This is a genomic window from Sphingomonas sp. Leaf343 (genome assembly GCF_001423765.1).
GTDB lineage: Bacteria > Pseudomonadota > Alphaproteobacteria > Sphingomonadales > Sphingomonadaceae > Sphingomonas.
On sequence record NZ_LMPG01000010.1, the window covers coordinates 56,228 to 480,990 of the forward strand.

At 67.3% G+C, this 424,763-nt stretch carries 399 protein-coding genes, 6 tRNA genes, 1 pseudogene and 1 other annotated feature (1 of these 407 cut by a window edge); of the genes and pseudogenes, 170 read left to right on the forward strand and 236 right to left on the reverse strand.

Annotation, left to right across the window (positions count from 1 at the left end):
- Positions 1-243 carry the 3' portion of a Ppx/GppA family phosphatase gene (locus ASG07_RS05525; protein WP_055843373.1) on the forward strand. The gene continues 1,224 nt to the left of window position 1, outside the view, so only the last 243 of its 1,467 coding nucleotides appear in the window; the start codon falls outside the window, past its left edge; it ends in the stop codon at positions 241-243.
- A 6-nt stretch (positions 244-249) separates the two neighbouring features.
- Here the strand turns inward: ASG07_RS05525 and ASG07_RS05530 are convergent, their stop codons facing one another.
- Positions 250-531, reverse strand: a complete 282-nt coding sequence (locus tag ASG07_RS05530) for an I78 family peptidase inhibitor (protein WP_055843376.1) — start codon at positions 529-531, stop codon at positions 250-252.
- Positions 528-1,706: a ribonuclease D gene (gene rnd, locus ASG07_RS05535; RefSeq protein ID WP_055843378.1), complete on the reverse strand. Its 1,179-nt coding sequence runs from the start codon at positions 1,704-1,706 to the stop codon at positions 528-530. Before rnd ends, ASG07_RS05530 begins: the two co-directional genes overlap by 4 nt.
- 72 nt (positions 1,707-1,778) lie before the next feature.
- Between rnd and aspS the strand changes: the two genes are divergently transcribed.
- The gene (aspS, locus tag ASG07_RS05540) at positions 1,779-3,602 is read left to right on the forward strand and encodes an aspartate--tRNA ligase (RefSeq protein ID WP_055843379.1); all 1,824 of its coding nucleotides are present in this window, start codon (positions 1,779-1,781) and stop codon (positions 3,600-3,602) included.
- A 42-nt stretch (positions 3,603-3,644) separates the two neighbouring features.
- Here aspS and ASG07_RS05545 read toward each other — a convergent pair whose 3' ends face one another.
- Positions 3,645-4,274, reverse strand: coding sequence for a carbonic anhydrase (locus ASG07_RS05545; protein ID WP_055843381.1), 630 nt, complete (start codon positions 4,272-4,274; stop codon positions 3,645-3,647).
- A gap of 187 nt (positions 4,275-4,461) precedes the next feature.
- On the opposite strand from ASG07_RS05545, the gene lipA reads away from it, so the two are divergent.
- On the forward strand, positions 4,462-5,415 hold the full coding sequence (gene lipA, locus ASG07_RS05550; protein ID WP_055843383.1) for a lipoyl synthase: 954 nt from the start codon (positions 4,462-4,464) through the stop codon (positions 5,413-5,415).
- A gap of 6 nt (positions 5,416-5,421) precedes the next feature.
- Positions 5,422-5,904, forward strand: coding sequence for a type II toxin-antitoxin system RatA family toxin (locus ASG07_RS05555; RefSeq protein ID WP_055843385.1), 483 nt, complete (start codon positions 5,422-5,424; stop codon positions 5,902-5,904).
- Here the strand turns inward: ASG07_RS05555 and ASG07_RS05560 are convergent.
- Genes ASG07_RS05560 through ASG07_RS05570 form a run of 3 tightly spaced genes read right to left on the reverse strand, consistent with a single transcriptional unit; the run spans position 5,841 to position 8,043 of the window.
- Positions 5,841-6,368 carry a CinA family protein gene (locus ASG07_RS05560; RefSeq protein WP_055843942.1) on the reverse strand — a complete coding sequence of 176 codons (528 nt, stop codon included), beginning with the start codon at positions 6,366-6,368 and terminating at the stop codon, positions 5,841-5,843. The genes ASG07_RS05555 and ASG07_RS05560 overlap by 64 nt on opposite strands.
- Positions 6,365-6,889: a hypothetical protein gene (locus ASG07_RS05565; RefSeq protein WP_156361758.1), complete on the reverse strand. Its 525-nt coding sequence runs from the start codon at positions 6,887-6,889 to the stop codon at positions 6,365-6,367. The genes ASG07_RS05560 and ASG07_RS05565 overlap by 4 nt, the downstream gene beginning before the upstream one ends.
- Positions 6,886-8,043: a bifunctional 2-C-methyl-D-erythritol 4-phosphate cytidylyltransferase/2-C-methyl-D-erythritol 2,4-cyclodiphosphate synthase gene (locus ASG07_RS05570; protein WP_055843388.1), complete on the reverse strand. Its 1,158-nt coding sequence runs from the start codon at positions 8,041-8,043 to the stop codon at positions 6,886-6,888. The genes ASG07_RS05565 and ASG07_RS05570 overlap by 4 nt, the downstream gene beginning before the upstream one ends.
- Before the next feature lie 86 nt (positions 8,044-8,129).
- Between ASG07_RS05570 and dusB the strand changes: the two genes are divergently transcribed.
- The 7 genes from dusB to hflX all read left to right on the forward strand — a co-directional run bounded on the left by dusB (position 8,130) and on the right by hflX (position 17,284).
- Positions 8,130-9,128: a tRNA dihydrouridine synthase DusB gene (gene dusB / locus ASG07_RS05575; RefSeq protein WP_055843390.1), complete on the forward strand. Its 999-nt coding sequence runs from the start codon at positions 8,130-8,132 to the stop codon at positions 9,126-9,128.
- On the forward strand, positions 9,121-10,200 hold the full coding sequence (locus tag ASG07_RS05580) for a two-component system sensor histidine kinase NtrB (RefSeq protein ID WP_055843947.1): 1,080 nt from the start codon (positions 9,121-9,123) through the stop codon (positions 10,198-10,200). Before dusB ends, ASG07_RS05580 begins: the two co-directional genes overlap by 8 nt.
- The gene (gene ntrC, locus ASG07_RS05585; RefSeq protein ID WP_055843394.1) at positions 10,197-11,609 is read left to right on the forward strand and encodes a nitrogen regulation protein NR(I); all 1,413 of its coding nucleotides are present in this window, start codon (positions 10,197-10,199) and stop codon (positions 11,607-11,609) included. The genes ASG07_RS05580 and ntrC overlap by 4 nt, the downstream gene beginning before the upstream one ends.
- 78 nt (positions 11,610-11,687) lie before the next feature.
- Positions 11,688-13,928: a sensor histidine kinase gene (locus tag ASG07_RS05590; protein ID WP_055843396.1), complete on the forward strand. Its 2,241-nt coding sequence runs from the start codon at positions 11,688-11,690 to the stop codon at positions 13,926-13,928.
- A gap of 21 nt (positions 13,929-13,949) precedes the next feature.
- Positions 13,950-15,323, forward strand: a complete 1,374-nt coding sequence (gene ntrX, locus ASG07_RS05595; RefSeq protein ID WP_055843398.1) for a nitrogen assimilation response regulator NtrX — start codon at positions 13,950-13,952, stop codon at positions 15,321-15,323.
- 82 nt (positions 15,324-15,405) lie between these two features.
- Positions 15,406-15,981: an RNA chaperone Hfq gene (gene hfq / locus ASG07_RS05600; protein ID WP_269082625.1), complete on the forward strand. Its 576-nt coding sequence runs from the start codon at positions 15,406-15,408 to the stop codon at positions 15,979-15,981.
- Between the two features lie 10 nt (positions 15,982-15,991).
- Entirely contained in the window at positions 15,992-17,284 is a 1,293-nt protein-coding gene (gene hflX / locus ASG07_RS05605; protein WP_055843403.1) for a GTPase HflX, read from the forward strand.
- Here hflX and mazG read toward each other — a convergent pair.
- The 8 genes from mazG to ASG07_RS05645 form a co-directional block, all read right to left on the reverse strand.
- Complete coding sequence (gene mazG / locus ASG07_RS05610; protein WP_201780967.1) at positions 17,265-18,005, reverse strand: nucleoside triphosphate pyrophosphohydrolase; 741 nt, start codon at positions 18,003-18,005, stop codon at positions 17,265-17,267. The two genes, hflX and mazG, sit on opposite strands and share 20 nt — an antisense overlap.
- Before the next feature lie 32 nt (positions 18,006-18,037).
- The gene (locus ASG07_RS05615; protein WP_236694572.1) at positions 18,038-18,622 is read right to left on the reverse strand and encodes a retropepsin-like aspartic protease family protein; all 585 of its coding nucleotides are present in this window, start codon (positions 18,620-18,622) and stop codon (positions 18,038-18,040) included.
- Positions 18,619-19,377, reverse strand: coding sequence for an MBL fold metallo-hydrolase (locus ASG07_RS05620; RefSeq protein WP_055843405.1), 759 nt, complete (start codon positions 19,375-19,377; stop codon positions 18,619-18,621). Before ASG07_RS05620 ends, ASG07_RS05615 begins: the two co-directional genes overlap by 4 nt.
- Positions 19,374-20,150, reverse strand: a complete 777-nt coding sequence (locus ASG07_RS05625; protein WP_055843407.1) for a TatD family hydrolase — start codon at positions 20,148-20,150, stop codon at positions 19,374-19,376. Before ASG07_RS05625 ends, ASG07_RS05620 begins: the two co-directional genes overlap by 4 nt.
- Entirely contained in the window at positions 20,150-21,700 is a 1,551-nt protein-coding gene (gene metG / locus ASG07_RS05630) for a methionine--tRNA ligase (protein WP_055843409.1), read from the reverse strand. Before metG ends, ASG07_RS05625 begins: the two co-directional genes overlap by 1 nt.
- A gap of 78 nt (positions 21,701-21,778) precedes the next feature.
- Positions 21,779-22,750, reverse strand: a complete 972-nt coding sequence (locus ASG07_RS05635; protein WP_055843412.1) for an AAA family ATPase — start codon at positions 22,748-22,750, stop codon at positions 21,779-21,781.
- A gap of 4 nt (positions 22,751-22,754) precedes the next feature.
- The gene (locus tag ASG07_RS05640; protein WP_055843414.1) at positions 22,755-23,930 is read right to left on the reverse strand and encodes a D-alanyl-D-alanine carboxypeptidase family protein; all 1,176 of its coding nucleotides are present in this window, start codon (positions 23,928-23,930) and stop codon (positions 22,755-22,757) included.
- Positions 23,931-23,962: 32 nt separating this feature from the next.
- The gene (locus ASG07_RS05645; protein WP_055843952.1) at positions 23,963-24,982 is read right to left on the reverse strand and encodes a lytic murein transglycosylase; all 1,020 of its coding nucleotides are present in this window, start codon (positions 24,980-24,982) and stop codon (positions 23,963-23,965) included.
- A 91-nt stretch (positions 24,983-25,073) separates the two neighbouring features.
- On the opposite strand from ASG07_RS05645, the gene ASG07_RS05650 reads away from it, so the two are divergent.
- A tRNA-Ser gene (locus ASG07_RS05650) sits at positions 25,074-25,163 on the forward strand.
- A 74-nt stretch (positions 25,164-25,237) separates the two neighbouring features.
- On the opposite strand, the gene rpmE is transcribed toward ASG07_RS05650, so the two are convergent.
- The 15 genes from rpmE to ASG07_RS17800 form a co-directional block, all read right to left on the reverse strand.
- Positions 25,238-25,468, reverse strand: coding sequence for a 50S ribosomal protein L31 (rpmE, locus tag ASG07_RS05655; protein ID WP_055843416.1), 231 nt, complete (start codon positions 25,466-25,468; stop codon positions 25,238-25,240).
- 96 nt (positions 25,469-25,564) lie between these two features.
- Entirely contained in the window at positions 25,565-26,023 is a 459-nt protein-coding gene (gene fabZ, locus ASG07_RS05660; RefSeq protein WP_055843954.1) for a 3-hydroxyacyl-ACP dehydratase FabZ, read from the reverse strand.
- 32 nt (positions 26,024-26,055) lie between these two features.
- Positions 26,056-26,715, reverse strand: a complete 660-nt coding sequence (locus ASG07_RS05665) for an OmpH family outer membrane protein (RefSeq protein WP_055843418.1) — start codon at positions 26,713-26,715, stop codon at positions 26,056-26,058.
- A complete protein-coding gene (gene bamA, locus ASG07_RS05670) occupies positions 26,715-29,435 on the reverse strand; it encodes an outer membrane protein assembly factor BamA (RefSeq protein WP_082474601.1) in 2,721 nt (906 codons plus the stop codon). The genes ASG07_RS05665 and bamA overlap by 1 nt, the downstream gene beginning before the upstream one ends.
- Before the next feature lie 131 nt (positions 29,436-29,566).
- Positions 29,567-30,700: an RIP metalloprotease RseP gene (gene rseP, locus ASG07_RS05675; protein WP_055843419.1), complete on the reverse strand. Its 1,134-nt coding sequence runs from the start codon at positions 30,698-30,700 to the stop codon at positions 29,567-29,569.
- Entirely contained in the window at positions 30,697-31,851 is a 1,155-nt protein-coding gene (locus ASG07_RS05680; protein WP_055843421.1) for a 1-deoxy-D-xylulose-5-phosphate reductoisomerase, read from the reverse strand. The genes rseP and ASG07_RS05680 overlap by 4 nt, the downstream gene beginning before the upstream one ends.
- Complete coding sequence (locus ASG07_RS05685) at positions 31,848-32,597, reverse strand: phosphatidate cytidylyltransferase (RefSeq protein WP_055843957.1); 750 nt, start codon at positions 32,595-32,597, stop codon at positions 31,848-31,850. The genes ASG07_RS05680 and ASG07_RS05685 overlap by 4 nt, the downstream gene beginning before the upstream one ends.
- A gap of 77 nt (positions 32,598-32,674) precedes the next feature.
- Complete coding sequence (locus ASG07_RS05690) at positions 32,675-33,403, reverse strand: isoprenyl transferase (protein ID WP_269082626.1); 729 nt, start codon at positions 33,401-33,403, stop codon at positions 32,675-32,677.
- A 14-nt stretch (positions 33,404-33,417) separates the two neighbouring features.
- Complete coding sequence (gene frr, locus ASG07_RS05695; RefSeq protein ID WP_055843423.1) at positions 33,418-33,975, reverse strand: ribosome recycling factor; 558 nt, start codon at positions 33,973-33,975, stop codon at positions 33,418-33,420.
- Positions 33,975-34,697 (reverse strand): UMP kinase, encoded by a 723-nt coding sequence (gene pyrH / locus ASG07_RS05700; RefSeq protein WP_055843425.1) that lies wholly within the window; start codon positions 34,695-34,697, stop codon positions 33,975-33,977. Before pyrH ends, frr begins: the two co-directional genes overlap by 1 nt.
- 227 nt (positions 34,698-34,924) lie before the next feature.
- Positions 34,925-35,863, reverse strand: a complete 939-nt coding sequence (gene tsf, locus ASG07_RS05705; RefSeq protein WP_055843427.1) for a translation elongation factor Ts — start codon at positions 35,861-35,863, stop codon at positions 34,925-34,927.
- Positions 35,864-35,953: 90 nt separating this feature from the next.
- On the reverse strand, positions 35,954-36,811 hold the full coding sequence (gene rpsB, locus ASG07_RS05710) for a 30S ribosomal protein S2 (protein ID WP_055843429.1): 858 nt from the start codon (positions 36,809-36,811) through the stop codon (positions 35,954-35,956).
- Positions 36,812-37,319: 508 nt separating this feature from the next.
- Positions 37,320-38,132, reverse strand: a complete 813-nt coding sequence (locus ASG07_RS05715; RefSeq protein ID WP_055843431.1) for a CDP-alcohol phosphatidyltransferase family protein — start codon at positions 38,130-38,132, stop codon at positions 37,320-37,322.
- Between the two features lie 25 nt (positions 38,133-38,157).
- Positions 38,158-38,880 carry a phosphatidylserine decarboxylase gene (locus ASG07_RS05720; protein ID WP_055843433.1) on the reverse strand — a complete coding sequence of 241 codons (723 nt, stop codon included), beginning with the start codon at positions 38,878-38,880 and terminating at the stop codon, positions 38,158-38,160.
- A 74-nt stretch (positions 38,881-38,954) separates the two neighbouring features.
- Positions 38,955-39,971, reverse strand: a complete 1,017-nt coding sequence (locus ASG07_RS17800; RefSeq protein WP_055843436.1) for an SGNH/GDSL hydrolase family protein — start codon at positions 39,969-39,971, stop codon at positions 38,955-38,957.
- A gap of 147 nt (positions 39,972-40,118) precedes the next feature.
- On the opposite strand from ASG07_RS17800, the gene ASG07_RS05730 reads away from it, so the two are divergent.
- Entirely contained in the window at positions 40,119-41,339 is a 1,221-nt protein-coding gene (locus ASG07_RS05730) for an NADP-dependent isocitrate dehydrogenase (RefSeq protein ID WP_055843437.1), read from the forward strand.
- A gap of 35 nt (positions 41,340-41,374) precedes the next feature.
- Here ASG07_RS05730 and ASG07_RS05735 read toward each other — a convergent pair whose 3' ends face one another.
- Complete coding sequence (locus ASG07_RS05735; RefSeq protein ID WP_156361759.1) at positions 41,375-41,815, reverse strand: hypothetical protein; 441 nt, start codon at positions 41,813-41,815, stop codon at positions 41,375-41,377.
- A gap of 111 nt (positions 41,816-41,926) precedes the next feature.
- Between ASG07_RS05735 and ASG07_RS05740 the strand changes: the two genes are divergently transcribed.
- The gene (locus ASG07_RS05740; RefSeq protein ID WP_055843441.1) at positions 41,927-43,702 is read left to right on the forward strand and encodes a cation:proton antiporter domain-containing protein; all 1,776 of its coding nucleotides are present in this window, start codon (positions 41,927-41,929) and stop codon (positions 43,700-43,702) included.
- On the opposite strand, the gene ASG07_RS05745 is transcribed toward ASG07_RS05740, so the two are convergent.
- The 4 genes from ASG07_RS05745 to ASG07_RS05760 form a co-directional block, all read right to left on the reverse strand.
- Positions 43,703-44,395, reverse strand: coding sequence for a hypothetical protein (locus tag ASG07_RS05745; protein WP_156361760.1), 693 nt, complete (start codon positions 44,393-44,395; stop codon positions 43,703-43,705).
- Between the two features lie 43 nt (positions 44,396-44,438).
- Entirely contained in the window at positions 44,439-47,081 is a 2,643-nt protein-coding gene (gene alaS / locus ASG07_RS05750) for an alanine--tRNA ligase (RefSeq protein WP_055843445.1), read from the reverse strand.
- A 212-nt stretch (positions 47,082-47,293) separates the two neighbouring features.
- The gene (locus ASG07_RS05755) at positions 47,294-47,959 is read right to left on the reverse strand and encodes a phytanoyl-CoA dioxygenase family protein (RefSeq protein WP_055843961.1); all 666 of its coding nucleotides are present in this window, start codon (positions 47,957-47,959) and stop codon (positions 47,294-47,296) included.
- Positions 47,959-49,209 (reverse strand): M24 family metallopeptidase, encoded by a 1,251-nt coding sequence (locus ASG07_RS05760; RefSeq protein WP_055843446.1) that lies wholly within the window; start codon positions 49,207-49,209, stop codon positions 47,959-47,961. Before ASG07_RS05760 ends, ASG07_RS05755 begins: the two co-directional genes overlap by 1 nt.
- A gap of 74 nt (positions 49,210-49,283) precedes the next feature.
- Here ASG07_RS05760 and ASG07_RS05765 point away from each other — a divergent pair, with 74 nt between their 5' ends.
- Entirely contained in the window at positions 49,284-50,618 is a 1,335-nt protein-coding gene (locus ASG07_RS05765) for a dicarboxylate/amino acid:cation symporter (RefSeq protein ID WP_055843448.1), read from the forward strand.
- Between the two features lie 3 nt (positions 50,619-50,621).
- Here the strand turns inward: ASG07_RS05765 and ASG07_RS05770 are convergent, their stop codons facing one another.
- The 6 genes from ASG07_RS05770 to ASG07_RS05795 form a co-directional block, all read right to left on the reverse strand.
- Entirely contained in the window at positions 50,622-51,248 is a 627-nt protein-coding gene (locus ASG07_RS05770) for a glutathione S-transferase family protein (RefSeq protein WP_055843450.1), read from the reverse strand.
- Positions 51,245-52,066: a class I SAM-dependent methyltransferase gene (locus tag ASG07_RS05775; RefSeq protein WP_055843452.1), complete on the reverse strand. Its 822-nt coding sequence runs from the start codon at positions 52,064-52,066 to the stop codon at positions 51,245-51,247. Before ASG07_RS05775 ends, ASG07_RS05770 begins: the two co-directional genes overlap by 4 nt.
- Before the next feature lie 206 nt (positions 52,067-52,272).
- The gene (gene recA, locus ASG07_RS05780) at positions 52,273-53,346 is read right to left on the reverse strand and encodes a recombinase RecA (RefSeq protein WP_055843453.1); all 1,074 of its coding nucleotides are present in this window, start codon (positions 53,344-53,346) and stop codon (positions 52,273-52,275) included.
- 181 nt (positions 53,347-53,527) lie between these two features.
- Positions 53,528-54,373 (reverse strand): 4-(cytidine 5'-diphospho)-2-C-methyl-D-erythritol kinase, encoded by an 846-nt coding sequence (locus tag ASG07_RS05785; RefSeq protein ID WP_055843455.1) that lies wholly within the window; start codon positions 54,371-54,373, stop codon positions 53,528-53,530.
- A gap of 239 nt (positions 54,374-54,612) precedes the next feature.
- The gene (locus ASG07_RS05790; RefSeq protein ID WP_055843457.1) at positions 54,613-56,193 is read right to left on the reverse strand and encodes a tetratricopeptide repeat protein; all 1,581 of its coding nucleotides are present in this window, start codon (positions 56,191-56,193) and stop codon (positions 54,613-54,615) included.
- Positions 56,168-57,823, reverse strand: coding sequence for an electron transfer flavoprotein-ubiquinone oxidoreductase (locus tag ASG07_RS05795; protein WP_055843460.1), 1,656 nt, complete (start codon positions 57,821-57,823; stop codon positions 56,168-56,170). The genes ASG07_RS05790 and ASG07_RS05795 overlap by 26 nt, the downstream gene beginning before the upstream one ends.
- Before the next feature lie 120 nt (positions 57,824-57,943).
- Here ASG07_RS05795 and ASG07_RS05800 point away from each other — a divergent pair, with 120 nt between their 5' ends.
- From ASG07_RS05800 to ASG07_RS18010, 5 genes are all read left to right on the forward strand, one after another.
- Entirely contained in the window at positions 57,944-58,675 is a 732-nt protein-coding gene (locus ASG07_RS05800; RefSeq protein WP_055843462.1) for a uracil-DNA glycosylase family protein, read from the forward strand.
- 8 nt (positions 58,676-58,683) lie between these two features.
- A complete protein-coding gene (locus ASG07_RS05805; RefSeq protein ID WP_082474604.1) occupies positions 58,684-60,834 on the forward strand; it encodes a lytic transglycosylase domain-containing protein in 2,151 nt (716 codons plus the stop codon).
- Positions 60,834-61,361, forward strand: coding sequence for a molybdenum cofactor biosynthesis protein B (gene moaB / locus ASG07_RS05810; protein ID WP_055843464.1), 528 nt, complete (start codon positions 60,834-60,836; stop codon positions 61,359-61,361). Before ASG07_RS05805 ends, moaB begins: the two co-directional genes overlap by 1 nt.
- Before the next feature lie 75 nt (positions 61,362-61,436).
- Complete coding sequence (locus ASG07_RS05815) at positions 61,437-62,507, forward strand: PA0069 family radical SAM protein (RefSeq protein WP_055843466.1); 1,071 nt, start codon at positions 61,437-61,439, stop codon at positions 62,505-62,507.
- 48 nt (positions 62,508-62,555) lie between these two features.
- On the forward strand, positions 62,556-62,678 hold the full coding sequence (locus tag ASG07_RS18010; RefSeq protein ID WP_269082627.1) for a hypothetical protein: 123 nt from the start codon (positions 62,556-62,558) through the stop codon (positions 62,676-62,678).
- 185 nt (positions 62,679-62,863) lie between these two features.
- Here the strand turns inward: ASG07_RS18010 and ASG07_RS05820 are convergent, their stop codons facing one another.
- Together ASG07_RS05820 and dnaE are read right to left on the reverse strand one after the other, a co-directional pair.
- Entirely contained in the window at positions 62,864-64,444 is a 1,581-nt protein-coding gene (locus ASG07_RS05820) for a long-chain fatty acid--CoA ligase (protein WP_055843468.1), read from the reverse strand.
- Positions 64,445-64,502: 58 nt separating this feature from the next.
- Positions 64,503-68,015 (reverse strand): DNA polymerase III subunit alpha, encoded by a 3,513-nt coding sequence (gene dnaE, locus ASG07_RS05825; protein ID WP_055843963.1) that lies wholly within the window; start codon positions 68,013-68,015, stop codon positions 64,503-64,505.
- Between the two features lie 94 nt (positions 68,016-68,109).
- Here dnaE and ASG07_RS05830 point away from each other — a divergent pair, with 94 nt between their 5' ends.
- A complete protein-coding gene (locus ASG07_RS05830) occupies positions 68,110-68,682 on the forward strand; it encodes an HdeD family acid-resistance protein (RefSeq protein ID WP_055843965.1) in 573 nt (190 codons plus the stop codon).
- A 109-nt stretch (positions 68,683-68,791) separates the two neighbouring features.
- Here ASG07_RS05830 and ASG07_RS05835 read toward each other — a convergent pair whose 3' ends face one another.
- The 5 genes from ASG07_RS05835 to ASG07_RS05855 all read right to left on the reverse strand — a co-directional run bounded on the left by ASG07_RS05835 (position 68,792) and on the right by ASG07_RS05855 (position 74,824).
- Positions 68,792-69,265, reverse strand: coding sequence for a glutathione peroxidase (locus ASG07_RS05835; protein ID WP_055843471.1), 474 nt, complete (start codon positions 69,263-69,265; stop codon positions 68,792-68,794).
- Positions 69,262-69,879 (reverse strand): GNAT family N-acetyltransferase, encoded by a 618-nt coding sequence (locus ASG07_RS05840; protein WP_055843473.1) that lies wholly within the window; start codon positions 69,877-69,879, stop codon positions 69,262-69,264. Before ASG07_RS05840 ends, ASG07_RS05835 begins: the two co-directional genes overlap by 4 nt.
- Entirely contained in the window at positions 69,876-70,550 is a 675-nt protein-coding gene (locus ASG07_RS05845; protein WP_055843474.1) for an ABC transporter ATP-binding protein, read from the reverse strand. The genes ASG07_RS05840 and ASG07_RS05845 overlap by 4 nt, the downstream gene beginning before the upstream one ends.
- Positions 70,543-71,793, reverse strand: coding sequence for a lipoprotein-releasing ABC transporter permease subunit (locus ASG07_RS05850; RefSeq protein WP_055843477.1), 1,251 nt, complete (start codon positions 71,791-71,793; stop codon positions 70,543-70,545). Before ASG07_RS05850 ends, ASG07_RS05845 begins: the two co-directional genes overlap by 8 nt.
- A gap of 580 nt (positions 71,794-72,373) precedes the next feature.
- On the reverse strand, positions 72,374-74,824 hold the full coding sequence (locus ASG07_RS05855; protein ID WP_055843479.1) for a TonB-dependent receptor: 2,451 nt from the start codon (positions 74,822-74,824) through the stop codon (positions 72,374-72,376).
- A 237-nt stretch (positions 74,825-75,061) separates the two neighbouring features.
- Between ASG07_RS05855 and ASG07_RS05860 the strand changes: the two genes are divergently transcribed.
- Complete coding sequence (locus ASG07_RS05860; protein WP_055843481.1) at positions 75,062-75,538, forward strand: Hsp20 family protein; 477 nt, start codon at positions 75,062-75,064, stop codon at positions 75,536-75,538.
- 112 nt (positions 75,539-75,650) lie between these two features.
- On the opposite strand, the gene ASG07_RS05865 is transcribed toward ASG07_RS05860, so the two are convergent.
- Together ASG07_RS05865 and secG are read right to left on the reverse strand one after the other, a co-directional pair.
- Positions 75,651-77,285: a CTP synthase gene (locus ASG07_RS05865; RefSeq protein ID WP_055843482.1), complete on the reverse strand. Its 1,635-nt coding sequence runs from the start codon at positions 77,283-77,285 to the stop codon at positions 75,651-75,653.
- A gap of 88 nt (positions 77,286-77,373) precedes the next feature.
- Positions 77,374-77,763: a preprotein translocase subunit SecG gene (gene secG / locus ASG07_RS05870; RefSeq protein ID WP_055843484.1), complete on the reverse strand. Its 390-nt coding sequence runs from the start codon at positions 77,761-77,763 to the stop codon at positions 77,374-77,376.
- Between the two features lie 213 nt (positions 77,764-77,976).
- On the opposite strand from secG, the gene ASG07_RS05875 reads away from it, so the two are divergent.
- From ASG07_RS05875 to eda, 9 genes are all read left to right on the forward strand, one after another.
- The gene (locus tag ASG07_RS05875) at positions 77,977-78,321 is read left to right on the forward strand and encodes a MarR family transcriptional regulator (RefSeq protein WP_055843486.1); all 345 of its coding nucleotides are present in this window, start codon (positions 77,977-77,979) and stop codon (positions 78,319-78,321) included.
- A gap of 28 nt (positions 78,322-78,349) precedes the next feature.
- Positions 78,350-78,622 (forward strand): hypothetical protein, encoded by a 273-nt coding sequence (locus ASG07_RS05880; protein ID WP_055843488.1) that lies wholly within the window; start codon positions 78,350-78,352, stop codon positions 78,620-78,622.
- Positions 78,619-79,545, forward strand: a complete 927-nt coding sequence (gene argC / locus ASG07_RS05885; protein ID WP_055843490.1) for an N-acetyl-gamma-glutamyl-phosphate reductase — start codon at positions 78,619-78,621, stop codon at positions 79,543-79,545. The genes ASG07_RS05880 and argC overlap by 4 nt, the downstream gene beginning before the upstream one ends.
- A 10-nt stretch (positions 79,546-79,555) precedes the next feature.
- Positions 79,556-81,019, forward strand: a complete 1,464-nt coding sequence (gene zwf / locus ASG07_RS05890) for a glucose-6-phosphate dehydrogenase (protein ID WP_055843492.1) — start codon at positions 79,556-79,558, stop codon at positions 81,017-81,019.
- Between the two features lie 99 nt (positions 81,020-81,118).
- Positions 81,119-81,748, forward strand: a complete 630-nt coding sequence (locus tag ASG07_RS05895) for a hypothetical protein (RefSeq protein ID WP_055843494.1) — start codon at positions 81,119-81,121, stop codon at positions 81,746-81,748.
- Between the two features lie 104 nt (positions 81,749-81,852).
- Positions 81,853-82,557 (forward strand): 6-phosphogluconolactonase, encoded by a 705-nt coding sequence (pgl, locus tag ASG07_RS05900; protein WP_055843967.1) that lies wholly within the window; start codon positions 81,853-81,855, stop codon positions 82,555-82,557.
- Positions 82,558-82,596: 39 nt separating this feature from the next.
- Positions 82,597-84,411, forward strand: coding sequence for a phosphogluconate dehydratase (gene edd / locus ASG07_RS05905; protein WP_055843496.1), 1,815 nt, complete (start codon positions 82,597-82,599; stop codon positions 84,409-84,411).
- Positions 84,412-84,450: 39 nt separating this feature from the next.
- Complete coding sequence (gene glk, locus ASG07_RS05910) at positions 84,451-85,419, forward strand: glucokinase (protein ID WP_055843498.1); 969 nt, start codon at positions 84,451-84,453, stop codon at positions 85,417-85,419.
- Positions 85,420-85,433: 14 nt separating this feature from the next.
- The gene (gene eda, locus ASG07_RS05915) at positions 85,434-86,018 is read left to right on the forward strand and encodes a bifunctional 4-hydroxy-2-oxoglutarate aldolase/2-dehydro-3-deoxy-phosphogluconate aldolase (protein ID WP_055843969.1); all 585 of its coding nucleotides are present in this window, start codon (positions 85,434-85,436) and stop codon (positions 86,016-86,018) included.
- Between the two features lie 98 nt (positions 86,019-86,116).
- Here eda and mltG read toward each other — a convergent pair whose 3' ends face one another.
- The 4 genes from mltG to fabG all read right to left on the reverse strand — a co-directional run bounded on the left by mltG (position 86,117) and on the right by fabG (position 89,539).
- Positions 86,117-87,082, reverse strand: coding sequence for an endolytic transglycosylase MltG (mltG, locus tag ASG07_RS05920; RefSeq protein WP_055843499.1), 966 nt, complete (start codon positions 87,080-87,082; stop codon positions 86,117-86,119).
- Positions 87,083-87,086: 4 nt separating this feature from the next.
- Positions 87,087-88,346, reverse strand: coding sequence for a beta-ketoacyl-ACP synthase II (fabF, locus tag ASG07_RS05925; protein ID WP_055843501.1), 1,260 nt, complete (start codon positions 88,344-88,346; stop codon positions 87,087-87,089).
- A gap of 103 nt (positions 88,347-88,449) precedes the next feature.
- Complete coding sequence (locus ASG07_RS05930; protein WP_055843503.1) at positions 88,450-88,686, reverse strand: acyl carrier protein; 237 nt, start codon at positions 88,684-88,686, stop codon at positions 88,450-88,452.
- Positions 88,687-88,801: 115 nt separating this feature from the next.
- The gene (gene fabG / locus ASG07_RS05935; protein WP_055843505.1) at positions 88,802-89,539 is read right to left on the reverse strand and encodes a 3-oxoacyl-[acyl-carrier-protein] reductase; all 738 of its coding nucleotides are present in this window, start codon (positions 89,537-89,539) and stop codon (positions 88,802-88,804) included.
- A 64-nt stretch (positions 89,540-89,603) separates the two neighbouring features.
- On the opposite strand from fabG, the gene ASG07_RS17155 reads away from it, so the two are divergent.
- Together ASG07_RS17155 and ASG07_RS17160 are read left to right on the forward strand one after the other, a co-directional pair.
- Complete coding sequence (locus tag ASG07_RS17155; protein WP_156361761.1) at positions 89,604-89,864, forward strand: hypothetical protein; 261 nt, start codon at positions 89,604-89,606, stop codon at positions 89,862-89,864.
- 17 nt (positions 89,865-89,881) lie between these two features.
- Entirely contained in the window at positions 89,882-90,271 is a 390-nt protein-coding gene (locus tag ASG07_RS17160; protein ID WP_156361762.1) for a hypothetical protein, read from the forward strand.
- A 4-nt stretch (positions 90,272-90,275) separates the two neighbouring features.
- On the opposite strand, the gene fabD is transcribed toward ASG07_RS17160, so the two are convergent.
- The gene (fabD, locus tag ASG07_RS05945; RefSeq protein ID WP_055843508.1) at positions 90,276-91,235 is read right to left on the reverse strand and encodes an ACP S-malonyltransferase; all 960 of its coding nucleotides are present in this window, start codon (positions 91,233-91,235) and stop codon (positions 90,276-90,278) included.
- Positions 91,236-91,428: 193 nt separating this feature from the next.
- Here fabD and ASG07_RS05950 point away from each other — a divergent pair, with 193 nt between their 5' ends.
- From ASG07_RS05950 to rplI, 4 genes are all read left to right on the forward strand, one after another.
- On the forward strand, positions 91,429-91,812 hold the full coding sequence (locus tag ASG07_RS05950; protein WP_156361763.1) for an RcnB family protein: 384 nt from the start codon (positions 91,429-91,431) through the stop codon (positions 91,810-91,812).
- A 154-nt stretch (positions 91,813-91,966) separates the two neighbouring features.
- Positions 91,967-92,407: a 30S ribosomal protein S6 gene (gene rpsF / locus ASG07_RS05955; protein ID WP_055843513.1), complete on the forward strand. Its 441-nt coding sequence runs from the start codon at positions 91,967-91,969 to the stop codon at positions 92,405-92,407.
- Positions 92,407-92,631, forward strand: a complete 225-nt coding sequence (gene rpsR, locus ASG07_RS05960) for a 30S ribosomal protein S18 (protein WP_007403456.1) — start codon at positions 92,407-92,409, stop codon at positions 92,629-92,631. Before rpsF ends, rpsR begins: the two co-directional genes overlap by 1 nt.
- A gap of 12 nt (positions 92,632-92,643) precedes the next feature.
- Complete coding sequence (gene rplI / locus ASG07_RS05965; RefSeq protein ID WP_055843515.1) at positions 92,644-93,252, forward strand: 50S ribosomal protein L9; 609 nt, start codon at positions 92,644-92,646, stop codon at positions 93,250-93,252.
- Between the two features lie 295 nt (positions 93,253-93,547).
- Here the strand turns inward: rplI and ASG07_RS05970 are convergent, their stop codons facing one another.
- The 6 genes from ASG07_RS05970 to ASG07_RS05995 all read right to left on the reverse strand — a co-directional run bounded on the left by ASG07_RS05970 (position 93,548) and on the right by ASG07_RS05995 (position 100,751).
- Entirely contained in the window at positions 93,548-95,644 is a 2,097-nt protein-coding gene (locus ASG07_RS05970; RefSeq protein ID WP_055843517.1) for a beta-galactosidase, read from the reverse strand.
- A gap of 176 nt (positions 95,645-95,820) precedes the next feature.
- Complete coding sequence (gene clpX, locus ASG07_RS05975; protein ID WP_055843518.1) at positions 95,821-97,089, reverse strand: ATP-dependent Clp protease ATP-binding subunit ClpX; 1,269 nt, start codon at positions 97,087-97,089, stop codon at positions 95,821-95,823.
- A gap of 130 nt (positions 97,090-97,219) precedes the next feature.
- Positions 97,220-97,909 (reverse strand): ATP-dependent Clp protease proteolytic subunit, encoded by a 690-nt coding sequence (locus tag ASG07_RS05980; protein ID WP_055843520.1) that lies wholly within the window; start codon positions 97,907-97,909, stop codon positions 97,220-97,222.
- Between the two features lie 56 nt (positions 97,910-97,965).
- Positions 97,966-98,907 (reverse strand): glycosyltransferase family 2 protein, encoded by a 942-nt coding sequence (locus ASG07_RS05985; RefSeq protein ID WP_236694573.1) that lies wholly within the window; start codon positions 98,905-98,907, stop codon positions 97,966-97,968.
- Between the two features lie 32 nt (positions 98,908-98,939).
- Positions 98,940-100,598, reverse strand: coding sequence for a trigger factor (gene tig / locus ASG07_RS05990; protein WP_055843524.1), 1,659 nt, complete (start codon positions 100,596-100,598; stop codon positions 98,940-98,942).
- 68 nt (positions 100,599-100,666) lie between these two features.
- Positions 100,667-100,751 (reverse strand) — tRNA-Leu (locus tag ASG07_RS05995).
- Positions 100,752-100,903: 152 nt separating this feature from the next.
- Between ASG07_RS05995 and ASG07_RS17465 the strand changes: the two genes are divergently transcribed.
- Positions 100,904-101,065, forward strand: a complete 162-nt coding sequence (locus ASG07_RS17465) for a hypothetical protein (protein WP_168377312.1) — start codon at positions 100,904-100,906, stop codon at positions 101,063-101,065.
- Between the two features lies 1 nt (position 101,066).
- Complete coding sequence (locus ASG07_RS06000; RefSeq protein WP_055843526.1) at positions 101,067-101,324, forward strand: hypothetical protein; 258 nt, start codon at positions 101,067-101,069, stop codon at positions 101,322-101,324.
- Positions 101,325-101,419: 95 nt separating this feature from the next.
- On the opposite strand, the gene gatB is transcribed toward ASG07_RS06000, so the two are convergent.
- The 4 genes from gatB to gatC all read right to left on the reverse strand — a co-directional run bounded on the left by gatB (position 101,420) and on the right by gatC (position 105,070).
- Entirely contained in the window at positions 101,420-102,892 is a 1,473-nt protein-coding gene (gene gatB, locus ASG07_RS06005) for an Asp-tRNA(Asn)/Glu-tRNA(Gln) amidotransferase subunit GatB (RefSeq protein ID WP_055843528.1), read from the reverse strand.
- The gene (locus tag ASG07_RS06010) at positions 102,889-103,236 is read right to left on the reverse strand and encodes a hypothetical protein (protein ID WP_236694574.1); all 348 of its coding nucleotides are present in this window, start codon (positions 103,234-103,236) and stop codon (positions 102,889-102,891) included. Before ASG07_RS06010 ends, gatB begins: the two co-directional genes overlap by 4 nt.
- Positions 103,237-103,298: 62 nt before the next feature.
- On the reverse strand, positions 103,299-104,783 hold the full coding sequence (gatA, locus tag ASG07_RS06015) for an Asp-tRNA(Asn)/Glu-tRNA(Gln) amidotransferase subunit GatA (RefSeq protein WP_055843530.1): 1,485 nt from the start codon (positions 104,781-104,783) through the stop codon (positions 103,299-103,301).
- Positions 104,783-105,070 (reverse strand): Asp-tRNA(Asn)/Glu-tRNA(Gln) amidotransferase subunit GatC, encoded by a 288-nt coding sequence (gene gatC / locus ASG07_RS06020; RefSeq protein WP_055843531.1) that lies wholly within the window; start codon positions 105,068-105,070, stop codon positions 104,783-104,785. The genes gatA and gatC overlap by 1 nt, the downstream gene beginning before the upstream one ends.
- Before the next feature lie 96 nt (positions 105,071-105,166).
- On the opposite strand from gatC, the gene ASG07_RS06025 reads away from it, so the two are divergent.
- From ASG07_RS06025 to ASG07_RS06045, 5 genes are all read left to right on the forward strand, one after another.
- Positions 105,167-106,276, forward strand: coding sequence for a DUF3089 domain-containing protein (locus ASG07_RS06025; RefSeq protein WP_055843532.1), 1,110 nt, complete (start codon positions 105,167-105,169; stop codon positions 106,274-106,276).
- Entirely contained in the window at positions 106,273-106,731 is a 459-nt protein-coding gene (ruvX, locus tag ASG07_RS06030) for a Holliday junction resolvase RuvX (protein ID WP_055843533.1), read from the forward strand. The genes ASG07_RS06025 and ruvX overlap by 4 nt, the downstream gene beginning before the upstream one ends.
- A 102-nt stretch (positions 106,732-106,833) precedes the next feature.
- Positions 106,834-107,466, forward strand: coding sequence for a PEPxxWA-CTERM sorting domain-containing protein (locus ASG07_RS06035; RefSeq protein WP_055843534.1), 633 nt, complete (start codon positions 106,834-106,836; stop codon positions 107,464-107,466).
- 78 nt (positions 107,467-107,544) lie between these two features.
- Positions 107,545-108,528 carry an aspartate carbamoyltransferase catalytic subunit gene (locus ASG07_RS06040; RefSeq protein ID WP_055843971.1) on the forward strand — a complete coding sequence of 328 codons (984 nt, stop codon included), beginning with the start codon at positions 107,545-107,547 and terminating at the stop codon, positions 108,526-108,528.
- Positions 108,480-109,745 carry a dihydroorotase gene (locus ASG07_RS06045; RefSeq protein WP_443024593.1) on the forward strand — a complete coding sequence of 422 codons (1,266 nt, stop codon included), beginning with the start codon at positions 108,480-108,482 and terminating at the stop codon, positions 109,743-109,745. Before ASG07_RS06040 ends, ASG07_RS06045 begins: the two co-directional genes overlap by 49 nt.
- Here the strand turns inward: ASG07_RS06045 and ASG07_RS06050 are convergent, their stop codons facing one another.
- The 7 genes from ASG07_RS06050 to ASG07_RS06080 all read right to left on the reverse strand — a co-directional run bounded on the left by ASG07_RS06050 (position 109,746) and on the right by ASG07_RS06080 (position 120,732).
- On the reverse strand, positions 109,746-111,140 hold the full coding sequence (locus tag ASG07_RS06050) for an MATE family efflux transporter (RefSeq protein WP_082474573.1): 1,395 nt from the start codon (positions 111,138-111,140) through the stop codon (positions 109,746-109,748). It abuts the gene before it with no gap.
- Positions 111,141-111,446: 306 nt separating this feature from the next.
- Complete coding sequence (locus tag ASG07_RS06055; RefSeq protein WP_055843535.1) at positions 111,447-114,086, reverse strand: valine--tRNA ligase; 2,640 nt, start codon at positions 114,084-114,086, stop codon at positions 111,447-111,449.
- 52 nt (positions 114,087-114,138) lie between these two features.
- Positions 114,139-116,181 (reverse strand): S9 family peptidase, encoded by a 2,043-nt coding sequence (locus ASG07_RS06060; RefSeq protein WP_055843536.1) that lies wholly within the window; start codon positions 116,179-116,181, stop codon positions 114,139-114,141.
- Positions 116,182-116,224: 43 nt separating this feature from the next.
- Entirely contained in the window at positions 116,225-117,877 is a 1,653-nt protein-coding gene (locus ASG07_RS06065) for a histidine kinase famiy protein (protein ID WP_236694586.1), read from the reverse strand.
- 13 nt (positions 117,878-117,890) lie between these two features.
- Positions 117,891-118,499, reverse strand: a complete 609-nt coding sequence (locus tag ASG07_RS06070; RefSeq protein WP_201780968.1) for a DUF2497 domain-containing protein — start codon at positions 118,497-118,499, stop codon at positions 117,891-117,893.
- Between the two features lie 27 nt (positions 118,500-118,526).
- Positions 118,527-120,062, reverse strand: a complete 1,536-nt coding sequence (locus ASG07_RS06075) for a TolC family outer membrane protein (protein ID WP_082474574.1) — start codon at positions 120,060-120,062, stop codon at positions 118,527-118,529.
- 4 nt (positions 120,063-120,066) lie between these two features.
- Positions 120,067-120,732, reverse strand: coding sequence for a protein-L-isoaspartate O-methyltransferase family protein (locus ASG07_RS06080; RefSeq protein WP_055843539.1), 666 nt, complete (start codon positions 120,730-120,732; stop codon positions 120,067-120,069).
- Positions 120,733-120,963: 231 nt separating this feature from the next.
- Between ASG07_RS06080 and ASG07_RS06085 the strand changes: the two genes are divergently transcribed.
- Positions 120,964-121,037: transfer RNA gene (locus ASG07_RS06085), tRNA-Cys, on the forward strand.
- 5 nt (positions 121,038-121,042) lie between these two features.
- Here the strand turns inward: ASG07_RS06085 and ASG07_RS06090 are convergent.
- Positions 121,043-121,456, reverse strand: coding sequence for a (deoxy)nucleoside triphosphate pyrophosphohydrolase (locus ASG07_RS06090; protein WP_055843540.1), 414 nt, complete (start codon positions 121,454-121,456; stop codon positions 121,043-121,045).
- A gap of 39 nt (positions 121,457-121,495) precedes the next feature.
- Here ASG07_RS06090 and ASG07_RS06095 point away from each other — a divergent pair, with 39 nt between their 5' ends.
- The 3 genes from ASG07_RS06095 to ASG07_RS06105 all read left to right on the forward strand — a co-directional run bounded on the left by ASG07_RS06095 (position 121,496) and on the right by ASG07_RS06105 (position 122,230).
- On the forward strand, positions 121,496-121,693 hold the full coding sequence (locus tag ASG07_RS06095; RefSeq protein ID WP_055843541.1) for a Flp family type IVb pilin: 198 nt from the start codon (positions 121,496-121,498) through the stop codon (positions 121,691-121,693).
- 117 nt (positions 121,694-121,810) lie between these two features.
- On the forward strand, positions 121,811-121,978 hold the full coding sequence (locus ASG07_RS06100; RefSeq protein WP_055843542.1) for a Flp family type IVb pilin: 168 nt from the start codon (positions 121,811-121,813) through the stop codon (positions 121,976-121,978).
- 81 nt (positions 121,979-122,059) lie between these two features.
- Complete coding sequence (locus ASG07_RS06105) at positions 122,060-122,230, forward strand: Flp family type IVb pilin (protein ID WP_055843543.1); 171 nt, start codon at positions 122,060-122,062, stop codon at positions 122,228-122,230.
- A 13-nt stretch (positions 122,231-122,243) separates the two neighbouring features.
- Here ASG07_RS06105 and ASG07_RS06110 read toward each other — a convergent pair whose 3' ends face one another.
- Genes ASG07_RS06110 through ASG07_RS18015 form a run of 4 tightly spaced genes read right to left on the reverse strand, consistent with a single transcriptional unit; the run spans position 122,244 to position 126,007 of the window.
- Positions 122,244-123,191: an acetyl-CoA carboxylase carboxyltransferase subunit alpha gene (locus ASG07_RS06110; RefSeq protein ID WP_055843544.1), complete on the reverse strand. Its 948-nt coding sequence runs from the start codon at positions 123,189-123,191 to the stop codon at positions 122,244-122,246.
- Between the two features lie 11 nt (positions 123,192-123,202).
- Entirely contained in the window at positions 123,203-124,108 is a 906-nt protein-coding gene (locus ASG07_RS06115) for a tyrosine-type recombinase/integrase (RefSeq protein WP_055843545.1), read from the reverse strand.
- On the reverse strand, positions 124,105-125,889 hold the full coding sequence (locus ASG07_RS06120) for a hypothetical protein (protein ID WP_055843546.1): 1,785 nt from the start codon (positions 125,887-125,889) through the stop codon (positions 124,105-124,107). Before ASG07_RS06120 ends, ASG07_RS06115 begins: the two co-directional genes overlap by 4 nt.
- Positions 125,873-126,007 carry a hypothetical protein gene (locus ASG07_RS18015; protein ID WP_269082628.1) on the reverse strand — a complete coding sequence of 45 codons (135 nt, stop codon included), beginning with the start codon at positions 126,005-126,007 and terminating at the stop codon, positions 125,873-125,875. Before ASG07_RS18015 ends, ASG07_RS06120 begins: the two co-directional genes overlap by 17 nt.
- A gap of 94 nt (positions 126,008-126,101) precedes the next feature.
- Here ASG07_RS18015 and ASG07_RS06125 point away from each other — a divergent pair, with 94 nt between their 5' ends.
- Genes ASG07_RS06125 through ASG07_RS16870 form a run of 3 tightly spaced genes read left to right on the forward strand, consistent with a single transcriptional unit; the run spans position 126,102 to position 127,932 of the window.
- Positions 126,102-126,695, forward strand: coding sequence for a shikimate kinase (locus tag ASG07_RS06125; RefSeq protein ID WP_082474575.1), 594 nt, complete (start codon positions 126,102-126,104; stop codon positions 126,693-126,695).
- The gene (aroB, locus tag ASG07_RS06130; RefSeq protein ID WP_055843547.1) at positions 126,692-127,792 is read left to right on the forward strand and encodes a 3-dehydroquinate synthase; all 1,101 of its coding nucleotides are present in this window, start codon (positions 126,692-126,694) and stop codon (positions 127,790-127,792) included. Before ASG07_RS06125 ends, aroB begins: the two co-directional genes overlap by 4 nt.
- The gene (locus tag ASG07_RS16870; RefSeq protein ID WP_082474576.1) at positions 127,792-127,932 is read left to right on the forward strand and encodes a DUF2256 domain-containing protein; all 141 of its coding nucleotides are present in this window, start codon (positions 127,792-127,794) and stop codon (positions 127,930-127,932) included. The genes aroB and ASG07_RS16870 overlap by 1 nt, the downstream gene beginning before the upstream one ends.
- Before the next feature lie 8 nt (positions 127,933-127,940).
- Here ASG07_RS16870 and ASG07_RS06135 read toward each other — a convergent pair whose 3' ends face one another.
- The 5 genes from ASG07_RS06135 to radA all read right to left on the reverse strand — a co-directional run bounded on the left by ASG07_RS06135 (position 127,941) and on the right by radA (position 132,469).
- Complete coding sequence (locus tag ASG07_RS06135; RefSeq protein ID WP_055843548.1) at positions 127,941-128,264, reverse strand: DUF423 domain-containing protein; 324 nt, start codon at positions 128,262-128,264, stop codon at positions 127,941-127,943.
- Positions 128,264-130,009 carry a cation:proton antiporter domain-containing protein gene (locus ASG07_RS06140; protein ID WP_055843549.1) on the reverse strand — a complete coding sequence of 582 codons (1,746 nt, stop codon included), beginning with the start codon at positions 130,007-130,009 and terminating at the stop codon, positions 128,264-128,266. The genes ASG07_RS06135 and ASG07_RS06140 overlap by 1 nt, the downstream gene beginning before the upstream one ends.
- Complete coding sequence (locus tag ASG07_RS06145; protein WP_055843550.1) at positions 130,009-130,446, reverse strand: iron-sulfur cluster assembly scaffold protein; 438 nt, start codon at positions 130,444-130,446, stop codon at positions 130,009-130,011. Before ASG07_RS06145 ends, ASG07_RS06140 begins: the two co-directional genes overlap by 1 nt.
- Positions 130,443-131,006 (reverse strand): CvpA family protein, encoded by a 564-nt coding sequence (locus ASG07_RS06150; protein ID WP_055843551.1) that lies wholly within the window; start codon positions 131,004-131,006, stop codon positions 130,443-130,445. Before ASG07_RS06150 ends, ASG07_RS06145 begins: the two co-directional genes overlap by 4 nt.
- 89 nt (positions 131,007-131,095) lie before the next feature.
- Entirely contained in the window at positions 131,096-132,469 is a 1,374-nt protein-coding gene (gene radA, locus ASG07_RS06155) for a DNA repair protein RadA (RefSeq protein WP_055843552.1), read from the reverse strand.
- A 104-nt stretch (positions 132,470-132,573) separates the two neighbouring features.
- On the opposite strand from radA, the gene ASG07_RS06160 reads away from it, so the two are divergent.
- Positions 132,574-133,713, forward strand: a complete 1,140-nt coding sequence (locus ASG07_RS06160; protein ID WP_055843979.1) for a glycosyltransferase family 4 protein — start codon at positions 132,574-132,576, stop codon at positions 133,711-133,713.
- 109 nt (positions 133,714-133,822) lie between these two features.
- On the opposite strand, the gene ASG07_RS06165 is transcribed toward ASG07_RS06160, so the two are convergent.
- Together ASG07_RS06165 and ASG07_RS06170 are read right to left on the reverse strand one after the other, a co-directional pair.
- Positions 133,823-134,128 carry a DUF2218 domain-containing protein gene (locus ASG07_RS06165; RefSeq protein ID WP_055843553.1) on the reverse strand — a complete coding sequence of 102 codons (306 nt, stop codon included), beginning with the start codon at positions 134,126-134,128 and terminating at the stop codon, positions 133,823-133,825.
- Complete coding sequence (locus ASG07_RS06170; protein ID WP_055843981.1) at positions 134,125-134,682, reverse strand: PadR family transcriptional regulator; 558 nt, start codon at positions 134,680-134,682, stop codon at positions 134,125-134,127. Before ASG07_RS06170 ends, ASG07_RS06165 begins: the two co-directional genes overlap by 4 nt.
- Before the next feature lie 192 nt (positions 134,683-134,874).
- Between ASG07_RS06170 and ASG07_RS06175 the strand changes: the two genes are divergently transcribed.
- The 4 genes from ASG07_RS06175 (at position 134,875) to ASG07_RS06190 (ending at position 137,483) form a co-directional block, all read left to right on the forward strand.
- Positions 134,875-136,188, forward strand: coding sequence for a replication-associated recombination protein A (locus tag ASG07_RS06175; protein WP_055843983.1), 1,314 nt, complete (start codon positions 134,875-134,877; stop codon positions 136,186-136,188).
- Positions 136,188-137,075 (forward strand): hypothetical protein, encoded by an 888-nt coding sequence (locus tag ASG07_RS06180; protein WP_055843554.1) that lies wholly within the window; start codon positions 136,188-136,190, stop codon positions 137,073-137,075. The genes ASG07_RS06175 and ASG07_RS06180 overlap by 1 nt, the downstream gene beginning before the upstream one ends.
- Before the next feature lie 18 nt (positions 137,076-137,093).
- Positions 137,094-137,169: transfer RNA gene (locus tag ASG07_RS06185), tRNA-Thr, on the forward strand.
- 110 nt (positions 137,170-137,279) lie between these two features.
- Entirely contained in the window at positions 137,280-137,483 is a 204-nt protein-coding gene (locus ASG07_RS06190) for a hypothetical protein (protein ID WP_055843555.1), read from the forward strand.
- Positions 137,484-137,696: 213 nt separating this feature from the next.
- Here the strand turns inward: ASG07_RS06190 and ASG07_RS06195 are convergent, their stop codons facing one another.
- Positions 137,697-138,257, reverse strand: coding sequence for an FxDxF family PEP-CTERM protein (locus ASG07_RS06195; protein WP_055843556.1), 561 nt, complete (start codon positions 138,255-138,257; stop codon positions 137,697-137,699).
- A gap of 392 nt (positions 138,258-138,649) precedes the next feature.
- Here ASG07_RS06195 and ASG07_RS06200 point away from each other — a divergent pair, with 392 nt between their 5' ends.
- Complete coding sequence (locus ASG07_RS06200; protein WP_055843557.1) at positions 138,650-139,900, forward strand: arsenic transporter; 1,251 nt, start codon at positions 138,650-138,652, stop codon at positions 139,898-139,900.
- Between the two features lie 37 nt (positions 139,901-139,937).
- Positions 139,938-141,215 (forward strand): MFS transporter, encoded by a 1,278-nt coding sequence (locus tag ASG07_RS06205; protein WP_055843558.1) that lies wholly within the window; start codon positions 139,938-139,940, stop codon positions 141,213-141,215.
- A 19-nt stretch (positions 141,216-141,234) separates the two neighbouring features.
- Here the strand turns inward: ASG07_RS06205 and ASG07_RS06210 are convergent, their stop codons facing one another.
- Both ASG07_RS06210 and ASG07_RS06215 read right to left on the reverse strand, forming a co-directional pair.
- Positions 141,235-141,606, reverse strand: a complete 372-nt coding sequence (locus ASG07_RS06210) for a hypothetical protein (RefSeq protein WP_055843559.1) — start codon at positions 141,604-141,606, stop codon at positions 141,235-141,237.
- A gap of 58 nt (positions 141,607-141,664) precedes the next feature.
- On the reverse strand, positions 141,665-142,036 hold the full coding sequence (locus ASG07_RS06215) for a hypothetical protein (RefSeq protein WP_156361764.1): 372 nt from the start codon (positions 142,034-142,036) through the stop codon (positions 141,665-141,667).
- 90 nt (positions 142,037-142,126) lie between these two features.
- Here ASG07_RS06215 and ASG07_RS06220 point away from each other — a divergent pair, with 90 nt between their 5' ends.
- The 10 genes from ASG07_RS06220 to ASG07_RS06265 all read left to right on the forward strand — a co-directional run bounded on the left by ASG07_RS06220 (position 142,127) and on the right by ASG07_RS06265 (position 151,778).
- Positions 142,127-142,825 (forward strand): endonuclease/exonuclease/phosphatase family protein, encoded by a 699-nt coding sequence (locus ASG07_RS06220; protein ID WP_055843984.1) that lies wholly within the window; start codon positions 142,127-142,129, stop codon positions 142,823-142,825.
- Positions 142,825-145,092 carry a patatin-like protein gene (locus tag ASG07_RS06225; protein ID WP_055843561.1) on the forward strand — a complete coding sequence of 756 codons (2,268 nt, stop codon included), beginning with the start codon at positions 142,825-142,827 and terminating at the stop codon, positions 145,090-145,092. The genes ASG07_RS06220 and ASG07_RS06225 overlap by 1 nt, the downstream gene beginning before the upstream one ends.
- A gap of 77 nt (positions 145,093-145,169) precedes the next feature.
- Positions 145,170-145,517 carry a hypothetical protein gene (locus tag ASG07_RS06230; protein ID WP_055843562.1) on the forward strand — a complete coding sequence of 116 codons (348 nt, stop codon included), beginning with the start codon at positions 145,170-145,172 and terminating at the stop codon, positions 145,515-145,517.
- Positions 145,514-146,188: an orotidine-5'-phosphate decarboxylase gene (gene pyrF, locus ASG07_RS06235; RefSeq protein ID WP_055843563.1), complete on the forward strand. Its 675-nt coding sequence runs from the start codon at positions 145,514-145,516 to the stop codon at positions 146,186-146,188. Before ASG07_RS06230 ends, pyrF begins: the two co-directional genes overlap by 4 nt.
- A 152-nt stretch (positions 146,189-146,340) precedes the next feature.
- Positions 146,341-146,970, forward strand: a complete 630-nt coding sequence (locus ASG07_RS06240) for a phosphoribosylanthranilate isomerase (protein WP_055843564.1) — start codon at positions 146,341-146,343, stop codon at positions 146,968-146,970.
- Positions 146,967-148,196 (forward strand): tryptophan synthase subunit beta, encoded by a 1,230-nt coding sequence (trpB, locus tag ASG07_RS06245; protein WP_055843565.1) that lies wholly within the window; start codon positions 146,967-146,969, stop codon positions 148,194-148,196. The genes ASG07_RS06240 and trpB overlap by 4 nt, the downstream gene beginning before the upstream one ends.
- Positions 148,193-148,999, forward strand: coding sequence for a tryptophan synthase subunit alpha (trpA, locus tag ASG07_RS06250; protein ID WP_055843566.1), 807 nt, complete (start codon positions 148,193-148,195; stop codon positions 148,997-148,999). Before trpB ends, trpA begins: the two co-directional genes overlap by 4 nt.
- On the forward strand, positions 148,996-149,856 hold the full coding sequence (gene accD / locus ASG07_RS06255; protein WP_055843567.1) for an acetyl-CoA carboxylase, carboxyltransferase subunit beta: 861 nt from the start codon (positions 148,996-148,998) through the stop codon (positions 149,854-149,856). Before trpA ends, accD begins: the two co-directional genes overlap by 4 nt.
- A 134-nt stretch (positions 149,857-149,990) precedes the next feature.
- Positions 149,991-151,298 (forward strand): bifunctional folylpolyglutamate synthase/dihydrofolate synthase, encoded by a 1,308-nt coding sequence (locus ASG07_RS06260; RefSeq protein ID WP_055843568.1) that lies wholly within the window; start codon positions 149,991-149,993, stop codon positions 151,296-151,298.
- Between the two features lie 60 nt (positions 151,299-151,358).
- Positions 151,359-151,778: a DUF6628 family protein gene (locus ASG07_RS06265; RefSeq protein WP_055843569.1), complete on the forward strand. Its 420-nt coding sequence runs from the start codon at positions 151,359-151,361 to the stop codon at positions 151,776-151,778.
- 4 nt (positions 151,779-151,782) lie between these two features.
- On the opposite strand, the gene ASG07_RS06270 is transcribed toward ASG07_RS06265, so the two are convergent.
- Together ASG07_RS06270 and ASG07_RS06275 are read right to left on the reverse strand one after the other, a co-directional pair.
- Entirely contained in the window at positions 151,783-153,117 is a 1,335-nt protein-coding gene (locus ASG07_RS06270; protein WP_055843570.1) for an AmpG family muropeptide MFS transporter, read from the reverse strand.
- A gap of 22 nt (positions 153,118-153,139) precedes the next feature.
- Entirely contained in the window at positions 153,140-153,595 is a 456-nt protein-coding gene (locus ASG07_RS06275; RefSeq protein ID WP_055843987.1) for a response regulator, read from the reverse strand.
- Between the two features lie 136 nt (positions 153,596-153,731).
- Between ASG07_RS06275 and ASG07_RS17165 the strand changes: the two are divergent.
- Positions 153,732-154,454, forward strand: a pseudogene (locus tag ASG07_RS17165) (pseudouridine synthase); the annotation flags it as partial.
- A gap of 686 nt (positions 154,455-155,140) precedes the next feature.
- Positions 155,141-155,680, forward strand: coding sequence for a 16S rRNA (guanine(966)-N(2))-methyltransferase RsmD (gene rsmD / locus ASG07_RS06285; RefSeq protein ID WP_055843572.1), 540 nt, complete (start codon positions 155,141-155,143; stop codon positions 155,678-155,680).
- A gap of 51 nt (positions 155,681-155,731) precedes the next feature.
- Here rsmD and ASG07_RS06290 read toward each other — a convergent pair whose 3' ends face one another.
- Both ASG07_RS06290 and ASG07_RS06295 read right to left on the reverse strand, forming a co-directional pair.
- Positions 155,732-157,225 (reverse strand): MFS transporter, encoded by a 1,494-nt coding sequence (locus ASG07_RS06290; protein WP_055843573.1) that lies wholly within the window; start codon positions 157,223-157,225, stop codon positions 155,732-155,734.
- On the reverse strand, positions 157,222-158,265 hold the full coding sequence (locus ASG07_RS06295) for a LacI family DNA-binding transcriptional regulator (protein ID WP_055843574.1): 1,044 nt from the start codon (positions 158,263-158,265) through the stop codon (positions 157,222-157,224). The genes ASG07_RS06290 and ASG07_RS06295 overlap by 4 nt, the downstream gene beginning before the upstream one ends.
- A gap of 290 nt (positions 158,266-158,555) precedes the next feature.
- On the opposite strand from ASG07_RS06295, the gene ASG07_RS06300 reads away from it, so the two are divergent.
- Entirely contained in the window at positions 158,556-161,441 is a 2,886-nt protein-coding gene (locus tag ASG07_RS06300; RefSeq protein ID WP_082474578.1) for a TonB-dependent receptor, read from the forward strand.
- Positions 161,442-161,538: 97 nt separating this feature from the next.
- Complete coding sequence (locus ASG07_RS06305; protein ID WP_055843575.1) at positions 161,539-163,335, forward strand: alpha-amylase family glycosyl hydrolase; 1,797 nt, start codon at positions 161,539-161,541, stop codon at positions 163,333-163,335.
- 68 nt (positions 163,336-163,403) lie between these two features.
- Here the strand turns inward: ASG07_RS06305 and ASG07_RS06310 are convergent, their stop codons facing one another.
- The 5 genes from ASG07_RS06310 to ASG07_RS06330 all read right to left on the reverse strand — a co-directional run bounded on the left by ASG07_RS06310 (position 163,404) and on the right by ASG07_RS06330 (position 169,230).
- Positions 163,404-164,723 carry a chloride channel protein gene (locus ASG07_RS06310; protein ID WP_055843576.1) on the reverse strand — a complete coding sequence of 440 codons (1,320 nt, stop codon included), beginning with the start codon at positions 164,721-164,723 and terminating at the stop codon, positions 163,404-163,406.
- Between the two features lie 46 nt (positions 164,724-164,769).
- Positions 164,770-166,020 (reverse strand): MFS transporter, encoded by a 1,251-nt coding sequence (locus ASG07_RS06315; protein WP_443024594.1) that lies wholly within the window; start codon positions 166,018-166,020, stop codon positions 164,770-164,772.
- Positions 166,021-166,052: 32 nt separating this feature from the next.
- The gene (locus ASG07_RS06320; RefSeq protein WP_055843578.1) at positions 166,053-168,209 is read right to left on the reverse strand and encodes a M3 family metallopeptidase; all 2,157 of its coding nucleotides are present in this window, start codon (positions 168,207-168,209) and stop codon (positions 166,053-166,055) included.
- Between the two features lie 73 nt (positions 168,210-168,282).
- On the reverse strand, positions 168,283-168,468 hold the full coding sequence (locus ASG07_RS06325; RefSeq protein ID WP_055843579.1) for a hypothetical protein: 186 nt from the start codon (positions 168,466-168,468) through the stop codon (positions 168,283-168,285).
- A 3-nt stretch (positions 168,469-168,471) separates the two neighbouring features.
- The gene (locus ASG07_RS06330; RefSeq protein ID WP_156361765.1) at positions 168,472-169,230 is read right to left on the reverse strand and encodes a Crp/Fnr family transcriptional regulator; all 759 of its coding nucleotides are present in this window, start codon (positions 169,228-169,230) and stop codon (positions 168,472-168,474) included.
- A 74-nt stretch (positions 169,231-169,304) separates the two neighbouring features.
- On the opposite strand from ASG07_RS06330, the gene gntA reads away from it, so the two are divergent.
- Positions 169,305-170,003: a guanitoxin biosynthesis heme-dependent pre-guanitoxin N-hydroxylase GntA gene (gntA, locus tag ASG07_RS06335; protein ID WP_055843580.1), complete on the forward strand. Its 699-nt coding sequence runs from the start codon at positions 169,305-169,307 to the stop codon at positions 170,001-170,003.
- A 22-nt stretch (positions 170,004-170,025) separates the two neighbouring features.
- Positions 170,026-170,607 carry a DUF1989 domain-containing protein gene (locus tag ASG07_RS06340; protein ID WP_055843581.1) on the forward strand — a complete coding sequence of 194 codons (582 nt, stop codon included), beginning with the start codon at positions 170,026-170,028 and terminating at the stop codon, positions 170,605-170,607.
- Between the two features lie 84 nt (positions 170,608-170,691).
- Here the strand turns inward: ASG07_RS06340 and rimM are convergent, their stop codons facing one another.
- The 5 genes from rimM to ASG07_RS06360 form a co-directional block, all read right to left on the reverse strand.
- The gene (gene rimM, locus ASG07_RS06345; protein ID WP_055843582.1) at positions 170,692-171,177 is read right to left on the reverse strand and encodes a ribosome maturation factor RimM; all 486 of its coding nucleotides are present in this window, start codon (positions 171,175-171,177) and stop codon (positions 170,692-170,694) included.
- A complete protein-coding gene (locus ASG07_RS17470; protein WP_168377313.1) occupies positions 171,158-171,298 on the reverse strand; it encodes a hypothetical protein in 141 nt (46 codons plus the stop codon). Before ASG07_RS17470 ends, rimM begins: the two co-directional genes overlap by 20 nt.
- Positions 171,299-171,354: 56 nt before the next feature.
- A complete protein-coding gene (gene rpsP, locus ASG07_RS06350; protein ID WP_055843583.1) occupies positions 171,355-171,798 on the reverse strand; it encodes a 30S ribosomal protein S16 in 444 nt (147 codons plus the stop codon).
- 91 nt (positions 171,799-171,889) lie between these two features.
- Complete coding sequence (ffh, locus tag ASG07_RS06355; RefSeq protein ID WP_055843584.1) at positions 171,890-173,395, reverse strand: signal recognition particle protein; 1,506 nt, start codon at positions 173,393-173,395, stop codon at positions 171,890-171,892.
- Positions 173,396-173,615: 220 nt separating this feature from the next.
- Positions 173,616-174,191 (reverse strand): DUF924 family protein, encoded by a 576-nt coding sequence (locus ASG07_RS06360; RefSeq protein WP_055843585.1) that lies wholly within the window; start codon positions 174,189-174,191, stop codon positions 173,616-173,618.
- On the opposite strand from ASG07_RS06360, the gene ASG07_RS06365 reads away from it, so the two are divergent.
- From ASG07_RS06365 to ASG07_RS06375, 3 genes are all read left to right on the forward strand, one after another.
- Positions 174,190-175,383, forward strand: a complete 1,194-nt coding sequence (locus ASG07_RS06365) for a MiaB/RimO family radical SAM methylthiotransferase (protein ID WP_055843586.1) — start codon at positions 174,190-174,192, stop codon at positions 175,381-175,383. The two genes, ASG07_RS06360 and ASG07_RS06365, sit on opposite strands and share 2 nt — an antisense overlap.
- Positions 175,380-176,306: a signal recognition particle-docking protein FtsY gene (gene ftsY, locus ASG07_RS06370; RefSeq protein WP_055843587.1), complete on the forward strand. Its 927-nt coding sequence runs from the start codon at positions 175,380-175,382 to the stop codon at positions 176,304-176,306. The genes ASG07_RS06365 and ftsY overlap by 4 nt, the downstream gene beginning before the upstream one ends.
- Before the next feature lie 68 nt (positions 176,307-176,374).
- Positions 176,375-177,025 carry an inner membrane-spanning protein YciB gene (locus tag ASG07_RS06375; protein WP_055843992.1) on the forward strand — a complete coding sequence of 217 codons (651 nt, stop codon included), beginning with the start codon at positions 176,375-176,377 and terminating at the stop codon, positions 177,023-177,025.
- A gap of 318 nt (positions 177,026-177,343) precedes the next feature.
- On the opposite strand, the gene ASG07_RS06380 is transcribed toward ASG07_RS06375, so the two are convergent.
- The 16 genes from ASG07_RS06380 to ASG07_RS06455 form a co-directional block, all read right to left on the reverse strand.
- Positions 177,344-177,910: a hypothetical protein gene (locus ASG07_RS06380; protein ID WP_055843588.1), complete on the reverse strand. Its 567-nt coding sequence runs from the start codon at positions 177,908-177,910 to the stop codon at positions 177,344-177,346.
- 63 nt (positions 177,911-177,973) lie between these two features.
- On the reverse strand, positions 177,974-181,414 hold the full coding sequence (gene tssM, locus ASG07_RS06385; protein ID WP_168377314.1) for a type VI secretion system membrane subunit TssM: 3,441 nt from the start codon (positions 181,412-181,414) through the stop codon (positions 177,974-177,976).
- 13 nt (positions 181,415-181,427) lie between these two features.
- Positions 181,428-182,903: a type IVB secretion system protein IcmH/DotU gene (gene icmH, locus ASG07_RS06390; protein WP_055843590.1), complete on the reverse strand. Its 1,476-nt coding sequence runs from the start codon at positions 182,901-182,903 to the stop codon at positions 181,428-181,430.
- Positions 182,904-182,928: 25 nt separating this feature from the next.
- A complete protein-coding gene (gene tssK / locus ASG07_RS06395) occupies positions 182,929-184,272 on the reverse strand; it encodes a type VI secretion system baseplate subunit TssK (protein WP_156361766.1) in 1,344 nt (447 codons plus the stop codon).
- 36 nt (positions 184,273-184,308) lie between these two features.
- A complete protein-coding gene (gene tagH, locus ASG07_RS06400; RefSeq protein WP_168377315.1) occupies positions 184,309-186,300 on the reverse strand; it encodes a type VI secretion system-associated FHA domain protein TagH in 1,992 nt (663 codons plus the stop codon).
- A 35-nt stretch (positions 186,301-186,335) separates the two neighbouring features.
- Positions 186,336-186,950, reverse strand: a complete 615-nt coding sequence (locus ASG07_RS06405) for a DUF6931 family protein (RefSeq protein WP_156361767.1) — start codon at positions 186,948-186,950, stop codon at positions 186,336-186,338.
- A 17-nt stretch (positions 186,951-186,967) separates the two neighbouring features.
- Entirely contained in the window at positions 186,968-188,896 is a 1,929-nt protein-coding gene (locus ASG07_RS06410; RefSeq protein WP_055843594.1) for a type VI secretion system Vgr family protein, read from the reverse strand.
- Positions 188,897-188,951: 55 nt separating this feature from the next.
- Entirely contained in the window at positions 188,952-189,425 is a 474-nt protein-coding gene (locus ASG07_RS06415; RefSeq protein ID WP_055843595.1) for an Hcp family type VI secretion system effector, read from the reverse strand.
- Between the two features lie 79 nt (positions 189,426-189,504).
- Entirely contained in the window at positions 189,505-192,171 is a 2,667-nt protein-coding gene (gene tssH, locus ASG07_RS06420) for a type VI secretion system ATPase TssH (protein WP_055843596.1), read from the reverse strand.
- A gap of 205 nt (positions 192,172-192,376) precedes the next feature.
- Positions 192,377-193,447, reverse strand: coding sequence for a type VI secretion system baseplate subunit TssG (gene tssG, locus ASG07_RS06425; RefSeq protein WP_055843597.1), 1,071 nt, complete (start codon positions 193,445-193,447; stop codon positions 192,377-192,379).
- Between the two features lie 10 nt (positions 193,448-193,457).
- Complete coding sequence (tssF, locus tag ASG07_RS06430) at positions 193,458-195,269, reverse strand: type VI secretion system baseplate subunit TssF (protein WP_055843598.1); 1,812 nt, start codon at positions 195,267-195,269, stop codon at positions 193,458-193,460.
- A gap of 2 nt (positions 195,270-195,271) precedes the next feature.
- The gene (gene tssE / locus ASG07_RS06435; protein WP_055843599.1) at positions 195,272-195,748 is read right to left on the reverse strand and encodes a type VI secretion system baseplate subunit TssE; all 477 of its coding nucleotides are present in this window, start codon (positions 195,746-195,748) and stop codon (positions 195,272-195,274) included.
- Positions 195,745-197,205, reverse strand: a complete 1,461-nt coding sequence (gene tssC / locus ASG07_RS06440; RefSeq protein WP_055843600.1) for a type VI secretion system contractile sheath large subunit — start codon at positions 197,203-197,205, stop codon at positions 195,745-195,747. The genes tssE and tssC (ASG07_RS06440) overlap by 4 nt, the downstream gene beginning before the upstream one ends.
- Positions 197,206-197,228: 23 nt before the next feature.
- Entirely contained in the window at positions 197,229-198,731 is a 1,503-nt protein-coding gene (gene tssC / locus ASG07_RS06445; RefSeq protein ID WP_055843995.1) for a type VI secretion system contractile sheath large subunit, read from the reverse strand.
- Between the two features lie 6 nt (positions 198,732-198,737).
- Positions 198,738-199,250 carry a type VI secretion system contractile sheath small subunit gene (gene tssB, locus ASG07_RS06450; protein WP_055843601.1) on the reverse strand — a complete coding sequence of 171 codons (513 nt, stop codon included), beginning with the start codon at positions 199,248-199,250 and terminating at the stop codon, positions 198,738-198,740.
- 68 nt (positions 199,251-199,318) lie between these two features.
- The gene (locus ASG07_RS06455) at positions 199,319-200,305 is read right to left on the reverse strand and encodes a type VI secretion system protein TssA (protein WP_236694588.1); all 987 of its coding nucleotides are present in this window, start codon (positions 200,303-200,305) and stop codon (positions 199,319-199,321) included.
- 302 nt (positions 200,306-200,607) lie between these two features.
- On the opposite strand from ASG07_RS06455, the gene ASG07_RS06460 reads away from it, so the two are divergent.
- Together ASG07_RS06460 and ASG07_RS06465 are read left to right on the forward strand one after the other, a co-directional pair.
- Positions 200,608-200,895, forward strand: a complete 288-nt coding sequence (locus ASG07_RS06460; protein ID WP_201780969.1) for a PAAR domain-containing protein — start codon at positions 200,608-200,610, stop codon at positions 200,893-200,895.
- Positions 200,892-201,605 (forward strand): PP2C family protein-serine/threonine phosphatase, encoded by a 714-nt coding sequence (locus ASG07_RS06465; protein WP_055843604.1) that lies wholly within the window; start codon positions 200,892-200,894, stop codon positions 201,603-201,605. The genes ASG07_RS06460 and ASG07_RS06465 overlap by 4 nt, the downstream gene beginning before the upstream one ends.
- 32 nt (positions 201,606-201,637) lie before the next feature.
- On the opposite strand, the gene epsC is transcribed toward ASG07_RS06465, so the two are convergent.
- Positions 201,638-202,567, reverse strand: coding sequence for a serine O-acetyltransferase EpsC (gene epsC / locus ASG07_RS06470; RefSeq protein ID WP_055843605.1), 930 nt, complete (start codon positions 202,565-202,567; stop codon positions 201,638-201,640).
- A 129-nt stretch (positions 202,568-202,696) separates the two neighbouring features.
- Between epsC and ASG07_RS06475 the strand changes: the two genes are divergently transcribed.
- Positions 202,697-204,145, forward strand: coding sequence for an NAD-dependent succinate-semialdehyde dehydrogenase (locus ASG07_RS06475; RefSeq protein WP_055843606.1), 1,449 nt, complete (start codon positions 202,697-202,699; stop codon positions 204,143-204,145).
- 138 nt (positions 204,146-204,283) lie between these two features.
- Here the strand turns inward: ASG07_RS06475 and ASG07_RS06480 are convergent, their stop codons facing one another.
- On the reverse strand, positions 204,284-205,132 hold the full coding sequence (locus ASG07_RS06480; protein ID WP_055843607.1) for an MBL fold metallo-hydrolase: 849 nt from the start codon (positions 205,130-205,132) through the stop codon (positions 204,284-204,286).
- A gap of 9 nt (positions 205,133-205,141) precedes the next feature.
- Positions 205,142-205,294, reverse strand: a complete 153-nt coding sequence (locus ASG07_RS17170) for a hypothetical protein (RefSeq protein ID WP_168377316.1) — start codon at positions 205,292-205,294, stop codon at positions 205,142-205,144.
- A gap of 164 nt (positions 205,295-205,458) precedes the next feature.
- On the opposite strand from ASG07_RS17170, the gene ASG07_RS06485 reads away from it, so the two are divergent.
- The gene (locus ASG07_RS06485) at positions 205,459-206,313 is read left to right on the forward strand and encodes a manganese catalase family protein (protein ID WP_055843608.1); all 855 of its coding nucleotides are present in this window, start codon (positions 205,459-205,461) and stop codon (positions 206,311-206,313) included.
- Positions 206,314-206,387: 74 nt separating this feature from the next.
- Here the strand turns inward: ASG07_RS06485 and ASG07_RS06490 are convergent, their stop codons facing one another.
- From ASG07_RS06490 to gap, 29 genes are all read right to left on the reverse strand, one after another.
- On the reverse strand, positions 206,388-206,672 hold the full coding sequence (locus ASG07_RS06490) for a DUF1467 family protein (RefSeq protein ID WP_055843609.1): 285 nt from the start codon (positions 206,670-206,672) through the stop codon (positions 206,388-206,390).
- A 4-nt stretch (positions 206,673-206,676) separates the two neighbouring features.
- Positions 206,677-208,314, reverse strand: coding sequence for a ribonuclease J (locus ASG07_RS06495; RefSeq protein WP_055843610.1), 1,638 nt, complete (start codon positions 208,312-208,314; stop codon positions 206,677-206,679).
- Between the two features lie 52 nt (positions 208,315-208,366).
- Positions 208,367-209,146 carry a type III pantothenate kinase gene (locus ASG07_RS06500; RefSeq protein ID WP_055843611.1) on the reverse strand — a complete coding sequence of 260 codons (780 nt, stop codon included), beginning with the start codon at positions 209,144-209,146 and terminating at the stop codon, positions 208,367-208,369.
- A gap of 9 nt (positions 209,147-209,155) precedes the next feature.
- Entirely contained in the window at positions 209,156-209,914 is a 759-nt protein-coding gene (locus ASG07_RS06505; RefSeq protein WP_055843997.1) for a biotin--[acetyl-CoA-carboxylase] ligase, read from the reverse strand.
- Positions 209,911-211,359 carry an NADH-quinone oxidoreductase subunit NuoN gene (nuoN, locus tag ASG07_RS06510; RefSeq protein ID WP_055843612.1) on the reverse strand — a complete coding sequence of 483 codons (1,449 nt, stop codon included), beginning with the start codon at positions 211,357-211,359 and terminating at the stop codon, positions 209,911-209,913. The genes ASG07_RS06505 and nuoN overlap by 4 nt, the downstream gene beginning before the upstream one ends.
- Positions 211,359-212,939: an NADH-quinone oxidoreductase subunit M gene (locus tag ASG07_RS06515; protein WP_055843613.1), complete on the reverse strand. Its 1,581-nt coding sequence runs from the start codon at positions 212,937-212,939 to the stop codon at positions 211,359-211,361. Before ASG07_RS06515 ends, nuoN begins: the two co-directional genes overlap by 1 nt.
- A 7-nt stretch (positions 212,940-212,946) precedes the next feature.
- Positions 212,947-215,067 (reverse strand): NADH-quinone oxidoreductase subunit L, encoded by a 2,121-nt coding sequence (gene nuoL / locus ASG07_RS06520; RefSeq protein WP_055843614.1) that lies wholly within the window; start codon positions 215,065-215,067, stop codon positions 212,947-212,949.
- Between the two features lie 4 nt (positions 215,068-215,071).
- On the reverse strand, positions 215,072-215,377 hold the full coding sequence (nuoK, locus tag ASG07_RS06525) for an NADH-quinone oxidoreductase subunit NuoK (protein ID WP_055843615.1): 306 nt from the start codon (positions 215,375-215,377) through the stop codon (positions 215,072-215,074).
- Positions 215,374-215,985 (reverse strand): NADH-quinone oxidoreductase subunit J, encoded by a 612-nt coding sequence (locus ASG07_RS06530; protein WP_055843616.1) that lies wholly within the window; start codon positions 215,983-215,985, stop codon positions 215,374-215,376. The genes nuoK and ASG07_RS06530 overlap by 4 nt, the downstream gene beginning before the upstream one ends.
- Positions 215,986-216,028: 43 nt before the next feature.
- On the reverse strand, positions 216,029-216,514 hold the full coding sequence (gene nuoI / locus ASG07_RS06535; RefSeq protein WP_055843617.1) for an NADH-quinone oxidoreductase subunit NuoI: 486 nt from the start codon (positions 216,512-216,514) through the stop codon (positions 216,029-216,031).
- 2 nt (positions 216,515-216,516) lie between these two features.
- Complete coding sequence (nuoH, locus tag ASG07_RS06540; protein ID WP_201780977.1) at positions 216,517-217,539, reverse strand: NADH-quinone oxidoreductase subunit NuoH; 1,023 nt, start codon at positions 217,537-217,539, stop codon at positions 216,517-216,519.
- Positions 217,540-217,565: 26 nt separating this feature from the next.
- Entirely contained in the window at positions 217,566-219,560 is a 1,995-nt protein-coding gene (gene nuoG / locus ASG07_RS06545; RefSeq protein WP_055843619.1) for an NADH-quinone oxidoreductase subunit NuoG, read from the reverse strand.
- Entirely contained in the window at positions 219,560-220,861 is a 1,302-nt protein-coding gene (gene nuoF / locus ASG07_RS06550; protein ID WP_055844000.1) for an NADH-quinone oxidoreductase subunit NuoF, read from the reverse strand. The genes nuoG and nuoF overlap by 1 nt, the downstream gene beginning before the upstream one ends.
- Positions 220,861-221,529: a complex I 24 kDa subunit family protein gene (locus ASG07_RS06555; RefSeq protein ID WP_055843620.1), complete on the reverse strand. Its 669-nt coding sequence runs from the start codon at positions 221,527-221,529 to the stop codon at positions 220,861-220,863. The genes nuoF and ASG07_RS06555 overlap by 1 nt, the downstream gene beginning before the upstream one ends.
- Entirely contained in the window at positions 221,529-222,821 is a 1,293-nt protein-coding gene (locus tag ASG07_RS06560) for an NADH-quinone oxidoreductase subunit D (protein ID WP_236694575.1), read from the reverse strand. The genes ASG07_RS06555 and ASG07_RS06560 overlap by 1 nt, the downstream gene beginning before the upstream one ends.
- Positions 222,818-223,678 (reverse strand): NADH-quinone oxidoreductase subunit C, encoded by an 861-nt coding sequence (locus ASG07_RS06565; RefSeq protein ID WP_055843621.1) that lies wholly within the window; start codon positions 223,676-223,678, stop codon positions 222,818-222,820. Before ASG07_RS06565 ends, ASG07_RS06560 begins: the two co-directional genes overlap by 4 nt.
- Positions 223,675-224,244, reverse strand: coding sequence for a NuoB/complex I 20 kDa subunit family protein (locus tag ASG07_RS06570; protein ID WP_055843622.1), 570 nt, complete (start codon positions 224,242-224,244; stop codon positions 223,675-223,677). The genes ASG07_RS06565 and ASG07_RS06570 overlap by 4 nt, the downstream gene beginning before the upstream one ends.
- Complete coding sequence (locus tag ASG07_RS06575) at positions 224,235-224,609, reverse strand: NADH-quinone oxidoreductase subunit A (RefSeq protein WP_055843623.1); 375 nt, start codon at positions 224,607-224,609, stop codon at positions 224,235-224,237. Before ASG07_RS06575 ends, ASG07_RS06570 begins: the two co-directional genes overlap by 10 nt.
- A gap of 206 nt (positions 224,610-224,815) precedes the next feature.
- Positions 224,816-225,628 carry an inositol monophosphatase family protein gene (locus tag ASG07_RS06580; protein ID WP_055844002.1) on the reverse strand — a complete coding sequence of 271 codons (813 nt, stop codon included), beginning with the start codon at positions 225,626-225,628 and terminating at the stop codon, positions 224,816-224,818.
- A gap of 175 nt (positions 225,629-225,803) precedes the next feature.
- Positions 225,804-226,367: an elongation factor P gene (gene efp, locus ASG07_RS06585; protein WP_055843624.1), complete on the reverse strand. Its 564-nt coding sequence runs from the start codon at positions 226,365-226,367 to the stop codon at positions 225,804-225,806.
- Positions 226,368-226,419: 52 nt separating this feature from the next.
- Positions 226,420-227,007 (reverse strand): M23 family metallopeptidase, encoded by a 588-nt coding sequence (locus ASG07_RS06590; protein ID WP_055843625.1) that lies wholly within the window; start codon positions 227,005-227,007, stop codon positions 226,420-226,422.
- A gap of 6 nt (positions 227,008-227,013) precedes the next feature.
- Positions 227,014-228,024, reverse strand: a complete 1,011-nt coding sequence (locus ASG07_RS06595) for a L,D-transpeptidase family protein (protein WP_055844003.1) — start codon at positions 228,022-228,024, stop codon at positions 227,014-227,016.
- 123 nt (positions 228,025-228,147) lie between these two features.
- On the reverse strand, positions 228,148-228,828 hold the full coding sequence (gene thiE, locus ASG07_RS06600; protein WP_055843626.1) for a thiamine phosphate synthase: 681 nt from the start codon (positions 228,826-228,828) through the stop codon (positions 228,148-228,150).
- Positions 228,829-228,885: 57 nt separating this feature from the next.
- Positions 228,886-229,794 carry a class I fructose-bisphosphate aldolase gene (locus ASG07_RS06605; protein WP_055843627.1) on the reverse strand — a complete coding sequence of 303 codons (909 nt, stop codon included), beginning with the start codon at positions 229,792-229,794 and terminating at the stop codon, positions 228,886-228,888.
- A gap of 23 nt (positions 229,795-229,817) precedes the next feature.
- Positions 229,818-230,147 (reverse strand): type II toxin-antitoxin system PemK/MazF family toxin, encoded by a 330-nt coding sequence (locus ASG07_RS06610; RefSeq protein WP_236694576.1) that lies wholly within the window; start codon positions 230,145-230,147, stop codon positions 229,818-229,820.
- Positions 230,138-230,374 (reverse strand): type II toxin-antitoxin system RelB family antitoxin, encoded by a 237-nt coding sequence (gene relB, locus ASG07_RS06615; protein ID WP_055843628.1) that lies wholly within the window; start codon positions 230,372-230,374, stop codon positions 230,138-230,140. The genes ASG07_RS06610 and relB overlap by 10 nt, the downstream gene beginning before the upstream one ends.
- A gap of 478 nt (positions 230,375-230,852) precedes the next feature.
- Positions 230,853-232,043 carry a phosphoglycerate kinase gene (locus ASG07_RS06620; RefSeq protein ID WP_055843629.1) on the reverse strand — a complete coding sequence of 397 codons (1,191 nt, stop codon included), beginning with the start codon at positions 232,041-232,043 and terminating at the stop codon, positions 230,853-230,855.
- The gene (locus ASG07_RS06625) at positions 232,040-232,450 is read right to left on the reverse strand and encodes an MOSC domain-containing protein (protein ID WP_082474610.1); all 411 of its coding nucleotides are present in this window, start codon (positions 232,448-232,450) and stop codon (positions 232,040-232,042) included. Before ASG07_RS06625 ends, ASG07_RS06620 begins: the two co-directional genes overlap by 4 nt.
- A 52-nt stretch (positions 232,451-232,502) precedes the next feature.
- The gene (gene gap, locus ASG07_RS06630; protein ID WP_055843631.1) at positions 232,503-233,513 is read right to left on the reverse strand and encodes a type I glyceraldehyde-3-phosphate dehydrogenase; all 1,011 of its coding nucleotides are present in this window, start codon (positions 233,511-233,513) and stop codon (positions 232,503-232,505) included.
- Between the two features lie 211 nt (positions 233,514-233,724).
- Between gap and ASG07_RS06635 the strand changes: the two genes are divergently transcribed.
- From ASG07_RS06635 to ASG07_RS06650, 4 genes are all read left to right on the forward strand, one after another.
- Positions 233,725-233,913, forward strand: coding sequence for a hypothetical protein (locus ASG07_RS06635; RefSeq protein ID WP_236694577.1), 189 nt, complete (start codon positions 233,725-233,727; stop codon positions 233,911-233,913).
- 1 nt (position 233,914) lies between these two features.
- A complete protein-coding gene (locus ASG07_RS06640; protein WP_055843633.1) occupies positions 233,915-234,220 on the forward strand; it encodes a cell division protein ZapA in 306 nt (101 codons plus the stop codon).
- A gap of 401 nt (positions 234,221-234,621) precedes the next feature.
- Positions 234,622-235,161 carry a 5-formyltetrahydrofolate cyclo-ligase gene (locus ASG07_RS06645; protein WP_055843634.1) on the forward strand — a complete coding sequence of 180 codons (540 nt, stop codon included), beginning with the start codon at positions 234,622-234,624 and terminating at the stop codon, positions 235,159-235,161.
- Positions 235,158-235,364 carry a DUF2842 domain-containing protein gene (locus ASG07_RS06650; RefSeq protein WP_055843635.1) on the forward strand — a complete coding sequence of 69 codons (207 nt, stop codon included), beginning with the start codon at positions 235,158-235,160 and terminating at the stop codon, positions 235,362-235,364. The genes ASG07_RS06645 and ASG07_RS06650 overlap by 4 nt, the downstream gene beginning before the upstream one ends.
- A gap of 60 nt (positions 235,365-235,424) precedes the next feature.
- Here ASG07_RS06650 and ASG07_RS06655 read toward each other — a convergent pair.
- The 4 genes from ASG07_RS06655 to ASG07_RS06670 form a co-directional block, all read right to left on the reverse strand.
- A tRNA-Asp gene (locus tag ASG07_RS06655) sits at positions 235,425-235,501 on the reverse strand.
- Positions 235,502-235,569: 68 nt separating this feature from the next.
- Positions 235,570-236,748, reverse strand: a complete 1,179-nt coding sequence (locus ASG07_RS06660; RefSeq protein WP_082474612.1) for an AI-2E family transporter — start codon at positions 236,746-236,748, stop codon at positions 235,570-235,572.
- A gap of 69 nt (positions 236,749-236,817) precedes the next feature.
- On the reverse strand, positions 236,818-238,140 hold the full coding sequence (locus ASG07_RS06665; RefSeq protein WP_055843636.1) for a glycosyltransferase family 39 protein: 1,323 nt from the start codon (positions 238,138-238,140) through the stop codon (positions 236,818-236,820).
- Between the two features lie 135 nt (positions 238,141-238,275).
- Positions 238,276-240,009, reverse strand: coding sequence for a class I adenylate-forming enzyme family protein (locus ASG07_RS06670; protein ID WP_055843637.1), 1,734 nt, complete (start codon positions 240,007-240,009; stop codon positions 238,276-238,278).
- A 147-nt stretch (positions 240,010-240,156) separates the two neighbouring features.
- Between ASG07_RS06670 and ASG07_RS06675 the strand changes: the two genes are divergently transcribed.
- The 4 genes from ASG07_RS06675 to ASG07_RS06690 all read left to right on the forward strand — a co-directional run bounded on the left by ASG07_RS06675 (position 240,157) and on the right by ASG07_RS06690 (position 245,699).
- A complete protein-coding gene (locus ASG07_RS06675) occupies positions 240,157-242,184 on the forward strand; it encodes a 3-hydroxyacyl-CoA dehydrogenase NAD-binding domain-containing protein (protein WP_055843638.1) in 2,028 nt (675 codons plus the stop codon).
- Positions 242,185-242,318: 134 nt separating this feature from the next.
- Positions 242,319-243,500 (forward strand): acyl-CoA dehydrogenase family protein, encoded by a 1,182-nt coding sequence (locus ASG07_RS06680; protein ID WP_055843639.1) that lies wholly within the window; start codon positions 242,319-242,321, stop codon positions 243,498-243,500.
- A 133-nt stretch (positions 243,501-243,633) separates the two neighbouring features.
- Complete coding sequence (locus tag ASG07_RS06685; RefSeq protein WP_055843640.1) at positions 243,634-244,761, forward strand: acyl-CoA dehydrogenase family protein; 1,128 nt, start codon at positions 243,634-243,636, stop codon at positions 244,759-244,761.
- 32 nt (positions 244,762-244,793) lie between these two features.
- Entirely contained in the window at positions 244,794-245,699 is a 906-nt protein-coding gene (locus ASG07_RS06690) for an acyl-CoA thioesterase (protein WP_055844008.1), read from the forward strand.
- On the opposite strand, the gene ASG07_RS17810 is transcribed toward ASG07_RS06690, so the two are convergent.
- From ASG07_RS17810 to ASG07_RS06720, 6 genes are read right to left on the reverse strand one after another with little or no spacing between them, the layout of a single operon-like run.
- A complete protein-coding gene (locus tag ASG07_RS17810) occupies positions 245,696-246,742 on the reverse strand; it encodes a methyl-accepting chemotaxis protein (protein WP_082474583.1) in 1,047 nt (348 codons plus the stop codon). The two genes, ASG07_RS06690 and ASG07_RS17810, sit on opposite strands and share 4 nt — an antisense overlap.
- 39 nt (positions 246,743-246,781) lie before the next feature.
- Positions 246,782-247,573, reverse strand: a complete 792-nt coding sequence (locus ASG07_RS06700; RefSeq protein ID WP_055843642.1) for an SDR family NAD(P)-dependent oxidoreductase — start codon at positions 247,571-247,573, stop codon at positions 246,782-246,784.
- Entirely contained in the window at positions 247,570-248,337 is a 768-nt protein-coding gene (locus ASG07_RS06705; RefSeq protein ID WP_055843644.1) for an SDR family NAD(P)-dependent oxidoreductase, read from the reverse strand. Before ASG07_RS06705 ends, ASG07_RS06700 begins: the two co-directional genes overlap by 4 nt.
- The gene (locus ASG07_RS06710) at positions 248,334-249,392 is read right to left on the reverse strand and encodes a phosphotransferase family protein (protein WP_055843647.1); all 1,059 of its coding nucleotides are present in this window, start codon (positions 249,390-249,392) and stop codon (positions 248,334-248,336) included. Before ASG07_RS06710 ends, ASG07_RS06705 begins: the two co-directional genes overlap by 4 nt.
- 5 nt (positions 249,393-249,397) lie before the next feature.
- Positions 249,398-250,480: a Zn-dependent alcohol dehydrogenase gene (locus ASG07_RS06715; protein WP_055843649.1), complete on the reverse strand. Its 1,083-nt coding sequence runs from the start codon at positions 250,478-250,480 to the stop codon at positions 249,398-249,400.
- A gap of 13 nt (positions 250,481-250,493) precedes the next feature.
- Positions 250,494-251,756 (reverse strand): acyl-CoA dehydrogenase family protein, encoded by a 1,263-nt coding sequence (locus ASG07_RS06720; RefSeq protein ID WP_055843651.1) that lies wholly within the window; start codon positions 251,754-251,756, stop codon positions 250,494-250,496.
- A 146-nt stretch (positions 251,757-251,902) separates the two neighbouring features.
- Between ASG07_RS06720 and ASG07_RS06725 the strand changes: the two genes are divergently transcribed.
- The 7 genes from ASG07_RS06725 to ASG07_RS06755 all read left to right on the forward strand — a co-directional run bounded on the left by ASG07_RS06725 (position 251,903) and on the right by ASG07_RS06755 (position 258,629).
- Positions 251,903-253,144 carry a TetR/AcrR family transcriptional regulator gene (locus ASG07_RS06725; protein WP_055843653.1) on the forward strand — a complete coding sequence of 414 codons (1,242 nt, stop codon included), beginning with the start codon at positions 251,903-251,905 and terminating at the stop codon, positions 253,142-253,144.
- 9 nt (positions 253,145-253,153) lie between these two features.
- Positions 253,154-253,942, forward strand: coding sequence for a tryptophan 2,3-dioxygenase (locus ASG07_RS06730; protein ID WP_055843655.1), 789 nt, complete (start codon positions 253,154-253,156; stop codon positions 253,940-253,942).
- Positions 253,942-255,165: an MFS transporter gene (locus tag ASG07_RS06735; RefSeq protein WP_201780970.1), complete on the forward strand. Its 1,224-nt coding sequence runs from the start codon at positions 253,942-253,944 to the stop codon at positions 255,163-255,165. Before ASG07_RS06730 ends, ASG07_RS06735 begins: the two co-directional genes overlap by 1 nt.
- Entirely contained in the window at positions 255,162-255,935 is a 774-nt protein-coding gene (locus ASG07_RS06740) for a thioesterase family protein (protein ID WP_055843657.1), read from the forward strand. Before ASG07_RS06735 ends, ASG07_RS06740 begins: the two co-directional genes overlap by 4 nt.
- A 113-nt stretch (positions 255,936-256,048) precedes the next feature.
- Entirely contained in the window at positions 256,049-256,528 is a 480-nt protein-coding gene (locus ASG07_RS06745) for a hypothetical protein (RefSeq protein ID WP_055843659.1), read from the forward strand.
- A gap of 44 nt (positions 256,529-256,572) precedes the next feature.
- Positions 256,573-257,292: a response regulator gene (locus tag ASG07_RS06750; protein WP_055844012.1), complete on the forward strand. Its 720-nt coding sequence runs from the start codon at positions 256,573-256,575 to the stop codon at positions 257,290-257,292.
- Entirely contained in the window at positions 257,289-258,629 is a 1,341-nt protein-coding gene (locus ASG07_RS06755; protein ID WP_055843661.1) for a sensor histidine kinase, read from the forward strand. Before ASG07_RS06750 ends, ASG07_RS06755 begins: the two co-directional genes overlap by 4 nt.
- Here the strand turns inward: ASG07_RS06755 and ASG07_RS06760 are convergent.
- The 4 genes from ASG07_RS06760 to ASG07_RS06775 form a co-directional block, all read right to left on the reverse strand.
- The gene (locus tag ASG07_RS06760; protein ID WP_055843663.1) at positions 258,613-259,875 is read right to left on the reverse strand and encodes an MFS transporter; all 1,263 of its coding nucleotides are present in this window, start codon (positions 259,873-259,875) and stop codon (positions 258,613-258,615) included. The two genes, ASG07_RS06755 and ASG07_RS06760, sit on opposite strands and share 17 nt — an antisense overlap.
- Before the next feature lie 60 nt (positions 259,876-259,935).
- Positions 259,936-261,570 carry an inorganic phosphate transporter gene (locus tag ASG07_RS06765; protein WP_082474585.1) on the reverse strand — a complete coding sequence of 545 codons (1,635 nt, stop codon included), beginning with the start codon at positions 261,568-261,570 and terminating at the stop codon, positions 259,936-259,938.
- Positions 261,571-261,663: 93 nt separating this feature from the next.
- Positions 261,664-262,068: a GFA family protein gene (locus ASG07_RS06770; RefSeq protein WP_055843665.1), complete on the reverse strand. Its 405-nt coding sequence runs from the start codon at positions 262,066-262,068 to the stop codon at positions 261,664-261,666.
- A gap of 158 nt (positions 262,069-262,226) precedes the next feature.
- Positions 262,227-262,535, reverse strand: coding sequence for a UrcA family protein (locus ASG07_RS06775; protein ID WP_055843667.1), 309 nt, complete (start codon positions 262,533-262,535; stop codon positions 262,227-262,229).
- 182 nt (positions 262,536-262,717) lie between these two features.
- Between ASG07_RS06775 and ASG07_RS06780 the strand changes: the two genes are divergently transcribed.
- On the forward strand, positions 262,718-264,997 hold the full coding sequence (locus ASG07_RS06780) for an ATP-dependent helicase (RefSeq protein WP_156361769.1): 2,280 nt from the start codon (positions 262,718-262,720) through the stop codon (positions 264,995-264,997).
- A gap of 12 nt (positions 264,998-265,009) precedes the next feature.
- Here the strand turns inward: ASG07_RS06780 and ASG07_RS06785 are convergent, their stop codons facing one another.
- On the reverse strand, positions 265,010-265,387 hold the full coding sequence (locus ASG07_RS06785; RefSeq protein WP_055843671.1) for a response regulator: 378 nt from the start codon (positions 265,385-265,387) through the stop codon (positions 265,010-265,012).
- Between the two features lie 30 nt (positions 265,388-265,417).
- Positions 265,418-266,431 carry a PAS domain-containing sensor histidine kinase gene (locus tag ASG07_RS06790; RefSeq protein WP_156361770.1) on the reverse strand — a complete coding sequence of 338 codons (1,014 nt, stop codon included), beginning with the start codon at positions 266,429-266,431 and terminating at the stop codon, positions 265,418-265,420.
- A 240-nt stretch (positions 266,432-266,671) separates the two neighbouring features.
- Between ASG07_RS06790 and ASG07_RS06795 the strand changes: the two genes are divergently transcribed.
- Positions 266,672-267,214 carry a glycine zipper 2TM domain-containing protein gene (locus tag ASG07_RS06795; RefSeq protein WP_055843675.1) on the forward strand — a complete coding sequence of 181 codons (543 nt, stop codon included), beginning with the start codon at positions 266,672-266,674 and terminating at the stop codon, positions 267,212-267,214.
- Between the two features lie 43 nt (positions 267,215-267,257).
- Here ASG07_RS06795 and ASG07_RS06800 read toward each other — a convergent pair whose 3' ends face one another.
- Complete coding sequence (locus ASG07_RS06800) at positions 267,258-267,599, reverse strand: hypothetical protein (RefSeq protein WP_055843677.1); 342 nt, start codon at positions 267,597-267,599, stop codon at positions 267,258-267,260.
- On the opposite strand from ASG07_RS06800, the gene ASG07_RS06805 reads away from it, so the two are divergent.
- Positions 267,592-268,233 carry a hypothetical protein gene (locus tag ASG07_RS06805; protein WP_201780971.1) on the forward strand — a complete coding sequence of 214 codons (642 nt, stop codon included), beginning with the start codon at positions 267,592-267,594 and terminating at the stop codon, positions 268,231-268,233. The genes ASG07_RS06800 and ASG07_RS06805 overlap by 8 nt on opposite strands.
- Before the next feature lie 38 nt (positions 268,234-268,271).
- On the opposite strand, the gene ASG07_RS06810 is transcribed toward ASG07_RS06805, so the two are convergent.
- Together ASG07_RS06810 and ASG07_RS17175 are read right to left on the reverse strand one after the other, a co-directional pair.
- The gene (locus ASG07_RS06810) at positions 268,272-270,383 is read right to left on the reverse strand and encodes a prolyl oligopeptidase family serine peptidase (RefSeq protein ID WP_055843679.1); all 2,112 of its coding nucleotides are present in this window, start codon (positions 270,381-270,383) and stop codon (positions 268,272-268,274) included.
- Positions 270,384-270,437: 54 nt separating this feature from the next.
- Positions 270,438-270,581 (reverse strand): lmo0937 family membrane protein, encoded by a 144-nt coding sequence (locus ASG07_RS17175; RefSeq protein ID WP_156361771.1) that lies wholly within the window; start codon positions 270,579-270,581, stop codon positions 270,438-270,440.
- A gap of 147 nt (positions 270,582-270,728) precedes the next feature.
- Here ASG07_RS17175 and ASG07_RS06815 point away from each other — a divergent pair, with 147 nt between their 5' ends.
- Together ASG07_RS06815 and ASG07_RS06820 are read left to right on the forward strand one after the other, a co-directional pair.
- The gene (locus ASG07_RS06815; RefSeq protein WP_055844020.1) at positions 270,729-272,126 is read left to right on the forward strand and encodes a serine hydrolase domain-containing protein; all 1,398 of its coding nucleotides are present in this window, start codon (positions 270,729-270,731) and stop codon (positions 272,124-272,126) included.
- A gap of 1 nt (position 272,127) precedes the next feature.
- Positions 272,128-273,531 carry a leucyl aminopeptidase family protein gene (locus ASG07_RS06820; protein WP_055843681.1) on the forward strand — a complete coding sequence of 468 codons (1,404 nt, stop codon included), beginning with the start codon at positions 272,128-272,130 and terminating at the stop codon, positions 273,529-273,531.
- Here ASG07_RS06820 and ASG07_RS06825 read toward each other — a convergent pair.
- The 3 genes from ASG07_RS06825 to tpiA all read right to left on the reverse strand — a co-directional run bounded on the left by ASG07_RS06825 (position 273,486) and on the right by tpiA (position 275,341).
- The gene (locus ASG07_RS06825) at positions 273,486-273,953 is read right to left on the reverse strand and encodes a hypothetical protein (RefSeq protein ID WP_156361772.1); all 468 of its coding nucleotides are present in this window, start codon (positions 273,951-273,953) and stop codon (positions 273,486-273,488) included. The two genes, ASG07_RS06820 and ASG07_RS06825, sit on opposite strands and share 46 nt — an antisense overlap.
- Positions 273,954-274,032: 79 nt before the next feature.
- Complete coding sequence (locus ASG07_RS06830; protein ID WP_055843684.1) at positions 274,033-274,599, reverse strand: sugar O-acetyltransferase; 567 nt, start codon at positions 274,597-274,599, stop codon at positions 274,033-274,035.
- Positions 274,592-275,341 (reverse strand): triose-phosphate isomerase, encoded by a 750-nt coding sequence (tpiA, locus tag ASG07_RS06835; protein WP_082474587.1) that lies wholly within the window; start codon positions 275,339-275,341, stop codon positions 274,592-274,594. Before tpiA ends, ASG07_RS06830 begins: the two co-directional genes overlap by 8 nt.
- A gap of 116 nt (positions 275,342-275,457) precedes the next feature.
- Here tpiA and ASG07_RS06840 point away from each other — a divergent pair, with 116 nt between their 5' ends.
- Positions 275,458-277,389, forward strand: a complete 1,932-nt coding sequence (locus tag ASG07_RS06840; RefSeq protein ID WP_055843685.1) for a peptidylprolyl isomerase — start codon at positions 275,458-275,460, stop codon at positions 277,387-277,389.
- A gap of 10 nt (positions 277,390-277,399) precedes the next feature.
- Entirely contained in the window at positions 277,400-278,893 is a 1,494-nt protein-coding gene (locus ASG07_RS06845; RefSeq protein ID WP_055843686.1) for an anthranilate synthase component I family protein, read from the forward strand.
- Between the two features lie 44 nt (positions 278,894-278,937).
- Here ASG07_RS06845 and ASG07_RS06850 read toward each other — a convergent pair whose 3' ends face one another.
- Complete coding sequence (locus ASG07_RS06850; protein WP_055843688.1) at positions 278,938-279,345, reverse strand: hypothetical protein; 408 nt, start codon at positions 279,343-279,345, stop codon at positions 278,938-278,940.
- Between the two features lie 144 nt (positions 279,346-279,489).
- On the opposite strand from ASG07_RS06850, the gene ASG07_RS06855 reads away from it, so the two are divergent.
- The 7 genes from ASG07_RS06855 to lexA all read left to right on the forward strand — a co-directional run bounded on the left by ASG07_RS06855 (position 279,490) and on the right by lexA (position 286,025).
- Positions 279,490-280,074: an anthranilate synthase component II gene (locus ASG07_RS06855; protein ID WP_055844024.1), complete on the forward strand. Its 585-nt coding sequence runs from the start codon at positions 279,490-279,492 to the stop codon at positions 280,072-280,074.
- Complete coding sequence (gene trpD / locus ASG07_RS06860; protein ID WP_055843689.1) at positions 280,071-281,066, forward strand: anthranilate phosphoribosyltransferase; 996 nt, start codon at positions 280,071-280,073, stop codon at positions 281,064-281,066. The genes ASG07_RS06855 and trpD overlap by 4 nt, the downstream gene beginning before the upstream one ends.
- Entirely contained in the window at positions 281,063-281,848 is a 786-nt protein-coding gene (trpC, locus tag ASG07_RS06865; protein WP_055843694.1) for an indole-3-glycerol phosphate synthase TrpC, read from the forward strand. Before trpD ends, trpC begins: the two co-directional genes overlap by 4 nt.
- Positions 281,845-282,315, forward strand: a complete 471-nt coding sequence (gene moaC, locus ASG07_RS06870; RefSeq protein WP_055843696.1) for a cyclic pyranopterin monophosphate synthase MoaC — start codon at positions 281,845-281,847, stop codon at positions 282,313-282,315. Before trpC ends, moaC begins: the two co-directional genes overlap by 4 nt.
- Positions 282,316-282,490: 175 nt before the next feature.
- Positions 282,491-282,544: a sequence feature (sul1 is cis-regulatory element that is thought to sense ions involved in sulfur or methionine metabolism; They are found in Alphaproteobacteria), on the forward strand.
- Positions 282,545-282,578: 34 nt separating this feature from the next.
- Complete coding sequence (locus ASG07_RS06875) at positions 282,579-284,057, forward strand: SulP family inorganic anion transporter (protein WP_055843697.1); 1,479 nt, start codon at positions 282,579-282,581, stop codon at positions 284,055-284,057.
- Between the two features lie 40 nt (positions 284,058-284,097).
- Positions 284,098-285,279 (forward strand): molybdopterin molybdotransferase MoeA, encoded by a 1,182-nt coding sequence (locus ASG07_RS06880; protein ID WP_055843699.1) that lies wholly within the window; start codon positions 284,098-284,100, stop codon positions 285,277-285,279.
- Between the two features lie 74 nt (positions 285,280-285,353).
- Positions 285,354-286,025: a transcriptional repressor LexA gene (gene lexA, locus ASG07_RS06885; protein ID WP_055843701.1), complete on the forward strand. Its 672-nt coding sequence runs from the start codon at positions 285,354-285,356 to the stop codon at positions 286,023-286,025.
- 210 nt (positions 286,026-286,235) lie between these two features.
- Here the strand turns inward: lexA and ASG07_RS06890 are convergent, their stop codons facing one another.
- On the reverse strand, positions 286,236-288,368 hold the full coding sequence (locus tag ASG07_RS06890) for a ComEC/Rec2 family competence protein (protein ID WP_201780972.1): 2,133 nt from the start codon (positions 288,366-288,368) through the stop codon (positions 286,236-286,238).
- 28 nt (positions 288,369-288,396) lie between these two features.
- Here ASG07_RS06890 and gltX point away from each other — a divergent pair, with 28 nt between their 5' ends.
- Genes gltX through ASG07_RS06905 form a run of 3 tightly spaced genes read left to right on the forward strand, consistent with a single transcriptional unit; the run spans position 288,397 to position 291,341 of the window.
- Positions 288,397-289,812, forward strand: a complete 1,416-nt coding sequence (gene gltX, locus ASG07_RS06895) for a glutamate--tRNA ligase (protein WP_055843702.1) — start codon at positions 288,397-288,399, stop codon at positions 289,810-289,812.
- A 31-nt stretch (positions 289,813-289,843) separates the two neighbouring features.
- Positions 289,844-291,127, forward strand: a complete 1,284-nt coding sequence (locus ASG07_RS06900) for a citrate synthase (protein WP_055843704.1) — start codon at positions 289,844-289,846, stop codon at positions 291,125-291,127.
- A gap of 7 nt (positions 291,128-291,134) precedes the next feature.
- A complete protein-coding gene (locus tag ASG07_RS06905; protein WP_055843706.1) occupies positions 291,135-291,341 on the forward strand; it encodes a hypothetical protein in 207 nt (68 codons plus the stop codon).
- A 12-nt stretch (positions 291,342-291,353) separates the two neighbouring features.
- On the opposite strand, the gene ASG07_RS06910 is transcribed toward ASG07_RS06905, so the two are convergent.
- The 4 genes from ASG07_RS06910 to ASG07_RS06925 form a co-directional block, all read right to left on the reverse strand.
- Positions 291,354-292,703 carry a PAS domain-containing sensor histidine kinase gene (locus ASG07_RS06910; RefSeq protein WP_055843708.1) on the reverse strand — a complete coding sequence of 450 codons (1,350 nt, stop codon included), beginning with the start codon at positions 292,701-292,703 and terminating at the stop codon, positions 291,354-291,356.
- Positions 292,700-293,797, reverse strand: a complete 1,098-nt coding sequence (locus tag ASG07_RS06915; RefSeq protein ID WP_055843710.1) for a DUF2336 domain-containing protein — start codon at positions 293,795-293,797, stop codon at positions 292,700-292,702. The genes ASG07_RS06910 and ASG07_RS06915 overlap by 4 nt, the downstream gene beginning before the upstream one ends.
- 36 nt (positions 293,798-293,833) lie before the next feature.
- Positions 293,834-295,015, reverse strand: coding sequence for a hypothetical protein (locus ASG07_RS06920; protein WP_055843713.1), 1,182 nt, complete (start codon positions 295,013-295,015; stop codon positions 293,834-293,836).
- A gap of 172 nt (positions 295,016-295,187) precedes the next feature.
- Positions 295,188-295,499 carry an Hpt domain-containing protein gene (locus ASG07_RS06925; RefSeq protein WP_055843715.1) on the reverse strand — a complete coding sequence of 104 codons (312 nt, stop codon included), beginning with the start codon at positions 295,497-295,499 and terminating at the stop codon, positions 295,188-295,190.
- Between the two features lie 197 nt (positions 295,500-295,696).
- Between ASG07_RS06925 and ASG07_RS06930 the strand changes: the two genes are divergently transcribed.
- Positions 295,697-297,886: a hypothetical protein gene (locus ASG07_RS06930; RefSeq protein WP_055843717.1), complete on the forward strand. Its 2,190-nt coding sequence runs from the start codon at positions 295,697-295,699 to the stop codon at positions 297,884-297,886.
- Positions 297,887-297,986: 100 nt separating this feature from the next.
- Here the strand turns inward: ASG07_RS06930 and ASG07_RS06935 are convergent, their stop codons facing one another.
- From ASG07_RS06935 to ASG07_RS06945, 3 genes are read right to left on the reverse strand one after another with little or no spacing between them, the layout of a single operon-like run.
- Positions 297,987-298,769, reverse strand: a complete 783-nt coding sequence (locus ASG07_RS06935) for a GNAT family N-acetyltransferase (RefSeq protein WP_055843718.1) — start codon at positions 298,767-298,769, stop codon at positions 297,987-297,989.
- Positions 298,769-300,595, reverse strand: a complete 1,827-nt coding sequence (locus ASG07_RS06940; RefSeq protein WP_055843720.1) for a glycoside hydrolase family 15 protein — start codon at positions 300,593-300,595, stop codon at positions 298,769-298,771. Before ASG07_RS06940 ends, ASG07_RS06935 begins: the two co-directional genes overlap by 1 nt.
- Positions 300,588-301,400 (reverse strand): SDR family oxidoreductase, encoded by an 813-nt coding sequence (locus ASG07_RS06945; RefSeq protein ID WP_236694578.1) that lies wholly within the window; start codon positions 301,398-301,400, stop codon positions 300,588-300,590. Before ASG07_RS06945 ends, ASG07_RS06940 begins: the two co-directional genes overlap by 8 nt.
- A 237-nt stretch (positions 301,401-301,637) precedes the next feature.
- Here ASG07_RS06945 and ASG07_RS06950 point away from each other — a divergent pair, with 237 nt between their 5' ends.
- Positions 301,638-302,681 (forward strand): ferritin-like domain-containing protein, encoded by a 1,044-nt coding sequence (locus ASG07_RS06950; protein WP_055843725.1) that lies wholly within the window; start codon positions 301,638-301,640, stop codon positions 302,679-302,681.
- Between the two features lie 16 nt (positions 302,682-302,697).
- The gene (locus ASG07_RS06955; RefSeq protein ID WP_055843727.1) at positions 302,698-303,741 is read left to right on the forward strand and encodes a ferritin-like domain-containing protein; all 1,044 of its coding nucleotides are present in this window, start codon (positions 302,698-302,700) and stop codon (positions 303,739-303,741) included.
- A gap of 74 nt (positions 303,742-303,815) precedes the next feature.
- Here the strand turns inward: ASG07_RS06955 and ASG07_RS06960 are convergent, their stop codons facing one another.
- The 3 genes from ASG07_RS06960 to ASG07_RS06970 form a co-directional block, all read right to left on the reverse strand.
- Entirely contained in the window at positions 303,816-304,664 is an 849-nt protein-coding gene (locus ASG07_RS06960) for an outer membrane protein (protein WP_055843729.1), read from the reverse strand.
- Between the two features lie 118 nt (positions 304,665-304,782).
- Positions 304,783-306,420 carry a PAS domain-containing hybrid sensor histidine kinase/response regulator gene (locus ASG07_RS06965; RefSeq protein ID WP_055843730.1) on the reverse strand — a complete coding sequence of 546 codons (1,638 nt, stop codon included), beginning with the start codon at positions 306,418-306,420 and terminating at the stop codon, positions 304,783-304,785.
- 2 nt (positions 306,421-306,422) lie between these two features.
- A complete protein-coding gene (locus ASG07_RS06970) occupies positions 306,423-307,160 on the reverse strand; it encodes an alpha/beta fold hydrolase (protein WP_236694579.1) in 738 nt (245 codons plus the stop codon).
- Positions 307,161-307,398: 238 nt separating this feature from the next.
- On the opposite strand from ASG07_RS06970, the gene ASG07_RS06975 reads away from it, so the two are divergent.
- From ASG07_RS06975 to ASG07_RS07000, 6 genes are all read left to right on the forward strand, one after another.
- On the forward strand, positions 307,399-309,531 hold the full coding sequence (locus ASG07_RS06975; RefSeq protein ID WP_055843735.1) for a TonB-dependent siderophore receptor: 2,133 nt from the start codon (positions 307,399-307,401) through the stop codon (positions 309,529-309,531).
- 107 nt (positions 309,532-309,638) lie between these two features.
- Positions 309,639-310,994 carry a glycoside hydrolase family 27 protein gene (locus ASG07_RS06980; protein ID WP_055843737.1) on the forward strand — a complete coding sequence of 452 codons (1,356 nt, stop codon included), beginning with the start codon at positions 309,639-309,641 and terminating at the stop codon, positions 310,992-310,994.
- 67 nt (positions 310,995-311,061) lie between these two features.
- Positions 311,062-314,886, forward strand: coding sequence for a PAS domain S-box protein (locus ASG07_RS17820; protein ID WP_055843739.1), 3,825 nt, complete (start codon positions 311,062-311,064; stop codon positions 314,884-314,886).
- Between the two features lie 42 nt (positions 314,887-314,928).
- Positions 314,929-315,693, forward strand: coding sequence for an SDR family oxidoreductase (locus ASG07_RS06990; protein WP_055843741.1), 765 nt, complete (start codon positions 314,929-314,931; stop codon positions 315,691-315,693).
- Positions 315,694-315,786: 93 nt separating this feature from the next.
- A complete protein-coding gene (locus ASG07_RS06995; RefSeq protein ID WP_055843744.1) occupies positions 315,787-316,989 on the forward strand; it encodes a hypothetical protein in 1,203 nt (400 codons plus the stop codon).
- 63 nt (positions 316,990-317,052) lie between these two features.
- Positions 317,053-319,797 (forward strand): DUF5695 domain-containing protein, encoded by a 2,745-nt coding sequence (locus ASG07_RS07000; RefSeq protein ID WP_055843746.1) that lies wholly within the window; start codon positions 317,053-317,055, stop codon positions 319,795-319,797.
- A gap of 10 nt (positions 319,798-319,807) precedes the next feature.
- On the opposite strand, the gene ASG07_RS07005 is transcribed toward ASG07_RS07000, so the two are convergent.
- From ASG07_RS07005 to ASG07_RS07030, 6 genes are read right to left on the reverse strand one after another with little or no spacing between them, the layout of a single operon-like run.
- Complete coding sequence (locus tag ASG07_RS07005) at positions 319,808-320,677, reverse strand: RDD family protein (RefSeq protein ID WP_055843748.1); 870 nt, start codon at positions 320,675-320,677, stop codon at positions 319,808-319,810.
- Positions 320,658-321,680 carry a stage II sporulation protein M gene (locus tag ASG07_RS07010; RefSeq protein ID WP_055843750.1) on the reverse strand — a complete coding sequence of 341 codons (1,023 nt, stop codon included), beginning with the start codon at positions 321,678-321,680 and terminating at the stop codon, positions 320,658-320,660. The genes ASG07_RS07005 and ASG07_RS07010 overlap by 20 nt, the downstream gene beginning before the upstream one ends.
- Positions 321,677-322,984: a DUF58 domain-containing protein gene (locus tag ASG07_RS07015; RefSeq protein WP_055843752.1), complete on the reverse strand. Its 1,308-nt coding sequence runs from the start codon at positions 322,982-322,984 to the stop codon at positions 321,677-321,679. Before ASG07_RS07015 ends, ASG07_RS07010 begins: the two co-directional genes overlap by 4 nt.
- Entirely contained in the window at positions 322,981-323,937 is a 957-nt protein-coding gene (locus ASG07_RS07020) for an AAA family ATPase (RefSeq protein ID WP_055843754.1), read from the reverse strand. The genes ASG07_RS07015 and ASG07_RS07020 overlap by 4 nt, the downstream gene beginning before the upstream one ends.
- Positions 323,934-325,160, reverse strand: a complete 1,227-nt coding sequence (locus ASG07_RS07025; protein ID WP_055843756.1) for a hypothetical protein — start codon at positions 325,158-325,160, stop codon at positions 323,934-323,936. Before ASG07_RS07025 ends, ASG07_RS07020 begins: the two co-directional genes overlap by 4 nt.
- Complete coding sequence (locus ASG07_RS07030; protein WP_236694580.1) at positions 325,157-325,828, reverse strand: DUF4129 domain-containing protein; 672 nt, start codon at positions 325,826-325,828, stop codon at positions 325,157-325,159. The genes ASG07_RS07025 and ASG07_RS07030 overlap by 4 nt, the downstream gene beginning before the upstream one ends.
- 201 nt (positions 325,829-326,029) lie before the next feature.
- On the opposite strand from ASG07_RS07030, the gene ASG07_RS07035 reads away from it, so the two are divergent.
- Both ASG07_RS07035 and ASG07_RS07040 read left to right on the forward strand, forming a co-directional pair.
- Positions 326,030-326,821 (forward strand): glycerophosphoryl diester phosphodiesterase membrane domain-containing protein, encoded by a 792-nt coding sequence (locus ASG07_RS07035; protein ID WP_055843763.1) that lies wholly within the window; start codon positions 326,030-326,032, stop codon positions 326,819-326,821.
- Between the two features lie 80 nt (positions 326,822-326,901).
- Positions 326,902-328,317 carry a Gfo/Idh/MocA family protein gene (locus ASG07_RS07040; RefSeq protein WP_055843766.1) on the forward strand — a complete coding sequence of 472 codons (1,416 nt, stop codon included), beginning with the start codon at positions 326,902-326,904 and terminating at the stop codon, positions 328,315-328,317.
- A gap of 60 nt (positions 328,318-328,377) precedes the next feature.
- Here ASG07_RS07040 and ASG07_RS07045 read toward each other — a convergent pair whose 3' ends face one another.
- Positions 328,378-331,167, reverse strand: a complete 2,790-nt coding sequence (locus tag ASG07_RS07045) for a TonB-dependent receptor (protein WP_055843768.1) — start codon at positions 331,165-331,167, stop codon at positions 328,378-328,380.
- 222 nt (positions 331,168-331,389) lie between these two features.
- Between ASG07_RS07045 and ASG07_RS07050 the strand changes: the two genes are divergently transcribed.
- From ASG07_RS07050 to ASG07_RS07060, 3 genes are all read left to right on the forward strand, one after another.
- Complete coding sequence (locus ASG07_RS07050; protein ID WP_055843769.1) at positions 331,390-332,937, forward strand: tryptophan halogenase family protein; 1,548 nt, start codon at positions 331,390-331,392, stop codon at positions 332,935-332,937.
- A complete protein-coding gene (locus ASG07_RS07055) occupies positions 332,934-333,641 on the forward strand; it encodes a SapC family protein (protein ID WP_055843772.1) in 708 nt (235 codons plus the stop codon). Before ASG07_RS07050 ends, ASG07_RS07055 begins: the two co-directional genes overlap by 4 nt.
- Positions 333,642-333,704: 63 nt before the next feature.
- Entirely contained in the window at positions 333,705-334,442 is a 738-nt protein-coding gene (locus tag ASG07_RS07060; protein WP_236694581.1) for an energy transducer TonB, read from the forward strand.
- A 21-nt stretch (positions 334,443-334,463) separates the two neighbouring features.
- Here ASG07_RS07060 and mtnP read toward each other — a convergent pair whose 3' ends face one another.
- The 9 genes from mtnP to ASG07_RS07105 all read right to left on the reverse strand — a co-directional run bounded on the left by mtnP (position 334,464) and on the right by ASG07_RS07105 (position 341,671).
- The gene (gene mtnP / locus ASG07_RS07065; protein WP_055843775.1) at positions 334,464-335,342 is read right to left on the reverse strand and encodes an S-methyl-5'-thioadenosine phosphorylase; all 879 of its coding nucleotides are present in this window, start codon (positions 335,340-335,342) and stop codon (positions 334,464-334,466) included.
- The gene (locus ASG07_RS07070) at positions 335,342-335,695 is read right to left on the reverse strand and encodes a HesB/IscA family protein (protein ID WP_055843778.1); all 354 of its coding nucleotides are present in this window, start codon (positions 335,693-335,695) and stop codon (positions 335,342-335,344) included. Before ASG07_RS07070 ends, mtnP begins: the two co-directional genes overlap by 1 nt.
- On the reverse strand, positions 335,695-336,162 hold the full coding sequence (locus ASG07_RS07075; RefSeq protein WP_055843779.1) for an SUF system Fe-S cluster assembly protein: 468 nt from the start codon (positions 336,160-336,162) through the stop codon (positions 335,695-335,697). Before ASG07_RS07075 ends, ASG07_RS07070 begins: the two co-directional genes overlap by 1 nt.
- Positions 336,159-337,364 carry an aminotransferase class V-fold PLP-dependent enzyme gene (locus ASG07_RS07080; protein ID WP_055843781.1) on the reverse strand — a complete coding sequence of 402 codons (1,206 nt, stop codon included), beginning with the start codon at positions 337,362-337,364 and terminating at the stop codon, positions 336,159-336,161. Before ASG07_RS07080 ends, ASG07_RS07075 begins: the two co-directional genes overlap by 4 nt.
- A gap of 91 nt (positions 337,365-337,455) precedes the next feature.
- Positions 337,456-338,529 (reverse strand): SufD family Fe-S cluster assembly protein, encoded by a 1,074-nt coding sequence (locus ASG07_RS07085; protein ID WP_055843783.1) that lies wholly within the window; start codon positions 338,527-338,529, stop codon positions 337,456-337,458.
- 31 nt (positions 338,530-338,560) lie between these two features.
- A complete protein-coding gene (gene sufC / locus ASG07_RS07090) occupies positions 338,561-339,304 on the reverse strand; it encodes a Fe-S cluster assembly ATPase SufC (RefSeq protein ID WP_055843785.1) in 744 nt (247 codons plus the stop codon).
- Positions 339,305-339,306: 2 nt separating this feature from the next.
- Positions 339,307-339,690 carry an endonuclease domain-containing protein gene (locus ASG07_RS07095; RefSeq protein WP_269082629.1) on the reverse strand — a complete coding sequence of 128 codons (384 nt, stop codon included), beginning with the start codon at positions 339,688-339,690 and terminating at the stop codon, positions 339,307-339,309.
- Positions 339,691-339,779: 89 nt separating this feature from the next.
- Positions 339,780-341,255, reverse strand: a complete 1,476-nt coding sequence (gene sufB, locus ASG07_RS07100; protein WP_055843790.1) for a Fe-S cluster assembly protein SufB — start codon at positions 341,253-341,255, stop codon at positions 339,780-339,782.
- Complete coding sequence (locus ASG07_RS07105; protein ID WP_055843792.1) at positions 341,255-341,671, reverse strand: SUF system Fe-S cluster assembly regulator; 417 nt, start codon at positions 341,669-341,671, stop codon at positions 341,255-341,257. Before ASG07_RS07105 ends, sufB begins: the two co-directional genes overlap by 1 nt.
- 104 nt (positions 341,672-341,775) lie before the next feature.
- Here ASG07_RS07105 and ASG07_RS07110 point away from each other — a divergent pair, with 104 nt between their 5' ends.
- Positions 341,776-342,804 carry a quinone-dependent dihydroorotate dehydrogenase gene (locus ASG07_RS07110; protein ID WP_156361773.1) on the forward strand — a complete coding sequence of 343 codons (1,029 nt, stop codon included), beginning with the start codon at positions 341,776-341,778 and terminating at the stop codon, positions 342,802-342,804.
- A 207-nt stretch (positions 342,805-343,011) separates the two neighbouring features.
- Here ASG07_RS07110 and ASG07_RS07115 read toward each other — a convergent pair whose 3' ends face one another.
- The gene (locus ASG07_RS07115) at positions 343,012-344,751 is read right to left on the reverse strand and encodes a gamma-glutamyltransferase family protein (protein WP_055843796.1); all 1,740 of its coding nucleotides are present in this window, start codon (positions 344,749-344,751) and stop codon (positions 343,012-343,014) included.
- A 125-nt stretch (positions 344,752-344,876) separates the two neighbouring features.
- Between ASG07_RS07115 and ASG07_RS07120 the strand changes: the two genes are divergently transcribed.
- The gene (locus ASG07_RS07120) at positions 344,877-346,667 is read left to right on the forward strand and encodes an AMP-dependent synthetase/ligase (protein ID WP_055844027.1); all 1,791 of its coding nucleotides are present in this window, start codon (positions 344,877-344,879) and stop codon (positions 346,665-346,667) included.
- 76 nt (positions 346,668-346,743) lie between these two features.
- On the opposite strand, the gene ASG07_RS07125 is transcribed toward ASG07_RS07120, so the two are convergent.
- The gene (locus ASG07_RS07125) at positions 346,744-349,683 is read right to left on the reverse strand and encodes a M16 family metallopeptidase (protein WP_055843798.1); all 2,940 of its coding nucleotides are present in this window, start codon (positions 349,681-349,683) and stop codon (positions 346,744-346,746) included.
- A gap of 228 nt (positions 349,684-349,911) precedes the next feature.
- Here ASG07_RS07125 and ASG07_RS07130 point away from each other — a divergent pair, with 228 nt between their 5' ends.
- From ASG07_RS07130 to ASG07_RS07190, 13 genes are all read left to right on the forward strand, one after another.
- Entirely contained in the window at positions 349,912-350,484 is a 573-nt protein-coding gene (locus ASG07_RS07130; protein ID WP_055844028.1) for a NifU family protein, read from the forward strand.
- Complete coding sequence (locus tag ASG07_RS07135; protein WP_055843800.1) at positions 350,484-351,074, forward strand: malonic semialdehyde reductase; 591 nt, start codon at positions 350,484-350,486, stop codon at positions 351,072-351,074. The genes ASG07_RS07130 and ASG07_RS07135 overlap by 1 nt, the downstream gene beginning before the upstream one ends.
- Positions 351,071-351,709 (forward strand): tRNA (adenosine(37)-N6)-threonylcarbamoyltransferase complex dimerization subunit type 1 TsaB, encoded by a 639-nt coding sequence (tsaB, locus tag ASG07_RS07140; protein ID WP_055843802.1) that lies wholly within the window; start codon positions 351,071-351,073, stop codon positions 351,707-351,709. The genes ASG07_RS07135 and tsaB overlap by 4 nt, the downstream gene beginning before the upstream one ends.
- Positions 351,709-352,176, forward strand: a complete 468-nt coding sequence (locus ASG07_RS07145) for a GNAT family N-acetyltransferase (RefSeq protein WP_055843803.1) — start codon at positions 351,709-351,711, stop codon at positions 352,174-352,176. Before tsaB ends, ASG07_RS07145 begins: the two co-directional genes overlap by 1 nt.
- A 78-nt stretch (positions 352,177-352,254) precedes the next feature.
- Positions 352,255-352,677, forward strand: coding sequence for a Fur family transcriptional regulator (locus tag ASG07_RS07150; protein WP_055843805.1), 423 nt, complete (start codon positions 352,255-352,257; stop codon positions 352,675-352,677).
- Positions 352,678-352,730: 53 nt separating this feature from the next.
- Entirely contained in the window at positions 352,731-353,453 is a 723-nt protein-coding gene (locus ASG07_RS07155) for a lysophospholipid acyltransferase family protein (RefSeq protein WP_055843807.1), read from the forward strand.
- A gap of 52 nt (positions 353,454-353,505) precedes the next feature.
- Positions 353,506-354,828, forward strand: a complete 1,323-nt coding sequence (gene miaB, locus ASG07_RS07160; protein WP_082474593.1) for a tRNA (N6-isopentenyl adenosine(37)-C2)-methylthiotransferase MiaB — start codon at positions 353,506-353,508, stop codon at positions 354,826-354,828.
- 212 nt (positions 354,829-355,040) lie between these two features.
- A complete protein-coding gene (locus tag ASG07_RS07165) occupies positions 355,041-356,039 on the forward strand; it encodes a PhoH family protein (protein WP_055843809.1) in 999 nt (332 codons plus the stop codon).
- 22 nt (positions 356,040-356,061) lie between these two features.
- Positions 356,062-356,571, forward strand: coding sequence for an rRNA maturation RNase YbeY (ybeY, locus tag ASG07_RS07170; protein ID WP_055843812.1), 510 nt, complete (start codon positions 356,062-356,064; stop codon positions 356,569-356,571).
- 1 nt (position 356,572) lies between these two features.
- A complete protein-coding gene (locus ASG07_RS07175; RefSeq protein WP_055843814.1) occupies positions 356,573-357,472 on the forward strand; it encodes a hemolysin family protein in 900 nt (299 codons plus the stop codon).
- A gap of 101 nt (positions 357,473-357,573) precedes the next feature.
- Entirely contained in the window at positions 357,574-359,790 is a 2,217-nt protein-coding gene (gene katG / locus ASG07_RS07180; protein ID WP_055843816.1) for a catalase/peroxidase HPI, read from the forward strand.
- A 178-nt stretch (positions 359,791-359,968) separates the two neighbouring features.
- A complete protein-coding gene (locus tag ASG07_RS07185; RefSeq protein WP_055843817.1) occupies positions 359,969-361,309 on the forward strand; it encodes a PQQ-dependent sugar dehydrogenase in 1,341 nt (446 codons plus the stop codon).
- 23 nt (positions 361,310-361,332) lie between these two features.
- Positions 361,333-362,103 (forward strand): TonB family protein, encoded by a 771-nt coding sequence (locus tag ASG07_RS07190; protein ID WP_082474595.1) that lies wholly within the window; start codon positions 361,333-361,335, stop codon positions 362,101-362,103.
- 58 nt (positions 362,104-362,161) lie between these two features.
- Here the strand turns inward: ASG07_RS07190 and ASG07_RS07195 are convergent, their stop codons facing one another.
- On the reverse strand, positions 362,162-362,464 hold the full coding sequence (locus ASG07_RS07195; RefSeq protein ID WP_055843821.1) for a polyhydroxyalkanoic acid system family protein: 303 nt from the start codon (positions 362,462-362,464) through the stop codon (positions 362,162-362,164).
- A gap of 3 nt (positions 362,465-362,467) precedes the next feature.
- Positions 362,468-362,890, reverse strand: a complete 423-nt coding sequence (locus tag ASG07_RS07200; RefSeq protein ID WP_055844031.1) for a VOC family protein — start codon at positions 362,888-362,890, stop codon at positions 362,468-362,470.
- A gap of 103 nt (positions 362,891-362,993) precedes the next feature.
- On the opposite strand from ASG07_RS07200, the gene lnt reads away from it, so the two are divergent.
- Together lnt and metK are read left to right on the forward strand one after the other, a co-directional pair.
- Positions 362,994-364,508 (forward strand): apolipoprotein N-acyltransferase, encoded by a 1,515-nt coding sequence (gene lnt, locus ASG07_RS07205; protein ID WP_055844033.1) that lies wholly within the window; start codon positions 362,994-362,996, stop codon positions 364,506-364,508.
- Positions 364,509-364,552: 44 nt separating this feature from the next.
- Positions 364,553-365,758 (forward strand): methionine adenosyltransferase, encoded by a 1,206-nt coding sequence (gene metK / locus ASG07_RS07210; RefSeq protein WP_055843823.1) that lies wholly within the window; start codon positions 364,553-364,555, stop codon positions 365,756-365,758.
- Between the two features lie 104 nt (positions 365,759-365,862).
- Here the strand turns inward: metK and ASG07_RS07215 are convergent, their stop codons facing one another.
- A complete protein-coding gene (locus ASG07_RS07215; RefSeq protein ID WP_055843824.1) occupies positions 365,863-366,474 on the reverse strand; it encodes a phosphatase PAP2 family protein in 612 nt (203 codons plus the stop codon).
- Positions 366,467-367,291 carry a formate/nitrite transporter family protein gene (locus ASG07_RS07220; protein ID WP_055843827.1) on the reverse strand — a complete coding sequence of 275 codons (825 nt, stop codon included), beginning with the start codon at positions 367,289-367,291 and terminating at the stop codon, positions 366,467-366,469. The genes ASG07_RS07215 and ASG07_RS07220 overlap by 8 nt, the downstream gene beginning before the upstream one ends.
- 104 nt (positions 367,292-367,395) lie before the next feature.
- Here ASG07_RS07220 and trmB point away from each other — a divergent pair, with 104 nt between their 5' ends.
- From trmB to ASG07_RS07245, 5 genes are all read left to right on the forward strand, one after another.
- Positions 367,396-368,076, forward strand: a complete 681-nt coding sequence (gene trmB, locus ASG07_RS07225) for a tRNA (guanosine(46)-N7)-methyltransferase TrmB (RefSeq protein WP_055843829.1) — start codon at positions 367,396-367,398, stop codon at positions 368,074-368,076.
- Between the two features lie 234 nt (positions 368,077-368,310).
- Complete coding sequence (locus tag ASG07_RS07230) at positions 368,311-368,781, forward strand: response regulator transcription factor (RefSeq protein ID WP_055843831.1); 471 nt, start codon at positions 368,311-368,313, stop codon at positions 368,779-368,781.
- Between the two features lie 94 nt (positions 368,782-368,875).
- The gene (locus tag ASG07_RS07235) at positions 368,876-369,130 is read left to right on the forward strand and encodes a hypothetical protein (protein WP_055843833.1); all 255 of its coding nucleotides are present in this window, start codon (positions 368,876-368,878) and stop codon (positions 369,128-369,130) included.
- A gap of 36 nt (positions 369,131-369,166) precedes the next feature.
- Entirely contained in the window at positions 369,167-369,655 is a 489-nt protein-coding gene (locus tag ASG07_RS07240) for a hypothetical protein (protein WP_156361775.1), read from the forward strand.
- Positions 369,585-370,103, forward strand: a complete 519-nt coding sequence (locus ASG07_RS07245) for a hypothetical protein (protein ID WP_156361776.1) — start codon at positions 369,585-369,587, stop codon at positions 370,101-370,103. Before ASG07_RS07240 ends, ASG07_RS07245 begins: the two co-directional genes overlap by 71 nt.
- Before the next feature lies 1 nt (position 370,104).
- Here the strand turns inward: ASG07_RS07245 and ASG07_RS07250 are convergent, their stop codons facing one another.
- Complete coding sequence (locus tag ASG07_RS07250) at positions 370,105-370,467, reverse strand: response regulator (RefSeq protein WP_168377317.1); 363 nt, start codon at positions 370,465-370,467, stop codon at positions 370,105-370,107.
- Between the two features lie 81 nt (positions 370,468-370,548).
- Entirely contained in the window at positions 370,549-371,613 is a 1,065-nt protein-coding gene (locus ASG07_RS07255; protein WP_055843841.1) for a GNAT family N-acetyltransferase, read from the reverse strand.
- A gap of 62 nt (positions 371,614-371,675) precedes the next feature.
- Here ASG07_RS07255 and ASG07_RS07260 point away from each other — a divergent pair, with 62 nt between their 5' ends.
- On the forward strand, positions 371,676-372,128 hold the full coding sequence (locus ASG07_RS07260; RefSeq protein ID WP_055843843.1) for a DUF2721 domain-containing protein: 453 nt from the start codon (positions 371,676-371,678) through the stop codon (positions 372,126-372,128).
- Positions 372,125-372,565, forward strand: a complete 441-nt coding sequence (locus ASG07_RS07265) for a DUF4345 domain-containing protein (protein WP_055843845.1) — start codon at positions 372,125-372,127, stop codon at positions 372,563-372,565. Before ASG07_RS07260 ends, ASG07_RS07265 begins: the two co-directional genes overlap by 4 nt.
- Here ASG07_RS07265 and ASG07_RS07270 read toward each other — a convergent pair.
- Complete coding sequence (locus tag ASG07_RS07270; RefSeq protein ID WP_055843847.1) at positions 372,505-374,097, reverse strand: amidase; 1,593 nt, start codon at positions 374,095-374,097, stop codon at positions 372,505-372,507. The genes ASG07_RS07265 and ASG07_RS07270 overlap by 61 nt on opposite strands.
- Positions 374,098-374,224: 127 nt before the next feature.
- Here ASG07_RS07270 and ASG07_RS07275 point away from each other — a divergent pair, with 127 nt between their 5' ends.
- Entirely contained in the window at positions 374,225-375,487 is a 1,263-nt protein-coding gene (locus ASG07_RS07275; protein ID WP_055843849.1) for an MBL fold metallo-hydrolase, read from the forward strand.
- Between the two features lie 89 nt (positions 375,488-375,576).
- Here the strand turns inward: ASG07_RS07275 and ASG07_RS07280 are convergent, their stop codons facing one another.
- Together ASG07_RS07280 and ASG07_RS07285 are read right to left on the reverse strand one after the other, a co-directional pair.
- A complete protein-coding gene (locus ASG07_RS07280; RefSeq protein WP_055843851.1) occupies positions 375,577-375,963 on the reverse strand; it encodes a VOC family protein in 387 nt (128 codons plus the stop codon).
- A complete protein-coding gene (locus tag ASG07_RS07285; RefSeq protein WP_055843853.1) occupies positions 375,960-377,294 on the reverse strand; it encodes an amidohydrolase in 1,335 nt (444 codons plus the stop codon). Before ASG07_RS07285 ends, ASG07_RS07280 begins: the two co-directional genes overlap by 4 nt.
- An 84-nt stretch (positions 377,295-377,378) precedes the next feature.
- Here ASG07_RS07285 and ASG07_RS07290 point away from each other — a divergent pair, with 84 nt between their 5' ends.
- Positions 377,379-378,197: an arylamine N-acetyltransferase family protein gene (locus ASG07_RS07290; protein ID WP_055843856.1), complete on the forward strand. Its 819-nt coding sequence runs from the start codon at positions 377,379-377,381 to the stop codon at positions 378,195-378,197.
- Between the two features lie 29 nt (positions 378,198-378,226).
- On the opposite strand, the gene ASG07_RS07295 is transcribed toward ASG07_RS07290, so the two are convergent.
- The gene (locus ASG07_RS07295) at positions 378,227-379,054 is read right to left on the reverse strand and encodes a ferredoxin--NADP reductase (protein ID WP_055843858.1); all 828 of its coding nucleotides are present in this window, start codon (positions 379,052-379,054) and stop codon (positions 378,227-378,229) included.
- A gap of 121 nt (positions 379,055-379,175) precedes the next feature.
- Here ASG07_RS07295 and uvrB point away from each other — a divergent pair, with 121 nt between their 5' ends.
- Complete coding sequence (gene uvrB / locus ASG07_RS07300) at positions 379,176-381,374, forward strand: excinuclease ABC subunit UvrB (protein ID WP_055843860.1); 2,199 nt, start codon at positions 379,176-379,178, stop codon at positions 381,372-381,374.
- Positions 381,371-381,769 carry a hypothetical protein gene (locus tag ASG07_RS07305; RefSeq protein WP_055843862.1) on the forward strand — a complete coding sequence of 133 codons (399 nt, stop codon included), beginning with the start codon at positions 381,371-381,373 and terminating at the stop codon, positions 381,767-381,769. The genes uvrB and ASG07_RS07305 overlap by 4 nt, the downstream gene beginning before the upstream one ends.
- Here the strand turns inward: ASG07_RS07305 and ASG07_RS07310 are convergent.
- Positions 381,766-382,137, reverse strand: coding sequence for a PRC-barrel domain-containing protein (locus ASG07_RS07310; RefSeq protein WP_055843864.1), 372 nt, complete (start codon positions 382,135-382,137; stop codon positions 381,766-381,768). The two genes, ASG07_RS07305 and ASG07_RS07310, sit on opposite strands and share 4 nt — an antisense overlap.
- 113 nt (positions 382,138-382,250) lie before the next feature.
- On the opposite strand from ASG07_RS07310, the gene ASG07_RS07315 reads away from it, so the two are divergent.
- Both ASG07_RS07315 and ASG07_RS07320 read left to right on the forward strand, forming a co-directional pair.
- Complete coding sequence (locus ASG07_RS07315) at positions 382,251-382,763, forward strand: hypothetical protein (protein WP_055843866.1); 513 nt, start codon at positions 382,251-382,253, stop codon at positions 382,761-382,763.
- 576 nt (positions 382,764-383,339) lie between these two features.
- A complete protein-coding gene (locus tag ASG07_RS07320) occupies positions 383,340-383,897 on the forward strand; it encodes a hypothetical protein (protein ID WP_156361777.1) in 558 nt (185 codons plus the stop codon).
- A gap of 85 nt (positions 383,898-383,982) precedes the next feature.
- Here the strand turns inward: ASG07_RS07320 and ASG07_RS07325 are convergent, their stop codons facing one another.
- The 3 genes from ASG07_RS07325 to ASG07_RS07335 all read right to left on the reverse strand — a co-directional run bounded on the left by ASG07_RS07325 (position 383,983) and on the right by ASG07_RS07335 (position 387,960).
- On the reverse strand, positions 383,983-384,390 hold the full coding sequence (locus ASG07_RS07325; RefSeq protein WP_055843870.1) for a DUF2501 domain-containing protein: 408 nt from the start codon (positions 384,388-384,390) through the stop codon (positions 383,983-383,985).
- 148 nt (positions 384,391-384,538) lie between these two features.
- Positions 384,539-387,034, reverse strand: a complete 2,496-nt coding sequence (locus ASG07_RS07330) for a PhoX family protein (protein WP_201780974.1) — start codon at positions 387,032-387,034, stop codon at positions 384,539-384,541.
- A gap of 155 nt (positions 387,035-387,189) precedes the next feature.
- Entirely contained in the window at positions 387,190-387,960 is a 771-nt protein-coding gene (locus ASG07_RS07335) for a competence/damage-inducible protein A (protein WP_055843872.1), read from the reverse strand.
- A 51-nt stretch (positions 387,961-388,011) separates the two neighbouring features.
- On the opposite strand from ASG07_RS07335, the gene map reads away from it, so the two are divergent.
- The gene (map, locus tag ASG07_RS07340) at positions 388,012-388,839 is read left to right on the forward strand and encodes a type I methionyl aminopeptidase (protein WP_055843874.1); all 828 of its coding nucleotides are present in this window, start codon (positions 388,012-388,014) and stop codon (positions 388,837-388,839) included.
- 4 nt (positions 388,840-388,843) lie between these two features.
- Here map and ASG07_RS07345 read toward each other — a convergent pair whose 3' ends face one another.
- On the reverse strand, positions 388,844-389,218 hold the full coding sequence (locus ASG07_RS07345; RefSeq protein ID WP_055843876.1) for a hypothetical protein: 375 nt from the start codon (positions 389,216-389,218) through the stop codon (positions 388,844-388,846).
- 132 nt (positions 389,219-389,350) lie between these two features.
- Here ASG07_RS07345 and purL point away from each other — a divergent pair, with 132 nt between their 5' ends.
- A complete protein-coding gene (gene purL, locus ASG07_RS07350; protein WP_055843878.1) occupies positions 389,351-391,570 on the forward strand; it encodes a phosphoribosylformylglycinamidine synthase subunit PurL in 2,220 nt (739 codons plus the stop codon).
- 144 nt (positions 391,571-391,714) lie between these two features.
- Positions 391,715-392,827, forward strand: coding sequence for a trypsin-like serine protease (locus ASG07_RS07355; RefSeq protein ID WP_055843881.1), 1,113 nt, complete (start codon positions 391,715-391,717; stop codon positions 392,825-392,827).
- A 41-nt stretch (positions 392,828-392,868) separates the two neighbouring features.
- Here the strand turns inward: ASG07_RS07355 and ASG07_RS07360 are convergent, their stop codons facing one another.
- From ASG07_RS07360 to ASG07_RS07390, 7 genes are all read right to left on the reverse strand, one after another.
- Positions 392,869-393,306 carry an Hpt domain-containing protein gene (locus ASG07_RS07360; RefSeq protein WP_055844037.1) on the reverse strand — a complete coding sequence of 146 codons (438 nt, stop codon included), beginning with the start codon at positions 393,304-393,306 and terminating at the stop codon, positions 392,869-392,871.
- A gap of 82 nt (positions 393,307-393,388) precedes the next feature.
- On the reverse strand, positions 393,389-394,753 hold the full coding sequence (gene der, locus ASG07_RS07365) for a ribosome biogenesis GTPase Der (RefSeq protein WP_055843883.1): 1,365 nt from the start codon (positions 394,751-394,753) through the stop codon (positions 393,389-393,391).
- A 50-nt stretch (positions 394,754-394,803) separates the two neighbouring features.
- Positions 394,804-396,129, reverse strand: a complete 1,326-nt coding sequence (locus ASG07_RS07370; RefSeq protein ID WP_055843884.1) for an outer membrane protein assembly factor BamB family protein — start codon at positions 396,127-396,129, stop codon at positions 394,804-394,806.
- Complete coding sequence (locus tag ASG07_RS07375; RefSeq protein WP_055843886.1) at positions 396,126-396,839, reverse strand: tetratricopeptide repeat protein; 714 nt, start codon at positions 396,837-396,839, stop codon at positions 396,126-396,128. Before ASG07_RS07375 ends, ASG07_RS07370 begins: the two co-directional genes overlap by 4 nt.
- Before the next feature lie 97 nt (positions 396,840-396,936).
- Positions 396,937-397,797, reverse strand: a complete 861-nt coding sequence (gene panB, locus ASG07_RS07380) for a 3-methyl-2-oxobutanoate hydroxymethyltransferase (protein WP_055843888.1) — start codon at positions 397,795-397,797, stop codon at positions 396,937-396,939.
- A gap of 24 nt (positions 397,798-397,821) precedes the next feature.
- A complete protein-coding gene (locus tag ASG07_RS07385; RefSeq protein ID WP_236694582.1) occupies positions 397,822-398,256 on the reverse strand; it encodes a hypothetical protein in 435 nt (144 codons plus the stop codon).
- A gap of 60 nt (positions 398,257-398,316) precedes the next feature.
- A complete protein-coding gene (locus tag ASG07_RS07390) occupies positions 398,317-398,664 on the reverse strand; it encodes an ArsC family reductase (RefSeq protein ID WP_055843890.1) in 348 nt (115 codons plus the stop codon).
- A gap of 244 nt (positions 398,665-398,908) precedes the next feature.
- Here ASG07_RS07390 and ASG07_RS07395 point away from each other — a divergent pair, with 244 nt between their 5' ends.
- The 4 genes from ASG07_RS07395 to ASG07_RS07410 all read left to right on the forward strand — a co-directional run bounded on the left by ASG07_RS07395 (position 398,909) and on the right by ASG07_RS07410 (position 403,760).
- A complete protein-coding gene (locus tag ASG07_RS07395; RefSeq protein WP_055843893.1) occupies positions 398,909-400,960 on the forward strand; it encodes an NAD(+) synthase in 2,052 nt (683 codons plus the stop codon).
- A 97-nt stretch (positions 400,961-401,057) separates the two neighbouring features.
- Positions 401,058-401,933 carry a CDP-alcohol phosphatidyltransferase family protein gene (locus ASG07_RS07400; RefSeq protein ID WP_082474598.1) on the forward strand — a complete coding sequence of 292 codons (876 nt, stop codon included), beginning with the start codon at positions 401,058-401,060 and terminating at the stop codon, positions 401,931-401,933.
- Entirely contained in the window at positions 401,933-403,024 is a 1,092-nt protein-coding gene (locus tag ASG07_RS07405) for an inositol-3-phosphate synthase (RefSeq protein WP_055843898.1), read from the forward strand. The genes ASG07_RS07400 and ASG07_RS07405 overlap by 1 nt, the downstream gene beginning before the upstream one ends.
- 1 nt (position 403,025) lies before the next feature.
- Positions 403,026-403,760, forward strand: a complete 735-nt coding sequence (locus tag ASG07_RS07410; RefSeq protein WP_055843900.1) for a phosphocholine cytidylyltransferase family protein — start codon at positions 403,026-403,028, stop codon at positions 403,758-403,760.
- Positions 403,761-403,774: 14 nt separating this feature from the next.
- Here the strand turns inward: ASG07_RS07410 and ASG07_RS07415 are convergent, their stop codons facing one another.
- The 4 genes from ASG07_RS07415 to ASG07_RS07430 all read right to left on the reverse strand — a co-directional run bounded on the left by ASG07_RS07415 (position 403,775) and on the right by ASG07_RS07430 (position 407,354).
- Entirely contained in the window at positions 403,775-404,533 is a 759-nt protein-coding gene (locus ASG07_RS07415; protein ID WP_055843903.1) for an ATP-binding cassette domain-containing protein, read from the reverse strand.
- A complete protein-coding gene (gene modB / locus ASG07_RS07420; RefSeq protein WP_055843904.1) occupies positions 404,530-405,216 on the reverse strand; it encodes a molybdate ABC transporter permease subunit in 687 nt (228 codons plus the stop codon). The genes ASG07_RS07415 and modB overlap by 4 nt, the downstream gene beginning before the upstream one ends.
- A 228-nt stretch (positions 405,217-405,444) precedes the next feature.
- A complete protein-coding gene (gene modA / locus ASG07_RS07425) occupies positions 405,445-406,209 on the reverse strand; it encodes a molybdate ABC transporter substrate-binding protein (RefSeq protein WP_055843907.1) in 765 nt (254 codons plus the stop codon).
- A 158-nt stretch (positions 406,210-406,367) separates the two neighbouring features.
- A complete protein-coding gene (locus tag ASG07_RS07430; protein WP_055843909.1) occupies positions 406,368-407,354 on the reverse strand; it encodes a cation diffusion facilitator family transporter in 987 nt (328 codons plus the stop codon).
- A 55-nt stretch (positions 407,355-407,409) separates the two neighbouring features.
- Between ASG07_RS07430 and ASG07_RS07435 the strand changes: the two genes are divergently transcribed.
- Both ASG07_RS07435 and ASG07_RS07440 read left to right on the forward strand, forming a co-directional pair.
- Positions 407,410-407,826 (forward strand): secondary thiamine-phosphate synthase enzyme YjbQ, encoded by a 417-nt coding sequence (locus tag ASG07_RS07435; RefSeq protein ID WP_055843910.1) that lies wholly within the window; start codon positions 407,410-407,412, stop codon positions 407,824-407,826.
- Positions 407,827-407,926: 100 nt separating this feature from the next.
- Complete coding sequence (locus ASG07_RS07440) at positions 407,927-408,553, forward strand: CC0125/CC1285 family lipoprotein (protein ID WP_055843912.1); 627 nt, start codon at positions 407,927-407,929, stop codon at positions 408,551-408,553.
- A 95-nt stretch (positions 408,554-408,648) separates the two neighbouring features.
- Here ASG07_RS07440 and secA read toward each other — a convergent pair whose 3' ends face one another.
- The 7 genes from secA to ASG07_RS07475 all read right to left on the reverse strand — a co-directional run bounded on the left by secA (position 408,649) and on the right by ASG07_RS07475 (position 419,277).
- Positions 408,649-411,405, reverse strand: a complete 2,757-nt coding sequence (gene secA, locus ASG07_RS07445; protein WP_055843914.1) for a preprotein translocase subunit SecA — start codon at positions 411,403-411,405, stop codon at positions 408,649-408,651.
- 82 nt (positions 411,406-411,487) lie between these two features.
- Entirely contained in the window at positions 411,488-411,745 is a 258-nt protein-coding gene (locus ASG07_RS07450; protein WP_055844041.1) for a hypothetical protein, read from the reverse strand.
- 74 nt (positions 411,746-411,819) lie between these two features.
- Positions 411,820-412,020 carry a hypothetical protein gene (locus ASG07_RS07455; protein ID WP_055843917.1) on the reverse strand — a complete coding sequence of 67 codons (201 nt, stop codon included), beginning with the start codon at positions 412,018-412,020 and terminating at the stop codon, positions 411,820-411,822.
- 119 nt (positions 412,021-412,139) lie between these two features.
- Positions 412,140-414,539, reverse strand: a complete 2,400-nt coding sequence (locus tag ASG07_RS07460; RefSeq protein ID WP_330219015.1) for a TonB-dependent receptor — start codon at positions 414,537-414,539, stop codon at positions 412,140-412,142.
- Positions 414,536-415,480: a FecR family protein gene (locus ASG07_RS07465; protein WP_055843919.1), complete on the reverse strand. Its 945-nt coding sequence runs from the start codon at positions 415,478-415,480 to the stop codon at positions 414,536-414,538. The genes ASG07_RS07460 and ASG07_RS07465 overlap by 4 nt, the downstream gene beginning before the upstream one ends.
- On the reverse strand, positions 415,477-415,992 hold the full coding sequence (locus tag ASG07_RS07470) for an RNA polymerase sigma factor (protein WP_055843921.1): 516 nt from the start codon (positions 415,990-415,992) through the stop codon (positions 415,477-415,479). The genes ASG07_RS07465 and ASG07_RS07470 overlap by 4 nt, the downstream gene beginning before the upstream one ends.
- 135 nt (positions 415,993-416,127) lie before the next feature.
- The gene (locus ASG07_RS07475; RefSeq protein WP_236694583.1) at positions 416,128-419,277 is read right to left on the reverse strand and encodes an autotransporter outer membrane beta-barrel domain-containing protein; all 3,150 of its coding nucleotides are present in this window, start codon (positions 419,275-419,277) and stop codon (positions 416,128-416,130) included.
- Between the two features lie 556 nt (positions 419,278-419,833).
- Between ASG07_RS07475 and ASG07_RS07480 the strand changes: the two genes are divergently transcribed.
- Entirely contained in the window at positions 419,834-420,631 is a 798-nt protein-coding gene (locus ASG07_RS07480) for a carbon-nitrogen hydrolase family protein (protein WP_055843926.1), read from the forward strand.
- 327 nt (positions 420,632-420,958) lie between these two features.
- On the opposite strand, the gene ASG07_RS07485 is transcribed toward ASG07_RS07480, so the two are convergent.
- Complete coding sequence (locus tag ASG07_RS07485) at positions 420,959-421,600, reverse strand: pyridoxamine 5'-phosphate oxidase family protein (protein ID WP_082474620.1); 642 nt, start codon at positions 421,598-421,600, stop codon at positions 420,959-420,961.
- On the opposite strand from ASG07_RS07485, the gene ASG07_RS07490 reads away from it, so the two are divergent.
- Entirely contained in the window at positions 421,590-422,396 is an 807-nt protein-coding gene (locus ASG07_RS07490) for a MobA/MobL family protein (RefSeq protein ID WP_055843930.1), read from the forward strand. The two genes, ASG07_RS07485 and ASG07_RS07490, sit on opposite strands and share 11 nt — an antisense overlap.
- 108 nt (positions 422,397-422,504) lie before the next feature.
- A complete protein-coding gene (locus ASG07_RS17180; protein WP_156361779.1) occupies positions 422,505-422,666 on the forward strand; it encodes a hypothetical protein in 162 nt (53 codons plus the stop codon).
- A gap of 48 nt (positions 422,667-422,714) precedes the next feature.
- Here ASG07_RS17180 and ASG07_RS07495 read toward each other — a convergent pair whose 3' ends face one another.
- Positions 422,715-423,431 (reverse strand): IS6 family transposase, encoded by a 717-nt coding sequence (locus ASG07_RS07495; protein ID WP_055844044.1) that lies wholly within the window; start codon positions 423,429-423,431, stop codon positions 422,715-422,717.
- 99 nt (positions 423,432-423,530) lie between these two features.
- Here ASG07_RS07495 and ASG07_RS18115 point away from each other — a divergent pair, with 99 nt between their 5' ends.
- The gene (locus ASG07_RS18115; RefSeq protein ID WP_443024596.1) at positions 423,531-424,709 is read left to right on the forward strand and encodes a recombinase family protein; all 1,179 of its coding nucleotides are present in this window, start codon (positions 423,531-423,533) and stop codon (positions 424,707-424,709) included.
- Here the strand turns inward: ASG07_RS18115 and ASG07_RS07500 are convergent.
- Positions 424,666-424,742, reverse strand: a tRNA-Met gene (locus tag ASG07_RS07500). The genes ASG07_RS18115 and ASG07_RS07500 overlap by 44 nt on opposite strands.
- Positions 424,743-424,763 lie beyond the last annotated feature (21 nt).

Below are 424,763 nucleotides of genomic sequence, written 5' to 3' on the forward strand. Positions count from 1 at the left end.
CTGCCGCGTCTTGCGGGTCAGCAGGCGCTTGCCGGTGCGGTCGCCTGGGGACTGGCGATCCGGCTGGGTCAGCGCTTGTCGGCCGGGCTGGCGGGGCCGCTCCAGCGCAGCCGGCTGGCGCGGGATGCCGGCACCGTGACACTGGCGCTGCCCGCGGCCGACCGTGCGCTCTACGGCGAGACGGTGGAGAAACGCCACGTCGCGCTGGCGACGCTGCTCGCCTGCAAGCCCGTCCTGGCCTGACCCGCCTCAGCCGCAGCGAAGTCCGTCGATCCGGCGGCCGTCGTCCAGCATCACGTTCAGGCGATCCTCGAAGAACTCCTTCGTGGTGATCTCGTCGGGGCGCAGCGTCCGCATCACGCGCGCATTGGTGCGCGCCTGCAACTCCTCGCGCATGCCGCTGTCGAACTTCGCGCCGACGAAGCGCATCCGCGTCGCCTCGTCGACGATGCAGGGCCCGACGGGCGCGGCAGGCGGAGTCATCGTCGTGCACGCGGCCAGCAGCGCCGGCGCCAGCAACAGGTACCTCATGCAACCTCCTCCTCGGTGCGCGTCATCTTCAACCGTCCGTTCTTCACCGCGAAGCCCAGCCGCCCCTCGACCAGATCGACCGCATCCCGCCCGAACTGGTCGTAACGCCACCCCTCCAGCATCGGCAGCCCCGTCCGCACGCCGGCGGCCAGCGCCTCCAGCTCGTCGGATCGCGCCAGCAGCTTCGATGCGACGTCGATATCGCGCGACCGGATCTTCAGCAGCAGCTTCAGCAGGTCGGCCACCAGCGACCCTTCCTTCCCCAGCCCCGGCTTGCGATCGTCGCGGGGCGGGAGCTCGTCGCCATCCAGCGGCGTCGCCCCTTCGATCGCCGCCATCAGCCGCGCACCGATATCGTTACCGGCCCACGTCGCGGACAGGCCGCGCACCCGGGCCAGGTCGGCCTGCTTGCGCGGCGGATGGCTGGCGAGATCGCCCAGCGTCTCGTCCTTGACGATGCGACCGCGCGGCAGGTCCTTGGTTTGCGCCTCCAGCTCCCGCCACCGCGCGATCGCCTTCAGCCGGCCCAGCATGTCGGGCTTGCGACCCGACACGCGCACGCGCTTCCACGCGACGTCCGGATCGTTCGCGTAGTTGGAGGGGTCGCCCAGCCGTTCCATTTCCTGGTCCAGCCACGCGCCGCGCCCGGTCTTGCGCAGGCGTTCCAGCATCTTCGGAAAGATCGCCGCCAGATGCGTCACGTCGCCGATCGCATATTCGATCTGCCGCGCATCCAGCGGCCGCCGCGCCCAGTCGGTGAAGCGCGCACCCTTGTCGATCTGGATACCGAGCCAGCTGTCGACCAGATTCGAATAGCCGATCTGCTCGCCCTGACCGAGCGCCATCGCCGCGACCTGCGTATCGAACAGCGGGTGCGGCGTCTTGCCGGTCAGGTTGTACACGATCTCAAGGTCCTGCCCGCCGGCGTGGAAGACCTTCAGGACATCCTCGTTGTTCACCATCAGGTCGAGCAGCGGCGTCATGTCCAGCCCGGGTGCCTTCGGATCGATCGCCGCCGCCTCGTTCACGTCGGCGATCTGGATCAGGCAGAGCTCCGGATAATAGGTGCTCTCCCGCATGAACTCGGTATCGACCGTGACGAAGTCGGCCCGGGCGAGACGGTGGCAGAGGTTGGCGAGGGTCGCGCTGTCGGTAATCAACGGATGGATGTGCATCGCCGTCCCATAGACCCGTCGCGCGGGTTGACAAATAGGGGCAGGGAAGGGGAGGGGCGCGCGATGACACAGATGCACGCCTATCGCTCCCACACCTGCGCCGCGCTGACCGCGGCGGATGTCGGCCAGACCGTCCGCCTGTCGGGCTGGATCCACCGCAAGCGCGATCATGGCGGCGTGCTGTTCGTCGATCTGCGCGACCATTACGGCATCACGCAGGTCGTCGCCGACGCCGACTCGCCGGCCCTGCCGGTGCTGGAGGCGGCGCGCACCGAGTCGGTCATCACCATCGACGGTATCGTGAAGGCCCGTGCGGAGGGGACCGCCAACGCCAGTCTGGCGACCGGTGAGATCGAGGTCTTCGCCCGCGCGGTGACGGTGCAGAGCGTCGCGCAGGAGCTGCCGCTGCCGGTCGCCGGCGACGCCGAATATCCGGAGGACATCCGCCTCCGCTATCGTTTCCTCGATCTCCGTCGCGAGCGGCTGCACGCCAACATCATGCTCCGCAGTCAGGTGATCGCCAGCGTCCGCCAGCGGATGATCGGACAGGGCTTCACGGAGTTCCAGACGCCGATCCTGACCGCATCGTCGCCGGAGGGCGCGCGCGACTATCTCGTCCCCAGCCGCGTCCATCCCGGCAAGTTCTACGCGCTGCCTCAGGCGCCGCAGATGTTCAAGCAGCTGTTGATGGTCGCGGGCTTCGATCGGTATTTCCAGATCGCACCCTGTTTCCGTGACGAGGACGCGCGCGCCGATCGTTCGCCGGGCGAGTTCTACCAGCTCGATTTCGAGATGAGCTTCGTCACGCAGGAAGATGTGTTCCAGGCGATCGAACCCGTCCTCCACGGGCTGTTCGAAGAGTTCGCGAACTGGCAGAACAAGGGCAGGCAGGTCTCGGCGCTGCCGTTCCGCCGCATCCCCTACCGGGAGTCGATGCTCCGCTACGGCAACGACAAGCCCGATCTGCGCAACCCGATCCTCATCAGCGACGTCAGCGAGCATTTCACCGGCTCGGGCTTCGGCCGCTTCGCCTCGATCGTCGAGGCCGGCGATGTGGTCCGCGCGATCCCCGCACCGGCGACGGCGGACAGGAGCCGCAAGTTCTTCGACGACATGAACGCGTGGGCGCAGTCCGAGGGATTCGCGGGTCTCGGCTATGCCACGCGCAAGGGCGGCGAATGGGGTGGCCCGATCGCCAAGAACCACGGTGAAGAGGGCATGGCGAAGCTCGCCGCTGCCCTCGACCTGGGTCCCGACGACGGCGTGTTCTTCGCCGCGGGCAAGGAGGCCCAGGCCGCCAGGCTCGCCGGCCTCGCCCGCACCCGCGTCGGCGAGACGCTCGGCCTGATCGATCCGGACCGCTTCGAGTTCTGCTGGATCGTCGACTTCCCGATGTTCGAATATGACGAGGACGCGAAGAAGGTCGACTTCAGCCACAATCCCTTCTCGATGCCGCAGGGCGAGATGGAGGCGCTGGAGACGAAGGACCCGCTCGATATCCTCGCCTATCAGTACGACATCGTCTGCAACGGCGTGGAGCTGTCGTCGGGCGCGATCCGGAATCACCGGCCGGAGATCATGTACAAGGCGTTCGAGATCGCCGGCTACACGCAGGCCGATGTCGATACGAACTTCGCGGGCATGATTAACGCGTTCAAGTTCGGCGCACCGCCGCACGGCGGTTCGGCGCCGGGCATCGACCGCATGGTCATGCTGCTGGCGGGCGAGCCGAACATCCGTGAGGTCGTCGTCTTCCCGATGAACCAGAAGGCGGAGGACCTGATGATGGGCGCCCCCAATTTCGCGAGCGCCAAGCAGCTTCGCGAACTGAACCTGCGGTCGACGGCAGAACCGAAGAAGGACATCGACAAGGCGGTTGCCCCCGCCGCGGGGTGAGGATGATCGGCCCGGCGGAGGGGATCCGCCGGGCCGGATCGTTCAGGCGGCCTCGAACTGGTCGTTATCCTGCAGCACCTTCAGCTTGCCGTCGGCGATCGCGAAGACCGCGCCGTGGATCTTCAGCGATCCGTCGGCGATCCGGTCGGCGATGAAGGGGAAGGTCTGGAGATTGGCGATCGATACGCGGACGCATTCCTGCTCCAGCGCCTTCTGGCCCTCGGGACCTGTCCCATGTTCGGCCACGACCTTCTCGCGCGCATCGTCGAGCAGCGTGATCCAGTCCTTCACGAAGCCGCCGTCGCCATGCGTCGAGTCGGCCAGACTCTGCGTCAGCGCCGCGCTGACGCCGCCACAGGCGCCGTGACCCAAAACGACGATCTCGGCGACCTTCAGCTTCGTGACGGCGAACTCGACCGCCGCCGACACGCCGTGGAAACCGCCGCCCGTTTCGTAAGGGGGTACGAGGTTGGCGACGTTGCGCACCACGAACACCTCACCCGGATGCGTTCCGAAGATCGTCGCCGGATCGACGCGGCTGTCCGAACAGGCGATCACCATCACCTTCGGTGCCTGACCCGACGCCAGCTCGGTCCAGCGTTCCCGCTCGGTCAGCCACTCCGTACCGCGAAACTTGTAATATCCTTCGATCAGGTCGGAAAAGTCGGTCATCTGCACTGAAGCTCCATCTCGGGCCGAATCGGCTGTTCACAGTCGTAACCGGCGGCCAAACGCCCGGTTCCTGACTTGCGGCACACCGTTACCGCATCGCGACAAAAGATGACAAGTCCGTCATGTTGATGATCTTCGCTGCCGGTTTCATGTGACATTTGGCCGGGGCGATCCTATCTGCACGGGCATGAACGACATGACGCCGCTCGCCCCCAAGGATGGTCGCCCGGAACGCGTCCGCAAGCCCGACTGGATCCGGGTCAAGGCCCCGACCAGTGCGGGCTTTGCCGCCACGCGCGAGTTGATGCGCTCGAAAAGCCTGACCACCGTCTGCGAAGAGGCGGCGTGCCCGAATATCGGCGAATGCTGGTCGAAGAAGCACGCTACGGTCATGATCCTGGGTGATACCTGCACCCGCGCTTGCGCCTTCTGCAACGTCAAGACCGGTATGCCGCGCGCGGTCGACAAGATGGAACCGCAGAACGTCGCGGAGGCCGCGGCGCAGATGGGGCTCCAGCACATCGTCGTCACCTCCGTCGACCGCGACGATCTGCCCGATGGCGGCGCGTCGCAGTTCGTGAAGGTGATCCATGCGATCCGCGCCGCCAACCCGACGACGACGATCGAGATCCTGACCCCCGATTTCCGCAACAAGGCGCAGGCGGCGATCGAGTCGATCGTCGAGGCGCGGCCCGACGTCTACAATCACAATCTCGAAACCGTACCGCGCCTGTATCCGACGATCCGCCCCGGCGCGCGGTACTACGCGTCGCTGCGGCTGCTCGAATCGGTCAAGCGACACGATCCGTCGATCTTCACCAAGTCCGGCGTGATGCTGGGGCTGGGCGAGGAGCGGCTGGAGGTGCATCAGGTGATGGACGACATGCGTTCCGCCGACATCGACTTCCTGACGATGGGCCAGTATCTTCAGCCGACCCCGCGCCATGCCAAGGTCGCAGAATTCGTCACTCCCAAGGCGTTCGACGCCTATGCCGGTATCGCACGGGCCAAGGGTTTCCTCCTCGTCGCATCGTCGCCGCTGACCCGGTCGAGCTATCACGCCGGCGACGATTTCGCGAAGCTCCGCGCGGCGCGGGAGGCGAAGTTGGCACCACGGCCGCGGGCCGTGATCGCGGTGTAGGCGCCTATGCCCAAGCATCAGGAAACACGGCATCTTCCGTACAGCGCGGAGCAGATGTTCGACCTCGTCGCCGACGTGAGGCGTTACCCGGAATTCCTGCCCTGGGTCACCGCGATGCGCGTTCGCAAGGATGGGGATACGGAGACGCTGGCCGACATGATCGTCGGCTTCAAGGGCCTGCGCGAGACGTTCACCAGCCGCGTCGAAAAGGCGCGGCCGGATATGATCCGCGTCGATTACGTCGAGGGACCGCTCAAATATCTGCGCAACGACTGGCGCTTCCGGTCGGAAGGACCGGGCTGCGCGGTCGACTTCGCGGTGGACTTCCAGTTCAAGAACCGCGTGTTCGAGATGCTGGCGGGTCAGGTGTTCGGCACCGCCTTGCGCCGGATGATCGGGGCGTTCGAGGATCGTGCGGCGGTGCTTTACGGCGCGACGGGCTCGGGTTCCGGCGGCATCAGCAGTTCGAGCGCACATAGCGCCGCCTGAAGGCGCACGCCGCCACGGCCATTGTCCGGGAACAGGCGGCGGTCGGCATGAACATCGTTGGGATCGCTGTCCTTTTCGGCGCGCGCGAAGACGACGGTGCCGACCGGCTTCTTCTCGCTGCCGCCGCCGGGGCCCGCGACTCCGGTGATCGCGACGGCGACATCGGCTCCGGTCTTCTCCACCGCGCCGCGCGCCATGCCCCATGCGACCGCGATCGATACCGCGCCGAACGTCTCGATCAGATCGCGCCCGACTTTCAGAAGGTCGGTCTTCGCCTCGTCCGAATAGGTGATGATCGATGCGACGAAGACGTCCGACGACCCCGGCACCTCCGTCAGCGCTGCGGCCACCAGACCACCGGTGCAGCTTTCGGCCACGGCGATCCGCCGCCCGGCCTTGCGATTCGCCTCGATGACGCGCTGCGCCGATTCCACGAGCTGCGCCGGAAGGAGCGTGTCGGTCACGATGCCGGACACAGCGGCAGGGCGGGGACGCCGGATTTGCCGCCGCCCCGCTCGTTCATCTTGAGATACTGGAGCACGGTGACGACGACGCTCGCCGTGTTGCGGGCCGGCAGCGGTTCCAGTTGCGTCACCAGTCGGTCTATCGTGCCGCAATCGTTCAGGTCGATTCGCCCCACGATCAGCGGCACGACGATGCTGGTCAGCACCGGCCGCGCGTAATCGGACGCCAGCAGCAGGTCGGCGGCGGGATCGCTCAGCTTGATGATCGCTGCCTTCGCACCCGGCCATGCGCGGTCCGCGGCGACCTGGTATTTGGCGATCAACGGCCCGTCCGCACGGCGGATCAGGCTGGCCGCGGGCAGGCGGGCGGTGCAGATGCGGCCGGTCTCGCGAATGATCTCCGGCAACGCGACCAGCGCCAGCGACTCCGCCTCCGCATTGTTCAGGCACGGTTTGACTTGCGCGACACCTGGGGTGGCGATCAGCGCTCCGGCCACGATCATCGTCGTCAGGCGCATCATGCCTCTCCTCTCCCGGCGGTTCTCGGCAGGCTGATCGTGGCGATCGCCTGCGCGGCGATACCCTCTTCGCGGCCGGTGAAGCCCAGACGCTCGGTGGTGGTCGCCTTCACGCTGACGCGGTCGGGGGTCAGGTGCAGGATGTCGGCGATGCGCGCGATCATCGCTGCCCGGTGCGGTCCGATCTTCGGCGCCTCGCATATCAGCGTCAGGTCCACGAAGTCGATTCGCCCCCCCCTGTCGGCGATCAGCCGCGCCGCATGGGCGAGGAACTGGTCCGACGCCGCACCCCGCCATTGCGGATCGCTGGGCGGGAAATGCGTGCCGATGTCGCCCGCGGCGATGGTGCCCAGCAGCGCATCGGTCAGCGCATGGAGCGCCACGTCCGCGTCGCTGTGTCCGGACAGTCCCTTGTCATGCGGGATCAGCACACCGCCCAGCCAAAGTTCCTCCCCGGCTTCCATACGGTGAACATCAAACCCCCCCGCCGACCGACTCTCCCACGCCAAGCGGGCTTCCGCCGTCGCGAAATCATCGGGATAGGTGATCTTATCGAGCATCGCTTCGCCCTGCACCAACGCGACGCGTCCGCCAAGCCGTCGCACCATCTGCGCATCGTCCGTCGCCTCGTCGCCGGCCGGCCAGCCCGCATGCGCCGCTCGCAACGTGTCGAGCCGGAAGGCCTGCGGCGTCTGGACGCGGTGCAATCCGTCGCGCGGCACGACCTCGCCGAGCAGACCCTTACCGCGCACCAGCGTGTCCGCCACCGTCAGCACTGGCGTCGCACCGTCGTGATCGTCCAACGCCGCCAGCACGCGCGCGATCACCGCAGGGGACACGAAGGGGCGGGCGGCGTCATGGACCAATACCCGTTCGACCGCATCCGATAGCGACGCCAAACCATTGGCCACGGAATCGCGTCGGGTGGGGCCGCCTGCGACCAGCCGCATGTCGTGGCCCAGCGCATCGCGGGCGAGATCGTCCTGTCCGGCACCGATCACGACGACGACTTCATCGACATGCCCGGCAAAGGCGGCGACGGCGTAGGCGACCAGCGGCCGGCCGGCGACGATGCTGAATTGCTTGGGCAGGTCACCGCCGGCCCGCGAGCCGGAACCGGCGGCGACGATCAATGCTGCGGTGCGATGGCGAAGCATGAACCGGCGGTAGCGTTCCGCGGCGAGGATCGCCAGCCTTGCATCGATCCCACGCTTCGGATAATGGATGCCTGATTTTCAGGCACATGCAGAAACTATCCCCCATCCAGATCGGCCCTGTCCGGATCGACCGTCCCGTCGTGCTCGCGCCGATGACGGGGGTGACCGATATGCCGTTCCGCACCCTCGTCCGGCGCTACGGCTCCGGGCTCAACGTCACCGAGATGATCGCCAGCCAGGCCGCGATCCGAGAGACGCGCCAGTCGATCCAGAAGGCCGCATGGCACCTTTCGGAGGAGCCGGTGTCGATGCAGCTCGTCGGCTGCACGCCCTATGAGATGGCGGAGGCGGCGAAGCTGGCGGAGGATCGCGGCGCGGCGATCATCGACATCAACATGGGCTGTCCGGTGCGCAAGGTCACGAGTGGCGATGCCGGATCGGCACTGATGCGCGATCTAAAGCTTGCCGCACAGTTGATCGACGCGGTGGTGAAGGCAGTGTCTGCGCCGGTGACGCTGAAGATGCGCATGGGCTGGTGCCACGACAGCCTCAACGCTCCCGAGCTCGCGCGGATCGCCGAGGATCTGGGCGCGAAGATGATCACGGTTCATGGCCGCACCCGCAACCAGATGTACAAGGGTCAGGCCGACTGGCGTTTCATCGCCGGGGTCAAGCGGGCGGTATCGATCCCCGTTATCGCCAATGGCGACATCAACTCGATCGAGGACGCGGAGGCGGCATTGGAACAATCCGGTGCGGATGGATTGATGATCGGGCGCGGCGCCTATGGCCGGCCATGGTTGCTGGGGCAAGTGATGGAATGGCTGGACACCGGCCGCCGCCGTGCCGATCCTGATCTCGATGAACAATACTCTGTTATCATCGAGCATTACGATGCGATGTTGAAGCATTATGGTAGTGTCACCGGCGTCAACATGGCGCGCAAACATATCGGCTGGTACACCAGAGGGCTGACCGGATCGGCGGAGTTCCGCAACGCGGTCAATCAGGAACCGGACGCCAGCCGGGTCAAGGCGATGCTCGCGGACTTCTACGCCCCCTGGCGTCGTCTTGCCGCTGCCTGAGGGGCGGCCCGGCGGCGGGCCGGGTGGGCTATCGGGCAGGCCCGGTTTCAGCGACCTGTTTACGGCCTTGCCCGTTGCGGTCGTCGTGATCGATCCGGACGACCGGATCGCGCATGCCAATGCGTTGGCCGAGCAAATGCTGAACCTGTCCGAACGGGTGATGCGCGGCCAGTTGCTGACCGCCATCCTGCCACCGCCAGAAGCGACGCAGGATCGCGACGGATATGGTTATGCGGTTTATGATACGGAGATCGCGACGGCACGGGGCGTACGGATGCGCGTGGATTTCGTTGAGGCGGCGGTGGCCGATCACCCCGGCTGGCGCACGATCACGCTGCACACCGCCGCCGGATCGCACCGGCTGGGCCATACCGCGGACCGGATCGGCGGCGCGCGTGCGGCGGAGGGCGCGGCAGCAATGCTGGCGCATGAAATCCGCAATCCGCTGTCCGGCATCCGTGGCGCGGCGCAATTGCTTGGCCCAAGCGAGCTGACACACCTGATCGTCACCGAGGTCGATCGCATCGCCGCGCTGATCGACCGGATGCAGGAGTTCGGCGACACCCGCCCGCTGCCGCTGTCGGCGGAGAACATCTACCCGTTGCTGGATCACGCCCGCGCCGTGGCACTTGCCGGCTTCGCCCGCGGCGTGACGATCGAGGAACGGTTCGATCCGTCGTTGCCACCCGCGCTCATCAACCGCGACGCACTGACTCAGGTTATCATAAACCTGTTAAAGAACGCGCGCGAAGCAGTTCGCAACGAGCGCAATGCGCGTATTGTGATGAGTACGGCCTATCGCCACGGCATCACCCGCAGCGGCGCGACCGGCCAGCCCCGCGTGCCGCTGCCGATCGAAATCTGCGTCGTCGACAATGGTCCCGGCGCGCCGGCCGACATCGCCGATCACCTGTTCGAACCGTTCGTATCGGGCCGACGCGAAGGGCAGGGGCTGGGCCTCGCACTGGTCGACAAGCTGGTGCGCGACATGGGAGGGATCGTCCAATATAGTCGCGAGGGCATGCCAGAGACGACGGTCCTCAGGCTGCTTCTGCCGAGAGGTACACCGTGAGCCGCGTCCTGCTGGTCGATGACGACGCCGCGATCCGCACCGTCGTCGCACAGGCGTTGCGCCGTGCAGGGCACATCGTCAATACCGCGGACAGCCTTGCCCAGCTCGATCGGGCGATCCTGGCGGAGGTGCCCGACGTGCTCATCACCGACGTTGTCCTGCCGGACGGCGACGGGATCGATCATGTCCGTGAAATTCTGACGCGCCACGCGCAATTGCCGGTGATCGTGCTGTCGGCGCAGAATACGCTGACGACCGCCGTCCGCGCCGCCGACCTTCAGGCGTATGACTATCTGCCCAAGCCTTTCGACCTCGACGTGCTGGCACGCGCGGTCGATGGCGCGCTGGCGCGGGGGCAGGGGACGGCGGAAGATGCCGCCGCCGAGGACGCGACCTTGCCGCTGATCGGACGGTCGGCGGCGATGCAGGACGTCTACCGCGTCATCGCACGCGTCGTGTCGACCGATCTGACCGTTCTGGTGTCGGGCGAGTCGGGCACCGGCAAGGAACTGGTCGCCCGTGCCATCCACGATCTCGGTATCCGTCGGGCCGCGCCGTTCGTCGCAATCAACATGGCCGCGATTCCGCGCGAGCTGATCGAGGCGGAGCTGTTCGGTCACGAACGCGGCGCGTTCACCGGTGCGGCCGTGCGCAACGCCGGGCGGTTTGAGCAGGCCTCGGGCGGCACGTTGTTCCTCGACGAGATCGGCGACATGCCGATGGAGGCGCAAACCCGGCTTCTTCGCGTGCTTCAGACCGGGGAGTTCACGACCGTCGGCGGTGCGCGGACCATCCGCGCCGATGTCCGGATCGTCGCAGCGACCAACCGCAATCTCGCCGATCAAGTCGCGGCCGGGCTGTTCCGCGAAGATTTATTCTATCGTCTGAACGTGGTGCCGCTCAGCCTGCCGCCGTTGCGGGAGCGCGGCGACGATGTCGTGATCCTCGCCCGACATTTCCTCGATGCCGCCGCCGCGGAAGGACTGCCGCGCCGCCAGCTCGCCACCGACGCCGCCGAAGTGCTGCGCGCCCACGACTGGCCGGGGAACGTCCGCGAGCTGGAAAATCTGATGCGGCGGCTGGCCGTCCTCACCCGCGACGAAGTCATCGGCGGCGACGCCATCACGGCGATACATGGCACCCGGGTCAGCGCCGCGCCGCAACCCAGCGTCGATTTCGACGAAGCGGTACGGGCGCTCGTCGGCCGGATCGCGCGCGAACGGCCCGAGGCGCTGGACGACGGCACGCTCTATGACCGGGTCATCGCAGAGGTCGAGCGTCCCCTGATCGAGACGATGCTGGCCCGTCACGGCCAGAACCAGCTTCGTGCCGCCCGCGCGCTGGGGATCAATCGCAACACGCTGCGGAAGCGGCTCGATGCGCTGGGTCTGGATCCTCGTAGATCGTGATCCTGTCCCGATCCGGGAAACGCAGCTTCACCAAGATTGTGGTTTTCATGCAACGGTCGACCCTGTAGGACGACGGTAATGATCGCCACCGCGACGCCGTTCCAGTCCGACGACACGCCCTTGCGGCGGCTTCGGGTGACGCCCGCCGTCGAGATCGCGGTGCTGGTGTTCGCGGTGTCCGTCGCGGTCGCCAGCTATGTCATCCTGTCGGGGTTCGATGCGCCGGAACGGCTGATCCAGCCCCCGCTCGTGGCGCTGCTGCTCGTCGCCAATCTCGTGCCCGGCATCGCCTTGCTGATGCTCCTTGGGCGTCGCATCGCGCTGCGCCGCGCCGCCCGGTCGCCGGTCGGCGGAGAGGGGCGGCTGCACGTCCGGCTGGTCGCGATCTTCTCGGTCATGGCGGCGGTACCGATGCTGCTCGTCACCATCTTTGCGTCGCTGCTGTTCCAGTACGGCGTGCAGTTCTGGTATTCCGATCAGGCGCGGTCGATGATCAACAACGCCACTGACCTGGCGACGACGGCCTATCAGATGAGCCTCGACCGCTGGACGAGTGAGGCGACCGCCATGGCGAACGACCTCTCCGGCACGCTTGCGCAGCTTCCGGTCGACAGCGAGCAGTTCAAGGAATATTTCGGCCGTCAGGTCTATCAACGCAACCTGAACGAAGCCGCGATCTACTACGACGCCCCCAAGGGGGAGGTGCAGACGATCGCGCTGGTCAATCCCTACAGCCGCGACCTGCGTCAAGTGATAGATCGCGCGAAGATCAAGGCGCTGCTCGCCGGCCAGCCGTTCATCGTCACCGACACCGGTCAGCGTATCCAGGTCATCACGCGGATGCCGGACATCGATGGCGCCTATCTCTACGCCGGACGGTTCACGAATCTTCGGTTTATGAACGACCAGTCCAAGCGTGCCCGCGCCGTCCGCGGCGACTATCGCGCGCTGCTGGCCCAGGCGCGCAGCCTCCAGTTGAAGTTCAACGCAGCGCTGCTCGCGATTTCGTTCCTGATCGTCGGCGTCGCGGTCTGGATCGCGCTGAACGTCGCGGACCGGCTGGTGCGGCCGGTCGGCGAACTCGTCGCCGCCGCGCGCCGGGTCGCGGACGGTGACCTCGCCGCTCGCGTGCCCGATCCGCGTAGCCGGGACGAAGTCGGCACGCTGGCGCGCGCGTTCAATCAAATGACCGGTCGGATCGAGGCACAGAACGGCGCGTTGCTGTCCGCGAACGAACAGCTCGACAGCCGGCGCGCACTGATCGAGGCGGTGATGGCGGGCGTGTCCGCCGGCGTCGTTGCCACGGGACCTGATCGCCGCGTCAGCATCGCGAACGCATCGGCCGTCCGACTGCTTGGCCGTCCGGGTGAAGACGGCGTCGTCGGTCAGCCCTTGCTCCATATCGCGCCCGAACTCGATGCGCTGGTCGATGCCGGCGCGCGCGAGGCGGTGGTGCAGGTGGGCGAGGGGGCGGACGCCCGCACGCTGGCGGTCCGCATCGCGCATATCGATCGTGGCCCGATCCTGACCTTCGATGACGTCACGCAGCAACTCGTCGATCAGCGCCGGGCCGCATGGTCCGACGTCGCCCGCCGCATCGCTCACGAGATCAAGAACCCGCTCACGCCGATCCAGCTCGCGGCCGAGCGGCTGCAACGTCGCTACGGCAGCAAGATCGAAAGCGATGACGGCACCTTCGCAAGGCTGACGGAAACGATTGTGCGACAGGTCGGCGACCTGCGCCGGATGGTGGACGAATTCTCGTCCTTCGCTCGCATGCCCAAGCCGGTATTTCGAGAAGAGTCACTGATCGACGCCGCACATGAGGCACTGTTCCTGCACGAGGTCGCTCACCCCAATGTCCGGTTCGCGCTGGTACACGACGACCCGCCGCCGGGCCTGGTCTGCGACCGTCGCCAGATCGGTCAGGCGCTGACGAATGTCGTCAAGAACGCGGTTGAGGCGATTGAGGCGACCGGGCGTGAGGGTGGCGAGGTGACGCTGACGCTGACGCAGGAGGATGACACGGTCATCGTTCGTCTGGCCGACGACGGCATCGGCCTGCCTGCCGCGCGAGAGCGGATAGTCGAGCCCTATATGACCACGCGCGCGCGGGGCACCGGCCTCGGCCTCGCGATCGTCAATAAGATCGTCGAGGAGCATCTCGGCACGATCGATTTCTCCGACCGCGACGGTGGCGGCACGATCGTGACGATGCGCTTCGACGCCGCCGGCCTGTCGCGGCTCGATCAGGGGGCGACCACACCGGAGCCGGCCGGGGAGGGCCAGCTTGCATCGCTGACTTCACACCGAACATGAACAACTGGCGGACATAGCATAATGGCGCTCGACATCCTGGTCGTTGACGATGAAACGGACATCCGCGAACTGGTCGCGGGTGTGTTGGAGGACGAGGGCTACGAAACCCGTGGCGCCGCGCACAGCGATGCCGCGCTGGAGGCGATCGCCGAACGCCGGCCGTCGCTGGTGCTGCTCGACGTCTGGCTTCAGGGGTCGCGGCTTGATGGGCTGGAACTGCTGGACGAGATCAAGCGCCGCGATGCCTCGATCCCGGTTCTTGTCATTTCTGGCCATGGCAGCATCGACACCGCCGTCGCCGCGATCCGCAAGGGCGCGGTCGATTTCATCGAGAAGCCGTTCGAGGCCGAGCGCCTGCTGCTGATGGTCGCGCGTGCGACCGAAACCGAGCGGTTGCGCCGCGAGGTCGCATCGTTGCGCGCCTATGCTGGCCGCGACACCGACCTGACTGGCAACTCGGCCTCGATCAACGGCGTCCGTGCTACGCTGAAGCGCGTCGCTGCGACGGGAAGCCGCGTGCTGATCGTCGGCCCTGCCGGCGTCGGCAAGGAGGTCGCAGCCCGGCTGTTGCACGGCTGGAGCCAGCGGACCGCCGCGCCATTCGTCATAGTATCCGCGGCCAACATGACGCCGGAACGCGTCGAGGAGGAGCTGTTCGGGGTCGAGGAGGGAGGCGATCTCGTGCGGCCCGGTCTGCTCGAACAGGCACATGGCGGCACGTTGTTCCTCGACGAGATCGCCGACATGCCGGTGGCGACACAGGCGCGCATCCTGCGCGTGCTGACCGATCAAAGCTTCACGCGTGTCGGTGGCAGCCGGGTCGTGAAGGTCGACGTCCGCGTCGTCTCCGCCACCTCGCGCAATCTGACCGGGGAGATCGCCGAGGGGCGGTTCCGCGAAGACCTATATTACCGGTTAAACGTCGTCCCCGTGATCCTGCCGCCCCTCGCCGACCGACGGGAGGACATTCCACCGCTGGTCCAACACTTCATCGCGCATTACGCGTCCGAGCGCCGCGTGCCGACACCCGAGATCGCGCCCGATGCGATGGTCGCGCTGCAATCCTATGAATGGCCCGGCAACGTCCGGCAGCTTCGCAATGTCGTGGAGCGGACCGTCATCATGGCGCCCGGTGACAGGATCGGCCGCATCGATCTCGACCTGCTGCCAGCGGAGGTGCTGGGGCAAGGTGTGGCCGGCGGTAGCGGGACGACCGCGATCATGGGCGCGCCCTTGCGCGAGGCACGGGAATCTTTCGAGCGGGAATATCTGCGCGTCCAGATCCGGCGCTTCTCCGGCAATATCTCTCGCACTGCCAGTTTCATCGGCATGGAACGGTCTGCTTTGCACCGGAAGCTGAAATTGCTCGGCATCACGGAAACGCGCGAAGACTGACGCATATGAACGGGTGGATGGTAAAAACACTTTCTCCCGTGGCCGCACCACCTTCACTTCTCGTGGTATCGTCGCCATAACGGTGGAGCCGGACGTCACGTCCGGTTTCCGACGCCGGAAAACGGCGCATCGCGGGGCACCGCTCCGCCAACAAGAAGGGTGCCGCATGGCCGAAAAGCAGACCTCCCTTCAGGACCTGTTCCTGAATGCCCTCCGCCGCTCCAAGACGCCGGTGACGATGTTCCTGGTAAAGGGTGTGAAGCTTCAGGGTATCGTCACCTGGTTCGATAATTTTTCCGTGCTGCTGCGCCGCGACGGCCAGTCGCAGTTGATCTACAAGCACGCGATTTCAACGATCATGCCCGGCGGCACGTTCGACCTCGACCCGATCCTCGACAGCATCGGCGAAGCGCAGCGCAAGTCACCGCTGTTGCAGGAATTGTTCCTGAATGCCGTCCGCAAGTCCGAAGACAGCGTGACGATGTTCCTCATCAACGGCGTCATGTTGCAGGGGCAGATCGCCAGGTTCGACCTGTTCTGCATGTTGCTTCAGCGTGAAGGCATGGTGCAGCTCGTCTACAAGCATGCTGTGTCGACGATCCAGCCGGCGCGTGCGCTGAACCTCGCCGAGGAGCAGGGCGAAGCGGCGGACGATTGAGGACAGCATCGTGAACACAGGGTTCGATCGTGATCGCGACGATGTCGTCCGCGGCGCACGCGCGATCGTCGTGCTGCCCGACCGGGGCGATTCGACGCGCGATGTCGAGGCGCGGCTGGAGGAATGTGCCGGGCTCGCCGCCGCGATCGGGCTGGAGGTGGTTGATCGCGCCGCGTTGCGCGTCCGCACGCCACGTCCTGCGACGCTGATCGGCAGCGGCCAGATGGAGGAGCTGGCGACGCGCGTAACGATGGAGGACGCGGCGCTGGTCGTGTTCGACGCCGCGCTGACGCCCGTGCAGCAACGCAATCTGGAAACCGGCCTGTCCGCCAAGGTCATCGACCGTACCGGACTCATCCTCGAAATCTTCGGCGAGCGCGCCGCGACCGCAGAGGGTCGGCTTCAGGTCGAACTGGCGCATCTTGATTATCAGGCCGGGCGCCTGGTCCGCAGCTGGACTCATTTAGAGCGCCAGCGCGGCGGTTTTGGGTTTCTCGGTGGTCCCGGTGAGACGCAGATCGAGGCCGACCGCCGCATGATCCGCGACCGGATGGCACGGCTGCGGCGCGAACTCGATCAGGTCAGCCGCACGCGGGGGTTGCACCGCGACCGGCGTCAACGCGCACCGTGGCCGGTGATCGCACTCGTCGGCTACACCAATGCGGGCAAGTCGACGCTGTTCAATCGCCTGACCGGCGCACACGTCATGGCCGAAAACCTGCTGTTCGCGACCCTCGATCCCACGCTGCGGCAGATTTCGCTACCCGGCATCGACAAGGCAATCCTGTCCGACACGGTCGGTTTCGTTTCCGATTTGCCGACGCAGCTCGTCGCCGCGTTCAAGGCGACGCTCGAGGAGGTGGTATCGGCCGACCTGCTGATCCACGTGCGGGACATCGCCCACCCCGATACGGAGGCGCAGCGTGCCGATGTCGAGGCGGTCCTGGAGGAGATCGGTGTGACAGCGTCGACGCCCCGGTTCGAAGCGTGGAACAAGCTCGACCTGCTCGACGACGACAGGCGCGCCGACGCGCTGCAACAGGCGGCGCGGCGAAGCGACGTGATGGTTATCTCGGCGTTGACCGGGGAAGGGGTGGACCGGCTGTCCACCGCCGTCGCCGGACGGCTGACCGAAGGACATCATCGCTACACGATCTCGCTCGACAGCACCGACGGGGCGGGGGCTGCGTGGCTGCACGCCAATGGTGAGGTGCTGGCGCAGGCGACGGCGGACGACGCGACGACGTTCGACGTGCGCCTGAGCGAAGAGGATTACGCGCGCTTCAACCGTCGCTTCGCTTGACGGACGCCCAAAGTCGTTCCTTTTGATCCAGCGTCATTGCTGAAAATCCGGCGCCCGCCAGAGCCTCCATGCCCGCGAAGCGTCGCTCGAACTTGGCGTTGGCGTCGCGCAGCGCGGCCTCGGGATCGACGCCGCGATGGCGGGCGTAGTTCACGACGCTGAACAGCAGATCGCCGATCTCTTCGGCGAGTCCGTCCGGGCCGGCGTCATCGACTTCCGCCAGTTCCTCGTCGATCTTCGCGCGCGGTCCAGTGGCATCAGGCCAGTCGAACCCGACCCGCGCCGCGCGCTTCTGCAATTTTTCCGACCGGTTGAGCGCCGGCAGTCCCAGCGTGACGCCCACCAGCGCACCGGCATCGGCAGGCCGCTCGGCGGCCTTCACGGTATCCCAATCCGGCCGTTCGCCTGCGGATCCGAAGATGTGCGGATGCCGACGTTCCATCTTGTCGGCGATCGCCGCCGCGACGTCTTCAAACGCGAACAGACCATCTTCCTCTGCGATTCGGCTCTGGAACACGACCTGCAGCAAAAGGTCACCCAGTTCGTCGCGGACATCCTCGATCGATCCGCGTGCGACAGCATCGGCGACCTCGTAAGCCTCCTCGATCGTGTATGGCGCGATCGTGTCCCAGCGTTGCGCCAGATCCCATTCGCAGCCGCTGTCCCGGTCGCGCAGCCGCGCCATGATCGCGAGGAGGCGATCGAGCGATGAATCACTCATGATATCTCGTCGATAATAACCATTATGTAAAACTAAGTCTTGTTTGGCTGGAGGATCAGGGTGCGACCTTCCACGCGCCACGACACCAGCCGCGACAGGAAGTTCATGCCGATGATGTCCTGATCGCCGAATGCCTCCGACACGACCGCCGCAATGTCGCTGACCGTGACACTACCGACCTTCAGCGACTTTATCGTAACCCTACGCGCAACGACGCGACCATTGGCGGTATCGATCATCACTGGAAACGCGCGCTCGTTCAGGTCCAGCCCGGCGGCCTTCGCGGTTGCGACCGAAAGCGCAATCGTGGTCGCGCCACTGTCCACCAGCATCGGCGCTCGAACGCCGTTGATCGATGCGACCGCGTGGAAATGGCCGTCCTCGGCCATGCCAATCCGTGTTTCGGTGCCCGACACCTCCTGATCGTCGAGAAGCCGGTTCAACGACGGCAGTCTGTCTCGTTGGCTGACCAGCACCAGCCCGATCGCGAAAATCCCTACCCATGCCGCCGCCATCCGTAGCGTTTGCCCCGGTGGCGGCCGCCGGGCGATCAGCGCGGACAGGGGCAGCAGGATCATCAGCCCGTAGAACACCATATCCACGGACCGCTCGCTCACAGGATCAGCCCGTCGTAACCGGGCTCGACCCCGAACGGCAGCTCTGCCGCCAACGTGGCGTAGTCCAGCGTATGATCCATGTGCACCGTCGCCGCCCGGCCCGGCCTCAACTCCGCAATCCACGCGAGCGACTGGGCCACCGTTGGGTGCGTCGGATGCGGCTCATGGCGGAGCGCATCAATGACAAGGACATCCAGATTCTGATACAGCGCTCGCATATCGTCGGTCATTGCACTGAAATCGGTGGCATATCCAATCCGCCTGCCGCCGGCTTCGAAGCACAGCCCCGCACTGGTGATGCGGCCGTGCGGCTGGTCGGCGACCGACACGACAATGCTGCCGATGGTCAGCCGGTCGGGCAGCACCGTCGCCTCTACCGTCGCCGGATAACCGCCCTTGCCCTCGAATACATAGGCGAACCGATCCTTCAGGACCCTCAGCGTCGCCGATCGCGCATGGCCGGGCACCGGCCGGCCAAGAGCATGATACAATTGGCGAAGGTCATCGATCCCGTGGCAGTGGTCGGCATGATCGTGCGTCCAGATTACTGCATCGACCCGGCCTACCTCGACCGCCAGCAACTGCTCGCGCATGTCCGGACTCGTATCGACCAGAATGCGCGTATCGTCATGTTCGACGAGGATCGACGCGCGCGAGCGGCGGTTTCGCGGCTCATCTGGATCGCATGCGCCCCATTCGTTGCCGATCCGCGGCACACCGGACGATGTGCCGGAGCCGAGGATCGTGACCTTCATGCGCGCGTCTTGGCGAACAGGGTGTGGAAATTCTCCGCCGTCCGTTCGGCGAGCGCCACCGGATCGTCGCCACGCAACTTGGCTACGAACGCCAACGTATCGACGACAAACGCCGGCTCGCCGGGTCTTCCCCGATGCGGAACGGGCGCGAGGAACGGCGCGTCGGTTTCAACCAATATCCGCTCCGCGGGCAGGTCGCGCGCCGTCGCCTGTAGATCAATCGCGTTCTTAAAGGTGACGATGCCGGAGATCGAGATGTAGAATCCCAACGCCAGCGCCTTGTCGGCGAAACTTCGACTGGCCGTGAAACAGTGGATGACGCCGGGATAGGCCCCATTCCCCATCTCCTCCGCCAGGATGGCGGCGGTGTCCTCCTCCGCGTCGCGCGTATGGACGATCAGCGGCAGGCCGGTGTCGCGACACGCTGCGATGTGCGCGCGGAAGCTGGCCTGCTGCCGCTCCCGGTCGGAATGATCGTAATGATAGTCGAGGCCTGATTCACCAATGCCGACGATCCGCGGATGCGTGGCGCGCTCGACGAGTTTGGCGGTGTCGACATGCGCGTGCTGGTCCGCCTCGTGCGGGTGGATGCCCACCGTCGCCCAGACGTCGGGCTCGCGCTCCGCGGTGGCGAGCACCGCGTCCCATTCGCTCTCCCGCGTGGCGATGTTGAGCATCGCCGTTACGCCGCGCGCACGGGCACGGGCCAGCACTGCCGGCTGATCCTCGACCAGCCCCTTGTAGTTCAGGTGGCAATGGCTGTCGGCAAGCATCAGGCGACCTCCGCCGGCAGCTCCAGCCGGGGGAAGGCAGGCTTCGGCGCGGCGAGGCGGAAACCGCTGGCCACCTGCGCCGCATACCAGCCGTCGTCGTCGATCGCCGCATGATCGCGCGCATCGGCGCCAAGCAGGTCAAGGATCGTCGCCGCGCCCGTGGGCACCACCGGCAGGATCGCGATCGCCAGCATCCGGATCGCGCGGACCAGCGTACCCAGCACCGCGTGCATCCGTTCCGGATCGGTCTTGCGCAGCGACCACGGCGCCTGCACGTCGATATACTGGTTGCAGGCATAGACGCCGCGCATCCACGCCTCGATCCCCTGGCTCAGCGACAGGTCGCCGAACGCCGCTTTCAGCGCGGCGCAGGCGACGACGACCTCCTCGATCAGGACGGCGTCGGCATCGTCGCGCCGGCCGGCATCGGGAAACGCGCCGTCGAGATTCTTGGCGATGAACGACAAGGTCCGCTGGGCGAGATTGCCGAACGCGTTCGCCAGTTCGGCGTTGACGCGAGTCACGATCGCCTCGGGCGAGTAGGAGCCGTCCTGCCCGAAGCTGACCTCGCGCAGGAAGAAATAGCGGAGCGCATCGATCCCGAACGCGTCGGCCAGTGCCATCGGATCGACGACGTTGCCGACCGATTTCGACATCTTCTCGCCGCGGCTGAGCAGGAAACCGTGCCCGAACACGCTCTTGGGCAGCGGGATCTTCGCCGACATCAGGAACGCCGGCCAGTAGACCGCGTGAAAACGGACGATGTCCTTGCCGATCAGATGCAGGTCCGCCGGCCAGAACCGCGCATTCGATACGCTCGCGTCGGGATAGCCCGTTCCGGTCAGGTAATTGGTCAGCGCATCGACCCACACGTACATGACGTGTCCGGGACTGCCCGGCACCGGCACGCCCCAGTCGAAACTGGTCCGCGATACGGACAGGTCCGACAGGCCGCCCTCGACGAACCGCATGACCTCGTTGCGGCGGCTGTCCGGCCGGATGAAATCCGGTTCGGCCGCATAGAGGTCGAGCAGCGGCTGCTGATACTTCGACAGGCGGAAGAACCACGTCTCCTCGGCCGTCCACTCGACCGGGGTCCCCTGCGGCGACAGGCGATCGTCGCCCTCCCCCGTCAGCTCCTTCTCGTCGTAAAATGCTTCGTCGCGAACCGAGTACCAGCCCTCGTACCGGTCGAGATACAGGTCGCCGGATTCCACCATCGCCTGCCAGATCGCCTGACTGGCGGCATAATGATCCCTGTCCACCGTGCGAATGAACCGATCATACGAGATGTGAAAGCGATCCGCCATACCACTGAAATGCGATGACATTTCATCTGCAAACGCGCGAGTTTCCAGCCCCCGGGCGCGCGCCGCCTGCGCCATCTTCAGCCCGTGCTCGTCGGTGCCGGTCTGGAACAGCACGTCGCGCCCGGCCTGCCGCTGAAAGCGGGCGATGACGTCGGCGGCAACCATCTCGTACGCATGGCCGATATGCGGCCGTCCGTTGGGATAGTGGATCGCGGTGGTAATGTAGAAGGGCTCACCCATAGTCGCCGTCCCTACGGCGCACGCCTCGCACTGGCAATGTCCGAACGATCTTACGGGCGGCCTCTGCAACGACCTGGATCAGTCGGCGTGCAGTCTCGCGAGAATGCACGCCATCTCGAACACGGTACCGCTAGCGTCCAGCGACAGACCGCGTGCGGCTCCGGCCAGTTCGCGCGCGGCGGCATGCGCATCGAGCGCGGTCCTCAGCGGCTCTCCCAAGCGCGCCTTCGCCGCGCAGGCGATGAATGCCGGAACCCGGTCGAGGAACGCTTCGTAGCGGGCCTGCGCCGGCTTGCCCGACAGTTGCTTCGCCAGCGCCGCGCGCTGGCCATTGTCGGGGTCCCCGTCCGCAGCGATAGCGGCGATCGCCTGATCCACCCTGCCGAGATCGAGGCCCGCGAAGCGCAGCCCCCGCCCCGGCGCGCCGTCCGCGGCGGCGACCAGCGCGGCGATCTCCGACTCGTCCGCCTCGGGCAATTGCGCGTGCAGGACCGTCGCAACCTCCCCATCGGCCAACCGCTCGAAGCGCAGCAAGCGGCACCGGGAACGGATCGTCGGCAGCAGCTTGCCGGGTGCATGACTGACCAGCAGGAAGATCGTACCCGCCGGCGGCTCCTCCAGGTTCTTGAGCAAGGCGTTCGCGCCGCTGCGCTCCAGATCGTCGATCGAGTCAATCACGACCACGCGACGGCTGCTCATCGCGGGCGCGGTGGCAAACAGCGGCTGGAGCGTGCGAACCTGCGCGATCGTGATCGACCGCGCGAATTCGGGTTTGTCCGGGTCCTTCTGCAACCGTTCGAGCAGCCGGTAATCGGGGTGCGAACCGGCCGCGAACAGGAACGCCGTACGGTGATCGTCCGGCACGCCGAAGCCCGGTGGCAACGACCGATCGATGGCTTCGGCCAGCATCCGACGCGCTGCCATGCGCGCGAAGCTCGCTTTTCCGACCCCCTCGGGACCGGCGATCAACCAGGCATGATGCAACGCCCCGCTGTCCAGCGCCGCGCGAAATCCCGCCCGCGCCGCCGCGTTGCCGAGGAGTGACGTCACCGCGTCATCCGAAGAACGACGTCAGCCCGTTCCATGCGCGGCGAAAGAAGCCCGCCTCCCCGACATCGGCCGCCGCGACCAGCGGCAGGCGCTGCTCGGGCACGTCCGGCGAGGACACGACGAGATCCGCGATATGCTGGCCCGCCTTGATCGGGGCCTTGATCGGCCCATTATAGACGACGCGGGCCTTCAGTTCGGGAGCCAGACCAGCGGGCAGCGTCACCGTCAGAGCCTTGGGCGCGACGAGGCCGACGGTGGATGCATCGCCCATCTGGACGTCGGCGGTTTCGACCTGCTTGCCCTTGGCCGCGATCGGCTTGGCCTGCCACGCGCGAAAGCCCCAGTCCATCATCCGCACCGATTCCTCGGCCCGCTGTCCGAAGGTGTTGAGTCCGGCCACGACCATCACGAGGCGACGGCCGTTCTGTTCCGCCGATCCGGTGAAGCCGTACCCGGCCTCCTCGGTGTGGCCGGTCTTCAGCCCGTCGGCACCGGCGACGCGGCCCAGCAACGGATCGCGATTGGCCTGCGTGATCTCCGCGCCGCCCATCGTCTTGCCCCAGGTGAAATCCCGGCGCGAATAGAACTGCTTGTAGAGCTGCGGGAAGTTGGTGATCGTCGCGTCGGCCAGCTCGGCAAGGTCATGCGCGGTGACGAAGGTGACGCCGTTGTCGGGCCAGCCGTTCGACGTGCCGAAATGACTGTTCTTGAGGCCGATCTGCCCGGCCATCCGGTTCATCCGCTCCGTGAACGATTGTTCGGAGCCGGAAATATGCTCCGCCAGGACGACACACGCATCGTTCCCCGACAGCGTGACGATCCCGTAGAGCAGGTTGGCGACGCTGACCTGTTCGTTCGCCGACAGGAACATCGTCGATCCGGCCGCCGGGCCGTGCCAGCGCTGCCACGTCTCCGGGCGGACCGTGACCATGTCGTTCAGCTTCAGCTCGCCGCGCTTGATGAGGTCGAACGCGACGTAGACCGTCATCATCTTCGCCATCGATGCGGGCGGCATGCGGCGATCGGCGTCGCGCGCGAACAGCACCGCGCCCGTCGACAGGTCCTTAAGATAGGCGATCGGCGCGGGCGTCTGGAACTGCGGCGCAGCCGCGATCGAGGGTACGGCGAGCGCCGCGAGAGCGAGCGGTGCGGCGAACGGAGCGAGGTAAAGCCTGATCATGTCACGGTCCTTAGCGACGCTTCACGGCGGCGTCAGCCCTCCACAGCATCGGCGAGCAGACCCACCGACAAGGCGTAGAAATTCGAGCAGTTATAATCGAGGATGACACGATAATTGCCGGTCAGCAGGTACGCGGTGGCGCCCTCCCCGTCCGGCTCCATCAGCGTCGCCTGAACATTGTCCGCCGGAAAGGCGCGGCCCTGAGGCAGGATGCCGAGCGCGCGCCACTCCGCCATCGAACGCCAGCCGCTGTGCCGCTGGAACACCCGCGGGCAGCGCGGGCTGACCAATGTGTTGCGGATCGCGCTGCGGTCGAACGTCGACGGCACCGACACCGCTACGCCCCACGGCTGGCCCGGACGCCAGCCCGCATTGGCGAAGTAATTGGCGATGGAGGCCAGCGTATCCGGCTGGCTCGACCAGATATCCGCACGGCCATCGCCATCGCCGTCGCGGGCGAGGCGGAGATAGATCGACGGCAGGAACTGCGGATTGCCCGTCGCCCCGGCCCAGCTGCCCTTCAATTGCGAGCGGGGCACGCCACGATCGATCATCTTCAGCGCGGCGATCAACTCCCCCTCGAACAGGGCTCGGCGACGTCCCTCGTATGCAAGGCTGGCGAGCGAGCGGATCAGGTCGAAATTGCCGGTGTAGCTGCCGTAGTTCGTCTCATGCCCCCAGATCGCGACCATGATCGACTCGGGGACGCCGGTCTGTTGCTCGATGCTCGACAGCCGGGCGCGCTGCGCCTGATAGACGCCCCGCCCACGCCCGATCCGGGCGGCATCGACATGCTGCGCGCGGTATGGCGCGAAGGGCGAGAAGCTGGTGCTTTGCGGGTTGCCGGGCTGACCGCGGTCGAGATCTATGACGCGCGGATTGACCGTCAGACCCATGAATTCGCGATCGACGGTGGCGGCCTGAACCCCTTGTGCGACCGCGCGCACCTTCACCTGCATCAGATATGCGTCGAATGCAGCATCCTGCGCCGCGACGGGCGTGATATTGGCCGCTACGGCGATGACGGCCAGCGCCGCTTTCTGTCCCCACATCCCCTCCTCATCGCGGCCAAAGCCGTTCGCGACAACCCCGATCATCGCCGGGCTTGCACGGACCGGCGCGTCCGCTATCGGGGAGCGCACCGGAGAGATGGCCGAGTGGTTTAAGGCAGCGGTCTTGAAAACCGCCGTAGGTGGAAGCCTACCGTGGGTTCGAATCCCACTCTCTCCGCCACTATTCTCATCGGCAACGAAAAAGGCCGGGCGCTCCGATGAGCACCCGGCCTTTGTTCGCGCAAACCGTGCGGCTTACTTGCGGAGCGTGAGCCCGCCGCCGAAACGCTTGTTGAAGCGTGCGACCTGACCACCCGTGTCGAGCATCGTGCCGCGACCGCCGGTCCATGCCGGGTGCGCCAGCGGATCGATGTCAAGCGTCATCGTGTCGCCCTCCTTGCCCCAAGTGGAGCGGGTTTCGAACACGGTGCCGTCGGTCATGACGACCTTGATCGTGTGATAGTCGGGATGGGTATCGGCCTTCATGGGTCACGCTCCTGATGTGGCTGGTTCCGACCAGCCCGAAGAACAAGGCGAGGCCCTTATCGAGCCGCGCCGTCGATGTCAAAATTTACGCGGAGGTCAGGCCTGCGACGCCTTCGGCGGATCGGCGATCATCGCGGTGAACTGCGCCTCCGCAACGACCTGGCCGTCGATCTTCGCGCGTCCAGCGAACTTGCATACGCTGCCGCGTTTCTGCACGAATTCCGCCTCCAGATGGAGGAGAACGCCCGGCTCCACCGGCTTGCGGAACTTTGCGCCGTCGATCGCCATGAAATAGACGAGCTTGCCCGAACCCGCGAGACCGAGGCTCTCGACCGCGAGAATACCCGCGGCCTGCGCCAGCGCCTCGACGATCAGGACGCCGGGCATGATCGGCCGACCCGGGAAATGCCCTTGGAAGAACTGCTCGTTAATCGTCACCGCCTTGATGGCGACGATCCGCTCGTCCTTCACCAGCTCGGCGACGCGGTCGACGAGCAGCATCGGATAGCGATGCGGCAACGCCGCCATGACGTGCCCGATCTGGAGCGTCGTCATGGCGGTGTCGGCCGGCGCGGACGCCGTGTCGCTCACCGGCCGGTGTTGGCCGGACGGGCGGCCGGCGTCGTCGCGGCGGGCGTAGCTGCGGCCGGGGCCGCGGCACCCTGCTGCTGCTGGCCGGGCTGCCAGTTGGCGGGCGGGTTGATGCCGACCGACGGCACCAGACGGTCCAACTCCGTCGTGATCGCAGCGGTCACGTCGGCAGCAGGCGCGGCGAACAGGGCCGCGTCGGGGCGCACGAGCAGCGATACGTTGCGGGCGCGGACGACGGCCTGAACCGCCTCCGGCAGGCGTCCCGAAATCTGCTCGACCACATAAGCCTGCGCGCGCTGCGCCGGCAGGGTGATACGGCTCAATTCCTGCTGGGCGGCCTGCTCGCGGGTCTGGATCGTCTGCGCCTGCGTCTGGAGTGCGGCCTGATTGGCATTCGGTGCCGCACGGGCGGTATTGAACGCGGTCACGAGCGGCTGAAGCTCGCGGCCGATCGCCTCGCGACGGGCGTTCGCCTGATCGATCTGCGCCTTATAGGTCGTTTCGATCTGCGTCCGGGCGGTGGCCCAGGCGCGCGAGTTGGCGACCGCCTGATCCGGGTTGGCGACGGCGACGGTCTGCGCCGAGGTGGAGTTGGCGACGACAATCGCGGGAACCGCGACCGCAGCGGCGAGCAGCAGCTTCTTGAAGTTGGTCATCAGAACGAAGTCCCTACGTTGAAAGTGATGAGTTTGTCGTCGTCGCCCTTTTGCTTGACGAGGGCTTTGGCGATATCGATACGCAGCGGCCCGAACGGCGAGGTCCAGTTGACACCGAAGCCGACGGAAATACGCGGCTTGGGCGAGTCGCCGAGGAATCGCTCGGAGAAGGGCTGGTTGCGCTGGACGGTGTTGATCGACGTTCCCGTGCAGTTCGTCGCCCCGACGGTCGCCGAATAACCCGTTGGACAGGTCGTCGTCAGACCATTGATCGTCGCGTCGGAACTGACGACGGTGTAATAGGTGTTGCCGGCGGTATCCGTGATCGGATTGCCGATCACCCGCGGCGACCCGTCGGCATTGATGATGGGCTTGCCCGCCGCGTCGGTGACCACCGTATAGTTGGTCGTCAGACTCGGCCGCGTTATCCCAAACAGGCTGCCTGCCTGAACATAGACGGTCGGTCGCAGACCGAGTTCGCGTGCGCCCGCACCCAACGGAATCTCCAGTTCGGCCCGTGCGAGATAATAGGCACGGCCGCCCAGCGCATCGTCCTGAATCTGGCTGCGATCGGTCTGCAATTGCTGCGATCCGTCCGCATTGGTGATGTACGGGATACGCAGGATGCGCGGTCCGACGCCGCGGATGTCGAAACCGCGGAAGTTCGGTTCGCCAAGGTAGAAGCGGTCGATGATCCGCACCTTGTCGATGTTGGGACCGCGGCTCTTCTCCAGCGATCGGATATAGCCGCCCTCGCCCTGCAGCGAGAAGACGAAGCCGGAGCCGAGGCCATAATATTTCGCCGCCTGCGCCGTGGTCTTGATGTACTTCACATCGCCGCCCAGACCGGCGAAATCTTGGCTGAAGGAGAAGCGCGTACCCGCCGTCGGGCGCAGGCCGCTGTTGAGGCTGTTGTAGATCAGCGAATAGCCGACCGACGACGTCCAGCGATTGCCGAGCGAGTCGCAAAGGTACCGTCCCGCCAGCAGCGGATTGCAGCTGCCGTCACTGTTCAGGAAGGAATTGGCCAGTCCGACCTCGTCATATGAAAGCTTGTAGCGACCCGCGAGCTGCCAGTATTCCGTCAGCGGCACGCCGGCACGAAGCTGAAAACCGGTCGACACCTGGCTGAAGGTCGTGTTCCGGTCGCTGCCGATATAGTTGAACTGGTTGAAATCCTGACGAAAGACGTCGAAGCCCACCGCGATATTTTTGTCGAACAGATATGGCTCGGTGAAGCCGGCCTGGATCGACTTCGAATAGGTCGAATAGTTGACGCCGAAGCTGAGCGTCTGGCCCTTGCCGCGGAAGTTGTTCTGCGTGACGTTTGCCTGAACGATGAACCGTTCGAGGCTGGAGAAACCGGCCGAAAGCTGAAGCTCACCCGTCGACTTCTCCTCAACCGGCGCTTCCAGCACAACGCGATCGGGGGCGCTGCCCGGCGTCTGCTTGATCTCGAATTTGTCCTGAAAGAACCCCAGCGAGTTGACGCGGTCCTGCGAACGCTTGACCTGGAATGTGTTGAACGCGTCGCCCTCGCCCAGACGGATTTCGCGACGGATGACCTTGTCCTGCGTCTGCGTGTTGCCGTTGATCTCGATCCTGTCGACATAGGTGCGTTGCGCCTGACCGATATGGAAATTGATCCCCATCGTCAGCGTGTCCTTGTCACGCTGGTACTCGGGATCGACCTGCGTAAACGCATAACCGAACAGGCCCGCCGCCTGGCTGAGGCTGTCGAGTGCGTCCTCGACCAACTTGGCGTTGTACCAGTCGCCCTTCTTGATCGGCAGCGACGCCGCGAGCTTCGTGTTGTCGAAGTCGCGGATTTCGCTGTCGACGGAGACGTCGCCGAACTTGTAGCGGGCGCCCTCCTCGACCACGTAGGTAATGATGAAGTCGCGCTTGTCCGGGGTCAGTTCGGCGACCGCGCTCGTCACGCGGAAGTCGGCATAGCCCTCGGTCAGGTAGAACTGGCGCAGCTTTTGCTGGTCGTAGTTCAGGCGATCCTGATCGTAGGTCGTGTTCGACGACAGCAGGCGAAACCAGCGCGACTGCTTGGTCGCCATCTCGCCGCGCAGCTGGTCGTCGGTGAACTTTTCGTTGCCGAGGATGTTGATCTGGCGGACCTTCGACTTGGCCCCCTCAGCGATCTCGAACACCACGTCGACGCGATTCTGGTCGAGGCTGACCTGCTTCGGCTCGACGATCGCGGCAAAGCGACCCTGCCGGCGATACAGTTCGACGATCCGCGCGACGTCGGCGCGGACCGCGGTGCGCGTGAAGATCTGGCGTGGCGCGAGCTTGATCTCTTTCGTGATCTTGTCGCTTTTGATCGCCTTGTTGCCCTCAAGGATCACCCGGTTGATGATCGGGTTCTCGCGAATGCGCAGGACGATGTCGCCCGTCTCCACGCCGGAGATGGAATAGTCCGCGAACAGGTCCGATGCCGCCAGATCGACCAGCGCCTGATCGAGCGTCGCGGCGGTGTACGGCGCGCCCACCCTCAGCTTCGTATAGGACAGCACCGTGTCCGCTTCGATCCGCTGCGATCCTTCGACGCGCAGGGTGCGGATCGTTCCCGCGGCAGTGGCGGGCACCGTCGCGGCCGGGGTGGCGGGCGGCACCGCCTGACGCGTACCGGCGGGCGGCACCGCCTGACGCGTGCGAGCCTGACCCGCGGGGCGGGCCTGCTGCGCATAGGCGACGCCTGCCAGCATGGAGGTCGCCAGCAGGGATGCGCCGATGCCGGCGACCTTGAAACCGTTATTCTTCACACACCCACCCCGAAAGATACGCCGGCCCCTGCGCGGGTCGCCCTGCCCCAGACTTGTCACCCGATCAAGTCTGCTCACCCGATCAGGCCGGCGAGGCCGCGCCACAACCCGAAGGCACCTAGATCGTTGAAGGTCACGAGAATCATCAAGGCCAGGATCGCCGCCATGCCGCCGCGGAACGCCCATTCCTGCACCGCGACGCTAACCGGCCGACGCCGGATCGCCTCAATCGCGTAGAACAGGAGGTGACCGCCATCAAGCATCGGCACTGGCAGCAGGTTGATGAACCCGAGATTGATGGAAACGAGCGCGATCAGGCCGATGAACGCCGGCCAGCCGAGCGTCATCTGCTCGCCCGATACCTTGGCGATGCGGATCGGCCCGCCGAGTTCGTCGACCGACCGCCGCCCGGTGATGATCTGCCCCAGCGTGTCGAGTGTCCCACGGACGATGTCACCGACCTGATGCGCCCCGACCAGCGGCGCCTTGATCAGCGACACCGGCTGATATTCGGCCGGCGGGCTGGCAATGCCGATACGGCCGATGCGATAGGCGTTGCCGAAGCGATCCTTCTCGGTGACCACGCCGATCGCCATGGTCGTGCTCCCGCGCGTTCCACCCCGTTCATAGGTGACGGCTACCGTCTCCGCGGGGCGCAGCATCGCGAACTGCGCGATATCGGCAAAGCTTTCCATAGCGCGGCCGTCGAGTGCAATCAGGCGGTCGCCCGCGCGCAGGCCGGCAACGGCGGCGGGGCTACGCTGTACGACGTCACCGACCACGGGGGGCGCGGTGCGCGCGCCGTAGAAGTGCGCAAAGCCCGCCAGAATCAGGATCGCGGCCACGAAGTTCACGAACGGCCCTGCCGCGACGACGATTGCGCGCTGCCACACCGGTTTCGCCTGAAAGGTGCGCGCGCGTTCGTCCGCCGGCAGCGCCAGCCATTCTGCGGTCGGCTGGCTGGCAGGCGTCATGTCGCCCGCAAAGCGAACATAGCCGCCGAGCGGAAGCCAACCCAGTTTCCAGCGGGTGCCGCGCTTGTCGGTCCAGCCCGCGACCTCGTTGCCGAAGCCGATCGAGAACGCCTCCGCCTTCACGCCGAACCAGCGGCCGGCGAGATAATGGCCCATCTCGTGGATGAACACGAGCGGGCCGATGACGCCGATGAAGGCAAGCAAGGTGAGCGGAACGCCCGGAGTGTCGATCAAGCCAAATCCTCTACGCGCCGACCCGCTATCGCTCTCGCCTCGGCATCGATCGCGAGCACCGCGTCGAGCGTCGCCGGAGCGGGCGGGTCGTACCGGTCGAGGATATCGCCGACGATTGCGGCGATTTCGAGGAAGCCGATGCGACCCTGCAGAAACGCGGCGACGGCGATCTCGTTGACGGCGTTCAGGATCGCGGGACGGGCGCCACCCGCCTTCAACACTTCGCGCGCAAGGCGGAGCGCGGGGAAGCGATCCTCGTCGGGAGCGGCGAAATCCAGCCGACCGAGCTTGACGAGGTCCAGCGGCTCCATCGGGGTCGCCATTCGATCGGGCCAGGCGAGACAATGGGCGATCGGTACGCGCATGTCGCTGGGGCCGAGCTGCGCCAGCATCGATCCGTCGATATAGTCCACGGCCGAGTGGATCACCGATTGAGGGTGGATGACGATCTGGATGCAATCGGGATCGACCGGGAACAGCCGCGCCGCCTCGATCAGTTCCAGACCCTTGTTCATCATCGTCGCCGAATCGACGCTGATCTTCGCGCCCATCGACCAGTTGGGATGCGCGACCGCCTGTTCGGGGGTCACGCTCGCCATCCGCTCCCGCGGCCATTCGCGAAACGGCCCGCCACTTGCGGTCAGGACGATGCGGCGGACGGCACGCGCGTCGTTGGCGGCGAGGCACTGGAAGATCGCATTGTGCTCGCTGTCGGCCGGCAGCAGCGTCGCACCGGATGCGGCCGCGGCGGCGAGGACGATCTCGCCCGCCGACACCAGCGGCTCCTTATTGGCGAGGACGACGGTGCCGCCCTGCCCCACCGCCGCCATCACCGGCTCCAGCCCGGCACAGCCAACGATCGCCGCCATCGTCCAGTCCGCCCCCGAGGCCGCGGCGGCGATCACCGCATCGCGTCCACCCTCGGCACGCGTCGCGGTGCCGGCCAGCGCGTCGCGCAGCGCCGGCAGGCGCGCAACATCGGCGACGACCGCCAGTTCGGCCCGTGTGCGGCGTGCGGCTGCGGCAAGACGCTCGACGTCGCCATTGGCGGTCAGCGCCCGAACGCGAAACCGCTCCGGCTCGCGCTCGATCAGGTCAAGCGTCGAGGTGCCGACCGACCCGGTCGCGCCCAGAACGGAGACGGTCTTCATGCCAGCAGCGTCGGCAGGATCACGAGCAGCATCGCCACCGGCATAACCGGCACGACCCCGTCGAGCCGATCGAGGACGCCGCCATGTCCGGGCAGCGTGTTGCCGGAATCCTTGACCCCGGCGCGACGCTTCAGGGCGCTTTCGAACAGGTCGCCGGCCTGCGCCAGCACCGCCAATACGGGGGTGGCGAGAACCAGCATCGACGGAAGGCCATATCCCGCATGGATGATATAGGCGACCAGCGTCGCCAGCAGGATGCCGCCGATCAGGCCGGACCAGGTCTTGGCCGGGCTGATCTTCGGTGCCAGCTTCGGGCCGCCAATTGAACGGCCCGCGAAGAACGCGCCGATATCGGTCGCCCAGACCAGCGACAGCGCCCAGAGCGCATGGACCAGCCCGGTGCCGGATTGCTCGCGGATCACCAGCAGCGCGAATACCGGCAAGCCACAATATAGCGTACCCGCCGCCAGCCGGGCGTTCCGCGTGACGATCGCAACGAAGAAGAACGCCGCGCCGAGCACGCCCAGCACGAAGAAATGCGGTCCTGCGGCCAGCGGCGACATCAGCGCCAGCGGCACCGACAGGGCGAACTGGCTCATGCGCTTGGTGCGGCGATCGACCTTTGCGAGATCGGCCCATTCGGCCATCATGAACAGGCAGACCACAACCGCCAGCAGCCACATTCCGATCCCGCCGAGCAACAGCGCGACCATAGCGACGGCGATCATCGCCACGCTGGCGATCATCCGCAGGCGAAGATTGGACGGTGTCCGCAGTTTCGCGTCGGGCGTCGGCAACGCCGCAGGATCGTCAGGAAGCTCGCTCACAAGCCGCCGTAACGCCGCTGACGCCGGGCGAACGCCGCGACCGCCGACGCCAGGGCGTCGCCGTCGAAGTCCGGCCACAGCGTCTCGACGAACAGCAGCTCGGCATAGGCCGCCTGCCAGAGCAGGAAGTTGGACAGACGCTGTTCCCCCGACGTGCGGATGACGAGATCGAGCGGCGGCAGATCCGCCGTGTCCAGTTCCGCCTCGATCGCCGCTTCGTCGATCATCTCCGCGGGCAGGCGTGCCGCCAGCCGGCGGGCGACCGCCGCGAGTTCGGCCTGCGCACCATAGTTCAGTGCGATCGCCAGCAACGGCCCGGTATTCGACGCCGTACTCGCGATCGCGTCATCGACCAGCGCGACGAGGTCGGGCGAAAATGCACGATAGTCGCCGATCACGCGCAACCGCACATTCTCCCGCGACAATTCCGCCAGATCGGAACGGATGAACAGCCGCAGCAATCCCATCAGGTCGCTGACTTCTTCCGCCGGCCGCCGCCAGTTCTCGGACGAGAAGGCGTACAGGGTCAGCGCCTCGATCCCCATCTCACGCGCCGCGCGCGTGACGCGGCGCACCGCCTCCACACCGGCACGGTGCCCGGCGAGTCGGGGCAGATGCCGCTGCTTCGCCCAGCGGCCGTTGCCATCCATGATGATCGCGACGTGGCGCGGCACGCCCGCCTGCCCGCCTGTATCGACGGGCAGCGTCGCGGCCGCGGACGCCAAGGAACCCGGAGGGCTCACTTGCCCAGAATTTCCTTCTCTTTCGCCGCCGATGCCGCATCGATATCAGCAATCGTCTTGTCGGTGATCTTCTGAAGCTCGGTTTCGTAACGCTTGCGCTCGTCCTCTCCGAACACGTTTTTCTTCTCGTCCACCTTCAGGCTGTCCATGCCGTCGCGACGCACGTTGCGGGCGGCGATCCGCGCCTTCTCGGCATATTGACTGGCCAGCTTGGCGAGTTCCTTGCGACGTTCCTCGGTCAGGTCGGGGATGGGGAGGCGCAGCGTCTGCCCATCGTTGATCGGGTTCAGACCCAGTCCGGCAGAGCGGATCGCCTTCTCGACCGGGCCGACGTTCGACTTGTCCCACACCTGCACCGACAGCATTCGCGGCTCGGGAGCCGACACGGTCGCGACCTGCGACAGAGGCATGTGGCTACCATAGACCTCGACGTTGACCGGATCGAGCAACGTCGTCGATGCACGCCCGGTGCGCAGACCGCCAAGATCGTGCTTCAGTGCGTCGACCGAGCCGGTCATGCGGCGCTGGATATCGGCCTTGTCATAGGCAGGCATCAGTTCGTCTCCTGATTCTGTACAATCGTCGAAACGCCTTCACCGGCGAGCACGGCGGCGAAATTGCCATGTTCCCGGATATTGAAGACGACGATCGGGATATTATTGTCGCGACACAGCGCGATGGCGGAGGCATCCATGACCTTCAGGTCGTCGGACAGCACTTTCGAATAGCTGACGGTATCGTACCGCGTGGCCGTCGGCACCTTTTTCGGATCGGCATCATAGACGCCGTCGACCGACGTACCCTTGAACAGCCCGTCGCACTTCATCTCGGCGGCGCGCAACGCGGCACCGGAGTCGGTAGTGAAGAACGGGCTGCCGACGCCTGCCGCGAAGATCACGACGCGGCCCTTTTCCAGATGCCGTTCGGCCCGACGGCGGATGAACGGTTCGCAGACGCTCGCCATCGGGATCGCCGACTGCACGCGCGTATCGACCCCGATCTGCTCCAGCGCGTTCTGTACCGCGAGCGCATTCATCACGGTCGCCAGCATACCCATGTAATCGGCGGTGGCGCGCTCGATGCCCTTGGCTGCGGCCGACAGTCCCCGGAAGATGTTGCCGCCCCCGACCACGATGCAAAGTTCATAGCCCTGGGCGCGGACGTCGGCGATCTCCTGCGCGACGCGCGCGGTAGTTTCGGGATCGATGGCGAGGCCGCCCTCGCCCATCAGGACTTCCCCCGACAGCTTCAACAGGATGCGTTTGAATTCTGGCATGATACTCGAAAGGCTGTTGCAGGGCGGCGGGAACCTTAGGCGTGAGGTCCGGGAGGGGCAACCCGAGTGCGTGCCTGCACCGGAAAATCACACATCCCGATCAGCCGCTGCACGAGAATGGCCGCGACAATCGTGACGAAGGGGCAGTCACGGGCAACTCGCCCATGACCGCCCCTCCTGTCACCCAAATGATCCCCTTCCGTCGCCGGGAGGGAGGATCGCCCGGTTTACGCGGTAGGCTGCGGCACGCCCGACACGGCCGCGACTTCGGCGGCGAAGTCGGAGGCTTCCTTCTCGATGCCCTCGCCAAGCTGAAAGCGCACATAGTCCTTCAGCACGATCGTCGCGCCGGCGTCCTTGCCCGCCTTCGCGACGACGTCGCTGATCTTGGTCTTGCCGTCCATGACGAACAGCTGGCTGACCAGCGCATGCTCCTTGCGGTACTTGGCGATCGAGCCCTCGACCATCTTGGCGATGATCTCGGCGGACTTGCCGCTCTCACCGGCCTTTTCGGCAGCGATCGCGCGCTCGCGCTCGATCTCGCCCTCGTCGAGGTCGGCCTCGTTCAACGCCTTCGGGAACGCGGCGGCGATGTGCATCGCCAGCTGCTTGCCGAGCGACTGGAGCACCTCGTTCGACGCCTCCGATTCGAGCGCGACGAGCACGCCGATCTTGCCCAGACCCGGCGACTGCTGATTGTGGACGTAGGACACGACTGCGCCCTTGGACACTTCGAGGCGCCGGGCGCGGCGCAGCGACTGGTTCTCGCCGATGGTTGCGACATTGTTGGTCAGCACGTCGGCGACGGTGGTTCCGGACGGCATCGCCTCGCCCTTCAGCGTCTCGATATCGTCGCCGGTCGCCAGTGCAATCTGCGTGACTTCGCGGACGAAATCCTGAAACTGATCGTTCTTGGCAACGAAATCGGTCTCGGAGTTCACTTCGACCGCAGCACCCCTGGTGCCAGACGTCGCGACGCCGACAAGACCCTCGGCCGCGGTACGGCTCGACTTCTTCTGCGCGGCCGCAAGACCCTTGGTGCGCAGCCAGTCGAGCGCGGCATCCATGTCGCCGGCGGTTTCGTTCAGCGCCTTCTTGCAGTCCATCATACCCGCGCCGCTCTTCTCGCGCAGGTCCTTGACCATCGCTGCCGTGATATCGGCCATTGTCCTGATCCTTTTCGTTATCCGAATATGTTTGCGGGCGGGGCGGAGCTATGATGCCCCGCCCCGCCCGCTAGACTTCGCGCGTGACGGTTACGCGTCGATCTGGCGCTCGGCTTCCGCGGCTTGGCCGGCTTCCATAGCCTGATCGGCATCGGCGCTCGACACGGGATCGGTGCCGGCGTCCGCTGCGGGCGTCTCGATCGCCTGCTCCTCCGCCGGCGGCTCCATCATCGCACCGATGTCGGCGCCCGAGCGGCGCTGCTGCTCCTGGCCGCCACGCGTCGCCGCGATCGCGATCGCCTCGCAATACAGGCGGATGGCGCGGGCTGCGTCGTCGTTCGCGGGAACCGGGAAGGCGATGCCGTCCGGCGACACGTTCGAGTCGAGGATCGCGACGACGGGAATGCCCAGCGTGTTGGCTTCCTTGATCGCCAGCTCTTCCTTGTTCGCGTCGATCACGAACATGACATCGGGCACGCCGCCCATATCGCGAATACCGCCAAGCGACATTTCCAGCTTGTCGCGCTCGCGCGTCAGCTGGAGCACCTCCTTCTTGGTCAGGCCGTGCGTGTCGCCCGACAGCTGCTCCTCCAGCGTCTTCAGACGCTTGATCGAGTTGCTGATCGTTTTCCAGTTGGTAAGCATGCCGCCCAGCCAGCGGTGATTGACGAAATGCTGACCCGAACGACGCGCCGCGTCGGCGATAGGCTCCTGAGCCTGGCGCTTCGTGCCCACGAACAGGACCTTGCCACCACCGGCGACCGACGACGACACGAATTCGAGAGCGCGCGCGAACAACGGCACGGTCTGCGACAGATCGAGGATGTGGACGCCGTTGCGGTCACCGAAGATGTAGGGCTTCATCTTCGGGTTCCAGCGATGGGTCTGGTGACCGAAATGCGCGCCGGTTTCGATGAGCTGCTGCATGGATACGACTGGAGCCGCCATGATGATATTCCTTTGCCGGTTATGCCTCTGGGAAGCGGATGACGCGGCCTGAAAGACCGGCGCACCGGTATGTGGTGCTTCCCATGCGGAGTTGAGGCGCGCTGCTTAGCCGGACCACGCTCCGAATGCAAGATGAGAACATTCCACGTACAGATGCTTGACGATGGAACGTGAGTGGAACATAAGCGGTTCAGATCAGAACGAAGGACTGATCCATTAACATATGTAGTTCAGCCGGCATGAAACACACCGGGCGAACAGCAGGTTTCGGAACCGAACGAATCCCGACCGGTTGAGTGGGGTCGAGGGGTTCGCGTCATGGAGGCGGACATGGTGATGATCGTGGTTAGTGCGCTGGTATTTTCAACGGCTCTGGCAGTTTCGCTGGCAGTGATCGGCCTAGCGATAGGCCCGCAATGGCGGCGCATCGTGCGGATGGGGATGGGTCATGTGGAACCGTCCTTCGCACCATTGGAAGTCTTGGCCCTGGCCGAGCGGCGCATTGCCGTCAGGCGGTGGGCGTCGGCTCCGGTACCTTTGCCGATACGGCGGCTGCGCGAAGTCGCCTGACTTTGGCATAGCTCGCAACGCTGAAGGGGATCAGCGCGATATAGATCACGCTGATTGCGCTGAGCGTGTGCCATGGCGCGGTAACGAGCGATGCTCCCAATAGGACAATCAACGCCAACGCTTCAAACCGGATACGTCGGCGCAGGCGTAGCGATGTCCATGAGAAAGTCGCTACGCTCGACACCATCAAGGTGGCCACGATGATAGTCCATGGGGCGACGAGGTAGGGGTTGGCAAAGACTGGCTCGCCCGACCATAACCAGAAGAACAACGGCAACAGTGCGAGTCCTGCTCCTGCGGGAGCGGGCACTCCGGTCAGGAAACCGGCGGATTTGTGAGGCTGCTCGGTTTCATCAATCTGTGCGTTGAAACGCGCCAGACGCAATGCACAGAATACGGCGAGGATCAGGGATGCCATCCAGCCAAACCGTGGCAGGGTGGACAACGACCAAAGATAGAGGATGAGAGCCGGCGCGACGCCGAACGAGATGGCGTCTGAAAGAGAGTCGAGTTCGGCGCCGAACCTGCTCTCGCCGTGAAGCAGACGAGCGATGCGACCGTCGATGCCATCGAGCACGCCAGCAACCATAATCATCGCTGCCGCCATTTCCCAATTTCCGCCAATCGCAAAACGCACGCCGGACAAGCCCGAGCAAAGCGCCAGAGCCGTGACAGCATTGGGTGCGATTGCCCGGAGTGGAAGCCCCCGGGGTACGCGACGCTCGCGGCGACGGGCGGGTCGGAACGCCATCAGCGGATTGACCGAGACATGAATGTCATTGCGCGATCCCGACAGCAGCCGTTCCGCCGATCCGGCCGAGGACGGTTTCGCCAGCGATCGACCGCTGACCCAGCGCAACTTGCGGCGCGCAATCGTCCGGCAGGTAGACGTCGACGCGGCTGCCGAAGCGGATCAGACCGACACGCTGCCCGGCGGCGACCATGTCCCCCGGCTTGACGAAGCCGACGATGCGGCGGGCAACGAGGCCGGCGATCTGGGTGAAGCCGATCTTGCGGCCGTCACGGGCCTCCACGACGAAATGCTGGCGCTCGTTCTCGTCGGAAGCCTTGTCAAGATCGGCGTTGAGGAACTTGCCGGAAATATAGACCACTTGACGGATGGTGCCGGCGATAGGGGTGCGATTGATGTGCACGTCGAACACCGACATGAAGATCGATACGCGGACCAGCGGTGCCTCGCCCAGTTCGCCCACGAGTTCGCGCGGGATCGCGACACGCTGGATCATCGTGACCAGACCGTCGGCAGGGGCGACGATCAGGTTTTCACCTTGGGGCGTGGTGCGGACGGGGTCACGGAAGAAAGCGGCGACCCAGATGGTCAGGCCGACCAGCGGCCAGAACAGCACGTTGGAGACGATCGTCAGCAGAAGCGTTATCCCGGCCGAGATCGCGACGTATTTGCGACCCTCCGGATGAACGGCGGGGAAGCGCCACTTCACCGTGGAGGTGACGAGTGGCGGTTTGTCGAGTGAGGTCATCGCGCCGGTCTACCGTCCAACGCTTCGCCTGACAATCGCGCCGCCGCACCCGACGATGCAGCGGCGCGACCGGATCACCCGAATGCAACCGTCGTTCGGCGGCGGCGGTGACGGAGCGCGCCACCCGTGAGCGCGACACCGACGATCATCATCGCCCACGTCATCGGCTCCGGCACCGCGGCGAGCCCCAGCTGATCCGTCAGTCCCCGCCCGATAGCGCGGTGAATCTGCGTTGTCGGGTGGATGGTGTCGAAATAGACGAAGCCGTCACAGGCAGGCGCGGCGCCGGGAGCCTGAAGGCAGGCACGGCCGGTATCGAGCATCGTCGGCAGTCCGTAGCGTGCCGGATCGGCGTAGATCGTTCGCTGAAAATCGAACAAGTCGAAAAATCGCGCATTGCTGCCGGTGGCCGCCGCGAAGCTGCCGACCAGTCCTTCGAACGCCATGTTGAGGTTGAACGACAGGCCGGTTCCGATCGCCGACAGCGTTGGCAAACCCAGCTGCGTGACGACCGGGATCTGGCCGATGTCGGGCAACCCGGTGACGATGAAGTTGCGGGCACCGCGAGCGTAGAGTGAGGCCAGCCCGTCCGTCATCGCGCCGAGTGTCGCGTCGAAACCGGGTCGATAGCCGGGGATCGTCGCCACTCGCTCCAGTTCCGATCGCACGTCGTTGCCGCCGAGCGTGATGAGGACCAGCGAACGGGAGTCGAAGACGTTGGCGGAGGCGTCGTACAATGCGATCTGCTCGGCGAAACTGGGACTTGCGTCGCCGATGACCTCGCGCGCCTGGGCCCCGCCCACGGAATAGTTTCGCCCGCCATATTCAGACGCGACCGCCGGCCCACCATCCACGGCACGGCCGACATAATCGGCGAAGGTGAAGCCGTTCGAGAAGCGACCGCGGAAGTAACCAGCTGCGGTCGGAGCGGGATCGGCACCCCTCACGTCGCGCCGGAACTTCTGCGCGTTGCCGCCGTCGACCAGACTGTCGCCGAAGACGAACAGGTTGCTGTAGCCCTGCGCCGAAGCGGGCGCGGCGAGGATCAGCGCGGTTGCGGCGATCACCCTTTCCAGAGTTCCGGACGCCATGATTCTCTCCCTGATCTATTGTTAACGCATCTTTTACCACCCTCTCGGTCGTGCGGAAACGCCATTCCGCCCCGCGCCCGTTTACAGCGCGCAACCCGCATCCTAGACGGCGCGCAACCCCATCATCGCTGCAAAGGACGAGACCGCATGGCCAAGATCAAGGTGAAGACGCCCATCGTGGAAATCGACGGCGACGAAATGACCCGGATCATCTGGGAATGGATTCGCGAGCGCCTCATCAAGCCGTATCTCGACATCGAACTCGACTATTACGATCTCGGCATCGAACATCGTGACGCGACCGACGATCAGGTTACGATCGATGCAGCCAAGGCGACACAGAAATATGGCGTCGCGGTGAAGTGCGCAACGATCACCCCCGACGAGCAGCGCGTCGAGGAATTCGGTCTGAAGAAGATGTGGAAGTCGCCGAACGGCACGATCCGCAACATCCTCGGTGGCGTCGTGTTCCGCGAGCCGATCGTCATCAAGAACGTCCCTCGCCTGATCCCCGGCTGGACGCACCCGATCGTCGTGGGCCGTCACGCTTTCGGCGACCAGTACAAGGCGACCGATTTCAAGGTCCCGGGTGCCGGTAAGCTGACGATGAAGTGGGTCGGCGAGGACGGTCAGGAGATCGAGCACGAGGTGTTCGACTTCCCTGCCGCCGGCGTCGCGATGGGCATGTACAATCTGGACGAGTCGATCCGCGACTTCGCCCGCGCGTCGATGCACTACGGCCTGAACCTGAAATGGCCGGTATATCTGTCGACCAAGAATACGATCCTGAAGGCGTATGACGGGCGCTTCAAGGACCTGTTCGCCGAGATCTTCGAGGCGGAGTTCAAGGACAAGTTCAAGGAAGCGGGCATCGTCTACGAACATCGCCTGATCGACGACATGGTCGCATCGGCGCTGAAGTGGAGCGGCGAGTTCGTGTGGGCGTGCAAGAACTATGACGGCGACGTGCAGTCGGATCAGGTCGCGCAGGGCTTCGGCTCGCTCGGCCTGATGACGTCGGTGCTCCTGACGCCGGACGGCAAGACGGTCGAGGCGGAGGCCGCGCACGGCACCGTCACGCGTCACTATCGCCAGCATCAGCAGGGGAAGGCGACCTCGACCAACCCGATCGCGTCGATCTTCGCATGGACCGGCGGGCTGAAGTATCGCGGCAAGTTCGACGATACGCCGGAAGTGACGCAGTTCGCCGAGACGCTGGAGCGCGTCTGCATCCAGACCGTCGAGAACGGCCACATGACCAAGGATCTCGCGATCCTGATCGGCCCGGATCAGCCATGGATGACGACCGAGCAGTTCTTCGAGCAGGTTCGCTTGAACTTGGAAGCGAAGATGGCGGTCGCCGCCTGATCCGACGGGCGGAGCGGGATCCAGCCCGCTCCGCCTCATCGCATGCCGCGCGCCACCGCCGCGGCCCGAAGATATTGCCAGTAGATCGCGCACCCGAGCAGGTGGAACACGAACGGCAATCGCGTGATCCGCCAGAACTCCACGCGAGCGAATGCCAGCCAGCCGAAGCCGATGCTGAACAGGCAGGCCAGCACCGACAGGACGAGCGACAGCAGCGTCGCTCCCGCCCCTGCTGCCAACGGGGTCCCGCCGCGGTAGCGGAAGAGATACGCGAAGCTCGCCGCCATCCACATTCCGAACCACATCGGCGACGTCATCAGCATCGCGACCATCAGCATGCCCGGGCCATCCGGGCTGGTTCCCCCCTCGGCGTAGTAAAGCCGGCCATGCCACATCACCAGCGGCAGGACGGCGACGCCGAGCAGCACGCCCGCAGTCCAGAGCATCAGCGCGGATCGAGGAGTCCGAAGCGTCATGATCGTCGGTATGCGCCGAACATCGGCGATGCGCGAGGGCGACGATCCAAATCCGATGTGGCGGACGATCAAGCCTAGCCTGATCCGGCTTCGGCTGGTTAAGTCGGGCGCATGGCGCTCAGGTTGGACAATGAAGGTTTCTCGGATGCTCTGGTGATCCTCGGCGCGGCCGGTCTGGTGATCCCGGCGTTCGCCCGGTTCCGGATCAGCCCGGTGATCGGGTTCATCCTGGTGGGTCTGGCGGTCGGCCCCGCCGGTCTGGGGCAACTGACGGGCATGTTCCCGTGGCTCTATTACGTGACGATCAGCGACCCGGCGTCGATCGAGCCGTTCGCAGAATTCGGCATCATCCTGCTGCTGTTCTCGATCGGGCTGGAACTGTCGTTCCGGCGATTATGGGGGATGCGGCAGCTGGTGTTCGGGACGGGGGCGGCCGAGTTGTTCGGGTCGGCCGCGCTGATCGCGATCGCGCTGCACCTGATCGGACAGGACTGGGCGGGCGCGGCGGGACTGGGGCTGGCGCTGGCGCTGTCCTCAACCGCCCTGGTGCTGCCCTTGGTGGGAACGACGAGCCCGGTCGGACGCGGCGCATTCGGCATGTTGCTGTTCGAGGATCTGGCGCTGGTGCCGATCATCTTCGCGCTCGGCGCCATGGCCCCGACCGCGAGCGACGAAGGATGGACCGGGATCGCGGGTGTCGCGCTGAGGGGCGGAGCGACCGTGGTCGCCATGTATCTCGGCGGGCGAATCGTACTACCGAGATTGTTCGCGCAGGCGGCGCGGACCAAGAGCCCCGAGCTGTTCCTAGCGGCGTCGTTGCTGGTCGTGATCGTCGCCTCCGTCGCGACGACCGCGGCGGGGCTGTCGCCGATCGTCGGCGCGCTGCTCGCCGGGCTGCTGATCGCGGAAACCGAATATCACAGCGAGGTCGAGGTGATGACCGCGCCGTTCAAGGGGCTGGCGCTGGGCGTGTTCCTCATCACGGTGGGTATGAGCCTCGACCTGAGACTGATCGGGCAGAACTGGTCGGGACTGTTGCTGGCGGTGGCGGGGGTGGTCGCGGTCAAGGCTGTCGTGACGTACCTGCTGCTGCGGGTGGCGCATGCGCGCGCGGGCGTGGCGGCGGAGACGGGGCTGCTGATGGGCAGCCCGTCGGAGACGACGCTGATCGTGCTGGGCACCGCCGCGCAGGCGCAGTTGATCCTGCCGTCCACCGCCGCCTTCTGGCAGACGGTGACGGCGATCGGCCTGACGATCACGCCGTTGCTGGCGAAGGTGGGCCGGATCGCTGCCCGGCGGATAGAGGCGCGGGATATCGCCGCACCCATTCCGGAGGCCGACGACGGCGGCAGTCGCACCGTGCTGATCGGGTTCGGGCGCGTCGGACGGATGATCGCCGATATGCTGGCGACGCATGGGCAGCCGTACATCGCGGTCGAGGCGGATATCGACGCGGTGTCGCGGGCGCGGGCGGAGGGGTATCCGGTCTTGTTCGGCGACGTGGCGCGCGGCGAGTTGATCGACCGGCTAAAGCTTACCGCATCGCGCGCGCTGGTGCTGACGATGGACGATCCCGTACTGACCGCGCGGCTGACGCGGCGGTTGCGGGCGGCGGCCCCTGCCCTGCCGATCATCGCCCGTGCGCGGGACGCGGGGCATGCGGCGGAACTGTACCGGGCGGGCGTGACCGATGCGGTGCCGGAGACCCTGGAGAGTTCGCTGCAACTGTCGGAGGCGGTGCTGGTCGATCTTGGGGTCGCGATGGGGCTGGTGATCGCGTCGATTCACGAGAAGCGTGACGAACTACGGCAGTTGATCCGGCGCGAGGCGGCGATGGAGCGGGAACCGCGCATCCGCCGGGTGCGGCGAAAGAGCGACCTGGCCTGATTACTTCGGACGGTACCAGCCGAAGGGAAGGAGGCGGTCGGCCAGTTCCTGTGCCTGTTTCGCATTGCCCTGACGCAGGGTGGCGGCGACCTGCGCCGCGCTGCGCTGGACGATGCGATCGAGCGGGGTCGGCGCAGGCGCACGGACGGCGGTTTCCAGCAGGGTCCGGCCGCGCGCGTCTTCGGGATCGAGCTCGATCAGCATCATCCCCGCGAACCCGGCGAACATCGCGCGGTTGCCACCGAGCGCGACCGACCGTTCGATCGCGGCGATGCCCGTACCGCGCTGGGCACCGACGACGCGGCCGACGAGCCGCCCGACGCGGTTGATGACGCCCAGATGCCACGCGCCGAGGCCAAGCTGTGCCTCCGCATTGCGGGGGAAGCGGGCACAGACCGTCTCGAACTCCTTGCGCGCTGCGGTCGCCTCCGACCGGCTGCCGGTCAGCTTCGCGCGATAGCCTAGCGCGACCGCCGCCAGCACGGCATAATCCTCGTCATTGGGGCGCGCCGCCGCGATGTCGCGGACGCGGTCGACGCGGGACAGGGCGGTGTCACGATTGCGATCCTCGAACGCCGCCTGGGTCAGGATGTCGCGCGCGGACTGGGCGATGGCCGGCATCGCGAGCGCCACGCAGGCGACCGCCGCCGACCCGATCCACCGTCCCCGCATCCCCATTCCCTTCGCTGTCATGAACGCCGAACCATCGGGAACGGATTAGGATAGCTGCCGCCGGTCAGGATACCAGCGCCGCGCGGATCGCGTCGAGCGCACCGGCCGCCTTGTCGCCGTCCGGTCCGCCGCCCTGTGCCATATCGGGACGACCGCCGCCGCCCTTGCCGCCGACCGCCGCGACGGCGACCTGAAGCAGCTCGACTGCGTTGCGGGTGCCGACGAGGTCGGGGGTGACTCCCACCGCGATCGAGGCGCGGCCATCGTTGACGGCGACGATCGCCGCGACGCCGGAGCCGAGCCGTTGCTTCGCCTCGTCCACCGCACCCCGAAGCCCCTTGGCGTCGAAGCCGTCGAGCACCTGACCGATAAAGGCTGTGCCGCCGACGTCCTCCGGACCGGCGGGTGCACCCGCGCCGCCGCCGGTCGCGATCGCCTTCTTCGCCTCCGCCAGTTCGCGCTCCAGCCGCTTGCGGTCGTCGAGCAGGGCGGCGACGCGCGCGGGCACCTCATCGGGCGTGGTGCGGAGCGTCGATGCAGCTTCCCGCAGCACCTCGTCGCGGTGAGAGAACCACGCGCGGGCAGCTTCGCCGGTCAGCGCCTCGACGCGGCGGACGCCGGACGACACGGCACCCTCGCCGATCACCTTGAACAGGCCGATCTCGCCCAGCGCGCCGACATGCGTGCCGCCGCAGAGTTCGAGGCTGTAGGCGCCGTCGTCGTCCTGCCCCATCGACACGACACGGACCTCGTCGCCGTATTTCTCGCCGAACAGCGCCATCGCGCCCTCTGCGATGGCTTCGTCAGGCGTCATCAGGCGGGTGACGACGGGGCCATTACCGCGGACCTGCTCGTTCACGCGCGTTTCGACCTCGGCGATGTCCGCAGCGGTAACGGCGACCGGTTGCGAGAAGTCGAAGCGCAGGCGGTCGGGCGCGACCAGCGAGCCCTTTTGCGCGACATGCGTGCCGAGCCGCTGGCGCAGCGCCTCATGCAACAAGTGGGTCGCCGAGTGGTTGGCGCGGATCGCGGCGCGACGGGTCAGGTCGATCGCCAGCTTCACGGCGTCGCCGACCCTGATCTCGCCCGACTGGACGTCGGCGTGATGGACCCAGATGCGGCCGAGTTGCTTCGACGTGTCGGTGACGAGCGCGTGCAGGCCGACGTCGCTCGACACGATGCCGGCATCGCCGACCTGACCGCCGGATTCGGCGTAGAACGGCGTCTGGTTGACGACGATCGCAACTGTTTCGCCGGCGGTGGCGTGATCGACGCGCACGCCGTCGCGGATCAGCGCGACGACCTCCGCCTCGCCGGTGTCGTTGGCGTAGCCGGTGAACTCGGTCGAGCCGGACTGTTCGGCGATGTCGAACCACAGGTCGTCCGAAGCCTTGGCGCCCGACCCCTTCCATGCGGCGCGGGCGGCGCGCTTCTGTTCGGCCATCGCCGCGTCGAACCCGGCACGATCGACCGCGAGCCCCTGCGCGCGCAGGGCGTCCTCGGTCAGGTCGTACGGAAAGCCGTAGGTGTCGTAGAGCTTGAACGCGGTTTCGCCAGCCAGCGTGCCGCCCTCTGCCAGGCCCGCCGTCGCCTCGTCGAGAAGCTTCAGGCCGCGGTCGAGCGTCTGGCGGAAACGCGTCTCCTCCTGCTGGAGCGTCGCCTCGATCAGCGGCTGCGCGCGGACCAGTTCGGGAAAGGCCGCGCCCATCTCGGCGACGAGCGCCGGCACGAGCCGGTGCATCAACGGCTCCTTCGCGCCGATCAGGTGGGCGTGGCGCATCGCACGCCGCATGATCCGGCGCAGGACATAGCCCCTGCCCTCGTTCGCCGGCAGCACCCCGTCCGCGACGAGGAACCCGGCCGAGCGCAGATGGTCGGCGATGACGCGGTGCGACGCCTTCCACTCGCCGTCGGGCGCAGTGTGGGTGAGCGCGGTCGAGGCAGCGATCAGCGCCCTGAAAGTGTCGGTGTCGTAATTATCGTGGACGCCTTGCATCACGGCGGCGACGCGTTCGAGACCCATGCCGGTGTCGATCGACTTCTTCGGCAGCTCGCCGACGATCTCGTTCGCGTCCTGCTCATATTGCATGAACACGAGGTTCCAGATCTCGACGAAGCGATCGCCGTCCTCGTCCGGCGAGCCGGGAGGGCCACCGGCGATATGGTCGCCGTGATCGAAGAAGATTTCCGAGCAGGGGCCGCAAGGGCCGCTGTCGCCCATCGCCCAGAAATTGTCCTTGGTCGGGATGCGGATGATCCGGTGATCGGGCAGGCCGGCGATCTTCTTCCAGAGATCGAACGCCTCGTCATCGGTATGGTAGACGGTGGCGGTCAGGCGATCCGGGTCGAGGCCCCATTCCTTCGTCAGCAGGGTCCACGCGTGAACGATCGCCTGTTCCTTGAAATAGTCGCCGAACGAGAAATTGCCGAGCATCTCGAAGAAGGTGTGGTGCCGCGCGGTGTAGCCGACATTGTCGAGATCGTTGTGCTTTCCGCCCGCGCGCACGCATTTCTGCGACGACGTGGCGGTGACGTAGGGGCGGCTTTCGAGGCCGGTGAACACGTTCTTGAACGGGACCATGCCCGCGTTGACGAACATCAGCGTCGGATCGTTCTGCGGCACCAGCGGCGCGGACGGCACGATGCGGTGACCGGTCGAGCCGAAGTAATCGAGGAAGCCGCGGCGGATGTCGTTCGTGGATGTCATGGGGCAGCGGCTTAGGCGAGCGACGGGATCGGCTCAAGCGCCCGATTCGCGGGGGACGAGACACCGAAGTGGAGGAAGTGGAGGCGCTGGACGGATGTCCTCCACTTCGGCGCAGTGGCGCGGTTAGTGGAAGATGTTTGCTGTCGGGGCGTGAGGGCGGGCATGCGGGCGTTGTACGCGACGGCGGTGGTGTAGGACAGGATTTGACGGGCTCAGCCGTCGACGCCCCAGCGCAGGCCACCGGGCAGCGGGTCATGGGCGTAGTCGATCTGGAGCACGCGCCGGCGCCGCGACGGGGTGGTTCGTGCCGATCGATGCAGGATGGGCGTGCTGTAGAACCATACCTCGCCTGCATCGGCGAGACAGGCATATTCGCCGCCAGCCTCGACGATCGAGCCGATCGCGTCCTCGGCGATGTAGCCGAGCCGGTGCGAGCCGGGGACGACCATCAAGGCACCGTTGTCCGCATCCACCGCGTCGACATGGATGCGGACGGTCAGCATGTGCTCGATGACGCCGATCGGCGGCGCGACGTGGAGGCGGCCCTGCTTCACGGTAAACGGTCCGAAGCCGTCGGTTTCGACGCGCTCGGCCACCTCGATCGTGCGATCCTGATGCCAGCCGAGCGCCCAATTGGCTCCGTCACGTTTGTCGAACAGCAACGCGCGGACCGGCCGGGCATCGTCGCCGATCATCGTGGCTGCCGCTGCCGTGATGTCGGCCAGCGCCGGGAAGGCGTCGAGCAAGCCCGGGTCGATGCGTTTTCCGGGCTGGGTGGCCGGGAGGGCCTCGAATAGTCCCGACACCGCATCGCGTGCGTCGTCGTTCAGGCGGTGCGGCCATTTCGCGTAGCCGCTCGTGGCGAGATCGCGCCGCATCATACCGGCGCGTCGAGCGACCGGGGCGGCTTGCTGAACCACTTCGGACCGGTCGGGGTCATGTGGAAGCAATCCTCCAGCCGGACACCGAACTTCCCCGGCAGGTACAGGCCGGGTTCGTCGGAGAAGCACATGCCGGCGGCGAGCGGCGTCGCCTCGTTATGGACGAGGTTGACGGGTTCGTGGCCGTCCATGCCGATGCCGTGCCCGGTGCGGTGCGACAGGCCGGGCAGGCGGTAGCGGGGGCCGTAGCCGGCGCTTTCGTAATAGCGGCGGACGGCGTCGTCGACGCTGCCGGCGGGTGCGCTGATTTTTGCGGCGGCGAAGGCGATCTGCTGGCCGCGCGCGACGGTGTCCCAGACTTTCCGGTGTTCCAGCGTGGCGGTGCCGTGGACCCAGGTGCGCGACACGTCCGATTGATAGCCGAGGACGGTGCAGCCGCAATCCATCAGCACGACCTGTCCGTCGGCGACGCGGATGACCTCCCGGCTGCCGTGCGGAAGCGCGGCGGCCGGGCCGATCAGGGCGAGGGCGAATTCGGGACTGCCGCCGAGCTTGCGGGTGGCGGCGTTCATGAGCGCGCCGATCTCCGCGCCGGTCATGCCCGCTTCGACCCGCGGATGCGTCCAGCGGTAGGCGGCGATCGTCACGTCGGTGGCGACCTGCATCAGTGCGATCTCCGCCGGGGTCTTGAGCATGCGACAGCCGCGCACGACCGCGTTGGCGCTGGTCAGGCGGGCGCGGGGCAGCGCGGCGGCGAGTGCCTCGACCGCGAAGAAGCGGACGGTTTCCTCGATGCCGATCGGCCGCGTGCCGAGGCGGCGATCGGTCAGGAAACCGGCGACGGTGCGCAGCGGGTCCTGATCCTCCTGCCATACGCGCACGTCCGCCGGGATCGCCAGCGTCTGGCGGACCGAGGGTTCCTCGAAAAAGGGCGTGACGATGCACGGGCGACCCTCCACCGGGATGACGACGGCGGTCAGCCGTTCGCTCCGGCCCCAGCGAACGCCGGTGAAATAGGTCATCGACGACCCCGATTCGATCAGGATCGCGCCGAGGCCGTTCGCCTTCATCAGCGCCTGCGCACGGGCAAGGCGACCGGCATATTCCTGCGGCCCGATCGGAACCGCGTCGCGCGTGATATCCTGAAGCCGCGACAGGTCCGGCCCGGCGGCGCGGAGTGCGCCCGCGACGGACAGGAACGGCAGCGCGGTGGCGGCGGCGAGCAGATGGCGGCGGGTGGCGAACATGATCGAGGTGGGTAGGCCCCTTGACCGCGCCGCCGCAATCCCCTTCCCTTCCCGGCACGTATCGGGAGTTCGGAATGGCCATGCGCCTCACTTACTGGATTTTGGGCGCGCTCGTTCTGGGGCTGGTCATCGGTTGGGGGCTGCATGTCGCTATCGACGACGGCAGCGCGGCGTCGGCGGACCGGCTGACGACGATCGCGGGATATTTCTCGATCCTGACGACGCTGTTCCTGCGCCTTATCAAGATGATTATCGCGCCTTTGGTGTTTTCGACGCTGGTCGTCGGCATCGCGCATATGGGCGACACGGCGGCGCTGGGGCGGGTGGGACTGAAGAGTCTGGGCTGGTTCGTGACCGCCAGCTTGTTGTCGCTGACGCTGGGGCTGATCCTGGTCAACGTGCTGCAACCGGGTGTCGGGCTGGCGCTGCCGTTGCCGCCGGCCACAGCGGACGCCGGTTTGGCGCGGGCGGCGTTCGATCTGAAGACGTTCGTCAGCCATATCGTGCCGGCGTCGATGGTCGAGGCGATGGCGACGAACGAGATTTTGCAGATCGTCGTTTTTTCCGTCTTCGTCGGCGTGGCGATCACGGCGGTCGGCGAGAAGGCCGCGCCGCTGGTGCGCGCGGTCGAGGCGCTGGTCGCGGTGATGTTGCAGATCACCAACTACGTCATGCGGTTCGCGCCGATCGCGGTGTTCGCAGCGGTCGCGTCGACGCTGGCCGAGCGTGGGCCGGGCGTACTCGGCGACCTCGCCTATTTCATGGGGTCCTTCTATCTCGGGCTGGCGCTGCTGTGGCTGCTGCTGATCGGGATCGCATTCGTGCTGCTCGGGCCGCGGACGCGGTTTCTGGTGCGGTATATCCGCGATCCGCTGATCCTCGCCTTTTCGACCGCATCGTCTGAGGCGGCGTATCCACGGACGCTGGAGGCGCTGGACAAGTTCGGGGTGCCGCCGCGGATCGCCAGTTTCGTGTTGCCGCTAGGCTATTCGTTCAATCTCGACGGATCGATGATGTACATGACGTTCGCGTCGCTGTTCATCGCGCAGGCCTACGGCATCCATCTGTCGATCGGCGAGCAGATCACGATGCTGCTGGTGCTGATGGTGACGTCGAAGGGCATCGCCGGCGTGCCGCGCGCGTCGCTGGTGGTGATCGCGGGGACGCTGTCGCTGTTCAAGATTCCAGAGGCGGGGTTGCTGCTGATCCTGGCGGTGGATCATTTCCTCGACATGGGCCGGTCCGCGACCAACGTCATCGGCAACGCGATCGCGGCGTCGGTGGTGGCGAAGTGGGAGGGCGGGCTCGATCCGCGCGAGGACCCGGACGTGATCGCCGCTACCGCCCCGGCGGGCGGTGGCCCGGCGGTGGCGGTGGAGCGGTTCGAGGATATACCCCCGCGCGCTTAGGGTTCAGGCGTAGCGATAGGGGCCGCCCGCCTTCAGTGCGGCCTGATAGGCGGGTCGCGCGTGGACCTTCTCGATCCAGGCGATCGTCGCCGGGCGGCCGGTATCGAGACCCGCGCGGTTGCGGGCGGCCTCCAACGGGAAACTCATCATGATGTCGGCGGCGGAGATCGCGTCGCCGGCGAACCACGGCCGCTGCGACAGCTCGCTCTCGACGTAATCGAGATGACGATCGATCATCGGCTGGATGCGGCCGGCGATCGTGTTGCCGACCAGTGGGATGCGCCCGAGGATCAGCTTCACGAGCAAGGGCGGCATCAGCGACCCTTCGGCGTAGTGCAGCCAGAAGCGATAGCGCAGCACCGCATCCCGGTGCGCCCGGGGTCCGAGGCGGCCGTCCGCCTTCTCGACCAGATATTCCACGATCGCTCCGGTTTCGGCGACGATCGTGCCGTCGTCCTCGATCACCGGCGACTTGCCGAGCGGGTGGACGCGGCGCAGTTCGGGCGGGGCGAGCATCGTCTTCGCATCGCGGGCGTAGCGCTTCACCTCATAGGGGAGGCCGAGTTCCTCCAGCATCCACAGGATGCGCTGCGAGCGCGAATTTTCGAGATGGTGGACGATGATGGTCATGACGGCTCCCCTGCATGCGCGCGCCAGATCCATGCCGATGCGGGCAGGACGACGCGATCTTCGATGCGGTAACGCGCGAGCGCGGCGGAGAGACGCGCGCTCAACTGCGGGCGGTCCGCGGCGTCGGCGATCGCCCGCGCGACCGGGCCGATTCGCGTGAGGAACGAGGTGGCTTCGGCGACGGGATCGGTCCCCTCGCCCGCGACATAATCGAACTCGATCGCGGCGGCGGTGATCGCGGTCCAGCCCGTTCGGGTCAGCAGGTCGAGGACGTACGGCATGTCCGCGAAGGCGAACGGACCGGGGGCGTAGCCGATCGCATCGACTGGCGCTCGACCGGTGACATCCTCGACCAGTGCGGCGGCGAAGGCGTTGCGGGTCCGCTCGCGGAAGCAGGAGAAGACGAGCGGTGCGCCGGGTCTGGCGATTGCGCGGAGGCGGGTGAAGGCGGCGACCGGGTCGGCGAAGAACATGACGCCGTGGCGGGAATAGAGGAGGTCGAGGGGCTGCGGCAGCGGGTCGGTCGCGGCGTCAGCGATGCGAAAGCTCGCGGCCGGAACACGGGTCCGGGCGACGGCGACGAGTGGTTCGGACAGGTCGATGCCGGTGATGCGGAGATCCGGCCTGGCGCTGGCGAGCGCCGCACTGGTCGCTCCCGCCCCGCAACCGATATCGAGGGCCGTACCCGTGTGGGGGGCCGCGGCGAGGATGGCGGCGTCCAGATGGCAGGCGAGATCGGAGAGGCTGCGGTCGGTGCGGTGATACTCGGCGGCCCAGACGTCGCCGACGCGGGTTTGCCAGTCCGTCGTAGAAGTCATCGCTTGGGCCTTTGCCGGGTCAGGAGTGATCGGGGCGGGATTGCCGCGTCGCTTCGTTGCTTACAGCGGTGGAAAGTTCGGTGCTGCCATATTTAGCCGAAGTGGAGGAAGTGGAGGCGTTCGCGGGGTCCTCCACTTCGCACCAACGAAAAGGGGGCCGCCGTTGCCGGCAGCCCCCCGATCGACACGCGAAAGGCGTGCCGGGTTCAAACGTCGTCGTCCTCGCCGGGACCGACCATCAGTTCCTCCGCGACCTTGTCGGTGCGCTGACGGATGGCCTTTTCGAGGCGGCCCGACAATTCGGGGTTCTCGCGCAGGTAGGTCTTGGCGTTCTCGCGGCCCTGCCCGATGCGGATCGAATCGTAGCTGAACCACGAACCGGACTTCTCGACGAGGCCCGCCTTCACGCCGAGATCGAGGATCTCGCCAATCTTGGAGATGCCCTCGCCGTACATGATGTCGAATTCGACCTGCTTGAACGGCGGTGCGACCTTGTTCTTCACCACCTTCACGCGGGTGGCGTTGCCGGTGATCTCCTCGCCGGCCTTGATCGCGCCGGTGCGGCGGATGTCGAGGCGGACGGACGCGTAGAACTTCAGCGCGTTGCCGCCCGTCGTCGTCTCCGGATTGCCGTACATCACGCCGATCTTCATGCGCAGCTGGTTGATGAAGATCACCATGCAGCGCGAACGGCTGATCGAGCCGGTCAGCTTGCGCAGGCTCTGCGACATCAGGCGGGCCTGAAGACCGACATGGCTGTCGCCCATCTCGCCCTCGATCTCCGCGCGCGGGACGAGCGCGGCGACCGAGTCGACGACGAGCACGTCGATCGCGTTGGAGCGGACGAGCGTGTCGACGATCTCCAGCGCCTGCTCGCCGGTATCCGGCTGCGACACGATCAGTTCGTCGATGTTGACGCCCAACTTCTTGGCATAGACGGGGTCGAGCGCGTGTTCGGCATCGACGAACGCCGCGGTGCCGCCGCCGCGCTGCGCCTCCGCGATGACATGCAGCGCGAGCGTGGTCTTGCCCGAGGATTCAGGGCCATAGACCTCGATCACGCGGCCGCGCGGCAAGCCGCCGACGCCAAGGGCGATGTCGAGGCCGAGCGAGCCGGTGGAGATCGTTTCGACCTGCATCGTCTCCTTGGAGCCGAGCCTCATCGCGGAGCCCTTGCCGAAGGCACGGTCGATCTGGGCCAGTGCGGCGTCGAGCGCCTTTTGCCGGTCGGTGGTAGCGGTTGCCATGCCGGTGTCGATCACTTTCAGATTGGCGGCCATCAGGGGCTCCCATCGCTAGAGCAAGCGCGTGGCGGGGGCAACGCGTCTGGTTCCATGTATATGGTTTGTTCTCTTGGAACAAGATGGGAACTGCAGGAAGTTCAGGCGCGCCGGGCCGTGAAGAGGAAGGAACGGCGGGCGCGGCACCGCTCTCCCCTCGCGGCTTCGTGCGACAAACTTTTCAGGTCATGACGGTCGCGAGCGTCCACCAGCCCTTCGCGGAGGCCAAGGCGGCTGCGGTGTCGCGGGCGTCGGGCGTGTCGAACAGCGCGAAGCAGGTCGCGCCGGAGCCGGACATGCGGGACAGCAGCACGCCGGGGGCGGCATCGAGCAGCGCGCGGACCTCGCCGATGACCGGGGCGAGCGACCGGGCGGACGCTTCGAGATCGTTGCGGGCGGCCCGGGCGCGGACGAGCAGCGGCCCCTCCCCCAGCGGGCCGCGGTCGATCCCGTCCCAGCCGGCGAAGACCGCGGCGGTGGAGACGGCGACGTTGGGATTGACCAGCAGCAACGGCGTACCGGAAGCGCCCTCGATCGGGATCAACGCTTCGCCCTTGCCGGTGCCGAGCGTGGTGCGGCCGAGCAGGCAGGCGGGCACGTCGGCGCCGAGGCCTTCGGCGATGGCGAACAGCGCAGGCGCGTGCGGACCGATACCGGTCAACCTTGCAAGCGCGCGGAGGGTAGCGGCAGCGTCCGCCGAGCCACCACCGATGCCGGATGCGATCGGCAGGTTTTTGGTGAGTGTGATCGCGACGGGAGGTGTGGTGTGATGTGTGCGGAAGGCGTCGCGGGCGGCGGTCACGAGGTTGGCGGGCGCCGTTCCATTCCCGACCGCGGAGGGAGATTGCAGGACTGCCGCGAAGGGACCTTCGATTTCGAACGAGTCCTCGGAAGCTTTCCCAACGGTGATCGTGTCGCCGTCGGCGGCGAAGGCGAACAGGGTTTCGAGTTCGTGATAGCCGTCCGGCCGGCGATGGCGGACGTGAAGCGCGAGGTTGATCTTGGCGGGAGCGGGTTCTGCGATCATCGCGCGGGTGATGCGGCAGGGGCGGTTCGGGGGCAAGATGAGGTTGCGGAGTTGCGGAAGGCTTCTGGTTGATGTCTGCGCGGGTCCAGCTTTCCTTGTCTGCATCACCCTGTGGCACTCCATACCGGTTCCACCCCGGCGAAGGCCGGGGTCCCGTTTCGCCACTGCCCATGAAACCGGGAGCCTCTGCGGCATCTGGCCCCCTGCCTGCGCGGCGGCACGGGCGTGAAATCAAGCGGCTAGCGCGCCGCCGGGCCGTTCTCGATCTTGGCCGTCAACCGGCCGATCGCTCGCGGCTCCGCGACCAGCGCGGCGGCGCGCCACGCGTAGCGGGCTTCGTAGCGGCGACCGGTGGCCCAATAGACGTCGCCGAGATGGTCGGCGATGTCGGCGTCGGCGGGGCTGTCCTGTGCGGCGCGTTCCAGCAGCGGCAGCGCGCGGGCAGTCTGGCCGGCGCGGTGATAGGCCCAGCCGAGCGAGTCGGCGATGGCCGGGTCCTCCGGCTCCAGCGCATGCGCCTTTTCCAGCATCCGCGTCGCGGCGGCGATATCCTCGCCGCGATCGACGAGACCGTAGCCGAGATAATTGAGGACCAGCGGCTGGTCGGGGCCGAGCGCTACCGCGCGGCGCAGGGCGCGGCGGGCGTCTTTCCACCGATCGGCGGCGTCGAGCGCGGTGGCGTAGCGGAGCCACGCGTTCCAGCGTCTGGCGATGCGGGGATCATCGAGAACACGGGCGTAGATGGGGGCGGCCTCCGCCGGGCTATCCGCCTCGACCAGCAGGTCGGCGAGGCGGACGCGATCGACGAAGGTCGCATCGGTTGCGGCGGCACGGGTGCGAGCGGCGGCGAGCGCCTCCGCCGACCGGTCGCTGCCGCCGAGCAGCGCGATGCGCGCGTCCAGCACCTCGCCCGACAGCGCCTCCTCCGACAGCGGGCCGACGACGGGGATCGCGGCGAGGTTGGTCAGGGCGGCGTCGGCATCGCCGGCACGCGCGAGCTGATTGGCGAGGATCAGGCGTGCCCGCGCATAATCGGGGTCGGCGTCGAGCGCGGCGCGGGCGAGCGACAGCGATAAGGTGCTGGCCTGCTCGCCACGGCCGAGATCCTCCGCCAGCCGCAGGAACAGGCGCGACATGCCGAAGGCGGGGGTCGGCTTTCGACCGACGGGAAGCGGCCGGCCGGTGCCGAGCAGCGCCTGTGCCCGATCCGGTTCGCCCGCGCCGACGAACAGCTCGGCGGCGGCGAGGCGCGGGGCGGGACTGGTGGTGGAGGCGAGGCCGGCGGCCGCGCTCCCCTCGCTCGCGCGACCGGCGGCGATCAGCAGCAACGCACGGTGCTCGGCGACCAGCGGCCGGGCGACCGGGTCGATCGTCGTCCGGTCGAGCAGCGCGACGCCGGCATTGCCGCCCGCCGCCCATGCCTCGATCATCGGCGCGAGGATGCGGAGGCGATCGGTGGAGAGGGCGCGCGTCGCCCGTGTCAGGGCGGCGGCGTCGCCGGCCCGGGCCGCATCGGCGATCGGGAACAGCGCGGCATCGGCGGGCGCGACACCGGCATCGCGCAGGACGGCGGCGGTCTTGCGGACCAGCGCCGCGTCGCCACTCGCGATGCCGGCGCGGAAGGCGCGGATCGCGACGACCGGATCGTCCGGCGACGCCGCGAGGGCGGCGGCGTAGGCGGCAGATGCGGCCGGCCCGTCGCCGTCCGCTTCCGCCGCGCGCGCCGTCAGATACGCGGTGCGGCCGGTATCCGCCGCAGCCGGCGAGGCGAAGGCGGCGGCCAGCGCGATCAGGTTACATGTTCGGATAATTCGGGCCACCGCCGCCTTCCGGGACGACCCAGTTGATGTTCTGGGTCGGGTCCTTGATGTCGCAGGTCTTGCAGTGGACGCAATTCTGCGCGTTGATGACGAACTTCGGGTCGCCGGTGTCCTGCCCGACGATCTCGTAGACGCCGGCCGGGCAATAACGCTGCGCCGGTTCGTCGTACATCGGCAGGTCGTATTCGACGGGCACGTTCGGGTCGCGCAGCGTCAGGTGGACCGGCTGGTCCTCCTCGTGATTGGTGTTCGACAGGAACACCGACGACAGGCGATCGAAGGTCAGGACGCCGTCGGGCTTGGGATAGACCGGTGGCTTGACGAGGTCCTTGCGCCACAGGCTCTCATGGTCCGGGTGATGCTTCATCGTGAAGGGCATCTTCAGGCCGAAATGCTCCAGCCACATGGTGATGCCCGACAGGCCGGAACCGAGGAAGTCGCCGAACTTCTTGACCAGCGGCACGACGTTGCGGACGACCGACAACTCCTTCTTCAGCCACGACGCCTCGAACGCCTCCGGATAGGCGGTCAGCTCGTCATGCTCGCGACCCTGCTGGATCGCGGCGAAGGCGGCTTCGGCGGCCAGCATCGCCGACTTCTGCGCGCCGTGCGTACCCTTGATGCGGGGGACGTTGAGGAAGCCCGCCGAACAGCCGATCAGCGCGCCGCCGGGGAAGACCAGCTTCGGGATCGACTGCAACCCGCCGTCGTTGATCGCGCGCGCGCCGTAGGACACGCGCTTGCCGCCCGCGAGCAACTCCGCGACCGCGGGATGAGTCTTCCACTTCTGCATCTCCTGGAAGGGAGAAATATAGGGGTTGGTATAGCCGAGCCACGTCACGAAGCCGATCGACACCTGACCGTTGGCCTGATGATAGATCCAGCCGCCGCCGTTCGCGTCGTTGCCGAGCGGGAACCCCTGCGTATGGACGACGCGGCCGGGGTGATGCTTCTCCGGGTCGATGTCCCAGAGTTCCTTGACGCCGAGGCCGTAGACCTGCGGATCGCTGTTCGCGGCGAGATCGAAGGTGCGGATGACCTCCTTGGTCAGATGTCCGCGAACGCCCTCTGCAAAGAAGGTGTATTTGGCGTGGATTTCGAGACCGGGCGTGTAGTCACCCTTGTGCGTGCCGTCGCGGGCGACGCCCATGTCGCCGGTCGCGACGCCTTTCACGCGACCATTCTCGTCGAACAGGATCTCCGCCGCGGCGAAGCCGGGGAAAATCTCGACGCCCAGTTCCTCGGCGCGACCCGCGAGCCAGCGGCAAAGATTGCCCAGCGAACAGGTGTAGGTGCCCTTGTTATGCAGGAACGGCGGGGTCCACAGATGGGGCAGGTTGAACTTGCCCTTTGCGGTCAGCACCCAGTGGATGTTCTCCGTCACCGGCGTCTCCGCCAGCGGGCAGTCGGTATCGCGCCAGTCGGGGATCAGCTCGTCCATCGCCCGCGGGTCGATCACCGCGCCCGACAGGATGTGCGCGCCGACCTCGGAGCCCTTTTCCAGCACGCAGACGGCCAGTTCCGCACCGGCTTCGTTGGCGAGCTGTTTCAGACGGATCGCCGCCGACAGCCCGGCAGGGCCGGCACCGACGATCACCACGTCGTAGGGCATCGACTCGCGTTCGCTCATGGCCTCTTCTCTCCAGCGGCCCCGCCGGCGATCCGCCGGGCGTGATGCCGCACCATCCTGTCCAATAAGCCGTTCCGCTACATTGACCGCCGCGTCAACCGTGGAGCATGACGCCCGGCGATGGGGGCATACCGGAATATCGATACGGCACAGTCCGTTCCCGCCGACCGCGCGACGATCGCCAGCGCGATCGCGTGGTGGGCGGAGGCGGGTGTCGACGTGCTGGTCGAGGACGTCCCGCGCGACTGGCTGGCGGCCCCCGCCCCGGCTCCGGTGGCGGTGGAGGCCCCGGCGGCGGATTCGCTGCCCGCCACGCTGGAGGCGTTTCTCGGTTGGAGGGCAGGGTCGAATGCGCCCGAGGCGGCGTGGAGCGGTGTGTCGCTTGCCGCTACGGGTCCCGCCGATGCCAAGGTCATGGTGCTGGTCGATTGCCCCGACCGTGACGACGGCAATGCCGGCGCCCTGCTCGCGGGCGAGCCGGGCAGATTGTTCGACCGGATGCTCGCCGCGATCGGGCTGTCTCGCGAAACGGTGCACATCGCCGCGGTCTGCGCGCGTCGCCCCGCCGCCGGGCGGATGCCCCGCGATATCGAGGCAAAGCTGGGCGAGATTGCGCGCCACCATGTCGAACTGGTCGCGCCGGAACGGCTGCTGCTGCTCGGCGATGCGACGAGCCGTGCCGTGCTGGCGATGGAGCGAATCGATGCGCGCGGTTCTTTGCAGGCGTTTAACCATAAAAGCGGACATACGAAGGTCGTAGCCTCCGCCCATCCGCGGATGCTGATCGAGCGTCCGGCGATGAAGGCCGAAAGCTGGCGCGACCTGCAATTGCTGATGGGGGCAGATCGATGAGCTGCAACATGCGTTTGAGAGCGGCGATGACGGTGGCGCTGGCCAGCCTGCCCCTGCCCGCGATGGCGGCGGAATCGGGCGGCGACCCGTCCGGCGAAACCCGCTCGGCGCAGACGGCGCGGATTCCGACCCAGCTGGATGACGGGCAACGGGCGGCGTATGCACAGGTGTTCGCAGCGATCCGGGCGCAGCGTTGGCAGGACGCGCAGCTGGGGCTGGACGCGATGAAGCCGGGGCCGCTGCACGCGATCGCGCGTGCCGAACTCTACACCGCGAAGGGTTCGCCGCGTGTCGAGCTGGGGCCGCTGGTCACGCTGCTCAACGAAGCGCCCGAACTTCCGCAGGCGGAGGCGCTGCGGCGGCTGGCATCGTCGCGGGGCGCAACCGACCTGCCGCCGCTGCCGGTGGCGCAGCGGCTGATCTGGCAGGACGGCGCCCCCCGCCGCGTCCGTGCGAAGGCGACGAAAAGCGACTTGGTCGCGGCCGATCTCGCACAGAAGATGCAGCCCTACGTCAAGGTCGACGACGGCGCATCCGCCGAGGCGCTGCTGATTCAGACGAGCGGCCTTACCCCGGAGGCGATGACCGAGTGGCAGGCGAAGGTCGCGTGGATGTATTTCCTGCGTGGCGACGACGCCAAGGTGCGCGAACTCGGCGCGCTGGCGGCGGCCGGCAGCGGCGACTGGGCGGTGCAGGGTCGCTGGATGACGGCGCTGGCGGCGTGGCGACAGGGTGACTGCGCAGCGGCGGAGACGGGGTTCGAGGGCGTGGCGGCACGCGCGGGCGATGTCGATCTGCGCGCGGCGGGCCTTTATTGGGCATCGCGGGCGGACATGGTGTGCGCGCGGCCGGACCGGATCGAGGGTCGCCTGAAAGCGGCGGCGCAGTTCGGCGAGAGCTTCTACGGACAGCTTGCGCGACAGGCGCTGGGGATGCGCGGCGCGATCGGTGCCAAGGGCGGGATGCGGGACGCGGACTGGACGCTGCTCGACAAGCGCCCGAACGTGCGCGTCGCGGCGGCGCTGATCGAGGTCGGCGAGGCCGATCTGGCGGACGACGTGATCCGCCAGCAGGCGAAGATCGGCAATCCGGCGGAGTTCGGCAGCCTCGTGAAGCTGGCCGAGACGCTCGACCTGCCGGCGACGACGATCTGGCTGGCGCACAACTGTCCGCAGGGCGTGACGCCGACCGCGGACGCGCGCTATCCAACGCCGAACTGGCAGCCGGACAGCGGCTGGCGCGTCGACAAGGCGCTGGTCTACGCACACACGCTGGAGGAATCGCGCTTTCGGCCCAGGGTGACGAGCCAGGCGGGTGCTTACGGCCTGATGCAGATCATGCCCGCCGCTGCGACCGATTTCGCGCGTGAACGGGGCACGACGATCGACAAGGTCGCGCTCGGCAAGCCGTCGGTGAACATGGATATCGGGCAGCGCCATCTGGAACGGCTGCGCGACATGGGCTTGACGGGCGGGCTGCTGCCAAAGGTGATCGCCGCCTATAATGCCGGGCCGAAGCCGGTCGGAGAGTGGAACACGCTGGTCCATGATGGCGGCGACCCGCTGATGTATATCGAGAGCATCCCCTATTGGGAGACGCGCGGATACGTCACGACGGTGCTGCGCAATTACTGGATGTACGAGACGCAGGGCGGCAAGTCGGCATCGACCAGCCGTGCCGCGTTGGCGCAGGGGATGTGGCCGCGCTTTCCGGGGATGAGCGGCGCGCTGGCGGTCCGGATGCCGTCGCGTGGTGATAGCGGTGTGGCCTATGCCGCGGCTCCGGCCCGGGCCGTCGTGGCTGCCGTCCGGCCGCGGATCGTTCGCGCGCCGGTGGTGACCGCCCCCGCCCCCACGGCGGTCGCGGTGGCGCAGGTCATCGCTCCGGTGCGGGCGGCGGTGACATTGCCGAATGCGGTATCGCCGATCCGGACCGCGGCGCTGGCGATGCAGCCGACGCCGGTGCCGTCCGCCCCCGCGAACAGTTTCGCCGAGAACATCGTGTCCGTCGTGAAGGCGATCCCCGGCACGGTGGCGGCGGCGGCGAGCGCGATGACCGACGGCGACCTGCTGCGGCGGGCGGCGGCGGCCATGGCGATGCAGCCGAACATCGTGAAGTCGGTCACCGCCACGATCGGCTCCAGCGTTCAGGGCGATTGATGGCAATCGACGAGAGCCGCACCTTTTTGCCGGTGCGGATCGCGGTGCTGACGGTGTCCGACACGCGCGGGCTGGCGGAGGATCGTTCGGGCGACACGCTGATCGAACGGCTGACGACGGCGGGCCACGTGCTGGCGGACCGCGCGATCGAGCGGGATGATGTCGACACGATCGTGACGCGATTGCGCAGGTGGATCGCCGATCCGGAAGTCGATGTCGTCATCACCACCGGCGGCACCGGCGTGACCGGGCGCGACGTGACGCCCGAGGCGATCGAGCAAGTCGCCGAGAAGATGATCCCCGGCTTCGGGGAACTGTTCCGCTGGCTGAGCTATGCCAAGATCGGTACCTCCACGGTTCAGTCGCGAGCCTGTGCGTGCGTGGCTGGTGGCACCTATGTGTTCGCGCTGCCCGGTTCGACGGGGGCGGTGAAGGACGGGTGGGACGGTATCCTGCGCGAGCAGTTGGACAGTCGACATCGCCCCTGCAACTTCGTGGAGCTGATGCCGCGATTGCTGGAGCGGTAGCTTGCCGAGGGTCGGTACTCGCCCATCATCGACAATGTTCTTGATACGTTCTGATTGCCATCGTACCATCGCGGCATGGCAAACACCCGGCCCGTGCGCGGTGCGACTCACAATGTGGAGAGCCGGCGATTCAACCTGCCGCAGGTGGAAGCCGACGGAGACTGGCTGGATGAGCGGGAGGGGATCGACGGCGCGCTGGCGCCGCTGAAGACGACGGTCACCGTCGAGCGGCCGCGGACGATCATCAGCCGCAATGCCTCGCCCGACGTGCCGTTCGACCGTTCGATCAATCCCTATCGGGGGTGCGAGCATGGCTGCATCTACTGCTTCGCGCGGCCGAGCCACGCATTCCACGACCTGTCGCCGGGGCTGGATTTCGAAAGTCGGCTGTTCGTGAAGCCGGATGCCGCAATGCTGTTACGCACCGAATTACGAAAGCCGGGCTATGTCGCGCGGCCGATGGCGCTCGGCACCAACACCGATCCGTATCAGCCGATCGAGCGCGAATGGCGGGTGACGCGGTCGATCCTCGAGGTGCTGGCGGAGACGGGTCATCCGGTGACGATCACGACAAAGTCCGACCGGGTGGTGCGCGATCTCGACATCCTCGCGCCGATGGCCGCCAGGGGATTGGCGGCCGTGTGCATGTCGGTGACCTCGCTCGACCCGAAGATCGCCGGCACGATCGAGCCGCGCGCGCCGCATCCCGAACGGCGGCTGAAGGCGGTGGCGACGCTGTCGACGGCGGGGGTGCCGACCTATGTCTCGATCTCGCCGGTCATTCCCGCGATCACCGATCACGAAATCGAGCATCTGATCGAACGCGCCGCGGAAGCCGGTGCGCGCTACGCCTTCTTCCTGCCGGTGCGGCTGCCACATGAGGTCGCGCCGCTGTTCCGCGCGTGGCTCGACGAGCATTTCCCTGATCGTGCGGGCAAGGTCATGAGCGTGATCCAGTCGCTGCGCGGCGGGCGCGACAACGACCCGGAGTTCTTCACGCGCATGAAGGGCGCCGGGCCATGGGCGGAGTTGCTGGGCACGCGGTTCCGGATCGCGTGCCGCAAGCACGGGCTGAACAAGGAGCGGATCGCGCTGCGCACCGACCTGTTCCGCGCGCCGGCGGGTCCGCAGGGGGAGTTGTTCTGAGGCACTCCGGCCCCGGTCGCGCGTTGGAGCGGCAGAAAGGATGCCGATATGACCGATCAGGATCGCGCGAAAACCGAGACGCCGGAGCAGCCCGTCGAGCAGGAGGAATCCGGTGCGGGCTATGGAAACAATGCTGGCGAGCAGGGCGCGGAGAAGACGAAGGAGGATTAAATGATGGCCGTTGGCGGGCGGCGGTTAGCTGAACCCTGCCGCCGCTTGCCTGCTTCAACCAGCGAAAGCTGGGGTCTCTTCGGGTATGAGATCCCTGCAAGCGCTTGAAACCCAGCCTTCGTTGACGTGACGGGGTCGCCGAGGATGGTCCGTCCTAGACTGATGGCTTTGGTGGGGCTGCCGCCTCAAACCTCCGCTAGCACGTAGCCGCGGAAGCGTTCGCGGAGCGCGGTCTTCAGCAGCTTGCCCGTGGCGGTGTGCGGGAGTTTGTCGACGAAGACTATTTCGTCCGGCAGCCACCATTTCGCCACCTGTCCGGTGAGGTGCGTCTGGATGTCCGCGGCCGAGACGTCGCTGCCCGGCTTGCGGACGACGACGAGCAGCGGCCGCTCATCCCATTTCGGATGAGGGATGGCGATGGCCGCAGCCTCGGCGACGCCGGGGCAGCCGACCGCGGCGTTCTCGAGATCCACGGAGCTGATCCATTCGCCGCCGGACTTGATCACGTCCTTCGACCGGTCGGTGATCTGCATCGTGCCGTCGGGATGAAGGACGGATACGTCGCCGGTGTCGAACCAGCCGTCCGCGTCGACCGCATCCTCGGTCGCGCCGTAATAGCGTTTGATGACCCAGGGGCCGCGGACCTGAAGCTGGCCGGAGGATATGCCGTCGCGGGGCAGGACGTTGCCCGCGTCGTCGACGACGCGCAATTCGATGCCGAACGGGATCTGGCCCTGCTTCGAGACGAGATCGAGCTGTTCGTTGCGCGACATCTCGTCCCATTCCGGCGGACGCTGACCGGCGGTGCCGACGGGGGAAGTTTCGGTCATGCCCCAGAGATGCGCGACCTCCATACCCATTCCCATGAGCCGCTCGATCATCGCGCGCGGCGCGGCCGAGCCACCGACGCTGGCATATTTCAGATGTGCGGGCGGGGGATTGCCGGCATCGATATGGCCGAACACGCCGAGCCATACCGTAGGCACGCCGGCAAAATGCGTGACCTTGTAGCGGGTCATCAGGTCACACAGCACGGCCGGGTCATTGACCGCGGAAAAGACATAGCTTGCGCCCGCGATCGGCACGGCGAGCGGCAGGCCCCAGCCGGCGGCGTGGAACATCGGCACCACCGGCTGCACGATCGCGCGCGACGACAGGTTGAAGACCGCGGGCGTGATGACGGTCAGCGCGTGGATGACGGACGAACGGTGCGTATACAGTACGCCCTTGGGATCGCCGGTCGTGCCGCTGGTATAGGCGAGCATGCACGGGTCGCGCTCCGGGCCCTCGGCCCACGCGTAATCGCCGTCCTCCCCCGCTAGCGATTCGGCGAGCGTGCCCGGCCCCTTCCCGTCCATGACCACATAGTGTTCGATGCTGGTCCAGCGATGCTTCAAGCGATCGACAATTGGCTGGAACATGCGGTCGTAGAGAAGGATGCGGTCGCCGGCGTGGTTGCCGATATAGACGAGCTGATCGTCGAACAGCCGCGGGTTGATCGTGTGGATCACGCCGCCCATGCCCATCGCGCCGTACCACGCGACGAGGTGGTTGGCATGGTTCATCGCCAGCGTCGCGATGCGGTCGCCGCGTTGCATTCCGAGACGTTCGAGCGCCTGCGCCAGCCGTTTCGCGTCATGGGCGATGCCGGCCCAGGTTGTGCGGCTCTCGCTGCCGTCCGCCCAACGGGTAACGATCGAGCGGCCGGCATGTTCGCGCGCGGCGTGGTCGATGATGCGCGACACGCGCAATTCCATGTCCTGCATCGATCCCAGCACGCGTCGACTCTCCCGGTCCGCCGACCGGCGGGAGCGCGCGGCCGGATCAGCCGACCAGTTTCAGCCTCGTCTCGGAGGTCTTGAGCCGGGCGGCGGCGACACCGTGCAACGCCTCGATATGTCCCGCAAGCTCCGCATCGAGCAGGAAATCCCGGCCGAGCAGCAACCGGGCTGGGCCGCGATCGGTGGTCAGCGTTGCCCATACCTCTCCGCGTGCCCCGCGATGATCGGACAGTAGCGTGGCAAGCGCGGAAAATGCTGCCTCATCAGTCACTTCGACCTCGATGACGAAACGGGCAGCGGCCGCCAGCGTTTCAAATGGCTGGATTCGCTTGACCGACACGCGCGGTGTTTCCTCGCCCGGGCGACGGTCGAGTTCGACAGTGATGAGCGCGCAGCCGCCCATCCGCGCCGCTTCCTCCAGATCCTTGGCGACGAGATCGTCGAAACAGGTGGCGACGAACTGCCCGCTCGAATCGGACAGCTGCGCCATCATGTAGCGTTTGCCGCGCGCAGAGGTGCGCCAGCGCGCGTCCTCCACCAGCACCGCCATCGTCGCACCGGCGCGTGTGCCATCGTCGGGGATCGTCAACTCGCCGAGCGAGGCGAAGCTGCGCGCGCCGTGCATGTGCGCGAGGTGCGAATGCCGGTCGACCGGATGCGCGGAGAAGTAGAAGCCGAACGCTTCCTTCTCCTGCTCCATCCGCTCCGACAGCGACCAGCGCACCGATGTGGGCAGCTTGATCGCGTCGCCGGCGTGGGCCGTGTCGCCGAACAGGCCGCCCTGCCCGCTGGTCTTTTGTTCGTGCGTGCGCGCGGCGACGGCGAGCAAGGTTTCCGCGACCGCGTGAACGCCGGCACGATTGTCGTCGATACCGTCGAACGCGCCCGCCGCGGCCAGCGTTTCGAGCTGACGCTTGTTCAGGAGGCGCGGATCGACGCGGGTCGCAAGGTCGTCGAGGCCGGCGAAGGGACCGTTGGCGCGTTCGACGACGAGGCGTTCCATCGCGCCTTCGCCGACGGATTTGAGGGCGCCGAGGGCATAACGGACGGCGAGGCCCTCGTCGCCGCCGACGCTGAACGGCTGAACGTCGAAGTCGGGCTGGCTGGCGTTGATGCAGGGTGGCAGCATCGTCACGCCGGCACGGCGGGCGTCCTCGACGAAGATGCCGAGCTTGTCCGTGAGCGCCATGTCGTAGCACATCGACGCGGCGTAGAATTCATGCGGGTGGTGCGCCTTCAGCCACGCGGTCTGATAGGCGAGCAAGGCGTAGGCGGCGGCGTGCGACTTGTTGAAGCCGTAGCCGGCGAACTTGTCGATCAGGTCGAACAGCTCGTTGGCCTTGGCCTTGGGGATGCCGTTCGCCTTTTCGCAGCCCTCGACGAAGGTCGAACGCTGCGCGTCCATCTCCGCCTTCACCTTCTTGCCCATTGCGCGACGCAGCAGGTCGGCGCCGCCGAGCGAATAGCCGGCCAGCACCTGCGCGGCCTGCATCACCTGTTCCTGATAGACGAAGATGCCGTAGGTTTCGGACAGGATGCCTTCGAGCAGCTTGTGCGGATAGACGATCGGCTCCGTCCCCTGCTTGCGGCGGCCGAAGCTGGGGATGTTGTCCATCGGGCCGGGCCGATAGAGCGAGACGAGCGCGATGATGTCGCCGAAATTGGTCGGGCGGACGGCGGACAGTGTCCGCCGCATCCCCTCCGATTCGAGCTGGAATACGCCGACCGTGTCGCCGCGCTGGAGCAACTGGTAGACGAGCGGATCGTCCCATTCGAGCGCGTCGAGCTGGATCGACACGCCGCGCTTGTTCAGAAGCTGCACCGCTTTCTGGAGCACCGACAGCGTCTTGAGGCCGAGAAAGTCGAACTTCACGAGCCCAGCGCCCTCGACATATTTCATGTCGAACTGGGTGACGGGCATGTCGGACCGCGGGTCGCGGTAGAGCGGCACCAGCTTCGCCAGCGGCCGGTCGCCGATCACGACGCCGGCGGCATGCGTCGAGGAGTGCCGCGGCAGCCCCTCCAGCTTGGTGGCGAGGTCCCACAGCCGGCGGACCTGATTGTCGTTGGCGTATTCCTTCGCCAGCTCGGGCACGCCGTTCAGCGCGCGCTTCAGGTCCCATGGGTCGGTCGGGTGGTTCGGCACGAGCTTGGCGAGGCGATCGACCTGACCGTAGCTCATCTGGAGGACGCGGCCGGTGTCCTTGAGCACGGCGCGCGCCTTCAGCTTACCGAAGGTGATGATCTGCGCGACCTGATCGCGTCCATATTTCTCCTGCACGTAGCGGATGACCTCGCCACGCCGGGTTTCGCAGAAGTCGATGTCGAAATCGGGCATCGACACGCGCTCCGGGTTCAGGAAGCGCTCGAACAACAGGCCGAGCTGGAGCGGATCGAGGTCGGTGATCGTCAGCGCCCAGGCGACGACGGAGCCCGCACCCGAACCACGGCCCGGACCGACTGGAATGTCGTGGTCCTTCGCCCATTTGATGAAGTCCGCGACGATCAGGAAGTAGCCGGGAAAGCCCATCTGGACGATCACGTCGACCTCGAACGCCAGCCGTTCACGATACAGGTCGCGCCAGCCCGCCTCGCCCTCGGATTCGCCCTTCAGCGCGCGCAGTTCGGCGATGCGGTCGAGCCGCGCCTCCAGCCCGGCGGCGGCGTCGTTGCGAAGCATCTCCGCCTCGCCGTCGAGGTCGCCGGCCAGTGTCGGCAGGATCGGCTTGCGGCTGGGGGCCATCACCGCGCAGCGTTGCGCGACGATCAGCGTGTTGGCGATCGCTTCGGGCAGATCGTCGAACAGCGCCTTCATCGTGTCGGCCGGTTTCAGCCACGCGTCGGGGCAACTGCGCGGGCGATCCTCCGTTTCGACATAGGTCGAGTTGGCGATGCAGAGCATGGCATCGTGCGCGTCGCCGAACGCACTTTCGGCGAAGCAGCAGGGATTGGTCGCGACGAGCGGCAGGTCGCGGTCATAGGCGAGATCGATCAGCGCCGGCTCGGCGGCCATCTCGACGGGATCGCTGCGGCGGCTGAGTTCGACATAGAGACGATTTTCGAAGAGCGACTGGAGCCGATCCATATAGGCCCGCGCACGGTCGGGCTGATCCTCCGCGAACAGGCGCGCGACGGCACCCTCACCGCCGGCGGTCAGCGCGATCAGGCCATCGGTGTGGCGCGACAGCATCTCGAACGACACATGCGCCGCGAGTTCGATCGGGCGGTCGAGATGCGCGGCCGATACCAGCGCGCAGAGATTGTCGTAACCGGTCGTGTCCTGCGCATAGAGCGCGATCCAGTCGATCGGCGCGGCTACGCCCTCCGGCATGTCCGGTCGCGCGATGCCGAGCATCGTGCCGATGATCGGCTGCACCCCGCCCTTCTTCGCAGCGTCCGAAAATGCCATCGCCGCGTACAGTCCGTTGCGGTCGGTCAGCGCGGCGGCGGGGAAGCCCAGCGCCTTTGCCTGCGCCGCGATCGCCTTCGGCTCGATCGCGCCATCGAGCATGGTGTATGACGAAAAGACGCGAAGTGGCACGAACCCGGAATGCATCCCCCGGAAGTAGGCGCTGGCGAACGATTCGACCAGCGTCGGAACCGTGCGTGCGACGGGCCGTTCGTCGCGGCATCCCAACAGGAGCATTATGATGACCGACACACCGCGCGCGATGGAAGGATTGCGCACCAGGGGGATCGGCGCGGGGTGGGGCTGGATCCTCGCTTACGGGGTCCTGTCCGTGGTGCTCGGCATCCTCGCCTTCGCGGCGCCGTTCGCGGCGACGTTGGCGGCCACGCTTGTCATCGGCATTTTCCTCATGGCGGCGGGGGTGACGTCGATCATCGCCGGCATCGTCGGCAAGGGCCATGAAAGCCGGGCCTATGCGATCCTCTTTGGCCTGTTGTCGCTGTTCATCGGTGGCGTCATGATGTTCGAACCCGCAACGGGCGCACTGTCGCTGGCAATGCTGGTCGCCGTATGGCTGGGCGTGCGGGGCGTGATGGAACTGGTGTTCGGGTTCCGCATGCGACGCGGCCGGGGGATGATGGTCGTGCTGGGTATCGTCAATCTCGTGCTGGCCGGCTTCGTGCTGGCAACGCTGCCGTGGTCGGCGCTGACGTTGCCGGGATATGTGCTGGGGATCAGCTTCCTGCTGGGCGGCGCGACCTCGATCGGGGCAGCGCTGGCGCATCGGAAGGGCGAGCCTGCGTTCGCGGTGTAGGCGGCGCGGCGAGTGTGAAGTGCGGTGGGACAGATCCGCGGGCGGTATTGCCTGCGGTCGCGCCCCGTGTCGCCCTGAGGGCGCGCCACCTTCCGGTGCCGGGGACGTTTCAGAGGAGGGCTTCGATGTCCTTGGTCAACTCTTCCGGCTTGGTCGTGGGTGCGTAGCGGGTAACGCGGATGCCGTCGCGCGAAACGAGGAACTTGGTGAAGTTCCACTTGATCGCCTTCGATCCGAGCAGGCCGGGCGCGGCGGCCTTCAGGTCCTCGAACAGCGGATCGGCCTGAGCGCCGTTGACGTCGATCTTCGCCATGACGGGAAAGTCGACGTCGTAGGTCAGCGAGCAGAAGTTCGCGATCTCCGCCGCGTCGCCCGGCTCCTGAGCGCCGAACTGGTTGCAGGGGAACGCCAGCACCGACAGCCCCCGACCCGCATAGGTACGGTGAAGCGCCTCCAGCCCCTCATATTGCGGCGTGAACCCGCATTTCGACGCGGTGTTGACGATCAGCAGCACCTTTTCCGCATAATCCGAGAGCGGCACCGGCGTGCCGTCCGCGGCACGGACGATATGGTCGTGGATCATGTCGTGGCTCCCCCGGGGCGGGCGTCATGGCGTGCGAGCAGGTAGCGCAGATTAGCCCTCACCCCTGGCCATTCGCGGTCGAGGATCGAGTAGACGACGGTATCGCGCAGCCGTCCATCCGCCATCACCTGATGCCCGCGGAGCACGCCGTCGCGGCGCGCGCCGAGCCGCTCGATCGCGGCCTGGCTGCGGATGTTGAGCTGGTCGGTGCGAATCTGCACGCACTGGCAGTCCATCGCGTCGAACGCGTGGGTCAGCAGCATCAGCTTCGCCTCGGTGTTGATGCCGGTGCGCTGCGCAGACTTCGCGTAGAAGGTCCCGCCGATCTCCAGCCGGCGATGCTGTTCCGCCATCCGCATCAGCCGGGTCGTGCCGACGACGGTGCCGGCCGCATCCTCGACCGCGAAGATCAACGCGCGGCCGTGATCCTGTTCGGCGAAGGCGGCGGCGAACCAGCGGTCCGGCACCTTCATCATCGACACGTTGGCGTAGAAGATGTCCCAAAGATCGCCCGCGGATGCGGCCGCGACGAGAGCGGCTTCGTCCTTGCGGACCAGCGGGCGGAGCGTGACGTGGCGGCCGGCGAGCGTCGGCACCTGCCGCCAGAGGCTCACCGTAACCGGCCCTCGTGCAGGCGGACGACGCGGTCCATCTTCAGCGCCAGTCGTTCGTTATGGGTGGCGACCAGCGCGGCCGAGCCTTCGCCGCGGACCAGCCGCAGGAACTCCGCCAGCACGATGTCGGCGGTGTGTTCGTCGAGATTGCCGGTGGGCTCGTCGGCCAGCACCAGCGCCGGCCGGTTGGCAAGCGCGCGGGCGACGGCGACGCGTTGCTGCTCGCCCCCCGACAACTGGCTGGGCCGGTGCGTCAGCCGGTGGCCGAGGCCGAGTATGGTCAACAGGTCGCGCGCGCGGGCGAGCGCGGCATCGCGCTCCGCGCCGTGGATGAGCTGCGGCAGGACGACATTTTCCGTGGCGTCGAAGTCGGGCAGCAAATGGTGGAACTGATAGACGAAGCCGAGCCGGTCGCGGCGCACCACGGTGCGGCCGGCGGCGTCGAGGCTGGCGGCTTCTTCGCCGGCGATGCGGATCGAGCCTTCGAACCCGCCCTCCAGCAGGCCGACCGCCTGAAGCAGCGTCGACTTGCCCGAGCCCGAGGCGCCGAGCAGCGCGACGATCTCGCCGGGCTGCACCGCGAGGTCGACGCCGCGCAGGACGTGGATCGTCTCCCCGCCTTGCGTGAAGCTGCGCGCGAGACCGGAGGTCTGGAGGACCGCATCATTCATAGCGCAGCACCTCGACCGGATCGGTGTTCGCCGCCTTGAACGACGGATAGAGCGTGGCCAGAAAAGTCAGGACCAGCGCCATGATGACGATCAGCGTGATCTCCGCCGGATCGGGCTTGGACGGCAGCGTCGTCAGATAGCGGATCGACGGGTCCCACAAATTCTGGCCCGTCACGAGCTGCACGAAGTTTACCACCGACTGGCGGAAGAACAGGAAGATCGCGCCCAGCAGCAATCCGGCAACCGTGCCCAGAACGCCGATCGTCGTGCCCACCGTGATGAAGATGCGCAGCATCGCGCCGCGCGTCGCGCCCATCGTGCGCAGGATCGCGATGTCGCGTGTCTTGGATCGCACCAGCATGATGAGCGAGGATGCGATGTTGAACGCGGCGACGAGGATGATGATGCACAGCACGACGAACATCGCCACCCGCTCCACCGCCAGCGCCTCGAACAGCTGCGCGTTGAGCGTACGCCAGTCGGCGATGACCGCGCCGCCGTTCAGCCTTTCCTTCAGCGGCGCGAGGATCTCGCCGACCTTGTCCGCGTTCGTCGTCGTCAGTTCGACCATGCCGACCTTGTCGCCCAACAGGAGGAAGGTCTGCGCATCCTCCATCGGCATCAGCACATACGCCTTGTCATAGTCGTAGATGCCGATTTCGAAGATCGCCGCCACCTTGTAGCTGACGATGCGCGGGACGGTGCCGAACGGCGTCGACTGACCCTGCGGAGAGATGATCGAGATATCGGAGCCGATCGTCGCGCCGAGGGACTCGGCGAGGCGCGATCCGATCGCGACGTTGTTCGATCCCGGCGTCAGGCGGGCGAGCGATCCCGCGATCAGACCGCGGCGGATGCCGGCGTTGGCGCGGATGTCCGACACCTGCATGCCGCGCATCAGGATGAATTCGGAGCGGCCGTTGTAGCTGGCGAACAGGGGCTGTTCGATCAGGGGAATGGCCGACACGACGCCGGGTGTCGCCTTCGCCTGCGCGGCGATCTGGCGCCAGTCGGCGAGGCGGTTGCCGTAACCCTGCACGACCGCGTGGCCGTTCAGCCCGACGATCTTGTCGAAGAGTTCGGCGCGGAAGCCGTTCATCACGCTCATCACGATGACGAGCGCGGCGACGCCGAGCATGACCGCGCCGAGGCTGAAACCGGCGACGAGCACGATGAAGCGCTCACCTCGTCCCGGCAGCAGATAGCGGCGGGCGATCATCCGTTCGTAGCTGGATAGGATCATGTCGCCGCTGGCTGTAGCACGCCCCCGCCCCCAAGCAACCTGAACGGATCTGTTGCGTCGAATCCACACGTCGCGACCAATCGTGTCGTGGGAGCCGCAAGGCTGGTGACAAAGTGAGGGAGGCGACCTAGCACTGACCTCGCTGAGACACAGGCAACGGCCGTGGTTCGGGGAATGCTCTTACGCCGCCAACAGGCCGGGCGAGAGCGGGAAAATGGGGGCTGACGAGCGATCGTCACGCAGGCGCCCGGGTCGGCAACGATCCGGGCGTTTGCCGTCTTACCCCATCTTCCCGCCCCACCGGCGATACGCGTGCCGGCGCGATACCGACAGGGGTGCGGGAGCTTCCAGACTGCGGCTCCCCGCCGGTATGATCGATGTGTATTCGAGCGAAGCTGAACGGCGGGTTACGGTCGCGCGCCGTTCAGTTCGTCTGTTTCGTCGTGCCGGGCTCGTCCTGATATCCACATAGCGGCGAGCCAACCGACCGACGCGCATGCGCCACCGCGGACGTCGGTCTTGGAACGGCATCCACGGTGGCGATTGGCGCACCAGAATCTCGCGATGCTACATCGTCGGCTCAGAAACTCCGCGACACCGTCAGGCCATAAGTGCGCGGATCGCCGGGCTGGCCGACGACCAGACCCGTACTGCCCGATTGCAGCGCCAGCACCTCGTAATAGTTGCGATCGAAGGCGTTGCGGAGCCAGCCGAACACGTTCCAGCTATCTTTCGCCTTGAAGCCCAGCCGGAAATTGCTGAGCGCATAGCCGTTGATGTCCGTATACAGCGACCGCGACGGGTTGGACGAGAAGCGCGAGCGGTAGCTGCCGTCATAGCCGATGTAGAATTGCCCATCGAGGCCGGCGACCCGGGCCGGCAAGTCGTATTCCGCGCCGTAGGAAAACGCCCATTTCGACACGCCCGGCAGACGTTGGCCGGAAATGTCGCATGCGGCCGGACTGACCGTGCCGGTGCCTGCGGGGGTCGCCGGACTGGTCGCCGTCGCGGTGGTGCCGCCGGACAGTTCGGGCGGGCACGGCGCGTCGACGAACTTCACATATTTCGCGTCGGTCCATGCGCCGTTGACGTAGACGTTGAAGCGGGAGGTCGGGCGAAACGCGCTGTCGAATTCGATGCCACGCGTCCGGACCTTGCCTGCATTCGCGAGATACCCGCGCAGCACGCCGAGCTGGCCGTTCGTCACCGTCGCCTGATAATCGTCGATCTCGGTCCAGAACGCCGCGAGGTTCACCGTCGCGCGGCGGTCGGCGAACTGCGTCTTCAGGCCCAGCTCGAAATGGTTGACCTTTTCCGGGTCGACCGTCGCCGCCGCGAGGATCGGGTTGTTGCTGCCGTCCAGCGGCAGGCCAGACAGGTTGATGCCACCCGATTTGTAGCTGCGCGCGTAGGTCGCATAGGCGTGGATGTCGGGCGTGACGGTCCAGGCGGCGGTGATATCCCCCGACACGTTCCAGTTGTCGAACGACGGCTCGTAGGTCTGCGGCGCCAGCACGCCGCGCTGGTCGCTGGTCAGCGTCGTGCTGCCCGCGCCGTTCGTGACGACCGAGACGTAGGACCCGTCCTTCTTGTCGTAGTTGACGCGCAGGCCAGGCGAAATCGAGAAGGCGTCGCTGGCGTGCCACGTCAGCTTGCCGAACAGCGCCGCCGACGTGTTGGTGAAGCCGATCGTATTGCGCGAGGTCAGGCCGTTCAGCGTGGCAGGGTTGCGTCCGCCCGCGCTGGTCGGGTTGAGCAGGAAGGCGCTGGCCGCGGGTCCCTGCACCTGAAGTCCCTGCGTATCGATCTCCTGATAGAAGTAGAATGCGCCCAGCGTGTAATCGACGGCGTTCGTACCGTTCGATCCGATCCGCAGCTCCTGACTGAACTGGCTCTGCTGCGAGGGATTGGCGGAGACGGTGGTGATCGGCAGGCCAATGAAATCGCGGTCGTTCGACGGGTCCCAATGCCAGAACCGCCACGCCGTCACCGACGTCAGCGTGGATGCGCCAAGATCCCAGTTGGCGACCAGCGACAGCCCGCCGAGCTCCTGCTTCGCGCGCAGGTCGGTATCGACGTCGGTAACGCGGTCGAACGCGTTGGTCGATGGGACGACATAGGCCTGCGCCGCCGCCAGCGCGGCGTACTGGCGGATCGTCGGTCGCTGCGTCGCGCCGGTGCGGGCATAATACTGGACGCAGCAATTCGGGTTCTGGCGGTTGTAGTCCGCGTAGAGCGTCAGATCGAGATCGGGCGTCGCGCGGAACAGCATCTGGCCGCGCAGGCCGAGATTGTCCTGACTGTTCAGATACTCGTCGGTGCGGACGTTGTAGATCGTACCGCGGCGCGTGGTGACCGACGCGGACAGGCGCGCGGCGATGCGATCCTCCACCAGCGGACCGCTGATCGAGGCCTTGCCCTGAAAGAAGTCGAGATTGCCGCCGCTGAACTCCACCCGCGCCTCCGGCGTGAAGCTGGGCGGACGCGTGGTGATGTTGATCGCGCCGGCGGTGGTGTTCTTGCCGTACAGCGTCCCCTGCGGCCCGCGCAGGATCTCGATCCGCTCGGTATCGGTGAAGTCGAACGTCGCCGAGGCGATGCGGCTGTAATAGACCTGATCGACATAGATGCCGACGCCCTGCTCGATCCCGTCGTTGGTCAGCCCGAACGGCGCACCGAGCCCGCGGATGTTGGCGGCTGAATTGCGCGGGTTGGTCGAATAGAACTGCAACGTCGGCTGAAGCTGGGTGATGCGGCTGACGTTGTAGGCACCCGTCTCCGCGATCGCTGTGCCACCGATGACGGAGATGGCGATCGGCACGCTCTGGACCGTCTCGGCGCGACGGCGCGCGGTGACGACGATATCGCCGCCCGGACCGGCGACGGCCGGGCCGGTGCGGCCGACTTCGCCCGCGGCAGGTGCCTCGTCGGGCGCGGTCGCCTGAACACCGGGACTGACGGGCGCAGGCTCCTGCCCGGCGGGCGGCGCAGCGATCTGGCCGGCGAGCAGCAGGGCAAGCGTCAACGACATCGGTATCTCCCGTGAACCTGCGGCCAAACTCCACCAATTTACTGGATGTTCAACGAAGCTTCGTCTTGGGATGCGCGAAGTTCAGCTTTGCGAGATCGAAAATTCCTCGTTTACCGGGTCTTGAAGGTCGTTCCGCCCATACCAGATTCCGTCTCGTGCGGTGCCGCTGATGGGCCGCACCGGGCATCGCGCTTCGGCGGATGCCTCGACTTCAACTCGCTCATCGGAGGATTTGAAATGCGACTCGACCTGACCCCCTATCGCCGTTCGACCATCGGCTTCGACCGGCTGTTTGACCTTCTCGAGACCAACGCGCGTGGCGCGGCGGCCGAGAACTACCCGCCCTTCAACCTCGAACGGATCGCCGACGACCGTTACCGCATCACCCTCGCAGTGGCAGGATTCGGCCGTGACGAAATCGACATCACCGCCCAGCAGAACATGCTGCTGGTCGCGGGGAAGAAGGACGACAAGCCGAACGCCAACTTCGTCCATGTCGGTATCGCGACCCGCTCGTTCGAGCGCCGCTTCGAACTCGCGGACTTCGTGTTCGTCGAGGATGCGCGGCTGAACGACGGCCTGCTGGTCATCGATCTCGTCCGCGAGGTGCCGGAGGCGATGAAGCCGAAGACTATCGCCATCAAGACGGGCGCGCCGCTGGCCGCCGTAGAGGCGAGCGACACCACCGCCACTGAGGAAGTCAAGGCGGCGTAACAAGCTCGGCGCCTGTTTCTCCCTTTTCCAGGCGTCGCGGGGCGTCCGGGCCGCAAGGTCCGGGCGCCCTCATTCCACCCGCTGCGGCCTCGAAATCCGGCGGTGGGGCCTCTCAGACCAGCCGGCTCTGCTTCACCGCCGCCGCGATGAAGCTGGCGAACAGGGGATGCGGGTCGAAGGGTTTGGATTTCAGTTCCGGGTGGAACTGGACGCCGACGAACCACGGATGATCCGGCCGCTCGACGATTTCCGGCAACGTGCCGTCGGGCGACATGCCGCTGAATACCAGGCCGCCCTCCTCCAGCGCATCCCTATAGTGGGTGTTGACCTCGTACCGGTGGCGGTGGCGCTCCTGGATCGCCGTGCCGCCGTAGATCGAGGCCACAACGCTGTTGCCTGCCAGCGTCGCATCGTACGAGCCCAGCCTCATCGTGCCGCCGAGATCGCCCTGCTCCTCGCGCTTCTCCAGTCCCGCACGGCCCATCCATTCGGTGATGAGGCCGACGACCGGCTCATCCGTCGGGCCGAACTCGGTGGACGAGGCGTCGGCGATGCCGGCGAGCTCGCGCGCGCCCTCGATACAGGCCATCTGCATGCCGAAGCAGATGCCGAAATAGGGTACGTTGCGCTCGCGGGCGAAGCGGACGCTGGCGATCTTGCCCTCGGCGCCGCGCTCGCCGAACGCGCCGGGGACCAGGATGGCGTGGCACGGTTCCAGATGCGCGGCGATGTCGCCGTCAGGGCCCTCGAACAGCTCCGCGTCGATCCAGCGGACGTTGACCTTCACCTTGTTGGCGATGCCGCCGTGAACCAGCGCCTCGTTGAGCGACTTGTACGCATCCTGAAGGCCGACATATTTGCCGACGACGCCGACCGTTACCTCGCCTTCGGGGTTGGTCAGGCGATCGACGATCTCGATCCAGCGGGACAGCTCGGGCGCAGCGCCGGGTTCGATCCCGAACGCCTTCAACACCTCCGAGTCGAGTCCCTCGGCGTGGTACTGGAGCGGCACGGCATAGATGCTCTTCGCATCCAGCGCGGGAATGACCGCGCTCGCGGGCACGTTGCAGAACAAGGCGATCTTGGCGCGATCCGACTCGGGCAGCGGATGTTCGCAGCGGCAGACCAGCACGTCCGGGGCGACGCCCAGCGCGGCGATCTCCCGCACCGAATGCTGGGTCGGCTTGGTCTTCAGTTCGCCCGCGGCGGCGATGTAGGGCACCAGCGTGACGTGGACGCTGATCGAGCGACCGCGGCCCAGTTCGTTCTTCAGCTGGCGGATGGCCTCGATGAAAGGCAACGACTCGATGTCGCCGACGGTGCCGCCGATCTCACAAAGGACGAAATCGAGACCTTCGACATCGGCCTGCGCGAAGGCCTTGATCGCGTCGGTGACGTGCGGAACGACCTGCACCGTCGCGCCGAGATAGTCGCCGCGCCGCTCCCGCGCGATGATCTGCTGATAGATGCGGCCCGACGTGACGTTGTCCGACTGGTGCGCGGCGACGCCGGTGAAGCGCTCGTAATGGCCGAGATCAAGGTCCGTTTCCGCACCGTCGTCGGTGACGTAGACCTCACCGTGCTGGTACGGGCTCATCGTGCCCGGATCGACGTTCAGATACGGGTCGAACTTCCGGATCCGGACATTATAGCCACGCGCCTGAAGCAGCGCCGCGAGGGAGGCCGCCATGAGCCCCTTGCCAAGCGACGAGACCACGCCGCCGGTGATGAAGATGTACCGCGTCATGGGACAGAACGCCTAGCTTGGATGGGGCACGCGCGACAAGCGCCCGCGAACGCGCGCAGGCACCGGTCCGACGATTTGCGATGAAATGTTAGTTAGCGAGCGGGACGGAGGCGTTATCGGCCAGGCTGCCCGGACCGACCGCGACGGGTGCGCCCGCACCGGTCGTGACCCGACCCTTGGCCGGCGTGTTCGGCACCGCGTTGTTCTGCGGAGCCGGGGCACGACGGGCGAGCGAGGTGTCGATCGTCGACACCCGGCGCGTGGCCGAATAACCGGCGAGCACGATCGAGAACACGACGAACACCGTCGCCAGCACCGACGTCGCCCGCGTCAGGAAATCGGCGGCGCCGCGCGCCGACATCAGGCCCGACGGGCTGCCGCCCATACCGAGGCCGCCACCCTCCGACCGCTGCATCAGGATCACCGTGACGAGCGCCGCAGCGATGATGGCGTGGATGACGAGGAGGAAGACGAACATGAAGAACCCGGACAGCCAGTGAAGGGCGGCACATAGGCGACCCCGCCCCGTCTATCAACACAAACGCCCTGCATCCCCGCGCAACCAAGGAAACCTGCGGGTTACCGCGGCGTTATGACATCGAAACGAAGCCCGATCGGTGCGCCGTCGACCGGGTGGAATTAGCGGAAGACCCCTGTGCCATCATCCGATCCCCATGCCCTGGCCACCTGGATGACCGCTCTGGTCGATTACGTCCGGTCGGGTGAGCCCGATCTGACCAATCGCCAGATGGCGCTGTTGCTGCTTGTCTACCTCAAACCCGGGCCACATACGGTGCGTGGATTGGCACGCGCGCTGAACGTATCCAAGCCCGTGGTGACGCGCGCCTTGAACAGACTGGGTACGCTCGGCTATCTCCGCCGCCAACGCGACGACAGCGACAAGCGCAATATCTTCGTCGCACGCACTTCCGAGGGGGCAGAGTTTCTTGAAGAGTTCGGGCAATTCATCGGCGACGGTCAGCCCCCCGCCCCACGGTCCGGCACGCCCAAACGGCTCGTCGGGGCCGTCGCGTAACATCTTCGCGTTGGCCGGGAGGTCGGTCGTGCTCGATCCACGAACCCATGCCGTACGGCCCGATCTTGCCGACGTCCGGCTCGCCGACCGTGTGTTCGCCCCTCATTACGCAGCGCCCGTCGAGCGGCGATTGTCGGCGGGGTCATCCCTGCGCCTCGACCGCAAAGGTGATTCGGAAATTCTGGCCGAGCTGGGTGCCGGCGATATGTTCGAAATGCTCGACGTGATCGGCGACACCGCATGGGGCGTCGCGCCAGGTCGCGGACTGGTTGGCTATCTTCCCGTCGCGGCACTGGCGTGACCAGCGTCTTCATTGACGGTGCGGCCGGGACCACCGGCCTCGACATCCGCGAACGGCTGGCGGGGCGGACCGACCTGTCGGTCGTGACGCTTGACGAGGCACGGCGCAAGGACCCGGCCGCGCGCGCGGAAGCCCTCAACGATGCCGACTTCGTGATCCTGTGCCTGCCCGACGAGGCGGCGAAGGAGGCGGTCGCGCTGATCGCGAGCGATCGGCCGCGTGTGATCGACGCATCGTCCGCCCACCGTGTCGCGCCCGGCTGGACCTATGGCTTTCCCGAACTGGAGCCGGACGGTGCGGAGCGCATCGCCTCGGCAAGGCGCGTGTCGAATCCCGGATGCTATCCCACCGGGTTTCTGGCGCTGGTCCGGCCGCTGGTCCGTGCCGGACTGTTGCCGGTGGACTGGCCGGTGACGGTCAACGCCGTGTCAGGCTATTCCGGAGGCGGCAAGGCGATGATCGCCGAATATGAGGATCAGGCGACACCGCCCGCCTTGCGCGCCTACGCGCTCGATCTCGCGCACAAGCATGTCCCGGAGATGACGGTCCATGCCGGCCTGACGCATCCACCGCTGTTCGCACCCGCAGTCGCGGCGTTGCGGCAGGGGATGCTGGTGGAGGTGCCGCTCAACCTCGGCGCCCTGTCCTCGCGCCCGACCGTCGCCGCGGTTCGCGACGTGCTGGCGCAGGCATATGAGGGTCAGCCATTGGTCGCCGTCGCCGATGACGGCCCGGGCGGCGTGGCGATCGAGGAACATGCCGGCACCGATCGGCTGACCCTCCGAGTGCGAGGCAATGACGTCACCGGACAGGTGCGGCTGATCGCGACGCTCGACAATCTGGGCAAGGGCGCCGGCGGTGCCGCCGTCCAGAACCTGAATATCATGGCGGGACTCGACCCCCTCGCCGGCCTCGTTTCCTGAAAGGTACGCCATGACGCGCAACCCCGTCGCCAAGCTGCTGCTGTTCGGTGCCACCGGCGATCTGGCGCAGCGGATGCTGCTGCCGTCGCTCTATGGATTACATGCCGATGGCCTGTTGCCGGAGGGGTTGACGATCACCGGATCTGCGCGGTCGGCCTATACCGACGACGAGTATCGGGATTTCGCGAAGAAGGCGCTGGACGAGTTCCTGCCCGAGGATCGCAAGGACGAGGCTGCGGTTGGCGGCTTCCTTCAGCGGCTGTCCTATCAGGCGATCGACCTGTCGGATCATTCCAGCTTCGGCCCGCTGGCGGAGAAGGTCGGCGATGTGTCGGGCGGCCTTGCAATCTATCTGTCGACCGCGCCGTCGCTGTTCGAGGCGGCGATCACTGGGCTGGAGTCGGTCGGGCTGGCGGGCGAGACGGTCCGGATCGGGCTGGAAAAGCCGCTCGGTTACGATCTGGCGTCGAGCCGCGAGATCAACGACGCTGTCGCCGTCGCCTTTCCGGAGGAGCGGACGTTCCGGATCGACCACTATCTGGGCAAGGAGACGGTGCAGAACATCCTCGCGCTCCGCTTCGGCAACAGCTTTTTCGAACCGGTCTGGAATGCGCAGGGCATCGACAACGTCCAGATCACGATCGCCGAGACGGTCGGACTGGAAGAGCGCGCCGGCTATTACGAGACGGCGGGCGCGCTGCGCGACATGGTGCAGAACCACATCCTGCAGCTCGTCGCGCTGATCGCGATGGAGCCGCCGGCGCGCTTCGACGGTACCGCGATTCGCGACGAGAAGGCCAAGGTGTTCCGCAGCCTGCGCCTGATGACGCCGGAGGATGCGCCGCACTGCACCGTCACCGGCCAATATGGCGACGGGGCCGTTAAGGGCGAGATCGTCCACAGCTATACCGACGAACTCGGCAAGCCATCGACGACGGAGACGTTCGTCGCGATCAAGGCGCATGTCGACAACTGGCGCTGGCAGGGCGTGCCCTTCTACCTGCGGACCGGCAAGCGCATGGCCGCGCGCCGATCCGAGATCGCGATCCAGTTCAAGCCCGTGCCGCATTCGATGTTCGGCAATCGCGGCGGACTTTTGCAGCCCAACATGCTTATCATCCGGCTGCAACCGGAGGAGTATGTCCAGTTGCTGGTGATGGCGAAGGAACCCGGGCTGGACCGTGAGGGCATCCGGCTGCGCGAGGTGCCGCTGAACCTGTCGCTGGACTCCGAGTTCGCGGGAACGCGCCGCCGGATCGCCTATGAGCGGTTGCTGCTGGACCTGATCGAGGGCGACCAGACGCTGTTCGTACGCCGCGACGAGGTGGAGGCGCAGTGGACCTGGGTCGATGCGATCCGGGCCGGCTGGACCGCCAACGGCATGAAGCCGAAGCCCTATGCGTCGGGGAGCTGGGGCCCGAGCGCGGCGATCGCGCTGACCGAGCGCGACGGCGTGACCTGGCAAGACGACTGAGCCTGCCGATCGGCGGTACCGATCGTGCCGCTATCGCCGGCAAATCCTTGTTTGGTGCAGCGACACTGCTAGCCTTTTCCGGAGGGGGGTATCGCAAGCATGTCGTCAGTCGTCCGGATCGTCATTTTTGCCGTGTTCGGTGTTGCCGCAGGCGGCTCCGGCGGGGCCGTCGCCGGTCAGCAGGCTGAGCAGTCGGGCGACATCATCGTCGAGGGGCCGAACGCCGTCCGCCGGATGCAGGGTGGCGAATGGCAGCTTGATCTTTCGCGATCCTATTATTTCGGCGCCATCGATACGAACCTGGACCGGATGCGGCCCACCGGGTCGAGCCGGACATGGCGCTTCTGCCTGCCCGACACCGATATCGAGCCGTTGTTGCGGTCGCTCGTCGGCGAGGGACGGACCGAATCGTCGGGAGCGATGAATTGCCGGCCGCTCAAGATCCGCCTCGGGAACGGTAGGCTGAAGGCGGATCAGACATGCACCGGCAGCACCATGACGAGTGCAACGAGTCCCTCGGGCTTCCCCACCGTCACACCCGCTCGTGACGTACTCACGGTCACGGGGCGGTACGCCGCCACGCTCCTGACGATGGACTTCAGCTCCCGCCGCGAACCCGCCGTTCCCGATCCCGCTTCCAGCGGAAGACCGGAGGGACGACGCTGGTCGATCAAGGGTAGTCGCATCGGCGACTGCCAACAGCGGCCAATCCACCCTCCCGGCAAATAGTGTCCGGGGGCATCGCCGACGTCCATACGTATGCGGGTTCCCCCCTCCGCTCCAGCCCGCTAACGGTCGCTGGACTGGCGCCGCAGGGCGCGACGGAGAGCCTGATGACCGAGATCGAGTGGTGGGATTACGAGGATGCGAGCGAGCTGGCCGATGCCATCGCGGGCGACGTGCAGTTCGTGATCGAAAGTGCGCTGGATGCACGCGGGTCCGCGGTGATCGCGCTGGCGGGCGGCAAGACGCCCTTTCCGGCGTATGAGAAACTGGCGCAGGCCAAGCTTGACTGGAAGAAGGTTACGATCATCCCAACCGACGAGCGGGTGGTGAAGCTGGGTGATCCATTGTCGAACGTCACCGCGCTCGCCAAGATCTTCCTGCCGAAAGGTGCGCGGGTGATGCCGATCGTGCCCGAAGCGATGAAGGATTATAAGGCGGCGGGCCGCTCCGCCGACGCGCTGATGCAAGATTTGCACTGGCCGCTCGACTTCTGCCTGCTCGGTATGGGCGGCGACGGTCACACCGCCTCGATCTTCCCCGGCGTCGATTTCGACGAGGCGATGAACGGGCCCAAGGAGCGCCGAGCGCTGGGTGTCATGCCCGACCCGCTGCCGCCCGAGGCCCCGGTCGCTCGCGTGACGCTGTCGAAAGCGGCGATCGCGTCGTCCAGGGCGCTGATGATCGCGATCATGGGCGACGCCAAGCGGACGGTACTGGAGCAGGCGATCGAACAGGGGCCGTCATCCTCCTACCCGATCGGCCGCGTGCTGGCCGATGTCGAGCTGCCCATCGACGTCCACTGGAGCAAGTGACCAGGCGTTGAAGCAAGTCGATTACATGGAGCAAGTAGGATGATCCACGCCGCGGTCGCCGCCGTCACGCAGCGGATCGTCGAGCGGTCGCGACCGGGTCGGCGCGCCTATCTCGACCTGATCGACCGCGAGCGCGAGAGTGCGGTGCGCCGGCCCAATCTGGGCTGTGCGAACCTCGCGCATGCCTATGCCGGCACCGACGAGGATCGCGAGGCGATGAAGGCCGATCGCGGCATGAACATCGGTCTCGTAACCTCGTATAACGACATGCTGTCGGCACATGCGGTCTTCTATCGCTATCCCGAACAGATGAAGGTCTGGGCGCGCGAGGTCGGCGCGACGGCGCAGGTCGCTGGTGCGACGCCGGCGATGTGCGACGGCGTGACGCAGGGCTATGCCGGTATGGAACTATCGCTGTTCAGCCGCGACACGATCGCGTTGTCGACCGCGGTCGCGCTGAGCCACGGCACGTTCGAGGGCGCGGCGTTGCTCGGCATCTGCGACAAGATCGTGCCCGGCCTGCTGATGGGCGCGCTGCGCTTCGGGCACCTGCCGGCGATCCTGATCCCCGGCGGCCCGATGCCGACCGGCCTGCCGAACAAGGCTAAGGCGGCGGTGCGCGAGCGGTTCGCGGTCGGCGACGCCAGCCGCGAGGAACTGCTGGATGCGGAGATCCAGGCCTATCACGGCAAGGGCACCTGCACCTTCTATGGCACCGCCAACACCAACCAGATGATGATGGAGGTGATGGGCCTGCACATGCCTGGTGCCGCCTTCGTCAATCCGGGCACCAAGCTGCGCCAGGAACTGACGCGCGCGGCGGTCCATCGGCTGGCGGCGATCGGCCAGCGCGGCGACGATTACCGGCCACTCGGCTGGTGCGTCGACGAGCGGTCGATCGTCAACGCCGCGGTCGGTCTGCTCGCGACCGGCGGATCGACCAACCACCTGATGCACATTCCCGCGATCGCGCGCGCGGCGGGGATCGTGATCGACTGGGAGGATTTCGACCGGCTCTCCGCCGCTGTGCCGCTGATCGCTCGCGTCTACCCTAACGGGTCGGCCGACGTGAACGCGTTCGAGGCGGCGGGCGGGATGCCCTTCGTGATCCGCGAGCTGATCGGCGCGGGATATTTGCACGACGACATCATGACGGTGTCGGGCGAGAGCCTGTCCGCTTATGGTGCGAAGCCGGGATTGGATGGCGATGCGCTGACATGGACCGATCCCGGTGCGAGCGGCGACGAGACGATCCTGCGACCGGTCGCTCAGCCCTTTTCTGCCGATGGCGGCATGCGCATTCTCGCGGGCAACATCGGGCGCGCCTGCATCAAGGTGTCGGCGGTCGACCGGGAGCGCTGGGTGATCGAGGCACCCGCCCGCGTGTTCGACGACCAGCTGGACGTGATCGCGGCGTTTCAGCGCGGCGAGCTGGAGCGGGACGTCGTGGTCGTCGTCCGTTTTCAGGGTCCCCGCGCAAACGGGATGCCCGAACTTCACAAGCTGACGCCGCCGCTGGGCGTGCTCCAGAACCGCGGTTTCAAGGTTGCGCTGGTCACCGATGGCCGCATGTCGGGGGCGAGCGGCAAGGTACCGTGCGCGATCCATTGCTCGCCCGAGGCGCTGGGCGGCGGCGCGATCGGCCGCATCCGCGACGGGGATGTGATCCGCGTCGATGCGGTGGCGGGGATGCTGACCGCGCTGGTCGATGCGGCGGAGTGGGAGGCGCGGACGCTGGACGCCGCACCGCCGCCCGCGACGGGTTTCGGCCGCGAGCTGTTCGGGCTGTTCCGCGCGCAGGCGGACGAGGCGGAAAAAGGTGCGTCGGCGGTACTGGCGGGTGCGGGACTCTGAAGGCCAACCGGCCCGGAGACACAACAGGAGAGTGACGGCATGGAGATGGTGGCAGTCGATCTGGGCGGCACGCACGCACGGTTCGCGATCGCGGAGGTCGAGGACGGCCGTGTCGTCCGGCTGGGCGACGTGGTGACGCAGAGGACCGCCGACCACGCCTCCCTTCAGACCGCGTGGCAGGCGTACGAGGCGCAGCACGGCAGGCCCCTGCCCCGGTTTGCCGGCATCTCCATCGCCGGACCGATCAACGGCGACGTCATCCGCCTGACCAACAACCCGTGGGTGATCCGGCCGTCGCTGATCCAGGAACGGCTGAACGTCGATCGATGGACCGTCGTCAACGATTTCGCGGCGGTCGGCCATGCCGTGGCGCAGCTGTCCGACGACGACTTCGTGCATCTCTGCGGGCCGGACGTGCCGCTGCCGAAAAAGGGCGTCACCACCGTCTGCGGACCGGGGACGGGACTCGGCGTGGCGCAGGTGCTGAAGACCGACGGCCGCTACCACGTGCTGCCGACGGAGGGTGGACACACCGATTACGCACCCCTCGACTCGATCGAGGACGCGATCGCCAAACGGCTGCGGCGGACGTTTACGCGCGTATCGTGCGAGCGGATCGTCGCGGGACCGGGCATCGTCGCGATCTACGAGACGCTCGCCGAACTGGAAGGGCGCCCGGTGCCGAGCCGGGACGACAAGACGATCTGGGCGGAGGCGCTGGACGGCACCGATTCGATCGCGCTCGCCGCGCTCGACCGGTTCTGCCTCGCGCTGGGTGCGGTCGCGGGCGACCTCGCGCTGGCGCAAGGCGCGAACGGGGTCGTGATCGCCGGCGGGCTCGGCCTGCGGATCAAGGACAAGTTGCTGCGATCCGGTTTCGACCAGCGGTTCGTCGCCAAGGGACGCTTCCAGTCGATGATGGCGGCGATCCCCGTAAAGCTCATCACCCATCCCCAGCCCGGCCTGTTCGGTGCCGCGGCCGCCTTTGCCCAGGAGCATGCCCAGTGACCATTCTCGACATCATGCGGACCAGCGCCGTCATCCCCGTGCTGGTGATCGACGATGCCGCAACGGCCAGACCGCTGGCGGAGGCGCTGGTCGCCGGCGGCCTTCGCGTGCTGGAAGTGACGATGCGGACCCCCGCCGCGATCGACGCCATCGTCGAGATGAAGAAGGTCGAGGGCGCGATCGTCGGGGCTGGCACGGTGGTGAATACCGACCAGTTCGAGCGGGTGATGGGCGTCGGCGCGGAGTTCATCGTGTCGCCGGGTCTGTCGGAGCGGCTGGGCGAGGTCGTCGTCCGCTCAGGCGTGCCGTTCCTGCCCGGCATCGCGACGGCGGGCGACATCATGCGCGGGCTGGACATGGGCCTGACCGAGTTCAAGTTCTTCCCCGCGGAGACGAGCGGCGGCCTGAAGGCGCTGAAGGCGCTCGCAGGACCGTTCGGTCAGTGCCGCTTCTGCCCGACCGGCGGCATCACCGAGGCGTCCGCACCCGGCTGGCTGGCGTTCGGTCCGGTGGAGTGTGTCGGCGGCAGCTGGGTGACCGGCGGCACGATGGCCGAGGTCGAGGCGAAGGCACGGTCGGCGGCGGCATTGCGGGGGTGATCCAGGGCTCCCTCGCTTCCTGTGAGGGGCTCCCTGCCAGCGACACGCTCGCGGCGAAACCCTCCCCCAGCTCCTGCCGACCGGAGAAGCCCAAGTCGCTACATCTCGCCGCGCGCGCGCCTGATCGCGTACCATTTCTGCACGTTGGCATTATGCTGCGGCAGGGTGTCGGCGAAGACGTGCCCGCCGGTGCCGTCCGCGACGAAATACAGCGCCCGGCTGGGCGCCGGGTCGAGGACCGCGTCGATCGAGGCGCGGCCGGGATTGGCGATCGGGCCGACCGGCAGGCCGGGACTGGCATAGGTGTTGTAGCCGTTTTTCGCGCGCAGTTCCGACACGCGGATGCGGCGGCCGAGCGGGCGTCCCTTCGTCAGCGGATAGATGACGGTGGGGTCCGCCTGTAGCGGCATGCCGAGGCGCAAGCGGTTGCCATAGACCGCCGCGACGGTGCGGCGCTCGGCGGGCTTGCCGGTTTCCTTCTCGACAATCGAGGCAAGGACGATCGCCTGTCCGGGCGTGGTCACGGCGATCCCGGGCTTGCGCTTCGCCCAGGCGGTGGCGAGATAGTCGCGCATCGCTGCCTGCATCCGCTCGACCACGGCCGCGCGGGTATCGCCGCGCTGATAGGCATAGCTGTCGGGCAACACCGAACCCTCACGCGGGACGGCGACGTCGCCACTCAAACCGTCGGCGCGAACGAGCGCGTCGTGCACGAGTACGGACGGGTATCCCTCCGGCACCGCCACGAAGCGCTGGCGGACCTTGCCCTCCTCCAGCAACGTCAGGATGTCCGACTGGCTTGCACCGGCGGGGATCGCATATTCGCCCGCCTTGATCGACCCGCCGCCGCCGAACACGCGCGCGAGCAACCGGAACCGGTAGGCGGAGCGGATCGCACCCGCCTTCTCCAATTCGGTGGCGGCGCGCGCAAGGCTCGCGCCTTCCGGCACCATCACCGCGAGTGGCTCGTTCGATGGCCCCGCGCCCGCCCACATGTTCGTCGCCACCAGCGCGCCGACGACAAGGGCTGCGATCAGCAGAACGAGGCAGCCGAGTTTCCGCATCGGATCAGATCGCGCGCATCACCAGCGACGCGTTGGTGCCGCCGAAGCCGAACGAGTTGTTCAAAACCGCCTTCACCGACCGCTTCTTCGCGACATGCGGCACCAGATCGACGCCGACGCAGCTGTCGCTGGGATTGTCGAGGTTGAGCGTCGGCGGCACGATCTGGTCGCGCATCGCGAGGATGCAGAAGATCGATTCCACCGCGCCGGCCCCGCCGAGCAGATGCCCGATCGCCGATTTGGTCGACGACATCGACACCGTCTGCATCGCATCGCCGAACAGCCGCCGCACCGCGCCCAGCTCCAGCTCGTCGCCCATCGGCGTCGAGGTGCCGTGCGCGTTGATATAATCGATGTCCTTGGGCTCCAGACCGGCCTTCTTCAGTGCCATCTGCATCGACCGGAATGCGCCGTCGCCCTCCGGATGCGGTGCGGTGACGTGATAGGCGTCGCCCGACAGGCCGTAGCCGATGACCTCGGCATAGATCTTCGCGCCGCGCGCCTTGGCGTGCTCGTATTCCTCAAGGCAGACGATGCCGGCACCCTCGCCCATCACGAAGCCGTCGCGGTCCTTGTCGTAGGGACGCGACGCCTTTTCGGGCTGGTCGTTGAACGCCGTCGACAGCGCGCGGGCCTGTGCGAACCCGGCGATGCCGAGCGGACAGACCGTGCTTTCCGCCCCGCCCGCGAGCATCACGTCGGCATCGTCCATCGCGATCATCCGCGCGGCGTCGCCGATCGCGTGCGCGCCGGTCGAGCAGGCGGTGACGACCGCATGGTTCGGCCCGCGCAGGCCGTATTTGATCGACACCTGACCGGAGATGAGGTTGATGAGCCGGCCGTGGACGAAGTGCGGCGACACGCGGCGCGGCCCCTTCTGGTGCAGCACCAGCGACTCGCTCTCGATGCCCGGCAGTCCGCCGATGCCCGAGCCGATCGAACAGCCCGCCCGCCAGCTTTCCTCGACCGTCATCTCGGTCAGGCCGGCATCTTCCAGCGCCTGGCCGGCGGCATCGATGCCGTAGACGATGAAGGGGTCGACCTGACGCTGGACCTTGTGGTCGACGCGCTTGCCGGGGTCGAAGCCATATTCATGGTCCGCCGGCTTCACTTCGCAGGCGATGCGGCACACCTGGTCGGACGCGTCGAAGCGCGTGATCGGACCAGCGCCCGATCTGCCGGCCAATATGTTCGCCCAGGCCGTCTCGACGTCCGCGCCGAGCGGCGTCACGAGGCCCAATCCGGTCACGACGACACGCCGCATGCTCTTACTCCGTTCCATTCATACCAAAACGGCCTCCCGCCCTCTCAGCGGGGACGGGAAGCCGTTCGGAACCCCTGCCCATTGGGCCGGGTCTGTCAGTATCTTACGACTTGTGCTCGTCGATATACGTGATCGCGTCCTTGACGGTCGTGATCTTCTCGGCGGCGTCATCGGGGATTTCGACCCCGAACTCTTCCTCGAAAGCCATCACCAGCTCGACGATGTCGAGACTGTCTGCGCCCAGATCGTCGATGAAGCTCGCGTCCTCGGTCACCTTGTCGGCCTCGACGCCGAGATGCTCGACGACGATCTTCTTCACGCGGTCGGCGGTCTCGCTCATGGTAGTCCCTCTTCGTAGAGTGTTGTGATTTCCTGAACGCACGTAGAACGCAGGGGATGCGCTGGCAAGAGCGTGTCTGGCGCGCATCCCGCACGATCCACGGCGGGAAACGGCGTCAGACCATCGCCATGCCGCCGTTGACGTGGATCGTCTGACCGGTGACGTAGCCCGCCTCCCGGCTGGCAAGGTACACGACGGCGGCGGCAATGTCGTCGCCCGTGCCAAGGTCGCCGGCGGGAATGCGCTGCGTCAGGGCCGCTTTCTGCGCGTCGGGCAGGCCGTCGGTCATTGCGGACCGGATGAAGCCGGGCGCGACGCAGTTGACGGTGATGTTGCGGCCGGCCAGTTCCTGCGCCAGCGCCTTGGACATGCCGACGAGGCCAGCCTTGGATGCGGCATAATTGGCCTGCCCCGGATTGCCGGTCTGGCCGACGACGGAGGCGATCGACACGACGCGGCCGAACCGCGCCTTCATCATCGGCTTGGCCGATGCGCGGATCAGGCGGAACGCCGCCTCCAGATTGACGCGGATGACGGTGTCCCACTCCTCGTCCTTCATCCGCATCGCGAGATTGTCGCGCGTGACGCCGGCGTTGTTGACGAGAATGTCGAGCCGGCCGAGTTTCTCCACCGCCTGCGGCACCAGCGCATCGACCTGCGCGGCATCGGACAGGTCGCACGCCAGCGCGACGTGATCGCCGTCCAGCGTCTCCAGAAACGCCTCCAGCTTGGCGACATTGGACCCCGACACCGCCAGCCGTGCCCCCTGCGCCGCCAGCGCCCGCGCGATGGCGGAGCCGATCCCGCCGGACGCCCCTGTAACGAGGGCGGTCATGCCTGTAAGATCGAACATGGAACCTATTTTCCTTCCCGTGTGGAATGTCTATATAAGAAACCGGCTAGGAGGCCAAAGACCAATGCAAAACCCAGATGCCGCGATCGCCGAAGCCATCAAGGTTCAATCGGTCGGCAATGATGTGGGCCTTCAGGCTACCACTGTTATGCTGCCACCTGATGTCCTTGAATTTCTGCGGGATACTGCAAAGAAGCGCGGAGTTTCAACCGGCGACATGTTGAGAATGGCGCTTGGAACGCAAAAGTTTTTGACCGAAGCCGTCAATAGCGGCAGTAAGGTCCTCATCAGTGGCAAGAACGGTACAAAAGATGTAGCGATCTGACACGAGGGAGGGGTATTATGGCGATCGGAGAGCCCACTGCAAACCTGGACAGTGAGACGCCTGATCCTGCTGCCCGGAATGTTTCGGCGATCGTCAACTACACTCCCCCGACGAATGACACTCCCGACAGCATGACCCGGAAATGGGTAAGCTACCTTCTGCTGTTGTTGCTCTCGGTTGTGGTGATATTGTCATTTATTCAGCTGTTTACGATAAACGGGGCAGTGATGCCGCGAACGACGGAACCGGGTGTGATGATTGCGGCGGTCACGGCCGACACGGCGGCGGACGCCGATCGTCTGATGCGCCTGATGAACGTGGTGTTTGGACCGGTCGTGACACTGTTCAGCTCCGTCGTCGGATTCTACTTCGGCGCACGAACCGCAAAGGATGCGGGGGCATCGTAGATGATTACGATTTGCCGACGAAATCCTCGATGTCGTTCATCGTCACGATACTGATCGCGTCGACGTCGGGGGCAATGCGCTTGACCATTGGGGTGAGGACCTTGCCACCGAACTCGACGAACTGGGTCACGCCCGCCGCCGCCATCGCCAGCACCGACTCACGCCAGCGCACCATGCCGGTGACCTGCTGAACCAGAGCGACGCGGATCGCGCCGGGATCCGCGATCGCCACCGCATCGACATTGGCGAAGACGGGAACCAGCGGCGCGGAGATGCTGGCCTCCGCCAGCGCCGCGTCCATGACGTCTGCGGCGGGCTGCATCAGCGGGCAGTGGAACGGGGCGGAAACGGGCAGCAACACCGCACGCTTGGCACCGAGTTCTTTTGCCAGCGCCACCGCGCGTTCGACGGCGGCGCGGTGGCCGGAGATCACCACCTGCGACGGATCGTTGTCGTTGGCCACGGTGCAGACAAGTTCCTCACCGCCCTCCGCCAGGATCGCATCGACCGCTGCGCCGGCGATCGTCCGCGCCTTGTCGAGATCGGCTCCGAGCAGCGCCGCCATCGCCCCCTCGCCCACCGGCACCGCAGCCTGCATCGCGCGACCGCGCAGCTTCAGCAGGCGGGCCGTGGTCGGCAGGTCGAATGCCTTAGCCGCCGCCAGCGCGCTGTATTCGCCCAACGAATGACCCGCGACGTAATCCGCCTTGTCGGACAGGCTGACGCCGGCCTCCCGCTCCAGCACCGCCAGCGTCGCCAGCGCGTTCGCCATGATCGCGGGCTGGGCGTTCTCCGTCAGCGTCAGCTCGTCCGCGGGACCGTCAGTCATCAGCCGGAACAGATGCTGGCCCAGCGCCTCATCGACCTCCTGAAACACCGCGCGGGCGGCGGGACTGGCGTCGTTCAGCACCTTGCCCATGCCGACCGCCTGGCTACCCTGTCCCGGAAAGATGAACGCGCGCATCGGCCTCTCCTGATGTCCGTGAAGCGGGCGGCATTACGGCCAGCGGCGGAACGAGGCAACCTGAACGATCCTGACCGGACTGCGACAGATCGCGACCATTTCGGGCGTCCGGCTCGATAGGTCTGCGACAATCGGGTTCTATTTCTGCTGCCGACGCCGGGAGATACGGCGCCGGATTATCGGGAGACAGATCATGAAGAAGTTCCTCCTCACCGCCCTTGCCGCGACGATCGCCGCTGGCCCGGTGCTTGCCAGCGCCGCCGAAGCCGCCCCCGCGCAGCAGCGCCGCGAAACCACCGTGGTGCGCGAACGCGGGAACGGCAGGACCGTCGTGACGAAGCGCACGGTCGTCCGCCATCAGCCCGGCTACCGTGCCAACCAGTACCGCCACTGGCGCAAGGGCGAGCGGTTCGACCGCCGCTATGCGCGCAACTATCGCCAGATCGACTATCGCCAGTATCGCGGCCTGCGCGCGCCGCCGCGCGGCTATCGCTACTATCAGTCGGGGAACGACGCGGTGCTGGTCGCCGTCGCCAGCGGCGTGATCGCCGCCGTGATCGCCGGAGCCATTCGGTAAGGGAGCGGGTAGAGCTTGCCTTTCGGCACCGTTCGTATAGGGACGACGACAGATCGGGTGGGGAGCATCGCTTCCCACCCTTTCCGTATGAAAGACAGCCGGAGGGGCGACCGCACGGGGCGGCGTCAGCGATCGGCCAACATGAAGGTAAGACATGGCTCTATACGAGCACGTGTTCCTTGCGCGCCAGGATCTGGCACAGGCGCAGGTGGACGCGCTGGCGGAAGCCGCCACCAAGATCGTGCAGGACAATCAGGGCAAGGTCGTGAAGACCGAGACCTGGGGCCTCCGTTCGCTGGCGTACAAGATCGCCAAGAACCGCAAGGCGCATTACGTCATGCTCGAGATCGATGCGCCCGCGGGCGTGGTCGCCGAGCTGGAGCGCCAGACCCAGATCAACGAAGACGTGATCCGCTTCATGACCGTCCGCGTGGACGAGCTGGAAGAAGGCCCGTCGGCGATGATGCGCAAGCAGGAACGCGACCGCGAGCGTCGTGGCGACCGCGAGGGTGGCCGTGACGGCGGCCCGCGTGGCGACCGCCCGGATCGTGGCGACCGTGCGCCCCGTCGTGACCGTGAAGAGGAGGCCGCATAATGGCTCGCCCGTTTTTCCGTCGTCGCAAGAGCTGCCCCTTCTCCGCGAAGGATGCGCCCCGGATCGACTATAAGGACGTCCGTCTGCTGCAGGGCTTCGTGTCCGAGCGTGGCAAGATCGTGCCGTCGCGCATCACTTCGGTGAGTGCCAAGAAGCAGCGCGAACTCGCCCAGGCGATCAAGCGCGCGCGTCATCTGGGCCTCCTGCCCTACGTCGTGAAGTAAGGAGTCCGGAACATGGACGTTATTCTGCTTGAGCGCGTCGAGAAGCTCGGCGCCATCGGCGACGTGGTGACGGTGAAGGACGGGTTCGCCCGCAACTTCCTTCTGCCGCGCAAGAAGGCGCTGCGCGCCAACGAGTCGAACAGGAAGGTGTTCGAGGCGAACCGCGCCCGCATCGAGGCCGACAACGCCTCGCGCCGGTCGGACGCCGAAAAGGACGCCGGATCGTTCAAGGACGCCTCCGTCGTCCTGATCCGTCAGGCGTCGAACACCGGCCAGCTGTACGGCTCGGTCGCGGTGCGCGATCTGATCGAGGTTCTGGAAGCCGACGGCCACAAGGTCGCCAAGAACCAGATCGTCCTCGACAAGCCGATCAAGTCGATCGGCGTGTACGACATCAAGGTCGCGCTGCACCCGGAAGTGTCGGTGACCGTCAAGGTCAACGTCGCCCGTTCGCCCGAAGAGGCCGAGATGCAGGCGCAGGGCGTCGACGTCATGGCTTCGATGTTCGAGCGTGACGAAGCTGGCTTCACCGAGGATTACGATCCGAACGCCGAGCCGGGCGCGACCGCCGAGGTCCAGTCCGACGACGCACGCGCGGACGGGGAGCAGGCGCAGGGCTGATCGCCTTCGCGCCAGCCCTTGTCTGACGAACAGGCCGCCCGGAGTGATCCGGGCGGCCTTTTTCGTTTCGCACCGGCGTTGAGACTATTTGCCAAACACGGCCCCGGGACACGGTCATTCCCCGGATCCGCCGGGTGACGGCATCGGACACGAAGCCCTCGCGCCGGTCGCCTCTTTCGATCCAGTCTGCGGCGAACCGACGTGGTCGGACTATTTTGCGGGTGCCGATACTCGGGGATGCCCCCATCCCACTCCTGCGGAGGGGAGCCAGCAGGATTGCCCCCTATCGTTGGACCTATCGTGCAGCACCCTCTTCGATGATCGCGACGTCCCATGGCGCGAGCGTGATCGGCTGGCCTGGTACGATCTTGCCCGATCGCAGCAATTCCGTACCAGCGACCGCGGGTGTCACGTTTTGCGGCGTGGCGGAATAATTGAGGATGTAGGTGACGTGGTGTCCGTTCTTCAGCGTGCCGCCGCGCGCGATCACCGGAAAACGGACGCCCGGCAGGGACGGCTGTACGCCCGCGCGCTCGACCTCACCGGCGACGATCTTCTCGATCAACGCATCGCTCGGCATGAAGCCGATATAGCTGACCTCGCCCTTGCCCCAGTCGTTGCGCGTCATCGCGGCATAGCCGGGCCATGACGGATGCTTGTAGCGGGCGATGACTTTCGCGGTGGTCGGCGTCAGCATCTCCATCCACCAGCGGGCGGTATTGCCCTCGTCGCCGACGGCGAACGGATCGCCCTCCAGCGATACGCCTTCGGGGATCGTGAACTGTTGATAGCTGACGCCCGCCGCCTCCGCGATTGCGCCGGGCTGCGTAGCGTAGCGGACCTTGGTGTTCTCGTCCGAGAAGCCGCTCTTGAAGGTGTAGAGCAGATGCCCGCCGCGTTTGGCATAGGCGTTGAGCTTGCCGATCTCGGCATCGCTCGCGGCATAGAGCGCAGGCACCAGGATCAGCTTGTAATCGTCCAGCGACGTCGTGGAGTCCGGCGACAGGATGTCGACCTCCACGTTCATCCGGTACAGCGCATCGTAGAACGGGCGCAGCACCTGATTATAGTCGACGCCGCCATCCGGTTTGAACGAGTCGAACGCGCTGAGCGCGGTGTTGCTGACATAGATGGCGACGCGGTTGTGCTTGGTCATGCCAGCCAGCCTGGGGCCGATCCGCTTCAGATCGGCCCCGACCGTCGATGCTTCCCGATAGACGGCGTTCGGCTTGTAATCCTGCGACAGCAATCCGCGCCAATAGGTTTCGATCGCATTGGCGGTCGTCGCCCAGTGCCAGTAGGCGACCATCTGCGCACCCGATGCAAGATGGCTGAACGCCTGCAAGCGCAACTGACCCGGATAGGGCGTCCAGTGCGGGAATCCCTGCGCCTCCGTCTCCAGCACCAGATAATTCTGGCCGTTCCGCATCGACCGCGTCACGTCGCCGCCGAACGCGATCTCCGCGCCGGTCAGCTTGTCCTGACTGGGATGATAGATGTCGATGCCGGCGATATCGAGCGGGCGGGCGGATTTCCAGTGATCCACCTCCGGCTGGATGCCGTACGAATAGCCGCGCCAGCCGAGATCGAAATTCTGGGTCAGGAACTGGCCGGGGCGGGCATGGGCGCGGACCAGCTTCGCCTGCCATGTCAGAAAATCGGTGACGAGGCTGCGCTGGAATGCGGCGAAGGCGTTCGACAGGCTGGCATTGATCGATCCGTTGACGGAGGGGAAATCCTCCCACCGGTTGATACGGTTGCTCCAGTAGTCGAGGCCGTATGCCGCGTTCATCGCATCGAGGCTAAGCCATTTTGCCTTCATTGATGCGACGAAGGCGGCCTGCACGTTGGGGCCGCTGGTGTTATAGGCCTTGGTCTCGTTATCGAGCTGGTAGCCGATGACGGCGGGATGATCCTTCACATGATCGATCAGCGCGACGATCACGCGTTCGGATGCGGCGCGATAGTCCGGATCGGTGATGTCCATATTCTGGCGGCGGCCATATTCCTCCCGTCCCCGCGGCGTGACCGCCAGCACATTGGGATGTTCGCGCGCCAGCCAGGTCGGCACGGCATAGGTCGGCGTGCCGACGATGACCCTGATCCCCTGACGGTGCATCGCCGCCAGCATCCTGTCGACATGGCGGAAGTCGAACACGCCAGGCTGCCGCTCCAGTGTGCCCCAAGTAGATTCGGCGATGCGGACGACGGTAATCCCGGCCGCCTTCATCATCCGCGCATCGTCCTCGACACGGTCTACGGGGGTGTATTCGTCATAATAGGCGACGCCGTAGAGGATGGTGTCGGAGAGCTGCGCCTGCGACGGCGCAACGACGCCCGTGGCGAGCAGCAGGGCCGCAACCGACCGCTTGAATAATCCTGACCTGCCCATATTAGCCTCTCCGCTTTAGTCGGAGTATATAGGCTCGCAACGGTCCGGCAACGGCGAAGTATTGATGCCTCACCGCGCCTGTCCCCATCCCGGCCGAACGTCCCAAGCTCGAACGACGAAGGCCGGACCGCCCAACGACGATCCGGCCTCCAGGCCATCCGGTCCGGACGCGACGATCAGGCCGCGGCGCCGTCCTTCTGCTTCTTCTCGGCATAGACGCGGATGGGTTCCTTGCGGCCCTCCACCACGTCCTTGTCGATCATCACCTCGTCGACGCCATCCATGCCAGGCAGGTCGAACATCGTGTCGAGCAGGATCGCCTCCAGAATCGAGCGTAGGCCCCGGGCGCCGGTCTTGCGCTCGATTCCCTTTTTGGCCACCGACACCAGCGCGTCGTCGGTGAAGCCAAGGTCGACCTGCTCCATCTCAAACAGTTTCTGGTACTGCTTGACCAGTGCGTTCTTCGGCTCCTTCAGGATCTTCACCAGCGCGCTGACGTCGAGATCCTCCAGTGTCGCGATCACCGGCAGACGACCGACGAATTCGGGGATCAGGCCGAACTTCAGCAGATCTTCCGGTTCGGTCGAGCGCAACACATCGCCGGTACGGCGCTCCTCCGGGCTGGCGACATAGGCACCGAAGCCGATCGACTTGCCCTGAAGGCGGTCGCCGATGATCTTCTCCAGCCCGCTGAACGCACCGCCGCAGATGAACAGGATGTTCGTCGTGTCGACCTGCAGGAACTCCTGCTGCGGATGTTTGCGACCACCCTGCGGCGGTACGCTCGCGGTGGTGCCCTCCATCAGCTTGAGCAGCGCCTGCTGCACGCCCTCACCCGACACGTCGCGGGTAATCGACGGGTTCTCGGCCTTGCGGCTGATCTTGTCGATCTCGTCGATATAGACGATGCCGCGCTGCGCCCGCTCGACGTTATAGTCGCTCGCCTGCAACAGCTTCAGGATGATATTCTCGACATCCTCGCCGACATAACCGGCCTCGGTCAGCGTCGTCGCGTCCGCCATCGTGAACGGCACGTCGAGGATGCGGGCCAGCGTCTGTGCCAGCAGCGTCTTGCCGCAGCCGGTCGGCCCGACGAGCAGGATGTTGGACTTGGCGAGTTCGACGTCCGCGCCCTTCGCACCGTGGTTCAGGCGCTTGTAGTGGTTGTGGACCGCCACGGAGAGCACGCGCTTGGCCTGCTTCTGCCCGATGACGTAATCGTCGAGGACATTGCAGATCTCCTGCGGGGTCGGCACGCCGCCGTCCTTCTTGGACACCAACGCTGACTTCGTCTCCTCACGGATGATGTCGTTGCAAAGCTCCACGCACTCGTCGCAGATGAATACGGTGGGACCCGCGATCAGCTTGCGCACCTCGTGCTGCGACTTGCCGCAGAACGAGCAGTAGAGGGTGCTCTTCGAGTCGCCACCGCTCAGCTTCGTCATTCAAACCTTCCTTGGGACGAGTTTCCCCGTCCTATATGGGCCGGACATGGTAGCCCGGCCAGTGCGCAAACCACAACGGCCAAAACGTCGTAGCGGCGGGTCGTTAACATCGTCCCGCCGCTGCGAGGGATCAGGCCGCCGCAGCCATATCCTCCGACGGCATCGGCCGCTTGTCGAATACCTCGTCGATCAGGCCGAACGCCTTGGCCTCCTCGGTCGACATGAACTTGTCGCGATCCATCGCCCGCTCGATCTCCTCCAGCGGTTTGCCGGTGTACTTGGCGTACAGCGTATTCAGGTCATGCCGCATCCGCAGAATCTCTCGCGCCTGGATCTCGATGTCCGCGGCCATGCCCTGCGCACCGCCCGAAGGCTGGTGGATCATGATGCGCGCGTTGGTCAGCGCGACGCGCATGCCCGGCTCGCCGGCCGCCAGCAGGAAGCTGCCCATCGACGCCGCCTGACCGACGCAGACCGTGCCGACGCGGGGCCGGATGTATTGCATCGTGTCGTGGATCGCCATGCCCGCCGTGACGACGCCGCCCGGCGAGTTGATGTACATGAAGATGTCCTTCTTCGGGTTCTCGGACTCGAGGAAGAGCAGCTGCGCGGTGATGAGGCTGGCCATGCCGTCCTCGACGCCGCCCGTCACGAAGATGATCCGCTCACGCAGCAGGCGCGAGAAGATGTCGAAGGAACGCTCGCCGCGGTTCGACTGTTCGATGACGATGGGAACCAGACCCGCCTGGGTCTGATGCAGGCCGAGGCCGGCGCTCATCAGCGGGCTCGCGAAATCGCCGGTCTCGAACGGATTGTGCATGGGATACTCTCTGATGCCCTGAAGAACACGCTATGTCGCGCGCCCTGCCGGGGAGTTCAAGCCCCGCCGGGCGGTGCCGGTTGCGCGAGGTAGAACAGCCGGCGCACTTCGCGCCTCCCCCGAACGACCGTGTCGAGGATCAGGCCGGCGAACAGGCACAGTGCGGCGACGATCCCCAGTCCGGTGACGAGGATCGCGGTCGGGAAGCGCGGCACCAGTCCGGTCGCTGCATAGGTCAATGCCAAAGGCACCGCGAGCGCGACCGCGATCAGTGCGAGCAGGCCGCCGAGCGTTCCGAAATACAGGATCGGCCGTTCGATGCGATAGAGCGTCAGGATCGTCGACAGGATGCGCCAGCCATCGCCATATGTGCTAAGCTTCGACGCGGAACCCTCTGGCCGCGCGTAATAAGGCGTCTCCACCTCCGCGCAGGGCATCCGCAGTTCGAGCGCGTGGACGCTGATCTCCGTCTCGATTTCGAAGCCGGCCGACAACGCCGGAAAGCTCTTCACGAAGCGACGCGAAAAGACGCGATAACCCGACAGGATGTCGGTGAAGCTGCGCCCGAACAGCCGCGCGAGCATCCCGGTCAGCAGCGCATTGCCGAACCGGTGGCCGCGCCGGTAGGATTCCTGCACCTGGCTGATCCGGCTGCCGACGATCATGTCGAGCTGTTCGGCGAGCAGGCGATCGACCAGCGCCGGCGCGGAGGCGGCATCGTAGGTCGCGTCGCCGTCCGCCATCACGTACACGTCGGCATCGACATCGGCGAACATGCGCCGGACGACCGCGCCCTTGCCCTGAATCCGTTCGCGCCGGACGACCGCGCCGGCCCCACGGGCGACCTCGACCGTGCGATCGGTGCTGTTGTTGTCGTAGACGTAGATCGCCGCGCCGGGCAACGCGGCGCGGAAGCCGGCGATCGTCTGGGCGATCGCGGCTTCCTCGTTGTAACAGGGGAGCAGCACGGCGATCGTTACGCCGACCGCATCGGCCACGGCCATCCGCCCTGCTGCCCCTCGCTGGTCGATCACTCGGCTGTGTCGGCCTTCGGCTTCTTCGCGCGCGGCTTCTTCGCCGGGACCGCATCGGCTGCCTCGGTGCCTTCCGCGTTCTCGGCCGCTTCCGGCGCGGACCCGGTCACGGCCGTCTCCGCTTCGACCGGAGCCGCCGCCTTCTTCTTGGCAGCCGGCTTCTTGGCGGGCTTCGGTGCCTCGTCCGCGGATTCGGCGGCCGGAGCCTCGTCCGTCACGGTTTCGACATCGGCCTTCTTTTTGGCGGCCTTCTTCTTCGGCTTGTGGTCATGATCGTGGTCGTGGTCGTGGTCGTGGTCGTGGACATGCGTCCCGGTCGCGAAACCGTCCTCGCTCTCGATCGCGGCTTCCAGTTCCTCGCGCGTCGACTCGCGGTCGGTGACCTCCGCCTTCTCGAACAGGAAGTCGACGACCTTGTCCTCGTACAAAGGCGCGCGCAGCTGGGCGGCCGCCATCGGCTCCTGCTGGACATACTGGATGAACTTCTGGCGATCCTCCGCGCCATATTGCTGAGCCGCCTGCATGATGAGGCGCTGCATCTCCTGCTGCGTCACCTCGATGCCGTTCGCCTGGCCGATCTCCGACAGCAACAGGCCGAGGCGCACGCGCCGCTCGGCGATTTTGCGGTAATCGTCGCGGTCGTTTTCCATTTCGGCGAGCGCCGCCGCCGGATCGGCCTCATGCGTCGTCTCATGTTCCAGCTGCTGCCAGATCTGCGCGAACTCCGCCTCGACCATCGACGGCGGCACCGAGAAGTCGTGACCTTCGGCCAGCTGGTCGAGCAACTTGCGCTTCATGTGCGTGCGCGTCAGCCCGTTATGCTCCTGCTCGATCTGCCCCTTCAGCAAGCCGCGAAGCTGCTCCAGGCTTTCCAGCCCGAGCGAGGTCGCCAGCTCGTCGTCGATCGTGCTTTCGGCCGCGGTCTTCACCGACTTCACGACGATGTCGAACGTCGCGGGCTTGCCGGCGAGTTCCTTGGCACCGTAATCCTCCGGGAAGGTCACCGCCAACTGGCGCTCCTCACCGGTCTTCGCACCGACCAGCTGGTCCTCGAAACCGGGGATCAGGCGACCCGCGCCGATCTCGACGCCCATATCGGTGCCGGTACCGCCCTCGAACGCGACGCCGTCCTCGGTCTTGCCGACGAAATCGACGGTGACGAGATCGCCCTGCTCCGCCGCCTTGTCACCGGCATCGTCCCAGCGCTTCTGCTGGTCGGCGAACTTCTTTAGCTGCTCGTCGACCGCTTCGTCGGCGACGGGGATCGTCAGCCGCTCCAGCTTCAGACCGTCGATCGCGGGCGTCGGCACGTCCGGCAGGACCTCCAGCTCGACCTTCAACTCGACATCCTTGCCGGGCGCGTAATCGTCGCCGAGCGCGACGGTCGGCTGCATGGCCGGACGCAGCGCCTTCTCGGCGAGCAGGCTCTGCACGCCTTCCTGAACCGCCGCGTTGAGCGCGTCCTGCGTCAGCGCCTCGCCGTGCATCTTGCGCACCAGATTGACCGGTACCTTGCCGGGACGGAAGCCGGGCATACGGACCTGCGGCGCAACGCGCTTGACCTCGGCATCGACCTTGGCGTCGATATCCTTGGCGGTGATGGTCAGCGTGTAGGCGCGCTTCAGGCCCTCGTTCAACGTCTCGACAGTCTGCATCTTCGGCCTTTGATCTTGAGGATCGAATGAATTTCGTTGGCTTCCCGCCCCTGCGCGCAGGGCGGGACTGGTGCGGGCGAAGGGACTCGAACCCCCACATCTTGCGATGGCAGGACCTAAACCTGCTGCGTCTACCAGTTCCGCCACGCCCGCAATCTTGGACCCGCCGTTGAGTGTCCGCTGTAAAGTACGACTTTCCAGCGGTCCCCTTGGGCGCGCGTCTATACCAGTGCGGCGGTTCGGAGCAAGCGGCACACGCAACCCGGAAAGGTCGAGCGGCGTTTATTCGATCCAAGGAGAGCAGAATGGCGACCCAGCCCCCACCCGAAAGCCCCGTACCCACGCCACAGCCGGTGCAGCCCGATGCCCCGCCGCCCGAGATTACGCCCCCCGGCCCCGATTTCGACCAGCCGTCGCCCGGAACGCCTGCCGGAGATCCGGGCACGTCTCAACCGGCGGAGATCTGACATGGCGGACCAGCGACATCTCGACCAACGGGGCGAAAGTCGTCCCGAGGATCATGTCGGTACCGATCCGGAAACCCCGCCGGAACGGCGCGACGATGACGCGCGTAGCGATATCGAGCAGGCCGTAAAGGCACGATCAGACGCCGTGGAACGCGGCGAAGGCGGACCGGAGCCTGAAACCTTTACCTCGACCGGTGAGCATGATGGCGTCGGCGGTACGGGTGGCGTGGTCCGCAATCAGGATCTCGATCAACAATGACCGGAACGGGAGCGGCTGTTCACGGCCGCTCCTGTTCCAGACATCACTCAACACAAGGCGTGAGCGGTGGGCAATCCCGCTCACGTGGTTGTCCGTCAGCCCTGATCGAGCATTGCCTTTAGCCGCTCATTGACGACGCCGGGGTTGGCCTTGCCCGCCATCGCCTTCATCGTCTGGCCGACGAAGAAGCCGAACAGCTTGTCCTTGCCACCGCGGTAATCCGCGACCTTGTCGGCATTGGCGGTCATGATCGCGGCGATCGCCGCATCGATCGCGCCGGTATCGCTGGTCTGCTTCAGACCACGATCATCGACCACCTTGGCGGCACCGTCGCCGGTGTCCAGCATGATCTCGAACACCTGCTTGGCGAGGCTGTTGGACAGCGTGCCATCCGCCACGAGTGCGAGCAGCTCCGCGGCCTGTACGGGCGACACCGGGCTGTCCGCGAATCCACGGCCCATGCGGTTGAGCGCGCCGAACAGTTCCGACGTGGTCCAGTTCGCCGCCTGCAGAGCCGCCACCCCCGCCTCCAGCAGACCATCGAACCAGCGCGCGCTCTCTACCTCGGCGGTCAATACCGTGGCGTTATAGGCGGTGACGCCGGCCGCCTCGTACCGGCGACGCTTGGCGTCGGGCAGTTCGGGCAGCGAGGCGCGACATGCGTCGAGGAACGCATCGTCCAGTACCAGCGGCAGCAGGTCGGGATCGGGGAAGTAGCGATAATCGTGTGCGTCTTCCTTCGACCGCATCGACCGCGTCACGCCCTTGTCCGGATCGAACAGCCGCGTCTCCTGAATGATGCGGCCACCCGATTCGAGCACGTCGACCTGCCGGTTCGCCTCATGCTCGATCGCCGCCATGACGAAGCGGACCGAATTGACGTTCTTCGTTTCCGTCCGTATGCCGAGAGGCTCGCCCGCCTTGCGCACGCTGACGTTGACGTCGGCGCGCATCGACCCTTCTTCCATATTGCCGTCGCACGACCCGACGTAGCGCAGGATCGACCGCAGCTTGCGCAGGTACGCCCCCGCCTCCGCCGGAGACGCCATGTCGGGCCGGCTGACGATCTCCATCAACGCGACCCCGGATCGATTGAGGTCGACATAGGAACGCGTCGGATGCTGGTCGTGCATCAGCTTGCCCGCATCCTGTTCGACGTGGATGCGCTCCACCCCGATCCGCTTGCCGCTCGCGTCCGGATTCTTCTCGTCCAGCGATATGTCGATCGCGCCCTCGCCTACCAGCGGGTGGTAGAGCTGGCTGATCTGATACCCCTGCGGAAGATCGGCGTAGAAGTAGTTCTTCCGGTCGAACCGCGACCATGTATTGATCTGCGCATCGATCGCCATGCCGGTACGGACCGCCTGCCGGATGCACTCGGCGTTCGGCACGGGCAGCATCCCGGGCATCGCCGCATCTACCAGCGACACCTGCGTGTTGGGCTCCGCACCGAACGTGGTCGAGGAACCGGAGAACAGCTTGGCGTTCGACGTGACCTGCGCATGGACTTCCAGGCCGATCACGACCTCCCACTCGCCCGTCGCGCCCTGGATACGATAGTCGCTCATGTCCGGTTCCGATGATGAAGATAGTTGATCGCGGTGAGCACCGCATTGCTGCCGAGCAGCGCGATGATCCAACAGCCGCTGAGGATGCGCAGGATCGCCGGTTGGAAGCCCAGCTCGTACGCCTCGTGGTGGGCGATCACCGCCGCCGCCGCCGCGAAGCAGAGGAACAGCGCGCCGAGCCGGTATTCGGCGCGCAGGATCACGCTGTTGCCGACGCACAAACCCAGGATGAACACCGCCAGAGCCAGGAAGAATCGCGCGAGGACGTGCTGGTCGAACGGATGGTTGTCGATTTCCGACAGCGACACCCCGACATAGGCACTGAGGATCGCGCCGAATGCCACGTTCAGCGCGTTCTGCGCCTCTCGCAGCACTTCGACGTTGTGCGCGGCAAAGGCGCGTGATCCTACCACCATGCCTCGGGGCGCGCGGTGAAGCCGGCGCGCTGTTCGATCGCAAGGCCCGCGTTCAGCACACCCTGCTCGTCCAGCGGCTTGCCGATGATCTGCAGGCCGAGCGGCAGTCCGCCCTTGCCGAGGCCGCCCGGCACGCTCATCGCCGGCAGCCCCGCCAGCGACGACGGCACCGTGAAAACGTCGTTCAGGTACATCGCGATCGGGTCCGCCGATTTCTCGCCCAGTGCGAACGCCGCCGAGGGGGCGGTCGGAGTCAGCAGCACGTCGCACACCTCCCACGCCTTCTCGAAATCGCGGGCGATCAGCGCGCGGACTTTCTGCGCCTGCGTGTAATAGGCGTCGTAGAAGCCGGCCGACAGCACATAGGTGCCGATCAGGATTCGGCGCTTCACCTCGTCGCCGAAACCGTCCGCGCGGGTCGCGGCGTACATATCCTGAAGGTTCGCGCCGTCCGGCAGGTCACGCAGGCCGTAGCGCACCCCGTCATAGCGGGCGAGGTTCGACGAAGCCTCCGCAGGCGCGATGATGTAATAGGCTGGCAGCGCATACTTTGTGTGCGGCAGGGAAACCTCGACGATCTCCGCGCCGGCATCGCGCATCCAGTCGATGCCCTGCTGCCACAGCGCCTCGATCTCGGCGGGCATGCCGTCGACGCGGTATTCCTTCGGCACGCCGACGCGCTTGCCCTTCATGTCGGGCGACAGGTTGACCTCCCAACGGGGCACGTCCAGTTGCAGCGACGTCGCGTCCCTGGTGTCGAAACCCGCCATCGCCTCCAGCATGATCGCGCAGTCGGTGACGTCGTGCGCCATCGATCCGGCCTGGTCCAGCGACGAGGCGAAGGCGATCGTGCCCCAGCGCGAGCAGCGGCCATAGGTCGGCTTGATGCCGCTGATCCCGACGAACGCCGCCGGCTGCCGGATGGAGCCGCCCGTATCGGTGCCGGTCGCACCCGGACACAGTCGCGCGGCGACCGCAGAGGACGAGCCACCGGACGAACCGCCGGGTGCCAGCGCGGCATTGCCGCCGTCGCTGCGCCGCCACGGCGAGATGACGTTGCCGAAATAGCTCGTCTCGTTCGACGAGCCCATCGCGAACTGATCCATGTTCAGTTTGCCGAGCATGCCCGCACCCGCGTCCCACAGGTTCTGCGAGACGGTGGACTCGTAAGTCGGCACGAAGCCTTCGAGGATGTGGCTGGCCGCGGTCGTCTGCACGCCTGCGGTGCAGAACAGGTCCTTCATCCCAATCGGCACGCCGGCCAACGGCTTGAGCGTCTCTCCGGCGGCCCGCGCGGCGTCGGCGGCACGGGCGGCGGCCAGCGCGTGATCGGGCGTCTCGACGAGAAACGCGTTCAGCGCCTTCGCGCCCGCGACACGCGCACTGAATGCCTCCGCCACCTCGACGGCAGAAAAACTTCCGTCGCGGACGCCGTCACGCAGGCCGGCGATGCCCAGATCGGTCACGTCGCTCATTATTCGATCACCTTCGGGACCGCGAAGAAGCCGTGTTCGGCCTGCGGTGCGTTCTTCATCAGGTCGTCGCGGATGCCGCCGGTGGTCACGACATCGTCGCGCAGCCGCAGCGTGTTGGGGATCACCGCCGTCATCGGTTCGACACCGGACGTGTCGACCTCCCCCAGTTGCTCGATCCAGTGGAGGATGTTGTCCAGTTCCGGGGCGACGCGCGCGGCGTCTTCTTCGGTGATGGCGATGCGGGCGAGGCTCGCGATCTTCTTCACGGTGGCGGTATCGACTGACATGGCCGTGCGGCTAGCATCGCGCATCGCCGCCACGCAACGCTAATTGCACTCCGCCGCCCACTGGGGCACGGGCGAAGCCCCAGAGTGGAGTGGCCGGTGGCGCGCAAGTTCCTGTACGTGATGGTAGTATTGATCGTGCTCGTGATCGCGGGGGCGTTCGCCTATCGCTTCTACGGCAACGACCTGATCCGCTGGACGATGGTGCCCGGAGAAGCGTTCCGCGCGCAGCCGAGCGTCGCCAGCCGCGCCTATGACGACAAGGCGATGTGGCTGGCGCGGCCGGACCTTCCGGGCAACCCGGCGTTGTGGGCGCCCACCGGGTATAGCTCGCGAGGCAAGGCGGGCGGCGCGGCGGTGTTCTTCATCCATCCCACCTCCTATGTCAGCCGCGACCACTGGAACGCGCCGACGACCGATTCCGAGACCAACGATCGCGCCGCGCTGTTCATCCGGGGACAGGCCAGCGCGTTCAACGAGGTCGGCGAGGTCTGGGCCCCCCGCTATCGACAGGCGACGTTCGGCGCCTTCCTGACCAGCGTGGCGGATGCCGACCGGGCGCTGAGCCTCGCTTATGGCGATGTCGACGCCGCCTTCGACAGTTTCCTCCGCCAGATCGCGCCGGGCCGGCCGATCATTCTGGCGGGTCACAGCCAGGGCGCGCTGCACCTGACGCGGCTGTTGCGCGACCGCGTGGCGAAGGACGTCCGCCTGCGCCGCCGGATCGTCGCGGCCTATGTCGTCGGCTGGCCGGTGTCGCGCGTGACCGATCTGCCGGCGATGGGCCTGACGGAATGTCGCACGCCGGATCAGGCCGGGTGCATCCTGTCATGGCTGACCTTTGCGGAGCCGGCGGACCCTTCGCTGATTACCGACACCTATGATCGCACGCGCGGTTTCGACGGTCAGGCGCGGCAGAACACGCCGATGGTCTGCACCAACCCCCTCGTTGGCCGGCCGGACGTGCCCGCCCCCGCCAGCGCCAATCTGGGCACACTCTATCCGTCGAAGGATCTCGCCACCGCAGACATCGTCGCCGGCAAGGTGCCGGCGCGATGTCAGGGCCGCGGTTTCCTGTTGATCGGCGAAGGGCCCGATGTCGGACCCTATGTGCTGCCCGGCAACAACTATCACGTCTACGATTACAGCCTGTTCTGGGCGAACGTCCGCGCCGATGCCGCCCGCCGGATGGCGGCGTTCACACGATGATTACGACGCAAGCGGCCGCGTTTCTGGAGGCACTGCCGACCGGTGGACGGTTGATGGGGCTGGATGTCGGCACCAAGACGATCGGCACCGCGCTTTGCGATGCCGGCTGGAGCTTCGCCAGCCCGGCGACGCTGATCCGCCGGACGAAATTCACCAAGGACAAGGCGCAACTCGTCGAGCTCGCGGCGGCACAGAATGTCCGCGGCCTCGTCATTGGCCTTCCGCTCAACCTCGACGGAACGGAAAGCCCGCGCAGCCAGTCATCGCGCTCCTTCGCCCGGCTGGTCGTGGACATGGGGCCGGTGCTGCTCTGGGACGAACGCTGGTCCACGGTCGCGGTCGAACGCGCGATGATCGAACAGGATATGAGCCGCGCCAGGCGTGCGGAACGGATCGACAATCTCGCGGCCGCGTACATTCTACAGGGTGCGATCGACGCGTTGACGATCAGCTAGCGGCATCGCGAAACAGATCGTTTCCCACATGAAAGTCATCTCAGCCTTCGCGAATGGTTAAACGTCCGTTGCGGACCCAAGTTCGCCAACGGAGAATCGACGATGAGAAACCTGTACGTGCTACTGGCGACCGTGATCGCCCTCGCTGCCACGCCCGTCTCCGCGACGGAGGTGATGGATGCGAAGGGCGATTTCCTGACCAGCTATACAGGTCCGCAACTCGCCGATCTCGACGTCACCCGCTTCTCCGTCAGCTATGATGCGGTCAATGCGCAATTCCTGCTCGGCGCGAGCATGGCTGGCACGATCGTTCCGGGCACGGCCGGCTTCTACGTCATCGGCGTCAACACGGGCACCGGCACGATCCGCCCTTTCGCGTCGATCGGCCAAGGTAACGTCATCTTCAATCAGGCGATCGTCATCAACAAGGATGGCACCGGCCGGATCGGTGCGACGACGCTGAACCCCGCCAACATATCGATCATGGGCGACAGCTTCATGGCGCGGATCGACGCCGGACTGCTGCCGACCACGGGCTTCGCATTCGATCGCTACGGCTTCAACCTGTGGCCGCGCGTGGGCTTCACGGGCAACGCCGACATCAGCGATTTCGCGCCGGAGAACGCCGTGCTCTCGTCCGTGCCGGAACCGGCGAGCTGGGCACTGATGATCGCCGGCATCGGCATCACCGGTGCCGGCCTCCGCCGTCGCCGCCGCGTCGCGGCCATCGCCTGACCTCGCACGAAGATCGAGATTACACGATGGGAGCGGCGGCTTGCCCGCCGCTCCCGGCTTCGCTACCCGCGAGCGTCGATGCAACGCTCCGATCACCGCCCCGCCACGATGATCCAGGGGGGCGCGGTGTTTCCGCATCGCCACCTGACCGGGATCGACGGACTTCAGCCGCACGAGATCGCCTATCTGCTCGACGAGGCCGAACGCTGGGTCGAGGCAAACCGCACGCATGCCAAGAGCGAGGCGCCGCTCGCCGGCCTGACCCAGATCAACGCGTTCTTCGAAAACAGCACCCGCACGCTGCTCAGCTTCGAGATCGCGGGCAAGCGGCTGGGTGCGGATGTCGTCAACATGCACGCAGCCCAGTCGAGCGTGAAGAAGGGCGAGACGCTGATCGATACGGCGCAGACGCTGAACGCGATGCGAGCCGACGTGATCGTCATCCGCCACATGAGTTCGGGCGCGGTGAAGATGATCGCCGACAAGGTCGACTGCGCCGTACTGAACGCGGGCGACGGCCGGCACGAGCATCCGACGCAGGCGCTGCTCGATGCGTTGACGATCCGGCGGCGGCGTGGGACGATCGCCAACCAGCGCGTCGTGATCTGCGGTGACGTGCTGCACAGCCGCGTCGCACGATCCAACATTCTGAGCCTGACCGCCTTGGCGGCGGAAGTCCGCGTCTGTGCCCCCGCGACGCTGATGCCAAAAGCGATCGAGCGGATGGGCGTGACCGCGTTCACCGACTTCGATGCGGCGCTGGAGGGAGCGGACGTGGTGATGATGCTGCGATTGCAGAACGAGCGGATGGACGGAGCGCTGGTCCCCTCCCCCCGCGAATACCGACTGCGCTACGGACTGACCGAGCAACGGCTGGAGCGGGCGGTGCCGGGGGCGCTGGTGATGCATCCGGGGCCGATGAACCGCGGTATCGAGATCGACTCGGCGGTTGCGGACGGGCCGCAGTCGGCGATCACCGAACAGGTGGCGATGGGCGTCGCGGTGCGGATGGCATGCCTCGACGTGCTGACGCGTCGGGCGCGCGGCGTGGAGGGCTGGTGATGCTGGCATTGACGAATGCGCGGCTGGTCCTGCCGGACGGCGTCGCGACGGGCGGGCTGCTGGTTCGCGACGGCATGATCGCGGCGGTCGGGATCATCGACGTGCCTGAGGGTGCGGAGGTCGTCGACTGCGGCGGCAGGCTGCTGGCCCCCGGCATCGTCGATCTCGGCGTGTTCAAGGTCGATCGCGAGGCGTGCCGGCGCGGCGGTATCGTGCGCGTCGGCCTGATGCCCGACCAGTCGCCGGTGCTGGATGGTCCCGGCATCGTGCAGCGCGCGGCCTTGGTCGGGAAGCCGGACCTGTGGATTCACCCGATCGTCGCGGCGACGCGCGAGTTGAAGGGGCAGGATCTCGCCGAAATGGCGATCTGCGCCGAAGCGGGGGCGAAGGCGGTCGGAACCGGTCGGGGCTGGATCGCCGACTCGGCGGTCATGGCTCGGGTGCTGGCCTATGCCGCCGGGCTCGGCATGGCGGTCGTCGCGCATGCCGAAGACGGCACGCTGACCCAGCATGCCGTCGCGACGGAGGGCGAGACGGCGACGCGGCTGGGGCTGGCGGCGGCACCGGCGGTGGCGGAGGCGCTGGCGGTGGCGCGGGACCTGATGCTGGCGGAGGAAACCGGCGCAAGACTGCACATCCGTCAGGTGACGACGGCGGCGGCGCTTGATCTGGTGCGGGCGGCGAAGCGGCGCGGCGTTGCCGTCACCTGCGGCATCACGCCTGCGCACCTGCATCTGTCAGCGATTGCCGTCAGCGATTTCAGGACGTTCGCGCATCTTTCGCCGCCTTTAAGGGAGGAGGCCGATCGGCAGGCGTGCCTTGCCGCGGTGGCGGACGGGACGATCGACGTGCTGTCATCCGGCCATGATCCACATGGGCCGGAGGCGAAGCGCTTGCCGTTCTCCGACTCCGCGGCGGGTATGGCGGGAGCTGAGACGCTTCTGCCGCTCGGGCTGATACTGGTGCGCGACGGACTCGTGACGATGGAGCGGCTGTTCGCGATGCTGGCCACCAACCCGGCGCGCGTGCTGGGGCTGGACAGCGGCACGCTGGCCATCAACCAGCCGGCCGACTTGCTGCTTTTGGATGAGCGAGCGCCTTGGAGGATCGACGGCGAAGCCTTTGCTTCGGCTGGAAATACTCCGTTTCACGGGCTCCCGGTCGAGGGGCGCGCCGTGACCCTGTGGAAGGGCGGGCGCGAAGTCGTCGCGCGGTAGCTACTCCGCCGGTTGAGCGACCGGCGGCGCCTCCGCCGGCAACAACCGACCGCGCCGCCACGGACCGTAGATATAGTAGAGCGCCGCACCGATCAGCGTGACGGTCGATCCGACGGGGAAGCTCCACCAGAGGGCGTTCGCCCCCAGCGCCGGCCGCGCCAACAGCGCGATGCCGAGCCGCACGGGGAACATCGCGACGAACAGGATGACGAGCGGTCCCCAGACCGCGCCGTTCGCGCGGACGACGCCGAACAGGACCATCGTCGCACCGAACAGGATGAAGCTCCAGCTCGCGATCTGCGCGATGTGCTGACCGATCGGGATCGACGGACTATCGGCGGCGAGGAACAGGCCGAGCGTCGTGCGGTCGAACCCCATCACCGCGGCTACCAGCACACCGGTCATCGCCAGATTGCAGATCAGGCCGGCGCGCGTGATCTGCGACACCCGGTCCCAGCGATTCGCGCCGATGTTCTGCGCCGCCATCGCGCTGACCGCCGCGCCGATCGCGAGCGCGGGCATCTGCACGTAACCCCAGAGTTGCAGCGTAATGCCATAGGCGGCGGTGGTCGCCACGCCCTCCCGGTTGACTAGGCCCACCATCGCGAGGCCGGCAACCGAGATCACCAGCATCTGCGCACCGATCGGCAGGCCCTTGGCCAGGATCAGGCGGACGAGCGCGGGATCGGGCTTGATGAAGGCGCGGTCGGTATTCGACAGGCGGATCGGCAGCTTGCGCCAGCTCATATACCCGACCAGACCGGCGATCGCGATGCCGTTGGCGATCAGCGTCGCGGTGGCGGAACCGGCGATGCCCATGCGTGGAAACGGTCCGACCCCGAGGATCAGCAGCGGGTTGAGACCGGCATCGACGATCACCGCAAGGATCATGAACCAGAGCGGCGTCATTGCGTCACCTGTGCCGCGCAGCCCCATCATCGTCAGCACCAGCATCATCGACGCCGGCAGCCCGAGGAAGATGACGCGCAGATACTCTTCCGCCAGCGGCAGCGCCGGCCCCGGCGTGGCGAGCGCGACGAGGATGGGATGGGCGAAGGCGAAGCCCAGCGCAGCCACCACCACCGAAGACGCCAGCACGAGCCCGATCGCCGATCCGAAGGCACGCCGTGCCTCCATGACGTCACCCCGACCCCAAGCCTGCCCTACGAGGATCGTCGCGGCCATGCCGAAGCCGAACACCGCGCCGAACATCAGGAACATGATGATGTTGGCATTGGAGGTCGCCGCCAATGCGTCCTCGCCGAGGAAGCGCCCGACCCAGATCGCGTTGATCGACCCGTTCAGCGACTGGAGGATATTCGATCCCAACGTCGGCAAAGCGAACGCGATCAACGTCGTGGCGATCGGGCCGGTGGTCAGGTCGTTCCGTGCCATAGATCGGTTCGCTCGCGTGAGGTCAGGCCAAGTTTAGTCCGATGCGCCTCGTTTGCGCAGGTCTCATCAGTCTCGGTGCTCAGGGCGCGAGCGGGCGGGACGATGGCAGATGCGCGGTGTGCAGGACAGCGTTTCCCGCAGCCGGCGTATCGATGAGGCGCAGCTCGGGTGGTGTCCAGCGCCGATGCGCGTCGTGGGTCGCACGTCATGCACGGCATCTGGACGCCGGCATTCGCCGGGGTGGGTTGCTGACGCGGCCCCTGACATTCCCCTGCTCCCGCGCCGCCGGGAGCACTGAAGGGTGCCTTACCCCAACCGTCCCAAGGCCGCCTGCAATCGCGCCGCTTCGGCCTGCTTGTCGGCGTGATCGGCCCGCGCCTTCTCCACCGCCTCGGGCTTGGCGCGTTCGATGAAGCTGGCGTTCGATAGCCGGCCGTTCAGCGCATCGCGCTCCTTCTCCGCGGCGGCGATGGCCTTCGTCAGGCGGGAGCGCTCGGCGTCGAGGTCGATCACGCCTTCCAGCGGCAGGATGAAGGTCGCTTCCTCGACCACCACCTGCGCCGCACCGCCGCCCCCCTGCCCCTCGGCGAGGTCGACGCGGGCCATGCGCGCGAGCACCGGACGCTGGCGCTGCAGCCTAGTCAGAGTCTGTTCTGACGCGTCGCGAACGTGCAGCGGCAGGCGTGCGCCCGGCGGCACGTTGAGTTCGGTGCGGGCGGCGCGGATGTCGCCGACGAGGCGGATCAGCCAGTCGATCTCCTGCTCCGCCTCCGGATGCGCCGCGCGCGCGTCCGGCATCGGCCAGCGCCCAACGATCAGGTCGTGATCGCGGGGTGCGAGGCCGTGCCAAAGCTCCTCGGTGATGAAGGGCATGAACGGGTGCAGCAGCACAAGAATTTGGTCGAGAATCCAACCGGCTACGGCCTTGGTCTCATCATCGATGTTCGTTTTGATGAGTTCCAGATACCAGTCGCAGAAGCGGCTCCAGACGAACTGGTAGATCGCATTGGCGGCGGCATCGAAGCGCAGCTCGGCGAGGGCAAGGTCCACCGCCTGCACCGTCGCGACGCATTCCGCGACGATCCACTGGTTGACGGCGTGGGTGGTGGCGGGAGGTTCGAGCGTGGTCGATCCGCCGATGCCGTTCGCCTGCGCGAACCGGCACGCGTTCCAGAGCTTGGTCGCGAAGTTGCGATAGCCCTCGACCCGCTTCTCGTCCATCTTGATGTCGCGGCCCTGGCTTTCCATCGCCGCCATGAAGAAGCGCAAGGCATCCGCACCATAGGTGTCGATCAGGCCAAGCGGGTCGACGGTGTTGCCCTTCGACTTCGACATCTTTGCGCCGTCCGCAGCGCGGACAAGGCCGTGCAGATACAGCGTCTTGAAGGGCGCATCTCCCATGAAATGAATGCCCTGCATCATCATCCTCGCATCCCAGAAAAACAGGATGTCGAAGCCGGAGATGAGCACGTCGTTGGGGTAGCGGCCGCCGAGCGTCACCGCCGAACCTCCCTCGGCAGCGAGTTGGGCATCTGGCCAGCCCAGTGTCGCGAAAGGCCAGAGCGCGGATGAGAACCATGTGTCCAGCACATCGGGATCGCGGACCAGCGTCACGCCCTCGCCCGCTTCTGTCTGCGCTTCGGCTTCAGTTTCGGCGACGAAGATGCGGCCATCCTCGGCGAACCACGCCGGGATACGGTGGCCCCACCACAATTGCCGCGAGACGCACCACGGCTGGATGTTCTCCATCCAGTTGAAGAACGTCTTCTCCCACGTCTTCGGTACCAGCTTGATCGCGCCGGTGCGGACCGCCTCGATCGCCGGCTGCGCCAGCGTCTTGGCGTCGACATACCATTGGTCGGTCAGCCACGGCTCGATGACCACGCCGGAACGGTCGCCGTAGGGTGTCTGGATGACGCGATCCTCGACCCGCTCCAGCGCGCCAGCCTGCTCCAGCATCTCGACCACTCGCTTGCGGGCGTCGAAGCGGTCGAGGCCGATCAACTCGTCGGGGACGCCGCCGCACTGGACGATGCGGGCCTGCGCATCGAGCATGTTGAGCATGTCGCGCGCCTCGATCCCGGCACGACGTCCGACCTCGAAGTCGTTGAAATCATGGCCCGGCGTGATCTTGACCGCGCCCGAGCCCAGCTCAGGATCGGCATGGTCGTCGGCGACGATCGGGATCAGCCGGCCGGTAATCGGCAGGCGGACCTGACGACCGATCAGCGCCACATAGCGTTCGTCGGACGGGTTCACCGCGACCGCCATGTCGGCGAGCATCGTCTCCGGCCGGGTCGTCGCGACGGAGATCGTGTCGCTGCCATCCGCCAACGGATAGGTCAGATGCCAGAACTTGCCCTGGATCTCGCGCGTCTCGACCTCGAGATCGCTGATCGCGGTGCCGAGACCCGCGTCCCAGTTCACCAGTCGCTTGTCGCGATAGAGCAGCCCCTGTTTGTGAAGGTCGACGAACACCTTCAGGACGGCGGCGGAAAAGCCCTCATCCATGGTGAACCGCTCGTTCGCCCAGTCCATCGAACAGCCGAGACGGCGCAACTGCTGCGTGATCTGGCCGCCGGACTCGGCCTTCCAGTCCCACACGCGCGCGACGAACTCCTCACGCGTCAGGTCGGTGCGCTTTTCGCCGTTGGCGGCCATCTGGCGTTCGACCACCATCTGCGTCGCGATGCCGGCGTGGTCGGTGCCGACCACCCACAGCGCATCCTTGCCCTTCAGACGGGCATGGCGCGTCAGGATGTCCTGCAAGGTGTTGTCGAGGGCGTGGCCGATATGGAGGCTGCCTGTGACATTCGGCGGCGGATTGACGATCGTCCACGGCTCCGCGCCGGGGCGATCGGGGCGGAACAGGCCGTTCGCTTCCCAATGCGCGTACCAGCGCTGTTCGATGGCGGCGGGGTCGAAGGTCTTGGGAAGTTCGGTCATGCAGGACCCTTAGCGGGGCCGCGCGCCGTTCGTCACCCCCTGCCCGTCCGCATCACTTCAGACCGGTCCACTTCCCCATCCAGCCCAGAACCTCCCGATACCATTGCCGCGAGTTCTTCGGTTTCAACACCCAGTGGTTCTCGTTCGGAAAGACGAGCAGGCGCGACGGGATGTCGCGGCGCTGGAGCGCGGTGAAGGCGGCCAGCCCCTGCGTGTAGGGGATGCGGAAATCCTTCTCGCTGGTGATGACAAGTTGCGGCGTCTTCCACGCGGCGACGTGGTTGACGGGGTTCCACTTCTCGAACGCGGCGGGGTCCTCGTAATAGGTCTTGCCGCCATGTTCCCACTCGTCGAACCAGAGCTCCTCCGTTTCGTACGCCATCGCGCGAGCGTCGAAGACTCCGTCATGCTGGACGATGCACTTGAAGCGATCGGGCCACTGTCCCTCGATCCAGTTCATCATGTAACCGCCGTACGATGCCCCGAGTGCGCAAGCATTGTCGCCGTCGAGCCAGCCGAACTTCGCTGTCGCGGCGGCGAGACCCTTCTGAAGGTCCTCGAGTGGCCAGCCGCCCCAATTGTCGCGGATCGCGTCCGTGAAGGCCTGCCCGTACCCGGTGGAGCCGTGGAAATCGACGGCGACGAGGCCGTAGCCGGCGCCGGCGAACACCGCCGGGTTCCAGCGATAGGACCAGCTGTTGTTGCTTGATCCCTGCGGTCCGCCATGGACCATATAGGCCACCGGCACCTGTCCCGTCGCGCCGGCCGGTTTGACGGCGTAGCCGTAGACAGTGTCGTTGTTCGCGCCGGTGAAGCTGAAGCGGCTGACGGTTGGCATGTCGACCCCGGCGAGCTTCTCCGCGTTCACGCTGGTCAGACGCTGTGCCTGATTTGGCTTTGATATCATGTAATAATCGTCAGGCGCGACGAGGCTGTTCATCGCCACCACCGCACCCTTCGGTACGACAGCGACGGCGGAGACATGGCCTTCGCCAGTCAGTCGATGGACCTTGCCCGTCTGCGCATCGACCCGAAACAGGGGCGTTTCCTGCACGTCGTCGGCGGTGACATAGAGCGACTTGCCGTCGGGCGTCCACGCGATCGACGCGACCGAACGGTCCCACGCCTCCGTCACAGCGCGCACCTGACCGGAGGCGAGATCGCGGATCATCAGCACCTGACGGTCGGCTTCGTAGCTGGGGCGCTTCATCGCGAAATAGGCGAGGCTGCGGCCGTCGGGCGACACGGTCGGCAGATTGTCCATGCCGTCATTGTCGGCGGTGAGGTTCGTCGGCGCGGCGGAGCCATCGGCGGGAGCGGAGAAAATGTCGAGGTTGGTCGAGGTCGATTCGATCCGGCCCGCTTCGCGCAGGGCGAAGTAGACGGTGCGGCTGTCGGGGCTCCACGCCAGTTCCTCCGCGCCGCCATAAGGCTTGGACGGCGTGTCCCCGACCAGTGCACCCTCGATGGCAACGCCGTCTCCAGTTGCGCCGGCTGGCGTGAGCGGCAGGACGAACAGTTGCGAGCGCGTACCGTCTGCCCATGTATCCCAATGGCGGACGAACAGCTGGTCATAGGTGCGGCCGGAGCCAGCGTCCGCCGCCTTCTTGACCATCGCCGGCGTCAGGCCGGGCGCACCGGGCAGGCGATCGGCCCACACCAGGAGCTTCGACGCGTCGGGCGATACCTTGAAACCGCTGAAGCTGCCCTGAAAGCTGGTCAGCTTGCGCGCTTCGCCACCGATGACGGGCATCGCCCAGACCGCGACGTCGCCGCCGCCCTTATCCGACGTGAAGTAGACGGTGTTGCCGACGATCTGAGGGTCGTTCTCATTGACGCCCACCTCCGCCGCCAGCTTTTCCGGCTTCGCCGCCCGCCTTGTCAGGTCGAGACGCCAGAGATCGTAGGTGCCGCGATCGGCTTCGAGATCGGTCTCGCGCTGCGCCCAGACGAGCCAGTGGCCGTCCCTGGTCGTGGTCGGTGCGCCGATGCGGCTGAGCATCGTCACGTCGTCGATCGTCAACTGACGGGCGGCCAACGGGGAGGGAGAGACGGTGGCGGCGAGCGCAACGCCCGCGAGGAGGAAGTGCTTCATGTCCGCAGGATAGAGCAGAAGCCCTGTCCTGCGACAACTGCCCTCAGGTGCGCGCGCCCGGCTTGTCCAGCACCTGACGAATGCGCTCGTTCAACTCGGCACGACGATAGGGCTTGCGGATCAGTTCGTAACTGCGCGCGCCCTCATCGATAGCCTCGTCCGCGAAACCGGTCGTCAGCAGCACGGCCGTGCGCGGATAGTCGCGCTTCACCGCATTGGCGAGGCCCACTCCGTTCATGCCGCCGGGCATCAGGATATCGGTGAACAGCAGCTTGAAATCCGAGTCGCCGGCCAGCACGTCGAGCGCCGCGCGAGCGCTGTTCACGAGCGTGACGTCGTAGCCGAGATCGCGCAGCATCTCCTGCCCCAGCTCGCCGACCTCGATCTGATCCTCGACCATCAGGACACGTTCGACCCCTCCGCGCGACCGTGGCTGGATGACGGGCGAGCGGCGTTCGGCCGAGGAGCCGCTGGCGCGCGGGAAGTAGAGGGTGAAGAGCGCGCCGCCACCCTCCTGATTCTGCGCGGTCGCGAGGCCGCCCGACTGGCGCATGAAGCCATAGACCATCGCCAGGCCGAGGCCGGTGCCCTTGCCCATTTCCTTCGTGGTGAAGAACGGGTCGAAGATCTTGTCGACGATCGTCGGATCGATGCCGGGGCCATCGTCGCCGATCGAAATCGCGGCATATTCGCCGGGTGCGAGCTTCAGCGACGCGCCACCGGCATCCTCGGGCAGCACGGCGTTGCGGGTCGAGATCGTGATCGTCCCCGATCCGCCCAGCGCATCGCGACCGTTGCCGATGATGTTGAGCAACGCCATTTCAGCCTGCACCGGATCGATGCGGCAGTTCCAAAGATGATCGTCGAGCTGGCGACGAAGCGTCACCCCCTCCCCCGCCGTGCGATCAAGGATCGGGCGGAAGTCGGATATCAGCTGGTTGAAGTTGAGCAACCGGTCCCGCAGTTCCTGCTTGCGCGCAAAGGCGAGCAGTTGCTGCGTCAGCGTCGCGCCGCGATTAGCGGACATGGCGATCGCATCGACCGCCCGCCGCGCGCCGCGATCGGAGGCGTCGATTTTCGCCTCCAGAATATCGACATAGCCAAGAATGACTTGCAGCAGATTGTTGAAGTCGTGAGCGATACCGCCGGTCAGCTTTCCGACCGCCTCCATCTTCTGAGCCTCATGCAGCGCCTCCTCCGCCTCGCGCCGGCGAGAGATGTCGAGCTGCGACCCGAAGAAATACAGAAGCTCGCCGCTCTCGTCGAATACCGGCGATACGAACAGCGCGTTCCAGAAGGTCGAGCCATTCTTGCGGTAGTTCAGGACCTCGACCGCCACTTCCTCGCGCTTGGCGATGGCGGCGCGGAGCTGGTCGATGATGTCGCGGTCGGTTTCCGGCCCTTGCAGGAAGCGGCAGTTGGAGCCAACGATCTCGTGCTCCTCATACCCGGTCATGAAGGTGAAGGCTTCGTTGCAGAAGATGATCGGGTTGTCCGGGCGCTTCGGATCGGTGACGATCATCGGCATCCGCGTCGTCTTCACCGCGGCGAAGAAGATGTCGTGGGGCGCATCGTGCGGCGCGACGCGATGATCGATGACGGGAGGCGGTACGTGGCCGCGCTCGAATTCGGCGGTTCCGGCGAGGTCGTGCGTGCCCATGCCGAGCGAACCGGTCGGCCGATCTTCAGTTCCCATCGTCACGCGTCGGCTATCTCGGCTGCCCGGTGATGCGCGCGATCTCGTCCGCGACCATCGTCTCGACCATCGCCGGCAGATTGCGGTCGAGCCAGTCGCGCAGCATCGGGCGGAGCATGTCGCGCACCATTCCTTCCAGCGTGCCGTCGCTCGCCGGATCGGGCTTCACGAGCAGCCGCGAAAGATTTTCGAGCGACCCGCGGCTGGCCTCCGCCGCGGAGGCGGAGATGATCGGCTCGTCCTCGGACCTGGCAGGCGCGACCGGTTCCGGCCTCGATGCCTCAACCCGCGAGGTCGGTTCGGACTCCGTCCTTGCGACGGCTTCCGGACGAATCGGCTCGACACGCGCGGGTTCGATACGGGCCGGATCGGCGCGCACGGGCTCGACCGGCGCAGGTTCGGGCCGTCGATCGAAGCCGGGTTCGACCCGCGCAAAATCGGGGCGTGCCGGCTCCGGCATCGGATCGCGGAGTTCAAGAACCTCATGATCGTCGTCGCGCGGCGGAGGCGCGGGACGGGACAGGCGACGCCCACGCGTGGGCCCGTCGCCTTCCTCCGCGATGATCCGTTTGATGGAAGACAGGATTTCTTCCATCGACGGTTCCACGCTCATGTCCCCCATCAGCGGCACTTTCCGATCGAAACGTCCCTACTGACGGTTCGGCGACGACTTTCCTGTGGTTAATGCCGGGCTTCTGTCAATGTTCGAATCGAGCGCCGGGTCGAGCGGACGCGTCACGATCGCGGTCTGCGCCGGCGTGGAGCGGGTCGTCCCGGCGATCGGGGTCGGCTCTCCGTCACCCCCGAAATCGCCGATCCGGCCGCGTACTCGCTGGTAGTTGATGGTCGGATCGTAGAGCGAACCGCCATCCAGCCCCAGGTCGCGTGCCTCCGCATTGCCCATCGCCGCGATCAGCGCGAAACCGGCGACATAGGCGTCGCGACGCGCCGTCACCAGCGTGACCTGACTATTGAGCAGTTCCTGTTCGGCGTTGAGGATGTCGAGAATCGTGCGCGTGCCGACGCTGTTTTCGGCGCGCACACCCTCCAGACTGAGCTTGTTGGCGTTGACCGCCGCCTCCGACGAGGCGATCACCTGCTGCGAGGATTGCCAGATCGCGTAGGCCGAGCGGGTCTGCGAGACGATGGCGCGTTCGGTCGCGGTCAGCACTTCGAGCGCCTGACCACGGCCGGCCTCCGCCTGCCGCACCCGCGCGGCGGGCTGGCCGCCCTGGAACAACGGCAGCGAGAGCTGGAAGCCGGTGGTCAGGGCCGTGCCGCTACCCGGAATGCGCTGGCCATTGGCGACGCTGGGGACCGAGCCGAGGTAGTTGAAATATGTGCCGGACGTGACCGCCGCGACACGGGGCAGCCGGGTCGCTCGGGCGACGCCGATGTCGAAGCGGGTCGCATCCGCCTGCTTGCGCGCGGCGAGCAACTGCGGATTACGATCCAGCGCGACGTTGACGGCGTCGGTCGGCGAGGCGGGCAGGTTCGGGATCACCGGCGGCTGGTCCAGCGTGCCCGGCGGGGTGCCGACGACGGCGATGTAGTTCTCGCGGCTGGAGATAAGCTGCGCCTCCACCGACTGGAGCTGCGCGCGGGCAAGCGCCAGACGCGCCTCCGACTGGGCGACGTCGGTACGGGTCAGGTCGCCGACCTGAAACCGGTCGCGGCTGGCGCGCAGGTTGACGTCGAGGACGCGGACATTCTGCTGGTTCAGGCCGACGATAGCCTCGTCGCGCAGCACGTTCATATAGGCCGCGACGACGTTGGTGAAGGTCGTCGCCTCGGTGTTGCGGAGCGTCGCCCGGCCGGCTTCGACGCGCGTTTCCGCCGCCTTGACGGCGTTTCTCACCGAACCACCCTGATACAGCGGCACCGAGAACTGGAGCTGGCCGTTCGCCAGCCGCTCCGGGTTCAGGAAGTTGTTGTTCGCCTGCACGACGTTCTCGGTCGCCTGACTGTTCGCCGACAGCGAGGGCAGCCCGCCGGATCGCGCGATCGGCACGCTTTCGTCCGTGGCGCGCTGGGCGGCGCGCTGGCCGGTGATCGTCGGGTTGCTGGCATAGGCCTTTTGCAAGGCATCGCGCAGCGTTTCGGCCGGCGCGGCCGTGCCCGTGAAGCAGACGAGCGGGATGGTTGCGGCGACCGACAGGCCGACGCGAGCAGTGCGAATGGTCATGGGGTCAGAACCTAAAGGCGGCGGGCTTGGAAAAGCCGGGGAGGACGACGCACTCGGCATCGAGGAAAGGTTGCACGGCGTGGCCGCCGGCGGTGCGGGCACCGACGGCGAGGCGCGTGACGCCGTTCTGGATCAGGCCGGTGGCGATCCGGGCGCCGTCGCGAAGATGCGCGAGCAGCGCATCCGGCAGTTCCTCCACCGCTCCGTCGACGAACAGCACGTCATAGGGCGCGCCGGCGGCATGCCCCTCGACCAGCGGCGCTTCGACCACATCCACGGTCGCGCCGAGCGCGGCGCGCGCCACGGCGGCCAGTTCGGAGTCGCTCTCGACCGCGGTCACGACCGCGCCGAGTTCCACCAGCAATGCGGCGGTATACCCGCCGGTCGCGCCGATCAGCAGCACGCGATCCTCCGGCACGATCTCCACGGCGTTGATGAGCCGCGCGGTGGCGAGCGGCGAATTCTGGTAGCGGGCGCGCCCCAACGGGATCATCGTATCCCGGTACGCCAGCGACGCCGCGGTGGAGGGCAGATACGCCTCGCGCGGGATCGTCGCCATCGCCGTCACGACCCGCTGGTCGTCGACCGCGTTCGGCCGCAGCTGGCTGGCGACCATCGCCTGCCGAAGCCGGGCGGTGTCCACGGATGCGTGAGTCGTCGTCGTCGTCATACCACCCCCGTCGCACAACCGTATTAGTTGCGCAATACACTTGATTAACCTTGTCGTATCCCGCCCGGGCCGGGCAGCGCAAGCGGGATGGACATCGTGGCTCTTCGGTTCGCCTTTCTAGACCGCCGATCGCGAAATTTTGGTTAACGTGCGCTAACTGGCGTGCCGGACGCATTGCACGGTTGACGCCCGCCCGTTTCCACCGCATTGCGCCGCCTCCCCGCATATCGAGGCCCGATGGCGGAGTGGTGACGCAGAGGACTGCAAATCCTTGCACCCGGGTTCGATTCCCGGTCGGGCCTCCAGACCGCTATCGCAGCGCCGCGACCAGCGGTACGTCGGCGGGGGGCATCGGCAGCTTCGCCAATGCCTCCGGCGTATCCCATCGTAGCGCCGACGCCTCGATGGGTACGGGTTCGCCGCGCCATCTGCGCACGGCGTAGAGCAGCAGCACGAGATGCCGATCACCGGCTATCAGTGTCGAAAAGCTTCTCGGCGTCAGGGCGTCGCGATCGACGGTGATGCCCAGTTCCTCCGACAGCTCGCGCACGAGGGCCGCTTCGGCCGACTCCCCTGCCTCCACCTTGCCGCCGGGAAACTCCCACAGGCCGGCATGAGCCTTCCCTTCGGGCCGCTGCTGCATCAGCACGCGCCCGTGTGCGTCGATCAGCGCCGCGGCGACGACGAGCAGCAGCGACGGTTCGACAGGTCCGGTGCCCGACATCTCATCTTTCCTTAAATCCTGTCGGCTAATCGCCCCGACATGCGCAATCGGCTCCGCAACATCGTCCGCCCTGCTCGGCGTCGTGCCCATCGCGACCGTCGGGGCGCGACATCGGTCGAATACGCGATGATCCTGGCCTTCGTCGTACTGGTGATGCTGGTGGCGCTCAGCCAGGTCGCGGATGTGACGATCGGACTATGGGGCAACGTATCGGACAAGGTCCAGAAGGCTTCGTGAAAAATGCCCGGACCGCACTTAAGACTTTTTCAACTCTCGCCCCCTAGAGAAACTCGTGCTGACCCGGTGCTACGCCGGTAGGCCGGGTGACTGAAGCTTCAGATACGGAGACCGGAAATGCAGATGATCCGCAAGATTTTCAAGAACAAGAAGGGCGCCACCGCCATCGAGTACGGCCTGATCGCCGCTCTGATCGCCGTCGCTGCCATCGCCGCGATGCAGGGCCTGGGTGGCCAGCTCAAGAAGACCTTCGAGAACGTCTCGTCGAACATGAAGGCGACGTAATCGTCATCTTCTACTGACGAACGAAATCGGGCGGCGAGGCACTTGCTTCGCCGCCCGAATTGCTTCCAAGGGGAGACTGACGTGGTTAGAAGATTACGCGAGCTTTTCGCCGATACCCGCGGCGCAACGGCGATCGAATACGGCTTGATCGCAGCACTGATCGCCGTCGCGGCGATTGCGGCGATGCAGGGGCTGGGCGGCAAGGTGAAGAAGACGTTCGAGAACGTTTCGTCCAACATGAAGGTGTCGTAAGCCGGTCGGCTGGTTACAGCCGACCCATCTTCAGGAACTTCGCGCGACGCGACTGGCGCAGGTCGGTCGCGGAGAGCGGCGACAGATCCTTCAGCGCCTTGTCCAGCGCATCGCCCAGCGCGGCGATCGCCACCTGAGGCGCGCGGTGTGCACCGCCCAGCGGTTCGGCGACGATCGTGTCGATCACGCCCAGCGCCTTCAGATCCTGCGCAGTGACCTTCATCGCCTCCGCCGCATCGGGCGCGCGATCGGACGTGCGCCACAGGATCGACGCGCATCCCTCGGGGCTGATGACGGAATAGACCGCGTGCTCGAACATCAGCACGCGATTGCCGGCCGCCAGCGCCACCGCGCCGCCGGAGCCGCCCTCTCCCACGATCGCCGCGATCACGGGCACGCCGGCTGCGAGACAGGCCTCGGTCGAGCGGGCGATGGCCTCCGCCTGGCCGCGTTCCTCCGCCTGGATGCCGGGAAAGGCGCCAGACGTATCGACCAGCGTCACCACCGGAAGCCCGAACCGGTCGGCGAGTTCGACGAGGCGGATCGCCTTGCGATACCCCTCCGGCTTGCCCATGCCGAAATTATGGCGGAGGCGCGTGGCGGTATCCTCCCCCTTTTCATGCCCGATCACGACGATCTTGAGTCCGCGAAACGTCGCGAAGCCGCCGATGATCGCCTGATCGTCCCCAAAGGCGCGGTCGCCCGCCAGCGGCAGGAATTCCGCGAACAGCCCGGCGACATAGTTCTTGAAGTGCGGTCGTTCCGGATGGCGCGCGACCTGCGTCTTCTGCCACGGCGTCAGCCGGGCGAAGGTATCCCGCAACAGCTTGTCCGATTTCGCCTGCAAGCGGCCGACATCGGTCGCGATGTTGACATTGCCGCCGGCCGCGGTTTCGCGCAGTTCGTCGATCCGGCTTTGCAGCTCGGCGATCGGTTTCTCGAAGTCCAGAAAACTTGGCATCGGGCCGGCGGTTACGGCCGGCGGAGGTCGAGGTCAACGAGCGGGTGATCGCGGTTGACGAGTTCCACCAGCCGGCTGGCATCGACATGGGTGTAGATTTCGGTCGTCGCGATGTCCGCATGGCCCAGCATCGTCTGGAGCGCACGCAAATCCGCACCCCCCGCCAGCAGGTGAGTCGCGAAGGCGTGGCGCAGCACGTGGGGGCTGACGCGGTCAGGTGGTACCCCGGCCTCCGCCGCCAGCACCTTAACCAGTTGGTACAGGCGGATGCGTGTCAGATGCTTTGCGCCGGAGGGGAAGAGATAGGTCTTTTCGGGCGGCACATGGTCCCGCCACGCGGCGACGGCGGCGCGGGCGCGGTCGGACAGCGGCACCAGCCGTTCCCTGTCGCCCTTGCCGCGGACGATCATGTACGGGCGATCGGGTCGGATCGCATTACGGGGCAGCGACACGAGTTCGGTCGCCCGCAGGCCCGATCCGTAGAGCAGCTCGATCAACGCCGACAGCCTCAGGTCGTTCGCGGAAGGATGCGCCACCGCCAGCCGCTCCGTCAGCGCCGCGAACAGCCGGTCGACATCGGCATGGCTCAGCGCCTTGGGCAAGAGACGCGCAGTACCGGGCCGGGGCAGCGCCGCGCCGGGATCGTCGGCGCGGTGACCCTCGTCCTGGAGGAAGGCGTAGAAGCGCCGCAGCGCCGCCGCCTTGCGCGCGACGGTCGCGCGGGCGAGGGAGGACCAGCCGTCCGCCAGTCGTCGCAGCACCGCCTCGTCCGCCGACGCGAGACCGCCATCGACCGCCGCCGACGCCAGCGACAGGTCGCTGCGATAGGCGGCCAGCGTGTTCGCCGCCGCGCCCGCCTCCGCCGCCAGCATTTCGAGGAAGCGATCGATCAGCGGCCGATCGCTCTGGACGGTCATGCCCGCGCGATCGCCTCTGCGGCGATCATCCGCGCCTCGCCGTCGAGGCCGACCGCGCGCAGGGCGGTGACGATGCGGTAGAGCGCCTCTGGAGGCACGCCGCGCCACGAGCCGGTCTGCATCCCGATCGCCGCCAGCAGCAGGACGCTGCCTGCCTGCCCGTCCGCCGCCGCACGATCCAGCGCCCGCGTCCAGCTGTTGGCCGCGCCGATCCGCACGTCGAGCGCCTCCGCGGCGCGTTCGATGTCCTCCGCCGACAGCCGGCCGAGGCCGGCAAGCCCGGCGAATAGCAGCCGCCGCTTGATCTCGCTGCCGCCGTCATACCCCTGAAGCTGCGCATAGCTGACGAACTGCCGCCGATCGGGATCGGCGAGCGCGAGCATCGCCCAGCCGTCGCCGCCCGCCGCGACCGCGCCCGACCAGCGTGCGGCGGTACGGTCCAGCCCCGCCGACAGCAGGGAGGCGACGATCCGGTTTGCATCCGTATTGTCGCCGCTCGCCGGCTGGCGGACCGCGGCCCGCGCTGTCAGGACGAGGCGGGCGTAAGAAGGTCTGGCTCTCCATAGCTGACGCAGCGCCGCCATCCGCGTCGCCGAATCGACCCCGGCATAGGCGGTGCGTAGATCGGTCGCCGTCGCGGTCGGCCCCGATGGCGCATCGTCATCCGCTGCGACCGCGCCATACAGATCGACAAGCGCCGTATTGGAGAACACCCCCTGCCCGGCCGCCACCTCCGCCGCCTCGACCCGCTGGGCCAGGGGAATACCGGGAGCGAGCGCCCGCCACGACATCACCTGTGCCCCGACGCCGGCGAACAGCGCCTCCGGGATCGTCGTGCCGGTCGCGGCCGCCAGTCCGAAGCGCCACGTCGTCAGCCGGTCGACCCCGTCCCATTCGATCGTCACCGCCTGTCGGCCCTGACTGCCCGCACCGACGACTTTTTCGGCCAGCAGCAGGTCCACGCCGGTCGCCAGCCGACGCCGGCGGAGCGCGGTGAACTGTGCGCGCGCGGCCGTTCCGTTCCCCGCCAGCGCGGCGCATATCGGCTGAGCGAAAGCCCAGCCGCGCTCGCCGGTCGCGGCACGACCGGCATCGGCGAGCGGACAAAGGCCCGCCGGATCGCCCGTCGCCAGCATCGCGTTCATCGCGACCTGATACAGTTTCGGCGTATAGTCGGCATTGTCGACGCCCTGCACCACCGCGCGCGCCGCGACCGACTCGCCCATCCGCAGCAGCAGCCACGCGCGCTCGGCTGCGAAATCCGCGCCGTCGACGCCATCCGGCGGCTCCAGCCTCGAACTCAGGGCGCGGCGCAGCGCGATCGAGAGCCACCGGGACGGCAGCGGCGCGGCGGTACGACGCATCAACGCCTGCACGAACCCGCCGTCCGCGCCGGCGAAGGCCGCCGGCCCGACCTCTGCCGACACGCCGACTGCGTTTAGCGAGCGGCGTGCGAATTCCGGCATCTCGTAGCGCGCCAGCGTCGCCGGATCGATCGGCGTCGGTGTCGGGGTGGGGGTCGCGGTCGGCGTGGCGCTGGGCGTGCCGGACGGCAGCGGCTGGATGACACCACCCGCCGCAGGGGTCGGCGTCGTCTCCGGAGTCGCCGGCACGGGCACGCGGCCCGGTGTCGCCGGGCGCGGCGTGGCGGGTGCCGGCGCGGGAGCAGTGTCGCCGAACCCCGGTGGCAGGATCGATTCGGGCCGCTCCTGCGCCAGCGCGGCGGCGGCGGCCGCCGCGATCACCGCAGCGGCGAGGCTCGCATTACTGGAGGTTCGCAAGCGAGACCTGCTTCTCGACCTGGGTCATCGGGCGCTCGCCGTCGCGACCGGCGAGAAGGAACAGTCCGCCGACCACCACGATCAGGATGACGACGACGGTGATGACCAGGCGGGACATGGCGAACCTTATACGCTGCGGGCACGAAACGACGGTAACGAACGGAACGAGCGCTTTTGCGCGATCGCCCGTGCGCTGTATAGCGAGGGCCGCGATGTTGCAAAGCCACTCTCCCTGGGACGGCCGGCCGATCGTGCTCGTCGGGCTGATGGGGGTGGGCAAATCCACCGTCGGCAGGCGGCTCGCCGGGCGGTTGCGTCTTCCCTTCGTCGATGCGGATCATGCGATCGAGGAGGCGGCGGGGATGACCGTGGCCGAAATCTTCGCGCAATTCGGCGAACCCTATTTCCGCGACGGCGAGCGGCGCGTGATCGCGCGCCTGATGGATGGCAAGCCCAAGGTCATCGCGACCGGCGGCGGCGCGTTCGTCAACGAACACACGCGCGCGCTGATTCTCGATCAGGCGACGGCGATCTGGCTGACGGCGCACCCGGACGTGCTGGCCGAGCGGGTCGGACGGCGCGACACCCGCCCGTTGCTGCGCGGCAAGAACCCGCGTCAGGTGCTCGCCGACCTCGCCCGCGTGCGCGACCCGATCTATGCGGAGGCCCCTATCCATATCGTCAGCCAGCGTGGGCCGCACGAGGCCACGGTCGCCGCGATCATGCGGGCGATCGGGCTGGCGCCGCCGCACGCGCCCGATCCACAGCCAGAATCCTCGCCAAAACCTTCGGGAGCCGAACAGTGAAGACCGTAACCGTCGAACTGGGCGCGCGCCGCTACCCGATCCTGATCGAGGCGGGGCTGCTGACCCGCGCCGCCGGGCATATCGCGCCGCTGGCGCGCGGGCGGACGGTCGCGATCGTGACCGACGAGAATGTCCGGGCGCACCTCGCCACCGTGCAGGCGTCGCTGGCCGGCGCGGGCGTGGCCAGCGAGGCGCTGGTCCTCGCACCCGGGGAAGCGACGAAGAGCTGGGCGACGCTTCAGCAGGTGTGCGACTGGCTGTTGCGGCTGGGCGTGGAGCGCGGCGACCATGTCGTGGCGCTGGGCGGCGGTGTGATCGGCGATCTCGTCGGCTTCGCCTGCGCGATCCTGAAGCGCGGGTGCGGATTCATTCAGGTGCCGACGACGTTGCTGGCGCAGGTGGACTCGTCCGTCGGCGGCAAGACCGCGATCAACACCGCGGCGGGCAAGAACCTGATCGGCGCATTCCATCAGCCGGCGCTGGTCCTGATCGACCCCGACGTGCTCGACACGCTGGCCCCGCGCGAGGTTCGCGCCGGCTATGCCGAGGTCGTGAAATACGGGTTGATCGACGACGCCGGGTTCTTCGACTGGTGCGAGGCCAACGGCGCGGCCCTGCTGGCGGGGGACGCGGCGGCGCGGGTCGAGGCAATCTCGCATGCGGTGTCGGCGAAGGCGCGCATCGTCGCGGCGGACGAGCATGAGACGAACGGCACCCGCGCGCTGCTCAATCTCGGCCATACGTTTGGACATGCGCTGGAGGCGGAGGCGGGTTTCGACGGCAGCCTGATCCACGGCGAAGGCGTCGCGGCCGGTATCGCGCTGGCGTTCCGCTACTCCGTCGCGCGCGGGTTGTGCCCCCCGGCGGATGCGGAGCGCGTGGCGGCGCATGTCCGCGCCGCCGGCCTGCCCGACGGGCTGGCGGCGGCGGGGATCGCGGCGTCCGGCGCGCGGCTGGTCGAGCATATGCGCCATGACAAGAAGATGGCGGCGGGTACCCTGCCCTTCCTGCTCGCGCGGGGAATCGGTCAGACCTATCTCGACCGGTCGGTCGATCTGGCGGACGTCGAACGCTTCCTCGATCGCGAGCCGCGCTGATGCCGAACGGCGTCGCGAAACGCGACCTGCCGACGAAAATCTGTCCGGCCTGCGAACGGCCGTTTTCGTGGCGCAAGAAGTGGGCGCGGGACTGGGATGCGGTGGTCTATTGCTCGGACAGTTGCCGCAAGAAGCGGTAGTCAAACGGCTAAGGCCGCAGACTCCACGCCAGCCACAGCCAGCCACCGATCATCAACGCACCGCCGACAGGCGTGACCGCGCCGAGCCAGCGCGGCGCACCCAGCGCCATCGCATAGAGCGTGACCGCGAACACCGCACCGCCCGCGACGAACAGCCATCCCGGCCCGCGCGCGTCCATCCTGAGCGCTACCAGCGCGGCGACGGCGTGGACCAGTTGATACTGGCCACCGGTCCGCAGCCATTCCTGCGCATCGCCCTGTGCCCCGTGGGCGCCGAACGCGCCCGCGATCACGGCCAGTGCGCCCGACAGCGCCGCGAACAGCCCCAGCATCAGTCCCTCGCCGCCTGTGTGATGATCCCGTCGATGCCCGCGCGCAGGTCGCCTGCCTCGACCTGTTTGCGCAACCGTTCGCGGTCGTTCGCCCGATAGGAATGTTCGGCCCGGTCGATCGCACCGTCATCGACTCCGATCGAACTCAGCGCCCGCCGCCCCATCGAAATCGCCGACTCCAGCACCTCGCGGACGACATATTCGGCCTTGCTGTGGCTAAGCTTGATAAGCGCGCGCCGGTCATAGGCACGCACGAAGATCGTGGCCTTTGGAAACGCGGCATGGACGCCCTCCAGAATTTCTGCGTCGATCTGATCGCCGTCGATACAGAACAGGATGAGTTCGGCCTCCGAAGCCCCCGCCTGCCGCAGCAGATCAAGGCGGGTGCCGTCGCCATAATAGACCTTGGCACCGAACTCGCTGGCGATATCGATCATCTCGATATCCGTGTCGACCAGCGTCACCGGCACGCCCTCTGCGATCAGCATCTGGCCGACCGTCTGACCGAACCGCCCGTATCCGACGATGATCGCGTTCGCGCCGTCGGTCTTGGGGCCGTCCCGCTCCTGATCCTTGACGATCGGCTGCTGACGGAAGCGCTTGGTCGCGCTCATCAGGAACGGCGTCGAGGCCATCGAAATGGTGACGATCGCGCCGAACAGGCTGGCCGCCTCGGGCGCGATCAACAGGCCGTTCTGCGCCTGCGCGAACAAGACGAAGCCGAACTCGCCGCCCTGACTGAGTAGCAGCCCAAGCGCCAGCGCGCCGCGCCACGGCATCCGGAAGGCGAGGCCGATCAGGAAGATGACGAGCGTCTTGGTCGCGATCAACGCCGCCGCCATCGCGAGCACGAACAACGGCCGCTCGGCGATCGCCGTCAGGTCCAGCATCATGCCGACCGCGAGGAAGAACAGGCCGAGCAGGATCGAGCGGAACGGCTCCACGTCCGCCTCCAGCTCATGCCGGTAGGGGCTGTCGGCCAGCATCACGCCCGCGATGAACGCGCCGAGCGCGGTCGACAGCCCCAGCACTTCCATGATCGCGGCCGAACAGATGACGGTGAAGAGCGCCGCGAACACGAACATCTCGCGCTCGCCGAGATTGCCGATCAGGCGGAAGAACGGCCGCAGGACGAAGCGACCGGCCAGCACCAGCCCGACGACCGCCAGCACGGTATAGATGCCGAGCAGCCAGCCCGGCGGCGCATTGGCATCCGCCGGGTTGCGGCTCATCGCGGCAAGGATCGTGATGAGCGGGACGATCGACAGATCCTGAAACAGCAGAATCGAAAAGGCCCGCTCTCCGAACGGCGTCCGCATCCGGCCCGACGATTGCAGCATCGGCAGCACCTGCGCGGTCGACGACAGCGCCAGCGGCAGGCCCAGCGCGAGCGCGGCGGGACCGGAGAAATGCGCGATCCAGACGACGCCGGTGATCGCAAGGCCGCAGGCGACGACCTGAAGCAGTCCGACGCCGAAAATCTCCTGCTTCATCCGCCACAGCCGCGTCGGGTTCAGCTCCAGCCCGACGATGAACAGCAGCAAGGTGATGCCGAGTTCGGCAATGCCCATCTTCGATTCGGCGTCGCCGACGAGGCCCAGCACGTGCGGCCCGACTGCCGCGCCCGCGACGAGATAGCCCAGCGTCGCGCCGAGGCCGAGCCGGCGGAACAGCAACACGCAGAACAGGCCCGCGCCGAGCAGGATCGCGCCGTCGCGCAGCAGCGAGATCTGTTCGTGTTCCATCACGCGTGCTGCTTCGCGGAGGCGTGTTCGGCTGCCTCGGCGGCGGCTTCGAACGCCAGCCGGATCGACGGATGGCGCGCGGTGTAGCTCAGCGCCGGAGCGAAGACGTCGAGGCCCGGCCACGCGGGCATGTCGCCCGATCCTGCCGCCAGCCACGCCGTCAGCGTGTCGCGCGCGTCGGCCAGTTCCTGCGGCGTCTTGCCGAGGATATGGTTCGCCAGCAGCGATGCGGACGCCTGCCCGAGCGCGCAGGCGCGGACGAGCAGCCCGACCTTAGCGACCCGGCCGTCCGGTCCGAGGTCGAGATCGACGGTGACGCGGCTGCCGCAGATCGCCGACCGCTTTTCGCTGGTGCCCGCGGGATCGGCGAGCCGCTCGTGATGCGCGATCGAGGAGGCAAGGCGCAGGATCTCGGTATTGTACAGGTTGGCGGTCATTCGGCGGCTCCCGCGCTGTTCTCCGACGATGCGGGCGACGGCGTGCGCGCGCCGAACACTGGTTGACCACGGCGGCGGCGATCCACGAAATCGGCGATGCCGGCGCTGGTCGCGTTCAACAGCGGATAGGTGCGGCTCCTGACCATCCATTCCGGCCGCCGAGTCGGCCCGCCGCCGATCGTGTCGAGCACGAGTGCCGCCAGCAGGAAGACGAGGCTGGCGAGGATGAGGCCCTTGAGCGCCCCGAAGCCGAACCCCAGCGCCCGGTCGAGCGGCCCCAGCACCGACGTCCGCGTCCGCGATCCGATCGCGTTCGCGACCAGCTTGCCGCCGAAATAGGTCACGCCGACGATCAGCACGAACGCCAGCACCGCCGCACCCGACACGGTGCCGACGACGCCGGTCAGCGCCTGCGCCAGCGTGATGTGGAACAGCTTCAAGGCTGCGACCATCGCCACCCACGCGAACAGCGCCAGCACCTCCGCCACGAAGCCGCGCTTCAAACCGAGCAACGCGGACCCGACGACCGCGACGAGGACGACGATATCGAGGGAGGTCATGCGGCAGACTCAAAGCGTTCGTGGCGAGTCCGGTCGAGACACGATTTGTCAGATATGCGCAAGGGCACCTCTGGTCCCGAGGCGTCGAGCTAGCCCCGCCCCAGCATGTGATCCACGAACTGCGCCAGCGTGCGGAAGCCGGAGAGACGCAGCGGCCCGTCGTCCCTCGCCATCGCGGAGGGAACCAGCGCCCGTTCGAAGCCGAGCTTGGCCGCCTCCTTCAGCCGCAGCGGGCCATGCGCCACCGGCCTGATCTCGCCCGACAAGGCGACCTCGCCGAACGCCACGGCATCGGCGGGCACGGGTCGTTCGCTCATCGCCGAGACGAGTGCGGCGGCGACCGCCATGTCGGCGGCCGGGTCCTGCACGCGGTAGCCGCCGGCGATGTTCAGATACACCTCCGCCGACGAGAAGCTGAGCCCACACCGCGCCTCCAGCACCGCGAGGATCATCGCCAGCCGCCCCGAATCCCAGCCGACCACCGCCCGCCGCGGCGTCGCCCCGCTGGCGAGCCGGACGGTCAGCGCCTGGATCTCGACCAGCACCGGCCGCGTCCCCTCCAGCGCGGGGAACACGGTCGCGCCCGTCATCCCCTCCTCGCGCTGGGTCAGGAACAGCGCGGACGGATTGGCGACCTCCGCCAGTCCCTCGGTCTGCATCGAGAACACGCCGATCTCGTCCGTGCCGCCGAACCGGTTCTTGATCGCGCGCAGGATGCGATACTGGTGCGACCGCTCGCCCTCGAACGCCAGCACGGTATCGACCATATGCTCCAGCACGCGCGGACCTGCGATGCTGCCGTCCTTGGTCACGTGCCCGACCAGCACCAGAGCGGTGCCGCGCTCCTTGGCGAAGCGGATCAGTTCCTGCGCGGACGCCCGCACCTGACTGACGGTGCCGGGCGCACCCTCAATCAGGTCGCTGTGCATCGTCTGGATCGAATCGATGACGAGCAACGTCGGCGGCGCGCCCGCCGACAGGGTCGTCAGGATGTCGCGCGTCGACGTCGCGGCGGCGAGCTGCACCGGCGCGGAGCCCAGACCGAGCCGCCGCGCGCGCAACCGCACCTGATCCGCCGCCTCCTCTCCCGAAACATAGGCGACGCTGTGCCCGGCGAGCGCCATCTTCGCCGCCGCCTGAAGCAACAGCGTCGATTTGCCGATCCCGGGGTCGCCGCCGATCAGCGTCGCCGATCCTTCGACGAACCCGCCACCCAGCGCGCGGTCGAACTCCGCGACGCCGCTGGGCAGGCGCGCGGGCAGCGCTACATCGGCGTCGAGCGCGGTCAGCACGATCGACCGGCCCCCGCCCTGGAGATTGTGCTTGGCATGGAAGGGCGTGACGATGGCCGGTGCTTCCTCGACCAGCGTGTTCCACTCGGCGCAATCGGCGCATTGCCCCTGCCACCGCGACGCGACCGAGCCGCAGGCCTGACACACATAGCGTTTCTGGATTTTCGCCATACCGGTTTCATAGCGGAACGGGAGGGGAACACAATCGCCCGTGAAGGCGGTTCTCCGGGCGGCGGATGGTCAATCGCCGCCGCCGCCGCTATGGCCCCGCCACCATGCAGCCGAAGGACCTCCGTGTCGCGCTCTTCAGCGGCAATTACAATTACGTGCGCGACGGTGCCAATCAGGCGCTGAACCTGCTTGTCGGACATCTGCTGGCGCAGGGCGTCGCGGTGCGCGTCTATTCGCCGACCGTTCCTCAACCCGCCTTTTCCGCGACCGGCGATCTGGTCGACGTGCCGGCGATCCCGATCCCCGGCGGGCGCGGCGAATACCGGATCGCGTGCGGATTGCCGGCGAAGGTCCGCCGCGATCTGGAGGCGTTCGCGCCCAATGTCGTGCACGTCTCCGCACCCGACATTCTCGGGCATCGCGCGATCAGCTGGGCGCGTTCGCGCGGGATCACCACGGTCGCATCGCTGCACACGCGGTTCGAGACGTACCTCCGCTACTATCACCTGTCGGCGCTGGAACGGCCGCTGGAGCGGATGCTCGCGCGCTTCTACGGGCGCGTCGATACCGTGCTGGTGCCCGGCGACAGCATGGCGCAGATCCTGCGCGGCTGGGGGGTGACGACCCCGATCGGTATCTGGTCGCGCGGCGTCAATCACGACCGCTTCTCGCCCGAGCGCCGCGACATGCCGTGGCGGCGCTCGCTGGGTGTCGGGGACGATGAACTGGCGGTCGGCTTCGTCGGGCGGCTGGTGAAGGAAAAGGGTCTCGACGTCTTCGCCGACATCGCGCGCGCCCTGACGGAGCGGAACGTGCGCCACCGCGTGCTGGTGATCGGCGACGGTCCGGCGCGCGACTGGTTCGCGAAGGAAGTACCCGACGCGGCATTCGCGGGATTCCAGCGTGGCGACGCGCTGGGCCGCGCGGTCGCGTCACTCGACACGTTCTTCAACCCGTCGGTGACGGAGACGTTCGGCAACGTCACGCTGGAAGCGATGGCGGCGGCGGTGCCGGTCGTCGCCGCGCATGCCACCGGCACGACCGATCTGGTCGAGGAAGGCGTCACCGGCTTCCTCGTTTCTCCCCGCGATCCCGCCGCCTATGCCGACGCGATCGCGCGGATCGCTGGCGATCCGGCGTTGCGCCGGTCGATGGGCGAGGCTGGCCATGCCCGTGCGGCGGGATATCGCTGGGATGCGATCAATCAGGCGGTGCTGGATACCTATCTCGCGCTGAAGAACTAGTCCGAACATCTGGCTCGTGTTCCCGCGAAAGCGGGAACCCAGTGGCCGGGCAGGGCAATGGCCGGCTCCGCAACACTGGGCTCCCGCCTGCACGGGAGCACGATGGCCGCTACTCCCCCGCCCGCCAGTCGAAGGTCAGCGGCGCTTCGCGAAAAGCGAAGCGGTCGAGGTGGCTTGCAACCACCTCGCGCATGCGGGCCGTGTCCTCACCTTCGGGGACGGTCAACAGGATGTCGAGCGTCTCCGGATCGGCACGCATCTCCAGCTTCGATCCGTTCGGGAAGTCGATCGTGCCCTCCTCCTCGGTGAAGGACACGGTCATCTTGTGGCTCCAGTGCTTTGCGAGCTGCTGGAGGTAGCGGCTGGCCGATTGCGTCGGCACGCGGGCGACCGAGATCTTGGGCGACACGCTCATTTCAGGCGCTCGATCTTCTGCGCGAGCTCGTCGATCAGGCCGACGACCTCGTGCAGCGTCTCTTCCGACACGTCGCCGCGCCGCAATCGGCCGCGCACCGCCTGACCGAGGTTCCACATCGCGCGACGGGCCTGCTCACGATCGGTGCGCTCGCTCTGTTCGCCCATTGCCGCCAGTCGCTGCATCAGCGCCGCGACCTCCTCCTCGCGTTCCGCCAGATGGACGCGACCCTCGTCGGTGACGGCGAAGCGCTTCTTCGTACCCTCCGCCTGCTGCTCGCCGATCTGGCCCATCTCATCGAGGAGCGTCAGGGTCGGATATACGACGCCAGGGCTGGGGGCATAGGCGCCGCCGGTCAGCGCCTCGATCCGGCGGATCAGGTCGTATCCGTGGCTTGCCTCGTCCGCAATCAGCTTCAACAGGATCAGGCGAAGCTCGCCGCCGTCGAACATGCGACGGCCGCGGCCCGGTCGCCCCTCCTCCCCGTGCCCCGGCGTCCATTCGAACGAGAAGCTGCCGCGCGGTCCGCGACCGCCGTGCATGGCTTGGTGCATCGCACGCCTCATGTCGTCTTTGGAGCCGCAGCCCCGCTTGTTCATTCCAAACATCATCGTTCCCTATAGTTCTACGATGCAACCAAGATATATCTTCGAAAGCCGATCACAAGATGCTCCAAGATATATTTTCAGCGCCCTCCGATCCAACTCATGGATGACGCCGACGCGCGGACCCCCTACATCGGCGAAATGGATTTGTTCGCCGGGATCGAGCCCCCCGCCCCCACCGACGCACCCCCCGCCGATGCCCCGCTCGCGGATCGGCTGCGTCCGCGCACGCTGGACGAGGTCGTCGGGCAGGAGCATCTGACCGGCGCGGATGGCGCGATCGGGCGGATGGTCGCGGCTGGGCGGCTATCGTCGATGATCCTGTGGGGGCCGCCCGGCACCGGCAAGACGACGATCGCGCGGCTGCTCGCCGACGCGGTGGGTCTGCGGTTTGCCAGCATCTCGGCGGTGTTCTCGGGTGTCGCCGACCTCAAGCGCGTCTTCGCCGAGGCGAAGGATCATGCCCGCGTCGGTAAGCGCACGCTGTTGTTCGTGGATGAAATCCACCGATTCAACCGCGCGCAGCAGGACGGCTTCCTGCCGTTCGTGGAGGACGGCACCGTCACGTTGGTCGGCGCGACGACGGAGAACCCGTCGTTCGAGCTCAACGCCGCGCTGCTCAGCCGAGCGCAGGTGCTGATCCTGCACCGGCTGGACCGTATTGCGCTCGACCGCTTGCTGTCGCGCGGCGAGGAGCTGGAGGATCGGCCCCTGCCCCTCGATGCGGCGGCGCGGGAGGCGCTGATCGCCAGCGCGGACGGCGACGGACGCTTCCTGCTCAATCAGGCGGAGACGTTGTTCGCGATCGACCTGCCCGCACCGCTCGACCCGGCCGGACTATCCGCGCTGCTGCAACGGCGCGTTGCGGTGTACGACAAGGATCGCGAGGGGCATTACGGCCTGATCTCCGCGCTCCACAAATCGATCCGCGGGTCCGATCCTCAGGCAGCGCTCTATTATCTAGCACGGATGCTCGTCGCGGGAGAGGAGCCGCTCTACGTGCTGCGACGCCTGACGCGGGCGGCAGTGGAGGATATCGGCCTCGCCGATCCGCAGGCGCTGGTGCAGTGCATCGCCGCCAAGGACGCCTATGACTTCCTCGGTTCGCCCGAGGGGGAACTCGCGATCGTGCAGGCGTGCCTCTATCTGGCCACCGCGCCGAAATCGAATGCCGCCTATCTCGCGCAGAAATCGGCGTGGAAGACCGCGAAAGAGAGCGGGTCGATCAGCCCGCCCAAATCGATCCTCGGCGCGCCGACCCGGCTGATGCGCGATCTCGGCTATGGCAAGGGCTACGAATACGATCACGATGCCGAGGATGCGTTCTCCGGCGCGCGATACTGGCCCGACGACCTGCCGCCGCAACGCTTCTACGAACCGACCGACCGCGGGTTCGAAAAGCGCATCGCCGAGCGCATGGCGTGGTGGGACGAACGCCGCGCGAACCGCGATTGATGCGCGGCAGGGACGCGCATGCGCGGTTCACCCGCTTCGCGTGCTTCGACTGGTCCGGACAGGCGGTGCCCCGCCCGAAGGGACTGGCGCTGGCCATTACCGACCGCGACGGCCCGCCGCGTCTGGTCGAGCGGTGCTGGTCGCGCGCGGACGCGCTGGCGTGGTTGCAGGATGTCGCGCGGTCGGGCGAGCCGTGGCTGATCGGGCTCGACCTGTCGCCGACCTTCCCGTTCTGCGACGAGGGCGCGTACTTCCCCGGCTGGTCGAAAAGCCCCCCCGACGCACGGTCCCTTTGGGCGCTGGTCGAGGCGCATTGTGCCGGCGACCCCGATCTCGGCGTATCGTCCTTCCTCGGCGATCCGGAGGCTGCGCGATATTTCCGCCAGCACGGCGGCCGGCTCGGCGACCGGTTCGGCGCGCGCGGCGGTGGCCGGCTCCGCGTCGTGGAAGCGCGCAGCCGCGATACCGGCCAGGGATTGTCGGCGAGCTGCTTCAATCTGGTCGGCGCGGCGCAGGTCGGCAAATCCAGCCTGACCGGCATGCGCGTCCTCGACCGGCTGAACGGCGTCCTGCCGGTCTGGCCGTTCGATCCCGTCCCGGCAGCGGGACCGGTGCTGGTCGAGATCTACACCACCAACGCCGCGCGCGCCGCCGGGGTCGGTGGCGGCCGAAGCAAGCTGCGCACCGGCTGCGATCTCGATGCCGCGCTCGTCCAACTGGGGTCGCCCGCGCATGTGCCGCTCGCCCGCTACGACGATCATGCGACGGACGCGCTGTTGACGGCGGCATGGCTGCGCACCGTGGCCGAGGATCCGCGATACTGGTCACCCGCGCCCCTGACGCGCAGCATCGCGGCAACCGAAGGCTGGACGTTCGGCGTCCTCTGACGCTAAAGACGCCGCCGTGCCGGTTTAGCTCAGCTGGTAGAGCAGCGGTTTTGTAAACCGAAGGTCGCGGGTTCGATTCCTGCAACCGGCACCATCATCGCATGATCCACGCGCCCTTCGGCGGGATGACCAAGTCGAGGGCCGATCTGCCGTCGACCCGCGATCGGGCTGGCCCGCGCCTGCACGCTAGCCTAGGTTCGGGTCATGACCGTAGAAAAAGCGTATCTTTTCGAACATCGTATCGAACATTATGGCAATGGCGATCTGGATATCTGGATCGTCCTCTCGGCCGCGCGCGGGACTGTTGACCCGATCGCCAAATGCTATTCGCGCGACGACGCCGTGATGATCGTCGACGCTCTCAATGCGGGTGCCGGCACCGGTCGGCGCGAAGCTGCGGAAGGATGAGCGGGGATCGCTCGTCAAGGTGGACTCACGCGATCGGGGTGCTGCTCGTCGCGCCCTTCTATGTGGGCCTGTACGTCATCACGCTGTTGGGATCGACGATGCGCGGGAGGCGCCCCTGATGCGACCCGGTCGCTCTGCGGTCGATGGCCTTCCATAGAAAAAGCCGCCGACCTCGCGGCCGGCGGCTTTCTTGAGTCCGCTGGGTCGATCGGATCAGGCGAACGACACCTTGGTCCTCGTCCGGCGACGCATCGCACCGCCGACCAGACCGACACCGGCGATCATCATCGCCCAGGTCGTCGGCTCCGGCACGCCGACTACGTTGAAATTCCCCGCGAAAGTCGAGGTCGGACCATAAGCGCGACCTGCGATCGTCAGCGTGTAGGTACCGGCCGAAATCATCAAGGGCGTAATGCCCCAGACTTCGGTCAGCGACAACGGCTCGCCTAGCAGGCGGCTATACGCGAGAGGTGAGGTCAGCGATCCACCGGTCAGCGTGCCCGACGTGAAGTCGATGTCGCTGTCCAGACCGTTGCGGCTGGCGGCGTTGGTGAAGTCCGACGCCAGAACGCCGCTGCGCGTCACGATGAAGGTGAAGGTGTTCGTAAACGTCATGTCGCCGATGGCGCTGTTGCCGAACGTCCCGCTGTTCGCCGTGCCGCTGAACAGGTTGTAGGTCGCGCCCACACCGGTCGAACTCTGCGCGGCGGCGATCGACGGCGTCAGAACTGCTGCGCCCAGGCCCAGTACCGCCAAGCGAATCATCATGTTCATGTGTCTTCCCCCGATAGAAGCTGCGTCGTCAGCTTTGATCCCCTGATCTATCCCACATTTTCAATTTTTTAACAGCATGATTCCGCGGGCCGATTCCGATCAGGGCTATAGGCTACCGATTCTCAATCCGTTGAGGTTTTCGGAAATCCGCGAGAGCACCGCATCTTGCCACCGGACGGATGTTTGACGGCAGTCGGCACCGCGACGTTGCTGCGGTGGCCATGAACGAAATGTCATCCTGCACGATGCAGCTAAGTCGTTGATGCCTGGTTATGCGACCGACCCGGACCGAATTGGCGGACCGTCGCGATCAGGGAAGTGACGGGATTGTCGCACGAGTACGGCCTGCGGATCTCCGCCTGTGTGGTTCGAATGCCCTTCGGACGGCGTCGATGATACTGACGACGGGCGCGACATGGGGCATCTGCGCGGCCTGCACCGCGGGCGTGGTCGCCCGGCCGTTCCGCTGGCCGGAAGCTGTCTGGGCGGTATCCGGCGCAACGCTGCTGCTGGTGTCCGGCCTGTTGCCGATCTCGTCCGCGCTGTTCGCGATCGGCAAGGGGCTCGATGTCTACCTCTTCCTGATCGGCATGATGGTGTTGAGCGAAACCGCGCGGCAACAGGGGCTGTTCGACTGGGTCGCGGCCACCGCCTCCATCCACGCGCGCGGATCGACGCCGCGGCTGTTCCTCCTGGTCTTTGTCGCCGGGATCGTCACGACGACCTTCCTGTCGAACGACGCCACCGCCGTCGTTTTGACGCCGGCCGTCTACGCCGCCGCGCGCAAGGCCAAGGCCGATCCGCTGCCGTTGCTGTTCGCCTGCGCGCTGATCGCCAATGCGGCAAGCTTCGTGCTGCCGATCTCCAACCCCGCCAATCTGGTCCTGTACGGCGGCACGATGCCGCCGCTCGGCCAATGGTTCGCGTCCTTCGCGCTGCCGTCGCTCGCGTCGATCGTCGTGACGTTCCTGGCGCTGCGCTGGGTTGAGCGGTCGAGGATCGCCGGGGTCTGCGCGACCGATGTGGAGCGTAGTCCGCTGTCGACGGGCGGCAAGGCGGCGCTGGCCGGTATCGTCGCGACGGCGGCGATCCTGCTCGGCGCCTCGGCATTCGATGCACAACTCGGCCTGCCGACCGCGATCGCCGGCATCGCCACCGCGCTGCTGGTCTGTGGATGGACGCGCCGGTCGCCGATCGGCATCGTGCGCGACGTGTCGTGGAGCGTCCTGCCGCTGGTCGCGGGGTTGTTCGTCCTGGTCGAGGCACTCGACCATACCGGCGTCATCGGCCGGATCGCGGCGGCGTTGCGGGCGATGTCGGCCGACCCGGTGGAGGCGGCGCTGACGTCCGGCACGCTGCTCGCCTTCGGGTCGAACCTCATCAACAACCTGCCCGCAGGCCTGATCGCCAGCACCGCCGTCGCGCAGGCGCAGCCGCCGCGCCTCGTCGCCGATGCGCTGCTGATCGGGGTCGATCTGGGTCCGAATCTGTCGATCACCGGCTCCCTCGCGACGATCCTGTGGCTTCAGGCGATTCGTCGCGAAGGGGAGGATGTCGGCTTCTGGCGCTTTCTGAAGGTGGGCGCGGTGACGATGATCCCCGCCCTCGCGGCGGCGCTCGGCACGCGCGTGCTCCTCGGTTGACCCCCTGTACTCTCTCTCGACACGGCAAGGAACGATCATGGCCACCGCATCCGCATCGCTCCTCTCGGGCGACTCCCCACCCCGCCCGTCATCGTCGGGACCTTCGACGTTCGGGCGCACGCTCGACACGCTCAACTTCTTCCTTGCCGATGTCCGTGACGGGCTTGGCCCCTACCTGGCCATCTATCTGCTGGCGGTACGCGGGCCGTCGCATGGCTGGAACGAGGCGACGGTCGGACTGGTGCTGACCATCGCCGGGATCATCGGCCTGCTGGCGCAGACGCCGGCCGGCAGCCTGATCGACCGGACCCGCAACAAGCCGCGCATCGTCATGGCGGCCGCGCTGCTGGTGACGCTCAGCAGCATCTCCCTCCCCGTCGTATCGGGCTTCGCTGCAGTCGCCGTCACGCAGTCGGTCGCCGCGATCGCCGGCGCGGTGTTCGCGCCCGCCATCTCGGCGATCACGCTCGGCCTCGTCGGACCGAAGATGTTCGCGAAGCGCGTCGGCCGCAACGAGGCGTTCAATCACGCCGGCAATGCCGTATCCGCCGGGCTGGCGGGTGCGCTGGCATGGAAGTTCGGACCGGTCGTGGTGTTCTGGCTGATGGGCGCGCTGACGGTCGCCAGCATCGCCAGCGCCTCGCGAATCCGGAACGACGACATCGACGACGCCGTCGCACGCGGTCTCGACTGCGAACCGGACGAAGGATGCGAGGAGCCCAGCGGCTGGAGGACGCTGGTCGAGAACCGGCCACTGATGATCTTCGCCGCCATCGCCTTCCTGTTCCATCTCGCCAATGCGGCGATGCTCACCTCCGTCAGCCAATTGCTCGCCAGAACCGTGGGCAAGGATCAGGCCACCTCGCTGACCGCGGCGTGCATCGTCGCGGCGCAACTCGTCATGGTGCCGGTCGCGATCTTCGTCGGCCGCCATACCGACCGGTTCGGGACAAAACCGATCTTTCTGACCGCGTTCGGGTTTCTCGCAATGCGCGGGGTACTCTACACCCTGTCGAACGATCCGTGGTGGCTGGTCGGGGTACAGGCGCTGGACGGCATCGGGGCCGGCATCTTCGGCGCCCTGTTCCCCGTCGTCATCGCCGACCTGACCAGGGGAACCGGTCGCTTCAATGTCAGCCAGGGCGCGGTCGCGACGACCCAGGGGCTGGGCGCGGCACTGTCCGCAACACTGGCTGGATCGATCATCGTCCACGCCGGGTATAGTGCCGGCTTCCTGACACTGGCGACGATCGCCGGTGGCGGGCTTCTCCTCTATATTTTCGCGATGCCGGAAACGAAGAAGGGCGCGGCCTGAGACGGATGCGCGGGTTCGATCAGGCGGGCAGCATTCGTCCGGTCGTCCGATCGAGCCCGCGCGCGGTATAGATGTCCACCGCCGTCGCGCCGAGCACGAACAGGATCGCGCCCCACACCGCTCGGTTCCGCGGGTGCGCCCGTGCAGCAGCACCCAGCGCGGTCAGGTCCAGCGCATCGCCCGCAACTCGGCCCCAGACGTTGGTCGCGACCGCCGGTGCCGCGAGCAGCCCGGCACCCGCCACCAGTTCACGGACGCCGAAGGCGCGGATCAGCTTTTCCGAAACCTCCGCCTCCAGCGTCCGAGCTATCCGCTTCGCCCCGAACAGTTCGGCCGCGCCCAGCGCCACCAAGAACACGCCCAATCCAAGGCCCAACGCTTTGAATTCCATGACTTAACTCCCTCGCCGTCACCTCCGTTAATCGGTGTCGGCCGGGTAGCGTTCCGGGTCAGGATTCCGACCCGTCTCCGTTCGCCGCACCGGAATCATAATCTTCGCCAGCTTGTCCGCCGCCTGCGCCGGACCCACTGCCGTGGACCTCGCCAGTCGCGCGATCGACGTGAGCGCGTCGACCGTTCTCGGGCGGGATGCCGGCCCCGGCATTACGCGCCACCGAATCCACCGCCGTACCGCCATCGTTCGCGCCGACCCCGACCCGATCCGGCAATCGCTGGTCGTAGGTGTCCGCCTCGTTTCCGTAATGCCCGCCGGCATCGCCCACCGCATTGCCCCGTACCTCCTGCGTCGTATCAATGGTCGGACGGGCGATATCCGGCTTGGCGGGGGCGTGGTCGGCAGGGTTGTCGCGGTGATCGTGCATGGCATCCTCCTGCATCGGTGATGCCGTTCGAACGCGTGACGGCGCGGAGGGCTGCAACCGGTGACGCTGCTGCTGCGTTGCGCCTGCGGAATGATCCTGAAAGTCGCCAGCTACAACATGCACAAGGGGGTCGGAACCGATCGGCGGCTGAGCCCCGAACGGATCCTCGACGTGCTGCGGGAGATCGATGCCGACGTGATCGCCTTGCAGGAGGCGGACCGCCGCTTCGGCACCCGTGACGGCGTCATCCCCGTCCACCTGCTGGCCGAACACAGCGACTGGCAGGCTGTGGCGGTGGGCAAGCGGGCCGCCAGCATGGGCTGGCACGGCAATGCCCTGCTGGTGCGCAAGTCCGCGACGGTCGTCGGCTGCGACGCGATCCACTTGCCCGCCCTGGAACCGCGTGGCGCGGTATCGGCTGAGGTTGACGTGAATGGCGGCTCCGTCTGCGTTGTCGGCATGCATCTCGACCTGTCCGGTCTCTGGCGACGCAAGCAGGCCGCCGCGATCCTCACGCATGTCGCGCAGCGGCCGACGTCGCGGCCCACGGTGATGATGGGCGACCTCAACGACTGGTCCGCCGCATCCGGTTGCCTGCGCGATTTCGGTCGCGACTTCGTCATGGCCGCGACCGGCCCCTCCTTCCACGCACGCGCGCCGGTCGCCCGGCTCGACCGCATCATGGTGTCGCGCGACCTGACGATCCGCAATTGCGGCGTCCACGCCAGCGCCGCCGCGCGGAAAGCGTCGGATCATCTGCCGATCTGGGCGGTCGTCGAAGCGGCCTGATGCGGGAAAAGGAGCTCCGCCTCGCGCTCGTCTGCTACGGTGGCATCAGCCTCGCGGTCTACATGCACGGCATCACCAAGGAAGTATGGCGGCTCGCCCGCGCCAGCCGGGCGCGGCATGACGGCGCGCCGCCACCCGCCGGCACCGACACGGTCTATCATGCGCTGCTGGACGAGATCGAGACGCGCGGCGGCCTGAGACTGCGCGTGCTGGCCGACATCGTCGCGGGGGCGAGCGCGGGCGGGATCAACGGCATTTTTCTGGGTCAGGCGATCGCCACCGGACAATCGCTCGATCCACTGACCGACCTGTGGCTGACCTCCGCCGATGTCGAGGCGCTGATCGACCCCGCTGCGGCGCCAGCCCATCGCCTGTCGAAGCTCTGGGCGCTGCCGCTGGCATGGATGGCGGCCGGGCGCAGCACCGATGCGCTGGAGGAACATGCCGACGCGGCCACGCGGGACGAGGTGCGGGCGAAGCTGTCGCACTTCGTCCGCTCGCGCTGGTTCGAACCGCCCTTCGGCGGGGAGACGTTCACCGGCCTGCTGCTCGATGCGTTCGACGCCATGGCGGCATCGGAGCGCGGATCGCGCCTGCTGCCCGATGGCCAGCCCCTCGACCTGTTCGTCACCGTCACCGACTTCGCCGGCCACCCCGAACGCCTGCGCCTGAACTCTCCGCCCGAGGTCGTGGAGACGGAGCATCGCCTCGTCGTGTCCTTTTCCGACGAGGGGCACGCGACCGACACGCTGGCGGCAATTCCCGAACTGGCATTCGCCGCGCGCGCCACGTCCAGCTTTCCTGGCGCGTTTCCGCCGTTCCAGGTCGGCGAGCTCGATCGCGTCCTGAAGGCGCGATCCGGCACGTGGCCCGGCCGACGCGCCTTTCTCCGCCGCATACTTCCCAGACAGTCCGCCGCCAATGCCGCCGACAAGGCGGTGCTGATCGACGGCTCCGTCCTCGCCAACGCGCCGTTCCAGCCGGCCATCGCGGCGCTGCGCAAACGTCCGGCGCGGCGACAGGTCGACCGGCGCTTCGTCTATATCGATCCCTCACCCGGTCCCAAGTTCCGGCTGGGCGGGCGCGACGGTACACCCGGCTTCTTCCAGACGATCATCGGCGCATCCAGCGAACTGCCGCGACAACAGCCGATCCGCGACAATCTGGATGCGCTTGCGGAACGGTCGGCGCGGATCGAGCAGATGCTCGGCCTGGTCGCGGCGATCCGTCCGCGCGTGGAGACGGAAGTGGAGGCGCTGTTCGGCCGCACGTTGTTCCTGAACCGGCCGAGTGCGCGCCGGCTGGCGGCATGGCGCGCGCGGGCGCAGATCGCCGCCGCGACGCAGGCCGGCTTCGCCTACGCCGCCTACGGCCATGCCAAGCAGGCGGCGGTGATCGACGCGCTGGCGGCGCTGGTCCACGGCATTGGCTGCGAGCAGCCACCGGAACGCCGCCGCCGCATCCGGCAGACGATCGCGACCGAGGCTGCCTTGCGCGCCGGCGGCGATCCGGCAGAACCGCAGGCGATCACGTTCCTGCGCGTGTTCGACACCGGCTTTCGCATCCGTCGCCTGCGTCTGCTCGCACGGCGGCTGGGGGAATTGGAAGAACGCGACGTCGAGCATCTGGGGGAGCTGCGCAAGGCGATCTACCTTTCCCTTTCGGACTATCTCGACCGCCAGCGCGCCGAGGCGTTCGCCGGCCTGCGAGCTACGGCGCGAAGCCTGCGCAACGATGCCGCGCCGCTGCTCGATGCGCTGGCGACCGCGCTCGACCTGCCGACGCTGGACGCGGACACCGACGCGCGGCTGGCGGCTGCGCTGGCCCCGCTCGATCGCGACGCGCGACGAACGATGCTGCTCGCCTATCTCGGCTTCCCGTTCTACGACACCGCCACGCTGCCGCTGCTGCAAGGCGAGGGGCTCGACGAGTTCGACACGATCCGCGTCGATCGCATCGCGCCGGAGGATGCGCCCTCGATCCGCGCGGGTGGCGCGGAGGCGACGTTGAAGGGTATCCAGTTCAACAGCTTCGGCGCATTCTTCAGCCGCGCCTACCGCGAGAACGACTATCTCTGGGGTCGGCTGCACGGTGCGGAGCGGATGATCGATATCGTCGTCTCCACCCTGCCCTCTTCCGTTCGCCTCCGCGCCGGCCGCATCGCCGCGATCAAGCGTGCCGCCTTCGTCGCGATACTGGACGAGGAAGAACCGCGTTTGCTGTCAATCGGCGCGCTCATCGCGTCGTTGCGGCGCGAGGTCGGATAGACGAACCGGTACGAAGGCTGGTCAAGCCGCGGCTTCGCCTGTAGCCTTGCACCCCGCATGGGTGAACGGAGACGAGAATGCAGTTCCTGAAGATCCTCTTCTGGTGCCTCCTCGCCTTTCTGGCCGCGCTGTTCACGATCGGCAATTGGACGTCGGTGCCGATCCACCTGCCGGGCGACCTCGTCGCCGAGGTGAACCTGCCGTTCCTGCTGCTCGTCACCTTCCTCCTCGGGCTGCTGCCGACCTTCGGATGGCAGGCGGCCCGGCGCTGGCGACTGAAGCAGCGGCTGACGACGTGCGAGCGCCTGCTCGCGGAAACCCGCGCCGCGCACATACCGCCGCCGGCAACCCCCACGCTGGCGGTGCAGCCGCTGGCCCCCGACGCCGCCTATGCACCGATCGCGCCGGAGCCGAGCCCGAAGTGAGCAACCGCATCTACGTCGCGATCGACACGCCCGATCTCACCCGCGCCAAAGCTATCGCCGCCAAGGTCCGCAATCACGTCGGCGGCCTGAAGCTGGGACTGGAGTTCTTCGCCGCCCACGGCCAGCCCGGCGTGCGGGACATGGCATCGATCGGCCTGCCGATCTTCCTCGACCTGAAGCTGCACGACATCCCCAATACCGTTGCCAAGGCGGTGCAGGCGCTGTCGCCGCTCGAAACCGCGATACTAACCGTCCACGCCAGCGGCGGCCGCGCGATGCTGGAGGATGCCAAGGCCGCCGCGCCTCTCGGCACGAAGGTAGTGGCCGTGACGATGCTGACCAGCCTCGACGCCAGCGACCTTGCCGCGACCGGTGTGTCGGGCAGCGCGCACGATCAGGTCGTCCGCCTCGCCGCGCTCGCCGCCGAAGCGGGCGTCGACGGCATCGTCTGTTCCGGCGCGGAGGTCGCCGCGGCCAAGACGGCCTGGCCGAAGGGCTATTTTGTCGTCCCCGGCGTGCGAATGGTCGACGGTCCAGCCGGCGACCAGAAGCGCGTCGTCACGCCCCGTGCGGCGATCGACGGCGGGGCGTCGATCATCGTCGTCGGCCGCCCGATCACGCAGGCAGAGAATCCCGACGCCGCCGCGCGGGCCATCGCCGCGACGCTGTGAAGCACGACGGCGGCCGTGCGTTACAAGCAGGCCGGCTGCTGCTATGCTCGCCCGGACACCGCCTCCGGCATTGACCCCGCTCCTCGTTCGACCGCCCTCCGGTCCGCGCAGGAAGCGGGCGAAACGGTGAACCGCATCGGAGACACGACGCCATGCCCGCCAAGATCTGCGGCCTGACCACGGCCGCGACACTGGATGCCGCGATTGGCGGCGGCGCAAGCCATGTCGGCTTCGTGTTCTTCGCCCCCTCGCCGCGCAACCTGACCTTCGATGCCGCGCCTGCACTTTCGGCGCGGGTGCCGGGTCACGTGTCGAAGGTCGGCGTCTTCGTCGATCCCGACGATGACCTGCTCGAACAGGCGGTCGCCGTCACCGGGCTGGATGCGCTGCAACTGCACAAGGTTCTACCCGCCCGCGCCGCCGCGATCCGGGAGCGGTTCGGACTCGAGACATGGGCGGCGGTTGCGGTGAAGGCGCGCGGCGACCTCGATGCGGCGCGGACGTTCGCCGGCGCGGCGGATCGTATCCTCTACGACGCCAAGACGCCGCCCGGTGCGGCGTTGCCCGGCGGCATGGGATTGCGCTTCGACTGGAGCCTGCTCGACGGGTTTGCCCATCCGTTGCCCTGGGCGCTGTCCGGCGGTCTCGATCCCGCCAACGTCGCGGAGGCGATCGCCCGCACCGGCGCACCGCTGGTCGACGTTTCCTCGGGCGTCGAGAGCGCGCCGGGGGTCAAGGATGTGGACAAGATCGCCGCCTTCCTTAAAGCGGCGCGATCATGAACGCCCCCAATTCCTTTCGCACGCAGCCCGACGAGCGCGGCCATTTCGGCCAGTTCGGTGGGCGGTTCGTCGCCGAGACGCTAATGCCGCTGATCCTCGATCTCGACCGCGAATACCGCGCGGCCAAGGCCGATCCGGCGTTCAAGGCCGAGTTCGAGGACCTGCTCGAACATTATGTCGGCCGTCCCAGTCCGCTCTATCACGCCGAACGCCTGTCGGCGGCGCTGCGCGAGGGTGCTGAACCCGGCATGGGTGCACAGGTCTGGTTCAAGCGCGACGAGCTGAACCACACCGGCGCGCACAAGATCAACAATTGCATCGGCCAGATCCTGCTGGCGATCCGCATGGGCAAGACGCGGATCATCGCGGAGACGGGCGCGGGCCAGCACGGGGTCGCCACCGCCGCCGTCTGCGCGCGTTTCGGCCTCCCTTGCGTGATCTACATGGGCGCGCGCGATATCGAGCGTCAGCAGCCGAACGTGTTCCGCATGAAGCTGCTCGGCGCGGAAGTACGCCCGGTCGAAAGCGGCGCGAAGACGCTGTCGGACGCGATGAACGAGGGCCTGCGCGACTGGGTCGCGAACGTTCACGACACCTTCTACATCATCGGCACCGCCGCCGGCCCGCATCCCTATCCGGAGATGGTCCGCGACTTCCAGAGCGTGATCGGACGCGAGGCGCGGGCGCAGATGCTCGCGCGCACCGGCCGGCTGCCCGACATGCTGGTCGCTGCGATCGGCGGCGGATCAAACGCGATCGGCCTGTTCCACCCGTTCCTCGACGACGCCGATGTCGCGATGCTGGGTGTCGAGGCGGCGGGACACGGCCTCGACAAGGATCACGCCGCCTCGCTTGCCGGTGGTTTCCCCGGCGTGCTTCATGGCAACAAGACCTATCTGTTGCAGGACGAGGACGGGCAGATCGCGGAGGGTCACTCGATCTCCGCCGGCCTCGACTATCCCGGCATCGGACCGGAACATGCGTGGCTGCGCGACATCGGCCGCGTCGAGTATGACAGCGCGACCGACCGGGACGCGCTCGACGCGTTCCAGCTGCTGTGCCGGACGGAGGGCATCATCCCCGCGCTGGAGCCCGCCCATGCCATCGCCGCCGTCACCCGCCGTGCGAAAACGATGCGCGACGATCAGGTGATCCTCGCCAATCTGTGCGGGCGCGGTGACAAGGACATCTTCACCGTCGCGTCGGCACTGGGGGTGGCGATATGACGACTCGCCTCGCCGCCGCCTTCGCGCAGGATCACGCCGCGCTCGTCTGCTTCGTCACCGCCGGCGACCCGACGCCCGCCGCGACGCCCGCGATCCTCGACGCACTGGTCGCGGGTGGGGCGGACGTGATCGAACTGGGCATGCCCTTCACCGATCCGATGGCGGACGGCCCGGCGATCCAGAACGCCAATATCCGCAGCCTCGCGGCCGGGACGCGCACGACCGATATCCTGTCAATCGCCGCCGGGTTTCGCGCCCGCCACCCCGATGTGCCGCTGGTGCTGATGGGGTACGCCAATCCGATGCTCCGCCACGGCAGCGCCGCCTTCGCGCGCGCCGCCGCCGATGCTGGTGTCGACGGCGTGATCTGCGTCGATATCCCGCCCGAGGAGGATGACGCGCTCGGGCCGGCCCTCCGCGCGGCGGGGATCGCCCCGATCCGGCTCGCGACGCCGACCACCGACGCCGCACGCCTGCCGACCGTCCTCGATGGCGCGGGCGGGTTCCTCTATTACGTGTCCGTTGCCGGCATCACCGGGCTTCAGCAGGCGCAGCAATCCTCGATCGAGGACGCGGTCGCGCGGTTGATGGACGCGACCGAACTGCCCGTCGCGGTCGGTTTCGGCGTCCGCACGCCCGATCAGGCCGCCGCCATCGCGCGCGTGGCGGACGGCGTCGTCGTCGGTTCCGCGATCGTCGAGATCGTCGCCACCCACGGTGCCGATGCGCCCGGCCCCGTCACCACCTATGTCCGTTCGCTCGCCGATGCCGTCGTATCGGCCCGCAAGGTAGTCGCAGCATGAATTGGCTCAACAGCGTCCGCAACGCCCTCGCCTTCGGTCCTCGCAAGGAGCAGGCGGAGGAGAATCTCTGGCACAAGTGCAAGGGATGCGGCCAGATGGTCTTCACCAAGGAGCTGGAGGAGAATCTCTACGTCTGCCCGCGGTGCGAGCATCACGAGCGGATCGGCCCGAAGATCCGCTTCGACCATATCCTCGACGAGGGCAGCTACGCCGAGCTGCCCGCCCCCAAGGTGCCCGAGGACCCGCTGAAGTTTCGCGACTCCAAGAAATATACCGACCGCATCCGCGCCGCGCGTACCGCCACCGCAGAGCCGGACGCGCTGTTGAATGCGCGCGGCACGATCCTGGGCCACCGCGTCGTGATGGGCGTGCAGGACTTCGCGTTCATGGGTGGATCGATGGGCCTGGCCGTCGGCGAAGCGTTCGTGCGCGGCGTCGAGGCGGCGATCGCCGACAAATCGCCCTATCTGATCTTCACCGCGGCCGGCGGCGCGCGGATGCAGGAAGGCATATTGTCGCTGATGCAGATGCCGCGCAGTACCGTCGCGATCCAGATGCTGCACGATGCCGGCCTGCCCTATATCGTCGTGCTGACCGACCCGACCACGGGCGGCGTCACCGCCAGCTATGCGATGCTGGGCGACATCCAGATCGCCGAGCCGAACGCGCTGATCGGCTTTGCAGGTCAACGCGTGATCGAAAGCACGATTCGCGAAAAGCTGCCCGAGGGATTCCAGCGCGCGGAATATCTGCTCGACCACGGCATGCTGGACATGGTCGTCCACCGCAAGGACCTGCGCGAGCGACTGGCGCAGGTGATCGGCTATCTCTGCGGCCATCGCGCGGCGGCCGCCTGAAGCGCAGCACGTCCATCCCGGCGAAGGTCGGGGTCCAGTCGCCGAGATCGTCGTGATGAAGCCGTGCCGCTTGTCGTCACCCGATCGCTAATGGACACCGCGCTTGGCCGGGGTGGATGCTAAAGGCTGAACGCATGCCCGATCACGCCACCTCCACCCACCCCGCCGTGCAGGCGCAACTCGACCGTCTGGCCACATTGTCTCCGGGCGCCGACACCCTCGGGCTGGAACGGATCACCGCGCTCCTCTCGCGGCTCGGCGATCCGCATCTGTCGCTGCCGCCGGTGTTCCATGTCGCGGGCACCAACGGCAAGGGATCGACCTGTGCGTTCCTCCGCGCCGCGATCGAGGCGGCGGGGCACTCGGTCCACGTCTTCAGCAGCCCGCATCTGGTCCGCTTCAACGAACGCATTCGGGTCGCCGGCCACCTGATCGAGGACGATCGGCTCGCGACGCTGCTCGCCGAAGTGCTCGACGTGGCGGACGGCATCGGCGCCAGCTTCTTCGAGGTCACGACCGCCGCAGCCTTCCTCGCCTTCGCCCGCACTTCCGCTGCCGCGACGATCGTCGAGGTCGGGCTCGGCGGCCGGCTCGACGCGACCAACGTCGTCGTCGCGCCCGTGGTGACGGGTATTGCCGCGCTGGGGATGGATCACGAGGCGTTTCTCGGCACCTCCGCCACCGGCATCGCGGCGGAGAAAGCCGGCATCGCCAAGCGTGGCGTGCCGCTGGTGACGATGGATTACGCCCGGCCCCTGCGCGACCGCATCGCCGCCGTGGCCGCTGACGCCGGCGCGCCGGTGTTCGCACGCGGACGGGCGTGGAACAGCGAAACTGCCCGCTCGACGATGCGCTACATCGACGACGGCTTCTCCGTCGTCACCAGCCGCCCGCGCCTCGTCGGCGCACACCAGTCCCGCAATCTGGCGCTCGCCATCGCCATGCTGCAGCATCAGGGCGCGCTGCATATTCCCGAGGCGGCGTACCGTGCTGCTGCGGACTGGGCGCAATGGCCCGCGCGCATGCAGCGCCTGTCGCCCGGACCGTTGACGGATCGCCTCCCGGACGGATCGGAACTCTGGATCGACGGCGCCCACAATCCCTCCGCCGCCGCGCCCGTCGCCCGAGCGTTGCGAACGATCGCCCGGGGGCGCCCGGTAACGCTGGTGCTTGGCATGCTGGCCAACAAGGATGCTGCGGATGTTCTCCGGCTGCTGTCACCGTCCGTTGCGCATGTCGTGGCGGTGCCGGTGGCCGGGCACGCGCATCATGTACCGCGGGACCTGGCCGGGGTCGCAGTCCGGTTCGGCCTCGAAGTCACCACGGCCATGACGCTGGAGGAGGCGCTAAGTCACGTCCGGCAACCCGCGCCGGTCCTGATCGCAGGGTCGCTCTACCTTGCTGGCGAAGCGCTCGCCGCCAATGGCGAACCGCCGGCCTAGTTGCTATTGACTTGCAATAACGGATCGCAGACGTTGCCCGCATAGCCGCGGAGCAACGCCATGACCGACACCCTCGCCCTCCTGCCCCACACCCTGCCACGCTGTCAGAACGCGCGACTCGCATTGTTCGCGATCCGGCGGATGGGCGCGCACGGCCTCAACGACGCCTGCGCCGCGCACAGCATCTTCACCAGCTTCGGACAGGATTTCCGCCGGCCCTTGATGCTCCTGCGGGCCTTGATGGCGGACCTCGCGGCGCATGCCGGCGGCACGATCGCCATCGCGCCGTGCTGCTGTGCGCGGATGACGTCCGCAGAGGCGGCGTTGCTGTCGATCCTTCAGCGGATCGAGACGGAGCCGGTGCAGGCGCAGTTCCTGATGAGCGACCTGCTCGGCATCCGCCGCGTGGAGGGGCCGCTGATGGCGGCGGCGGCGGTGACGGCAGCTTTCGCCGACGCCGGCCGCCCGATCGCGGCCTGATCCGTCAATCCGCCCGTGCGTCGCCCCCACCGGCGACGCCCGCGCTGCCGATCGAGCGGTCGACCAGTCCGCTGCGGCTCATCCACCAGAACAGCGCCACGCCCGGCAGCGCGAGCGCCGTCGTCAGCAGGTAAAAGTCGACATAACCGAAACGCTCGATCAGCGCGCCAGCGGTGGTGCCCGTCACGATCCGCCCGACGATGCTCGCCGCCGCGGAGATCAAGGCGAATTGCGCGGCGGTGAAGCGCAGGTCGCACAGCGCGGAGAAATACGCGATGACGACGACCCCGCCGAACCCGCTCGCCGCATTCTCGAACCCGATCGCACCGGCCATGCCCCAGTTGCTGTGGCCCGCCGCCGCCAGTGCCGCGAAGGACAGGTTGGACACCGCCATCAGCACGAGCGCGAGCAGCACCGAGCGCTTCATGCCCATCCTCGCATACAGCACGCCGCCGACGAATATCCCGACCAGATAGGCGATGAATCCGACGCCAACGTCGTAGAACGCGATCTCGTCGCCGGTGAAGCCAAGCTCGTCGAACAACAGCCGCAGCGTCAGGTTCGCCAGCGTATCGCCGACCTTGTGAATCAGGATGAACAGCAGCACGAGCACGGCACCCTCGCGCGCGAAGAACTGTACGAACGGCCCCCAGATCGCTTTCAGCCCCTCCGCAAAACCGCGCCGCTCGACCGGGTCGCGTCGTCGCGGCGGCTCGCCGAGGAGCAGGCCAGCCAGCATCGCGGGCAACGCGAAGGTGGCGCACGCCAGATATCCCGCGCTCCACCCGGCGCGCTCGGCCACCACCAGCGCCAGCGCGCCCGCCCCCGCCGATCCGATCCGCCAGCCATATTGGCTCATCCCCGATCCCACGCCGAGCTGACGCGGCTCCAGCACCTCGATCCGGTAGGCGTCGATGACGATGTCGAACGTCGCGCCGGCCGCGCCGACCAGAATGGCCGCCGTCGCCGCCGCGCCGATGCTCGCCGCCGGATCGACCAGCGCCAGATTGGCGACGGCGGCGATCACCAGCACGCCGGCCAGGATCAGCCACGATACGCGCTGGCCCAGCCGCCCCAGCACCGGCAGCCGAACGCCGTCGACCACCCACGCCCAGAGCCATTTGAGATTATAGACGAGGAAGGCGAGGCTGAAGGCCGTGACGGTCTTCTTGTCGATCCCGTCCTGCGCCAGCCGCGTCGTCAGCGTCGCGCCGATCATCGCATAGGGAAAGCCCGACGATATTCCGAGCGCCAGCGCCGCCAGCGGTTGCCGTTCCAGATACGGCGCAACCCCGTCCCGCCAGCCCGTCCGTTCGGTCATTCCCGCCCCTTCGCTCATCGACGGGCAGCATAGCCGCGCGTCAGTCGAGCGTCACGCCGCTTCCGTCGCTGCCATTGGCGAACAGGGTGAAACCCGGCGGCAACCGCTTGGGCGGCTTGCCGGCCATTCCCGCCTCGATCGCGCCGATCGCGGCGATCAGGTCCCGCTGGCCATAAGGTTTGGCAAGGCACCCGGCGGCCAGTTCGATCGCTTCCGGCGGACAGGCCCCCGTCACGAACATCACCGCGACCCCGCGCTGGCGGGCTGCGCGCGCGACCTCGACGCCGGAGCCGTCGGCGAGGTTGACGTCTACCAGCACGAGGTCGATCGCCTCGCCGTCCGCCAGTACGGCCACGGCATCGGCGACCCGGTCCACGGTCGCGACGATCTCGAAATCGGCGTCGGTCAGGATATGCTCGGCGTCGAACGCCACGAGGGGTTCGTCCTCCACGACGAGGAGCCGGACGATCCGCCGTTTTTTCTTGCCGAACAACACGCCCGTCCGCCCGATCGTTACGCCCATGACGCATAACGCACTTGGATCGTAACGGACGCAAAGATTTTTCGCGTCGGCGCGCAATCCGCAGTATTCGCCGCCCATGACCAACGAGAAGACCGCAGAAGGTGCCCCCGAGGGCGATCGTATCGCCAAGCTGCTCGCCCGCGCCGGCATCGCCTCTCGCCGGGAGGTGGAGCGGATGATCGCAGAGGGCCGGATCGCGATAGACGGCAAGGTGCTCGACACCCCCGCCACCGTGCTCGCGTCGCTGGCGGGCGTCACCGTCGACGGCAAGCCGGTCGCGGCGCCCGAGCCGGCGCGGCTGTTCCTCTATCACAAACCGCCCGGACTGCTGGTGACGGAACGCGATCCCGCCGGGCGGCTGACGATCTACGACCGGCTGCCCACTGATTTGCCGCGGCTGGTGCCGGTCGGTCGGCTCGATCTCGCCACGGAAGGGCTGCTGTTGCTGACCACTGACGGCGGGCTGAAGCGGACGCTGGAACTGCCCGCGACCGGCGTCGAGCGGACCTATCGCGCACGTGCCTATGGCGAGATCACGCAGGCGCGGCTGGAGGAGCTGATCGACGGCATCGAGATCGAGGGCATCCGCTACGGGTCGATCGACGCCAATCTGGAACGGCGGACGGGCGCAAACGTCTGGATCGAACTCACGCTGACCGAGGGCAAGAACCGCGAAGTCCGCCGCGTGCTGGAATATCTCGGCCTTCAGGTCTCGCGCCTGATCCGTACCCGCTACGGCCCGTTCGTGCTGGGCGAGTTGCAGCCGAACGAGATCGGCGAGGCGCGTGGCACCGACATCGCCACCTTCCGCCGCTCGCTCGAGGGTTCCAAGCGCGGCAAGGGCCAGGAGCAGGCGATCGTCGAGGTCGAGGCTCGCGTCGTCGCGCCGCCGCCGCCCCCCCCCACGCCTGCGACCAGCCGCTCCGTCGCGACGGAGCGCCCGCGACCGGAGCCGGTGCGCGTCAATCGCGGTGCTACAACGGCTGGATGGGGCAGCCGCACGCGCCCCAGCCGCCCCACCGTCGAACCCGATGCCCCACGCACCCGCGGTCGCCCGCCACTGCGTGACGGCGTCGAGGCGCGCGCGCCGCGTCCTGCTGCGGACGGCGAGCGCAGCGGTCGCTTCGTGCGCGACCGCGGCGACGACGCGCGCGCGCCCCGCTCGCGCGCCGACAGCGATCCGCGCGCCAGCCGTGATCGGTCCGACGATCGGCCGCGTGCAGCATCCGGGAGCCGGCCTTTCGCCGGCCGTTCCGACGATCAGTCGCGCGCTCGCGGGACTGCGCCCGGCAATCGCGCGTTCGGCGTTCGCACGGACGACCAGTCGCGGTCGCGCGGTCCCTCGAAAGGCCCAGCCGGCGGCCGCGGCCATCCTCCCCGTGCCAGTCAGGACGGCGGCAAGCCTCCCGCGCGCGGCGGCGGTGGCGGCAAAGGTCCCGCGGGCGGTCGTGGCCATCCGCCCGGAGGTCCGAAGGGGGGCGCCCCCGGGGGCGGCGCACCGCGCGGAGGGAAGCGCTGATGCGGGTGATCTCAGGACAGTGGCGCGGGCGTCCGCTCGTCGCACCCAAGGGCGACGCGACCCGCCCGACCGCCGACCGCACGCGGGAGGCTCTGTTCTCGATGCTGGCCAGCCGCCTCGGCAGCTTCGAGGGACTGGCGGTGGCCGACCTGTTCGCCGGCTCGGGCGCGCTCGGGATCGAGGCGCTGTCGCGTGGTGCGGCGTCCTGCCTGTTCGTGGAGCAGGACCGGCCAGCGATCGACGCGCTCAAGGCCAATCTGGAGAAGCTCGGCGTGCGGGCCGACGTCCGCGCGACGTCGGTGCTGGCGCTCGGACCCGCGCCCGCGCCGCTCGATCTGGTGATGATGGACCCGCCCTACGGCACCGGTGCCGCGGCGGTGGCGCTCGACAAGCTGGGGCGGCTCGGCTGGTTCGGTCCCGCGACGTGGATCAGCGTGGAAACCGCCAAGCAGGACGAACTGGACGTACCCGGATTCACCGTCGACGCTTCCCGGGTTCACGGCAAAGCGAGGGTCACGCTGCTGCGCCGCGAGGGGTGATCCGGCTCGATCTTCTCGGATCCCGCCAAAAAGGAAGTACTCGGGCCAGCCCTAACCCTCGACCGCATCCTCCCGCACCCGCAGCATCGACACCGCCGCCAGCGCCATCACCGCTGCGGCGAAGGCCATCGTCCAGATCGGCTCGGTCGGGAAGAAATGCTTCATGATCGTGCCCATCACCGTCGCCACCAGCAATTGCGGCACCACGACGAAGATGTTGAACAGCCCCATATAGATGCCGAGCTTCCGCTGCGGCAGGCTGGAGGCGAGGATCGCGTAGGGCATTGCGAGGATCGACGCCCACGCGATACCGATTCCGACCTCCGCCAGCAGCAGCATCGCCGGCGAACGGATCACGAAGAACGACAGGAACGACACCGCACCGATCGCCAGCGCGCCGGCATGCGTCCGCACCTTGCCGAAGCGTCGCGCGACCGGCTGGAGCAGGAACGCCGCGACGATCGCCGCGACCAGATTGTACGCGGCGAACATGATCCCGACCCAGTTGCCGCCCTGATTATACGCCTCGCTGGCGGGATCGGCCGAGCCGTAGACATATTGGGCGACGACCGGCGTGGTGTAGATCCACATGATGAACAGCGCCGACCAGGTGAAGAACTGCGTCAGCGCCAGCCGCTTCATGATCGGCGGCATGCCGGAAAAATCGCCGACGACGTTGGTCAGCAGATTGTCGCGATTGCCGCGTGCGTACATGGCACCCGCCGCCAGCCGCGCGATCCCGTAGAACGCGACCAGCCCGCCGAGCAGGTACAGCTCCTTCTCCAGCCCGAGCACCGCCACGACCAGCGTGATCGCCAGCCCCGCGCCGATCCACACCAGCCCTCCGACCGTGGAGGCGGGCGGCACCGGCGGCACGTCATGCTCGCCGGCTTCATGCCCCTCGAACGCCGCCAGTTCCGCCGGGCTGTATTCGCGCGTCGTCAGTACGGTCCACAGCACCGACGCCAGCAGCGCCGCACCGCCGAAATAGAAGGACCAGAGGACCGTGTCGGGGATACCGCCACCCGGATGGAAGTTGCGGACGCCGAACCGGTCGAGCAGGAACGGTGTCGCCGACCCGATCACCGCCCCCGCACCGATGAACGCGGTCTGGAGAGCGTAGCCCGCCGTATGCTGATCCTTGCGCAGCATATCGCCGACGAACGCGCGGAACGGCTCCATCGCGATGTTGAGCGACGCGTCGAGCATCCACAGCAGCATCGCCGCCGCCATCAGCCCCGGCGCGTTCGGCATCCCGACCAGCGCCAGCGCGGCCAGCACCGCACCGGCGAAGAAATACGGCCGCCGCCGCCCGAACCGGCCCCAGGTACGATCCGAGTAATGGCCGATGATAGGCTGCACCAGCAGGCCGGTCAGCGGCGCGGCGATCCACAGCACCGCCAGATTGTCCAGGCTCTCGCCCAGCGACTGGAAGATGCGGCTCATATTCGCGTTCTGCAGCGCGAAGCCGATCTGGATGCCGAAGAACCCGAACGAGATGTTCCACAGGCCCGCGAACCCCTGCCGCGGCTTGTCCGTCTTCATGCGCGGTCCTTGCGGGTGACGGAGGAGGCGCGCACGACCAGTCGGGTGGGCAGGATCATGCTCGCCGCCGCCTCTCCCCTGATCCGTGCGAGCAGCAGTTCGACCAGCCGGCGGCCCGCTGCGGCGGCGTCCTGCACCACCGTCGTCAGCGGCGGGTTCGCGAAGCTCGCCGCGGGGATATCGTCGAAGCCGACGACCGCGATGTCGTGCGGGACGGACAATCCCGCCTCCGCCAGCACACGCATCGCCGCCAGCGCGATCAGGTCGCTCGCCGCGACGATGCCATCGAACGGCAGGCCACGTGCCAGCAGTTCGATGGCCGCACGCGTGCCGTCGTCCTCCGTCGAGATCGATGCGACCTGCAGCCGCGGATCGGGTGCAAGCCCCGCCTCCGCCAGCGCCTGGGCATAGCCGGCGTGGCGATCGTGGAACTCCGGATAATGATCGGTCGCATCGCCCAGAAATGCGATCCGCCGCCGTCCCTGCTCCAGCAGATGCCGCGCCGCCGCCAGTCCGCCCGCGACATTGTCGCACCCCAGCGTCAGCCCCGGCTGCCCCGGCTGCACCGATCCCCAGCGCACGAAATGCGTGCCGTGGCCGACCAGCGTCACCAGCCGCTGATGATAGTGCGCGTAATCGCCATAGCCGAGCAGGATCAGCCCGTCGGCCCGGTGGCTGTCCTCGTAATCGGTGTGCCAGTCGCTCGACAGTTGCTGGAACGACACCAGCAGGTCGTAGCCCTGTTCGGCGCACGCGCTCATGATCGATCCCAGCATCGCAAGGAAGAACGGGTTGATGAGCGTGTCGTCCGGCGACGGATCGCGGAACAGCAGCAGTGCGATCGTCCGCGTCGTGCCCGATCGCAGGTTCGATGCGGCCCGGTCGACGGTATAGTTCAGCTGCTTCGCGATCGCCTCGATGCGCTGGCGGGTCGCCGGGCTGACGGTGGGGCTGCCGCGCAGCGCGCGCGACACGGTCGGCTGCGACACGCCGGCCAGATGGGCGATGTCGAACGATGTGGCTTTGCGTTGACCGGACAAACTCAGGGCACCCTCTCCCCACGTCCGCTCTTTCGACGGCGACCGCGCCTGCCGAGAACAGCGCAGAACGACCGCGACGTCAACGCTTGCGACCCGTCCGGCGGCTATTTATCACATAATTAGGCGACGTGGGGACAAAGCTGTGACTGCCCGGCCACAGCGGGTTGCATAAAAGTTGAATACGTATGCCGCGGGCTTTCCGAACATCGTCGCGCAATCCATTGCGACACCATGTATTCACCCACGGCGCGAGAGACGCCACGGGTTCTAAGGGGGAGGATTTTCGACCAATGGCTTCTACACGCTCGATCTCGTTCGGTGCCACGCTGAACCTGACCGCCAGTGGCGGTGCGCTGAGCGCCGCCCTGTTGCTGATCGGCACCGGTAGCGCGCACGCGCAACAGACGACGACGGTGCCCGACCCGGCCGGCAGTTCCAGCACGTCTGCCAATCCTAACGAGTCCGGCAGCGCGCCCGATCGCCGCGCCGCGAACGCCGCCGTCACTGGCGACGTCACCGCCGCCCAGAACGAGGCGACCGCACAGGCAGCCGGAGCCGCCGTGCAGGACGCGGGCGGCACGCAGGAGGATGCGGAGATCGTCGTCACCGGCTTCCGCCGCAGCCTCGAAAATGCCGTAGCGGAAAAGAAGAGCCGGGATCAGGTCATCGAATCGGTGTCCGCCGAAGATATCGGCAAGCTGCCCGACGCCTCGATCGCCGAGTCGATCGCACGCCTGCCCGGCGTTACGTCGCAGCGTATCGCGGGCCGCTCGAACTCGATCTCGATCCGCGGCTTCGCGCCCGATTTCTCGACGACGCTGCTTAACGGTCGCGAGCAAACGTCGACGGGTGACAACCGCGCCGTCGAGTACGACCAGTATCCCGCCGAAGTCGTCAATCAGGTGCTGATCTACAAGACCGCCAATGCCGGCCTCGTCGGACAGGGTCTGTCGGGCACGGTCGACCTGCGCACCATCCGTCCGCTCGAATTCGGCCGTCAGGTCGTGTCGATCGGCGCGCGCGGGACCTATGCCGATATCGGAAAGCTGAACGCCGGGTCGAAGGACCTCGGCTACCGCGCCACCGCGACCTATGTCGACCAGTTCGCGAACGACACGCTCGGCATCGCGCTGTCGGCATCCTATCTGGACGAGCCTTACCAGATCCAGGAGTTCAACGCCTGGGGCTATGCGACCGGCACCCGCGTCGGCGACACCGCCCAGACCTCTGTCATCGGCGGCTCCAAGTCCTACGTCACGTCCACGACGCTCAAGCGCCTCGGCCTGTCGGGCACGGTGCAGTGGAAGCCGATCCCGGAGCTGGTCACCACGCTCGACGGCTTCTTCTCGGACTTCAAGGACAACCAGATCAAGCGCGGTATCGAGCTGCCGCTGGCGTTCGGTGGCGGATCGGGCACGATCTTCAACCCGACGCAGACCAACTCGACCGTATCGAACGGCCTCATCACCTCCGGCACGTTCGAGAATGTGCAGGGCGTCGTCCGCAACGACGCGTTCGAACGCAAGGCGAAGCTCTATTCGTTCGGCTACAACGCCAAATACACCGGCGACGACGGCTGGAATGCTCAGGTCGACGTCAGCTACTCGCGCACCAATCGCCGCGAACTGAGCTTCGAAAGCTATAGCGGCACCGGCTATGGTCAGGCGCTGGGCGCGACCGACACGATTGGCTTCACCAGCGGCAATTCGGGCACGTTCTTCGACCCTACGCTCGACTATTCCGATCCCAACCTGATCCTCCTGACCGATCCGCTCGGCTGGGGCGGTGCGAACGCGCAGGCTGCGTATCTCAATGATCGTCAGGTCACCGATTCGATCCGTCAGTACCGGACCGAGATCGAGAAGGAGATCGACTCGCCGATCAGCGCTATGCGCTTCGGCATGAACTATACGCGTCATACGAAGTCGCTGGTCCCGACCGAGTTCATCCTGCGCCTCGCCAACGGTGCGTTGCAGCAGCGGATTCCGGAACAGTATATCAAGGCGTCGACGGACCAGTCGTATCTGGGGCTGGGGCCGATGCTGTCCTATGATCCGCGCGAACTGCTCGCGGGCGGGGTCTACAGCTCGACTCCGAACTTCAGCCAGGATATCGCGACCAAGGCGTTCCGCGTCCGCGAGGATCTGATGACCGCCTATGTCCAGTCCGATCTGCGCGTGCCCGTGGGCACTGCCGAGCTGACCGGCAATTTCGGTGTTCAGGTCGTGCATACCGAGCAGAAATCATCGGGCCTCGTGTCGAACGGCGTCGGCTTCAACAACGTCACGCGCGGCGACGATTATTTCGACGTGCTGCCGAGCGCCAACCTGTCGCTGCGCTTCGCCAACGACATCGTCATCCGCGCCGCCGCGGCCCGCCAGATGCAGCGGCCGCGTATGGACGACATGCGCGTGGCGCTGGGTTACGGCTTCGACGCCAATCAGCAGATCCTGAACGGCAGCGGCGGCAACCCGTACCTCCGCCCGATCCGCTCGAACTCCTATGACGTCACGATCGAGAAGTATTTCGGCAACCGTGGCTATCTGGCGGTTCAGGGTTTCTACAAGGACCTGAAGAGCTTCGTCTACAATCAGGAGACCGCGTTCAATTACAGCGGCTACACCCTGCCGACGACCGCCCCCGCCAACACCCCGCCGATCGGTCTCGCCACGATCCCGATCAACGGCGAGGGCGGGAGCATCTACGGCGCGGAACTCGCCGGCACCCTGCCGCTGGGCGAGATCGTCGGCTTCCTCGACGGCTTCGGCGTCACCGGCGGCGGATCGTACACCAAGACGGAGATCACGCCGACGCCGGGCGGCGCGTCGGAGGACATTCCGGGCTATTCGCGCTGGGTGGCGAACGGCACCGCCTATTTCGAGAAGTGGGGCCTGAACATGCGCGGCAGCGTGCGGTACCGGTCGACCTTCGTCGGCGAACTGTCGGGCTTCGCCGCCAACCGCGTGCGTCGCCGCGCGCTGGACGAGCTGATCGTCGATGCACAGATCGGCTATGATTTCAGCGGCGGGATGTTCAACGGCCTGTCCGTCTACGTGCAGGGCCAGAACCTGACCGACGAACCGTTCGTCACGCTGAACGGCGGCGTCCGCAATCAGGTGATCGACTATCAGAAATACGGTCGCCGTTATCTGGCGGGCTTCTCCTACAAGTTCTGATCCACCGTTTCGAAGATCGGGCCCAACCCCCGATGCACCTCCGGACCCGGCGAGCGGCGCAACCGCGCGCCGGGTCCTTTTTGTTTAAGGTCCTCTCATGAAGGCTTTCGCGCTTCTCGCCGCCACGCTGCTGGCCACCCCCCTCGCCGCGCAGGATTACCGCCAGCGCCTGCCGCAGGACGAGGTCATCTATTTCGTGCTGCCCGACCGGTTCGAGAATGCCGATCCGGCCAATGATCGCGGCGGCCTGACCGGCGACCGTCTGAAGACCGGCTTCGATCCCTCGGCCAAGGGCTTCTATCACGGCGGCGACCTGAAAGGGCTGACGAAGCGGCTCGGCTACATCCAGTCGCTCGGCGCAACGGCCCTGTGGGTCGGCCCGATCTTCAAGAACAAGCCCGTTCAAGGCCCGAAGGGGCAGGAATCGGCCGGCTATCACGGCTACTGGATCACCGACTTCACGCAGGTCGATCCGCATCTGGGCACCAATGCCGACTTCAGGGCGCTGGTCGATGCCGCCCACGCGCGCGGCATGAAGGTCTATATGGATATCATCGCCAACCACACCGCCGACGTGATCCAGTATCGCGAATGCGGCGAAGGGAGCGAGTGCCCGTACCGCGACCGCGCGACCTATCCGTATCAGCGCCGCGGCGGCGTCGACGGACCGGCGATCAACCCGGGCTTCGCGGGTGATACCGTACAGACGCCGGAGAATTTCGCGCGACTGACCGATCCGACCTACGCTTACACGCCCTACGTTCCCGCCGCCGAACGTGTCGCGAAGGTGCCCGCGTGGCTCAACGACGTCACCCTCTATCACAACCGCGGCAACACGGTGTTCCGCAACGAAAGCTCCGACACCGGCGACTTTTCCGGTCTCGACGACCTGATGACCGAGAATCCGAAGGTCATCGCCGGCATGATCGACATCTTCGGCGGCTGGATCGACCGGTTCGGTGTCGACGGCTTCCGCATCGACACCGCCAAGCATGTGAACCCCGCCTTCTGGCAAAGTTTCGTGCCCGCGATGCAGGCGCGCGCGAAGGCGAACGGCATCCCCAATTTCCACGTCTTCGGCGAGGTCACGGCGGGTATGGAGCCGGGCTATCTGGCGCGATGGACGAAGATCGCCGGCTATCCCGCGGTCCTCGATTTCGCGTTCCAGAGCGCGGTGATGCAGACGGTGGCGGAGAACAAGCCGACGAGCGTCCTCGCCGCTTTGTTCGAGGGCGATGTGCTGTACGCGAGCGGAGAGGAAACGGCCGACATCCTGCCGACCTTCCTGGGCAACCACGATCAGGGCCGCTTCGGCCGCTGGGTCCGGCTCGGCAACCCGCAAGCGTCGGACGCGGAGGTGCTCCAGCGCACGATGCTCGGTAATGCCATGCTGCTGACGCTACGGGGCGTGCCGACCATCTATTATGGCGACGAGCAGGGGTTCGCGGGCGACGGCAACGATCAGGACGCGCGCGAGGATATGTTCGCGAGCAAGGTCGCCACCTACAACGACAACACCCTGATCGGATCGAAGGCGACCACCGCCACGCCGAACTTCGACCAGCGCCAGCCGCTCTATCGCCAGATCGCCGAAATGGCGAAACTGCGCGTCGCGACACCCGCCCTCACCCGTGGCCGACAGGTGACCCGCGCGGGCGGGGACGGCCCCGGCCTGTTCGCCGTCTCGCGCTTCGACCCGGACACCGGCCGTGAGTTCGTGGTCGCGTTCAACACCTCCGCCCGCCCGCTGACGCAGGCGGTGCAGGTGGAGGTCGGATCGTCGGCGTTCACGACACTGACCGGATCGTGCACGGCGAAAGCGAGCGCTCCCGGCAGCCTCGTCCTGACCCTCCCTGCGTTCGGCTATGCGGTGTGCGCAGCGAAAACCCGATAGACTCCCCTATGCTTCGACTGGGGCGGGGCATCGCGCAAGTCGATCGCTGGTGCCCGCAACCCAGCCGATCACGGCTTCGTCGCGAACGTCGCGGCCAGCCCGTGATACAGCTTTTCGCGGCACACCCCCATGCTCGCCCAGTCGGCGATGAAGGCCGTGGCGAACATCGGCAGCATCAGGCCGCGGCTGGCGGTCGTCTCGGACAGGATGATGACCGCGGTCAGCGGCGCGCGCACGACGCCGGTAAAATAGGCGACCATCCCAAGGATCACGACTGCCGCCGCCGGCTCGCCCGGAAATGCCGCGCGCAGCAGATTGCCGACGCCCGCGCCCACTGCCAGACTTGGAGCGAAGATGCCGCCCGGCAGCCCGGCGACCGCGGTGGCCAGCGTAGCGAGCAGCTTGGCCGGACCGAACCACAAAGGCGCATCCGCCCCGACGATCATCGCCCGCGCCGCGCCATAGCCGGTGCCCCAGGTCAGTCCCGTGACGACACCCAGCACCGCGACGACGATGCCGCAGCCACCGGCGAACAGCACCGGCCGTGCCTTGCTCCAGCGCGTGATGCCGTGCCGCCCCGTCGCCAGCGCCAGCACCGCGCGCGAGAAACAACCGCCCGCCAGCCCGCCGGCGATCCCCGCGACCGGCACCACGATCAACGCTCCTGCGGTCGGAAGATGCGCGCCGATCGCGCCGAAATACACGTAATCGCCGGCCAGACTCTGCGCGACCATGCCGGCGATGACGATCGACGACAGCACCATCAGCGTCATGCGCTGTTCGTAGGCGGCGGCGAGTTCCTCGATCGCGAACAGCACGCCCGCCAGCGGCGTGTTGAAGGCGGCGGCGACGCCCGCTGCGCCGCTCGCGATCACGACCGAGCTTTTCAGCGTCACCAGCATCAGCCGGTGACTGAGGCCCATCACCGCCGCCGCGATCTGCACGGTCGGCCCCTCGCGCCCGACGCTGGCTCCGCACAGCACCGCGCCCAGCGTCAGCAGCGTCTTGCCGACGACGGTGCGGATGGCGATCAATCCGCTGGTCGCCGCCACCGGGTCGCTGCGGGCCGCCATCACCTGCGGAATGCCGGACCCGCGTGCCAGCGGCACCCAGCGGCGCGTGATCCACACGAGCGTCATGAATCCCAGCGGCGTCGTCAGCAGCGGCACCCAGCGGTAGTGGTTCGCGAACCCGCCGAACGCCTCGCCCGCCGCGTCCGACGCCTGCGCGAACAGCACCGCCGCGATGCCGATCGCGATCGCACCCGCGATGACCGCGATACGCCTTCGGAAACGCACCGATGTCGGCCCACGCGACCGGAGCAGCGCCCGAAAGCGCGACGGCGTCCAGCGTCTGGTGGCGGGGGTGATCGGCGACGGGTCGGGCACGCCCCCGTTTAAGCGTCCACGTCGCCGCGCGTCACCCCCCGCGCGATCAGTCCTCCATGATCCGGCTGTGTTTGGCCGTATCTTTCATCCGCCAGTACACGATCAGCGACACGCCGATCATACCCGCGACATACCAGTAGAAGGCGCGCTCCGCCCCCTCCCCCTTCAGCCACAGCGCGACATACTCGGCAGTCCCGCCGAAGATCGTGTTCGCCAACGCATAGGGCAGCGCCACGCCCAGCGCGCGGACATGCGCCGGGAAAAGCTCCGCCTTCACGACCGCGTTGATCGAGGTATAGCCGCTGACGATGACCAGCGCCGTCATCACCAGCGCCCACGCCGCCAGCGGGCTGCGCACCGTCTCCAGCGCGGTGAACAGCGGCACGGTCGCGATCAGCCCGGCGATGCCGAACCCGATCATCAGCGGCTTGCGCCCGATCCGGTCGGACAGCGCCCCCGCCGCCGGCTGCAACAGCGCATACAGCGCCAGTGCCGCCGTCATGATCCCCGTCGCCGTCTCGCGGCTGAAGCCCGACGTGTTGACGAGGAACTTCTGCATGTACGTCGTGTAGGCATAGAAGGCGAGCGTCCCGCCCGCGGTCAGCAGCAGCACCGTCGCCGCCTCGCGCGGATGCTCCCTGAACAACAGCCAGCCGCTGGATTTGGGCTTGTCGCGGGAATTCTCGAACGACTGCGTCTCCGCGAGCCCGCGGCGGATGCGGAACACCACGATCGCCAGCAGTCCGCCGATCGCGAACGGAATGCGCCAGCCCCATACCTCCAGCTCCGCCTCGGACAGCACGCCTTGCAACAGCAGCAGCGTACCAAGCGCCAGCAACTGTCCGGCGATCAACGTCACATACTGGAACGACGAGAAGAAGCCGCGCCGCGACTTGCCCGCCATCTCCGACAGATACACCGCGCTCGCGCCATATTCGCCGCCGACCGACAGACCCTGCATCAACCGCGCTAGCACCAGCAGCGCCGGTGCGCCCCAGCCGATCGTCTCGTATCCCGGACATACGGCGATCAGGAACGCGCCGGCGCACATCAGCGTCACCGACAGCGTCAGCCCGGCCTTGCGCCCATGTCGGTCGGCATAGATGCCCATGATCCACGCGCCGATCGGCCGCATCACGAACCCGACCGCGAACACCGCGGCGGTGTTCAGCAACTGCGCCGTCGGATCGCCTTTCGGGAAGAAGACCGGCGCGAAATACAGGCCGAATGCCGAATACACGTACCAGTCGAACCATTCGACCAGATTGCCCGCCGATCCGCCCAGAATCGACTTCAACCTGCCGCTTTTCGCGACGCCCCCCGCCGTGCTCACTTGGCGAATCCCCTCTTTGACAACAGCGCCTGAATGTCCGGGTCACGCCCCCTGAACTGCCGATAGGCGTCGGCGCGATCGGTTTCGTTGCCGGTCGAAAGCAGGATCGTCGCGAACCTGTCGGCGGTGGCCTTGTCCCACGGACTGCCCGCCTCCTCGAACGCGGAGAAGGTGTCGGCATCCATCGTCTCCGACCAGAGATAGCTGTAATAGCCAGCCGAATAGGCATCGGACGAGAACAGGTGATTGAACTGCGGCAGGCGGTGCCGCATCACCAGTTGCTTCGGCATGCCCAGCTCCGCCAGCGTCTCGCGCTCGAACCGGTCGGGGTCGATCACACCGTCCGCCACCGTGTGCAGCTTCATGTCGACGATCGCCGACGACAGGTAGCTGGCGGTCGCATAGCCCTGGTTGAAGGTCTTCGACGCCTCGATCTTGTCGAGCAGCGCCTGCGGCATCGGTGCCTTGGTCTGGTAATGCCGGGCATATTTGTCGAGCACGTCGTGCGTCAGCAGCCAATGCTCGTTCACCTGGCTGGGAAACTCCACGAAGTCGCGCGGCGTCCCGGCCAACCCCGGATAGGTCACGTTCTGTAACATCGCGTGGATCGCGTGGCCGAACTCGTGGAACAGCGTCTGCGCATCGTCCAGACTGATGAGCACCGGCTCACCCGGTGCGGGCTTGGCGAAATTGTTGTTGTTCGACGACAGCACCGTTTGCGCCGGCGGCAAGTTCCGCTGCCCGCGATACGTGTTCGCCCACGCACCCGACCGCTTGCCCGAGCGCGCGAAATCGTCGCGGTAGAACAGGCCGACCTCCTTGCCGGCGCTCGTTACATGCCACACGCGCATGTTCGGTTCGAACACCGGCACCGTACCCGTGATCTCCCTGAACTCCAGCCCGTACAGCCGGTTGGCGGCGTAGAGCGAACCCTGGATGATGTTGTTCAGCTCGAAGTAGGGCTTCAGCTGCGCCTGATCGAGGTCGTAGCGCGCCTTGCGAGCCTTCTCCTGATAATAGGCGTAGTCCCAAGGCTCGATGGTCAGCTTCTGCCCCTCACGATCGGCAATCGCTTGCATGTCACGGACCTCCTCCGCGACGCGCGCCTTCGCGAACGGCCAGACCCGCATCATCAGCGCCGTCGCGGCGGCGGGCGTCTTCGCCATCGTGTCCTGCATCCGCCAGTCCGCGTGCGTCCTGAACCCCAGCAGGTGCGCCCGATCCGCGCGTAGCTTCAGGATACGGGCGATCGTCGCGTTCGTGTCGTTCGCGTCGCCATTGTCGCCGCGCATCATGAACGCGCGCCAGGCCTTCTCGCGCAATGCCCGATCGCTGGCGAAGGTCAGCACCGGATCGACCGCTGATCGCGTGTTGACGATCGCCCAACCTGCCTGCTGGCGCTCGATCGCCGCGGCCTTGGCCACCGCCTTCACGCTGTCCGGCAGCCCGGCGAGCTGTGCCTCGTCGGTCACGGTGATCGCGGTGCCCTCATCCGCCAGCAGCTTGCTGGAAAAGTCGCTGAATGCCCTGGCAAGTTGCTGGTTGTAGTCGGAAAGCTGCGCCTTCTGCGCCGCATTCAGCTTCGCGCCCTGCCGCACGAAGCTGTCATAGGTGCGCGTCACCAGCCGCTGTTGCTGCGCGTCCAGCTTCGACCGGCCGGCGTGGATCGCCGCGATCCGCGCAAACAGCTTCGGATCGAACGTAATCGCATCCTGCGCCGCCGACAGTTTCGGCGACCATGTCTTCTCCAGCGCCTGATACGCTGGCGTGTTCATGTTGCTGGTCATCACGCCGAACAGCGCGCTCACCCGCTGAAGCCGCGCACCCGCCAGTTGCATCGGTACGAAGGTGTTGGCGAAGGTCGGCGGCCCGGGATCGTCAGCGATCCGGCGATACTCCGCCGCGCGCTCCGCCAGCGCCGCCGTGAAAGCCGCGGGGAAAAGCTCCGGCTTGACCTTATCCCACGGGGGTACGCCGCCATACGGACCATCCCAGTCGGCAAGCAGCGGATTGACCGCCTCCGCCGGCGCAGCAACATCCTGCGCACCGACCGGCGCATTGCCGGCGGGGACGATGAGCGCCGTCATCGACGCGACAAGCAACAGATTGTGCAATGGAAACTCCCGTTCATGCGGCGGCATCATAGCCGGCATGAACGATCCGTCACCCGCTGAATTGGCTTTCCTTGATAGCGACGCTCATCCAGCGCGTTTCAGTCGACGATGCTCATTCGGGTGGCGGTGCGGCGTCCTGCCCGGCAGCGATCGCCGCCGCCTCAATCAGCCGGCGGCCGGTTTCCTCTGCGCAGGCCGGCGTCATCGCCGCGGCGATCCCGTCCGGTCCATCGAGCAGGACCACCCCATATTCCGCGCTGGCGACACCGGGTTCGGTCAGGGGAGTCAGCGATGCCATGGGTCAGTCCTTCCGGAGATCGTCAGGGAACAGATAGGCGGAGTCGAACTCCCCGAGCGCGGCCAGCGCCCGGCGATCGAGTATCTCGGCCACCCCGTTGCGAAACAGCAGGAGACCACGTTCGCGTAACGACCGCAGGACGCGGTTGACGTGAACGCCGGTGAGCCCGCAAGCCTCCGCCAGATCGGCCTGTTTCAGCGGCAGCGCGAATCGCCCGTCCGCCGCCAGCCCGACCATCTCCAGCCGCGTATTCAACTCGCACATCAGATGCGCCACCCTGCCCTCCGCGCCCAGTCGACCCAGCCGAAAGATCCATTCGCGGTGCATCGCCGCATCGAGCAGCGTCGAGAACCACAGCATCCGCGTCAAATTGGGTCGCCCCTCCATCACCCGCGCCAGCGCGGCATGGGGCCAGGAGGCGATCTTGACGGGACCGAGGGTCGCGACATCGTGGTCCAGCATTTCCATCGGAAAGCCATGCAGATCGACGAAGTCGCCTGGAACATGGATCGCCACCAGTTGCCGCAGACCTTCGCGATCGTCCATGTATCGGCAGATGAATCCTTCCAGCAACATCGTGCTGACCGTCACGCGTTCCCCCGCACGGATCATCAGTGTCCGCGCCGGCAGCGTCCGGACGTTCTGCGCCGCGTCATCCAGCGCACCGATATCGTCGGCCGTCAGCTGCGATCGCCTCCGGCCCATCAGGAACCTGCCCGTGACGGTCTCGGTTCCCGTCGCCTCCACCATGCGCCACTCCATGCATTCACGTTGATCGGGATCAACGTGACCGAGTTTGATGCAACATTGCAAGAGCTTCGCGTGTTCCCGGCGATATGCATCATATCGTTTTCGATAACCACCATGCGCTCGCACGCGATTTCGTCGATACCGTCGAGAACCCTTCCTTCCCCTGCGTGGGCGCGAAATCGGCGCTGGCGCGTGGCCAGATGGATATTCTGGTCGGCCGCAACCTGACCTCCGCCTGGGACGACCTGCGTATCCTGCCGGCGCTGGCCGCAACCGTCGGCAAGTATCGCGCGGACCGGGCGCTGTTCCGGACGCTCGTCGTGCTGTTCGAAGGGCCGGAATCCCTGACCGAGGAAGCGTTCGAGCGGCACCTCTGGGCGCGCGCGCAATCGCTGTCCGACAAGGATGAATGGCTCGGCTATCGCCCCGCCGCCGAGGTATCGTCCGATCCCGACGATCCGCATTTCTCCCTCAGCTTCGCAGGCGAGGCGTTCTTCGTCGTCGGCCTGCATCCGAACGCGAGCCGGCCGGCGCGCCGGTTCAGGACGCCGGCGATGGTCTTCAACCTGCACGACCAGTTCGAGGTTCTGCGCGCGCAGCAGCGTTACGAGAAGCTTCGTGCCTCGATCGTCGCACGGGACGTCGCGGTCGCCGGTTCTCCCAACCCGATGCTTGCACGGCACGGCGAGATCAGCGAGGCTCGGCAATATAGCGGCCGGATGGTCGGCCCGGAATGGAAATGTCCCTTCAGTCGTAACTCGGTTGAGGCGAACGTGCATGGTTGAGCCGGGTTCGATCGAGACAGGTATGATCCGGACGATCCCTCCGCGCTCCGGCACCGCTTTCATGCTCGATCGCGGCCAGACGCTGACGGTGATCGACCCGGAAGGGCGTCAGGTCGCCGATCTGTTGGCCTTCTCGCGCACCGATCTGCGGGAGGTCATCTCGTCCGGGCGAACGCTCGATTATGCCAGCCGCCTGTATCTGACGACCAGCGATCCGCTCTATTCCAATCGCAGCAACGTTATGCTCCGCATCGTCGAGGACACGGTCGGCCGCCACGACTTTCTGCTGACGCCTTGCTCTAGGGACACGTTCCGGATCATCTACGGCGACACCGATCCGCATCGCGGATGCTTCGGCAACCTCGCCGCGGCGCTGGCTCCCTATGGTGTGGAAGAAGACGCGATTCCGGTGGCCTTCAACTGTTTCATGAACGTGCCCGTTGACGGCGCGACCGGCACCTTCACCGTCGAACCCCCACTCAGTGGCCCCGGCGATCATATCAGCTTCACGGCGGAAATGGATCTGGTGATCGGCCTGACGGCCTGTTCCGCACTCCAGTCCAATGGCGGCGCGTTCAAGCCCATCCAGTACCGGATCGACTGACCCGTCCTTTTCCAAGCCCCCGTTCTTCGGGCAGAGGCTGACAGAGGGCACCGTCGCGAGGATCACGCTCCAGACTACACCAGGCTATTCCACGAATACCGGATCGATCACCAGCCCGGCGGCGGACCATTCCGGCACCGCTTCCGGCCGCATCGGTACCATGAAGCGTTTGCCGGTCGGGCGCTCCACCTCAATCACGTCGCCGGCACCGAAGTTGTCGATGGCAACGACAACGCCCAGCGCCTCGCCCCCGGTCGTGACCGCGGGCAGGCCGAGCAGATCGGCATGATAATACTCTCCCTCGCCCAAGGGCGGCAATGCCGACCGGGGAACGGATAGCGTCGTGCCACGCAAAGCTTCGGCAGCGGTGCGATCACGCACCTCGGCAAAGCGAGCGATCGCGCCGTTGCTGCCGGAGCGAAGGGACGTCAGCGTCAAAGCACCACTGTTGAAGCTCTTGTGCGGGGACAAATCCTCCGCAAACACCTTCAGCCGCACTTCGCCCGCAATGCCGTGCGCGCCGACGACCGCGGCGAGCACGACACCAGCGTCATCCTTGGGGTGAGCCATCGTCCTCCGTTGGGTCGGCATCGGCACCCTTCGCCGGATCGGTCGTCGACACGCCTTGATTGGTCGCGTCTTCGAGGTCATCCGGCGCGGTGCGCGGGTCTGGGTCGAGATCCGGGGTCATCATGCACTCCTTGGACGTACAGCCCCTAGAAACGCACGACGACCCCGATCCGCTGCTCAGGCGGCGGTCTCTTCGGTCGCAGCTTCGTCACCGGCTGGCGCGTCGGCGGCGGGCTCCTCGGCGGCGGGCGCGGCAGCGGCGGCCGCAGCGGCCTCTTCCTGCGCCTTCAGCTTGTCGGCCCGCTCCTCGGCGCGCTCCGTCGCCTTCTCGCCCGGCTTGCCCTTGTTCGGATTGGTGCGCGCGGCGCGCTCACGAACGCCGGCGGCGTCGAGGAAGCGGGCGACGCGATCCGTCGGCTGCGCACCGACCGAGAGCCAATGCTTCGCGCGATCGGCGTCGAGCACGACGCGGTTCTCGGAATCCTTGGCGAGCAGCGGATTGTAGTTGCCGATCTTCTCGATGAACTTGCCGTCGCGCGGGCTCCGTGCGTCAGCGACGACGATGCGGTAATACGGACGCTTCTTGGAGCCGCCACGCGACAGACGGATGCTGAGTGCCATTGTAAGTCTTCCTTGCTCTTGATCTTCGCCGCGATCGACATCGCGGCAATATGGTTGGTGGAGCGCCTTCGCCGACGACGGCTTCGGCAGGTTATTTCTTCTTCAGGAAATTTTCGAAACCGGGCGGCAGCTTCGGCGTCTCGCCGGGACCACCCAGACCGGGCAGCCCGCCGGGCAGACCACCGCCGGGTCCGCCCGCCTTTGCCATCATCTCGCCCATGTCGGCGCCGCCCAGTGCGTTGCCGAGGCCGCCGAGACCGCCCTTGCCGAGCATCGCCATCATGCCCTTCAGCCCGCCCATCTTCTTGATCTTCTTCATGGCGGTAGCCATTTCCTGATGCATCTTCAGGAGCTTGTTGACCTCCTGCACCGTGGTGCCGGAACCCTTGGCGATGCGAATCTTGCGCTTGGCGTTGATGAGCTCGGGCTTCGTCCGCTCCTTCGGCGTCATCGACCCGATCATCGCGTCCATCCGCACCAGCACCTTGTCGCTGCCCGGCGTCGCCGCCATCGCCGCCTGCGCCTTCTTCATGCCGGGCATCATGCCCGCCAGCGCGCCGAGACCGCCCATCCGCGCCATCTGCGCGAGCTGGGCACGCAGGTCGTTCATGTCGAACTGACCCTTGGCCATCTTCATGGCCATGCGTTCGGCGTCTTCGGCCTGGATCGACTCCGCCGCGCGCTCGACCAGCGACACGACGTCGCCCATGCCAAGAATGCGGCCGGCGACGCGCTCCGGATGGAATGCCTCCAGCGCGTCCAGCTTTTCGCCCGTGCCCGCGAACTTGATCGGCTTGCCGGTGACGGCGCGCATCGACAGCGCCGCACCGCCGCGCGCATCGCCGTCCATCCGCGTCAGCACGATACCGGTCAATGGCACCTGATCGGAGAAGTTCTGTGCGACGTTGACCGCGTCCTGACCGGTCAGCGCATCGACGACGAGCAGGATCTCCTGCGGACGGGCGATGTCGGCGACCGCCCTCATCTCGTCCATCAGCGCCTGATCGACGTGCAGACGCCCGGCGGTGTCGAGCATCAGGACATCGTAACCCTGAAGCTTCGCCGCCTGCATCGCGCGCCGGGCGATCTCGACCGGCTGCTGTCCCGGCACGATCGGCAGCGTCGCCACCTCGACCTGCGTACCGAGCGTCGCGAGCTGCTCCTGCGCATTCGGGCGATTGACGTCGAGCGACGCCATCAGCACCTTCTTGCGCTCGCGACCGGTGAGACGCTTGGCGATCTTCGCCGTCGTCGTCGTCTTGCCCGAACCCTGAAGCCCGACCATCATCACGACCGCGGGTGGCGTCACGTCGAGCAGCAGCTCGCTCTCGTCCGCGCCCAGCATCGCCACCAGCGCGTCGTTGACGATCTTGACGACCTGCTGACCCGGCGTGACCGAGCGCAGCACGTTCTGGCCGATCGCCTGTTCGGTGACGCCGTCGACGAACTGGCGCGCGACGGGCAACGCCACGTCGGCTTCGAGGAGCGCGACGCGCACCTCCCGCATGGCCGCCCGCACGTCCGCCTCGGTCAGCGCACCGCGACCGCGCAGGCGATCGAAGACGCCACCAAGCCGGTCGCTCAGACTTTCAAACATGCGTACCCAGCCTCCTCATGCCACCCCAAGCAAAAAGCGCCGGCGGGCGAAACCTCGCCGGCCAGCGCGCATCGGGTGGATGCGTGTATTCCGATGTCCGACGGATCGGACGTTGGCGGGACCTAGCGGGATAGCGACCGAAAGGCAAGGGTGGAGGATACCCACGCTATTGACGAAGGTCGGTCACGCGACCCCCGCCCCCGCTTCGACGGGCGACGACCTACCAGCCCCCGCCCGTCTCCTCCAGCCAGACCCGTTCCTCAGGCGTCGTATCCCGCCCCAACGCCGCATTCCGTCCCGGAAACCGTCCGAACCGCTCGAACACCTCCCGATGATCGCGCGCGAACTTCAGGTTGTTTTCGATACCCAACGCCTCGAACTGCTTCACGCACAGGCTTTGCAGCGATCCGTCCTCCGCGTGCATCAGCGGCATGTACAGGAACACGCGCTGCTCGGGCGTCAATCGCCCGTCATACCCGCGGTCGATCGCCTCCAGCGTCAGCTCCGCCGCCAGCGGATCGGCTGCGAATGCCTCCGCACTGCCGCGGTGGATATTGCGCGAGAACTGGTCCAGCAGGATGATCGCCGCCAGCATCGTCTCCGGCCCGTCGCGCCAGCCGTCCGCGCGCTGGGCGAACACCGTATCGCGCCAGCCGCCGAACCGCTCGGCGATCTCCCGATCGCGCCCGGCGTCCCTGGCGAACTGGTGCTCCTGTGTCAGCCCGAACCAATAGTCGAGCACGGCCTGCGCCTGCTCATGGACTTGCGCCCCGCCGCCCACTAGATCGCCCGTCATGTCTCTCCCCGAGCCGGAGGTCGTCAGCCTCGGCTGCCGCCTCAACATAGCCGAGAGCGAAACGATCCGAACATTGGTCGCCCACCGCGATACAGTGGTCGTCAACAGCTGCGCGGTGACCAACGAGGCGGTCAAGCAGACCCGTGCCGCGATCCGGCGGGCGCACCGCGATCGGCCGGGCGCGCAGATCGTCGTCACCGGCTGCGCCGCGACGATCGATCCGGCAGGGTTCGCCGCCATGCCCGAAGTGACGCGCGTCGTCGCCAACGACATCAAGCTGCGCCCGGAAAGCTGGGGCGGAACGGTCGCGGCACCGACCGTCTTCGCCGGTCACGCCCGTGCCTTCGTGGAGGTACAGAACGGCTGCGACCATAGTTGCACCTTCTGCATCATCCCGCAGGGGCGCGGAGCAAGCCGCTCCATCCCCGCCGGAGCGGTCGTGGATCGCATCGCGATGCTGGTGGATGCCGGTCACCGGGAAGTGGTGCTGACCGGTGTGGACCTGACCAGCTACGGACCCGATCTGCCCGGATCACCGTCGCTCGGGATGTTGGTCGACCGTATCCTGCGCCATGTCCCGGCGTTGCAGCGGTTACGGCTGTCGTCGCTCGACTCGGTCGAGATCGGCGATCGGTTGTTCGAAATCGTGACCGGCGAGCCGCGCGTGATGCCGCATCTGCATCTGTCGCTTCAGGCGGGCAACGACCTGATCCTGAAGCGCATGAAGCGCCGCCATTCCCGCGCACAATCGGTCGCGCTGGTCGAACGGCTGAAGACCCGCCGGCCTGACATCGCGATCGGCGCGGACCTGATCGCCGGATTTCCCACCGAGGACGAGGCGATGTTCGCGGATACGCTGGCGCTGATCGCCGACTGCGACATCGTCTACGGCCACATCTTTCCCTATTCGCCACGCATCGGCACGCCCGCCGCGCGCATGCCGCAGGTCGCGCCCGAGGTGCGACGCGAGCGGGCGTCAAAGCTGCGCGCGGCGGCGGCGGCGCGCAAGGCGGCGTGGCTTGCGACCGCGATCGGCACCGTTCAGGACGTCCTGATCGAGCGTCCGGGCGATCGCGGCCATACCGCACACTTCGCGGAGGTCCGCCTTCCTGCCCCCTCGGGACCCGGCAGCATCCGGCCCGTCGCGATCACCGCGGCGACCGACACCCATCTCATCGGAACGACAGAATGAGCACTTGGCACGAGAAGCTGTTGGGCGGCTTCAAGCGGACATCGGACCGGCTGGTCGGCAATCTCGCCGGTCTCGGCGGCGCGCGGCTGGACGAGGCGACGCTCGACGATATCGAGGAGGCGCTGATCGCGTCCGATCTCGGCCCGCAGACCGCCGGTCATATCCGCAAACGGCTGGCCGAGGGCAGTTTCGAGCGCAACATGGAAGAACTCGGCATCCGCCTCGTCGTCGCCGAGGAGGTCGAGAAGACGCTGGCGAAGGTCGCGATCCCGCTGGAGGTCACCGCCTTCCCGCGCCCGCAGGTGATGTTGGTGATCGGCGTCAACGGGTCGGGCAAGACCACGACGATCGCCAAGCTGGCGCATCTGCTGATGGAGCAGGATTACGGCGTCATGCTGGCCGCGGGCGACACGTTCCGCGCCGCCGCGATCGGCCAGTTGCGGACCTGGGCCGACCGCGTCGGCGTGCCGATCGTCACCGGCAAGGAAGGCGGCGACGCGGCGGGCATCGTGTTCGAAGCGGTGAAGCAGGCGACCGCGACCGGTATCGACGTCCTGATCGTCGACACCGCCGGTCGCCTTCAGAACAAGCGCGAGTTGATGGACGAACTCGCGAAGATTCGCCGCGTTCTGGGCCGCCTCAACCCCGCCTCGCCGCATGACGTGGTGCTGGTGCTGGACGCGACGACGGGCCAGAACGCGCTCAACCAGATCGAGGTGTTCAAGGATGTGGCCGGCGTCACTGGTCTCGTCATGACCAAGCTGGACGGCACCGCGCGCGGCGGCGTGCTGGTCGCGGCGGCGGAAAAATACGGCCTGCCGATCCATGCTATCGGCGTCGGCGAGGGCATGACCGACCTCCGCCCGTTCGACGCCAACGAGGTCAGCCGCATCATCGCCGGTGTCGAGGGAGCGCGGAAGTGACGATCGGACGTGAAATCTACGAGAACGCCGAAACCGGAACGGCGGAATTGCGAGAGGACAAACCGGGCATCCGGGTCGCCGTCGACTACGCCCCGCTGCTCGTCTTCTTCGCGATCAACTTCTTCGCACCCGCCAACCCGATGATGCGGCTGGTCGGCGCGACGACCGGCTTCCTGAACGACATGGACCGTGTCGGTGCGCTCGTCATTGCGCGCGTGATCTGCGCGACCGCGGCCTTCATCGTCGCGACGATCGCGGCGATGATCGTCTCTCGCGTGAAGCTCGGCCGCGTGTCGCCGATGCTGTGGATATCGGGCGGGCTGGTCGTGATCTTCGGCGGCCTGACCATCTATTTCCACGACCCGCGCTTCATCCAGATGAAGCCGACGATCGTCTACGCCACCTTCGCGGGCGTACTGGTGTTCGGGCTGGCGACGGGACGCCCCTTGCTGGAGGGGCTGCTGGGCTCGGCCTATCCGGGGCTGACCGCGCTCGGCTGGCGCAAGCTGACGCGCAACTGGGCGTGTTTCTTCGCGAGCATGGCGTGCCTGAACGAGGCGGTATGGCGGACGACCAGCTGGGACTTCTGGGTGGGCTTCAAGCTCTGGGGCGCGATCCCGCTGACGCTCGGCTTCGCGCTGGCGAACATCCCGATGTTGCTCCGTCACGGCTTGCAAACCGACAGTGGTACAGCGGCGAAAGAATTGCCGCCGGAGTGAGCCTGTACGGGGTGCCGCTGATATCCAGCTAATCTTCTTCGGGAACTCGAAACTTGTCGGTCGGGAACTGCCGCGACAACCGCGTAATCGGCAAAACTTTAGCACTTCACCGTCGGTGCGAGCACAGCGAAGCAATCCAGCGGCACACCCGACGCACGTGATATCGCCCGCCCCGGGGTCCGCTCGCGGATCGGCCTGGCAGGAAGAGGCCGGCGGTGGCGTTCGCTTGTAGCGGACCTCGTAACCCGTCCGGATCGACGAGGCTCCAGAGCATCAAGGCGAACCGAGACCCAAGCCGCCGATGAACGGCAATGCGGCTTAGCGTGGCCGAACAGGGTCGATGCCGATAAAACTGAAGCCCTCCAGATCGCCGGTCGCGGTCGCATACGCCATCGCTGCGAGCAGCTTCTCGTACCGCGCCACGAAAGTCATACCGTCGGGCTCGCGCGGGGGATCGAACGCCAACGTCTTGCTCATGACCCGCAGCACGCTACCCGCCTCCAATCCGCAATGCCACTCCAGCGCTCCCGCGTAGCTACCCAGATTCTTATAATCCGCACGCTTCGGAAATCCGTCGATCAACCCGAGCCGCGTGACGGTCTCCGTCGCTTCGGCAAGCATCTGCGGGCGGACGCGTTTGCCCACATGGTCGTCATAGCCCGTCTGGAGCCTCGCCTCCTCGACCTGCACGATGCTCGCCGGAGCGGCCTCATCGATGCAGGTGAACAACGGCCTCGACGGGTGGACCCGATCGCGGATGACGATGACGACGCTTTGCAGTTCGTCGACACGCTCCACCGATATCCTGCGGCGATCCAGACCGCACGCGACCAGCCTGTGCTCGATCGCCGATACTGACGGAACCGGCGGCGGCGTATCGATCATGACGGTCCCTCTGCAATGGACATTCTCCGCCAACACGCCGGAGACATACCCGTCCGCTGACCGTCAAACCGGACACGACACCTTCACGAACGGATCGACCACGAACGGATTGCTCCCCCCGAACGTCCGCACCCGGAAGTCGAAGCGTGCACCACCCTGCGTCAGGCTACCCGCCCCCGCCAGAGGCGATCCGGCGGCCTTGACCGCGGCTTCCTTCATCATCCGGAACGCGCCCCACACGCCGACCCAGCTCTTCACCGCCGGGGCCGCGCCGTCGATCGCGAACTCGATCGAGGCTCCGCCCGCACCCGGCCAGTCGAACGTCGCCGGCACACCGGACTTGCCGTCATAGGTCAGCGACTGGCCGTCCGCCTTCAGCGTCACCGACTTCGCGCCCGCCAGCGCTACCGGCTCGATCTGGTAGACCAGCCGCGGCGCGTTCGGATCGGCGGCGAAGAACGCGCGGGTCACGCGCTGCGCCGCCTGAAAGGATTGCAGCCCCGTCTCGGTCATGCCGATCTCGCTGGCATTGGGAAGCAGCACCCAGTCGGGTTTGGTCGTATCGACATAGCCCGCCAGTTCCTGCGTCACGAACTTCGCGAACGCGCCCTGAGGCGAGAAGAAGTGGCCGAACTGCTCCAGTGAGATGTCGTTGGACGATGCGGCGAGCAGCGGAAAAGAGCGGCCGAGCACGTTGCGGCAATCCTGCCCGAAATTGCCGCTCAGCGCCGCCCCCATCTGGCTTTTGCGCGCTCCCCCCAGCGCGACGTTGGCGTCGCCCGCCACCGCCTTCACCAGCACGCCCGCGGGTGCGGGCATGTTCGCGCCGCTCTGGTCGAGCTGCGCGACCAGCGCCTTCACCTCCAGGCTGGCGGCCGATCCGGTCTCGCCGCCGCCACCCGGCAGTACCGCGACCATGTTCAGCTTGTCCGCCAGTTGCCCCATGCTCGCCAGCGTCGCGTCGAGCGGCCCCGGCGCGCCGGGCTTGCCGACGAACAGGCGCAGCGGCTCGAACGCGCGGACCGCCGCCTCGCGCGGATCGTCGCCCGCACCGCCGCCGCCAGCCATCGCATCGCCCGCCGCCGCGCCGGCTATCTTGCCGAACTGGCCGCCGGGGATTTTCGGCATCTTCATCTTTGGAACGGCGGCACTCTTGCCGGCGGTCATGTCGGTGGCCACCACGATCGCCCGCATCAAGGGCGCGATCGGCGACAGCGGCCCGGCGGCATCGCGCAGCCGCTGGATGTTCTCCGCCAGCGATGACACCGGTCGCGGCTGCATCCCCGCCATATAGTCGCGCCACCGGGTCAGGAACTCGTCGAAATACAGCCGCTGCAGATCCTGCTTCAGCATGCTCATCTCGGCCGGCGTCATCCCCGCCCGCGCGCCGGTGTCGCCGACCACCCAGCGTTCCTCGTCGAGCAGCTTCGGTCCGCTCGACAGCATCGGCACGAACACCTTGTCGTACCCGATGCGCGTGAACAGTTGCGGCACGCCCGCGCCCGGCGCAAAGGCGCCGGCAGGCGCGAAGAACACCTCCGGCTGCGGCCCGGCATTCTCGCGCGCGGTCCATGTCTCGCCGTCCGCCAGCGCGACGCTCTTGAGACGGCCATAGACGCGCACCGAGGCCGGCTGCGATCGCAGGATCGACCGTGCGGCATCGACCCGTGCCGTATCCAGCGACACGGGCACGAACGCCCCGTCGAGCAGCGCCCGCGTATGCCGCGCGACCTCGCCGGCCTGCACCTGCGCATCGGGGTCCTGCGAACGCGCCGCCCAAGCCGGCTGCACCCACGCCAGCAACGCTTCTTCCGCCTTCGGCCCCCGTCCGCCAAGCACGAGATAGGATTTCAGATCGTCGTAAAGCGCCGCCGGCGCGGCCCGGTCGGCATCGATCCGGTCCTCCGCCAGCCGTGCGAGCATCGGTGTCAGCCGCCGTTGCAGGTCGCGGCCATAGATCGCGCCGATCTGCCCCTCCAGCCGGCCGCCCTGCCCTAGCCCCAGTCCGAAATCGCTCGCCTTGTCCATGTCGCCCCGTGCCTTCGCCAGCACGCCGAGCGCGGCGAGATCCTGATCGGGCGTCGAGGTGCCACCGCGCGACGTACCCGCGGCGTTGGAATAGGCGGCGGCGGTTTCGTAGACCGTACCGATCAGCGCCTTGTTGCGGACATAGCCCCATGTCCACAGGCCGATCGCCAGCACCAGCGCCGCCGCCGCCGCGATCGCGCCGCCGATATAGACCTGCCGCTGACGCTTCTCTGCGCCCGCATTGCGATTGGCGATGCCGGCTTCCGGGAAGACGAGGTCGGAGAACAGCCGTTTCAGGAAATAGCTGCGGCCGCTGCCGACGCCGTGCGCCGACGCCATCGCCGCGACGCCCATGTTGAGCAGGATACGATCGACCGGATTGCCCGTCTGATTGCCCGATGTCAGATACACGCCGCGCACCCGCGCCGCCGTGTCGAAGCGCGAGGTCTGGCCAAGCGCGGCCAGCAAGTCGGCGATCGGCTTACGCAGCGACGCCAGCTGCGACGGGAACGTCGCGATCTGGCCGCGCAGGGTCAGTTGCCCCTCGTTCTGCATGCGATCGACCACCCGCTCCGACACGCTCGCGACCAGCGCGTCGAACCCGGCGAGCACCGCCGCGCCGTCGCTGCCGTCGCCCGGCGCGGTCGAACCGAACACCTGATCCGATTCAGCGTCCGTCGCCCGCGCGAAATACTCGCGGAACCCGGCAAGCAGATCGGTCTTGGTGACGAGCAGATAGATCGGCAGCGTCTGCCCCAGCGTCTGCTGGATCTCCGCCAGGCGCGCGCGGATATGCTGCGCGTGATCGGCCATCTTGCGCGCATCGGCAAAGTCCGGCGCGGGGATCGCGACCAGCACGCCGTTCAGCGGCTGGAGCGGCCGGTGCGTCTTCAGCAGGTCGAGGAAACCCTTCCACCCCTCCGCATCGCGCGCCGCGTCGACATCCTGAGTGACATAGCGCCCGGCGGTATCGATCAGCACCGCCTCGTCGGTGAACCACCAGTCGCAATCGGGCGTGTTCGGCTGACCGCGCAGCGCCCGGTACTCGCCCGCCACCGCGGTCGGGAACCCCAGGCCAGAATTGAGCAGCGCCGTCGTCTTGCCGGCGCCGGATGGTCCGATGATCGCGTACCACGGCAATTGATAGACGTACGATCCGCGTCGCCCGACCTTCGTGCTGCGCAGCATCGCCAGCGCTTCGCCCAGCTTCGCGTCCAGCGCCGCCCGGTCCGCCTTCGGCGCGGCCAGCGCATCGACCAGCGCCGCATTCGCCTTCGCCGCCTTGCGCCGCTGCCACCACCAGTACAGCCCGACGCCGACGATCGGCAGCAGCGAGACGAGCAGCGCCACCCACGTGTTTCCCAGCGGTCGCCAGCTGCCGATCGCGACCAGCGGCCCGACGAAGAACAGCAACAGCCCGGCGAAGATCGCGCCGACCACGCGCCAGAACCAGCGGTTCGCGAACAGTGACTTCACGCCCCCCACTCCCTTAGTTCCACGCCACGTCGTTGGCCACGCGGATTTCCACGCGCCGGTTCTGTCGCCGCCCGTCGGGCGTCGTATTGCTGGCCAGCGGCTGCGCATCGGCAAGACCGGTGCTGGTGATGCGGCTGGCATCGCCCAGCCCCGCCCGCGCGATCGCCTGACCCACCGCCCGCGCCCGCGCCTCCGACAGTTCGAGGTTGGACGGGAATGCCAGCGAGCGAATCTGCTGATCGTCGGTATGGCCCGCGATCTTCAACGCCCCCTTGGTCAGGTTCGCCGCCTGCGCCAGCCGCCCGAACGTGTCGGTCCACGCGCCGGACGGCTCCGCCTGCGCGCTTTCGAACAGCCCCTGATTGTTCAGGCGCAGGACGATGTCGTTGCCCTCGCGCAACACCGCCAAGCGCTCCGCCTCGACATCGGGGCGCAGGATCGACTGAATCTTCTCGAACGTCGGCGTCGCGGTTTCCGGCGGCGGCGCGGCGGGGGCGACGATCTGCGCCGAGCCGACCGCCTGATCGAGCGCCGTCACGGCCGCCGCGCTCTCGCTCGACAGGCGGAACAGCAGCGCGGAAAAGATCAACAGCGCGACGACGCCGATCGCGGCGGCGATCGCCCAGAGCGGGATCTTCTGCTGGTACGATCCCGTCGCCGTCGTCGCGCCGCGCCATTGCGGCGACAGGTCTCCGGCGGGCCGATCGCGCGTGCCGGCGATCGCGGCGGCCAGCCGCTGGCGACGCTGCTGCAGCACCGACTGTCCGCGCGGATCGAGCGCGGCCCGGCCCTCGAATCCCAGCGACAGGCACTGGTACAGCAATTCCATCAGCCGCGGCTCACGACGCGGGTCCGCCTCCATCCGCTCGGCGAACTGGAACAGCCGGTCGCCGCCCTGCACGTCGTTGTGATAGGCGGCGAGCAGGCTGTGCTGCGACCATGGACTGTTCGCGCCCCACGGCGTCGACATCACCGCATCGTCCATGAACGCGCAGAGGATGTAATGCGCCAACTGCGCCGTCTTGGGATCGAGGCCGAGTGCCTGCGCCCGCTTTCCGAACGCGTCGAGTTCGCGGATCACCAATTGGCGGAGCGCGCCCAGATCGGGGCCGACCGGCATCTGCCGCAACTGGCTGGCGAGATGGATCAGGCGACCGGCGGCGGCGACCAGCGGTTCGGGGCCGTAGAGATCGGGCTCCGCTTCCGCGAAGTCGAGCCGCGCCGGTCCGCTGCTGCCCGTGCCCGATGGCGGCGGCGTATGGGCTGGCGGCTGGTTCCCCGGCATGCGTGGCGGCGCGGGCGGCATTCCGCCCGCCGGCATCATCACCGTGCGATCCTGTGGCGGCGGACCGCCGGACGGCGGCGCGGCGGGCGTGCCCGGGAACGCCTGTCCGGGATAGGGCGATGCCGGTGGCACGGCCCTGCCGCTGCCGGCGGGCCGGATGATCGTCCGCTCCGTCGGCGGCGGGTCGTCGCGCTTGTCGCTCATCGCAGGCCCCTGTCAGCGGACTGGCTCATGAGTGGCTCCCCCGGATCGCCCACATCTCCAGGTCGAGATCGGGTATCTCGCCCGCGACGTGCAGCGCGACCGCGCCAGAAGTCGCGACCGATTGCCATTGCTCGTGCCGCGTGTTGATCGCGAAATAGACGGTGTTCGCGCGGAAAGGGATCTGGCGCGGCTCGGCCGGCATCGGATGGATGTCCGCACCCGGCAACTGGCGCATCACCAGATCGCGGATATGCTCGACCGACCCCAGCTTGGCCCGTCGCGGCAGGTTCGCGCGCAGCGTCTCGGTATCCACCGCACCGCGTGCCGCGAGAATGAAGCTCGCCCCGGAAAACAGCGACCGATCGGTGATTTGTCCGACGCGGATGCCATATTGGCGCAGCTCCAGGGGAATTGCGACCGCGCTCTGCTCGAACACCGCTGATAGCGAGCGGCGCAGGTCTCCCATCACCGCATCGAAACACACGCGCAGGTCGCGATGCTGGTACAGCGGCATGAAAATGGGCCGGTTGCCCGCCGCGGTCATCGTCGCGATCTCCGCCGCCAGCACGCACAGTGCACCATAGAAATCGGCCGGATGCACGCTGGGCAATGCCGCCAGATGCTTGACCATCGCCTCGCCGCGATTGACCGCGATCAGCATCATGAAATCGGTGATGTCGGCGACGCCCTTCGAACCCGGCGTCCCCAGCCGCCCGGCGATCGCCTCGCCACGCTGATGGAGCATGCCCTCCAGCTCCGACAGGAAGCCGCTGAGCGTCGGGCTCGCACCGGTCGCCAGAACGGTGGGAATGAAGCCGTCGTCGAGCACGACCGAATCATCGGACCGTCGCTCCACGATGCGCGCGATCGGGATCGTCGCATACCCGCCTAGCCCCTCGCCCTCATGCCGAAGCGTCAGTTGCAGGCGACCGACGTTCAGCGGCACCCGCGTCGGCGCGCCATAGACCGCATCGGCTGCCTCGAACTCCTCCGCCAGGAATCGCGTCTCGGCGCGGGCGGACGGATCGAGCGCGACATCGGCCGTGCCGGGTCGCGACAGGGGCAGGCACAGATGGACGTTGGTGTCGCGCAGGTCGCGCGCCACCTCCAGCGGCATCGGTGCCGCGGCCCCGTCCGGCACGTGGAACGGCGTACCGTCGTCGAACACGCCCGTCGCGCGGGATAGCGCGATCTTGCCCGTCTTGAGCAGCCCGTCGTCGATGCGCAGCAACCCCAGCCCCCACGCGTGCGAAACCAACGGCGCGACCCGCGCCTCCAGTTGAGCGGAGGTAAAGCGTTCGAATTGCTGGAAGTGCTGCGGACGCAGGAACATACCCTCCGACCAGACCGGCTTGTTCTCCCAACTCACTCCACCACCCCCCACAGGTTTTCGCGTCGTCGTATCCTACGCTGCGCCGTTCAGGAACGCCTCGTATCCCTCCCGAAACGCAACACTCATGATGCTGTTAACATTGGATGTCGCATCTTTGCGCAACGCGTCGAACACCGCCTGATACACCGTCCACGGATTAACGCCACGGCCGATCCTCAGTCCCTTCTTCTCACCCGCCGCCTTTTCCATAACGCGCTGGATCTCATCCGGGGAAAGTCGTTCGAAAACAGCGCGCAAGGCATGCTGAACACCTGCCAGCATCGCCAGTTGATGCTTCTTCACGTCTTCGAACGCCGATCGCACCGACTCTTCGGCGCCCATGAACCCGGGCAACGGATCGCCGAGCAGCAATTTGGCGGAATCGATCGCCGGCAGATGCTTCAGCGGGTTGTTGCGACCAAGGCCCAGTTGCGTCCGCTCCACGCGGAACTCGTTCTTGAACGCCGCGCGGTCCTGGATCAGGTCGGACAGGCCCAGCACCACCTGTTTATAAAGGACGCCCAGCCGGTGCATCGCATCGGGCGTGGTGCGCAGATCGGCAGGATCGAGCCCGGCCCCCGCACAGAACGCCGCCCAACCCTCTCCGTCCGGCGCCGCTGCCGACGTTTGCGCCGAAGGTATGGCGGGTGGAGCCGCCGGGGACGGCAGGAAGGGATCGGTCGGCACCGGCGCGGCTGCCATCGCCGACGGTGGGGTCGAGCCGAAAGGGTCCGCTGTCTCCACCGGCGCCCCGGCCGGCGGCAACGCGAACGGATCGTTCGTCGGCTGGTTGGGCACCACGGCGTCGTCCGGCCGGCTCGCAAATGGCTCGACTTCAGGCCCGAAGCCGCTGAACGGATCGGCGGCCGCTCGTTCCGGTGTCGCAGGCGCGGTAGGTATGCCCGCGAATGGGTCGGCGGTTGCTTCAAGCCCCCCGAACCGATCGCTCGCCGTTCGCCCCGGCGTCGCTGGCGTGTTCGGCTCGCCTGCGAAGGGATCGCTCCCGGCGTCGAACGCGGCAAACGGATCGCCTGCGGCTCGCTCCGACGTTCCCGGCGCGGCGGACCTGCCCGCGAACGGATCGGCCTTCGCATCGAAGCCCGCAAACGGGTCGGCTTTCGCATCGAAGTCGGCGAACGGGTCACCGGCAACGGGACGCGCGAACGGATCCGGGGTGCGCCCGACACTTGGCGGCGGCACGGACGGCATTGCGAAGGGATCGGTCGACAACGCGGGTGCTGGCGCGAAGGCAGCCCCGCTCGATCGGGTATCGGCAGGATGCGAGGGCGACGGAGCCGCGAATGGGTCCGCGCCGGCGAAGGGATCGGCCTTCGTCGGCGCAAAAGCCTCCATCCCCGCAAACGGATCGGCCGCCCGCGCCGATCCGTTTGCGGGGGGCGCGGCCCAATCTTCCGGGATCGCGAAATCGCTTGCCGCCGGGCTCGGCGCAGCGGCCAGCATCGGCCGGCTGAACGCATCGGACAGCGGACCACCCCACGGGTCCGCCGCTGCCACCGCTTGCGACGCCCGTGGCGGCGCGAGGAAATCGTGCATCGCGCTGCCCAGGAACTCATGCACCTCGGCATTCGCCCCGCCCGTTCCCCACGGGTCTGCGCCGGCATTGTCGAACCAGCTGTCCGGCTGGCTGAACGCGGGGGGCGGCGGTGGCGCGGCAGTCGCGACCTGCTGCTGCAGATTGGCGGCCAGACCCGCCGCCTCTGTCGTGATCTCGATGGCGTAATCGCCCAGCAGCAACCGGTCGCTGACCCGGACGGCGACCGGCATCTGCGGCGCGATCCGCTGGCCCGGACGGTTCAGGCTGACGCCGTTGGTGCTGGTATCGACCACGAACAGGTCGAGCCCGATCACCGAGATCGTACAGTGCGCGCGCGAGATATGGCCCGACTGGTCCGGCAGCATCCAGTCGCACTTCTGCGCGTCGCGGCCGATGCGGATTTCACCGCTGTCGATCTGGCGTCGGTCGATGAAGGTGCCGGGCGGGTCCGCCTGGCGGGAGAGCAGCAAGGTCCACATGAGGTCGTGCGGTTCGTCCCGTATCGTCAGCCGCCGGCCAGCCGGTCGAGCACCGCCGCCTGCGCCTTGCGCCCGACATCGCCGTGCATCAGCGCGACGCCGATGGCAACCAGATCGGCGAAGGCCAAGCGTCCGCGCAACGCCGGATCGTGAACCGTGAACAGCATCGCGGTGCGCGTCGCGATCCCCGTCAGGTGCGCCGCCGGCGGCACCGGCTGCAATCCCCGCGGCGCGATCGACGGCCCCGACCAGTGCGCCGCCATCGCCGCCCAGCGCGCGGGGGCCGAGACCGCGCAGAACTCCGCCGCGGTGAAGGCGCGCTCCGCCGCCTCGTCCGACGTCGTCTGCACCCACGTCTCGGCCGTTTCCAGCGCGACCCGCTCGGCCGCGCGCTCGCCGATTCCGGGGATCAGCCGAACCGCGAGGCACGCCCACCACACCGATTGCCGACGCGGCAGCATCAGCGCCAGCGCCGCCGCCGCATCCGCCTGATCCGGCATCGCCATCAGCGTCGTCAGCAACGCTTCCGGCCCGGTCGTCGTCGCCAGCGCTTCCAGCCCGGCCGCGGACAGCCCGCCATGCTCCTGCAACTCCAGTCGCTGGAACCGGAGAGGAACGACGGTCGGGGCAGGCGCGGGCACGCTGTCTCGATCGCCCGTCAATTTATCATCACCACGCCGCCCTTCAGGACCAGCATGCCATCGGCCTTCACCTGAGTCATCGGCGCCTTGTATTCGGCCATCGCTCCGGCGGAGACGTTCAGCGTCGCCTCCGCCTTGATCGTGATCTTCAGCGCCTTGATCTCGATCCCGGTCGGGGTCAGCTTGATGCTGCTGGTGCCGACCTTGATCTCCACCTCCTGCATCGACTCGTGCAGGCTCTTCTGCGTGACCTTGACCGTCTGGGTCTTCTGGACCGTGGTCTGCTGCGTCCCGGTGACGTCGATCTTGCTGTTGTTCTCGATCTTCGTGGTCTGGTCGTTCCTGATCGTCTCGGTCTGGTCGCGCTCGACGGTCAGGATCTGGTCGCGCTTGACGGTGCCGGTCTCGTCGTTGTCGACCACGCGCCGATAGTCGCGGCCGGTGTACATATACACCTCCTCCGCGCCCGGCTTGTCCTCGAACATCAATTCCTGCGTGACGCCGCCGTTCTTGTCGGTGACGGATCGCCAGCCAGTCTGCGTCGCCTTGCTCTGCGGATCGAACGGATATCTGGCGGACGGCGTGTAGAGCGTGCCGGACACGAACGGCATGTCCGGATCGCCGTACAGGAAATCGATCACGACCCGCGCGCCGATCCGCGGGAAGAACTGTGCGCCGTGGGTGCCGCTCGCCCAGGCCTGCTGCACAGGCAACCAGACGATCTCCGGCAACGGCTTCGTCGCTGACGAGTAATCGCGCGCATGCGTCACCGCGACGGGGATGCGGTTGAGGTCGTCGACCACCGCCTCGCCCTCCGCGGAACCCTTCTTCGCGACCACGCCTAGCACCGGCCCGGCGGCGCGGCGGCGGCCATGCGGCACCGGCGGCCGGAATGGCTTGCTCGCGTCCATCGCGGTGAAGCTGTTGGTATAGCTCGGCTCGCCCCCGCCGAGCATCCACGGATCGAACACGCTGTGGCTGACCGACGTCAGCACGATTCGCGACGGCAGCGTCCCGTCGGCCCAGTCGGGTTCTATCCGGCCGCCCGCGAAGAACATGTGATCCCGCCCCTGCCCGACGATCGTCTCCGCGCCCTGCGCATAGCCTTCGCCGTGACGGCCGCCGCGCCCGCTGACGTCGCCATTGGCCGCCGCCTCGCCGATCAGATCCTCATAGCCGTGCGCGTAAACGCGTCCCCAGTCGCCCGGGGCGCTGGCCGAGTGCAAGAACGGCGTATCGACCTTGCGCGCGTCGATCCCGTGAAAGACGTGCTTCGATGGACGCGCGCGGTGCGTGTGCGACAGCGACGTGATCTTGCTGTCCGAAAATCCCGGCTGGAACGCCATCTCGGTGCCGCCCACGACGTCGGCATAGGCGCTCGCCGCGTTGCCGAGGTGCATCTTGTGATGGAAAGTGCCCGCGGATTCCGCGTAGGTGAAATAATAAAAGATGCCGTCCTGCGCGAGCAGCCGCGCGAGAAAGTCGAACTCCGTCTCGTCGTAGCGGACGGCATAGGTCTGCTTGGCCGGCGCGGGGTTCAGGCTGATATCGGTGACAAGTCCGGGGACATCGGCGACCAGCGCCTCGAAGATCTCCTGCGCCGTCTTGTCCTGGATGAAATGCGTCGCGCGTGCATAGGCGGTCGCGAAATAGGCCGGACGGATGCGGAGGTGGACGCGGAACCCCGATGTGTCCCCGACCGCGATATCCGTCTCGTAGATGCGCCCGGCGAAGACCCGCTCGGTGCCATCCTTGGTCGTCACGTCCCACTTGGCGAGCTTGCCGATCCACGCGGACACGTCGCCCGGAGGCGTCGGCGAGATCAGTTCCAGCCGGTAGTCGAACGGTTCGGACAGCGCCTCCCGCCCCTCGAATCGCAACAATGCGAAGGCGTCGACATCGACACCCGCGAGCGCGCGCAGGTGGAGCAGGTGACCGGACGACATGCCGCTTCTCCAGGCCGGACGGACCGCCGCAAACCGGCGATCCGTCCGTCGGGGTTCAGGCGTTCACTTCTTCGGTGGCCAGATCGTAGATCAGGTGCGTCGGGGTCAGCGTGTGCTCGGTGTCACGGCCGCTGAACGCCTGGTCGAACTTGGCGATGTTGAGCGAGAGCGACTCGCTCGGCCAGTCGCCGCCCGAGCTGACCGAAAAGCCGGAAATGATGATCTTCTCCATGGCGATGTCCAGATAGGACGTGGTTTCGCCCTTCGACGTCGCGACGAAGCTGAACTTGCCCTTGGCGATCACGTCGCCCTTCAGCAGGGCCTTGAACAGCAGCTCCGACGACTTGTCGAGCGTCTTGGAGATGGTGATCTCCGACACCGACGCGGTGCTCGTGCTGCGATCGCCGCCGCGCGCGCTGCCGACGCCTAGGCCCGCGCCCCACTGGAAGCTGGCGACCTCGATGATGTCCTTGTACTTGCCGTTGGTGGTGCTGCCCTTGATTCCGTCGAGTTCGAGATAGATCGGCATTGGATCCTCCTTCGTTTGATATTGCCGGTCGGCGACATGCCGCCGGTCTTTTCACGCACAACGTCTCGCGCTCACCCGGTCAGGTGAGCTCGATCACATAATCCTGTTCGCCGACGGCGCCGGCGCTCGCGCCGATGTGGATCGCGTTGACCTCGCCTCCATCGGCCCTGAGCGTCAGGACGCGGTCGGCGAGATCGGCGAGCAATCCCCGCTTCAGGATATTCTCGATATTGCGGGCGCCGCTCTCCACCTCGGTGCAGCGCGCCACGACCTTGTCGAGGAACGCGTCGTCCCAGTCGAACGTGGCACCGTAATTGGCGACCACCCGCTTGCGGATCCGCTCCAGACTGATGACCACGATCTCGCGCAGGATGTTCGGCTGCAACGGAAAATAAGGAACCACCGTCGTCCGGCCCAGAAACGCCAGCTTGAAATACTCGGTCAGGTCGGGGCGCAGTTCCGCCGCCAGCGCCTCCGGCTCCGGCATCGTCTCGGCGTTGCGGCACAGCCGCTCGATCGTCTCTGTGCCCAGATTGGACGTCATGATGATGAGCGTGTTCTTGAAATCGATGTCGCGGCCCTGTCCGTCGCGCAGCATGCCCTTGTCGAACACCTGATAGAAGATGTCCTGAACGCCCGGATGCGCCTTTTCCATCTCGTCCAGCAGGATGACCGAATAGGGTTTGCGCCGCACCGCCTCGGTCAGCACGCCACCCTCTCCGTACCCGACATAGCCGGGCGCGGCCCCGACCAGGGTGGAGACCTTATGCTCCTCCTTGAACTCGGTCATGTTGATCGTCGTGACGTTCTGCTCGCCGCCGTAGAGCAACTCGGCCAGTGCCAGCGCCGTTTCGGTCTTGCCGACGCCGGACGTGCCGCAGAACAGGAACACGCCCAACGGCTTGCGCGGATCGGCAAGGCCGGCGCGCGCCGTCTTCACCGTCTGGCCGATGATCTCCAGCGCGTAATCCTGCCCCTTGATGCGCTTCTTCAACTGCGCGGGCACGGTCAGCAACGACTTGATCTCGTCGGCGACCATGTTGCCGACCGGGATCCCGGTCCAGCCGGCCAACACCTCGGCCACGACGGCCCGGTCGACCACGTCGTACACCATCGGCACCTTGCCCTGAACCTCCAGCACCTTCGCCTGCGCGTCGCGCAGCGCCTGGATCTTCTCGGCATAATCGGGTGCATCGGCGACCAAGCCGTCGATCGCGACCCGCGCGTCGCCGACCGCCTTCACCGCCTCGCGCTCGGCGGTCCAGCGGGCTGCCGTCTCGTCCCGCTCGATCTCCAGCGCCGCCTTCTTCTCGGCGCGCTCCGCCAGCTTGGCGGCGACATCGACGCCCGAACGCCCTTCGCGCTCCAGCATCGACACTTCGGACGCCAGCAGGCCCAGTTGCCGCTCCAGATCCTCGACCGCCGGTGGCGTTGCCGCCTGACTGATGCCGACGCGCGCGCAGGCCGTGTCGAGCAGCGAGATCGCCTTGTCCGGCAATTGCCGCCCGGTGATGTAGCGATGCGAAAGCCCAGAAGCGGCCTCCAGCGCCTCGCCGAGGATACGGACGTTGTGGTGCTTCTCCAGAACCGGCACCAGCCCGCGCAACATCGCGACCGCCAGCGCCTCCGCCGGCTCCTCGACCTTCACCACTTGGAACCGGCGGGTCAGCGCCGGGTCCTTCTCGAAATACTTCTTGTACTCAGCCCAGGTGGTCGCCGCGATCGTCCGCATCTCGCCGCGCGCCAATGCCGGCTTCAACAGGTTCGCCGCGTCGTTCTGACCTTCCGCGCCGCCCGCACCGATCAGGGTGTGGGCTTCGTCGATGAAGACGATGATCGGCGTCTGCGAGGATTTCACCTCGTCGATGACCGATTTCAGCCGGTTCTCGAACTCGCCCTTGATGCCCGCACCTGCCTGCAGCAGTCCGAGATCGAGCGACAGCAGCCTAACGTTCTTCAGCGAATCCGGCACGTCGCCCTGTACGATCCGCAGCGCGAAACCTTCGACGACCGCGGTCTTGCCCACGCCGGCCTCACCGGTCAGGATCGGATTGTTCTGGCGACGCCGCGTCAGGATATCGACGATCTGGCGGATTTCAGGGTCGCGGCCGAAGATCGGGTCGATCTTGCCGTCGCGCGCCTGCTGCGTCAGGTCGATCGTGTATTTGTTCAGCGCTTCCTGCCCACGCGCCACGCCGCCCGATGCCGCCGGTGCGCCGCCACCGGCATGACCGCCAGCCGCAGTCTGCGCCGCTTCGGCCTTGGCGGCTTCCTCCGACGACGCCGCGATCTGCACCATCGTGGTGCGCAGCGTTTCGGTCGGGATGCGTGCGAACTGGCCGCTCGCCTCCCGCGGGATCGCCGACAGCTCATCGGATGTCAGCAGGGCGAGCAGCAGATGCCCGGACCGGACGATCCCGACGCCATGCTCCAGCGACGCGATCAGCCACGCCTCGCGAATCAGGGTCACGATATTCGGGGCCAGCGCCGGTGCGCGACCATTGCCCGTCTTGAACCGGTCGATCTGGCGGTTGATGTCCTGCGTCAGACGCCCGGCATCGACTTCGAAGTGGCTCAGAATCACCGCGATATCCGACGTTTGCCGGTCGATCAGACGAAGCAGCCAATGCTCCACCTCGACATTGTAGTTGGTTCGCGACAGCGCGAGGCCGGCGGCACCTTCCAATGTCGTCCGGCAAACCTCATCGAGCTTGCCGACCAAGCTTTTCAGATTGACTTGAGCCAATGTAGTCCATCCCCCCCGGCAACCTCGAGTCAGAGGCCGCGGCTTTTCCCACCAAAACAATACGCTTCAGATTTCGAGGCCGCAAGAAGACTCGCGCGTTAACCTTTGCGAATCTACCCCGACCTTTTCCCTCTGGCCCCGCTCCGCTTGATCGACATTGCGGCAATACTCCAGAGGAATTGCGACGACAACAGCGATATTCCGATCAGCCGCTCGCGGTCAGCGGAATCGCACACTCGACCAGCGTCGCGTCGGAACCCGGATCGAGCGCCATCCACGCCGTGCGGCCAAGCAGCGCAGGCGCATCGGCCATGCCGAGGCGCAGCGGCGGGATCTCCGCCGCTGCGATCGCGAGTCGCAGGATCGGACGGTGTTCGATACCCGCCGCCAGCCGGCACAGCTCGCGCACCCGCGTGATCGTGGCGTCGTCGGTGCACAGCGCGATCATCTCGCCATATCCGATCGGTCCGACCTCGATGACATAATGGTGCTGCACATCCAGCACCGCCGCCCCGATCAGCGCCGCGTCGGGCAGATGATCGTCCTCTCCGCCTTCCTGCCCGGTCACGCCTTCGCCGCCCAGTCGTGCGAAGCGCCCCAGCGCCGGACCACCGATCCGCGACTGCTCCTCCGGCGGCAGCGCCATCCACACCGGCTCCGCCTGAAGTACGCGGAGCGGTCGCTTCAACAGGTGCCGCAACACCGTCTCGACCGACGCGGCGCTGCGCCGCTGGTCGCCGAGATGATGCGCCAGCGGGGCGAGCGCGACATCGTCCAGTTCCAGCCGGTCCCGCATCGCCGGCGTTGCCAACCCCGCAAAGGCCAGCATCGCACCCGTCGCGGCGTCGCTCCCGTCGCGGCCTGCGCGCTCGTGATCCAGCAGCCAGTGATATTTGCGGGTGATGCGATAGAAGAACGACAGCGCCCGGTGGTCGAAGACGTTCAGGAACGCCGCCACCGATCGGTCGCGCAGCCGCCGTCGCTGGAGCTGAATCTCGCTGTAGAACGGCGGCAGCGCGGGGGTCGCACCGACCAGCCCCATGATGTTCGTCGTCACCCGGGGCTGATGTCCGTCATCGTCGATCCCGGCCAGTTCCGTCGCCACCAGAGCCATGCGATCGGATGCGACGAAGCGCAGCGGTTCCTCGTCCGGTGCCGCGTCCTCGCCGATCGATGCCGGTCGCCCGCGCATCTTCGCCGCCTGCTCGATCAGTCGCACGGCCTGGACCAGCGAAGTGCGGGTCGCGCGCGCTTTCAGTCCCGATAACACCGTCATGCCGGACCGGTCACGTCAGGTCGCGCGTGCCGACGCGCGGTCGCCACGTCTTCCACAATCCCGGCTCCCGCCGCAGCTTGGCGGAGGTTCGCGTAAAGCTGTTGAGCGCGCAGGCGGTGGACAGGAACCGCTCGATCACCGCGCACAGCAGGAACGCTCCCGATCCCGACAGGCGCTCGTCGTCGATCTCCAGCGTCACGTCGACACCCGCCGCGACCGCGCTGTGCCCGCGCAACCGCATCCGCGCGACCGACGGCGCGGAGGTGACGCCGACCAGCCGATCGCGCAGGTGGGCACTCTCCGCTGTATCGACGATGTCGTACAGCGCGAGCACCTCGCGCAACGCCTGCGCCCCCTTCGGCCCGCCCGACAGGCTCAGGTGATTGAGCGCCATCTGCCCTACCAGCTTCCATACCCCCGCCCGCCCCCGCCCCGCCCTCCGCGTCGGCGTCGGCTTGGTGAGTGCGCTGGCACCGGCGACGCCGGGCATCTGCGCATCAAGGGTGAGGGTGGGGCGGCCTCCTCCGAACGGAAGCCGGGTGGGAAGATCGCGGTTGGTGACCAGCACCCGCGCCAGCGCCACGGTCGCGTCGTCGGCGAGCAGCCGCCCGTCGAGATCGGCGATCGACAGGAACACGTCGTCCCCCCCGCCCGGCCCGAAACTGCCGCGCCGCGCGGTCGCGTGGAAGAATCGCCCGCGCTCGCCGCCGCCGTGGATGGAGTGCAGCATCGGCGCATCGGTCTGCTCGCCCTGCGCATCCTGCAATCGGACCTCGCAGACCGAGTGGACCTCCAGCGCGTCCTCCCGCCGCGCATCCGGAACGATACGGTATTCGATCTCCGTCTGGTCGATCTGGATCGGCTCCGCCTCCATCTCGAACAGGTTCAGCACCGGCACCGCGAACAGCTCGAAATCGTCGGCGCGGACGACCCGCTCCAGCTCCGCCGCGGGCTTGTCGAGATAGAAGAACAGCTCCAGCCGCGTGCCGGGCATATCGAGCGTGCGCGCGGCCAGCCCCGCGATCTCCACGAACAGATGCTTCTGCGGATAGGCGAAATGCTCCTGCACCACCGCATAGGCGGTCGCCGCCACCTGCGTCTGCGGCAGCAGCAGCTCGTCGCGTTCCAGCCCCATGATCCGCAGCCGTTCCGGCGGCAACAGCACCGCGCGCGGATCGGACGGCCCGGTGCCGACACCGATGCCGAGCAGGTTCACGCCGAGTTGCTCGATCAGGATCTGCGCCCGCCGCGCATCGCTCTTGATGAACAGGCGGATGCGATCGACGCCCAGCGACACGATGTCGAGGTCCGGTATCGTGGTGGACAGCGCGATCCGCAGCACACCCTTCGCCTGCGCGACACCCAGCGCCGGCGCGTCCAGCGGCATCCCGCCCAGCGCCGCCTCCTCGATCCGGAGCGGCAGCAGGGTCGTGTCCCATGCCGTCCGATAGCGGCACGGCTCGCCCGCCACCGGCTCGGTCGTCAGCACCGTTCCCGCCGGGATCGTCACCGCCTTGTCGAGCGCAGGCGCGGGCGCGAGCCGTGCGACGAAGAAGGACGGCACCGGCTGGATCAGATGCGGATAGAGCGTCAGGAGCAGCGCGTCCGACAGTTCCGGAAACTCGTCGTCGATCTTGTGTCGCAGCCGCGCATTCATGAACGCGACCGATTCGATCAGCCGCCCGATATGCGGGTCCTCCGTGGCGTCGCGCGTCAGCCGCAGACGCGAGGCGATCTTCGGATAGGCGTCCGCGAACGCCCCCGCCGAATTGCGCAGGAAGTTCAGCTCGCGCTGGTAATAGGGGATCAGGTCGTCGATCATGGTTACCGCGCCAAATTCACATCAATCGCGCGATCCGACGGCCGCAGCCGGGCGTCGTAGATCACCGCTTCCTCCAGCATATCCAGCGTCATCACCGCGCTGATCCGAAAGCGGACGCCGGCCGACGTCGGCGCGCCATCCACCTCCACCTCCACCCGCCGCAGACGCGGCTCGTGGGTGCGGATGCCCTGCGCGATCATCCGCCGCAGCCGCTCGCGGACCGCGGGGCTGCTGAAATCCTCGGTGCTGAGATCGGCGAGGCCGAAGCCCAGCACCGTTTCGGCCAGTCCCGGCCGGGACCCCAGCCACTTCTGGTAGGGCCGCTTGCCGTTCAGCAATCCCTCCAGATCGCGACGCATTCCCAGCTTCAGCCGACGGAAGGCGGCATCGTCGTCCTCCTGCTCCTCGACCGCCATGTCGGGCGCATCGTCGATCAACCGGTCGAACAGCGACAGGACCGGGCGTGCGGCATCCGTCACGCGCCGACCTCCCGCCCGATCTGGGTCGTCAGCCGGAATTCGGATGCGATCTGATCGAGCTGGTAATGCGGCCGGATCGCGATTTCGCAGGCGAACGTCCCCGGCTTGCCGACGACTTCGCTGACCACGACCTTCGCCTGGCGCAGCGGATAGCGCACCCGCATCTCCGGACTGGCATCGTCGTTGCCGGTGACATAGGTCGCCAGCCAGTTCTGGAGCAGCGCCTGGCATTCCCGGGCATCGGCATATTTGCCGACCCAGTCGCGCGCGATCACCTTCACGTAGTGCGCGAAACGACAGACGCACAGGATGTAGTTCAGCATCGCGCTCATCTTGGCGTTCATCCGCGCCGCCTCGCTGTCGAAATCGGGGGGGCGGTGGATCGTCGGGAGGTTGAGGAACGCGACCGAGCCGGTCAGGTGCAACTGGCGCAGGCAGATGAAGCCCGCACTGTTCAACGCGACCTCCTGCTCTTCGGAAATCGCATTTTCCGTCGCGAAGCGCGCGACCGTTCCGGACAGGTCCGGACGCAGCATCAGCCGGGTCGGCCCATCGACCACCCCGCCCTCGTCCGCGAAAATCGCGCCCCGCACGTCCGCGGGCCAGCGGTGCAGCCGCATCGCCCGCGCCGCGACGCGGGCAAGCGCAAAGCCGCCGCCGATCCACAACAGGTCGGCCGGCCCCGCGACGCTCTCGTCATAGACGAAACCCAGCCGGGGCATCGACCGCCCGCGATAGGGCTGGCGCATCAACAGCCGGGGAACGACCGCACCGATGAACCGGCAGTCGCTTTCGCCGCGCAGCCGCTCGTACCGGGCCAGTTCGGGTCCCGTCAGGCTGCCGCCCAGATCCTGCCGCAGGTCGATATCGTCATAGCCGTCGAGGCCGATCATCCGCGGATCGACACCCAGCACGATCGGGCAGAACGATGCCGCCGCGACCTCCGCCAGGCTCGATACGGCGGCAAGGTCGTCGACCTTTTCGCGGCCGGAGGGACGGTGCCAGAGGGCGTGGTCGACGACCAGCATCCCGAACGGTTCGCCGCCGGGGGTACCGAATTCGCCGCTGTAGATCTTCTCGAACAGGCTGGTCTGGTCGAACGCCACCGCGCGTTCCATGTCGCGGGCGACCTCGGCCCAGCGCGCGTCGAGGATGCGCAGCCGCAATCCACCGTCGCCGGCCATGCTGTCGGCCAGCCATCGGGTGCCGCGCCACAGCGCCTCGATCTTCTGGAAGGCGGGATGATGCAGGATCGCGTCGAGCTGCTCGCCCAGCAGGCGATCGATCGCGGCCACCGCCGCGGCGATGCGACCGGCCTGCCGCTGCCGCGCGGCGAGGCGGGCGCGCTGCGCCGCCCGCTCCGCATCGGGCGAACGCGGAACCGGCCGATCCTCACCCGGCCCCTCCCCGACGATGACGTCGAGGAGGGATTCCGAGTGCGAACCGGCCAGTTCCATCGCTTCGTCCGGGTCCGGCTGGATCAGCCGGCCTTGCCCGGAATGCGCGCGACGAGGCGCATCGACGTCGACAGCTCCTCGAACTGCAGCCACGGACGCAGATGCGCGACCGCGGTGTAGCTGCCGGGCGCGCCGGGAACTTCCTTCACCTCGACCTTGGCCTCACGCAGCGGATACTTCGCCCGCGATTCCTGGCCGGCACCTTCGGACGCGTTGACATACTGGCTGATCCAGCGGTTCAGCCACTGTTGCGTGTCGCTCGCCTCCATGAAGGAACCGATCTTGTCGCGCGCCATCACCTTCAGATAATGGGCGAAACGGCTGGTCGCCATGATGTACGGCAGCCGGGCCGAGATGGCCGCGTTCGCGGTTGCCTCCGGCTTGTCGTACTTCTTGGGCTTCTGCATCGTCTGCGCCCCGAAGAAGACCGAGAAGTCGGTGTTCTTGTAATGGCACAGCGGCAGGAAGCCGAGATCGGACAGCTCCTTCTCGCGACGATCGGTGATGCCGATTTCCGTCGGGCATTTGGCGTCCAGATCGCCGTCGTCCGAGTGGAAGACGTGCGTCGGCAGGTTGGTAACCTTGCCGCCACCCTCGGCGCCGCGGATCGCGGTGCACCAGCCATATTGGGCATGTGCGTCGGTCAGGCGTGCGGCGAGCGCGTAGGACGCGTTCATCCACGCATAATCGTCATGCTGCATCGGCTTGGGATTGCCGTTCGCATCGCGCGGCGCTTCCTCGTAATCGAACGCGTCGACCGCCTTCGTGTCCTTGCCATAGGGCACGCGCGACAGGACCTTCGGCATCGTCAGCGTGACGAAGCGGGCATCCTCGGTGTTCCGGAAGCTGTTCCATTTGATGTAGTCGGCCGTCTCGAACAGCTGCTTCATGTCCATCGGGTTGGCCAGCTCGGTAAAGCTGTCCATGCCGAACACATTCGCATCCGCCGCCGAAATGAACGGGCAGAAGCCCGCCGCCGCGACCGACGAGATGTTGGTCAGCAGCTCGACGTCCGACGAGCTCTTGTTGAAATAGAAATCGCCGATCAGCGTCGAGAAGGGCGCACCGCCGGCCGTGCCGAACTGCTCCTCGTACACCTTCTTGTAGAAGTTGCTCTGGTCGAAATCGGTCGCCTTCTCCAGGTCGGCGGCCAGTTCCTTCTTGGTGACGTTGAGCACCTGGACCTTCAGGCCCTCGCCGATCTCGCTGTTCTTGACGAGATAGTTCAGGCCGCGCCAGCTGCCTTCGAGCGACTTGAACTTCTCGGCGTGCATGATCGCGGCGAGCTGTTCGGAGATCTGCGCATCGATCTTGGCGATCGCGTCGCGCAGCGTCACCGTCATGTTCTTCTGGAACTGGACGGTCCCGCTCATCGCCTCGTTGGCGAGCGTCCGCATCAATTCCTCGACGCGGCTCGGCTCGGTCTGCTTGGTGACGCTGATCGCCTGGTCGAGCAGGCTCAGGCCCGTCTCTTCCTGCGTGATCGTCTGCGCGCCACCCTGTGTCTGGGTATCGGTATCGGCCATCGTCACTTACTCCTTGGGCGCGTCGGACACGCCGAGCTGCTGCTGCAATTCGGCCAGCGAACCATTGTCCTGCAGGATCTTTTCGAGCAGCCCTTCGAGCTGTTCCGAACCATCGGCCTTCGCCATCAGGTCGCGCAGCGCGTTGCGCGTTTCCATCAGCTTGCGCAGCGGCTCGACCTGCTGGACGATCTGCTCCGGCTCGAAATCGTCCATCGAGCGGAACTTCAGGTTGACCTCGAATTCCTTGCCGTTCTTCTCGATGGTGTTGTCCACCTTCAGCTTCACGGCCGGTTCGATCCGGGCCATAACGGTGTCGAACTTGTCCTTCTTCAGGTCGACGAACTTGCGCTCCTTCAGCGCCTTCTTCGCCACGGCCGAGTCGCCGGAGAAGTCGCCGAGCACGCCGACGACGAAGGGCAATTCCTTGACCTCCTGAGCGCCTTCCGTTTCCACGTCATACGTGATGTGCACGCGCGGCTTGCGCACCCGCTTCAGCTTGTCGTGTACCGAATCAGCCATGTCCCACCCTCCAAGGCGCGCTATCGCGCCGATCTACGGTCCGGGACGACATGCCCCGGACATTACGCTCACTCCGGCGCCGGCGGGCGGATGCCCGAGCGCCAGTAAAACAGGTCGCGGCTCGATCCGTCGGGGATCAGTTCCACGAGCAGATCGCCGAAGCTCATCCGCGCGCGCCGGTCGACGTCGCGCAGTGCGGAGCCGATCGGGGACAGCGGTTCGAACTTCTCGAAATAGTCCGCGGCGGCATTCACCGCACGCAGGGCATCCTCGCGCCGGCCGATCTGGCCGATCGAGAACGGTGCGTTCGCCGCGCCGCCACCGGTCGCGACCAGCGCAACGCCGCCGGCATCCGCCGCGACCTCCGGCTCCTCGACGTCGTTGGCGCTGTCGTCGGGCAACAGCCGCAGCAATCCCTCCACCCATTCGCGAATCGATCGCAGTTCGTCGCTGACCCGCGACGCCGCCGGGAACCGCGGCTTGGTACGTTCGGAGATGAAGCCGACCGCGCGCCGCCACGCCGCCTCCGACGAGGACAGATGCACGACCGCGACGCGGAGCGGCTTGCCGCCGACCCGGCGCGCGATCGCCTCCGACGCCGCCATCGCCTCCTCCGCCTGCGCCTGGAGCGAGGCACGCTGTTCCGGCTTCACCGTCTGCGCGGAGGCGAGCATCCCCTCCGCGACCACGCGATCCATGTAGCGGAGCGAATCCTCGCCGCTGCCGGCCAGCACGAGGTTGCGCAGCGGCGCGATCAGCGTGCCGTCCTTGTCGCTGCCACCACCGGACAGTCCCGAGATCGGCTGGAACCGGGCCTCGACGCCGTCCTCCTCGTCCTCCGGCGGGTAGAGCCCCTGTTCCCACCATTGCTCGACCAGCTCGGCCATGACCACGACCGCCTTGTCGAAGCCGGCAAGACCATCGCGCCGGGCGCAGGACTCGGCAAGAATTGCCATGATCTCAAGGTCTTTGCCGTGAACGGTCAGATAGTCGAGCGCGGTTTCGGCGATCTGGTCCCAGCCCCAGTTATCGCCGTCGCCGACATCTTCGCCCATCGCCGCCTTTTGTTCGGCGCGGAAGATGGCCTTGCGCTGGAAACGGATCTCCCGAAAGAGATCACCGACTTCGCCCTCATCGGCGCGACCGTCGATACCGGGACCGTCGCCGATCGGCGCAAGAATACCAGCGTCGATGCCGTCGCCGATAATCACTGAATAGTCCCTCCCGCCCCGATGACGACTCGATAGGCCCCCGCCCGCGTCGTTGCACGTATCTTTTTTGCCCCGGCTACAACTTTCTCGCAAGCTTGCTTCGTGCTAGCCGATGCGAATACGGATGGAGGGTATCGCCGATGGGAATGCCGGGGTCGCGCCTGACCGACATGCACGTCTGCCCCGCGACGACGGGTCCCGTTCCGCATGTGGGGGGGCCGATCAGCGGGCCGTGCGCGCCGACCGTGCTGATCGGGAGCCTGCCCGCGGCGATGATGGGCGACCTGTGCGTCTGCGTCGGCCCGCCCGATTCGATCGTCAAGGGCAGCGTCACCGTCCTGACCATGAGCAAGCCCCAGGTCCGACTCGGCGATACGTGCGCGCACGGCGGTGCGGTTATCATGGGCTTTCCGACGGTGCTGGTCGGCGGATGACCGCACCCGCAGAGGCCGCCGCGCTCAGCCATGTCGGCTGCGTCCGGACCGCCAACGAAGACAGCGTGATGACCCACCCCGGCGGCACCTTCTGGGCGGTCGCGGACGGGATGGGCGGACACGCGCGCGGCGACTGGGCCTCGCAGACCGTCGTCGCGCGATTGGGTGCCGTGGCGTTGACCGGCAACCTCGACCACGATTGCGAGGCGGTCGCCGATGCACTCGCCGCCGCCAATGCGGAGGTGGTGGAGGCGGGCCGCGTCGCCGGCCGGACGATCGGCACGACCGTCGCGGCGCTGCTGCTGGCGGAGGGACGCGCCGCCTGCCTCTGGGTCGGTGACAGCCGGGTCTATCGGCTGAGGGGCGGCACGCTGCGCCAGATGACGCGCGACCACAGCCAGGTCGACCAGCTCGTCGCCGCCGGCATCATCCGCCCGGAGGAGGCGGCGGACCATCCGCTCGCCAATGTCGTGACGCGCGCGATCGGCGGCGAGCCGGACCTCGCGCTCGATGTCGTCGAGGATGCCCTGTCGCCGGGCGACGTCTTCCTCGTCTGTTCCGACGGGCTGAACAAATGCCTGTCGGACGCGGAGATCGCCGGATTGCTGGCGGGCGCGCCGTCATCGGCCTGCGACGCACTGGTCCGCGCCGTCCTGGCACGCGGTGCGCCCGACAATGTCAGCGTGGTCGTGGTCCGCCAGCCGGGCTGAGCGGCCTTGCGGGCGCGCTTAGCCGATGCCCATCACGCCAGTTCGTCCCTGATCTGCCCGGCCGACGAGCGGTCGAGCAGTCGCGCCTCCGGCTGCACGACGACGCTGTCCGGCGGCACGTCGCTCAGCAGCCAGACATTGCCGCCGATCGTCGATCGCGCGCCGATCGTCACCCGGCCCAGGATCGTCGCACCGGCATAGATCACCACGTCGTCACCGACGATCGGATGGCGGGCGTAGCGGCTGCCGCCCTCCCCCTTGCGCCGTGCCGCGCCCAGTGCCGAGCGCGCACCGAGCGTGACGTGCTGATAGATCCGCACCCGCGCGCCTACGATCGCGGTTTCGCCCACGACGACGCCCGTGCCGTGATCGACGAAGAACCCTTCGCCGATCGTCGCTCCCGGATGAATGTCGATCCCGGTCCGCTCGTTGCCGATTTCAGAGATCAGCCGCGCGACGATCGGCGCACCCAGCGCATCGAGCTGGTGCGCGATACGGTGGTGCAGGCTGGCGATCGCGCCGGGATAGCTGACGAGGATCTCGTCCACGCTGCGCGCCGCCGGATCGCCCAGAAACGCCGCCTCGACATCGCTGTCGATCAGGCGGCGGATGTCGCCCAGCGTCGCGCCGAACAGCCGCACGATCGTGGCGGGCAGATCCTTCTCGAACGCGCCGCTGGCCTCCGCCTGCCAGTATCCGAGTTCGTTGCCGATCTCCCGTTCCAGCGCGGTGAACGCCGCCAGCAGCTTGGCGACGACGAAACCATCCTCGTCGGCGGGAGTGCCGCGGAACTGGCCGAGGCGTCGCGGATAGAGCGCCGCCGCCAGCAACGCGACGACATCCTCGACCACCGTGCGCGACGGGAAGCTGGCGACGTCGCGCCCCTCCGGCTGGCGCGCGCGCCACGCCTCCCGCGCTGTCCGCAACCCCGCCGCCGCCTCGCCGATCGCCGATCCCGTCATGCCGTTCCTCCTCGATCGCGACGATACCCAAGCCGCCGGGTGTGGATTGGAAACAAAAGCTTCGCAGCGTCCAAGTGATGACAGCGGCCGGACCGATCCCTAATTGGGGAGCGATCCAGGGAGAGCAGAATGGCCACGACCTACGACGCGAAACTCGGCCTCTATATCGGCGGCGAATGGCTCGGCACCGGGGGACGCGACACGCACGACGTCCTCAACCCCGCCACCGGCGCGGGCCATGCGGCACTGCCGCTGGCGACCGCCGACGATCTCGACGCCGCGCTGGAGGCGACGCAGCGCGGCTTCGTGCTGTGGCGTGGCACCGCACCCGAGAAGCGCGCCGCCGTCCTTCAGAAGACCGCGCAACTGATCCGCGAGCGCGCCGACCACCTCGCGCGCATCGCCACGCTGGAACAGGGCAAGATCCTGGCCGAAGCCAAGGGCGAGGCGCTGTTCGCCGCCGCGCTGCTCGATTTCCACGCTGGCGAGGCGTTGCGCATCTATGGCCGCGTACTGCCGCGTCCGGCGGGTACGCGCAGTCTGGTGCTGCACCAGCCGGTCGGCCCGGTCGCGGCGTTCTGCGCGTGGAACTTCCCGATCATGAACGTCGTGCGCAAGATCGCTCCCGCGATCGCGGCGGGCTGTTCGATCATCATCAAGCCCAGCGAGGAGACGGCGGGAAGCGCGGTCGAGGTGCTGCGCTGTTTTCAGGATGCCGGCCTGCCCGGCGATGTCGCGCAGTGCGTGTTCGGCGTGCCAGACATGGTGTCGCGCCAGCTGCTCGCCTCGCCGATCACGCGCAAGCTGAGCTTCACCGGCTCGGTCCCGGTCGGCAAGCACCTGATGAAGCTGGCCGCCGACACGATGATGAAGACGACGATGGAACTCGGCGGCCACGGACCCGTGCTGGTGTTCGACGATTGCGATCTCGACAAGACGCTCGACACGCTGGTGGCCCACAAGTTCAGGAACGCCGGACAGGTCTGCATCGCGCCGACCCGCTTCCACGTGCAGGAGGGCATCTACGACGCCTTCGCCGCCGGCTTCGCGGAGCGCACCCGCGCCTTGAAGATCGGCGACGGACTCGACTCGGGGACGCAGATGGGGCCGATGGCCAATCCGCGCCGTCCGGAGGCGATCGGCGAACTCGTCGAGGATGCCCGGCGTCACGGTGCGAAGCTGCTCGCGGGTGGCGAGCGCGGTGGAGAAGCCGGGGGAGAAGGCGGGTTCTTCTTCCAGCCGACCGTGCTGGCCGACGTGCCGCTCGACGCCCGCGCGATGAACGACGAGCCGTTCGGCCCGATTGCGCTGCTGCGCCCCTTCGCGACGGTCGATGACGCGATCGAGCAGGCCAATCGCCTGCCCTTTGGCCTCGCCGCCTATTGCTTCACCGAGAATGGCCGTCGCCAGAACCTGCTCGGCGACGCGATCGAGGCGGGGATGATCGCGATCAACAATGTCCGCCTGAGCTGGCCGGACAGCCCGTTTGGCGGCGTGAAGGATTCCGGCCACGGGTCGGAGGACGGCCCCGAGGGCGTGATGGCGCATCTCGTGACGAAGACGGTGCACATGATGTGACGGTGCCCGCTCCGCCCCCTTCGGGGGTCGTTGCGACATAGCTCCGTTGCCGGTCACCAAACCGCCGCCCCGGCCTTCGCCGGGGTGGCGGAAGAGGGTTTCGCAACGCCCCCCCGACGGCACGGGGGCGGAAGCGGATCAGCGCGGCTTCTTCGATCCTGCCAGCGCCGCAAATTCCGTCGCGTCGTGCGCGCAGAACATCCGCACCTGCCCGGCATGCTCCACCGACAGCGCCCGCACTCGCGCCTGATTGGCGATGCGCGCGGCCGCGTCGACCTGCATCAGCCGCTGGTACCCGCACAGGCCGGGCGGGCAGGACCGCACCTCCGCTCCGACCTCGCCGTGATGGAAATAGGCGTCGGCGGCATAGAACAGCCAGCGTCCGTCCTCTTCCTGCACGGCGACGCCGGCATGACCCCACGTATGCCCGGCCAACGGCACCAGCAGGATTTCGGGCGGCAGTCCCTCCAGGTCGCGAACCGCATCGAACCCGAGCCACCGTTCGCCGCCACCCGGCGGATAGAGCGACCAGTGTTCGGCCTCGTCCCATTGCTGCGGCCGATAGCGTTTGCGCGATACGAACGCGCCACCCTTGCGCTGGTCCGCAACCTCCTTCTCGCGTGCGGTGACGTGGATGCGGGCGTTCGGGAAATCCTCGATGCCGCCCGCATGGTCGAAATCGAGATGGCTGACGACGATGTGCCGCACGTCGAGCGGATCAAAACCGAGCGCCTTCACCTGTGCCATCGCCGTCTCTTCTCGTCGTAGCTGCGGGCGGTTCAGCGTCAGGAAGAAGTCCGACAGGCGGTCATGCGGCCGCGCCACATCCTTCGTCCCGAACCCGGTATCGACCAGCACCAGCCCGGCGTCGCTCTCGATCAAGAGGCAATGGCAGACGAGATGGGCCGCCGCCTCGCCGCTCTGCCCGTCGAACAATCGCCCACCCGGCGGGCAGCAGGTGCCGCAGTTCAGATGATGGATCCTCATGCGCTCCTCCTATGCCAGCCGTTGCCGGGTGCGCGCTGTCAGCTTCGGCTCCCGCCGCGCCCAATACGCCCATGCGATCGTTCCGCCGGCCGCTGCCAGCAACAGGGTCGCCGCCACTCCGGTCGATCGCCTCGTCTCCTCGCTCATCGCCCGTTCTCCCATCGGTCGTTATCCGTCCGTACAACGCCGCGAGCGTCTCCCGGGGAGCGGTGATTGACGCATGTTATTGAGAAACTTGGAGATTGTTCTGGTTCGACAACAAACCGGACGGGATGTGAACCGTTACGTCAGCGGCGCGATCGCCATAACCGATAGCGAGGCTCACGATGTATTATCACGACAAACGGCTCCAATACCCGGTTCAGGTGACGGAGCCCGATCCCGCCTTCGCGCGGATGCTGCAACAGGCGATCGGCGGTGTCGAAGGCGAAATCCGCGTGTGCATGCAGTATTTCTTCCAGGCGTGGGGCAATCGCGCGCCGACCACCAAATATCGCGACATGCTGCTGAACACGGCGACCGAGGAGATCGGCCATATCGAGATGCTGGCGACCGCCGTCGCGCTCAATCTGGAAAAGGCCCCTGCCAAGTTGCAGGAAGAAGGCGTCAAGGACGGCATCGTCGGCGCGGTGATGGGCGGCGAGAACCCGCGGCATAAGATCGAAGGGCTGATCCACAAGAACCTGCTGTCCGGCGGGCTGGCGGCGATGCCGGTGGATTCGGACGGCGTGCCGTTCAACATGAGCCACATCTACGCCAGCGGCAACGTCGCCGCCGACATGTACTGCAACGTCGCGGCGGAAAGCACCGGGCGCGTGCTGGCGGTGCGGCTGTTCAACGCCGCGCATGACGAGGGCATGAAGAAGATGCTCCACTACATGATCGCACGCGACACGATGCACCAGCAGCAATGGCTGGCGGTGATCGAGGAACTCGGCGCCGAGCCGAACAACCTGCCGATCCCCAACAGCTTCCCGCAGGACATGGAGGATCAGCAGAACAATTATAATTTCTACGTAACGTCGCTGGACGGCAGCTTCCCGGAGGGGCGCTGGACGCAGGGTCCGACGCCGGACGGCAAGGGCGAGTTCACGGTGTTCCGCAACGAACCGCTGGGCGAGGAACCGGTTCTCGGGCCGGCACGCCCCGACAGCGGGGCGCAGGCGCAGCAGATCGGCTGACCGACGCCCGGTGTCGTTTCACGACATCGAACGTCGCGATGAACCGGGCTCCCGCATCAGGCGGGAGCCCGGTCTCACCGGGCCCGGTCGGCTTCGATCCGGCCGGCGATGTCCATCGTTTGCGGCGTGATCCAGCCATAATGATAGTTGAGCTGGAACAGCGTGAACAGCACCGTCGCGACCACCGTCACCCACAGCACCACTCGCCCGAGCCGGAATTCGTGCGGTGCGCTTTCGGCCTGGCCGGGGATGTATTCCCCCCCGGCCTCGTGCGTGGTCCGTACGCCGAACGGCAGGACGAGGAACACGCTGAACGCCCAGAACAGGATGTAGATCGCAAGGGCGGACGTCCAGCGCATCAGGTCAGGCCTCGATCACCAGCACGTCGACGATCGGCTTCTTGCCCGTCCAGCGCGTGGCGACGCGGCGCACGGAGAGGCGCACGTCCTCGCGCATCCGGTCCATGCCGCGGCGGTTCCCCCTGGCGGCATCGGCGGCGGCCTCGACCGCGTCGGCGATGAACGCCTCGCGCTCGTCCTCGACCGGCACGCCCTGCAGCTTGACCTGCGGCATGCCAAGCAGGCGACCGCCCTGCCCCACCGCGACCGCGACGGAGATCTGGCCGTGCAGCGCGATGCGGCGACGCTCGTTGATCGTCGACCCGTCCGACGGCAGGATCACGTCGCCGTCCAGCACCAGCCGGCCGACCGTCGCATGCCCGACCTTCTTGGCCGCGCCCGGCCGCAGCCGCACGATATCGCCGTCCGCCTGCACGATCGCCTGCGGCACGCCTTCGGCCATGCCGAAGCGGGCATGTTCCATCATGTGGCGCATCTCGCCGTGGACTGGGATCAGCACCTCGGGCCGGATCCAGTCGTACATCCGCTTCAGCTCGGGCCGGCCGGGATGGCCGGAGACGTGGACGTGCGCCTGACGCTCGGTCACCATCTCCACGCCCTTGGCGGCGAGCTGGTTCTGGATGCGACCGATCGCGACCTCGTTGCCGGGGATCTGCTTGGACGAGAAGATCACGGTGTCGCCAGCGTCCAGCTTGATCGTGTGGTCGTTGTTCGCCACCCGCGCCAGTGCCGCGCGCGGCTCGCCCTGACCGCCGGTCGCGACGATCAGCACCTTGTTGCGTGGCAGCCTCATCGCCGTCTCGGGATCGACCGTCTCCGGGAAATCCTTGAAGTAGCCGCACGCGCGGCCGACCTTCAGGATGCGGTCGAGCGAACGTCCGGTGACGCACAGCTTGCGCCCCGTCTCGCGCGCGACCTCGCCCAGCGTCACCAGCCGCGCGGCGTTCGACGCGAAGGTGGTGACGAGGATGCGCCCGGGCGCCTTGGCGGCGGTTTCCGCGATCCCCTGACGCACGCTCGCTTCCGAACCCGACGCCTCCAGATTGAAGACGTTGGTCGAATCGCACACCAGCACATCGACACCCTTGTCGCCGATCGCGGCGAGCTGCTTCGGGTCGAACGGCGTCCCGATCAACGGCGTCGAGTCCAGCTTCCAGTCGCCGGTGTGGAACACCGTGCCCTCCGGCGTCTCGATCAGCAGCGCCGAGGATTCCGGGATCGAGTGCGACAGCGGCACGAACGTCACGCCGAAGCCGCCGACATCGAAACGCCGGCTCGGCTCCATGATCTTCAGCTTGACGCGGTCGGCGATGCCTTCCTCGTCCAGCTTGCCGCGGATCAGCCCGGCGGTGAACTGCGTCGCATAGAGCGGCACGCCGAGATCCTCGGCCAGATAGGGCAGCGCGCCGATATGGTCCTCATGCCCGTGCGTCAGGACGATGCCGACCAGATCGTCGATCCGGTCCTCGATGAATTGCAGGTCCGGCAGGATCACGTCGATGCCCGGATAGGCCGGGTCCGCGAAGGTGATGCCGCAATCGACCATCAACCATTTGCCGCGACAACCATAAAGGTTGACGTTCATGCCGATCTCGCCGGAGCCGCCGAGCGCACAGAAAAGCAGTTCGTTCTTCGGAGTCATTCAATACTTTCAAATAAGGGAGCGCCGGATGGTCGCCCGGCGCGGGCGTGGTTCAGCGGATATGGGCCTTATCCCACATCATCGCCAGCCCCTGAATGGTCAGGTCGGGTTCGATCGCGTCGAACACGATCGTATGTTGCCTGAAAAGATCGGCCAGACCGCCCGTCGCGATGACCTTGACGGGCCGTCCGACCTCCGCCTTCAGGCGGGCGACCAGCCCCTCGATCATGGCGATATAGCCCCAATAGATGCCGATGTGCATCTGGTCGACGGTATTGCGGCCAACGACGCTGGCGGTCGCCGGCGCCTCGATCGCGATGCGCGGCAACTTGGCGGCGGCGGTGACCAGCGCGTCTAGCGACAGGTTGATGCCGGGCGCGATGATGCCCCCCTTGTACGCGCCGCTATAGTCGCTGACGTCGAACGTCGTCGCGGTGCCGAAGTCGATCACGATCAGGTCGCCCGCGTGCAACGCATGCGCGGCGATCGTGTTGACCGCGCGATCCGCCCCCAGCGATGCGGGTTCGTCGACGTCGATCGCGATGCCCCATTCGACCGGCGCACGACCGGCGATCAGCGCCTCCGTCCTGAAATACTTAGAGCTGAGCACCTGGAGGTTGTGGAGCGCGCGCGGCACGACGGTGGCGACGATCACCCCCTCCACGATGCTGCGGTCATATCCCTCCAGCGCCAGCAACTGGCTGAGCCACACGGCATATTCGTCGGCGGTGCGGCGCGGGTCGGTGGCGATGCGCCAGCGGGCACGGACGGTGCCATCCTCGACCAGCGCGAAGACCACGTTCGTGTTGCCGGCATCGATCGCGAGTAGCATGCCCGTCCTTCAGAGCAGGAAAACGTCGGCGGCGTGGATGACACGCCGTTCGCCCGACGCCAAGCGCAGCGTCAGTGCACCGTCGGGGTCGAGGCCGTCGAACAGCCCATCGATCACGATACCGTCCGCCAGCCGGGCGGTGAGTGCGGTGCCGACCGGATGCGCCCGTTCCAGCCACCGCGCGCGCACTGCGGCAATGCCCTCACCCCGCCACAGCCCGACCCAGCGTGCGAACGCCTCCGCCAGCACGTCGAGGAAGGCGGCCGGATCGACACCGACCCCGTGCGCCGCAAGGCTCGTCGTGGCACGATCCGGCAGATCGGGGTGATGCGCGAGGTTGACGCCGATCCCGACGATCACCGCATCGTCCACACGGTCGAGCAGTATCCCGGACAGCTTGGCTCCATCGAGCAGCAGATCATTCGGCCATTTGAGCACCAACTCCCCCTCCCTTCGGGAGAGGGCGGGAGGCGCGGAGCGCCGGACGGGTGAGGGCGAAGCGCCGAGGAAGACCGCAACCGCTTCCTCCAGAGCCACCGCCGCGACGAGCGCCAGCGTCGCCGCCTGAGGATCGCTTCCGCGCAACCGCACCAGCGTCGACGCATAGACGTTGCCCGGAGGCGACACCCACGCGCGACCCTGCCGCCCGCGTCCCGCCGTCTGGCGCTCGGCCCGGAGCCAGAACCCCTCCGCCGCACCCGCCTTCGCCAGCAGGACGAGGTCGGCGTTGGTCGACCCCGTCTCCGCAACCGTCCGGTGCTGCGTCAGAACAGCGCCCGCGCCGCAGCCATCGTCCAGCCACCCAGCAGCGGGATCGCGAAATAGCCGAGCGGCGAGACGAACACCGCCGCCACCGCGATCAGGCCGCCCTGCAACGCCTCGCCCTCGAAGCGCGGGAACGCCGTCACGGGTTCGTCGAAGTACATCGTCTTGACGACGCGCAGGTAATAATAGGCCCCGATCGTCGATGCCGCGATGCCCACCGCTGCCAGCGGGAACAGCCCCGCCGCGACCGCCGCATCGAACACCGCAAACTTGGCATAGAACCCGAAGAGCGGCGGGATGCCGGCGAGCGAGAACATGAACATCGCCATCGCCGCGGCCAGCGCCGGCCGCGTCCGCGACATGCCCGACAGGCTGGCGATCGTCTCGACCGGCTGACCGTCCTCGTCGCGCATCTGCAACACGACGAGGAACGATCCCAGCGTCATCGCGACGTAGATCGTCATGTACGTCATTACGCCAGATACGCCCGCAGGCGTACCCGCGGCGAGGCCGATCAGCGCGAAGCCGACATTGTTGATCGAGGAATAGGCCAGCAGCCGCTTGATGTTGGTCTGCCCGATCGCCGCGACTGCGCCGAGCACGATCGATGCCAGTGCCGCGAAGATCACGATCTGGCGCCACTGGTCCGTCGCCGGCCCCATCGCCTCGATCGCGACGCGCACCGCGAGACCCATCGCCGCGACCTTAGGCGCGGAGGCGAAGAACGCGGTCACCGGCGTCGGCGCACCCTCGTACACGTCGGGCGTCCACATGTGGAACGGCACCGCCGAGATCTTGAACGCGATGCCGGCGAACACGAACACCAGCCCGAACAGCAGGCCCATCGATCGCTGCCCGGCATAGGCCGCGGCGATGCCGTCGAACAGCGTAGTGCCCGAGAAGCCGTAGACGAGACTGATGCCGTACAACAGGATGCCGCTGGCGAGCGCGCCCAGCACGAAATACTTCAGCCCGGCCTCCGCCGAACGCGCATCGCGCCTCATGAAGCTGGCCAGCACGTAGGCGGCAAGGCTCTGCAACTCCAGACCGACATACAGCGTCAGCATGTCCGTCGCCGACACCATCATGCCCATGCCCGCGGCCGAGAGCAGCATCAGCACCGGATATTCCGGCCGCAGATCGTCGCCGCTGGTACGCTGGAAGAAGCCCGGCGCCATCAGGATGGCGATGGCGGTGGCGATGTAGATCAGCACCTTGGAGAAGGCGGCGAACGCGTCGGCGCGGTACAGTCCGTCGAACGCAGACCCGCCGTTGCCGGCCGGACCCGTCAGGGCGATGCCCGCGCCCGCGAGGATCGCGACCGAGGCCCACGACACAAGGCGTGTCGAACCCAGCCCGCCCCACGCGGACACCAGCATCAAAATGATCGCACCGACGCCCAGCACCAGTTCGGGCAAGGTCATCGCGAGGTTGGCGGCGTAGCTCATCAGTGCGCCTCCCCCGGCGTCGTTTCATGCCCGGCGGCCGCAGCCCCGTGCTCGCCGCCATGCTCCGCCGCGGCCTTGGCGGCGGCAGCCGGGTTGCCGGCGGTAGGTTTGGAGTCGCCCGGCGGTGCGGCGCGGTCGACCCGTGCCAGCAGCGTCGCGACGTCGGTCCGCATCGGCGCCATGAAGCTCTCGGGATAGACGCCCATCCACAGCACGACCGCCGCGATCGGTGCCAGCAGCCACAATTCGCGGCTGCTCAGGTCCGGCATCGCCCGCACCTCTTCCGACGGGATCTCGCCATAGGCGACCCGACGATAGAGGTAGAGCATGTACGCCGCACCGAGGATGATGCCCGTCGTGCACAGCAATGCGGTCCAGGTCGACACCTGATAGGTGCCCATCAGCGACAGGAACTCTGCGACGAAGCCGCTGGTGCCCGGCAGACCGATCGACGCCATCGTGAAGAACAGGAACAGGATCGCATAGCGCGGCATGTTGATGCTGAGCCCGCCGTACCGCGAAATCTCTCGCGTATGCAGCCGGTCGTAGATCACGCCGACGCACAGGAACAGCGCGCCGGATACCAGCCCGTGGCTGAGCATCATGATCATCGCACCTTCGATACCTTGCCGGTTGAAGGCGAACAGGCCGATGGTCACGATCGCCATGTGCGCAACCGACGAATAGGCGATCAGCTTCTTCATGTCCGCCTGCACCAGCGCGACGAGCGAGGTGTAGATGACGGCGATGCTCGACAAGGCGAAGATCAGCCATGTCAGCTGGCCCGACGCCTCCGGGAACATTGGCAGGCTGAAGCGCAGGAAGCCGTAGCCACCCAGCTTCAGCAGCACGCCCGCCAGGATTACCGACCCGGCGGTCGGCGCCTGCACGTGCGCGTCGGGCAGCCAGGTGTGCACCGGCCACATCGGCATCTTCACCGCGAACGACGCGAAGAACGCCAGCCACAGCCATGTCTGGACATGCGCGGGGAAGTCGAACGCCTGAAGCCGGGGAATGCTCGACGTGCCCGCAGTCTGCACCATGTACAGCATCGCGATCAGCATCAGCAGCGAGCCGAGCAGCGTGTACAGGAAGAACTTGTACGACGCGTAGATGCGGTTCGCGCCGCCCCAGATGCCGATGATGAGGTACATCGGGATCAGGCCGGCTTCGAAGAACAGGTAGAACAGGAACAGGTCCTGCGCCGCGAACGTGCCGATCATCAGCACCTCGGTCAGCAGGAACGCCGCCATGTATTCCGGCACGCGGTTCGTCACCGACCGCCAGCTCGCGCCGATGCAGATCGGCATCAGGAACACGCTGAGCATGATGAGCAGCAGCGCGAACCCGTCGATGCCGAGGTCCCAGGCGAAGAAGCCGAGGCGTGGCCCCTGTTCGACGAACTGCCACTGGGCGCCGCCGATGTCGAAGCTGGTCCACAGCACGATGCCGAGCGCAAAGTCGATCAACGTCGCGGCCAGCGCCACGACGCGCGCGGTCTGCGCCGGCAGGAACAGGCACGCCACGGCGGCAATCGCCGGAACCGCGAGCATCAGCGACAGGATGGGAAAGCCTTCCATCACCCGATCAACCCGCAATGGCCCAGGTGACCGCGGCGGTCAGCCCGATCAACATGACGAAGGCATAGGAATAGACATACCCCGATTGTAGCCTGGCCGCCCCGCGCGATCCCAGTTGCACCAGCCATGCCGACCCGTTCGGGCCGAACCGGTCGATCGTCTTCTCGTCGCCCCGGTGCCACAACAGGCGACCGATGGCGAAGGCAGGACGGACGAACAGCAAATTGTACAACTCGTCGAAATACCATTTGTGGAGCAGGAAGCGGTAGAGGACGCTGAACTGGTCCGCGACGATCGCCGGGAAGTCCGGCTTGCGGATATACGCATACCAGGCGGTGAACAGCCCGAGCAGCATCGCGATCGACGCTGACAGTTTGATGATCGTCGGCACCTCGTGCATCGCGTGCATCAGATGCTCGCGGAACGCCAGCGCACCCTTCCAGAAGGTTTCGCCCGCCTCCGGCTCGATGAACGCGCCGTGGAACGCGAAGCCCGCGGCGATCGCCCCCAGCGACAATACGCCGAGCGGGATCAGGATCGGGACCGGGCTCTCGTGCGGATGATAGCCGCCGGTGCCGGTCGGCAGATCCTGCTGCGAGGCGCCATGCACCGACGGACGATGACCGCTGTCCTCGGCCTGTGCCGGATTGCCATGCGCCTCGTCGGCGTGATGCGCGTCGTGCGCGTCGGCATGCGCGTGATCGTCGTGATGCCCATGCGCGTCGTGCAATGCGTGCTGGATATGCTCCGACGCGGCCCAGCGCGGCTGACCCCAGAAGGTCAGGAACATCAGCCGCCACGAATAGAAGCTGGTGATCGCTGCGACTAGGACGCCGACGAACCACACGCCCGGATTGCCCGACGCCCAGCCCGCCTCGATGATCGCATCCTTCGAATGGAAGCCCGCGAAGCCGATCTGCGGCAGGCCGAGGATACCCGGAATGCCGACACCGGTGATCGCCAGCGTCCCCATCATCATCGCCCAGAAGGTCAGCGGAATGCTTTTCCGCAAGGCCCCGTAATAGCGCATGTCCTGCTCATGGTGCATCGCGTGGATCACCGAACCGGCGCCCAGGAACAGCAGCGCCTTGAAGAAGGCGTGCGTGAACAGGTGGAACATCGCCGCGCCGTACGCGCCGACCCCGGCCGCGAAGAACATGTAGCCGAGCTGCGAACAGGTCGAATAGGCGATGACACGCTTGATGTCGGTCTGCACCAGTCCGCACGTCGCCGCGAACAGGCAGGTCGCCGCGCCCACGAACGTCACGACGTGAAGCGCCGCCGACGACATCTCGAACATCGGCGACAGGCGGCACACCATGAACACGCCGGCGGTGACCATCGTGGCGGCGTGGATCAGCGCCGACACCGGGGTCGGGCCTTCCATCGCGTCGGGGAGCCAGGTGTGCAGGCCGAGCTGCGCCGACTTGCCCATCGCGCCGACGAACAGCAGCAGGCACAGCACCGTCATCGTATCTACGCGATAGCCGAGGAAGCCGATCGTCGATCCCGCCATGCCCGGGGCCGCGGCGAGGATCGCGGGGATCGACACGGTGCCGAAGACGAGGAACGTGCCGAAGATACCGAGCATGAAGCCGAGATCGCCGACGCGGTTGACCACGAAAGCCTTGATCGCGGCGGCATTCGCCGAGGGCTTGCGGAACCAGAAGCCGATCAGCAGGTACGACGCCAGACCGACGCCCTCCCAGCCGAAGAACATCTGGATCAGGTTGTCCGCCGTCACCAGCATCAGCATCGCGAAGGTGAACAGCGACAGATAGGCGAAGAAGCGCGGCTGGTCCGGGTCCTCCTCCATATAGCCCCAGCTATACAGATGGACGAGCGCGGACACCGACGTGATGACGACCAGCATCACGGCGGTCAGCGCATCGACGCGGAAGCCCCAGGCGACGTCGACGCCGCCCGACACGATCCACGTCAGCACCGGCGTCACCGTCGCGACGTTCGATCCGGCGATGAAGCCCAGAAAGATCGGCCACGACAGCGCGCACGACGCGAACAGCGCGGCCGTGGTCAGCACCTTGGCCGGGAACGCACCTAGCGCCTTGTTCCCAAGACCTGCGATGATCGCCGCGAGCAGCGGCAGGAAGACGATAGCGAGGATCAACCGTTTACCCCTTCATCCGGTTGACGTCGTCGACCGAGATCGTGCCCCGGCCACGGAAATAGATGACGAGGATCGCGAGACCGATCGCCGCCTCGCCCGCCGCCACGGTCAGCACGAACATGGCGAACACCTGTCCGACCAGATCGTGCAGATAGGCGGAGAAGGCGACGAGGTTCAGGTTCACCGCGAGCAGGATCAGCTCGATCGCCATCAGGATGACGATCAGGTTCTTCCGGTTCACGAAGATGCCGAGCACCCCCATCGTGAACAGGATCGCCGACACGACCAGATAATGGACCAGACCGATCACAGCGACACCCCCTGCCCCACGGGCGGCTGCGTGTTGCGCGTAGCGTCCTGCGGCCGGCGGTTCACCTGACGCGCGATGTTCTGCCCGCGCACGCCCGACCGCTCGCGGTGGGTCAGCACGATCGCGCCGATCATCGCGACGAGCAGGACGAAACCGGCCGCCTCGAAGATGAAGACGTAGCGCGAATAGAGCAGGTTACCGATCGCCTGGATATTCGGCACGACCGGATCGATCGGCGCGACCCGGCGTGTCAGGTCCAGCGTCCCGGCGCTCCACGCACCGACCGCGATGATGACCTCCGCCGCCAGCGCGACCGCGACGGCCAGACCGATGCCGGCATAGCGCATCACGCCCGCCCGCAGTTCGGCGAAGTCGATGTCGAGCATCATGACGACGAACAGGAACAGCACCGCGACCGCGCCGACATAGACGATGACGAGCAGCATCGCGATGAACTCGGCGCCGACAAGAATCATCAGCCCGGCGGCGTTGAAGAACGCCAGGATCAGCCACATGACCGAATGCACCGGGTTGCGCGACGAGATCGTCATCGCACCGGACAGGATCACGACGGCGGCGAACAGATAGAAGGCGATGGCCTGGATCACGCGACGGCCCCCTTGCCCGCGCTGTTAAGGATGAAGCGGCGCATTAACGGTACGGCGCATCGGCGGCAAGGTTCGCCGCGATCGCACTTTCCCAGCGGTCGCCATTATCGAGCAGCTTGGCCTTGTCGTAGATCAGCTCCTCGCGCGTCTCGGTCGAGAATTCGTAGTTCGGACCCTCGACGATCGCATCGACGGGGCATGCCTCCTGACAGAGCCCGCAATAGATGCACTTCGTCATGTCGATATCGTAGCGTGTGGTGCGGCGCGAGCCGTCGTCGCGCGGCTCGGCCTCAATCGTGATCGCCTGCGCCGGGCATACCGCCTCGCACAGCTTGCACGCGATGCACCGCTCCTCGCCGTTCGGATAGCGGCGCAGCACATGCTCGCCGCGGAACCGCGGGCTGACCGGGTTGCGCTCGTAGGGGTAGTTGATCGTCGCCTTGGCCTTGAAAAAATACTTCAGGGTCAGGGCGTGCGCCTTGACGAACTCCCACAGCGTGAACGCCTTGATGGTCTGCGCGATAGACATAATCAGATTCCCACCCGCATGAACATCAGCACGCCGGACACGAGGAACACCCAGAACAGCGACAGCGGCAAGAAGATCTTCCAGCCCAGCCGCATCAGCTGATCGTAGCGGTACCGGGGCACCGTCGCCTTGATCCAGCTGAACACGAAGAAGAAGAACAGGATCTTGGCGAACAGCCAGATGATCCCCGGCACCACATAGAGCGGTGCCCAGTCGACCGGCGGCAGCCATCCGCCCCAGAACAAGGTCGCGTTCAGCGCGCACATCAGCAGCACGTTGGCGTATTCGCCCAGCCAGAACAGCGCGAAGCTCATCGACGAATATTCGGTCTGGTAACCGGCGACCAGCTCCGACTCCGCCTCGGTCAGGTCGAATGGCGCGCGCTGCGTCTCGGCCAGCGCGGAAATCAGGAACACCACCGCCATCGGAAACAGCAGCGGATTGAACGCGAAGCCGTTGACCGGGATGATCGGCCACACCGCGCGCTGCGCCAGCACGATCGTCGACAGGTTGAAGCTGCCCGCCCACAACACGACCGAGATCAGGACGAAGCCGATCGCGACCTCGTAGCTGACCATCTGCGCCGCGGCGCGCAGCGCGGAGTAGAAGGGGTATTTGGAGTTCGACGCCCAGCCCGACAGGATGATCCCGTACACGCCCAGCGACGACGCCGCGAGCACGTACAGCAACCCGACATTGATGTCGGCCAGCACCACGCCCGCCTGGAACGGCACCACCGCCCACACGATCAGCGCGACCGTGAAGGTGATGATCGGCGCCAGCAGGAACAGCCCGCGATTGGCCGCGGCGGGGATGATCGTCTCCTGAAGGAAGACCTTCAGGCCGTCCGCGAACGACTGCAGCAGGCCGAACGGCCCGACCACGTTCGGACCGCGCCGCAGCGCCATCGCCGCCCAGATCTTGCGATCGGCGTAAATAATCATCGCCACCGCCAGCATCAGCGGCAACGCGATGACGAGGATGCCGATGATCGTCGCCAGGAACCACGACCATTCGTAGCTCATGCCGACGGTCGTATTGAAGAAACCCGTCACTCCGCCGCCTCCGCGAAATCCTGTCCGTGGATCAGTTCGGCCGAGCAGCGCTGCATCGTCGGCGACGCGCGGCAGATCGCATTGGTCAGGTAGAAATCCTTGATCGGATAGCCGTCCATTACGCCGGATGCGGTCGCGTCCAAAGCGGGTGCGCTCCACGCAAAGCTGGCCAGCCCCTCATGCCGCAAAGCCGGCACCGCCGTGTACATCTCCTCGCGCAAGCCCGCGAGGCTGTCGAACGGCAGCTTCGTGCCGACCACTTCGGACAGGGCACGCAGGATGCTCCAGTCCTCGCGCGCGTCGCCCGGTGGGAACACCGCCCGCTCGCCGCGCTGCACGCGCCCTTCGAGGTTGACCCATGTCCCCGACTTCTCGGCATAGGTCGCGCCCGGCAGAACCACGTCCGCGGCCGCCGCACCCTTGTCGCCGTGATGACCGATATAAACCTTGAAGCCACCGAACCGTGAGAAATCGACCTCGTCCGCGCCGAGGAAGAAGGTCAGCTTCGCGTCCGCCACATCGGCGATGCCGCCCTTCTGCGCGTAGCCGAGCATCAGGCCACCCATCCGCGACGCCGCCATGTGCACGACGTTGAAGCCGTTCCAGCCGTCCCGCACGAGGTTCAGCGTGTCGGCCAGCTTCAGCGCCGCACCATGGCCGCCCTTCAGCGCGCCACCGCCGACAATCACCATCGGCGTCTTCGCCTCGCCGAACGCCGTCGTCACCGCGTCGGGCAGGTCGCCCAGCACCGACAGGTCGGCCCCAAGCCACTGCACCTTGTAGGTCAGGTCCGTCTCCGGCCCGACCGCGAACACCTTCGCGCCGCGCTTGATCGCCTTGCGGATGCGCGTGTTCACCAGCGGCGCTTCCCAGCGCAGGTTGGTGCCGACCAGCAGGATCGCGTCCGCCTCTTCGGTGCCCGCGATCGTCGTGTTGAAGTTCACCGCCGCCAGGCTGGACGTGTCATAGTCCATGCCCGTCTGCCGCCCTTCGAGCAGGGTCGAGCCCATCGAGGCGAGCAGCGCCTTCGCCGCGTACATTGTCTCGCAATCGACCAGATCGCCCGCGACCGCCGCGACGCTCGACCCGGCGTCCACCGCCGCGATCGCCGCGAACGCCTCGTCCCACGTCGCCTCGACCAGCTTGCCGGCCCTGCGGACGAACGGCCGGTCAAGACGCCGGCGGACCAGCCCGTCGACGGCGTGGCGCGTCTTGTCCGACGCCCACTCCTCGTTCACGTCCTCGTTGATCCGCGGCACGCAGCGCAGCACCTGACGACCGCGGCTGTCGAGCCGGATGTTGGTGCCGACCGCGTCCATCACGTCGATCGTCAGCGTCCGCCGCAGCTCCCACGGCCGCGCTTCATACGCATAGGGCTTCGACGTCAGCGCCCCGACCGGGCACAGATCGACGACGTTGCCGCTCAGCTCGCTCGTCACCGCCTCTTCGAGGTAGGACGTGATCTGCATGTTCTCGCCGCGATAGATCGCGCCGATCTCCTCGACGCCCGCGACCTCTTCGGCGAAGCGGATGCAGCGCGTGCACTGGATGCAGCGAGTCATGATCGTCTTGACGATCGGCCCCATATATTTCTCGGTGACCGCGCGCTTGTTCTCCTGGAACCGGCTCTGGCCGCGTCCGTACGCGACCGACTGGTCCTGAAGATCGCACTCGCCGCCCTGATCGCAGATCGGGCAATCCAGCGGGTGGTTGATGAGCAGGAATTCCATGATGCCCTCACGGGCATGCTTCACCATCGGCGTGGTGGTGAAGACCTCCTGATTGTCCGCGGCCGGCAGGGCGCACGACGCCTGCGGCTTGGGCGGTCCCGGCTTCACCTCGACGAGGCACATGCGGCAATTGCCGGCGATCGACAGCCGTTCATGATAGCAGAAGCGCGGGATTTCCTTTCCCGCGGCCTCGCACGCCTGCAACACCGTGGCACCCTGAGGCACCTCGACTTCGATCCCGTCGACCTTCAGCTTTGGCATTATTCTGCCGCTTCCTGCATCGGTGCGAGGTCGCCCCCGCGTTCGTTGATCCGCCGCTCCAGTTCAGGGCGGAAATGCTTGATGAGGCCCTGGATCGGCCATGCCGCGGCGTCGCCCAGCGCGCAGATCGAATGGCCCTCGACCTGCTTCGTCACCTGTTGCAGCATGTCGATCTCGCCGATCTCGGCGTCGCCGGTGCGCAGTCGTTCCATCATCCGCCACATCCAGCCGGTGCCTTCGCGGCACGGCGTGCACTGGCCGCAGCTCTCATGCTTGTAGAAATACGAGATGCGGCTGATCGCACGGACGATGTCGGTGGACTTGTCCATGACGATGATCGCCGCGGTGCCGAGCCCCGATCCGACCGCCTTCAGCCCGTCAAAGTCCATCGGCGCGTCCATGATCTGCGCCGCGGGCACCAGCGGCACCGACGATCCGCCGGGGATCACCGCGAGCAGATTGTCCCAGCCGCCACGGATGCCGCCGCAATGTTCCTCGATCAACTGGCGGAAGGGGATGCTCATCGCCTCCTCGACCACGCACGGTTTGTTCACATGGCCGCTGATCTGGAACAGCTTGGTGCCGCGATTATTCTCCGCGCCGAAGCTGGAGAACCACTCCGCGCCACGCCGCAAGATCGTCGGCGCGACCGCGATCGATTCGACGTTGTTGACCGTCGTCGGGCAGCCGTACAGGCCCGCGCCCGCCGGGAACGGCGGCTTGAGGCGCGGCTGGCCCTTCTTGCCCTCCAGCGATTCGAGCATCGCCGTCTCTTCGCCGCAGATATACGCACCCGCGCCGCGGTGCACGAAGACGTCGAAATCGTAACCCGAGCCGCACGCGTTCTTGCCGACCAGCCCGGCCTCGTACGCCTCGGCGACGGCGGCGAACAGGGTCTCCGCCTCGCGGATATACTCGCCGCGGATGTAGATGTACGCCGCTCGCGCGCGCATCGCGAAACCGGCGACCAGTGCCCCCTCGATCAGCTTGTGCGGATCGTGGCGGATGATCTCGCGGTCCTTGCACGAACCGGGTTCGGACTCGTCGGCGTTGATGACGAGGAAGTTGGGGCGGTCCGCCTTCGGCTCCTTCGGCATGAACGACCATTTGGTACCGGTCGGGAAGCCCGCCCCGCCGCGCCCGCGCAGACCCGACGCCTTGACGACATCGATGATCTTGTCCTGCCCAAGCGCCAGCAACGCCTTGGTGTTGTCCCAGTCGCCGCGCGCGCGCGCCGCCTGCAACGTCCAGGGCTGGAAGCCGTAGACGTTCGTGAAGATGCGGTCCTTGTCGGCGAGCATCAGGCCCACTCCCCCCGGTAATCGTGGTTCGCGTCGACCATCTCCCTGAGGGTGGTCGGCCCGCCCGCCGGGCAGCTCGCACGACGACCCGTGGTGGAGCCCGGCGCGGGCGTCTCGCCCTTGGCCAGCGCCTCCAGCACCGCGACGGTGCGGTCGTAATCGAGGTCTTCGTAGTTATCGTCGTTGATCTGCACCATCGGCGCATTGGCGCAGGTGCCCAGACACTCGACCTCTGTGAGCGTGAACAGGCCGTCCGGCGTTGTCCCACCCTTGACCAGGCCGCGGTTCCTGCACGCCGCCAGCACGTCGTCGCTGCCCGCCAGCATGCACGGCGTCGTTCCGCACACCTGCACGTGATAGCGGCCGACCGGCGCAAGATTGAACATCGTGTAGAAGGTCGCGACCTCGTACACGCGCATGTACGGCACGCCGATCTGGCGCGCGACGAACTCGATCACCGGCACCGGCAGCCAGCCCTGCGTGTGCGTCTCCGCCCCGACCTGACGCTGCGCCAGATCGAGCAGCGGGATCGACGCCGACTGCTCGCGTCCGGCCGGATAGCGGCCGAGCACGATCTTCGCCTTTTCGGCATTCTCGTCGTTCCACGCGAACACGCCCCAGCGCGCGCGGGTCTCGGCCTCGTCGGGGATATGAACGGCGTCGGCCATCAGCGGTCACACTCACCAAAAACGATATCCATCGCGCCCAGGATGGCGGTCGTATCCGCCAGCATGTGGCCGCGGCTCATGAAGTCCATCGCCTGCAAATGGCTGAACGCGGTCGGCCGGATCTTGCAGCGGTACGGCTTGTTCGTACCGTCCGACACCAAATACACGCCGAACTCGCCCTTCGGACTCTCCGTCGCGACGTACACTTCGCCCGCGGGCACGTGGTAGCCCTCGGTGTAGAGCTTGAAGTGGTGGATCAGCGCCTCCATCGAGCGCTTCATCTCGCTGCGTTTCGGCGGTACCACCTTGCGGTCGTCGCTGGCGATCGGCCCCTCGGGCATGTCGCGCAGGCACTGGCGCATGATGCGGGCCGACTGGCGGACCTCCTCGACGCGGACCATGAACCGGTCGTAGCAATCGCCGCGCGTACCGACGGGAATGTCGAACTCCATGCGGTCGTACACGTCGTACGGCTGCGACTTGCGCAGGTCCCACGGAATGCCCGCCGCGCGGATCATCGGGCCGGAAAAGCCCCAGGCGATCGCATCCTCGCGGCTGACCGTGGCGATGTCGACGTTGCGCTGCTTGAAGATGCGGTTGTCCGCGACCAGCGAGATTGCATCCTCGAACAACTGCGGCAGGCGCGTGTCGAGCCAGTCGGCGATGTCCGTCAGCAGCTTCAACGGCACGTCCTGATGCACGCCGCCCGGCCGGATGTAGTTGTGGTGCATCCGCGCGCCGGACGCCCGCTCGAAGAAGTTCATGCAGTCTTCGCGGATCTCGAACAGCCACAGATTTGGGGTCATCGCCCCGACGTCCATGACGTGACTGCCGAGGTTCAGCATGTGATTGCAGATGCGGGTCAGCTCGGCGAAGAACACGCGCAGATACTGGGCGCGCACCGGCACTTCCAGATCGAGCAGCTTCTCGATCGCCAGCACGAACGTATGTTCCATGCACATCGGCGAGCAGTAATCGAGCCGGTCGAAATACGGGATCGCCTGCGCGTAGGTCTTGTACTCGATCAGCTTCTCGGTGCCGCGGTGGAGCAGCCCGACATGCGGATCGATCCGCGTCACGATCTCGCCATCCAGCTCCATCACCAGCCGCAGCACGCCGTGCGCGGCCGGGTGCTGAGGCCCGAAGTTGATCGTGTAGTTGCTGATGGTGACGTCGCCACCCTCGCTGAACCCGTCGCCGCCCGACCGCTCGATCGCGGTCGCGTTCAGTACGTCATCGACATAGGGATCGACCGTCGTGGTCGCGGGCGCCAGCCCTGGATCGGCACTCATTGGTTCTGCGCTCCCGGCTTCGAGGGGATCACATCGGGGTCCTTCGGCTTCGGCACGGCATCCGCTTCGGGAGCACCCTTGCCGGTGTCCGCCGTCGAGTCCGCCGTCGTCTTCGCATAGGGTTCGCTCGACGCCTTCGCCGGCTCGCCGCCGGGCTTCGCCGCGTCGGCCTTGGCATCCGCCTTCTGCACCGCATCGGCGCTCACCGGAGTCTGCGCGCCCTTGGCCTGCGGCTGCGCCGCCTTCTCGTCGCCCGGCAGCACGTAGGACGCGCCCTCCCACGGGCTCAGGAAGTCGAAATTGCGGAAATCCTGGGCCAGCGACACCGGCTCGTACACCACCCGCTTCTCCTCCTCGGAGTAGCGAAGCTCGGTATACCCGGTCATCGGGAAGTCCTTGCGCAGCGGATGGCCGCGAAAACCGTAATCGGTCAGGATGCGGCGAAGGTCCTGATTACCCTCGAACAGCACCCCATAAAGGTCGTACACCTCGCGCTCCAGCCAGCCCGCGACGGGCCAGATGCCGGTGACGGACGGGATCGGATGATCCTCGTCGGTCGCGACATGCACCTGCACGCGGTGGTTCCGGGTCAGCGACAACAGGTTGTAGACGACGTCGAACCGCTCGGCGCGGCTCGGATAGTCAACGCCGGCGATCTCCATCAGCTGCTGATATTCCAGCCCCGGGGTATCACGGAGCGCGGTCAGCGCCGGCACCAGCCCGTCGCGATGGACATGCAACTGCACCTCCCCGACGAGTTCGACGGCATGGACCAGCGCGCCGCCGATCGCCTGCGTCGCCAGCTCGATCGTCTCGTCGTTCAGCGCGACGGTATAGACGGGAGCGGGAGCCCTCAACGCTCGATGCTCCCGCTGCGACGGATCTTACGCTGCAACTGCATGATGCCGTACAACAGCGCCTCCGCGGTCGGCGGGCAACCGGGCACATAGATGTCGACCGGCACGATCCGGTCGCAGCCGCGCACGACCGAGTAGCTGTAGTGGTAGTAACCGCCGCCATTGGCGCAGCTACCCATCGAGATGACGTATTTCGGCTCCGACATCTGGTCGTAGACCTTGCGCAGCGCCGGGGCCATCTTGTTGCACAGCGTGCCCGCGACGATCATCACGTCCGACTGGCGCGGCGATGCGCGCGGGGCTGCGCCGAACCGCTCGAGGTCGTAGCGCGGCATGTTGACGTGGATCATCTCCACCGCGCAGCATGCCAGCCCGAACGTCATCCACCAGAGCGAGCCCGTCCGTGCCCACTGGAACAGCTCCTCGGTCGACGTGACGAGGAAACCCTTGTCGGTCAGCTCTCCGTTCAGCCCGTCGAAAAAACCCTGATCGGGCTGGATGATCGACGTACCGGGCTCCGGATTGTTGACGAGGCCGATCGGCCCGGAATGTGCGGTCACTCCCATTCGAGTGCTCCCTTCTTCCATGCATAGGCAAGGCCGAGCGCCAGTTCGCCGATGAAGATCATCATCGAGATCCAGGCGGTCCAGCCGAGCGAAAAAACGCTTACTGCCCAAGGATATAGGAACGCCGCCTCAAGATCGAAGATGATGAACAGGATGGCGATCAGATAAAAACGCACGTCGAACTGGCTGCGCGGATCCTCGAACGCGGGGAAGCCGCACTCATACTCGGACAGCTTCTGTTCGTTGGGCTGATGCGAGCCGGTCAGGCGACCGACCAGCATCGGCAGGAACACGAACGCGCTCGACAGCGCGATCGCCACGCCCAGGAACAGCAGGATGGGAAGATATTGCGACAGGTCGACCAAGGGGCTTCTCGCAGGTGCGAACGGATAAGGCCCGCTTTAGGCCCGCCCGCCGGGGCGGGCAAGGCTGGGAGGGTGTGAGAATAACTCGCAAGAAGCACGCTATGCTGGGAAACACACCTGTGTTGCCCCGCCCGGACGGGTGGATGCCGGGGCCTTACCGTCGTTTCGACAGGGGCCTTACCGTTGCTTCGACAGGGGCCGGACCCTCAGCGCAATGCGCCCGCCACCAGCTTGTGCAGCTTGGAATGCAAACCGTCGTTCGCCGCGAGGAACTCGTTGCGCTCCATCGGCCGGTCGCCACCGCGGAAATCGGTGACGAAGCCGCCCGCTTCCTTCACCAGCAACAGGCCCGCCGCGACGTCCCACGGCTTCAGCCCGGATTCCCAGAACCCGTCATATCGGCCCGCGGCCACCCATGCGAGGTCCAGCGCCGCCGCGCCGAAGCGCCGGATACCCGCCACTTCCGGCGCCACCGCGCCGAAGATGCGGCTCCACTGCGCGAAGTCGCCATGTCCCAGGAACGGGATACCCGTCGCGATCAGCGCCTCCGACAGGTCGCGTCGCGCCGAGACCCGCAGCCGCTGGTCGGTGTGCCACGCGCCCCGGCCCTTCTCGGCCCAGAAGCTCTCGTCGGTCAGCGGCTGATAGACCAGCGCAGTCGTGATCTCGCGCTTGCCGTTCGGCATCGGCTCCTCGACCGCGATCGAGATGCAGAAATGCGGGATGCCGTGCAGGAAGTTGGACGTGCCATCCAGCGGATCGACGATGAAGCGCGGCTTCGACGGATCGCCCGCCACCTCGCCGCGCTCCTCCATCAGGAAGCCCCAGTCGGGTCGTGCGTGGCTCAGTTCCTCATACAGCGTCTGCTCGGCGCGCTGGTCGGCCATCGACACGAAGTCGGCCGGCCCCTTGCGGCTGACCTGCAGATGCTGGACTTCGTTGAAGTCGCGCCGCAGACGCGGCCCCGCCTTGCGGGCGGCGCGCTCGATGACGGTGAATAGACCGGAATGGGAGGGCATCATACTTCCTTCGTCCCTCTCCCTTTGGGAGAGGGAGGGACCCATCGCTCTTCAGCGATGGGAGGGTGAGGACGGCAAGGTCCTCGGCATCAGGCCGCGGGCAAAGCCCGCGTCGTCGGTCGCGCCGCGCGCGCCGGCCGGGCGGCGGAGGGTGCGAACAGCTCCGCTGTCCGTGTCACTCCGCGCGCCGCACGTAGGTCTGCTCGTACACGTCGACCACGATCCGCGTCCCTGCGGCGATATGCGGCGGCACCATGATGCGGACGCCGTTGTCGAGGATCGCGGGCTTGTAGCTGGACGAGGCGGTCTGCCCCTTCACCACCGCGTCCGCCTCGACGATCGTCGCCTCGATCGTCGACGGCAGCTCGACGGAGATCGGCCGCTCGTCGTACAGTTCGAGGACCACGTCCATCCCGTCCTGAAGGAACGCCGCGGCGTCGCCCAGGATGCCGGCGTCGAGCGTGATCTGCTCGTAATTGTCCTTGTCCATGAAGGTTAGCGCCTCGCCGTCCTTGAACAGGAACTGGAAGTCCTTCGTATCCAGCCGCACGCGCTCGACCGTCTCGGCGGAGCGGAAGCGCACGTTGTTCTTGCGCCCGTCGATCAGGTTCTTCAGCTCGACCTGCATATACGCGCCGCCCTTGCCGGGCTGGGTGTGCTGAATCTTCACGGCGCGCCAGATGCCGCCTTCATACTCGATGATATTGCCGGGACGGATGTCCACGCCGCTGATCTTCATGGGATAGACCTACTGGAAAGAGCCTGGAAGCCGTGCCTCCGTACCCCGCGATCTAGCGAGGCGAGCCCGATCCGGCAAGCAGGGGGTAGGGGTTGACGTCCTCGCCCTGCCACCACCGCTCCCCCGCGGCCATGCGCTGGATACCGAAATGGAGGTGATAATTGCCCGGCCCGGCATCGCCCGTATCGCCCACGAACGCGACCGGGTCCCCCGCCCTTACCCGCCGGCCCTCCGCGATGTCGGGAGCGTAGCCCGACAGATGCGCGTAGTAATAGACCCAGCGCCGGTCGGGCGAGCGAACGTACAGCGTCGTGCCGCCCAGCCTGCTCTCGAACAGCTTCTCGACGGTGCCGTCCGCCGCCGCCAGCACGGGTGTGCCGCCCGGCGCCATGATGTCGGTGCCATGATGCCCGCGCGTGCCGCCACCGCGCGCATCGCCGAAGCTGTCGGCGATCGCGCCGCGCGGGACACCCGCGACCGGCACAACCAACCTGCCCGGCTGCCTGCGTCCGAACGGTAAGACCTGTGCGACCCGCTCGCGAACCGTCCGGCCGCCGCCGGACCCGAACGACAGCATCGATCCGAACGCCAGCGTGCCCAGCACGATCAGCGCCAGAACGACCCACCCGACCCGCGACATCCGCGATTACGCCCGGAACACCGCCTTCGTCCCCGGCTTGACCATCACCGACAGCCGCGCCCCATCCCAGTTGGTCAGGCGGATGCAGCCATGGCTTTCGGCGCGCCCGATCGTCTCCGGATTGGGCGTGCCGTGGATGCCGTAATGGTCCTTCGACAGATCCAGCCACACGACGCCGACCGGTCCGTTCGGTCCCGGCGGCAGCAACTCCTTGTCGTCGCCTTTCTTGGCGTCCCAGAACAGCGCCGGGTTGTAGTGAAACTTCGGGTTGTAATCCGCGCCCTTGATCGTCCAGTTGCCCAGCGGCAGCGGATCATGCTCCGACCCCATCGTCGCGGTGAACTGCGCGATCAGTTTGTCGTCCTTGTCCATCACGCGCAGCACGCCGTCGGACTTGTCGACGACGATGTGGTCCGCCTGCGGCTGGTTCGCGTCGACGTTGAGCATGTTCAGCGTCGCGCGCCATTCGTCGGTCAGCTTGGGATCGTACTGGCGGCTGGACGGCAGCGCGTTGGGGAATACGACTTTCGTCCCCACCGTCAGCATCGTCTGCGGCGAATTCAGCGCCATGATGACCGCGGGCGTGGTGTGGAACATCTCCGCCAGCTTCTCCATCGGCGACCGGTAGCCGATCGTCGGCAGCTTCGCCTGGACCGCGTAATCCTTCGGCAGCGGGTCGATGAACGGCCCGGTCAGCGCCGCCCGGCTCAGCGGCAGCGTGACGGTCGGCCGTGCATTGCGGTAGGCCGACAGCGCCTGCACCGTCGCGGCATCGGTCTTGCCCGTCACCGGCAACCCACGCGATTCCTGAAAGCCCTTCAGCGCGTTGACCAGCGCGATGCCGCCGCGCCCGTCCAGCACGCCGGGTCCGAAGCCGAGATGATCGAGGATGACCTGCACCCGTAGGATGTCGAGATCGACCGCGGGATTCGGGGCCGGAGCTTGGGCCGGGGGGGTCTGGGCCGCCGCGGATATCGCTGCGCCGCTAACGAGAACCGCCGCCAAGATCGCCTTCATCATCCCACTCCTGAACCGTTACGCTTGGGGTACGAACGGAACAGGACGCCGGATGTTTCCATGGTCGGCCTGCAAACCACCCTCGTCACGCCCGACCGGCCCGGCATGACGGCGACGAACCTACTACTTGGCCAGAACCTCGGCGAACGCCCGGACCGCAGCCGCCTCGTCCCCGTTCCACACCGATCCGCACACGGCGAGGAAATCCGCCCCCGCCGCGACCAGCGGCGCGGCATTCGCCGGCGTGATGCCGCCGATCGCCACTGAGGGCAGCTCGAACACCGCCGACCACCAGGACAGGATCACCGGTTCCGGGCGATGCTTCACCGCTTTGGTGGTCGTCGGGTAAAAGGCGCCGAACGCGACATAGTCGGCCCCCGCCTCCCCCGCTTCCATCGCCAGATGCCGGCTGTCGTGGCAGGTCACGCCAATCTGCGCGGTCGGCCCCAGCGCATCCCGCGCCTCGCGCGGGTCACCGTCGTCCTGCCCCAGATGCACGCCGTCCGCACCCAGCCGCTTCGCCAGCGCGATCGAATCGTTGACGATGAACGCCACTTCCCGGTCCGCGCATAGCCGTTGCAGCGGCTCGGCCAGCTTCGCCGCGATATGCTGGTCGACGTCCTTCACCCGGAACTGGAACGCCGCCACCGGACCTGCGTCCAGCGCCCGCGCCAGCCGGTCGGGGAAGTCGCCGTCCACCTCCAGCGGCGACACCAGATACAATTGGCACGGCGGCCGGCGCTGGTCGCGGGTGAAGGATACGGCGAAATCGGGGTCGAGCGGGCCGAGAGGATCGTCAGTCATTCCCCGCCCGTACCCGCTCGCCGCGCTCCGCTCCAGTCCGGCCGTCGCTTGTCGCGACTATTCCTCGCCCTTGTAGATCGAGACGATCTTGTCGAGCATCGCCAGCGCCTCGTCGCGCGGCCGCTGGAAAGTGTTGCGACCGATGATCGAGCCGTTGCCACCGCCCGCCAGAATGTCGCGCGCGTCCTGATACACCGCGTCGGATCCCTTGGACGCGCCGCCGGAGAACACGACGATCCGCCGTCCCGCGAAGCTCGACCGGACGACGTGCTTCACCCGGTCCGCCTGCTTCGACCAGTCGGTGCCCTCGTAGCTCTTCACGGCATCCTTCTGCTCGATATGGTCGGTCGGCAACTTCACCTTGATAATGTGCGCGCCGAGCAGCGCCGCCATGTGCGCGGCATAGGCGCCGACATCCAGCGCCAGTTCGCCCGCCTTGGACAGTTCGCCGCCGCGCGGATAGCTCCAGATCACCGTCGCAATGCCGGCCGCCGCGGCCTCCTCGCGCAGGGCCCGGATCTGCTCCATCGCGTCGAAGATCCCGTCCGACCCCGGATAGATGGTGAAGCCGATCGCGGCGCAGCCGAGCCGCAACGCGTCCTCGACGCTGCCCGTCTGCGCCTGCGAGATCGAGGTTGCCCAGCTGTTCGAGCTGTTGACCTTCAGGATCGTCGGGATGCGGCCGGCGAACGTATCCGCCCCCGCCTCCAGCATCCCCAGCGGCGCGGCATAGGCCGACAGCCCCGCATCGATCGCCAGCTGATAGTGGTAATGCGGGTCGTACGCCGCCGGATTGATCGCGAACGACCGCGCCGGGCCGTGTTCGAAGCCCTGATCGACGGGCAGGATCACCAGCTTGCCGGTGCCGCCCAGCTTGCCCTGCATCAGGATGCGGGCGAGGTTCGCCTTCACGGCGGGGCTGGTACCTTCGTATTTGTCGAGGATCGTCTTCACTGCGGGAGTCATGGTCGTTTCCTATCAGCTTGTTTCTAAAGGGTAAGCCAGCGACGTAGTGCCTGATCGACCTGTTCCATCCGGGTTGCGGAGGCATGGCCGATCACTTTGACGATGCGATGACGCTGGACCGAGGTGATGCGATCGACCTGCACCTCGCATTCGACGGTTAGGCCGGTATGTTCCTGCGGAGAGATGGCGACACGGAACAGCGCCTCGCCACCCACGACATCGGTCAACGGACAGAGCGTGATCGTGGCATGCGACTCGTTGAACAACTCGGCCTGAACGACGACACCCGGTCGCGCGCCGGACGCCGCGTCCGGTCCACCGATCAGCACGATTGCGCCGCGGATCAACTCCACGCCGCATCCTCGCGCGCGATGCCGTCCCAGAACGCATAGTCGCCCGCAACGTCGCGCCTCGATGCGCGCAGCGATTGCCGCCGCGCCTCCCGCCGGTACGCCTCGTCGTGCAGGTCGACATACCGGCGAACCGCCTCGCGCGCGATGTCGCTCTTGCTGCGCCCCTGCGTCCGCGCGACCGCGGCGAGCCGTTCCTCCAGTTCCGAGTCGAGCCTGACGCCGAGCACTACGAGCCTCCGTTTAACATGTTAAACATAGCAAGGTTCGCGGATTACCTCAACACACTTCCCGCGCGGTCGGCGCCTCCCTTCCGGACGGCCATGCCGGTGCGGCGAAGATGTCCGATGCGACGGTCCACGAGGAGATGAGTGCTGCCTGTCGCGGCCGTGGCGCAGGCGGCCACGGCGGCTAGCCCGAACGCGGGCACGCCGCCCCGCTGTCGAGCTGACGCTGGTGGGCAGCGGGAAGGTTGGCCCGCCGACCTGCGCGGCCTGGCCATCGTCATCGATCTGCCGGCGACCTGTGTACCGCGTGTCGGGCCGAATTGCCTTTCTTCGAAGGCTGTTACCGCCGACTCCGGTCACACGGCGTGAAAGCTCATCCGCTTCGCCAAGGCGGGGGCATGGGACCTCGCCGACCTGAACGCGATCATCATTCCGCTACTCGACGAACCGCCGCCGGCCCGAACCCGGCGGCGCTCCGCCATCAACGATAGAGCGCGGCCACGCCGGGCAGGGTCTTGCCTTCCATCCACTCCAGGAAAGCGCCACCGGCCGTGGAGACGAACGTGAAGTCGCCGGCCACGCCCGCGTGGTTCAGCGCCGCGACCGTATCGCCGCCACCTGCCACCGACACCAGCGACCCGTCCCTGGTCAACGCCGCCGCGGTCTTCGCCAGCGCGACGGTCGCGGTGTCGAACGGCGGCGTCTCGAACGCACCCAGCGGACCGTTCCACACCAAAGTCCGGCAATTCTTCAGCACGTCGCCCAGCGCCTCGACCGCCGCCGGGCCGACGTCGAGGATCATCTCGTCCGCCGCGACCTCATGCACGTTGACCGTCCGCGTCGGCGGATCGGCGCGGAATTCCGTTGCGACCACCACGTCATAGGGCAGATGCACGGTGCAATTCGCGCCGTCCGCCGCCGTCATGATCTCTTCGCAGGTCGCCGCCAGTTCATGCTCGCACAGCGACTTGCCGACATCGATGCCACGTGCCGCGAGGAACGTGTTTGCCATGCCGCCGCCGATGATGAGGTGATCGACGCGCGTGACGAGATGCTTCAGCACGTCGAGCTTGCTGGATACCTTCGCACCGCCGACGACGGCGGCGACCGGGTGGTCAGGGTTACCCAGCGCCTTCTCCAGCGCATCGAGTTCCGCCTCCATCGCGCGTCCGGCATAGGCCGGCAACGCCCGTGCCAGCCCCTCGGTCGAGGCGTGCGCGCGGTGCGCGGCGGAAAAGGCGTCGTTCACGTACGCGTCGCCCACCGCCGCGATCCGCGCCACGAGTTCAGGATCGTTCGTCTCTTCGCCCGCGAAGAAACGGGTATTCTCCATCACCGCGATCTCGCCCGGCTGCATCGTCGCGACCGCATCCTCGGCCCCGTCCCAGTCGATGAAGCGCACCGGCCGCCCCAGCACCTGCGCGTACGGCCGCGTCACCAGCGCCAGCGACATCTCCGGATTCCGCTGCCCCCCGGGTCGCCCGAAATGCGCCAGAACCAGCACGATCGCACCGCGATCGGCCAGCTCGGTCACGGTCGCCAGCGTCGCCCGCAGCCGCGTGTCGTCGGTCACCTGACCGTCCGCCATCGGCACGTTCAGATCCTCGCGCACCAGCACGCGCCGGCCCTGAATGTCGCCCAGATCATCCAGCGTTTTGAACGGCTTGCTCATGATTCCTCGATCCTGATGAGATCACCGACAGCGATCCTGCCGCCGGCCAGAACACGCGTGCACGCACCCCCGCGCCAATCCGGCGTCAGTGCGGCGCGAAGGCCGGGGGCCAGCGCCTCCATCCGCTCGCACGGGTCGGTCTCCCGCGTGATTTCCAGCACCACGTCCGCGCCGATCAAAAGCCGGACGCCCGCCGTCTGCGGCAGGTCCAGCCCCTCGACCAGCAGGTTCGCGCGCCGTTCGAACCACGGAATCGTGCGACCGACTTCCGCCATCGCGAGGTCCCAGTCGCCCGCTTCCATCAACGTCACCTGACGCCGGCCCAGCCCACCGGGCTTGCGCGCCCCACGGAAATCGCCGGCGATGCCGCCGTCGAGCGACACCTCGGCATGGTCGATGCTTTCCATCGGCCCCTTGGGTCGCCCGTGGCGCGCGATGCCGGCGATCCGGCCACTCACCTCAGATGAACCGCGCCATCGCCGTCGCGGTGTCGACCATGCGGTTGGAGAAGCCCCATTCGTTGTCGTACCAGCTGACGACACGCACCAGCTTGCCGTCGATCACCGCCGTCTCCAGGCTGTCGACCGTCGAGGATTGCGGCGTGTGCATCAGGTCGATCGAGACGAGCGGCTCGTCCGAATAGACCAGCACGCCCTTCAGCGGACCGGATTCCGACGCCGCCTTCAGGATCGCGTTGACCTCGTCGCGGGTCGTGTCGCGGGCCGGCGTGAAGGTCAGGTCGACCAGGCTGACGTCCGGCACCGGCACGCGGATCGCGGAGCCGTCCAGCTTGCCCTTCAGCTCCGGCAGGACCTCGCCCACCGCGCGCGCCGCGCCGGTCGTGGTCGGGATCATGCTCATCGCCGCGGCGCGCGCGCGGCGCAGGTCCGGGTGGATCTGGTCGAGGATCTTCTGGTCGTTGGTATAGGCGTGGACCGTCGTCATCAGCCCGCGCTCGATGCCGATCGCGTCGTTCAGCACCTTGGCGACGGGCGCGAGGCAATTGGTCGTGCAGCTCGCGTTCGACACGATCGTGTGATCGGCGGTCAGCTTGTCGTCGTTGACGCCGAACACGACGGTCAGGTCGACATTCTTGCCCGGAGCGGAGATCAGCACCTTCTTCGCGCCCGCATCGATATGCTTCTGGCACGACGCCTTGTCGGTGAAGAAGCCCGTGCATTCCAGCACCAGTTCGACGCCCAGCTCGGCGTGGGGCAGGTTCGCCGGATCGCGCTCGGCGGTCACGCGGATGCGCTTGCCATCGATGACGATGTCGTCGCCGTCCGCCGACACCTCACCCGGATAACGGCCGTGGACGCTGTCGCGGCTGAACAGCCACGCGTTCGACTTGGCGTCCGCCAGATCGTTGATCGCCACCAGTTCCAGATCGCCCGCGCCGCGTTCCATGATCGCGCGCGCCACGAGGCGGCCGATGCGCCCGAAACCGTTGATCGCAACCTTCACCGTCATCGCACCTGCTCCTTGGATTGGGGGCCGCGCAGCGTGACCGAAGCGGTCGAACCGGGGCCTGACGAACTCGCCTGAACAACTTGCGCGTGCCTTTGCGGGTCCGCGCCAGCGGCGTCAACCGCCACGCACGTTTATGCGCCTGCGCCGGTCCGCCCGCGCGCTCGGGTGAAGCGTCTTGCCGCGCAACATGGGTAAGCCTAATCGACCGGATATGAGTGACAATCCTTCCGATACGGCCGCCGAGCGGATCGATCGCGCGATCGCCCGGATCGAGGCGGCGGTCGCCGCGCGCGCCGCCAGTGGCGACGCCCTGTCCCGTCGCCACGCCGCGCTGAAGGCGCGGATGGCGGAGGCGGTGTCCGCGCTGGACGACGTGATCGCGCGCGGGGCGACGCGCTGATATGGCCAACGTGACGCTCAACATCGGCGGCCGCCCCCACCAGATCGCCACCCGCGACGGCGGCGAGGCCCGCGTCCAGATGCTCGGCCGCATGATCGACGAACGCTGGGCCGCCGCCGACCGTGCCTCCGGCGGCAGTGCCGAGCGCGCGTTCCTGCTGGTGTCGCTGATGCTCGCCGACGCGCTCGACGAATCGCAGAACCGTCCCCCCGCGGGCGCCGCCGTCAGCGAACCCGCGCTGCTCCGCATCGCCGACAGGCTGGAGGATCTGGCCGACGCGCTGGAACGATCCCCGCAGATCGGGTGACGGTGTTCGGGGGCCGCACTGCTGATCCGGTTCGCGAGGTAGCTACGCCCGCTCCCGCGCGACGACGGTGGTCCAGCGCCTTCGCGCTGCATACAACACTCCGGGGAGCACAGGTGAATGCGACACAGTCCACCCCGGCGAACGCCGTGGTGGCGCGAGGGGATCGGAAACTACCGACCCGTGCAAACCCCATTGCCGCCATCCCGCACACACCCTAAATAGGGGTCGGCGGGTTCTGCCCGGTACGAGCCTATATTATCCCTGAGGCTATTCATCATCCATAGGGAACTGTCCCTGCCCGGACCCTGGTCCGACGTATATGGTTCCCACCTGACGTACCGTGCGTCAGTGGATAAACCAGCACACGGCCACGGCGGTCCCGCCACCCTGCCCGATCCGGCATGACCGACAAGCGCCAGCTTCGTGCCGCGTTGCGAGCCCGTCGCGCCGCCGCCCCGCCGGTGGTGCTGCCCGTGCCCCCGGCCTTTTGCGATCACCTGACGCCCGGCGTGGTCGTTGCCAGCTATATCCCCGTGGGCAGCGAGGCCGACCCCGCACCCTTCGTCGCTGCCGCCGCACGCGCCGGCTGCATCCTCGCCCTGCCCCATGTCGTCGATCGCGAAACCCCGATCCGGTTTCTGGCGTGGGACGCCGAAGTCGCACTCGCCGCCGGCCCGTTCGGCTTGTCGCAGCCGCCCCGGAGCGCGCAGTTGCTAACTCCCGACATCATCCTGACGCCACTGGTCGGCTTCGACCGGTACGGCAATCGCATCGGACAGGGAGCCGGCCATTACGACCGCGCCTTCGCCGCCTGTCCGGGGGCGTGGCGAGTGGGGCTGGCGCTGGCGGTGCAGGAGGTCGATAGGCTGGTGCCCGACCCGTGGGACGTTCCGCTCCACGCCATCGCCACCGATATCGAATGGATCGTTCCCGCCCCATGACCCCAAGCTGGCGCAAACCCGCAGGCATCTTCGCCATCCTCGCCCTGATTGCCGTCTGGGCGGTCGTCGTCGCCAGCCTGTCGCAGACGGTCGGCGCGTGGCACTGGACGCTGCAACTGGCGTTCTACGTCTTCACCGGCATCGTCTGGATCGCGCCGATGAAGCCGCTGCTGCTGTGGATGGAAACCGGCCGCTGGCGGTGATGCCCGTTCAGCGATGTGGCGGTAGACACCTCGAACAATACGCCATTCCCATCAGGGAAGTGGCGCGAGTGACGGGGCTCGAACCCGCGACCTCCGGCGTGACAGGCCGGCGCTCTAACCAACTGAGCTACACCCGCTTGGAAGCGAGGCCGGCCAACTAGGCGGGGGGCCCCACCCTGTCAACGACCTTTTTGACGAATTCGCGTCAGCCCTCCCGATCGGGTCCTTTCCGCCGGCTGCGACGCTGCTGCACCAGCGTACCGTGTTCGAACAGGAAGCCCGCGATATCGGGCTTGCCGGCGGCCTGAAGCACCGTCTGGATGATGATGAGCAGCGGCACCGCCAGCAGCGCGCCGAGCGTGCCCCACACCCATCCCCAGAAGCTAAGCGAGATCAGGATCAGCAGCGGGCTGATCGTCAGGCGGTGGCCGACGATGAACGGCGTGATCGCGTTCGCCTCCACCAGATGCAGCCCGTACATCAGCGCGGGCGGCAGCAGCGCCATCCAGATGTCCGAAAACGTCATCAGCCCGCCCAGCGCGAGCAGGAACGCGCCGATCACCGGCCCGAAATACGGGATGTAGTTGAGCAGCGCGACGATCCCGCCCCACATCGCGGGATAGGGCATGCCGATGAAGTACAGCGCCAGCCCCGTCACGATGCCCAGCACGACGTTGATCGCGGTGATCGTGCCCAGATAGGCGGACACGTCGTCGACCACGTCCTGAATGACGCGTGCGGTCGCCATCGCCCCGTCGAAGCTGGTCCGCCCGGTGATCGTCTGCTGCCGCATCCGCGTCCAGCCGGACAGGAAGAAGAAGATGATGAGCACCGCGAACAGGAACTGCACGATGACGGCAGGGGCCGAGGTCGCGGCCAGCTCCAGGATCGAGCTGGGCGGCGCGACAGCGGCGGTGGGCGACCGCTTGATCGGCGTCGAGGCGATCTGGCGCAGCGTCTTGTTCACATAGGCTTCGAGGTTCGAATACAGGTCGAACAGCGGCTGGAGATTGTCCTGTATCCGGTCGAGCCGCGTCGGCAGCAGCCGGAAGAAATCGGTCGCGGGCACCACGATCGCCGCGATCGCGACATTGGCGGCGATCAGGAACAGCAGCAGGCAGATGATCGCCGCGATCGGCGACGGCACCCGCCGCCGCTCCAGCCATTCCAGCAGCGGCACCAGCGCCACCGCGATGACCAGCGCCGTCGTCAGCGGCAGGAAGAACTCCGCCCCCTCCTTCAGCGCGAACGGCAGCGCGAAGGCCAGCCCCGCCCCCGCCGTCAGCGTCAGCGCGGCGAGCAGCCGGTCGCGCCGCATCGCGATGCGCAGCGCGTCGTCCGCGCCCACCCCGGCGGGTATGCCCATGGCGTCGTCGGGCACCATGTCGCCAGCGTCGAGGTCGGAGAGAGCGTCGAGGTCGGTGGGAGTATCGCGATCGGCCATCGTGGCACTCTACGCGGTTTGGCCGGCTCCGCCATCGACGATATGATGAGGGTCAGGGGCTTGGGACCCGCGCCGGACGAGCATCGCCAGCATCCAGCCGGCCGCCACGATCGCGAACGGCATCGCGGGATAATGGTAGCGCGTCTGGCCGGTGAAGCCGAACGCCGTCAGCGTCGCGAACGCCGGCATCGCGCCCATCAGCAGCATCGGCGCATCCCGGCCCCGCCATCGCGCCCGCAACGCCAGCGCGACAGCGGCCAGCGCCAGCGCGAGGATCGTCATGTAGAATAGCTGGTCCGCCACCCGCACCAGCGTCAACAGGCGGCCCGCGTCCGGATAGCTGCCGTCCAGCCCCCAGAACGCATCGCCGTCCTTCGCCCAGAGCAGCGCGATCTTGGTCGGGCCGAGCGCCAGCCATGCCGCCGGATGCGCGACGATCCACGCCTTCGCCGCCGCCTTGAACCGCCGGTCCAGCTCCACCTGCCGCGCGACGCGGTCGCCGTAGGGGATGCCGACGACGCGGTCCCACTCCGGCGTCCGCTCCCACGCATACCAGCCGCCCGTCGCGTGCGGGTTCGCGCCGTAATAAAGCGACACGCCGCCATTGGTGGACACCGGCACGACCGCTCCGAGTGCGCGGTAGTTGCGAACCGTCCACGGCAGCACCACCGCCGCCATCGCCAGATGCACGATCACCGCCGCCTTCGCAGCATCCCGCCAGCGCCAGTCGCGCCACACGATCGTCATCGCGATCAGCAGCCCGGCCGGGAACATCAGCATCTGCGCCCGCATCAACGTCGCGACGCCGAACAACAGCCCCGCCGCGACCAACGCGATGCTGCGCCGCCGCTCGCCGACCAGCAGCACGAAGGCCGCCATCGTCACGGCCGTCGACGTCGCCTCCGACGTGGCGACCCCGGTATAGACGATATGCGCCGGGTAGATCGCATAGAGCAGCCCGGCAAGCCGCGCCCCCGTTTCGTCCGCCCCGACCAGCCGCGCACAACGCAGCACCAGCGCCAGGATCGCCGCCGCCGCGATCAGGTTCAGCGCGATCGGCCCCGCCAGCGACGGCCCGCACAGCCAAAGGCTCGCCGCCAGCAACGCCGGGTAGCCGACCGGCCAGAACGCGGTCGAATGCCCCGCCTCCCGATACCCCATCCCGCGCGCCATCTCGGCCGCGCGCACCAGATACCATTCGCCGTCCGACGAGGGCGTCTGCGGAAACGCCACCACGACCGCCAGCCTCAGCCCGATCGCCAGCACGAACAGCGACGGTACGATCCACCGCGCGCCCAGCCGTCGCTCCAGAAGTGCGGCAAATCCCGTCATAGGCGCGATCAAAGCCACGAACGACGCCGCCTCGCCAGCGACAAGCGGGGTTAACGCCGCCCCACCGGCGCCATGATCGCCGGCCCCGGTTAACCGGTGCTCCCCATGTCCGGGATCGGGACAGGTCGGCCGGGGTCAGGCCGCGAACATCGCTTTCAGTTCGGATTTCAGGATCTTGCCATTGGCGTTGCGCGGCAAGGTGTCCGTCACGAAGCGGATCGCCACCGGCACCTTGAACCCGGCGAGCCGTGCCCGCACCCAATCCTGCAACTCCGCCTCGGTCGCCTCGCACCCGGGGCAGAGATGGACCACCGCCGCCGGCTCCTCCCCCAGAGTCCGGTGAGGAATGCCGATCAGCGCGCAATCCGTGACGGCGGGATGCGCGTAGAGGACGTTCTCCACCTCCACCGAATAGATGTTCTCGCCGCCGCGGATCACCATGTCCTTGGCGCGGTCGACGATGAACAGGAAGCCATCTTCGTCGACGCGTGCGAGGTCGCCCGTCCGCACCCAGCCGTCGACGAAGGTCGCGGCGCTATCGTCCGGCCGGTTCCAGTACCCGCGCGCGATCATCGGCCCGCGCGCCCATAGCTCCCCGATCATGCCGACCGGCAGTTCCGTGACGCCGTCGTCGCCCACGATCTTCAGGTCCGCGACCGCGACCGGCGGCCCCGCGCTGTCCGGTCGCATCAGATAGTCCTCGCCGCTATGATGCGTCAGCGTCGCGCAGGTTTCGGTCATGCCCCAGCCATTGCCGGGCAGCGCACCCAGCTCCTCGTGGATGCGCTTCACCAGTTCCGGCGCGGACGGCGCCCCGCCGTAAGCGATCGATTCCAGCGACGACAGGTCGTAGCGGGCGCGGTCGGGATGCTCCAGCAACTGCCACGCGATCGTCGGCACGCCGCCGGTGACGTTCACGCGCTCGCGCTCGATGATCTCGAACGCGCGGATCGTGTCCCATTTGCGCAGGAAGATCATCGTGCTGCCCGTCGCGATCGCCGGCATCAGCGCCGCGGAACAGGCGGTGACGTGGAACAGCGGTATCACCGTCAGCAGCACTTTCGGGCTGGGCGGCACCGGCATGTCGCCCCGCCGCAACGCGCTGCGCGCCGACGAATAGCCGTTCGACAGGACGTTGCTCATCAGGTTGCGGTGCGTGACCAGCGCCCCTTTCGGCGCACCCGTCGTCCCGCTGGTGTAGAAGATCGCCGCGTCGTCGTCCGGCACCACCGCGACATCGGGCAGCGGAGCATCCGGCAATCGCGCCCAGTCGTGTGGCGTCCCGATCGCATCCTCCAGTCGTGCCGCGATGCCGTCCAGCGGCGTCGAGGCGCGCGCGACCAGCACATGCTCCAGCGCCGGGGCCGCCGCATAGCGGTCTGCCAGCCGCACGTGCCGTTCGTTGTCGACGATCAGCACCCGTGCCCCCGAATCGGTCAGCCCATATTCCAGTTCCGCGCCCGTCCACCACGCGTTGAGCGGCACCGCGATCGCGCCCAGCGCCGTGATCGCGAAGAACGCCACCGGCCATTCCGGCAGGTTCCGCATCGCCAGCGCCACCCGGTCGCCACGTCCGACGCCCAGCCCGCCCAGATACGCGGCCAGCGCCACCACCGCCCGATGGTTGGCCTCGTACGTCACCCGCTCGTCCTCATGGATTACGAACAGCTGCTCGCCGGCCGCGCGCGACGCGCCGATGAACCACGGCAGCGACGGCGGCGCGTTCTTCCAGATGCGCGTCGGCACGCCGCGAATCGCCACCTCGTCCATCTCGAACGGGGCACCCGGCGCGGTCAGCATCGCCTTCGCCTGCGTCAGGGGCATCGCGGGCCAGTTCGGGTCGACGGAAATGGTCGGCTGACTGGCCATGCAAGGCGTCCTTTATCAATAACTCGAATATCGGGTCCGGCGGTTTAGGATTGATTCACGCGCCGCTCAAGGCGATAGAGCGGGCAACGATTAGAATTCAGGGTATGGCGAAACGTCGACACGCCGGCCCATCCACAGGAGACGTGCATGACCTCGCCCATCCGTACCGAGCGCCACGACGACATCCTCGTCATCATCTCGGACAATCCGCCCGTGAACGCGCTGGGTGCGGCGGTACGGACGGGTCTGGAAGCCGCGATCAAGCAGGGCGTCGCCGATGCCTCGATCGCCGCGATGGTCATCCGGTGCGACGGCCGCACCTTCTTCGCGGGCGCCGACATCACCGAATTCGGGAAACCCCCGGTCGAGCCACTGCTGCCCACGCTGGTCGACATGATCGAGGCGTCGTCCAAGCCCGTCGTCGCCGCGATCCACGGCACCGCGCTCGGCGGCGGGTGCGAGGTCGCGATCGGCTGTCACTACCGGATCGCCGCACCTTCGGCGAAGCTCGGCACGCCCGAGGTAAAGCTGGGCCTGCTCCCCGGTGCGGGCGGCACGCAGCGGCTGCCGCGCCTCGCCGGTCTCGCACTGGCGCTGGAGATGACGGCCAAGGGCGATCCGATCTCGGCGAAGAAGGCGCTCGACGCCGGCCTGATCGATCGTCTGGCGGGCGAGGACTCGCTGGAGGCGGACGCCATCGCCTTTGCCAACGAAGTGAAGGCGAAGCGCCCGATCCCCCGCGCGTCGGAGCGCGAGGTCGCCGCCGACGCCGATGCGGTCGCCACCTTCAAAAAGGACAATGCCCGCCGCTTCCGCGGCTTCGACGCCCCCGCCGCTAACATCGCCTGCGTCGAGAAGGCAACCAGTTCCTCCTTTGCCGACGGTATCGCCTTCGAACGGCAGGAATTCATGCGCCTGATGATGGGCGTCCAGTCGGCCGCACAACGCCACATCTTCTTCGCCGAGCGTCAGGCGTCGAAGATCGACGACGTCCCCGCCGACATCCCGCTGCGGCCGATCGCCCGCGTCGGCGTGATCGGGGCCGGTACGATGGGAGGCGGCATTTCGATGAACTTCCTGTCCGCCGGTATCCCGGTGACGATCGTCGAGATGCAGGCCGAGGCGCTCGACCGCGGCACCGGCACGATGCGCAGGAATTACGAGGCGACCGCCGCCAAGGGCCGCATGAAGCCGGAGCAGGTCGAAGCCGCGATGGCCGCGCTGAAGCCGACCCTCGACTTCGCCGATCTCGCCGAATGCGACCTCATCATCGAGGCGGTGTACGAGAATATGGACGTGAAGAAGGAGATCTTCACGAAACTGGACGGCATCGCCAAGCCCGGCGCGATCCTCGCGTCGAACACCTCCTATCTCGACATCGACGCGATCGCCGCCGTCACCTCGCGTCCGCAGGACGTGGTCGGCATGCACTTCTTCTCTCCCGCCAACGTCATGAAGCTGCTGGAGGTCGTGCGCGGCGAGAAGACTGCGGGCGACGTGCTGGCGACGGTCATGGCGCTCGCCAAGAAGATCCGGAAGGTCGCGGTCGTCGCCGGGGTCACCTACGGCTTCATCGGCAATCGCATGCTGATGCCGCGTCAGGTGGAGGCGACCAAGCTGCTGCTCGAAGGCGCGACGCCCGAGCAGATCGACCGCGTCCATGTCGCGTTCGGCATGCCGATGGGGCCGTTCCAGATGGCCGACCTCGCCGGCGTCGACATCGGCTGGCACCGCGACCCGACCCGGATCGAGAACATCCGCGACGCGCTCGCCGCCGAGAACCGCTGGGGGCAGAAGACGAAGGCCGGCTTCTACGACTATGACGAGAAGCGCACGCCATCGAACAGCGCCCGCGTCGCCGAGATCATCGACGACTTCCGCAAGCGCGAGGGCGTCACCCCGCGTGAGATCACCGAGGACGAGATCGTCGCCCGCACCCTCTACACGATGGTCAACGAAGGCGCGCTGATCCTTGAGGAGGGCAAGGCGCAGCGGGCGTCCGACGTCGATGTCGTCTGGATCTACGGTTACGGCTGGCCCGTCTACCGCGGCGGCCCGATGTTCTGGGCGCAGTCCGAAGGCTTGGCAAAGGTCGTCGCCGGGCTGGAGCGATATGACTTCCCCGTCGCCCGGTCGCTGAAGGACGCGGCGGCATCGGGTGGACGGCTGAAGTAGAAGCCAAAGCCCCTCCCCTTCAGGGGAGGGGTTGGGGTGGGGCGGCTCCTCAGGCGGGCCGCTCGCGGCGAGGCCCCACCCCCAGCCCCTCCCCTGAAGGGGAGGGGAGAGGCGATTCGCAGGATCAGGACAACATCATGACCGACCTCGACACCTTCCGCACCGACACCCGCGCCTGGCTGGAGGCGAACTGCCCGCCAGAGATGCGCAAGCCCGTGCGTTCGGAAGCGGATGTCTGCTGGGGCGGTCGCCGTTTCGAACCCTCCTGCCCGGAGCAGAAGCAATGGCTCGACACGATGGCCACGCGCGGCTGGACCGTACCCGACTGGCCGAAGGCGTATGGCGGCGGCGGGCTTTCTCCGGCCGAAACCAAGGTCCTGCGCGAGGAGATGAAGGCGATCGGCGCACGCTCGCCGCTCAACAGCTTCGGCATCTCGATGCTCGGGCCGGCGCTGCTGAAATACGGCACCGAGAACCAGAAGCTCGATCATCTGCCGAAGATCGCCCGGGGCGAAATCCGCTGGTGTCAGGGTTATTCCGAACCCAATGCCGGTTCCGACCTCGCCAGCCTTGCGACCAGTGCGGAGGATGGCGGCGACCATTATGTCGTCAACGGGCAAAAGGTCTGGACCAGCTATGCCGACAAGGCGGACTGGATCTTCTGCCTCGTCCGCACCGACAAATCGTCGAAGCAGGGCGGCATCAGCTTCGTGCTGTTCGACATGGACTCGCCCGGCGTCTCGACCAGGCCGATCCTGCTCATCAGCGGCTATTCCCCATTTTGCGAGACGTTCTTCGATGATGTGAAGGTGCCCAAGGCCAATCGCATCCACGACGAGAACAAGGGCTGGGACGTCGCCAAATACCTGCTCGGCCACGAGCGTGAGATGATTTCCGGCATGGGCCTCGGCGAGGGCAAGGACCTGCTGGTCGCGGGTGCGCTCGCGACGATCGGCACCGACGAACAGGGCCGGCTCGCGGACCCGCTGCTCCGCGCCCAGATCGCGCAATTTCAGGTTCGCGCGAAGGCTTTCGCGGCGATGTCCGAACGCTTCATCGACGAACTGAAAGCCGGCCGCGCCCACCCCGCGCAGCCGTCGATGATGAAATATTACGGCACCGAGCTGAACAAGGATCGCCACGAATTGCAGATGGCGGGCGGCGGCTCCGACGCGCTGGAGTGGGAGAGCGACGCCAGCCGCACCGGTGCCCTGCCCCGCGCATGGCTCCGCACCAAGGCGAACTCGATCGAAGGCGGCACGTCGGAGATCCAGTTGAACATCATCGCCAAGCGGATCCTGGATTTGCCGGCGTAACCAAAATCCCTCTCCCGTTGGGAGAGGGAGGGAGCCGCGCTGAGCGCGGCGGAAGGGTGAGGGTCACCGACGGCGTTCGCGCCCTGCCCTCACCCCGACGCTTTCCCGAGGGAAGAGCGAGAAGGAGATATCGATGCCCCTCTACCTCACCGAAGACCAGACCACGCTTCAGGACACGATTCGCGATTTCGTCGCCGACGCCGCGCCCGTCTCGCACCTGCGCGCGCTCCGCGATGCCGACGATCCCACCGGCTTCTCCCGCGACCTGTGGAAGCAGTTCGCCGAGATGGGCTTCACCGGCATCCTGATCGGCGAAGATCAGGGCGGACTTGGCATGGGCCATGTCGAGGCGGGCGTCATACTGGAGGAGATCGGCCGCAACCTGTCGCCCTCTCCCTTCCTCACCACCGCCGTCGCCGCCGTGGAGGCGTTGCGCGACACCGCGCAGGCCGACCGGTGGTTCCCCGGCATCGTCGCGGGCGAGACCGTCGCCGCGCTGGCGATCGACGAAGCCGCCAAGCACCGCGACCGCATCGACCTGAAAGCCGAGCGCGCCGGCAACGGCTTTCGCCTGACGGGCCGCAAGCGCTTCGTGACGCACGGCCATGTCGCCGACCTGTTGATCGTCGCCGCCCGTACCGCCGGCGGCGCGAGCGACCGCAACGGCATCACGCTGTTCGCCGTCCCGCGCGACGCCGCGAAGCTCGACATCCGGCCCGAACGCCTCGCCGACTCCAGCATCGCCGCGCACCTCGACTTCGACGGCGTGGAGGTCGACGCCGACGCCGTGATCGGAGAAATCGATGCCGGCCGCTCGCCGCTCGACCGACTGCTGCGCGCCGGCCGCACCGGTGCTTCTGCCGAACTGCTCGGCGTCGGCGGCGGCGCGATGGACATGACCGTGGGCTACCTCAAGCAGCGCAAGCAGTTCGGCGTCACGATCGGCAGTTTTCAGGCCCTTCAGCACCGCGCCGCGCACCTCTACAGCGAAATGGAGGTCGCCCGCGCCGCTGTGCTCCGCGCCCAGCAACTGCTCGATGCTGGCAGCGACCGGGCCGATGAAGCCGTCTCCGTCGCCAAGGCGATGACGGCGATGGCGACGACGCTCGGCGTCAACGAGGGCGTGCAGATGCACGGCGGCATCGGCATGACCGACGAATACGACATCGGCTTCTTCATGAAGCGCGCACGCGTGCTTGCCGAACTGTGGGGCGACGCGAACTTCCACGCCGACCGGCTCGCGGTCGCGGCGGGCTATTGATCCGGCGCGGCGAGGCGGCGAAGGGAAAGCGCATGGATCTGAATACCCCTCACGACGCCACGCCCGACCAGCTCGCCGCCGCACTCGTCCAGTTGCTCGACGTCGAACAGATCGACGTCGACCTGTTCCGCGGCGCACGCCAGCCCGGCGGCGAGGGGCGCGTGTTCGGCGGTCAGGTGATCGGTCAGGCACTTCAGGCCGCCCAGCGATCGACCGAGGGAGAAAAAGTCGCCCACTCGTTGCACGCGTATTTCATGCGCCCGGGCGACGAGAACTTCCCGATCGTCTTCCGCGTCGTTCGCGACTTCGAAGGCCGCAGCTTCGCCACCCGCCGCGTGATCGCCATGCAGCGCGGGCAGCCGATCCTCAACATGGCCTGCTCGTTCCAGTTGCCGGAGGACGGCTTCGCGCATCAGGATGCGATGCCGGACGTGCCCCCGCCGGAAGGGCTCGCCAGCGAGCACGACCTGCGCCATGCGCTCGCCGCCGAGGTGCCGGAGAAGTACCACCGCGTCCTGCTGCGCCCGCGCCCGATCGAGATGCGGCCGGTGTCGGAACGCAGCAGCGTCCGGCCCGAACCCGGTCCGCCGATCCAGCACGTCTGGTTCCGCCTGGCCGCGCCGATCGGCGACGATCCCGCCATGCATCGCGCGGTGCTGGCCTATGCGTCCGACATGCGGCTGCTGGGCACCGCGATGGTCCCGCACGGCGTCGCATGGCTGACGCCGGGCATGCAGGTCGCCAGTCTCGACCACGCGATCTGGCTGCACGAGCCGTTCCGCGCCGACGAGTGGTTGCTGTATACGATGGACAGTCCCTGGGCGGGCCATGCCCGTGGCCTGAACCGCGGCCGCATCTTCACGCGCGACGGTCGCCTCGTCGCCAGCACGGCGCAGGAAGGACTGATGCGGCGGCGCAAGCCGTCACCGGCGGCCTAGACGGCCAGCATCGCCCTCGCCGATCGGGTCGCGTCGCGCGTCCGCTCGGCCAGTTTCTTGACCTCGCTTGCCACCACCGAAAACCCGCGCCCCGCCTCTCCGGCCCGCGCCGCCTCGATCGTCGCATTCAGCGCGAGCAGGTTGGTCTGCGCGGCGATGGCGGCGATCACGTCGACCACCTCGCCCAGCCGGGACAGGATCGATTCCATTTCGCCGCGCCGATCCTCGGCGCTGCGGCGGAATCGCAGGCTTTCGTCCAGACGGCTGCCGATCTGCTCCTCCAGCTCGACCTGCGCGGTGATGTCGGTGGCGAACTTCACGACCTTGTACGGTTTGCCCGCCGCGTCGAGGATCGGAGTATAGATCGCCTGCACCCACCGCGGCGTGCCGTCCGCGGCGATCCGGCGGAACCGTCCCGCGGCGAATTCACCTCTGCGCAACTGCTCCCACAGGGCGGCATATTCCACTGACTCGATATGGTCGGGATCGCAGAACATCCGGTGCGATCCGCCGATCACCGCGCTGCGGCCATAGCGGAACAGCGCGAGGAAGATGTCATTGGCGGCGATGATCCGGCGTTCCATGTCGAACTCGACCACCGCCTGCGACCGGTCGATCGCGGTGCGGCGGGCATTCGCCTCCGTATCGGCGACATGCCTGGCCGTCACGTCGCTCGCCACCGTCAGCACGCCCGTCGCGGTCCCACGCGAATCGAGCAACGGCGTGTAGGATGCCTGCAACCACACCGCGCTGCCATCGGCGGTGAGTCGTCGGAATTCACCGGTTTCGGTCTGTCCGCTGCCCAGCCGCCGCCAGAACTCTGCATAGGCTGGCGATTTCACATAACTCGCATCGCACAGGATGCTGTGATGCCGGTCGACCAGCGCGTCCAGCCGGTATCCCACGGCATCGAGGAAACGCTGGTTCGCCCATCGGATATGCCCGTCCAGCCCGAACTCGATCAAAAGCTGCGACCGATCCATCGCCTGCCAGTGACTGGCTTCGCGATGGGGATCACCATGACTTGGCAGAACGTGCGGCATCTTACCGAGTTACCGGCAATGTCGTTAAAGTGCAGTAACCTAAGCCGCGGTTTTTCCATATTCCTGCCGGGTGACGGGGTGACTGGACGACAGGCCGCCATCCACCGCCAGCGCCTGACCGTTCACGTAGCTCGCCTCGTCCGATGCCAGGAACAGCGCCGCCCGCGCCAGCTCCTCCGGCTGTGCGCCGCGGTGCAGGGGATTGAGCCGACCCACCCGGTCGATCTTCCCCGCGCCGCGGGCATAATCAAACACGGGCCTGGTCATGCCCGTCTCGGTCAGGCCGGGACAGATCGCGTTGACCCGCACGTTCGATCCCGACAGCTGCTGCGCGGCCACCTGCGCCAGATTGATGACGCCGGCTTTCGACGCGGAATAGGCCGGCGATCCCGCACCGGATCGCAGCCCGGCGACGCTGGCGGTCAGCACGATCGCTCCGCCCCCGCGCTCGGCGATGCGCGGTGCGGCGTGTTTGATTGCCAGGAACGGCCCGATCAGGTTCACGCGCAGCACTTCCGCGATCAGGTCCGCGCTGGTGTCGAAGATGTTCGCCATCCCGCCGGAGATGCCGGCATTGGCGAACATCACGTCCAGCCCGCCATGCGTGTCGCACGCCAGCGCGACCGTGCGGATCACGTCCTCCTCCGATCCCGCATCCATCCGGATCGCGCGCGCCGCCTTGCCGATGATCGCCGCCGTCTCGTCCGCGCCGTCGGTCCGGTCGGCGACGACGACCCGCGCGCCCTCTTCGGCGAAAGCGATCGCCGCGGCACGGCCGATGCCCGATCCGCCGCCAGTCACGATCACCGACTTGCCGTCGAACCGCATCATGCCACCGCTCCGCCATCGACCACGATCGTCTGCCCCGTCATGAACCGGCTGGCCGGTCCGGCGAGGTAGACGATGGCACCGGCGATATCCTCCGGCTCGCCGATCCGGCGCAGCGGCACCGCTTCGTTCACCGCCTTCAGGCGCGCCGGGTCCTCCCAGAGCGCGCGGGCGAAGTCGGTCTTCACCAGCCCCGGCGCGACGCAGTTGACGCGCACGCCGTCCGGCCCGAACTCCAGCGCCAGGTTGCGCGCGAGCTGCATGTCCGCCGCCTTGCTGATGCAATAGGCCCCGATCGTCGCCGATCCTTTCAGCCCCCCGATCGACGACACGATGACGATCGATCCCTCGCCGCGCGCACGCATCGCCGGCGCGACCATCCGGATCAGCCAGTGGTTGGAGACGATGTTGTTGTCGAGCACCTTGCGGAACTGCTCGTCGGTGATGTCTGCCTGCGGCCCGTAATAGGGGTTGGAGGCGGCGTTGCAGACCAGCACGTCGACCTGCCCGAACGCCGCGACGGTCGCGTCGACCAGCGCCTGCAACTGCGCCTTGTCGGCGATGCTGGCGGCGACGGCGATGGCGCGCCCGGGGCCATGCTCCGCGTCGATCTCGGCGACGACCGCATCACAAGCATCCTGCTTGCGGCTGGAGATCACGACGCGGGCACCAGCCCGAACCAGTTCCAGCGCAGCCGCCTTGCCTATCCCGCGCGACGAGCCGGTGACGATCGCCACCCGGCCGCCCATGTCGAACAATGCGCTCATGCCGCCGCCCCCTGTGTCATCGCTTTCTGCGCAAAGCCCCACGCCGCATCCGCCAGTCCGTAGACGCGTGCCGCCGTCTCCTCGGCCTTCGCGCTCGACGCGTTGCCATCGATGATCCGCCGCTTGATGCCCTGGACGATGCCAGTCAGCCGGAAGAGGTTGTAGGCGAAATACCAGTCGAGTTGCGGCACCCCATCGCGGCCGGTCGCTGCACAATAGCGTGCGACCACCTCCTCGATCGTCGGGATCCCCGTCTCCGGCCCCGCCAGTCCCATGACGCCCGAGCGCCCCTCCGGCTCCGTCACCCAATTCATCAGGAAGTAGGAGAAATCGGCCAGCGGATCGCCCAGCGTCGACAATTCCCAGTCGAGCACGGCGATCACGCGCGGTTCACCTGCAGAAAAGATCATGTTGTCGACGCGATAATCGCCATGGACGATCGCCGTCCGCGTCTGCTCGGGCAACGTCCGCGGCAACCATTCGATCAGCTTCTCGATGCTCGGCATATGCTCGGTTTCCGCGGCGCGATATTGCTTGGTCCAGCGCGCCACCTGCCGCTCGAAATAATTGCCCGGCTTGCCGTAATCGACAAGACCAGCCGCCGCGACGTCGGTCGCATGCAGCGCCGCCAGCGTGTCGACCATCGCATCGTAATGCGCGCGCCGCTCCGGCGGTGTCAGGTCCGGCATCGCACCGTCCCAGATCGTCCGCCCCTCCACCATTTCCATAACGTAGAAGGCGGAGCCGATCACCGTCACGTCCTCGCACAGCCCGAACGGCTGCGGCACCGGAAAGCCCGTCGGGTGCAGCCCGGCGATCACGCGATACTCCCGCTCGACGGCATGGGCCGATGGCAGGATCGGCCCGAACGGCTTACGCCGCAGCACATAGGCGCGGCTCGGCGTATCGAGTCGATAGGTCGGGTTCGACTGCCCGCCCGCGAACTTCGCGTATGCCAACGGCCCCTGGAAGCCGTCGACATGCGCCGACATCCACTCCGCCAGACGGTCGAGATCGATGCGATCCTTCGCCACGACGTCAACGACGCCCTCCATACCGGTCACGCGAACACCACCACGCTGCGGGTCGCCTCGCCACGCCGCAGTTCGTCGAACGCGTCGTTGATCCGCTCCAGCGGCAGCCGCTCGGCGATGATCGCGTCCAGATCGAGCGACCCGCGCAGATAGAAATCCACCAGCCGCGGGATGTCGACGGGGAAGCGGTTGCCGCCCATGAACCCGCCTTGCAACCGCTTGCCCGACAGCAGGTCCATCGCCGACAGGCCGACGCTCTCGTCCGGCGGCAGCATCCCCAGCACCGTCGCCGTGCCGCCACGCCGCAGGACCTTGACGGCGGTCGCCGCCGACTGCGGTCGCCCGACCGCCTCGATCGCGTGATGGACGCCGCCCCGGCTGATCTCCACCACCTCGTCCGCCGCCGTCGGCGACAGTGCATCCAGCGTGTGCGTCGCCCCCAGCCTCTCGGCCAGCGCGCGCTTCTCGGGCACCGGGTCCAGCGCGACGATCTTGCCCGCGCCCGCGATCCGCGCCGCATTGACCGCCGCCAGCCCGATCCCGCCGCACCCGACCACGCACACCGTTTCGCCCGGCGTCACGTCGGCACAGTTGAACACCGCCCCCGCGCCGGTCGTCACGGCACAGCCCAGCAACGCCGCCCGGTCCAGCGGCATGTCGCGATCGATCGCCACGCAGGCGTGTTCGTGTACCAGCATCTGTTCCGCAAAGGCCGACAGGTTCAGCATCTGGGCGATCGGCCGATCGCCCAGCATCAACCGGGCCGTCGCGCCCCTGGGCCGCTTCACGGACGCGTCGATACACAGCGACAATCGGCCCGTGACGCAGAACTCGCACTGTCCGCAAAAGGCGGACAGGCAGGTCACGACATGATCGCCGACCTTCACCGATCGCACCTCGTCACCGACCGCCTCGACGACGCCGGCGGCTTCGTGCCCCGGAATGGTCGGAAACCGGTGCGGATAAAGCCCGTCGACGAAGTGCAGATCGGACCGGCACACGCCCACCGCATGCGTGCGGATCAGCACCTCATGCGCCAGCGGCTTCGACACCGTCACCTCCTCGATGACGAGCGGCGTCTTCGCGTCGAACAGCACCGCGGCTTTCATGAACGGATCACCTTCACCGGCCCGCGACCTCCGCCTTCCAGTCGGCGTGCTTGCCGAACTCGGCGCGCGCGATCGACCGGTTGTGGACCTCGTCCGGCCCGTCCGCGAAGCGCAGCGTCCGCATCGCCGCCCAGTCATGCGCCAGATCGAAATCGCCGCTGACGCCGCCGCCGCCGTGCGCCTGAATCGCGTCGTCCAGAATCTGCAAAGCCATCGTCGGCGCGGCGACCTTTATCATCGCGATCTCCAGTTGCGCCGCCTTGTTGCCCGCCTTGTCCATCATGTCGGCCGCCTTCAGGCACAACAGGCGCGTCATCTCGATATCGATCCGCGCCCTGGCGATCCGCTGTTCCCAGACCGAATGGTCGGCGATCCGCTTGCCGAACGCGACGCGGCTCAGCAGCCGCTTCGCCATCGCCTCGATCGCGGTTTCGGCGACGCCGATCGTACGCATACAGTGGTGGATACGCCCCGGCCCCAGCCGCCCCTGCGCGATCTCAAAGCCGCGTCCTTCGCCCAGCAGCACGTTTTCGACCGGCACGCGCACATCGACCAGCGACACCTCTCCGTGCCCGTGCGGCGCGTGGTCATAGCCATAGACGGACAGCATCCGCTCGATCGTCACGCCCGGCGCGTCCATGTCGAGGATCAGCATCGACTGCTGCTGGTGGCGCGACCCTTCGAAGCTGGTCTTGCCCATCAGGATCGCGACCTTGCAGCGCGGATCGCCGACGCCCGACGACCACCATTTGCGCCCGTTCACGACATAATGATCGCCGTCCCTGACCATCGCCGTCTGGATGTTGGTCGCGTCCGACGACGCCACCTGCGGCTCGGTCATCAGGAAGGCGGAGCGGATGTCGCCGTTCATCAGCGGCCGGAGCCAGCGTTCCTTCTGATCGGCCGTGCCGTACCGCTCGAACACCTCCATGTTGCCGGTGTCGGGGGCGGAGCAGTTGAAGCATTCGCTCGCCCAGCCGATCTTGCCCATCTCCTCGGCGCACAGGGCATACTCCAGGTTCGACAGCTGCGTGCCTTCGAACTCGAAACTGTCGTCGACATGCGCCCGGCCGGACCGCGGCGGCATGAAGAAATTCCACAGCCCCGCCGCCTTCGCCTTCGCCTTGACCTCCTCGATCACCGGCAGCACCTTCCAGCGTTCGCCAGCATGACTTTGCTGCTGATATTCGGCATGGCGCGGATGGATTTCGGCGTCGATGAACGCCTTCACGCGGTCCCGGAACCCCGTCTCGCGCTCGGTCAGCGTGAAGTCCATCGCATGCCTCTCCTGTGTCGTCGTCGACTCCGGCTTAGGCCATACCGCATCTTCGGTAAAGCGGGCGCGGGGCGGGATTTTCCCTCCTGCGTCGATCGTTACGAAAGGGACTGTTTCTTCCAAACGATGCTGATAGAAGCGGATCGATGGGGGCCAGCGAACAGCCGAACGACGAAGTGGAGCCGGGAACGCGGCGGTTCCGTGCCAAGCGCGACGCGATCCTCGCGGCCGCCGCCGACGCGATCAACGAACAATCGGCCAAGGGCATGACCTTCGCCGATGTCGCCCGCCGCGTCGGTCTGAACACCACCAGCGTCACCTATTACTTCAAACGCAAGGAAGACCTTGCTGCCGCCGCGTTCGAGAACACGCTCGAACGCCTGTCCGAGATGCTGGCGGACGCCATGCGCGAGGCGACGCCGCAGGAACGCGTCGCCCGCTTCCTGTCGCTCAACATGGCCCGGCTCGCAGCGATCCAGCGTCGCGAGGAAACCGCCTTCGCCGTCCTGTCCGATCTGCGGGCGACCGAGGACCCGATCAAATCCCGCCTGCTCGCCGGGTGGCAGCGCGTGTTCCGCGAAACCCGCGCGCTGTGGGGCGAACCCGCCGATCGCGTCCACAAGGACCTGGCCAGCGCACGCGCCCACGTCCTGCTGGAGAACACGTTCTGGCTGTCGCTCTGGCTGCAGCGCTACGACCTCGATCAGTATGACCGGATCGAGGCGCGGTTGATGGACGTGTTCGCGCACGGCATCGCCGGCAAGGGTGCGGACTGGCGCCCGGAAATCCTCGACCTCGATCATGACGAGCGCGAACCCGGCCGCGCGGCGTTCCTGCTGGCGGCGACCCGGCTCATCAACGAACTCGGCTATCGCGGTGCCTCGGTGCAGCGGATCGCGTCGGAGCTGAACGTCACCAAGGGCAGCTTCTACCACCATCTCGATGCCAAGGACGAACTCGTCGTCGCCTGCTATCGCCGCAGCTTCGACACGATCGCCGCCGCGCAGGTTCAGGCGGACGCCTCCGGCGGCACGCACTGGCACCGTTTGTCGAGCACCATCGCCACGCTGCTCGACGTGCAATTCTCGCAACGCGCGCCGTTGCTCCGCACCACGGCGCTCAGCGGCCTGCCGCCCGGGGAGCGCCGTGCGATGGTGAGCCGCTCGGACCGGATCGCCCGCCGCTTCGCCGGCATCATCATGGACGGCATCGCGGAGGGGTCGTGCCGCCCCGTCGATGCTCTGGTCGCCGCGCAGGCGCTGATGGCGCTTCAGAACGCCGCGTTCGACATGCGCAAATGGGCGACGACGATGCCGCGCCCGACCGCGATCGCGCTCTATGCCTCGACCCTGTTGTTCGGACTGTTCGACGACCGCCTCGCGCGGTAGCGTCCGGCGATGAGCCGCATCACCTATCGCAGCTATCTGCGCCTGCCCGATCTGCTCGACTGCCAGTCGCCGCTGTCGGACGCGCACGACGAACTGTTGTTCATCACCATCCATCAGGCGTCGGAACTGTGGCTGAAGCTGTCGCTGCACGAACTCCACGCCGCGCGAGATCACATCGCGCGGGATGAACTCAGCCCTGCTTTCAAGATGATGGCGCGCGTCGCTCGCATCATGGCGCAACTGATCCAGTCGTGGGAGGTGCTGGCGACGATGACCCCCGCCGACTATGCGATGATGCGGGGCAAGCTGGGCACAAGCTCCGGTTTCCAGTCCGACCAGTACCGCCGAATCGAATTCCTGCTCGGCAACAAGAACGCCGGCATGCTCGCGCCGCATGCGGCCGAACCCGCCGTCCACGCGGTGCTCGCCGCCGACCTCGCCACCCCCAGCCTCTACGACGAGGCGATCCGGCTGCTCGCCCGGCGCGGCCTGAGTATCGCCGCCGATCATCTGTCGCGCGACTGGACGCGACCCTATACCGCCCATGCCGATGTCGAACGCGCCTGGGCCACCGTCTACGCCGACACGACGCGGCATTGGGACCTGTACGAACTCGCGGAGAAGCTCGTCGACCTCGACTACCGCGTCCAGCTCTGGCGGTTCGGCCATCTCAAGACCGTCGAGCGCGTGATCGGCTTCAAGACCGGCACCGGCGGTACGGGCGGTGTGTCCTATCTGGCGAAGGTGCTGGAAACGCCGTTCTTCCCGGAACTGCTCAGCGTCCGTACCGCGCTCTGATGGCGTTGCTGCCGCGCTTCGACCACCGCGCCGTGCCGATCGTGCTGGCGGCGGCGGTGATCGACGTCATCGGTTTCGGCATCGTCATGCCGGTGCTGCCCGCGCTGGTGACCGAACTGGGCCATGTCGGTCTGGCAGAGGCGACACGGATCGGCGGCTGGCTGCTCGCGGCGTTCGCGGTCGCCCAGTTCTTCGCCGGACCGGTGCTGGGTCAGCTCGGCGACAGGTTCGGGCGGCGGCCGGTGCTGGTCCTGTCGATGCTGGCGTTTGGACTGGATTACCTGCTGATGGCGGTCGCGCCGTCGCTCGGCTGGCTGCTGGTCGGCCGCATCGTCGCCGGGATCGCCGGTGCGACCTATGGGCCCGCCGGTGCGGTCATCGCCGACGTGACGCCGGAGGACAAGCGCGCGGCGTCGTTCGGGCTGCTGGGCGCGGCGTTCGGGATCGGCTTCATGATCGGCCCTGCTCTGGGCGGGCTCGTGGCGGGTTTCGGCCCCCGCGCGCCGTTCCTGCTCGCCGCCGTGCTCGCCTTCGCCAACGCCGCGGCGATGATCGCCTTCCTGCCCGAAACCCTGTCGCCGGAAAACCGCCGCCCGTTCCATCTGCGCGATGCCAACGTCATCGGCGCGTTCCGGCCGCTGTTCGCCGCGGGCAACGCCGCACCGATTCTGATCGCGTGGTTCCTGTGGCAGCTCGGCAGCATGGTCTATCCCGCGACCTGGTCCTTCTGGGCCGCGATCCGCTTCGGCTGGAGCCCCGGCGCGATCGGCTGGTCGCTGGCGTGGGTCGGGCTGCTGACCGTGCTGGTGCAGGCGACGATGACCGGGCCGGCCGTGAAACGCTTCGGCGAACTCGGCGCGGCGGCGATCGCCATGGCCTGCTCCGCCGCCGCGATGCTCGCGCTCGCCTTCGCGACGGCGGGGTGGCAGGTCTATGCCTTCTTCCTCGTCGGCGCATTCGGGGCGTTCGCCTATCCCGCGCTGTCCGGCCTCGTCAGCCGCATGGTCGGGCCGGAACGTCAGGGCGCGTTGCAGGGCGGCCTGTCGAGCATCACCAGCGTCGCCGAGATCATCGGTCCCCTCATCGCCGCGCAGGCGCTGGCGACCGGGGCGCTCGCCGGGTTCGATGGCGCGGCGTTCCTCGTCTCCGCCGCGCTGATCGCCGGATCGGGACTGATCGTCCTCGTTGCCGCCCGCCGCCTGCCGGGGGAAGCCGCCGCATGACGGGCATCGCGCAGATCATCGCCGCGATGGATCGAACCGGCGAAGGCTGGCGTGCGACGCTCCCCGATACGTGGCTGCAAGGCCGCACCGCCTATGGCGGGTTGTCCACCGCCCTCGCCCTCCACGCCGCACAGCGCTGCGATGCGGACCTGCCGCCGTTGCGATCGGCGCAGGTGTCGTTCATCGGTCCGCTGTCGGGGCAGGTGACGATCGCCGCCACGCTCCTGCGCCGTGGTCGAAACGCCGCCTTCGTGCAGGCGGACGTCGTCGGCGATGCCGGCCTCGGGTTGCGCGCGACCTTCGTATTCATGCGCGCGATCGAGTCGCGGCTCGATCATCGGCGCGGCGACGCGCCGCCCTGCCCGCCCCCGCCCCCCGATGCGACGCTGTTCCGCGGCATCCCCGCCATCCCCTTCACCCGGAATTTCGAGATGTTCGATCAGCCCGCCGACACCGGCGCTGCCGAATGGCTGCGCTGGATCAGGCTGGCCGACCGCTCCGGTCTCGATCCGGCGGTGGAGTTGATGGCGATCGCCGATGCGCTGCCGCCCGCGGCGCTCAAACTGCTCGACGGTCCGGCGCCTGTCAGTTCGATGACGTGGCTGGTCAATCTGCTCGATCCCGCGCCCGCTACGACGGACGGCTGGTGGTTGCTCCGCGCGACGACGGATCACGCCGCCGCCGGCAGTTCCAGCCAGGCGATGGCGATCTGGAACGCCGCCGGCCAGCCGATCGCCGAACAGATGCAGGGCGTCGCCATCTTCGGCTGATCCTCCGCGACACATTGCGACAAACGCCGCCGGATCGGACATATGCCCGCGACACCGATCCGCGATACGGTGACTCAGGACGGGCCTCCTGCCCCGTCGACCGGAGTCGCCTCGTGGAACCCTTCACCCTCATCCTCGCCGCCCTGCTCGCCCAGACCTCCGCCGACGCGCTGCCGCCCGCCCCGCCGCCACCGCCGCCACGCGCGACGATGCAGGCGAACATCGATGGCGACGGCCTCGTCACGCGGGACGAGGCCCTGGCGCAGGCCGATGCGCAATTCGCGGCGATGGATGCCGATCACGATGGCAAGCTCAGCGCGGAGGAACGCCGCGCCGGCATGGCCGCGATGCGCGCGTCCCGCCCCGGCAGCGGCGACGGCCTGCGTCCCCCGCGCGAGGGGAACCGCTCGCGCGGGGATGCCGGAGCGATGGCCGGCGGCGACATGACGCAGGCCGCCTTTCGCGATCGCGCCGGCCAGCGCTTCGACCGGCTCGACACCGATCGGGACGGCAAGGTCGACCGCGCCGGGATGGCGGCCGCGCGCGCCGCGATGCGTGGCGGTGGCCGCCCCCGCCCGGCCGGCGACGAGTAAGCACAGGCTGTCCGGACGCATCCGCCATGCTACAGCCCGACATCATGGGAGATCAGCCGCATCTGCTGCTCGTCGACGACGAGCGCTCGATCCGTGAACCGCTCGCCGTGTACCTGACGAAACAAGGTTTTCGCGTCACGCAGGCGGGCGATGCGGAGGCGGCCCGGACGCGCCTGACCGCCTATGCAATCGACCTCGCGATCATCGACATCATGATGCCGGGCGAAGACGGTCTGTCGCTGTGTCGCCACATCGCCGCGACCAGCGACGTGCCCGTCATCCTGCTGACCGCCAAGGCGGAGGAAACCGACCGCATCGTCGGGCTGGAGATGGGCGCGGACGATTACGTGGTGAAGCCCTTTTCCCCGCGCGAGCTGGCGACCCGCGTCAAGGTCGTGCTGCGCCGGACTCAGGCGGGCGCGACGCGGCAGCATGCGCCCGAAAGCGGCTCCTACGCCTTCGCCGGCTGGGTCCTGAAATCGGGCGAGCGCGCGCTGGTCGATCGCGAGGGCGTGTCGGTGCCGCTGTCGACCGGCGAGTTCAACCTGCTGCTCGTCCTCGTCACGCGACCGCGTCAGGTGCTGACCCGCGACCAGTTGCTCGACCTGACGCAGGGGCGGGAAGCCGCCGCTTTCGACCGCGCGATCGACAATCAGGTCAGCCGCCTGCGCAAGAAGATCGAGGTCGACGCCAAGAACCCCGACATCATCAAGACCGTCTGGGGCGGCGGCTACACCCTCGCCGCCGAAGTGACGAGGCTGTGACCCGGTTCTGGCCCCGCCGCCTTGCGACCCAGCTCGGGCTGCTGATCGTTCTCGCGCTGTTCGTCGCCCAGGCGATCAACTTCACATTGCTGTTGCGGGAGCGGCGTCAGTTCGCCCTCGAACAGATCACCGGCCCCGCCGCCACCCGCTTCATCGACGCCAGCGAGCGGCTGTCGGCGGGCAAGCCGATCACCGCCGACCGTGGCCGTGTCCGCCTGATGTCGGTCAGCCCGGTCAGGCGCGGCATCATGGCCGAGCCGGAGGTCGCACGGGCGCTTCGTGGCGCGCTGACCGATGCCGGCCTGCGCGTCGGTCGCATCGACACGGCGCTGCGGCCGCTCCGCCGCGACGACCCGATGCTGCGCCGGGTGCCGCCGCAACGGATCGAGCGCATCCTGCGCGATGCCGACGAACTCGTCATCGCGGTCCAGTTGCTCGACGGCCGCTGGCTGATCCAGCGCATGCCCTGGGGTCATACCGACAGCGGCCTGATCTGGCGGCTGGTCGGGCAGACCGCCATCCTGTTCGTCGTCGTGCTGATCCCCGTCCTGCTCGCCATCCGCCGGATCGCGCGTCCCCTGCGTGATCTGACGCTCGCCGCCGAACGCTTCGGCCCCGGCGACGCGGCGGAGCCGGTGCCGGTGCGGGGACCGGAGGATGTCGCGGCCCTCGTCACGGCGTTCAACGGCCTTCGCTGCCGCGTGACGGCGATGTTGGACGAGAAGGACAAGATGCTCGGCGCGATCGGCCACGATCTGCGCACGCCCCTCGCGGCCCTGCGCGTCCGTATCGAATCGGTGGAGGACGACGCCGATCGCAACAAGATGGCGGACACCATCGCGGAGATGAACCGCACGCTCGACGACATCCTGTCGCTCGCCCGTCTCGGCCGTCCCAGCGAACTGCCGACGGATGTCGACCTGTCGGCGCTGGTCGATGCCGTCGTGGAGGATTTCCGCGATCTGGGCGATGATGTCGAGTTCGTGGAGGCTGAACGGCTGACGATGCGGCTCCGCCCCTCGCTGATGCGCCGCGCCGTCCGCAACCTGATCGAGAACGCGGTGAAATACGGCCGGTCCGCCGTCGTCCGCATCGACCGTTTGCCGGGGGCGACCGCGATCGTCGTCGCGGATGGCGGACCCGGTATCCCGGCCGACCGGCTGGAACACGTCTTCGACCCGTTTACGCGGCTGGAAACGTCCCGCAACCGGGAGACGGGCGGCATCGGCCTGGGCCTCGCACTCTCGCGGGCGATCGTGCGCGAAGCGGGTGGCGACATCGTCCTGACGAACCGGCCCGAAGGCGGACTCGCCGCGACGATCACCCTGCCGGCTTGACCCGCCGCAGCAGCGCCAGACCGCACAGGCTCAGCCCGCCCGCCGCGATCAGGTACACGCCGACCAGCCCCAGACCGCCGCGCGCGACCAGCCACTCCGCCGCGATCGGTGCGCTCGCGCCGCCGATGATGCCACCCAGATTGAACGTCATCGACACGCCCGTGTAGCGCACGCCGGCGGGAAACAGCCCCGGCAGCCACCCGCCGAGCGGCCCGTAGGCGAACCCCATCACGAACAGCGCCACCGCCAGCCACACGAAGATCACGACCAGCGATCCTGCGCCCAGCATCGGCCCCATCGCCAGCCCGACCAGCACGCAGCCGGCGAACCCCAGCGCCAGCACCCGTTCCGGCCGGCGGCGATCCGCCATCACGCTGGCGACGATCACACCCGCCGCCAGGAACAGGATCGCCGCCAGTTCCACGCCGAGGAACACCTGCCGCGAATAGCCGAGCGTGCGCGTTCCGTATCCCAGCGCGAAGGCCGTCGCGAGATAGAAGATCGCAAAGCATGCGACCACCGCCGCCGTCCCCGCCACCGTCGCGCGCAGATGCTCGCGCAGCAACGTCGCGATCGGCACCTTCGGCAGCGCCTCCGCCGCCGCCGCTTCCTGGAACGCCGGCGTCTCGGTCAGCCTCAACCGGACCCACAGCCCGAGCGCGACCAACACCGAACTCGCGAGAAATGGCACGCGCCAGCCCCATTCGCGAAACTGCTGGTCGGTCAGGAACACGCCCAGCAACAGGAAGAATCCGTTTGCCGCGATGAACCCCACTGGCGCGCCCAGCGGCGGAAACATCGCCCATGTGAAGCGCCGGTGCGGCGGCGCGTTCTCGACCGCCAGCAACGCCGCGCCGCCCCACTCTCCACCCAGCCCCAGCCCCTGCCCCAGCCGCGCGATGCACAGCAGCAGCGGCGCGATCCAGCCCGCCTGCGCATAGGTCGGCAGGAACGCGATCGCGACCGTGCTGCCGCCCATCAGCAACAGGCTGGCGACGAGCGTCGATTTGCGGCCGACGCGGTCGCCGAAATGTCCGAACGCCACCGCCCCCACGGGTCGCGCGACGAACGCCAGCCCGAACGTGGCATAGGACAGCATCGCCTGCGCCGCACCGCTCGTCTCCGGAAAGAACAGCGGCCCGAACACCAGCGCCGCCGCCGTTGCGTAGATATAGAAATCGTAGAATTCGACCGCCGTACCCGTCAGGCTGGCGAGCAGGATTCGGCGGGTGGAAGCAGGTGTCATGCCCGCGACCCTAGCCTGCACCGACTACGCCGCCAACGCCCGCGCCGTTGCTCCCGCCGATCAGTAGCCCAGCGCGCGCGTCAGGTTCAGCAGCAGCCAGTATAGCGTGCCCGACAACAGCATCGCGACGGGCAGCGTCATCACCCACGCCAGCGCCATGTTGCGCACGGTGCGCCCCTGCAAACCCGCTCCGTTCGCGACCGAGGCACCGGCGACGCCGGACGACAGGATATGCGTCGTCGACACCGGCATTCCGAACCGCTCCGCCAGCAGGATCGTGGAGGCGGCCATCAGCTCCGCCGATGCGCCCATGCCATAGGTCAGGTGCGTCTTGCCGATCCGCTCGCCGACCGTCACGACGATCCGTCGCCAACCGACCATCGTGCCCAGCCCCAGCGCCAGCGCCACGGTGATCTTCACCCAGAGCGGGATATAGCGCGTGCCGCGCTCCAGCTCGGTGTTGTACGCCTTGAGCGTTTTGACCTGCGCCTCCGTGAAGGTCGCCTGCGCGCCCTTGTCGGCGGCGACCAGCTTCGTCGTGTCGAGCACGAGATACATGTCGTTGCGCAGGTTCGGCACCGCCGCGGCGGGCACCTTGCCCAGCGAGCCATAGCCGCCGATCCGCTCCGCGACATCGTCCGACAGCGTCGCGAGGCCGCCATAGACGCCGGCATCCGCGACCTTCCTGGTCCGCAGGGCCGCGGTCACGCGGGCGCGTGCCGCCTCGACCGACGCCATCGGCCGTCCGTGCGCGGCATAGGCGGCGGACGCCGAGGTCGCCGCCTGCACGAAGGCTGGCGTCGCGCTTTCGGGGACGGTGCGGTTCAGAGCATAGGCGGTGGGCGCGCAGCCGATCAGGATGAGCATGATGAGGCCCATGCCCTTCTGCCCGTCATTGCCGCCATGCGCGAAGCTGACGGCGGTGCAGGTGCCGATCAACAGCGCGCGGATACCGGCGGGGGGCGGCGCGTCGGCCTTTGGCTCGCGATAGAGTTCCGGCTTGCGGAAGATGCGCTTCATCACCAGCAGCAGCACGAACGCGCCGGCGAACCCGATCAGCGGGCTGATGAGCAAGGCCGACAGCACCTTCGTCACCTGCGCCATGTCGACGCCCGATCCGCCGCCGTCCGACAGCAGTTGGTACGACAGGCCGACGCCGAGGATCGACCCGATCAGTGCGTGGCTCGACGAATTGGGCAGGCCGACATACCAGGTCGCGAGGTTCCACAGCACCGCCGCGAGCAACAGCGCGAAGATCATCGCGAACCCCCCGGCCGAGCCGAGGTTCAGCACCAGATCGACCGGCAGCAACGTGACGATCGAATAAGCGACCGCCCCCGACGACGCCATCACGCCCAGGAAGTTCCAGACACCGGACCACACCACCGCCAGATGCGCCGGCATCGCGTTGGTGTAGATCACCGTCGCCACCGCGTTGGCGGTGTCGTGGAAGCCGTTCACGAACTCGAACCCCAGCGCGATCACCAGCGCCAGCCCCAGGAACAGGAACACGCCGCCCGCGATCTGCTCGCCGACCTGTTGCGTGTCGCTGAGGATGCTGATGCCGGCATAGCCGAGCCCGCCGACCAGCAGGGCGGCAAACAGCCACTTGCCAGCGAACGGAAATCGATCGTCGAGCCGGGGGCCACGAGCGTGCGAGACGGACTCGCCGCCCGTCAAAACGGTGCTTGCCATGATGCAGCAATCCCTGCTCGACTTGAGTGACACTTTGATGACAACAGCCGCTTCAACGGCTTGGGAACTGCCCCGGACGGGGACGCAGCGGGGCTAACCCGGATAATGCTCGAACTCGGGCAGCGAATCGAGGTCGCGGGTCCAGTCCAGCCGCTCCGCCGTCTGGATATGCACCGCCGGTGCGAAGGCGGCCGGGTCGTCCAGTGTCGCCGACTGCACGTCGACGATGCCCGGCAACATCGCGGCATTGCGATAGAACAGCCCGCTGCCGCACGTCCCGCAGAACGCCCTGCGGCCATGCTCCGACGACGCATAGTCGACGGGCGTGCCGGTCACCGCGACCTGCTCCTCGCGCCACGCGATCCAGCCGACCATCGGCGCACCCGCACTCCGCCGGCAATCTTCGCAGTGGCACAGCGCGTGATGCTCCGGCGCCCCCGTCGCGACATAGCGGATCGCGCCACAATGGCAGCCGCCGCCGATGCTTCCGGTATCCATCGTCACCTCGTTCGCCCCCGGTCACCACGATTACGGTCGGTCGCAGACTCGATAACCTGCATCATAGCCGCGCGGCGTAATGCCGCAAAGGGGGCGCGGCGCGGGTGGTCCCGTGCCGCGGCCCCTTTGCGGCGTTACCTCGCGCCGGTTGCTCGGGATCAGCCGCGGGCGCCGACGCTGGCGATCTGTTCCGCCTTCGCCTGCCGGCGCGCGGCCTGCGCCCGCGCATCGCGCACCATCTCCTGATGGCAACGCAGCCGGGCGAAATGGTCGCCCCGCGACGTGTAGTCGCCACAGGCGAGCATGGCCGCGCGGTGGACGCGTCCGTCCAGCGCGATCCGGCCCTTGATCGTCGTCAGGTCCAGACCGACGGTGCTGACCCGGGCGGTCACCTGCGCGCGGTTCGATGCGGACACGGACGTGGCGAAACAGGCCGCCGCGGCGGCGGCCATGATGACGATTTTCATGATGAAAGCTCCTGCTGGTGATGCCGCGGCCGGGTATGTCGGGATGGTCCCATCGGACCGTCACCCCGCAAAGGCTCTGTCGACAGGATGCGATTAGCCGTGGATCGTTGCGCCGCCGCGACGATCCCGCGTCGTCCGCGTGACGCTTGCTCCCGCGGCCCGCGTTCCCTACCTGTTCGACCGTGACCGACAGCCAGCTTGCCGACCCGCCCTATCTCAAGGGCTTGAACCCGCCCCAGCGGGAGGCGGTGCTGACCACCGATGGCCCGGTGCTGATGCTGGCGGGCGCGGGAACGGGCAAGACCGCCGCCCTCACCGCGCGGCTCGCGCACCTGCTCTATACGCGCAAGGCATGGCCGTCGGAGATCCTGGCCGTCACCTTCACCAATCGCGCCGCGCGGGAGATGCGCGAGCGTGTCGGCCGACTGGTCGGCGAAGCAGTGGAGGGGATGCCGTGGCTCGGCACCTTCCATGCGATCGGCGCGAAGATGCTGCGCCGCCATGCCGAACTGGTCGGGCTGCAATCGAACTTCACGATCCTCGACACCGACGATCAGCTGCGCCTGCTGAAACAGCTCATCCTCGTGGCCGACATCGACGAAAAGCGCTTTCCGGCGCGCAGCCTCGCCGGCCTGATCGACGAATGGAAGAACAAGGGGCTGACCCCGCGCGACATCGATGCCGGTGAATCCGAACGCTACGCCAACGGTCGCGGCGGCGAACTCTACCAGCACTATCAGGATCGCCTGAAGGCGGTGAACGCCTGCGATTTCGGCGACCTGCTGCTGCACATGCTGGTCGTGCTGAAGACGCACCGCGATGTGCTGGAACAGTATCAGACCCGATTCCGCTACATCATGGTGGACGAGTATCAGGACACCAACAGCGTCCAGTATCTCTGGCTGCGCCTGCTCGCGCAGGAGCGGAAGAACATCGCCTGCGTCGGCGACGACGACCAGTCGATCTATTCGTGGCGCGGCGCGCAGGTGGAGAACATCCTGCGCTTCGAAAAGGACTTTCCGGGCGCGAAGGTGATCCGGCTCGAACAAAATTACCGGTCGACGCCGCATATCCTCGGCGCGGCGGGCGGTGTCATCGCCAACAACAGCGGGCGGCTAGGGAAGACGCTGTGGACCGAACTCGACGCGGGCGAGAAGGTCCGGGTCCTCGGTATCTGGGACGGCCCCGAAGAAGCGCGCCGCGTCGGCGACGAGATCGAATCGGCGCAGCGCGGCGGCACCTCGCTCGACGATATCGCCATCCTCGTCCGCGCGTCGCACCAGACCCGCGAGTTCGAGGATCGCTTCATCGCGATCGGCATGCCGTACAAGATCGTCGGCGGCTTCCGTTTCTACGAACGCGCCGAAATTCGCGACGCGCTCGCCTACCTGCGCGTCGTCAACCAGCCCGCCGACGACCTCGCCTTCGAACGGATCGTCAACGTGCCGAAGCGCGGATTAGGCGACAAGGCAGTTGCGAAGGTCCACCAGCTCGCTCGCGCATTGGGCGTGCCGCTGACCACCGCCGCCGCACGCATCCTCGACAGCGACGAACTGACCGCGCAGGCGCGCAAGTCGCTCGGCCGGCTGGTCGGCGACGTCGCCCGCTGGCGGGAGATGGCGACCACGCTGCCCCACCCCGAACTGGCGCGCCAGTTGCTGGACGAAAGCGGCTACACCGCGATGCTGCAGGCGGAGAAATCCGCCGAGGCGGCAGGCCGGCTGGAAAATTTGACCGAGCTCGTCCGCGCGATGGAGGAATACGACTCGCTCGGCGCGTTCCTCGAACATGTCAGCCTCGTCATGGACAACGAGGGCAGCCGCGACGATCCTAAGGTCACGATCATGACCATCCACGCCGCCAAGGGGCTGGAGTTCGACACCGTATTTCTCGCCGGCTGGGAAGAGGGGCTGTTCCCGTCGCAGCGCGCGATCGACGAGGGCGGCACCAAGTCGCTGGAGGAGGAACGCCGCCTCGCCTATGTGGCGATCACCCGCGCCCGCCGCCGCGCGTTCATCCTCCACGCCGCCAACCGGCGCATCTACGGCCAGTGGACCTCGTCCATTCCCAGTCGGTTTGTCGGCGAATTGCCGCCCGAGCATATCGATGCGGAAACCAGCATGACCGGCGGCGAATCGCTCTGGCGCGCCAACTGGTCGGAACGCGCCGATCCCTTCGCGGATGTCGCCCGCGGCACCGGTCGCGGCCCCGGCTGGCAGAGGGCCGCCGGCCAGATGGGAACGTCCAGCTTCTCCACCGCGCCGAAACGCATCGTCGAGGCGCGGTCGAGCGCGGTCAGCATCGGCAACAAGGGGCGCGACGACCTGTCGGTCGGCCTTCGCGTCTTTCACCAGAAGTTCGGCTATGGCGCGATCGCGGAGATCGAGGGCAACAAGCTGGAGATCGATTTCGAGGCCGCCGGCCGCAAGCGGGTGATGGACAGTTTCGTCACGATCGGCTGATCGCAGGCAAACTCAGCCGACCAGTTCGCCCAGTGCCTCCCGCAACGCCGCGGCATCATAGGGCCGCGGCAGAAATCGAACGCCGGGCAGGTCGTCCAGCGCCGGCGGCAGATGCCCGGACGTGACGATCACCCTGACGGCGGGCCAGCGCTCCCGCACCAGCGCCGCCAGCGCGAGTCCGTCGACCGAACCCGCCATGTCGATCCCGGTCAGCAGAATTCTCACGCCCGCACCGTCCGTCAGGATCGCAAGCGCCGCATCGGCATGACCCACGCCGATCGCCCGCAATCCCTCCGCCTCCACCAGATCGACCGCATCCAGCAGCAACAGCGGCTGATCCTCCACGATCAATACGGCGGCGGACACGGCAGCGGGCGCAACGACGGTCATGCCCGGCGCTCCAACCCGCCCATGCGGATGTCAGTCTTCAAGCAACTGGTGCAGCGGTGCCCGGAAATCGGCCGCGAAGCCCGCTGCCGTGTAGCGTTTCTCGACATGGCCCGTTCCTACCAGACCCATGTTGATGAGGCGTGAACCAAAGCCTTCGCGGGTCGGCGGATGAGCTTGCGGTCCACCGCGTTCCCGCCACGCCAGCACCAGTTCCTCCCCCTCGATCCGCCAGTCAACCGCGATCCGTCCGTCCTCCACCGACAGCGACCCGTATTTTATCGCGTTCGTCGCCAGTTCGTGCATCAGCATCGCCGTCGACAGCACCGCGCGCGGCGCGAGCATCAACTCCGGCCCGTTGGTGTCGATCCGCTCCCCGTCGCCGTCTCCCTCGGCGCACTTCGCGTGTACCGACAGTGTCTCGCGCACGATCGTCTCCAGCGCCGACCGGTCCCAATTGTCGCGCAACAGCACGTCCTGCGCGCGGCCGAGCGCCACGATGCGGTCGGTGAAGGCCCGCACCAGCGGCCGCTCCCTCACGGTGCGCAGCGATTGCGTGGCGATCGCCTGCACCATCGCCATGCTGTTCTTCAGGCGATGGCTCAGTTCCGACGCGACCACTTCGGCCCGCCGCTTCGCCTCCACGCCCTGCGTCGTCTCGATCCCGGTCAGGATCACACCCTCGACCGACCCGTCCGCTGCCCGGACGGGGCTGCACGAGAAGGTGATCCACGCCTCCTCCCGGAACCCCCCGCGCACCACCGTCAGCCGACAGTCGCGGACCAACGTGGCGCGGCCCTGCATCGCCTTGTCCGCGATCTGGACGACATCGCACTCGGCATGGGCGAACGCCTCCGCCAGACGCGATCCCTGCGCGTCGTGGCGCAGGATCGGGCGCAGCGCGTCGTTGACGATCGTCACCCGCTCCGCCCCCCAGACCAGAGCGGCGGGCAGTTTCGCCTCCATCACCCAGGTCGCGGCGCATCGCAGATGCGGCGACCATTCCTCGACGGGTCCCAGGGGGGTCGCTGACCAGTCATGAAGCATCACGGCCGACACCGCTGGACCGCAGGAGCGATCCGGTTCGATGAGAAGCGACAAAGGCTCACGATCCTGCAAATGTCGTTTCCTTGCCAACACTTGCGATTATTTATGGCCGAAAGGGGTTCGTTGCTCGATAAACCAGATCAACGATCCGCCATCTCTCGCTTGCGTGGTTCAGGAACCGTCTCGGTGCCGGCACGTAGTGGCTGCCTCGCCCGATTCGCGGGCAGGAGGTCCAGTGTCATGCTTTCCCGTGTCCTGAGCGTCGCCCTTGCCGGCGCAACGCTTGCCGTCGCCAGCCCCGTTCTCGCCCAGTCCGGTGCGGACGACGCGCGGTTCGCGCAGGCGCAATCGCGATTCGATCGCGAATACCAGCTCTACCGGCAGGAGGTGGACGTCTATCAGGCCGCCCGCAGCCGCGGTGGCTATCGCCAGCCCGCCTATCCGCAGGGCAATGACGGCTACCGCCGTGCACCCGACGCCTATGGCTATGACGACGAGGATGCGGCCTACGATCCCGCCCGCGATTACCGGACCGGATCCAACTATCGCGAGCGCGTGCTGTCGAACGAGGAGCGCGTCTATGCTGGCTATGACGGCCGCTATTATTGCCGACGTTCGGACGGCACAACCGGCCTGATCGTCGGCGGCGCGGCGGGCGGGGTGCTCGGCAACGTCATCGATGGCGGGCGTTCGCGCACGGTCGGGACGCTGCTCGGGGCGGCGGCCGGCGCACTGGCGGGCCGGGCGATCGACCAGAACCAGCAGCAGGTCCGCTGCCGCTGAACGGCGTCGTGACCCCGGCGACCGCCGGGGTCACGATCATGGCTCAGCCGATCTCGACCCCCATCAGCGCCACGTCGCGATATTTGGGATCGGCCGGCACGAACAGCGCGCTCGGAGTAAAGCGGCGCGGCGTCAGGCGCAGCGACGCGAGGCCCGCCAGCTTGAACGTGCCCATCTTCTCTTCCTTGGGCGGCTTGCCGTCACGCTCTAGCGTGGTCGCGTCGACGTAGAGCTCGTCGTGCCGGGTGTAGATCATGTGGGGTGCCAGCGTCACCTCACCGCGATTGTAGATCGCGGCGACGCACTGGCGCTTCACGATCGCCTCGAAGATGGTGGCGGGAGACGGCGGCGGACCGGCGTCGGCGGCGGGGCGCTCGATGGTCATCTGTGTACTCACGTCCCTCGTGATGCGCTTTTTGCCGCAGCGCAGCAAGAGCAGACATTCGTATGCAGCCGATCGTCCCATGGCGGCACGGCCACGCCTCGTCGCCGGAACGGGTGGCGACCTCACCGGTTGCACGATCATGACGGAAACCGCCGAACGCACCGATCCAGCCTTATGGGACGAGGTCAAACAGGCCATAACCGCCGGTGGCAAGGGCGGCGAGGCGGGCGAATGGTCCGCTCGCAAGGCCCAGATGGCGGTCGCCGAATACAAGAAGCGCGGCGGCGGCTATGTCGGCGACAAGGACCCGCACAACAGCCTGCACGAATGGTCCGAAGAGGATTGGGGCACCAGGTCCGGCAAGAAGAGCGGCGATACGCACGAACGCTATCTGCCCAGGGCGGCCCGCGAGGCGATCAGCGACGACGATTACCGCCGCACCACCGCCAATAAGCGCGCCGACACGAAGAAAGGCCGCCAGCACTCGCCGCAGCCGAAGGACGTGGCGGAGAAAACCGCTCCGTACCGCGACCACCGCACCAGGGTGGACCTCTACGCCGAGGCCAAAAAGCGGGACATCCCCGGCCGATCGAAGATGACGAAAAAACAATTGGCCGAAGCGCTGTCGGCCTGAACCATTCCTCCCCCGCGAGGGGGGGAATGCCGACCGCCCTATCTCCCCGTCCCCTGCTCCCCCATCAACGCCTGTGCGAAATACGTCGTCTGCAACGCCGCGAGACGTGCGCCCTGTTCGATATCGGCATCGCCCGAATGGCCGCCGGCGGTATCCTCGTAGAACAGGTACGGCAGCCCGTATTCCTTCATCCTTGCGGCGAACTTGCGCGCGTGCTGCGGTCCGACGCGATCATCCTTCGTCGTCGTCCAGATATACGGCTCCGGATACTTCACGCCCTTCTTCAGCTGCGCGTAGGGCGAGATCTTTTCCAGAAACGCCGCCTCGTCGGGGTTCTTCACCGATCCATACTCGTCCACCCACGACGCACCCGCCGCGATCTGTTCGTACCGGACCATATCGAGCAGCGGCACCTGGATCGTCACAGCCTTCCAGAGCTCGGGATGCTGCGTCATCTCCACGCCCATCAGCAATCCGCCGTTGGAGCCGCCATAGATGCCCAGCTTCTGCGCGCTGGTCAGCCGCCGCTTGAACAGGTCCTTCGCGACACCCGCGAAATCGTCGTAGATCAACTGCCGCCTGGTCTTGCGGCCCGCATCGTGCCACGCCGGCCCGAACTCGCCGCCGCCCCTGATATTCGCCAGAACGAAGCTGCCGCCCTTCTCCAGCCACAGCTTTCCCGTCACACCGGCATAGCTCGGCAGGCGTGGCAGCTCGAACCCGCCATACGCCGTCATCAGCGTCGGTGTCGTCCCGTCCAGCGGCACGTCCTTCCGGTGCACCACGAAATACGGGATCTCCGTCCCGTCGCTCGACGGAGCCTCGAACTGCTCGACCACCAGACCGGTCGCATCGAACTGCGCCGGCAGCGTCTTCACCGTCTTCGGCGCTGCCGGACGAGCGGCGTCGACCGTCACGAGCGACGTCGGCGTCAGGAATCCGGTCACCGACAGATAGGCCAGGTCGCCCCGATCGTCCGCGCTGGCGAGATTGATCGCCATGTTGTCCGGCACCGGAACCTCGGTCCGCGTCCATCCGGACGCACCCGGCGCATAGACCGCGGCGCGGCCGCGGACGTTGTCCAGATAGGTCACGATCAGCCGCGTCTTCGTGGCGACGACGTCGTTCACTGCCTGCCGTGGCGTCGGCGCGAACACGATGCGCGGGTTCAGCACGCCGCGCTCGACGTCCTTCAGCGGCGCGGAGGCGATCGCACCCGTCGGGATGTCGCCCCAAGGCTCGCTGGTCGTGAAGATCACCTGCCCGTCGACCATCCCTGCCGGCTGCGTGCGCGGCGGCATATCCAGCTTGCGCGTCCCGTTCGGCGTCCACACCAGCGTGTCGCCGCCGAAGAACGTCTGCCGGCGCTGGATCAGGACCAGCCGGTTACCCGCCGCATCGGTGATCGTCCGCCCATAGGTGCCGAGCTGGTCGCCCGGTTCGCCGCGGAACACCTCCGTCGCCGACGCCAGCGGCTGCCCGCGCTTCAACAGCTTGACGACGAACGGATAGCTTGACGCGGTCAGTGTGCCTGCACCCCAGTCGCGGCTGACCAGCAACGTGTCCTTGTCGACCCAGGTCGCGCCCTGTTTGGATTTGGGCAGGTCGAAGCCGAACTTGACGAACTGCCCCGCGACGAGATCGAATTCACGGTAGGAGATCGCGTCCTCGCCACCCTCGGACAGCGCGACGAGGCACAGCCTTTCGTCGGGCTGGAGACAGTTGGAGCCCTTCCATACCCACTCCTTGCCCTCGGCCTTGCCGAGCGCGTCCATGTCGATCAGCGTCGTCCATTGCGGCGTGGCGGTTGCGTAGCTCGCCGGCGTCGTCCAGCGCCAGATGCCGCGCGGGTGATTGGCATCGCGCCAGAAGTTCAGGATACGGCCACCGGTCTGCTCCGGCATCGGGATGCGGTCCTTCGACGATGCGATCGCCAGCGCGTCGGCGTAGAAGCCCTTGTAGCGCGGATCGTTCTGCAATCGCGGCAGCGTGCGGGCGTTCTCCGCCTCCACCCACGCCAGCGGCTTCGCGCCGTCCTTGTCTTCCAGCCAGATATACGGATCGTTGCTCATCACGCCGCTCTGCGCAATCGCAGTGCCGGTGGCAACCGATCCCATGATCGCCATTGCCGTCGTCCATGTCGCCCGCATCGTCGCTCCCTCATCGTCGCGTCGCGCCCGTTGTAGCGCGACGCGACGCGGAAGCTACACCCGTCGACCGGTGAACAGTTGCACCAGCCCGACGATCAGCGCGATGACCAACAGGATGTGGATCAGGCCCGCGCCGATGTTCAGGGAAAAGCCCAGCAACCACAGGATCACGAGGATGATGGCGATGGTCCACAACATGATCTGGCTCCTTTATTGCTCCCGAACGAGGGTAACGACGCGTCGCGGACGCCGTTCCAGGAAAGGTTTTCGTTCTACCGCAACGCACTAGCGCGCAACGTGCCGGCCGCCATTGCACGGGGCCGACGCTTCTGGTTGGATGATCCGATGACCCTCCGCCTGATCGCGCTCGCCGCGCTGCTGACGCCCGCGCCCCTGCTCGCGCAGGAACTCACGCCCGCCGAAACCGCCCGGATCGACACTTTGGTCCGCTCGACGCTGGCCGACACCGGTGTGCCCTCCGCATCGATCGCGGTCGTACGCGGCGGCAAGCTCGTTCTGGCCAGGGCCTATGGCAAGGCGTCGGAGACGATCCCGGCCGCTCGCGCCGACCTGCCCTACCAGATAGCGTCCATCTCTAAACAGTTCACGGCGACCGCGCTCCAGTTGCTGGAGGATGACGGCAAGCTGAAGCTGGACGACGCCGTCGCCACCTACATCCCCGGCATCAGCGGCGGCGACCGCATCACCCTCCGCCAGCTTCTCAGCCACACCTCCGGCCTGCAGGATTACTGGCCTCAGGATTACAGCTTCGCCGCGATGGCGACGCCGGTGACACCGCAACAGATCGTCGACCGCTGGGCGAAGAAGCCGCTCGATTTCGAACCGGGCACGCAGTGGCAATATTCTAACACCGGCTATGTCGTCGCGGGCATGATCGTGGAAAAGGTCGCGGGCGTACCCCTGATCGACTTCCTGCAGGCGCGCGTCTTCCGGCCGCTCGGCATGACGGCGATGGATCAGGATCTCGCCGTCGGCCCACGCTATCCACAGGGTTACAAGCGGTTCGCGCTCGGCCCCGTCCGCGTCGAAACGCCGGCTGCGCGCGGCTGGCTCTATGCCGCCGGCGAATTGTCGATGTCCGCCGCCGATCTCGCCAGATGGGACATCGCACGGATGAACCGCACGCTGCTGCCGCCGGAGGACTGGGTGGAGCAGGAGACGCCGGTCAGGCTGACGGACGGCAGCACCAACGGCTATGGTCTCGGCATCGGCAATGGCCGCCGGCTCGATCACCGCACGCTGGAACATAGCGGCGAGGCGGTCGGCTTCCTGTCGCAGAACATCGTCTTTCCGGACGACAAGGCGGCAATCGTCGTCCTGACCAATTCGTGGTTCTCCGACGCCTATGGCCGCATCACCCGCGGGCTTGCGGAGATCGTGTTGCCGAAGGCGGCAGCCGCCATTTCGGACGATGCCGCCGCACTGGCGAAGGCACGCCGCGTCTACGACCAGCTTCGCGGCGGTACGCTGGACCGCGCGGCCCTGACGACCGACGCCAATTACTATTTCACGCCGACCGCGCTGGCCGATTATCGCACCAGCCTCGCCCCGCTCGGCGAGCCGACGAGCTTCGTCGCGACCGGCAAGCCCGGCCTGCGCGGCGGCTTCGTCCAGCGCGGTTTCCGCGTCACCTATCCAAAGCGATCCTTGTGGATCAGCACCTTCGCCGAACCCGGTCAGGACGGCCGCTTCGAGCAATTCCTCGTCACCCCGGGCGAATGACATGACGCGTTTCGACCAGCACCTGATCGCCGACCGTGGCCAGCCCGCCCATGCGATCGAGATCATCGCCCCCGCAGCCTGTGACGCATGGCTTGCGGCGCAATCCGCCCGCACCCGCGCCACGCTCGCCGCCCAGCGCTTCACCGGCAAACCCGGTCGCCACGCGATCCTCCCCGGCGAGGGAGAGGCGTGGAGCGTGGTCGCGGTCGTCGATCAACCGGGCGCCCTGTGGTCGCTCGCCGCCCTGCCCGCTGCGTTGCCGCCCGGCACCTACCGCGCCTCGACCGGCGGCGGCGAGTTCGGCTGGCTGCTCGGGCAATACCGGTTCGACCGCTACAAACCGGCCGACGACGCCGAACCGCGCATCCTGCTGACAGCGGACGCCGCCACTCTGCCGGAGACGCTCCGGCTGGCGGAGGCGACCGGGTGGGTCCGCGATCTCGTCAACACGCCCGCGTCCGATTGCGGCCCCGCCGATCTGGAAGCCGCCGCGGAAACGCTCGCGAAGCGCCACGGCGCGCATGTCGTCGTCCGTCGCGGCGACGAACTGGAACAGGGCTATCCGATGATCCACGCGGTCGGCAAGGCCGCCGCCCGCGACCGCGCCCCGCGCCTGATCGAACTCCACTGGGGCGATCCGCAGGCCCCCCGTATCGCGCTGGTCGGCAAGGGCGTCTGCTTCGACACCGGCGGTCTCGACATCAAGCCGTCCGCCGGCATGCGCCTGATGAAGAAGGATATGGGCGGTGCGGCGCACGCGCTGGCGCTGGCCGATCTCGTCATGGCCGCGCGCCTGCCGGTGCGGCTCCACCTGCTGATCCCGGCGGTGGAGAATGCGATCGCCGGCGACGCCTTCCGCCCCGGCGACATACTCAGGACGCGCGCGGGCCTGACGGTGGAGAACACCAACACGGATGCGGAGGGTCGCCTCGTGCTGGGCGATGCGCTGACCCGCGCCGGCGAGGAATATCCCGAACTCGTCCTCGATTTCGCGACCCTGACCGGTGCGGCGCGTGTCGCGCTCGGCCCCGATCTGCCGCCGCTGTTCACCGACGACGAGGCGCTCGCCGCCGACCTTCTCGCCGCTGGTCGCGATCATACCGACCCGATGTGGCGGCTACCCTTGTGGGATGGCTATGACGAGATGCTGAAGTCGGATGTCGCCGACCTCGTCAACGCCCCCGACGGCGGTTTCGCAGGGGCGATCACCGCAGCGCTGTTCCTTCGTCGCTTCGCCCCGCAGGACGCTGCATGGGCGCATCTCGACGTGTTCGCGTGGCGGCCGGGCGCGAAGCCCGGTCGGCCCAAAGGCGGCGACGCCTATGCGTTGCGCGCCGCCTTCGCGGTCCTGAAAAAGCGTTACGTCGCGGGCGCGAGCGGCGTGCCCGAACGCTCGCACACGTAACGCGCCATCTCCTCGCGCAGCGGCAGGCCGGCGACCGGGCGCAGCGGCCCGTCATGCGCGTGGTCGACCTCGACCCGGTCGCGCCGGTCGCCGACGCCCAGCACGTGGAACAGCCGGCTGGAGCAATCGACCTCCGCGCGGGCATAGGCGACGCGATCGCCCCGCTCCTGCCGGATGATCGCAACGATCGTGCCCGTCACCGTCTTGCGCTCGCGAAGCAGGAAATAGCGCGACGCGGTATCCGACGGGGTCGGGATGCGCGTGCCCTTTACCCGAAGGTCGGACGGAGCCCGCCCGGCCACATCGGTCTCGACGAGGTTGCGGAGTACGACCGTCCCGTTATCCTGCTCGTTTCCCGGTGCTTCCGCCGTGTTGCACGCGCCCAGCGCCGCCATTGCGACGATCGTAGCCCAAATCCGCATCGTTTGATGAACTCCTTGTCATCTTTCCTTGCCCGCGGAGGGCCGAACTCGCAAGCGCCCGGTTCGATCCTGACCGAAATCAGGTCTTGCCGCCCGGCCGTACGCGCGCCGGATTGCCGACCACCGTCGCCCCCGCCGGCACGTCGCGCGTCACCACGCTGCCCGCGCCGACGATCGCATCGTTGCCGATCGTCACGCCGGGCAGGATGATCGCGCCGCCGCCGATCCACACGTTCGCGCCGATCGTCACCGGCCGGCCCAGCTCCAGCATCTGCCGCCGCTGTTCGGGATCGCGCGGATGATCGGCGGTCAGGATCTGCACGCCCGGCCCGATCTGCGTCATCGCACCGATCTCGACCCGCACGACATCCAGTATGACCGCCCCGAAGTTCAGGAACACGCCGTCGCCCACCGCGATATTATACCCGTAATCGCAATGGAATGGCGGCCGGATCGTCACGCCGCGCCCGACGCTCGCGAACATCGCGCGCAGCAACGCCTCTCGCGTGTCCGGCTCGGCCAGCGCCGCATTGTACCGGACCATCCACGCCGCCGCCGCCCGCGCATCGGCCTGCAACTCCGGATCGTCGGCGTTGTACAGGTCGCCGACCAGCATCCGCTGTTTCTGGCTGCGCGGATCAGTCATGGATGCCCGCCGCCGCCTCGATGATCGGCACGAACTTCGCCGCGGTCAGGCTGGCGCCGCCGACCAGCGCGCCGTCGACATTCTCGCAAGCCAGGATCGCACCCGCATTGCCGCCGACGACGGAGCCGCCGTACAGGATGCGGATAGCGTCCGCCGCATCGCCGACCATATGCCGCAGCTTGGCCCGCGCGATCGCATGGATCGCCGCGATCTCGTCCAGCGTCGGCGTCCGCCCGGTCCCGATCGCCCAGCGCGGTTCGTAGGCCAGCGTGAACCAGTCGCCGGTCGCGTTGTCCGGCACCGACTTCTCGATCTGCGCCTGCACCACCCGCTCGGCGCGGCCGGCGTCGCGCTCGGCCTCCGTCTCTCCGCAGCACAGGATCACGTCCAGCCCGTTGCGATACGCCGCCGCCGCCTTCGCCCAGGCATCGTGGCTCGTCTCGTGCTGGTCCGCGCGGCGCTCCGAATGGCCCGCAATGGTGAAGCGCGCGCCCGCCTCCCGCACCATCGCAGCCGAAACGCAGCCCGTGTGCGCGCCCGAATCGGCCTCGTGCACATCCTCCGCACCGATGGCCAGATCGGCCACCCGCGACGCCGCGGAATCGATCAGCGTGAACGGCACCGCCACCGCGACATCGACGCCCGGCGCGGCGCGGGCCGCCGCCGCGATACCGTCCAGCTCAGCGAGCGACGCCCGCGTACCGTTCATCTTCCAGTTCCCCGCCACCAGCTTGCGCCGCATCCGTCCGTCTCCCGCCCTTGGTTGCCACCGGCACTAACGGCACCGTCCCCGCGCACAAGCTTGAAGCCGCCCCGTCACCTGCTAAAGCGTCCCGGATTCCTTCAGATCGGTCGTTCATGCTCAGCTTCTTTCGCCGCATCATCAATTCCAGGGTGGGATTCATCGTCACCTTCGTGGTGCTCGGCGTCATCGCCCTCGCCTTCGCGGCGGGCGACGTCACCAACCTGTCCACGGGTTCGGGCGGGCTGACCGGCAACGACGTGGCGAAAGTCGGCGGCAAGGACATCACCGTCGCCGACCTGACCACCCGCGCCAATGACGAGCTTCAGGTCGCGCGTCAGCAACAGCCGACGCTCGACATGGCCGGCTTCGTTGCCGCCGGTGGGTTCGACGGCACGCTGCAACGGCTCATCACCACCTCTGCGCTGGAGGAGTTCGGCCGCGATCAGGGCATGGTCGTCAGCAAGCGCGCGGTCGATGGCCAGATCGCCAGCATCCCCGCGCTTCAGGGACCGAACGGACAGTTCGACGAGACGCTCTATCGCCGCATCCTGGCCGAGCGGAAACTGACCGACCAGCAGGTCCGCGCCGATATCGTCCGCGACACGCTGGTCGCGCAGCTGACCGGCCCCACGATCGGTGCGTCGCAGATCCCGCAACAGGTCGCGATCCCCTATGCCAGCCTGCTGCTCGAAAAGCGCGCCGGCCTGATCGGCTTCGTTCCCGCCGCCGCCGTGCCCGCCGGCCCCGCCCCGACCGATGCCGAACTGCAGACCTTCTACGGCCGCAACCTGAACCGCTATTCGGTGCCGGAACGCCGCACGATCCGCTACGCCGTCGTCACGCCCGCGTCGGTCGCCGCCAGCGCCAAGCCCACCGATGCGGAGATCGCGCAGGCATACAACCGGAACAAGGCGCAGTATCAGCCGACCGAGAAGCGCACGATCCGTCAGGTCATCGTCGCCGATCAGGCCGGGGCGACCGCGCTCGCCGCCAAGGTCCGCGCCGGCACGCCGATCGCCGCCGCCGCGACGCAGGCCGGCCTCGAAGCCGCGCTGATCGAGGGCACGACCAGGACCGGTTACGCGAAGCAGGCGAACGCCGCGATCGCCGATCAGGTCTTCGCCGCCGCCCGCGACGCCGTCGTCGGCCCCGTCAAGGGACCACTGGGCTTCCTCGTGGCGCGCGTTGAATCGATCGAGCAGGTTCCCGGCCGCACGCTGGCGCAGGTTCGCAACGAGATCGCCGCCGACCTGTCCAAGCGAAAGGGCACGGAGGCGTTGTCGAACGTCCACGACAAGATCGACGACGCGCTGGTCGCCGATGCCACCTTCGACGAGGTCGCGAAGGACGGGTCGCTCCAGCCGCAGACCACGCCCGCCGTCACGGCGCAGGGTGTCGATCCGCTGACGGGGGCGAAAATTGATCCGGCGTTGACGGCCGTCGTCACCGCCGCCTTCTCGGCCACCGACGGCGATCCGCCGCAGCTGGTCCAGACCGCACCCGACGGCAGCTTCGCGGTCGTCGCGGTGGGCGCGATCAGCCCGGCGGCACCGCGCCCGCTCGCCCAGATCCGCGACCGCGTCGCCGCCGACTTCACCGCCGACCGTCGCCGTCAGGCGGCCCGCCGGCTCGCCGGTCAGGTCCTCGCCAAGGTCAATGGCGGCACGGCCCTGCCTCAGGCGCTCGCCGCCGCCGGTGCACCCGCACCGCGTCCGATCAGCGCGACCCGTGCCCAGCTGGCACAGGCGCAGGGCGGCGCGGAGCCGGCCCTCGCGCTCATGTTCAGCATGGCGCAGGGATCGGCGAAGCTGCTCGAGGCACCACAGGGTGCCGGCTGGATGATCGTCAAGCTGAACCAGATCGAACGCGCCGATGCCAGCCGCAATCCGGCCGCCGTCGCCGGTGCCCGCGGCGACATCGCCCGGCTCGCCGGACGGGAGCTGGCGGAGCAGTTCGCCCGCGCCGCGCGCAACGAACTGGGCGTGAAGATCGACAGCAACGCCGTCGCCCGCGTCCGCAAGGACCTGACCGGCGCCGGCAACTGATCGCCGGAGCATGAACGCGGCACGGGACACGCTGGCGGCCGGCCGGCCCGCGATGATCTGGCGGCGGCAGGTGGCGGATACTGAAACCCCCGTCGCCGCCGCGCTCAAGCTGATCGAGCCGGGCCGTGGCGATTTCCTGCTCGAATCGGTCGAAGGCGGCGCGATCCGCGGTCGCCACAGCATCATCGGCCTCGCCCCCGATCTCGTCTTTCGCGCGCACGGCCAGACCGCCGCCATCAACCGACGCTGGCCGTACGATCGCGATGCCTTCGAACCGTGCGCACAGCCGACGCTGGGCGCGCTGCGCAGCCTCGTCGCCGATTGCCGGGCGGAGGTCGATCCGGCCCTGCCCCGCGCATTGACCTGTCTGGTCGGGTACTTCGGGTACGAGACGGTCGGGCTGGTCGAGGATCTGCCGCAGCCCGCTGCCGATCCGCTCGGCCTGCCCGACATGATGTTCGTGCGGCCGACCATCCTGCTGGTGTTCGATCGCCTCGCCGACACGCTCTACCTGATCGCGCCCGCCTGGCCGGACCTCGCGCGCGATGCCGACGCGATCGTCGCCGAGGCAGAGGGCCGGCTGGATGCCCTCGCCGCGCGCCTGGCTGCGACGCATCTGCCCGCGCCCGTACGCGCCGACGCGCCGGAACCCGCCTACACCCCCGCGCTCCCGCCCGGCCGCTATGGCGAGATGGTCGCCGCCGCGAAGGAGTACATCGCGGCCGGAGACATTTTTCAGGTCGTGCTGGCGCAGCGTTTCTCCGCGCCCTTCGCGCTGCCGCCATTCGAGCTGTATCGCTCGCTGCGGCGGATCAACCCGTCGCCCTTCCTGTACCATCTCGACCTGCCCGGCTTCGCGCTGATCGGGTCCAGCCCGGAAATCCTCGTCCGCGTTCGCGACGGGGAGATTACCGTCCGTCCGATCGCGGGCACCCGCCCGCGCGGCAAGACCGCCGCCGAGGACGAGGCGAACCGCGCGTCGCTGCTCGCCGACCCGAAGGAGCGCGCCGAACACCTGATGCTGCTCGACCTCGGCCGCAACGACGCCGGTCGCGCCGCATCGCCGGGCAGCGTGCGCGTGACCGACAGCTACACCGTCGAACTCTACAGCCACGTCATGCACATCGTCTCGAACGTCACCGCGCGTCTGGCCGACGATCGCGACGCGCTCGATGCGATGTTCGCCGGCTTTCCCGCCGGCACCGTCAGCGGCGCACCCAAGGTCCGCGCCTGCCAGATCATCGCCGAACTGGAGCCCGAACGCCGCGGCGCATATGCGGGTGGTGTCGGCTATTTTTCGCCCGACGGCTCGCTCGACAGCTGCATCGTGCTCAGGACCGCGGTGGTGAAGGATGGGACGATCCACGTGCAGGCCGGTGCAGGAATCGTCGCGGACTCCATCCCCGAATACGAGCAGCGCGAATGCGAGGCCAAGGCTGGCGCGATCCTCGCGGCTGCGCGCGAAGCGATGTCACGCGCTGGCGAGGGCGGGTTCGGCCAGTAGCCCTTCTTCTTTCTCCCGTCTCGGGGGATGGGGTAAGGCAGACCTCAGGGAACGACTCGCTCCGCCGCCTGCTTCGCCCGCTGCTCCGCCGCCCAGCGACGGTTCGCCTGCAACGAACACCCGGATTGCGCCGCAACGCCGTTCGGTGAACAAGTGTTGGGCAAGCCCGACGCCACCCTCTGCGTCTGCTCGCCGTCTGCCGCCCGTGCTGCCCAACTGGAATTTGGCACCGACACCGGCCCGGTATCGCGCAGCGCCGGGGGAATGCGGTACGGCTCACCAGCGCGCGAACATACGATCACCTCGTCACCGGTTGATTGCGGACATTGCTGGCCATCGGCGAGTTGCACGCTGCGGATCCGCTGCGGCGGCTGACCCGTCTCGGCCTGCTGCGCGAACCCGGCACCCGGCACGGCCAACAGCATCGCGGCGACAAACAGGCTAGACTTCATGATCGGCACTCCTTCGAACGATACAACGTCGCGGACGCCGCATGGCTCCGCGCTGAACGGGCGCGTGCGGGCTGGATATTGCCAAGATATTTCGCTGCCCAGACCGATGTTGCGTGCGGGTCCGCATCGGCTATGGCGGCGGCCATGATCCTCGTAATCGACAATTACGACAGCTTCACCTGGAACCTCGTCCACTATCTGATGGAACTGGGAACAGAGGTGGAGGTCGTGCGCAACGACGCCATTTCGGCGGGGCAGGCGCTGTCGTCGGGGGCGGAGGCGTTCCTGATATCGCCCGGCCCCTGCACGCCGACGCAGGCGGGTGTCAGCCTCGACCTCGTCGCTGCCGCCGCCGACGCGGGTCGGCCGCTGCTCGGCGTCTGTCTCGGCCATCAGGCGATCGGCCAGCATTTCGGCGGCAAGGTCGAACGCGGCGGCCTGATGCACGGCAAGACCTCGCCCGTGCTGCACGACGGCAGCGGCATGTTCGCCGGGCTTCCGTCGCCATTCACCGCCACCCGTTATCACTCGCTGATCGTCAACGACGTGCCCGACACGCTGCTCGTCAACGCCCGCGCGGAGGACGGCACCGTCATGGGCTTCCGCCACGCGACGCTGCCGATCCACGGCGTTCAGTTCCATCCCGAAAGCATCGCCACCGAACATGGCCACGCGATGCTCGCCAACTTCCTGCGCGACGCCGGCATCCAAGTGACCGAGCGCGCATGACGACGCTCGCGCTGCTGCCGTCGACCGACAGCCCGCTGTCTCGCGAAAGCGCCGCCGCCGCCTTCGCCGACGTGCTCGACGGTCGCGCCAGCAACGAGGCGATCGCCGCCTTTCTGATCGGCCTGACCGAGCGTGGCGAAACCTCGATCGAGATCGCGGAAGCGGCTCGCGCGTTGCGTGCCCGCCTGATCCCGATCGAGGCACCCGCCGGTGCAATCGACGTGTGCGGTACCGGCGGCGACGGCCACCACACGCTCAACGTCTCCACCGCCGTCGCGCTGATCGTCGCCGCGACCGGCGTGCCCGTCGCCAAGAATGGCAACCGCGCCGCGTCGTCCAAGGCGGGAGCGGCGGACACGCTGGAGGCACTCGGCCTCGACATGGCCGCAGCGGGCGCGTCGGCGGAGGCGAGCCTGCGCGACATCGGCATCTGTTTCCTCTTCGCCGCCAACCACCATCCGGCGATGCGCCGCATCACTCCGATCCGCCGCGCGATCGGCCGCCGCACGATCTTCAACCTGATGGGACCGCTCGCCAATCCCGCGCACGTCACCCGCCAGCTGATCGGCATCGCGCGCCCCGACTATGCCACGCTCTACGCCGACGTGCTGGAGCAGCTCGGCACCGAAGCGTCGTTCGTCGTTTCCGGCGAGGAGGGGCTGGACGAACTGTCCGGCGCCGGCCCCAGCGTCGTCGTATCGGTGGGCAGCGCCTCGCTCCCCTCCCGCGTCGTGCCCGAGGACGCCGGCCTCCCCCGCTCTCCCGTCGAGGCGATCCGCGGTGGCGATGCCGCGCACAACGCCCTCGCGCTCCGCCGCCTGCTCGCCGGCGAACACAGCGCCTATCGCGACGCCGTCCTGCTCAACGCTGCCGCCGCGCTGCTGCTGGCGGGCAAGGCCCCGACCCTGACGGACGGCGCGACGCTCGCCGCCGAGACGATCGACCGCGGCGACGCCAACGCGCTGCTCGACCGCTGGATCGCTTACGCATGACCACCTACGCCAACATGCTCGACCAGATCCTCGCCACCAAGCGAGAGGAGGTCGCAACCCGCAAGGCGGCGACCAGCTACGCCGATCTCGCCGCGCGGACCCCGACGCCGCCGCGCGGTTTCCGCGCCGCGCTGGACGCGAAACCGGGCCCCGCGCTGATCGCCGAGGTCAAGAAGGCCAGCCCCAGCAAGGGCCTGATCCGCCCCGACTTCGATCCCCCCGCCCACGCCCGCGCCTACGAGGCGGGTGGCGCGGCCTGCCTGTCCGTGCTGACCGACGAGCGATATTTCCAGGGGGCGGACGCGTACCTGATCGCAGCGCGTGACGCCGTGTCGCTGCCCATCCTCCGCAAGGACTTCACCGTCGACCCCTATCAGGTGGTCGAGGCGCGCAGTCTGGGCGCGGACGCGGTCCTGCTGATCGTCGCCGCGCTCGACGATGCCACGCTCGCCGAGCTCGAAGCCGCCGCCATCGAACAGCATCTCGACGTGCTGGTTGAGGTCCACGACGAACATGAACTGGACCGCGCGCTGAAGCTCCGCTCGCGCCTGATCGGCGTCAACAACCGCGACTTGCGCGACTTCTCGGTCGACACCTCGCGCTCGTGGAAGCTGGCCGCACTTGCCCCGCCGGACTGCACCTTCGTCGCCGAAAGCGGGCTGACGACGCATGCCGATCTGGAGGCGATCGCCCGGCACGGCGTCCGCTGCTTCCTGGTCGGTGAGGCGCTGATGCGGCACGCCGATGTCGAGGCGGCCACGCGGACCTTGCTGAACGGATGAGCGGCCTGACGCATCTCGACGACACCGGCGCGGCGCGGATGGTCGACGTCGGCGACAAGGAGCGGACGAAGCGTCAGGCGGTGGCGACCGGCCGCATCTCCATGTCCGCCGCCGCGCTCGCGCTGGTTCGCAACGCCTCCGCCAACAAGGGCGACGTGATCGCCGTCGCCCGCGTCGCCGGGATCATGGCCGCCAAGCGCACGTCCGACCTGATCCCGCTCTGCCACCCCCTGCCCCTATCGAAGGTCGCGATCGATCTCGATGTGACCGACACCGGCGTCACCGTCACGGCCACCTGCGCCACGACCGGCCAGACCGGCGTCGAAATGGAAGCTCTCACCGCCGCGACGGTCGCGCTGCTGACGGTGTACGACATGGTAAAGGCCGTCGACAAAGCCATGACGATCGACGGCGTACGTTTGCTGACGAAGACGGGCGGCAAGTCGGGCGACTGGGCGGCGAACTAAGCTTCCCCCGTCCAGCTCCCTCCCCCTGGGAGGGGCTGGGGGAGGGTCTCTCCACCAGCGACACGGCCAAGGCTCCACCCGATCCGCCCCCTCAGATTGGGAGGTAGCGAGTCGGGGTGGGCCACGCGCCACCCCTTGCCCTCAACCCCAACCCCGGCCTACAAGCCCCGAACAAGACGGACCCGGCTCAGCCGGGTGGCTCGGCCCGGCGCCTATCCCCGGGACAGCGCGGCGACCGTGCCGCACACTCGGAACTTTCCCCCATGACCCTATTCGCCTCGCTTCGCCGCGACTGGCTGTCGAATCCGCGCGCGGACCTGCTCGCCGGCATCGTCGTCGCGCTCGCCCTGATCCCGGAGGCGATCGGGTTTTCCGTCATCGCCGGCGTCGACCCGCGCGTCGGGCTCTACGCCTCGGTCGCGATCGCCACCGTCATCGCCTTCACGGGCGGTCGGCCCGGCATGATCTCCGCCGCCACCGCCGCCGTCGCGGTCGTCATCGTCCCGCTCGTCCGCGACCACGGCGTCGAATATCTGTTCGCCGCGACGATCCTGATGGGCCTGATCCAGATGATCGCCGGCCTTGCCCGGCTCGACCTACTGATGCAGTTCGTCTCACGTTCGGTGATAACAGGCTTCGTCAACGCATTGGCGATCCTCATTTTCACGGCGCAGCTTCCGCAACTGATCGGCCGTGGATGGGAAACCTACGCGATGGTCGCGGCCGGCCTGGCGATCATCTACCTCCTGCCCCGCGTCACGAAAGCGGTTCCTTCCCCGCTCGTCGCGATCCTCGTGCTGGCGGCCGTCAGTATCGGCTTCGCGGTGCCCGTCACCACCGTCGGCGACATGGGTGCCCTGCCGCAGGGGCTGCCGAGCCTGCACCTGCCGCAGGTGCCGCTGACGCTCGACACGCTGCGCATCATCCTTCCCTATTCGCTGACGATGGCGGCGGTCGGCCTGCTCGAATCGCTGCTGACCGCGCAGATCGTCGACGACATGACCGACACCGACAGCGACAAGCGTCGCGAGTGCGCCGGTCAGGGCACTGCCAACATCGCCGCCGCGCTCGTCGGCGGCATGGGCGGTTGCGCGATGATCGGTCAGTCGGTCATCAACGTCACCTCCGGCGGCCGCACCCGCCTGTCGACGCTCACCGCCGGCCTCTTCCTGCTGTTCCTGCTCGCGGTCCTCGGCCCGTTCGTCGGCCGCATCCCGATGCCGGCGCTGGTCGCCGTGATGGTCATGGTGTCGATCGGCACCTTCAGCTGGAATTCGATTCCCAACCTGCGCCGCCACCCGCCGACCTCCTCCGTCGTCATGCTCGTCACCGTCGCCGTCGTCGTCCTCACGCGCGATCTCGCGCAGGGCGTCCTCGCGGGGGTGTTGCTGTCCGGCATCTTCTTCGCCGGCAAGGTCCGCCGCATGTTCGCGGTCGAGCGAACCGAGGAAGGACCAGTCGCCACCTACATCGTCACCGGCCAGATCTTCTTCGCCTCGGTCGACCGGTTCACCCGCGCGTTCCGCATGCCGGAATCCGCCGCCCGCGTCCTGATCGATGTCACCGCGTCGCATTTCTGGGACATCTCCGCCGTCGGTGCGCTCGACAAGGCGGTCGCACGTTTGCGCCGGGACGGTGCGGAGGTGACCGTGATCGGCTATAACCGCGCCAGCGCCGATCTCGTCGATCGCTTCGCGCTGCATGACAAAACCGGGGTGGAGATGGGCGTCACTCCGCACTGATGCCTGTTCCCGGCGCAACCGGCATGGCAAGGCTCGCGACATGACCCTCGTTCCCGTCGCCGAAGCCCAGTCCCGGCTGTTCGCCCTCAAACCGCCGGTTTCCACAGAGGACGTGCCCCTTCCAAACGCCGCCGGCCGCTGGGCCGCCGCCGACATCCTCGCCGCGCGGACTCAGCCGGTGGCGGACCTGTCGGCGATGGACGGCTACGCAATCCGCTTCGCCGACTTGCCCGGCCCCTGGACGGTGATCGGCGAAAGTGCCGCGGGCCGCCCCTTCGACGGCAGTGTGGAAGCACGACAGGCCACCCGCATCTTCACCGGCGCGGCGATGCCCGCCGGTGCCGACACCGTCCTGATCCAGGAAGAGGCCGGCCGCGATGGCGACCGCCTGATGCTGACCGGCGAAGGGCCCGCTTATGTCGGCCGCAACACCCGCACACGCGGCCTCGACTTTCACACCGGCACCCGCCTGATCGCCGCCGGCGACCGCCTGACCGCCGCCCGCATCGCCGTCGCCGCCACCGGTGGCCTCGCGACCCTTCCCGTCCGCCGCCGCATCCGCGTTGCGATCGCCGCGACCGGCGACGAACTCGTCCCCGCCGGAACGCTGCCGGTCGGAACGCAACTGCCCGAATCGAACGGCGTCATGCTTGCGGCGATGCTCGCGGATCTGCCCGTCGACATCGTCGATCTCGGTATCCTGCCCGACCGGCTCGACGCCCTGCGCGATGCGTTTTCCACGGTCGAGGCCGATCTGGTCGTCACCACCGGCGGCGCCTCGGTCGGCGATCACGATCTCGTCCGCCCCGCGCTGGAGGCGGCGGGCGGCACGATCGATTTCTGGCGCATCGCACTGCGCCCCGGCAAGCCGATGATGGCCGGCCGTCTTGGTGACGCGGCGGTGCTCGGCCTGCCCGGCAACCCCGTATCCGCCTTCGTCACTGCGACCCTCTTCGTCCGTCCGCTGATCGCGCATCTCGCCGGCGCGCGTGACCCGCTGCCGCAGACCAGCACCGTGATCCTTGGCGAAGACCTTCCCGCCAACGGTCCGCGCACCGACTATCTCCGGGCAGAAATCCGCGACGGCCGTGCCTATGCCTCTACGATTCAGGACAGTTCGATGCTGCTGACGCTCGCACGGTCGACCTGCCTCATCGTCCGGCCGACCGACGCACCGCCCGCGAAGGCCGGCGACTCGGCGGAAATCTTGGGGATCGCTTGACGGCGAGTTTTACGTTCCATATAGGTTCCTCGTCTGTTCTGAAGGACAGCCGGGTTCCGACGGAGGGAAACGCGATGCTCACGCGCAAGCAGCACGAGCTGGTCTGCTTCATCAACGATCGCCTCGCCGAGACGGGGGTGTCGCCCTCGTTCGAGGAGATGAAGGATGCACTCGACCTGAAGTCGAAATCGGGCGTTCACCGCCTGATCTCCGCGCTGGAGGAACGCCAGTTCATCCGCCGTCTCCCCAACCGCGCCCGCGCGCTGGAGGTGTTGCGCATGCCCGAGCGTGTCGATGCGAAGAAGGCTCCGAAGACGAAGGCACCGACACCTCCACTTCCTCCACTTCGCCAGCCAGCGAACGACGTGGTCGAGATCCCGTTGCACGGTCGCATCGCTGCCGGTGTCCCGATCGAGGCGTTCGAAGGCTCGTCGATGCTGGCGGTCCCCGCCGCGTTGCTCGGCTCGGGCGAACATTACGCACTCGAAGTCGCCGGCGACTCGATGGTCGAGGCCGGCATCCTCGACGGGGATTACGCCCTCGTCCGCCGCACCGAAACCGCCCGCGACGGCGAAATCGTCGTGGCGCTGATCGAGGACGCCGAAGCGACCTTGAAGTATTTTCGCCGCGAAGGCGCGATGGTCCGCCTCGACCCCGCCAACCGCGCCTACGACCCGCAACGCTACAGCCCGCAACAGGTCCGGATCCAGGGCAAGCTGTCCGGCATCCTCCGCCGCTACGACTGAGGCTGCTTTAAAGGGGCGGTCCGGGTAAAGCGGACCCGAGAAAGGCAGCCCTCAAGAAAATGGAGGGTCGCCGATCATCCCGAAGCCGCGCCCTTCCCCTGGGGAGAGCTTTTCCGCAAGCGCGACCGACCCGAGAGCGGGCGTCATTAAAACGCCGCATGGACTAACCTTCGACAGCTCAATTTCTTAATACGCTAAAAACATCCAGCTTCAGGGCCGCCGAAGTCCCGCGCCCACATCCTTCTGCCCAGCCGCCAAGACCCATGGGTGCTCGTCCCCGGCCCGCCGCACCGTCGCCGTCCACCCGCCGCGCAGACCTACCGCCACGCCGCCGCTCCGCGCCAGCACATCCCGGTCCAGCCGCAACCACCGTGGCCGACACCCGACCGGCAACCGCCGTTCGCTCACCACGACATCCGCCCGCTTGCACGCCGCGATCAGCTCAACGGCCGGCACCAGATACGCACTCCGCGTCATCACCACCCGCCGCCCGGAGACATCGACGCCGCACAGGTCCGCGCTGCACCTCGCTCCCGGCAGACCGTCCAGCGTCATCGGCGCGCCTTTCACGCCGCCATTCTCCGTCAGCACATTCTGCATATATTCGCCGGCCCGGTCCCGCAGCAGCGCCATCGCGCCGAACTCCGTCCGCACCGCCGCATGCCGCCCGTCTCCGCTGACCAGCAGGTCCGGCGCAGGCGTCATCGCAGCCCATCCGATCCCGACCGCCAGCGGCGCCGCACCCCACCGCCGCCACCGTGTCCGCCACAGCGCCAGCCACAGCCCCCCGACGACGATCGACGCATAGGCCGCATCCGGCATCACCGGCCACGCCCGCACCGCTCCGGGTGCCGCCGCCACCACCCGCGCCAGCCACAGCAACGCCCACAAAGCCCGCTCCACCAGCCACCAGACCGGTGCACCGAGCTCCGCACCGTCCAGTATCAGCGCCAGCAACTCCAACGGCATGACCACGAATGTCGTCCACGGGATCGCGACCATATTGGCGAGCGCCCCGTACAATCCCGCCCGGTGGAAGTGGTACACGGCGATCGGCATGAGCGCCGCCTCCACCACCACACCGGTCAGCAACAGCAACGCAGCCCCCCTGCCCCATCGCCGCAGCACGCCCTCCTCCCGCACCTCGGCAAAGACGCGCATCCAAGGATGGTCGTGCAGCGCCACGATCGCCGTGATCGCCGCGAACGACAGCTGAAAGCTCGCACCCGCCAGCGCCTCCGGCCACGCCAGCAGCACGACGATCGCGCCTGCCGCCACCAGCCGCAGCGTCATCGCCTCCCGCCCCATCGCCAGCGCCGCCAGCACCAGCAACGCCGCCACGCAGGACCGGATCGTCGGCACCTCCGCGCCCGTCAGCAGCGTATACCCCACCGCCGCCGCCGCACCCGCCGCGGCCGCGACGAACGGTAGCCGGACGCGCAACGCCAGCGCCGGCCACAGCGCCAGCAACCGCATCACGACCAGCATCGTCGCGCCTACCACCGCGGTAATGTGCAGCCCGCTGACCGACAGGAGATGCGCCAGCCCCGCAGCGCGCATCGCTTCGGCATCCTCCTCCGCGATCGATCCGACGTCGCCGGTCGCCAGCGCCGCCGCCACGCCTCCTGCGCTCCCCGCCACCCGCTCGCCGATGTGACGCGTCAACGCCGTCCGCATCCCGTTGTCCAGATTCCCGGCCGTCACGACCTCCACCGGCGCGAACCCCCGTCCCGTTGCACCCACCCCCGCGAACCACGCCACCCGCCCATAGTCGTAGGCCCCCGGAACGGCGGCACCCGGCGGCGGCATCAGCCGCGCCCGCAGTCGCACCACGGCTCCCCGCGTCAGCCCGACCGGCGCATCCGCCTCCGCCAGATTGACCCGCACCCGCCGCGGCAATGCGGGCACGTCGATCGGCGACAGGCTCAGCCGCACCAGTTCCCGCGCCACCAGCGGCTCGACACGCTCGACCCGCGCCGTGAACGCCGCGACCACAGGCCGTGGCAGCACCGGGGCCGCGACGCGCTCGGCCCGCCACCACACCAGACCCAGTCCGATCGCCATCGCCAGTGCTCCCACGGCAACGGCGCGGTTCGCTCGCCCGCCGCGACCCATCGCCGCCGCCAGACACGCGACCGCCACCAGACCCAGCATCGCCGCGGTCCACTCGCTTCGCCGCAGCAGTACGAACCACGCAGCGATGCCTGCGCCGACCATCACCGGCAGCCACAGCACCAGCTGGTCGCGCTCCGCCTCCAGCAACAGCTCCAGCCGATGCTGCACAGCCGCAATTTGTCGCAGCCGAGGGTGCGTGCTAGGGGCTGCGGCGGCTGAACTGGCCATTCGATCCACAGTCTGGGAGCACGCGCGCTTGAGCGCAACAACCGTTCCGGGCAACACGCCCGAAGCCACCTCCGTCGTCACGCGGTTCGCGCCTTCGCCGACGGGATTCCTGCATCTGGGCGGTGCGCGCACCGCGCTGTTCAACTGGCTGTTCGCGCGCCACAATGGCGGCAAGTTCCTGCTCCGGATCGAGGATACCGATCGCGCTCGCTCGACCCAGCCGGCGATCGACGCGATCCTGGCCGGCATGCGCTGGCTCGGACTGGATTGGGACGGCGACGCCGTGTTCCAGTTCGCCCGCTCCGATCGTCATGCCGACGTCGCCCATGCGATGGTCGAGAGCGGGCACGCCTATCGCTGCTGGATGACGCAGGAAGAGATCGCTGCACAGCGCGAGGCGGCACAGGCCGCGAAGAAGCCGCTCCGCATCCGCAGCCCGTGGCGCGATCGCGCCGATGGTCCCGCCGATCAGGCCTTCGTCGTCCGCCTTCGCGCCCCGCAGGAAGGATCGGTGATGATCGACGATCGGGTCCAGGGATCGGTGACGGTCCAGAACGCCGAACTCGACGACCTCGTGCTGCTGCGCTCGGACGGCACGCCGACCTATATGCTCGCGGTCGTCGTCGACGATCACGACATGGGCGTGACCCACGTCATCCGCGGCGACGATCATCTCAACAACGCCTTCCGCCAGTTGCCGATCTATCGCGCGAACGACTGGCCGGAACCGGTCTACGCACACATTCCGCTGATCCACGGATCGGATGGTGCCAAGCTGTCGAAGCGCCACGGCGCGGTCGGGATCGAGGCGTACCGCGATGAGCTCGGCATCCTGCCCGAGGCGCTCGATAATTACCTGCTGCGCCTTGGCTGGGGCCATGGCGACGCGGAGATCATCGCACGCGACGAGGCCGTGAAGTGGTTCGACCTCGCCGCCGTCGGCAAGAGCCCGTCGCGCTTCGACCTGAAGAAGCTCGAACATCTCAACGGCCATTATATCCGCGAAGCCGATGACGCGCGTCTCGCCGCGCTGGTGGCCGCCCGCGTGACGGGGGCCGACGAGACTTGTCTCGCCGCTGCCATGCCCGCACTGAAGCCGCGCGCCGCCAATCTCAACGAACTGGCGGACGGGGCGCAGTTCCTCGTCGCCACGCGACCGCTGACGATCGACGAGGCGGCGGCTCCGCTCCTCGCGGGCGACGCACCGGCCATCCTGACGGAGGTTCATGCGGCGCTTGACGCGCTCGACGGCTGGGATACGGACGGAATCGAAGCTGCGGTACGGCGGGTCGCCGACGCGCGGGGCTTGAAGCTCGGCCAGGTCGCGCAACCTCTCCGCGCCGCGCTGACCGGACGACGCACGTCGCCCGGTATCTTCGATGTCGTCGCGCTGCTCGGGCGCGGCGAAAGCCTCGGTCGCATCGCCGACCAAATGGCCAGCTAAGACTACGACCAGCTAGAACAAGGATGGTGGAATGACCGACGCCGCGAAGCTTTCCCTCGGCTCCAAGCAGCTCGATTATCAGGTCATGTCGGGGACGATCGGGCCGGATGTGATCGACATCCGGAAACTGTATGCGCAGACGGACGCCTTCACCTACGACCCTGGCTTCACCTCGACGGCATCGTGCCAGTCGACGCTAACCTATATCGACGGCGATCAGGGCGTGTTGCTGCACCGCGGCTATCCGATCGGCGAACTGGCCGAGCAATCCAGCTTCATGGAGGTGTCGTACCTCCTCCTGAACGGCGAACTCCCGTCGAAGGACGAACTGGACAATTTCTCGACCACGATCACGCGCCACACGATGGTGCACGAACAGCTTGCCACCTTCTTCCGCGGCTTTCGCCGCGACGCGCACCCGATGGCGATCCTGTGCGGTGTCGTCGGCGCCCTGTCGGCCTTCTACCATGATTCGACCGACATTCACGATCCGGCGCAGCGCGTCATCGCCTCGCACCGCCTGCTCGCCAAGATGCCGACGATCGCGGCGATGGCGTACAAGTATAGCGTCGGCCAGCCGTTCCTGTATCCGGACAATTCGCTCAGCTACACGGGCAACTTCCTGCGCATGACGTTCGGTGTCCCGGCCGAGCCCTATGTCGTGAACCCGGTGATCGAGAAGGCGCTGGACCGCATCTTCATCCTGCACGCCGATCACGAACAGAACGCATCGACCTCGACCGTCCGCCTCGCCGGATCGTCGGGCGCGAACCCCTTCGCGTGCATCGCGGCGGGCATCGCCTGCCTGTGGGGTCCGGCGCATGGCGGCGCGAACGAAGCGGCGCTCAACATGCTGCGCGAGATCGGCACGCCGGATCGCATCCCGGAGTATATCGCCCGCGCCAAGGACAAGAACGATCCGTTCCGCCTGATGGGCTTCGGCCACCGGGTCTACAAGAACTACGACCCGCGCGCGACGGTGATGCAGAAGACCGTGCGCGAGGTGTTCGCCGAGCTGAAGGTCACCGATCCGCTGTTCGACGTGGCGCTGCAGCTCGAGGAGATCGCGCTCAACGATCCGTACTTCGTCGAGAAGAAGCTGTTTCCGAACGTGGATTTCTACTCGGGCGTCATCCTGTCGGCGATCGGCTTCCCGACGTCGATGTTCACCGTGCTGTTCGCGCTGGCCCGCACCGTCGGCTGGGTTGCTCAGTGGAACGAGATGATTACCGATCCCGACCAGAAGATCGGCCGTCCGCGCCAGCTCTACACCGGCCCGACGCAGCGCAGCTACGTTCCCGTGGCCGAGCGCTGAGGCGACTATGCGGCCCCTGCGCGCGATCCTGCTGACCTTGGGCGTCCTCGCGACGCTCATGGGATTGCTCTGGATCGGCCAGGGGCTCGGTTACATCCACTGGCCCGCGTCCAGCTTCATGCTCGATCAGCGGGTCTGGGCCGATTACGGGGCGGGATTGGCCGTCGCGGGATTGCTGATGCTGCTGGTCGCGAGGCGATTGCCGCGGCGGTAGGTCCCTGGGTCCTCAACCCGCCGGCAAGCCCAGCGTAAACCGCGCGCCCTCGCCCGGCACGCTTGCCACCGTCAGGTCGCCGCCCATCGCCCGGGCAAGTCGCCGCGCGATGAACAGGCCCAGCCCGTTACCGCCCGGCTCGCTCGGGTCGATCCGCTCGAACTTGTCGAAGATCCGCGCCTGATCCTCCGGAGCGATGCCCTTGCCAGCGTCGATCACCGTGACGCACGCGTGCCCGTCGGCAACCGATGTCTCGATCCGCACCAGCCCGCCGCTCCCGGTATAGCGCACCGCGTTGCCGATCAGATTGACCAGGATCTGCAACGCCCGACGGAAATCCCCCAACCCGGGCGCCATCGTGTCGATTCCGGGCCGCTCGATGGCGACGCCCGCCATGTCCGCGCGGACTGTCAGCAATCCCGCCGCACGCCTCGCCACGTCGGCCAGGTCGATCGGCTCGATCGTCGGCCGGAACTCTGCCCGCTCGATCGCCTGGAGGTCGACCAGATCGTCGACCAGCGACAACAAATGCCGCCCCGCACTGGCGATGTCGGCGGCATAGTCGGCGTAGCCCGGGGTGATCGGCCCGTCCGCCTGCGCGTGGATACTGTCCGCGTTCGCCACGATCCGCGCCAGGGGCGCACGTAAGGCACGGTCCAGTCCGACCGTGAAGCTCGCCGGCAAGGTCTCGTCGTCGCCGGGCGCAACCGGATCGTGCCGGTCGGCGACTGTCCCCACCAGTCCGGCGAAGTCGCCGTTCGCATCGGCACGCGGCCGTGCCGACAGCTGGACGGGGCGCCCGGTCGGCTTCAGCACCGCCGGCTGCGCCTTGAACGCCCGGCGTTTCGCCAGCGCGTCGAGCATCGGCATCGCTCCGTCATCCGCCGCCGTAAAGCCGAACAACGCCGCGACCGGTCGACCAAGCATCGCCAGCGGATCGAAGCCATGCAACGCGCCAGCCTCCAGCGATACGAACGTCAGCCGCAGGGCCGTATCGGTCTCCCACCGCCACTGACCATCACCGGGCACCACGCCCGGCATGTCGCCGATCGGTGCCCAGACCGCCGTTTCGCTCCAACCGCTGGCAGCGAGGCGGACATGGCCATCTTCGGGCTGCGCCCGAACCCACAGGGCGATATCATTCTCGTCGTCGGCGACCACGATCTTTCGTGCGACGACGATCCCCAATCGCCGCGCCAATCGTGCGGCAGTGGCCAGTTGCGGAACCGCCAGAACCTGCCCCTCCGCCCCGCCGGCACGTCGGTTCAACGACGCGATGGCGGGATCGGCCGACACCAGCCGCCCCTCCGCATCGACTATGGCGTGCGCGACCGTGGCGCTCCTGCTCTCGACGACAGTCATCGTACGCGCCCGGCCAGCGCCCGGATCGCGCCGCGATAATCCGGATGCAGCGCCAGCGACGCCAGCGCGCCACGGGCATCGTCGTTCGCCACCGCGGCGATTGCATCGAGTTCGTCCGCAAACGCTTCGATGTCGCGCGTCGGGTCTGCATCGGCCAAGGCAAGCGCAATTCGCGCGATCGTCGACCGATCGAGATCGATCGCACGGCAGGCCAGCCACAGCCGATCTCCCGCCGGCTCCAGCGTGATCGCCCGCGCCTGGTCGACCGGCACGTCCAGCGCCTGCGCCAGAAGCGCGACGAACAGTCGCAGTCGCCGGTCGCCCAGCGACTCGACCAGCAGGTCCGGCAGTTCGCTGCGCCGGGGCATGATCGCCACCGCCAGCCTTTGCGCCACCGTATCCACCCGGTCGGTGTCGTCATGGGTGGTGAGGGTGCGTTGGGCGGCGGTGGCTATCGCGTGATCGGTTTCCGGGTCGGTCCCACTTTCGGGGCTGCCGCGCACGGCCGCGGCCGTCCACCAGACCAGCCGCCGATGCAGGTCCGCCGGCAGGTCGACGTCGATCCCGACGCCGCTTTCATGAGCATCGCGGCGGCGATTGTCCGCTGCCAGCAAGGCCATAGCCGCCGCGGCGACGACGCGATCGGGTGCGTTCGCGAGCCGCACGAGCAGGCTGGGCATGTCCGGCCCGGACACAGCCACGGGCAGCGCCTCCTCGATCAGGTCGAGCCGGACCCGCGCGATCAGTTCGTTCATCAGGTCGGCATCACGCAACACGCCCGCCCGCATCAGCCGCCCCAAGACGTCGGGCGAGCGCATCAGCACGCCCTCCGCCAACGCGGGCCGGTCCCGGTCGGCGAGCAGTCGCGCGGCGTGCCGGCGGATATCCGCCTCGACCCCCGCCACGATACCGCGCACGACCGCCGCCAGCGCGGCGCGGGTCCGGTCGTCCAGCCGGGTATCGTCCGCCAGAAAGAAATCGGCGATCGCCCCGGCCAGCTCGGCCTCCGCGCGATCGCCCCCGCGCGCCGCACGGCCCGCGAGCGCGTCGCGGTCCCACGCGGAGACGGTGTCCTGATGCGATCGTGGCGACATGGCGCGATGTCTAGCGCCAACGTCGTTAATGAGCGCCTAAGCCTGATCCCGAAGCGATTCGACCGCCGCCGTCAGCGTCGCCGCCGCGTAAGCCGCCGCCAGCCCGAGCCCCGCGACCGGCCAGCCGATCACCGCCCCCACCGTCGTCGCCAGCAGATAGGCGGGTGGCCCGCCCCACCAGCGCCGCCGCCGATCACGCCGGATCGCCCGTTCCGCCAGCCCGCCCAGGAACAGCAGACCGCCGGCCAGCAGTGGCGCGACGCCACCGCCGCTGCCCTCGACCAGTCCGGCGACGGCGACCGCGAGCGCGGGCAGCGCGAGTGTGCCGAGCCGCCCGGCCTGCGCCAGCCGCTCCTCGTCGCGCAGCGCCGCCAGCACCCGCGCAATGCCGAGGCCCAGCACGCCGGCCAGCACCAGCAACAGGCCCAGCCAAGCGATCCCCATGACCTGCGCCGTCAGCCCGGCCAGCCCGAACGCGACTCCGCCGCCGACCACGGCCTCCGTCGCGATATGCCGGTCGAGCAGTCGCGGCGACACCGCCCGCGCGATCGGCCCCAGAATCGCGGCGTTGAACCAGTCGCGCCGGTCCGCCACCGTCGCGGCCAGCACCATCCGTCCACGCGCGGCGAACGCGACCGCGCTGTGTTCCAGTCCGTGGCCGTCCCGCACATCCTCCAGCGAGAGGGGGACGTGCACCGCCTGCGCCTGTTCGGCGAGCCTCAGGATGCTGGATTGCAGCGCATAGTCGTTGGGCAACGCCGCGACCTCCGCGATACGGCGCGGGTCGATCCGGCCCACCCCGCCCCAGGCGAGTTGTCCGCCCAGTCGTTCGTAATCGGGTCCGGCCGTTTCGGCCGGCAGCACCAGCAACGCGTCGCCACCGGTGTCGCTCCTGCCGAAGCCATCGATCAGACCCTGCGTTGTGATGAGGCCGTCCGCGACCACGACGATCGTCGACAGGGGATGTAGCCGCGCCTGCGCCTCGACCGCCGATCGCACCGTATCGACCACAACCCCGCGCTTGCCGATCCGGCCGAGCGCGCCGAGCAGTTCGGGCGTCAGCCGCCCGACCGATACGATGATCTGTGCCGCGCCCGCCGCGATAAGCAGCCGCGCCTGATATTCGATCACGGTCCCGCCCCCGAAGGGCAGCGTCGCGATCAGCGTTCCCGGACGATCGAGCGCCTCGAGTTCGGCGAAAAGAAGCCCCGCAAGCATCGTGGGGCTGATAGGGACCGGGCGGCGAGGGTCAACCGCCCTTCTGTTTGTTCGGGGCGGCGGCGGGCGATGTCGCCAGTCTTCGGAGCGGGTTGCGCGTGGCAAGGCCCTGCGAAAGGGCGGCGGGTTACAGGGCCGGCCTTTCGCAAGGAGAGAGTTCCGGCGGAGGCCGCTAAACCGCCCCCTCGCCCTCCAGCCGGGCCACCGCGCGCTTTAGCTTCGACAGCATCGCGACATCGCCGGCGCGCCCGTCCGCGGCCGATGCCGCCAGCGCCATCAGGCGCACGGCACCGAAGCTGGCCGCCAGCCCCTTCAACCGCGTCGCGCCGGTGCGCCAGCCATCGACCTGCGTCGAGGACGCCATTTGCGCCAGCGCCTTCTCCGCGCTCGCCACGAACGCCACGCGCAACTCGGCGATCAGGCCGGGTTCGTCGCCCACCGCGGCGGCCAGGGTCGAATCGATTGCTCCGGGATCATACGCCATCCCCCGGACGCTAGGCCGCGTTCGTTAACGACAGGTTGCCGCACGAGGCTGGTCGTGGCGCGTAAAGATGGTAAACGACGGCAAATCAAACGGCGACCAAGGGGGATACGCTGGGCAATCACGATCTCTGGCCGACAGCCGATACGGCGTCCGACTATCGCCGCTCCGACTATGAGGTCGAGCCGCAGGAGCAGGACGTGCTCGACCTGGTAGAGGCGGACATCGTCGCGCCGCGTCGTGGCGACCGGGTGTTGCCGGCGCTGGCGGTCGTGCTGGCGCTCGCATGGATCGGCGGCATGCTCGCGCTGGCGTGGACATCGCTGCCCGCGCTGCCACCGGTGGCGCTGGTGCAGTTCGTCGCCGCGCTGGCGACCGTCCCGGCGCTGATCGGCATCGTCTGGCTCCTCGCGCAGCGGAGCAGCCGGTCGGAGGCGCGCCGCTTCGCCCTGACCGCGCGCGCGATGCGCGGCGAGGCGCAGGCGCTGGAACGCAGGATCGCCGCCCTGTCGCAATCGCTGCACCTGCAACGCGAACAGATCGCGCATCAATTGTCGACGCTGGCGTCGGTCGGCGACGTGGCGGCGGATCGGCTGGAGGCGGTCGGCCGCGGCCTGTCGGCCGAAGTCGATGCCGCCCGCGCCCACGCCGCCACCCTCGCCACCGCCGCCGAGCGCGCACGCGCCACGGTCGGCGAACTGCTCGCCGCGATGCCGGCGGCGCAGGCCGACAGCGAAGAGGTCGGCCGTCGCATCGAACAGGCCGGACTGGGCGCTGCTGCCCATGTCGCAGCACTCGATGCGCAGCTGTCGGCACTGACCGACCGTGCGCGGGAGGCGGACACGCTCTCGACCACCGCGGTCGCGTCGCTCGCCGGCCACCTGCAACGGATCGGCGACAGCGGGCACACCGCCGGATCGAAACTGGAACAGGTCGCCGCCGCCATGGCGGAGACGGTGGAGCTGCTCGCCACCCGCGCCACGGCGACGATGGAACGCTCACGCGCGGATCTGGCGGATCAGGGCGACGCCATGCTCGGGCTGGTCGACCAGCGTCAGGCGGCGCTCCACGCGGCCGCGCATGACAGCGTCAGTGCGCTGGGCGAGCGGGTCGGCGCGATCGATGCGGCGATCGAACTGATCGCCAATCGCCTGCACCAGCAACACGGGGCCAGCGACATTCTGGTCGGCGGCCTGCACGACGGCATCGCCGCGGTCGAGCAGCGGCTGGACGCGCTCCACGCGCAGGGTGTCGACCGGACGCAGCATCTGGCCGCCTCGATCAGCGCGCTCGGCGGTTCGGCGAATGCGATGACGGAGGCGTTGAAGACCGGCGATGCCATGGCGTTGAAGACGATCGGCACCACCGAATCGCTGTTGATCGCGCTCGACGCCGCCGCGCGCGAGATCGACGAGACATTGCCGGAAGCGCTCAACCGCCTCGACGCGCGGATCGACGGCAGCCGCAAGATCGTCGGTCAGGCCAAGCCCGAACTGCTCGCGCTCGTCACCGCCGCCGAGAGCACGCACGATGCGATCGAGGCGATCGCCGCAGTCATCCAGGATCAGCGCAAGACGCTGGATCAACTGTCGATGGCGCTGCTCGATACGCTGGAGAACGGCCGCGACAAGGCGGACGCGCTCGGTGCGATGGTCGACGAGACGATCGGTCGCACCAACCGCTTCGCCGACGAGGCCGCGCCCCGCCTGCTGGAGGCGCTGACCCGGGTCCGCGAAACCGCCCAGATCGCCGCCGACCGCGCGCGCGAGACGCTGGCGAAGGTCATTCCGGAGGCTGCCGCCGCGCTGGAGGATTCGGCCGGCGACGCGATGCGCCGGGCGACGACGAACACGGTCGAACGTCAGGTCGACGCCCTTGCCGAGGCGACGCGCGGGGCGGTCACCGCCGCGACCGGGGCCACCGAACGCCTCGCCGCCCATGTCCAGCGCATCGCCGAGCAGACCGCATTGGTCGAGGCGCGGCTGGAGGAGGCGCGCGAGGTGCAGGAACAGGCGGACAGCGCCACGCTGTCGCGCCGCGTCTCGCTGCTGATCGAGGCGCTGAACTCCGCTTCGATCGACATCGCCAAGGTGTTCGGGCGCGACGTGTCCGACAGCGCGTGGGCGGCGTATCTGAAGGGCGACCGCGGCGTCTTCACCCGCCGCGCGGTGCGCCTGCTGGAGGGAAGCGAACTTGCCCGCGTGTCGCGCCTGTACGATGACGACGCCGTGTTCCGCGACAACGTCAACCGCTACATCCACGATTTCGAGGCGATGTTGCGCGGCATCCTGACGCAACGCGACGGATCGCCGCTGGCGGTGACGTTGCTGTCGTCGGACATGGGCAAGCTCTACGTCGCCCTGGCGCAGGCGATCGAGCGGTTGCGGTAGCCGCTCGTTCCCCTGCTTTGGAGGGGGTGCGGGATCGAACCCTGGCATGCCGTCCGGAGAAGGCATCGCTGCGATCCGGCCAAGCCCTCAGGCGCTACGACTACCGGGCCTCGCGCACGAACCGGTATCCCTGCTGCTCGAACCCCATCGCCCGATAGAATCCGTTCACGTTCCTGACCGCGATCACGCCGACCGCCTCGACGCTCTCGCATCCCCGATCGATCAGCGCCGCGCGAGCCGCATCGACCATCGCCCTTCCGACACCCTGCCGCCGCGCCGCCTTGTCGACCGCGATCATCGTGATCCGTCCGACCGGCGCCGACTGGAGGCTCATTATCATGTGCCAGGCGACGCAGCCGATCACGCCGCCACGATCCGCCACCAGCACGCCGCCGCTGTTGCGCACGGCGTCGAACCGGTCGGCCGACAGCACCGCGTCCGGATCGATCAATCGGGCGATCGCCTCCAGATCGGCCCTGGCCGCAGCCCGGATCACCAGCTCCGGTTCGGGTGCCGGTTCCGGTTCGGGCGCTTTCTCCGGTGTGGTCCGACGCGGCTTGCCGGCCGCCCGTCGTCGTGTCGCGGGAGGCTCGCCGTCGCCTGCGTCCGCCGCCGGTTTCCGGGGTGGGATTCGCGCGGGCGTGACCTCCGCCGACTGCGCCCATGTCGATCCCTCCGCCTTTCGCAGATAAGCGCGGATGTCGTCCGCCGTGGCGGTCAGACCGGCGTCTCCCATGCCGAGCAACGCCTTGCCGCCGGCATCGGTCAGTCCGTAAAGCCCGTAATCGCCCACGCCCGGTTTGCGCCGGCGCGACCGGACCAGCTTCAGCCCGCGATGCGCCGCCGCGTCGCGCAGCGCGGCGGCCTCGTCATCTCCCGCCATCAGGGTTGCCAGTTCGGCTGATAACCCTTGTCGATCCGGCGATCGATGAAGAACGCCGCGCTGATGAAGGCCAGATGGGTCAGCGCCTGCGGAAAGTTGCCGAGCTGCAACCCGCGCTCGTCCAGCTCCTCCGCGAACAGGCCCAGCGTGTTGGCGTAGCTCATCCCCTTGGCGAGGATGATCTGCGCCTCGTCCAGCCGGCCCGCCCGCGCCAGACATTCCGCATACCAGAAGGTGCAGGTCGTGAACGCGCCCTCCCCGCCCTCCAGTCCGTCCGCATTGCGATAGCGATAGACCAGACCGTCGTCGCACAGATGCTCCTCGATCGCGTCCAGCGTCTTTAGCCAGACGGGGTCGGTCGACGAGACGAAGCGCATCAACGGCATCATCAACAGCGCCGCGTCCAGCTCGGTGCCGCCGCGCTCCTGCACGAAATAGCCATGTTCGGGATGCCGGAAATTATCCCAGACATCGGCGACGATCGCGTCGCGACACTCCGCCCACCGGACGACCGGCGCGGGTAACGAGCGCTTCTTCGCCAGCCGGATCGCCCGGTCCAGCGCCACCCAGCACATCACCCGCGAATGCAGGAAATGGCGCGGTTCGGAACGCATCTCCCAGATGCCGGCATCCGGCTGGTCCCAGTTGGACATGACGTGATCGACGATGCCGCGAACATGCTCCCAGCCCTCATGACTGATCGCCGCGCCGTATTTGTTGGACAGATAGGTGCTGTCCATCAGTTCGCCGAAGATATCCAGCTGGCTCTGCGCGTGCGCGGCATTGCCGATCCGGACCGGGCGACTGGCGGCATAACCGGACAGGTGATCCAGTTCGGATTCGTCCAGCGCCTCCGATCCGTCGATCGAGTACATGATGCGGATCGGATTGTCGGCGTCGGACGCCATCAGCCTCTGCCCCGCCCAGCGGCGGAAATGCTCCGCCTCCTCGTAGAAGCCGAGCCGCATGAAGGCGTAGACGGTGAAGGACGCGTCCCTGATCCAGCTGGCGCGATAGTCCCAGTTGCGTCCCGCCCCGGACGCCTCCGGCAGCGAGAACGTCGCCGCCGCCGCGATCGAACCGTGGCGACGCGAGGTGAGGAGTTTCAGCGCCAGCGCCGACCGCATGACCTCCTCGCGCCAGCGACCCTTGTAGGTGGAACGGCCCGCCCACTCGCGCCACGCGGACCGGGTCGACACGATCTCCGCCGCGATCTCCGCCTCGTCGGGACGGACCAGCGCTTCCTCGCCCAGTACGAACCATGCCGTCTGCCCGGCAGACAGGGCGAAGCGCGCCTCCGCCGCATCCGGTTCGGCCGTCAGCGGCACCGACGCGAACAGCCGCAGCGTCAGGACGCGGCCGGCGAAGCGGATGCCGCCCTCCGCCTCCGTCACCCTTGGTGTTTCGCGGGCATAATCGAAACGGGGCGCGCAACGGACCGTGAAGCTCACCGTCCCGCGCGTCACCGCGATCCGCCGGATCAGGCATCGCGCCTCCCGGTCGGGATGGGCGCGAGCCTCGGGATGCGGCATCAGGTCGAGGACTTCGACGGCGGCGTCATCCGCCATCCAGCGCGTCAGCAGCAGGTTGGTGTCGGGGACGTAGAGTTGCAGATTGCGGGGCGCGGCCAGATCGGGCGTGATCGTGAATGCCCCGCCATTGCCGCTCGACAACAGATCGGCGAAGATCGACAGGCTGTCGAGCGATGGCCAGCAGAGATAGTCGATCGTCCCGTCGCGCGCGACCAGCGCAGCGGTTTCCAGGTCGCCGATGATCCCATGATCGCCGATCGTCCGCAGCGGCGGCACCGCCCCGCTCTCAACCATTGTCGCGAGATTCCGGGTAGAGCGACATGCCGCCATCGACGAACAGCGTCGTGCCCGTCACATAGTCCGCCTCGTCCGACGCCAGCCAGACCGCGGCGCGCGCGACATCCTCCGGCTCGCCGATCCGGCCGTAGGGGATCAATCGCAGCAGCTTCGTCAGCGCCGCGTCCGTCTCCCACGCGTCCCGGTTGATCGGAGTGCGGATCGCCCCCGGCGCGATCGCATTGACGCGGATGCCGTCGCCCGCAACCTCCTGCGCCAGCGATCGGGTGAGCATACGGACACCGCCCTTGGCCGCGGCATAGTTGACGTGCCCGGCCCAGGGGATCACCTCGTGCACCGAACTCATCGCGATGATCGCCCCGGCACTCCGCGCGGGTCGCCCCTCCCGCGGTTGCGCCCGGAAGCGGCGCACGGCCTCCCGCGCACACAGGAATTGCCCCGTCAGGTTGACGCCGATCACGGTGTTCCATTCGTCGAGGCTCATCTCGGCAAAGGCGGCATCCTTTTGCACGCCCGAATTGGCGACGAGCAGATCGATCCGGCCGAATGCGGCCACCGTTTCATCGAACAGGCGAACGACATCGTCCTCCTGCGAGACATCCGCCCGCACCGCCACCGCCCGACCACCGGCACCGATGATGCGGTCGACCAGATCGTCGGCCGGTTCGGGGTGCGAGCGATAGTTGACGACGACCGCCGCCCCCACCCCCGCCAGCGCCTCCGCGACCGCCAGCCCGATCCCGGAACTGGCGCCGGTGACGATGGCGACATGGTCTTTCAGGCGCAGGCTGGTGGCGGTCACAGGCATTCTCCGGATGGCATGTGACGGGTCAACGACTCAGCCCCGGATCGGATGCGCGCGGCGCGACTCAGCGCAGACCGCCGCTGGTTGATGCGGGTCTATGATCCGTATCAGACTGTTTTCACGTGTCTTTTTGTGGGCCGAAAGCGTTCTTTCCGCGACCGCCCGAAAAGTCGGTCAGGGACGATCGCGGTGCCCGCGACGTCCGGCGCAACGCTCTCACAAAGGGGATGCCGCATGCTAGATGAACCACAATTGGTCGCCGCTTTGGACCGACGCGTCCGGCGGCGCGACGAACGTCGCGATTTCTTCAAGGCCGCGATCGGCGCGGCGGCGATCGGTGCCAGCGCCGTCGCGTTCTCGCCAAAAGCGACCGCGCAGGCCGCGAACCTCGACGCGGACATCCTCAACTTCGCGCTGAACCTCGAATATCTAGAGGCGCAATTCTACAGCTACGCCTTCGACGGAACCGGACTGCCCGACAGCCTTCTCGGCGGTTCGACCGCGCAGGGCGCGCGCGGCAGCGTGATCGTCGGGACGACCAATCCGGCCCGTGCCGTGAACTTCGGCGGCGAGCCCGTCATCCAGCAATATGCACGCGAGATCGCCGCCGACGAACGCGCGCATGTCGCCTTCCTGCGAACCGCGCTGGGATCGGCGGCGGTCGCGCAGCCGACGATCAACATCTCCGGAGATCCCGACGGGCCGTTCACCGCCGCGGCCACCGCTGCGGGCGTGCCGCTGACCAACGGCGTGTTCGATCCCTATGCGTCGCCCGACAATTTCCTGCTCGGCGCCTATCTGTTCGAGGATGTCGGGGTGACCGCCTACAAGGGGTCGTCCTCGCTCCTGACCAACACCACCTTCCTCGATGCGGCCGCCGGCATCCTGGCGGCGGAGGCGTTTCACGCCGGCATCATCCGCGGCGCGCTCTATCGTCGAGGACAGGCGATCCCCGCGCTCGTCACCGCGACCGAACAGATCGCGACGGCGCGCGATACGGTGGACGGCTCCACGACGCAGGCGGGTCCGCCGCAAACCTATGCCAATGACGATCAGGGCGTCGCATCGCGTCCGACGCCGCTGACGACGGAGGCCGGCGCGTCGACCGCGACCGGCAGCAACTTCGTGCCGACCGATGCCAACGGCATCACCTTCGGCCGGACCGCACAACAGGTCCTGAACATCGTCTATCTGAACACCGCCAACGCGGCCGCGGAGCTGGGCGGGTTCTTCCCCGCCGGGGTCAATGGCGGCATCCGCGTCAGCGCCACCAAGTGAGCAGGGAGTCAGCATCATGAACGACAAGATCGATTTCCTCGCCACGATCGAGAAGGCGGAGCATCAACGCGCCGCACGCCGCAACTTCATCCGCCTGTGCGGCGGTGCGGCGGCGATGACGGGCGGGCTTGCCCTGCTGTCCGGGTGCGACGACGACGACACGCCCGATCCGGTGGTGACGCCGACCCCTGCCCCGACACAGGGCGCGGTGACCGACGCCGACATCCTCAACTTCGCGCTACAGCTCGAATATCTGGAGGGGAATTACTACGCCTATGCCGTCACCGGCGGCGGCATCCCGGCCAATCTGCGCACCGGCACCGGTTTCCAGAGCGGCGTCATCGCCGGGTCGGGCGAAGGGGCCGCGCGGCAGGTGTCGTTTTCCGATCCGATCATCGCGCAATATGCGCGCGAGATCGCGTTCGACGAACTCGCGCACATCACCTTCCTGCGCACGCAACTGGGATCGGCCGCTGTCGCGCAGCCTAGCATCAACCTGTCGGGCAGCGCCTCGGTCATCACGCCCGGCGGCGCGACGGTGCCCGGTGCATTCACGGCGGCGGCGCGCGCGGCGGGGGTGATCGGCGCGACGGAGATCTTCGATCCGTTCGCGAACGACATCAACTTCCTGATCGGGTCCTATCTGCTGACGGATGTCGGCGTGTCCGCCTATCGCGGCTCGGCGCGTCTCATCACCAACAAGACCTATCTGGACGCCTCCGCCGGTATTCTCGCGACGGAAGCCTATCACGACGGCGTCATCCGCTCGTCGCTGTACGCGCTGGGATTGTCGGCCCCCTCGACGGCGATCTTCGACCGCATCCAGCGGATCTCCGATACACGCGACACGCTCGACGGATCGACCGATACCGATCAGGGCATCGGCACCGCCGGCAACGCCAACCTCGTGCCGACGGACGACAACGGACTGGTGCTCGGCCGCACCGCCAATCAGGTGCTGAACGTGGTATTCCAGAACGCCGCCGTCGGTACCCAGCGTGGCGGCTTCTTCCCGGAAGGTGTCAACGGCGCGATCCGGACGACCATCGCCAATCCCTGAGGCACGACCGGGACCAACGAAAAGGGCCGGGCCACTCGCGTGGCCCGGCCCTTGTTCATGCGCCCCGATAGGGATCAGAAGCGAAACGCGGCCGTCGCGCGCAGGCTGTGCCAGCGGAACTGATCGTCGCCGCGGCGAAAATCGGTGCCGGTCGCGGAGCCGCCGTTCGTCGCGTTGGTGAACGGCGTTCCGACAGCGCCCGCCGCACGGACGCGGAAGTCGTCGTCCTGATACTGGTGGAACATATATTCCATGCCGACCGAGAAATTCCGCCCGATCTTCTGCTCGATGCCGCCGCCGCCGAGAATACCGAACTGGTTGCGGTCGCCGCTGCCCGTGAAGGTGTTGGTCGTGTTGGTCGACGCGAAGCGACGGTCGATCTTGGCATAGCCCGCACCGAACGTGCCGTAGAACAGCGTCGTGTCGGCCGCATAGCCGGCACGACCGCGAACCGACGCCTCCCAGTCCACGTTGCGATACATGACATAGCTGGCCGGCGTGCTGGAGAAGGCGGTCACCGCATCGGTGATTTCGGTCTTGCCGAACTCGCCCACGACGCCGACGACGATGTTGCCGCGCTGTGCATCCATGCCGACGCGACCGTAATAGGCCCAGCCGTCCTTGTCCTTGTAGCAGCCACCGTTCGCGCCGGGCGACAATTGCGACCGTGCCGCACCGTTGCAAAAGCCGGGTGCGAAGGCGTTGCCGCCCGTCCCCGTCAGAACCTGATCGCCGAACCGCCCGTCCAGATTGCGATCGAACTGGATCGTCGATCCGCGGTCGTTGCCCTGTATGTCATACCCGCCGGCGGCACCGACATAGATGCCCGAAAACGGCTGATCCTCGGTGGTCTCCTGCGCCGCGACAGGTGATGCGGCGACGATCGCGATCGAAGCTGCGGCAAGAACCATTTGAAAGCGCATAGTTTTTATTCCCGGCTAGAATGTCGGGTCCAATAACTTGGTGCAGCCGGAATGGGTCCATGTCGATCCGGCGATAGACATCGGCCTGTTGCAAGCCGGCAACAGACACCCTTCCGTGTCAGGCCGCGAGATGAATCCCGCTCATCCGCACCAGCGCCTCGGCCAGATGCTTGCGACGGAACGGCTTGCTCAACCGCGGCAGTCCCGCCGCGACCCCTTCGACATCGGCATAGCCGGACACGATCAGTGTCGGGATACCCAGCCATTCCTGCACCCTGAACGCCAGTTCGGTCCCGGTCATTCCCGGCATCAGGTGATCGCTGACGACGATGTCCGGTCGCAGCCCCTCCCCGAGCAGCCCGATCGCCGCCTCCGCCGAGTCCGCCTCGACGACGGTGAAGCCCAGATCCTTCAGCATGAACGCGGTCGCGAACCGCACCAGCGTCTCGTCGTCGACCAGCAGGACGCACCCCGGCGCGCCGCAATGCAGCGGCTGCTCCGACTTGACCGGGACGACGGTAGCGGGCCGGTCCACCGCCGGCAGGCGCAGTTCCACCGTCGTCCCCCGGCCCGGCTCGCTGTACAGCGTCAGGCTGCCGCCGAGTTGCGCGGCCAGCCCATGGACCATCGACAGCCCCAGCCCCGTCCCCTTCCCCAGTCCCTTGGTCGAGAAGAACGGCTCGACCGCGCGATCGAGGGTCGCGGGATCCATCCCCACGCCCGTATCGCCGACGACCAGCCGGATCATGCCGACGCCCGCCACCTGCTCGGCATGAACGCCCAGCGTCAGCGTGCCGCCATCGGGCATCGCATCACGCGCGTTCACCGCCAGATTCAGCACCGCCATCTCGACCTGGTTCGCATCCGCGAGCGCGTGCGGCAGCGCGGCGTCGCGTTCGACGTTGACCCGAATCCGCGGGCCGGAGGTGCTGGCGACCAGTTCAGCCATGCCGCCGACCAGATCGCCGATATCGATCGCCTGCGCCTGCAACGGCTGCCGCCGCGCAAACGCCAGCAGGCGCTGAACCAGCGTCTTGGCGCGTTCCGCCGATGCCAGCGCGCCGGCGATCGCCTGCCGCTCGCGGTGGTCGCTCACCGGGCGGCGCTGCAACGAGTCGAGCAGGCCCAGGATCGGCGTCAGCAGGTTGTTGAAGTCATGCGCGACGCCGCCGGTCAGGCTGCCCATCGCCTCCAGCTTCTGGCTCTGGCGCAACTGGTCGTGCGCGCGTTCCAGATCGGCGGTCCGCTCGGCGACGCGGCGTTCCAGCGTCTCGTTCAGCTCGCGCAGTTGCGCCTCGCTGGCGGTCAGTCGCGCCGCCGTCTCCTCGGCCCGTTCGCGCGCGGCGAGCAGGTCGCGTTCATAGGCGCGGCGATCGGTGGCATCGACGAACATCGCCCGGATGCCGATCGTCCGGCCGTCCCGCACCACGTTCCGCCAGTCGCTGAGCACCGGCATGCGGTGCCCGTCCGAACATTTCAGATCGATCGCCACCTGACGCGCCGACCCTTCGGTCACCAGTTGCGGCGCGACATGCGTCTCGAAGAAGATCCGGCCCGCGGGCGTCATGATCGTCCGCAACGATACGCCCAGCAGCGCGTCCCGATCGATCCCGATCCACCCGGTCGCGGTATTGTTCGCGCGGATGATGCAGCCGTGGCTGTCGATCGTCAGATATCCGCACGGTGCATCGTCGTACAGCTCCGCCCGCGTTTCGTCCGGGGGAACGTCGTCCGACGGCGGCGGCATGACGGCCATCCCTATCGGGCCAGATAGCGTTCGATGATCGCGATCGTCTCCGCCGGCGCGCTCATGTGCGGACAATGTCCGGTCGCGTCCATCAGCGCCAGTTCCGCGTGCGGCATCTGCCCGACGATGTACGATCCCACGGCTTCCGGCGCGATCATGTCCGCCCGCGTCTGCATCACCAACGTCGGCGTTCGGCACAGCGGCAGGTCGGGGCGATGATCGGACAGGAACGTCACCCGCGCGAAGCGCTTGGCGATGGCGGGATCGGTCCGGCAGAAACTGGCTCCCAGTGCCTGCCCCAGCTCGGGCCGGTCGGGATTGCCCATGATGATCGGCGCGGTGGCGCGCGACCAGCCCATGAAGTTGCTGTCGACGACCTCCAGCAACTCGTCCAGGTCGGTGCGGGTAAAGCCGCCGACATAACCCGGCTCGTCGATATAATATGGCGATGGACAGACCATGACGAGCGATCCCAGACAGTGCGGCCGCTGGACAGCCGCCAACAGTCCGATCATCGCACCGACCGAGTGTCCCACGAAAACGGCATTCTGCAGTGCGAGCTCGTCGAACAGTTCCACGACATCCGCGGCGTAGCCGTTGAGGCTGTTGTACTTATCCGGATCGTAGGACGACAGTTCCGATCCACCCGATCCGACATGATCGAACGATATCGTGCGATATCGTTGCGCAAAATGCGGCGCGACATCATGCCAGGCCGTTTGATCGCATCCAAACCCGTGGGAAAACACAATCGTTTCAGGTCCATTCCCGGCAATCCGAACGTCGTTTCTTCGCAGCGCGGTCAACTTGCATCCCCTTTGCCCGTGTTAGAGCTTAACGTGTTGATCTTGCTTTGCAACGTGAATGACGGCGCCCGAGAAGGCCGCGGTCCCCGCGCCGCCGCAGCAGAACGCCGCTCATCGATAATGACTTGCAATAACGATAATCAGGCCGCTAAGGCGCTCTCGTTCAGGGAGTTTTTAAAGAATGACAGCGATCTTGGCGCTGCTCGCGACCACCGTGGCAGCTACCACCACCCCCGTCGCCGTGGCGGAGCCGCAACAGACGAACACCGCGCAACGCAGCGGCGACGGCTATTCGGGCGACGACATCGTCGTGACCGGCGCGCAGACCGCAGGCAGCGACGACTATACGATCGACGGCCAGACCACCGCGACGCGCATGCCGCTGAGCCTGCGCGACACGCCGCAATCGATCAGCGTCGTGACCCGCGCACAGATCGAGGATTTTCAGCTCAACGACGTCAACGCGTTGCTGGCGACGGTGCCCGGCGTCACCGTCCAGTTCGCGGACACCGACCGCGTCTATTATTCGGCGCGCGGGTTCGACATCCAGACGTTCCAGATCGACGGCATCGGCGTCCCCTTCGCATTCGGCATCCAGACCGGATCGATCGACACCGCGATCTACGATCATATCGAGGTGGTGCGAGGCGCGCCGGGCCTGTTGTCGTCGACCGGCAATCCTTCCGCCGTCGTCAACTTCATTCGCAAGCGTCCGACGCGGGAGGCGCGCGCCTCGGCAAGCGCGCAATACGGCTCCTACGACAACCTTCGTCTGGAGGCGGATGTCAGCGTGCCGCTGACCCGGGACGGCAGTATCCGCGCCCGCGCCGTGGGCGTCTACTACGATGCCGACACCAATCTGGACCGCAACCATATTCGCCGCTGGACGGGATACGGCATCATCGAGGCCGATCTGGGCCCGGACACCGTCATCAGCGGCGGCTATGGCCATCAGGACCACAAGAGCACCGGCGCGCTGTGGGGCGCGGTGCCGCTGCTCTACACCGACGGCACACGCACGGAGTTCGATCGATCGGGCAGCACGGCGCCCGAATGGTCGAGCTGGGGCGTGATCGATCGCCAGATCTTCGGCGACGTCACCCACAAGTTCGACAATGGCTGGGTCGCCCGCGCCAGCGCCATCCGTCGCGCGACGGACGAGGACAACACGCTGTTCTACCTGTCCGGCAACCCCGATCGCGCCACCGGTGACGGCCTTCTGACCTATCCGGGTGCGTTCAAGGCCCCGACGCGCAACCTGACGCTGGAAGCGTATGCGACCGGCCCGGTTTCGCTATTCGGACGCCAGCACGACGTGATGATCGGCGTGAACCGCAGCGCGCAGCAGTATCGGCAATATTCCAGCTACGGCGCGATCAACCAGCCGATCAACCTCGACGTGGCGCTGGCCGGCGATGCGGTCCGGCCGGACTTCCCCACGAATTACGACCTCAGCCTCGACCGCCATACGCGCCGCGAGACGGCCTATGGCCTCGTGCGGTTCAGTCTTGCCGATCCGCTCAAGCTGATGGTCGGCGGCAACGTCACGCACGCCACCAGCGAAGGCACATCCTATGGAACGCCGGTCAATTTCGACAACACGCGCTTCCTGCCGTTCGTCGGTTCGACGCTGGACCTGTCACCCAACTTCACACTCTATGCGAGCTTCGCGACGATCTTCAATCCGCAGACCGATGTCGACATCGACGACCGCGTGCTGTCGCCGATCAAGGGCAACAACCTCGAACTCGGGATCAAGGGCGCGTGGTTCGGCGGCCGGATGAACGCCACCGCCGCGATCTTCCAGACGCGTCAGGACAACACCGCCGCCTACGCCGGCTTCGCGGCCGGGCGGAGCTATTATGTCGGCGTCGACGCGAAGTCGCAGGGGATCGAACTCGACATCGGCGGGCAGGTCGCGCCCGGGCTGCAGGTCACCGGCGGCTATACGCTGATGCGCGTCGACGGGCGGGACGGCGATCCCGTGCGCACCTTCGTCCCGCGCAACACCGGTCGCCTCAACGTCAGCTATTCGCCGCCGTCGTTCGATCGCGTGAAGCTCGGTGCGTCGCTGCAATATCAAAGCCGGATCTATTTCGACGCGACGACCGCGACCCGCGTGCCGGCGAGGATCACGCAGGGCGGGTACGCCCTCCTCGACCTGCTCGCCAGTATTCGCCTGACCGATCGGGTGTCGCTCAGCGCCAACCTGCGCAACGTAACGAACAGCCGGTACATCACCGGCCTGACCTACGATCAGGGCTTCTATGGTCAGCCGCGAACGGCACTCGGCACGATCAGCGTCCGCTATTGATCCTCGCGGCACGGAGGCTTGCCGGCATCGTTCCGGCAAGCCTCCCTACTTGTCGGACAAGACGAATTCCGCCACTGGTCCCGGAAGATAGATCGGGAGAGACACGGATGACCTCGGCAATCAACAGGCGGCAGGCACTCGCCGGGGCGGCCTTGACAGGGTCGCTGGTCGCCGCGGCGTCGGTCGGCGCGGCCCGTCCGGCGCGGCCATCATCCGCTCCGCTCGCACCACGACCCCCGATGGGCTGGAACAGCTGGAACAGCTTCGCGACCACGATCACCGAGGCGCAGGCGCGCGAGACGGCGGCGATCATGCGCGAGAAGCTGCTGCCGTTCGGCTACGACATCTTCACGGTCGACATCCAGTGGTACGAACCCAACGCGTCCAGCTACGAGTATAACACCGCGCCGGTGCCGGCGATGGACGGCTATGGCCGGCTGATCCCGGCGCCCAACCGCTTCCCGTCCAGCGCCGACGGCTCGGGATTCAAGACGCTCGCCGCCGAGGTCCACGCGATGGGCATGAAGTTCGGCATCCACGTCATGCGCGGCATTCCGCGATTGGCGGTAAAGCGCAACCTGCCGGTGCTGGGCACGAAGTACCGCGCCGCGGATATCGCCGACACGTCCAGCACCTGCTCGTGGAACCCGGACATGTACGGCGTCGACATGCGCAAGCCCGGCGCGCAGGCCTATTACGACAGCATCTTCGCGCTGTACGCGTCATGGGGCGTCGACTTCGTCAAGATGGACGACATGAGCCGCCCCTATGACGCGCACGCGCCGGAGATCGAGGGCGCGCACCGCGCGATCGTCAACAGCCGCCGGCCGATGATGCTCAGCCTGTCCCCCGGCGAAACGCCGGTGATCCGCGGCGGCCATGTCCGCGAATACGCGCAGATGTGGCGCATCTCCGACGATTTCTGGGACGAATGGTCGATGCTGGAGGCGCAGTTCACGCGCCTTGAGAACTGGAACCCGTGGCGCCGCCCCGGTGGGTGGCCCGATGCCGACATGCTGCCGCTCGGCCGCCTCGCGCTCGGCAAGCGCGACACGAAGTTCACGCCCGACGAACAACGCACGCTGATGACCCTGTGGTCGATCGCCCGCTCGCCGCTCATCATGGGTGGCGACCTGCGTCATCTCGATGCGGCGACGCTGGCGCTGCTGACCAACCGCGACGTGCTGGCGGTGAACCAGTCTTCTACCGACAACCAGCCGCACTTCGTCGAGGACGGCGTGCGCGTGTGGTCCGCCCGCCCCGAGGGATCGCAGGATCGCTATCTGGCATTGTTCAACACCGGCGACGGGCCGCGGGAGATCGGCGTCGACCTGCGCTGGCTCGGATTGTCGCGTCCCGTCGCGGTGCGCGATCTCTGGAGCGGCAAGGCGATGGGCACCGCGACCGGCCGGGTCGCCCGGACGGTTGCCGCGCACGGGGCCGAACTGCTTCGGCTCAGCTAGACGTTCCGGGCGCAGCGACGGCGTTTTAACGGCTACCGTCGGTCGTCATCGCTGCTAATCTGCGGCGATGGACCCGCACGCGACGACTTCCGACCCCGAAGGGCGCAAGCCTGCCGTCCCCGTGTCGTGGTCGGCGGCGGAGCGGGTCGCCGCGCTTTACAGCTACGCCATCCTCGATACCCCGCGCGAGCCCGAGTTCGACGATCTCGTCCAACTGGCGGCGGAGACGTTCGGCGCGCCGATCGCGGTGGTCAACCTGGTGTCAAGCGATCGGCAATGGTTCAAGGCCGAACTCGGCATCGGCACGCGCGAACTGCCGCTCGACGTCTCGATCTGCGCGCACGCCATCCTGCAGAACGATCTCCTCGTCGTGCCCGACACGCGCGAGGACGAGCGCTTCGTCGGCAATCCGCTGGTGACGGCGGACGACGGCCTGCGCTTCTATGCGGGCGCACTGCTGCGCAGCGCCACCGGCGTGCCGATCGGCACCGTCTGCGTCCTCGACCGCAAACCCCGGCCGGACGGGATCACGCGGCATCAGCGACTTGTGCTGGAGGTGCTCGCGCGGCAGGTGATGACGCAGCTGGAGCTGCGTCGCGCGCTCCTGGAACAGCAGCATCGCGGCGACGAACTGACGCGCACGATCGCCCGCCGCGATCGGGCGGAACTGGCATTGCAGTCGATCGAGGAACGCTACCGGCTGGTCGCCCGCGCCACGAACGACGCCATATGGGATTGGGATTTCGCGACCAACCACGTCACGTGGAACGAAGCGCTGGTCGCCAGCTACGGCTATCTACCGGCGGAGGTGGAGCCCACCGGCGAATGGTGGATCGCACAGATCCATCCAGAGGACCGTGCACGGATCGACGCGAGCATCCACTCCGCAATCGACGGCGGCGCGAACAGCTGGTCGGGCGAATACAGGTTCCGCCGCTCCGACGGCACCTATGCCAGCGTTCTCGACCGCGGCCACGTCATCCGCGACGAAGGGGGTGCTCCGCTCCGCATGATCGGCGCGATGCTCGATATGACCGAGCGTCAGGAAAGCCGCGCCGCGCTGGCGATGAGCGAAGAGCGTTTGCGGATGGCGACGCAGGCGGCCGATGTCGGGTTCTGGGATGTCGATGTGGTTGCCGACATCCTCGTCTGGCCGCCGATCGTAAAGCGCATGTTCGGCATATCGGCTGATGTCCCTGTGACGTTACAGGACTTTTACGACGGCGTTCATCCCGACGACCGCGACCGGACGCTCGCGGCATTCGGGGCGGCCTGCGACCCTGATCGACGCGCGCTGTACGATGTCGAGTACCGCACGATCGGCAAGGAGGACGGCGTGATCCGCTGGATCGCGGCCAAGGGCCGCGGTCAGTTCGACGAGCGTGGATCGTGTGTGCGGATAGTGGGCACCGCCGTCGACATCACCGATCGGAAGCGGGGCGAAGAGGTGCTGCGGGCCAGCGAGCGTCGCCTGCGCTTCCTGCGCGATCTCGACGAAAGCTTGCGAGCCTCGACGGACGCACCGACCGCGATGCTGGCCGCGGCGGAGTTGCTGGCGCGGCATGTCGACGCGTCGCGATGCGCCTATGCCGATGTCGATGCCGATAGCGACCGCTTCGTCATCCGCGACGATTATGTCGCGCCCGGCATCGCCAGTTCGGCGGGCAGCTACCAGCTCGACCTGTTCGGATCGCGCGCGGCGCAGGCGATGCGGATGGGGCGCACCCTGGTGGTCGAAGACGTGCCCGCGGAACTGGACCCCGCCGACGGACGCGACATGTTCCTGTCGATCGGCGTCGGCGCGATCGTCTGCTGCCCGCTGGTCAAGGACGGCCGGCTGGTGGCGATGATGGCGGTCCATCAGGATCGGCCCCGATCGTGGAGCCGCGAGGATATCGCGCTGGTCGAAACGGTGGTCGAACGCTGCTGGGCGCATGTCCAGCGCGTCGGGGCGGAGGCGCGGCTGGTGCACAGCGAACAGCGATACCGCACGCTGTTCGAGGCGGTCGATGTCGGATTCTGCGTCGTGGAGATGAAGTTCGACGGCGACCGCGCCGTCGATTACCGGTTCGAGGAGGTCAATCCCGCTTTCGAACGCCAGACTGGATTGGTCGGCGCGGCCGGGCGCTGGATGCGCGAGCTGGCGCCGGGGCATGAGGACCATTGGTTCGAGACCTATGGCCGCGTCGCGCGGACCGAACAGCCAATCCGGTTCGAGAATGGCTCCGGGGCGATGGACCGCTGGTTCGATGTCCACGCCTTTCCGGTCGGCGCGACCGGCCGTCACCGCGTCGCCATCCTGTTCAACGACATCAGCGCACGCAAGCAGGCGGAGGATCGGCTGCTCGACCTGAACGAGACGCTGGAACGGCAGGTCGCCGAACGGACCGCCGAGATCCGGCAATATCACGACATCGTCGAATCGACCACGTCGCCGATCTGCGCCTTCGACGCCGATTTCCGGATCCTCGCCTTCAACAAGGCGCACAACGACGAGTTTCGCCGCGTCAACGGCTTCGACACCAGGGTCGGCGACGTCTTCCCGGAGCTGTTCATCCCGGAACAGCGAGAGGTCATGCGCGCGCTGATGCGTCGCGCGCTGTCGGGGGAGACGTTCACGATCGTTGAAACCTTCGGCCGCCCCCAGTTCGGCCAGCCCGCATGGGAGATCACCTACACGCCATTGCGCGACGAGAACGACCGGATCATCGGCGCATTCCATCTCGCCAACGACATATCGGACCGGCTGCGCGCGGAGGCCGACCTCGCTGCGACGCAGGAAGCCTTGCGCCAGAGCCAGAAGATGGAGGCCATGGGCAGCCTGACCGGGGGGGTGGCGCACGATTTCAACAATCTGCTGACGCCGATCGTCGGCAGTCTCGACCTGCTGCAACGAAAGGGGCTGGGCGGCGAGCGCGAGCAGCGTCTGATCGCCGGCGCGATCCAGTCTGCCGATCGCGCCAGGGTGCTGGTCCAGCGCCTGCTGGCCTTCGCACGTCGCCAGCCGCTGCAGCCGCGTGCCGTCGATCTGACGGCGCTCGTCGCCGGCATGGCCGACCTCGTCGCCAGCACGTCCGGCCCGCAGATCCGGCTGGATGTCGAACTCGCCGACGATCTGCCCGCCGCCGTGGCCGATCAGAACCAGCTCGAAATGGCGATCCTCAATCTCGCCGTGAATGCGCGCGATGCGATGCCGGAGGGCGGCCGGCTCAGCATCACCGCCCGCCCGGCGGCACCCGGCGAAACCGAGCGGGTCGGGCTGAAACCGGGACGCTACGTCAAGCTGGCGGTGGCGGATACCGGCACCGGCATGGACCCGGACACGCTGCGCCGTGCGGTCGAACCGTTCTTCTCCACCAAGGGGATCGGCAAGGGCACCGGGCTCGGCCTGTCGATGGTGCACGGTCTGGCGGCGCAACTCGGAGGGGCGCTGACGATCGACAGCCGCACCGGGCTCGGCACCAGCGTCGCGCTGTGGCTGCCGAGCACCGAGGACCGGCCGCACGAGGCCGAACAGCCGGACGACACGCCTGCCCCGCGGCGCGCCGGATCGGTGCTGGTCGTCGATGACGAGGATCTGGTGCGCGGCAGCACCGCCGACATGCTCGCCGATCTGGGCTATGACGTGGTCGAGGCGAACTCCGCCGAAACGGCGCTTCGCCTGCTCGACGAGGGTTTTGCGCCGGACTTGCTGGTCACCGACCATCTGATGCCGGGCAAGAGCGGCACCGAACTGGCGCGCGAGGTGCGCCACCGCCTGCCCGGTACGCGCCTGCTGATCGTGTCCGGCTATGCCGATGTCGAGGGGATCGCCCCCGATCTGCCACGCCTGGTGAAGCCGTTCCGTCAGGCCGACCTGGTCGAGATGCTGGCGGAGGCGACGGCGCGCTGACGGCACACTATATCACCGGCTCCACGATGACGGAGCAAGTGCATGAAGACGAGCGGTAATACCATTCTGATTACCGGCGGCGGGTCCGGTATCGGCGAGGCACTGGCGCAACGATTCCACGACGCGGGCAACACCGTCATCGTCGCGGGGCGGCGTCTCGATGCGCTGGAACGCGCCTGTGCGGGCCGCGACGATATGCATGCGATCACGCTTGACGTGGAGAGCGCGGAGGGTGTCGCCGACTTCGCCGCCCGGCTGCTGGCGGCACATCCCGCGGTGAACGTCTTAATCAACAACGCCGGCATCATGCGCTTCGAGACGCTGGACCGCGCACGCGATCTGGCGGATGCGGAGACAACGGTCACGACCAACCTGCTCGGCCCGATCCGCCTGACCAACGCGCTGATCGAGCATCTGGTCGGGCAGGCGGATGCCGCGATCGTCAACGTCACGTCCGGGCTGGCGTTCGTGCCGATGGTCGCCGCCCCGACCTACAGCGCCACCAAAGCCGCGATCCATTCGTACACCGTCGCGATGCGGCAGGTGTTGAAGGACAAGGTCGAGGTGATCGAGCTTGCGCCGCCCGCCGTCCAGACCGGACTGACCCCAGGTCAGGAGAGCCGCCCCGGCTACCAGCCGCTGGACGACTTCGCCGACGAGGTCATGGCGCTGTTCGCGCAGCAGCCGACCTCGCCGGAAATTCTGGTCGAGCGGGTCGGCTTTCTCCGTCGCGCCGAGGCGGAGGGGCGCTTCGACGAGACGCTGGTGCAGCTGAACGACTTCGCCACGAAAGCGCGGGGCGGTTGAATTCGGCACCCGGCCGTTCATGATCCGGATAGCTTGATCCGCTAGAGAGAGGGCGTGGGCCGGGGCGTCAGAGCGATCATCCTTGCGATAGCGATGCTGGCGTCCGCCGGCGTCGCCGCGCAGTCGGCTGTGCCGCCGCCGGTCACGCTGCAATCGGGTGAAGACGCATTGGTGCAGGATGCCGGCGCGATCGCCGAACGGCTCGCGCTGAGCCCGGATCAGGCCCTGCTCCACCTCCGGTTGCAGCAGGCCAGCGTCCCGACGACCGACGCCATCGGCCGCCGTTTCGCCGCTCGGCTGGCAGGGATCGCGATCGAGCATCGCCCCGCCTTCGGTATCGTCGTCCTGCTGACCGGTGACGATCCCGTCCCGGCGGAGGTTATCGACCTCGCCGGTCAACCGGTCACCATCCGCTTCGTGACCGGTGCGCGAGCGACGCAGACCGAGCTGGTGCAGGCGATCGGCGCGCATCAGGCGACGATCCGCGCCAGCCTGCTCGGCCCGCCCGGACTGGGCGTCGATCAACGCACGGGCGAGCTGGTAGCGATCGTGTCGGCGCGCGATGTGGAGCGCGAGGGGCTGGAGCCGCTGCGCGATCGGCTCGCCGCGCTGACGCAGGTGCCGGTGCGGCTGCGCGTCGTGGATCGGCCCGCGCTCGATATGGACGGCGTCGCGGGCGGCATGCGCCTGATGGGCAGCGTGCCCGGCGATACGCGCCGCTATCTCTGCACGTCCGGCTTCGTCGTCACGGACGGCACGCGCGACGCGATCGCCACCGCCGCCCATTGTGCCGATACGGTCAGCGTCCGCGATGCCGAAGGACGCGACGAGGCGCTGGAGTTCGTCGGCCAATGGGGCTGGGGGCATCAGGACGTCCAGATCAATCTCAGCCCACGTCCCCTGCAACCGGTGTTCTTCGCCGATGCCGCCCGCTCGGTCACCCGCCCCGTCACGGGATCGTACAGCCGCGCGGGAACGCGGGCGGGCGACGCCGTCTGCCATCGCGGTGAACGCACCGGCTATAGCTGTTCGCTGGTGGAGCTGACCGATTTCGCCCCGGCCGGCGATCTTTGCGGTGGCGCATGCCTGCCGACATGGACGACGGTAGCAGGCCCGACCTGCAAGGGCGGGGACAGCGGCAGCCCGATCTTTCTGGGCACGACGGCTTACGGCATCCTGAAGGGCGGCAGCTATCGATCGGATGGCAGTTGCGCCTTCTATTTCTACATGTCGACCGACTATCTTCCGACCGGCTGGACACTGCTGACGGCTCCCGCCCCGCCCGTCATTCCATAGAAGCAACTTGCTTTTGCTTCCGTGCTCGGACACATGGAAATCGTATAACACAGGGAATGACGCATGAGGATGCTCCGATCGGCGAGCCTGTGGGCGATGATTGCGGTGGTTCCTGCCCTGACCGGGTCGGTCGCTCCCCTCGGGGCGCAGGAGACGCCGGCTACCCCAAGTTATCCGGCGGTGAAGACGACGTCGTTCCGCGTCGGCGATTTCCTGCTGGCGCTGCGAACCGACACGCAGACGCTGGCCAGCCTTCGTCCCGATCCTGCATCCGCTTTCGACTTCCTGCCCTCCGCGCGGGAGGCGGAACGCGCCGGTGATGGTTATGTCCATGTCGGCGATCTTCACGTCCGGCTGCGCAGCGCGGGCGGTGCCTGGCAGGACTTCGCGTCCGCCAAGACCCGCCGCCCGGTCGCGCCGTTGCCGCCCGAGGCCGGGATGATCGCGGGCGCGGACATCACCGCGACGATGGGCACCGGGCTACCGCTGAAGATCGAGCGGCGCTGGATCGACGACAATGGCGTACCCGCGCTGCGGTTCACGCTGGTCAATGGCAGCACCGCACCGGTCGAGATCGGCGCGCTCGGAATGCCGATGGTGTTCGATAACATCATCACCGATCGCTCGCTGGACGAAGCGCATGCGCAGGCGAGCTTCGTGGATCCCTATATCGGCCGCGATGCCGGCTATCTTCAGGTCACGCGGCTGAACGGTGCCGGCCCCGCCCTGCTCGTATTGCCCGAAAAAAATACGCCGCTGGAAGCGTGGCGGCCGATCCTTCAGGACAAATGGGCCAAGGGACAAGCGTTCACCGACCGCAGCGATCGGGGGCAGACGTCCGAAGGATTCTACGACTGGACCGTCGCCAGCAAGGCCTTTGCCGAGCGGGAATGGGCGAAGGCTCCGGACCAATGGAACACCCCGACCAGCTTCACGCTGGCACCCGGCGAACGGCGCACGATCGGCATCCGCATGGTGCAATCGCCGACGATCCGCGCGATCGAGACGACGCTCGCGGCGCAGCATCGGCCGGTAGCCATCGGCATCCCCGGCTATGTCGTACCGACCGATCTGGATGCTTCGCTGTTCGTGAAGGCACCGCAGGCGATCACCAGCCTGACCGTCGAGCCCGCGAACGCGATGACGGTGACGCGGGCGGGCGAGGTGAACGGCTGGCAGAAGCTTTCGGTACGCGGCACCGGCTGGGGTCAGGCACGGCTGTCGATCGGCTATGCCGACGGCAGCGTGCAGACGGTGAGCTATTTCGTCACCAAGCCGCTGGAGCAGACGATGGCCGATATCGGCCATTTCTCCACGACTAAGCAGTGGTTCGAGGGCAAGGGCGATCCGTTCGGACGGTCGCCTGCGATCCTGACCTATGATCGGGAAGCGAACGCGATCGTATCGCGGGAACCGCGCGTCTGGATCGCGGGGATGAGCGACGAGGGCGGCGGCGGCAGCTGGGTCGCCGCGATCATGAAGCAGCTCGATCATCCGGAGCCGGCGGAACTCGCGCGGCTGGAGCGGATGATGAACCAGACCGTGTTCGGCCGGTTGCAGATCGCGACCGGGCCGACCCGGGGTGCGGTCAAGAAGAGCCTGTTCTACTATGACCCGAAGCTTCATCCCGGCTTCTACGACCCGGCGGTCGACTGGACGACCTGGACATCCTGGTCGAAAAAGGGCGCCGACGATCTGAACCGTGCCTATAACTACCCGCACGTCGCGATCGGTCATTGGGTCCTGTACCGCACCGCGCGCAATCATCCCGGGCTGGTGACGATGCGGCCGTGGCGCTGGTATCTGGCCATGGCATACCAGACCGCCGTCGCGATGACACGCGACGCACCGCAATATGCGGAGTTCGGGATGATGGAGGGCGACGTGTTCCTCGACATCCTGAAGGACCTGAAGCGCGAGGGCATGACCGCAGAGGCAACCCATCTGGAAGCGCTGATGCGTAAGCGCGCCGATCACTGGAAGACGCTGAAATATCCGTTCGGCAGCGAGATGGCGTGGGACTCGACGGGCCAGGCGGAGGTCTATGCGTGGATGCGCTATTTCGGGCATCAGCCGCAGGCGGACATCACGCGCGAGGTCATACTGGGCTATGACCCGACGATCCCGAGCTGGGGCTATAACGGCAATGCGCGCCGTTACTGGGACTTCCTCTACGGCGGCAAGGTCGCGCGGATCGAACGGCAGATCCATCACTACGGATCGACGCTGAACGCGGTGCCGCTGTTCGACGCGTTCCGCCAGAACCCGGCCGACACGCACCTTCTCCGCGTCGCCTATGGCGGAATGATGGGTGGCATCACCAATATCGACCGGGAGGGCTTCTCGTCCGCGGCCTTCCACTCCGCGCCCGACATGATGAAGTGGGACGCGTATTCGGGCGATTACGGCATGGGTTTCTATGGTCACGCGCTGACGGCGGCGACCTATGTGGTGAAGGATGCCGCGTTCGGGTGGCTGGCCTATGGCGGCAATCTGCGGGAGAGCGACGAAACGGTCACCGTCGTCCCGAAGGACGGCGCGCGGAGCCGCGTGTTCTTCGCACCCGTCGGTGCTTGGATCACGCTGGAGGCGGGCAAGATCGCGGAGGCGCGGTATACGCCCGCAACCGGCCGCATCACCCTGACGCTCGATCCGGCCACCACAACGACGCCAATCGCGCGCCTGTTCGTGGAGGCGGGTGCCGCCGGCAACCGTGTCTATGCGCCGGTCGGGGGGACATCTCTGCGAGGCGGCTATTCGGTGACGCTGGGCCGGGGCCCCACGACGGTCGACCTCGCCCCGTCGTAGGAGCGGGCGCTCAGGCCGGATCGCCGTATTTGTCGATGCGACGTCGCCCCACCAGCAATCCGCTTTCCAGCGTGGCGCACAGGGCGGCGTAATAATCGGCGAGGAACCCGGCATCGTCGCCATTGTCGGCGAGTGCCGCCTTGCGCCGGATCGTCGCGGCCACGGAATTGAGCGTTGCGGGATCGCCGTTGCGCAGCACGTCTTCCAGCGTCTGCAGCTCATAGATCCCGTACAGGGCCAGTGCCGCCGGAGGGAATGCGCGGCGTGGCTGGGCGGTCCAGCGAACCGCCTCGCTCGCCAGATCCGGGGCGAGCGTCCGCCGCGACGTCTGCACCACCCAGGTTCCCGCAACCAGATCGCCAACGCGGAGGCGGTCGCGGTTGAACACCGGGAAGAACAGGAAGATGCCGCTCCACGCGAGCGCGAAGATCGTCAGAAAGGCATCGGCGGTGCCGTTCTCCGCCTGCGCGCCCAGAAACGAGAGCGGCAGGAATATCTCGATCTCGCGCATGGCGTTCCGCGCCAGCACGGCGCCCGCGGTCAGCCGGGCACCGTCGCGCGCCACGACGCGCAGTCCCATCACCCGCTTGCCCGGCGTCGCCCCGCGACCGCTCATCTCGAACAGTACAAACCAGCCGTTGCGCAGCACGAACGCGCCGATCAGCCACACGATCCTGGCGATCTCCCCGCCCGTCGCCTCGTCGATGACATAGAGCGCGACGGTCGCCGCGATCAGGACGAGCAGCATGATCGTGATGTCGATCAGGAACGCGGTCGCGCGCGTGCCCGCGCCGCCCAGTTCCAGTTGCAGGTCCACCCCCTCCGGCGTGACGAAGCCGCGTCGCAGCGACGCCGCCGGCCTAGCCCCGCGACCGAACATCGAGACGCCTTCCGAATCCGTAAAAATAGAGGAGCCATCCCGCCAGCATCGCCGCGCCAATACCTGATCGCAGCATGTCTGACGTGACGACCTGCCGCCCGATACCCTCCAGTATCGCCGCGACAGCCAGCATCAGCACGACACCCGCGACCGCGACGGCGGCGGTCCGCCCCGCCGCGACGATCGCGATCATGCGTTGCTGCCGCCCCGGGAACGCGATGGCGGTGCCGATCCGCATCCCCGCCGCACCGGAGATCATGATCGCGAACAACTCGGTCGTGCCGTGGATCGCCAGCCAGGCGCCGAACTGCGGCCCCAGTCCCTTGTCCGCGAATACCGCGATCATCGCCCCGAGCGTCAGCCCGTTATAGAGGATCAGGAGCGCGGTCGGCACCACGAACGCGAAGCCGAGCGCGAAGGCGAAGATGGCGATCTGGGCATTATGTCCGAACAGGAAACCGGCGAACACCGCCAGCCCGTCTTCCTTCGATCCGTACATTGTCTCGCGCAGGGCTTCGGCGGACGCGCCCGGATCGCGGCCGCCGGCAAGCCCCTCCGGAATGATGCCGTAGAACCAGGCCGGGTCGGACCGTACGAGCGCATAGGCCGCCAAGGTGCCCGCGACGGTCAGGAACGCCATCACCAGCGTTTCCCGCCACAGCCGCGCCACCGAGCCCGGCCAGCCATGCGTAAAGAACCGGCCGAGGTCGCGCCACGCAGAGTCGGACACGCCGTAGATCTGGAAATAGGCCCGTGCGCAGAGTTGTTCCAGATAGGCGACCATCGCGCGGTCCAGCGACGTCTCGCGCGCGACCGAGAGCGAGGACAAGGTGGAGCGATACAGTAGCGGCAGCGCGAGCAGATCGTCGTCCGCCAGCGCGCCCACGGATCGCTTCTCGATGCGGGTGAGCAGGCTTTCGAGCCGCTGCCAGTCCTCCGCATGCGCGGCACGGAACCGGCTCGCGTTGAGCAGCGGCGGCGGGGCTTCGACGAACGCGCTCACAACAGGCTCCTGCGCTTGAGGTCGACATAGCCCTCCACCAGCCGCGCCGCGACCTGATCGTGCGGGCTTTCGATCACATGCACCCCCAGATGCCGCAGCCGCAGCAGGGCCAGCCGCCGGTCGCGCAGCAGCGCCGCCGCCGTGACGGCGCGGGTCACGTCTGCGGCAACGTCGGGCGCGCGATCGACGATCGTCTCCAGCTCGTCGTCGCGCAGCACGACGATCAGGACGAGATGCGTCTTCAGCAGGCGGGCGACCGCACGGACGAGAAAATCCGCGGACGTCGGGTCGGTGAATTCGGTGAATAGCACGATCATCGATCGTCGCGTCAGCCGCGCCGCCAATGTGGTCAGCGCGAAGGTGTAGTTCGTCTCGTCCCCGCCATAATCGATCGCCGCCGCCAGATGCTGCAACTCCGGAAAGGCTCCAGCCCCGCCGATGAAGCCGCTGGCGATCCGCGGTCGCGAGTCGAACGCATTCAGCGCCACCCGATCGCCCAGCTTCAACGCGAGCCACCCCGTCAGCAGCGCCGCCGACACCGCCCGGTCGACCCGCGGGATGCCGCCGACCGGGTCCGACATCTGCCGCCCGGTATCGATCGCGAAGACGATCTGGCTGTTGCACTCGGTCCGATACTCTTTGGCGTACAACTTCCGGTGGCGCGCCGACTGTTTCCAGTCGATCGCGCGTCGGTCCATGCCCGACCGGAACTCGACCAGCGCATCGAAATCCGTGCCGTCGCCGCGGTCGCTCTGCGCCAGCAAGCCCTGTACGGCGTGACGCTGGAACAGTTGCGCGCCCTGTTCGCGGATCGCCTCGACATCCGGCAAGATCGGCAGCGCCTGCTCCGTATCGATCCGCGCCTGCCGCCAGACGAGGCCGAGCGGCCCGGTCCAGCGTAGCCAGATATCCCCCAACCGTGCGGTGCCGCGTCGGATCGGCGTCAGCGTCAACCCGGCGGCACCGCGCCCGTCCTTCAGCGCGACGAACAGCGGGGCATCGTCGGCGACCGTCAGCAACGGGTCCGGTGCGATCATAACCTGCACCGCCCGTGCGCGACGACCAGTCACCGTCACGGCGATCGGCACGGTCAGCGGCACGCCCACGGGTGTCGATCGCGGCAAGGTCAAGGCCATGCTCGCCTGTGCCCGCCCCAGCAGCGTATCCATCGCGACCAGCATCAGCACCGCGAACGACCAGCCGAGCCCGACATACCAGCTTCGCGGAAACAGCATGGCGAGCAACAGCGCGACCGGAGCTCCGATCGCCGCCGCCAGCACCGCCATGCGGGTCGGATAGATCAACGCGGAACCTCGATCGTGTCGATGATCTGCGTCACCACCTCCTCGACCGTGCGCCCGCCGATCTCCGCCGCGGGTGCCAGGATCAGGCGGTGGCGCAACAAGGCAGGCGCCAGCGCCTTCACGTCGTCGGGGATGACGAAATCGCGGCCGTCCAGCGCCGCCCGCGCGCGCGCCGCGCCGGCCAGCATCGCGCCCGATCGCGGCGACGCACCGCTCTCCAGTTCGGCGACGGCGCGGGTGCCGCGGATCAGCGCGACGATGTAATCGATCACGTCGTCGACCAGCGTCACGCCAGCCACGGTCGCGACCGCCGCGTCGATCGTCGCTGCGTCGGCGCGCCGCTCGACACCCCAATCGGCGGGCGACATCGCCGCCTGCCGTGCGCCATGACCGGCGATGATCCGCCGTTCTTCCTCCGCGTTCGGATAGCCGATGGTTTGCTTGAAGAGGAACCGGTCGAGCTGCGCCTCGGGCAGCGGATAGACGCCCTGCTGTTCGATCGGATTCTGCGTCGCGACGACGGTGAAGCGCGCACTCAGCGGCAGGCTGTCGCCGTCGATCGTTACGGTCCGTTCCTGCATAGCCTCCAGCAGCGCCGCCTGCGTCTTGGGCGACGTCCGGTTGATCTCGTCCGCCAGCAGGAGTTCGGTGAAGATCGGCCCGCGCGTCAACGTGAAGGTCGATGTCTGGAAATTGAACAGGTTCGCGCCGATGATATCGCCCGGCATCAGGTCGGGCGTAAACTGGATCCGCCCGAAATCCAGTCCGACCGTCTGCGCGAAGCTGTGCGCGAGCAGCGTCTTGGCAGTGCCCGGCGGCCCTTCGAGCAGGATATGTCCGCCCGCGAACAGCGCCACCAGCAACAGGTCGACGGTGGCATCGTGACCCACCACCGCCTTGCCGATTTCGGCACGGATCGACTGGCCGAGCGCCCGGACATCTTCAACGGTCACCGTGTCTTCTCCCAAAGCCATTGGTGCAGCGCCCGTGCGGCTGCCAGCATGTCGTCGCGGTGGCCGGCCCGCCCTGCCGGAGCAACCAGCATCGTGAACGTCGAGGGTCCCGGCAACCGATCCAGATAGCGATCCGCCTCCTCGTCGGTCAGCCGGGCCGGCACGCCCAATAGCGATCGCGCCCGCTCCCGGATCAGCGCGGCATAGCGACCGCCAAGCGCGCCCTCCCGACCCGCCTTGCGGAGGATCATCGCGCTGTTGTCGACCAGCGCGGTCTTGCCGAACGCGATCGCGCGGCGCGGCGGCTCCGGCGTGCCGAAGCGGATCAGCGCCTGCCAACCGGCCAGCGCCAGCGCCGCGACGATCGCCATCGTCATCGCCAGGAACGGCGGCTCGAACGCCAGTTTCAGCGGACTGCGACCGCGCGCGAGCCCGTTCAGCGTCACGTCGAAGGCGACCCCCTCCGCCCCCGTCGAATTGACGAAATCGAGCAGGGCGAGCGCCCCCCGGGCACGCGCCAGCGACCGGATGCCGTGATTGTTGAGCAGATCGGGATCGGCGAGGATGTAGACCTCCGTGCGGCCGATCCGGCCGAGGACGACGCGGCCTGCCGCGTCGGTGACGAACGGAACCAGCGCCGCCGGGGCGACCGTCTGCAGCGGCCGGGGGGCGCCGACCGACAGCGCCGCCGGTGCCCAGTCGACCGCACGCAGCGGGCGGCCGCCGCTGGGCCGACGCGCGATCGGCAGCGCGGTCGCGGGGGCGAGCGTGCGGGCGGGATCGCTCGCCGGCAGCAGCCCGACGATGTCGGCCCACCCGTCCACGTCCTCGTTCGCCACGGTCGACCATTTCGGCAGGACGATCAGCGTCGCACGACCACGGCGCATGGTCATGAAGCTGCTCATGTCGACATTGCCGTGCTCGGGCGTGGCGACGACCAGATCCTCCGTGTCCCACCCCGCCTCGGTACGCAGGATGCGGGGGTTCCGGCCGGTCGCACCCGCCAGATTGACGATCCCGGCGAACCCCGTGGCGGCGTTCGACAGCGCATGCGCGCCCGCATTGCGCCCCGATCTGAAATCGGGCGCATAGGCTCCCAGCAACAGCGATCCCGCAAAGCCAAGTATGCCAACGATCAGCAGCAGGGCCACCGTCGTCGGTGCGAAGACGCCAGTGGACGCCCGCCCCCCGTCCCGATCCAGGGCGGTCGCAACCTCGCTCATGTCCGCCAGACCCGAGGCAGCACGAGGTCGGCATAGGCGGCGCGCGCCGCCTGCCAGTCGGCGTCGTCGACCGCCCGCCCGCCGAACAGACTATGCTCGACCAGTGCGGCGATACTGGCGAACAGGGGCCGCGCGGCAGTCGGCAGCATCGGCGCGGATGCCAGTTCGCGGCTGGTCAGCGACGGTTTGCGCAACTGGGGGCGACGGCGCGCGATATCGTCGATCGACCGGAACAGGAGATAGTGAACCGCCTCGGCGAAGCGCCGGTCGGCCGCAAGCCGGTCAGCCTCCGCCAGCCATGCGCGCGCAGGCGCGGCATCGGGCGTCCACGCCTCCTCCGGCACCTCCGGCACGACCGGCGATCCTCGTCGCCAGCGCGGCAACCGCCATTCGCCGGAGCGAAGCCGTTCGACGACCATCCAGATCGACATCGCGGCGATGAGTGCCAGCATCGTCCACAGCACGATCCGCGCATAGGGCAGGTCCGGCATCAGGTCCGACAGCCAGCGCAGCAGCCGGCCCACGGGTTCGAACATCCACGCCAGCCAGCGACCCAGCGCCTGCATCCATTCCGGTGTCGGCGGCGGCGGTGATGGGTTGTGCAGGGCGAACTGGATCGACGGATCGGCCCGCAACGCAGCGTGCGCGGCGGCGAGCCGATCGGCCACGGCCGCATCCTGTGCTGATCCCGCGATGATAGCCTCCCCAGCGACGATCGCCCCATGACGATCGGGCTGCCCCCGCTGGTCAGCTTAGCCGGATCGACCCATCAAGCAATCCGGTATCGGGGGCGATATGGCGGTTCATGGGCTGGACAGTGCGTCACCCGACGGTCACCCTGCCGCGCGGGGCATATCGGGGGATACGACATGGCGAACGACGGCAGCGACGGGATTTCGATCGGGGGCGTATTCGCACGCAGCTTCGACGTCATGCGCGGCAACCCGGCCGCGACGCTCGGGATCAGCGCCCTGATCGTCGCATTGCCGCAGTTGCTGTTCTACGGGCTCGGCGCGACGCAGGTAATCTACGGCGATGCCATGAACGGGCAATATGCGGCGGCGGGCAGTATCGGCCTGCTGACCGCCCTGTTGTGGCTCGTCGCTGGCGGAGCGATCGTACAGGCGACAGTCGCCCACGACGAAGGACGCAAGGCGACACCGGGAGAGGTGTTGCGGGTCGGATTGCGACGGGCACCGGCGCTGTTCGTCGTCTACGCCCTGTATCTGATCGGGGTGTGGATCGGGACGATATTCCTGCTCGTCCCCGGCCTGATGTTCGCGACGACCTGGGCGGTTGCCTTGCCGGCGATCGTTGCGGAACGGCCGGGCATCGTCGGCGCGTTCTCCCGCAGCCGCGCGCTGACCAAGGGCGCACGCTGGCACATCTTCGGTATCCTGATGCTGGCCTTCGTCGCGTATTGCATCGTCCTGGTCGTGCTCAGCCTGTTCGGTTCCGCAGGCCAAGGCACGCTCGACGCGCTGCGCGGCGATCCTGCGGCGGCGATCATGTTGCCGTCGCTGTTCGAACGCGTCGTCCAGTCGCTGGTCAGCACGGTGCTGGTGACGTGGCTCACCGCGCTCGGGGCGACGATGTTCGTCGCGTTGCGCCGGTGGAAGGATGGCCCCGGCACGGATCGTCTCGCCGCCATCTTCGCGTGATCCGCCGGGGGCTGACATCGGCCCGCGACCTGTGACATGCTGTTGAAAGGAAACAGTTTCGACAGGATGAGGAGAACGGAATGACCGGATCGACCAGGGGTCTGACGCGGCGCGACTGGATCGGTGGCGCGGCGGCCAGCGCGGGGCTTTTGCCGTTTGCGGACTCCGCCTCCGCGCGCCGGATCGCACCGAGCGACCGCGTCAACGTCGCCGCCATCGGGGCCGGCGGGATGGGGGCGCAGAACATGGGGAAGCTGACCGGGCAGAACGTCGTCGCGCTGGCCGACGTCGATTTCGCCCATGTCGCCAAGTCGCTGGTCGACAGCAAGGGTGCGGTCCGGCCCGACCGGCTGGCGTTGAAGGCCGCATACGACAAGGCGGAGAAGTTCGCCGACTATCGCCGCATGCTCGACCGGCGCAAGGATATCGACGCGGTGGTGATCGCGACCCCGGATCACCACCACGCGATCGCCGCGAAGATGGCGATGGAGCGCGGGCTGCACGTCTATGTCCAGAAACCGCTGACCTACACCGTGCGCGAAGGTCGCACGCTGCTGGATCTGGCGCGCCGCAACCCGAAACTGGTCACGCAGATGGGCAATCAGGGCCATTCGGGCGACGATGGCCGCCGCGTCGTCGAGTTGATCCGCGGCGGCGTGATCGGACGGGTGCGCGAGGTCCAGGTGTGGACCAACCGCCCCGTCTGGCCGCAGGGCGTCGCGCGCCCGGCGGCGGTGGCGAAGCCCGCCAGCCTCGACTGGAACCTGTGGCTGGGACCGGCAGCGGTCGATTGGGGCTACAACCCCGATTACGCGCATTTCAACTGGCGCGGCTGGATTCCGTTCGGCGTCGGCGCGCTTGGCGATATGGGCGCGCACCTGATCGATTTCCCCGTCTGGGCGCTGCAGCCGGGCCTGCCGACCCGCGTCGAGACGCGGCACAGCCATTGGGGCGGCGACGACGATCTTTGGGACGGCAAGCCGCCCGCCGAACTGTCCAGCTATCCGCTGGCGAGCATCACCACCTATCGGTTCGGCAATGCGAAGAACGGGCCGCTGACGTTGACGTGGTACGATGGCGGGCTGATGCCGCCGACGCCCGATGCTATGCCCGCGACGGTGCGGATGAATCCCGATGGCGGCGTGCTGTATATCGGCGAGCGCGGCATGCTGATGCACGAGACCTATGGCGAGAAGCCGGTGCTGATCGGCGACGGGACCGAGGCGCGGGCCGCCGCGGTGCCGATCTCCCTCCCGCGCATACAGGGTGGCCGCGACGGGCATGAGATGAACTGGATCCGGGCGATCCGCGGCGAGGAAGCGATCTCCTCCCCGTTCGCGACGGCGGTCCCGCTGAACGAGACGATGATCCTTGGCATGGTCGCGCTGCGGGCGGAACAGGCGATCGAGTATGATGGCGCGGCCGGCCGGATCACCAACATACCCGACGCGAACCGCTTTCTCGACCGGCAATATCGTCCGGGCTGGACGCTCTGACCGGCGAAAAGCCGGGGGCGGGGATCGTCACGAACGATCCCCGCCCCCGGCCGTCACGCGTCAGAAGGAGAAGCGCACGCCGGCGTCGTAGCGCGGCCCAAAGTTCTGGTAGGTCAGGAGCTGGTTGTCGAACCGGCCCGTGGTGAAATATTTCGCGTTGAACAGGTTGGTACCCTCCACGAACACCTGCAGGGCGGGCGTCACGTTGACGGCGACGCTGCCATCGAACTGGCCGTAATCGCGCACGAAGATCGGCTCGTTGCCCGAACCGCCCGCCAGCTGCCGCAGGAAGCGTTCGCGACGGTTATAGGCGATGCGGGCCGAGATGCCGTATTTCTCGTAAAAGACCGTCGCATTCTGCGAATTGCCGATCCCCTCCGCAGCGAACGACTGACCGATCTGGTTGACGTCGAAGTCGCGGTTGGTGCTGACGAACGTCGCATTGGCCTGAACGCCGAAGCCGCTCAGCACGCCCGGCAGCCAGTCGAGCGTGTGCACCACGTTCAACTCCAGCCCCTTGATCTCCAGCGACTCGGCATTGCGAGGACGTCGCACGCTGAATTCGCCGAAGAACTGCCCGCCGCGTTGCGTAATCAGCCCGCCGACCGGCAGCCGCACACCCTGTGCGTTGCCGGCGTTGGCGATCGGGATCGATTCTGCGGCGAAGGTTTGAACGATGAAGTCGTCGACCTTCTTGAAGAACACCGCCGCCGACAGCGTCGTGGTTGGTGTCGGATACCACTCCACCGACAGGTCGGCGTTGTTGGCGCGATACGGCTTCAGTTCGGTGTTGCCGCCGCTGGCGCTCAGCGTCGCCGGGCGCAGCGTGTCGGTGTTAAAGGTCGGGGCCAGGTCGCCGATCGCGGGCCGGGTCAGCGTCTTGTACGCGGCGACGCGGACCTGCAGCTTGGGTGTCAGATTCAACCGCACGTTCGCGGCCGGCAGGAAGTTGCTGTACGACGATTCGCGTGAGATCGCGACGCCCGCCGGGCTGGCGAACACACCGACATAGATCGTCGGATCGGTCGGCGGATTGCCGCCGGTCGGCGTCAGATCGACGAGCTGACGCTGCTGCCCGAACGAGCTGAGTTCCGTATATTCGTATCGCGCGCCGACGTTGACGAACAGCGGCATGGCGCCGACGTCCGCCTCGAAATCGAAATCGGCATAGCTGGCATAGACCGTCTCCCTGACGCGGGCCGACGGTTGCGGCGTGGCGGCATAGCCGTTGACCCTTGCATACCGGGCGGCCGTCGTGCCGGCCGCCAGACCCTGGGCCCGATCCAGCGCGGACGTCGCGGCCGCGCTGGTCAGGAAATCGAGATAGCGGCGTGGGTCGAAGGTCAGGAAGGTCAGCGGGACCGAACCACTCTTCGCGCCCAGTCCATCCATCGTGAACGACGACAGCAGGGACGGATCGGCCAGCGTCGGATAGCCGCAATAGACGCAACCGACATCGTCTGCGGACGTGATCGGGACGTTGTTCTTGTTGCGCGAGGTGCGCGCCACACCGAAGCGGAAGGCCTTGAACAGCGTGTTCTCCGGCTTCCATTCGTTGTTCCAGCGGTATTCCGTCACCTTCTCGGTGATGTCGTTGCCGTTGACGCCCGCGATGTGCGTGCGGCCCAGTGCCGGATTGCTCAGCACGCCCGTGCCATAGCCGGAGGTGGAGCCGATGCCGCCATTCTCCGCCTGGGTGAAGCTGTACTGCGACGGCGAGCCGATGACGGCGAAATAGGATTTGCCGCCACCCGCGTTCTTGGCGCGCGACCAGGTCGCATCCAGCACCATCTTGAACTCGTCGGTGGGGTTCCATTCGACGTTACCGCCGGCTTCCCACGTCGTCGTTTCACGCACCGCGCCCGACGAGATGAAGTCGGCATTGCCGCTGGTGGTCAGCGACGTGATCGTGCGGTTCCCGTCAATCGTCGCGGCGGTATATTGCGACGGCTCGAACCAGCTGCCGAGCGCGCGCGTGGTCGAATCGCTCTTGAACTTGTTGTACAGCCCGTCGACCGTGAAGGTCAGCGTGTCGCTGGCCTCGTACTGCGCGACCAGCGTGGCACCGAGCCGGGTGCGGACGTCGCGCGCATTGCCGACATCCTGGTTCCGTGGCGCATAGACGTTTCGAAACAGCGGCGCAGCGTTCGGCCCGACCGTCGTGTTGGGCAGATAGCCGCCGTTCGTGACGGAATCGATCGACGCGATACGCTTCTGGTATGACAAGGACGCCAGCAATCCCAGCCGACCATCGGCGAAGGTGTTGCTGAGCAGGCCGAACAATTGCGGCGTGAACTTCTCGCTGTTCTTCTCGTACAGCGCCTTGGCGCTGACGATGCCCTTGAACTCCTTCAGGTCCAGCGGGCGCGGGGTCTGGATATTGATCGTCGCGCCGATGCCGCCGCCCTGCAGCGACGCCTGCGAGCTCTTGTAGACCTGCGCGCCGCTGATGAGTTCGGCCGGGATCAGGTCGAACGAGAAAGCGCGGTTGAAATTGTCGCTGGCGAAGCTGCGGCCATTGAACAACACGGTGTTGAACTGTGGTCCCAGACCGCGAACGGTGACCGACTGGCCCTCACCGTTGCTGCGGTCGATCGCGACACCCGGAATGCGCTGAAGCGATTCGGCCACGTTGGCGTCGGGAAACTTGCCGAGGTCTTCGGAGGAGATCGCATCGAGGACACCGATGGCATCGCGCTTCTGTGCGGCGGATGTTGCGATGCTGGCGCGGATACCGGTGACGACGATGTCGTCGGCGGCTTCTTCCGTCTGCGGCGGCAGGCTCGCGGCCGGATCCTGCACCGTCGGCGCCGTCGTCTGCGGCATGGCCATCGCGGGCGTGGCGGCCATCAGAGCGATGAGCGCGCTGGCCAGTCCACACGCAGAATACGTCGCGTTACGCTTGAGTTGTCCCTGAGTTTTGCCCATCGCTATCCCTCCCGATTGAAGTCCCGCCTCGCTTGAACGGGATCCTAGTCTTTGCTAGGATTATTGTCTGATTAATACAACGGGAAAATGAAAACGATTTTATTCCCGCGAAAAACAGGGACTTAGATGTTAAATGGAGGGGAAATGGGCGGCAAATCTGCCGCCACCGTGAACACCGTCATCGTCGTGGGCGGCGGCTCGGCGGGCTGGCTGGCAGCCTGTCGGTTGGCCGCGCAGGCGAAGCGGACCGGAAGCGGCGTCTCGGTCACGCTGGTAGAATCCGATCGTATTCCGACGATCGGAGTCGGTGAAGGCACGTGGCCGACGATGCGGAACACCCTGGCGAAGATCGGCATCAGCGAGACGGAGTTCATCCGGTCCTGCGATGCCGCGCTGAAACAGGGTGCGCGGTTCGTCGGCTGGACGGACGGACAACCGGGCGACGCCTATTATCACCCCCTGAATCCGCCCGCCGGCGCGAGCGAGATCGACCTTGCGCCCTATTGGCTGGGCCGGTCGACGGATTTTGCGGATTGCGTCGACTATCAGGCGGCCCTGTGTGAGGCGGGACTGGCACCCAAGACGATCACCTCGGCCGAATATGCCGGCCACGCCAATTACGCCTATCATCTGGACGCCGGCAAGTTCGCCACGATGCTGAGGGAGCACGCAACGGGCGCGCTGGGCGTGACGCATGTGATCGGCGACGTGGCGCGCGCGAACCAGGCGGACAACGGCGACATCCTCGATGTGGAGATGGCGGACGGCCGGCGGATCGCGGGCGACCTGTTCGTGGATTGTACCGGGTTCGCCGCCCTGCTGATCGGCGGCGTGTACGGCGTTCCGTTCGAAAGCTGTCGCGACGTGCTGTTCGCCGATCGCGCCATCGCGATGCAGGTTCCGCATGCCAGCGACGACGACCCGATCGCCTGCCACACGATCTCCACTGCGCAGGACGCCGGCTGGATCTGGGACATCGGGTTGTGGACGCGGCGCGGCGTCGGCCACGTCTACAGCAGCGCCCATACCAGCGACGACGCAGCGGAGGCGGCGCTGCGCCGCTATGTCGGACCGGCGGGCGACGACCTGTCGGTGCGGACGATCCGGATCGACGGTGGCCACCGCGAACGCTTCTGGCAGAACAATTGCGTCGCGGTCGGGCTGTCGGCGGGCTTCATCGAACCGCTGGAGGCATCGGCGCTGATGCTGATCGAGGCATCGATGGACGCCATCGCCGAACGCCTGCCGCGGACGCGATCGGCGATGAATCTGGCGGCGCGGCAGTTCAACGCCACGTTCCGCCACCACTGGATGCGGATCATCGAGTTCCTGAAGCTGCATTACGTCATCACGCAACGGACGGACACGGACTTCTGGCAGGACAATGTCGCGGCGTCCTCGATCCCGGACGGCTTGGAGGAACGGCTGGAGTTCTGGCGCCACCATTCCCCTGCCCCGCAGGATTTCCCGCATGCGCGTGAAGTCTTCTCGTGGCCGAGCTATCAATATGTCCTGCACGGCATGCGCTTCGCCAGCCGCTACCCGCCGGTCGGCACCGCGACGCCGGAGGCGGCGATGGCCGCCGGCCTGATCACCCGCAATGAGCGGATCCGCGGCGACCTGATCGCGCGGGCGCCCGCCCACCGCGACCTGCTGCGCGCGGTGCGGAACTATGGATTGCAACGCGTATGAGCCGGGTGCGCCCTCTCGATCGATCCGCGCATGGCGCGCTGCGCTTCGACCCCGGCATCGTGTCCTCGCCGCAGACGATCGTGCAGATCGGCCTGTCGGAGATCGCGCTGGTGGCGGCGGACATGCCAGTGTGTCTGGCGAAGGATGCGAATACCGGCCGGTTCAATCTGGTCGCGCTGCTCGGGCTGATCGAGCCCGGCAATCTGTTCTGCGTCGAGGGGCGGATGCACGCGACCTATTGTCCGCGCGCGTTGCAACTGACCGGGTTCCGGCTTGATCCGGCCGGCGTCGCCGGGCTGGCGGTGGACGAGGCGGACGGCGCGATCGGGGCAGTCGCCGGGCAGCCGCTGTTCGTGGACGGGGAGTCGACCGCGCTCCTCGCCGACATCGCGGTGGCGTTGCATCGCCTGATCGCCGATATCGGTGCGGCGCGCGACGTGATCGGCGACTATGCCGGAAAACGGCTGATCCGGCCGTTGCGGCTCACGCTGCAAGGCGACGACGGGCGCGAGCACGGGATCGACGGCCTGTACACGATCGATACGGAGGCGTTGGCGAACCTGCCCGATGCGGATGTGCTGGCGCTGCACCGTGCCGACCGGCTCGCGCCGGCGACGATCATGGCGGCGTCCCTCGTTCAGATCGAGAGGCTGTGCCAGCTCAACAATGCCCGCCATGCACGGGTGCTCCGGATTCTCCCCTAGCATACAGGGCGCCAGCCGCTCTCGCGCATTGCGAAAGCGCCGGTTGCGCATCATCTCCGCCTGGTGACGAGATCGACACCCCTTCGCGAACGGGCGGGAGCCGCGGCATCCACCGCGCTGACCGTGGGCATGCTGGGCTATGCGTTGATGCTGGGGCTGGCGTTCCGCGGACCGGCAATACCGGCGGAGCAGACGCTGGCGACGTTCGACGTGCCCCCCGACGCATCACCCCCCGAGCGTGTCGTGCCACCGCCGCGCAAGATCGCCCGGCCGAGCGGGAAAGCATCCCCGCCCAACCTCCGTTCCAGGGCGACGGAGGTCACCGCGCCGGAGCCGGTTATCTCGATTGCGCCGCCGCCCGTTGCCGTGGCGTCGCTGCCCGATACCGGCGTGCAGGCTACCTCCGGCGCATCCGATCGTGCGGGGCCGGGAACGGGTTCCGGCGGGATCGGCAACGGCCATGGCGCGGGCGGTGATGGCGATGGCGACGGCAGCGGCCTCGAACGCGTGCCGCGGCTGATCCGCGGCCGGATCAGGGGATCGGACATTCCCGATGCGGTACTCGATACCGGATTCCGCGGCGTCGTCGGCACGCGGTATCAGGTCGAAATTGATGGCCACGTGACCGGATGTATGGTCGTGCGATCGAGTGGGAACACGCTGATGGACCAAGCCACCTGCCGGGCGGTCGAGAAGCGGTTTCGCTACGATCCGTGGCGCGATGTCGATGGCCGGCCGGTCCGGTCGACGGTGCTGCGCGATCAGCAATGGGACATCGATCCGCCCGCGATTGACGGGTGACCCGGCGACCCGGAGGTTCGACTATCGTCGGGCGCCGCCCATCGCCCGCCCCGCCACCGGGTCCAGCTTCGCCGCCAGCGCCGCGTCCCTCAAGCCCGGCGCGGTGATGATCGCGGTGTCGAGCACCGTATCGATCGGCGATGCAGGCCGCTCCTCCGGCAAGCCCAGCAGCAGACGGCGGACCGTCTCGCGCGCCAGCGCGCCGTTCGCTCCGACCTGCGCCAGCACGGCGGCGACATCGACGGCGGCTTCACCCTCCCGCCACGCATCGTAATCCGTCACCATCGCGATCAGGGCGTACGGAAGCTCCGCCTCCCGCGCGAGCTTCGCCTCGGGCATCGCGGTCATGCCGATCACGTCCGCGCCCCAGCTTCGATACAGCTGGCTCTCTGCACGCGTCGAGAAGGCCGGACCTTCCATCGCCAGATAGGTGCCGCCCGCGTCCACGCCCGCCCCGGCGTCGCGCGCGGCCTTCGCCGCGAAACCGGACAGGCGTGGGCAGACCGGTTCCGCCATCGGCACGTGCGCCACCAGCCCGGTTCCGAAGAAACTGTTCGGACGTGACGTGGTGCGGTCGATGAACTGGTCGACGATCGTAAAGCTGCCCGGCGGCCGGTCCTCGCGCAACGACCCGACGGACGAGATCGCCAGCAGGTCGGTGACGCCCAGCCGCTTCAACGCATCGATGTTGGCGCGGGCATCGATCTCGCCCGGCGCGATGCGGTGGCCGCGGCCGTGGCGGGGCAGGAAGGCGACGCGGGCATGACCGATCCACCCGGTCAGGATCGCATCGGACGGCTCGCCCCAGGGGCTGTCGACCCGCTGCCATTCCGCATCCTGCAAGCCGTCGATCGCGTAGAGCCCCGATCCGCCGAGGATACCGATCGTCCAGCCACGCATCAGACGGTGAAGCTCTCGCCGCAGCCGCACGCGCCCTTGGCATTCGGATTCTGGAACACGAAGCCGGCGGTGAAATCGTCCTCCACCCAGTCCATCGTCGATCCGATCAGGTAGAGGATCGACCCGCCATCGACGAACAATGTGCCGCCGGGCGTGTCGATTCGTTCGTCGAAGGGCTTCGCCTCCGTCACGTAATCGACCGAATAGGCAAGGCCGGAGCAGCCGCGCTTGGGGGTCGACAGCTTGACGCCGACCGCGTCCGCGGGCGCGCGGCCCATCAGGTCGGCGATCCGCGCCTCGGCGCTGGCTGTCAGGTTCAACGCGGCGGGCCGCGCGCGCAGCGTGGTGGCCATTACAGCATCCCCAGTTCGAGCTTGGCGTCGTCGGACATCTTCTGCGGGTCCCATGGCGGGTCCCAGACGAGATTGACGTCGGCGATCGAGATGCCCGGCACCGCGGCGACGCGCATCTCGACTTCGGCGGGCATCGACTCCGCGACCGGGCAATGCGGCGTCGTCAGCGTCATCGTCACCGTCGCCTCGCCATTCTCCGTCACGTCGACACCGTAGATCAGGCCGAGGTCGTAGATATTAACCGGGATTTCGGGGTCGAAGATGTCCTTCAACGCGTCGATCACGGCCTCATACAGCGCGCCGCCCGGCTCTCCCGGCGCATCGCCCTGCGGCTTCTGCGCGAGGAAGCCGGAGAGGTAATCGCGCTCGCGTGGCTCGGGCGTCACCAGCGGAGTGGCGACATCGTCCACCCGCGCCTTGGGCGGCGGTGAGACGCCCTCTACCTGCTCGACCTGATAGTCGCTCATCCGAAAATCCTCGTCACTCGCTCGACGCCCTTTACCAGCGCGTCCACATCGGCCGGTCCGTTATAGACGCCGAAGCTGGCCCGCGCCGTCGCCTCCACGCCCAGCGCCTCCATCAGCGGTTGCGCGCAATGATGACCGGCGCGGATTGCCACTTGGCTCTCGTCCAAGATGGTGCCGATGTCGTGCGGATGCACCCCCTCGACCGTAAAACTGACGATGCCGGCGGAGTCCGCCGGACCCAGCAGCCGCACGCTGTTGATGCTGCCCAGCGCATCGCGCGCTCTCGCAACCAGCGCCGTCTCGTGCGCGTGGATCGCCGGCAGGCCGATGCCCTCGACATAATCGATCGCCGCGTGCAGCCCGAGCGCGCCGACGATATGGGGCGTCCCCGCCTCGAACCGGCCCGGAGGCTTGGCATAGGTCGTCTTCGCGAACGTCACGCGGTCGATCATCGATCCGCCGCCCTGCCACGGCGGCATCGCATCGAGCAATTCGGGCCGGCCCCACAGCACGCCGATGCCGGTCGGGCCGTAGATCTTGTGCGCGGAAAACACGTAGAAATCGCAGCCGAGCGCGGTCACGTCGACCGGCATTCGCGGAACCGCCTGACACCCGTCGATCAGGATCTTCGCCCCGACACCGTGCGCCAGCGACACCGCGCGCTCCACGTCCAGCACGGAACCGAGGACATTCGATACATGCGCCAGCGCGACGAGCCTGTGCCGCGCGGTCAGCATCGCCGCCATCGCGTCGAGATCGATGCGGCCGTCGCTGGTCAGCGGCGCGACGTCGATCGCCGCGCCGACGCGCTCGGCGGCCATCTGCCACGGCACGATGTTGCTGTGATGCTCGAGCATCGACAGCATGATGCGATCGCCCGCCTTCAGCTGACGCGCGGCCCAGCACTCGGTGACGAGGTTGATCCCCTCCGTCGCGCCGCGGACGAACACGCATTCGTCGGGCGAGCCGGCCCCGATGAAGTCCGCCACGCGCTGCCGTGCGGCTTCATAGGCGACGGTCATGTCGGCGGACCGCTGGTATACGCCGCGATGCACGGTGGCGTAGGTTTCGCCGTACGCACGCGTGATCGCGTCGACCACGACCTGCGGCTTCTGTGCCGTCGCGGCGGTGTCGAGATACGCCCAACCGGCCGGAATGGCGGGAAAATCAGCGAGCGTGTCGAGCGGAGCGGCGCCGGTCATGCGGCATTCTCCAACGCGAAGTGGAGGAAGTGGAGGCGCTGGACGCTACTTTTCCCATCCCCCGCAAGAAGGGGCATAACGGCAGCCGCACTCACAACGCTCGCTCCAGCCACGCATCCGCATCCGCCACGAACGCATCGCGAACCGTCTCATTCCCGATCCTGTCCAGTGCATCGACGACGAACGCATGCGTCAGCAATGCCTGCGCCCGCGCCCGCGAAATGCCCCGGCTCTGCATGTAGAACAGCGCCCGCGCATCGAGTTCGCCGACGGTCGCGCCGTGGGCGCACTTCACGTCGTCCGCGAAAATCTCCAGCTCCGGCTTGAGGTTCACGGTGGCGGTCCGTTGCAGCAGCAGGCCGCGCAGCGACTGCTCGCCGTCCGTCTTCTGCGCATGGCGCGCGACCTCGACCGCCGCGGCGAGGCTGGCGGCGGAGCGATCGGCGGCGACGGCGCGCCAGACCTGCTTGCTCTGACCGTTCGGCTCGGCATGATGGACGCGAACCGCGCATTCCTGTCGCTGCTCGCCCGCCGTCAGCAGCGCGCCGCCATAATCTACATAGGCCCCCTCGCCCGCGACGATGCGCGCGTCGATCCGCGTGCCCGCCGCGCCCGCGCCGAGGAAGATCGCGATCAGGCTGGCTCCCGTACCGAGCGTCGCGTCCTCGCGCAGCGAGGTGAAGCCGGCATCCTGCAACAGCCGCACCGACCGCATCAGCCGCGCCGCCTTGCCCAGCGTGGTGCGCGTGAACCGGTTCGCCCAGCCGCTGCCGACATAGGTTTCCACGACCTGCGCGACGGCGTTGTCGCCCAGCACGATCTCGGACGGCAGATGGTTGGCGGCTCCGGTCGCGACATGGACGATCTGCACCGGATCGGCGGCGGCATCGGCGTCCAGATGCAGCGCCCACCCCGGGCCGGACGTGCGCGCGGCGAGGGCATGATCCTCCGCGTCGACCTGCCGAAGCACGACGCGGCCGAGATTGCTGACCGCCCGATCGACCACGCCGTCGACCACGACGATCCGCGCGCCGGGCAGGTCGAGGAACCAGCCACCGGCTTCGCCCCCCGCGATCTGCGGCAGCGCCGCGGCGGCGGCGATCCCGGCGGTATCGGCCCAGCGCCACGCTTCCTCGCGGGTGGAGGGGAGTTCCATGACGCTCATGCCGGCGACCCCGACGCTCGTGGCGACCGGATCACGCCGCCACCTGCGAATAGCCCGCCCGCTCCAGCTCGTGCGCCAGTTCCGGCCCGCCCGTGCGGGTGATGACGCCGCCGTCGAGGACGTGGACGAAATCGGGCTTCACGTAATCGAGTAGCCGCTGATAATGGGTGATGAGCAGCACCGCCTTGTCGGGCGCGCGCATGATGCGGTTGATGCCGTCGCCGACGATCCGCAGCGCATCGATGTCGAGGCCCGAATCCGTCTCGTCGAGGATCGCGAACTTCGGATCGACGATGCCCATCTGCACCATCTCGTTGCGCTTCTTCTCGCCGCCCGAGAACCCGACATTGACCGGCCGCTTGAGCATTTCCGCATCCATGTCGAGCTTGCGCGCTTCCTCGCGCGCCAGCTTCAGGAACTCCGCGCCCGACAGCGGCTTCTCGTCGCGCTGCCCACGCTGCGCATTCAGCGCCTCGCGCAGGAACTGGACGTTCGACACACCGGGAATCTCGACCGGATACTGGAAGCCGAGGAACAGGCCGGCGGCAGCGCGCTCGTGCGGTTCGAGTTCGAGCAGGTCCTTGCCGTCGAACGTCACGGAACCCGCGGTCACCTCGTAGCCGGGACGACCGCCGAGGACATAGCCCAGCGTCGACTTGCCCGCGCCGTTCGGCCCCATGATCGCGTGGATTTCACCCGCGTTCACGGTCAGCGACAGACCCTTGAGGATTTCCTTGCCGTCGATCTCGGCGTGGAGGTTTTCGATGTTCAGCATTGTCATCTCTCTAGCCCCTCCCCTTCAGGGGAGGGGTTGGGGTGGGGCGTTCGCCGGTCGGGCAACGCTCGTAGTTCATCCAGAAGCCGTGCCAGCACGCCCTCTATATTCTGCATGACGTCGGTGTTCGTGAACCGAACCGTTCGGAAGCCGAGTACGGCTAGCGCAGCATCGCGACGCTCGTCACTGGCGGCATCACCGTGCGTATGCCCATCAACCTCGACGATCATCCCTTTCTGCGGGCACAGAAAGTCTACGATGACCATGCCGATCGTCGCCTGCCGCCGAAACTTGAAACCGCCCAGTTGCGATTGCGACAGACGCGACCATAGCCGCTTCTCCGGCTCCGTCGGATTATGGCGCATAGCGGAGGCGCGACCGTGCATACGGTCGATCGTGCTCGCGGAGAGGCCCCACCCCCTGCCCCTCCCCTGAAGGGGAGGGGAGTCAAGGCGACGATCGTCGTCGCGGGGTGTCATCCCACAGATCCTTCAAGGCTGATCCCCAGCAACTTCTGCGCCTCGACCGCGAACTCCATCGGCAGCTGCTGCAGCACCTCGCGCGCGAAGCCGTTGACGATCAGGGCGACTGCCGCCTCCTGATCCAGACCGCGCGACATGGCGTAGAACAGCTGGTCCTCGCTGATCTTCGACGTCGTCGCCTCATGCTCGATCTGGGCGGAAGGGTTGCGGACCTCGATATAAGGGATCGTGTGTGCGCCGCACTGGTCGCCCAGCAACAGGCTGTCGCACTGGGTGAAGTTGCGCACATTCTCCGCCGTCGGGCCGACACGGACGAGGCCGCGATACGTGTTGTCCGAACGCCCTGCGGAAATCCCCTTCGACACGATGGTCGAGCGGGTGTTCTTGCCCAGATGGATCATCTTGGTGCCGGTGTCCGCCTGCTGGCGATTGTTGGTCACAGCGACCGAGTAGAACTCGCCGACCGAGCCGTCGCCCGACAACACGCAGGACGGATATTTCCACGTCACCGCACTGCCGGTTTCGACCTGCGTCCACGACACCTTGCTGTTCTTGCCCTGACACAGCGCACGCTTGGTGACGAAGTTGTAGATGCCGCCAAGGCCGTTCTCGTCGCCCGGATACCAGTTCTGGACGGTCGAATACTTGATCTCGGCATCGTCGAGCGCGACCAGTTCGACCACCGCGGCGTGGAGTTGGTTCTCGTCGCGCATCGGCGCGGTGCAGCCCTCCAGATAGCTGACATAGCTGCCCTTGTCGGCGACGATCAGCGTGCGTTCGAACTGGCCGGTATTCTCCGCGTTGATGCGGAAATAGGTCGACAGCTCCATCGGGCAGCGGACGCCCTCCGGGATGTAGACGAAGGTGCCGTCGCTGAAGACGGCGCTGTTGAGCGTCGCGAAGAAGTTATCCCGCTGTGGCACGACCTTGCCCAGCCATTTGCGGACGAGGTCGGGGTATTCGCGGATCGCCTCGCTGATCGAGCGGAAGATGACGCCGGCGGCCTCCAGCTCCTTGCGGAAGGTGGTGGCGACCGACACGCTGTCGAACACCGCATCCACTGCGACCCGGCGCGGCGCGGGCGCGTCGGGATCGGGCGCGACATTGGCGAGCAGCTTCTGCTCCTCGATCGGGATGCCGAGTTTTTCGTAGGTGCGGCGGATTTCGGGGTCGAGTTCGTCCAGCGACGCGATCGTCGCCTTCGCCTTCGGCTCCGCGTAATAGAACGCGTCCTGATAATCGATCGGCGGGACGTTCAGCTTCGCCCAGTCGGGCGCCTCCATCGTCAGCCACAGGCGAAACGCCTTCAGCCGCCAGTCGAGCATCCATTCGGGCTCGTTCTTCTTGGCGCTGATGTAGCGAACCGTGTCCTCCGACAGCCCCTTGGGCGCGAAGTCCTGTTCGATGTCGGTGGCGAAACCCCACTCGTACTTCTTCGATACGGCCGCATAGGCCTCGGCGTTCTTCATCACGCTTGCTCCAACACCGACAGGCTGGCGAGCGAAACACCCGCCAGCGCGCCGCGCACCGCGCCGTTGACGACGCTCCAGTGCGGCTTCACCCGACAACTTCCGTCGATCGCGCAGTCGTGCCGCGTCTCGGAGACGCAGGACGTCAGCGCGATCGGCCCCTCGACCGCCTCGATCACGTCCGCCAGGCTGATCGCCGAGGGCGGGCGCGACAGGCGGAAACCCCCGCCGGTGCCACGCGCGCTTTCCAGCAAACCCGCCGCGGCGAGGCGGCTGACCAGCTTCTGCGCAGTCGGCAGCGGCACGCCCGTCTCCTCCGCGAGCAGGGTCGCGTTCAGCCGACCCACGCCACCGCAGTGGCGCGCGGCGGCGGCCATCAGGACGACCGCATAATCGGCTAGGGAAGAGAGGCGCATCGTTCCAATCGGATCGGTTCCGTCCGATTGCAGATGGTGCAGCGCAACGCCGCGATCAACCGCTATCTTTGCAAACGACTCGCAAGGGTGCGATGAGCGCGCCCATGTCCTGGTATCACCCCGCCCTGTTCGCGCTCGATGCGGAGCGCGCCCATGCCCTGACGCTCAGGATGCTGTCGCTCTGGGGGGGCGCGGGCACGCCCTTGGCACGGGACGGCGCGCGCTATTCGCGGCTGGCGACGACCGTCGCGGGCGTGACCTTCGCCAATCCGGTCGGGCTGGCGGCGGGCGTCGACAAGAACGGGGAGGTGATCGCCGGATTCTTCGGGTTGGGCTTCGGGTCGGTAGAGATCGGCACGCTGACGCCGCGCCCGCAGGCCGGCAATGCGAAGCCACGGCTGTTCCGCCTGCCGGAGGACCGCGCGGTGGTGAACCGCTACGGCTTCAACAACCACGGACTGGACGCGGGGCTGGCGAATGCGCGGGCGGCGAAGCGGCGCGGGACGCTGGGCATCAACGTCGGCGCGAACAAGGATTCGGACGACCGGATCGCCGACTATGCGAAGAGCGTCGCTGCTGCCGCGCCGCTGGCCGACTACGTGACGATCAACATCAGCTCGCCCAACACGCCCGGCCTGCGCGACCTGCAATCCGGGCAGGCGCTGCGCGACCTGCTGGCGGCGTCGGTCGCGGCGAAGGGCACGACGCCGCTGTTCCTGAAGGTCGCACCCGATCTCGACCCTGCCGATGTCGACGACATCGCCCGCGCGGTGATCGAGGCGAAGGTCGATGCGCTGATCGTCGGCAACACGACCGTGACGCGACCGGGCCTGCGCTCCGCGAACGGCGCGGAGACGGGTGGCCTGTCGGGCGCGCCGCTGGCCCCGCTGGCGCGCGCACGGCTGGCGGATTTCCGCACGGCGACGGGTGGCGCGGTGCCGCTGGTCGCGGTCGGCGGCATCGGTTCGGCGGAGGAGGCGTATGCCCGCATCCGCGCAGGGGCTAGCCTCGTTCAGGTCTACACCGCGCTTGTCTATGAGGGGCCGGGGTTAGCGGCACGGATGCTCGGCGGGCTGGACGCGCTGCTGGCGCGCGACGGACTCAAGAGCGTGGCCGAGGCGGTGGGGGCGTAGCGCAGGATCAACGCGCATCTCATCTCCCCTCCCCTTCAGAGGAGGGGTCGGGGGTGGGGCGGTGCCGCAAACCAGTCGCTGGTTGAGAGGCCCCACCCAAGTCCTCCCCTGAAGGGGAGGGAGCAGAAGAATAGATCTCAAGTCCTTGGAACCAGCGTCTCCAACCGACGCTCCCAACAGATACGACAGCGCGCGGCACAAACAAGTTCACCGCGCCGGCGCGTCCTCGATCATCACCCGCCCCTCGCGGCGCGGATCGTAACCACCGTCGAGCACCCCGTTCCGCACGATCACGCCGTGAACGCCAGAATCCTCCCCCTGCCCCGGCCGCACGTCGACGCCGCGCGCCAGCAACCCGGCACGCACCGCGGGGGAGAAGCGGTCCGCTTCCCCCTGATAACTGCCGCCGCGTGCGATCAGGTTGGGCAGCGCGATCGCCTGCTGCATCGGCAGTTTCCAGTCGATCGCCGCGACCAGCGACTTGCCGACATAGGCGAGGATCGCATTGCCCCCCGCCGACCCGATCGCGCCCGCGAAGCGCCGGTCGGCGTCGAGCAGGATCAGCGGCGTCATCGACGATCGCGGCCGCTTCCCCGCCGCAACCGCATTCGCGGCCGGACGCCCGGCGGCATCGCGCGGCGAAAAGGCGAAGTCGGTCATCTGGTTGTTGAGGAAGAACCCGTCGACCATCCGCCCCGACCCGAAGATCGATTCGACCGTCGTCGTCATCGATACGACGTTGCCATGCGCGTCGCCGACGATGAAGTGGGACGTACCGACCGGCTCCACCTGCCGGTCGTTCGCCGCGACCGGCGCGCCCGGCGGCGTGCCGGCTTCCGGCGGCGGCCCTGCGGTGGCGCCGATAAGGCGCGACCGTGCGGTGACATAACCGGGATCGATCAGCCCCTTGACCGGCACGTTCACGAACGCCGGGTCGCCAAAATACCCGTCGCGGTCGGCATACATCAGCCGGCTGGCGGCGGCGAACAGGTACCACGCCTGGGCATCGTCCGGGTCACGATCCGCGATGTCGGTCCGCTCCAGCAGCATCAGCAATTGCAGCATGCCGACACCGCTCGCAGGGGGCGGCGGGACGCACACAGCATAGACGCGGTACCGTCCGCACACCGCTTCGCGCTCGACCGGCCTGTACCGGGCGAGGTCGGCGAGCGTCATCGTGCCCGCCAGCGGCCCGGCCTGTACGCGCGCCACAATCCGCCGCGCCGTCTCCCCCGTATAGAGCGCGTCGGGACCCTGCGCCGCCAGCCGCCCGAGGAACGCCGCATAGGCGGGATTGCGCAACCGGTCGCCCGGCCCGACCAGCCCGCCCCTGGGTCTGCCGAAATAGGCCAGCACGTCGGGCACGTTCGACTCCGGAAACGCACCGCTCGCCAGGAACTTGCCGAGACGTGGCGACACCACGAACCCGTCGCGCGCGGTCTGCTCCGCATCGGCGAACAGCGTCTTCCACGGCAGCGCGCCATGCCGCTGCTGGACGAGCGCGAGCATCTTCACCGCCCCCGGTACGCCCGTCGCACGACCGCTCAGCACCGCATCGCGGAATGGCAACGGCTTGCCATTGTCGTCGAGGAACATGTCAGGCGTCGCGCCGGCGGGAGCTGTTTCGCGCCCGTCATAGACGACGACCTTGCGCGTCGCGGCGTCGTAATAGCTCATGAAACCGCCGCCGCCGACGCCGGAGCTTTGCGGTTCCACCAGCGACAGCATCGCCTGCACCGCCACCGCGGCGTCCGCCGCGCTGCCGCCGCGCCGCAGCACGGCCATTCCCGCCTCCGTCGCCAGCGGATTGGCGGCGATCACGAAGATCTTCGCCTTCGCAATCGGCGCGACAGACTGTGCCGGAGTGGACGCCGTCTGCCGGTCCGTCGCGCAACCGGACAGGACCAACGCGGCGGCGACCGCGATCGAACGCAATATCGATGTCATCGGACTGTCCTTAGGTGATCCGATCGGCAATGCGAATGCCCCTATTAGCGTGGCGAGCGCCGGGATAGATGACGATCCGAAGCCCCCCCCTTCGGGACAGGGAGACCGCGCAGGAAAGGATGGCGATGAGCCGTACGCTGGAACATTTTCCCAACCTCGTGACGATGTTCTTCACGCGGGCGCGGGAGAAGGGCGAAGCGCCGTTCCTGTGGGCGAAGAAGAATGGCAGCTGGACACCGATCAGCTGGGCGGAGGCGGCGCGTCAGGTCGCCAGCCTCGCCGCCGGCCTGAACGCGATCGGCTTGAACCGCGGCGACCGCGTGATGCTGGTCAGCGAGAACCGCCCCGAATGGTGCATTGCCGATCTGGCGATCATGGCCGCCGGCTGCATCACCGTCCCGACCTACACCACCAACACAGAGCGCGATCACCTCCACATCCTCGAAAACAGCGGCGCGTGTGGCATCATCGTGTCGACCGCCAAGCTGGCGAAAGTGCTGCTCCCCGCCGTCCTCCGCTCCAATCAGGGGCAGACCGTGATCGGCATGGAGGAGATGCGCGCGCCGGCCGGCTCGATCGACTTCCACCTCTGGCACGACCTGATCGCGAAGCATCCCGCCGATGTTGCGAGCGCGGAGGCGGCAGCGGACTTCCAGCGCGACGATCTGGCGTGCATCATCTACACCAGCGGCACCGGCGGCGCGCCGCGCGGAGTGATGCAGCATCACGGCGCGATCCTGCACAACGCCAAGGGCTGCGCGACCGTCATCTCGGAGGATTTCGGCTGGGGGGACGAGGTGTTCCTGTCCTTCCTGCCGCTGTCGCACGCCTATGAACACACCGGCGGGCAGCACTTCCCGATCGGCCTCGGCGGGCAGATCTACTATGCCGAAAGCCTCGACAAGCTCGCCGCCAATATCGAGGAGGTGCGCCCGACGATCATGTTCGTCGTGCCCCGCCTGTTCGAAGTGCTGCGAACCCGGATCGGCAAGGCGATCGAGAAACAGGGCGGCATGTCGTCCTATCTGCTCAGCAAAGCGCTCGACGTCGGTGCGAAGGAGAACGAGGGGTGCGTCCGCCTGATCGACCGGCCTGCGCAGTTGCTGGTGCGAACATTGTTCAAGCCGAAGATCGCGAAGAAGTTCGGCGGGCGGATGAAGGCTATGGTGTCCGGCGGCGCGCCTTTGACGCCGGAGGTCGGGCTGTTCTTCCAGTCGCTCGGCGTGACCTTCCTGCAAGGCTATGGCCAGACCGAGGCCGCGCCGGTCATCTCGTGCAACCGGCCGAGCGCCGGCATCCGCATGGATTCGGTCGGCCCCGCGCTGATCGACACCGAGGTGCGGATCGCGGAGGACGGCGAGATCCTCGTTCGCGGCGAACTGGTGATGCACGGATACTGGCGCAACGAGGCGGAGACGGCACGCGTCCTGAAGGACGGCTGGCTCCACACCGGCGACATCGGCGAGATCGACGACCGGGGGCGGATCAGGATCACCGACCGCAAGAAGGACCTCATCATCAACGACAAGGGCGACAATATCGCCCCGCAAAAGGTGGAGGGCATGCTGACCCTCCAGCCCGAGATCGGACAGGCGATGATCGCCGGCGACCGGCGGCCCTATATGGTCGCGCTGATCGTGCCCGACCCCGACTGGACACAGGAATGGTGCGCCAGGGGCGGCGGAAAGTGCGACTTCAGGACGCTCGCGGAACACCCGGAATACCGCGCCGCGCTGATGGCCGCGGTAGAGCGGGTGAACAAGGACCTGTCGGTCACCGAACGCGTCCGCCGCTTCATTCTGGCGGACGGTCCGTTCACGATCGAGAACGAGCAATTGACGCCGAGCATGAAGACGCGGCGACACGTGCTGAAGCAGGTATACGGGGAGAAGCTGGACGCGTTGTACAAGGGATAAGTGCGCGCATCTCGACTGTTGCCTTCCGCGGCGAAGGCGGGAGCCCAGTCACTGGGTCCCCCTTCGCGGGGACACGTCAGTTCGTGCCGCTGCTCGGCACAACAACCGGAGCCGCCGGAGCAGCAACCACCCCGCCTGCCTTCGGCACCACCGCCAGCGTCCAGTCGCGATCGGGCCGCAGGTATCGCGCCGCGACCGATTGAAGGTCCGCCGGTGTCGCCTGCACCAGATCGGCCAGCACCGATCGCACCGCCGAAATCCGCCGCGGGTCGTACGCGCCGCCGCCCATCTGCGCGAGCCAGAACTGGCTCGACGTGGACGCGCGCATCAGTTGCTGCTTCATCGGGCCGACGATCCGCTCCAGCTCGTCCGCGGCGATCGGGGTCTTCACCAGATCGGCCGCGATCTCGCGCGACAGGCGAAAGAACAGGTCGACCTTGTCCGGCTCGACCTGCCCGATCGCCATGATCCGGCCGCCGGTCAGCGTGCCGACCGGCCACTGGCTCTGCACCGACGGACTATAGCTCGCGCCCGCCGTCTGCCGCAGCCGTTCGAACAACCGGTCGCCGAAAACCTGTGCCAGAATGTCGAGCTGGCGGCTGGTGCGGATCTCCGCGATGCCGCCGCCGGTCGGCCACGCGATCACCGCCGCCGCCTGCGTCGCCGGACCGTCATGCGTCAGCGTGACGGGCGTTTCCACATGCGCGGGGAAGCGGACCGGCAGTTTCTCCAGCGGCACCGGCCGGCGCGGCTTCATCGCGCCGAAGCTGGCCTGCGCCGCCGCGATCACCTCGTCGACCTTCACGTCGCCGAACACCGACAGCTCGATCGATCCCGATTGCAGCAGCGGCTTCCACAATTTGCGGAACTTGCGGCGCGTCAGGCCCTCGATCTGCTGCGCCGTCGGCGTCGCCCAGCGCGGATCGCCGTCGCGCAGCAATCCCTCCAGCTCGCGCTGGAGCACGCCGGTGGGGGAGGATCGCGCGGTCGCCTCCGCCGCCAGCGCCGTCGCCTTGGCACGCAGGATCGGCGCGCGGTCCCAGCGGGGATATTCCAGCTTCGCCGCCATCAACCGCAATTCGTCCTTATAGTCGGCGGGCGAGGTCATCGCCGCGAACAGGAACGCATCCTCGTCGATCCCGAAGTCGAGACCGATCCGCCGACCCGCCGACAATTGCTCCAGGTCGCCCTGATCCAGCTTGCCGACGCCCATCGCCACCAGCGCGAGGTCGGCCGCCCACGCGGCGCTCGGCCGGTCGGTCGGCAGTGCCGCATAGCCGCTGCCGAACCGCGTCCGGACATAGACGCGGCCCGTCTCGCCGGTGTTGGCGAAGATCAGCAACCGCACGCCATTGGCGAAGTCGACCTGTTCCAGCCCGAGCTTCTCGATCGTCCGGCGTGATACGACCGCAGACGGCGTGCCCATTTTCGGCAGGTCGTCGAAACCGACCGCGGCCTGAACGCGCCGCTTGCCGATCAGGCCGGACACGTCTGCCTTCAGCGCCGCCTCCAGCCGCGCGGTGGAGCCGCCATCGGCCGTCGGCGTCGTCACGATCGCGCGCGTGGCGTCGCCCTGAAAGATGCGGCGGGTCGACGCCAGCACGGTGTCCGGGGTGAACATCGTCTTGGCGCGCGCATCCTTAAAGATCGCGTAGCTCGTTTCCGGCGAGGTCGTCGTCTCGCGGATGTCCAGCGCGGAGGCCATGTCGTCCGCCTGTTTCGCCCCCGCCTCGACGCGCGACGTCTCCACGATCGTCCGCATGACGGTATCGTAGTCGGCGAGTTCGCGGTCGATCTCGACCTGTGTCGGTGCGGTCGCCATCGCATCGGCGATCACCGCACGCACGTCCTTCAGCGCCGCTTCCCACTGACCCGTCACGGGCACGATCTGGGTCGAGGTGACATTGGCCGATCGTGCCTCGTCGTCGACCGACACCTGCGCCTGGAGGAAGCTGCCGCCGGACCGTGCGCGCTGTTCCAGCCGACGACTGACGAGGCGGGCGGCGACCGTGTCGACCATGCGCTTCTGGTTGAACAGGATCGTGTCGTCCTGATATTTCCACGGGCGCAACACCGCCGTCGCGACGATCGCCGGTATGCCCGGCTCCACCAGCGACGCGGTGGCGGGTCTGGACGGATCGGGCTTGCCGAAATCGGGCGCGGGCACGTCGGGGCCGATCGCCTGCCAGCCCGCGAAATTCTTGACGATCAGGCGGGCGAACAGCGCCGGGTCCATGTCGCCCGAAATGATGACGACCGCGCGGCTTGGCCGGTACCAGCGGTCGTGGAACGCCTTGACCGTCGCACCGGTCGCCGCCGCCAGCGTCTTCTCGGTTCCGATCGGCGAGCGTTCCGCCAGCGGTTGCCCGGCATAGAAGGTCTCGCGCAGCGCATCGGCGAACTTCACCTGCGGCCCCGGCTGCTCGCGCCTCTCGGCCAGCACCACCGGGCGCTCGGCGGCGACGGAGGCATCGCTCAGCACCGGCGCGGCCATCATGCCCGACAGGATACGAAGCGACTCGTCCAGCCCCTGCTCGGTCGCGGCGGGCAGGTCGAGCTTGTACAGCGTCTGCGTCGGCGTCGTCGTCGCGTTCGAATCCGAGCCGAACGTCGCGCCCAGCCGCTGCCACACCCGCTTTGCCTCGCCGTCGGGAACATGGGCGGAACTGCGGAACGACAGATGCTCGATGAAGTGCGCGAAGCCGCGCTCGCTGTCGGTTTCGTACAGCGAGCCGACGTCCATCGCGACGCGCACCGCCACCTGCCCCGGTGGCACGCCGTTCTTCCGCACGGCATAGCGCAGGCCGTTGGGCAACGTACCGAACGACCACGCCGGGTCCGGCGCGATGTCGCTGCCCTTGTAGAGCCATGCCGCGGTATCGACGCGAATGGCCGGCGTCGAGGGATCGACCGCCGTCTGCGCCGCGGCGGGCGCCTTCTGCTGCGCCGAAAGGGGAGCCGTCAGGAATGCTACGGCCAGAGCGGAAACGCGGAACACGCGCGTGGGGAACGCCATATCGGCTCCTTTAGCGCCGGACGAGACGATCGGCCAACCTCATTCCTCCTTCTCGTTCCTCCCTGGCACGGGGAGGGGAACCGCGGAGCGGTGGAGGGGAAGCCACTGGCGGGATGGCTTGTGGCCGCCCCTCCGTCACGCCGGCGGCGCGCCACCTCCCCGCTCGCGGAGAGGATTTAACACGGCCAGCCGCTTGATCCCCCGCCCCGCGCGCGCCACATGCCGCGCATGTTGATCGAGACCGAAGCCACGCCCAACCCGGCGACGCTCAAGTTCCTGCCCGGCCGCATTGTCATGGATGCCGGCACGCGCGATTTCGCCACCCCCGAGGAAGCGGACGCGAGCCCGCTGGCCGACGCCCTGTTCGGCCTCGGCGACGTGACCGGCGTGTTCTTCGGCCGCGATTTCGTGTCGGTGACGATCGCGCCCGGCGTGGACTGGCGCGACGCCAAGCCCGACGTGCTCGGCCTGCTGCTCGATCATTTCAGCGCCGCGATGCCGCTGTTCCGTCAGGGTAGCGCAGGCTTCGCCGTGCCCCCCGCCGATACCGACTTCGCCGAGGATCCCGCCGACGCGGAGATCGTGGCGCAAATCCGCGAACTGATTGAGACGCGCGTGCGCCCGGCCGTGGCGAACGACGGCGGCGACATCGTCTATCGCGGCTTCGACAAGGGCAAGGTCTTCCTGCAATTGCAGGGTGCCTGTTCCGGCTGCCCATCCTCCAGCGCGACGCTGAAGCAGGGAATCGAGCAGCTGCTGCGCCACTATGTCCCCGAAGTCACCGAAGTGAGGGCGATCTGATGCCGGCGATCGACGACACGGCGCTCGACCAGCTCTTCCGCGAGGCGCGGACGTTCAACCACTATACCGACGAGCCCGTGCCGGAATCGGACCTGCATGCGATCTGGGACCTGATGAAGATGGGGCCGACCTCGGCCAACCAGCTTCCCGCGCGCCTCGTCTGGTGCGTCAGCACGGAGGCGAAGGAGAAGCTCGCCGCCGCCGCCAGCGACACGAACGCCGACAAAATCCGCAAGGCTCCGGTCAGCGTCGTCATCGGCATGGACACCGAATTCCACGAGCATTTGCCCGAGCTCTTCCCGCACGCCGATGCGAAAAGCTGGTTCGACGGCAACTCAGAACTGCGTCAGGCCTCGGCGTTCCGCAACTCGTCGCTGCAGGGCGGCTATCTGATCCTCGCCGCCCGCGCGCTCGGGCTCGATGTCGGGCCGATGTCCGGCTTCGACGGGGGTGCGGTCGACAAGGCGTTCTTCCACGACACGCCGGCGGTGAAGACCAACTTCATCGCCACGCTCGGCCATGGCGACCGTTCCACGTTGTACGACCGCTCGCCACGCCCGGCGTTCGAGCGCTTCAACCGGATCGCGTGAGCGCCGAGTTCGCGGAGCGCACGCTCGTCATCGAGACCGCCACCGCCGCCTGCTCCGTCGCGCTGATCGAGGATGGCCGTGTCGTCGCCGCGCGTCACGAGGTGGTCGGGCGCGGCCATGCCGAACGGCTGGTGCCGATGATTGCCGAACTGCCGGACGGTGGCCGCGCGACCCGCATCCTCGTCGACGTCGGCCCCGGCAGCTTCACCGGCGTGCGCGTCGGCGTCGCCGCGGCACGGGGGCTGGGGCTCGGCTGGGGGGCGACGGTGCGGGGTTTCTCCTCCCTCGCGATCGTCGCCGCCGCCGCGTTGAAGGCGTTGCCGCGCGAGCGGATTGCAGCGGTGCTGGAGGCGGGGCATGGTGAGGTCTTCATGCAGAGCTTCGCCGCCGACCTGACCCCGCTCGACGCGCCCGTGTCGCTGCACCCCGCAGAGGCGGCGGCCATACTCGGCGACACCTTCGCGATCGGCAGTGGTACGTACCGCCTGCCCGATCACGTCACCGCGCGCGCCGATGCGCTGCCCGACGCGTCCGACCTGCCGCTGCTGACCGCGGCGCTCGCCGATCTCGACCCGCGCCCGCTCTACGGCCGCGCGCCGGACGCCAAGTTGCCCATCGCCAGGGCCGCGCGATAATGGCTACGCGTATCCTCTCCCTCCGCCACGGCGATGCGCGCGACGCGGCGATCGTCGATGCGCTGATGACCGCCGCGTTCGACCCGCGCTATGGCGAGGCGTGGACGCGCAGCCAGTGTCTGGGCGTGCTGGCGATGCCCGGCGTCGCGCTGACGATCGCCAGCTACGACGACGAACCGGCCGGCTTTGCAATGGTCCGTGCCGTCGCCGACGAGGCCGAGCTGCTGCTGCTCGCGGTCGCGCCGAACCACCGGCATCGCGGCGTCGGCGGTGCGCTGCTCCGCTCCACGATCGCGGACGCGCAGAGCCGCGGCGTCGTGACGATGCACCTCGAGGTGCGTGCGAACAACGACGCGGTGCGCCTCTATACCGCTAACGGCTTCGCCAAGGTGGGTGAACGGCGTGGCTATTACCGCGGCACCGACGGGCGGCATCACGACGCCCACACCTATTCCCGACCGCTTTAGCTTATTGCGAGTCGGTATCCCTTTTCGCAACAAGCGAACGGGGCTACATGACCACCTCGTCCGAGAGGTTCAAAAGTCATGGCGCGCAAGATCGATCTGGAAGCTCTCTGCAACGAGAAGGGCCTGCGCATCACCGAGCAGCGCCGCGTCATCGCGCGCGTCCTGTCGGAGGCGGAGGATCACCCCGATGTGGAAAAGGTGTACGAACGCGCCTCCGCGATCGACAAGGGCATCTCGATCGCCACAGTCTATCGCACCGTTCGCCTGTTCGAGGAGGCGGGGATCCTCGACCGCCACGATTTCGGCGACGGCCGCGCCCGCTACGAGCCCTCGCCCGAGGCGCATCACGATCACCTGATCGATGTCGAGACCGGCCGCGTGCTGGAGTTCGTCGATCCCGAGCTGGAACTGCTGCAAAAGGCGATCGCCGAACGCATGGGCTTCCGCCTCGTCGATCACCGCATGGAATTGTACGGCGTCAGCCTCGACCGGAAGATCTGACTCCTGCCCGTCAGGGATAGATGCACGATCCAACCGGAGACGGGCGAGAATAGATGAGTACGCTCCGTCTGATCGTCCGGCTGATCGCGCTCGTCACCGCACTGCTCGTCGCCCTCCCGCTGCATGCTATCTGGCGACTGTTCCGCGCCCGCTCGCCGTGGCCGCGCCGCTTTCTCGGCTGGTGCGCCCGTATCGTCGGCGCGAAGGCGCGCGTCGTCGGCGTGCCCCTCACGCGCGACGCGGTAATCCTCGCCAACCATCTCAGCTGGATCGACATCCTGCTGCTGGCCGGTACGACCGGCACCGCCTTCGTCGCCAAGGGCGAACTCGAAGCCGTGCCGCTGATCGGCTGGCTGTCGTCGGTCAACCACACTGTCTTCGTCGCGCGCGGCGAGCGGATGGCCGTCGCCGAGCAGGTCGAACAACTCCGCCGCGCGCTCGCCGCACCGTGGCCTGTCACGATCTTTCCGGAGGGGACGACCGGCGACGGCACGACCCTGCTTCCGTTCAAGCCAGCCCTGCTCGCCGCGCTCGACCCGCCGCCGCCGGGCCTGCGCGTGCAGCCGGTGCGGATCGATTACGGTGACGCCCGGTCGGACTGCGTTTGGGGTGACGAACCCGGACAGGTCCACGCCCTCCGCGTCCTTCGCCGCCGTGGCAGCTTCGTCGCGACGCTGAACTTCGCCGAACCCTTCGCCCCGCAGGGCGGCCGCAAGAGCATCGCGGCCGAAGCGAGACGACGCATCGAGGCCCTCCAGTTCCTCCCCCTTGCATAGTGGGAGCATCGCCCCCTCCCCGCCCCGGCCGCGATCTGCTAACGGCCGTCGCATGAAGACCCCGCCCAAGACCTTTCACGTCAAGTCGTTCGGTTGCCAGATGAACGTCTACGACGGCGAGCGCATGGCCGAGCTGATGACGGCGGAGGGCATGACCGCCGCCGCCGACGTGAACGACGCCGACCTCGTCGTGCTCAACACCTGCCACATCCGCGAAAAGGCGACCGAGAAGGTCTATTCGGACATCGGCCGCATCCGCAAGATCGCGGGCAAGAGCGGCGGCGATCCGATGATCGCCATCGCCGGCTGCGTCGCGCAGGCGGAGGGGGAGGAAATCGTCCGCCGCGCCAAGGTCGACGTCGTCGTCGGTCCGCAGGCCTACCATAACCTGCCCGCCCTCGTCGCGCAGGCCGCCGCCGGCACCGCCGCGCTCGACACCGACATGCCGCTCGCGTCGAAATTCGGCCGCCTGCCCGCGCGCCGCCGCGTCGGCCCGTCGGCGTTCCTGACCGTGCAGGAGGGATGCGACAAGTTCTGCACCTATTGCGTCGTCCCCTACACGCGCGGGGCGGAGGTCAGCCGGCCCTTCGCCGCGATCGTCGACGAGGCGAGGGCGCTGGTCGATGCCGGCGCGCGAGAGATCACGCTGCTGGGCCAGAACGTCAACGCGTGGGTCGATGCGGACGGACGCGGCCTGCACGACCTGATCCGGACGCTCGACCGCATCCCCGGCCTCGCGCGCCTCCGCTACACCACCAGCCACCCCAACGACATGGCGCAGGGCCTGATCGACGCGCATGGCGACGTCGAAAGCCTGATGCCGTTCCTGCATCTGCCCGTACAGTCCGGCTCCACCCGCATCCTGAAGGCGATGAACCGCAGCCACGGCCGCGACGATTATCTGCGCCTGCTCGACCGCGTCCGCGCCGTGCGCCCGGACATCGCGCTGTCCGGAGACTTCATCGTCGGCTTCCCCGGCGAGACGGAGGCGGATTTCGCCGACACGCTGGGTCTGGTCAAGGCGGTCGGCTACGCACAGGCGTTCAGCTTCAAGTACAGCCCCCGCCCCGGCACCCCCGCCGCGTCGATGGCGGACGAGGTCGTGCCGCAGGTGATGGACGAACGCCTCCAGCGGCTTCAGGCGGCGCTCGGCCGCGACCAGCGCGCCTTCAACGAGGCGAGCATCGGCCGCACCTGCGACGTGCTGGTCGAACGCACCGGCAAGCTGCCGGGGCAGTGGCTCGGCAAGTCGCCCTGGCTGCAATCGGTCCATCTGATCGGCGATCACGCCATCGGCGATCTGGTCACGGTGGAACTGACCGGCGCGACCCAGTCATCGCTGGCGGGTCACGTCCGCCACGCCAAGGCCGCCTGACCCCTGCGGATCGCGCTTTCGCATAACCCGGATCAGCAGCGCGATCTTGTCGCTGTCCTAACCGCTTCCCATCTGCCAGTCTTGCCTAGCATGCCGAATCCTACCTGCCCCGCCAGCCCTTCGCCCGCCCTGCGCCCGGGTGCTTCGCGGCGAAGTGCAGGGACATGCTTCGACGCCTCCACTTCCTCCACTTCGCGTCTCGAAAGGACCGCATGAGCCGTAAGCCAGTCCCCGCCCAATCGGGCGAACGTGCCCGTGTCGAGGTGATGTTCGACCGCCCGCAGGCGCTGGCGCAACTGTTCGGCCAATACGACCAGAACCTCGTGGCGCTGGAGAACCGGCTGGGCGTCTACATCACCGCGCGCGGCAACCGCGTCGGGCTGGAGGGAACCGCCGAGCAGGTCGCGATCGCCCGCGACGTGTTGCAGGACCTGTATCAGCGGATCGCCCGCGGCGAGCAGATCGACACCGGCCTCGTCGACGCCTCGATCGCCATGGTCGCCGAACCGACGCTGGCGGGCATCGTGTCGGCCGAGCGCACCGGTGGCCCCGGCATCATGATCCGCACGCGCAAGAAGACGATCGTGCCGCGCACCCCGGCACAGGCGCATTACATGCGGGACCTCGTCGGCAACGACATGATCTTCGCGCTCGGGCCGGCGGGTACGGGCAAAACCTATCTCGCGGTCGCGCAGGCGGTGGCGCAGCTCATCACCGGCTCCGTCCAGCGCCTCATCCTGTCGCGCCCGGCGGTTGAGGCGGGCGAGCGGCTCGGCTTCCTGCCCGGCGACATGAAGGAGAAGGTCGATCCCTATCTGCGTCCCCTCTACGATGCGCTCTACGACTGCCTCCCCGCCGAGCAGGTCGAACGGCGCATCGCATCGGGAGAGATCGAGATCGCGCCGATCGCGTTCATGCGCGGCCGCACGCTCGGCGATGCGTTCGTGATCCTCGACGAGGCGCAGAATACGACGCCCGCGCAGATGAAGATGTTCCTGACCCGCTTCGGCCAGAACAGCCGCATGGTCATCTGCGGCGATCCCAATCAGGTCGACATTCCCGGCGGCGCCGCTGCCAGCGGTCTGGGCGACGCCGTCCGCCGCCTAGAAGGGCTCGACGGCATTGCCATGAGCCGCTTCACCGCCGCCGACGTCGTCCGCCACCCCATCGTCGGCCGCATCGTCGAAGCATATGAGGGGGCATCGGCGTGAATGATGTCGTAGGGGACTGCGCATGATCCAGATCGAACTCTCCCTCGAAGATCCCTGGCCCGAGGGCGAGTGGGAGGCGATCGCGCGGCGCGCGGCGGAGGCGGCGATCGGGCGGACGCCGCAGGGGCCGCTGCTGACGACGGAGGCGCTGGTGGAGATCAGCGTCCGCTTGACGACCGACGACGAGGTCCACGCGCTCAACAAACAATATCGCGGCAAGGACAAGCCGACCAACGTTCTCTCCTTTCCGATGGTGCAGCCCGATCTGCTCGACACCGTCAGCCAAAACTCCGATGATGGCGAGCTGCTGCTGGGCGATATCGTGCTGGCGTACGGAGTCTGCGCGGCGGAGGCGGCGGAACGCGGCATACCGACCGCGGATCACGCAACGCATTTGCTGGTTCATGGCACGCTGCACCTGCTAGGCTATGACCACATGACCGACGACGAGGCGGAATCGATGGAGGAGATCGAGCGACAGGCGCTCGCCTCCCTCGGCATCGCCGACCCCTATCTGATACGCGAGGACTGACTTGGCCGACGATCGAAGTAGCACCGCCGATAGCGACAGTATCTGGCGGGGTTTGAAGTCGTTCATCTTCGGACAGGATACCGAGGAGCGGCTGCGCGATCAGCTCGAAGAGGCGATCGATCGTCACGAGGACGATCCCGCCCCCGACGCCAAGGGCGACCTGTCGCCGCTGGAACGGCAGATGGTCCGCAACCTGCTGCATTTCGGAGAGCGTGACGCCGGCGATGTCGGCGTTCCCCGCGCCGACATCGTCGCGGTCGAGGAGAAGACCAGCTTCGACCACCTCGTACAGATCTTCGCGGAGGCCGGGCACAGCCGCCTGCCCGTCTATCGCGAGAAGCTGGATACGATCGTCGGCATGATTCACGTCAAGGACGTGTTCCGCATTCTCGCGACCGGCGCACCGCACCCCGCCGACCTGTCGGGCCTGATCCGCGAGCCGCTCTACGTGCCGATGTCGCGCGGGACGCTCGACGTGCTGGCCGACATGCGCCAGCGCCGCGTCCATCTGGCGATCGTGCTCGACGAATATTCGGGCACCGAGGGCCTGATAACGATCGAGGATCTGATCGAGGAGATCGTCGGCGAGATCGAGGACGAGCATGACGAGGCCCCGGAGGCGCTGCTGATCCCGCTCGACGGGGGCGCATGGGATGCCGATGCGCGCGTCGAGCTGGAGGATGTCGGCACCGCGGTCGATCCGCGGCTGGCGGATACGGAGGACGATGTCGACACGCTCGGCGGCCTCGCCGCGGTGCTCGCCGGCCGGGTGCCGCAGGTCGGCGAATGCGTCGATCATCCGTCGGGCTGGAAGCTGGAGGTGACCGATTCGGACGAGCGCCGCGTCAACCGCCTGCGCCTGCATCCGCCGGTCGAACCCGAACCCGCAGAGGCCGACTGATCGTTTTTGCCACTATAGATCGCCGGACCATCTTGTTTTGTAGATCAGTCACGGCGGCGTAAGGTTCTGCAACGCCAGAATCGAGACCAAGGAGACAGGATATGGACGCGATCACCGAAGGCAGCCCGATCAACGATCCCAAGAAGCAGCCGGCCGCGATGCGCCGCCTGCTGGGCCAGACCGCCCGCGACTGGTGGCCGGAATCGCTGTCGATCGACATCCTTCACCAGAAGGGTGTCAGCGGCAATCCGATGGGCGACGATTTCAAGTATCGCGAAGAGTTTCTGTCGCTCGATTACGACGCGCTGAAGGCCGACCTGACCGCGCTGATGACCGACAGCCAGCCGTGGTGGCCGGCGGATTACGGGCATTACGGCCCGTTCTTCATCCGCATGGCGTGGCACTCGGCCGGCACCTATCGCACCGGCGACGGCCGTGGCGGTTCGTCGGCAGGCCAGCAGCGCTTCGCGCCACTGAACTCGTGGCCGGACAACGGCAACCTCGACAAGGCCCGCCGCCTGCTGTGGCCGATCAAGCAGAAATACGGCCGCAAGCTCAGCTGGGCCGACCTCTTCATCCTCGCCGGCAACGTCGCGATCGAATCGATGGGCGGGCCGACCTTCGGCTTCTCCGGCGGACGCGAGGACGTGTTCGAGCCCGAAAAGGACGTCTATTGGGGCACCGAGGAGGAATGGCTCGGTCAGACGCGCATCGACGAGGAAGCCGGCCTCGCGCTCGAAAGCCCGCTCGCCGCGATCCAGCACGGCCTCATCTACGTGAACCCGGAGGGTCCCGGCGGCTGCCCGCACCCGCAGGGGTCGGCGCGCGACATGAAGGAAACCTTCGCGCGCATGGGGATGAACGACGAGGAAACCGTCGCGCTCACCGCCGGCGGCCACACCTTCGGCAAGGCGCACGGCGCGGGCGATCCGAAGCTCGTCGGCAAGGAACCGGAAGGGTCGGACATCGCGTCGCAGGGCCTCGGCTGGACTTCCACGCATGAGAGCGGGATGGGCGATCACACGATCACCTCCGGGATCGAGGGCGCGTGGACGCCGACGCCGACGACATGGGACATGACGTATTTCGACATGCTCTTCGACCATGAGTACGAACTGGTGAAGAGTCCGGCGGGTGCGCACCAGTGGCAGCCGGTCGGCAATCCCGACGACACGCTTGCCCCCGCCGCGCACACCGCGGGCAAGCGCGTGCCGACGATGATGACCACCGCCGACATGGCGCTGAAGGTCGACCCCGCCTACAATGCGATCTGCCAGAAATTTCGCGCCGACCCCGCCTATTTCGCGGATGCTTGGGCAAGGGCGTGGTTCAAGCTGACGCACCGCGACATGGGTCCGAAGATCCGCCTGCTCGGGCCCGAAGTGCCCGCCGAGGAGCTGATCTGGCAGGATCCGATCCCCGTCGCCGACTATCCGCAGATCGAGGCTGGCGACGTCGCCGACCTGAAGGCGACGATCGCCAACTCCGGGCTGTCGGTCGAGGATCTGGTGACGACCGCCTGGGCGTCCGCGTCGACGTGGCGCGGGTCGGATCATCGCGGCGGCGCGAACGGCGGCCGTATCCGCCTGTCGCCGCAGAAGGACTGGGAGGTCAATCAGCCGGAACAGCTCGCCCGCGTGCTGTCGGTCTATGAGGGCATCAAGCGCGACTTCGACCAGCAGGGTGCGAAGAAGGTGTCGATCGCCGACCTGATCGTGCTCGGCGGTTCCGTCGGGATCGAGACGGCGGCGAAGGCGGCCGGCCACGCGGTCGAAGTGCCGTTCAAGCCGGGTCGCACGGACGCCAGCGAGGAACAGACCGACGCCGAGGGCTTCGACGTGCTCGAACCCAAGGCGGACGGTTTCCGCAACTACCTCTCGGTCAAGTTCAACGTCCCGACCGAGGAGTTGCTCGTCGACCGTGCGCAGTTGCTCGGCCTCAGCGCACCGGAGATGACGGTGCTGGTCGGCGGCCTGCGCGTGCTGGGTGCGAACCACAGCAAGGCGAAGCAGCACGGCGTGTTCACCGATCGCCCGGGTCAGCTCACCAACGATTTCTTCGTCAACCTGCTCGACATGGGCACGGCGTGGAAGCAGATCAGCGATGAGAGCGACGAGGAATTCCTCGGCACCGACCGCCATACGCACGAGCAGAAGTGGACCGCGTCGCGCACCGATCTGGTGTTCGGCTCCAACTCCCAGCTCCGCGCGCTGTCGGAAGTCTATGCGGCGGCGGATGCGGGCGAAATGTTCGTTTCGCACTTCGTCAAGGCGTGGACGAAGGTGATGAACGCCGACCGGTACGACCTGACGGTGTGAATCCCTAGAATCCTCCCCTTTTCAAGGGGAGGTGGCGCGAATGCGCCGGAGGGGCAGCCACAAGCGATGTCGCCCGTGGCTGCCCCTCCGTCACGCCTGCGGCGCGCCACCTCCCCGCGAGCGGGAAGGATGGAGTCCGGCCGTTGCGGCAAACGACCACACCTCCTAGGTTCACACCATGCTGAAACACGTCCTGCGCGTCCTCGCGATCGTCGTCGTCATCGTCATCGGCGTGGTGGTGTATCTCGCCTGGCCGGATACCGCGAAGCTGTCGGTGGCGCAGGTCGCCGGTGCCCGCCCCGACATCACCACGCCGCGCGTCCAGACGCTGCCGACCGTCAAGGTCGCCGACGTCGTCGGCTGGCAGGGTAACGCAAAGCCGGTCGCGGCGCAGGGGCTTCAGGTCGCGGCCTTCGCCAGCGGCCTCGACCACCCGCGCTGGCTCTATCGGCTGCCGAATGGCGACGTGCTGGTTGCGGAGACGAACTCGCCCAAGCGGGAGGGCGGCGGCATCCAGGGCTGGGTCATGGGGCTGCTGATGAGCAAGGCGGGTGCCGGCGTGCCCTCGGCGAACCGCATCACCCTGCTTCGCGATGCGGATGGCGATGGCGTGGCGGAGGTGAAGACGCCCTTCATGACCGGGCTGAACTCCCCGTTCGGCATGGCGCTGATGGATGGACAGCTCTACATCGGGAATACCGACGCGCTGGTTCGCGTGCCCTATACGGAGGGTCAGACCAAGATCACCTCCACGCCGGAGACGATCGTCAAGCTCAATCCCGGCGGCAACCACTGGGCGCGCAACGTCATTCCTGCGGCGGACGGCAAGACGCTGTACGTGTCGGTCGGCTCGGCGAGCAATATCGCCGAAGGCGGCATGGCGGCGGAAAAATACCGCGCCAACATTCTTCAGGTCTGGCCCGACAAGCAATGGCGCGTCTATGGCGCGGGCATCCGCAACGCGAACGGCATGGCGATCAACCCGGTTACCGGACAGCTCTGGACCGTCGTCAACGAACGGGACATGCTCGGCTCCGACCTCGCGCCCGACTATCTGACGCAGGTAGAGTTCGGCGATCACTTCGGCTGGCCGTGGTTCTACTGGGGCGGTTATCCCGATGATCGCGTCGAGCCGAAGAACCCCGCCTTGCAGGAATATAGCAAGCGACCGGACTACGCCCTCGGGCCGCACGTCGCAGCACTCGGCCTTGCCTTCTCCACCGACGCAAAGCTCGGCGATGGCTGGGCTTCCGGCGCATTCGTCGGCGAGCACGGATCGTGGAACCGCAAGCCGGTGTCGGGGTACAAGGTCGTGTACGTTCCGTTCGCCGCCAACGGCTATCCCGTGCGGGGCGCAAAGCCGGTCGACCTGCTGACCGGTTTCCTCGACAAGGACGGCAAGGCGCAGGGCCGCCCGGTCGGCGTCATCACCGACAAAGCGGGCGCTCTGCTGGTCGCGGACGATGTCGGCAACCGCATCTGGCGGGTGAGCGCCCCGACCACGACCGCTTCGCGCTGACGATAGCGGGCTGGGTGGCGGGGATGGCGCAACGAACCCCCGCCATGCCGCACCCGCTGACGCGCACTACGTTGTTCGTCGTGATCGCGGCGGCTCACCTGTGCGCAATCATCCTCCTGTTGCTTGGCAAGTCGCCGGCGGTGCCCGGTTCCGAAGACCGGACATTGTTCGTCTTCGACGTCGCGCCTCAGCCTCCCCCGGCACCGATTCTGTCGACACCGCCCAAACCGAAGACGATCGACCTGCGTCCTGCGGGCGGCTCGCCCCGACCCGACCGCGTCGTGACACCGCCCGCCGATGCGCGCCCGCCCACCCGGTTCGACACGACGCTGACCGACGATGCTCCACCCGCACCGATCGTGGTCGCTGGCGACCTGCCCGGCACCGGGATCGACCTGACGCCCGGCGGCGGGCGCGGCGATGGGACGCGCAACGGCAGCGGTAACGGGTCCGGAGTCGGCAACGGCAACGGCGAAGGAGCGGGCGCGATGTGGATCGGCGCCGACTGGATCTACAAGCCGGTGCGCGAATTGCCTTATTACTGGCCCCGCGCAAAGGAGGCGCGGAGGGCCTCGGCGGTCGTCGCGCTCGACTGCGTCCTGCCCAAACCGGGCAAGCCGGAGCGTTGCACGGTGGTCGGCGAACGGCCCGTGGGGCTGGGCTTCGGCGAGGCGGCACTCGGCCTGTCCCGCCATTTCCGCATCCGCCCGGTGACCCGTGACGGCAAGGTCGTCAGAAACGTCACCGTCCGCGTGCCGGTGACGTTCAAGACACCCTACGTGCCAGTGCCGTAAGCGCCGACGATGATATCGCGGTTCGCGGATGCCGGGTTCGTCCCGGAATCATGCGACGTCACTTTAGCAACTTGGGCGCTTCCTTTTCGATCGCCGCTTTCACCTGATTGGCGAACAGCCCCAGGAACGCCGGCAGATCGACGACCGCATGAACCTTGTCCGCGAACACCGTCGCCGTGGAGGCGATCGTCTGGCCCATGGCGGAAACGGTGAAGTGCATCGTATCGCCATCCCATCGATGCTGGACCGCGCCGCCACCGGGAATTTTTTCCGTGATGCGCTGGATACCGCCGTCGAGGCGCTGACGGACGGCCTCCTTGCCAAGCGAGTGGGGTATGTCGAGCGAGATCGGGGTGCCCATCAGTCAATCCTTGGCAAACAACATGGCGTCATCCGCGAACGCCTTGAACTCCAGCGCGTTGCCGCTGGGGTCGCGAAAGAACATCGTCGATTGTTCGCCCGCCTGCCCGGCGAAGCGCGTGTAGGGCGCAATGCCGAAGCGGATGCCGGCCGCCTCCACCCGCTCCGCCAGCGCACGCCAGTCGGCGGGGGGCAGCACGACGCCGAAATGCGGCACCGGCACGACGTGACCATCGACCGCGTTCTCGACTGCCACGGGCTTTGCGACGGGATCGAGGTGCGCGACGATCTGATGACCGAAGAGGTCGAAGTCGATCCAGTGATCGCTCGACCGCCCTTCGCTGCAACCCAGCACGTCACCGTAAAAGGCACGCGCCGCGGCGAGATCGTGGACGGGAAAGGCGAGATGGAACGGGCGGAGTGTCATGGCGGCATGATACACCAGCGGATCGGGTGCGTCAGCCCCGGCGTCGGCATATGCGCAACCCCTTGTTAGGCGACCGGCGCCGGGCCAAGTGGCGCGTGTGACCATCCTTCGATCCCCTGCCCTTCTCTCCGTGCTGCTCGGGGCGGTGGCCGCGTGCGGTTTCGCGCCGCTGGAACTCTGGCCCCTGACGCTCGGCTGTTTCGCGGCGTGGCTGTTGCTGGTCCATCGGGCACCGACGTTCCGCAATGCGCTGTGGCGCGGCTGGCTGTTCGGACTGGGTCATTTTACGGTCAACAACAACTGGTTCCAGCACGCGTTCGACTTTCAGGACGCGATGCCGCCGGTGCTGGGCTATTTCGCCGCGGTCGGACTGGCGCTGTATCTCGCCGTCTATCCGATGATGGCGGCGGGCATCGCGTGGCGCTTCCGGCAGGATCGGGCCGACGCGGCATTCGTGCTGATCTTTGCCGCGGCATGGATCGCCACCGAGTATCTGCGGGCGGTGATGTTTACGGGCTATGCCTGGAACGCGCTGGGCGTGCTGTGGGTGCCGGTGCAGGCGGTGGCGAGCGTGTCGGCGTGGGTCGGCACCTATGCGCTGTCGGGCCTGACCATCGCATTCGCGGGCGTGTTGCTTCTGCTGTGGCAGCGGCGCTGGTGGTGGGCGCTGCCGGTATTGGCCGTGCCGCTCGCGTTGCAACCCCTGTCCTACCGTGCGCAGCCGCCGACGACCGGTTCGCGCGTGCGCGTCGTGCAGCCCAATATCGGTCAGCAGGATCGTAACGAGAATGACGGCGAACGCGTGTTCCGCGCCCTGGCGGCGCTGTCGGGTGAACCCGGCCCGATCCCCCGGCTGATCGTCTGGCCGGAGGGGATGCTGCGCGACCTGATCGAGGACGATTATCCGGCGTGGATCTACACCAATGATCCGGCGCGGTTGCGGCGACGGATCGCCGCCTTGCTGGGGCCTCGCGACGTGTTGATGACGGGGGGCATCGCGCTGTCGTTCGATGCGGAGGACCGGATCGCGGGGGCGGCCAATTCGGTTTTCGCGATCGACGCAAGGGCGCGCCTGATCGGCCGGTACGACAAGGCGCATCTGGTGCCATATGGCGAGTATCTGCCGCTGCCGTGGCTGCTCCGGCCACTCGGTCTATCGCAACTGGTGCCGGGCGATCTGGACTTCTCGCCGGGGCCGGGACCCCATGCGATCGAGTGGCCCGGGTTCGGACCGGTCGGCATTCAGGTCTGCTACGAGATCATCTTCTCGGGCGAGGTCGTGGACGAGGCGCACCGGCCGAAGCTGCTGTTCAATCCCTCGACCGACGCGTGGTTCGGCAAATGGGGGCCGCCCCAGCATCTGGCGCAGGCACGGATGCGCGCGATCGAGGAGGGGCTGCCGATCGTCCGGTCCACGCCGACCGGCATTTCCGCGATCATCGCGGCGGACGGCACGCTGCTGGCGACCGTTCCGCACGAGCGCGCCGGTGCGATCGAACTGGCGGTGCCGCCTGCGCTGCCCCCGACCCTGTTTTCCCGGATCGGAAACGTGTTGGCCGCGATGGTCGCCAGTGCCATGGGCGCGGCCGCGATTGCCATCCGCCGCCGGGGACGATAGGGACCCTCATATAAAGCTATCTTTATATCGTTATGAGGCATCCGATGCGCAGCTCGTTCATCTTCACGTCCGAATCGGTTTCGGAGGGTCACCCCGACAAGGTCGCCGACCAGATCAGCGACTCGATCGTCGACCTGTTCCTGTCCAAGGACCCCGAGGCGCGCGTCGCGTGCGAAACGCTGACCACCACGCAGCTCGTCGTGCTGGCCGGTGAAATCCGCGGCAAGGGCATCATGGACGCCGACGGCAACTGGGCCGAGGGCGTGCAGGAAGAGATCGAAAAGACCGTTCGCGATACCGTCAAGCGTATCGGTTACGAGCAAACGGGCTTCCATTGGGAAACCTTCCGCTTCGAGAACAACCTGCACCCACAGTCGGCCCATATCGCGATGGGTGTGGACGAAAGCGGCAACAAGGACGAGGGCGCGGGCGACCAGGGCATCATGTTCGGTTACGCGACCGACGAGACGCCGGGCCTGATGCCGGCGACACTCTACTACAGCCACAAGATCCTCGAAAAGATGGCCGCCGATCGCCATTCGGGCGCCGCACCGTTCCTGGAGCCCGACGCCAAGAGCCAGGTGACGCTGCAGTACGAGAACGAAGTGCCGGTCCGTGCCACCGCGCTGGTCGTCTCGACGCAGCATTCCGCCGACCTGTCGAACGACGCCGGTCAGGCCCGCTTGCGCGACTACGTCAAGGGCGTGTTCGCCGAGATCCTGCCGGAGGGCTGGCTGCCGTCGGAGGACAAGATCTACGTCAACCCGACCGGGCTGTTCGAAATCGGCGGCCCGGACGGCGACGCCGGCGTCACCGGTCGCAAGATCATCGTCGACACCTATGGTGGCGCGGCCCCGCACGGCGGCGGCGCTTTCAGCGGCAAGGACCCGACCAAGGTCGATCGTTCGGCCGCGTATGTCGCCCGCTATCTGGCGAAGAACGTCGTTGCCGCCGGCCTCGCGCGGCGCTGCACGATCCAGCTGTCCTACGCGATCGGCATCGCCGAACCGCTGTCGGTCTATGTCGACCTGCATGGCACCGGCACGGTCGAGGAAGCGGCGCTGGAAAGCGCGTTGCCGAAGCTGGTGCGCCTGACGCCCAAAGGCATCCGCGAGCATCTGAAGCTTAACGCGCCGATCTATTCGAAGACTGCCGCTTACGGCCATTTCGGGCGCGATCCGGAGGGTGAGCTGTTCACCTGGGAGAAGACCGATCTGGTCGACGCGCTGAAGGCCGCCGTCGCCGCATAACTCGCCCGCATCCCGGTCGGCAATCAAGGCCTCCCCGGTGACGGGCGAGGCCTTTTTTGCGTCCGGCCCCGCCCTGCACACGGTCCCGCCGGACGCTGCGTCTCCTACGCCTTGCGTCCGGCACCCTCGATCGCACCGTGCAGCGCCGCCTCGGCGATCCGCAGCCCCGCACCCGCTATCCGTTCCGCGGCCCAGCCGATCGCAGCCCCGGCCACGACATCGCTCCAGTAGTGCTTGCCGCCGCTCGGCTGGAGCGCCGCGACGGCGATCGCAGCCGCTTGCAGCGGCAGCCCGGCGCGCGGCGACTCGGTCGCCACTGCCTGTGCCACCGCCACCGCGCCAGCGGTGTGGCCGGACGGAAAGGAGTTGAGAGTCGTGTCCTCCGCCCCCTTCCCCTTGCTGACATGATGCCCCTCCTTCAGCGCGCGGGCAGGACGGGTGCGATCGATCGATGATTTCAGGACCGTCTTCACGCCCGTCGCGAGCAGATGGCTGGCCAGCATACGGACGCCGCTGCGCGTCACCGCAGGCTGCCGCGCCAGCGCGCCGATGACGATGGTCGCGACGGAAATCGCGATCAACGGTGGCTGGTCGGCAAGCTCCGCCGCCTCGACACCGGCGTTCAGCAGCGGTCCGTTCCTGCGTCGCGCCGCGCGATGCGTGGCAGCCCGTTCCGCGCGACCGGCGCGGTGCACGGCATTCTTCGCCTTACCCATTGGGGGCATCCTCCACATCGCTTTTGACCTGTGCGTGCGCGAGCATGGCGAACAAGCCCGCACCGCCGGCCAGATTGCCCAGCACCGCCGGCCCGATCAGCGCGAAGAGCGTCTGCGTCACCGTCGTTCGGCCATCGAACAGCAGCAGGAACGCCTCGTCCGATCCGACGACCGAGTGGCTGAACCCGGCAATCGCAACGATATAGGTGATGGCGAAAACGACCCAGAACGACTGCTCACGCGCATTGGGCAGGGTCCATGCGATGATCGCGATCAAGAAGCCCGCCGGGATCGCATTGAGGAACGTGTCCCACGCGCCGAGCTCCAGAATACGTTCCGATACGACGATCGCAGCATGACGCAACTCGGCATTCCCCAGCAGACCCGCGTCGATCAGTGCCGCGGCGATAGCGGTGCCGGTCATATTCGCACCCAGCACGATGCTCCACAGACGCAGTGTCCGCGTCAGCGCCCAGCGCGACGGGCGCGTCACCAGCGGTAGCATCGCGGTGACGGTGCTTTCCGTGAAAAGCTGCATACGTCCCAGAATGACGATCAGAAATCCCACCGGATAACCGAGCGCCACCACCAGCTCCGCCCAGTCCTCGGCCGGCAGGGCACGGTGGATCGCCGCCTCCGCGACCAGCGATGTCGTGATCGCCAGCCCGGCGGCAAGCCCCGACCAGAACAACGCCGCCGCCGGCCGCTTCAGTTCCGCCTCTCCGGTTTCGCGCACGGTACGATGCAGTTCGCGGGCGTCGGCTGCTTTCAGGTCCTCGACATCGTCGCCCTTGTCGGGTCCCGGTTCGTGAGACATCGGTGTATCGGATGAATCCATTGCGGGACTGTAACGGCCCGTCCCGCGCTTTGCTCCAGCGGAGCGCTTTGCGCGGGCGGGCGAGCACGCTAAGGCCCGCCGCCATGAACGATCCCGCCGTCATCCGCCGCCTTTACGGCCGTCGCCAGGGCCACAAGCTGCGGACCGGTCAGGCGGCGCTGGTCGAGGAGCTACTACCGCAGGTCGCGGTGCCGGAGGCGGGAGCGCTGGATGCCGCGACGCTGTTCGGCGACGACCGGCCGCTGCATCTGGAAATCGGCTTCGGCGCGGGCGAGCATCTCGCCGGGCAAGCCGCCGCCCATCCACAATCGGGCTTCATCGGGTGCGAGCCATTCCTGAACGGCGTCGTCGGCGCGCTCAACCATATCCGCGACGAACGGCTCGATAACGTCCGCCTGCACATGGGCGACGCTCTGGAGGTCGTCGAACGGCTGCCAGACGCGTCGCTGGAGCGCGTGTACCTGCTCCACCCCGATCCATGGCCGAAGGCGCGTCATGCCAAGCGCCGGATGATGAACCACGGCCCGCTCGACGCGATCGCCGCCAGGCTGAAACCGGGCGGCGAGTTCCGCTTGGGGACCGACGACCCGACCTATTGCCGCTGGTCGATGATGGTGATGAACCAGCGCCGCGATTTCGCGTGGCAGGCGCAGACGACCGCCGATTTCCTGACCCGCCCGGCGGACTGGCCGGAAACCCGTTACGAGCGCAAGGCGCGGCGACAGGGCCATGAGGTCTGGTATTTCCGGTACGTGCGCCTTTAGCGGCTGCGCCCCGGCCCGCCTCTGAGCACGACCAGCCAACTCTCTCAAACTCCTCGGTTATGCCGAGACATGGACGCCGGCCTTGTGCCATGTACAACCATCGTGGGTGGGTCCGGTCGAAGAAATGGACGGCGTGAGGGATCAGGGGGCATTGCCGCAATCGCGTAAAGGTCCGCACCGGGCTGCACCGTCGCGGCGGACACCGCGGTCGCCGACCGCGGCGGTTCACGGACGATGACCGACGCCAACTTCGACCGGCTGACCCCGCGCCAGCGCGATGTCCTGCGCGGTCTGGCGGCGCTGAAGTCGGCCAAGCGGATCGGCAACGATCTCGGCATCTCCGAATCCACCGTCTACGGCCATCTCGACAGCGCGGCCAAAACGCTGGCCGCGCCCGATCGCGCGACTGCGGCCCTCTGGTTTCAGGCGCATGAGCGGCAGCGGGACCCCCAAAAACCGTCCGGTCAACCTTTGCGGGTGGCTCCGGCCGAACCCGTGGCGGCAGGAAAGCCGATGTCGGCGGCGAGCGGTTCGCTGCGGCTTCCCTTTCGCGCCAAAGGATCGGCCTCCAATGACCTCAGTCCCCTCCAGCGTCTCGCGTGGATCCCGCTCCTCGCGCTCGCCTTTGCGGTCGGTTTCGGCATGCTCGCCGCAGGACTCAGCTTCGTCACCCACCTCGTCGTCGCCGTGTTCCATCAGGCATGACGACGCCGGCGCGGCGCAGCGCCTGTTCCTGCTGCTGCGGGAATTCGAACGCGCGCAGGACGCCGCCTTCGCCATCGGCGGAGAGGTCGCGGCGATGCTGGCGATGGCGCAGGCGGAGCAGCGGCTCGGGGCCGCCGTCGGACAACCGGTGTTCAAGGCGTTCAGCGAGGCGCTGGTCCACCTGTCGTCCGCCCGCGGCGCGACCGTCGACGGGCACCGGGCGCTGGAAAAGATCGCGCGCGTGTTCGACATCGCCTTCACGGCCGCCGACGAGGATTTCGGCGACAGCCGCAAATATCCGCCGTCGGGCATGGTCGGCGTCCGCGCCGAGCCGTCCGTCGCGGCCTGATGCGCCATCCGCTGTGGAACGATGGGGAGCGCGCTGATGCTTCACATCGTCGTCTTCAACGTCGTGCTGATCGCCGTCGTCGCCTTCGCCGTCTGGGGCGGGGGCGCACCGGAGCGCATCGTAGCGGGGCTGATGTTCGTGGCCAATGCGGCGACGGCCCTGCTGCCCTACGATCCCGGATCGACCTTCCTGTGGCTCGACTGGAGCGGGTTCGGGGTGGATGCGCTGCTGTTCGTCGCCTTCACGGCGGTGGCGCTGCGGGCCGATCGCTACTGGCCGATCTGGCTTGCGGCGCTGCAACTGGTGGCCGTCGCAATCCATCTCGTCAGGATCGTCGACCGCGCGCTGGTGCCGCTGGTCTATGCCTGGAGCATCGGGCAGATCGCCTATCCTTTAATGGCGCTGCTCGTCGCGGGGACGGTCCGGCATCGACAGCGGCTGCGGGATTTCGGCGATGACCCGTCCTGGAGCGGGGAAACCCGATGCACAGACGGGGCCGGACGTCCGGCTGACCCGCTGGTCTGACGAGGATCGCGTTGCGCTTCAACGATTGATGGAGGCGCTGAAGAAGGTCGCGGTGTCCGTCGCCCAGAGCCAGGAAGCGTCGCCCGAACCCTTCGGCACGATGCCCGCCCGCGGTCCGGATTCGCCGACCGACGCCGAAAAGGCGCGTGCCTTGTATCAGCAGCGGCGCAACCGCGACGCAGCCTTCGGGCGATTCGGCGCGGTGTTCAGCGAACCGGCCTGGGATATCCTGCTCGACCTGTTCATCGCGCATGAGGACGGGGTGTCGCGATCGACCGCCGACCTGATCGCGCGGCATGTCGCGCCTGCCAACGGGCGACGCTGGCTGCTGGTGCTCAGCGAATCGGGTCTCGCGCATCGCTGGACCGCGCCCAAGAGCGGTCAGGAGATGATCGGCATCACCCCGACCGCGATCGAGCTGATGCTGCGCTATCTCGACGGAGTGTAGATCAGGGCAGCAGCGCCTCGATCGCCTTCGCCAGTTCCTCGCCGCCGAACGGCTTCTGCAAAAGGCGGCTGTTCGCCACGCCTTCGAGTTCGTGGGCGGAGGCGCTGTCGCCGGTGATGTAGACGATCGGGAAGTCGGGCGCGATCTCCCGTGCGCAGCGGGCGATCTCCCATCCATCGACGCCGGCGCCGATGCGGATGTCCGCGACCAGCATCGCAATGTCGTCAAGCCCCATGCCGAGCACGCTCAGCGCCTCGCCACCGCTGCGCGCGCTGACGACGGCATAGCCACGGTCGGTCAGTCCTTCCTCAAGGAACGCAAGCACCGTCGGGTCATCTTCGACGATGAGCACGGTGCAGGACATTGTTCGATTCTCCCATGTCGGCATCCGGTCGCCGCCGCGATCGGCATAGGGACAGGTCCTTAGTTTTCGGTTGCCGCCACTTTAACCCGGTTGCGACGGAGCGTGCCCGCGATCGTCCGCACCGGAGCCTTGCCCGCTCCGACTCCAGACGGATGCCAGCCGCCGTGCGACCGCCCCCGCGACGCCCGGCCGGACCAGCAGCCAGTCGCGCATCGCCGGGCCTCGTTTCGCGCCGATCACCTGCTTGTAGCCGCTGTCGCCCGCACCCCAGTCGACCACGCCGATCTCCCGCGCCAGCATCGCCGAGAGATTGCGCCAGTAGAGCAGCTTGCCCGGTGAATGTTTGGCGAACGCCGGATCGTAGCTGTTGGCGATGGCATAACAGGTCCCGCCCGTCTCCATGTCGAACGAGAACGCCGCCGGCCGACCGTCGACCGTCAGCAGCGCCGCGCGCATCATCGCCGCCAGCGCCGGATCGCGTGCCGCCGCGCGCCAGAATGCCAGATGGCCATCATGCGTGAACTTGGCGTCGCGCCCGTTGGTGCGCGCGGCGATCCAGCTTTTGTGCTCGACCTCGCCCAGCATGTCGAACGCCGCTGGCCAGTCGTCCGCGCCCAGGAACCGCCACTCCAGCGCACCGTGTTCGGCCAGATGCTTCTCGTGGAACCGATTCTTCTTCAGCGTCGAGTTGCGCGGCCAGCCGCCTGCAGCCCGCAACGCCGCCAGATCGAGCAGCCAGCTGTCCGCGACGAACCGGTCCAGCACTGCCCAGCCCGCCGCGCGCGCCGCCGCGACCAGCGGCACGACCCCCGCATCGCCATCCGGCACAGGTCCGATCCTCAGCGCCCGCACGCCCCGTTCCAGCATCGGCAGCGCCACCGCAACCGCATCGGGATCGGCCAGCGGGAAACTGCGCAACGGCCAGTAGCATCCGGGCACTTCCGACAGTCCCAGCCAACGCGGCCCACGCGCCACCACCGGCAACGCCAGCCGGCCCTCCACCATCAGGGTCCGCGCGTTGTCACGTACGGCGGCGGCGTACCATGCCCGGCGCAGGAACCGGTGCGGGCCCGGCGCGGCCGCCGCCACCGCGTCGATCGCGGCGGGAAGCCCGTCATGCCAGATCGCGGAGGATGGACCGTTCATCGCGCACTCCCTAGACAGGAAGTCCTTACCAAGCACCGATACCAAGCCCAGAGGCATTGCGCATGATCCCCACCCTGCCCGGCGTGACGACCGTTGCCCAAACGATCGCGCTATCGCTGGCGCCGGTGTTCCTGCTCGCGGGCATCGGCCAGCTTCTGAACGTCCTCGCCGGCCGCCTCAGCCGCGTCGTCGACCGCACCCGCGCGCTGGAGGTGCTTCACCCGCGCTCCAGCGGGCCGGAGCATGACCGCCATGTCTGGGAACTGCGCCTGCTCGATCGCCGCATCTCGATCATCAACCACGCGCTGTTCCTTGCCGTGTCGAGCGCGATCATGACCTGCATCGTCATCGCCTGCCTGTTCATCGCGACGCTGGCGAAGCTGCATCTGGCGACGATCGTCGCGCTGTCGTTCATCCTCGCGATGATCCTGCTGGTGGCGGCGCTGGCCAGCTTCATGATCGAGGTCCGGGTGTCGCTGCGGGCGATCCACGTCCGGCAGGAACTGCTGAAGTGATCGAGAAACGCGCGCTACAAGCGGTGATCCTCGTCGCCTGCCTGTTGCCGCTGATCGTCGGCGGACAGGGTATCGTCCACGGTCCCGCCCCCTTCGGTCACCTGACCGACGTGCCGCGCGATCTCGACAGCCATTTCCGGTACATATCCGGCATCTTCTTCGCGACCGGCCTCGGCTTTCTTAGTTGCGTGCCGGCGGTCGAGACCAAGGGCCCCCGCTTCCGCCTGCTCGGCGGGCTGATCGTCGTCGGCGGACTGGCGCGCGGCGTATCGCTGCTCGCGGTCGGGGTGCCGTCGACCGGTCACGTCCTCGGACTGGGCATGGAGACGATCGTGGTGCCGCTGCTGATGCTGTGGCAGGCGGGCTTCGCGCGCCGTTATCTCGCCGGCGCGCCCGCCCCCGCCAGCCCGGCCCCGACGTCGGCGCTGGGCAGGTAATGCGGCGCGACCCGCGCCTTCGTCAGTTGCTCGTAGGCATAGCCCGCGCCCAGCACCGTCGCCTCGCCATATTTGTGGGCGATGAACGACAGCCCCACTGGCAACCCGCGCACCAGCCCCATCGGCACCGTCAGGTTCGGATAGCCCGCCACCGCCGGCAGTTCCGATGAGGACGGGCCGTCATACTGGTCGCCGTAAACCGGATCGGACAGCCACGCCGCCGCATAGGTCGGCTCGACCAGCAGCGTCGCGCGCGCATCCTCCAGCATCGCGTCGATCCCCTCCACACCTGCCAGCCGCAGCGACTTGGCGCGCGCTGCCCTATAAGCAGGATCGTTCAGCCCCTTCGTCTTCGCCGCCGCCTCGAACGTCTCCTGTTCGAAGAACGGCATCTCGGTCGCGCGGTTGGCCGCGTTGAACGCGATCACCTGATCCAGCGTCCGCGTCGTCACCGCCGCCGGCGTCGTCGCGAGATAACTATCGAGATCGGCCTTCAACTCGGTCTGGAGAACCAGCAACTCGGCCTCGCCCAGCCCGTCCAGCTTCGGCCGCTTCACCTCGACGAGAATCGCGCCCGCCGCCTTCAGCGTGTCGAGCGCCTTCTGGTAGGCGCGTTCAAGGTCGACGGGCATCTCCGGCCGCACGACGCCGATGCGCAGGCCCGACAGCGCGCTGGTCGACAGGCCCGCGACATAGTCCGTCGTCCTCGCCCCCTGTGTCGCGGCATCGGCCGGATCGGCGGCAACCATCGCCGACAGCATCGTCGCGACGTCGCGCACCGTCTTCGCCATCGGTCCGGGCGTATCCTGCGAATGGCTGATCGGCACGACATGCGTGCGGCTGACGAGGCCGATCGACGGCTTCAGCCCGACAAGCCCGTTGATCGCCGACGGACACACCACCGATCCGTCGGTTTCGGAGCCCACCGCCGCCGCCGCGAGGCTCGCCGCCACCGCCGCGCCGGAGCCCGACGACGATCCGCAGGCGGTCCGGTCCAGCGCATAGGGATTGCGGACCAGTCCGCCGACCGCGCTCCACCCGCTCATCGACCGGGTGGAGCGGATGTTCGCCCACTCGCTCAGGTTCGTCTTTCCCAGAATGATCGCGCCAGCCCGGCGCAACTCCGCCACCACGGGCGCGTCCCGCCGCGTCAGATTGTCCTTCAACGCCAGACTTCCGGCGGTCGTCGGCATCGCGTCCGCGGTTTCGATATTGTCCTTGATGAGGATCGGCACACCGTGCAGCGGCCCGCGCACCCGCCCGGCCTTCCGCTCCGCATCCAGCACCCTGGCCTGATCCAGCGCGTCGGGATTTATAGCGATCACCGACCGCAGCGTCGGTCCCTTCCGGTCCAGCTTGGCGATCCGGTCGAGATACGCCTTCACCAGATCGATGCTCGACGCCTTGCCCGCCTTCATCAGAGCTTGCAGATCGGCAATCGACTGTTCCTCGACGGGCACGAAGCGCGCCGCAGCCGGAATCGGGACGAGGCACAGGGCGAGCGCGGCAACCATCGACGAACGCTTCATCATTTCCCCCGAACCTTTGGATGCATGCCTACCAAAGCAGCCGCTTCATTGCGGCGCAACCATTTCGGTGGCGACATGGCCCTGCCATGTGAACTACCAAACGCTAACCTGCGTTATCACCACCACCCGCATGTCAGGATCCGTCTTGCCCGCCTTCGCGAAGATCCTCGGCAAAATCCTGTTGTTCGTCGTGATCGGCGTCTGCTTTGCTGCAACCATCGTTCCTCGCTATCTCGATCGCCTCTATTACGCGGGGCCAGAGAGCGGTCATTTCGATGGCGAGCATTTCGCCAACCCGGATGGCGACGACGACACGATCCGCCCTCCCGGTGGCGGCGGGCGCGCGTCCTTCTTCTGGCGCTATCTGACGGGCAGCGACGGCCGCCCGCTCTGGCCCGACACGGTTCCGATCCGCGCGGCCCGGTCCGGGGACCTGCTGCCGCCCCTGCCCTCCACCCCGACCCCGGTCGCCGCCTCGTCGGCAGAGGTCGCGCGCACGCCGATGCGGGTGACGTGGGTGGGCCATGCGTCGGTGCTGGTGCAGGTGCCCGGCTTCAACATCCTGACCGACCCGGTCTGGGCGGAGAAAGCCGGGCCGCTCGGCTTCGGTCCTCGGCGCGTCGCGCGACCCGGCATCGCGCTGGCCGACTTGCCGCGGATCGATCTCGTGCTCGTCAGCCACAATCACTACGACCATCTCGATCTCGCCACGCTGCAGACGATCTGGCGACGCGACCGGCCGATGATCGTCACCAGTCTGGGCAACGACGCCATCCTGCGCTCTCGCGGCATACCCGCCGTGGCCGCGGACTGGCGGCAATGGGTGGCGGTGAGAGGTCGCCCGCAGATCGCGCCTGCGCGTTACTGGAACGATACGATCCGCGTGGCCGTGACGCGCAACCACCATTGGGGCAGCCGCTGGTTCACCGATCGCAACCGCGCGCTCTGGTCCAGCTTCGTGGTACACCTGCCCGGCGGCAATGTCTTTTTCGCAGGCGATACCGGCTTCGGCGACGGCCGCTGGCCCGGCGAAGCGGCCGCATTCGGCCCGATCCGGCTGGCGCTGATCCCGATCGGGGCGTTCCGCTTCGTACCCGGCCAGATGTCCAGCGGCAGCCATATCGGTCCGATCCAGGCAGCCGAAGTCCGCGCCCGACTGGGTGCGACCACGGCGATCCCGATCCACTGGGGCACCTTCCGCCTGTCCTACGAACAGTTCCGCACACCGCCCGCCTTGCTGAAGGCGGTCACGGCCTGCCGCGGCCAACGCGGCTTCGACATGGTCCGGATCGGCCGCCCGGTCGATGTCGCGCCCTATACTCCCTTCCGCGAACGAGGGGCGGCGGGACTCGCCGGATGCCTGAACACGCCGGCGGTGAGATCGCTACGGTAGATCACGCCGTTCACGTCACCTTCCCGGCAGGGCCGGGGAAGTGTCCGGCTGAGCTGCCAGCAGGGTCTGGTCGACGGCGAACCCCGCCCTCACCCCATGCGATAGAAACACAGCTTGTTGCCATCCGGATCGCGCACATACGCGCCGTAGAAGTCCATCGCGTCCGGGCCGCGCGACCCCGGCGCCCCGTCGTCCGTCGCCCCCAGTTCCAGTGCCCGCGCATACACCACGTCGACCTGCGCCCGGCTGGCCATGCCCAGCGCGACCATCGTGCCGTTACCGGGCTTCGCGATCCCCCCGTCATAGGGCCGCGTGATCGCCAGCATCGGCTCGCCGCGCTTCGTCCCGTAGAGCGTGAACCCGCGCGCATCGGGCAATGTCGACAGCCGCCGCCCGCCGAGTTCACCGATCAGGCCGTCATAGAAATCCAGTGCCCTCGGCTGGTCGTTGGTGCCGAGCGTTACGTAACCGATCACGAGCGTGGTCCTTCCGGGGGCAGCAGGTCGAGCACCACCGCCGTCATCGCCACCGCGCCGGTGACGATCGCCGGCTCCGGCGCGATCTTGAAGAGAGGGGAGTGGTGCGACGGCACCGGCGGTCCGCCATTGCGGGCGGCGTCGATCGCCGCCTGCGGCGTGCCGCCGACCGAGAAGTAATAGCTCTTCACCCCCGTCTCCGGCTGCACGAAATAGGCGAAGTCCTCCGCGCCCATACCCTTCTGGCGAAAGACTGCGACCTTGTCCGCGCCCAATGTCTTCGCAAGCGTCGCGTTGAGGCGGCGGGCCAGCGCTGCGTCGTTGATCGTCGTCGGCGTGCCTTCGGTCACGGTCACGACCGGCATCCTGTCCTCGGCCATGCCGTTCATCACACCGACGCCGCGCGCGACCTGCTTGACTCCGGCGATCAGCCTCGCCCGTGTCGCCTCGTCATTGGCGCGCACCGTCACCTGCAATCTGGCGACGTCGGAGATGATGTTGTGTTTCAACCCGGCGTGGAACGATCCGACCGTGATGACGCCGGGATCGAGCGGCTGGCGGTCTCGGCTGATGACCCCCTGAAGGGCAATGACGAGCTGTGACGCCATGTATACCGGGTCCTTGCCCATATGCGGGCTAGCCCCGTGTGCGCCGACCCCGGGCACGGTGATGTCGACCGAATCGGACGACGAGTACTGGATGCCCTCGGACGCCGACACCGTTCCGGTCGCGCGTTCGGAGTCGACGTGGAAGGCCAGTGCGTATTCCGGCTTGGGAAAGCGCGTGTAGAGCCCGTCCTTCAACATCGCCTCCGCGCCCCCGACCCGCTCTTCCGCGGGCTGCACCACGAACACCACCGTCCCGCGCCACCGATCCTTCAACGCGGCCAGCCTCCGTGCCGTCGCGACGAGCGCGGTGATGTGCGTGTCATGGCCGCAGGCGTGCATCACCGGCGCTTCGACGCCGTCGACACCGACCTGCCGCACCGTCGATGCGTTCGGAAGGCTGGATTTCTCCTCGACGGGCAGGCCGTCCATATCGGCGCGGACCAGCACGACGGGCCCAACACCGTTCTTCAGCACGCCGACCACGCCGGTGCCGCCGACCTTCTCCGTCACGACCACGCCAGGCACCGCCTTTAATGCGGCGGCCATGCGCGCGGCGGTCTTCACCTCCTTCATCGACAGTTCGGGATTGCGGTGGAACCAGTCCCACATCTGCCCCAGATCGCGATCGTAATCGGCTTTGACGGCCGCGGCCCAATCGGGCGTCTGCGCCGCGACGGGCGATATCCCGGCAACGAGCAGCCCGGCGGCGATGATGTGGCGCATGTCTCGGCTCCCCCCTGATACCGGACAGCATAGCCGTGCTTGCGGCTGGCGCCAGTGGCCCCGCTGCGGTTAAAGCCCGATGCCATGTTCGACCTCGACGCCTACCTCGCCCGCATCGACATGCCGGCCCGCCCCACCCTCGACGCCGCCGGTCTCGCCCGCCTGCAACTCGCGCATCGTCTGGCGGTGCCGTTCGAGAATATCGACGTGGCGCTCGGCCGCGGCATCGCGATCGACGGCGCAGCGGTGTTCGACAAGCTGGTGACGGCGCGTCGCGGAGGGTATTGCTTCGAACAGGACCGGCTGTTCCGCGATGCGCTGGCGGCGCTGGGCTTCGCGGTTCGCCCGCTACTGGCGCGCGTATGGCTGGACATGACCACCCCGCCACCACTGACTCACACCTTCAGCCTCGTAACGGTCGAGGGCCAGCACTGGATCGCCGATGCCGGCTTCGGCGGCAGCTATGCCCCGCCGATGCCGCTGGTCGACGGGGCCGAGGCGACGGCGCCGGACGGTGCCCGCTTCCTGCTGGTCGTGGAGGGCGACGGATGGCTGCTGCTACGCGACGGACCGGCGGCGACGACCGACGGTCGCGGCGGCGGTGCCGGGTGGCAGCGTCAATACGGCTTCACGCTGGCGACCGTGGAACAGGCCGACCTCGCGCTCAGCAACCACTGGACCTCGACCGCACCGGGCACGCGCTTCACCAGCCACGTCGTCGCCAGCATCGTCCTGCCGCACGGTTTCGCGGGGCTGACGGACCGCGCCTATCGCCGTCGCGCTGGCGACAACGAGACCGCGGGTATGATCGACGACCCGCGCGTCTACCGCATGCGCCTCGGCCTGATGTTCGGCATCGCCCTGACGAAGGAGGAGGTCGCCGGACTGGGCCTCTTCACCTGACATCCTCCCTCGCGAGGGCGAGGACCGGTTCACCCCACGAACGCCCGTTCGATCACGTAGGTCCCGGGCTGCGAGTTCGAACCCTCCACGAAACCCAGCTCGTCCAGCATCTTCGCCGTCTGGTGGATCATCTCGGTCGAACCGCACAGCATGACGCGGTCGTTTTCCGGGTCGAGATGCTGCGGCCCCTGCAAGCGCTCGGCGAACAGGCTGCCGTCCTCGATCAGGCCGCCGATCCGCTTCGACGTGTGGAACGGCTCGCGCGTCACGGTCGGCACGTAATGGAACTGCGCCGCCGCCTCGTCCGCAACCAACGGATCGTCCTTCAATCGCGACGACAGTTCATCGTGATAGGCGAGGTCCGACACGCGCCGCACCGAGTGGACGATCACCACCTCGTCGAACATCCCGTACACGTCGGGATCGCGCGCCAGGCTCAGGAAAGGCGCGAGGCCCGTGCCCGTCGCGAACATGAAAAGGCGCTTCCCGCCGAGCAGTGCATCGGTCACCAGCGTGCCAACCGGCTTCTTGCCCAGATACAGCTCGTCGCCCGCCTCGATCGACTGGAGGCGCGAGGTCAGCGGACCGTCCGGCACCTTGATCGACAGGAATTCCAGCTCTTCCGCATAATGCTGCGAGCAGATCGAATAGGCGCGCATCAGCGGCTTCTTGTCGCCCGGCAAGCCGATCATCACGAACTCGCCCGAGCGGAAGCGGAACGTCTCTGGCCGCTCAATCGCGAACGAGAACAGATGCTCGTTCCAGTGGCGCACCCACAGCACCTTCGACGTCAGGAAAGTGGCATTCTCCGGGATCAGCGCAGGCGCGCGCTCCGCGGTCGTGACAGTGTCGGTCATCAAGCTTCCGATGTTTTGCGAACAATGCGCAATATGGGCGGCTCCGCTGCATTGCAACCATAGCGCATCTTGGGCACGCCCCACGTTGCCTGTTCCGCTCCCGTTCCCCATATTCGCCCGCATGGCCATCCAGATCCGCACGAACCTGTCCGAACCGGAAACCGGCGAGAACTTCGTACCCCACCGCCCCGCCCGCCCCGAAAAGGTGGAGGGCGGCAAACGCTTCGAACTGGTCAGCGAATACACCCCCTCCGGCGACCAGCCGACCGCGATCCGCGAACTCGTGGATACCGCACTGACGGGTGAGAAAGATCAGGTGCTGCTCGGCGTCACCGGCTCGGGCAAGACCTTCACGATGGCCAAGGTGATCGAAGCATTGCAGCGCCCCGCCCTGATCCTCGCGCCGAACAAGATCCTCGCGGCGCAGCTTTACGGCGAGTTCAAGTCGTTCTTTCCGAACAACGCGGTCGAATATTTCGTCAGCTATTACGACTATTACCAGCCCGAGGCGTACGTCCCCCGGTCGGACACGTACATCGAGAAGGAATCGTCGATCAATGAAGCGATCGACCGGATGCGCCACTCGGCGACGCGATCGCTGCTGGAGCGGGACGACGTCATCATCGTCGCGTCGGTATCGTGCCTGTACGGCATCGGCTCGGTCGAAACCTATTCGGCAATGATCTTCGACCTGAAAAAGGGCCAGACCGTCGACCAGCGCGAGATCGTCCGCAAGCTCGTCGCGCTCCAGTACAAGCGCAATGACGCGGCCTTCCAGCGCGGCAATTTCCGCGTGAAGGGCGACACGCTGGAACTCTTCCCGTCGCACTATGAAGACAGCGCGTGGCGGATCAGCTTCTTCGGCGACGATATCGAGGAGATCGTCGAATTCGATCCTTTGAGCGGGAAGAAATCGGCCACCCTCAACAGCGTGCGCGTCTACGCCAACAGCCACTATGTCACGCCCGGCCCGACGATGAAGCAGGCCGCCGAGGCCATCAAGCACGAGCTGTCCGAACGGCTGAAGGAGCTGGAGGCGGAGGGGAAGCTGATCGAACACCAGCGTCTCGAACAGCGCACGCATTTCGATCTGGAGATGATCGCCGCGACCGGCAGCTGCAACGGCATCGAGAATTACAGCCGCTTCCTGACCGGCCGCCTGCCCGGCGAGCCGCCGCCCACGCTGTTCGAATATCTACCCGAAAACGCGCTGCTGTTCGTCGACGAGTCGCACCAGACGATCGGGCAGATCAACGGCATGTCGCGCGGCGATCACCGTCGGAAGATCACGCTGGCCGAGTATGGCTTCCGCCTGCCCTCCGCGATCGACAATCGGCCGCTGCGCTTCAACGAATGGGACGCCATGCGCCCGCAGACCGTCTGCGTCTCGGCAACGCCCGGCCCGTGGGAGATGGAGCAGACCGGCGGTGTCTTCGCCGAACAGGTCATCCGCCCGACCGGGCTGATCGACCCGCCGATCGAGATCAAGCCGGTCGAGGAGCAGGTGCAGGATCTGATCGTCGAATGCCGCAAGACCGCGGAGGCCGGCTACCGCACGCTCGTCACTACCCTGACCAAGCGGATGGCCGAAGACCTGACCGAGTTCATGCACGAGGCGGGCATCAAGGTCCGCTACATGCACAGCGACGTGGAGACGCTGGAGCGCATCGAACTGATCCGCGACCTGCGGCTGGGCGTCTACGACGTGCTGATCGGCATCAACCTGCTGCGCGAGGGGCTGGACATCCCCGAATGCGGGCTGGTCGCGATCCTCGACGCCGACAAGGAGGGCTTCCTGCGCTCCGAAACCTCGCTGATCCAGACGATTGGCCGCGCCGCGCGCAACGTCGACGGCCGCGTCATCCTCTATGCCGACCGCATCACCGGATCGATGGAGCGGGCGATGAACGAAACCGGCCGCCGCCGCGAGAAGCAGGAAGAATACAACACCATCCACGGCATCACGCCGACGACGATCCGCCGCAACATCGGCGACATCATCGCACACGTATCGCAGGGCGATCAGGTCACCATCCCGATCGACGAGGACCGCCCGCACATGGTCGGCCACAATCTGCGCGCCTATATCGAGGACCTCGAGAAGCAGATGCGCAAGGCCGCGTCGGACCTCGAATTCGAAACCGCCGGTCGTTTGCGGGACGAGATTCGCGCGCTGGAAAACGACGAACTCGGCCTGCCCAGCCACGAACAGAAAGCGCCCGTCATGGGCCGCAGCAACGAGGGCAAGCCGGGCACGCGCAAGACCCGCTACGGCAAGGAGTCGAAGATGCGGATGGGCGGGCGGCGCGGCGGGCGATGAGATACCCGCTCGCCAGCTTGTGGATTGCGGCGTTCCTGACCGCCGCAATCCTGATCGTGTCCGGTTATCATCGCGCGCCCGACATGCTGGCGCTACGCCTGTCGCTGGTGGGCAGCCCGATCCTCCTGCCGCTGCTGATCGCCAGTGCCGGCGATCGGCATACGAGGACGATCTGGAGCGCGGTGCTGGCGATCCTGTCGATGGGATGGGGCTATGTATTGTACGCCGCCGTGGTCGCAGGCCCGGGCGACGGCTCCAGCTTCGCGATCGTGATTGGCTGGCTGGCCAGCGCGATCTCGACTGCCGTGGCCGTGCTGGGCGTCCTGTACGTCTGGCTGCTCCGGGTCTTGCGGCGAAACGATCGCTTGATCGTCCCGCCGCCCTCGCCCGTTTAGCCCGCGTTCAGATCCTCGCCGGATACGCCGTAATAGCTGGCGACGCGGTCGGCATAGGCCTGGTCGAACACCGGCGCGTTGTTGGACCAGCTCGGCCCGCCCTCCAGCAGGCGACGGTCGACGGTGATGACGTACAGGTCGCGCACCGGGTCGAACTGGAGCAGACCGAATGGTACCGGGTAGAAGCTCTTGCCCATCCCGAGGAACCCGCCGAGCGACAGTACCGCATGCGTGGTGCGACCCGACCCCTTGTGGACCATGAACGAATAGACCTGCCCCACCGCATCACCGTCGCGGCTTTCCACCTTCAGCGTGTGCGCAACGTTGGACTGGATCAGCAACTGGGTGGGGGCCTGTTCGGTAGACATGAATTACTCCGTGGTGGTCGCCGGTCGAACCTGTGGCGCGGCCTGCCGGTTCCATGCCCGAACGGCGGCGTACGCGGGTTGAGCATCGCTGCTGCCGTGCCTAGACGAGGGCGATGCGCGCTTCCCCCCTGTTGCTCACCCTGATCGTCGCCGGCTGCGTCGCCCCTCCCGTACAGCGCGCACCTGCGCCAACAGCGCCCGTCGCACTGCCGCCGCCGCCGAAACCCGTCGCGTTATCAGGCGATTGGCAGGACTGGCCGGTGACGCCCGGGACATGGAGCTATCGCCGCGACGCCCGTGGCAGCCTCGCCTTGTTTGGGCCGACCGGCAGCGACGCCGGCCTGACTATCCGCTGCGACATGGCCGCGCGGCAGATCTATCTTTCCCGCAGCGGTGCGGCGGTGACTCCGCTGACGATCCGCACGACCAGTACGACCCGCGCGATCGCGGTCCAGTCGACCGGCGGCACTCCGCCCTATGTCGCCGCCGCCTTCGCTGCGACCGACCCGCTGCTCGACGCGATGGCGTTCAGCCGGGGCCGTTTCGTCATCCAGCAGCCGACCGCGCCGACGTTGGTGATCCCCCCGTATGCGGAGGTCGGCCGCGTCGTACAGGACTGCCGCTGAACGGCTGGTCGCAAGTCCGCAGAAACCCCTTGTATCCGGCGCTCCGACACCGCACATTCCGATCGTGACCGGTGCCGGTCACATGGCTATCAACAAGCGAAAGGAGGTGATCCGATGTCTCATGGTTCAGCAGTGGGGTCGGTTCAGTTCGTTCGGGGGACTCGCTTCTGACATCCGTTTGAATCGTGCCGGGGGGTATCCTCCCCCAGTCAACGGCATGACGAGGATGTCAGAGGCATCATGGTTTCCCGGGCTGGAGCTCTCCGGCCGCTGACCATGTTTAGGGGTTGTCGGGTCGCCGGGAGGCGCTCGACAACCTCTTCTCATATCTATCGCAGTTGCCTCCGGGTTTTACGGCCGGGGACTTTGGGGCCAAGGTCCTCGCCCGATGCGTCGGCGATACGGGCCGAAGGCCGAACCGCCGACGGGAAGTCGGCAGAATCCTCCGCACGCGACGCCATTTCGCTCAGCGCCGCTCGGGCCAAGACCGTCGCAACCGCGTGACATCGCGCAGTATCCGCGTCATCCTGCGCTGCGTCGGCCACGACTCGGTCGGCGTGGCATAAAGGACGCGGCATGCTTCCGGCTCCCCTTCTCTGTGCGCTCGCGATCGTCAGTGGCTGGCGTCATGCGAACCGCCGACGCTATCCTAAAACGGCTCGTATCGCAGGCGATCTCAGCGACCTTGGAATGCTGGGCGTGCTCTGCTGGGGGCTCCTGTATATCCCGCTGGCGAGCTACCTGCTGCTCTCGAAAATAGTGAGCATCGGCGGCTGGAACGCCGCCGGTCATCTTCATCCGGCGGGCAGCGCGCCCCTCCTTCTGCTGGCAGGCGTATCTTTCGTGGCGGCGGTACCGATTGCCGCGCACGCCAAAGCGGTCATCGCCAAGTTTGCAGATCGGCCGAAGCTGGTTTTGGTGGTCCTCGCCGTTACCACGGTAGTCGTAATGCCGATCGGGCAGGCGATCGGCACCGTCGTCATCGCGGCGACGGCGGAGAAGGCGGCGAACGCCGTCCCGCTGATGTTCGTCACGGGCTGGACCGCGGGTATCGCTCTGGTTTGCAGCAGCGCCGTTAAGGCCTGTGTCGACATCTGGCAGCGGCGGCTGAATACCGGTAGCGCGACACACTAGACGCCCGTCAACCCGCGCTCGCCCTGGCGGCGAGCCGATCCACATCCCTGCGCCCGCGGACCACATATCGTCCCGAAAGGGGCTGTCACAAAAAGGATTGCGCCCGCTTCAGCACCTGATTGCAGACCTGCGTCTTGACGCGGCCTTTCAGGCTGGCGAGCGACAGTCCTTCATCGCCGCCCGTCTGCACGGTTCCCCGTTGGCCGGCGAGGAAACCGGGGGAGTTCGCCACACCTTGCTGCCCGGCCAACTTGCCGAGGATGCCGCTCGCGTTCGCGCCGCCGAGGACGTTGTTCTTCACGCAATAGCCCAGCAACCCGGCGGCATTGCCCGCGCCGATCGCGCCCAGTTGCGGCAGTCCCCCGCCCAGCAGACCGCCCGCCTGCTCCAGCAACCCGCCGGCACGCGGTGCGGCGGTTTGCGGTGCGGAGTTCGTCTGCGCCACGGCGATGGCGGGTGAGACCAAAAGGGCGGTCGCGAGCAGGGTTTTCATATCCGGTCTCTTCGATAGAGGATTACGACCGTCAACAGCCCGGCCGTCCGGCCGTTCCCGATTCAACCCGTCTCTGCGAAGGACGAGCGGCGAAGCGACGGAAGAGTTAAGGCGAACCGCACCGTCCCGTCGTCACGCCGCCCCTTACCTAGATTCCGACCACGCCGCCGTCATCCTTGGTGATGACGATCGTCGCCGACCGGGGACGTGACGTGCCCGTCGCGGCACCGGTCTGGGTATTCGGCCAGCTTGACGTGTTGTTGCCGGCACCACCGCCCTCGCCGGGATGCTGGATGTTTACGAACAGCGACTTGCCGTCCGGGGTGGAGTGGATGCCGGTGATCTCGCACTGTTTCGGCCCGACCAGGAACCGGCGCAGCGTCGTGCCGGGCGCCTTGCCGATCCGCGTCGTCGCGCTGCTCGAAGCACCGTTCAGCGAATTGACGACGGTCCGCGTCCCGCCGTCGCCGACCGTGCCGGGGATCGCCGCCAGCATCATGCAGTTGGTTACGTCGGTGTACGATCCGTCATCGGTCTGCAACCACAGCAACGGCGTCGCCTGACCCGTGACGTTGCTCGACAGGCCGAACCACATGCCGTCCGGCGACGAGAAGTCGTTTGTGGCATCCAGCTGCGACAGGTTGATGTTCGCCGGGTCGAGGTCGGATCCCGCACCGAAGGCGTAGATGTCCCATGTGAAGGTCGTCGCTTCCGACGTATCCGCCGTCTCGCGCAGGCGAACCACATGGCCGTTGACGTTGCCGGTGCTCGCCGCCCGGCCATCGACCTTCGGGTCGGTGTAGGCGCGCGGGTTGACGGCATCGACGCGGCCCGCAGAGCGCGACGAGTTGTTGGTCAGCGTGCAGTACATCTCGCCCGTTGCCGGGTTGACCGCGGTCCATTCCGGACGATCCATCGGCGTCGCGCCCAGCGCGTCGGCGGCGAGGCGGCAATTGACCAGCACGTCCGCCTGATCGGCAAAGGCGTAGGTCGTATTGGCGCTGGTCAGCGGCCCCTGACCAAATACCAGCGGCAGCCACTGGCCGCTCCCGTCCGCAGCGAACTTGGCGACGTACAGCGTGCCCGAGTCGAGATATTTGTCGCCGATCGCCAGCCGGTTGGTGGCCGTGGCATCCGCCGCCGACCACGGCGTCGCCGACACGAACTTGTAGATATACTCGTTCTGGGCATCGTCCCCCATGTAGAAGGCGGGCTTGACGCCGGCGATCATCCGGCCGGCCTCGCAGCCCTCATGGTTCATGCGGCCCAGCGCGGTGCGCTTGCGCGGAGTCGAGGCGGGGTCGAACGGATCGATCTCCACCACCCAGCCGAAGGTGAAGGGTTCGTGGCTGAAATCGCCCGTGCCGTCGGTCGGCGTGCCTGCGACCATCGTCGCGTTCCAGCGCGCGAAGACGGTGCTGCTGGCGTCGGTCGGTACCGCGGTCGACCACGCGTAATTGCCCGCGCGGCCCTGACCGATGCCGTAACGGGCCAGCGAGACGTTCTCCTTGGCGCGGCCGGCGGCGGTACGGGCGGCGACGTCGCCGGTGTCGCGACGGAAATATCCCGCCCAATTCTCTTCGCAGGTCAGATAGGTGTGCCACGGCATCGTGCCGTTCGCGCAATTGTTGATCGTGCCGCGACCGGCGGTGCCGTCGGTCGACTGCCGCGTGCGCAGGATGGCATTGCCGCGCACCGGCCCGCTGAAGCTCATCGGCGTGTTCGGCGTGATGCGGCGGTTGAGCGACGATCCCTGCGTGTAGCTCCAGGCGCCCGTGGCGGAAGCACGGGCGACCTCGATCACCGAAACGCCGTGCGCCTCGATCTCCTTGATCGCCTCTGCGGCGGGACGTGCGCCACCCACCGACGTGACGCCGGCGGTGTGTAGATACGACTCGGTGATATTCTCGTGATTCATCGCCAGCAGGCCGCGCAGGCTGCTGGTCGGGTCCGGCGCGCTGCCGCTGGCGGACAGGCCGAAATAGCTCATGCCGTCATGATGGTCGCCCGCGCGCTGCGCGAAGTTCGAATCGGTGCCGTCATTGGCATAGGCGGGAACGCTGGCGGAGATCGGATCGCCCAGCCGGTACAGCACCGACACGCTGTAACCGGTCGGCACCGCGACCACGTCTGCCAGACTCTTCGACACGGCGGTGAAGCCCAGCATCGTCGGCATCAGCGTGACCGTCGTCTCCGACAGCGAACGTACGCCATCCGGGCTGGTCGCGGTGAAGCGGAACACCAGCGGCGTCTGCGCAGTCACGGCGGGCGCGGAGAAGGTGGCGGTGTTGGTCGTCGCGCCGCTCAGGTTCACCGGCGTGCCGGACGTCTGCTCCCACTGGACCGACGCCGCCGTGCCGCTGGTGATCGAACCGGCGAGTTGCACCGTCTTGCCGCCGCTGGTGGTGATGTTCTGGCCGGCGCTGACGACCGCGGTTTCGCCGCCATCGTCGTCGCCGTCGCCGCAGGCCGTCAGCAGCATGCCGCCGAACGCCGCCGCCCCGGCCGCGCGCAGGCCACCCATCAGCGTCTGGCGACGCGAATAGCGGACCGCGATCAGGTCGCTGAGATGCCGGTTCTGCGAGCGGTTGGTATCGACGTCGCCATCGTCATAGGCGAGCGCGTCGGCGTTCAGGATCGTCATCTGGTGTCCCCCGGTATGGCCGTGGCCGGCCGATGGGGGCGCAATGCAGGTGTCGCATAACAACACCGTGACGTACGCGTTGCGAAATGGCGACAGCTTGGCGTCAGTTCGATGACAGCGCCTTCATCAAGTCACTGGCGAGGCGCCGGATTCGTTCAAATGCCGCCGTCCGTCACCTCCCGCCCGGTCGCGACCAGTGCGGCCGTCAGATCGGCGATGCAGGCATCGACCTGCGCCGCATCCGGGCTGCGGACGACGAAGTTCGCACCCACCCGACCCTCGCGGAAAAAGGGATAGCTGCCGATCGCGATGCCACCTTCCGCATCGGCATACGCCTTCTCCGTCGCTCTCAGCAGGTCGGCCACCTCGCTCTCCGCGACCCAGCAACCGATCGTGCGCGACACGACGGGACGTCCTCCCTCCAGCGTACCGGTCAGCCGGTCGAGCATCCCCGCCGTGATGTGCGGCACGCCCGCCATGATGAAGATATTTCCCCAGCGGATGCCCGGTGCGCCCGACACGCGGTTCTCGATCAGCGTCGCGCCCTCCGGCACGCGCGCCATCCGCGCCCGCGCCTCCGTCATGCCGCCGCGCGTCTGGTAATAGGCCTCCAGCGTCGCCAGTGCGTCCGGATGATGGACGACCGAGACGCCCAGCGCCGCCGCGATCGCATCGACGGTGATGTCGTCATGCGTCGGGCCGATGCCCCCCGTCGTGAACAGGTAATCGTTGCGCGCGCGAAGCGTGTTCACCGCCTCGACGATCGCCTCCTCCCGGTCCGCGACGACGCGGACCTCGGCGAGGCGGATCCCCTGCACGTTGAGCCAGGCCGCCAGTTGCGCGACGTTTTTGTCCTGCGTCCGGCCAGACAGGATCTCGTCGCCGATCACGACGAGGGCGGCGGTCCAGATGCGGCTGCTCTCCATAGCGCCCGCATAGCCTCGCAAAGCGCCGCCCGCCACGCTATATCAGCGCGTATGACCGAATACGTGACCGTCACCTCCGACGCGCCCGATGCGCGCACCGGCGCCATCAAGCTCCACGGCCCCGCCGCCTTCGCCGGCATGCACAAGGCGGGCAGGCTCGCCGCCGAAACGCTCGACATGCTCGTCCCGCACATGGTGCCGGGCGTCAGCACCGCGGAGCTCGACCGACTGATCTACGACTTCGTACTGGCCGGCGGCGGCGTGCCTGCGACGCTCGGTTATCGCGGCTACACGCATTCGACCTGCATCTCGATCAACCATGTCGTCTGCCACGGCATCCCGTCCGAAAAGACGTTGAAGTCCGGCGACATCGTCAACGTCGACGTCACCCCGATCGTCGATGGATGGCATGGCGACTCGAGCCGCATGTACCTGATCGGCGACGTGCCGCTGAAGGCGCGGCGGCTGGTCGAGGTCACCTACGAATGCCTGATGCTCGGCATCAAGCAGGCGAAACCCGGCAACCACATGGGAGACGTCGCCCACGCGATCCAGCGACACGCGGAAAAGCACCGCTACGGCGTCGTGCGTGATTTCTGCGGTCACGGCGTGGGTCGCCTGTTTCACGACGCCCCGGAAGTCGTCCATGTCGGCCGCCCCGGTACCGGCCCGGAACTGCGGCCCGGCATGATCTTCACGATCGAACCGATGATCAACATCGGCCGCCCCGACGTGAAGCTGCTCGACGACGGCTGGACCGCCGTGACGCGCGACCGCTCGCTGTCGGCGCAGTTCGAACACTCGATCGGCATCACCGACGACGGCTGCGAGATTTTCACCATGTCGCCCCGGGGCTATCCCCAGCCGCCTTACGATTGACGACCTAACTGGCGGCCGTCTGCGGGGAGAGCGGCCGGTGGAGCACGAAGCGGCTGCCATTCCAGATCGCGATGACGTAATCGCTGGCCGTGCCATATTCCAGAACGTCACCCGCATCGCAGACGTAGCGCGATACGGACGCCGCTTGGCACGCGGCCCCGCGCGCTTCGCGGCTGACCTTCTTGAACTTGAAGTTCTCGACCGGAGTGACGCCGCGTTGCACCGGCTCGACATCCCCCGTCGCGCGATACATCACGATGTTGTAGGCCTCTCCCTTGCGCTCAAGCCGTACCCGATCCATCCGTCCGTCGCGGTCGAAATCGCCCATGATCGTGGCGTTCGGCATGGTTACCGCGGCGAGCAAAGCAATCGAAAACATCCCGACCTCCCCTTTTGACCTGCGGATGATAGCAGTCGGCCGAACGGAAGCAATCGGATCGACACCGTCCTTGATGTCGATTGGCGAGCGGGTGGGGTGACGCCTTCGCCCCACCCCGCTACAGCCCACTCCATGACCCAGATCACGCCCGAGATCGTCGCCGAGCACGGCCTGTCCACCGAGGAATATGACCGCGTGCTGCACGCGCTCGGGCGGGAGCCGAACCTCGTCGAACTGGGCATCTTCTCGGTGATGTGGTCAGAGCATTGCAGCTACAAATCCAGCCGCATCCACCTGAAGAAGCTGCCGACCACCGGGCCGCGCGTGATCTGCGGGCCGGGCGAGAACGCCGGGGTCGTCGATATCGGCGACAATCAGGCCGCGATCTTCAAGATGGAGTCGCATAATCACCCCTCCTACATCGAACCCTATCAGGGCGCGGCGACGGGCGTGGGCGGTATCCTGCGCGACGTGTTCACGATGGGCGCGCGGCCGATCGCCAACATGAACGCGCTGCGCTTCGGCCGGCCCGACCACCCGAAGATGCGCCACCTGATCGCGGGCGTCGTCCATGGCATCGGTGGCTACGGCAATTGCGTCGGCGTACCGACCGTGGGCGGCGAGGTGAACTTCCATGCCGCCTATGACGGCAACATCCTCGTCAACGCGATGACGGTCGGGATCGCCGATCAGGACAAGATCTTCTATTCGGCCGCATCCGGCATCGGCAACCCGATCGTCTATGTCGGGTCGAAGACCGGCCGCGACGGCATCCACGGCGCGACGATGGCGTCCGCCGATTTCGGCGACGATGCCGACGCCAAGCGCCCGACCGTGCAGGTCGGCGACCCCTTCACGGAAAAGCTGCTGATCGAGGCCTGCCTCGAACTGATGGCCACCGACGTGATCGTCGCGATTCAGGACATGGGTGCCGCCGGCCTCACCTCCTCCTCGGTCGAGATGGCGTCGAAGGGCGGCGTCGGCATCGAACTGGTGATGGACGACGTCCCCCAGCGCGAGACCGGCATGACGCCCTACGAGATGATGCTCTCCGAATCGCAGGAGCGCATGCTGATGGTCCTGAAGCCCGGCCGCGAGGCCGAGGCGGAGGCGATCTTCCGCAAGTGGGAACTCGACTTCGCCGTCATCGGCCGCGTCACCGACACCGGCCGCATGGTCCTGACGTTCAAGGGTGAGACCGTGTGCGACATCCCGCTCGGACCCCTCGCCGACGAGGCGCCGCTCTACGATCGTCCGCACGTTCCGACGCCGAAGCCCGGGCCGCTGGAAACCGTACCGGGGTGCAAGGACATCGCGGCAGACCTGACAACTTTGATGGGCTCGCCCGACATCGCGTCGCGCCGCTGGATCTGGGAGCAGTACGACCACATGGTCGGCGCCGACACCGTGCAGCGCCCCGGTGGCGATGCGGCCGTCGTCCGCGTCCACGGAACGGACAAGGCGCTGGCGATCACCACCGACTGCACCCCGCGTTATTGCTTCGCCGACCCGGTCGAGGGCGGCAAACAGGCGGTCGCGGAGGCGTGGCGCAACATCACGGCGGTCGGCGGCAACCCGCTGGCGGTTACTAACTGCCTGAACTTCGCCAACCCGCAACGCCCGGAGATCATGGGCCAGATCGTCGGCTGTCTGGAGGGGATGAGCGACGCCTGCCGCGCGCTCGACTTCCCGATCGTGTCCGGCAACGTCTCGCTCTACAACGAATCCAAGGCGACCGGCGGTGGCTCGGCGATCCTGCCGACGCCGGCGATCGGCGCGATCGGCCTGCTCGCGGACTGGCAGAAGAACGTGACGATCGCATTCAAGGGCACCGGTGACATCGTCCTTGTGGTCGGTACGCGTGGCGGCCATCTCGGCCAGTCGCTGTGGCTGCGCGAGGTGCATGGCCGCGAGGAAGGCCCGCCCCCGCCCGTCGATCTTGCGGCGGAACGCCGCACCGGCGACTTCATTCGCGCGCGGATCGAGGCGGGTCAGGTCACCGCCTGTCACGACGTGTCGGACGGTGGGGTCGCCGTGGCCGTGGCGGAAATGGCGCTGGCCAGCGGCATCGGCGCGATGATCGACCGCAAGCAGCCGTTCGACTGCGCGCGCAGTTTCTTCGCGGAAGACCAGGGCGTCTACATCGTCACCGTCCACGATCCCGCCCTGCTCGATTTCCTGGCAGAGGCGCATGCCGCCGATGTCGAGGTCGAACCGCTCGGCCGTACCGGCGGCAAGCGCCTGATCTTCGAGCGTCCCGATCGCGACGACGTGGTCGCACTCGACGCATTGCGAACCGCGCATGAGGGCTTTTTTCCGGCCCTGATGGGAACCGATGCTGCTTTGGCGTGATGCCGGTCCGGACCGATATCGCGCCGCGCTGCGTCAAATCGGGACGGCATCCAGATTTCATGATTGGAAACGGTAAATCTCCTGTTAAGGATTGGCAGCAGGCAAGTCGAAATCGGCTTTAGCCCGCGAAACGGGGGAAATATCTTGAAGAACGTCATTCTCGGCGCGCTCGGCGCGTCCGTGGCCCTGACCATGGCGGTGCAGGCCAACGCCGGTTCGCTGCGCGCCGTTTCGGCACCGATGATCGTCGGCCAGACCTCGACCGCCACCCTCGTCGGCGGCGGCGATCCGCGCTATTTCGCGAACGCAGCGCGGTACAACGGTGTCGTGTCGCTCATCATGGAAACCTCGGGCGGGTCCTTCATCTGCTCGGGCTCGCTGCTCGCCGACCGTCGCTCGATCGTGACGGCCGCGCACTGCGTCAGCGGCGGTAACGGAACGCCCACCCCGATCAAGACGACCGCCTATTTTTACGGCGGTATCGATCCGGACGTTGTCCCCAGCTCAAGCACGCTCGCGACCAGCGTCAGCGTCGCGTCCTATTTCGTCAACTCGGGCTACACCGGCCAGGTCATCGATGAGAATGACATCGCGGTCCTCCGCCTGTCCGACCTCGCTCCCAGCTTCGCGAAGAGCTACGGCCTGTTCACCGGCGACCTGACTGGTCAGGACTTCAACGTCGCCGGCTTCGGCCGTCGTTCGGACACCGGCGGATCGGTGGGTGCCAACCTGAACCCCGGCCGTCGTCGTCAGGGCGACAACAAGTTCGACTACGCGATCGGCGACCCCGCCTTCAACGGCCAGTTCGAAGGCGCGTTTGGCGGGACCGCCGCCAAGAGCAAGATCATGCTGGCGGACTTCGACAACGGTCTCGCTTCGCAGGATAGCGGATGCCGGATCGCCGTCGCACTGGGCGCGGGCAACGGGTTCTGCGATACCGGCCGCGGTGCGATGGAAGTGATGATCGCCGGTGGAGACTCGGGCGGCCCGAGCTTCGTGAACGGCCGGATCGCAACGGTCACGTCGTTCATCTCGTCGTTCGGCATGAACTTCGGCGACGTCGACAACGCGCTGAACAATAGCTGGGGTGAACTGGGCGGTTTCGTCCCCGTCAGCATCCACCAGACATTCATTCGTCGCTCGATGGTCGGCGGCACCGTGCCGGAACCCGCGACCTGGGCTATGATGATGCTCGGTGGCGGCGCGGTCGGCGGTTCGCTTCGTCGCCGCCGTCGCACGACGGTGACCTTCGCCTGATATCGACGTCGCGGACCGGCATTTCGCCGGTCCGCGGTTCGTCATGCCCCGGCGGAGACGCCGCGACGGCCAAAGCCGCCGCCCATGGGCCTGCGGACCGCCGTCGCCACCACGGGACTGGCTTCCCGCTCCAGCAGCGTCAGCGTCTCCTCGAACAAGGGGCGCAATCGGGCGACCGGCGCCAACGCCTCTTCCGGGGTGTCCTGCGCCTCGACACAGTCGCGGCCGATGTTCTCGATCTTCTCGGCCAGCATGCCCAGTGGCTCCGCGCCGAACTGCCGCGACTCACCCTTCAGCGTGTGCGCGGGAATGACCAGTGCTGCGGCGTTGTTCGCACGCATCGCGGCTTCGATCGCGATGACCGACTTAACGCCGTCCTCCCGAAAATAGCCAAGAATGCGGACGAAGCCCGTACCCAGTTCCGACCGCGCCTGATTGTAGGCGGCCCAGTCGACCAAACTGCTGCCCTCGAACGACACGTTGCGCACTTTCTGTTGGTGAACCCGAACCGCTCTCTAGCGGAAACGCGTAAACCAATAGTTGCCTCGTGCCATTTTCATTTCACGGGTCGAAAGGATTTTTAGGCGCGCGCAGGCTCAGCCGCACCGGCACGGCTCCAAAGCCGAGATCCTTCCGCATCGAATTGACCAGATAGCGTTCGTAACTGGCAGGCAGTTGATCGACGCGCGTGCCGAAGATCACGAAGCTGGGCGGCCGAGTTTTCACCTGCGTCACGTACCGCATCTTGATCCGCTTGCCGCCCGCGGCGGGGGGCGGATTGGCCTCGATCGCACGTTCGAACCAGCGGTTGAGCTCGCCCGTGCCGACCCGCTTCGACCACGCATCGCGCGCCTCGAACGCCGCGCCGATCATCTGGTCGATGCCCCGGCCGGTGGCACCCGATACCGTGACGACGGTCACGCCCTTCACCTGGCTCAACCCGTCCTCCAGCGCGCGCTTGACGCCGTTGAACAGCGACGACGCATTCTCGGCCACATCCCATTTGTTGAGAGCGATGATGAGCGCCCGCCCCTCCTCCAGAACACGGTCCGCGATCCGCAGATCCTGCGCCTCCAGCCCCAGTGTCGCGTCGAGGAGCAGCACGACGACCTCCGCGAAATCGACCGCATGCAGGGCATCGGCAACCGACAGCTTTTCCAGCTTGTCCTGCACCTTGGCGCGCTTGCGCATGCCCGCGGTGTCGATCAATCGCACCGGATGCTCGCCGCCGCCGGGTGGATGCCAGACCCAGTCGATCGCGATCGAATCCCGCGTGATGCCGGCCTCCGGCCCGGTAATGAGGCGATCCTGCCCCAATATGCGGTTGATGAGCGTCGACTTGCCCGCATTTGGTCGACCGACGATCGCCAGTTTCAGCGGCGCGTCGGGACGATCGTCGTCCTCCTCGTCCGCCGCCGTCTCGGCGCCCTCGATCAGCGGCAACAGGGATTCGAAGAGATCGGCGACGCCTTCGCCGTGCTCGGCCGACAGCTGAACCGGGTATCCGAATCCGAGGCTGAGTGACTCCAGGATACCCTGCTCGCCGCTGCGTCCTTCGGCCTTGTTCGCGACCAGAATCACAGGGGTGCTCGACTGGCGCAGCCACCGGCTGATCTCCTCGTCCAGCGGGACGATGCCGGCTCGGGAATCGAACAGGAACAGTGCGACGTCGGCTTGGGCCACGGCCGCCTCGGTCTGCAACCGCATGCGGCCGGGCAATGTCTGCGCGTCGTGATCCTCATACCCTGCGGTGTCGATGACGCGGAAATCCATGCCCAGCAGGTGCGCGTCGCCCTCCCGCCGGTCGCGCGTCACGCCCGGCCGGTCGTCGACCAGCGCAAGCTTCTTGCCGACGAGGCGATTGAACAAAGTCGACTTGCCGACATTGGGTCGGCCGACGATCGCGACCACGGGGAGTTTTGGCATGACCCGTGCCGTAGCGGAGGTGGGGGTCCGCTAAAACCCCCCGCATCACCCTAGCGGAACGCCGACACGCGCCCCTTCTGGTCCACCGTGTAGACGGTCGAGTTCGCGACGATCGGCGGCAGCGAGAACGGCGTGCCGGTTTCGATCGTCTGCCCGACCGCACCATCGGTCGGCGAGACGAACACAAGCTGCCCGCGCGAATTGGTCAACGCCAGCCGATCGCCCGCCAATACCGGCCCGAACCACGTGATCGGCCCGGACCGCTTCTTGATGTTGCGGAAGCGTGGCAACTGCGCCAACCACCGCGCCTTGCCGCTGGCCCGCGACAGGCATGCCAACCGCGCGTCATCGGTGACCACGAACAGCCACTCACCCGCGATCCACGGCGTCGAGATGCCGGCTAGGTTCTGCTCCCACAGCCGCTGCCCGGTCGCCAGTTCCAGCGCGACCATGCGCCCACCCTGCCCGACCGCATAGACGCGCCCACCCTCGATGACGGGTTCCGCGTCGATGTCCGCCAGACTCGACACCGACGTGGTGATCGACGTGCGCGACAGGGCGTCCTGCCACAACACGCGGCCATTCTCGTATCGATAGGCGCTCAATTCGCCTGATGAGAAGCCCGCGACGACCGATCCCTGGCTCGCTGACGGCGCGGCGACGCCGAATACGCCCTGCGTCTCCAGCGTTCCCGCCTGCACCCACTGCACCTTGCCGTCCGTCTGGCTCAGCGAGAAGATCTGGTTGTCCTGCGTGATGACATAGACGTTGCCGTTGGCGATCGTCGGGCTGCCGCGCAACGGTCCGCCGGGCTTCGACCGCCACAATTCCCTCCCGTCCGCCGCGTTCAGCGCGACGACGTCGCCCAATCCGTCCGTGGCGTAAAGCTTCGCCTCGTCGTAGCTGACGCCGCCGCCGAACCGCGCCGTGCGGTTTTCCTCGTTTGCCGTGATCTTCTGCGACCACAATACCGCGCCGCTCTGCGCATCGAACGCGTGCACCACGGCGGCGACGTCGATCACGAACAGCTTGCCCTCGGCCACCACCGGCGTCGCCGCCAGTCGTTCGCGATTGGAGCCGCCGTTGATCGTCGCCTGCCACACCCGGTTCGGGTTCGCTGCCAGCGCCAGATGCCCCATCGACTTGGCCGCATTGCCACCCGGTTGCGTCCACGTCTCGTTCGCCGTTGCCGCCGGCAGAGCGACCGCCACGTCCGCCATGGTCGGATCGGTCCGGACGTCGTTCTCCGACGTCAGGATCGGCACCCTCTCACCCAGCGTTGGCGTCTTCTTGGCGCCGCCGCCGGAAAAGATGCCGCACGCGCTCAGTGCGGTCAGCGCCAGCAGCAGGGCCGGCGCGCGAAAGGACTTCATCATCGGGCTTCCTGGTTTGCGGCCGCGCCAGCGGGAGCGGGAACGGCGTCGACGCCCATCGCGCCCGCCATCTGAACGGCGCGTTGACGCAGGGATTCGGGCACGCCGTCGTCCCGCGCGATCTGGGCGAACAGCTGACCCGCCAGGTCGCGGCGGCCGGTACGCAGGTGGCTGATCGCGACCATCTCGCCCGCGCTGCCCAGGAACGCGCTGCCCGGTACAGCCAGCGGCCGCAGCCGCTCGATGACGACCTGCGGCTTCAACGTGTCGAACTCGGCGCTGGTCTGGCGGACGAGCGCGAGATCGCGGAACGGCTTACCCAGCGACGTATCGCCCGCAACCTCCGCGAACTTGGCAGCGGCACCCTTCAGGTCGTTCTTCTGCAACAGGATATCCGCCTGCGTATACTTCGCCAGCGCGCGATATCCGGCACGTCCCTCGGTCGCCAGCGTCGCCAGCGTCGGCTGCGCGCCGGCGACGTTGCCTGCGCCCAGCGCCTCGAACGCCTGCGACAACTGCACGCCCTGCTCGCCAGCGGCTTCGGTCTGGCGATGCTGCCAGTACAGGAACCCTCCGAACGCCGCGATCGCCAGCACCAGCGCTACGGCGGCGAGCTTGCCCCAGCGGGTCCAGAAATCGGTCAGCCGGTCGCGCCGGACGCCTTCGTCGACTTCGCGGAGAAAGGCTTCGTTATCGTGCGGCGAGAGGGGCAAGCAGCGGCTCCAGAAAGTCGGGACAGGTTGATCGCGCGCCATAGCCGGGGACGCGCGCAAGGGGAAGCGGCGGATGAACCTCGATCAGGAACCGCACTCATTCCTTCGGCGCATAGACCTGCTCCGGCCCGGGAAACGCCCGCGACCGGACATCCACGGCGAAGGCCGCCGCCGCGTCGCCGATCCGCGTCGCCAGATCGTCGTACCGCTTCACGAAGCGCGGCACCCGGTCGAACAGGCCCAGCATGTCCTCGCCGACCAGCACCTGGCCGTCGCATTGCGCCGAGGCACCGATGCCGATCGTCGGACAGTCCACCGCCCGCGTGATCGCGACAGCGATCGGCTCGACCACGCCCTCGATCACGATCGCGAACGCGCCGGCCTCTGCCACCGCCACGGCGTCCGCGACGATCTTCGCCGCCTCCGCCTCGGTCCGGCCGCGCGCGCCGTAGCCGCCCAGCACGTTCACCGCCTGCGGCGTCAGCCCGACATGTCCCATAACGGGAATCCCGCGTTCGGTCAGGAAGCGCACGGTCGGCGCCATCGCCTCCCCGCCCTCCAGCTTCACCGCCGCCGCGCCGGTTTCCTTGAGAAGCCGCGCCGCGCTGGCGAACGCCTGTTCGGGCGACGCCTCGTAGCTGCCGAACGGCATGTCGATGACGACGACCGCGTGATAGCTGCCCCGCACCACCGCCGCCCCGTGCGCCGCCATCATCTCCAGCGTCACCGGCACCGTCGACGGCAATCCGTAGACCACCTGCCCCAGACTGTCCCCGACCAGCAGCATGTCGCAATGCGGATCGAGCAACTGCGCCGTCCGCACCGTATAGGCCGTCAGCATCACCAGCGGCTCCGCCCCCTTCCGCCGCCGGATGGCCGGCACCGTCAGGCGTTTGATCGGCGCGGGCGTGGGGTTGGCGCGGCTGGTCGCCGTATCGAGCGTGTAGGTCGTGGACATGGTCCGCGGTGTAGCGCCGCCGCCTCAGCCGATCCAGCCACGCCGCGCGGCCATGCCGGCAAGCCATAGCTGCAAGACGGCGATCGCGACGATGACGATCGGAAAGCCCATCGCCAGCGGAACGCCTTTGACCACGACGATGTCGGTCGCCAGGAACATCCAGCCGAACATCACCACGACCCCGACCAGCGAAACGGCGAACACCGGCCGCGCCAGCGCCGACCCCAGCAACAGCATCGCCGCACCGACCAGCCCCGTACCCACCGCGATCAGGTACACCCAGTCATACCAGCCCGGCAGGCTGGCGTAGAGCGCGCGGTCATACGCGGTCGCCGGCCCCATCGCCTCCGCCCCGAGCCGCATCTGCTGCACCCACGCCAACACGCCCATCGCGCCCCACAGGATCAGCACGACGGCCAGGGTGCGGAACCACAAGGGCGTTTTCGTCCAGCCAGCCATTGATTCCCCCGATTTTCCAAGGTGCGATGCTGCGCCTACCGCAGTCGTTACGCAAGCGGCTCAACCCAACCGTTCGCTGTAAGCCTCCGTATCGAACCCTACGAGCAGCACGTCGCCCGCTTCGACCACCGGCCGCCGGATCGCCGACGGGTGCGCGATCATCAGCGCAGTGGCCTTGTCCGCGTCCAGATCGCCCCGCTCCGCCTCCGGCAATTTGCGAAACGTCGTCCCGTTGCGGTTGAGCAGCTTCTCCCACCCCAGCCGCTCAACCCATCCCGCCAGCCGCTCCGCATCGACGCCGGCCGTCTTGTAGTCGTGGAACGCAAAGGGGGTCCCGTTAGCATTGAGCCACGCCCGCGCCTTCTTCACCGTGTCGCAGTTGCGGATGCCGTACATCGTGATCGTCATCGTAATTCCTTCATCTCGGCGGCTGCTTCGCCGCCCCGCTGTGTCGTGCCATCCCGACCCGGCCGCCGGCATTGCCAGGGCGAACATCAGACTGCTCGCCGCCATGGCCGCGCACCTAGCGTTCACACACGACGGGGGCCTGTAAATTTCTTGATCCCTGACGGGCAACGCGCATGACGCGAAACCCTCACACCACCATCCTGAATCATAGCGCCCCGCTCCCACCCGCGCTATTCTGCCGGTCATGACCACGCATCCGTTCTACGCCCTTCATCGCCAGCGTATGGTTCGGGTCGCCGCGGCGACGCCGCCGGCCAGCGTCGGTGATGCCCCTGCCAACGCGGCGGCGGCGATCGCGCTCGCGCGGACCGCGCATGACCGCGGCGTCGACCTCGTCGTGTTTCCGGAACTGAACCTCACAAGCTACGCGATCGACGATTTGCACCTGCAATCCGCGCAACAAAGCGCGTCGCTGGCGGCGATCGTCGCGGTGCGCGATGCCAGCCGCGACCTGAAGCCCGTGCTGATCGTCGGTGCCGCGATCGAGCGGGCCGGTCGCCTGTACAACTGCGCCGTCGTCATCGCGCGCGGTCGCATCCTTGGCGTGGTGCCGAAAACCTTCCTGCCCAACTACCGCGAATATTACGAAAAACGCTGGTTCGTCAGCGGCGCTGGCCTCCACGGGCTGACGATCGCAATCGGCGGAGAGGACGTGCCGTTCGGCGTCGACCTGCTCTTCGCCGCCACCGACCTGCCCTTCTTCACCTTCCATGCGGAAATCTGCGAGGATTACTGGGCACCCACCCCGCCCTCCACCGCCGGTGCGCTGGCGGGGGCGCTGATCTGCTGCAACCTGTCCGCCAGCAACATCGTCATCGGCAAGGCGCGGGAGCGGGCGATGCTCGCCGCGGCGCAGTCGGCGCGCGCAGTCTGCGCCTATGTCTATTCCGCCGCTGGACCGGGCGAGAGCACGACCGACCTGTCATGGGACGGTCAGGGGCTGGTCTACGAACTCGGCGAACTGCTCGCCGGGTCGACCCGCTTCGGCCATGACCCCGAACTTGCCGTCGCCGATATCGATGCGGAGCGGCTGTTGCAGGAGCGGACGCGGTTCGGCACCTTCAACGACGCCGCCGTCTTCGCCGGCCATCCGGAAACCCGCTTCCGCCGCATCGCCTTCATGCACGGCGACGATGCGCGCGACACCGGCCTCGAGCGCGATGTCCGCCGCTTCCCCTTCGTCCCCAACGATCCCGACAAGCGCGACGCCGACTGTTACGAGGCGTTCAACATCCAGGTCGAGGGACTGGCGAAGCGCCTGTCCGCGACGGGATCGAAGACGCTGGTGATCGGCGTGTCCGGCGGCCTCGATTCGACGCACGCGCTGATCGTCGCGGCAAAGGCGATGGACCGGCTCGGCCGCCCGCGTTCCGACATCCTCGGCTTCACCATGCCCGGCTTCGCCACCGGCGAGGGTACGAAGGCGCATGCCTGGGCGCTGATGCGCGCGCTCGGCATCGTGGCGGACGAGATCGACATCCGCCCCGCCGCCACACAGATGTTGAAAGATATGGATCATCCGTTCGGACGCGGCGAGCCGGTCTATGACGTGACGTTCGAGAATGTCCAGGCCGGCCTGCGTACCGATTATCTCTTCCGCCTCGCCAACCAGCGCGGCGGGCTGGTGCTGGGCACCGGCGACCTCAGCGAGCTGGCGCTCGGCTGGTGCACATATGGCGTCGGCGATCACATGAGTCATTATGCGGTCAATGCCGGGGTGCCGAAGACGCTGATCCAGTTCCTGATCCGCTGGTGCATCCGCGACGGCCAGTATGACGAGGCCACGAATCAGGTCCTTGCCGGGATCCTCGCGCAGGAGATCAGCCCCGAACTCGTCCCGGCGGGAGAGGACGGCGCGCTGCAATCGACCGAGTCGAAGATCGGGCCCTATGCACTCAACGACTTCTTCGCGCATTACGTGCTTCGCCACGGCCTTGCTCCGTCGAAGATCGCCTTCCTCGCCTGGCATGCGTGGCGGGATGCGGACTCCGGCCGCTGGCCCGCCGACTTTCCGGAGGATGCGCGCGTCGCCTACGATCTGCCGGCGATCCGCTTCTGGCTGGAAAAGTTCCTCGACCGCTTCTTCCGCACCAGCCAGTTCAAGCGGTCGGCATTGCCCAACGGGCCGAAGGTATCGTCGGGCGGCGCGGTCAGCCCGCGAGGCGATTGGCGCGCGCCGTCCGACGGCACCGCCCGCGTCTGGCTGGAGGAACTCGCCACCAACTGTCCGAAATGAAAGGTTTTCGCGATAGCGACGAATCGTTAACGATTGGTCGATTGTTACCAATTCGCCACGTTGCCAAATGTTCCTGGCTGGAGCATGTGAAAATCCTATGACAGTGCCTCCACCGGACGGGTCGCGCGATCGCCGGATCGAGGACCCATCCAATCTCTGGTTGATCCACCCCACCGGGCGCCTGCTGCTGCCCTGGGCGGTTCGCCGCGGCATTTCCGCGAATTCCGTGTCGGTGGCGGGCCTCGCCCTCGGGGCCGCGGCGGCGCTCAGCTATGCGCAGTTCGACCGGCCGTTCTTCGAACTCCTTGGACTGGTGCTGTCGATCGGCTGGCTGATCGCGGACGGTCTGGACGGCATGGTCGCGCGCGCGACCGGCACGTCGAGCGCGCTGGGCCGGATGCTCGACGGGCTGTGCGACCACGGCGTCTTCGCACTGATCTATGTCTCGCTTGCCTTCACTGTCGGCACGGTCGAGGGTTGGGCGCTCGCCGTCGCTGCCGGTGTCGCCCACGCGGTGCAATCGAGCCTGTACGAGGGGGAGCGCGCCCGCTTCCACCGCCGCATTCGGGGTGTAGCGCGCGTAGCCTCCCCGGCGGCGGAGGGTAACGCGCTCGTCCGCTTCTATGACTGGTTCGCCAGCGTGCCCGACCGTATGGCCGGCGCGTTCGAACGCGATCTTGCGGGCAGCACCGATCCGGTCGCCCTCGGCCGCCGCTATGGCGACGCGGCCGTTGCGCCGATGAGGTTGTTGTCGCTCGAAACCGCAAACATGCGGGTGCTGGCGATTTTCGTGGCATGCCTTATGGGCGACCCGCGTCTTTTCTGGTGGTTCGAGATCGCACCGCTCTCATTCGTCGCGATCGCCGGCCTTGCCTGGCATCGCCGGGTGGAGTGGACGTTCCGGACCCACAACTCTCCTGCCGCGACCGAGGCGTCGGCGGCACAGTATCTTGTCAAGGAACAGGGACAATAATGGGCACTATCCGTATCGCGATCGTCGGGATCGGCAACTGCGCCAGCTCGCTCGTGCAGGGCCTGGAATATTATCGTGAGGGCACGAACGATGCCGTGGGGCTGATGCACTGGGAAGTCGGCGGCTATAAGCCGAGTGATATCAAGGTCGTCGCCGCGTGGGACGTCGACCAGCGCAAGGTCGGCAAGGACGTGGCGGAGGCGGTGTTCGCCAAGCCGAACTGCACCGCCGTGTTCGCTGCGAACCTGCCCGCCACCGGCACGATCGTGAAGATGGGCGCGGTGCTGGACGGCGTCGCCGAGCACATGGCCGACTTCAAGGACGATCGCACCTTCATCGTCGCCAACGACACGCAGCCGACCAAGGAACAGGTCATCGCGGAGCTGAAGGCGTCGGGCGCGGACGTGCTGATGAACTACCTCCCCGTCGGCAGCCAGGAGGCGACCGAATTCTACGCCGAATGCGCGATCGAGGCCGGCGTCGCCTTCGTCAACAACATCCCCGTCTTCATCGCGTCGAACCCGGTCTGGGCGAAGCGGTTCGAGGATGCCGGCGTGCCGATCGTCGGTGACGACATCAAGGCGCAGCTTGGCGCGACGATCGTCCACCGCGTGCTGACCGACCTGTTCGCGAAGCGCGGCGTGAAGCTGGATCGGACGTACCAGCTCAACACCGGCGGCAACACCGACTTCCTGAACATGTCGAACCACCGCCGTCTGGCGTCGAAGAAGATCAGCAAGACGGAGGCGGTGCAGTCCGTCGCCGCCGAGCGTCTGGACGACGACAACGTGCATATCGGCCCCAGCGACTATGTGCCGTGGCAGAACGATAACAAGGTCTGCTTCCTGCGCATGGAAGGCCAGCTGTTCGGCGGCGTGCCGATGAACCTGGAACTGCGCCTGTCGGTCGAGGATTCGCCCAACTCCGCGGGCGTCGCGATCGACATGATCCGTTGCGCCAAGATCGCGGTCGATCGCGGCATCGGTGGCGTCATCGACCCCGCCTCGGCCTATTTTTGCAAGCATCCGCGCACGCAGATGACCGACGACATCGCCCAGATCGAGGTCGAGAAGTTCATCGCGGCCGCGTGAGATGAATGATACCGGGGCGATCCTGACGGGCGTCCTGCTCGCCGCCGGCCATGGCAGCCGCTTGCGGGGCAGCGCGCCCTACAAGCCGCTTTGCCCGGTCGGCGGTCGCCCCCTGATCGATCACGCGCTGTACGGCATGGCGGAGGCCGGGCTGACGCGCGCGGTCGTGGTGCTGGGATACGGCGCGGAGGCGATCGCCGCACACCTCGCCACGCGCGACTGGCCGCTCGTGGTGGACACGGTGATGACGCGCGACCACCGCGAGCCGAACGGCGTCTCCGTCCTCGCCGCCGCGCCCCTGCTGGAGGGCGAGGAAGCGGTGCTGGCGATGTGCGATCACCTTGTCGCCCCGGCGCTCTACGCCCGCCTCGCCGCCACCGGCGCGCGCGGGGGCACCACGCTCGGCATCGATCGCCGGATCGGCCACCCCTGGGTCGATCCCGACGACGTGACATGGGTTCGCACCTGCGGCGATGCGATCGTGGAGATCGGCAAGCTCGCGGCGGGCGGCATGGCCGATGCCGACGCCTACGACACCGGCGTCTTCGCGATTGGGCCAGCGCTGTTCGACGCGCTCGCCAGCCTCGCCGCGCCGTCGCTGACCGACGGAATGCGGATGCTCGCCGCCGACGCACGCGCGTTCACGGTCGATTGCAGCGATCTGGAGTGGATCGACGTCGACGACGCCGCGGCGCTCGCCAAGGCCGAGGACTGGATGCTCGCGCGGGCGGCCTGAACAGTTCGCGCAACCTACCCCTCCAGACGAACCCGCACCGAACGCCCCACCGCCCAATCCTCCGCAACCCGCACCAGCCCCGGTGCCACGACCTCACCGAGTACGTCGCGCGCTGGCAACATAATCCCCGGCACCCCCTCCCCCACAGCCCGCCCGGCCTCGATCCGCACGAGATGATCGCCCACCGTCCGCGCCTCGTCGGCGCTGTGCGTCACATACAGCATCGGCATCGCAAACCGCCGCCTCAGCTCCGTGACAAAGCCCAGCACCTCTCCGCGCCGCGCCGCATCGAGCGCGGACACCGGCTCGTCCAGCAGCAACAGTGTCGGCTGGCTCAGCATCGCGCGGCCCAGCGCCACCCGCTGACGCTCGCCGCCCGACAGATCGCGCGGCGACCGCCCCAGCAGCGGCCGGATCGCCAGCACGTCGATCACCGCATCCCACCCGATCCGCCGCTCGCCTTTGGCCCGGCTCCACCCATAGGCCAGGTTCCGCTCGACCGAGAGGTGCGGGAACAGCCGCGCATCCTGATGCACCACACCGATCCGCCGCCGCTCCGCCGGCACGAACACCCCGGCCGCGGTATCGTTCAGCACCCGGTCGCCCACCGCGACGACGCCCTCGTCCGGCCGCGTCAGCCCCGCCACCACCGCCAGCGTCGCCGACTTGCCTGCGCCGGACGGGCCGAACAGCACCGTCACCCCGTCCTCCGGCCCTTCGAACGCCACGTCGAGCCGGAACGCGCCCAGCCGCTGCCGCGCCGCGACCCTCATGCGCCCGCCCGCCGACGCCCGAACCGCAGCAACGCCTCCGACGCGACCAGTCCGGCGATCGCCAGCGCGAAGGATATCGCCGACAGGCGGGCGGCAGTCGCCTCGCCGCCCGGCACCTGCAACGCGGCATAGATCGCCAGCGGCAGCGTCTGCGTCTCGCCCGGGATACTCGCGGCGAAGGTGATGACCGCGCCGAACTCGCCCAGCGCCGCTGCGAATCCGACCACCGCGCCCGCGACCAGCCCCGGCCACGCCAGCGGCAACACGATCGTGACGGCCCGGTCCCATGCTCCCGCCCCAAGGCTCCGCGCCGCCTCCTCCAGCTTCGGATCGACACCCTCGATCGCCAGCCGCACGCTCCGCAGCATCAGCGGGAACGCACAGACGCCCGCCGCCAGCGCCGCACCCGCGCTGGTGAACGCCAGCCGCACCCCGAACCACGCATCCAGCCATCGTCCGACCGGCCCCTGCACGCCGAAGATGGTCAGCAGTACGAAGCCCACAACCACAGGCGGCAGGATCAATGGCGCGTGCAGCCCGGCATCCAGCAGCACCCGCCCCGGAAACCGGTACCGCGCCAGCACCCACGCGAACCCGACCGCCGCGATCATCCCAAACAGCGTCGCCTCGCCGGCCACGACCAGCGTCAGGCGCAGGGCCTCCCATTCGTCAGGACTCAGCAAAGGGCAGCCGCCGTCTTAAGCGATCGTGACGCAGCCCTGACGGAGGGGTGCCCCGCTCTCGTGAGCGCATGGAACACGCCTCCCCTCCACGGCCCGGCAAGGACCTCGCCAGCCCGGAACCATGCGAAGGCTGGAGCCGAAACCCCGCACGGGTCATGGCGAGCGTACGACGCCCGCAGTCGGGGTGGCTGCGCTTCAAACCAGGATCTCCCGCAAATATCCGGTCCTTCAAACCACCCGGAACCGGAACCGTCGGAAGATCGCCTGAGCCTCGCTCCCGCCCAGATATCGGTAGAAGCGTGCCGCCCCCGGCCCCGCCCCTTTCACCACCGCTGCCGGGTAGACGATCGCCGGGTGACTCGCCGCCGGAAACAGCCCGACGATCCGCACCCCCGGCTCCGCCGCCGCATCGCTCTCGTATACGACGCCCAGCGGGGCCTCGCCGCGCGCCACGAACGCCAGCGCCGCGCGCACGTCCGCTGCCGGCGCGAGCTGCCCTGCCACCTGCTGCCACACGCCAAGCCGGGTCAGCGCCGTCTGCGCATAGCGCCCCGCCGGCACCGCGTCGGGCTGGCCGATCGCCAGACGCCCTCCATCCAGCGCCGCCCCGATCGCAAATCCCGGCCGGATCGTCAGCCGCACCCGGCTCGCCCGCGGCGCGACCAGCGCCAGCCGTCCGCCCAGCAGATCGCGTCGCATCCCCGGTTGCAGCCGGCCGCCGCGCGCGAGTTCGTCCATCCACCGCTCGTCGGCAGAGACGAACAGGTCCGCCCCCGCGCCCGCCGCGATCTGCCGCGCGATCGTCCCGCTCGCCGCAAAGGAAAAGCGCACCGCCTGCCCTGTCCGCTTTCGATAGGCGCGACCCACTGCCTGCATGGCATCGGTCAGAGAAGCCGCCGCGAACACGGTCAGCGGCAGTGGGGTCTGCGCGACGGCGGGAAGGGCGAAGCTCGCGGCAAGACCGGCGATCACGAAACGGCGTGTATTTTTCATATCCCTACGGATACAACGCCTGATCGCCACGACAAGCCCCGCGTGCCACCGACCTGCGACGGTGCCGTTGTCCTATAACCCGACGATCCTCCGATATGGGTGTCGAACACAAGCCACCGGACAGTCCTCTGCGAACGTCGCACGGGCCTGACCTCTGCCTAACCTTCCGCGGCCAGATTCTTGAAATCCTTGTCTACGCAGTCGCCGGCCGATTCGATCTGGATCGTCGTGTGTCCTATGGCGTAACGCTCGGTCAGCAGCGTCTTCACCTGTCGCAAAATCGCCGGCTGGTCACCCCCCGCCGCCATGTCGACGTGCAGCGTCGCCAGCGTCTTGCCCGAACTCAGCGACCAGAGGTGGACATGGTGAACGCCCACGACGCCCGGCACGCTGGCGGCGATATCCGCCTCCAGCCGGCCCGCATCCAGCCCCTCCGGAACGCCTTCCAGCAGGATGTGCAGCGACTGCGTCAGCAACGCCCACGCACTGCGCAGGATCAGCAGCGACACCAGCACCGACAGGATCGGATCGATCGGCGTCCAGCCGCTGACCCAGATCACCCCCGCCGCGACGATCGCCGCGACGGAACCCAGCAGATCCCCCGCGACGTGCAGGATCGCACCCCTGATGTTGATCTGCTCGCGATCCGCCCGCATCAGGATTGCGAAGACCAGACAGTTCACCACCAGCCCCAGCACCGCGATCACCAGCATCGGCCCGGCCAGCACCGGATGCGGATCGGCGATCCGCTGCACCGCCTCCACCACGATCCATATCGTCAGGCCGAACAGCGCAAGCGCGTTGACGAAGCCGGCCAGCACCTCGAACCGGGCATAGCCGAACGACCGCTTCGCATCGGGCTTGCGGGCGGCGATGTGGAACCCCAGCCACGCCAGCCCCAGCGCCGCGGCATCGGTGAGCATGTGGCCGGCATCCGCGATCAGCGCCAGCGACCCGGAGAGATAGCCGCCGATCACCTCCGCGATCATGAACCCCGCCGTCAGCAGGAACCCGATCAGCACCGCCCGCTTGTTGCCGCCGCCATGGACATGACCCGCCCCGTGGGCATGGCCCCCTCCGTGAGAATGCCCGTGCGGATGCCCATGATCGTGGTCATGCCCGTGGTTCGCGTGATCGTGGTTCATCGATCATGGCCTTACCCCGGCGGGAGCGATCGGAGAAGCCGGCGGTTAGGGCTTCATGCGCCAATCCACCACGATGCTGACGATCGCCACGCCGGGACAGGGCCTGCACGAGATCACGCGGCAAATTACGGAATGGGTCGATGCCGAGGGCTATGACGCCGGTCTGCTGACGATCTTCTGCCGCCACACTTCCGCCTCGCTGCTGATCCAGGAAAACGCCGCCCCCGCCGCCCGCCGGGACGTCGAACGCTATTTTGCCCGGATCGCTCCCGAAAGCACGGATTACGAGCATGACGACGAGGGACCCGATGACATGCCCGCACATCTCCGCAGCGCGCTGACGCAGACGCAACTGGGCATCCCGCTAATCGACGGCGCGATGGTTCTGGGGACATGGCAGGGCATCTACCTGTTCGAACATCGCCGGCGGCCGCATCGCCGCACGCTGGCGCTGCACATGCTCGGCGAATGATCGTTTGCTGAACGGGAGCCAAGCCGTTCATCGCTCGTTCCACATCCAACGGCTAATACGGGGCGGTTCGCCGCATCGGCCGCGAACGGAGACGTGGAACATGGCATTTTCGTCAGGCCGCAAGGCTACAAGGTTCGGCCGAAAGGCTGTCGTGGCGGCACTCGCCACATCGACCCTTCTCGTCGCGGGGTGTGCGACGGAAACCCGGTACCGTCCGGCCACTGGTCAGGGCTTCAACCGTCAGGGTTATAGCGATCGACAGATCGAGCCGAATCGCTTTCTGGTCAGTTTCGCCGGCAACAGCGTGACGTCGCGCGACACGGTCGAACGCTATTTGTTCTTCCGGGCCGCCGAACTGACGCTGCAACAAGGCTTCGACTATTTCGTGATGGCCGACCGCGACACCAACCTTCAGTCGCGGACATTCTCGACGCCGGGCATCGGCGGACCGTGGGGCTATGGCGGCTTCGGCGGATATTGGGGTCCATCGTGGCGCTATCGTGGCCGCGGCTTCGGCTGGCGCACGTGGGACCCGTGGCTCGGTGGCGGTTTCGGTCCGTGGGGCAACAATTTCGACGTGCAAACGATCGATCGCTACGAAGCCAGCGCGGAGATCGTGATGCGCAAGGGCCCCATTCCGCGCGACAATATCCGCGCCTTCGATGCACGCCGCGTCGTCGATTCGGTGGGTCCGTCGGTCGTCCTGCCGGATCAGCGTCGCCGCTGATTCCGCCACCGACTGCGAACAAAAGCCCCGCCGGAGCCGATCCGGCGGGGCTTTTCATGTGTCCAGTGGTCTTGCGCCGGTAGCGGGCAGCCGGCTTACCCCATTGCCGCGACCTGTCCGTGGCAATGCTTGTACTTGCGCCCCGACCCGCACGGGCACGGTGCGTTCCGGCTGACGCGGCCTTCCCATTCCGCCGGATCCTCGCCGATCTCCGCCGCCTCCGGCCGAACGATCTGGAGCGGCGGCAGCGTCGTGGTGACATAGCCACGCGTTCCGGCATCGATATCGGCGGAATTGTCCTCGCCCGTGAACGGGTCGAAATGCGTCGTGATGAAATCGGGCAGGTCGGGCAGCGATGGTGCCGGCTGGAACTGGAAATTGGCGTGCGACACGGTGCGCGTCACATCCTCGCGGATGGTGTCGAGCATCCGCTGGAACAGGCTGAACGCCTCCTGCTTATACTCGTTGATCGGCGTCTTCTGGGCATAGGCGCGCAGGTGGACGACCTGGCGCAGCGCGTCGAGCGTGGCCAGATGCTCCTTCCAGTGGTGATCCAGGTTCTGGAGCAGGATCGACTTCTCGACCTGCGTCCACGTCTCCGGATCGAGCTGCGCCGACTTCTCCGCGATCGCCGCGTCGGCCGCTTCCTGCACCCGGCTTTCGACGATCTCCGGGTCGATCGCCTCTTCCTTCAACCACTCGTCCAGCGGCGGCTCGAACGCCAGCAGTTCGGACAGCTTGGTCCGCATACCCTCAATGTCCCACTGCTCCGGATAGGAGTTGGGCGGGCAACTGTCGCTGACGACGACGTTGACCGTCTCGGCGCGCATGTCGGACACCATGTCGTTAACGGCGTCCGCGTCGGCATCCATGATGTCGGCGCGCTGTTCGTAGATGACCTTGCGCTGGTCGTTCATCACGTCGTCATATTCGACGACCTGCTTGCGGATATCGTAGTTGCGCGCCTCGACCTTCTTCTGCGCGGTCTCGATCGCCTTGGTCAGCCACTTGCTGCCGATCGCCTCGCCATCCTCCATGTTCGACCGCATCATGCGGGCGAACAGCGTGTCGGGACCGAAGATGCGCAGCAGGTCGTCGTCCAGCGACAGGTAGAATCGCGACAAGCCCGGATCGCCCTGACGCCCCGAACGTCCACGCAACTGGTTGTCGATGCGCCGGCTCTCATGCCGCTCCGTGCCCAGCACGAACAGCCCGCCATTCGCCAGCACCGCCGCCTTCTCGGCGACGATCTCGGCCCGGACGCGCTCGGCGATCGCCTCGTATTCCGGCGTGCCGGCATCGAACTCCGGATGCTCGTCGTTCATCCGGAATTCCAGGTTGCCGCCCAGCTGGATGTCGGTCCCGCGCCCCGCCATGTTGGTCGCGATGGTCACAGCCGACTTCCGCCCCGCCTGCGCAACAATATGCGCCTCCATCTCGTGATAGCGGGCGTTCAGGACCTTGTGATCGACGCCTTCCTCGGTCAGGAATTCGGACAGCATCTCCGATTTCTCGATCGACACAGTGCCGACCAGCACGGGCTGACCCTTCTCGGCATGCTCGCGGATCTTCTTGGCGATCGCCCGGAACTTGTCCTGCGTGTCCTTGTAGAACTCGTCCTCCTCGTCGATCCGCTGGACGGGGACGTTGGTCGGAATCGAGACGACGTTGATCTTGTAGATGTCGTAGAACTCGGCTGCCTCGGTGGCCGCCGTGCCCGTCATGCCGCCGATCTTCGGATACATGCGGAAATAATTCTGGAACGTGATCGACGCCATCGTCTGGTTCTCGGGCTCGATCTCGACGCCCTCCTTCGCCTCGACCGCCTGGTGCAGGCCGTCCGACCAGCGCCGGCCGTCCATCATGCGACCGGTGAACTCGTCGATGATGATGACCTTGCCGTCCTTGACGATGTAATCCGTGTCGGCCTTGAACATCATGTTCGCGCGCAGCGCCTGGTTCAGGTGATGCACGACCTGCGTGTTCTCAAAGTCGTACAGGTTCTCGCCCTGCAACAGACCCGCCGCCTCCAGCATCCGTTCGGCACGCTCGGTGCCGTCCTCGGTAAGGATGATCGACTTCTGCTTCTCGTCCTTCTCGTAATCCTCCGGGTTGAACTGCTTCACGACCGCGTCGACTTTCAGGTACAGGTCGGACTTGTCGTCGGTCGGGCCGGAGATGATGAGCGGCGTACGCGCCTCGTCGATCAGGATCGAGTCGACCTCGTCGACGATCGCGAAGTTGAACGGCCGCTGCACCATCGAGCCGCGGTCGTACTTCATGTTGTCGCGCAGATAGTCGAAGCCGAATTCGTTGTTCGTGCCGTAGGTAATGTCCGCGGCATAGGCGGCGCGGCGCTGTTCGTCGGTCAGGTTCGGGATGATCGTGCCCGTCGTCAGGCCGAGAAAGCCATATACCTGCGCCATCCACGCGGCATCGCGGCTGGCGAGGTAATCGTTCACCGTCACGACGTGCACGCCCTTGCCCGGCAGCGCGTTGAGGTATGTCGCCAGCGTCGCCACCAGCGTCTTGCCCTCACCCGTCCGCATCTCCGCGATCTCGCCGCGATGGAGGACGATGCCGCCGATCATCTGCACGTCGTAATGCCGCTGACCCAGCACGCGCCGCGCGGCCTCCCGGACGGTCGCAAAAGCCTCCGGCAGCAGTTCGTCGAGCTTGGCGCCGTTCGCCAGCTGCTCGCGGAACTTCGTCGTCTGCGCGGCGAGACCGGCATCGTCGAGCGCCTCCAGCGTCGGTTCGAACGACGCGATCCTCGCGATCAGCGGGTTGAGAGACTTGACGTATCGGTCGTTGGAAGACCCGAAAATGGATTTGGCGAGGCCACCGAACATGGGCGGGATTCCTGATATGGAGAAAGCGCGGTCGCCCTATCAAGGGCCCGCGCGGAAACAAACAAGGGGACGGAAGGCGCAGCTATTCGCGCCGACGGTTCGCCCAGAGCGGCTCACGGGATCGGAGCGGCAATACGATCGAGAGCGGAATGGCCACGAGGCTCGCGAGCATCGGCAGCCCCCGAACCGGCCGCCTCGTCGCAGCAGGCCGGCGCGCCTCCGCGGCGCCTGCGACGCGTGCGCTTCCGGCCACCGCATGCGACACCTCCGGCACGCGCACGCTGCTGACGACGCCCGTCAGCGCAGACAGCAAAGCAGACAGGAGCAGCAACAGGTTCATGCGCCGCCCGACATAAGGCTGGCAGATCAATCCGTCCATCCCACGACTACAGCCCCACCACGCCACGCCACCGATCATATGCCGGTTTGCTGGAACGTCCCGAGATATGCGTGGCGTCTGCGCTCCGCCAGTTGCCGCGTCTCGACCGTCTGGCTTTCCGCGTGAGGCCGCCGCACCTGGCGTGAGGACCCATTGTCGACCAGCTGCGATATCGCGAACTTGCAGGTGCCATTGATGCCGACGAACAGGTACAGCTTACCCTTCGCAATCTGCATCTTCGCGTGAATTTGCTTGAGAGACCAAGGTTGGCCGACGACGCCTCCGTCTTTGATCGGCAGGGCGGCTGGCTCATTGTCCGTCGCCAGTCGTCCTTGCCACCGCCCTGAGGCCGATGTCAGAACGCAGCATCCAGACCTAACCGGAAAGTACGCGGGCGCAACGGAGTGACCTGATCGCGACCGGTAGTGAACGGCGTACCGAGTGCGAAGCGATTGCCGCGCACGTTCGCCAGATTTGTCACGCCCGCACTGATGCCGATTGCATCCAGCCCGATCCGCGCAGTGATCCCGCTGTCGAGATACCTGCCCTGAAGCTGGCCGAGCACTGGTCCGACGCCCAGCCGCGACGATCCCACATAGCGGAGCCAGCCATCCACCTTCAGGTCGGCCGACGATCCCAGGCTGCGCGTGTAGACCGCACCGGCGCGGGCGGTGACGCGCGCGGTGTTTGGAATCTGGCTCAATCGCGCGGCGACCTGAGCGCGCGCGGCAGCGGGGTCGACGATAACGCTGCCGACCAGATCGAACAGGCGCACCGCGGACGGTTCGTCGATGCGACCGTCATTGTAGGACAACGCCGCTTCCAACCGCAGACTGTCGCTGATGCGCGCGCCGACCGTGCCTTCGATGGTCCACAGCCGTCCATTGCCGATATTGGCGGTGCTGGGCAGGCCCGATCCGTCGATGAAGTCGGCCTGGATATCGCGCCACGCGGTGCGCGCCAGCGTCAGCGATCCGTCGAATTGGTCCGATCCGGCGCGCCCGGTGCGCAGCCCCGCCTCGATCGTCGCGACGCGGTCGTTCTGGAACCGGCGCACGAAGTCGCTCTCGATCGCCAGTCCGCCGGGCCGGAAGCCCTGTTGATAGCGCGCGAACATCTGCAGGCGCGGGGTCAGGTCGACCAGCGCCGCGGCGGAGGGCAGGACGATCGTCTGCTTTCGCCGTGCACTCATCGCCAGCAGCGCGATCGGCACGCGCGCGGCGACGTCCTCGCCCGCGCCGTCCAGCACCGAATGCGTGACGCGCAGCCCGGCGGTGGTCAGCAGGCCGGGAAGCAGGCGCACGCTGGTTTCGCCGTACAGCGTCGCTTCGCGGATCGTGTTAACGACGCCAGTCGTTGGCTCCAGTGCGCCGGGCGCCCCGAACAGGCGCGTCAGCCGGGTGCGGTTTTGGATGTAGCTGAAGCCCGCCAACCAGCCGGATCCGTCCGGGGCGGACGACCATAGCCGCGTCTCGTTCGCCTGCATGCGAGTCCGGTTCGCCTGCGCGAACAGCCGCACCGGCTGGTCCGGCGCGGTCGCGTCGTAGCGTTCCATCAGGTCGTGCGCCGTAACGCCGCTGGTCGAGCGGACATGCACCGTGCCGAGCAGGCCGGACACAACAAGCTGCGCCTGCCCGAAATCGGCGGTGAACCCCTCCGTCACCGGCGCGGCACGGGTCAGCGGCGGGTCACCGCGATCTGCATATTGGCTGTCCGCGCCGCGGATGCGCTGCCCGATGCCGATCAGCTCCACGCTCCAGTCGCGCGACAGGTCCAGCCGGGCGGCGGCGCGCCCGCCCTTGATGCGGGTAAGATTGACGTCGGTGCGGTCGAGCAGGGGTTTGTCGATATAGCCGCCTTCGGTCGCGGCGTTGGCGACGAGGCGGACGGCGAGCCGGTCCGCGACCAGCGGCACGTTCGCGACCAGTTGCGTGTCCGCACCGGGCGAGCCGTGCTGCATCGCCGATCCGCCCAGCGTCGCGGAGCCGCCGAAGCGCGTCGGATCGGGCGCGTTCGGCACCAGCCGGATCAGCCCGCCGAGCGATCCCGCACCGTAGAGCGTTCCCTGCGGCCCCTCCAGCACCTCCACCGCCGCCAGATCGGACAGGCGCAGGTCCGGATCGGGCGCGTTGTAGCTGAGGCGAAGATCGCCGAAATACTGGCCTACCGTCGCCTGGGTCGGACCGGTGAAGCTGGAGTCTGCGATGCCGCGGATGAACAGCTTGTTGCGACCCGCACCAAGATAGGTCGAGGCGACGCTGGTCAGCCGGTTCGCCAGCCGGTCGGTGCCGCCCGCGCCGCCGAACTCCAGCTCGCTTCCGGTGACGCGCGCGAACTGCCCCGCGAAATTGTCACGCGTGGTACCACGCTTGCTGGCGGTGACGACGATATCGCCGCCTTGATCGGAGGCTATGTCCGGCCGGGGAGCCGCCCGCCGCACGGCCACGCGAGCGGGTCGCATGGCGGGGCGGCGGGGCACCAGCCGCCAGCTTCCCGGGCCGATCGCCACCAGTTTGGCATCGGAACGCCGGGCGATCAGCGCCAGTGCGGCAGCCGGCGTCCACCGCCCGCGCAAGGCCGGCACCCGCTGCGCCCACAACCGCGGCTCCGGCACGACCACGCTGACCCGCGCGATCCGGCCGATCGCCACAACCTGCTGCCCGACGCTGCCGCCCGGCAGGTCGAGCGACACGCTTTCGGGCGCAGCCGGAGCCGCGACGAGCATGACGAAGGCCGCGACCGCGGTGCGGATCACGGATGCGGTTCCAGCGTCCACCCGTCCGGCTGCTGCCGCACCGTCACGTCGAGCAACTGGCCGAGCAAAGCGGGCCGCCGCTTCAGCGCCTGCACGTCCAGCGTCCCGCGGAACGTGCGACGCGCGACGGCGGGCGCGGCGCGGACCGGCTGGCCGATCTGGCGCGACAGGTCGGCCGCGACCTCCTCCAGCGATACATCGTCGAACGCCAGCCGCCCCTCCCGCCACGCCCCGACATCGTTCCGCTCCACCGCCTGCCGTCGCAGCGCATCGCCCTCCGCGATCACCGCCTGACCGGCATCGAGGCGCAGCGCCGCGCCCTCCGGATCGACCATCACCGCACCCTCCGCCACCGAGACGCGGGTGCGCTGCGGATCGGCCTTTACGTCGAACACGGTGCCGAGATCGGCCAGCGTCAGGTCGCCGACACCGACCGTGAAGGGATGCGCGGCGTCGTGGCGCACCCGGAACAGCATCTCGCCCCGCTCCACCGTCGCCACGCGCGGCGCGTTGTGGTCGAGCCGCACCTTCGACCCGCCGGCCAGCACGATGCTGCTGCCGTCCGCCAGCGCGACGGTGCGCTGTTCGCCCGGTGCGGTTTCGACCGCATAAGGGTACGGTGCCTGGGTCCACACGCCCAGCCCGATCGCACCGGCCAGCACCGCCGCGAGGGCGCCACCGATCCAGCGTCGGGTGTGGCGGCGCGCGGGCATGTCGTCGTTCGCCGCAATCAGACCGCTTGCCGGAATCGGAACCGTTTGCAGCGCCGCGACATCCGCCGTAACGTCGTGCAGCGCGGCGACCGCCCGGTCGTACCGCCCGGACCGCGAGGCATCATGCTCCAGCCACAGCGTGAACGCGTCCCAGTCGGCGTCCGGCCCCTCCATCCGCAGCGCCCAGCCGAACGCGTCGTCGTCGAGCGGTGTAGAGTCGTCGTTCATCGCAACCGCTCCTTCAGGTCGGCCAGGGCGCGGCTGGCGATCCGCAGGTCGCTCTCGACGGTGCTCAGGCTGACGCCCAGTTCCGCCGCCACCTCTCGCTGCGCCGCGCCGTCGATCCGCACGCGCCGGAATACCGCCTCCCGGCGCGGGCCCAGCGTCGTCAGCAGCGCCGCGACTTCGCCCGCTTCCTGCCGCGCCGCGACGCTGCGGTCGGCGGCCGGCTGTTCCTGCGCGTGACCGTCGCTCCACGCCTGATCGCGCGCCTCCGCCTGTCGCCGCGCGCGGTAGCGATCGATCATCAGCGTGTCCGCCGCGCGGTAGAGATAGGCAAGCGGATTGCCGATCGGCCCGTCCGCCCGCCCCGCCACCTTCAGCCACACGTCGTGCGCCAGATCCTCCGCCGCATCGCCCGCCCCGCGCGCCAGCAGGAATCGCACCAGCTTGTCGCGATTGGCCAGGAATACGGCCTCTAGTCCCGCGTGGGGCGCGGGGGCAGGTCCGGGGGGCGGCATGATGATGACCGGTCGAATGGGACGGAAGGCGGCTCGTCTAGCCGATGCATGGGCATGCTGAAAGGCGCTCCACCCGTGGGGCGGGTGGAGCGCCGGTTCGCCACGCGTGCGGGGGCCGGGCACGCGCGGATTCGCCTAGAAGGCGAATTGCAGGGCGGCGCGCGCGGTCAGCGCCACGTCGCCGAAGCGCTGTTCGGCACCGACTTCGCCGCTCAAGCGCACTTCAGTGGTGCCGGTGATCGCGCGGACGCGGCCGGTCCAGCCGCCGCCGCGCTCCTCCGGGTCGAGTACGAAGGCCGTGCCGCTGCCGAAGCTGGCGGTGGTGCGACCGATCGCCCCGGCGATGCGTTCGCGCCGGCCGCCCTCGACTTCGATCCGGCTCCACTGCGAATAGCGGTCGTCACCGCCGAAATTGATGCCTGCCGCCAGCGTCGCGGTCACCGCCAGTTCGTCGCTGCTGCGCTTGCGCACGGTCAGGTCGTACGCGGTGCCGCCGCCGGTCTCGCGATAGGTATCCTCGTTGAGCTTGTAATATTCCAGGGCGACGATCGGCCGCAGGCTGAACTGGCCGACGACGTGCTCGTACGACACGGAGCCGGAGCCGGAATAGAGCATGCCGTTCCAGTCGGAATCCGCCCGGCGCTGCACCGCTTCCGATCCGATCGCGCCATCGAATTGGCGCACCGCGTCGAACGACAGGAAGGCGGCGGAGCCCCGCACCTGCGCGGCGAACCCGCCCCAATGGCCGCGCCAATATCCCGCCAGTTCGTACTGGCTGTGGTTGACGCGGTTGACCGCCACGCCCTCGTTGGCGCGACCGCGCAGATAGGCGAGCGAAACGCCGATATTCCCCATCTGCGACTTGCGCTCCAGCCCGCCGCTCATGCCCCAGCCGCGCACGTCGTAGCTGGTGGTGCTCCGCGCGCCCTTCGATGAATTCCAGCCGACGGGGGCGAGCCACATGCCCCAGCGGCCTTCCTCCGCGAACGAACCCGCCGGATCGCGCAACTGCCCGGCGGCGGCACGCGACGCCAGCGTCACGCTCTCGAACACGCCCCCGGCATAATTGGGCAGCATCTGGTCGATCGTCGCGCGGAACGCCGCGCCGTCGTAAAGGCCACGGATCGCCGCGCCGACCTTCGCGTCGCTGCCGATCGCGGTATCGATCGCGTCGAAGGCGCTGGTGCCGGCGGCGTTCAGGCCAAGCTCGATCCGGGCCTTGCGCGCGACCTCCACCGCGATCTCGTTCGCGGCGCTGGCAACGATCGAACCCTTGTACAGGAACGGCACCGCCGCGGTCGCCAGCGTCAGGTTGGTCGCGCCGGTCAGGGTGCCGGACCGCAGCACGACATAACGGCCGGTGATATCGGTGCCGCCCGTCACGCGCAGCGCCAGCTGGCTGTTCGCACCGATCGTCGTCGCGCCGTTTACGACGATCAGGTTGCCGGTGGGGTTCGCCTTGTCGAGCGCGACGCTCAGCACCGACTGGTCGCCCAGCGTCAGCGACCCGATCGTCGCCCCGCCCGTCGCCCCGAACGTGCCGCCGCCGGATGCGACGGTGACCGCCAGGTTCGCGGCATTCGTCAGTCGGCCGGCGAACACGCCCTTGCCGGTGATCGCGAGAACGTCCGTGCCGCCGCCTGCGAAATCGGCGATACCGTCGAACCGGCCGGTGCCGCCGATCGCCAGCGTGTCCGCACCGTTGCCGAAGGTCGCGGTGCCGGCGAAGATGCTGGCGTTCGTCATTTCCAGCCGGTTGCTGCCGCCGCCGAACGATACGTCGGCCGCCACCGATCCGGCCTGAAGGTCGAGACGGTCGTTGCCCGATCCGAACCGGATCGCGCCGGTGATCGCCGGGACGCCGGTCTGGCCGGTGACCGCGATCTGGCGAACGGTTGCGCCTACGGTGTTCGCGGACAGGTCGATCGCTACGGAACGGGTGGCGTCCGCCCCCGCCGCACCGATCGTGCCGCTATTTTCCACTAGGGTCACGCCACCGGTGCGGTCGAAGATCGCGACCGCGGTCGCCCCCTTCGCAGACGCGCGGATCGAGCCGGTGTTGCGGATCGTCGGCACCGTTGCGCCGCTGTCGATCAGGATTGCCGCCGAGCGCGTATCGGCAACCCCGCCGCCCGTCGCCGTGACGGTGCCGCCGACGCGCAGTTCCGGCGTGGACCCGCCCGCGCCGAAGCGGATCGCGGTGGCGGACGCGCCGACCGCGGTCGCCTGCACCGTGCCGCCGACCGCGACACCCTGCGCGATCGTGACATTGCCTCCAAGCCCGCCGATCGCCAGCGCCGTGGCGGTGGCGCCACTATAGACGCCGTTGCCGGTCACCCGTCCGTTGACGATCAGGCCCGCGTTGGGCGCGGGCGTGCCGCCGACCGCTCCGATCGTCACCGCCCGCGTGGCGGAGCCGATCTGCAACGCCGGTGCCGCGCCGTACGTCACGATGTCGCCGACCTTGCCGGTGGCGTTCGACAGCGTGATGCCGCCCGCCACGTCGCCCGCCACGATCAGCGCCGATCCGCCCTGCAACAGGTCGTCCGCATCCAGCTTCGACACGTCGGCCGGCGCGGTCGTCGACCGGTAGCCGGTGCTGCCGATCAGCCCCTCCACGACCAGCGCGCCGCCGATGTTGCCGTCCAGCCGTGCGCCCACTGTGTCACGGCCGGTTGCGGTGATCGTGCCGCCCAGCGTGACGGCGCCTGACACGTTTTCGGCACGGACGCCGACACTGCGGTCGCCCAGCACGTTGGTCTTGCCGCTGTGCGTCACCGCGCCGGTCAGCGGCCCGCCGAGATAGATCCCGGCGGAATCATTGCCCTCGACGGTGATCTCGCCGGTGTTGGAGATTGTGCCGGTGAACGCACCGGCAGTCTTGATGCCGGTGCGGAAGTTCCCTTGCGCGAACGGGCCGTCGAGGTCGCCGTCCTTGTCCGCATCGGTGGCGGCAAAAGTCTCGTCGACGATGATCTTGCCGCTGTTGGCGATGTCGCCGCGCACGCCCGCCTGCGCCAGAACGCCCGTCGCGCCGTTCGCGTCGGTGATCTGGATGGTGCCCGCATTGACGACATTGTTGTTGCTGTCGATCGTCACCGCGACCCCGCCGGTGGGCACGATGCTGCCCGCGGAGGTGATGCCGATATTGTCGGCGGCGCCCGCCTTGACGGTGGAGGTGCGGACCGGCGTCGTCTGCTTGGTGGCGATGCTGGTCTGGGCGTGGGCGGAGGTCGCGACGATCATGGCAAGCGGCGCGGAGGAGGCGAGAAGCAGGCGGTACACGGAAACAAATCCCCTTCGAATGTCTTCTCCCATCCAGACGGACACAAACCATCGATGCCTTGCATTCCTCTCGGCGAATGGATGATTTCCAGGCGGCCGGTGGCGATCGCAGCTTACGCGACCGCGGCGTTCGCGACGCTGATTGGCTTGCCGAAGGGGGCGGAGCGCTGGGGATCGGCAGCTTCCGCCGAAGCGAACGCCCAAGATGGCTGATCTGAACAACCGACTCTGGTCGAGAACAGCCGTAAGATTCGGAGCGGCGCTGACCCATATGCAGGTATTCAACTCTTGTCTGCGCCCCCTCCCTGACTTCGGTCGTTCATTCAGCTTGAGCGGATAGCGCTTCTGGCGGCATCTTCATCAGCGGTGCCGGACGCGCTGCAGCTCGACGACCAGAAAGGCAGAGGTCTTTAAGTACGTCATCGACCCTCGGCTTTACGTTCCCGAAAACGAACCGCCAGCAAGACGGCCTGCGCTTTCCAGTCAGGACGATGAAACGGGAATTTGGTCAGATCTCGCGCTTGGTCGAAAATGATGCAGATCGCTATACAGGGCAATGACCGACTGCCGCATCGCACTCGCCAATCTCCCCATCGCCGAGACGGCGGAAGATTCAGTGAACCGCGCCGTCTCGGCAATCGCTGAAGCGGGGCGTCGAGGTGTGCAAATCATCTGTTTTCCGGAGTGCTACATCCCCGGCTACCGCTGGCAGGCGGACACATTGCCGCCGCCTTCCCTGCCGTTTCTCGAAAGCGCATGGGACAGGGTCGGTGCTGCGGCAAGGTCGGCGGGTATCTCCGTTATCCTGGGCACTGAGCGCCCCACCGAACACGGTCTGCAGATCACCGCGCGGGTCTATAATCCAGACGGATCGACCCAGGGCTGGCAGGACAAGGGGCAGCTCGATCCGTCTGAAGAGGCGCGCTACCCGGCTTTTGGTAGTGAGCGGCGCGTGTTCACCGCCGGCGACGTCACCTTCGGAATAGTCATCTGCCACGAAGGCTGGCGCTACCCGGAGACGGTGCGCTGGGCAGCGCGTCGTGGCGCGCGGATCGTGTTTCATCCGTTCGCACACGTTGCCGGGCCAGGTTCTTACCGGCCGGAAACCTTCGCCCACCCAGATAACACCTTTCACGAGAAGGCGATGCTTTGTCGCGCGGCCGAGAACAACTGCTGGTTCGTGTCAGTGAACAGCGCGAGCGACGGCGCGCCGGCTACCTCGGCGATTGGCCGACCCGACGGCACGCTGTTGTCCTACCAGCCATACGGCCAGGCGGGACTGCTCATCGCAGACCTAGACCTGAGCCTTGCCACGCTCCAACTCGCCGAGCGCTGCCGCATATCACCATTGTGACCGCGATAAGCGGCCAGCGAGAAGGCCCGCGGTTTCCCGTTTCAGGATGGCTTTACAGGAATATCGGCCCGATCCCCCGTGACTCACGTCGATCGCGAGGGCCTTTGCTGCACGCCGATTGCGTCGACCGCCAGCGCTTTGCAGCCATGACCGGTTCGTCTTAACCACTCTTTACCACCTGATCGGGCGCAACACCGTTGGGGCAGGTTTGGTGCAATCGATCCATCATCATTCCCCTCGTAACTGCCATGTTGGTTCCCGGCAGGACGAAACCATCATTCGACGATGCGACCCCGTAAGTCCGAGCACCGAACGCTCGTGTCTGCGTCAGTAGAGGGTATCGGCAATCCGCTGAGGCAATGCCCGATCATAGGCGTCACCATCGATTGCGGCCTGCGACAGCGTTCGCAGGATGGCTCCCACGCTGGGCAGGCTAGCTCGGGCCACCATGTTTTCCGGCTTCCACAACCCGGCCCGGATCACGGCACGGCTGCACTGGAAGAAGACGCTGTTGACGGTGATGCGCAGGATCGATTTCGGCAATTGTCCCGCCGTCGCGAAGCGGGCGAGATGATCCGGGTTCGCCAGTATTTCCGCCGTTCCGTTCACCCGCAATGTCTCGCCGATCCCCGGCACCATGAACAGCAGCGCCACACGCGGATCGGTAATGATATTTCGCAGGCTATCGATCCGGTTGTTCCCGCGCCGGTCTGGCAGGATCAGGGTGTTGGCATCTTCGATATGGACAAAGCCCGCCGGGTCGCCACGCGGGGTGGCACCCAGTCCCCTCGGCCCTGCCGTCGCCAGAATGGCGAACGGAGCGGCCTCGATGAAGGGTCGATAGACCGGGTGGATATGATCCACCTCCTTGATGACCGATGGCGAAGCGACTGCACCATATAGCGCCTCAAGGTCTTCCACCGTCCTGATATGCCCATCGCCCCAAGGAACATCACCCATGAACGCCATTACCACGCTGCACGCCCGCCGTGCGGTCAGCATCCGTCCGATCTCTACCGCCGGCTTCCGCCTCTTCGACACTGACCGTCGCGCGACCCATGCAACGATCACCGCCAACTACCTCTATGTCACCCGTCAGGCCGGGCACGATGCGCGCGGCTCCGTCGACTTCCGGCATCGAGACGATCTGATCGCGCAGGGGTTTGAATTGCCCGCCAATCATCCGAGCTGGGCCGAGGAGGAGGGTCGCATCTGGCGTGAGGCCGACGCTGCGACCGCCGACCTCGCCCCCGACGCGGTGCGCGCCTGGCACGTCGTCGTCTCGCTGCCGGAAACCAGCGATGCCGACGACTGGATCACGATGATGCGCGATTATGCGCAAATCACCATCGCGGCGCATGGTCCGGCAGTCACATGGGCGATCCATGCGAAGCCTGGTGGCGATGGTGGCTGGTGTGTCCCGCCGCATGCGCATCTCGTCATGACCACCCGCGTGTGGCGCCACGACGCCCGCCATGGCCACACTGTGCCGAGCTGGTGTGGCCCCGCCATGCAGGCGCGGCTGCACGCCGACTGGCTGGCGCGACTGCCGGACGTGATGCGCGCTGCAGCGGCCACGCCGTACCGTGCTGGCGCTTACACGCCTGCTCATCCCGACTGCGCCGCGCTCATCGGGCTGCTCGGCGGCGAGCCGCGCCAGCTGAACGCATCCAACCGGCGCAGCATCCGGCGTCGTCCTAGCCGCAGGATCAGGGTGATGCGGACACTTCCGCCCTCAGCTTCGCCGAACCACTCGCGCAATTAGCGCTGATGGGGCTCCGGCGGTCCACTACCAACGAGCAGATGAAGTGCGCCCTGTAACGGGGCGGAAAAGGAAAGACGGGCGATCCGCCCACGGAAGGAGTTTACCGATATGACCATCCAGCAATCGATCGAAACTATGCAAGGCTGGACCTATGCCTTGTGTATCATCATGGGCCATCCCACCTTCGCACCACTCAGCCATACCATCACCTTTGCCTCCAGTGGAAGTCGGGATCCAGTGGAAGCCCTGCAGATGGTGCTGTCAGTCTAACGCGAACCGCTCTCCATACGCTGCATGTCGGTCTTTGATGCCGACGGCCTAGCTCGCAAGGTTCTGCCACTCCGCCAGTGCGGCGGAGCGTCGTTCGCGATAGGTCTGGCGGTCGACGAGGTGGCGTTCGAGACTAAAGTGGTTGTGCACATTGGCGTGAATGGAGGCGAACTTCTGTAACGTCTTCATTTGCCTGAATCGCAGCATCGCCCGCTCCCTTCGTCGAAACGGCAGATGGCTGTTTTCCACCCGGTTGTTCGCCCAGCGCCCAACCTCCTGCTTCTCGCGGTTGCCAAGCTCGGTCATGGCGGCACCATAGGAGCGCAGCCCGTCCGTTGTGATCGCCTCAGGTGAGCCGTGGCGCTTCATGGCCTTCTTCATGAAGGCTAGCGCCGCCCCCTTATCACGCGTCTTCGTAACGTAGCTCTCCAGTACCTCGCCCTCGTGATCCACCGCCCGCCACAGGTAGACCATCTCGCCATTGAGCTTCACGTACATTTCGTCCAGGTGCCATCGCCAATGACGAAAACCCCGCATCCGGCTGACCCGCTGGCGGCGGATGTCGCCAGCAAACAGCGGACCGAACCTGTTCCACCACAGCCGCACCGTCTCGTGGCAGATGTCGATCCCGCGTTCGAATAGCAGGTCCTCCACATTGCGCAGCGACAGCGGGAACCGGACGTACATCAGCACGACCAGGCGGATCACCTCCGGCGATGAGTTGAAATAGCGAAACGGCGAAGCTGGCTTGCGAGCGCGGGGCATACCCTGCCCTACCCCGCCGCCGCCCAATTGCCAGCCGGTGCATTTGGTTTGACGGAGCCCATCCGTGGCCTGCAGCAGATCGTGCCCGCCGAAGCGGCGATGGTGGAGCGGATTTTCGCAGACTATGCCGCGGGCCTGTCGCCCATCGCCATCACGCGGCGACTCAATGCCGAGGGCGTGCCGTCGCCGCGCAGCGGCAAGACCAGCGGGCACGCCTTCGGCAAGACAGCGGCCTGGACGCCGAATACGCTGACAGGCAATGCCGCGCGGGGCACCGGCATTCTTAACAACCCGCTCTATGTCGGCCGACGACCATACGGCAAACAGACCTATCGCAAGAACCCGGACACTGGGAAACGCCAGGCCTTCGTCAACCCGGCGGAGAAGCGGCCGGATACCATCGAAGTGCCCGAACTGCGCATCGTGTCCGTGGATTTGTGGGAGCGGGTAAAGGCGCGGCAGGCGTCGCTGGCGCGAGGCCCGTTGTCGCAGACAGCGGCTCCTGCCCTGCCCTTCTATTCCCAGCAGCGCCCCCGGTATCTGCTCACTGGCAAGATGACATGCGGATGCTGCGGCGCCAGCTATGCCAAATCGGGCAAGAGCCGGTTCGGCTGCCAAGGCGCTGCCAAGAAGGGTCCGACCTGGTGCGACAACCGGCTGACGTTCCGTCAGGACGAACTCGACGCGCGTGTCCTGGCGGGGTTGTCGACCGAGATGCTGCGCGACGATGTCGTCGCGGCCTTCCTCGCCGAGTATGAGGCGGAGACGCAGCGCCTTGCTGCCGAGACGGTCAGCACCCGCCCTGAGCGTGAGGTCGAGCTGGCAAACCTCGACCGGCAGATCAGCCTCGCCAAGGCGGCCATCCTGAAGGGCGTCGATGCGGCGATGTTCGTCGAGGAGATGAAGGTCTGGAACGAGCGGCGGCAGGTCTTGCTCGCCGAACAGGACGTTGCGCAAACCACCTCCACAGAGTCCGAACTGCTGCACCCCGACCTCGGCCGCGTCTATCGCGAGAAGGTCGGACAGCTCACTGCGGCGTTCGAGGACGATGCGCTGAAGGCGCAGGCATTCGAACGGCTGCGCTCGCTCATCGAAGCCGTCGTGCTGACGCCGGAAGACGGCGATCTCGCGATCGACCTGCGCGGCGAGCTTGCCTCGATGCTGTCGCTATGCGCCGGAGCTGAAACGCAAAAAGCCTCCGCGGTGGTGACCGAGGAGGTGTTGCAAATGAAGATGGTTGCGGGGACAGGATTTGAACCTGTGACCTTCAGGTTATGAGCCTGACGAGCTACCGGGCTGCTCCACCCCGCGACACTGTGTATGGCCTTTTGG

Excerpts from the sequence above, each read along its gene's own strand:
- ASG07_RS05760 (WP_055843446.1), bottom strand. The coding sequence starts at position 49,209 with ATGTTCGCCACCCGCCGCCATCTGCTCGCCGCCGCCACCGCGCTGCCG.
- ASG07_RS06160 (WP_055843979.1), top strand. The coding sequence starts at position 132,574 with ATGCAGCCGAAGGACCTCCGTGTCGCGCTCTTCAGCGGCAATTACAAT.
- trpA (WP_055843566.1), top strand. The coding sequence starts at position 148,193 with ATGACGACTCGCCTCGCCGCCGCCTTCGCGCAGGATCACGCCGCGCTC.
- ASG07_RS07035 (WP_055843763.1), top strand. The coding sequence starts at position 326,030 with ATGGCGAACGACGGCAGCGACGGGATTTCGATCGGGGGCGTATTCGCA.
- ASG07_RS05865 (WP_055843482.1), bottom strand. The coding sequence starts at position 77,285 with ATGACGCGGTACATCTTCATCACCGGCGGCGTGGTCTCGTCGCTTGGC.
- pyrH (WP_055843425.1), bottom strand. The coding sequence starts at position 34,697 with ATGCCAGAATTCAAACGCATCCTGTTGAAGCTGTCGGGGGAAGTCCTG.
- gntA (WP_055843580.1), top strand. The coding sequence starts at position 169,305 with ATGCATCATATCGTTTTCGATAACCACCATGCGCTCGCACGCGATTTC.
- ASG07_RS05530 (WP_055843376.1), bottom strand. The coding sequence starts at position 531 with ATGAGGTACCTGTTGCTGGCGCCGGCGCTGCTGGCCGCGTGCACGACG.
- ASG07_RS06410 (WP_055843594.1), bottom strand. The coding sequence starts at position 188,896 with ATGTCGTCCGGTCACCTGCTCCACCTGCGCGCGCTCGCGGGTGTCGAT.
- ASG07_RS06165 (WP_055843553.1), bottom strand. The coding sequence starts at position 134,128 with ATGAGCGTGTCGCCCAAGATCTCGGTCGCCCGCGTGCCGACGCAATCG.
- ASG07_RS05835 (WP_055843471.1), bottom strand. The coding sequence starts at position 69,265 with ATGATCCACGACCATATCGTCCGTGCCGCGGACGGCACGCCGGTGCCG.
- ASG07_RS05830 (WP_055843965.1), top strand. The coding sequence starts at position 68,110 with ATGACCGACACACCGCGCGCGATGGAAGGATTGCGCACCAGGGGGATC.
- fabF (WP_055843501.1), bottom strand. The coding sequence starts at position 88,346 with ATGCGGCGTGTCGTCGTGACCGGATTGGGCCTCGTGACGCCGCTCGGC.
- fabZ (WP_055843954.1), bottom strand. The coding sequence starts at position 26,023 with ATGACGACGCTCCAGATCGGGCACGTCATGGCGGCGTTGCCGCATCGC.
- ASG07_RS07295 (WP_055843858.1), bottom strand. The coding sequence starts at position 379,054 with ATGACCGACACTGTCACGACCGCGGAGCGCGCGCCTGCGCTGATCCCG.
- ASG07_RS07435 (WP_055843910.1), top strand. The coding sequence starts at position 407,410 with ATGCGCCAATCCACCACGATGCTGACGATCGCCACGCCGGGACAGGGC.
- fabD (WP_055843508.1), bottom strand. The coding sequence starts at position 91,235 with ATGCGCGCGTTCATCTTTCCGGGACAGGGTAGCCAGGCGGTCGGCATG.
- ASG07_RS06845 (WP_055843686.1), top strand. The coding sequence starts at position 277,400 with ATGAACGCGGCACGGGACACGCTGGCGGCCGGCCGGCCCGCGATGATC.
- ASG07_RS06685 (WP_055843640.1), top strand. The coding sequence starts at position 243,634 with ATGCCCCTCTACCTCACCGAAGACCAGACCACGCTTCAGGACACGATT.
- ASG07_RS06365 (WP_055843586.1), top strand. The coding sequence starts at position 174,190 with ATGTCTCTCCCCGAGCCGGAGGTCGTCAGCCTCGGCTGCCGCCTCAAC.
- ASG07_RS06580 (WP_055844002.1), bottom strand. The coding sequence starts at position 225,628 with ATGCCCTCCCATTCCGGTCTATTCACCGTCATCGAGCGCGCCGCCCGC.
- uvrB (WP_055843860.1), top strand. The coding sequence starts at position 379,176 with ATGGCCATCCAGATCCGCACGAACCTGTCCGAACCGGAAACCGGCGAG.
- ASG07_RS06690 (WP_055844008.1), top strand. The coding sequence starts at position 244,794 with ATGGATCTGAATACCCCTCACGACGCCACGCCCGACCAGCTCGCCGCC.
- ASG07_RS06645 (WP_055843634.1), top strand. The coding sequence starts at position 234,622 with ATGACCGACAAGCGCCAGCTTCGTGCCGCGTTGCGAGCCCGTCGCGCC.
- ASG07_RS06910 (WP_055843708.1), bottom strand. The coding sequence starts at position 292,703 with ATGACTGTCGTCGAGAGCAGGAGCGCCACGGTCGCGCACGCCATAGTC.
- ASG07_RS06990 (WP_055843741.1), top strand. The coding sequence starts at position 314,929 with ATGAAGACGAGCGGTAATACCATTCTGATTACCGGCGGCGGGTCCGGT.
- ASG07_RS06240 (WP_055843564.1), top strand. The coding sequence starts at position 146,341 with ATGCCCGCCAAGATCTGCGGCCTGACCACGGCCGCGACACTGGATGCC.
- sufB (WP_055843790.1), bottom strand. The coding sequence starts at position 341,255 with ATGAAGAACGCCGAGGCCTATGCGGCCGTATCGAAGAAGTACGAGTGG.
- ASG07_RS06050 (WP_082474573.1), bottom strand. The coding sequence starts at position 111,140 with ATGGCACGGAACGACCTGACCACCGGCCCGATCGCCACGACGTTGATC.
- ASG07_RS07270 (WP_055843847.1), bottom strand. The coding sequence starts at position 374,097 with ATGATGAAGCGTTCGTCGATGGTTGCCGCGCTCGCCCTGTGCCTCGTC.
- ASG07_RS05765 (WP_055843448.1), top strand. The coding sequence starts at position 49,284 with ATGGCCATGCGCCTCACTTACTGGATTTTGGGCGCGCTCGTTCTGGGG.
- tssF (WP_055843598.1), bottom strand. The coding sequence starts at position 195,269 with ATGATCGACGACCTGATCCCCTATTACCAGCGCGAGCTGAACTTCCTG.
- ASG07_RS06805 (WP_201780971.1), top strand. The coding sequence starts at position 267,592 with ATGGTCATCTGTGTACTCACGTCCCTCGTGATGCGCTTTTTGCCGCAG.
- ASG07_RS06725 (WP_055843653.1), top strand. The coding sequence starts at position 251,903 with ATGGGGGCCAGCGAACAGCCGAACGACGAAGTGGAGCCGGGAACGCGG.
- ASG07_RS06660 (WP_082474612.1), bottom strand. The coding sequence starts at position 236,748 with ATGGTGCCCGACGACGCCATGGGCATACCCGCCGGGGTGGGCGCGGAC.
- ASG07_RS05785 (WP_055843455.1), bottom strand. The coding sequence starts at position 54,373 with ATGATCGCAGAACCCGCTCCCGCCAAGATCAACCTCGCGCTTCACGTC.
- radA (WP_055843552.1), bottom strand. The coding sequence starts at position 132,469 with ATGGCGAAAATCCAGAAACGCTATGTGTGTCAGGCCTGCGGCTCGGTC.
- ASG07_RS06075 (WP_082474574.1), bottom strand. The coding sequence starts at position 120,062 with ATGACCATTCGCACTGCTCGCGTCGGCCTGTCGGTCGCCGCAACCATC.
- ASG07_RS07105 (WP_055843792.1), bottom strand. The coding sequence starts at position 341,671 with ATGCGCCTCTCTTCCCTAGCCGATTATGCGGTCGTCCTGATGGCCGCC.
- nuoH (WP_201780977.1), bottom strand. The coding sequence starts at position 217,539 with ATGAGCTACGAATGGTCGTGGTTCCTGGCGACGATCATCGGCATCCTC.
- ASG07_RS05980 (WP_055843520.1), bottom strand. The coding sequence starts at position 97,909 with ATGCACAATCCGTTCGAGACCGGCGATTTCGCGAGCCCGCTGATGAGC.
- ASG07_RS07450 (WP_055844041.1), bottom strand. The coding sequence starts at position 411,745 with ATGAACCTGTTGCTGCTCCTGTCTGCTTTGCTGTCTGCGCTGACGGGC.
- ASG07_RS07465 (WP_055843919.1), bottom strand. The coding sequence starts at position 415,480 with ATGAACGACGACTCTACACCGCTCGACGACGACGCGTTCGGCTGGGCG.
- ASG07_RS06300 (WP_082474578.1), top strand. The coding sequence starts at position 158,556 with ATGGCTTCTACACGCTCGATCTCGTTCGGTGCCACGCTGAACCTGACC.
- ASG07_RS06760 (WP_055843663.1), bottom strand. The coding sequence starts at position 259,875 with ATGACACCTGCTTCCACCCGCCGAATCCTGCTCGCCAGCCTGACGGGT.
- ASG07_RS05850 (WP_055843477.1), bottom strand. The coding sequence starts at position 71,793 with ATGATCCTATCCAGCTACGAACGGATGATCGCCCGCCGCTATCTGCTG.
- gatB (WP_055843528.1), bottom strand. The coding sequence starts at position 102,892 with ATGAGCGACTATCGTATCCAGGGCGCGACGGGCGAGTGGGAGGTCGTG.
- tpiA (WP_082474587.1), bottom strand. The coding sequence starts at position 275,341 with ATGCGGCGCAAGCTGGTGGCGGGGAACTGGAAGATGAACGGTACGCGG.
- zwf (WP_055843492.1), top strand. The coding sequence starts at position 79,556 with ATGACGCGCAACCCCGTCGCCAAGCTGCTGCTGTTCGGTGCCACCGGC.
- ASG07_RS06090 (WP_055843540.1), bottom strand. The coding sequence starts at position 121,456 with ATGTCGGGCACCGGACCTGTCGAACCGTCGCTGCTGCTCGTCGTCGCC.
- ASG07_RS07325 (WP_055843870.1), bottom strand. The coding sequence starts at position 384,390 with ATGAAAACCCTGCTCGCGACCGCCCTTTTGGTCTCACCCGCCATCGCC.
- alaS (WP_055843445.1), bottom strand. The coding sequence starts at position 47,081 with ATGACATCCACGAACGACATCCGCCGCGGCTTCCTCGATTACTTCGGC.
- ASG07_RS06055 (WP_055843535.1), bottom strand. The coding sequence starts at position 114,086 with ATGACCGAACTTCCCAAGACCTTCGACCCCGCCGCCATCGAACAGCGC.
- ASG07_RS07305 (WP_055843862.1), top strand. The coding sequence starts at position 381,371 with ATGAGATACCCGCTCGCCAGCTTGTGGATTGCGGCGTTCCTGACCGCC.
- ASG07_RS06665 (WP_055843636.1), bottom strand. The coding sequence starts at position 238,140 with ATGACGGGATTTGCCGCACTTCTGGAGCGACGGCTGGGCGCGCGGTGG.
- ASG07_RS06455 (WP_236694588.1), bottom strand. The coding sequence starts at position 200,305 with ATGGGCGAAGATGTCGGCGACGGCGATAACTGGGGCTGGGACCAGATC.
- ASG07_RS06975 (WP_055843735.1), top strand. The coding sequence starts at position 307,399 with ATGACAGCGATCTTGGCGCTGCTCGCGACCACCGTGGCAGCTACCACC.
- ASG07_RS07320 (WP_156361777.1), top strand. The coding sequence starts at position 383,340 with ATGCTTCCGGCTCCCCTTCTCTGTGCGCTCGCGATCGTCAGTGGCTGG.
- ASG07_RS07080 (WP_055843781.1), bottom strand. The coding sequence starts at position 337,364 with ATGACCGGCGCCGCTCCGCTCGACACGCTCGCTGATTTTCCCGCCATT.
- ASG07_RS06180 (WP_055843554.1), top strand. The coding sequence starts at position 136,188 with ATGCGCGGCAGGGACGCGCATGCGCGGTTCACCCGCTTCGCGTGCTTC.
- lipA (WP_055843383.1), top strand. The coding sequence starts at position 4,462 with ATGAACGACATGACGCCGCTCGCCCCCAAGGATGGTCGCCCGGAACGC.
- ASG07_RS06465 (WP_055843604.1), top strand. The coding sequence starts at position 200,892 with ATGACCGCACCCGCAGAGGCCGCCGCGCTCAGCCATGTCGGCTGCGTC.
- thiE (WP_055843626.1), bottom strand. The coding sequence starts at position 228,828 with ATGACTGACGATCCTCTCGGCCCGCTCGACCCCGATTTCGCCGTATCC.
- ASG07_RS05795 (WP_055843460.1), bottom strand. The coding sequence starts at position 57,823 with ATGAGCGAACGCGAGTCGATGCCCTACGACGTGGTGATCGTCGGTGCC.
- ASG07_RS06935 (WP_055843718.1), bottom strand. The coding sequence starts at position 298,769 with ATGGCGGGAGATGACGAGGCCGCCGCGCTGCGCGACGCGGCGGCGCAT.
- metG (WP_055843409.1), bottom strand. The coding sequence starts at position 21,700 with ATGGGTGAGCCCTTCTACATTACCACCGCGATCCACTATCCCAACGGA.
- ASG07_RS06225 (WP_055843561.1), top strand. The coding sequence starts at position 142,825 with ATGCGGGAAAAGGAGCTCCGCCTCGCGCTCGTCTGCTACGGTGGCATC.
- ASG07_RS17170 (WP_168377316.1), bottom strand. The coding sequence starts at position 205,294 with ATGGGAGAACGGGCGATGAGCGAGGAGACGAGGCGATCGACCGGAGTG.
- ASG07_RS05620 (WP_055843405.1), bottom strand. The coding sequence starts at position 19,377 with ATGAAGGTCACGATCCTCGGCTCCGGCACATCGTCCGGTGTGCCGCGG.
- ASG07_RS05800 (WP_055843462.1), top strand. The coding sequence starts at position 57,944 with ATGGGGGCATACCGGAATATCGATACGGCACAGTCCGTTCCCGCCGAC.
- ASG07_RS07330 (WP_201780974.1), bottom strand. The coding sequence starts at position 387,034 with ATGACGATCCTGAACGCCGACGCGCTCGCCTATGACGATGGCGACGTC.
- ASG07_RS06640 (WP_055843633.1), top strand. The coding sequence starts at position 233,915 with ATGGCCAACGTGACGCTCAACATCGGCGGCCGCCCCCACCAGATCGCC.
- gatA (WP_055843530.1), bottom strand. The coding sequence starts at position 104,783 with ATGAGCGACGTGACCGATCTGGGCATCGCCGGCCTGCGTGACGGCGTC.
- ASG07_RS07135 (WP_055843800.1), top strand. The coding sequence starts at position 350,484 with ATGCCGGCGATCGACGACACGGCGCTCGACCAGCTCTTCCGCGAGGCG.
- ASG07_RS07315 (WP_055843866.1), top strand. The coding sequence starts at position 382,251 with ATGCGCGCTTCCCCCCTGTTGCTCACCCTGATCGTCGCCGGCTGCGTC.
- ASG07_RS05875 (WP_055843486.1), top strand. The coding sequence starts at position 77,977 with ATGACCGCTCTGGTCGATTACGTCCGGTCGGGTGAGCCCGATCTGACC.
- ASG07_RS07400 (WP_082474598.1), top strand. The coding sequence starts at position 401,058 with ATGACAGTGCCTCCACCGGACGGGTCGCGCGATCGCCGGATCGAGGAC.
- ASG07_RS07115 (WP_055843796.1), bottom strand. The coding sequence starts at position 344,751 with ATGACATCGATATTGCGTTCGATCGCGGTCGCCGCCGCGTTGGTCCTG.
- ASG07_RS06215 (WP_156361764.1), bottom strand. The coding sequence starts at position 142,036 with ATGCACGATCACCGCGACAACCCTGCCGACCACGCCCCCGCCAAGCCG.
- ASG07_RS06840 (WP_055843685.1), top strand. The coding sequence starts at position 275,458 with ATGCTCAGCTTCTTTCGCCGCATCATCAATTCCAGGGTGGGATTCATC.
- ASG07_RS05680 (WP_055843421.1), bottom strand. The coding sequence starts at position 31,851 with ATGAAGACCGTCTCCGTTCTGGGCGCGACCGGGTCGGTCGGCACCTCG.
- ASG07_RS06675 (WP_055843638.1), top strand. The coding sequence starts at position 240,157 with ATGACCTCGCCCATCCGTACCGAGCGCCACGACGACATCCTCGTCATC.
- ASG07_RS06195 (WP_055843556.1), bottom strand. The coding sequence starts at position 138,257 with ATGAACATGATGATTCGCTTGGCGGTACTGGGCCTGGGCGCAGCAGTT.
- ASG07_RS06045 (WP_443024593.1), top strand. The coding sequence starts at position 108,480 with ATGCCTCGACGTGCTGACGCGTCGGGCGCGCGGCGTGGAGGGCTGGTG.
- ASG07_RS06110 (WP_055843544.1), bottom strand. The coding sequence starts at position 123,191 with ATGCCAAGTTTTCTGGACTTCGAGAAACCGATCGCCGAGCTGCAAAGC.
- ASG07_RS07275 (WP_055843849.1), top strand. The coding sequence starts at position 374,225 with ATGTCAGGATCCGTCTTGCCCGCCTTCGCGAAGATCCTCGGCAAAATC.
- moaB (WP_055843464.1), top strand. The coding sequence starts at position 60,834 with ATGGCAATCGACGAGAGCCGCACCTTTTTGCCGGTGCGGATCGCGGTG.
- ASG07_RS06995 (WP_055843744.1), top strand. The coding sequence starts at position 315,787 with ATGCTGGCGTCCGCCGGCGTCGCCGCGCAGTCGGCTGTGCCGCCGCCG.
- ASG07_RS07025 (WP_055843756.1), bottom strand. The coding sequence starts at position 325,160 with ATGAGCGAGGTTGCGACCGCCCTGGATCGGGACGGGGGGCGGGCGTCC.
- dusB (WP_055843390.1), top strand. The coding sequence starts at position 8,130 with ATGCAGAAACTATCCCCCATCCAGATCGGCCCTGTCCGGATCGACCGT.
- nuoN (WP_055843612.1), bottom strand. The coding sequence starts at position 211,359 with ATGAGCTACGCCGCCAACCTCGCGATGACCTTGCCCGAACTGGTGCTG.
- ASG07_RS07040 (WP_055843766.1), top strand. The coding sequence starts at position 326,902 with ATGACCGGATCGACCAGGGGTCTGACGCGGCGCGACTGGATCGGTGGC.
- ASG07_RS07155 (WP_055843807.1), top strand. The coding sequence starts at position 352,731 with ATGAGTACGCTCCGTCTGATCGTCCGGCTGATCGCGCTCGTCACCGCA.
- ASG07_RS07290 (WP_055843856.1), top strand. The coding sequence starts at position 377,379 with ATGTTCGACCTCGACGCCTACCTCGCCCGCATCGACATGCCGGCCCGC.
- rnd (WP_055843378.1), bottom strand. The coding sequence starts at position 1,706 with ATGCACATCCATCCGTTGATTACCGACAGCGCGACCCTCGCCAACCTC.
- ASG07_RS06925 (WP_055843715.1), bottom strand. The coding sequence starts at position 295,499 with ATGGCGTATGATCCCGGAGCAATCGATTCGACCCTGGCCGCCGCGGTG.
- ASG07_RS06715 (WP_055843649.1), bottom strand. The coding sequence starts at position 250,480 with ATGAAAGCCGCGGTGCTGTTCGACGCGAAGACGCCGCTCGTCATCGAG.
- ASG07_RS06850 (WP_055843688.1), bottom strand. The coding sequence starts at position 279,345 with ATGAAGTCTAGCCTGTTTGTCGCCGCGATGCTGTTGGCCGTGCCGGGT.
- epsC (WP_055843605.1), bottom strand. The coding sequence starts at position 202,567 with ATGACGGGATCGGCGATCGGCGAGGCGGCGGCGGGGTTGCGGACAGCG.
- ASG07_RS06720 (WP_055843651.1), bottom strand. The coding sequence starts at position 251,756 with ATGGACTTCACGCTGACCGAGCGCGAGACGGGGTTCCGGGACCGCGTG.
- ASG07_RS05805 (WP_082474604.1), top strand. The coding sequence starts at position 58,684 with ATGCGTTTGAGAGCGGCGATGACGGTGGCGCTGGCCAGCCTGCCCCTG.
- recA (WP_055843453.1), bottom strand. The coding sequence starts at position 53,346 with ATGGCCGCCAATCTGAAAGTGATCGACACCGGCATGGCAACCGCTACC.
- ASG07_RS06485 (WP_055843608.1), top strand. The coding sequence starts at position 205,459 with ATGTATTATCACGACAAACGGCTCCAATACCCGGTTCAGGTGACGGAG.
- ASG07_RS18010 (WP_269082627.1), top strand. The coding sequence starts at position 62,556 with ATGACCGATCAGGATCGCGCGAAAACCGAGACGCCGGAGCAGCCCGTC.
- ASG07_RS07335 (WP_055843872.1), bottom strand. The coding sequence starts at position 387,960 with ATGGAGAGCAGCCGCATCTGGACCGCCGCCCTCGTCGTGATCGGCGAC.
- nuoG (WP_055843619.1), bottom strand. The coding sequence starts at position 219,560 with ATGCCAAAGCTGAAGGTCGACGGGATCGAAGTCGAGGTGCCTCAGGGT.
- ASG07_RS07250 (WP_168377317.1), bottom strand. The coding sequence starts at position 370,467 with ATGTCCTGCACCGTGCTCATCGTCGAAGATGACCCGACGGTGCTTGCG.
- ASG07_RS06815 (WP_055844020.1), top strand. The coding sequence starts at position 270,729 with ATGACCCTCCGCCTGATCGCGCTCGCCGCGCTGCTGACGCCCGCGCCC.
- accD (WP_055843567.1), top strand. The coding sequence starts at position 148,996 with ATGAATTGGCTCAACAGCGTCCGCAACGCCCTCGCCTTCGGTCCTCGC.
- pgl (WP_055843967.1), top strand. The coding sequence starts at position 81,853 with ATGACCGAGATCGAGTGGTGGGATTACGAGGATGCGAGCGAGCTGGCC.
- ASG07_RS05715 (WP_055843431.1), bottom strand. The coding sequence starts at position 38,132 with ATGGCGTTCCGACCCGCCCGTCGCCGCGAGCGTCGCGTACCCCGGGGG.
- ASG07_RS06770 (WP_055843665.1), bottom strand. The coding sequence starts at position 262,068 with ATGGATACCGGAAGCATCGGCGGCGGCTGCCATTGTGGCGCGATCCGC.
- ASG07_RS06095 (WP_055843541.1), top strand. The coding sequence starts at position 121,496 with ATGCGCAATCGGCTCCGCAACATCGTCCGCCCTGCTCGGCGTCGTGCC.
- ffh (WP_055843584.1), bottom strand. The coding sequence starts at position 173,395 with ATGTTTGAAAGTCTGAGCGACCGGCTTGGTGGCGTCTTCGATCGCCTG.
- ASG07_RS05565 (WP_156361758.1), bottom strand. The coding sequence starts at position 6,889 with ATGATGCGCCTGACGACGATGATCGTGGCCGGAGCGCTGATCGCCACC.
- rplI (WP_055843515.1), top strand. The coding sequence starts at position 92,644 with ATGGACGTTATTCTGCTTGAGCGCGTCGAGAAGCTCGGCGCCATCGGC.
- ASG07_RS17155 (WP_156361761.1), top strand. The coding sequence starts at position 89,604 with ATGCAAAACCCAGATGCCGCGATCGCCGAAGCCATCAAGGTTCAATCG.
- ASG07_RS17180 (WP_156361779.1), top strand. The coding sequence starts at position 422,505 with ATGACCATCCAGCAATCGATCGAAACTATGCAAGGCTGGACCTATGCC.
- katG (WP_055843816.1), top strand. The coding sequence starts at position 357,574 with ATGGACGCGATCACCGAAGGCAGCCCGATCAACGATCCCAAGAAGCAG.
- ASG07_RS06915 (WP_055843710.1), bottom strand. The coding sequence starts at position 293,797 with ATGTCGCCACGATCGCATCAGGACACCGTCTCCGCGTGGGACCGCGAC.
- ASG07_RS06875 (WP_055843697.1), top strand. The coding sequence starts at position 282,579 with ATGACCCTATTCGCCTCGCTTCGCCGCGACTGGCTGTCGAATCCGCGC.
- ASG07_RS07200 (WP_055844031.1), bottom strand. The coding sequence starts at position 362,890 with ATGACACTCCGCCCGTTCCATCTCGCCTTTCCCGTCCACGATCTCGCC.
- ASG07_RS06220 (WP_055843984.1), top strand. The coding sequence starts at position 142,127 with ATGATCCTGAAAGTCGCCAGCTACAACATGCACAAGGGGGTCGGAACC.
- ASG07_RS06145 (WP_055843550.1), bottom strand. The coding sequence starts at position 130,446 with ATGACCGCCAACCTGTACAATACCGAGATCCTGCGCCTTGCCTCCTCG.
- ASG07_RS06270 (WP_055843570.1), bottom strand. The coding sequence starts at position 153,117 with ATGAGCGAAGGGGCGGGAATGACCGAACGGACGGGCTGGCGGGACGGG.
- lexA (WP_055843701.1), top strand. The coding sequence starts at position 285,354 with ATGCTCACGCGCAAGCAGCACGAGCTGGTCTGCTTCATCAACGATCGC.
- ASG07_RS07095 (WP_269082629.1), bottom strand. The coding sequence starts at position 339,690 with ATGCACGGTCGCGCCTCCGCTATGCGCCATAATCCGACGGAGCCGGAG.
- ASG07_RS06000 (WP_055843526.1), top strand. The coding sequence starts at position 101,067 with ATGGCGGACCAGCGACATCTCGACCAACGGGGCGAAAGTCGTCCCGAG.
- ASG07_RS05970 (WP_055843517.1), bottom strand. The coding sequence starts at position 95,644 with ATGGGCAGGTCAGGATTATTCAAGCGGTCGGTTGCGGCCCTGCTGCTC.
- ASG07_RS05770 (WP_055843450.1), bottom strand. The coding sequence starts at position 51,248 with ATGACCATCATCGTCCACCATCTCGAAAATTCGCGCTCGCAGCGCATC.
- ASG07_RS06475 (WP_055843606.1), top strand. The coding sequence starts at position 202,697 with ATGGCCACGACCTACGACGCGAAACTCGGCCTCTATATCGGCGGCGAA.
- ASG07_RS06115 (WP_055843545.1), bottom strand. The coding sequence starts at position 124,108 with ATGACCGTCCAGAGCGATCGGCCGCTGATCGATCGCTTCCTCGAAATG.
- rimM (WP_055843582.1), bottom strand. The coding sequence starts at position 171,177 with ATGGCTCACCCCAAGGATGACGCTGGTGTCGTGCTCGCCGCGGTCGTC.
- ASG07_RS05645 (WP_055843952.1), bottom strand. The coding sequence starts at position 24,982 with ATGTGGGGACAGAAAGCGGCGCTGGCCGTCATCGCCGTAGCGGCCAAT.
- ASG07_RS06260 (WP_055843568.1), top strand. The coding sequence starts at position 149,991 with ATGCCCGATCACGCCACCTCCACCCACCCCGCCGTGCAGGCGCAACTC.
- ASG07_RS06125 (WP_082474575.1), top strand. The coding sequence starts at position 126,102 with ATGTTGCAAAGCCACTCTCCCTGGGACGGCCGGCCGATCGTGCTCGTC.
- trpD (WP_055843689.1), top strand. The coding sequence starts at position 280,071 with ATGACGACGCTCGCGCTGCTGCCGTCGACCGACAGCCCGCTGTCTCGC.
- ruvX (WP_055843533.1), top strand. The coding sequence starts at position 106,273 with ATGATTACGACGCAAGCGGCCGCGTTTCTGGAGGCACTGCCGACCGGT.
- ASG07_RS06940 (WP_055843720.1), bottom strand. The coding sequence starts at position 300,595 with ATGGTTGAGAGCGGGGCGGTGCCGCCGCTGCGGACGATCGGCGATCAT.
- ASG07_RS05685 (WP_055843957.1), bottom strand. The coding sequence starts at position 32,597 with ATGATCGCCAGCGTGGCGATGATCGCCGTCGCTATGGTCGCGCTGTTG.
- ASG07_RS07410 (WP_055843900.1), top strand. The coding sequence starts at position 403,026 with ATGAATGATACCGGGGCGATCCTGACGGGCGTCCTGCTCGCCGCCGGC.
- ASG07_RS05570 (WP_055843388.1), bottom strand. The coding sequence starts at position 8,043 with ATGCTTCGCCATCGCACCGCAGCATTGATCGTCGCCGCCGGTTCCGGC.
- nuoF (WP_055844000.1), bottom strand. The coding sequence starts at position 220,861 with ATGCTCGCCGACAAGGACCGCATCTTCACGAACGTCTACGGCTTCCAG.
- ASG07_RS05545 (WP_055843381.1), bottom strand. The coding sequence starts at position 4,274 with ATGACCGACTTTTCCGACCTGATCGAAGGATATTACAAGTTTCGCGGT.
- ASG07_RS07195 (WP_055843821.1), bottom strand. The coding sequence starts at position 362,464 with ATGGGCACCCCGATCTCGCTCGACATACCCCACTCGCTTGGCAAGGAG.
- ASG07_RS05820 (WP_055843468.1), bottom strand. The coding sequence starts at position 64,444 with ATGCAGGACATGGAATTGCGCGTGTCGCGCATCATCGACCACGCCGCG.
- ASG07_RS07150 (WP_055843805.1), top strand. The coding sequence starts at position 352,255 with ATGGCGCGCAAGATCGATCTGGAAGCTCTCTGCAACGAGAAGGGCCTG.
- ASG07_RS07415 (WP_055843903.1), bottom strand. The coding sequence starts at position 404,533 with ATGAGGGTCGCGGCGCGGCAGCGGCTGGGCGCGTTCCGGCTCGACGTG.
- tsf (WP_055843427.1), bottom strand. The coding sequence starts at position 35,863 with ATGGCCGATATCACGGCAGCGATGGTCAAGGACCTGCGCGAGAAGAGC.
- ASG07_RS18015 (WP_269082628.1), bottom strand. The coding sequence starts at position 126,007 with ATGTCCCGCCTGGTCATCACCGTCGTCGTCATCCTGATCGTGGTGGTC.
- fabG (WP_055843505.1), bottom strand. The coding sequence starts at position 89,539 with ATGTTCGATCTTACAGGCATGACCGCCCTCGTTACAGGGGCGTCCGGC.
- tssC (WP_055843600.1), bottom strand. The coding sequence starts at position 197,205 with ATGGAACTGGCCGGTTCGCACTCGGAATCCCTCCTCGACGTCATCGTC.
- rpsR (WP_007403456.1), top strand. The coding sequence starts at position 92,407 with ATGGCTCGCCCGTTTTTCCGTCGTCGCAAGAGCTGCCCCTTCTCCGCG.
- ASG07_RS06515 (WP_055843613.1), bottom strand. The coding sequence starts at position 212,939 with ATGGAAGGCTTTCCCATCCTGTCGCTGATGCTCGCGGTTCCGGCGATT.
- ASG07_RS07185 (WP_055843817.1), top strand. The coding sequence starts at position 359,969 with ATGCTGAAACACGTCCTGCGCGTCCTCGCGATCGTCGTCGTCATCGTC.
- ASG07_RS06570 (WP_055843622.1), bottom strand. The coding sequence starts at position 224,244 with ATGGGAGTGACCGCACATTCCGGGCCGATCGGCCTCGTCAACAATCCG.
- ASG07_RS06140 (WP_055843549.1), bottom strand. The coding sequence starts at position 130,009 with ATGGAACACGAACAGATCTCGCTGCTGCGCGACGGCGCGATCCTGCTC.
- ASG07_RS06070 (WP_201780968.1), bottom strand. The coding sequence starts at position 118,499 with ATGGGGGACATGAGCGTGGAACCGTCGATGGAAGAAATCCTGTCTTCC.
- ASG07_RS06100 (WP_055843542.1), top strand. The coding sequence starts at position 121,811 with ATGCAGATGATCCGCAAGATTTTCAAGAACAAGAAGGGCGCCACCGCC.
- dnaE (WP_055843963.1), bottom strand. The coding sequence starts at position 68,015 with ATGCATTCCGGGTTCGTGCCACTTCGCGTCTTTTCGTCATACACCATG.
- ASG07_RS05640 (WP_055843414.1), bottom strand. The coding sequence starts at position 23,930 with ATGATCAGGCTTTACCTCGCTCCGTTCGCCGCACCGCTCGCTCTCGCG.
- ASG07_RS06060 (WP_055843536.1), bottom strand. The coding sequence starts at position 116,181 with ATGAAGCACTTCCTCCTCGCGGGCGTTGCGCTCGCCGCCACCGTCTCT.
- ftsY (WP_055843587.1), top strand. The coding sequence starts at position 175,380 with ATGAGCACTTGGCACGAGAAGCTGTTGGGCGGCTTCAAGCGGACATCG.
- ASG07_RS06905 (WP_055843706.1), top strand. The coding sequence starts at position 291,135 with ATGCGGCCCCTGCGCGCGATCCTGCTGACCTTGGGCGTCCTCGCGACG.
- ASG07_RS06700 (WP_055843642.1), bottom strand. The coding sequence starts at position 247,573 with ATGATGCGGTTCGACGGCAAGTCGGTGATCGTGACTGGCGGCGGATCG.
- ASG07_RS06955 (WP_055843727.1), top strand. The coding sequence starts at position 302,698 with ATGAACGACAAGATCGATTTCCTCGCCACGATCGAGAAGGCGGAGCAT.
- ASG07_RS16870 (WP_082474576.1), top strand. The coding sequence starts at position 127,792 with ATGCCGAACGGCGTCGCGAAACGCGACCTGCCGACGAAAATCTGTCCG.
- ASG07_RS06340 (WP_055843581.1), top strand. The coding sequence starts at position 170,026 with ATGATCCGGACGATCCCTCCGCGCTCCGGCACCGCTTTCATGCTCGAT.
- tssG (WP_055843597.1), bottom strand. The coding sequence starts at position 193,447 with ATGACGGTGTTATCGGGACTGAAAGCGCGCGCGACCCGCACTTCGCTG.
- ASG07_RS06205 (WP_055843558.1), top strand. The coding sequence starts at position 139,938 with ATGGCCACCGCATCCGCATCGCTCCTCTCGGGCGACTCCCCACCCCGC.
- ASG07_RS07490 (WP_055843930.1), top strand. The coding sequence starts at position 421,590 with ATGAACGCCATTACCACGCTGCACGCCCGCCGTGCGGTCAGCATCCGT.
- mltG (WP_055843499.1), bottom strand. The coding sequence starts at position 87,082 with ATGCGGAAACTCGGCTGCCTCGTTCTGCTGATCGCAGCCCTTGTCGTC.
- ASG07_RS06460 (WP_201780969.1), top strand. The coding sequence starts at position 200,608 with ATGCCGGGGTCGCGCCTGACCGACATGCACGTCTGCCCCGCGACGACG.
- ASG07_RS07485 (WP_082474620.1), bottom strand. The coding sequence starts at position 421,600 with ATGGCGTTCATGGGTGATGTTCCTTGGGGCGATGGGCATATCAGGACG.
- ASG07_RS07385 (WP_236694582.1), bottom strand. The coding sequence starts at position 398,256 with ATGGCTGGCTGGACGAAAACGCCCTTGTGGTTCCGCACCCTGGCCGTC.
- ASG07_RS06740 (WP_055843657.1), top strand. The coding sequence starts at position 255,162 with ATGACGGGCATCGCGCAGATCATCGCCGCGATGGATCGAACCGGCGAA.
- ASG07_RS06290 (WP_055843573.1), bottom strand. The coding sequence starts at position 157,225 with ATGAAGACGGACAAGCCGCGGCAGGGGTTCGCGGGCCTGTGGAACATC.
- ASG07_RS06765 (WP_082474585.1), bottom strand. The coding sequence starts at position 261,570 with ATGGCAAGCACCGTTTTGACGGGCGGCGAGTCCGTCTCGCACGCTCGT.
- ASG07_RS06795 (WP_055843675.1), top strand. The coding sequence starts at position 266,672 with ATGCTTTCCCGTGTCCTGAGCGTCGCCCTTGCCGGCGCAACGCTTGCC.
- ASG07_RS05745 (WP_156361760.1), bottom strand. The coding sequence starts at position 44,395 with ATGACAGCGAAGGGAATGGGGATGCGGGGACGGTGGATCGGGTCGGCG.
- ASG07_RS05730 (WP_055843437.1), top strand. The coding sequence starts at position 40,119 with ATGGCCAAGATCAAGGTGAAGACGCCCATCGTGGAAATCGACGGCGAC.
- ASG07_RS05815 (WP_055843466.1), top strand. The coding sequence starts at position 61,437 with ATGGCAAACACCCGGCCCGTGCGCGGTGCGACTCACAATGTGGAGAGC.
- rpsF (WP_055843513.1), top strand. The coding sequence starts at position 91,967 with ATGGCTCTATACGAGCACGTGTTCCTTGCGCGCCAGGATCTGGCACAG.
- ASG07_RS06595 (WP_055844003.1), bottom strand. The coding sequence starts at position 228,024 with ATGAAGGCGATCTTGGCGGCGGTTCTCGTTAGCGGCGCAGCGATATCC.
- mazG (WP_201780967.1), bottom strand. The coding sequence starts at position 18,005 with ATGAGTGATTCATCGCTCGATCGCCTCCTCGCGATCATGGCGCGGCTG.
- ASG07_RS06810 (WP_055843679.1), bottom strand. The coding sequence starts at position 270,383 with ATGCGGGCGACATGGACGACGGCAATGGCGATCATGGGATCGGTTGCC.
- ASG07_RS06605 (WP_055843627.1), bottom strand. The coding sequence starts at position 229,794 with ATGACTCCCGCAGTGAAGACGATCCTCGACAAATACGAAGGTACCAGC.
- ASG07_RS07245 (WP_156361776.1), top strand. The coding sequence starts at position 369,585 with ATGACCCGTCCTGGAGCGGGGAAACCCGATGCACAGACGGGGCCGGAC.
- ASG07_RS06635 (WP_236694577.1), top strand. The coding sequence starts at position 233,725 with ATGAGTGACAATCCTTCCGATACGGCCGCCGAGCGGATCGATCGCGCG.
- ASG07_RS07310 (WP_055843864.1), bottom strand. The coding sequence starts at position 382,137 with ATGTCTACCGAACAGGCCCCCACCCAGTTGCTGATCCAGTCCAACGTT.
- ASG07_RS07430 (WP_055843909.1), bottom strand. The coding sequence starts at position 407,354 with ATGAACCACGATCACGCGAACCACGGGCATGACCACGATCATGGGCAT.
- ASG07_RS06560 (WP_236694575.1), bottom strand. The coding sequence starts at position 222,821 with ATGAGTGCCGATCCAGGGCTGGCGCCCGCGACCACGACGGTCGATCCC.
- ASG07_RS07470 (WP_055843921.1), bottom strand. The coding sequence starts at position 415,992 with ATGCCGCCCCCCGGACCTGCCCCCGCGCCCCACGCGGGACTAGAGGCC.
- ASG07_RS05740 (WP_055843441.1), top strand. The coding sequence starts at position 41,927 with ATGGCGCTCAGGTTGGACAATGAAGGTTTCTCGGATGCTCTGGTGATC.
- ASG07_RS06625 (WP_082474610.1), bottom strand. The coding sequence starts at position 232,450 with ATGGAAAGCATCGACCATGCCGAGGTGTCGCTCGACGGCGGCATCGCC.
- ASG07_RS07345 (WP_055843876.1), bottom strand. The coding sequence starts at position 389,218 with ATGTTTTCGATTGCTTTGCTCGCCGCGGTAACCATGCCGAACGCCACG.
- ASG07_RS06620 (WP_055843629.1), bottom strand. The coding sequence starts at position 232,043 with ATGAGCAAGCCGTTCAAAACGCTGGATGATCTGGGCGACATTCAGGGC.
- ASG07_RS06880 (WP_055843699.1), top strand. The coding sequence starts at position 284,098 with ATGACCCTCGTTCCCGTCGCCGAAGCCCAGTCCCGGCTGTTCGCCCTC.
- ASG07_RS06265 (WP_055843569.1), top strand. The coding sequence starts at position 151,359 with ATGACCGACACCCTCGCCCTCCTGCCCCACACCCTGCCACGCTGTCAG.
- ASG07_RS06490 (WP_055843609.1), bottom strand. The coding sequence starts at position 206,672 with ATGCGCTGGACGTCCGCCCTTGCGATCTACATCCTGTTCTGGGCGTTC.
- ASG07_RS17465 (WP_168377312.1), top strand. The coding sequence starts at position 100,904 with ATGGCGACCCAGCCCCCACCCGAAAGCCCCGTACCCACGCCACAGCCG.
- ASG07_RS06800 (WP_055843677.1), bottom strand. The coding sequence starts at position 267,599 with ATGACCATCGAGCGCCCCGCCGCCGACGCCGGTCCGCCGCCGTCTCCC.
- ASG07_RS06190 (WP_055843555.1), top strand. The coding sequence starts at position 137,280 with ATGACCGTAGAAAAAGCGTATCTTTTCGAACATCGTATCGAACATTAT.
- miaB (WP_082474593.1), top strand. The coding sequence starts at position 353,506 with ATGAAGACCCCGCCCAAGACCTTTCACGTCAAGTCGTTCGGTTGCCAG.
- efp (WP_055843624.1), bottom strand. The coding sequence starts at position 226,367 with ATGAAGATCAGCGGCGTGGACATCCGTCCCGGCAATATCATCGAGTAT.
- ASG07_RS06890 (WP_201780972.1), bottom strand. The coding sequence starts at position 288,368 with ATGGCCAGTTCAGCCGCCGCAGCCCCTAGCACGCACCCTCGGCTGCGA.
- ASG07_RS06415 (WP_055843595.1), bottom strand. The coding sequence starts at position 189,425 with ATGCCGATCTATCTCGAACTCGACGGAATCAAGGGCAGCACCACCAAC.
- ASG07_RS06965 (WP_055843730.1), bottom strand. The coding sequence starts at position 306,420 with ATGGCCGTCATGCCGCCGCCGTCGGACGACGTTCCCCCGGACGAAACG.
- ASG07_RS07145 (WP_055843803.1), top strand. The coding sequence starts at position 351,709 with ATGGCTACGCGTATCCTCTCCCTCCGCCACGGCGATGCGCGCGACGCG.
- ASG07_RS06305 (WP_055843575.1), top strand. The coding sequence starts at position 161,539 with ATGAAGGCTTTCGCGCTTCTCGCCGCCACGCTGCTGGCCACCCCCCTC.
- ASG07_RS06040 (WP_055843971.1), top strand. The coding sequence starts at position 107,545 with ATGCAACGCTCCGATCACCGCCCCGCCACGATGATCCAGGGGGGCGCG.
- ASG07_RS05720 (WP_055843433.1), bottom strand. The coding sequence starts at position 38,880 with ATGACCTCACTCGACAAACCGCCACTCGTCACCTCCACGGTGAAGTGG.
- ASG07_RS07215 (WP_055843824.1), bottom strand. The coding sequence starts at position 366,474 with ATGGGTAAGGCGAAGAATGCCGTGCACCGCGCCGGTCGCGCGGAACGG.
- ASG07_RS07240 (WP_156361775.1), top strand. The coding sequence starts at position 369,167 with ATGCTTCACATCGTCGTCTTCAACGTCGTGCTGATCGCCGTCGTCGCC.
- ASG07_RS06330 (WP_156361765.1), bottom strand. The coding sequence starts at position 169,230 with ATGGAGTGGCGCATGGTGGAGGCGACGGGAACCGAGACCGTCACGGGC.
- ASG07_RS07405 (WP_055843898.1), top strand. The coding sequence starts at position 401,933 with ATGGGCACTATCCGTATCGCGATCGTCGGGATCGGCAACTGCGCCAGC.
- ASG07_RS07130 (WP_055844028.1), top strand. The coding sequence starts at position 349,912 with ATGTTGATCGAGACCGAAGCCACGCCCAACCCGGCGACGCTCAAGTTC.
- sufC (WP_055843785.1), bottom strand. The coding sequence starts at position 339,304 with ATGCTGAACATCGAAAACCTCCACGCCGAGATCGACGGCAAGGAAATC.
- ASG07_RS06480 (WP_055843607.1), bottom strand. The coding sequence starts at position 205,132 with ATGAGGATCCATCATCTGAACTGCGGCACCTGCTGCCCGCCGGGTGGG.
- ASG07_RS06150 (WP_055843551.1), bottom strand. The coding sequence starts at position 131,006 with ATGACCTCCCTCGATATCGTCGTCCTCGTCGCGGTCGTCGGGTCCGCG.
- ASG07_RS07075 (WP_055843779.1), bottom strand. The coding sequence starts at position 336,162 with ATGAGCGACTATCAGGTCGAGCAGGTAGAGGGCGTCTCACCGCCGCCC.
- ASG07_RS06590 (WP_055843625.1), bottom strand. The coding sequence starts at position 227,007 with ATGTCGCGGGTCGGGTGGGTCGTTCTGGCGCTGATCGTGCTGGGCACG.
- rpsB (WP_055843429.1), bottom strand. The coding sequence starts at position 36,811 with ATGGCGGCTCCAGTCGTATCCATGCAGCAGCTCATCGAAACCGGCGCG.
- ASG07_RS07085 (WP_055843783.1), bottom strand. The coding sequence starts at position 338,529 with ATGAGCGTCATGGAACTCCCCTCCACCCGCGAGGAAGCGTGGCGCTGG.
- glk (WP_055843498.1), top strand. The coding sequence starts at position 84,451 with ATGGAGATGGTGGCAGTCGATCTGGGCGGCACGCACGCACGGTTCGCG.
- ASG07_RS06065 (WP_236694586.1), bottom strand. The coding sequence starts at position 117,877 with ATGGGAACTGAAGATCGGCCGACCGGTTCGCTCGGCATGGGCACGCAC.
- mtnP (WP_055843775.1), bottom strand. The coding sequence starts at position 335,342 with ATGCGTGGCTGGACGATCGGTATCCTCGGCGGATCGGGGCTCTACGCG.
- ASG07_RS17810 (WP_082474583.1), bottom strand. The coding sequence starts at position 246,742 with ATGCCGCACGTTCTGCCAAGTCATGGTGATCCCCATCGCGAAGCCAGT.
- tssB (WP_055843601.1), bottom strand. The coding sequence starts at position 199,250 with ATGGCTGATTCGGTACACGACAAGCTGAAGCGGGTGCGCAAGCCGCGC.
- ASG07_RS06360 (WP_055843585.1), bottom strand. The coding sequence starts at position 174,191 with ATGACGGGCGATCTAGTGGGCGGCGGGGCGCAAGTCCATGAGCAGGCG.
- ASG07_RS07480 (WP_055843926.1), top strand. The coding sequence starts at position 419,834 with ATGACCGACTGCCGCATCGCACTCGCCAATCTCCCCATCGCCGAGACG.
- tig (WP_055843524.1), bottom strand. The coding sequence starts at position 100,598 with ATGCAGACTGTCGAGACGTTGAACGAGGGCCTGAAGCGCGCCTACACG.
- edd (WP_055843496.1), top strand. The coding sequence starts at position 82,597 with ATGATCCACGCCGCGGTCGCCGCCGTCACGCAGCGGATCGTCGAGCGG.
- ASG07_RS07390 (WP_055843890.1), bottom strand. The coding sequence starts at position 398,664 with ATGACGATCACGATGTACGGCATCCGCAACTGCGACACGGTGAAGAAG.
- ASG07_RS05775 (WP_055843452.1), bottom strand. The coding sequence starts at position 52,066 with ATGACTTCTACGACGGACTGGCAAACCCGCGTCGGCGACGTCTGGGCC.
- ASG07_RS05735 (WP_156361759.1), bottom strand. The coding sequence starts at position 41,815 with ATGACGCTTCGGACTCCTCGATCCGCGCTGATGCTCTGGACTGCGGGC.
- ASG07_RS07455 (WP_055843917.1), bottom strand. The coding sequence starts at position 412,020 with ATGCAGATTGCGAAGGGTAAGCTGTACCTGTTCGTCGGCATCAATGGC.
- ASG07_RS05930 (WP_055843503.1), bottom strand. The coding sequence starts at position 88,686 with ATGAGCGAGACCGCCGACCGCGTGAAGAAGATCGTCGTCGAGCATCTC.
- clpX (WP_055843518.1), bottom strand. The coding sequence starts at position 97,089 with ATGACGAAGCTGAGCGGTGGCGACTCGAAGAGCACCCTCTACTGCTCG.
- ASG07_RS07110 (WP_156361773.1), top strand. The coding sequence starts at position 341,776 with ATGTCCTGGTATCACCCCGCCCTGTTCGCGCTCGATGCGGAGCGCGCC.
- ASG07_RS06325 (WP_055843579.1), bottom strand. The coding sequence starts at position 168,468 with ATGGCATCGCTGACTCCCCTGACCGAACCCGGTGTCGCCAGCGCGGAA.
- map (WP_055843874.1), top strand. The coding sequence starts at position 388,012 with ATGACCGAATACGTGACCGTCACCTCCGACGCGCCCGATGCGCGCACC.
- ASG07_RS05845 (WP_055843474.1), bottom strand. The coding sequence starts at position 70,550 with ATGAATGATGCGGTCCTCCAGACCTCCGGTCTCGCGCGCAGCTTCACG.
- aspS (WP_055843379.1), top strand. The coding sequence starts at position 1,779 with ATGCACGCCTATCGCTCCCACACCTGCGCCGCGCTGACCGCGGCGGAT.
- eda (WP_055843969.1), top strand. The coding sequence starts at position 85,434 with ATGCGGACCAGCGCCGTCATCCCCGTGCTGGTGATCGACGATGCCGCA.
- trmB (WP_055843829.1), top strand. The coding sequence starts at position 367,396 with ATGAACGATCCCGCCGTCATCCGCCGCCTTTACGGCCGTCGCCAGGGC.
- ASG07_RS07235 (WP_055843833.1), top strand. The coding sequence starts at position 368,876 with ATGCTGGCGATGGCGCAGGCGGAGCAGCGGCTCGGGGCCGCCGTCGGA.
- rsmD (WP_055843572.1), top strand. The coding sequence starts at position 155,141 with ATGCGGGTGATCTCAGGACAGTGGCGCGGGCGTCCGCTCGTCGCACCC.
- ASG07_RS06710 (WP_055843647.1), bottom strand. The coding sequence starts at position 249,392 with ATGGAGGGCGTCGTTGACGTCGTGGCGAAGGATCGCATCGATCTCGAC.
- ASG07_RS07440 (WP_055843912.1), top strand. The coding sequence starts at position 407,927 with ATGGCATTTTCGTCAGGCCGCAAGGCTACAAGGTTCGGCCGAAAGGCT.
- ASG07_RS06735 (WP_201780970.1), top strand. The coding sequence starts at position 253,942 with ATGGCGTTGCTGCCGCGCTTCGACCACCGCGCCGTGCCGATCGTGCTG.
- ASG07_RS07370 (WP_055843884.1), bottom strand. The coding sequence starts at position 396,129 with ATGATGAAGTCCTTTCGCGCGCCGGCCCTGCTGCTGGCGCTGACCGCA.
- ASG07_RS06920 (WP_055843713.1), bottom strand. The coding sequence starts at position 295,015 with ATGCTTGCGGGGCTTCTTTTCGCCGAACTCGAGGCGCTCGATCGTCCG.
- ASG07_RS06135 (WP_055843548.1), bottom strand. The coding sequence starts at position 128,264 with ATGCTGGGGCTGTTCGCGGCGCTGTCGGGCGCACTGGCCGTGATCGCG.
- ASG07_RS07045 (WP_055843768.1), bottom strand. The coding sequence starts at position 331,167 with ATGGCCGCCACGCCCGCGATGGCCATGCCGCAGACGACGGCGCCGACG.
- ASG07_RS06500 (WP_055843611.1), bottom strand. The coding sequence starts at position 209,146 with ATGCTACTCGCGATCGATGCCGGCAACACGAACGTGGTCTTCGCGCTG.
- ASG07_RS05555 (WP_055843385.1), top strand. The coding sequence starts at position 5,422 with ATGCCCAAGCATCAGGAAACACGGCATCTTCCGTACAGCGCGGAGCAG.
- ASG07_RS05755 (WP_055843961.1), bottom strand. The coding sequence starts at position 47,959 with ATGCGGCGCGATCTCGCCACGAGCGGCTACGCGAAATGGCCGCACCGC.
- ASG07_RS06555 (WP_055843620.1), bottom strand. The coding sequence starts at position 221,529 with ATGGCCGACGCCGTTCATATCCCCGACGAGGCCGAGACCCGCGCGCGC.
- ASG07_RS07260 (WP_055843843.1), top strand. The coding sequence starts at position 371,676 with ATGATCCCCACCCTGCCCGGCGTGACGACCGTTGCCCAAACGATCGCG.
- ASG07_RS06950 (WP_055843725.1), top strand. The coding sequence starts at position 301,638 with ATGCTAGATGAACCACAATTGGTCGCCGCTTTGGACCGACGCGTCCGG.
- ASG07_RS06230 (WP_055843562.1), top strand. The coding sequence starts at position 145,170 with ATGCAGTTCCTGAAGATCCTCTTCTGGTGCCTCCTCGCCTTTCTGGCC.
- ASG07_RS06035 (WP_055843534.1), top strand. The coding sequence starts at position 106,834 with ATGAGAAACCTGTACGTGCTACTGGCGACCGTGATCGCCCTCGCTGCC.
- trpC (WP_055843694.1), top strand. The coding sequence starts at position 281,063 with ATGACCACCTACGCCAACATGCTCGACCAGATCCTCGCCACCAAGCGA.
- ASG07_RS06175 (WP_055843983.1), top strand. The coding sequence starts at position 134,875 with ATGGATTTGTTCGCCGGGATCGAGCCCCCCGCCCCCACCGACGCACCC.
- ASG07_RS06830 (WP_055843684.1), bottom strand. The coding sequence starts at position 274,599 with ATGACTGATCCGCGCAGCCAGAAACAGCGGATGCTGGTCGGCGACCTG.
- ASG07_RS07125 (WP_055843798.1), bottom strand. The coding sequence starts at position 349,683 with ATGGCGTTCCCCACGCGCGTGTTCCGCGTTTCCGCTCTGGCCGTAGCA.
- ASG07_RS06320 (WP_055843578.1), bottom strand. The coding sequence starts at position 168,209 with ATGCCGGCTATGATGCCGCCGCATGAACGGGAGTTTCCATTGCACAAT.
- purL (WP_055843878.1), top strand. The coding sequence starts at position 389,351 with ATGACCCAGATCACGCCCGAGATCGTCGCCGAGCACGGCCTGTCCACC.
- ASG07_RS05665 (WP_055843418.1), bottom strand. The coding sequence starts at position 26,715 with ATGACCAACTTCAAGAAGCTGCTGCTCGCCGCTGCGGTCGCGGTTCCC.
- modA (WP_055843907.1), bottom strand. The coding sequence starts at position 406,209 with ATGAAAAATACACGCCGTTTCGTGATCGCCGGTCTTGCCGCGAGCTTC.
- metK (WP_055843823.1), top strand. The coding sequence starts at position 364,553 with ATGCGCAGCTCGTTCATCTTCACGTCCGAATCGGTTTCGGAGGGTCAC.
- trpB (WP_055843565.1), top strand. The coding sequence starts at position 146,967 with ATGAACGCCCCCAATTCCTTTCGCACGCAGCCCGACGAGCGCGGCCAT.
- ASG07_RS05860 (WP_055843481.1), top strand. The coding sequence starts at position 75,062 with ATGCGACTCGACCTGACCCCCTATCGCCGTTCGACCATCGGCTTCGAC.
- frr (WP_055843423.1), bottom strand. The coding sequence starts at position 33,975 with ATGCCTGCCTATGACAAGGCCGATATCCAGCGCCGCATGACCGGCTCG.
- ASG07_RS05625 (WP_055843407.1), bottom strand. The coding sequence starts at position 20,150 with ATGCTTGCCGACAGCCATTGCCACCTGAACTACAAGGGGCTGGTCGAG.
- ASG07_RS07000 (WP_055843746.1), top strand. The coding sequence starts at position 317,053 with ATGAGGATGCTCCGATCGGCGAGCCTGTGGGCGATGATTGCGGTGGTT.
- secG (WP_055843484.1), bottom strand. The coding sequence starts at position 77,763 with ATGTTCGTCTTCCTCCTCGTCATCCACGCCATCATCGCTGCGGCGCTC.
- ASG07_RS06825 (WP_156361772.1), bottom strand. The coding sequence starts at position 273,953 with ATGCGGATTTGGGCTACGATCGTCGCAATGGCGGCGCTGGGCGCGTGC.
- ASG07_RS06790 (WP_156361770.1), bottom strand. The coding sequence starts at position 266,431 with ATGCTTCATGACTGGTCAGCGACCCCCCTGGGACCCGTCGAGGAATGG.
- ASG07_RS07285 (WP_055843853.1), bottom strand. The coding sequence starts at position 377,294 with ATGCGCCACATCATCGCCGCCGGGCTGCTCGTTGCCGGGATATCGCCC.
- bamA (WP_082474601.1), bottom strand. The coding sequence starts at position 29,435 with ATGCTGGCAGGCGTCGCCTATGCGCAGCAGGCCCGCCCCGCGGGTCAG.
- ASG07_RS06960 (WP_055843729.1), bottom strand. The coding sequence starts at position 304,664 with ATGCGCTTTCAAATGGTTCTTGCCGCAGCTTCGATCGCGATCGTCGCC.
- ASG07_RS07120 (WP_055844027.1), top strand. The coding sequence starts at position 344,877 with ATGAGCCGTACGCTGGAACATTTTCCCAACCTCGTGACGATGTTCTTC.
- tssC (WP_055843995.1), bottom strand. The coding sequence starts at position 198,731 with ATGGCCGATACCGATACCCAGACACAGGGTGGCGCGCAGACGATCACG.
- ASG07_RS06980 (WP_055843737.1), top strand. The coding sequence starts at position 309,639 with ATGACCTCGGCAATCAACAGGCGGCAGGCACTCGCCGGGGCGGCCTTG.
- ASG07_RS17800 (WP_055843436.1), bottom strand. The coding sequence starts at position 39,971 with ATGGCGTCCGGAACTCTGGAAAGGGTGATCGCCGCAACCGCGCTGATC.
- ASG07_RS06750 (WP_055844012.1), top strand. The coding sequence starts at position 256,573 with ATGGGAGATCAGCCGCATCTGCTGCTCGTCGACGACGAGCGCTCGATC.
- rpsP (WP_055843583.1), bottom strand. The coding sequence starts at position 171,798 with ATGGCACTCAGCATCCGTCTGTCGCGTGGCGGCTCCAAGAAGCGTCCG.
- ASG07_RS06775 (WP_055843667.1), bottom strand. The coding sequence starts at position 262,535 with ATGAAAATCGTCATCATGGCCGCCGCCGCGGCGGCCTGTTTCGCCACG.
- ASG07_RS06705 (WP_055843644.1), bottom strand. The coding sequence starts at position 248,337 with ATGAGCGCATTGTTCGACATGGGCGGCCGGGTGGCGATCGTCACCGGC.
- ASG07_RS07070 (WP_055843778.1), bottom strand. The coding sequence starts at position 335,695 with ATGGCCACCACGCTGCGCGCGCGGCCCGCCGCGTTGAACCTGACAGCC.
- ASG07_RS06650 (WP_055843635.1), top strand. The coding sequence starts at position 235,158 with ATGACCCCAAGCTGGCGCAAACCCGCAGGCATCTTCGCCATCCTCGCC.
- ASG07_RS17175 (WP_156361771.1), bottom strand. The coding sequence starts at position 270,581 with ATGTTGTGGACCATCGCCATCATCCTCGTGATCCTGTGGTTGCTGGGC.
- ASG07_RS07005 (WP_055843748.1), bottom strand. The coding sequence starts at position 320,677 with ATGTTCGGTCGCGGGGCTAGGCCGGCGGCGTCGCTGCGACGCGGCTTC.
- ASG07_RS05895 (WP_055843494.1), top strand. The coding sequence starts at position 81,119 with ATGTCGTCAGTCGTCCGGATCGTCATTTTTGCCGTGTTCGGTGTTGCC.
- ASG07_RS06785 (WP_055843671.1), bottom strand. The coding sequence starts at position 265,387 with ATGACCGTCGTTGCGCCCGCTGCCGTGTCCGCCGCCGTATTGATCGTG.
- ASG07_RS06900 (WP_055843704.1), top strand. The coding sequence starts at position 289,844 with ATGACCGACGCCGCGAAGCTTTCCCTCGGCTCCAAGCAGCTCGATTAT.
- ASG07_RS06200 (WP_055843557.1), top strand. The coding sequence starts at position 138,650 with ATGATACTGACGACGGGCGCGACATGGGGCATCTGCGCGGCCTGCACC.
- ASG07_RS07165 (WP_055843809.1), top strand. The coding sequence starts at position 355,041 with ATGAGCCGTAAGCCAGTCCCCGCCCAATCGGGCGAACGTGCCCGTGTC.
- rpmE (WP_055843416.1), bottom strand. The coding sequence starts at position 25,468 with ATGAAGGCCGATACCCATCCCGACTATCACACGATCAAGGTCGTCATG.
- der (WP_055843883.1), bottom strand. The coding sequence starts at position 394,753 with ATGCCAAAACTCCCCGTGGTCGCGATCGTCGGCCGACCCAATGTCGGC.
- ASG07_RS07220 (WP_055843827.1), bottom strand. The coding sequence starts at position 367,291 with ATGTCTCACGAACCGGGACCCGACAAGGGCGACGATGTCGAGGACCTG.
- ASG07_RS07050 (WP_055843769.1), top strand. The coding sequence starts at position 331,390 with ATGGGCGGCAAATCTGCCGCCACCGTGAACACCGTCATCGTCGTGGGC.
- moaC (WP_055843696.1), top strand. The coding sequence starts at position 281,845 with ATGAGCGGCCTGACGCATCTCGACGACACCGGCGCGGCGCGGATGGTC.
- ASG07_RS06855 (WP_055844024.1), top strand. The coding sequence starts at position 279,490 with ATGATCCTCGTAATCGACAATTACGACAGCTTCACCTGGAACCTCGTC.
- secA (WP_055843914.1), bottom strand. The coding sequence starts at position 411,405 with ATGTTCGGTGGCCTCGCCAAATCCATTTTCGGGTCTTCCAACGACCGA.
- ASG07_RS05950 (WP_156361763.1), top strand. The coding sequence starts at position 91,429 with ATGAAGAAGTTCCTCCTCACCGCCCTTGCCGCGACGATCGCCGCTGGC.
- ASG07_RS07230 (WP_055843831.1), top strand. The coding sequence starts at position 368,311 with ATGACCGACGCCAACTTCGACCGGCTGACCCCGCGCCAGCGCGATGTC.
- ASG07_RS07395 (WP_055843893.1), top strand. The coding sequence starts at position 398,909 with ATGACCACGCATCCGTTCTACGCCCTTCATCGCCAGCGTATGGTTCGG.
- ASG07_RS06820 (WP_055843681.1), top strand. The coding sequence starts at position 272,128 with ATGACGCGTTTCGACCAGCACCTGATCGCCGACCGTGGCCAGCCCGCC.
- gap (WP_055843631.1), bottom strand. The coding sequence starts at position 233,513 with ATGACGGTGAAGGTTGCGATCAACGGTTTCGGGCGCATCGGCCGCCTC.
- ASG07_RS06730 (WP_055843655.1), top strand. The coding sequence starts at position 253,154 with ATGAGCCGCATCACCTATCGCAGCTATCTGCGCCTGCCCGATCTGCTC.
- ASG07_RS06380 (WP_055843588.1), bottom strand. The coding sequence starts at position 177,910 with ATGATCGATACGCCGCCGCCGGTTCCGTCAGTATCGGCGATCGAGCAC.
- ASG07_RS18115 (WP_443024596.1), top strand. The coding sequence starts at position 423,531 with ATGGTGGAGCGGATTTTCGCAGACTATGCCGCGGGCCTGTCGCCCATC.
- nuoI (WP_055843617.1), bottom strand. The coding sequence starts at position 216,514 with ATGTCTATCGCGCAGACCATCAAGGCGTTCACGCTGTGGGAGTTCGTC.
- ntrX (WP_055843398.1), top strand. The coding sequence starts at position 13,950 with ATGGCGCTCGACATCCTGGTCGTTGACGATGAAACGGACATCCGCGAA.
- ASG07_RS06210 (WP_055843559.1), bottom strand. The coding sequence starts at position 141,606 with ATGGAATTCAAAGCGTTGGGCCTTGGATTGGGCGTGTTCTTGGTGGCG.
- panB (WP_055843888.1), bottom strand. The coding sequence starts at position 397,797 with ATGTCCACGACCTACACGCTCGATACGGCGACCAGCCGCGCCAACCCC.
- ASG07_RS07495 (WP_055844044.1), bottom strand. The coding sequence starts at position 423,431 with ATGCCCCGCGCTCGCAAGCCAGCTTCGCCGTTTCGCTATTTCAACTCA.
- ASG07_RS17820 (WP_055843739.1), top strand. The coding sequence starts at position 311,062 with ATGGACCCGCACGCGACGACTTCCGACCCCGAAGGGCGCAAGCCTGCC.
- ASG07_RS17160 (WP_156361762.1), top strand. The coding sequence starts at position 89,882 with ATGGCGATCGGAGAGCCCACTGCAAACCTGGACAGTGAGACGCCTGAT.
- ASG07_RS06495 (WP_055843610.1), bottom strand. The coding sequence starts at position 208,314 with ATGACTCCGAAGAACGAACTGCTTTTCTGTGCGCTCGGCGGCTCCGGC.
- ASG07_RS07055 (WP_055843772.1), top strand. The coding sequence starts at position 332,934 with ATGAGCCGGGTGCGCCCTCTCGATCGATCCGCGCATGGCGCGCTGCGC.
- ASG07_RS06080 (WP_055843539.1), bottom strand. The coding sequence starts at position 120,732 with ATGACGACGACGACGACTCACGCATCCGTGGACACCGCCCGGCTTCGG.
- ASG07_RS06670 (WP_055843637.1), bottom strand. The coding sequence starts at position 240,009 with ATGGCCAGTCAGCCGACCATTTCCGTCGACCCGAACTGGCCCGCGATG.
- ASG07_RS07190 (WP_082474595.1), top strand. The coding sequence starts at position 361,333 with ATGGCGCAACGAACCCCCGCCATGCCGCACCCGCTGACGCGCACTACG.
- ASG07_RS05590 (WP_055843396.1), top strand. The coding sequence starts at position 11,688 with ATGATCGCCACCGCGACGCCGTTCCAGTCCGACGACACGCCCTTGCGG.
- ASG07_RS17470 (WP_168377313.1), bottom strand. The coding sequence starts at position 171,298 with ATGACCCCGGATCTCGACCCAGACCCGCGCACCGCGCCGGATGACCTC.
- ASG07_RS07255 (WP_055843841.1), bottom strand. The coding sequence starts at position 371,613 with ATGAACGGTCCATCCTCCGCGATCTGGCATGACGGGCTTCCCGCCGCG.
- ybeY (WP_055843812.1), top strand. The coding sequence starts at position 356,062 with ATGATCCAGATCGAACTCTCCCTCGAAGATCCCTGGCCCGAGGGCGAG.
- gatC (WP_055843531.1), bottom strand. The coding sequence starts at position 105,070 with ATGTCAGTCGATACCGCCACCGTGAAGAAGATCGCGAGCCTCGCCCGC.
- ASG07_RS06170 (WP_055843981.1), bottom strand. The coding sequence starts at position 134,682 with ATGCACCAAGCCATGCACGGCGGTCGCGGACCGCGCGGCAGCTTCTCG.
- ASG07_RS05855 (WP_055843479.1), bottom strand. The coding sequence starts at position 74,824 with ATGTCGTTGACGCTTGCCCTGCTGCTCGCCGGCCAGATCGCTGCGCCG.
- icmH (WP_055843590.1), bottom strand. The coding sequence starts at position 182,903 with ATGAGCGACAAGCGCGACGACCCGCCGCCGACGGAGCGGACGATCATC.